The following is a 461,373-nucleotide window of genomic DNA, read 5'->3' on the forward strand; positions in this document are numbered from 1 at the left end:
CGCGGCAGGTGGTGGATCGCATTGGGCATCTGTGTGACTACATTCTGTTTGACTCGGCCTGGCTGGGCTATGAGCAGTTTATTCCGCTGATGGAAGGCTGTTCTCCACTGACGCTGGAGTTGAACGAAAACGATCCCGGCATTTTTGTTACCCAGTCAGTGCACAAGCAGCTGGCGGGCTTTTCGCAGACCTCCCAGATCCACAAGAAAGATAACCATATTCGTGGGCAAAAGCGTTTCTGCCCGCATAAGCGCCTGAATAATGCGTTCATGCTGCACGCTTCAACCAGCCCGTTCTATCCGCTGTTTGCCGCGCTAGATATTAACGCCAAAATGCATCAGGGCGAGGCGGGACGCCGCATGTGGGATGAGTGCGTGATGCTGGGGATCGAGGCACGTAAAGCGATCTTTGATCGTTGTGACATGATCCTGCCTTTCGTGCCGGAAAGGGTAAACGGCCAGCGCTGGCAGGATGCACCAACGGAAGCGATCGCTCGCGATCTGCAGTATTTTAGCTTTGAACCCAACGCTAAATGGCACGGTTTCGCCGGATACGATCGCGATCAGTACTGTGTCGATCCCTGCAAGCTGTTGCTGACCACGCCAGGCATTGACGCAGCCAGCGGTGAATATGCTGAGTTTGGCATCCCGGCGACCATTCTGGCGAATTACCTGCGTGAAAACGGCATCGTGCCGGAAAAATGCGATCTCAATTCTATTCTGTTCCTGCTGACTCCAGCCGAAAGTCCGGAAAAAATGGCGATGCTGGTGGCGATGCTGGCGCAGTTCGAGCAGCATGTAAAAGACGATACGCTGCTGGCCGAAGTGTTGCCGACGCTGTACCGCAAAAACGCTAAACGCTATGCGGGTTATACCTTGCGCCGTCTGTGTCAGGAGATGCACGACCTGTACGTAAGCTATAACGTAAAAGACCTGCAGCGCATGATGTTCCGCGAGCAGGGGCTGCCGCAGGTTAAGGTGAACCCACAGGATGCGCATCAGGCTTACATTCGTGGCGAAGTCGAACTGGTACCTATTGCAACGGCAGAAGGTCGCATCGCGGCGGAAGGCGCTCTGCCTTATCCACCGGGCGTCCTTTGTGTGGTTCCGGGCGAAACATGGGGCGGGGCGGTACAGCGCTATTTTCTGGCGCTGGAAGCGGGCATCAATCAACTGCCCGGTTTTTCGCCGGAGCTGCAAGGGGTTTACACCGAGGAAGGCGCTGACGGACGTAAGTATCTGGTAGCGAATATGATGGTGGGTTGAGGGGGCTGTCGCCTGGATAGCTCATAGAGCTTAACTGTTAGCGCTGAGAAGGTATCGGTTTGTGCCTGCGGTTTGGTGTTTCGCGAAGCTTTCAGTTAATGACTCCGAGAAAGTTTCGCTCGCCAGGCGGCAGGGAGTTTCAGTTTGCCCCTGCGGGCGACCGACAAGGGGCCGCCAGCCGCCGCGGCCCCTTGACCCCGGGCTCCCGTCCTGCCCACCCGCCGCTGCGCGGTCCCTTCGCTGCTTCAGGATTTCTGCCGGACCGCCAGGACGCGCCATCCCTGGCGCGGCCCGGCTCTCGCCGACGTCCTGTCGGCTCATCCGGAAATCCCTCATCCGCTCAGCGGTCGGGAAGGCCGCCCAAAACCCCCGCTTCGATATCTGTAGTAAAACAAACCGCGTTGCCGCTTCAGATGCAGGAAAAGCCTTCTGGCTCATTACGGTTCATCTGTTTCTGTTTCTTCAGGCTTTCCAGTCTTCAGTTCTGATCGCACATGTTAACAACAGGCGAAGCCAGTCTTCCGGGAAAACATTCGATCTTACAGGCGTGGGTTTTCAGGAGGCATCCGGAGCGCTGAGGAAAGAATGGAGGCCAGGGCGGAGCGGCAGGGATGCCGCGCAGAGGACGGCTGCGCCAGGGAAGGCGCATCCGGCCGGCCCGTCAGGCCGCAGTGAGTGACGAAGGAACAGCGACGGCTGCCGGGCGCCGGGATTGTTAAGGGGCTGGCGTAAGCCCCTTAACACGTCCGCCTGCACGGGCAGGCTGAAACTGCCCATCGCCTGGCGGGCGGAACCCTCTCAGAGCCAGAGGACAGAACCCCATCGCCTGGCGGGCGGAACCCTCTCAGAGCCAGAGGGCAGAACCCCAGCGCCTTGCGCGCAAAAACCTCTCTGCGCCAGCAATCCCCCGCCAGGGGAAACCCTTCGCCATCAATACCGATGGTAGCTCCGCTGCGCCGAGCTCACCTTATACAAATAACGCCGCGATTCCGCAGACGGATGCTGCTTAGACAGCGTCTGATAAACCTGACTGGGTGACATGCCGTTAATGATATTGACCGCACGATCCTTATCGCTGGAGAACACGCGCAGCACGCTGCCTGCACCGCCGTTATAGGCGGTAATGACCGCGTAGCGACGCGACAGCGGATCCTGAATGCCTGCCAGATAGCTGCGCTGCAGCAATGACAGGTAAGCCGTACCGGCATCAATGTTGTTCTCGGGATCCAGCAGGTAGCTGCGGCTTGGTTTGCCCCATTTACCCTTCATACGGAATACATCGACGCCCGCGGTATGCTGTACCACCTGCATTAAACCCAGTGCGTCAGAATGGCTGACGGCGTAGGGGTTAAAACTGGATTCGGTCTGCATAATCGCGAGGATCAGAGACGCATCAACACCATATTGCTCAGCAGCCTTGCGCACCATCGGCAGATATTTATGCGCACGCTTATCAAGATGGTTCGGCACCATCGGGATGGTAACCGAGTAGATTACATGCAGACCAGAATTGCGACGCTGCAATTTATTCGCAATTAAATAGTCCGCAAAGGCCTGAGCGCGGCCCTGCCAGCGGATAGCTTGTCCGGTGTTGTCCAGCACCTGTCCGTAAAGCAGCGGTTCTTTACTGATTTGGATATCGTTGACATCAGAATAAAGATCGACATTGCCCGGATCGTCGCCGATCAGCAAGGTGGTCACGATCGCCTGACGCAGGCTGGCAGCGGGATCGGTACCGGAAATGGTCTCAATCGTGATGTTACCGCTTTCAAAGTTGATATGGCTGCGGGTGTAATAGTTGTCGGTGTATTTGACGTAGTCTTTCGGTCCGGCAATCAGAACCTCATTGATACCCCAGATGTTCTCAATGTTATGGGCGAACTGCCCCATCAGGATGTCAAATCCGTTGGTGTCCTTCACCCACTCTTCTGAATAGGTCGGGTTCTTTTTGCCGGAACAGGAAACTAAAAGGGGTGCAATCACCAGCAGGGCTATCAGCTTTTTATTCATCTAAAATACATGCCTGACCTGGAAAACGGCCCCAGTACTGAGGCCAAAAAAAGTTATGCTTCGGGTGGCGTATAGCCTTCAATATGAACGTCTTTGCCTTCGAACAGGAAGTTAATCATTTCCTTTTCCAGCACTTTGCGATCTTCGGGGTTCATCATGTTGAGTTTTTTCTCGTTGATCAGCATCGTCTGCTTAGCCATCCATTGCTGCCAGGCTTCTTTCGAGATTTCATTGTAAATGCGTTTTCCCAGATCGCCAGGGTAGAGTTGGAAATCTTGCCCTTCAGCATCACGTTGTAAAAAAGTACAAAAAATAGTGCGGCTCATTATTCTTCCTCGTTAATCTCACAGCTGCCTAAAGGCAACTGCTGGGGATGGCGCAGTTCGTGCAAAAGACGCTCTACAGGTGCGGCTAATCCCACAGGCGGCGGCAGCGTTAAGTTATACCAGAGACCGCCAGCTTCATCCATTAATGCCCCGGCAGAAGGCCATGACAGCCACATTGGGACAATATCCAGATGGAAATGGCTAAAGGTATGACGAAATGCCGTAAGCTGCTGGGGTTTGGCGTGAATGCCGCGCGCATGCAGCCAGTCGGTCATCGCCTCTTCAGTGGTGAATTGCGGGAAGCAGAATAAACCGCCCCACAGGCCCACCGGCGGACGCTGCTCCAGCCAGACCTTGTCGCCATGTTGCATCATCAAAAACCAACCGCTGCGTTCCGGCAACGTCTGCTTCGGCTTTTTACCCGGATAGCTGGCCCAGCTGTTGTTAGCCCTTGCTTCGCATCCGCTGTTGAGCGGGCAGATGTCGCATTTTGGTCTGGATCGCGTGCACACCATGGCACCCAGATCCATCATCGCCTGGTTAAACTGGCTGACGCCTTGAGCAGGCGTGACCTCTTCGCTGATTTGCCAGAGCCGCTTTTCCACATCCTTCTTACCCGGCCAGCCGCCTACCGCGTAGCAACGCGCTAAAACCCGTTTAACGTTGCCATCGAGAATAGGGAAATGCAGACCCAGCGACAGAGATAAAATCGCGCCAGCGGTGGATCGGCCAACGCCGGGTAAAGCGGCGACCTCATCATAGTGGCGGGGAAACTCACCGCCATGAAGGTCCACCACCTGTTTTGCCGCTTTATGCAGGTTGCGCGCACGGGCGTAATAGCCCAGACCGGTCCAGAGATGCAGCACCTCATCCAGGGGCGCGGCGGCCAGATCGCTGACGTCAGGAAACCGCGCCATGAAGCGCTCAAAATAGGGGATAACCGTGGCAACCTGAGTTTGCTGCAACATGACTTCGGACAGCCACACCTTGTAGGGTGTTTTTTCCAGCTGCCACGGCAGGGTTTTGCGGCCAAAGCGCTGATACCAGTCCAGCACCTGTTGCGCGAACTGCGGGGCTTGCATCATAAAAAGGATATTTCCGTGATTACGCGATATTCGGGCAGGAATTCCAGCATAAGCGCCAGTGAGAGTAAACCGGAAGATTGAAAAGGCCTGTTTCATACCGGCCTGTCTGTCCCGTGCGGCAGCGTCGTGCCGGGCCTGACAATATCAGGAGCCGCCGGGAGACAGTAGCAGGCCAGACGATGTGAATCCGGCCCGCGACATCTTTCACAGAAGCCCGCAAAGGGCTTTTACTGGTCAGACGTTGATCTTGTCTTGCATCCTGAGCGGGAGGGTTTCTGGCTCTTGCGGTTTACGGTATTTATCGAGCAGATGGATCTGGATTTTCCGCAGCATATCGCCGTTCAGCTTATAGAAGCGGAAATAGAGCAGTAGCGTCAGCATAAAAAACACAGCCGGCAGCGCAATCATAATAAATTGCATGCCTACAAGGGTTTCCTGCGACTGTACGATATTGGGCATATAGCCAATCATGCCCAGCACCACGGCGATAAAGAAAGCGGCAAAGGCGGAGCCGCCTTTCACCACCATCGTCTGCACTGAATAGGCGATGCTCTCGCAGCGCACGTACAGCTTGTATTCGCCGTAATCAACGGTGTCCGCCACCATAATGACCTGGAGCACCCAGAAAAGCGCGGTACCGGTGTTTAACAGGATGCCGGCCACCACAATCAGCAGCGTTGAGTGATAGCCTGCCAGTGCCATAGCGAACAGCACGCCACAGCTCAGTATCGGCAGCGCGGACGCGCCCGCCCACAGAATGCGGCGCGACAGGATGTTTACCAGTTTCGGGAACAGGATTAACGTGACGAGGTTTGCCGCGCCTGCATAAGAGAGGTAGTAGGGAAACAGCCCGGCATCGCCGATGACGTAGGTGAAATAGTAAATGGCAAAGCCGGTAATGATGTTAGCCGCGATGTTGTAAGCCAGCGCCATTCCCAGCAGGCAGGAAAGCTGATCGTTACGGTAAATGAGGGCAACAATGGCTTTTAGCCCCAGGCGGTCACTGCCTGAGGTTTCGTCGCGGGTGGACGAATAGACTTCATGCACGTTTCGCAGCGTGACTAACATGGAGACGATAAAAAAGGCGATTAACACCAGGGTAAACATCTGGAAGCCTAAGCCACGATTGTCGCCGCCAACATAACTGACAAAGGGCAGGGCCAGGCCTGCGGTAACAAACCCGGCAAGGCTGGCGAAAAAGCGTGGCCAGGGAACCAGCTGTTCACGTTCGCGCTTGTCCAGCGTGATGGTAGGCACCAGCGACCAGAACGGAATATCCATAATGGTGTAGGTCATGCCCCACAAGATATACGTCACACAGACATAAATAACCTGCGTGGTGCCTTCAAACAGATGGGCGCTAAACAACAGGAACAGCACCAGCGAGTTTGCCAGCGTGCCTGCAAAAATCCAGGGTTTGAATTTCCCCCAGCGCGATCGCGTGGCATTTACGATCCAGCCCATGATCGGATCGTTTATTGCGTCCCAGATCCTGGCCACTAAAAACAGCGTACCGACGAGGCCAACCGACAAACCTACCACGTCGGTGTAGTAATACATCAGGTACATATAAACAATGCCAATAGCAAAATCTTTCCCAAATGCGCCGAATCCATAGCTGAGTTTTGTCGTTATTGAAATGCTCATCGGGTACCGGGACGCTGTTGCCAGCGCCCGCCTTCTGTTAAGGAATAGAGCCGCAGCCGGACAGCACGCCCGGAGACACAGGCATTATTTGTGCAGCCAGGCGGGCAGCCAGTCCCCGTGTTCGGCGATCAGCTCATCCACCAGCGCATAAATCTCCTCGATGCCCAGCACCGCCGCCGTATGGGGATCCAGCATGGCCGCGTGGTAAACCCGCTCAGGGTTTTCGGTCAGGATGGCTTCGGTCAGCAGCGTCTGCACGTTGATATTGGTTTGCATCATGGCTGCCAGATGTGAGGGCAGGGTTCCCACCTTCGTAGGCTGAATCCCGTTGGCGTCCACCAGGCAGGCGACCTCAACACAGCATCCCTGCGGCAGGTTGTCGATTAATGCATCGTTACGCACGTTGCCGTAAATCACGGCCGGTTCACCTGTCCAGATGGCATTCATAATGGCGCTGGCATATTCGCGCGAGGGTTTGCTTTCAATACGCTCAGCGCGCTTGTAATGTTCAAGCTCGGTACGCCAGTTATCCAGCTGCTCGACGCAGCGTTTGGGATACTCATCCAGCGGGATCTGGTAGCGCGCAATCAGATCCTCTCGTCCCGGCTTGATAAACCAGGGCGTATATTCTGCAAAATGTTCTGAAGACTCGGTGACGAAATAGCCCAGTTTTTTGAACATCTCATAGCGCACAATGTTGGGACAGCGCGTATTGCCATGCATGTTGGGTTTCGGTACCTGCCCGGCGTCAAAAGCGGCAAGCAGTTCCGGGTAGAGATTCACGTAAGCCCCGTCTGCAGTTTTTCGCTCCAGCTCCAGGTAAAAGGCCATGTGGTTGATGCCGGCAGAGCGGTAACGTAAATCGGCCGGGTTAAGATTGAGATCGTAAGCCAGCTCTTCCGCCGTTCCCTGAACGGAATGGCACAGGCCAACCTGTTTGATATGCGGATAACGCGCGTACATCGCCCAGGTGTTCATCGCCATGGGGTTAACGTAATTAAGCATGGTGGCATCAGGACATACTGCCGTCATGTCTTCACAAATCTGCCAGAGGTGCGGGATGGTGCGCAGCGCGCGCATGATGCCGCCCGGGCCAAGCGTGTCGGCGATTGTCTGCTCAAGACCGTAACGCTTACACACCGCAAAATCAGTGAGGGTACAGGGTTCATAGCCGCCTATCTGAAACGCGACCACGACAAAATCGGCATCCGCTAATGCCGCTTTCTGGTCGGTGTGGCAGGTGATTCTTCCGGCCGCACCAGCCGAACTCATCAGCTTACTGACCACGGTAAAGGACTCTTCAAGCCGGGTCGCATCAATATCCATCAACGCGATATGGGCGGATTTCAGCGCATCGCGGTGAAAGACATCGCCAAGGATATTTTTGACGAAAATAGTGGAACCCGCGCCAATAAAGGTAATTTTGGGTGCAGACATCAGGACGCTCCATTGCAAGGTTGGATAACGCCAGAATGTCACGCCATTCATCGAGAAACTTCCGCCTTACGGAACGAGCATTCCCGAAAACTCAGATCTGATGCTGGCGGCGAGCAGATCTGAGTTTTTGGGACAAATTTGCACGGAAAGAAGAGTATCTGGTGTGCTAACAGGCGAAAACGCCATGCTGACCGCGCATTTCTCGCCTCTGAGACTGGCCTGAGCCGTTCAGATATGGCAGGGTTCTGATAATTCAGGAGAGGGAATGATGATTATGCAGCCTGTCGTACCACTTCCGCCCGACCCGCATATGTGCAGCAGCGATGAAAAGCAGACCCGCAGCCCGCTGTCGCTCTATTCTGAATATCAGCGCATGGATATCGAACTGCGTCCGCCGCTGGCCATGACCACCAGCCACTGGCACGGTCAGGTTGAGGTGAATGTGCCGTTTGACGGTGACGTGGAGTACCTCATTAATAACGAGGTCGTTCAGATCAAGCAGGGTTACATCACCCTGTTTTGGGCCTGTACGCCACATCAACTCACCCGTCCCGGACGCTGCCAGAACATGGCTATTCTGAACCTGCCGATGCATCTGTTTTTGTCCTGGCCGCTCGACAGGGAGTTAATCAATCATGTCACCCACGGCATGGTGATTAAATCTGTGGCGAAGCAGCAGCTCAGCGCGTTTGAAGTGCAGCGCTGGCAGCAGGAGCTGAACAGTCCCGACGAACAGATTCGCCAGCTTGCCGTTGATGAAATTGGTCTGATGCTTAAGCGCTTTAGTTTGTCGGGATGGCAGCCGGTGCTGGTGAACAAAACGTCGCGCACGCACAAGAACAGCGTTTCGCGCCATGCTCAGTTTTATGTCAGCCAGATGCTGGAGTTTATCGCAGATAACTACGATCAGGCTTTAACCATCAATGACGTGGCCGAACACGTTAAACTCAATGCGAATTATGCGATGGGCATTTTTCAGCGCGTGATGCAGCTGACGCTAAAACAGTACATCACGGCCATGCGGATCAATCATGTCAGGGCGCTCCTGAGCGATACCGATATCACCGTTCTGGATGTGGCGCTGACGGCCGGTTTCCGCTCCAGCAGCCGTTTTTACAGCACGTTTGCCAGGTATGTTGGCATGTCTCCTCAGCAGTACCGCAAGCTGAGCCAGCAGCGGCGGCAGACAATGTCTTTATAAGTTTCCGATAGCGTTGGCCGTCTTTGCCTGCAGGCTGGCATCATAACAAGGAAATTTTTGCGGTTTACTCTACACTCAGGCAGGAAATTGCGCTTCAGGGCACGCAGGAATAAAGCAGAACGTGGCAAAGGCTTGCTTCTGCTTTTGAACTTTGCATAATGCCCGTTTCCCAGAACAGGCAAACCAGCAGGCTTCAACATGATTAATGATGTCATCACCCCGGAATTTGATGAGAATGGACGCCCGTTGCGTCGGATTCGCAGTTTTGTGCGCCGCCAGGGCCGCTTAACCAAAGGCCAGCAGTTGGCGCTGGATAACTACTGGCCAGAGATGGGTGTTGAATATCAGCCTGATCCCGTAGATTTGCCCGCGCTGTTTGGCCGCGAAGCCCCGGTAACGCTGGAGATCGGCTTTGGCATGGGGGCCTCGCTGGTGACCATGGCGCAAAACACTCCCCACCAAAACTTCCTGGGAATTGAAGTGCACGCGCCAGGCGTAGGTGCCTGCCTGGCCTCGGCGAAAGAAGCCGACGTCAGCAATCTGCGCGTGATGTGCCATGATGCGGTTGAAGTGCTGGAAAAGATGATCCCTGATAACTCACTGCGCATGGTTCAGCTGTTCTTTCCCGATCCGTGGCACAAAGCCCGTCACAATAAACGCCGTATCGTGCAGGTGCCTTTCGCCGAGTTGGTGATGCGTAAGCTCAAGCTGGGTGGCGTATTCCATATGGCAACCGACTGGGAAGCTTATGCAGAACATATGCTTGAGGTCATGAGCAGCATCGCAGGTTATCGTAACCTGTCTGAAGACAGCACCTATGTGCCGCGTCCTGAAACGCGTCCATTGACAAAATTTGAGCAGCGCGGGCAGCGTTTAGGCCATGGCGTATGGGATTTAATGTTTGAGAGGGTGAAATAATGGCCACACAACGCAGCCGCCGTTTACGTAAAAAATTACATATCGATGAATTCCAGGAACTGGGCTTTTCCGTGGCCTGGCGTTTTCCTGAAGGCACGTCTGAAAGTGACATCGACGAAACCCTGAACCAGTTCATCAACGAAGCGATCGATCCTAATGGTCTGGCTTACGATGGCAGCGGTTACCTGGCGTGGGAAGGGCTGATTTGCCTGCAGCAAACCGGTAAATGCACCGATGAGCATCGTGAACTCGTGCGCAAGTGGCTGGAAGACCGCAAGCTGCAGGATGTGAAAGTTACCGAACTCTTTGACGTCTGGTGGGACTAAGTTACCAGCAATGTCGCTTTCACACCCAGACAGGGAGATTGTATGATTCGTAACGCGCTGGTCGCCGGCCTTTTACTGGCGGCAACGCAGGCCCAGGCCGCCTGGGAGTGCAGTGTCAAACCGCAGGATGATGTTGTGATTACGCCACAAAGCGTGCAGGTGGTGGGCGCAAATGGCAATCTGCAGATATCGACGCTGGGGGATGTGCAGTTCAACGGTCAGAAGATGGCCCTGAACGCCGCTAACCGTCAGAAGGCGATTGATTATCAAAATGCCTTACGCCGCGATCTTCCCTGGATCGATAACGGAGCAACATCCCGTCTGGAGAAAGGGCGTGCCGCGCTGGATAACATCATTACTCAGCAGGTTGGCGAATCCAGCCGGTTACATAGCCGACTGGCTACGCTGAATACGCAGTTAAAAACCCAGATGAACCGTATTATTGAGCATCGCAGCGATGGTTTAACCTTCCATCATCAGGCGATCGATCAGGTGCGTGCCGATGGTCAACAGCTGGTTAATCAGGCGATGGGCGGTATTCTGCAGGACAGCATCAATGAGATGGGCAGCAAGGCGATGTCCAACGGTGGCGGTAGCGGTTTGCAGGGCTTGATGGGCAATCTTGGCGGCCTGCAAAACGCCATTCAGAGCGAGTGGAACAATCAGGAAGCCGATTTCCAGCAGTTTGGCAAAGCGGTTTGTAACCGGGTGATTACGCTTGAGAATGACCGTAAAGCCCTTGTCGGTTCGCTGAAATAGTGCTTTTCAGACGGCCTGCGCCGCCTGGTCGTCTGCCTTTCATCTTGAACGTCACGCCGCCACGGCTGGCGTTTTTCTGCTTTAGCACGTTGTTGAAAAAAGGGGCTGGAGTCAGCCCCTGATGCCTGTCAATCGTTATTGGCCTCTTTGACGACCGTTTTGCTACGGGCGACATAGTTATAGATAACCAGCAGGGCAAAAATTCCAGTGATCACCATGGTAATGGTCCCTTTATCAAGGAATCTGGCCATATTCCCCAACAGAATCCCCGTGACGCCGAAGTCGGTGTCTGAGAAGGTGGTATTCGTCAGACCGATGGCGCCCAGGACAGGCAATAAGGCGACCGGGAGGAAGGTAATCAGAATACCGTGGGCAAAGGCACCTAACATGGCCCCGCGTTTCCCGCCGGTAGCATTACCAAAAACGCCTGCGGTTGCGCCGCAGAAAAAGTGCGGTACCACGCCAGGCAGAATTAATATCCAGTGCAGCTGTCCCAGAATAAACAGCCCGACCAGGCCGCCGATAAAGCTGGAAATAAAACCGACCAGAACGGCGTTAGGCGCATAGGGGAATACAATCGGGCAGTCGAGTGCCGGACGCGCGCTTGGCACCAACTTCTCTGAAAACCCGGTAAACGCCGGCACAATTTCGGCCAGAATCAAACGCACGCCCTGGAGGATAATAAAAACACCGGCAGCGAAGGTAATGGCCTGCACAAAGGAGTACACCAGATAGTTTTGCCCGTGGCTGAACTGACTCTCCACGTATTCTCTGCCTGCCGAAATGGACAAAATAAAATAGATGACCATCATCGTCAGGGAAATAGAGATGGTGCTGTCACGCAAAAAACTCAGGTTTTTTGGCATGTTCATCTCTTCGGTGGATTTAGAACCTTTGCCCACCAAAGAACCTATCCAGCCCGACAGGACATAGCCAACCGTACCGGTGTGCGCCAGCGCGACCTGATCGTGCCCAATGATTTTACGCATGTAGGGCTGCGCCAGTGCCGGGAAAAAGGCCATTAACATGCCCAGCGTCAGCGAGCCGGTATAGATAAGCTGCACGCCCTCGAAACCCGCCACCGAGAGAATAATCGCGATCATGCAGGCCATATAAAAAGTGACATGACCAGAGAGGTAGATATATTTCAGACGCGTAAAGCGGGCGACGGTAATATTGGCCACCATGCCGAAGGCCATAATCAGCGTCGTGGGCGCACCATACTTCGCCAGGGCGATGGAAACCATCGCCTCGTTATTGGGAATAATGCCCTGGACGTTGAACGCGTGTTTGAAAATATCCCCCAGCGGCGTCAGCGATCCCACTAACACAGTGGCACCGCCTGCCAGTACTAAAAAACCCAGGATGGTTTTTACCGTACCCTTTATCACATCCGGCAGCGGTTTACGTTGCGCTATCAGACCGAACATGGCGACCAGCCCGACCAGAATAGAGGGGACTTTCAGCACGTCGACAACTACCAGTAAAAGGTTTTGTATAAACATAATAACCTCAGCGGTAAGTGTTCTTTTTTAAGTGGGTGACAGGGTTATTTATTGAAGTAGTCGCGAATTTTCTGCTCAACTTCCTTCAGGTCGATAATGTTATTGATAATGATGACTTTTTCCGGTGGCAGGTTAGCGCTGTAGGCGATGTCTTTTGCCATCACGAACACATCTGCCACGTCTGGCGTGACCGAACCGAGATCGGCGTGTTCAACGTCTGCCGTCATATCCATCGCTTTAAGCACTTTTTTGATGTTCATTTCCATCATGAAGCTGCTTCCCAGGCCTGAACCACAAACTGCCATAATTTTCATAAAAACCTCTTTTAATTTTAACGAGTTAACGGGATATGCTGTCTGCTAACAACAGGGCACAGAGTGCGTGTTGGCTTTGTGCCTGATAAACGCGCTCCATCACGTCGTCATCGGTAAGCACCTCAGCCAGCTGGGAGATCATCTCAATGTGGCTGTTGCTGTCAGGGGCGGAGAACATAAAAAGGATATCGACAGGATCATTCTCTCCTGCATCAAAGGTGACCGGGTTAGCCAGCTTGACTACGGATAATCCCAGCTTTTTGGCACCCTGCTCAGGGCGGGCATGCGGCATGGCAATGCGCGGCGCAATAACGAAGTAGGGACCGGTTTCCTGTTTGAGGCGGATGATGGTGTCAATGTAATACTGTGAAATCGCCCCCTCATTAAGAAGAGGATCGCCCGCGACCTGAATCGCGGCTTTCCAGTCGGATACGCGCTCAATATATTGAATTTTTTCAGCATTCAGCCATTGGGTCAGATTCGGCATACAATGTCCTGGATAAAAGGTTAGGCAAAAAAGTCAGCCAGCTGGCTTCCAGAATTCATCAAGCTGTACAGTCATCTTTCTCTGTTTATCCCTGCGGCTTTGCCTTTTTTATTTCATCTGACAAAACCACTCACGGCTGAGGGGTAAACGAATATGACGTTAACTTACTCTAAAACAAGATATTAATTTAAGTCGCACTCGTCAGTTCTGACAAATTGCTGTTGCAAAAACCGGCTTGTACGTATAGACATGTTTAAGCTGTCTAGTCATCTTGATGATGCACCTCGACCTGTACAGATACAATATGCAAGAATCATTTCTGGCGGGGCGCGTGGGGTTTGAGTGCAAAATCGTTAGCTGGATCACATCTGGATCTTTGCTCACGGGCACGTCGTGACGAAAACCGGGCCTGCGGGGTTTGCTGCAGGGCACCGCAGGCACGGGCACACTATTCGGGAATATGCTGATGTTCGATGGCATTACAGAGAAGCAAAAAGAGGTAGTAGACTATATCCTGACAAAGATCATGCAGGATGGACTGCTGCCGGGCGATAAGTTGGACACGGAAATCGCGATTGCTAAGAACATTGGTATTACCCGGGCGACGGTGCGGGAAGCCACCCGCATTCTTATTGAGCAACAGCGTATTTATCGGGTGAAAGGCTCCGGGCTGTTCGTGGGGTCCATCGGCAAGAGTAATCACTCAGGCCGGTTTCATGCGCTTTCCCCGTTTGATTATCAGGCACACAAAAAAGGGCATAAAGCGGTCAGAAAGGTGCTGACTGCCAGCATCATTAAAGTGCCCGGGCCGGATATGGCGCAGGCTTTACGCATCAAGAACAGTGACCAGATTTACAAAATTGTTCGTCTGATGTGTTTTGATGACATCCCCGTTGCGCTGGAATATATCCACCTGCCTGTCAGCCTGTTTAGCAGCATGGAGTTTGGACGACTGGAGATCTCAAAATATTCGTACATTGAACAGATCACCGGCAAGAAAATTCAGCGTCGCGATCAGCAACTGAATGCCATCAATGTTACCGATGGTGAGCAGCTCAGACTATTGAATTTTAATGCGAATGAGGCGGCGCTGGAGATCAACGAAACCGTCTATCTGGATGATGGCATGCCCTGTGAGGTCAACATCGCCATTATTAATACGAAGCTGTTACAACTGAGACAGAATACCGAACGCGGTTGATGTTCGCGCAAACGGCCCGGTCGCTTTAGTGATGCTTCCGGGCCAGAATGCACTAGGCTTCCGCTAAAAACAGCTCCAGCAACGAGTTCAGAAACAGTTTCCCTTTCTCTGTAATCTGCCAGTGTTCCGGCGATTCAGTGATGTAACCTGCGGCAATGGCCTCGTCGAGCTGTGGGCGAATCAGCGTTTCATGCAGCCCGGTATAGCGGCTAAAGTCTGCACGCGGCGCGGCCTCCAGCAGACGAAAACGGTTCATGAAGAACTCAAAAGGCTTATCCTCGTCTGCAACGTCGTACTGCTTATCAAGATAATTGCCCTTCATAAAGCCACGCGGATGGCGCACTTTTACGGTACGGACAATACGGCCATCTGGCTGAGTCAGTTTGCCATGCGCACCACAACCAATGCCCAGATAATCGCCAAAGCGCCAGTAGTTCAGGTTGTGCTCACAGCGGTAGCCCGGTTTAGCATAGGCCGAGGTTTCGTATTGCTCATAACCTGCCGCAGTCAGCAACTGGTGGCCCTGCTCAAAAATATCCCATAGCGCATCATCATCCGGTAGGGTTGGCGGGCGAGAGCCAAACAGCGTATTGGGCTCAATCGTCAGCTGATACCAGGAGAGATGCGGCGGGTTGAGCGCAATCGCCTGGCGCAAATCATCCAGCGCCTCGGCCAGCGACTGATCGGGCAGGCCGTGCATCAGGTCAAGGTTGAAGCTGCGCAGCCCTAAACCCTGTGCCAGTGCTGCGGCACGCTTCGCTTCTTCCGGTCCGTGGATACGGCCCAGACGTTCCAGTTTCTGCGGGCTGAAGCTCTGGACACCAATCGAGATTCGGTTAATACCGGCGCGTTGATAGGCGCTGAAGCGATCCGCTTCCACCGTGCCCGGATTGGCTTCCATCGTGACTTCAGCATCGGCTGTCAGCGTCAGCCGCTCGCTTACGCCATCCATCAACATCTGCATGGCGCTGCTGCTTAACAGGCTTGGCGTCCCGCCGCCAATAAAGATCGTGCGAACCTCACGACCCTGAATCAGCGGCAGGTCGTGTTCAAGATCGCGCAGCAGGTGCTGCACATACTCAACGTGCGGCACCTCATCCTTTAATGCGTGAGAATTAAAATCGCAGTAGGGGCATTTCTGTACACACCAGGGAATGTGGATGTACAAACTCAGAGGCGGTAAATCAGGCATTACGCATCGCTTCCAGTAACAGCGTCAATGCTTTACCACGATGAGAGACTTTTCCTTTCTCTGCCTTAGTCAGTTCGGCTGCAGTTTTACCCAGTGCCGGAACCCAGAACACCGGATCGTAACCAAAGCCACCTTCACCGGCTGCCGTTCGGGTAATTTCCCCTTCCCAGGCACCGTGGAAGACCAGCGGCGTTGGGTCGGCAGCATGACGTAGATAAACCAGCACACAGTGAAACTGCGCCTGACGTTGTCCGTCAGGCGTGTTTTCCAGAGCCTGAAGCAGCTTTTCCAGATTCTGCTGGTCGCTGGCGTCTTCACCAGCATAGCGGGCTGAGTAAATCCCGGGCGCGCCACCCAGCGCATTCACGGCCAGGCCAGAGTCATCTGCGATAGCCGGCAGGCCGGTCACCTGCGCGGCATGGCGCGCTTTCAGGATGGCATTTTCAATAAAGGTCAGGCCGGTTTCCTCGGCGGATTCCACGCCAAGTTCGGTTTGCGCCACGACATCCAGACCAAAGTCAGCGAGCAGATCCGCCAGCTCACGTACTTTGCCGGGATTGCCGGTGGCAAGAACAACTTTTTGCATAACAGTTCCAGTTTGATTCATTTACAGCAAATACCAGAGACCCGGGAACAGATCCATGCCAAGGAAATTCAGGGCATACAGCACCAGAATCACGATCATGGCTGAGAAGTCGATGCCTCCCATGGCAGGAAGAATACGACGAATCGGCGCCATTAACGGCTCGGTCAACTGAATCAGCACATAGTCCATCGGGCCGCGGCCCTGACTGATCCAGCTCATCAGGGAGCGAATGATAATGACCCAGAACACCAGATAACCCGCAGATTTCAACAGCGACAGCAGGCCAACCAGCAAATTCGTGGGATCGACAGAGAATACGCCGACCTGAATCAGCAGCAGAAGAGGATATTTAAGCGTTGTCAGCACAAAGGCCAACAGCAGGGAGGCCGTATCAATCGGACCCAGAGCCGGAAGGATACGACGCAGGGGTTTTACAATCGGCTGAGTAATCTTCACGACAAACTGCGCAAGCGGGTTATAAAAATCACAACGTGACCACTGCATCCAGATGCGCAGCAGCAGCACCATGACGTAGAGATCGATTAGCGTTTTTACTAAAAACGTCATTGTTAACATGAAGTTCCTCAATTATTGTTGTGAAGGTTGTGTGTAATCTCGCGCGCCAAAAATGGCGGTGCCAATGCGCACCATCGTACTGCCAGCGGCAATTGCCGCCTCCATGTCATCGCTCATCCCGAGGGAAAGCGTATCAACGTCGCTATACTGCTGTTTAAGCTGGTCAAAAGCATCAGCCATTTGCTGGCATACCGCCAGCTGTCGCTGATAATCTTCTTCGGGTGCCGGAATCGCCATCAGCCCGCGCAAACGCAAACGCGGCATTGTCAGGATGTCCTGAGCCAGTCCGGCAACCGCCTCCAGCATGATGCCAGATTTGCTGTTTTCATCACTGATATTTACCTGGATTAAGACATTGAGCGGCGGCAGATGTTCAGACCGCTGATCGTTAAGACGCTGTGCGATCTTCTGACGATCGACCGTATGACACCAGGCAAAGTGTTCAGCGACCAGGCGGCTTTTATTGGACTGCAGCGGGCCAATGAAGTGCCAGGTCAAGGCAGGATGTGAGGTCAGTGACTGAATCTTTTCAACCCCTTCCTGAACGTAATTCTCACCAAAATCGATCTGTCCCGCCGCTGCGGCTTCTTCGACCGCGCTCGCAGGCTTTGTTTTGCTCACTGCAAGTAGCGTAATTTCTTCTGGCGACCGGCCGCAACGGGTTGCAGCAGCAGCGATTCGCTGACGGACTTGCTGTAAGTTGTGCTGGATTGAAGTCATAGTCTGGAGATCAAAATGGATTTGGATGAATTAGTGGAGCTTAGTGTAAAGCATAACGCCGCCGATCTGCACCTTTGTAACGGACATTCGCCGTACTGGCGCCGTCAGGGCGGGCTTGAAACGCTGCCCGGCCAGCCCATCCTGCCATCCGACTGGATGGCGCGATTTACCTCGTCATGGCTGGACAGCGAACAGCAGCAGGTGCTGAAGCGAGAAGGGCAGTTGGATTTCGCCTTAACACTGGTTAACGGGCAGCGCCTGCGCGCGAACCTGTTTATGCAGCGCAACGGGCTGTCTCTGGCGCTGCGTATTATTGCCAGCCGCTGTCCTTCGCTTGCGGATTTACGCCTTCCGCAGGTCGTGCTCACCTTGCTGAACAAACAGGACGGGCTGATTTTGATTACCGGCGCGACCGGTAGCGGTAAATCCACCACGCTCGCCGCCATGGTCGATGCCATCAACCGGCAGCAGGCCCGTCATATTCTCACGCTGGAAGATCCCATTGAGTTTATTCATCACAGCCAGCAGTCCCTGATTCAACAGCGCGAAGTGGGGCTGCATTGCCGCTCGTTTAGTCTGGGCCTGAAAGCGGCCTTACGCGAAGATCCCGATGTGATTATGCTGGGAGAGTTACGCGACAGCGATACCATTCGCCAGGCATTAACCGCGGCAGAAACCGGACATCTGGTGCTGGCGACGTTGCATACGCGCGGCGCAGTCCAGGCGGTGGATCGGCTGGTGGATGTGTTCCCTGCAGATGAAAAGGCGCTGATACGCACCCAGCTGGCGGGCAGTCTGAAAGCCGTTATTGCGCAGCAGCTGGTTTCAGCCACAGATGAGACACGCGTGGGGCTGTTTGAGGTGCTGATTGCCACCAGCGCGGTGGTCAATCTGATTCGGGAAGGCAAAATGCATCAGATTCCCGCTATTCTGCAAACCGGCGCGCAGGCCGGAATGCAAACCTTTGAGCAGAGTCGGTTAGCCCGTCAGGCCGAAGGGGTGATTCATTAATGGGTTTCAAACCAGTCCTGCAGGATAATCGCCGCTGACTGGGAATCGACTGAACCTTTATTCAGGGCACGATAGCCACCCCGTTCAAACAAACCGGCGCGCGCTTCAACGGTGCTGAGGCGCTCATCCTGTAGCTCAACGCGAATACCAAAACGGCCATGCAGGCGATTCGCAAACTTACGGGCGCGGGCTGTTAAAGGCTGCTCGGTGCCGTCCATGTTCAGTGGCAAACCCACCACAACAAAGTCGGGCTGCCACTCTTTAAGCAGCTTTTCAATTTGCAGCCAGTCTGGCGTCCCGTCCTGCGCCTTAATCGCGCTTAACGGACGGGCGCTGCCCGTCAGCTGCTGACCAACCGCAACGCCGATGCTTTTGGTGCCGAAGTCAAAACCTAACAACGTTTGTGTATTCATCAGGCGTGACCTGCATCGCTGGCCATGTTGTGAATATCAATGCCCATACTGCGCGCGGCTTCACGCCAGCGCTCGGCGATGGGCGTCTGGAACAAAATATTACTGTTAGCCGGTGTGGTCAGCCAGGCGTTCTCCATCAGCTCATTTTCAAGCTGGTCTTTTTCCCAGGCACAATAACCCAGCGCGACCAGCACATGATCGGGCTGTGAGGCTGTACCGATCGCTTCCAGCACGTCACGTGAGGTGGTAATCACGGTGTTGTCTGACACCCGAATGCTGGAAGTAAAGGTGCGCTGTGCCGAGTGCAGGATAAAGCCCCGATCTTCCGCCAGCGGACCACCGCTGAACACCGGCTTATCAAGATTGATAGCCGGATCGCGGTTATCTTCTGCGATCTTGAGCTTTTTCAGAATGCCTTCAACCGTCAGGTTTTCCATCGGCTTATTGATAATCAGCCCCATTGCCCCTTCTTCGTTGTGCTCACAAACGTAGACGACAGAACGTTTAAAAAAGGGATCTTGCAACGATGGCATGGCAATTAAAAAGTGATGCTGTAAATTCATTCTCACATGCTTTACCAAAGATAACCGGTGCGTGATTGCTGCACCGGTGTTGGGTTGATCACGGAGCATGGCCCCAGCGTTATGCTCAGCTCAGGCGCTTCTCAATGGCGTCCATCAGCATACCGGTGATGGAGACAGGGAAGGCGGCCTCAATTTCACGAATGCATGTTGGGCTGGTCACGTTAACTTCAGTCAGTCTATCACCAATAATGTCGAGGCCCACAAAAATCAGGCCTTTGGCCTTCAGTGTTGGGCCGACGCGGCGGGCGATTTCCCAGTCACTTTCACTCAGCGGGCGCGCTTCACCGCGTCCGCCAGCCGCCAGGTTTCCGCGGGTTTCTCCCCCCTGGGGAATACGCGCCAGACAATAAGGAACCGGTTCGCCATCCACCACTAGCACGCGCTTATCACCGTCTTTGATAGCCGGCAGGTAGTTTTGCGCCATGCAGTAACGGCTTTCATGTTCAGTCAGGGTTTCAGCGATAACGCCGAAATTCGGATCGTCCTGCTTCACACGGAAAATAGAGGCGCCGCCCATGCCGTCCAGCGGTTTCATGATGACGTCGCCATGCTCTTGCCAGAACGCCCGCAGCTGTTGCTTAGAACGCGTGACCAGGGTGTCCGGCGTGAATTCAGCAAACCAGGCGGTATACAGTTTTTCGTTACAGTCGCGCAGGCTTTGCGGCTTGTTGACGATCAGCGTACCCTGCTCTTCAGCCCGTTCCAGGATGTAGGTACAGTAGATAAACTCGGTGTCAAACGGCGGGTCTTTACGCATCAATACGACGTTGAGATCGGCCAGTTTGATCTGCTGCTCACTGCCAAACTGATACCAACTTTCGGCATTCTGTTCCACGCTAAGCAGGCGAGTGCGGGCGTAAGCCACACCACCGCGCAGGGAGAGATCGTTCATCTCCATGTAGTGGATTTCGTAACCCCGGCGCTGTGCTTCCAGCAGCATTGCAAAGCTGGAGTCTTTTTTAATGTTGATGGATGAGATTGGGTCCATCACGATGCCAAGCTTGATCATTATTATCTCCTGAAGGAGGCGGCGGTTACCGTCTCGTTTCGTTCGGGCAAAAAGGGGCTGAGCAGTCAGAACGCGATGTTGATTACAGGCGTCCCAGTGGAGCTAAAAGTATCGCTTAACCCAGGTCACCAAACCTCACCTGAAGTGCCGTAATGGCAGTCAGGGCCGTTGTTTCGGTACGTAAAACCCGTGGGCCAAGCAGAATATCGGTAAAACCGTGCTGCGCCGCCATGGCAATTTCGTCAGCTGAAAGCCCGCCTTCCGGACCAATCAGCAGGCGAACGCGCTCAACCGGCTGAGGCAATGTGTTGATGCTGTGGCTGGCGCGCGGGTGCAGGTTCAGTTTTAACCCACTTTCCGCTTCACTGCACCAGGCTTCCAGTGCCATGGCCGGACGGATTTCGGGTATCCGGTTACGACCACACTGCTCGCAGGCGGCAACAGCAATCTTTTGCCACTGCTGAATTTTTTTTGCCAGGCGTTCGGCATCCAGTTTGACACCACAGCGTTCAGAAAACAGCGGCGTAATAACATTAACGCCCAGTTCGATTGATTTCTGGATGGTAAATTCCATTTTTTCGCCGCGAGACATGACCTGACCGAGATGCAGATGGAGGGGCGACTCGCGATCGTCTTCCTGACTTGCCGTGATGGATACTTTTACACGTTTTTTATCAACATGCGTGATTTCTGCAGCGAAAGTCAGATTACTGCCATCAAAGAGTTCTACCTGCTGTCCGCTGGTCATACGCAGCACGCGACCAACATGACCGGACGCGTCTTCATCAAGCGTGATTTCACTGCCAACATGAACAGGCTGTGAGTGATAAATGCGAGGTATGCGCATAATGTCCCTGAGAGCTAAACGCCGCGAGGTTGACGCGGCGGGGCTGTGAAACAGTTAGTTTAGGGCAGGGATTTTAACGCGTGCAAGCCTCAAGCACATAAGGATTATGATTCCCCTGTACGCGAGCGATGCGCTGGTCGCGCTCGCATTCCCATTTGCTGACCGGATAGAGCTTGTTCCAGGCTGTAAATAACTGCGTTTGCTGACGTGACAGACGCAGATGATACTGGTCGCGCATATAGAAGTAAGTCCGGGCGATCGCGCCACGGGCCCGTTCGGGCGGCTGCGCCTGCTTGTTTTTAAAATCAATCTGCATGCTGCACTGACCGTACTGTTTATCCGTACCGTTCCACTGACTGTAGGCATAGTTACCGCGATCGCCATTCACTTCACCGATTGCCGGCTGCAGATTATGCAGGTCGGTTTCGATACGGCGATAGTCGGCATCTTTGCTGCAATTTTTGCGGCCGCCGTTCTGCCAGCACTGACGTTGATGGCCGAACTCCCAGGCGGGCATCACGTGTTCCCACTCGATACGTGCGGCGCGGTGGGCATTTTTGCGCGGCTGGTAGCCACAGCTGTTCAGATCAGGCTCCCCCTTTTTGCCGTGCCAGGTAATTTTACAGCCACAGTAAAAGCTGCCGGGCGCATCGTCATTAATCTCTGCGGCGTAGGCTTTTGCCTGTTGAAAATTATTTTGATGGTAGTTGTTGAGGTTTAGGGCCTGGCTGTTAAAAGACGCGAGTAACAGTGCAGTCGTGATGAGAAATTTGCGAGACATGTTCCAGTTTTACCCCTGGTCCTTAAAAGGGCGGCAGGGTAACAGAATGCCTGCTCAGGCGGAATGAGAATCCGCTCAGGAAAGGGGAAAAACCTCGGCTTTCAATAAGCTACCGCAGTGAACGCAGCGGTACTCGCTTTCGCCGCGAACGACACGATTATGGCGCCTCACGGTAAGCTGGTGCTGTTGACACTGGCAGCGATAAGCAAAGGTGCGGCTGCGCACCGACTCGACCTCAAACTGATGGGTGCGCCGCGCCGGCACGCCCAGCACAGTCTCCATCATCCATTTCCACTCTTTGCCATGCGGCGCAACGCGGCCGAAGGTTTTCCACACCAGCAAATGGGCCAGCTCATGGGGAACGACCTCATCAATAAAGGCCTGCTGATTTTCCATCAGCAGGACAGGATTCAGGCGGATTTCCCATTTTTCCAGCCAGGCCGTTCCGGCAGCCGTGCCGCGCTGCTGATAAACCAGCCTGGGTTCGGGATAATGTTGTTCGAGCTTTTCATTTGCCCGTTCGAGCCCACTACGCAGGGCGCGCATAACGGCTTGTTGTAGGGCAATGGGAAGACGGGATGTTTTCATGGCGCTCAGCATAAGCGGCAGCGGCGTGGAACTCAACTCAACAGCAATATCGGTCCTGCAAAAAAGTCGTACCCGCCGAACCCGACGGGCAGACATGACATTATTTTAATGAAACTGCCTTATTGTCTGAGCCAGTTGCTGCGCCTGATCCTCAAGTGAACTGGACGCCGCTGACATCTGCTGAACCAGCGCAGCGTTTTGCTGGGTCGTGCCGTCCATTTCATTGACCGCGATGGTCACCTGCGCAATACCGCGGGCTTGCTCATCGGATGCAGCAACTATTTCACCAATGATGCGCTGCACTGATGAAACGGCATTTGTCATCTCATGCATGGTTTTGCCTGCATCGTTGACCAGCACAACGCCATTTTCAACCCGAACAACTGATTCCTCAATCAGGGCGGAAATATCTTTCACGGCGCTGGTTGTCCGCTGCGCAAGATTCCGGACTTCGGCGGCTACGACCGCAAAGCCGCGCCCCTGTTCGCCTGCGCGTGCAGCTTCAACAGCAGCATTAAGTGCCAGAATGTTGGTCTGAAACGCGATGCTGTTAATCAGCGTGGTGATATCACCGATTTTCTTTGAACTTTCATCAATCTGCGCCATGGTAGTGACCACCTGATCGACCAGGGTTTCCCCCCGGCTGGTGATGCGCGTGGCATTTTCAGTCAGGCTCGTTGCCTGCTGTGCATTATCCGCGTTCATGCGGATAGCTGCACTAATCTGCTCCATGCTCGCGGCAGTTTCTTCCAGTGCCGCAGCCTGTTCCTCGGTGCGTGAGGCGAGGTTGAGGTTTGCACCGGCAATTTCGCCCGCTCCCTGCTGGACCGAGGTGCTGGCGTCTTTGATTTGTCCCACAATGCTCTGCAACTGTGTCTGCATGGTGTTGAGGGCATAAAACAGGCTGCTGCTGTCGCCTGGCGCAACCTGAATGCCATTGTTTAACTGACCTTCAGCAACGGCCAGCGCAATGCGCGCCGCCTCTTCGGGTTCACCGCCAAGATGACGCATCACTTTACGGTTGAATAACAGACCCAGCACGGCCCCCACGGAAAGGATACTGACAATCATCAGCGCAATGGCCCAGTAAAGCTGCTTGTCAGCCGCCGCCATTACCTGGCTGACGGGTGCCACAATCCCTACATACCAGGGTTTCGTGTTGTTGCCCACGCTTATCGGGTACCAGGTGTACATGGCATTTTCTTTCAGTACGGGATCGTACTGTTCTGTCACTGCCGTACGGTAGCTGTTGCTGTTTCCCTGCCATTTTTTGCCGGCTTCACCTGCATTGGGGGAGGAAATCACGTTGCCGCTGTTCGAAAGCAGCAGCGCGTAGCCGGTTTCGTGCCAGGGTTTGATCTGGTTTACTTTTTTCTGGATGGCGGAAAGCAGGATATCGGAACTGACAACCAGCTTCAGTTTGTCATTGACCATAACAGGGGTAGCCACCGAGGTTAACCACTCTGATTTTGCGCCATCATAAGCGAAGCTGTAAGGCTCAATCAGGGTGTCCTTTTGCGTTTCTTTCGGCAGTAAATAGTAATTACCGGCCCCCGGCTGCAGAAAGTCCAGCGCCGGATTCATTTTGTAGCGCCCGTCTTTGTCCCGGTCAACATACCAGGCATAGCGACCACCCGGTGGCGTTCCCTGCGGCCCGACAAAGGCACTGTCACGGCCATCAAAGGCATCGGGTTCAAACACTACGGTCATCGACACAAAGTCAGGGTTTTTATTTAATGCATATTCCATCAGCTTGTCGGCAACTTTGCGATCGTTTATCCCTGCTGCAGGCAGGGCAGCAAGGCTTTGCCCCAGGTTTTGAGCGGCATCCAATGCATGCGTCAGTTCCTGCTGAATTTGCCCGGCGTGACTAGCAGCAATTTGCTGCAGGTAGTTAGCGGCAAGAGATTTTTGTTCTTTCGAGGACTGCCAACTGAGTAATCCGATGGTCGCAGTAAACCCCACGACGATCGTCATTCCGCCTGCCAGCAGCATCTGAGCACGGGTGCTCATCGTCTTTTTAGGGCTGGTATTGTTCATGCTATTTCCTGGTCAACGCGAAGTCTGAAAAAAGCTTTTTATAATGAAAACGTCAGGTAATTTATCGGCGTATATTTTTTCGACTTTAATGAAAGAAAAGCGAAGCGGGGAGGTGCAAGCCAGTAACGGCAAGGTCTGGGCGTTGAAACGGTAGGATATTTTTCGTTGTCAGTTGTGGGTAAAGCGGCAAGAAAAAAGCCAGTCAGCTTACCTTGACTGGCTCTAGGGGACATATTGAGGAGGGCTTACTGACCGATATCGCGCAGCTTTTTACCTGCCATCAGGTTACGTTCAATGTGCTCCAGCGAAACGTTTTTGGTTTCGGGAATCAACATCACCGTCAGGACGATGAAGAAGACGTTGAGCAGGCCGTAGACCCAGAAGGTCGGCGCATTGCCCAGCGTATTCAGCATGGTCAGGAAGGTTGCGCCGACAATCATGTTGGCGATCCAGTTAGTCGTGGTTGAAACGGTGATACCGAAATCGCGTCCTTTCAGTGGCTGAATTTCAGAACACAGAACCCAGATCAGCGGACCGGCTGACATGGCAAAGCCCACGATAAACATCAGCAGCATGCCAATGGCAAAGTACTGCGCACCTTGTGAATGAATGCCCATATGCAGCATGGTGCCAAGAACGCCCATACCGGCTGCCATCACCAGGAAGCCCAGAATCAAGGTAGGCTTACGGCCCCAGCGGTCTACCAGACCGATAGCAATAAAGGTTGCCAGTACGTTAACCAGGCCGACAATCACCGTTCCCCACATCTGCTGGGTGGTGTTCGCGAAACCCGCAATCTCAAAAATCTTCGGTGCGTAATACATGATGACGTTCATGCCGGTAAACTGTTGCATCACCTGCAGCAGAATGCCCAGGTACACCGCACGACGGAAGTGGCTGCTGCTGGTAAATAATCCCCAGCCTGACTGTTTGATCTTCAGGCTTTCACGGATTTCATCCAGCTCGCGCTTCGCCTGCTCACTGGTATCACGCAGGCGATCCAGTACGCGTTGCGCATCACGGAAGTTTCCTTTCGCCGCCAGCCAGCGTGGGCTGTTTGGCAGGAAGAATACGCCGATCAGCAGCAGCAGGGCAGGGATGGTGATCACGCCCAGCATCCAGCGCCAGTTACCTGTGAAGCTGAACGCGGTATCGGAAAGGTACGCACCCAGAATACCGATGGTAATCATCAACTGATAAAGCGAGATCATACTGCCGCGGATTTTTTCAGGCGCAATCTCAGAAAGATAGAGCGGCGCAGTGTAAGAGGCGATACCGACCGCCAGGCCTAACAGCACGCGTGCGCTGATCAGCATTTCTGGGTTAGGTGCCATGGCTGACCACAGTGAGCCAATAACAAACAGGATCGCACCAGCCATCAGGCTTTTTTTACGCCCCAGACGCGATGACATCCAGCCGCTGCCGATAGCACCGATGGCCGCCCCGAACATCATTGAGCTGACAATCCACTCCTGTTGGTGTGCCGTAACGTTAAAGTCCTTCGCGATAAAGGGCAGTGCACCGGCGATAACGCCGATATCCAACCCAAACAGCAGGCCTGCAAGGGCTGCCAGAAAGCAGACAAATAAGGTCATTGCCTTATTTGAGGTTCTGCTTTTATGTGAATTGCCAGGCATGGTTGCCTCCAAAATTATCCATCATTGTTGTTATCGATGTTAAAAAACCTTATCTGGGCAAAAAGTGAGCCCGATCACATTGATGTAATCGCTTACACTTGCTGAAACCCTGAAATCCAGCATTTATAACCCAGAAAGGTCAAGTAACCAGTGAGGTATAGCACCCTCGAAGTTTCTGACAATGCCCTGTTTAACGCCTATCAGATGACGCTGAAAATAACGCATTTTAGGAAGAATAACTACGGCGATAAATTCCTAAATAGCCGATATCTAAAGCGTTTCAAATTGTAAGCGTTAACACATTAGCTGAACACAGGCTGAGAGAAAGTGTAGCTGAGTTAAAAAAATGTGCAGGTGGGGGAAACTGAAGGCCCGAAAGGAATAAAAAAGAAAAAAAAAGCCCCGCCGCGAGGCAGGGCTTTTTGAGACGTTTTCAGGCTTACAGGCTTACAGGCTTACAGGCTTACAGGCTTACAGGCCCGCAGCCTCACGCAACTGTTCTGCTTTGTCAGTTTTTTCCCAAGGGAAATGTTCGCGACCAAAGTGGCCATAGGCAGCGGTTTCTTTATAGATCGGATGCAGCAGATCCAGCATCTGAATCAGGCCGTAAGGACGCAGATCGAAGAACTCGCGCACCAGTAAGGTCAGCTGTTCAGTAGACACTTTCTCAGTGCCAAAGGTCTCGACCATGATGGAGGTCGGCTCGGCAACACCGATGGCGTAGGAAACCTGGATCTCACAACGATCGGCCAGACCTGCTGCCACGATGTTTTTTGCAACATAGCGGGCGGCATAGGCGGCTGAACGGTCAACTTTTGACGGGTCTTTGCCTGAGAAGGCGCCACCGCCGTGACGTGCCATACCGCCGTAGGTATCAACAATGATTTTGCGACCGGTCAGGCCACAGTCACCCATTGGGCCACCGATAACAAAACGGCCCGTTGGGTTGATGTGATATTTGGTGGATGCGCTCAGCCACTCGGCAGGCAGGACGGGCTTGATGATTTCTTCCATCACCGCTTCCTGCAGATCTTTTTGTGAGATCGCTTCACTGTGCTGAGTTGACAGAACGACCGCATCAATACCGACGATTTTGCCGTCGTCGTACTGGAAGGTCACCTGGCTTTTGGCATCCGGACGCAGCCATGGCAGCGTGCCGTCCTTACGCACTTCGGCCTGACGCTGAACCAGACGGTGCGCATAGGTCACCGGGGCTGGCATCAGAACGTCGGTTTCGTTTGTCGCATAGCCAAACATCAAACCCTGATCGCCCGCACCCTGTTCCAGCGGATCGCTGCGGTCAACGCCCTGGTTGATATCCTGAGACTGTTTGCCAATTGCGCTTAATACTGCGCAGGAGTTGGCATCAAAGCCCATATCGGAATGAACATAGCCGATTTCACGTACGGTATTACGAGTGATTTCTTCAATATCAACCCAGGCGCTGGTGGTGATCTCACCGCCAACCAGAACCATACCGGTTTTAACGTACGTTTCGCAGGCCACGCGCGCTTTGGGATCCTGTTCCAGGATCGCATCAAGCACAGCATCAGAAATCTGGTCGGCGATTTTATCAGGATGTCCTTCGGATACGGACTCGGATGTAAAAAGATGTTTAGCCATTATGTTCTTTACCTTACCAATGGTTTGAATTCGACTGCATAGCGCAAGTGAGTATTAGCTGACTTAACGCCCCTTAAGGCAAAGCCGTGAGCAGTCAGGTAGTGTCAGCACGCAGGCCAACTCCGCCTGGATATTAACCTGTTTAGATGGAAAACCATCTGGACGTCTATTTTAGGTTACGCGGTGAGCGAATTACCAGCCCTTTTTGATGTTGCACTATTAACTTTACGCGCAGCAGTGGAAAATCCTGCTGACAGCGCATGAATTAAGCAAATAATCTCTTTGCTTTTTTTAGGCGCAAAATGTATAAAACGCCGCTGCGTTCTCAGCAGCAAAAAGGATGACGCGCTTACCGCGTCGCGCCCGTCAGACAGCTGTCTGGCTTTCACCCTGGTGGTTTTCCACATGTCCAGGACATGTGCGGAGGTGATACGAGTAATGAGCCTTATCTTCTCTCTCCCGGCCTTTTCGCGTGCTGGCACGGCGCTGGCGTTATCCTGTTTCCCGTCCTTATTTCTCTTCTGCCGACATTTTATTGGTTTCGGTAATTATCCCGACACAAGCGCTGGTTAACCTCTGACGCGATAGCGGTTTATATCGTCCAGGCGGTGAGCGTCGTGAATTATTCGCGGCCCTTTTGTACCTGACGTGGCTGAGTGTTTTACACTTAACACTACAGTGATGCATCGTGCAGGTTCGCAACGCAGACAGAGCATGACGTAATATGTGGCAACGAATTTCCAGACTCCCGACCTTCAAGTCGGTTTACATTATTATCTTTCAACGGAAAATTGAGGTTCGCGATGTCTGACGGCATGAAGAATATCAAGGGTTCGTCAGCTGGCGAACAAGGTGCACTCCGCTCAATGCAGGAGGTGGCGATGAACGATCAGGACGCCAGCCTGATGCTGCGGACCTACAACATTGCCTGGTGGGGCAATAACTACTATGACGTCAATGAACTGGGTCATATTAGTGTCTGCCCCGATCCGGATCGTCCGGATGTGCGTGTCGATCTGGCTAAGCTGGTTAAGGAACGCGAGGCCCAGGGCCAACGCCTGCCCGCGCTGTTCTGTTTCCCTCAGATTCTTCAGCATCGCCTGCGCTCAATAAACGCTGCTTTTAAACGCGCACGTGAGTCTTACGGTTACACCGGTGATTACTTCCTGGTGTATCCCATCAAGGTGAACCAGCATAAGCGCGTCATCGAATCCCTGGTCAATTCTGGCGAACCGCTGGGTCTGGAAGCCGGTTCAAAAGCCGAACTGATGGCGGTACTGGCCCATGCCGGTCAGACCCGTTCGGTTATTGTATGTAATGGTTACAAAGATCGTGAATATATTCGTCTGGCGCTGATTGGCGAGAAGATAGGGCACAAGGTTTATCTGGTTCTGGAGAAGATGACCGAAGTGCGCATGGTGCTGGAGGAAGCCGAGCGCCTGAATGTGGTGCCGCGTCTGGGCATTCGTGCACGTCTCGCTTCGCAGGGGTCTGGTAAGTGGCAGTCGAGCGGCGGCGAAAAATCTAAATTTGGCCTGTCAGCAACGCAGGTGCTCAAGCTGGTTGAAATCATGCGTGAAGCGGGCCGGATCGACAGCCTGCAACTGCTGCATTTCCATTTGGGATCGCAGATGTCTAACATTCGCGATATCGCGACCGGGGTGCGTGAGTCTGCGCGCTTCTATGTGGAACTGGCAAAACTCGGCGTCAACATTAAGTGCTTTGACGTTGGCGGCGGCCTGGGCGTTGACTATGAAGGTACCCGTTCGCAGTCCGACTGTTCGGTCAATTACGGGCTGAATGAATATGCCAATAACGTGATCTGGGGAATTGGCGCAGCCTGTGACGAGCATGGACTTGAGCACCCAACGGTGATTACCGAATCCGGCCGCGCAGTCACGGCTCACCACACGGTGCTGGTATCTAACATCATCGGCGTTGAGCGTAACGAATTCAGTAAGCCAGAAGCGCCAGAGATTGAGGATGCCCCGCGTCCTATCCTGAGCATGTGGGAAACCTGGCAGGAGATGCACGAGCCGGACACGCGTCGTTCGCTGCGTGAATGGCTGCACGACAGCCAGATGGACCTGTTTGATATCCATACAGGCTACTCATCCGGAACCTACAGCCTGAAACAGCGCGCCTGGGCAGAACAGCTTTATCTGAGCATCTGTCACTACATTCAGCAGCATCTTGATCCCAGCAACCGCGCGCACCGTCCGATCATCGACGAGTTGCAGGAGCGCATGGCGGACAAGATCTACGTTAACTTCTCGCTGTTCCAGTCCATGCCGGATGCATGGGGCATCGATCAGCTGTTCCCTGTGCTGCCGCTGGAAGGCCTGAATAAAAAACCGGAACGTCGTGCCGTGCTGCTGGACATCACCTGTGACTCTGACGGTACCATCGATCACTATGTTGATGGTGACGGTATTGCCACAACCATGCCGATGCCGGAGTATGACGTGGACAACCCACCGATGCTCGGCTTCTTTATGGTCGGCGCCTATCAGGAAATCCTGGGTAACATGCATAACCTGTTTGGTGACACCGAAGCGGTTGACGTGTTTGCCTTCCAGAATGGCGAGGTGGAGGTTCAACTGTCGGATGAGGGCGATACCGTGGCCGACATGCTGCAGTATGTTCAGCTCGATCCGAACGAACTGATGACGCTGTTCCGTAAGCAGATTCAGACCTCTGAACTGGATGACGAACTGCGTGAGCAGTTCCTGCAGGAGTTCGAAAGCGGTCTGTATGGCTACACCTATTTAGAAGACGAATAAAGCCCCGCGAAGCACTTGCAGCGGGTCGGGACATTGTTGATAATCGGCAGCAACCCATCCCTTCCTCGTCGGGCCTAACGACGCGGAGGGGATTTTTTTTATCTCAACCTTCATGGTGCGCGCTCCAGGCCCGCCTCATGCACAGACAGAGGACGACTTATGTACAATACCCTCGGCAATCAGTACGACAATTCACTGGTTTCTAACGCCTTTGGTTTTATGCGTTTTCCGGTTAATTTCCAGCCTTACGACAGCGACGCAGAGTGGGTGATCACTGGGGTGCCCTTTGATGCCGCGACCTCAGGCCGTCCGGGCAGCCGTCTTGGCCCAGGCGCTATCCGCCAGATTTCGACCAATCTCGCCTGGGAAGGCTGCCGCTGGCCGTGGGAGTTTGACCTGCGTCAGCGCCTGAACGTGGTGGACTGCGGCGATCTGGTTTACGCCTTTGGTGATTCACAGGATCTGTCTGACAAGCTGCAGGCCCATGCAGAGAAACTGCTGGCGAACGGCAAACGCATGATGACCTTTGGTGGCGATCACTACGTCACGCTTCCCCTGCTGCGCGCGCATGCGAAGCACTTTGGTAAAATGGCGCTGGTGCACTTTGACGCCCATACCGATACCTACTCCAATGGTCCAACGTTTGACCATGGCACCATGTTCTTTACCGCACCGAAAGAGGGGCTCATCGATCCTCAGCACTCGGTGCAAATCGGTATTCGTACCGAATTCGACAAAAGCCTGGGCTTTAACGTGCTGGATGCTGCTCAGGTTAACGACCGCAGCGTGGACGATCTTCTGGCGGAAATTAAGCGTACCGTCGGCGACCTTCCGGTTTATCTGACATTTGATATCGACTGTCTGGATCCTGCGCATGCGCCGGGCACCGGTACGCCGGTCATTGGCGGTTTAACCACAGATAAAGCCACTAAACTGATTCGTGGTTTACAGGGCATGAATATCGTGGGGATGGATCTGGTGGAAGTCGCGCCGGGTTACGACCACGCCGATCTGACGGCACTTGCCGCCGCTACGCTGGCGTTGGACATGTTGCACGTACAGGCAGCGAATAAAGGCTGATGCGACAGAGGGATAACCTCAGGGTTATCCCTCTGATTCTGACTTACTTGCCGTCTGCGGCGATGCGATCGCGAATATGCTGCGCACGCGCTTCGGAGTCCGGGTGGGAGTCAAACATTGAGCTTTGACGGCCCTGTTCCAGTTTTGCCAGTTTTTCAAAGCTGGTTGCCAGCCCGACCGGATCAATACCGCGCTTTTTCAGCAGGTTGTATGAGTAGTCATCAGCCTGAGTCTCCTGCGTCTGCGAGAACTGGGCATTTACTAATTTTTCACCCATATCACCCAACTGCGACTGTGACAGCGAACCAATAATACCGCCAGCCGATGCCGCCGCGGTGCGTGCTGCCGTTGTGGTGAAGGCGACCTGCATCGCTTTGCGCGTATGACCCAGCGCAACGTGGCCCATTTCATGGCCCAGTACCGCCTCGACTTCATTGTCGGTCATCATATCCATCAGTCCGCTGTAAACGCGGATGCAGCCATTGGCCATTGCCCAGGCGTTAACGTCTTTGGTCTGGTAAACCTTGTAGTTAGCCGGAATACCATTGATGTTGTCGCCCAGTGCCGCAGCGATTTTATTCAGCCGTTGCTGGTACTCGCTGTCAGCTGGCGCGACCTGATTTTCTTTGTCCATTTGGGCGCAGGACTGATCGCTAAGCTGCTTGACCTGAGCATCGCTCAACGTGTAAGCCTGAAATGCCTGTGCGCCGGATTGCAGCAGACCATTACTATTTACACCCTCACAGCCGCTAAGCAGCGCAACCAGGCCCAGAGCCAGTGCCATTTTATGAATTTTCATTCTGTCGTCCCATAAGTAACAAGATAAAAAACAAACACCTGAATCCGTACAAGGTGGTTTAACCAACAGGTTATAGTTCGTGATAAACCTTTTTGCTAGCAGACATGACTGGAAAAGCCAGACGAAGCGGGAACATTTAGCGTTTTACGACATTACTTTTGCCCCGTTTTTCATGTACATTGTGGTGAAACTTTTCCCCGTGCTTTGCCCGATAGCTGATTAATTACAACAGGTTAAGGCGCAAATCATTAATCCGAACTGGAGTAGAAGATGCCCTCTCGTAAAGATCTTGCCAACGCCATTCGCGCGTTAAGTATGGACGCAGTGCAAAAAGCTAAATCGGGACATCCGGGTGCCCCGATGGGCATGGCGGATATCGCCGAAGTCTTGTGGCGCGGCTATCTCAATCATAACCCAACCAACCCACACTGGGCCGATCGCGACCGTTTTGTTCTGTCCAATGGTCACGGTTCGATGCTGATTTACAGCCTGCTGCACCTTACCGGCTACGATTTACAGATTAGCGAGCTGGAAAACTTCCGTCAGTTGCATTCTAAAACGCCGGGGCACCCTGAATATGGCTATACCGTGGGCGTGGAAACCACGACCGGTCCGCTGGGGCAGGGCATCGCTAACGCCGTAGGTTTTGCCATTGCGGAGCGCACGCTGGCAGCACAGTTCAACCGTCCGGGCCATGAGATCGTAGATCATAATACCTGGGTCTTTATGGGCGACGGCTGCATGATGGAAGGCATCTCACACGAAGTGTGCTCGCTGGCGGGTACGCTGAAGCTGGGCAAGCTGGTGGCATTCTATGATGACAATGGTATCTCCATCGATGGTCATGTTGACGGCTGGTTCACCGATGACACCGCGAAGCGCTTCGAAGCTTACGGCTGGCATGTGGTGCGCGGCGTTGACGGTCACGATGCCGACGCCATCGCGAAAGCCATTGAAGAAGCGAAAGCGGTGAGCGACAAGCCGTCACTGCTGATGTGCAAAACTGTGATCGGTTTTGGTTCACCGAATAAAGCGGGGACCCACGATTCACACGGCGCACCGCTGGGCGATGACGAGATTGCGCTCACCCGCAAACAGTTAGGCTGGGACTATCCGCCTTTCGTTATTCCTTCAGACATTTATGCTGAGTGGGATGCTAAGGAAGTAGGCAAGGCGAAAGAGGATGCGTGGAACACGAAATTCGCGGCCTATGCCAGTGCCTTCCCAGAGCTGGCTGCAGAATTTACGCGCCGCATGAGCAACGAACTGCCGGCTAACTGGCAGCAGGAATCGCAGAAGTTTATCGAGCAGTTACAGGCTAATCCGGCGAAAATCGCCAGCCGTAAAGCCTCACAAAATGCGATCGAAGCCTTTGGTAAAATCCTGCCAGAATATCTGGGCGGTTCGGCTGATCTGGCACCCAGTAACCTTACCATCTGGTCTGGCTCTAAGCCCATCAATGAAGACGCTGCCGGCAACTATATTCACTACGGCGTGCGTGAATTCGGTATGACCGCGATTGCCAACGGTCTGGCGCTGCATGGCGGCTTCCTGCCTTATACCGCGACCTTCCTGATGTTTGTTGAGTATGCACGTAACGCCGCCCGTATGGCCGCGCTGATGAAAATCCGTCAAATTATGGTTTATACCCACGACTCTATTGGCCTGGGCGAAGATGGCCCGACGCACCAGCCGGTAGAGCAGATGGCGAGCCTGCGTACCACACCAAACATGAGCCTGTGGCGTCCGTGTGATCAGGTGGAATCAGCAGTGGCGTGGAAATATGCGATTGAGCGTAAAGATGGTCCAAGCGCACTGATCTTCTCTCGTCAGAATCTGGCGCAGCAGGATCGTACCGCAGAGCAGCTGGCAAACGTGGCCCGTGGCGGTTATGTGCTGAAAGACAGCGCGGGCACGCCAGAGCTGATTCTGATCGCCACCGGTTCAGAAGTTGAACTGGCTGTGGCTGCGTATCAGAAACTGACCGATGAAGGCCGTAAGGTTCGCGTGGTTTCCATGCCATCAACGGATGCGTTCGACAAGCAGTCTGCTGAATATCGTGAATCTGTCCTGCCGAAGGCCGTTGCCGCTCGCGTTGCCATTGAAGCGGGTATTGCAGACTATTGGTTCAAATATACCGGCCTGAACGGCGCTATCGTCGGCATGACCACCTTTGGTGAGTCAGCGCCTGCTGAGAAGCTGTTTGAAGTCTTCGGCTTCACGGTAGACAACGTAGTAGCGAAAGCAAAAGCGTTGCTGGCCTGACAGAAGGGCACAGGCGAGTGAAGGCTCGCCTGTGCCCAGATGAAAGGGGGCGCAGTTTGCCCCCTTATCGACAAAATTATTCCTGTAGTAATAGCGATTTTTTGCGTAATTTTGTGATGTAGATCCAAAAATACGCAGCCCGCTTGATCGCAATCATTCCCGTTATTCCGTCCTTCTATTATCCTAGCTGAACCGTTTCAGTTGAGGCTGCTTTGCCAGCGGTCGGGCTAAGAATCTCCTGTACAAAATGCAGTGAAACGCTCAGGCTATCTGCACCTTTTTTTCAGTCTGGTTTGGCAGGAGAAAGATGACCATTCGGGTAGCGATAAACGGCTTTGGTCGCATTGGGCGCAACGTGTTGCGTGCACTGTATGAAACGGGCCGCCGCGCGGAGATCACAGTGGTGGCAGTTAACGAACTGGCTGAGGCTGCGGGCATGGCGCACCTGCTAAAGTACGATACCAGTCATGGGCGTTTCGCGCTGGATGTGCGTCAGGAGCGGGATCAGCTGTGGGTCGGAGACGATATTATCCGTATTCTGCATCGTGCCGGACTGGACGAACTGCCCTGGGGCGAGCTTAACGTTGACGTGGTGCTGGACTGCACAGGCGTTTACGGTTCCCGTGATGACGGCGAAGCCCATCTGCGTGCAGGAGCGAAGAAAGTGCTGTTTTCCCATCCAGGGGGGAACGATCTTGATGCAACCGTGGTGTACGGCGTTAACGAGCAGGAACTGAAACAAACGGACTGTATTGTCTCTAATGCATCCTGTACCACTAACTGCATTATTCCGGTGATCAAGCTACTGGATGACGCTTTTGGTATCGAGTCGGGGACGGTAACGACTATCCATTCGGCGATGCACGATCAGCAGGTGATTGACGCCTACCACAGCGATCTGCGCCGTACGCGTGCGGCCAGTCAGTCTATCATCCCGGTGGATACCCGGTTGGCGGCAGGCATTGCGCGTATTTTTCCGAAATTTAACGATCGCTTCGAAGCCATCGCGGTTCGCGTACCGACGATCAACGTGACGGCCATTGATCTCAGCGTTTCCGTGCGCCAGCCCGTTCGGGCCTGTGAGGTTAACGCCTTGTTGCAAAGCGCGGCAGAAGGGGCATTTCGTGGTATAGTTGACTATACAGAATTGCCGTTAGTCTCAGTAGATTTCAACCATGATCCGCACAGTGCCATTGTGGACGGTACACAAACGCGGGTCAGCGGTCAGCATCTGATCAAAACCCTGGTCTGGTGTGACAACGAATGGGGCTTTGCTAACCGAATGCTCGACACAACGTTAGCGATGGCCGCAAGCGGTTTCAGGTAAGACGCGGTTTGCGTCTGGCAAAACTTATGAGAATCAACGAGAGGGTTCACCATGTCCGTAATTAAGATGACCGATCTGGATCTTGCTGGCAAACGCGTTTTAATTCGCGCCGATCTCAACGTACCAGTGAAAGAAGGGAAAGTGACGTCAGATGCACGTATTCGTGCTTCACTGCCAACTATCGAAGCGGCGTTGAAACAGGGCGCCAAAGTGATGGTTACCTCTCACCTGGGTCGTCCGACCGAAGGTGAATACAACGAAGAATTCTCACTGCTGCCAGTAGTGAACTACCTGAAAGAGAAACTGAACGGTACTCAGGTTACCCTGGCGAAAGACTACCTCGACGGCGTCGATATCGGCGCGGGCGAACTGGTCGTACTGGAAAACGTTCGCTTCAATAAAGGCGAAAAGAAAGACGACGAAGCGCTGTCTAAGAAATACGCTGCGCTGTGCGACGTCTTTGTTATGGATGCCTTTGGTACCGCGCACCGCGCCCAGGCATCCACGCATGGCGTTGGCAAATTTGCCCCTGTCGCCTGTGCTGGCCCGCTGCTGTCAGCTGAGCTGGAAGCGCTGGGTAAAGTGATGAAGAACCCTGAGCGCCCGCTGGTGGCTGTGGTCGGTGGTTCTAAGGTTTCAACCAAATTTGACGTGCTGCAGTCGCTGGTGAAGATTGCCGATACCGTGATTGTCGGCGGCGGCATCGCCAACACCTTTGTCGCTATCGACAACAACGTGGGCAAATCGCTGTATGAGCCAGACTTCGTTGACGCGGCCAAAGGCCTGCGCGATCAGTACGGCATTCCTGTTCCAACCGATTCACGTGTTGGCACGGAATTCTCTGAAACTGCCCCGGCAACCGTGAAAAAGGTTTCGGAAGTCGCAGATAACGAAGAGATTATGGACTTCGGTGATGAAACCGCTCAGGCCATGGCGACCATCCTGAAGAATGCCAAAACCATTCTGTGGAACGGCCCGGTGGGCGTGTTTGAATTCCCGAACTTCCGCAAAGGCACCGAGATTGTGGCTAACGCCATTGCAGACAGCGAAGCATTCTCAGTGGCGGGCGGCGGTGATACGCTGGCTGCTATCGACCTGTTCGGTATCGAAGACAAAATCTCCTACATCTCTACCGGCGGCGGTGCCTTCCTGGAGTTCGTGGAAGGCAAAAAACTGCCTGCCGTAGCCATGCTGGAAGAGCGTGCGAAGCATTAATCCTTTGGGGGCGGTGCCCTACGGCATCGCCTAAAAACTCGCCCGAAACCGGGCGTTTAAATCGCTGTCCCCGTATCGGGGATAACCGGTCACGAAACAGGACACAATCATGTCTAAAATTTTTGATTTCGTAAAACCCGGCGTTGTCACTGGTGATGACGTTCAGAAGATCTTCAAAGTAGCGAAAGAGAACAAATTCGCTCTGCCTGCGGTCAACTGCGTCGGCACCGACTCCATTAACGCTGTACTGGAAGCCGCGGCGAAAGTAAAAGCGCCGGTTATCGTACAGTTCTCCAACGGTGGTGCTGCATTCATCGCCGGTAAAGGTTTTAAAACAGACAAGCCACAGGGCGCAGCGATTTTCGGTGCCATCTCTGGCGCACACCACGTGCATCTGATGGCTGAGCAGTACGGCGTGCCGGTTATCCTGCATACCGACCACTGCGCCAAGAAACTGCTGCCGTGGATCGACGGTCTGCTGGACGCGGGCGAAGAGCACTTCAAGAAAACCGGTAAGCCGCTGTTCTCTTCTCACATGATCGACCTGTCCGAAGAGTCACTGGAAGAAAACATCGAAATCAGCAGCAAATACCTGGCGCGCATGGCGAAAATCGACATGACCCTGGAAATTGAGCTGGGCTGCACCGGTGGTGAAGAAGATGGCGTAGATAACAGCCATATGGATGCTTCAGCGCTTTACACTCAGCCAGAAGACGTAAACTACGCGTACGAAAAACTGAATGCGATCAGCCCGCGCTTCACCATTGCGGCCTCTTTCGGTAACGTGCACGGCGTTTACAAGCCAGGCAACGTTAAACTGACCCCAACCATTCTGCGTGATTCACAGAAATATGTCTGTGAAAAACACGGTCTGCCGCACAACGCGCTGGATTTCGTATTCCACGGTGGTTCAGGTTCATCTGCTGCAGAAATCGAAGAGTCTATCAGCTACGGCGTGATCAAGATGAATATCGATACCGATACTCAATGGGCAACCTGGGACGGCATCCTGCAGTACTACAAAAAGAACGAAGGCTATCTTCAGGCGCAGCTGGGTAACCCAGAAGGCGCAGACAAGCCTAACAAGAAATACTATGACCCACGTGTATGGCTGCGCTCTGCCCAGGCATCCATGGTGGTGCGTCTGGAGCAGGCGTTCAAAGAACTCAACGCCGTTGACGTTCTGTAAGCATCACGCTGCTGGCGTCTGAGTTCGAGAGAACGGCAGACGAACGACTCAGTCCCGATCGTCCGATCGGGACTTTTTTTTATCCTTTCTGCTCACGCTCAGTTTCATTTCTTTTTGTCGGGCGACACATTCTGACGTGCTGTCACAACCTCACTGCAGCGCGCGCTATATCCTGTGTGTGGCTTAACAGGTGAGGGCAATCGTATGGCCGTCAAACGCATTGTGGCGAATATTCGGGCCGGAAATATGGAAGAAGCAGAACGCTTCTACGGTGACATTCTCGATCTGAAACTGGCGATGGATCACGGATGGATCATGACCTGGGCCGCGGATAACACGATGGTGCCGCAGGTCAGTATTGCGCGGGAAGGCGGCGCCGGCACAGCTGTTCCGGATTTATCCATTGAGGTTGATAATCTTGATGAGGTGTATCAACGCGTTGTCGCTGCGAGGCTGCCGGTCGACTATGCGCTTACAGAAGAAGCGTGGGGCGTGCGTCGTTTTTATGTCCGTGATCCGTTTGGCAGGCTGATTAATATACTCAGCCATGTGCCCTGAACAAACATCGTGCGCGGAGGCCGGCGTGCTGATGCGTAAGTGTGCAAAACCGCCTTCCCGTATCACTCAGTTTGGCGTCTGGCTAAATAATTGATTACCCTTAACCATTGGGTGTCGGATTACATCTGGCAGTTTTTTGTCTTTCCCCACAGGGGAACTATCGACAGGGCTTACAAATGGAAGACTTGAATGTTGTTAATGGCATTAACAGTGCCGGTGGCTGGCTGGTACACAACCAGGCGCTGATTCTGAGTTATGCCGTCAATATCGTCGCGGCAATTGCCATTATCATTGTCGGCATGATCATCGCCAGGGTGATTTCTAACACGGTTAATCGCCTGCTGCTCGCGCGCCATATTGACGCCACCGTAGCCGATTTCCTTTCCGCCCTGGTGCGCTATGGCGTTATCGCCTTCACGGTCATTGCTGCGCTGGGTCGTGTCGGCGTGCAGACGGCATCGGTTATCGCCGTGCTGGGTGCCGCCGGTCTGGCAGTAGGTTTAGCCCTGCAAGGCTCGCTCTCCAATCTGGCGGCTGGCGTCCTCCTGGTCACTTTCCGTCCTTTCCGCACCGGTGAGTTTGTCGATTTGGGCGGCGTAATGGGCACCGTGCTCAATGTGCAAATTTTCTCGACCACCCTGAAATCTGCCGACGGCAAAATCGTTGTGGTGCCAAATGGTAAAATCATCAGTGGCAATATCATCAACTTCTCGCGCGAGCCAGTGCGCCGGAATGAATTCATTATCGGCGTTGCCTACGAAGCCGATGTGGATGAGGTGATTGCCCTGTTGCGCGGCGTCGTTGAGGCCGATCAGCGCGTACTTAAAGAACGTGGCATCCAGATTGGCCTGAATGAATTAGGGGCGTCATCGCTTAACTTCGTAGTGCGTTGCTGGAGTAACAGCAGCGATCTGCAGGACGTTTACTGGGACTTACTGAAAAACTTTAAACGTGCGCTGGACAGCAAAGGTATTGGCATCCCTTATCCACAAATGGATGTGCACCTGCACCAGGTTCAACAACCTGAAAGCGAGACGACCGCAACGCAGTAACGTTAATGGGCGGCAGCGGTCGACCATTAATTTTGTTAATAGCAGATTAATTTTTTCAATTTCCGCTAATCTGACTCGCTCTTTATAATCCCTGCATCTCACCGATGTAAGGAATGTCATCCAGTGTTAACCATTTACTTTCAAGGGCTTGCTCTTGGGGCGGCGCTTATCCTGCCGTTAGGCCCACAAAACGCCTTCGTGCTGAACCAGGGGGTAAAGCGCCAGTATCATTTGATGACTGCGGCGCTTTGTGCGTTAAGCGATATCGCATTGATCTGTGCGGGCATTTTTGGCGGCAGTGCGCTCCTGAATCAGTCTCCCTTGCTGCTGATGCTGATTACTTGTGCCGGGGTTGCCTTTTTGCTCTGGTTCGGTTGGGGCGCCTTACGCACGGCATTTAGCCGTAACATTGAACTGGCATCGGGTAGCCACGCAACGCAGAGCAGAAAACGAATTATCGCGACGATGTTGGCGGTGACCTGGCTGAATCCGCATGTTTATCTTGATACCTTTGTTGTGCTGGGAAGCCTGGGCGGGCAGTTACCCGGAACGGTTGCGCGACAGTGGTTTGCGCTGGGGACCATCAGCGCCTCGGTGCTGTGGTTTTTCGGTCTGGCGCTGCTGGCGGCCTGGCTTGCGCCTCTACTGCAAACGGCGCGCGCTCAACGCATCATTAATCTGCTGGTCGGTGCGGTCATGTGGTTTATTGCGTTTCAGCTTGCCCGGCAGGTCATCACGGGATTTTGAGTAAAAGCTATACGAAAACGGGTTATTGAGGCCAGTCTGCCGAACTTTTGCCATAATCTTCACTCCAAACAACGCGTAATATGATGCGCTTGTGGGCTTCATGTACCGGGAGCCATCGAACTGACCTTTTCAAGGAGGACTTTCATGAAACTGAAAGCATTGGCGCTTGCCGCGATGATGAGTGCAGGGGCATTGCCTTTGAGCGTACAGGCTGACGAACTGCCGAACGGACCCCATGTTGTTACGTCAGGTAAGGCAACTGTAGATGCCCGCCCGGATATCGCGACGCTGTCAATTGTGGTGAATGTCTCATCGAAAGATGCCGCAGAGGCAAAAAAGCAGGTCGATAGCCGCGTAGCGCAATATTTTGATTTCCTGCAAAAAAACGGTATTGAGAAAAAGGATATCGAAGCCGCGAACCTGACGACGCAGCCAGAATATGATTACACCAAAGACGGTAAGTCACAGCTCAAAGGCTACCGTGCGGTGCGTCAGGTTCAGGTCACCGTACGTCAGCTGGACAAACTTAACGATCTGCTTGATGGTGCGCTGAAGTCAGGTCTGAATGAAGTGCGTAGCGTTGAACTGGGCGTCGCTAATCCTGAAAGCTACAAGCAGCAGGCACGTCAGGCCGCAATCAAAAATGCGACCCAACAGGCGGCTGAACTGGCTGAAGGTTTTAATGCCAAACTGGGCCCGATCTACAGCATTCGTTATCAGGTGGCAAACTATCAGCCAATGCCAATGAACCGCATGTTTAAAGCCGCGGCTGTGGCAGATACTTCTGCACAGGAAACCTACGATCAGCAAAGCATCAACTTTGATGACCAGGTGGATGTGGTTTTTGAGATGAAACCAAATACGGCACAGTAAGCCTTTATTGGTATTGTGGTTAAGCCATCAGGGGCAATTTTTGCCAGGCGGTCCTCGCGCCGCTGATGCGGTTCCTTCACATCGCTCATCAACCTGACGGACCGGCGCAGCCGGCACATCCCTGTGCCGGCTGCGCCTTTTACCCGCATCCTTGCGGGTAAATCCTGGTTGATTCCCTCTGCTCAGCGCTGCGTATTGCCTTCTAAAAAATGCCCCTGACGGCCATTAACGCCGTGCCGCTTTCACAAGTGCACCTTCTCACCGCAACGCCCAAATTTTGCTGCGGCAAAGGGCGATTATTCCGCCGTATCCTGACGTAGCACCCGATGGCCATGCGCAATCAGCGCATCCGTTACCCGACGCATCAGGCGGCTTTCAGGTGCAAAGCGGTGCCAGTAAAGCATCCGGCGTTGATACAGCCCCGGCGTGAGATCGATTAGCTCGCCACTCGCCAGTTCGCGTTCAATCTGCAGATGAGGGATCATACAGCAGGTCGAGCCCTGCCGGGCCATCTGCACAAACGCTTCGGACGAGTTGACGATGTGGCAGGGAACGCTACCCGGTGATAAATCGAAATTCTGCTGCAAAAAGGCCTGATGCATATCATCCAGGTGATCAAATGCCACGGCTGGCGCTTTAAGCAGGGCGGAACGCGTTACACCATTGGGGAAAAAGCGCTCTGCAAAATCCTTTGACGCCACAAACAAATAATCCAGCGCACCCAGTTGATCCACCAGACAGCTGGGTAGCGGCTGCGGTTGAATACTGACTGCGCCAACCACTTCGCCTAGTCTCAGACGCTCTTGAGTGCGGGTTTCATCCTCAACCTGAAGGTTCAGGCGCACAGGCGAATCGGCCAGTACGTCTTTTAATGCCGGTAACAGCCACGTTGCCAGACTGTCGGCGTTGACCGCCAGCGACAGCAGTAGCGGCGTCGTGCCGCTGTTCTCATCGCCCAGCCACTCTTCCTCCAGTAACTCAACCTGGTGCAGAAGTGCGAGCAGCTTTTGCCCCTGTTCAGTGGGACGAGGCGGTACCGTACGAACTAATAACGGCTGACCAAACAGATTTTCCAACTGTTTAATGCGTTGCGAGACGGCAGACTGCGTAATGCAAAGTTTTTGTGCGGCACGTTCAAATCCGCGTTCACGTATCACTGCGTCCAGCGCCTGAAGCGTTCTGTAGTCCGGGCGTTTCATTATTTTTCTCTCTCCTTCAGGATGGACGTTACTATGCCACAAATATTCCAACGGAAATGTCAGCGATATTTTTGTGGGCTGGCTTCCAAAGCATTAAATCCGCCCAATGCATCCGAGCATTTTCAGCAAGCCTTGCTTTATACTACGCGCATTTCCTTATCGCACAGGTTCTAAACATATCATGACCCAGGATGAACTGAAAAAAGCTGTTGGTTGGGCCGCACTGGATTATGTGCAGCCCGGTACTGTCGTCGGCGTCGGTACGGGTTCTACGGCCGCTCACTTTATTGATGCGCTCGGCAGCATTAAACATCAGATTGAGGGGGCCGTATCCAGTTCCGAAGCGTCGACGCAAAAGCTAAAAAGCCTGGGCATTCAGGTGTTTGATTTGAACGAGATTGATGATCTGGCCATCTATGTCGACGGTGCCGATGAAATTAACCCACAAATGCAGATGATCAAAGGGGGCGGTGCTGCCTTAACTCGCGAGAAAATCGTCGCGGCGGTCGCCAAAAAGTTTATCTGTATCGCCGACGCATCCAAAGAAGTGGACGTGCTTGGACGCTTCCCGTTGCCGGTTGAAGTTATCCCGATGGCGCGAAGCTATGTCGCGCGTGAACTGGTGAAGCTGGGCGGTTTGCCGGAATATCGTCAGAATGTGGTGACTGACAACGGTAATATCATTCTTGATGTGCACAATCTGCGTATTCTCGATCCCATTGAGCTGGAAAAAACGATTAATGCCCTGCCTGGCGTTGTCACCGTGGGGCTGTTCGCCACGCGTGGCGCAGATGTCGCATTGATTGGCGGACCTGACGGTGTCAAAACCCTCAAAAAATAAAGCACCGGGCGCACAACAGGGCGCCCGCTTTTTTTGATTTAAAAAAACTTTTCTCACCAGACTGAAATTTGGTGACTTATGTCACATAACCGTCATCGGCAGCGGGTTCGTTCTTCTCGATGCGGCCAACCCACGATTTTGTCTGGCAAAGTACGTCCTCTGAGCCCTGCCATGCTGGCGGTCAGGCAATCGTTTGTATTGCCGCAGGCGATTTTTTTGATATTTTGACAGACGGCTGACTGCGTTCAGTCCTCGTTGAATTCTGAATAGGGTTGGGAAATGGCAAAGGTATCACTGGAAAAAGACAAAATTAAGTTCCTGCTGGTGGAAGGTGTCCATCAGAGCGCGCTGGAAAATCTTCGTGCTGCAGGTTACACCAATATTGAATTCCACAAAGGCGCACTGGATGCCGAGGCGTTAAAAGCTTCCGCTCGCGATGCGCATTTTATCGGTATCCGTTCCCGTTCCCAACTGACCGAAGAGATTTTTGCCGCTGCAGAAAAACTGGTGGCGGTGGGCTGTTTCTGTATCGGAACGAATCAGGTTGATTTAAATGCCGCAGCGAAACGCGGTATCCCGGTTTTTAACGCACCTTTCTCAAATACGCGCTCTGTGGCCGAGCTGGTTATTGGCGAGATGCTGCTGATGCTGCGCGGTGTTCCGGAAGCGAATGCCAAAGCGCACCGTGGTATCTGGAATAAAATCGCCAAGGGCTCTTTTGAAGCGCGCGGTAAAAAGCTGGGTATCATTGGCTATGGCCATATCGGTATGCAACTGGGCGTGCTGGCAGAAAGTCTGGGCATGCACGTTTACTTCTATGACATCGAAAACAAGCTGCCGTTGGGCAACGCATCACAGGTTCGTAGCCTGACGCAGTTGCTAAATATGAGTGACGTTGTCAGCCTGCATGTCCCGGAAACCGCCTCTACGCAAAATATGATTTCTGCCAATGAGCTGGCGCAGATGAAGCCTGGCGGCCTGCTGATAAACGCCTCACGCGGCACCGTGGTAGATATTCCTGCACTGTGCGAAGCGCTGGCCAGCAAGCAGGTTGGTGGCGCTGCGATTGATGTGTTCCCTGTAGAGCCGGCGACCAACAGCGATCCGTTTGTTTCCCCACTGAGCGAATTCGACAACGTTATCCTGACGCCGCACATCGGGGGATCGACGGAAGAAGCGCAGGAGAATATCGGGATTGAAGTCGCGGGCAAGCTGGCGAAATATTCGGATAACGGTTCAACGCTGTCCGCCGTCAATTTCCCGGAAGTGTCATTGCCGATGCACGGCATTAGCGCCAGTCGTCTGCTGCATATTCACGAAAACCGTCCGGGCGTTCTCACCGCGATCAACCAGATTTTCGCTGAACAAGGCATCAACATTGCCGCTCAGTACCTGCAAACCTCTCCGATGATGGGTTATGTGGTCATCGACATTGATGCTGAGCACGAACTGGCAGAGAAAGCTCTGCAGCTGATGAAGGCGATTCCGGGAACGATTCGCGCCCGCCTGCTTTATTGATCCCACGCTGTCACCTACCCGGGCACACAAGCATGCCCGGGTTTATTCATCCCATAGCCACAGTTTTGATGGCGTCAGCACGGCCGGCAAAGGAATGTCCCACGCCGCTGTAGGCAGCGCGTCAACCCGCTGACAGTCATGAGCGATGCCCACCGGTAAAAACCCATGCTGTTTCCAGTTCTGTAAGGTGCGATCGTAGAAGCCGCCCCCCATTCCTAAACGCTGTCCGGCGCGATCAAACGCCACCAGCGGTACCATCATTACGTCCAGTTCATCCAGCGTGATCAGATGGCGGATATCCAGTGGGGGTTCGGGAATGCGCAGTTTATTTTGGATTAACTGTGTTTCTGGCGTATAGCGCAGAAAAAGCAGATGGCCCGCTGCGAAGGGGTGCAGAACCGGCAGGTAAACCCGTTTGTTTTGCTGCCACAGCCTGGCGATAAGCGGTCGTGTATTGATTTCGCCATCAACAGACAAAAACAGTGCCACGTTGTTGGCATCGGCCAGTGGTGCAAAGTTGATCGCATGTTGGGCGAGTTGTTCGGCTGCCGCATGTTGCTGCTCAGCGCTCAGAGCGCGACGTAGGTGGCGAACGTGCTGACGGATGTCCTGACGCAGTACTAAAGAGGGTGCTGACATGGTGTCCCCCAGACAAAGTCGCTTAAGCGACGCATTATATCATGCCTGGTGGGAGGTAATGCAGTACGACCAGAAAGGAGATCTCCGAGATGCCGCCGTAGGCTGTAACCCTTGAACCCTTGGTTCAAGGTGAACATGCCGTCGCAACCATCAGGCTTCTCGGACGGACCGAGCATGCTCACAGGTTGCGGAGCGTCACATTCTGTTGGTATGAAATATCGGCTCAGGGGACTGGCCCACTTGCAAACATCTCAGAGAAAATTGACTTCACCGTTAGTGTAGCACACTGACCATGAAGTGTTATTCGAACTTCGCATCCTGGCGGTCGGTTATGCGACCTTGCTCAACTAAAGCCTGTTCAATGGTCTGCTGTAACATACGGATTCGTTGTTCCATGTTAGCAGCATAGTCACGCGTCTTACCTTTCTCTTGTGCCAGTTCATGGCAAATGTTTAACGCGGCAATGAACACCAGTTGCTCTGTATTTGTGACTCTAGTGCGAACTTTTAAATCTTGCAACCGTTGATTGAGATCTTCTGCTGCCGCGTTCAGCGCATCTTGCTGTTCAGGCGGACAATTCACTCTCAAAGAACGACCAAAAATTTGTAAATCTACCGGTTGTGCAGACATGCCACCTTCCTGACTGATTACCTGGCTCGCCATTCCCCTTAGCCTTCAATGGCCTGGGAGGCGGGCAACTATATAGACCTGAGAAATAAGATACAACCCCTTTTCTGGAAACCTTGAGGCAGCTAGTGGTAGCATACCACGAACTCTTACAGCCAACGACGATGAAAAATGATGTCTTCACAGAACGCAACCCCCGATTACAACGCGCTGGCGGCGGCGCTCTCACAGCATGGCGTGGGCATGACGCCTGCGGAAATGCACGGCTTACTCAGCGGCATCTTATGTGGCGGTAACGCGGATAACAGCTGGAAAACGCTGGTCCACGATCTTGCGAACGAAGGCATGGCTTTTTCGCAGACGCTGTCCCTGCCACTGCAGTCTTTGCATGAAAGCATTGCGACTGCGCTAGAGGACGATGGCTTCCTTTTTCAACTGATGCTGCCCGCCGATGATGACATTACGGTGTTTGATCGCGCTGATGCACTGGCGGGCTGGGTAAACCATTTTTTACTTGGTCTGGGCGTAACTCAGCCTAAACTGGATAAGGTCACCGGTGAAACGGGCGAGGCCATTGACGATCTGCGCACGATTGCTCAGTTGGGCTACGACGAAGACGAAGATCAGGAAGAATTAGAGCAGTCGCTGGAAGAGGTGATTGAGTACGTTCGTGTTGCAGCACTACTTTGCCACGACACTTTCACTCGTCCGCAACCGACTGCGCCAGAAGTACAAAAGCCAACGCTACACTAAGCCAGCTATCTGAGTTTAACAGGGAGTGCAGACATGATTTCACTGGAAAATTTTCAGCAGCGCCGTCAGGCGCTGCTGGCGAAAATGGTTCCGGGCAGCGCAGCGTTAATTTTTGCCGCGCCTGAAGTAACGCGCAGTAATGATAGCGAATATCCGTTTCGTCAGAACAGCGACTTCTGGTACTTCACGGGGTTCAACGAGCCTCAGGCGTTACTGGTGCTGATCAAAAGTGATGAGAACCATAATCACAGTGTGCTGTTTAATCGTGTTCGCGACCTGACTGCAGAAATCTGGTTTGGCCGCCGTCTGGGACAGGATGCGGCGCCCGCTAAGCTCGGCGTGGATCGGGCCCTGCCCTGGAACGATATTGGTGAACAACTCCACCTGCTGCTGAACGGCCTGGATGAGGTGTACCACGCGCAGGGCCAATATGCTGAAGCCGATAAACTGGTGTTTGGTGCGCTGGATAAACTGCGGCAGGGTTTTCGCCAGAATCTGAGCGCGCCTGCCAGCCTGACAGACTGGCGTCCCTGGGTGCATGAGATGCGCCTGTTCAAAAGTCCGGAAGAGATTGCCATTCTGCGCCGTGCGGGTGAGATCAGTGCGCTGGCGCATACGCGCGCAATGCAGGCCAGCCGTCCGGGACTGTACGAATATCATCTGGAAGGGGAAATTCATCATGAATTTAACCGCCACGGTGCGCGATTCCCGTCTTACAACACGATTGTGGGTTCCGGCGAAAACGGCTGCATTCTGCACTACACCGAAAACGAGTGTGAGATGCAGGACGGTGATCTGGTGCTTATCGATGCCGGATGTGAATGGCAGGGCTATGCGGGTGACATTACCCGGACGTTCCCGGTTAACGGTAAATTCACTCAGCCGCAGCGGGCGGTGTACAACATCGTACTCAAATCACTGGAAACGGCACTGTCCCGATTCCGCCCTGGCGTTAGCATCCGCGAGGTTAATGATGACGTCGTGCGCATTATGGTCACTGGACTGGTTGAGTTGGGGATAATGCAGGGCGAGGTCGATACGCTGATCGCTGAAGATGCCCATCGTAAATTCTTTATGCATGGTCTGGGCCACTGGTTGGGTCTGGATGTCCACGATGTGGGGCACTACGGCACACCAAGCCGCGATCGTATCCTGGAGCCGGGCATGGTTATCACCGTCGAACCGGGGTTGTATATCGCGCCCGATGCTGACGTCCCTGTGGAATACCGCGGTATCGGCATCCGCATCGAGGATGACATTGTGATTACCGAAACCGGTATTGAGAACCTCACCGACAGCGTCGTGAAAGATCCTGATGCAATTGAAGCGCTGATGGCGGCGGCACGCGCGTTATGACCATTCTTATCGCCGGTGGAGGAATGACCGGCGCCACCCTGGCGCTGGCCATCGCGCACCTGACACAGGGTAAACTGCCCGTGACGCTGATTGAAAGCAGCGAGCCTGGCAGCCGTGCGCATCCGGGCTATGACGGCCGGGCGATTGCGCTGTCTGCCGGAACCTGCCAGCAGCTTGCTGATATCAATCTCTGGCAGCGGATTTCCCCCCGTGCCACACCGATTACCACTATTCACGTATCCGATCGCGGCCATGCCGGTTTCGTGTCACTCGCCGCCAGCGATTATGCGATTCCCGCGCTGGGGCAGGTGGTTGAATTATTCGACGTAGGGCAAAGCCTGTTCACACAGTTAAAACAGGCACCTGGCGTCACACTGCGCTGTCCCGCGCGCGTCACTCAGGTGGCCCGATCCCAGGAAAGCGTGCGGGTCACGCTTGATAATGATGAACAACTGGAAGGCGATGTGCTGGTAGCCGCTGATGGCACCCGTTCAGCCGTTGCGGCCGCCTGCGGCATGCAGTGGCACACCGAGCCCTATCAGCAGTTAGCGCTTATTGCCAACGTCACCAGTGAACTTCCCCATCAGGGCCGGGCTTTTGAACGCTTTACCGAGTTTGGCCCGTTGGCGCTGTTGCCAATGTCAGATAATCGCCTCTCGCTGGTGTGGTGCCATCCGCTGGATCAGCGCCCGCAGGTCGAAAGCTGGAGTGACGAGGCGTTTCTCAGCCAGCTTCAGCGCGCGTTTGGCTGGCGACTGGGCAAATTTATCCATACCGGTAAGCGTGACGTTTATCCGTTAGCGCTGCAGCAGGCCGATTCGGTGGTTTCCCATCGCGTCGTTACGGTTGGTAACGCGGCACAGACGCTGCATCCTATTGCCGGTCAGGGGTTCAATCTTGGCCTGCGTGACGTGATGTCGCTTGCAGAAACCCTGGCAACCGCGCACCGACAGCAGCAGGATCCCGGCAGCTATGCGGTCCTGCAACATTACCGCCAACGTCGCCAGCAGGATCGGGCCATTACCGTGGGCATCACTGATGGCCTGGTGCGTATGTTTGCCAACCGCCATGCGCCGCTGGTCGTCGGGCGCAACCTTGGCCTGCTGGCAATGGATCACCTGCCATGGCTGAGAAATCTTCTGGCCGAGCGTACGCTCGGCTGGGTTAAGCGTTAACTGAGAGGCACTGATGCAAACTTACGATGTAGTGGTCGCCGGTGGCGGTATGGTGGGTCTGGCAGTAGCCTGCGGTCTGCAAGGGAGCGGATTACGCATTGCCGTGCTGGAGCAGTCTGCCGGGCCGCAATTTGATGCAGGCGCATCGCCGTCCGTACGCGTATCCGCAATTAACGCGGCCAGTGAACGTCTTTTGCAGAAGCTGGACGTCTGGTCAACGATTCTGTCGCTCCGTGCCAGCCCTTACCAGGCAATGGAGGTCTGGGATCGCGACAGCTTCGGTGCGATCGCATTTGACGGTGAGCAGCAGGGCCTGACGCATCTTGGGCACATCATCGAAAACCCTGTGATCCACAGCGCCTTATGGCAGCGCGCCAGCCAGTGCAGTGATGTTACGCTGCTGCCTGCTTCCCAACTGCAGCAGGTGGCCTTTGGCGATAATGAAGCCTTTATTACGCTGCAGGATGGCAGCATGATGAGTGCGCGGCTAATGGTGGCGGCGGACGGGGCCAACTCCAGGTTGCGTAACAAAGCCGATATTCCCCTGACGTTCTGGGATTACGATCATCATGCGCTGGTCGGGAATATTCGCACGGCGCTGCCACACGACGGCGTAGCGCGCCAGGTTTTTCACGGCGATGGCATTCTGGCTTTCCTGCCGATGCAGGATCCCCATCTTTGTTCTATCGTCTGGTCTCTTTCTCCTCAGGAAGCCAGCCGTCTCGAAACCATGCCGGAGGCGCTGTTTAATCAACAACTGTCGGTCGCGTTCGATATGCGCCTGGGGCTGTGCCAGCTGGAAGGCGAGCGCAAGTGTTTCCCGCTTACGGCACGCTATGCACGTAACTTTGCCGCTCACCGGCTGGCGCTGGTGGGCGATGCGGCACATACCATTCATCCGCTGGCAGGACAGGGCGTCAACCTGGGTTTCATGGATGCTGCTGAGCTGATTGGCGAAATCCGCCGCCTGCACCAGCAGGGCAAAGATATCGGCGAGCACCTTTATCTGCGCCGCTACGAGCGCAGTCGCAAACACAGCGCTGCCATGATGCTTGCCGGAATGCAGGGTTTTCGTGAACTGTTTGCAGGCAATCATCCAGCCAAAAAGCTGTTTCGCGATCTGGGCCTGAAACTGGCTGATAACCTGCCGGGCGTGAAGCCGGTAATGCTGCGTCAGGCCATGGGCCTGAACGATATGCCAGCATGGCTGCGGTAACGCCGCTCACCCGCAAAAAGCCAGCATAATTGCTGGCTTTTCTTATGCTCACCCTCCGCTGCACCGTAAAAATGCAGGGCTGCACTCTGACTGCGCATCGTTTGATTTATTCTAATTTTGCGTGAAGTTTCGCATTACTTTTTTTTATCCATGGCTGTTTTCGACCCGCTATTTTTTTAACATCCTGCTGGACTGTGCGCATAAATTTGCTGTGAATAAATCACTATGGCGTATTTATTGCGTGGTTAATCACAAAATTATAGTTTTTTATCCTGATTAACCCGGGGCCTGGTTAGGCTGTGCCACGTCTTTCGACCTCGCTTTGCTTATGGTTAATCGCCTGATTCGGTGGTAACGTCAAGGCAAAGAGAACGTTTGCGTCGGCTACATGGCGCGTGGTTTCAAACTCACTCGTTTCTGCACAGGATAGTTATGACTCAGCACACACCTTTGTTTGAACAGCACCAGGCAAATGGCGCGCGGATGGTGGATTTCCACGGTTGGATGATGCCGTTGCACTATGGCTCTCAGATGGATGAGCATCATGCCGTGCGCAGCGACGCGGGCATGTTCGATGTTTCGCACATGACCATTGTGGATTTAAAAGGTGAGCGCACGCGCGAGTTTTTGCGCTTCCTGCTGGCAAACGACGTCGCCAAACTGACTCAGCCGGGCAAAGCCCTGTATACCGGCATGCTGAATGCTTCCGCTGGCGTAATTGACGATTTAATTGTTTATTTTATGGACGAGACGTTTTTTCGTCTGGTGGTCAACTCCGCGACGCGTGAAAAAGATCTGGCCTGGATCGGCGAGCATGCACAGGGTTACGGCGTCGCGTTAACAGAACGCGACGATCTCGCACTCATTGCTGTACAGGGCCCGCAGGCGCAGCAAAAAGCCCAAACCTTATTCAGTGACGCACAGCGTCAGGCTGTACAGGGCATGAAGCCGTTCTTCGGCGTGCAGGCCGGTGAACTGTTCATTGCCACAACCGGTTATACCGGCGAAGCGGGCTATGAAATTGCGCTGCCTGCCGCCGATGCCGTCGGATTCTGGCAGCGTTTGTTGAGTGCGGGCGTCAAACCCGCCGGGCTGGGCGCACGCGACACCTTGCGTCTGGAAGCGGGTATGAATCTTTACGGTCAGGAAATGGACGAGAGCGTATCGCCGCTGGCGGCCAATATGGGCTGGACCATTAGCTGGGAACCTGGCGACCGCCACTTTATCGGACGTGAAGCGCTGGAAAGCCAGCGAGAAAAGGGCACTGAAAAACTGGTTGGGCTGATCCTCACGGAAAAAGGCGTTCTGCGTAACGGGTTGCCGGTGCGTTTTACCGATCAGCAGGGTCAGTTGCAGCAGGGGGTGATCACCAGCGGTTCCTTCTCACCGACGTTGGGTTACAGCATTGCACTGGCCCGCGTGCCGGCAGGGATTGGGGAAAACGCGATTGTTGAGATCCGTAACCGTGAAATGCCTGTGAAAGTCACTAAACCAATTTTCGTTCGCGCCGGAAAACCGGTTGCGCAGTAAAACATAATTACAGGAGAAAGGGCGATGAGCAATGTGCCAGTGGAGTTGAAGTACCGCGACAGTCACGAATGGCTGCGCAAAAACGCGGACGGTACCTATACCGTTGGTATCACCGAACATGCGCAGGAGTTGCTGGGCGATATGGTGTTTGTTGACCTGCCTGAGGTCGGTGCCACTTTCTCTGCCGGAGAAGAGTGCGCGGTTGCGGAATCGGTCAAAGCCGCTTCAGACATTTACGCGCCCATCAGCGGTGAAATCGTTGCCGTCAACGACGCCCTTAACGATTCCCCTGAACAGGTTAACAGCGAGCCTTATGACGGCGGCTGGTTATTCCAGATTAAGGCCAGCGATGAGTCAGAAATCGACTCGCTGCTGGATGCGGATGCTTATAAAGCCTCCATTGACGAGTAATCGTCATGCGGCCTCAAACTGAGGCCGCAGATATCTGACTTGCATTCTCTGTTCCGTTCCCCAGCCCGATTCAGGATTTACAGCTCATGACTCAGACTCTCAGCCAGCTTGAACACAACGGTGCCTTCATTGAGCGCCATATTGGTCCGTCGCCAGAACAACAGGCCGTCATGCTGGAGGCGATCGGTGCCAGCTCTCTGGCGTCGTTGATTGGTTCTATCGTCCCCGCCGACATTCAGTTGCCAGGCCCGCCAGCGGTGGGCGATGCCGCAACTGAACAACAGGCGCTGGCTGAGTTGAAGGCCATTGCCGGGCAAAACCTGCTTTATAAATCCTGGATCGGCATGGGATACAGCGCGGTGATTACGCCGCCGGTGATTTTGCGAAATATGCTGGAGAACCCCGGCTGGTACACGGCGTATACGCCGTATCAGCCAGAAGTGTCGCAGGGACGGCTTGAAGCCCTGCTTAACTTCCAGCAGGTTACGATCGATTTGACCGGCATGGACATTGCCTCCGCTTCTCTGCTGGATGAAGCGACCGCCGCCGCAGAAGCGATGGCGATGTCAAAACGCATCAGCAAACTGAAAAACGCGACCCGGTTCTTTATCGCTGACGATATTCATCCGCAAACGCTGGACGTCGTGCGTACCCGTGCCGAAACCTTTGGCTTTGAACTGATTATCGACAACCCGGCCAAAGCACTGGACCACGACAACCTGTTTGGTGTGCTGCTACAGCAGGTGGGCACTACGGGAGAAGTACACGACTACACCCACCTGATTAGCGAGCTGAAAGCACGCAAGGTGGTTGTCAGTGTCGCTGCCGACTTTATGGCGCTGGTGCTGCTGACATCTCCGGGCAAACAAGGCGCGGATATCGTGTTCGGTTCGGCCCAACGCTTTGGTGTGCCAATGGGTTATGGTGGCCCGCATGCTGCCTTCTTCGCCAGCCGCGACGAACATAAGCGTTCAATGCCTGGCCGCATTATCGGCGTTTCCCGCGATGCCGCAGGCAACACCGCCTTGCGCATGGCGATGCAAACCCGTGAGCAGCATATCCGTCGCGAAAAAGCGAACTCCAATATCTGTACTTCTCAGGTGCTGCTGGCCAATATCGCCGGGCTGTATGCCGTGTTCCACGGGCCGGTCGGGCTGAAACGTATTGCGTCGCGTATCCACCGCTTTACCGATATTCTGGCTGCCGGACTGCAGCGTGGCGGGCTTAAACTGCGTCATAGCCATTGGTTTGACACACTAACGGTAGAGGTTGCGGATAAAGCGGGCGTACTCAACCGTGCGCTGAGCTTCGGTGTGAACCTGCGTAGCGACATTCTCAATGCCGTCGGTATCACGCTGGATGAAACCACGCGCCGTGAAGACATCGCTACGCTGTTCGCTATTTTGCTGGGGGATGAGCACGGTCAGGATATCGATCGGCTCGACAGCCTGGTTAAGGCCGACAACCCGTCCATTCCGGCCGCGCAGCAGCGTGAAAGCGAGATTCTGACGCATCCGGTGTTTAACCGTCATCACAGCGAAACTGAGATGATGCGCTATATGCACAGCCTGGAGAAAAAAGATCTGGCGCTGAATCAGGCCATGATTCCGTTGGGTTCCTGCACCATGAAACTCAATGCCGCCGCCGAGATGATCCCGATCACCTGGCCTGAATTTGCCGAACTGCACCCGTTCTGCCCGGCTGAACAGGCTGGCGGCTACCTGCAAATGATTGGGCAGCTTTCACAGTGGCTGGTTCAACTGACCGGTTACGATGCACTCTGCATGCAGCCTAACTCGGGTGCGCAGGGTGAATATGCCGGTCTGTTAGCGATTCGTCGTTATCACGAAAGCCGCGGTGAGGGTGAACGGCATCTCTGCCTGATCCCCAGCTCGGCGCACGGTACTAATCCGGCTTCGGCTCAGATGGCGGGCATGGATGTCGTGGTGGTCGCCTGTGACAAGCAGGGCAACATCGATCTGGGCGACCTGCGTGAAAAAGCGGCTCAGGCTGGCGATAAGCTGTCATGCATTATGGTGACCTATCCGTCTACCCACGGCGTTTACGAGGAAACTATTCGCGAGGTGTGCCAGATTGTGCATCAGTTCGGCGGCCAGGTTTATCTTGATGGCGCCAACATGAACGCGCAGGTAGGCATTACCACGCCGGGCTACATCGGCGCAGACGTTTCGCACCTTAACCTGCATAAAACCTTCTGCATCCCGCACGGCGGAGGTGGGCCGGGAATGGGACCGATCGGCGTGAAAGCCCATCTTGCCCCGTTTGTGCCGGGCCACAGCGTTGTACAAATTGACGGCATGCTGACGCAACAGGGCGCAGTTTCCGCTGCGCCATTTGGCAGCGCATCTATTTTGCCTATCAGCTGGATGTATATCCGTATGATGGGGGCAGAAGGGCTGAAGCAGGCCAGTTCGGTCGCGATCCTTAACGCTAACTATATTGCCAGCCGGCTAAAATCGGCCTATCCCATCCTGTATGCAGGGCGCGACGGCCGCGTAGCGCACGAATGTATTCTTGATATTCGTCCGTTAAAAGAGCAAACCGGTATCAGTGAACTGGATATCGCGAAACGCCTCATCGACTACGGTTTCCATGCGCCCACCATGTCGTTCCCGGTCGCCGGAACACTCATGGTCGAACCGACAGAATCAGAAGGCAAAATTGAACTGGACCGCTTTATTGATGCCATGCTGGCGATTCGCATGGAAATCGGCCGGGTGGAAACGGGTGAGTGGTCACTTGAGGATAACCCGCTGGTTAACGCGCCTCATACACAAATGGAAGTCATCGGAGAATGGTCTCATTCCTACAGCCGTGAACTGGCCGTGTTCCCTGCTGGCAGCCACAATAAATACTGGCCAACGGTGAAGCGCCTGGACGATGTCTTTGGCGATCGTAACCTGTTCTGTTCGTGTGTCCCGATGAGCGATTATGCGTAAGTCAGCTTAACGCGTTTAGTTATGAGGGCCGATTTTCGGCCCTTTTTTTATGGAGGTTTGTATGCAGCTCGCACTCGTTACCGGCGGCAGTCGCGGCATTGGTCGCGCGACGTCCCTCTTACTGGCATCCCGAGGCTACCGGGTGGCGGTCAATTTCCGTTCACGTGCCAGTGAAGCCCATCAGGTTGTAGATGAGATTGTACGTAACGGCGGTGAGGCCTTTAGCGTTCAGGCCGATATCAGCGATGAAACACAGGTGATGTCGCTGTTTCAACGGCTGGATCAGGAAGATCTGCCGTTCACGCTGCTGGTGAATAACGCCGGCATTCTGTTCCAACAATGTCGCCTTGAGCAACTGGATGCCTCGCGTATTCAGCAGGTTTTTGCCACGAATGTGCTTGGCGCATTTCTTTGCTGTCGTGAAGCCGTCCTGCGCATGGGCACCCATCATGGCGGTCAGGGCGGCAGCATCGTCAATGTCTCCTCTGCAGCTGCCCGCACGGGGTCGCCAAACGAATATGTCGACTATGCGGCATCGAAAGGCGCAATGGACACCATGACCAAAGGCCTGTCGCTGGAAGTGGCCCAGCAGGGAATTCGGGTCAATGGCGTACGTCCGGGGATGATTTACACCGAGATGCATGCTGACGGCGGAGAACCCGGCAGGGTAGACAGGCTGGCCAGCGGCATACCAATGGGGCGTGGCGGCTATGCCGAAGAAATCGCAGAAGCCGTTGTCTGGTTAGCCAGCGATGCCGCTTCTTACATTACGGGCAGCATTATCGATGCTGCCGGCGGGCGCTAGAATGATGCCGCAGCAGGGCGCTGCGGCAAACGACTTAGAGCTTTTCACCATTGCTGGCGATGACCTGTTGATACCAGGCAAAACTCTTTTTCCTGGAGCGCGAGAAGTCTCCGCTGCCGTCATCGTTTTTATTCACGTGAATAAAACCGTAACGCTTGTTGTACTGACCGGTAGTGAAAGACACGCAGTCGATACAGCCCCAGGGCGTGTACCCCATGAGATCCACCCCGTCATGAATGACGGCTTTTTTCATCTCTTCAATATGCGCGGCCAGATAATCAATGCGGTAATCATCCTCTATCACGCCCTGCGCATTCGGTTTGTCGATGGCGCCAAAACCGTTTTCAACAATAAACAGGGGTTTCTGATAGCGTTCATACACATCATTAAGAACATACCGCAGACCAACAGGATCGATCTGCCAGCCCCAGTCTGAGGCTTTAACGTGCGGATTTTTCACCGTGCCTTCGAAGCCGGTAATAGGATCATCAACGCCACTGGCGCGGGTCTGAACGGCTGTACTCATGTAATAACTGAAGCCCACATAATCGGCACAGCCATTGCGCAGGGTTTCAGCGTCTTCAGGCTCCATGTCGATATGATAGCCTTTGCGCGCCCACTCTTTCAGGGCGTAAGCCGGGTAGTAACCGCGCATCTGCACGTCGCTAAAGACATAGCGTTGATGCATCGCTTCCTGAGCGAGCATGACGTCATCCGGATGGCAGGAGAAGGGGTAAACCGGCACCATGGCGATCATGCAGCCAATCTTAAACTCCGGGTTGATCTCGTGGCCCAGCTTCACGACTTTGGCGCTGGCAACAAACTGGTGATGCATGACCTGATACATCGCCTGTTCAGGTTTTTCGTGTTCCGTGAAAATAACGCCTGAGCAGCAGTAACCAAACAGCGGATATTGCCAGTTACGCTGGTTGTTAATTTCGTTAAAGGTCATCCAGTATTTCACTTTATTCTTATAACGCTTCAGCACAACTTCACTAAAGCGCACAAAGAAATCGACAACCTTACGATTGTGCCAGCCACCGTATTCTTTTACCAGGTGATAGGGCATTTCAAAATGAGAGAGGGTAATAACAGGCTCAATACCGTATTTAAGCAATTCATCAAACAGATCGTCATAGAATTGCAGGCCGGCTTCATTGGGATGCGGTTCATCGCCGTTAGGGAAAATACGGGTCCAGGCAATTGAGGTTCGGAAGCATTTAAATCCCATCTCAGCAAACAGCGCGATATCCTGTTTGTAATGAGAATAAAATTCAACAGCCTGATGATTTGGATAGAATTTTCCTGGCTGGACGCCGTCGGTGATGACGCGGTCCACGCCATGAGCGCCGCCGGTCAGTACATCAGCAATACTGATGCCCTTACCGCCCTGATCCCAGCCGCCCTCTACCTGATGAGCCGCGACCGCGCCGCCCCACAGAAACGTTTTTGGTAAGCTCATTATGCACTCTCCCCTGAGGATTAAATTGGGGTGAGTGTAGCAAAGCACTTAATAATGTCACGCTATAACACCGCCGCGAAAAAGGGATTTGTTACAGCTAAAAAACGCTTTGTTTTATTTACCCAGTTGCCGACCCAGTGACTCGATAATATACATGACAGGCACCTGGGTCGTAATATCGCTCTGGTCGGGCATACGTATCACCGGTACATGATAGGACACCGTAAAGTCGCTCATTTTGGCCAGCGAGCAGGTTTCACTATTCGTGATGGCGATGATTTTACACTGATTCAGGTTGAACTGACTGGCAATGCGCAGCACCTCTTCCGTTTCGCCGGAGACAGAAAGAATAATGGCCAGGGCATTTTCATATAAACTCGGACTGATCGGATAATAGGGATCGTCGATCGCGTGGCTGAATTTGCCTACGTTCGAAAAAAAACGTGCCCCGTATTTCCCCAGGCTGCCCGATGTGCCGACACCAATAAAAAACACCCGCTCAGCCTGATTAATCATCCCCACAGCCCGATGGATGACCTGCTCAAACTCATCATTATTGATGCTTTTAAAAAAACTCAGCATATCTGCGATGCCGGAGACAGGCAGCGCAGGCGCGGTTTGTTCCCTGGCCAGACGCAGTCGGATACGGAATTCTGACCATCCTTCACACTGCATCTTGCGACAGAAGCGTAATACCGTCGTGGTCGATACCGCAGCCTGTTCAGCCAGCTCGCGAATAGTCATGTAACTGACGCTGTCACGATGTTTGATAATGTACTGATAAACCTGCATTTCAAGATCGTTCAGGGTAGCAAGATCGTGATGCGAGAACATGGAAAAGCTCACCCGGCAATTAACTGGCCCGCATTTTAACAGAATTCGAAGGGGAGGTGACCGCAATAATTATTTTAAGCTTACACTTGTACACTGAAAGTTTTTCTGGGTAATCTGTTGGACGATAAATCTGCAGTTGCTATCACTTTCAGGCAGGAATGTTATGAATCCCAAAAGTTTGCCGACGCAGGGTTATCCATTGGCAGAGGAAATTGCCAACAGTATTAGTCATGGACTGGGTTGTCTGTTCGGCATTGTAGGGTTAATGCTGCTGCTCGATAAGGCATCGGTCATGAATGCCGGGCTGACCGCCATTATCAGCTCCAGCCTCTATGGCGGCAGTATGATTCTGCTGTTTCTGGCCTCAACGCTTTACCACGCCGTCAGCCATCCACGTGCGAAGCGCGTACTGAAAAAAGTGGATCACTGCGCAATCTACCTCTTAATTGCTGGCACCTACACGCCGTTTCTGATGGTTGGTCTGCAGTCGCCTCTCGCCTATGGGCTGATGGCGGTAATATGGGGCCTGGCACTGTTGGGCATTATTTTTAAGCTGACGATTGCCGAACGCTTTAAGGTAATGTCGCTGGTGACTTATCTCTGCATGGGGTGGCTGTCGCTGATTGTGGTCTATCAGCTGGCGATGAAACTGTCGGCGGGGGGCATCTGGCTGCTGGCGTCGGGGGGCATTATCTATTCCCTGGGCGTGATTTTTTATGTCGCGCGTCGGGTGCCGTTTAACCATGCTATCTGGCACGCGTTTGTTTTAGGCGGTTGTGTTTGCCATTTCTGCGCCATCTACTTCTACGTTATGTAACGTCACAGGGCGGGACGTGGTCCCGCCCCTGAACTCAGCTTTCTTCCAGCGAGTAAGGCAAGGGCTGAATCATCAGCTTACCGCCTTCATCGCCTTCAACCCGTAATACGCTGTCCGGCTCCAGATCGTTGTTCATGACCACCTGCACCCAGATGACGCCGTCGTCCAGTTGCACCGCAGCAAGAACGGTGCCCGTGCGACGCCAGCGCTCGCCCATCTGCAGCTCCAGGGAATCGTTGGCGGCGGGCAGGTGGCTGGCTTGTCCTGACAGCCAGTAGAGCGCCCGTTTATTCGCGCCCCGGTATTTGGCTCTGGCCACCATCTCCTGGCCGGTATAGCAGCCCTTTTTAAAGCTAATCGCGTCCAGCGCCTGCATGTTTGCGGCCTGGGGAATAAACTGCGCGCTGGTGGCTGCGTCAATAACCGGAATTCCGGCTTCGATGTCCAGGGCCAGCCACTGGGTGCTGTCATTGAACTGCGCATCGTCTGCCAGCGTCTGCTTCAGGGCATCGGCCTGGGCGGGCGACGTGACCAGCAGAAAGCGTTCTGCTGGATGGGCAAACCACAGCAGCGTGGTGTCGCCCTGCTGTACCACCGGGGTGGTGCTGTCAGGCAGCGTGTCAAAAACATTGGCCAGCGCCGCACGGGCCTGGAAACCCGCCACGCCCAGCAGTGCGACATCGTCATCCGCGGTCAGGGTCACTTTAGAAAATACGGCGTATTTTTTTAACTCCGGCAGCTGAGTGTCTCGCAACTCACGACGCACCAAATAGGCATAACCCTCAGCGCGATGAAACAGGCGCAGGTTGCTCCACATCTTGCCCTTGGCGTCACAGTGGGCGGCAGGCAGGTGATGAGAGGCATCCAGTGCCGCCACATCCAGGGTCAACTGGCCTTGTAAATAGGACGTGCTGTCGGGGCCGACCACGGCAACCAGTGCCCAGGCATCCAGAGACATTAACGTGAGCGGCAGACGTGATGAGGCCGCAGGTTGGCGTGGGGGAAGCGTAAATGTTGGCATCGATAAATCCTGAGTCTGAAGGTTCATCCGAAACAATGTCTTCAATGGTAAAAGAGCACACTGGCAATGCAACCTGTTTACTAAAGAGGGCGCACAAAACGCGTGCCGATGTGTAAAAAAAGCCTGAGTCTGCGGCGCGTTGCACAGGGGCGGTTTGTGAACCTGCAGCCAGCAGTAATCCAGGGTACACTAGCTGCCACGATGTGAAATGTGGAAACGAATGCATGGATATTCATAATAAATCGCGCGTTCAATGGGCCTGCCGTCGTGGCATGCTGGAACTGGATGTCGCTATTATGCCGTTCTTTAAGTACGAATATGACACGTTAAATGATACCGATAAGCAGGTGTTTATCGCACTGCTGAAAAGTGACGATCCCGATCTTTTCAACTGGATGATGAACCACGGTGAGCCTGCCGATCCCGAGCTGAAACGCATGGTGAAGCTGATTCAGCAGCGTAATCGTGAACGCGGTCCGGTGGCAATGTAAACTTCATCCCTCTTTGCGCGCACGCCTGATCCTCGCACTGATGCTGTCAGTAACGATAGCAGGCGTTGGCATTATGGAACTGCCTGCGGCAGAGTGGATGATAAAGCCCGGGCTGGTCGTGGTGGTGCTGTGGGAAGGATGGAAACAGGATCGCCGCTTGCGTCAACGGCATGGACAGTTACGGCGCGACAGCAATCGTGAGTGGCACTGGCAGGGAGAAGACTGGCAAACGCAGCAGCCGTTGTACTGGTTGCCTGGCGCGGTGTTGCTGGTCGCACGAAACCGCAAGGGCAAGATCTTACGGCTCTGGCTGATGCAGGACAACATGCAGCCAGAGGCGTGGCGCGCCTTGCGGTCATGCTGTTTCAGCGAAACCGCAAGACGCTAAATAGCGTGCCCGGAACAGCGCATCACGAGAAAGCGTGCCGATTTCAGAACACGCTTTTCCAGGTCAGGCTTTCCAAATACAGGCGTATCGACGGCGCGTCCTTTGCCAGGATTTCAGGATTGCGTTTTAGCGCGCGGCTTAAAGCCGCTCGGCGGTTTCCGTCAGAATCTGCTCGCACCACTGCTCAACGCGCTCATCCGTGGCTTCAAACTGATTGACGTCATCCAGCGCCAGTCCGACAAATTGCTTGCCGTCGGCACTCAGCGGTTTGGGGCTGGTAAAGTCATAGCCATCCAGCGGCCAGTAGCCCACAAACTGCACCCCCATCGGCTGGAGCAGTTCATGTAGCATGCCTAAAGCATCCAGAAACCACTCACCGTAGCCAATCTGGTCGCCCATGCCGTACAGCGCCACGATCTTGTTGCGCAAATTGAGCGTTGGCAACTGGGGCCAGATAGCCTCCCAGTCCTCCTGCAGCTCGCCAAAGTCCCAGGTGGGAATCCCCAAAATCAACAGATCATAGTCTTCCATCAGACGCGGATCGTCATCTTTCACGTTGTGCAACGTCACCAGCTCGTCGCCAATAAAATCCCGAATTTTCTCCGCTACGATTTCGGTGTAACAGGTACTGGAACCGTAAAAAAGACCTATTTTCATGCAGATAGTGCTCTGTTAATCCTGACTTTGGCGTAATTGTATCAGAAGCAGGGTTGAATCAGGCATAATGAGCACGATTTCATACTGAACGGTGGGGAAAACGTGCAAGATAGTGAACTGACAGAACAGTTTCTTGATGCGCTGTGGATCGAGCGCAATTTGGCGCAAAATACCCTGTCCTCCTATCGGCAGGATCTGCAAACTCTCACCGGCTGGCTGGCGCATCACGGCTTAACGCTGACAACCCTGAGCGCGCCCGATCTGCAACAGTTTCTCGCGGAGAGACTGGAAGGCGGCTATAAAGCCTCCAGCTCTGCACGCCTGCTCAGCGCCATGCGCCGTCTGTTTCAGTATTTGTACCGCGAAAAGATGCGCACTGACGATCCCAGCGCGATGCTGGCCGCGCCCAAGCTGCCCCAGCGGTTGCCAAAAGATCTGAGCGAGGCGCAGGTGGATCGCCTGCTGCAGGCACCCGATGTTAACGTGCCGCTTGAACTGCGCGATAAAGCCATGCTGGAATTGTTATATGCCACCGGCTTACGGGTTTCGGAACTGGTGGGACTGACCCTGAATGACGTCAGCCTGCGCCAGGGCGTGGTGCGCGTGATCGGTAAAGGCAATAAAGAGCGGCTGGTGCCATTAGGTGAAGAGGCGGTTCACTGGCTGGAATACTATATGGAGCACGGGCGGCCGTGGTTGCTCAATGGGCAGACGCTGGACGTGTTTTTCCCCAGTAACCGTGCCCAGCAGATGACGCGGCAAACCTTCTGGCATCGTATCAAGCATTACGCCCTGCTGGCGGGCATTGATAGCGAAAAGCTTTCTCCCCATGTGTTGCGCCATGCTTTCGCCACGCATTTGCTGAACCATGGGGCTGACCTACGTGTCGTACAGATGTTACTGGGGCACAGCGACCTCTCAACGACGCAGATTTATACGCATGTCGCCACGGAACGTCTGCGACTGTTACATCAACAGCATCATCCGCGCGCATAGCTGGCGGAGAGTAAGGAAAACAATGAACAAACATGTTGCCATGCTGGCGCTGCTGGCCAGCGCTTTTTCCGGTTTGACCCACGCTGATGACAGCGCCATTCAGCTTTCCCTGAAGAAACTGGGTTTGCACCAGGCTGAGATCCAACCTGCACCGCTGCCGGGTTTTAAAACCGTGCTCACCGAAAGCGGCGTGCTGTACGTTACCGATGATGGTAAACACATGATCCAGGGACCGCTTTACGATGTCAGCGGTGCTCAGCCGGTCAACGTGACGAACGCGCTACTGGATAAAAAAGTTGAGGCGCTGGTTCCGGAAATGATCGTGTATAAAGCGCCCAAAGAGCAGCATGTGGTGACAGTGTTTACGGATATCACCTGTGGCTACTGCCACAAACTGCACGAACAAATGGCTGACTACAACGCGCTGGGCATCACCGTTCGCTATCTGGCTTTCCCACGTGAAGGCATGAACGGCAAAGTTGCCAGCGCCATGAAGGCCGTGTGGTGCAGCGCCGATCGCAATAAAGCCTTTGATGAGGCGATGAAAGGCGATGTGCCGAAGATGGATGCGCCAGCCTCCTGCACGATTGATATCGGCAAGCAGTACCAGCTTGGCGTACTGTTTGGTATCCAGGGCACGCCGGCGATTCTGACTGAAAGTGGCATGATGATCCCCGGCTATCAAAGTCCACAGGAGCTCAAGCAGGTACTGGATAATCAAAAGCGTGGTGGTTAAGGCGTGGTAAAGCACGAAGTTGAGTTACGTCGCCGTGAAGCGGTAGCCGATTTGCCGGGGCTACCGGCAGATTTACCGCCGCTCCTGCGTCGGCTTTATCTGCAACGTGGCGTCACCAACGCCGCCGAGCTCGAAAGGGGCGCGAAAAACCTGCTCCCTTTCAGTGCACTGAGCGGCATAGACAAGGCCGTTAACCTGCTTCATCAGGCGCTGCTGGATGGCCGCTGCATTATGGTCGTCGGGGATTTCGACGCTGACGGTGCCACCAGTACCGCCCTGACGGTGCTGGCGCTGCGCAGCATGGGATGCAGCAACGTGCAGTACCTGGTGCCCAATCGTTTCGAAGATGGCTACGGCCTGAGTCCGGAAGTGGTTGAGCAGGCCCGCGCGCGCGGTGCAGAGATGATTCTGACCGTCGATAACGGCATTTCGTCCCATGCGGGTGTGGCGCTTGCGCATCAGCACGGCATCGCGGTGTTGGTGACCGACCACCACTTACCGGGCGAAACGCTGCCTGACGCCGATGCTATCGTTAATCCCAACCTGCCTGACTGTCATTTCCCCTCTCGTTCGCTGGCGGGCGTGGGCGTCGCTTTCTATCTGATGATGGCCCTGCGCGCCCACTTGCGCACTCAGGGCTGGTTTGGCGTCACGCGGTCGGAACCCAATCTGGCCGACCTGCTCGATCTGGTGGCGTTGGGCACGGTGGCAGATGTGGTGCCGCTGGATGCCAACAACCGCATTTTAGTGTGGCAGGGCCTGAGCCGTATTCGGGCCGGAAAGTGCCGTCCGGGCATCAAGGCCCTGCTGGAAATCGCCAACCGCGATGCCCGACAGCTGGCCGCCAGCGACCTGGGTTTTGCCCTGGGGCCCCGGCTTAACGCTGCCGGTCGGCTGGACGATATGTCTGTCGGGGTGGCGCTGTTACTGACCGACGATCTCAGCCAGTCGCGCATGTTAGCCAGTGAACTGGATGCGCTGAACCAGATGCGCAAAGAGATTGAGCAGGGGATGCAGAGCGAGGCACTGGCGTTATGCCAAAAGCTGGAGAACGAGCAAACCGATTTGCCGCTGGGGCTGGCCTTTTATCATCCTGAGTGGCATCAGGGCGTGGTCGGGATTCTGGCTTCCCGCCTGAAAGAGCGTTTTCATCGCCCGGTTATTGCCTTCGCACCGGCCGGTGATGGCATGCTGAAGGGATCGGGACGATCGATTGCCGGTCTGCATCTGCGCGATGCGCTGGAGCGTCTTGATACGTTGCATCCTGGCCTGATGCAGAAGTTTGGTGGTCACGCGATGGCCGCCGGACTGTCGCTCGAAGAGGCCCGCTACGACGAGTTTCGTCAGCGTTTTGCGGACCTGGTGGGCGAATGGCTGGCCGGCGAAGCGTTGCAGGGCGTCATCTGGTCGGACGGTGCCCTGCAGCCCGCTGAATTTTCTCTTCAGACGGCGGAAGTACTGCGTGATGCCGGCCCATGGGGCCAGTCTTTCCCTGAGCCCGCTTTCGACGGCCGGTTCAGGCTACTGCAGCAGCGCCTCGTTGGTGAACGTCACCTGAAGGTCATGGTTGAACCTCTGGAGGGCGGACCGCTGATCGACGGTATCGCGTTCAACGTGGATACCACGTTGTGGCCTGACAGCAGCGTGCGCCAGGTCGAACTGGCCTATCGGCTTGATATCAATGAGTATCGCGGCAATCGCTCCGTCCAGCTGATCATTGAACATCTCTGGCCGCTCAGTTAGCCAGCGGTGACGGCGGGGCCTCACATTCCCGCCGTTGCCAGTTTAACCTTGCCACGCCCGCGTCGGCAGAGCCAGTCCAGCTGGCTCAACGAAAGATTAACCTCTGCGCATTTTCTCAACGCTACAAACCGCCGTCGGTTTCGGGTAAACTCGCAGGTTAAATTTCTTATTCCATCGAACGTAAAAAAGACGCTAAACACATGTTTGAAATCAACCCGGTCAAATACCGTATTCAGGACCTCAGCGAACGCAGCGACGTTCTTCGGGGGTATCTTTGACTACGATGCTAAGAAAGAACGCCTTGAGGAAGTAAACGCCGAGCTGGAACAGCCCGACGTCTGGAACGAGCCTGAACGCGCTCAGGCACTGGGCAAAGAACGCTCCTCCCTGGAAGCCATCGTGGATACGTTCGATCAGATGAGCCAGGGGCTGGAAGATGTGCAGGGGCTGCTTGATCTGGCGGTAGAAGCCGATGACGAAGAAACCTTCAACGAAGCGGTCGCCGAGCTGGACGCGCTGGAAGGCAAGCTCGGCGAGCTAGAGTTCCGCCGTATGTTCTCTGGCGAGTACGACAGCGCCGACTGTTACATCGATCTGCAGGCCGGTTCTGGTGGAACAGAAGCGCAGGACTGGGCCAGCATGCTGATGCGCATGTATCTGCGTTGGGCAGAAGCCAAAGGGTTCAAAACAGAAATTATTGAAGAGTCAGAAGGTGAAGTCGCGGGCATTAAGTCGGTGACGATTCGCGTGTCTGGCGATTACGCGTTTGGCTGGCTCCGCACCGAAACCGGCGTACATCGTCTGGTACGTAAGAGTCCATTTGACTCCGGTGGTCGCCGCCATACCTCCTTCAGTTCAGCCTTTATCTATCCGGAAGTGGATGACGATATTGATATCGACATCAACCCGGCTGACCTGCGTATTGATGTGTACCGCGCCTCTGGTGCAGGTGGTCAGCACGTTAACCGTACGGAATCGGCGGTGCGTATTACCCACGTTCCAACCGGTACGGTCACCCAGTGTCAAAACGATCGCTCTCAGCACAAAAACAAAGATCAGGCGATGAAGCAGATGAAGGCGAAGCTGTACGAGCTTGAAATGCAGAAAAAAAATGCCGAGAAGCAGATGCTGGAAGACAACAAGTCTGACATTGGCTGGGGCAGCCAGATCCGTTCTTATGTTCTGGACGACTCACGTATTAAAGATCTGCGTACCGGCGTGGAAACGCGCAACACGCAGGCGGTGCTGGATGGCGATCTGGACCGTTTCATTGAAGCAAGTTTAAAAGCAGGGCTATAAGGAACCGACATGTCTGAACAACAACCGCAGAGCGCTGACGTCGCACTTGAGTTAAATAACGAACTGAAAACGCGTCGCGAGAAGCTGAGCGTGCTGCGTGAAAACGGCGTGGCGTTTCCTAACGATTTTCGTCGTGATACCACCTCCGATCGGCTGCATGCCAGCTATGACGAGAAGAGTAACGAAGAGCTGGAAGACTTAGGCATTGAGGTCAGCGTGGCTGGCCGTATGATGACGCGCCGTATCATGGGCAAGGCGTCTTTCATTACCCTGCAGGACGTGGGCGGCCGCATTCAGCTGTACGTGGCACGTGACGATCTGGCTGAAGGTATCTACAACGAGCAATTCAAAAAGTGGGACCTGGGCGATATCCTCGGCGCACGCGGTAAGCTGTTCAAAACCAAAACCGGCGAATTGTCGATTCACTGCTCAGAGCTGCGCTTGTTAACGAAAGCCCTGCGCCCGCTGCCAGACAAATTTCACGGTCTGGCCGATCAGGAAACGCGCTATCGTCAGCGCTATCTTGATCTGATCGCCAACGATGAATCACGCAACACCTTCAAAATCCGTTCACAGATCATGGCCGGCATTCGTCAGTTCATGGTTGGACGCGATTTTATGGAAGTGGAAACGCCAATGATGCAGGTGATCCCGGGCGGTGCTTCAGCGCGTCCGTTTATCACGCATCACAACGCGCTGGATATCGATATGTATCTGCGTATTGCGCCAGAGCTGTATCTGAAACGCCTGGTGGTGGGCGGTTTCGATCGCGTGTTCGAGATCAACCGTAACTTCCGCAACGAGGGGATTTCGCCTCGTCACAACCCAGAGTTCACCATGATGGAACTCTATATGGCTTATGCGGATTACAAAGATCTGATTGAACTGACCGAAAGCCTGTTCCGTACGCTGGCGCAGGATATCCTGGGCAGCACGGTTGTGCCTTACGGTGAGCAGGAATTCGATTTTGGTAAGCCGTTTGAAAAACTCACCATGCGTGAAGCGATCAAAAAGTACCGTCCGGAAACCGATCTGGCCGATCTTGACGATTTCGACAAAGCGGTGGCGATTGCTCAGACCATTGGCATCAAAGTCGAGAAAAGCTGGGGCTTAGGGCGCGTAGTGACCGAAATTTTTGAAGAAACCGCTGAAGCACATCTGATTCAGCCAACCTTCATTACCGAGTATCCGGCTGAAGTGTCGCCGCTGGCCCGTCGCAACGACGAAAATCCTGAGATCACCGATCGCTTTGAGTTCTTTATTGGCGGACGTGAAATCGGCAACGGTTTCTCTGAGCTTAACGATGCGCAGGATCAGGCTGAGCGTTTCCTGCAGCAGGTGAATGCGAAAGATGCGGGCGATGATGAAGCGATGTTCTACGACGAGGATTATGTCACCGCCCTGGAACATGGTTTACCGCCAACGGCAGGCTTAGGCATTGGTATTGACCGCATGGTCATGCTGTTTACCAACAGCCACACCATCCGCGACGTAATTCTGTTCCCGGCGTTGCGCCCAGGCGCAAAGTAACGCGCTGATGCAGGTAAAGGCCGGGTGATTCCGGCCTTTTTTATTTCTGCTCTGCAACCCGCCACGGCATGTGCGCTTGAGTAATCCCGTCCCCTCTGCCAGGCTGAACATCTCAACCTGGAGCCACCATTATGAAGCCACGTCCTGACTGTATTCTTCACTGGCAAGCGCTGGAAGGCGAAGACAACGAACATTATTCCGATAGCGATGAGCTGATGTCCATTGGTACACCACTGGCGAAACTGTCTGGATTAACCCGGCTGGGCATTCATCATGAAAGGTTGCCGCCCGGACGCCGCATGTCTTATCCCCATGCGGAAAGTGCGGAAGAGGAGTTTATCTTCGTGCTGGAAGGTTATCCACACGCGTGGATCAATGGCGAATTGTATCCGCTGTCACCGGGAGAGGCCGTGGCGTTTCCGGCCGGTACCGGCATTTGTCACACCTTTATCAATAACAGCGACGCCGACGCGCGCTTTCTGGTGATCGGCGAGGTCAGCAAAGCGGAGAACCGCATTACCTATCCGCTAAACCGCGACTACGAAGCCACGCGCGAAGACAAGTGGCTTAACCCACCGCAACAGCAGATGGGCACACATCCCGGACTGCCGGACGAAAAGCCTTAAGATTTCACAGCATTATCCAGCCAGGTCTGGAAGCGTGAGTAGGGCACATAGAGCGCCACATCTTTATACAGCGTTTTTCCGCTCTGGTTGTCGTTGATGCGCTGGCTGTAACCCACAATCACGCCTGCCAGCGTGTCGTCAGATGCATTATAAACCGCGCCCCCTGACATGCCCTTAACCACGCCCGCATTGGCGGCCACGACAACGCAGTTCGCTTTGTTCCAGTCATTTGCCAGCGTGGTGTTCACCAGGTTTTTCCCGGTAGAGCTCACGGGCATTGCAGAGATGAAGCTGTAGCCGTAAAGATTCACTTTGTCGCCAATATGGCTGTTACGGAAGGACGGTGGCAGGTTGGCTTCGCTGTTCTTGTGGTAGACGACCGCGAGATCGCACTCAGGATGCCAGGCTTTCACGCGGTAAAGCGAATATTTTGCGACGTGGGCGGCCGTGAGGCTGTAGTCAGGGGTAAGGGGAATAGTCGTGCCCAGCGTGCCCAGCCCCAGCACGGTGGGAATGCCTGTTACGGTCATATCCACGCGCTTCTCTGCTTCTCTACTGTATTCATAATGGCCGACTGAGCAGCCTGTAAGACTGATTACCATCAAAACGATAAGCCGTTGCATTTTCTCTCTCCGCGTCAGTTGGACTGCATTTCATCTGGCGATTCATAAGAGCTATATCGGCAACGCTAATACTTTATTGATAACTAAAATCGGTATTAGCAAAAAAACGGCTACTTCGCTGGCAACCTTTATCATCGTCCGGTGCGTTACGCGGCGGCATCCTCGCTAACTGTATGTTTAATAAGCCTGGTTGATGTGTGTGTCAATTATTGCCATACACGCAATAGATTGTTGTTGTTATGTGAGTATCAGATGACAGGTAGCTATGCTGTAATACGTAGTGTGATATAGATCATAAATTATAGCTCGTTTATCAGGATGCATGCGTCATCCGTCTCGTTGTAATTATCATTTTTGGGAGAGTGTTATGCCTGTTGCATTGCTTGCACTGGCGCTGAGTGCGTTCGCTATCGGAACCACTGAGTTTGTGATCATGGGCCTGTTGCCGGAGGTCGCAAACGATTTGCGCGTGTCCATTCCGTCCGCAGGTTGGTTAATTAGCGGCTATGCATTAGGCGTAGCAATCGGTGCACCGATCATGGCGCTGTTAACGGCGAAGTTGCCCCGTAAAAAAACGCTGATTCTGTTGATGGTAATTTTTATTATCGGCAATCTGCTGTGTGCTCTGGCCTACAGCTATAACCTGCTGATGCTGGCACGGGTGATTACCGCCCTCTGTCACGGAGCTTTCTTTGGGATTGGATCGGTGGTCGCGGCCAGTCTGGTTTCCGCCGATCGTCAGGCTTCTGCCGTGGCGTTGATGTTTACCGGTCTGACGCTGGCCAATGTATTGGGCGTGCCGTTGGGAACCTGGTTTGGTCAGCTGTTTGGCTGGCGTGCGACATTCTGGGGCGTTTCGGCTATCGGCGTACTGGCCTTCATTGCCTTAATCACCAGCCTGCCGGGAAATAAGAATGAGAAGCCGGTCGATCTGGCGAGCGAAATCAGCGCGCTGGCCAACGTCAAACTGTGGCTGTCATTACTGATGACGGTCTGTTTTGCTGCCGCCATGTTTGCCCTGTTTAGCTACATAGCACCGCTGCTGCTGCAGGTTACCGGCATCAGCGATCGTGGCGTGAGCTGGACGTTGTTTCTGATTGGCGCGGGCCTGACCGTGGGCAATATTCTGGGGGGCAAAATGGCCGACCGCAAAGTCTCCCTGAGCCTGATAGGCAGTTTTTCGCTGATTACGCTGTTCTCACTGCTGTTTAGCTGGACCAGCCACGCGCTCTGGCTGGCGGAGATCACCTTGTTCCTGTGGGCAATGGCAACCTTTGCCACGGTTCCCGGCCTGCAGATCAATGTGGTGCGTCACGGTAAAGAGGCACCTAATCTGGTTTCCACCCTGAATATTTCTGCCTTTAACGTTGGCAATGCGCTTGGCGCGTGGGTAGGCGGCGCGGTGATTGCGCGCGGCTATGGACTGACCGCGGTTCCTGTTGCCGCCGCCGCGCTGGCGGCGGTTGGACTGATGGTTTGCTTGATCACCTTCCGCAAATCCGGCGGTGCTGCGGCCCGGGTGCATGCCTAAGCGAGTCTGTCCGCAATTTGCTCAGGAAAACGGGCCACCTGTTGCTGCAGGTGGTTCACAAACGCCTCTACCAGCGCGGATGCCGGCCGATGCTGCGGCCTGACGAGGCTAACGGTAAAAGGCACAGCGACGCTAAAAGGGCGCATCACCACACCGCTGTCGGCGTAATCCAGCGCCGTCAGCGGATTCACCACTGAGATCCCCACTCCGGCCTGCACCATCGCGCACACGGACGCCGCGCTGTGGGTTTCCATCACCATCCTGCGTGTCACACCTTGCTCATGAAACAGTGCGTCGAGCAGCTGGCGGTAGCTGTCCGTGCGCGACAGGCTGACATAGTTCTCACCGGCGAAGTCCTGCGGCGTCAGCAAGGCGCGCTGCGCCAGGCGATGGTGCTGCGGTAACACGCACACTTCATCGCAGGTCAGCAGCGCCTGGCGATCGGTCCCGGCGGGGGCGTGCTGCGTTTCCGTAATGCCCAGATCGTAACGCTGAGCCGACAACCACTCTTCCAGTAACGGGGATTCCTGCGGAATAATGTTCAGACTGACATCAGGGTAGCGCTGCAAAAAGGTCTGGCAGACGGGCGGCAGCAGTGACTGGGAAAAAACCGGCAGGCAGGCGATAGAGAGCTCACCCTGGCGAAACTGGCGTAATCCCTCTGCGGCATCAATGATGCGATCCAGCCCATACCATGAGCGCTGCACTTCTTCGAACAGCCGTAAGCCCTGTACGGTAGGCTGTAAGCGGCCGCGCACGCGCTCAAACAGCGTCAGACTCAGCTGCCGTTCCAGTCGCGCCAGCTCGCGGCTGACGGTAGGCTGGGACGTCTGCAGCAGAGTCGCAGCCTGCGTGAGGTTTCCGCTGGTCATAACAGCATGAAAAATCTCGATATGCCGCCAGTTGATTTTTGCCATGCATCATTCCATATCATTTTTGCATAGATGCTATTAAAACAGATATTTTTCGGCATGGCACGATTCTGGCTTAATGGTTTTATTGCCACAGGAGAACCCCATGCCTCGTCCACTTAATACCACCGAAACCGCCCTGAACGTCGATAATTTACTGCCGCTGGCACGTCAGTACAGCGGCCCGTTCTGGGTTTATGATGCGCAGGTTATCCAACAGCGTATTGCTCAACTCCACGCATTTGATGTGGTGCGCTTTGCGCAAAAAGCCTGTTCTAACACCCACATTCTGCGCCTGATGCATTCTGCGGGCGTTAAGGTTGATTCGGTTTCCCTGGGCGAAATTGAGCGTGCGCTGGTGGCCGGTTTTCAGCCCGACAGTGACGAAATCGTATTCACTGCCGATGTCCTGGATAACCCTACGCTTGCCAGGATTGCAGAGCTTAAGGTGCCGGTTAACGCCGGATCCGTCGATATGCTGCATCAACTGGGTGCCGTTTCGCCAGGACATGCCGTCTGGCTGCGCATTAACCCCGGCTTTGGTCACGGGCACAGCCAAAAAACCAATACCGGTGGCGAAAACAGTAAGCACGGCATCTGGCCCAGCGATTTGCCCGCTGCTCAGGCGGCCATCGAACAATATGGACTGCGCCTGATCGGCATTCATATGCATATCGGTTCAGGCGTGGACTATGCGCACCTGCAGCAGGTCTGCGATGCCATGGTGGATTTGGTCGTGGAATTTGGCCAGGATCTTGAGGCTATCTCTGCCGGAGGCGGTTTATCCATTCCCTATCACTACGGGGAAGAGGCGATCGATACCGATCACTATTTTGGCCTGTGGGACACGGCACGCCAGCGCGTGGCGGACCATCTGGGCCATGCCGTGAAGCTGGAAATCGAACCCGGCCGTTTCCTGGTCGCGGAGTCAGGCGTGCTGGTCTCTCAGGTTCGGGCAGTAAAAGAGATGGGCAGCCGCCACTTTGTGCTGGTGGATGCAGGCTTCAGTGATCTGATGCGCCCCTCCATGTACGGCAGCTACCATCATATCTCTGTGATGGCGGGCGATAACCGGGCGATCGATGAACAGGCAACGATCGACAGCGTGGTTGCAGGCCCTCTGTGCGAGTCGGGCGATGTTTTCACACAGCTTGAAGGTGGCAAGGTGGAAACCCGCGCTATTCCGGCCGCGAAAGTCGGGGATTATCTGGTGTTTCACGACACCGGCGCTTACGGCGCATCGATGTCCTCAAACTACAACAGCCGCCCACTGATTCCTGAGATCCTGTTTGAAAACGGCGAGCCGAGAGAAATCCGCCGCGCGCAGCGCATTGAAGATCTGCTGGCGCTGGAATGAGGCTACTGCGCCTGTTGAAAGACGATGACTGACAGGCCAGCCGTGCCACCGCACGGCTGGTCGTCCCCGTCAGGGGGCTGGATAGGTGTAACGGCGATGGATCGCTTCGAGTTCTTCCAGAACCTCATTGCTGAGCGTTACGTTGGCGCTGTCGATATTGATCTTTAACTGATCCAGCGTGGTTGCGCCCAGCAGGGTGCTGGACACAAAAGGTTGTTGACGAACAAACGCCAGTGCCATTTGTGAAGGATCAAGCTGATGTTTTTGGGCCAGCGCCACATATTCCGCCACCGCCAGTTGAGACTGCTCACCGCTGTAGCGGGTAAAGCGGCTAAACAGGGTATTACGTGAACCCGCGGGCTGCGCGCCATTCAGGTATTTACCGCTCAACGTACCAAACGCCAGGCAGGAATAGGCCAGCAGCTCCACGCCTTCATGCTGGCTGATTTCCGCCAGGCCCACTTCAAAACTGCGATTTAGCAGGCTGTAGGGGTTTTGAATAGAGACGATACGCGGCAGTTCATGCTTTTCTGCCAGCTGCAGATAACGCATGACGCCCCACGGCGTTTCATTCGACACGCCGATATAGCGGATCTTACCTGCCCGCACCTGCTCAGCCAGAGCCTCCAGCGTTTCTAACAGCGTGACAGGGACGCTGTTCTCACTGTACTGATAGCCCAGCTTGCCAAAAAAGTTGGTTTGACGCTGCGGCCAGTGAAGCTGATACAGATCGATGTAGTCGGTGTTTAAACGTTTCAGGCTGGCATCCAGCGCCTCGCGAATATTTTTGCGATCCAGCGCCATATTAGGACGAATCGACGCATCGTTGCCGCGCGTTGGGCCGGCAACTTTACTGGCAAGAACGATTTTGTCTCGGCTACCGGTCTTTTTTAACCAGCTGCCAATATATTTTTCGGTCAGCCCCTGAGTTTCGGGCCGCGGGGGAACAGGATACATCTCGGCAGTATCAATCAGGTTGATGCCCGAACTGAGGGCTAAATCCAGTTGAGCGTGGGCGTCGGCTTCGCTGTTTTGCTCACCAAACGTCATGGTGCCCAATCCAAGCTGGCTCACTTCCAGCGAGCTATGGGGGATACGGTGATAGTGCATTGCCGGCTTCCTTTTCTGTAGGGATAAGTAATATGACTTCAGGGACTATAGCGCGAGGCGTAGCGGCTAAGAAAGGGGGATAACAGAGAGAAATAGCCTGCCGACGCGGGGGAGGGGCGACAGGCCGATACTTTTCGCATCTAACGTTCAATAATGGTAGAAACGTCGTCACTGTTGATCTGCACCGTATGGCCTGACTGATCGGTGTATTGCACCAGCCCCGTTTCTTTATCAATGCTCGGTTTCCCTTCGGTCATAATCATCCGGCCATCTTTTGTTGCCATAACATAATTGGAACTGCATCCACCCAATGTCACCGCAGCAACGGCCAATAATACAATTTTACTCAGCCCTTTCATTATGCTCATCCTCACGAATCGTCCACTGCAAAAAGTGTAGTAATAAATCCTTTTACCGATTGGGTTAATCGTATCAATCTGAAAATAACCGGGCGGCGCGGAGCCGCCCTTGACAACATTAGTGCGTTTTTTTCTTACTGCGCATCAGGTTAAGGCACTCAACGGCCATCGAGAAGAACATGGCAAAATAAATGTAACCTTTTGGTACATGCACCGCGAAACTTTCCAGGATCAGGGTAAAACCCACCAAAATCAGGAACGAGAGAGCCAGCATTTTGACCGATGGATGACGATCAACGAACTCGCCAATACTGCGGGCAGCGACCATCATCATTAATACCGCAATTACCACTGCCGCCATCATAATAAACAAATGGTCGGAGAGGCCCACGGCCGTAATAACGGAGTCGAGACTAAAAATGATGTCGAGCAACATGATTTGAACAATGGCACCCATGAAAGAGTGAACGTTGGTTTTGTGCTCGGCTTCTTCGCCTTCTATCGTTTCATGAATCTCCATGCTGGACTTCCACAGCAAGAATAATCCACCAAACAACAGGATGAGATCGCGTGCTGAAAAAGCATGATCCATGAGGGTAAACAATGGGTTGGTCAGTCTTGCGACCCAGGCAATAGAGGCCAGTAAACCCAGACGCATCAGCATTGCGCCCATTAAACCGATACGGCGTGCGCGGGCTTGCTGATGTTTGGGGAGTTTTGCCACCACTAACGACAGAAAGATAATGTTATCAATGCCCAGAACCACTTCCAGAATGGTCAGGGTGCCCAGCGCCAGCCAGGCGTTGGGATCGGTAATCCACTCGAACATACCTGCACTCATATCCTAAACGAAAATTAAACAAAGATTATACGCACCAAATTTGTCTAACTCACATTTAAATAACGCCAGGGACGCGAGAATAAGGTTGTCAGACCAGAAAATGGCGTGCCAGAAGCGGGCCTGTAAAACTTTTCTTGAGATAAAAACCGCGTGGCAGCGTCATGATGGGCTGCCCGCGATCGCCGATCCCTTCCGTTAAGGCTTTGCTGTTTGCTGCCTTGGGGCGAATCTGCAGCCAGGCACCGTGACGGGCGGTGATGCGTTCTACCTGACCCAGTACGATCATATCCATCAACTCCTCCCAGTCCTGGCGCAGCATCTCGTCTTCCTGCGCGTCGGGGCTCCACAGCAGCGGCGCGCCAACCCGACGTTCGCCTAACGGAATGTCACGTTCGCCCTCTACCGGCATCCACAGGACGCGCGCCAGCTTATGGCGGACATGGCTGTTTTGCCAGGTGACGCCGCTGTTTCCGGTGAGAGGCGCAACGCAAACAAATGTTGTTTCCAGCGGTTTACCATAGCGATCGACAGGGATCGTTTTTAGTTCAATTCCCAGATGTGCGAAATCCTGTTCTGCTTTACTGCCCGCACTGGCACCCAGATGCCATTCCAGCAGCATTCCGACCCAGCCTTTATCCCGTTTCAGGTTGGCCGGTATCGGAATGCCTGCCTGACCGGCCAGGGTTTGCAGCGTTAAACCTGCCAGTGACTGGGCGCGCGATAACAGTGTTGACTCGTCTTCAGGTGGCCCGGGAAGGAATGTCATGTGAATAACTCATAATGATTAATAATTAAGCAGCCTGCGGCAGCCTCAGGTTTTCCACAGGAAAGAACGCGGTATAACTCACATAATAACATGAAACATAGTACTTTTTTTTACAGCGAAATTGGCAGGCTCCAACGAATGTCGCAGGTTATCCCAACTTGCTCTCAATAATGAACAGGATCTTAAGCCCAGTTATCCACAGAAAAATGGGATAACCCCGTTTCAGGTTGCCTACTGGTTCCATTTACAGCCTTGACTTTACTGTTTTTCAACAAAAATTAAGCCGTTTGATGCAAGCTTGAGCCGATCGCTGTGGATAAAAAGCATTGTGATGGATCTTTAGCCAATTGTCAGCGCGAAGGAATTATCCGCCTCCTTTCCGCCAGGGTAAAAGGCAGCAGGGCAAAAAAAAATTTTTATATTTCAATAGGAAGTCGTGGTCTGGTGTTTGGCACCTTCAGATTCATCCTGGTACGTTATTCAGTTAACTCCCGTGTTCTGCACAAAGCTATCCACAGAAAACGTGAATAAGATCTCTCTTTTTACGGCCTTTTGTTTATAACTTCGCATGAGTCTGTGAGTTATCCCGACTTTACGCCTCAAAGCGCCCGCAAATCCAGTGGTTTACCGCCTGTAAGGAGTGTGAAACAATCAGACCATTCAAATTTAGCTTTTGAGGTAGTCCAGTGATCGATGATGATGGCTACCGCCCGAATGTTGGTATCGTAATTTGTAACAGGCAGGGGCAAGTGTTATGGGCCAGGCGCTTTGGACAGCACTCCTGGCAATTTCCTCAGGGAGGCATCAATCCCGGTGAAACCGCGGAACAGGCGATGTATCGCGAACTGTTCGAAGAAGTCGGATTACACCGCAAAGATGTTCGAATACTTGCATCTACCCGTAACTGGTTGCGCTACAAGTTGCCAAAACGTTTGGTGCGTTGGGACACAAAACCGGTTTGTATTGGTCAGAAACAAAAGTGGTTTCTTCTGCAGTTGATGTGTAATGACGCAGACATTAATGTGCAGCACAGCAGCACGCCGGAATTCGACGGCTGGCGGTGGGTAAGCTTTTGGTATCCGGTCCGTCAGGTTGTCTCCTTTAAGCGCGATGTTTATCGTCGGGTGATGAAAGAGTTCGCTGGCGTAGTGATGTCCATGCAGGAGAGTGCGGTGCAGCGAAATCATCCTGCCCATCGACGTAAAAGAGGATAGGCCACGCCCTTTATGCTCACTCAGTTGCGAGAAATTGTTGAAAAGGTGGCGAGTGCGCCACGTCTGAATGAAGCACTCGACATTCTGGTTAATGAGATCTGCCTGGCGATGGAAACGGAAGTCTGTTCCGTCTACCTCGCCGATCACGAACGCCGGTGTTATTACCTGATGGCGACACGCGGTCTGAAAAAACCGCGTGGGCTAACGGTCAAGCTGGCGTTTGATGAAGGTATTGTCGGTCTGGTGGGGCGACTCGCTGAGCCGATTAACCTTGCCGATGCGCAGAGCCATCCCAGCTTTAAGTACATTCCTTCAGTAAAGGAAGAGCGCTATCGCTCTTTCCTTGGCGTGCCTATTATCAGCCGCCGCCAGCTTATGGGCGTGCTGGTGGTTCAGCAGCGTGAACATCGACAGTTTGACGAAAGTGAAGAGTCGTTTCTCGTTACCCTGGCCACGCAGCTGGCTGCCTTACTGTCGCAATCGCAACTGAGTCAGTTGTTTGGTCAATATCGTCTGGCACGCATTCGGGCTATTGCTGCCGCCCCAGGCGTTGCCGTCGCGCCGGGCTGGGTAGACGAAACCCAGCCCTTACTCGATCAGGTTTCTGCCGCCTCAACGCTGGATCCGCAGCGTGAACGCGAGCGTTTGTCGCTGGCCATGGCCGAAGCCGCCAGTGAATTCCGTCGCTTCAGTAAACGCTTTACCGCCAGCGCGCAAAAAGAGAGTGCGGCGATCTTCGATCTCTACTCGCACCTGTTAACGGACGCACGCCTGAAAAAGGATCTTTTCGCAGAGATCGAGCGGGGATCCGTTGCCGAGTGGGCGGTCAAAACCGTCATTGAAAAGTTTGCCGCCCAGTTTGCCAGCCTGACGGACAGCTATCTGAAAGAGCGCGCCGGCGATCTGCGGGTGTTGGGTCAACGTTTGCTGTTCCATCTCGATGATTCTCTGGTAGGCGTGAACGCCTGGCCTGAGCGTTTCGTGCTGGTGGCTGACGAACTCACCGCCACAACGCTGGCGGAAATTCCGCACGAGCGTCTGGCAGGGATTGTGGTACGCGACGGCGCGGCGAACTCCCATGCGGCCATTTTGACCCGGGCGATGGGCATTCCGACCGTCATGGGTGCGGACATTCAACCCAGTCAGTTAAATAAACGTTTGCTGATTGTCGATGGCTATCGCGGTGAACTGCTGATCGATCCTGAACCGGTTCTGGTGCAGGAGTACCAGCGGCTAATCAGTGAAGAAAATGCCCTCAGCAAAATGGCTGAAGGCGGCGTGGACAGGCCGGGCGAGCTGCGTAGCGGTCAACGTATACAGGTTATGCTGAACGCGGGGCTGAGCCCGGAGCATGAGCAAACGCTGGGCAGCTGGGTTGACGGTATTGGCCTTTACCGCACTGAAATTCCCTTTATGCTGCAAAGCGGTTTTCCATCGGAAGAAGAGCAGGTTGCTCAGTATCAGGGCATGCTGCAGCTGTTCCACGAAAAGCCGGTTACGCTGCGCACGCTGGATATCGGGGCAGATAAGCAGTTGCCTTACATGCCGATCAGTGAAGAGAATCCTTGCCTGGGCTGGCGGGGCATTCGTCTCACGCTCGACCAACCAGAGATTTTTATGGTGCAGGTGCGCGCGATGCTGCGTGCTAACGCCGCGTCAGGCAATTTGAGTATTTTGTTGCCGATGATCAGCCATATCGATGAGATAGACGAAGCCAGGCGGCTCATTCAGCGTGCCGGGACAGAAGTGGAAGAGATGCTCGGCTATACCATTCCGGCGCCGCGCATCGGGATTATGATTGAAGTGCCTTCTATGCTGTTTATGATCCCGCACCTCGCGTCGCGCGTCGATTTTGTGTCTGTCGGGACCAATGACCTGACGCAGTATTTACTGGCGGTGGATCGTAACAATACCCGCGTGGCGAACCTGTATGATTCGCTGCATCCGGCTATGCTGCGTGCGCTACAGGCAATTTCTATTGAAGCCCATTTGGCGAATCTGGAATTATGCTTATGTGGTGAAATGGCGGGCGATCCGATGTGTGTGGCACTATTGATAGGGATGGGATATCACCATCTCAGCATGAACGGCAAGAATGTCTCACGCGTTAAATATCTGCTGCGTCACCTGGATTATGAAGAAGTCCAGAAACTCAGTATCCAGGCGCTCAAAGCCTGTTCAGCGTCAGATGTGCGTCAGCTGGTCTCGGCGTTTATGGAAGAGCGCGGCCTGGGCGGCCTGATTCGCGGCGGTCGTTAACCCAGGTTACATTTCTGCGGCTACTCAGAAAACTGGCTGTGCTATCATGCCCAGCCCTAATTTATGTACATCACGTCCCCTTTTCAGGGCTGAAAATAAACGGTGAATGATGAATAACGGCTATATCGCATTTCCGCAGTTCGATCCGGTAATCTTCTCGATCGGACCGCTTTCGCTTCACTGGTACGGATTGATGTATCTGGTGGGTTTTGTTTTCGCCATGTGGCTGGCGGTGCGTCGGGCCAACAAGCCAGGCAGCGGCTGGAAAAAAGAGGAAGTAGAGAACCTGCTTTACGCGGGCTTCCTGGGCGTTTTCCTGGGTGGGCGTATTGGTTATGTGCTGTTTTATAACCTGCCGCTGTTTCTCGATAATCCGCTTTACCTGTTCAAAGTCTGGGATGGCGGTATGTCATTCCACGGCGGGCTGATTGGCGTGATCCTGGTGATGCTGATATTTGCGCGTCGCACCAAACGTAATTTCTTCCAGGTCTCAGATTTTATTGCGCCGCTTATTCCCTTTGGCCTGGGCGCCGGTCGCCTGGGTAATTTTATCAATGGTGAACTCTGGGGCCGTGTCGATCCCAATTTCCGTTTCGCCATGCTCTTCCCCGGCTCGCGCAGCGAAGATATCGCGCTGGCGGCCAACAACCCACAATACCAGGCCTTACTGAACACCTATGGCGTGCTGCCGCGTCATCCTTCACAGCTGTACGAGCTGTTTCTTGAAGGCATCGTGCTGTTCATTATCCTGAACCTGTTTATTCGTAAACCTCGCCCGATGGGCAGCGTCTCTGGCCTGTTCCTGATTGGCTACGGCACATTCCGCATTATTGTTGAATTCTTCCGTCAGCCAGACGCCCAGCTTGGTTTGCTCACCGGTGGACTGAGCATGGGGCAACTCCTGTCGATCCCAATGATTATTGCCGGTGTGATTATGATGATTTGGGCGTACCGCCGTCGCCCGCAGCAACAACTTCACGAGGAAAAATGAAACAGTATCTGGACTTAATGCGCTACGTGCTGAACGAAGGCACACCAAAATCTGACCGTACCGGTACAGGCACGCTTTCAATTTTTGGTCACCAGATGCGTTTTAATCTGCAGGATGGTTTTCCGCTGGTCACCACAAAAAAGTGCCACCTGCGCTCCATCATTCATGAACTGCTGTGGTTTCTGCAGGGCGACACCAATATCGGTTACCTGAAAGAAAACAACGTCTCAATCTGGGATGAGTGGGCAGACGAGCAGGGTAATCTTGGGCCAGTCTACGGCAAGCAGTGGCGCAGTTGGGGCACGGCAAGCGGTCAGGAAATTGATCAAATCACCAAGGTGATTGAACAACTGAAACGCGATCCGGATTCCCGCCGCATTATTGTGTCAGCCTGGAACGTCGGCGAGCTGGATGAAATGGCGCTGGCACCCTGCCATGCGTTTTTCCAGTTCTATGTTGCGGACGGTAAACTCTCCTGTCAGCTTTATCAGCGCTCTTGCGATATCTTCCTGGGGCTGCCGTTTAATATCGCCAGCTATGCATTGCTGGTACATATGGTGGCACAGCAGTGCGATCTGGACGTGGGTGATTTTGTCTGGACCGGGGGCGATACGCACCTTTACAGCAACCATCTGGAGCAGGCACGTCTGCAGCTGACACGTGAGCCGCGACCGCTGCCGACGCTTGTCATCAAGCGAAAACCTGCTTCGTTGTTCGATTATCGCTTCGACGATTTCGAGATTGAAGGTTACGATCCGCATCCGGCGATTAAAGCCCCGGTTGCCGTCTGACGTTTTCCTGATAATAAGCCCCGGTATGACGTTGCATGCTGGGGCTTTTTTTATCTTTCCGCCCGGCGCTTTGCGGCGATGATCTCAAACGATGCTTCAAACACGGCATGCAGTTGAAATAGTCTGCAGCGCCGCTTCCCGTTCCCGCTTTTACTCATTGCCATCCCGCCCGCCAGATCGCACGCTGTTGCCATGAAAAGACCAACATCAAAAGGGTTTACGCTGGCAGAGCTACTGTTTGTCATGGTGATTGTCGGCATTCTCAGCGCGTTTGCCACTCAGGGCTGGCAGCGCTGGCAGCAGCGTCAACAATTACGGGATAGCGCTCGCCAGCTGCAGTTTTTTTTGCTCAGCGTACGGGCTCAGGCCAACTGGCAAAACCGCGACTTTGTGCTGTGGGCGCGAACCATGCAGCCCTGGTGCTTAGGCGTTGGCGATGCGCCGGTGAACGGCTGTGATCCCACCAGACGCCTGCATTTTATTGCGCCGCACACGGGCGTGACCTTGCAGCCGCTGCGCGGTGAGCCTGGCTTTTACGGACGTCGCAACGTGGCCAGAGCGGGCAGCATTGAGCTGGTCAATCCAGCGGGACGAATCCGGCTGATTATCTCGTCACGGGCGCGGATTCGCCTGTGCTCCTCAGAGGAAGCAGGCTGCGAATGAAAGTGGCCGGATTTAGCCTGCTGGAAATGCTGATTGCGATGGCCATCAGTGCGGTACTGATGGTGGGCGCAGGGCGCTTTATGCCGCTGCTGTTGGGGGAGAACCTCCGTCTGCAACAGCGGGTGCAATTGCAAACGGAGCTGCAGCAGATGTTGTCTACACTGGAAAAAGCCGTGCGACGGGCAGGCTATTGCCCGGGAGAATGTGGCCGTGAAGGATTAACAATAACCGGGAGCTGTCTGCTTATCCGCTTTGATGAGAACAGCAACGGTCGCTGGGAAGATATCAGCCATGGTGAAAGCGACTATTACGGCTACCGGCTGCGGCAAAAGCAGCTGGAGATGCAACGCGGTGTGGATAACTGCAATGGCAATGGCTGGGAGCGCTTGTCCGACCCCGCGTTTCTCTCTGTGGAAGCCTTTGAACTGCAGCGGGAAGGCCAGCGGGTCAGGATAATGCTGCAGGGGCGAACGGGTCAGCAGGAGGAAACAGTGGTGCGCTGGGTAGAGGGCATGAATTTGTGAAGGCGCAGGGCAACAGCGCGCTGGGGATGGTGTTAATCATCATGCTGACAGGCGGCATAACGCTACACGCCAGCCGCGACATGCTGACGCAGGGGATGCGCGGGGTTGCCGATGAGCAGCGTTTCATTCAGGGATTCTGGCAGGCGCAGTCGGCGCTGCAGTGGGGGCTGACCTTACAGTGGCCCGAGCAGCCGCCGTTATTCTGCCAACAGGAGAACCAGTATGGCTGGCAGAGCTGCCTGCAAAGAACCGCAGATGACAAAGGATTACTTAAAGGTGAAGACCGCACTGGCGAGATGGCCCTGTGGCGCTGGGTACGGGTGCAGGGCAGCACCATTCACCCTTTGCCGCAGGGCTGGATTGACTACTGCCCGCTGGCCGCGTCAGAGCAATGTTTCTGACGCGCGTGGGTTCAGCCTGCCGGAAGCCCTGTTTGCCCTGCTACTGATGGCTGTGAGCACCAGCGCTCTGCTTCAGTATCACCGGGTGTTGACGCTGGGTTTCAGTCAGCAGTGGCAGCAACGAGAAGCCTGGCGCGTTGCAGAGCAGCGACTGCTTGGCCACGAGGTGCCAGGCTGGCAATCCCGTTTCGAGAAAACACAAGGTCCGGGAGGCTGTGTGCTGGAAAAAGCCGAGGTAAGCGGGCCGCATCAACGTCACGCCAGCCTGATGCGTTTAACCTGTTAAGCGGTTAGGGCATTATGCTTACCCGCCTTTTGGTAGGCTTGAAATGCGATACGCGGTAGAGTGAGTATCCTCTGAGGTCGCTATGCCGTTTTGATTTTCCACAGGAGTTTTCATGTTTCACGTTTATCACTCTAATCAGCTTGATCTGCTCAAAAGCCTGGCAGCCAGAGTGATTAAACTGGATCCGCTTGACGATCCTTTTGCCTCAGAAATGGTGCTGGTACAAAGTCCGGGCATGGCGCAATGGTTACAGATGGAGCTGGCGCACACCTTTGGCATTGCGGCGAATATTGAATTTCCGCTACCGGCCAGTTTTATCTGGGAAATGTTTGTTCGCGTACTGCCGGACATTCCGGTCGAGAGCGCTTTTAGCAAAGCCAGCATGAGCTGGAAGCTGATGCACCGTTTACCCTCGCTGCTGCTACAGGATGAGTTTGCCTCACTGCGTCATTACCTGAGCGATGATGGTGACAAGCGCAAACTGTTTCAGCTCAGTGCCCGCGTCGCTGACCTGTTTGACCAGTATCTGGTTTATCGCGCCGACTGGCTGAACAGCTGGGAGCGGGGTCAGCACATCGACGGCCTGGGCGATGCCCAGATTTGGCAGGCGGCGCTATGGCGTGACTTAGTGAATTACACCGAGGAGCTGGGCCAGCCTAAATGGCACCGTGCCAACCTCTATGCGCGCTTTATCCATACGCTGGAGCAGACGCAGACCCCACCAGCCAACCTGCCCGAACGGGTTTTTATTTGCGGCATATCAGCGCTTCCGCCGGTCTACCTTCAGGCGTTACAGGCGCTGGGGCGACATATCGATATCTATCTGCTGTTCACGAATCCCTGCCGCGACTACTGGGGCGACATTCAGGATTATGCTTTTCTGGCGAAGTTACAAAGTCGTCAGCGTCGCCGCCACGATCGGGAGGAGTATCGTGGATTGTTTAGCGATGTGGCGCGTGCGCCTGCGCTGTTCAGTGACGAAGGCGAGCAGCAGCTCACGAACCCGCTCCTGGCTTCCTGGGGCAAGCTGGGGCGCGATAACCTTTACCTGCTCAGCCAGATGGATCTTAACAGTGAAATTGATGCCTTTGTCGATGTAGAGGAAGACAACCTGCTGCACAGCATGCAGCACGATCTTCTCAATCTGCAGGACAAGGCCGTGATCGGTCTGACGGCCGACGAACTGGCCTACAGTGGGCAAAAGCGTTGTCTGGATCCAGCGGATCGTTCCATCGCCATACAGGTTTGCCACAGTGCCCAACGCGAAGTGGAAGTGTTGCAGGATCATTTACTGGCGCGGATGGAGGCGGATCCCGGACTAAAAGCACGCGATATCATTGTCATGGTCGCCGATATTGACGCCTATGCGCCCTTTATTCAGGCCGTGTTTGCTAATGCTCCGGCCGAACGTTATCTGCCATTTGCCATCTCTGACCGCCGTGCCAGTCAGGCGCATCCGGCGATTGTGGCTTTTCTGCATTTACTGGCGCTGCCCGACAGCCGTTTCGTCTCCGAAGATGTGTTGGCGCTGCTGGACGTGCCCGCCTTAGCGAACCACTTCTCGATTGACGAAAGCGGGCTGCGTTTACTGCGGCGCTGGGTGAGCGAATCGGGCGTACGCTGGGGGCTGGATGATGCCAGCGTTGAGGCACTGGCCCTGCCGGTTACCGGTCAGCATACCTGGCGCTTTGGGCTGCAACGCATGCTGCTTGGCTATGCGATGGAAAGCCAGCATGGCGACTGGCAGGGCATCCTGCCCTACGATGAGTCAAGTGGACTGGTGGCCGAACTGGCAGGTCATCTGGCTGAGCTGCTGTCGCGGCTCAACCACTGGCGTCAGGTGCTGTCCGAACCGCGCCCGCTGGAAGCGTGGCTGCCTTTGTGCCGCGAGCTGCTCAATGCATTCTTTACGGCCGATCCCGAAACTGAAGCTGCACTGCTGCTGGTGGAAGAGCAGTGGAAGGCGTTGATTGAATACGGCATGGACGCACGCTTCGATGAGCCCATTCCGGTGGTGTTGCTGCGCGACGATCTGCGCGGCCGACTGGACCAGCAGCGTATCAGTCAGCGTTTTCTCGCCGGACAAATCAACTTTTGTACCCTGATGCCAATGCGTTCCATCCCGTTTAGCGTCGTGTGTTTACTGGGGATGAACGATGGCGTTTATCCGCGTACCCTGGCGCCGCTGGGATTTGACCTGATGCAACAGCAGTCGCGTAAAGGGGACCGTAGCCGCCGTGATGACGACCGTTACCTGTTTCTGGAGGCCCTGATCTCCGCGCAGCAACAGCTCTATATCAGCTATATCGGACGCGCGATACAGGACAATACCGAACGTTATCCGTCCGTGCTGGTCACAGAATTACTGGAATATATTGGGCAAAGTTTTTATCTGCCAGGCGATGAAGACCAGGATCTGGACGAGAGCGCGCGCCGGGTCAGGGCGCATCTGGAACACTTACACAGCCGGATGCCGTTCGCGCCCGAGAACTTTCAGCCCGCGTCGGCAGCCCACAGTTTTGCCCGCGAATGGCTTCCCGCCGCGCGGGGTACGGGTCAGCCCCAGCCCGATTTCGTTCAGCCCCTGCTCACGCCGCCCGTAGAGACATTAGCCCTTGAACAGTTCCTGCGATTCTGGCGTCATCCCGTGCGGGCCTGGTTTCAGCAACGCCTGGGCGTGAGTTTCTGGCTTGAAGAAAATGAACTCCCCGACAGCGAACCCTTTGCGCTGGATAGCCTGGAGCGTTACCAGATTAATGCCCAACTGCTGAATGCACTGGTAACAGGCGAGGACACCGATCGTCTTTATGCCCATCACCGCGCTGCCGGAAACTTACCTTATGGCGCGTTTGGTGAACTGTTCTGGCAGGCTCAGCGTGAAGAGATGCAGGAGGTGGCGGCAGACGTCACCTCTCAACGTAGCGAAGGGGAAAGCTGGGAAATCAATCTGGATCTGGACGGCGTCAGCCTGTCCGGCTGGCTGACTCAGGTGCAGAGTGACGGGCTACTGCGCTGGCGGCCAGGCGTGCTGAATATCAATGATGGTTTATTACTGTGGCTCGAACATTTAGTTTATTGTGCACTGGGCGGTAACGGCAGAAGCCGCATGTTTGGCCGCCAGCAGAGCTACTGGTGCTTCCACGCCGTTGCGCCGGATGACGCCACGGCCCAGTTAGCGCGCTACATGCAAGGTTATCTGCAAGGAATGCGCGAACCCTTGATGCTCCTGACTAAAAGCGGGGGCGCCTGGATCAGCACCTGTTTTGATAAGAAAAGCCATCAGTTCCTCAGTGATGAGGCCACGCAGCTCAAAGCCCGCAACAATTTGCTGGCGGCCTGGGTGGGGGGTTATCAGCAGGAGGGCGAGGGAAGCGATCCCTATTTGCAGCGGCTGTGCAGAGTACTGGACGAATCCCAGCTACAGCGCATAACCGAGGCGGCGGCGTGCTGGTACTCACCGGTGCTGCAGGCCCATCAGGACGATCGGTAAGTCACACCTTTGCAGGTGATGAGAACACCAACGAACGTTTGTTGTATTTTCAGCCGCCAATGCGCTGGCAAGGCGGCTTTTGGGTAACGTAAGAGGTTTACATGCGCACACATGCACGCTTGATCCTGGCCATTCTGTTCAGCCTGGTGGCGTTTACGGTTCAGGCCGAAACGGGCCAGGGCTGGCAGCCCGTTAACAGTACCATCGGTAAAAGCGAACAGGATCCGCGTGAGTATCAGGCTATTACGCTGGATAATGGCATGACCGTGCTGCTGGTGTCAGACAAGGATGCTCCTAAATCGCTGGCGGCTTTAACCCTGCCGATTGGTTCACTGGACGATCCTGCGCAACAGGCTGGCCTGGCACATTATCTTGAGCACATGGTGCTGATGGGCTCAACGCGTTATCCGGAACCTGACAGCCTGGCGGACTTCCTCAAAAAGCATGGTGGCAGCCACAATGCCAGCACGGCGTCCTACCGCACCGCTTTTTACCTTGAAGTGGAAAACGATGCCCTTGCGCCTGCCGTCGATCGCCTGGCCGACGCCATTGCGGCACCGTTACTGGATCCGGTCAATGCCGATCGGGAACGTCATGCGGTCAATGCTGAGCTGACAATGGCGCGCGCGCGCGACGCTTTGCGCATGGGGCAGGTGGGGGCCGAGACGATCAATCCGGCCCATCCGGCAGCGCACTTCTATGGGGGCAATCTTGAAACCCTGCGAGATAAACCCGACAGTAACCTGCATCAGGCGCTGCTGGACTTTTACCACAGCCACTATTCTGCCAACCTGATGAAGGCCGTTATCTACAGCAACCAGTCCCTGGCGCAGATGGCCGCCATTGCGGCAGACACCTTTGGTCGGGTGGCTAACCACAATGCCAGCGTTCCGATGATTAACGAGCCTGTTGTCACCGAGGCGCAGCAGGGTATTCTTATTCATTATGTGCCTGCACAACCCCGTAAACAGCTCAAAATTGAGTTCCGCATTCCGAATAACAGCGATCGCTTCCGTAGTAAAACGGACACGCTCATCGGCTATTTAATTGGCAACCGTAGCTCCAATACGCTGGCTGACTGGCTGCAAAAACAGGGGCTGGCCGATGGCGTTAGCGCCGGAGCCGATCCGGTTACCGAGCGCAACAGCGGCATCTTTACGATCAGCGTCTCACTCACCGATAAAGGCCTCGCCCAACGCGACGACGTCGTGGCGGCCGTCTTTAGCTACATTGCCATGCTGCGCGAAAAAGGCATCGATCGTCGCTACTTCGACGAAGTTTCACATGTTCTGGCGCTGGATTTCCGTTATCCCTCCATTACCCGCAACATGGACTACATCGAGTGGCTGGCCGATACGATGCTGCGGGTACCGGTAGAGCATACGCTGGATGCCCCTTATCTTGCCGACCGCTACGATGCCGGGGCGATTCAGGCCCGTCTGGAAGAGATGACGCCGCAGAAGGCGCGCATCTGGTATATCAGCCCGCAGGAGCCGCACAACAGGCTGGCCTATTTCGTCAATGCGCCCTATCAGGTAGATAAAATTAGCGCTCAGACTTTTGCGCAGTGGCAGCAGCGCGGGCGCGGGATTCAGCTCGCGATGCCGGTGCTGAATCCCTATATTCCCGATGATTTTACGCTGGTTTCTGCCGCAGAGAAGGCCTATCGCCATCCGGTAAAGCTAGATAACGATTTCGGGATGCGTATTTACTGGATGCCAAGCCAGTTCTATGCGAATGAGCCCAAAGCCAGCATTACCGTGGCGTTGCGAAACCAGCAGGCCATCAGCGATGCGCGCCAGCAGGTGCTGTTTGGTCTGAATGACTATCTGGCCAGCCTGGCGCTGGATGAGTTGAGCTCACAGGCCTCCATTGGCGGTATCAGCTTTTCGACCAGTGAGAACGATGGTCTGGTCTTTAACGCCAGTGGCTTTACGCAGCGTCTGCCCGCCTTGCTTAAACAGCTGGTGGATCGTTACCGCACCTTCCAGCCCAGTGAGTCGCAGCTGGAGCAGGCTAAATCCTGGTACCTGGAGCGACTGGACGCGGCCGAAAAAGGCAAAGCCTTTGAGCAGGCTATTCAGCCAATGCAGCTCCTGTCGCAACTGCCTTATACTCAGCGAGAAACCCGCCGCAAACTGGTGAGCGGCATTACGCTGGATGAGGTGGTGGCTTACCGCGATGCGTTAATAAAAAATGCCACGCCGGAGATGATGGCGGTTGGCAACCTGAGCGCCGACAGCGTCACGCAGTTGGGGCGCGATCTGAAACAGCAGATGCAGTGCAAAGGGACTCACTACTGGCACAGCAACTACCTCAGCGTTGAAAAGCCGTTAAAGGCGAATCTGGAGCAGCACGGCAGCAGTACCGACTCTGCGCTGGCCGCGCTCTATATTCCTTTAGGCTATGACGAATACCAGAGCATGGCCAACAGCGCGATGCTCAGCCAGATCGTGCAGCCATGGTTTTACAATCAGCTACGGACGGAAGAGCAACTGGGCTATGCCGTCTTTGCCTTCCGGATGCCGGTGGGACGTCAGTGGGGAATTGGTTTTCTGTTGCAGAGTAACAGCAAGCAGCCCGCCTATTTGATGCAGCGCTATCAGGCATTTTATCCCCAGGCTGAGCAGCGTCTGCGTACGATGAGCCAGGCCGATTTTACGCAGTATCAGCAGGCGATGCTCAACGATCTCAGACAGCGTCCACAAACGCTGAACGAAGAAGCCGATCGTTTCAGCCGCGATTTCGATCGCCAGAACAACGATTTCGATACCCGGCAAAAGCTGATGGAGCAGGTCCAGCTGCTTACGCCTGCCGGCCTGGCCGATTTCTTTCATCAGGCCGTGATGCAGAAAAAAGGCATGGCCATGACGTCGCAGATCGCCGGAAGCGGCGAGCGTAAAATCGAATTTGCCCCGCTGCCTGGCTGGAGAACCTGGCAGGAAATCGCCAAACTGCAGCAGTCGCTGCCGGTAAAGAGTGAAACCCAATGATGCAGTCAAGACCCGAGTCGCTTAACCCGTTAACGCTGCCGCTGAACGGTGAACGGTTAATTGAGGCGTCAGCGGGGACCGGTAAAACCTTTACGATCGGCCTGCTCTATTTACGTCTGCTATTAGGGCTGGGCGGTGAGAACGCCTGGCGCAGGCCGCTGTCCGTCGAAGAGATTCTGGTGGTGACCTTTACCGAAGCCGCTACGGCTGAACTGCGCGGTCGTATCCGTGACAATATCCATCAGCTACGTCTGGCCTGCGTGCGTGGTAAAAGCCATAACCCCATGCACCAACAGCTGATGGAGCAGATCCCAGACCTGCCCCAGGCCGCGTCACAACTGCTGGCGGCCGAGCGACAAATGGATGAGGCGGCAATTTTTACCATCCACGGCTTTTGTCAGCGCATGCTTAACCTGAACGCTTTTGAATCGGGCATGCTGTTCGAGCAGGAGCTGATTGAAAACGAACAAACGCTGCTCCGACAGGCCACGGCCGATTTCTGGCGTCGCCAGTGTTATCCCCTGTCGCTGGATGTGGCCAGAGTCATTGCGGCGGAGTGGAGCGGGCCGGACAGTTTACTGACCACGCTGCGGCCCTGGCTGCAGGGGGAGTCACCGACGCTCAGGCGCCCACCTCGCCCAGAGGAAACGCTGGCCTCCCGCCATGCGGCCAATCTTGAGCGAATTAACGCCCTTAAGCAGCAGTGGCAGGCTGCCAGCGCCGATGTGGAAGGGCTCATTAGCGCGTCTGGTGTTGATAAGCGCAGTTATAGCAGTAAGCACTTACCTAACTGGGTGGCTAAAGTCACCCAGTGGGCACTCGATGACACGCTTGATTACCAGTTGCCCAAAGAGCTGGAGCGCTTTGGGCAGCAGGTGCTGCACGAGAAGACCAAAAAGGGCGAGGCACCGCAACATGCATTGTTTGATGCGGTAGATCGCTTTCTGGCCGAACCGCTGACGTTGCGAGACGTCATTATCTGGCAGGCCCTGACCGAGGTCCGCGAGGCGGTCCAGCGCGAAAAGCGTCAGCGCGCACTACTGGGCTTTGATGACCTGTTGAGCCGTCTGGATGAGGCGCTTCAACAGCCGGGCGGGGCACTGCTGGCGGAAACGATTCGCGGGCGCTTCCCGGTAGCGCTGATTGATGAATTCCAGGATACCGATCCGCAGCAGTATCGTATCTTTCGTACGCTGTATCTCCATCAGCCAGAGTTAGCCCTGCTGCTTATTGGCGATCCCAAACAGGCGATTTATGCCTTCCGTGGTGCGGATATCTTTACCTATCTGCGCGCCCGTAGTGAAGTTAGTGCTCACTACACATTAGATACTAACTGGCGCTCCTCGCCTGACATGGTGGACAGCGTTAACCGGCTGTTTTCACAGGTTGATTCGCCGTTTCTGTTCTCTTCCATTCCTTTTCTCCCGGTCAGTCCGGCTGCGCCTAATCAGGCCCTGAAGCTGATTTATCAGCAGCAACCGCAGCCCGCGCTGCGCTTCTGGCTTCAGCCGGGTGAAGGTGTGGGAGTAAGTGATTACCAACAATTTATGGCGCAGCAGTGTGCCGCGGATATCAGCCGCTGGCTGGTAGCCGGACAGCAGGGGCAGGCGCTGATTGGTAAAGGCGATGCCCTGCAGCCGGTTAAGGCATCGGACATTACCGTGCTGGTGCGCAGCCGTAACGAGGCCAGCCTGATCCGCGATGCGCTAAACAGCCTGTCGATTCCCTCCGTTTATCTTTCCAGCCGCGACAGCGTTTACACCACGCCGGAAGCGCGTGAACTGTTATGGCTCCTGCAGGCGGTTCAGTCACCTGAACAGGAGCGATTGCTGCGCAGCGCGCTGGCGACGTCCATCTTTGCTATTGATGCCGCCGAACTGGACGCGCTGGCGCAGAACGAACGCCACTGGGATGCACTGGTGGAGCAGTTTGTCAGCTGGCAGCAAATCTGGCATCAGCGCGGCGTTTTACCCATGCTGCGCGACGTGATGATCACGCGGCAACTGGCCGAAAATATGCTGGCATCAGACAATGGCGAACGGCGCTTAACCGATCTGATGCACCTGGGTGAACTCCTGCAGGAAGCGGCGGTTCAGCTCGACAGCACCCATGCGCTGGTGCGTTTTCTGGCACAGCAAATTGCCCGCCCCGATAGCCAGGCGGCCAGTCAGCAACTGCGTCTTGAAAGCGATCGTCATCTGGTGCAAATCGTCACCATTCATAAATCGAAAGGATTGCAGTATCCCCTGGTCTGGCTGCCCTTTGCCGCCGGATTCCGCGAGGCCGCCAGTGCGCTGTATCACGATCGTGAAAGCTTTGCTGCGATGCTGGACGTGCAGGGGGATGAGTACAGCCTGACGCTGGCAGAAGAGGAGCGCCTGGCAGAGGATTTACGCCTGCTCTACGTGGCACTGACCCGTTCGGTTCACCACTGCAGCGTAGGTATTGCACCGCTGATTAAGGGCGCGCGTAAAAAAGCGGGTGAAAGCGACTTGCACAAAAGCGCGCTCGGTTTCCTGGTGCAGCGCGGCGAAATCGCCGATGCCGCGCAGCTCAGTCAGCATCTGCAGGCGCTTGAGGGCGCGGGAATTGAGGTTATCAGCAGCGCGCTCCAGCCCGGGGCGATCTGGCATGAAGGCCTGGGCAGCAACGATGCGCTGAGCAGTCGGGAAATGACGCGAGCGCTGGCCGACAGCTGGCGCGTCACCAGTTATTCGGGTTTGCAGCAGCACGGTAGCTCACCGCTGCTGGACGCCTTGCCTAAATTTGATATCGACGCCGCAGGCGAAACGGCAGACGAAGAGGATACCCTGTTGACGCCGCACCATTTTCCGCGCGGTGCGGCACCCGGGACGTTTCTCCACGGATTGTTTGAATCAATCGATTTCACCGAACCGCCAGAGGCGCTGTGGCTGGAAGATCAGCTCCAGCAAAACGGGTATTCACTCAGTTGGCTTCCGGTCATTCAGCAGTGGATTGCGCGCGTCCTGACAACGCCGCTTAACAAGGAAGGCGTAACGCTGTCCAGTATTAACAGCCGCGACCGGCTGATTGAAATGGAATTTTATCTCCCGATCAATAACCTGCTGACCGCGACCGATCTGGATGCGCTGGTACGCCGGTACGATCCGCTGTCGCAGCGCGGTCCGGCACTGGATTTCCGCCAGGTGAAAGGCATGTTGAAAGGGTTCATTGATTTGGTGTTCCGCTGGCAGGGAAAATACTATCTGCTGGATTATAAATCGAACTGGCTGGGGGAAAGTCGTGCCGCATACACGCCCGAGGCGATGGAGCAGGCGATGATCGACCACCGCTACGATCTGCAATACCAGCTGTATACCCTGGCGCTGCACCGTTATCTCCAGCACCGTCTGGCAGGCTATGACTACCAACAGCATTTCGGCGGCGTCTTTTACCTGTTTCTGCGTGGCGTCGATGGCAGCCCGGACGACAACGGCATTTTCGCCACCCGACCCGACCCGGCGTTTATTGATGAAATGGACAGGCTGTTTGGCAATACAGAGGAAATGTTATGAGTGATATAAACGCCTTACTGCTCCAGGCAGTCGAAAAGCGTTTACTGCGACCTCTGGATATACAGTTTGCCCGCTTGATTGCGGACGACGCCCAGCCTTTTCTGCTGCTGGCAGCGGCCTGCGTCAGTGCCGATGCCGGAGAAGGTCACGTCTGTCTGCCGCTGGCTAATCTGAGCGAGGCCGGACTCTTTGCGGGGCGTCAGCCGGCCCTGGCCCAGGCACTGTGGCAGGCCGCAGGCGCGCCGGACGATGTGCATGCTGCACTGGCGGGCTGGTCAGCAATCAGTGATGGCAGTGCCGTCACCCCGCTGGTGCTGAGCCATGAGCGTTTGTATCTGCATCGCTTGTGGCAGAGCGAAGGGCAGGTTGCGCGCTTTTTTTCGTTGCAGCCCGACGAAGGAACATTTGATGCGCACCGGGCCAGCGAGGTACTGACCAGCCTGTTTGGCAGCCGTCCTGACGACTGGCAAAAGATTGCCGCAGCCGTGGCGCTGACGCGAAAAACCGCCGTGATTTCAGGTGGTCCGGGAACCGGTAAAACCACCACGGTGGCAAAGCTGCTGGCTGCGCTAATCCGATTGAATACGGTGCCGCTGCGCATACAGCTGGCGGCGCCCACGGGCAAAGCCGCGGCCCGTTTAACGGAGTCGCTGGGTAAAGCTCTACAGGGACTGGCCGTGAGCGAGGAAGAGCGCACCCGGTTCCCTGCGGAAGCGACGACGCTGCACCGCCTGCTGGGTGCACAACCGGACACGCAGCGTCTGCGCTATCACGCGGGCAACCTGTTGCATCTGGATGTACTGGTGGTCGATGAGGCCTCAATGGTCGACCTGAGCATGATGGCAAAACTGATCTCTGCCTTGCCACAGCATGCGCGCGTGGTCTTTCTGGGCGATCGCGATCAGCTGGCTTCGGTGGAGGCGGGCGCCGTGCTGGGGGATATTTGCCGCTGCAGCGAAACAGGATTTAGCCCGTCACGGGCTGCACAGCTGACGGCCCTGACCGGCTGCACGCTCACAGGCGACGATGTTGAGGCCGCGCCAGCCGTTCGCGACAGCATTTGCCTGCTGCGACAGAGCTATCGTTTTGATGAAAAGTCCGGAATAGGTCAGCTGGCACGGGCGGTGAACCAGGGCGATGCGCGCCAGATGAGCGCGATTTTTGCCGCCGGACACCAGGATGTTTCTTTTCAGCCGCTGAACGACGGCGACGCTTATCAGGCTATGCTGGACGAGGTAGCGCGGGGTTATAGCGATTATCTGCATGCCGTTCAGCATCAGGCTACGCCAGAGCAGGTTATTAACGCATTCAGCCGTTATCAGCTGTTGTGTGCCCTGCGTGAAGGGCCCTTTGGCGTGCACGGGCTGAATCAGCGCATTGAGCAACGCCTGATGCAGCTGCAGCGCATCAGACGTCCTGCGTTGGGCAGCCGCTGGTATGCGGGAAGGCCGGTAATGATCACCCGTAATGACAGCGCACTGGGGCTGTTTAACGGCGATATCGGTATTACTCTACGCGATGAGGAAGGCCAGCTCAGAGTCTTTTTTCCGTTGCCAGACGGCAGCGTGAAAGCGATTCAGCCCAGCCGTTTGCCGTCTCATGAAACCGCCTGGGTTATGACGGTACACAAGTCGCAGGGATCGGAGTTTGACCATACCGCGCTGGTCATGCCGACCCAGTTTCTGCCGGTGCTGACCCGCGAGCTGGTTTATACCGCAATTACGCGTGCGCGCAGTCAACTGACGCTTTACAGCGATCGTGCAATATTTGACCGCGCCGTACAGCTGCAAACGCAGCGGCGAAGCGGGCTGGTGGAAAGGTTAGGGGCGGCCGGGCAGGCGTAACAGCAAGGGCGGCATGGCTGCCGCCCGGTGACTGTCAGGTTAAATCCGCCATCAGCACCTTTGAGCGGCGCTGATAGTTGTACATCTCTTTCTTACTTTCTGGCAGCGACTCAATATCCACCGGCGTAAAACCGCGCTCCTGAAACCAGTGAATACTGCGCGTAGTCAGCACGAACAGTTTTTCCAGCCCCATTTGCCGAGCCTGTAGCGCGACGCGCTGCAACAGCAACTCGCCACGCGATGAACTGCGATAGTCCGGATGCACTGCGACGCAGGCCATTTCCCCAATCTTTTCATCCATAAACGGATAAAGCGCGGCACAGGCGATGGTCAGGTTATCGCGCTGGATGATGGTGAATTTATCGATCTCCATTTCCAGTTGCTCACGTGAGCGACGTACCAGAATGCCTTGCTGCTCCAGCGGGCGAATCAGCTCCAGAATACCGCCGATGTCGTTGATGGTGGCACGGCGGATCTGCTCGGCCGACTCCATCACAATCTGCGTCCCGATGCCGTCGCGCGAGAACAACTCCTGCAGCAGCGCACCGTCTTCCTGATAGCTGATGAGATGGCTGCGGCGCACGCCACTGCGACAGGCTTTTACCGCGCCCCGTAAAAAACGCACGGTACCTGAAAGAAAATCACCGTCGCTTTCCATTTCATCGATACGTGCCTGCGCATCGTTAGGAAAGAGCTCCGAGACAATATTGCCTTCACGATCGATCACGCCTTGTTCAGAACAGAAGCCAATCATCTTTTCGGCCTTGAGCTTAATGGCGAGCTGGGTGGCAACCTCTTCAGACGTCAGGTTAAAGCTTTCACCCGTCACCGACACCGCCACCGGGCCAAGCAGCACAATGGCATCGTTATCCAACTGACGATGAATGGCCTCTTCATCAATACGACGAATGCGTCCACTGTGGCAGTAATCCACCCCGTCATCCACGCCGAGCGGTTGAGCAATAATGAAGTTACCGCTCACCACGTTAATGTGCGCGCCCTGCAAAGGTGTGTTGTTCAGGCTCATTGAGAGCCGGGCCGTGATATCCAGCTGCAGCCGGCCTGCGGCCTGTTTGACGAGTTCCAGCGACTGAGCATCGGTCACACGGGTATATTTGTGGTAAGCCGGTTCCAGCTGATGTGCCGCCAGGCTGGCATCAATCTGTGGGCGCGCGCCATACACCACGACCAGACGGATACCGAGGCTATGCAGCAAGCCGATATCATTGACAATACTGGAGAAATTCTCATGCTCAATGGCTTCACCGCCGAGCATGATGACGAATGTCTTATCCCGATGCGCATTGATATAGGGAACGGTGTGGCGAAAACCCTGAACCAGTTCGGTACTACGTTCCTTCACGGCTAACCCTCAGTGAATGTTTATTCGTATTTTGTGTATTTTTATGCCTTTAGCCATCGTTTTGCAAGCGCTAATCCTGACGATAATTTACGTTTTTTTTGGTGCCAAAGCCGCTAACAGCCTGCATTATTTGGGGTTTCCGGGGTGACATTGCCTGCAGGATTGGATAAAGTTTTCGCCGCCATTTTATTTGGCTGCCGTTTTTTTAAACACTATATAACAGCTGGAGTGGCATGTCGGAAGGTAATCCCCTGGTTTCACGTAGACGATTATTAAAAGGTACAGGGGCGCTGTTACTGCTCAGCGTCAGCGGTGTGAGTATGGCCGCGACCAGCCATATTTTAGCGGTCCGCATCTGGCCCTCTTCCACTTACTCGCGTATGACGCTGGAGTCTAACGTCGCGCTTAAGTACAAGCAGTTTGCCCTGACGAACCCTGACCGCCTGGTCATTGATATCGATGGCTTGCATCTTAACTCAGTCCTTAAGGGCGTGAATCAGCACGTGCGTGTTGACGATCCTTTTATTAAAAGCGCCAGAGTGGGGCAGTTTGATGCCAATACCGTGCGCGTCGTACTGGAACTGAAACGCAACGTGTCCCCTAAAATCTTCAGCCTTGACCCGGTGTCCACGATCAAACACCGACTGGTGGTCGATCTCTATCCCAGCCAGGATAGCGTTGAAGATGATCCGCTTCTGGCATTACTTAAAGATTACAATCAGGGCGATCTGGAAAAAAATGAGGCCGTTCAGGCGCCTCTGCCCGGTAAAGCGGGACGCGATCGCCCGATCATCATCATGATCGATCCCGGGCATGGCGGTGAAGATCCCGGTGCCCACGGTAAACATAAAACACGTGAAAAGGATATCGTGCTGAAGATTGGCCGTCGGCTGAAAACCTTGATCGAAAAAGAGCACAACATGAAGGCTTACATGACCCGCAACGAGGATGTGTTTATTCCCCTGCGGGTGCGGGTTGCTAAAGCACGCAAGCAACGTGCCGACCTGTTTGTCTCAATTCATGCCGATGCGTTCACCAGCCGGGCCGCGCGCGGTTCTTCCGTGTTTGCGCTGTCGACCAGCGGCGCGACCTCTGCGGCGGCGCGTTTCCTGGCGCAAACCCAGAACGAAGCCGATCAGATTGGCGGCGTCAGCATGAGTGGAGATCGCTATCTGGATCACACCATGTTTGATATGGTGCAGCGCCAGACGATCCATGACAGCCTGAAGTTTGGTAAAGAAGTGCTGCACCGCATGGGGCGCATCAATCACCTGCACAAACGCACCGTGGATCAGGCCGGTTTTGCCGTGCTTAAGGCACCAGATATTCCCTCTATTCTGGTGGAGACGGCCTTTATCAGTAATGTTGAAGAAGAGCGTAAGTTGCGCACCACGCGCTATCAGCATCAGGTGGCAGAGGCGATCCTGGAAGGAATCAAAGCCTATTTTAAAAGCGGTGTCGCACTGGCTCATCGCTGAGTAACCCTCAGGAAAACGGCCGCTGGCGCATTTTCCTGGCCTGCTGAGACACCAGGACCGGAAAGCGATCCCACGCGGCTTCAGGATCAGGCCGCGCAGGTTGGCCTGCTGTTCAGAGGCCGCCGGGTGCTCAGCGCCCCTTTGCCAGATAACGGGCCATTTCGTCTTCCGGCACCATTCCGCCGCCCGTTGCCCAGACCAGATGTGTCGCCTGACCTAACTGCGCCGCGGTAAAACCGTGCATTTGCAGGTAAGCTGTGGCACTGCAGACGCGCTGGGGGCCAGCCATACCGGCGAGGGCCGAGGGCTCCAGCCGCAGGTCTTCTTCCTGCGCCAGCCAACTCAGCATGTCGTACAGGCTTTGATCGTCAAGCGTATAGAGCCCGTCCAGCAGGCGCTGCATGGATCGGCCAACGAAGCCGGAAGCGCGTCCGACCGCCAGTCCATCGGCTGCCGTGATATTGTCGATGCCGATGTCCTGTACCGAAATACCCTCGTGCAAACCCGTGCAGATGCCCAGCAACATGCAGGGAGAGTGGGTGGGTTCGGCGAACAGGCAGTGAACGTGTTCACCAAAAGCCAGCTTCAGACCAAAGGCGACGCCGCCGGGCCCACCGCCCACGCCGCAGGGTAAATACACAAATAACGGATGATGGCGGTCAACTACGCGGCCCTGCTGTTCAAACTGAGCCTTCAGGCGCTGCCCGGCAACGGCATAACCTAAAAACAGGGTGCGGGAGTTTTCATCGTCGATAAAGAAACAGTCCGGGTCGGACTCTGCCGCTTTACGTCCTTGCTCTACCGCTACGCCATAATCCTGTTGATACTCAATTACCGTGACGCCGTGACTGCGTAGTTTGGCTTTCTTCCATTCGCGGGCGTCCGCCGACATATGCACGGTAACTTTAAAGCCAAGACGGGCGCTGATGATGCCAATCGACAGGCCAAGATTACCGGTTGAGCCCACGGCAATACTGTACCGGTTAAAAAATTGCCTGAACGAAGGCGAGAGTAGCCTGCTGTAATCCTCTTCCCGGGTCAGTAAACCTGCATCCAGTGCCAGTTTCTCGGCATGGGTCAGCACTTCATAAATCCCACCACGCGCTTTGATTGAGCCAGAAATTGGCAGGTGGCTGTCTTTCTTCAACAGCAGCGTACCCGCAATGTGTTGTCCGTATTCCCTTTGTAGCCGCGCCTGCATCGCCGGTATGGCTACGAGCTCCGACTCAATAATTCCTCCCGTGGCGGCCGTTTCAGGAAAGGCCTGTGCCAGAAAAGGTGCAAACCGGTTCAGGCGTGCATGCGCCTCTTCAACATCCTGGGCCGTCAGGCCAACATGGGGTAAGGCTTCTGCGACGGTGGTCGTGGCGGGATTAAACCAGGTGGTTTCATTGAGCGCAATTAAATCCGCGACCTGCGGAAACTGAGTGGTCAGTGCAGCAATATTGTGGTTATTCATAGCAGACCTTGTGATGTCCGAATGAATCATCAAAACAGAAATATAGCGGCAAGAGCAATAGCTGCGGCTTGAACAGGGTTCTGTCTGAGTGGCAAACGCGAGAACAGCTTAAAAAGAGGAAGAGAAGGAGAGGTGACTACACTGGCGGTTGAGCGAATTTCAGAAACAAAAAAACACCCTTTCAGGTGTTTAAAGTGGTTGCGGGGGCCGGATTTGAACCGACGACCTTCGGGTTATGAGCCCGACGAGCTACCAGGCTGCTCCACCCCGCGTCCGTGGATGCGCACTATACTCCGCACGATGATTGTTGCAACCCCTTTTTGCCCTAAAAGGCTAAATTTGCTGTTAATTGATGAAGGATTCCTCCATTTGGTGATTTATTGCGCCGATATCCGTTATGACGAAACAGGATGGATTTCATTCTGATGACGGCTTTGCTATCGTCGCGTGGCGAACAGTTATAAAAAGAGATGAAGATGAAAGGACGTTGGGCGAAGTACGCACTTACTGGCGCATTTTTAGCGCTGCTGGCTGGCTGTAGCGGTAAGCCAACCGATCGGGGTCAGCAATATAAAGACGGCAAACTGGATCAGCCCCTTGCGCTGGTCAATCAACCTAATGCTAAAGGCCGCCCGGTTAACGGCCGGGACTTTGGTGAACAGGTCCGGCAGATTCAGTCTGCCTCCTCTGGCCTGTTTCTCCGCAACAACAGTACTTACAGTGCGGTAGAAAACTGGCTGATAGCCGGCGGCGACACGCGCCAGCTGCGCCAGTTTGGTCTGGACGCGTTTCAGATGGAAGGCACAGACAACTACGGCAACGTGCAGTTCACCGGGTACTACACGCCAGTCGTTGAGGCACGTTACACCCGTCAGGGTGAGTTCCAGTATCCCATTTACCGGATGCCGCCACGTAAGCGCGGACAAAAGCTGCCAAGCCGTGCTTCTATATATAGTGGTGGGTTGGACGATCGCTATGTGATTGCCTGGAGTAATTCACTCATCGATAACTTTATTATGGACGTACAGGGGAGCGGCTACGTTGATTTTGGCGACGGGCGTCCAATGCGCTTTTTTGGTTATGGCGGAAAAAACGGCTGGGGCTATCATAGCATCGGTAAAGAGCTGATCGATCGTGGCGAAGTGAAGCGAGAAGACATGTCCATGCAGGCGATTCGCCAGTGGGCTGACGAGCATTCTCCGCAGGAAGTGCGTGCGCTGTTAGAAACCAACCCTTCATTTGTGTTTTTCAAACCTGAAGACTATGTGCCGGTGCGCGGTGCCAGCGCTGTACCGCTGGTGGCGAAAGCTTCTGTGGCATCAGACCGCTCACTGATTCCTGCCGGAACGGTGTTGCTGGCAGAAGTGCCGCAGTTAAATGAAAAAGGGAAATTTAACGGTAAATATGAGATGCGAATGATGGTGGCGCTGGATGTTGGCGGTGCCATCAAAGGCCAGCACTTCGACATTTATCAGGGCGTGGGCCCGGATGCCGCTCATCTTGCCGGTTTCTATAACCATTATGGACGCGTATGGGTGCTTAAATCTGCCCCTGGCGCCGGTCAGCCGCTGTTCAGCAATGCGCAGGGCGGCAACAACGGCACCCTGTTGTTGGGTGCTAACTAATTTTTGATGTGGCGGGCGTTCTGGCCCGCACTCTGTAACAGGTTTGACTATGAAAGTGTTAAACGATGCCTGGCACCAGCGCTTTGGTGGCACGGCACGTCTTTATGGCCAGCAGGCTCTGCAGCGGTTTGCGGATGCGCATTTCTGCGTCATTGGGATTGGTGGCGTAGGTTCCTGGGCTGCAGAGGCATTGGTACGCACCGGTATCGGCAGGATTACCCTGATCGATATGGACGATGTCTGCATCACCAATACCAATCGTCAGATACATGCGATCCATGGCAACGTGGGTAAAGCCAAGACGGAAGTCATGGCGGATCGCCTGCGCGCCATTAATCCTGATTGTGAAGTGGTGTGCATTGATGATTTTATTACGCCGGAAAACACGGCGACCCTGCTGACGGGCGATATCGATTACGTGATTGATGCCATTGATAGCGTGCGGCCCAAAGCCGCGCTAATTGCCTGGTGTCGGCGCAACAAGATCCCGCTGGTCACTACCGGTGGCGCAGGCGGCCAGATCGATCCGACACAAATTCAGGTCACCGATTTAGCCAAAACGATCCAGGATCCGCTTGCGGCCAAACTGCGCGAGCGCCTTAAACAGTTTGGTGTCGTGAAGAACAGCAAAGGCAAGCTGGGCATTGACTGCGTATTTTCTACTGAGGCGCTGGTTTATCCGCAGGCGGATGGCACGGTTTGCGCCTCACGCAGTACGGCAGAAGGGCCGAAAAGAATGGACTGCGAATCCGGGTTTGGCGCGGCAACGATGGTGACGGCCACCTTCGGCTTTGTTGCGGTATCCCATGCCCTGAAGAAGTTTCTGGCGCGCGCGGCGCGCCAGGCTTAACCCTGATACCGTTGGGCACTCTGCCGCACGGCGTCAGCCAGCGCTTTCAGGCCACTGCTGCGTGATGCGCTAAGCTGAGCGCGCAGGCCCAGCGCCTCAAACAGATCGAGCGGATCGGACGCCAGCAACTGAGCTGGCGTCTTGCCTTCAACGGCGGTTAGCAACACGGCCAGCAGACCGCGCACGATACGACCTTCGCTGTCTCCATAGAAGTGCAGGGTACCCTTCTCTCCCAGTTGACTGCCGAACCAGACGCGGTTTTCGCAGCCGCTCAGTTCGATATCCGCTGTTTTTAACGCGTCAGGCAACCCGGGTAACTGCCGTCCCAGTAAAATCAGCTGCCGGTAGCGATCTTCCCACTGATGAAAGCGGGAGAAGGTAGCCTGTAAATCAGCCGTGGTGATTTCAGCGCCGAATGGGTGAGGCGCTAACAGCGGTGTGTTCATTATTAAAACTCCGATAACAGATCGATGGCGCTGCGCATGGCGCGCAGCAGGGCATCGACATCCTGAAGATTATTATAAGGTGCAAACGAAACGCGCAGCGTGCCGTCAACGCCCAATGCCGCCATCAATGGCTGAGCGCAATGCTGACCCGCCCGCAGGGCGATACCGTGCTCGGCCAGAAGCGTCACGATGTCGCTGTGATGAATGCCTTGAATGTCGAAGGCCAGCAGGCTGGCACTGCCACAGCGGAAGCTACGAAAGCCGGGCAGTTCAGCCAGTTGCTCCTCGGCCAGGCTGGCAAGCTGCTGGCTCCACATCTCGGCTTTGCGCATATCCAACTGCTTCAGCCAGCCGAGCGCGGCGCTTAACCCGGTAACGCCAGCAACGTTGGGTGTGCCCGCCTCGAAACGCCAGGGAACGGGCTGCGGCGTAAAGCCGGTAAAATCGACCTGTGTCAGCATCTTTCCGCCGCCCTGTAAGGGAAGCATCTCTTCCAGCTGTTCCGCTTTTCCGTACAGCACGCCAATGCCCATTGGCCCGTAGAGCTTGTGGCCGGAAAAAGCATAAAAATCAATATCCAGCGCCTGCACATCCGGTGGGCAATGCACCACGCCCTGAGCGCCATCCACCATGACTTTTGCGCCTGCTGCGTGGGCCAGCGCAATGGCCTGCGCTAAATCGGGACAGCCGCCGGTCACGTTAGACATCTGCCCGACCGCCAGCAGCCGGGTCCGGTTGTTAATCAGCGCAGGCAGCAGTGAGATATCCGGCAGGCGATCGGCACCAATCGGCCATTTCACCACCCGCGCGCCGCTGGCCTGCGCAACCATCAGCCAGGGCACCAGATTCGCATGATGTTCTGCCTCACTGACAATTATCTCATCGCCAGGTTGTAAACGCGGCGCTAACCAGCCATGCGCCACCAGGTTTATCGCATCAGTGGTGCCGCGCGTCCATACGATCTGGCGATCGCTGGCGGCATTCAGCCAGTGTGCCACCATGCTACGCGCCTGTTCGTACTGCTCCGTTAACTGGCGGGCAGCAGCAAACTGGCTCCGGTGAACGGTGCCAGCGCTCAGGCTGTAGAATTGCTGCGTCGCGTCTATCACCGTCTGCGGTTTCAGCATGGTGGCGGCACTGTCAAGATAGACACCGGCATCGTTTAGCGCAGGAAACTGCTGACGAAATGAAGAAGGGTTGAAGGCGCTCATACGTGGCTCACAGGTTGTTAATTTTCAGGTCCAGGCTGAAAGATGGCTGTCTGTCTGGCAAAGCTGGAAAAGCGGGTTATGCTGAGTATTGCAAGGTATAAACTTAACCCGCATGGCGAGACGACCTACTTACAGTCGATCGCACTTGACCGTTTCTTTGGTCAGCGTAACGCGGGGGGTTTGGTGCAATCAATCTGCAAGGAGATAGAAGATGAAAAAACTCGCCGCAATGCTGGCCATTTGTACAATGGCCTTTACCCTGGCTGCCTGTTCAAGCAACTACGTGATGCATACCAATGATGGACGCACTATCGTCGCTGAAGGCAAACCAAAGGTCGATACTGACACCGGTATGATCAGCTATAAAGATGCGAATGGCAATGAGCAGCAGATTAACCGTTCAGATGTGAAAGAAATGGTTGAAATGAAGTAATCAGCCCATAAAAAAAGCACCGCAATTTGCGGTGCTACTCAATATCACAATGGACAGACAGGGTAAATCTACAGGAATTAAAAAAGCTTGATCTGTAAAGGTCAGACCAAAATTGCAAACACAACATCACGACCACAAGCCAAAAGCTTTCAGAAAATCTGCGAACTCACTCACAAATCTAAAAACTTTTCGTTCCGGCTCAGGAAGTAGCGCAACTATAGGTATTTGCTGGAGCTTCATCAACGGACAATTTATAATGTCTCGGATTATAAATTCTAATACGTAAAGCCTTTGTATTAGTTCGCGTATTTTTTGCCAGGCTGGCTATGGATAACCATGTCAAAACGTCTTCCTCCCCTTAATGCACTGCGGGTTTTCGATGCCGCAGCACGCCATTTAAGCTTTACCAAAGCGGCTGAAGAGCTGTTTGTCACCCAGGCTGCCGTCAGCCATCAGATCAAATCACTGGAAGATTTTCTGGGATTAAAGCTGTTCAGGCGGAGGAATCGTTCGCTTTTGCTCACGGAAGAGGGGCAAAGCTACTATCTGGACATTAAAGAAATCTTCTCTGCCCTGAATGAAGCCACGCGCAAGCTGCAGGCACGCAGTGCCAAAGGCGCGCTCACGGTCAGTTTACTGCCGAGTTTTGCCATTCAATGGCTCGTGCCGCGCCTCTCCAGCTTTAATCTGGCTTATCCGGGAATCGATGTCCGTATCCAGGCCGTTGACCGCGATGAGGAGAAACTGGCCGACGATGTGGACGTGGCGATTTTCTATGGTCGGGGCAACTGGCCTGGCTTACGGGTGGAAAAACTCTACGCAGAATACCTGCTGCCGGTCTGTTCTCCGGCGTTGATGACCGGGGAAAATCCGCTTAAAACCCCTATGGATCTTGCTCGCTTTACTCTGCTGCATGATGCGTCGCGTCGTGACTGGCAATCCTATATTCGTCAGCTCGGCGTTCAGCATATCAACGTTCAACAGGGCCCCATCTTCAGTCACAGCGCCATGGTGTTGCAGGCGGCGATTCATGGTCAGGGCGTGGCATTGGCCAATAACGTTATGGCGCAGAGCGAAATCGAAGCGGGGCGGTTGATTTGTCCGTTTAATGACGTTTTAGTGAGCAAAAATGCTTTTTATCTGGTTTGTCATGACAGCCAGGCAGAACTGGGTAAAATAGCCGCCTTTCGACAGTGGATCCTCGCTAAAGCGGCAACCGAACAAGAAAAATTCCGCTTTCGTTATGATCAGTAACTTTTTGATTTTTTTGCAGGGACCTGCAAACGCACCTTGAGGATAGATTGATGTCCAGACGTGCCATGTTTATTTTTGCGGCCATCAGCGGCTTTTTCCTGGTGGCATTTGGTGCTTTTGGTGCTCACGTGTTGAACAAAACGCTGGGAGCCACTGAAATGGCCTGGATTCACACCGGGCTGGAATATCAGGCTTACCATACGCTGGCTGTACTGGGGCTGGGTGCGGCAATGCTGTATCGCTGTAACATCTGGTTTTACTGGAGCAGTGCGTCTATGGCGCTGGGAACCGTATTATTTAGCGGCAGCCTCTATTCACTGGCGCTGTCGCATTTAACGTTTTTTGTATTTATCACGCCAGTCGGAGGCCTATTCTTCCTCGTCGGCTGGCTATTGATGTTGATTGGCGCACTGCGTCTTAAAACCAAGGCAGAACGCCATGAATAAAGTTTTACTGTATTGCCGCTCCGGCTTTGAAAAAGAGTGTGCGGCAGAGATTAGTGCGAAAGCAGCAGAGCGTAACGTCTACGGCTTTCCACGGGTAAAAGAAGATGCCGGTTATGTGCTGTTTGAATGCTATCAGCAGCCCGATGCGGAAAGGCTGATTCGGGAACTGCCATTTGAAACCCTGATTTTCGCCCGCCAGATGCTGGTTGTCGGCGAGCTGCTGCGTGACTTGCCCCAGGACGATCGTATTTCGCCGATCGTTGGCATGTTAAGCGGTGTGGTCGAGAAAGGCGGCGAGCTGCGTGTTGAGGTGCCTGACACCAATGAAGCAAAAGAGCTCACCAAATTCTGCCGCAAGTTTACCGTTCCCCTGCGTGCCAGCCTGCGTGAGAGCAAAATTCTGCTTAATTACGAGAGCCCAAAACGTCCGGTCGTGCACGTGTTCTTTATTGCTCCCGGTACCTGTTACGTGGGCTATTCGCTGCCAGAAAACAATTCCCCCTTTTATATGGGCATTCCGCGTCTTAAGTTTCCCTCTGATGCGCCAAGCCGTTCAACGCTTAAGCTGGAAGAGGCTTTCCACGTTTTTGTGCCCGCCGACGAGTGGGATGAGCGGTTAGCCAGCGGCATGTATGCGGTGGATCTGGGCGCCTGCCCTGGCGGCTGGACGTATCAGCTGGTACAGCGCAGCATGATGGTCTACGCCGTGGATAACGGCCCCATGGCACCGAGTCTGATGGATACCGGACAGGTCTTTCACGAACGCGAAGACGGTTTCCGCTTTCGCCCACCGCGCACCAATATCAGCTGGCTGGTCTGCGACATGGTGGAAAAACCGGCTCGCGTGGCCAATCTGATGGCGGACTGGCTGGTGAATGGCTGGTGTCGTGAGGCCATTTTCAACCTGAAGCTGCCCATGAAGAAGCGGTATGAAGAAGTCACGCAAAATCTGGCCATGATCGAGCAGCGCCTCACGGAAAATGGTATTAATGCGCAAATTCGCGCACGCCAGCTCTACCACGATCGTGAAGAAGTAACGGTGCATATTCGTCGTATCTGGGCCGCGGTCGGTGGCCGTCGCGACGAGCGCTAATCGAACCGATCGGGCGCGATGGCGCCCGATCGGTTGACGATGCTAGTCACCGCTGTAACGCAGTAAATTCAGATTTCCTTCCAGCACCAAATCCTGTTTCAGCCGGGCGACGTCGCGGCTTATAAACGCCATCTCTTGCCCTGTCTGCAGTTTATTGCGCCATTTGGTGGGGACCTGATCCAACTGTTGGTAAAGCGATTCCAGTGAGCCAAACTGCTGCAGCAGTTCCCGGGCGCTTTTGGGGCCGATGCCCGCGATACCCGGGATTTTACTGCTGCTGATGCCGCATAATCCCCAGTAGTCGGGCAGCACAGTGGGCGCAACGCCAAACTCCGTTTCAATAAACGGCAAATCCAGCCAGCGCTTCTGAAAATAATCGCGGATGCGAATGTCCGGTGCCAGTAGCTGACAGTAGCCTTTGTCGGTGGAAACGATAGTGGCCTGATGGCCCGCCCGCGCCATTTTTACCGCCAGCGTGGCCGCCAGATCGTCGGCTTCATCCTGTTCGGCAATCCAGCAGCTCACGCCCGCGGCCCGAAACGCCGCCTGCAAAGCGGGCATTTCAGCCTGAAAATCTTCCGGCATGGGCGGGCGACCGCTTTTATAGTCGGGCAGCAGCTGATGCCGCCATCCCTGATGGCGCGCTTCCCCGTCAAACACGGCCACAACGTGAGAAGGACGCGTGTGGCCGAGAAGCTGGCGCAATGCCGCCACGCAGCCGTCCAGACAGGGAGAGCCTTGAACGGCGTGAAGGCGGCGAATGAGATTGAGTGCATCAACAATAAGTAAGTGATGTGACATAAGGTACGGGCAGCCCGGCGGCTGCCTCCTGATTTACTTAATGATTTCGTAGCACGGGATATAGGCAGTACCTGGCAGTTTCATACGCTGCTGCGCCACAAAGCCCTGTAGCAGTTCATCCATGCGGTGCATGATGTCGGCATCACCGTGCAGTTTATAAGGGCCTTTTTCCCGGATCTCACGGATGCCCATCTCTTTAACGTTACCTGCCACAATGCCCGAGAACGCCCGGCGCAGGTCGGCTGCCAGTTTTTCCGGCGGCTGGTTAGTGTAGAGATTGAGATTGGCCATATTTTCATGCGTTGGCATAAAGGGCACCTGCAAATCCTGCGCGATGCGGATAGACCAGTTAAAGCTGTAGGCATCACCCGTTTCGCGGCGGTGTTCTTTCACCTGCGGCATCGCTTTTCTCATCAGGCGGGCCACCTCGGCGGCATCATCAATAATGATCTGATAATGCTTACGTGCCTGCTCCCCGAGCGTGCTGACAATAAAGTCATCCAGCACACGGAAATAGTCGGCGCTTTCTTTCGGCCCGGTCAGAATGAGCGGCAGAACCTGATGCTCATTTTGCGGATTCATCAGAATGCCCAGCAGGTAAAGAAACTCCTCTGCCGTCCCCACGCCGCCAGGGAAAATAATGATGCCATGTGCAATGCGTACAAAGGCTTCCAGACGTTTTTCGATGTCCGGCATGATGATCAGTTCGTTCACCAGCGGGTTAGGCGGTTCAGCCGCGATAATCGACGGCTCGGTTAAACCGATAAAGCGGCTGTCGCGGTAGCGTTGCTGTGCATGGCCTACCGCCGCCCCCTTCATGGGCGCTTCCATCACGCCCGGGCCACAGCCGGTACAAATATTCAGTTCACGCAGGCCCAACTGCGTACCGACGTTACGACAGTACTGGTATTCCACCGCGTTAATCGAGTGGCCGCCCCAACAGACAACGGTATTGGGATATTCGCCCACGTGTAATGCCCGGGCATTACGCAGAATAGAAAACACGGTGTTGGTAATCATGACCGAATCGTTGTCTTCTGCGCAGGGTAACCGGCCGGAACTGGCTAACTGGCCGTTAACAAACAGGATATCGCGCAGCACGGCAAACAGGTTAGCCTGCAGTGAACGAATAATATGGCCGTCAACAAAGGCCTCTTCGGGGGGATTGATCAGTTCAAGCTTGATACCGCGCTCGCGGCGCAGCACGTTAATATCGAAGTTCTCAAAGCGGGACAGGAGCTCGTGGCTGCTGTCAGTCTGGCTGCCAGAATTGAGCACGGCGAGCGAGCAGTTACGGAAAAGTTGATATAAATCGCTGCTGGCTGTGCGCTTCAGCATATCTACTTCCAGTTGGGAGAGCAGATCCATAGAGCCAAGAGGGCTGACATGTGTAATCAAATGAACTCCTTTGCACCCGCTGGGGTGATGGCTGACACTGCAAATGCAGTGACGAAAATCCCTGGTTGGCAATCCACTGTATGCCGCCTTGCCCAGAGTAGCCTTGTCGGCAGGGCTGACTCAAGTGGAACGCTATAGTTGACCGGCAGCCTGAGAAATACCTCGCAAACTACTGACGAACCAGACGAGAATGACCCGGCGTAAAGGGCACATTACTGCGCCATGGATTAATATCCAGTCCGCCCCGACGCGTATAGCGCGCGTAAACGGTGAGCTGTTCGGGCTGACAAAAACGCATCAGGTCATTGAAGATACGCTCAACGCACTGTTCATGAAACTCATTATGCTGACGAAATGAAATGATGTAGCGCAGCAGCGCTTCGCGATCGAGCCGTGGGCCCTTATAGCGAATCATCACCGAGCCCCAGTCAGGCTGATTCGTGATCAGACAGTTGGACTTCAGCAGGTGACTGACCAGCGTTTCTTCCACCTGTTCCTGACCGGCTGCGTTAATCAGATAATCGGCATTGAAGGCATAATCTTCAATTTCGATATCCTGCTCATCTATGCAGTAGCCTGCAAAGTGTCCCACAGGTTGACCTTCAATTTCATTTAACCGAAACAGCGCGACGCGCACCTCGCCTTCGGCACAGACACGCAGATCCTGCTCCAGCGTCTGGCGCACCTCGCCCCAGTCTGCGAACCGCGTCTGGTTAAAGCTGTTAAGATAGAGTTTGAAACTCTTGGACTCGATAAGATTACGACTGTGGGCGTCCAGCACCACTTCGCCAACCGCCACCTGTGGAACGCCTTTGCTGTTGAGCCAGGAGAGTTCATACAGCGTCCAAATATCGCCTCCCGTAAAAGGCAGGTTATCAGGATAAAGGCCGAGTGGTTCGCGGTTCATGCTGCGCGGAACGGCCTGTAATAAGCTGTTGTCGTAGCGATCGTGATAAGCTGTGGGCTTGCCAAGCGTCAGGTTGCTGAGCGCCGGATCCGGCTGATAAGAAGACATAACGGTTACCACTGAGGTCATCAAAGTGAGTAAGTGTAACCTATCAGAAGTGAGAATTTGAATGATGCAGCAAACGGCTGAAGCGTTAACTGATTTTACCACCCGATACTGTCTGCACTGGCAGCAGAATAATGGCCATGCACCGGCCAGTCGCGATCTTTATGGCGTTCCTTCACCCTGCCTGATTGAAAATCGTGGCGAGCGGGCGCTGTGGCAGCCGCAGCCCTTTAGCCTGCCGCCGTCTCTGGATGCCGTTGAGCGCGCGCTGGATATCCAGCTCCAGCCGCAGATTACTGCATTTTATACCCACCAGTTCGCGGGAGACATGCGCGCCACTCACGACCAAAACAGGCTAACGCTTCTGCAGGTCTGGAGCGAAGAGGACTTTGTCCGACTGCAGGAAAATCTGATTGGTCATTTAGTGATGCAGCGCCGGCTGAAGCAGGCGCCGACGCTGTTTATCGCGACAACGGATTCCGAAGAAAACATTATCTCGCTGTGTAACCTGAGCGGACATGTCATTCTGGAAACCCCAGGGCGCAAACATCGCCAGACGCTGGCACCTGATATCCCATCATTTCTTAATGATTTACAACCGCTTAGTGACTAGTTGCAGATATCCGCTATCGACGGTGTGAGAGATCTCTTACAAGCTCTGTGAGAGATCGCTCTATCCTTCACGCAGTGATCATTTCGGAAAGATGTAAAAATATTGTAAATCATTAACTTATTAGCTGCGCTGATGAGCGCTTTTCATAAGATATCGTTATAAGGCGTTTTACCACCTTGTGCTCTGAGTAATTTCTGACGAGAATATCACTCGCGGACAGGATGTCCTGGACAACAGGAGCCGTCAGGATGACGGTAGCCAGGAGGCCGGAGCGTAACGGAGTTTACGTCACAAGGAAGGCTTCAGGATGAAGCAGGACACTCTGGATTGAGTTAAAGGACACCTCCAGGACGGAGAATGAGAGCTCCTCAGAAGAGGTGGCGGGCCTGGATGCTAAGGATTTGTCAGGATGATGCGCGAATGGAATTCGCACGGGAAAAGTTGTCACGGATGAGCAGGGAGCACTAACGTAGCGGGAAAGCTGCAAACGAACCGGGAGCACTGTTTAATACAGTGCTCCCTTTTTTTATGCCTGCGGGTTATGCTTGCCGCCCATTTTTATCCGGTCAGAGGTGAAGCATGACGCTGGAACACTTAATTTTGCAACGACTCGAACAGGTCGAAGTGATAATGCGCGAGCACGATCTCTGGCAGTCTGTTGCGCCAGACGATCACGCGTTCACCAGCCAGCAACCTTTCTTCCTTGATACGCTTCAGCCGCTGGAATGGTTACAGTGGGTGCTGATACCGCGCGTTCAGGCCATCATTGGTGCCGGGCAGCCGTTGCCGAAGAACGTCGCGATCGCCCCCTATTTTGAAGTGGCGTTAACGCCCGGGCAGCCCGGTCGTGCCCTGCTGGTGTTGACGTTAAAGCAGCTGGATGCCCTTCTGGAGGATGAGTCTGCCTGATGTTAGAGATCATTTATCAGGATGCGTGGCTGGTGGCGGTGAACAAACCCGCCGGTTGGCTGGTCCACCGTAGCTGGCTTGATCGCCATGAAACGCAGTTTGTCATGCAGACGGTACGCGACCAGATAGGCCAGCATGTTTTCACGGCGCACCGGCTTGATCGCCCCACATCGGGCGTTCTGCTAATGGGCCTGTCCAGTGAGGTGGGCCGCCTGCTTTCCCAGCAGTTTGAGCATCATCAGATGGAGAAGACCTATCATGCCGTGGTGCGCGGCTGGCTGGAAGGCCGCGATCGGCTGGATTATCCGCTTGTCGAAGAACTGGATAAAATTGCCGACAAATTTGTCAGCGACCCCCGCGCGCCTCAGCCTGCGGTGACCGATTACGCCTCACTGGCCACCGTAGAAATGCCGGTCGCAGTGAGTCGTTATCCCACTGCGCGTTACAGCCTGATTGAGCTCAAACCCAAAACCGGACGCAAGCATCAGCTGCGTCGGCATATGTCTCATCTTCGCCATCCCATTATCGGCGATTCGGCCCATGGCGATTTGCGTCAGAATCGGGGGGCGGCTGCACACTTTGGCGCAAATCGTTTAATGTTGCATGCCAGCAGCTTGTCGCTCAGCCACCCGGTGACGGGAGAACCCCTGGTTATTCGCGCCGGACTTGATCTTGTCTGGCAACGGGTGATGGATCAGTTTGGCTGGCAGGCCTGTATGCCGGATGTGCCACGGGTTGAGTTTATGGCTGGCTCAGGTCAGGATAGCGGGACGGAATAAAGGGGAAAAGAAATGGCGAAAATTGGTATTTTTGTAGGCACCGTTTATGGCAATGCATTACTGGTTGCAGAAGAAGCAGAACCGGCATTGCAGCAGCAGGGCCATGACGTGAAGATTTTTGAAGATCCTACGTTAGCCGAATGGCAAAACTATGCGGATGATGTCGCCTTAGTGATTACATCAACCACCGGTCAGGGCGATTTCCCGGATACTATTTCTGGCCTGTTCCATGACGTGCAGGACAAACTGGGCCACCAGCCAGGGCTGCGCTACGGCGTTATTGCTTTGGGCGACAGCAGCTACGAGAATTTCTGCGGTGCGGGTAAGCGCTTTGATGCCCTGTTACAGGAGCATCAGGCTAAACGGGTAGGTGAGGTTCTGCTGGTTGATGCCACGGAACATCCAGAACCTGAATCCGTCACCACGCCGTGGGTTGAGCAGTGGGGCAAGCAGCTCTGATAAGATCAAGGCTGCTACGCTGTTCCGCTGCCGTCCGGATTACACCGGCGGCAGCGGTGTTGCGACAACAGGATTCTGCGTACAGCGCGTTCCGTCATTGCCCTGCGCGCCCCCGTTTCTCAGGTTATCGGCGCGGGATTAAATACGGCCAGCTGATTACGAATTCCCCAGCGATCTGACCAGGTTTGCTTTCTGCCACTGGCAATGTCCAGTATCAATTCAAACAACCGCCAGCCAACCTGCTCAATGGTTTCCTCGCCTGTTGCAATCGTGCCAGCATTGATGTCCATCAGGTCATGCCAGCGCTCGGCCAGCGCGTTACGGGTAGCCATTTTTATTACCGGGATTGCCGCCAGGCCATACGGGGTTCCTCTGCCGGTGGTAAAGACCTGCAGGGTGATGCCAGAGGCGAGCTGCTGCGTGCCGCACACAAAATCGCTGGCGGGCGTCGCGGCAAAAATCAGTCCACGTCGTGTCGGACGTTGTCCGGGCGACAGAACCTCCACAATCGGGCTTCGGCCTGATTTGGCAATGGAACCCAGGGCTTTTTCCACCACGTTTGCCAGCCCACCTTTCTTGTTGCCCGGTGAGGGATTGGCGCTGCGATCGGTTTTGCCTTGATCAAGGTAGCGGTCATACCATGCCATCTCTTCAATCAGCCGCTGACCCACTTCCTGATTGATCACGCGCGGTGTCAGTAAGTGAATGGCATCGCGCACCTCGGTGACCTCAGAGAACATAACGGTCGCGCCGCTGCGCACCAGCAGGTCGGAAGCAAAGCCCACCGCGGGATTCGCCGTCACGCCAGAAAAAGCATCACTGCCGCCGCACTGCATGCCCACGACCAGTTCCGAGGCAGGGCAGGTTTCACGCTGGCGCTGGTTAAGCCGTTTCAGATGCCGCTCTGCGACCTGGAGGATCTCATCCACCATGGCGCCAAAGCCCACCAGCTTCTCATCCTGCAAACGCACAATATCCTCCTCATCCAGCGAGATGGGCTGCACGTCGGGCGTACCGGTCAACAAGCGCTCAGGTTGTAGTTTTTCACAACCCAGACTGACTACCATGATCTCCCCGCCAAAATTCGCGTTAAGGGCCAGGTTGTGGACGGAACGCATAGGAATAACCGCCGCAGGCGCGTTGATTGCCACGCCGCAGCCGTAGAGATGATTTAGCGCAACCACGCCGTCCACATTGGGATAACGGGGCAGCAAATCACGCTCTATCATTTGCACCACATAATCCACCACGCCCGCCACGCAGTGAACGCTGGTGGTAATGCCCAACAGGTTACGGGTGCCCACGCTGCCGTCAGCGTTGCGATAGCCCTCGAAGGTATAACCTTCAAGCGGGGGTAAGTCAGGTGGCACGTTATTCGCCAGGGGCAAACTCTGCAAATCCGGTGCGTCCGGAAGCGCAATGAGTGACTCATCGATCCAACTGCCTTGGGCAATATCACGAACGGCAAGGCCAATAATTTCACCATAGCGCAACACAGGCTGACCCTGAGGAATGGCAACCAACGCCACCTTATGCCCCTGCGGTACATGTTCGGTTAGTGTTAATCCATCTTTAAACGTGGTACCCGCAGTCAGCCCCTGGCTGTTTACCACAATCGCAACGTTATCGTTTTCGTGAACTTTAATGTAAAGCGGCTGCTCTTTTGAAATGGGGTTCATCGCTCACCTTCCAGTGCGTAGCGCCTTGCTGGTACGGCGCATTCATTATGAGACGTCAGGTGTCACAGGTTCGGTATTTGCCACCGTCAGTATAAGAAGGTGTTACCGCCTGCACATTGTGCAATTGACCTATATTCGGCTGAGAGATGGCGCGGTTTTATTATCTTTTTACTAAATCAAGTGAAGATTCTCACAAAGCCGCTTATCAACGCCTGTTTGGGCGTGCTTTTTGTGACTTTTTACAAATAACGTGAAACGTCCCGCAGCAGTTTATGCATTAGCCCAAAAAATCATCGTTCATTCACCTTATTCCAGGGTGATGTTCCAATGCCTCACCCAAACCCGCTTCCTATACTGATTTCCGTTTTCCCGATCAGGTTATTCGTCACGACGCATTATCGGTTTGCCATTAAAAAAAATCGCCGTGTTTAACCTACATCTCTCTGATACCCAACGCGATGTGTATGCAGTCAGAGCGAATGTAGCTTTCGCTATATTTCAGGAGTGCATCATGAGTAGTTATCACCAGACAACGGAGGCGGTACAAAAACGGACGAACGCGCGTTACTGGATAGTGGTCATGCTGTTTATTGTGACCTCATTCAACTACGGTGACCGCGCCACGTTGTCTATCGCGGGTTCGGCCATGGCAAAAGAAATTGGCCTCGATCCCGTGGGGATGGGGTTTATCTTCTCTGCTTTTTCATGGGCCTATGTCATTGGGCAAATCCCCGGTGGCTGGCTGTTGGATCGCTTTGGTTCTAAGCGCGTCTATTTCTGGAGTATCTTTCTTTGGTCGTTGTTTACCCTGCTGCAGGGGTTCGTGGACGTGTTCAGCGGCTACACCATCGTCATGGCGCTGTTTATGCTGCGCTTTATGGTCGGGCTGGCGGAAGCCCCTTCATTCCCGGGTAACAGCCGTATTGTGGCAGCCTGGTTTCCGGCTCAGGAGCGCGGCACTGCCGTGGCGATTTTCAACTCCGCACAATACTTCGCGACGGTAATTTTCGCGCCCATCATGGGCTGGTTGACCTCCGCGGTGGGCTGGGCGCACGTGTTCTGGTTTATGGGAGGGCTGGGCATTATTTTGAGCTTTATCTGGCTCAAAGTGATTTACGATCCCTGCGATCATCCCGGCGTGAACAAAGCGGAGCTGGACTACATGGCGGAGGGCGGCGCCCTGATCAATATGGATCAGAAAAGCGAGAAGCAAAAAGTCAGCTTCAGTGATAAGTGGTTCCAGATCAAGCAACTGCTGCAGTCGCGCATGATGATCGGTGTCTACATTGGCCAGTACTGCATCAACGCTCTGACCTACTTCTTTATCACCTGGTTTCCGGTTTATCTGGTGCAGGCAAGGGGCATGTCGATCCTTAAAGCGGGCTTTGTCGCCTCGGTGCCTGCGCTGTGCGGCTTTATCGGTGGCGTGCTCGGCGGGGTGATCTCTGACTGGCTGATGCGCAAAACCGGCTCACTCAATATCGCCCGTAAAACCCCGATTGTGCTCGGCATGTTGCTCTCGACGTCCATGGTGGTCTGTAACTATGTCGAGACGGACTGGGTCGTGGTGCTGTTCATGGCAACCGCCTTCTTTGGTAAAGGGATTGGCGCGCTGGGATGGGCAGTGATGGCGGACACCGCACCGAAAGAGATTAGCGGCCTGAGCGGCGGTCTGTTCAATATGTTCGGTAATGCATCCGGCATTATTACCCCTATCGCGATCGGCTACATCATTGCCTCTACCGGTTCTTATAACGGCGCGCTGGTTTATGTCGGTATCCACGCGTTCGTTGCCGTACTCAGCTACCTGGTGCTGGTGGATAACATCAAGCGCATTGAGCTGAAAACACGCTAAGGAGCCTGCATGAATACGCAATCGACGCCCGTTATTACGACTATGCAGGTGGTCCCTGTGGCTGGCTACGACAGTATGCTGCTCAACATTGGCGGGGCACACAATGCCCGCTTCACGCGCAATATCGTGATCCTGACCGACAGTGCAGGACACACCGGGCTGGGTGAAGCACCGGGGGGAGAAACCCTCTATCAGACCTTAGTCGAGGTCGCGCCGCAGGTGATCGGTCAGCAGGTCGCCCGTATGAACCGGCTGGTGCAGAAGATTCATCAGGGGAATCAGTCCGCCGATTTCGAGACTTTTGGCAAAGGGGCCTGGACCTTTGAGCTGCGCGTCAACGCGGTCGCGGCACTGGAAGCCGCACTGCTGGACCTTCTGGGACAATGCCTGGGCGTGCCGGTCGCCGAACTGCTTGGACCGGGTAAGCAGCGCGATGAGGTGACGGTTTTAGGCTACCTGTTCTACTTAGGCGATCGCCGTAAAACCGATTTGCCTTATCTGACGGGTGAGAAGGCGCAGCATGACTGGTATCACCTGCGCCATCAGGAAGCGCTGAATAGCGAGTCGGTTGTCCGGCTGGCCGAGGCGGCGCAGGATAAATACGGTTTCAAAGATTTCAAACTCAAGGGCGGAGTGCTGCCGGGCGAACAGGAGATCGCCACCGCGCAGGCGCTGAAAAAGCGCTTCCCCGAGGCGCGCATCACCGTCGATCCTAACGGCGCGTGGTGGCTGGACGAGGCGATCGGATTCTGTAAGGGCATGCAGGATGTCCTGACCTATGCAGAAGATCCCTGTGGCGCCGAGCAGGGTTATTCAGGGCGCGAGGTGATGGCCGAGTTTCGTCGTGCGACCGGATTACCGGTCGCCACCAACATGATCGCCACCAACTGGCGTGAAATGAACCATGCGCTGATGCTCAATGCTGTCGACATCCCACTGGCCGATCCGCACTTCTGGACGATGAGCGGCGCCGTTCGGGTCGCGCAACTGTGCGATGAATGGGGCTTAACGTGGGGGTGCCACTCGAATAACCACTTTGATATTTCTCTCGCGATGTTCACCCACGTCGGTGCCGCCGCGCCCGGTAATCCCACCGCCATAGATACGCACTGGATCTGGCAGGAGGGCGATCAACGCCTGACAAAAGAGCCGCTGCAGATCCGTCAGGGCAAAATCACGGTGCCAGATGCGCCTGGCCTGGGCATTGAACTGGATTGGGAACGACTCCGCCTGGCAAACGAACACTACAAATCACTGCCGGCGGGCGGACGTAATGACGCCACAGCCATGCAGTACTTGCTACCAGGCTGGACATTTGACCGTAAACGGCCGGCCTTTGGCCGGGCCTCTGCTTAAGGGATAACAGATGAATACCACACCAAAAATTACCGCCATGCAGGTCATCCCGGTTGCCGGCTATGACAGCATGTTACTGAACCTGAGCGGCGCACATTCGCCTTTTTTCACCCGCAATATCGTGATCATTGAAGACAACGCAGGCCATACCGGCGTAGGTGAAATCCCCGGTGGCGAAAAGATTCGTCAAACCCTGGAAGAGGCTGCCGCGCTGGTGGTGGGCAAAACGATTGGCGAATATAAAAACATCCTGAGCCGGGTTCGCGCCACTTTTGCCGATCGCGATGCCGCTGGGCGAGGTAATCAGACCTTTGATCTTCGCACCACCATTCACGTGGTCACCGGCATCGAAGCCTCACTGCTGGATCTGCTGGGGCAGCATCTGGGCGTCAATGTCGCCTCGCTATTGGGCGACGGACAGCAGCGCGACAAAGTCGAAATGCTGGGTTATCTGTTCTACGTTGGCGATCGCAACAAGACCTCGCTGGCCTACCAGCATCAGGACAACGATACCTGCGACTGGTATCGCCTGCGCCATCAGGAAGCGCTCACGCCGGATGCCGTGGTGCGGCTGGCCGAAGCGGCCTATGAAAAATACGGGTTCAACGATTTTAAACTTAAAGGCGGCGTGCTGAGCGGCAGTGATGAGGCAGAAGCGATTACTGCACTCGCGAAGCGCTTCCCCCAGGCGCGCGTCACTATCGATCCCAACGGTGCCTGGTCGCTTGACGAAGCCATTACGCTAGGTAAGCAGCTTAAAAACGTCCTCGCCTATGCAGAAGATCCCTGTGGCGCAGAGCAGGGCTATTCGGGGCGTGAAGTGATGGCCGAGTTCCGGCGCGCTACCGGTCTGCCGACGGCGACGAATATGATCGCCACTGACTGGCGTCAAATGGGCCACACGTTGTCATTACAGTCGGTGGATATCCCACTGGCCGATCCGCACTTCTGGACGATGCAGGGTTCCGTGCGCGTGGCGCAAATGTGCCACGCGTTTGGCCTGACGTGGGGTTCGCACTCCAACAACCATTTCGATATTTCACTGGCGATGTTCACCCATGTTGCCGCTGCCGCACCGGGCAAGATCACCGCTATTGATACCCACTGGATCTGGCAGGAAGGCAATCAACGACTGACGAAAACGCCTTTCCAGATTGAAGGCGGCATGGTCGCAGTGCCGCAGGCACCGGGCCTGGGCATTGAACTGGATATGGACCAGGTCATGCAGGCTAACGCGCTGTATCAAAAGCATGGCCTTGGCGCACGTGATGATGCTCAGGCCATGCAGTTCCTGATCCCACAGTGGACGTTTGATAACAAGCGTCCGTGCCTGGTGCGTTAACTTTTTTGGGCTTCCTTCAGGAAGCCCGTTCCACAGGAGTCAAATCATGAGTAATACAGCCTGGCCAAATGAATTCCGTCGCCGCCTGCTGGCAGGTGAAACCCTGATCGGCAGTTGGTGCGCCCTGGCAAGTCCTGTTTCGACCGAGGTGTTAGGGCTGGCCGGATTTGACTGGTTAGTTCTGGATGGCGAGCACGCACCGAACGATATCACCACGTTTGTTCCCCAGCTAATGGCGCTGAAGGGCAGCCGCAGCGCGCCGGTGGTGCGTCCACCCTGTAATGAACCGGTCATCATTAAGCGCCTGCTGGATATTGGTTTTAATAACATCCTTGTTCCCTTCGTCGAGAACGAAGACGAAGCCAGACGTGCAGTTGCCTCCACGCGCTATCCGCCTGCCGGAATTCGCGGCGTGTCGGTTTCCCATCGCAGCAACATGTACGGCACGGTGCCGAATTATAACGCCACCATCAACGACAACATTTCGGTGCTGGTCCAAATAGAAACCCAGCAGGCTGTCGACAACATTGACGCCATCGCCGCCGTTGACGGCGTGGACGGCATTTTTGTCGGGCCGGGCGATCTCTCTGCCGCACTCGGCTATCTCGGGCAGCCGGCCCATCCGGAGGTGTTAACGGTCATCAAACACATCTTTGAGCGGGCAAAAGCCGCCAACAAGCCCAGCGGCATTCTGGCACCGGTGGAAGCCGATGCCCGTCGCTATCTCGAATGGGGCGCAACCTTTGTTGCCGTTGGCAGCGATCTCGGTGTTTTCCGCAGTGCCACGCAGGCGTTGTGCGACAAATTTAAAAAGTAATCATCCAGGAGAAACGACATGAAAATTGGCTTTATTGGCCTGGGCATCATGGGCAAACCAATGAGTAAAAACCTGCTGAAAGCCGGTTATTCACTGGTGGTACGCGATCATAATGCAGAAAACGAAGCCGAGCTGGTGCAGCTGGGGGCGGCCACAGCGGCGAATGCCAAAGAACTGGCGCAACAGTGCGATGTGGTGATCACCATGGTGCCAAATTCCCCACAGGTGAAAGAGGTTTGCCTGGGCGAAAACGGCATTATCGATGGCGCGAAACCGGGCCTGATTGTGATCGATATGAGCTCCATTGCGCCGCTGGCGAGCCGTGAAGTCCACGATGCGCTGGCAGCAAAGCAGATTCACATGCTGGATGCGCCGGTGAGCGGCGGCGAGCCCAAAGCGATTGAGGGGACGTTATCCGTGATGGTGGGCGGCGATAAAGCCGTGTTTGACCAGTGCTACGACATCATGAAAGCCATGGCGGGATCGGTGGTTCATACCGGCGATATCGGCGCAGGTAACGTGACGAAGCTGGCAAATCAGGTCATTGTAGCGCTGAATATTGCCGCCATGTCTGAAGCCTTGTCGCTGGCGACCAAAGCGGGCGTCAGTCCGGAACTGGTGTATCAGGCGATTCGTGGCGGTCTGGCGGGCAGCACCGTGCTGGATGCCAAAGCGCCCATGGTGATGGACCGCAACTTTAAGCCGGGTTTCCGCATTGATTTACATATCAAGGATCTGGGTAACGCGCTGGATACCTCGCACAGCCTTGGTGCGCACCTGCCGCTGACGGCGGCCGTGATGGAAATGATGCAGGCGTTGCGTAATGACGGACAGGGGAGTGCCGACCACAGCGCGCTGGCCTGCTATTATGAAAAATTAGCAAAGGTTGAGATCTCTCGCTAATGCCTTGCCCGGCTTCTGTGGAGGCCGGGCCGATTTCACGCTCTGATCGTTAATTAATACCGCCTGGATTGCCTATGAAAATCGTAATCGCACCGGATTCATATAAAGAAAGTCTTTCTGCTCTGGAAGTGGCATCGGCAATCGAAGCGGGGTTCCGTGAGGTTTTTCCCGATGCCCATTATGTGAAAATACCGGTTGCTGATGGTGGTGAAGGCACGGTGGAAGCCATGGTGGCTGCGACCCAGGGAAAGCGGGTCAGGTTAAAGGTCACCGGTCCGCTGGGTGAACCCGTCGAGGCGTTTTACGGCCTGTCGGGTAATGAAGATACCGCCTATATCGAGATGGCGGCGGCCAGCGGCCTGGAGCTGGTACCGGCAGCGCAGCGGGATCCCCTTATCACCACCTCGTTTGGGACTGGGGAGCTAATTAAAAACGCGCTGGATAAAGGCGTCCGACACATCATTATCGGTATCGGTGGCAGCGCCACCAATGACGGTGGTGCTGGCATGATGCAGGCGCTGGGCGCTCGCTTGCTGGATAAACAGGGCGAGCAAATTGGTCGGGGAGGTGGCGCATTGCCTGACCTGGCAAGCATTGACGTTACCGGACTGGACCCGCGCATTCGGCAGTGCCGCGTTGAAGTGGCCTGCGATGTAACCAATACGCTGACGGGCGATCACGGTGCCTCTGCGGTGTTTGGCCCCCAGAAAGGCGCGACGCCGGAACGGGTTGAGCAACTGGATCGAGCCCTGACACATTACGCTGCGCTTATTCAGCGCGATTTGGGTATTGATGTGCTGCAGATCAGCGGTGGCGGCGCTGCCGGTGGCATGGGGGCTGCGCTGCACGCGTTTTGTCAGGCGGAATTACGCCGTGGGATTGAGATTGTGACGGAAGCGCTGGGCCTGGAGGAGCAGGTAAAAGATGCCGATCTGGTCATTACCGGCGAGGGGCGAATCGACAGCCAGAGCATCAAGGGCAAGGTGCCGATTGGTGTGGCAAAGGTCGCTAAGCGTTTTAATATTCCCGTGATAGGCATTGCCGGTAGCCTGACTGACGATGTCGGTGTGGTGCATCAGCATGGCCTGGATGCCGTATTTAGCGTGCTTTACCGTATTTGCTCACTGGATGAGGCGCTAAAAGGGGCAGAAAACAATGTCCGTCTCACCGCGCGCAATGTGGCTGCCACAATGAAAATCGCCGGGTTTCACTAAGCGTATTCACGGCCCTTCACCTGACAGGGCCGTTCGTTCTTCCGCAGTATGCCCGGCTAAGGCATGGAGAGGATGCGCCGTGCCTGTCTGGCGACGTTCTCCATTTCATCCTGAAGCTCCAGCAGTTCCGGCTCCAGCGCTTCGATATCGCTTGCCTGATGAAGCTCTTTCTCAAGCTTACGGCACAGTTGTTTCATCCGCGGAACGCCGCTGTAGCTGGCGCTGCCGTGAAGTTTATGAATGATCTCACGCAGGGAGGTCGCGTCGTTGTCGGCGATAAACTGCGCCATTTTACTGTGCACTTCCGGCAGGAATGCCAACAGCATTCGGAGTAAATCCCGCGCCAGATCCGGCTTATTCGCTGCCTGGCGTAATGCCAGCTTCCAGTCCAGCGTGGGTAAGATTGGGGGGATCTCGGGCGCCGTGGTGCTCGGGCTGGGCATATAGCGGGCCAGGACCTGAGCGAGCTTGTTTTCATCAATAGGCTTGGCCAGGTAGTCGTTCATGCCGGCCCGGATAAGATGTTCGCGTTCACCGTCAATAGCGTGGGCGGTAACGGCGACTATCGGGGTGGTTGCGTGGTTGGGCAGCGTGCGGATGATCTCGCTGGCCCGAATGCCATCAATATCGGGCATTTGTATATCCATTAAGATCACGTCCAGCACTTGCCTGTGGGCCACACGGATGGCCTGCTCCGCATTATTGCACAGTACGATGTGTTGAACCTGCTCTTCCAGCAGCGCCCCAATCAGCTTGAGGTTAGCGGGATTGTCGTCCACGGCCATCACGGTCAGCGGCAGACGCGGTGAGGCCGATAGTTCGCTGCTGTGACGGGCATGCAGCTCCAGCAGCATCGGCAACAGGCGCGTCTGCGAGACGGGTTTTGCGATGCAGCCATCAATGCCACGCACTTTCAGCTCATCGGCCAGTAACATCATCGGACTCGGCAGCGCCATAATGACCTGGTCGGCGCACTCCAAAAGCGTATGGATCAGCCTGTCCTCAAGCACCTGCGGCTGGCTGGCGTTGACCGGCATGGCCATTAACACAATGGGATAGCGCGACTGGCTCAGGCCCTCCAGGGTTAAACTGTGCTCAACCTGCAACGGCGTGGCACCTAAAATCTCTACCACCGCGCTGGCGACGTCGGGGTTCGCCTCCACATAGGCCATGCGCGTGTTCGACAGTGCATCCAGCACTCGAGGCATACTCGGTGCATTGGGATTGAGGTCCAGTTTAACGCGCACCCAAAAGGTGGAACCGTGGTTCTGACGGCTGACGAAGGTGATCTCCCCGTTCATTTCCCTTACCAGTTTTTGGGTAATGACCAGGCCCAGCCCCGATCCTCCGTGGCGGCGGGAAATACTGGCATCCGCCTGGCGAAAGGCCTGAAACAGCTGGGCCTGCTGCTCTTCAGAAATGCCAATCCCTGTGTCGCGAACCTGAATCTCCAGTTCAACATGCGTCGCCGTAATCGTGTGCTGTTCTACCCGTAAATTGATGGTCCCTTTTTCGGTAAATTTAATCGCGTTGCCCATCAGGTTGATCAGGATCTGCTGCAGGCGGAGCGCATCGCCAATCACGTTGTCCGGCACGCTGTTATCGCAGACCACGGTCAACTCCAGCCCCTTCTCATGGGCGGATGGGGCCAGCAAAACCAGGGTTTCATCCAGGGTGGCGCGCAACGGAAAGGGAATGGACTCCAGCATCAGCTTGCCGGCTTCCAGTCTGGAAAAATCAAGCACGTCATTAATGATGGACAGGAGATTGTTGGCCGAGCGCTCAATGGTCAGCATGTAGTCGCGCTGCGTGGTGCGCAGCGGCGTTTTCAACATCTGACGGGTAAAGCCCAGCACGCCATTAAGCGGCGTACGCAACTCATGCGACATATTTGCCAGAAATTCGGATTTGATACGGGCGGCTTCCTGCGCGCGCTTTTTGGCCAGATCCAGCTCGACGTTCTGAATCTCCAACTGCTCCAGCGTTTCCCGCAGGTCCCATGTGGCCTGATCGATATTGTGCTGCATCTCTTCGTGATAGGCGGTGAGCGACATCGCCATCGCGTTGATACCGTTTTTCAGGATACTCAATTCACCCAGCATATGGCCTTCAACCCGGCTGTCCAGTTGTCCACGGCGAATTCGGTCAACGGTGCTGACCATATTACGAATAGGGCCGGTGACGTCCCGCATCAGGCGGTAGGCAAACAGCATGGCAATACACAGGCAGAACAGCAGCATCAGGGTAGCAATAAAAACTTCCCGATATTGCTGTAAGCGCACGGATTGCAGATCCAGTTCTATCGCCACATAGCCCAACGGGTTACCTGCGGGTTTGGCATCCTGACCCGGCAGCTCATCCACGGCGTAACGTTCAGAGATAATCGGCTTGCGTAAGATCAGCAGGTTGCCACTGCCTTCAACGGACACATCCTCAGGCAGCGCGCGAATAGCCTGCTTGCTTTCCAGACTCAGGTTTTGGTGATTATTAGAGGTGACATAAAGCTGATTATTATCGTCGAAAACGGAGATGGCGCGCACGATCCCGGAATGGCGGCGATGCAGTAAACTGACCAGTTCACGCAGCGCGTCACGATTGTGCCATGTCATGCTGTATTCGGTAGAAACCGCCAGCGGTTCGATGATATTGGCCCCGGCATCGATGACCTGGCGCTGCAGCTCATTATAACGATGCACGACAAAAAATGAGCTGAGCAGTAACCCAACCATCAACGTTGGGGCCAAAATTAAAATCATCATTCGCGCCCGCAGGCTGTATTTGGTCATAATAGTCGCCTGCTGTCCGGCATGAACGTCCCTGTGCATATGCTGAACCTTGTGCACATCGAATCTTAAAGAGAAAGAACCACACTATGGCGCAATTTTACTCCGCAAAACAGCGCGTGACGACCCAACAACGGATCACCGTCACCATTGAAGACCTCGACCCGTTTGGTCAGGGCGTTGCCCGCTACAAGGGCAAAACCCTGTTTGTCTCGGGCGCGCTGCCCGGAGAGCAGGCCGAGGTCACCCTGCTGGAGGATAAACGCCAGTATGCCAGAGCGAAAGCCGTGCGCCTGCTTAACCACAGTCCTTCACGGGTTGCGCCGCGCTGTCCCCATTTTAGCCGCTGTGGCGGTTGTCAGCAGCAGCATGTCGACGAGGCGTTACAACAGCAAAGTAAATCACGTGCGCTGGCACGGATGTTGACCCAGGCAGCGAACCAGCCGGTGGCGGTTGATGAGATCATTGCCGGACCTGCCTGGGGCTACCGTCGCCGCGTCAGGCTTGGCCTGCAGTGGCAGAACAAAACACAGCAGTTGCTGATGGGGTTTCGCCAGGCGGCCACCAACGATCTCGTCGATATCCAGCAGTGCCCCATCATGGTGCCCCAGCTTGAAGCGCTGATTATTCCGCTGCGCAATTGTCTCACTATGCTTAATGCTGTCAAACGCTTAGGTCATGTTGAGCTGGTGCTGGCTGACAACGGCCCGGTGCTGTTATTGCGCCATCTCGATGCATTAAGTACCGATGATATTGCAAAACTGGAACGTTTTTCGCATCAGCACCAACTGATGCTGTTTCTGGATGATGGAAGCGAGACGCTGCGCGCATCTGGCGATCGGCAGCCGTTTTATCATTCTCACCAGCTTGAGCTAATCTTCAGTCCAAAGGATTTTATTCAGGTCAACGATACGGTGAATCAGCAGATGGTGGCGAAGGCCATTGCGTGGCTGGATTTGCAACCTGAAGATCGGGTGCTGGATCTGTTTTGCGGCATGGGAAACTTTACGCTTCCTGTAGGAAAATCGGTACAAAGTGCCGTGGGTGTGGAGGGCGTTGCAGCATTAGTGCAGCAGGCAGAGTATAATGCTGACGTGAATGCGCTAAAAAACGTCAAATTCTTCCAGCATAATCTGGAAGAAGATGTTTCGCGCCAGCCCTGGGCTATGCAGGGATTTAACAAGGTATTACTCGATCCGGCTCGCGCTGGGGCGGCAGGTGTCATGGCACATGTCGTCAAATTATCGCCAGAATGCGTGGTCTATGTTTCGTGTAATCCTGTGACACTCGCACGTGACAGTGAAACATTGCTGTCAGCGGGTTACCAATTGGAAAGGGTCGCGATGCTGGATATGTTTCCTCATACCCGTCATCTCGAATCCATGGTGCTGTTCAGAAAAAAAATATAAGTGTCCGGCAGGGGCGCTGTGCAGGAGAGGATATGGTTGCGGTCAGAAGTGCGCATTTAAATACGGAAGGGGAGTTTGCCCTTGACCAGTGGATCGCCAGTCTTGGCGTTGCTAACCCGCATTCCTGTGATCGCCTTGCTGAAACCTGGCGCTATTGTGAAGCGCAGACTCAGGGGCATCCTCACCAGTCGCTGCTGCTGTGGCGCGGCATCGAGATGGTGGAAATTCTCTCGATGCTCAGCATGGATATCGAAAGCCTGTGCGCCGCATTGATTTTCCCGCTCGCGAATGACGAAGTGGTCAGCGAAGAAGAGCTGGAAAAAACCGTCGGTCCGGGCATCGTTTCGCTGGTGCACGGGGTCCGCGATATGGACGCCATTCGTCAGCTGAAAGCCATTCATAACGATTCAATGGCTTCTGAGCAGGTGGATAATGTCCGCCGTATGCTGCTCGCCATGGTGGAAGATTTCCGCTGCGTGGTGCTGAAGTTGGCTGAGCGCATCATGAACCTGCGCGAAGTTAAAGACGCGCCGGAAGATGAACGCGTACTGGCGGCGAAAGAGAGCACCAATATTTATGCCCCGCTGGCGAACCGCCTGGGCATCGGTCAGCTTAAGTGGGAGCTGGAAGATTACTGCTTCCGCTACCTGCATCCCGACGAGTACAAGCGCATTGCTAAGCTGCTGCACGAGCGCCGCATCGACCGTGAGCAGTACATCGATAACTTTGTCGATAATCTGCGCAAAGAGATGGCAAAAGAGGGCGTGCGGGCCGAAGTGTACGGCCGTCCTAAACATATCTACAGCATCTGGCGCAAGATGCAGAAGAAGTCGCTGGCGTTTGATGAGCTATTTGATGTTCGCGCGGTGCGTATTGTTGCCGAGCGACTGCAGGACTGCTACGGCGCGCTGGGCACGGTGCACACGCTGTATCGCCACCTGCCCAACGAGTTCGACGACTATGTCGCCAACCCCAAACCTAACGGCTATCAGTCCATTCATACCGTGGTTCTGGGGCCCGAGGGCAAAACCGTCGAGATCCAGATCCGTACCCGCCAGATGCATGAGGACGCCGAGCTGGGCGTCGCCGCGCACTGGAAATACAAAGAAGGGCCGTCGTCCAGCCATGCGCGCGGCGCGGCAGGTCACGAAGAGCGCATTGCCTGGCTACGTAAGCTGATCTCATGGCAGGAAGAGATGGCGGATTCCGGCGAGCTGCTGGAAGAGGTGCGCAGCCAGGTATTTGACGACCGCGTCTATGTCTTTACGCCAAAAGGGGACGTGGTCGATTTGCCGGCAGGTTCTACCCCGCTGGATTTCGCTTACCACATTCACAGCGATATCGGTCACCGCTGCATCGGTGCCAAGATTGGTGGCCGCATTGTGCCCTTCACCTATCAGCTGCAGATGGGCGATCAGGTGGAAGTCATCACCCAAAAACAGCCGAATCCGAGTCGTGACTGGCTGAACCCTAACCTGGGGTTCATCACCACCAGCCGAGGCCGCGCCAAGATTCATAACTGGTTCCGCAAGCAGGATCGCGATAAAAACATTCTTGCCGGTCGTCAGATTCTGGATAACGAGCTGAATCAGATGGATATCAGCCTGCGTGAAGCCGAGAAACTGCTGCTGCCGCGCTATAACGTTACCTCGCTGGACGAGTTGCTGGCTGCCATCGGCGGGGGGGACATTCGCCTTCATCAGATGGTGAATTTCCTGCAGGCGAAGCTCAATAAGCCGACGGCGGAAGAGCAGGATCGTGAAGCTCTGCGCCAGCTCACACAAAAATCGCATGCGCCAACGTCACGCAAAGAGAGCGGCCGTGTGGTCGTGGAAGGCGTGGGCAACCTGATGCACCATATTGCACGCTGCTGTCAGCCGATTCCGGGTGACGACATCGTGGGTTTTATCACGCACGGACGGGGCATTTCGATTCACCGCGCCGATTGCGACCAGCTGTCTGAGCTGATTTCTACCGCGCCCGAGCGCATTGTTGATGCCGTATGGGGCGAAAGCTACTCCAGCGGCTATTCGCTGGTCGTAAGGGTGACGGCCAACGATCGTAGCGGGCTGTTACGCGATATCACCACCATCCTCGCGAATGAGAAGGTTAACGTCCTGGGCGTTTCAAGCCGCAGCGATACCAAAAAACAGCTCGCCACCATTGATATGGACATTGAGATTTATAACCATCAGGTCCTGGGGCGCGTGCTGTCTCGCCTGAATCAGGTGCCTGACATTATCGATGCCCGCCGCCTGCACTAATCGTCCGTTATCAGGCGCATGTCTTGACCGACGTGCGCCTGGCTGCTTTTATCACCGCTGTTATGCCAACTGAACACCTGAAGGATTTCCCTATGACGTCAATTGATCGCCTGCTGGGCATTATGAAAACCCTGCGCGATCCGCAGCAGGGTTGCCCGTGGGATCGCGAGCAGACCTTTGCCACTATCGCGCCTTACACGCTGGAAGAAACCTATGAAGTGCTGGACGCCATCCAGCGCGAGGACTTCGACGATCTGCGGGGGGAGCTGGGCGATTTGCTGTTTCAGGTGGTGTTTTATGCCCAGATGGCCCAGGAGCAGGGGCGTTTTAATTTTGATGATATCTGCCATGCAATAAGTGACAAGCTGGAACGCCGCCATCCACACATTTTTGCGGACGGCACGGCAGAGAACAGCGCAGACGTGTTAAAAAACTGGGAAGCGATTAAAAGCGCCGAACGGGCAGAAAAAGCGCAGCACTCCGCGCTGGACGATATTCCCAAAGCCCTGCCAGCCCTGATGCGCGCCCATAAAATTCAGAAACGATGCCACAACGTGGGCTTCGACTGGAGCACACTGGGGCCGGTGGTCGATAAGGTGCATGAAGAGATTGACGAAGTCATGCATGAAGCGCAGCAAAGCGTTATCGATCCCCAAAAACTGGAAGAAGAGATTGGCGATCTCCTGTTTGCGACCGTTAACCTCTCTCGTCATTTGGGCAGCAAGGCCGAAACGGCGCTGCAGAAAGCCAACGACAAGTTTGAGCGACGTTTCCGCGCGGTAGAAGCTATTATCAGCGCGCAGGGCCTGACAATGCCGGGGGCGACGCTGGAACAGATGGAGGCCGCCTGGCAGCAGGTGAAGGCAACGGAAAAAAGCTGATTATTCCTGCGCCGCGCATAAAGTGTGCGCTCGAGCTTACTCGATTCAGCCTGACGTCAGATTTGTGACGCAGGTCAAAATTTTGTTTACCGCTATCCGCTATGTTACCCGCAGCAATGCTTTGGGAGAGGGATGTGATTCATCAATTGTGGCTGATAGTGGTTTCCAGTATACTGTTTTCCCGTCCTGGTTATTCCACCGTCTTTAAACCTAAACTCTCAGGTTCAGCATGACAACGAATTATATTTTTGTGACCGGCGGGGTCGTATCCTCTCTGGGTAAAGGCATTGCCGCAGCCTCCCTCGCAGCCATTCTCGAAGCGCGTGGTCTGAATGTGACCATCATGAAACTGGATCCGTACATCAACGTCGATCCGGGTACCATGAGCCCTACTCAGCATGGTGAAGTGTTTGTCACCGATGATGGTGCCGAAACCGATCTGGATTTGGGTCACTACGAGCGCTTCATCCGCACTAAAATGTCGCGCCGCAACAACTTCACCACGGGCCGTATCTACTCAGAAGTCCTGCGCAAAGAGCGTCGCGGTGACTACCTTGGCGCCACTATTCAGGTCATCCCTCATATCACGAATGCGATCAAAGAGCGCATTCTTGAAGGCGGTGAAGGCCACGATGTGGTGCTGGTCGAAATCGGCGGTACGGTCGGTGATATCGAATCCCTGCCGTTCCTGGAAGCGATTCGTCAGATGGCGGTGGATGTGGGCCGCGAGCATACGATGTATATGCACCTGACGCTGGTGCCTTACATGGCCGCCGCAGGCGAGGTGAAAACCAAGCCGACGCAGCACTCGGTCAAAGAGCTGCTCTCCATCGGTATTCAGCCTGACGTGCTCATTTGCCGGTCCGATCGTGCGGTGCCAGCCAATGAGCGTGGCAAAATTGCCCTGTTCTGTAACGTGCCGGAAAAAGCCGTTATCTCGCTGAAAGACGTCGACTCAATTTATAAAATTCCTGGCATGTTGAAATCACAGGGCCTGGACGACTACATCTGTAAGCGTTTCAACCTGAACGCCCCGGAAGCCAATCTGGCCGAGTGGGAGCAGGTGATTTATGAAGAAGCCAATCCGGGCGGCGAAGTCACCATTGGCATGGTGGGCAAATATGTCGAGCTGCCGGATGCCTATAAATCCGTTATTGAAGCGCTGAAGCACGGCGGTCTGAAAAATCGTGTGACCGTAAACATCAAGCTGATCGACTCACAGGACGTTGAAACCCGTGGTGTCGAATTGCTGAAAGATTTGGATGCCATTCTGATCCCTGGCGGCTTTGGCTACCGTGGTGTAGAAGGCAAGCTGATGACGGCGAAATACGCGCGTGAAAACAACGTGCCTTATCTCGGCATCTGCCTCGGCATGCAGGTCGCACTGATGGAGTTCGCCCGTAACGTCGCCGGAATGGAAGGCGCTAACTCCACTGAATTTGTGCCAGACTGTAAGTATCCGGTGGTGGCACTGATCACCGAATGGCGTGACGAAGAAGGCAACGTGGAAGTGCGTACTGAACAGAGCGATCTGGGTGGCACCATGCGCCTGGGCAGCCAGCAGTGCCAGCTGAATCCGGAAAGTAAGGTTCGCCAGCTGTACGGTTCTGACACCATTGTTGAGCGCCATCGTCACCGCTATGAAGTGAACAACATGCTGCTGAAGCAAATTGAGGCAGCGGGTTTACGCGTGGCAGGTCGTTCAGGTGACGATCAGTTGGTTGAGATCATTGAGATCCCGAATCATCCATGGTTTATTGCTTGCCAGTTCCACCCTGAGTTCACATCGACGCCTCGCGATGGTCATCCGTTGTTTGCGGGTTTTGTGAAAGCAGCACATGAGCATCAGAAGCGTTTAGCGAAATAAGTTTAACGAACAACGCGCGAACTTTTCGCGCGTTGTTTGTCTTAGGATTGACTAACTTGTACTGAGGAAAATCGTAATGGCCAAAATCGTAAAAGTCATCGGTCGCGAAATTATCGACTCACGTGGCAACCCAACTGTTGAAGCAGAAGTTCACCTGGAAGGTGGTTTCGTTGGTCTGGCTGCGGCACCGTCAGGTGCATCTACCGGTTCTCGTGAAGCACTGGAACTGCGTGACGGTGACAAATCCCGTTTCCTGGGCAAAGGCGTAACCAAAGCCGTTGCTGCGGTTAACGGCCCGATTGCTGAAGCGGTAAAAGGCAAAGACGCGAAAGATCAGGCGAACATCGATAAAATCATGATCGACCTGGACGGTACTGAGAACAAATCTAACTTCGGTGCTAACGCCATTCTGGCTGTTTCCCTTGCATCAGCGAAAGCCGCAGCAGCCTCTAAAGGTCAGGCGCTGTATGAGCACATCGCTGAGCTGAACGGCACCCCGGGCAAATACTCTATGCCACTGCCAATGATGAACATCATCAACGGCGGCGAACATGCAGACAACAACGTCGACATTCAGGAATTCATGATTCAGCCGGTTGGCGCTTCAAACGTTAAAGAAGCGATCCGTATGGGTTCTGAAGTGTTCCACAACCTGGCAAAAGTGCTGAAAAGCAAAGGCATGAGCACGGCGGTGGGTGACGAAGGTGGCTATGCGCCAAACCTGGGTTCTAACGCCGAAGCGCTGGCCGTTATCGCTGAAGCGGTAAAAGCAGCCGGTTACGAGCTGGGTAAAGACATCACCCTGGCCATGGACTGTGCGGCTTCTGAATTCTACAAAGATGGCAAATACGTTCTGGCCGGTGAAGGCGGTAAAGCGTTTACCTCAGAAGAGTTCACCCACTTCCTGGAAGATCTGACTAAACAGTATCCGATCGTTTCTATCGAAGATGGCCTGGACGAGTCTGACTGGGATGGCTTCGCCTACCAGACCAAAGTGCTGGGCGACAAAATCCAGCTGGTGGGCGACGACCTGTTCGTAACCAACACCAAAATCCTGAAAGAAGGTATCGAGAAAGGCATCGCTAACTCTATCCTGATCAAATTCAACCAGATCGGTTCACTGACCGAAACCCTGGCTGCAATTAAAATGGCGAAAGATGCAGGCTATACCGCTGTGATCTCTCACCGCTCAGGCGAAACTGAAGATGCGACCATCGCTGACCTGGCGGTCGGTACAGCTGCGGGCCAGATCAAAACCGGTTCAATGAGCCGTTCTGACCGTGTTGCTAAGTACAACCAGCTGATCCGTATCGAAGAAGCGCTGGGTTCAAAAGCCCCCTTCAACGGTCTGAAAGAAGTTAAAGGTCAGTAAGTTTACTGCCGTCTGACTTCTGATCATAACCCGCCCACGTGGCGGGTTTTTTTATGCCCGGACCTTATTCGGCTTCCTCCATCTTTTTGCGCGACGTCTATGCTGTTTACATCCGTTCTTAATAAAACCCACCGACACTGAATAACGAGCAAGGTGCGCCGGGCTGACCCCGCACCTTACCGCTGGCCTGAAGCACGCGCTTCAGGTTCACATTTCTGACAGGCAGAAGGGGGAAACGCATGAGACTGGCTTCTTATAACGTGGAAAACCTGTTCGATCGCGCCAGAGCAATGAACCAAAACGAATGGCGTGAGGGCAAACCGACGCTGGAAAAATTCGCCCAACTGAATGCACTGCTGGGGCAGGTGGAATACAGCGATGCGACTAAGAAGCAAATGGTGGAATTGATGGAGGCGCTGGGGCTGCAAAAGTCAGATACCGGGCCCTTTGTTATCCTCCGGCGTAACCGGGGCAAGCTGTTGACCCGCCCCACAGACAACAGCGGAATAAAGATTATTGCCGCAGGACGCGCCGACTGGGTCGGTTCGCTGGAACTGCGGCGTGCGCCGGTAGATGAAATAGCTATGGGATTAACAGCGCAGGTCATGATTGACCTCAAGGCAGATATTTTGACCGTTGTTGAGGCAGAAAGCCGGCCCGCTTTACTGGAATTTAATAACGCCATGCTGCCTGCGCGCCAGGGAACGCCTTTTGACCACGTCATGGTGATTGACGGCAACGATGAGCGGGGCATTGATGTTGGCCTGATGACAGGAGCAGGCTGCGCAATCGACACCATTCGCAGCCACGTTGATGATAAGGATAAGCAGGGCGACCTGATTTTCTCGCGCGACTGTCCCGAATTTGCGATTCCGCTACCCGATGGACAAACCCTGCACGTGCTGGTTAACCATTTTAAAAGCAAAGGCTACGGTGCCAAAACGCTTTCCGACGCCCGCCGTAAACTGCAGGCCGAACGGGTGAAGGCAATTTATCAGCAACGAATTAAAGAGGGACAAACGCTGATTGCTATCACCGGAGACTTTAACGATACGCCGGACAGCGAGGCGCTGGCACCTCTGCTGAAAGAAACCGATCTGAAAGATATCTTCACCCATGAAAAATTTGATAACGGCGGCTATCCAGGAACCTGGGGCGGCTGCAGCGCCAGTAATAAAATTGACTACATTTTACTGTCCCCCGCGCTGTGGAAAAAAGTGGAAAAGGGCGGCGTGTGGCGCAAAGGGATGTGGCCAGGCGTGCGCCCGGTAAAATGGGAAACCTATCCCGAACTGAAAAAAGAGGTGAATGCCGCCTCGGATCATGCGGCAGTCTGGGTGGACCTGAAGATCTAGTCCGAGGTATAGACGGCACAGGTCGCGGCGCTGACCGCAGCCTGTGCAGCCACAGCATTACAGCGACTGAATGATGCGTTTCAGTAAACGAATGCGCGGTTCAATGCTATTCAGTTCCATATATTCAGACGGGCTATGAAAATTTGCGCCGATGGGGCCAAACCCATCCAGTGAGGGCGTGCCCACTGCGGCGGTATGGTTGGCATCTGAGCCCCCGCCTACAGCCTGCCAGCTAATCTCAATGTCTTCTGTTTGCCCGGCTTGCTCGACGATCTGCATTAGCGCTTCTGTTTTAGCATCTGGCGTCATGGCAGGCGTGTAAGCCTGCTGGGTAACCTGCGTCGTTACGCCGGGCTCCGTCTCAGAATGCGCAAGGGCTTTCATCGCCATGTTGACCCGCTCAAACTCAGCGTTAAGCTGAAAGCGCACGTCTACGATCATCTCTGCGTGGTCTGGCACAATATTTGCCGCGTCCCCGCCTGAGATCACGCCGGTGTTTACCGTTGTGCCCTGTGCGGGATCGGCCAGGTTCGCAACGGCAATGACGCTGTACGCCAGTGCGTTGATGGCTGAACGGCCTTTATCGGGATCGTTGCCCGAATGCGCAGCAACGCCGCTAAAATTCAGCCGATACCGCGCCATGCCTTTCCGTGATCTGCCCTTCATCAGCCAGTACGCGGGTTAATGATGCGCCAACATCCGTGCTTTGCAGACTCCCAATCATGGCCAGCCCGGTTGAGCCTGGAATCCCCATCAGAGGCCGCAGTAGCGGGGTAAGTAGCTTACGGGCTGCACGAAGTGCGCCGTAGTGCTCAAGCACGTTGATCATGCCTAATGCAAACATAACAGCAGGGATCAAGCCAAGTGCGAACAGGAACCCATCCATTGCCCCATAACCGCCTTTTCCCCGAAAGGCGCTTTGCGCGACATCCAGGGTGTCGGTTTGAAGACTGACACCGGATACCACTTTTCCGAATGCCCCGTTTAATGTGGTGAAGTCAAACACGCCATACCACTCTTTTCCGCCAGGCAGACCGGAGAAAAACACCATGGCAAACAGCAAGGACAGGTAAGCGCCCGGTCCGACCTTGAGCGGTTCGGATTGAGAAGAGTCAGTCATCGTTTATTTCCTTACATCTTTGGCGACAAAAGGCGATGCTAAAAGTGGGATGTAAGCGGAGGAATGATGACGATCAATTTGCAGGACAAAGAGCCAGCAACGGGCCAAATAGTGCTAAACAGCTCACAATAATCAGTGAAATTCGCCTCTGGATAAACGCAAAAATCCGGCTTGCCTTAGGCAGAGTCAGCCACGCCGCATCACCTGACATGATCTTAACCCGGAGTTCTGCGATAATCGCGTTTTGCTAAAACCACAGAGACCATTATGCAGTACCCGATTAACGAAATGTTCCAGACGCTGCAAGGCGAAGGTTATTACACCGGCGTGCCGGCTATTTTCATCCGCTTACAGGGATGTCCGGTAGGATGCAGCTGGTGTGACACCAAACACACCTGGGAAAAACAGGCGGATCGGGAAACATCATTAGGCGATATTCTGGTCAAAACGGTGGAAAGCGATGCCTGGGGCAACGCCGATACGGCGACGCTGCTCAGCAGCATCGCGCAACAGGGCTGGACGGCCCGGCATGTGGTGATCACTGGCGGCGAACCGGCCATTTACGATTTACGCCCGCTGACCGCATCGCTGGAGGCGGCAGGATTTCAATGCCAGATTGAAACCAGCGGAACCCATGAAATCCACTGTTCCGAACAAACCTGGGTTACCGTTTCACCCAAGGTAAATATGCGCGGCGGATACGACGTGCTGGCTCAGGCCCTGAGCCGTGCGGATGAAATCAAACATCCGGTTGCCCGGCAACGTGATGTGGAGGCGTTAGACGACCTGCTGGCTGGCATTCAGGACAGCAAAGCTCGAATCATTGCGCTGCAGCCAATTAGCCGCAAAGATGAGGCGACAAAACTTTGTATTGAGACCTGTATTGCGCGCAACTGGCGCCTGTCGATGCAGACACATAAATATCTGAACATCGCCTGATAAGACTCAGGCGGCCTCTCGCCGCCTGACCGTTATTGCTTCGCTTTCCAGGCCTCAAAAGCCTGTTTGATCTCCGCTTTGGCCGCGCTGGCGTCTTCGAATCCCTTCAGCTCCACGTTTTTACGCCCTTCCGGCAGCGCTTTATAGACGCGAAAGAACGCTTCCAGCCGCTGCTGTTCCAGCTTTGGCAGATCGGCGACCGTCTGAATCGCATCATAGGTCGGATCGACTTTGCTGGCCGGAACCGCCACGATTTTGTCATCCACTTCGCCACCGTCGATCATTTTCAGTACGCCAATCGGGCGCAGTTTAATTAATGTCCCGGGCGCAAGTGGGGCGCGGGTGTAGAAGATCACATCCAGCGGATCGTTATCGCCGCCCAGCGATTGCGTCAGCGAACCGTAGTTTGCCGGATAAGCGACCGGCATCGACTGAAAACGATCGGCAACGATAAAACCGGTTTTCGCATCGGTTTCATATTTGATGATTCCGCCTGCGGGAATTTCCGTCACGGCATAGAATTCGTCGGGCAGTGAATCGGGTTGTGGAAAGCTGAGGATGTTTTCCGCCTGAACGGCGGCAGAGGCGGTGATAAAAAAGAGACAAGCAAAAAGCGGTTTTACCAGGTTCATTGTTGATTCTCTTGATCTTTAATGAAGGAGAGAACAGCCTGGTGGGGAAAGATGACAGAAGGATGACGTCAGACAGAGGAGGAGAGTTCAGCTGATGTCGTGCAGGAGAGGCGGCAGCAGGCCGATCAACAGGTCAGTAAGCGGGTGACCGGCCCTGCGCTGCCGTACAGAGCAGATTAACCGCGATAGGTGCAGCCTGCAGTACAGGTTTCTTTGATCATCACCGCACTCAGCAGCGGCAGGCGAGGCTTCATGTGATCCCAAATCCATTTTGCCAGGACTTCGCTGGTGGGATTCTCCAGTCCGGGGATCTCATTAAGATAATAGTGATCGAGCCTGTCATAGAGGGGTTTAAACGCCGCTTTCAGCTCAGCAAAATCCATGACCCAGCCGGTATGCGCATCCACTTCACCGGTAATTTCCAGACGAACAAGGAATGAGTGACCGTGCAGACGGCCGCATTTGTGTCCTGCCGGCACATTGGGTAAATAGTGTGCGGCTTCGAACTGGAACTCTTTAAATAACGTGGTAGACATAATCGCTCTCAGGCATTAAAAACGGCTGAATTCTACCTGAAAGGGCAGTTTTTCGCATCTGCTAAGCGCCGTTAAACGACGATTAAGCCAGAATAGTAAAAGGATTCGCGCGCCTTTCCCAAAATGCGCTCAGCCATGACCCGGATCGTCAGCCGGAAGCCGCGCCACGATAGCTTCCGCTATGCCGTAATCCTCAATCAGCAGCCGTTGCTGCTCTGAACGTGACAGCGGCGTAAAGGTTTCTTTTCCGTCAGGGTCCCTGATAACCCGTTCTCCCTTCACGATTCCGGTGATGCTCCCGGCGCTGGCGCGGCGAATCAGCAAGGCACCGTCAAAGCGGCTGCTATGTCGGCTCTGTTGATGACGTGACTGAAACGCGTCAACGGGGAGGTCGGTAGTCAGAATTTTGCAGTCGATTCCTGCCCGACCCAGCGGTTTCCAGTGTATGTACCAACTGCCGTCTCGCTCATAAACGCGTGTGCCCCAGACGGGATGGGGATTCAGCCTGGCTTCCAGCGGGAGCGGATGGCCATGGAGCAGCGTGCTGTCAACCACCCGCGTGCCTGCATCCATGTTAACAAACAGCATGCCATGACCGGGGGAACCTGCGGGCGCCGGACGTGAGGACAGCATGGTGGAAAGGCCAAACTGCACGTTGAATCCCACGTGTATCAGCAGGGCACGCAGCGCGCCATGGCCCGCCCAGCAGGTGCCGCCTGTGCCATAGGTTAACCAGTGAGTGAAAAAGTCGGTTGCCGTGCTGCCGGGCAAGGGGAGGGCGCTGTCGTGGTCAGTCATCAGACGGCGGCGAAGATTATCAAAGGGTACCGACTGGCACCAGGCGCGATATATCTCACTCAGTCCGACCTCATCAGGAGCGGGAGGCGCGCTAAACCCCAGCTTTTGCAGAATCTGCTCCGCCATTGCTTGCGGTAACGCGGTTATAATGCCTGGCACCTGTCGTTGCTCCTGGCCGTTTTCCTGTTGTTAACCCAGCAATTTGCTGCGATCACCCGTCGTAAAGTCCAGTGCGCGCCGTGATTACCTGAGTGTGTTAACTCTCAATATTCTTACCACTTTTAACGATTAATTTTATCTGAAAAACCATTTAGTCATTTTGGTTATTTGATATGTCGAAGGCGTATTTAATCGTTAATATAGCAGCCTGTACCCTTTCTTCTCTTCCGCTACTATTCGGTCCGGACTTCTGCTACTGGAATTTTTATCGCGATGACGACTCAGGCACCAGGCTCAATGCTTCCGCTCTCTCCGGAGCAACTTGCTCGTTTACAGGCAGCAACGACAGATTTTTCCACCACTCAGATGGCCTGGCTCTCTGGCTATTTCTGGGGCATGGTCAATCAAACGCCAGGCCAGGCGGTTGCCAGCGCGCCTGCGCAGGCTGAAACCCCGGCGATTACGCTGCTCTCTGCCTCACAAACCGGCAATGCCCGCCGGGTAGCCGAGCAGTTACGCGATGACCTGCAGTCGGCAAAACTGACCGTGAATCTGGTCAACGCGGGCGACTTTAAATTTAAGCAGATTGGCCAGGAAAAAATTCTGATTGTCGTGACCTCGACGCAGGGCGAAGGCGAACCACCGGAAGAGGCCGTTGCGCTGCATAAATTCCTGATGTCTAAGAAAGCGCCCAAAATGGACGGCGCGGCCTTTGCCGTGTTTGGTCTGGGCGATACCTCCTATGAATTCTTCAGCAAAGCGGGCAAAGATTTTGACAGCCGCCTGGCCGAGCTGGGTGCAGAACGACTGCTGGATCGGGTCGATGCGGATGTTGAATATGCCGAGCAGGCCAGCGCCTGGCGCGCGGCAATTACTGCTGCACTGAAAGAACGCGTACCGGCAGCGTCACCGGCCCAGAGTGCGGCAACCGTCGCCGGCAGCGTGAACGAAGTCTTCACCAGCCCTTACACTAAAGAGCAGCCGCTTAGTGCCAGCCTGGCGGTGAACCAGAAAATTACCGGGCGCGATTCGGACAAAGATGTGCGTCATATCGAGATCGACCTGGGCGATTCAGGGTTACGCTACCAGCCTGGTGATGCGCTGGGCGTCTGGTATGAGAATGACGCGGCCCTGGTGAATGAACTGCTTGAGCTGGTGTGGCTAAAAGGCGATGAGCCGGTTGAGGTGCAGGGCCAGACGTTACCGCTGGCAGAGGCGTTGCAGAAGCATTTTGAGTTAACGGTCAATACGGCGCAAATCGTGGCGCAATATGCGAGCTTAGCGCGTAACGACGAACTGCTGTCGCTGGTGGATGACAAAGCCAAACTGCAGCAGTATGCGCAACGCTATCCGATTGTTGATATGGTTCGTCTGGCACCAGCCCAACTGAGCGCAGAACAGTTATCCGGCTTGCTGCGTCCGTTAACGCCGCGTCTTTACTCTATCGCTTCGTCTCAGGCCGAAACCGATACCGAAGTACATATCACCGTGGGGGCCGTGCGCTTTGATATTGAAGGGCGCCCGCGCGGCGGCGGCGCTTCCACATGGCTGGCGGATCGCATTGAAGAAGACGGTGAGGTGCGCGTGTTTATCGAACACAACGATAATTTCCGCCTGCCCGCCAACCCGGATGCACCGGTCATTATGATTGGGCCTGGCACCGGTATTGCGCCGTTCCGCGCCTTTATGCAGCAGCGCGAGAACGACGGCGCCAGCGGTAAAAACTGGCTATTCTTTGGCAATCCCCACTTTACTGACGATTTCCTGTATCAGGTGGAATGGCAGAAATACGTGAAAGATGGCCTGTTAACGAATATCGATCTGGCCTGGTCGCGCGATCAGGCCGAGAAAATTTACGTACAAGATAAAATCCGCGCCAAGGGTGCGGAGGTGTGGAGCTGGTTACAGGAAGGCGCGCACCTTTACGTCTGCGGCGACGCCAATCGGATGGCAAAAGACGTTGAGCAGGCATTACTGGATGTGGTGGTCGAACACGGCGCTATGGATCGTGAAACGGCTGACGAATTTTTAAGTGAGCTGCGCATTGAGCGCCGTTATCAGCGAGACGTTTACTAATGACTGAAAAATACCCTGGACCGCTGGTGGTTGAAGGCAAACTCACCGACGCTGAGCGTTTAAAAAAAGAGAGCAACTACCTGCGCGGTACCATCCTTGAGGACCTCGACGAGGGCCTGACCGGTGGTTTCAGCGGCGATAACTTCCTGCTGATCCGTTTTCACGGCATGTACCAGCAGGATGACCGCGATATTCGTGCTGAACGTGCGGAGCAAAAACTTGAGCCTCGCCATGCGATGATGCTGCGCTGTCGTCTGCCGGGCGGGATCATCACGCCCACACAGTGGCTGGCGATTGATAAATTTGCTACCGATAAAACCCTTTACGGCAGCATCCGTTTGACCAACCGTCAGACTTTCCAGTTTCACGGCATTCTGAAGAAGAACGTGAAGCCGACGCACCAGATGCTGCACGAAGTGGGGCTGGATGCGCTGGCGACAGCGAATGACGTTAACCGTAACGTCCTCTGCACCTCAAACCCAGTGGAGTCTGAGTTGCATCAGGAAGCCTATGAGTGGGCCAAAAAGCTGTCAGAGCATCTGCTGCCGCAAACCCGCGCTTATGCAGAGATCTGGTGGGATCAGGAAAAAGTGGCTACCACCGACGAAGAGCCGATCCTGGGCCAGACCTACCTGCCGCGTAAGTTTAAAACTACGGTGGTGATTCCGCCGCATAACGATGTTGATCTGCACGCTAACGATCTGAACTTTATCGCGATTGCGGAAAACGGCAAGCTGGTGGGCTTTAACCTGCTGGTGGGCGGCGGCTTGTCTATCGAGCACGGTAATAAAGCCACCTACGCGCGCACCGCCAGCGAATTTGGCTACTTCCCGGTGGATAAGATCCTGGATGTGGCAGCGGCGGTAGTGACGACGCAGCGCGACTGGGGCAACCGTACCGATCGTAAAAATGCCAAAACCAAATACACGCTGGAACGCGTAGGCGTAGAGACGTTTAAGGCGGAAGTCGAGAAGCGCGCCGGTGTCACGTTTGCACCGACACGCCCTTACGAATTCACCACCCGTGGCGATCGCATTGGCTGGATCAAGGGCATTGATAACAAGTGGCATCTGACGCTGTTCATCGAAAACGGTCGTCTGCTGGATTATCCGGGACGTCCGCTGAAAAGCGGCGTGGCGGAAATCGCCAAAATCCATCAGGGCGATTTCCGTCTGACCGCCAACCAGAACCTGATTGTGGCAGGCGTGCCGGAAAGCCAAAAAGCGCAGATTGAAGCGATTGCCCGCGAACACGGCCTGATGGAAAACGTGACGGCCCAGCGGGAAAACTCGATGGCCTGCGTGGCGTTTCCAACCTGTCCGCTGGCGATGGCGGAGGCTGAACGTTTTCTGCCGTCTTTCGTGACGAAAGTCGAAGAGATCATGCACAGCCATGGCGTAGGCGAAGAGCACATAGTGTTACGCGTTACCGGTTGTCCGAACGGCTGTGGCCGTGCCATGCTGGCAGAAGTGGGCCTGGTGGGGAAAGCGCCGGGCCGTTACAACCTGCATATCGGGGGTAACCGCATCGGAACGCGCATTCCACGTATGTATCGCGAAAATATTACTGAAAGTGAAATTCTCGCCACACTTGATGAGCTGGTAGGTCGCTGGGCGAAAGAGCGCGAGGCCGCAGAAGGCTTTGGTGACTTCGTGATTCGGGCTGGCATTGTTACGCCGGTGTTGGATCCTGCGCGCGACTTCTGGCAGGAGGCAAAATGAGTATCGATCTTGCAGCACTGAATGAGATGTCGAAGGTCCAGCGCGCGATGGCGTTGGCGGCAACCAACGCCCAACTGGAAAAAGCCACGGCTGAAGAGCGTGTAAGCTGGGCACTGGAAAATCTGCCGGGGGCTTACGTGCTCTCGTCCAGCTTTGGCATTCAGGCTGCGGTATCGCTGCATCTGGTGACGCGCGTACAACCGGATATTCCGGTCATCCTCACCGATACCGGCTATCTGTTTCCGGAAACCTACCGCTTTATTGATGAACTGGCTGACCAGCTTAACCTTAACCTGCAGGTGTTCCGGGCGGAAACCTCGCCAGCGTGGCAGGAAGCCCGCTACGGCAAGCTGTGGGAGCAAGGGGTAGAGGGCATTGAACAGTACAACCAGATCAACAAAGTTGAGCCGATGAACCGGGCGCTGGAAACTCTGGGCGCCCAAACCTGGTTTGCGGGCCTGCGACGCGATCAGTCAGGCAGCCGCGCCACATTGCCGGTACTGGGCGTGCAGCGCGGCGTGTTTAAAGTGCTGCCGATTATTGACTGGGACAACCGTCAGATTCATCAGTATCTGCAAACCCACAACCTGAAATACCATCCGCTGTGGGAGGAAGGCTATCTGTCTGTCGGAGATACGCACACCACGCGCAAGTGGGAGCCGGGGATGGCAGAAGAAGAAACGCGTTTCTTTGGCCTGAAACGTGAGTGCGGCCTGCACGAAGGCTAACTGACGCGCTTAGTTCTGGTAACGGGCGATCCTCTGGGGTCGCCCGTTTTGCTATGGCCTCCGTCATCGCCTCAGGGGAAGGATGTCGGCTGCGATCAAAACGCCGTCTCGACGCTGTCCACCACCCGGTATTCATCATCCACTAAGGGAAGATAACGCCATTTATCAAATGCCGTGCACGGATGAGAAATACCGCATCCGACCCAGTCTCCCGGCATCAGCGATTCATCGTCAGGCACGCGTAAATAGGCGTGCTGATCGTTAACCTCACTGATGTGCAGATGCGTGCCGGTTCGTGGCGCGGTGCCATCCGGCTGGCGAATCCACAAAGGCACGGGCAAATCCTGATCGAAGGGCACGTCCCGTCTGCCGAAATCCAGCAGCGCCAGACCAGATTCAGGGCGGGAAAGCACGCGCCCCCAGATTTCCAGGGCCGCTTCAAAATGATGGTCAGCGCCGGGCTGGGAAAAAGGCGCAATACGCGAATAGAGCCCGCTGTCGTGTGCCATGTAGGCACCCGAGCGAATCAAAGGCTGAACCGGCAGCGGCAAAACGGCCTGGGTAAAACAGGCTGTCACCACATCAAACCACGCCCCCCCGCCTGCGCTGAGCAGAATCGTCTTGCTGTGGAACAGCTGGCGTTCAGCCAGCATTCTGGCGCAGTCCAGCATAACGTTGCAGTAGTGCTGAATTAACGCCACGCCAGCCGCATCCCGCCCGGCACCCAGCGCGCCTTCGTAGCCTGCGACACCAACAAGATGAAGATGGCGACTTTGGGCGATGCGCTCAGCAATCGCCAGCACCTCCTCTTCGGTTCTGCATCCTGTTCTGCCGCCGGGAATCGACACTTCAATCAAGACCGCAATGGCCGTGTCGCCCAGGTTTTGCTCCAGCAGCGTGACGCCCGCCAGGGAGTCAACGTAACAGAGAAAGCCGTGGTCAGGATGCCGACGCTGCCATTCACCAATCCAGCGAATTCCGCCAGGATCGACACATTCGTTTGCCAGAAACACGTTGCGGATACCGAAATGGCGCAGGGCGCGCACCTGAGCAGGTGTTGCTGCGCTGATCCCCCACGCGCCACCCTGGGTCACGGCCCGGCGTAAGACTGCCGGTGCCATTGAGGTTTTGCCATGTGCCGCCAGCATGACGCCTTTCTCCTGGCAAAACGCCGCTAACTGCCGCAGGTTGTTTTCCAGAGCGGACTGTTTCATTACCATGATGGGCGAAAAGACATCTTCACTACTCAGCACGGCGGTGCCGACCTTAAGGGGAGCATCGCCCTCACCGGCAACCGATTTAAAGCGGGGCGACGGCTGCGCAGTGTCCAGCTTCGCGTCTGCGACCAGCGGAAAATGCAAAGACATGGCGGCTCCTTAGTGCTCAAGCACGCGTGACAGAAACTGTTGCGTGCGCGGATTCTGCGGATGAACAAAAATGTCGTCCGGCTTACCCTGCTCAGCAATCACGCCCTGATCCATAAAAACAACGCGATCGGCTGTTTTCCGGGCAAACCCCATTTCGTGGGTCACCACCACCATTGTCATGCCCTCGCGCGCCAGCCCGCGCATCACTTCCATCACTTCACCCACTAATTCAGGATCGAGAGCGGACGTGGCTTCATCAAAGAACATGATTTTTGGCTGCACCGCCAGAGCGCGCGCAATGGCCACACGTTGTTGCTGTCCCCCGGAGAGCTGAGAAGGATAGTGATCGGCGCGGTCAGCCAGTCCAACGCGCTCCAGCGCTGCCATCCCGCGCGAATTCGCCTCGGCCACTGACAGCTTCTGCGCTTTTATCAGTGCCAGGGTGACATTGCCGAGGGCGGTTTTATGAGGAAACAGGTTGAACTGCTGGAACACCATCCCCACCTGACCACAAATATCACGATTGCGTTTTGGGTCGTGCAGCGGAACGTCGTTAACCCAAATTTCGCCACCGTCGGCCTTTTCCAGACCACTCATGATCCGTAGTACGGTACTTTTACCGGAACCGGATGCGCCGATCAGCACCAGCACCTCTCCGGGCGAGACATCAAGGCTGATCTCTTTCAGAACTTGCGTAGCGCCAAATGACTTCGTAATCCGGCTCAGAGTAATGGCTGCATTTTTCATGATAACGAGTTCCTGGTTTGCTGATGCTGGACCCAGCGGGAAAGCGGAAAACAGATAACGAAATAGAGCAGGGCAACCAGACCATAAACCACTACGGGCTGTCCGATGCGATCGACGATGGCCTGGCCTTGATGCATCAGTTCCGACATGCCTATCATGCTGACGATAGAGGTATCTTTAATCAGCGACAGATACTGACCCACCAGCGGCGGCAATACGATGCCGCGAGTTTGCGGCAGAATCACGCTGGTGAAAGTCTGCCGCCTGGAGAGCCCAAGGATCCATGAAACTTCCCACTGTCCTTTCGGCACGGCTTCAATCCCGCCACGAAAAATCTCGGCAATGTAAGCGCCCTGATAAATGCTCAGGCCCAAAATGCCTGCGGCAAACAGGTTGATGTCATACCCGAAATAGGCCACGCCAAAGTAAATAAACATCAGCGTGATAAGCACGGGCGTGCCGCGAAACAGCTCGGTATAGATCACGGCAATTTGCCGGGCGACAGGGATGCGGCTGGTACGCAAAATCGCGGCCAGTAAACCCAGCAACGTGCTGCCCGCAATGGCAGCGACCGACAGCAATAACGTAATCACCAGACCGCGCCACAGGAGCGGCAGACTGCTGAGGATCAGTTCGCTCATTGGGCTGGCTCCCGTTTAATCGTATGGGAAAACATTCTTTTCGCCTGCGTCCAGATGGGCCGTTTGACCGAGACAACCAGCGGCGGCATAAACAGTCGGCGTCCCGCGACATTGCCCAGCCAGGAAAACAGGTTACTGAGAAACAGATAGACCAGCGCGACGACGCTGAATGTCTGAATGTAGAGCAGCGTACGCGCATTGATGACCGTTGCGGTTCCCGTCAACTCCGGTAGCGCAATGGCTGACAGCAGTGAGGTGCCCAACAGTAGCTGAATCAGGTTGTTAATAATCGCGGGCCAGACGGCGCGCGCGGCCTGTGGCATGACCACGTTTAAAAATCGCTGGCGACGACTAATGCCAAGAATCCAGGCGGCTTCCAGCTGACCTTTGGGGACGGACTGAATACCGGCGCGAAAAACCTCAGCCAGATAGGCACCGACGTTAATCCCCAGCGCCAGCACGCCCGCGGTAAAGGCGCTCATGGTAATGCCCAGCGAGGGAAGCCCGAAAAAGACGATAAAAATCTGCAGCAACACGGGCGTGTTACGAATAAATTCAACGTAGCCGTGGCTCAACCAGCGCAAAGGCGCAAAAGTCGCAGATTTCGCCAGCGCGGCCAGCAGTCCCAGCGCCAGCGCCAGCATAAAAGCCAGCAACGTCACCTGAAGCGTTAACCAGGTCGCGGCGAGAAAGGTATCGGCATATTGCCAGAGTGTCAGCCATTGGTAGCGCATAGAAAGCCTCCTCAGGAGGACACAGGCGTGACCTGTGTCCTCTTCTGTCAGAACTGCGGATTCAGCGGATAGCGAGGCTTACTGCCAAACCATTTTTGGTAGAGCTGAGCGTTCTCACCTGATGCGTTAATTTCAAACAGGAATTCGTTGAGATAGTTCGTCCACACCTGATCGCCTTGCTTGACGCCGAACGCGTTGTATTCCAGCGGAACCAGAGCTTCATTAGTGACTTCCAGTGTTGGGTCGAGTTTGGCCTGATAGGCGAGGAAGTTATTATCTTCAATCATGGCATCTGCCTGACCCTGCTTCACGGCCAGAATTGCTGCCTGAGAGGAATCATATTCCTGGATCTTTACATCGATCCCCATGCTGCGAACTTCGTCGCCGTTGGTCGAGCCTTTGACCGTCGCGATAGTTTTTCCTGCCATGTCGTGGGCCGATTTGATTCCGCTTACTTTGCGAACCAGCATCGCTTCACTGGCCACCACGTAAGGCTGAGTAAAACCAATCTCTTTGGCGCGCTCCAGGTTGCGGGTGAAATTACAGAACACGACATCCACTTTATTGGTTTGCAGATTAGGAATGCGGTTAGCGCTGGTGGTATTCACCATTTCGAGCTTTACCCCCATCGCTTTTGCCAGGGCTTTGGCCAGATCCACATCGTAACCGTCGGGATTACCGGCTTTATCGTAAAAACCGAAGGGCGCAAAGCTCAGGCAGTCACCCACCCGCAACGTGCCACGCTGAAGCACGGTTTGCAGCGTGGATGCCGGTGCGGCACCTGCGGTTTCATTTTTATTGTCCGTTGGCGTACAACCGGCCAGTGCCACCACGGTGAACAGGGCAGGCAGGAACCGGGTGAATACATTTTGCTGGAAAGTGGTATTCATATTTCTGCTCTCAAATAAAAGAGGGATATCACCAACATTATTAAATAATGTGGAGAGACGTTTTTTAATTATCACTTTTATACCGAATGCGTTTATTTCTGGCCGGGGAGATAAGAATCAGCTTTTATTTCCGTTCGGCATTAAAACACGTCATATCGACTTCGACTTTGCAATCCACAACCAGGTCCTGCACGCTGCAAATACGGGCGGGCGGGTTATCATGAAAAAGCTCACTAAACACTTTATTAAATGAGCTGAAGTAACGTGCATCCGTCAGGACCGCCGTCACATGCACCACATCCTGAATTCGATATCCTGCTTCCTGCATAATGGTCAGACAGTTGTCGAAGGCCAGGCGCGTCTGCTCAATGATGCCGCCTTCAACGACCTCGCCGCCTTTCATTGGCGTCTGCCCGGAGATATACAGCCAGCCGTCGGCTTCTACCGCACGGGCAAAAGGCAGCTTTTGTCCTCCGGTACCGACACCGCCCTCTGTGCCATAGCGCTTGATTGTCATGCTTGTGCCCTTAGAATCATTCCTGTAGCTTGTCTGATATACCGGAATTAAATCTGCAATACCGGATAGGTCGAGATTTGCACAATGTTATTTCTTTTGCAATAGCCTGATCAGGGATTATTTTGATGCTTTACAACTGGCTTCACGAATATTTGTCATTAATGATAAGTTTTTTAAATAAATGGTGATGAAGATCTCTTTTTATCATTATTGAGTGCGCTCTTTTGGTGCCCTGATAAATAGCATGTCGCGAAAAAAAGAAAAGGCGGGATAGCGTGCGCGACCGTAGGTAAAACAAAGTGGGCTGTGTATGATGTATTACATCAACCTTAACGTGACGATCCCGGCAGGAGAATAAGGGTATGCAGGAAGATAAACCCGCCAGAGCACGTGGCGTGGACCGTGTGATCGCGATTTTTCGTCAGTTACACGTTGCCCGCCAGCCCATGGCGATGCGTGAACTGATCGAGGCGACGGGCGCGCCCCGCTCAAGCGTGTATGAACTGGTTAATCTGTTGAGTGAGGCGGGGCTGGTCGAAATCGATTCGGAAGGCAGTATCTATTTTGGTCGTGAAATGCACTATTACGGTGCAGATTATATGGCGCACAATCCCCTGATCCGTCGTGCCCATCAGTTAATGATCGAGATGGTTGCGGAGCATGGTGAAACCGTGCAGCTGTGTATGCTGGAAGGCAATAAATACACGGTGGTTCTGTCAGAGAGCAATGCCCATCCGTTCAAGATAACCTCCGATATCGGCGTTAAAATCCCGATTCCCTGGACAGCCACCGGCCGCTTGCTGCTGAGTAACTGGAGCGATGAGGCGATTTTGGCGCTGATCCCGGAAGAGGATTACCAGCTGGCGAACGGGAAGGTGCTGGATAAGCAGGACTTTCTGGCTGACATTCACCGGGCTGGGCATCTTGGCTACTCCATGACGGAAGGGCTGTCAGAGAGCTTTACCTGCTGTATGGCTGCGCCTATTCGCGCCCGCAACGATCTGGCGGTGGCGGCCATCTGTTTTATGGTCAGCCGGGATACACCAGAAGCGCGGCGTCAGATGCTGCTGAAAACCTTAATTAACGCGGGTCAGAAGCTGTCTGACTTTACCTGAGCCGACGGGCAAGTTGAAAGCAGCGCCGCGTGGGGAAACGGGGCGCCCGACGCTGTTGGCTCAGGGGCTACAGGTCTTTCAGCCCCGCAAACGCATCGGCTGTGCGCGTCACGTTGACCTTTGTGACCTCATAATGGGCCACGGCGACAAAGGGATCTTCCGCCAGAATCGTATCCAGCCGGGCGCGATCCATGTCTCTTACCATGATCATGCCGCCCGTGCGGGGATCTTTGCGGCCGGCAGCAATAAACTCACCGTTGTCAAAATAGCGATCCAGCCACGTTATATGGGGTGCCAGCAGGGCTTCCACTTCCTCGATGGGTCGAAAATAACTCAGGTAAATGACATACATCGTCTGTCCTCACACTTTGGGGTTGGTTAACTCGCTCAGCAATGGCAGCAGCACTTTAACGCTGTCATGGGTACGAAGACCAATCCGGCCGGGTAGCCAGTGATCTAAAAAATCCAGATTATCGCGATCGGTCTGATGCCAGGTCGTGCCATCCGGGAAATGCCGGGAACGGGTGCGTTGCTGTTCACCATCCTTGCTGCCCAGGTTCCAGTTTCGCGCAGTGACATCAAGCAAAGGGAATCCTGCCGCGTCGAAAGGATTGATGCCCTGAAAATCAGTGCTCTTCATCTGACGACTGACGGCAGAAATGCCATAGCGGCGAGCCAGCAGTAAGGCGCGTTCGCTGGTCTGTTTACGCACGGCGCGCGGCGTGTTGATGCCGCTGTTGAAATAAAGGTGGTCGCCCGTAATCAGGCTGTTGAGATCGATCACCAGCAGCGTATTTTTTTTCTCTTTCTCACTCATGCGTGCCACATAGTCTTCCATGCCGTGCAACTGTGATTCGCTGGCGCTGAGCGCGACAAAGCGCACGCCATAATGGAGCGGTTTATGACTCATCTGCCGGGCCAGTTCCAGCATCACGCCAAGCCCGGATGCATTGTCATCAACGCCTTGCAAACGCAATCCGCCTACGCTGCGCGCGGTTTCACTGCGGGTAAGCGGAATCCAGGTATCCAGGCTGGCGACAACCAGGATTTCCTGGGGCGCACTGCCTCCACGCGCGGCAATAACCGATGTAGCAGTAAGCTTATGCCAGCGCGAGGTGCCGTCATTTTCATGCCAGCTGTAGCCGGTATTAAACTGCCGGGTATTAGTTTCAAAACCGAGTTGGGTAAACTGCTGCTGCAGATAGTCGGCCGCCATCAGTTCAGCCGGGCTTCCGCTCATGCGGCCGGGAAAATAGGTGGCAATATGACGAACCTGTTGCTCAGCAAAGTGCCCGGTCAGGTCGGTCACGGCCTGAGCGCTGAAAATAATGCAGCCGCCAAGCAGTACGGCCAGGCGGAGAAAGGCAGACATGTCGGGTTCCTTGTGGATCATTCCGTAAAAAAGGGCCATATTTTTTTGTGCCTAGTATGAAACTGTGACGGTGATTACACAATTTGAATCGTCCGGAAAGCCTCATAAGATCATTCGCTAAGCACATTTTGTTCTGAGCTTTTGCCGGGCGTTATTCCATTCGGTAACATCTCATTCCAATTCGTAATTTCATCTCAATAAACCTGTGAACGTATAGTCGCGATAACGCTTCGTAACAACACTAGGGTTAACGTGGATTATTTGCCTCTTTTTGCCGATCTCGCAGGTCGACCCGTACTGGTCGTCGGCGGCGGAGATATCGCGGCGCGCAAGATTGAGCTGCTGCGTCGGGCCGGGGCGCGCATTCAAATCGCCTCACGCGAACTCTGCCCCGAGTTACAGGCTTTGCTGGATGAACAGCAGCTTGAATGGCTGGCCACGTCCTTTGAACCCGCTCAGCTCGACAAGGTCTTTCTGGTCATTGCCGCTACCGATGACAATGCGCTGAATGCGCAGGTCTATGACGAAGCGAATGCCCGCCACAAGCTGGTAAACGTGGTAGACGATCAGCCTAAATGCAGCTTTATTTTCCCCTCTATTGTTGATCGCTCGCCACTGGTCGTGGCGATCTCCTCCAGTGGCACCGCGCCGGTGCTGGCCCGCATGCTGCGCGAGAAACTCGAAACGCTGCTGCCATCCCATCTGGGCCAAATGGCCGAGCTGGCGGGTCAGTGGCGTGACAAAGTCAAAGCTCGCTTCAGCCGTATGTCCGATCGCCGTCGTTACTGGGAAAGAATATTTAATGGCCGTTTTGCCAGTCAGATGGCGACGGGCGACGTTACGGCCGCTAAACAGACGCTGGATAGCGAACTGGGCGATCAGCCGCCCCGACAGGGCGAAATTATTCTGGTTGGCGCGGGGCCCGGCGACAGCGGCCTGTTAACCCTGCGCGGACTGCAGGTGATGCAGTTGGCGGACGTGGTGCTCTACGATCATCTCGTCAGCGATGAGGTGCTCGATCTGGTCCGGCGCGATGCCGATCGTATCTGCGTAGGCAAGCGTGCCAGCGCCCATCTCCTGCCGCAGGACGAAATTAACCAGTTGATGGTGCAGCTGGCGCAGAAAGGCAAACGTGTGGTGCGCCTTAAAGGCGGCGATCCCTTTATTTTTGGCCGCGGCGGCGAAGAGTTGCAGGCGGCGCAGCAAGCGGGCATTCCATTCCAGGTCGTGCCTGGCGTAACGGCCGCCGCAGGGGCTACCGCCTATGCCGGCATTCCGCTGACGCACCGTGATTACGCACAAAGCGTGCTGTTTATCACCGGACACTGCCGTCCGGATGGCGATGATATTGACTGGCCATCCCTCGCGCGTGCCCGTCAGACGCTGGCGATTTACATGGGCGCTGTCAAGGCCGCTCACATCAGCCAGCAGCTTATTCTTCATGGGCGCGCCGCCTCAACACCGGTTGCGGTGATTGGGCGCGGTACCCGGCCGGATCAACAGGTATTGACCGGCACACTCGAACAACTGGAGACGCTGGCAGCGTCAGCGCCTTCCCCGGCCCTGCTGGTGATTGGGGAAGTGGTTAATTTACACGGGCAACTGGCCTGGTTTCAGCATTCGGCACAGCAGGGGGCTCGCGAGTCCGCCGTTGTCAATCTGGCTTGAGAGGAAAAACGATGGACCAAAAACGACTCACTCATCTGCGCCAACTGGAGGCGGAGAGCATCCATATTATCCGCGAAGTGGCAGCCGAATTCGGCAATCCGGTCATGATGTATTCCATCGGCAAGGATTCCTCTGTCATGCTGCATCTGGCGCGTAAGGCCTTCTACCCGGGCACGTTGCCGTTCCCGTTGCTGCACGTGGACACCGGCTGGAAATTTCGCGAGATGTATGAATTCCGCGACCGCACCGTCAAAGCGATGGGCGCGGAGCTGTTGGTACATCGCAATCCCGAAGGGGTGGCGATGGGGATCAACCCCTTTGTGCACGGCAGTGCCAAGCACACCGACATTATGAAAACCGAAGGCCTGAAGCAGGCGCTGAATAAGTACGGCTTTGATGCGGCCTTCGGCGGCGCCCGTCGGGATGAAGAGAAGTCACGTGCCAAAGAGCGCATTTACTCGTTCCGTGACCGTTTTCACCGCTGGGACCCAAAAAATCAGCGCCCGGAACTGTGGCACAACTACAACGGCCAGATTAACAAAGGCGAGAGCATCCGTGTTTTCCCGCTGTCTAACTGGACCGAGCTGGATATCTGGCAATACATCTTCCTGGAAAACATTGAGATCGTGCCGCTTTATCTGGCCGCGCCGCGTCCCGTACTGGAACGTGATGGCATGTTGATGATGATCGATGACGATCGAATTAACCTCCAGCCAGGTGAAGTGATCAAACAGCGCATGGTTCGTTTCCGTACCCTTGGGTGCTGGCCGTTGACCGGTGCGGTGGAATCTGAAGCGCAAACCTTGCCTGAGATTATTGAAGAGATGCTGGTTTCCACCACCAGCGAGCGTCAGGGCCGTGTGATTGACCGCGATCAGTCCGGTTCGATGGAACTGAAAAAACGTCAGGGTTATTTCTAAGGAGACGCCAGATGAATACCGTTATTGCACAACAGATTGCCGAACAGGGCGGCGTTGAAGCCTGGCTGACCGCACAACAACATAAAAGCCTGCTGCGTTTTTTGACCTGCGGCAGCGTCGATGACGGCAAAAGTACGCTGATTGGCCGCTTGCTGCATGACACGCGTCAGATCTATGAGGATCAGCTGTCTTCATTACAAAGCGACAGCAAACGTCACGGCACCCAGGGCGAGAAACTGGATCTGGCGCTGCTGGTCGATGGTTTACAGGCCGAGCGCGAGCAGGGGATCACCATTGATGTCGCCTATCGCTATTTCTCCACCGAAAAGCGTAAGTTCATCATCGCCGACACGCCAGGCCATGAGCAGTACACCCGCAATATGGCAACGGGCGCATCAACCTGTGACCTGGCGATCCTGCTGATCGACGCCCGCAAAGGCGTACTGGATCAGACGCGTCGCCACAGCTTTATTTCGACGCTGCTGGGCATCAAGCATCTGGTTGTGGCGATAAACAAAATGGATCTGGTGGATTACCAGCAGTCTGTGTTTGAGCAGATCAAGCAGGATTACCTCGATTTTGCCGGCCAGTTGCCTGAAGATCTGGATATTCGCTTTGTGCCGATGTCGGCGCTGGAAGGCGAAAACGTCGCCTCACAGAGCCAGAGCATGCCGTGGTACAGCGGCCCGACGTTACTCGACGTTCTGGAAACCGTGGAGTTAAACGCGGTGGTGGATCACCAGCCGATGCGTTTCCCGGTGCAGTATGTTAATCGTCCCAATCTCGACTTCCGCGGTTATGCCGGTACGCTGGCCTCTGGCGTGGTGAAAGTGGGACAGCGCGTTAAAGTCCTGCCTTCAGGCGTGGAGTCCACCATTGCCCGCATTGTGACCTTTGACGGCGATCTGCAGGAAGCGGGAGCGGGCGAGGCCATTACGCTGGTCCTGAACGACGAAATCGATATCAGCCGTGGCGATCTGTTAGTGGACGCCAGCGCCGAGCTGCGCGCCGTTCAGTCCGCCACCGTCGATGTGGTGTGGATGGCAGAGCAGCCGCTTCAGGCCGGGCAGAGCTACGATGTAAAAATCGCCGGTAAGAAAGCCCGTGGACGAGTGGAAAAGGTCATTCACCAGGTTGAGATTAATTCACTGGAGAAACGGCAGGTGGACAATCTGCCGCTGAACGGGATTGGCCTTGCTGAGTTTACGTTTGATGAGCCGCTGGTGCTTGACAGCTATCAGCAAAATCCCGTAACCGGCGGCATGATCATTATTGACCGTCTGAGTAACGTCACCGTAGGCGCGGGGCTGATTCATGAGCCACTGAACGATCGGCCGCAGCACAACGGCGAGTTCAGCGCGTTCGAACTCGAGCTTAATGCACTGGTCCGTCGCCACTTCCCGCACTGGAATGCGCGCGATCTGCTGGGCGGTCAGTAATGGCCCAACACGATGAAAACGTAGTATGGCATGACCATCCGGTTACGCAGCAGGCACGCGAACAGCAACATGGCCATCAGGGCGTGGTACTGTGGTTTACCGGCCTTTCGGGGTCCGGTAAATCCACCGTTGCGGGGGCGCTGGAGCAGGCGCTACACCGCGTCGGTGTCAGCACCTATCTGCTGGACGGCGATAATGTCCGTCACGGGTTGTGTCGCGATCTGGGCTTTAGCGATGAACATCGTAAAGAGAATATCCGCCGTGTAGGCGAGGTGGCCAAACTGATGGTGGATGCCGGTTTGGTCGTCCTTACCGCCTTTATCTCACCGCACCGTGCCGAGCGCCAGATGGTGCGCGATCTGCTGGACAGCGACCGGTTTATCGAGGTTTTTGTCGATACGCCGCTGGCAGTGTGTGAAGCGCGCGATCCTAAAGGGTTGTACAAAAAAGCCCGTGCAGGCGAGTTACAGAATTTCACTGGAATAGACAGCGTTTATGAAGCGCCGGACCAGCCAGAAATCTGGCTTAACGGGGAACAATTGGTTACAAAACTGACGGCCCAATTGTTAGATCTGCTGCGTCAGCGCGATATTATCAGTTCCTGAACAGACAGCGGCAAAGCGCCTTTCGTTTTGCCGCCTTCGCGTTGACAGGATATTTATGCAGAACATTACTCCCATGTTGGCACGCAAAGACCACCGTACACCGGATGAGCCTCGTTCCGTCCTTCCTGGAGGCGTCATTGGCTTTATCTGTTACTGGTGCGCGCTTGCCATACCTTTCCTGTTGTACGGCTCCAGCACGCTGTTTTTCTTCCTCTACACGTGGCCTTTTTTCCTGGCCCTGTTTCCCGTTTCCGTTCTCACAGGAATGGTATTGAATACCTGGCTCCGTGGGCAACTGCTCTGGACCGTTCTGATCTGCGTTGCTGCGGTGGCCTGTCAGTTCTGGTTACTGTTCCTGTTTCTGTCCCGCTGGTAAGGACACTGATGTCCAAACGCAGCAGCAGGTTACAAAAGTTTTCCTGCTTTGCGTCCGATCTTTTCCTCCCTTTTTTGTCTGCATAAACGGCATTGCACGCCATTTTTACTGCCAGTGTGGAGTCCTGGGTAAAGTTATGGGATGATTGGGCCGTTTTTAGGGGGCGGGATGGGAAAACTGACGTTACTGCTGTTGGTGCTGTTGGGTTGGCTGCAATATTCATTGTGGCTGGGTAAGAACGGCATCCATGACTTTACGCGCGTCAACGATGACGTTGCGGTACAAAAGGCGAATAACGCCAAATTGAAAATGCGCAACGATCAACTCTTTGCTGAAATTGACGATCTCAATGGCGGCTCTGAAGCGATTGAGGAACGCGCACGCAGCGAATTAGGCATGATTAAGCCTGGTGAAACCTTCTATCGTCTGGTCCCTGACCAGAACAAACGCAACGCGCAACAAGCCGCGCAAAACCAACAACGATAAAACATGAACAATCGGTCCCACTCTGCGGATGTGATTGCCGTTGTGCCCGCTGCCGGTATCGGCAGCCGCATGCAGGCAACCTGCCCTAAACAGTATCTGACGATTGGTCAGCACACCCTTCTGGAACACAGCATTGCCCGTCTGTTTTCCCATCCAGCTGTCTCGCAGGTTATCGTCGCGTTAAGCCCAGACGATCGGCACTTTGCTGCTTTGCCTCTGGCAGACGATCCGCGCGTGATTTGCGTCACCGGGGGCGATACGCGCGCGGAGTCGGTTCTGGCTGGCCTGCAGGCAGCTCAGGGTGCCAGCTGGGTGCTGGTTCACGATGCGGCACGGCCTTGCCTGCATCCTGACGACCTGGATCGTCTGCTACAGTTGCGGGAAACCAGCAAAACGGGCGGCATTCTGGCGGCGCCCGTGTGTGACACCATGAAACGCGGCGAGCCTGGTCAGGCGGCGATTGCGCACACTGTCGATCGCGACAACCTGTGGCACGCTTTAACCCCGCAATTTTTCCCCCGGGCCTTACTGACGGCCAGCCTGATGCGAGCCTTGAACGAAGGGGCGACCATTACCGACGAAGCCTCGGCGCTGGAGTACTGCGGTTATCATCCTGAGCTGGTAACAGGCCGTAGCGACAACATCAAAGTTACCCGCCCGGAAGACTTAGCCCTGGCGGCTTTTTATCTCAGTCAGATTCAGTCAAAGGAGAGCACATAATGCGTATCGGTCACGGTTTTGACGTTCACGCCTTCGGTGGAGAAGGTCCGCTGGTGATTGGCGGTGTGCGAATCCCATTTGAGTATGGCTTTATTGCCCATTCCGATGGTGATGTGGCGCTGCATGCGCTCACCGATGCGCTGTTGGGCGCGGTGGCCATGGGCGATATTGGCAAGCTGTTCCCGGACACCGATCCGGCGTTCAAAGGCGCGGACAGCCGCGGGCTGTTGCGTGAAGCATGGCGTCGCATTGAGGCCAAAGGCTACTGCATTGGCAACGTCGATGTCACGCTGATTGCCCAGGCACCTAAAATGCTGCCGCACGTGCCGCAAATGCGCATTAATATTGCCGAAGATCTGGGCTGCCACATGGACCAGGTTAACGTTAAAGCCACCACCACCGAGAAACTCGGTTTTACCGGTCGGGGTGAAGGTATTGCCTGTGAAGCGGTGGCCTTACTGTTGAAAGTGGAACCGGCATGACGCTGCACTACCTGCAGGGTACGCCAAAGGCGACAGGCGTGATTAAAGCGACACCGGAAGATTTCGTGGTCGTGGAAGATTTGGGTTATCAGCCGGATGGCGAGGGTGAGCACGTGCTGGTGCGCATTCGCAAAAGCGGCGCCAATACCCGTTTTGTTGCCGAAGCCCTGGCGAAGTTTATGAAGGTCAGCGTACGCGACCTGAGCTATGCGGGCATGAAAGATCGCCACGCGGTCACGGAACAGACGCTTTGCTTTCGCGTCCCCGGCAATTCCATGCCCGTTCTGGCGGGGTTTGCGCTGGACGGCGTTGACATACTTGAGGTGGTGCGCCATAAGCGCAAGCTGCGCATCGGTGCCCTGGCGGGAAATGCATTCCGGCTGGTGATCCGGCAGGTCAGCCATCGTGAGGAAACAGAGGCGCGGCTGGTTAGCATCCGTGATAACGGCGTGCCCAACTATTTTGGCGAACAACGCTTTGGCCGCAACGGCAATAACCTGGTGACGGCGGCAAAGTTAGCGCGGAACGAGATTCAGATACGCGATCGCAGCAAGCGCGGACTGATGCTCTCGGCGGCGCGCAGTGCGCTGTTCAATCAGGTGACCAGCATGCGTTTAGCGCAGCAGGGCGGATTAACCCAGGTTATGAACGGGGATGCACTGCAGCTTACCGGTCGCGGCAGCTGGTTCGTTGCCCAGCCGGAAGAGCTGGCCGAGCTGCAGACGCGTGTTAATCAGCATGCGCTTCGCATTACGGCACCGTTGCCGGGGCAGGGCGAGCCCGGCCCTCAGGCGGATGCGCTGGCTTTTGAACAGCAGTGCCTGGCCGATGCCGGTGAGCTGCGCGGTCTGCTTGAGCGTGAGCGCGTGGATGCCGGGCGCCGGGCGATGCTGGTGGTTCCGCGCGACCTGCGCTGGCGCTGGCAGGATGAGGCCACGCTGGAGATGCAATTCTGGCTGCCCGCAGGCAGCTTTGCCACCAGCGTTGTCCGGGAGTTGCTCAACAGCACCGAGTTACTTGATATGCCTGACGAATAAGCCACGACGTCGCCTGTGTATCAGAACCGGCCTCGTCGTCAGGCTGCCAACGAGCCGCGTAGGCGGCCCGTTGGCATGGCAGTGTGCGTATTTCACTGTTCCAGATGCTTTAACATCGTAGCGACCTTGCTCTTTTCCTGCCCGTTCGTTTGATTTTCGCCTACCACTTCCTCTCGCTCACCGCTAGAATGCAAAAGTCGCTGTCCACTCTTAACTTGTTGCCATGCCTCAAAACAGGTCCATATAACGGCGGCCCGGTTGAACAGAAAAGGTCAGAATTAAATGCGGATATTGCTCAGCAACGATGATGGCATCCACGCGCCTGGTATTCAGACGCTGGCAAAGGCTTTGCGTCAATTTGCCGAGGTGCAGGTTGTGGCACCGGATCGTAATCGCAGTGGTGCCTCTAACTCATTGACGCTGGAAACCCCGTTGCGCACCTTTACCCATGACAATGGGGATATTGCCGTGCAAATGGGTACGCCCACCGATTGCGTTTATTTGGGCGTGAATGCGCTTATGCAGCCCCGGCCAGACATCGTGGTGTCAGGCATTAATGCCGGCCCCAATTTGGGGGATGATGTGATCTATTCCGGTACGGTAGCGGCCGCAATGGAGGGCCGCCATCTGGGATTGCCCGCCGTGGCGGTATCGCTAAATGGCCAGTTGCACTATGACACTGCCGCGGCAGTGACCTGTGCCATTCTTAAAGCGCTGACGCAACAACCGCTGCGCACCGGACGCATCTTAAATATCAACGTGCCCGATTTGCCTCTGGCTGAAATAAAGGGCATTCGCGTCACGCGCTGCGGCAGCCGTCATCCGGCCGATCGGGTGATTGCGCAAACCGACCCTCGTGGTAATCCGCTGTACTGGATTGGCCCGCCCGGTGAAAAACTGGATGCGGGCCCTGAGACTGACTTTGCCGCCGTGGATGAGGGCTATGTGTCAGTGACTGCATTGCACGTCGATCTGACTGCGCATAATGCGCAGGCTGTTCTCAGCACCTGGCTGGCCAACGCTGAGGTACACCTGGCATGGTAAGTCGGCGTATTGAGACATTGCTGTCACAGCTGCGTCAACAGGGCATTGAAGATGAGCACCTGTTAAAAGCCATTGCCGATGTCCCGCGCGAACGCTTTATTGATGAAGCCTTCGAGCACAAAGCCTGGGACAACATGGCGCTGCCCATCGGGTCCGGTCAAACCATCTCGCAGCCCTATATGGTGGCACGCATGACCGCGTTGCTGGCGCTGACAGAGCACGCGCGCGTGCTGGAGATTGGCACCGGTTCCGGCTACCAGACCGCCATCCTCGCCCACCTGGTTGAACACGTTTACTCGGTCGAGCGCATTAAAGGCCTGCAGTGGCAGGCCAAACGGCGCCTGAAACAGCTTGATTTACACAATGTTTCAACCCGACACGGCGATGGCTGGCAGGGTTGGCCGTCTCGTGGCCCTTTTGATGCCATTATCGTTACCGCGGCACCGCCTGAAATTCCGATTGCGCTGATAGCGCAACTGGCGGAAGGCGGCATTATGGTGCTGCCCGTAGGTGAGGAGCAGCAGGTGTTAAAGCGTCTGCGCCGCCGCGGCAATGAGATTACAGAAGAAACCATTGAGCCGGTCCGTTTCGTTCCCTTAGTTCAGGGCGATCTGGCCTGACTGCCTTGTTAGCATTTCTTCATAACTGTTTCATGGAATCAGGTAGTTGATATTGCTACTATCCAGTTCATTCAACGAAAATCCAGCGTTTAACGTGCCGCACAGTGTATTGTGCTGGTGAGACGAGTAAGTCAGTTTTTTAAAGGTTGCCACCACGGGGGATTAATGAGCACGGGAAGCACAATTTTTCAGTTACGCCGTCTGGCGGCGCTTTCACTGGTGAGTTTTTGGCTGGCAGGCTGTAGTTCAGGCGATAATACTCAGGCGCCGATAAGCAATATCGGCGACAGCAACAGCGTTAATGACAACAGTAATATGGCTGGCTCTGGTACTGCGCCAGCCACCGGCGGCGTGCCCTCTGTGCCACCGCAGGGCGGAATGTTAAGCCGTAGTACACCTTTACCGCAGAACAATTCGGGAATCATTAGTGCCAATAATAATAATGTGCAAACTGAAAATGGCCGGATTGTGTACAACAGAAGTTATCAGAATATTCCTAAAGGTAGCTATTCTGGCCAGACCTACACCGTAAAACGTGGGGATACCTTGTTCTATATCGCCTGGATTACGGGCAATGACTTCCGCGATTTAGCGCAGCGCAACAATGTTCAGGCCCCTTACAGCCTGAATGTGGGACAGACGCTACAGGTTGACAACGGCTCGGGTCAGCCCATTACCGGTGGCAACGCCATCACCGCTGCAGATGCAACGCAAAGCGGCGTTGTGAGTGCACCACAAATAAAACAGGCCCCTGTTGCACAGCAGCCTGTTATTACGTATTCTGATGATTCGGGTGAATCGAGTGGCAGCAAATTGTTGCCTTCGAAGGGAGCAAATGTTGCAACGACAACAGCTCCAGCCGTTACCGCACCGCCTACGGTTAGCAGTACAACTAACAGTTCAACCCCTGTGGGAAGCTGGCGTTGGCCAACTGAAGGTAAGATCATCGATAACTTCTCTGCCGCCGAGGGTGGCAATAAAGGCATCGATATCGCAGGTTCGCGCGGACAGCCAATTGTAGCCACTGCTTCAGGAAGGGTGGTTTACGCAGGCAATGCGCTTCGTGGTTACGGTAATTTAATCATCATTAAACACAATGATGATTACCTGAGTGCCTACGCCCATAACGATACAATGCTGGTCCGGGAACAACAGGAAGTTAAGGCTGGGCAAAAGATCGCTACCATGGGTAGCACCGGAACCAGTTCAGTTAGATTACACTTTGAAATTCGTTACAAGGGGAAATCCGTAAACCCGTTGCGTTATTTGCCGCAGCGATAATCCGGCAGAGTCCTCAGGAATCTGCCCTGGAATCACGGGTAGGAGCCACTTATGAGCCAGAATACGCTGAAAGTAAACGAGTTACATGAGAACGCGGAATTCGAAGAGAATGGAGCAGAGATTTTTGATGAGAAGGCACTCGTTGAAAATGAATCTGGCGACAATGATGTAGCAGAAGAGGAGTTGCTGGCGCAGGGTGCGACGCAACGTGTACTTGATGCTACTCAACTCTATCTTGGGGAGATTGGCTATTCTCCATTGCTGACGGCAGAGGAAGAAGTTCTCTTTGCTCGCCGCGCATTACGAGGTGATATTCCTTCTCGTCGCCGCATGATCGAAAGTAACTTACGCCTGGTGGTTAAGATTGCCCGACGTTACAGCAATCGCGGTCTGGCTCTGCTGGACCTGATTGAAGAAGGTAACCTCGGCCTGATCCGTGCCGTTGAAAAGTTTGATCCAGAACGTGGATTCCGCTTCTCAACGTATGCCACATGGTGGATTCGTCAGACCATTGAACGGGCAATCATGAACCAGACCCGTACAATTCGTTTGCCAATCCATATTGTTAAAGAACTGAACGTTTATCTGCGTACTGCGCGTGAACTTTCTCACAAGCTTGACCATGAGCCGAGTGCGGAAGAAATTGCAGAACAACTGGATAAGCCGGTTGATGACGTTAGTCGTATGTTGCGTCTCAACGAACGCATTACCTCAGTTGATACTCCACTGGGAGGGGATTCTGAGAAAGCGCTGCTGGATATTCTGGCCGATGAAAAAGACAACGGCCCAGAAGACACTACGCAAGATGACGATATGAAACAAAGTATCGTTAAATGGTTGTTCGAACTGAACGCTAAGCAGCGCGAAGTGTTGGCTCGTCGTTTCGGCCTGTTGGGCTATGAAGCGGCAACGCTCGAAGATGTTGGCCGTGAAATCGGTTTAACCCGCGAGCGTGTGCGTCAGATTCAGGTTGAAGGTTTGCGCCGTCTGCGTGAAATCCTGCAGGGTCAGGGCCTCAGCATTGAAGCACTGTTCCGCGAATAAGCCGTCACAGAGCACATCAACAGAAAGCGATGGTTAACCCCATCGCTTTTTTTTATCTGCGTGTTATGCCTCTGCCCGCAGGGCAAAATACTCGCCTGACAAAAAACAGGGCCGACGGGCCGCATCTTTTGTCAGGCACAGTGTTACATCCTCCGGAAAACCGCGCTGTATCAGTTCTGTTGCTGACGAACAGTGAAACAGCGCCGTGAAATCCTGCAACTGATGAGCGTGCCAGGCTGCGACAGCGGTCTGTGCTTCCGGTGATAGCGAGTTTCGCTCAAGTGCGGCAATGATCCCCCCGGCAACCACATAGTCCTCAATACAGGGGCGAAGGCTCCCGTCCGGCCAACGCTCGCCGCAAGGGACAATCAAAAGACGTTTAAAGGGGCGGCAGGCCTCGGCGGTGGCAGTGAGGTTTCTCAGACAGCCTGTCAGCACGGGCACGCCCCACTCTCGTGCCCGGAAGCAGGTTGCGGAGCCATTAGGGGAAGGCAGTACCAACCTTTCACCAGGGCGAACGCTGAGCAACGTTCGGGGCGACAGGCTGTAGCCTTCGCCACCGAATCGCCTGTCGCTGTTCGCCGCGACAGCACCGACGGACTGCGCATAATGGACGACAGTCTGATCTTTCCAGGGATAGGGATACACGCGTGCCCCGTTCTCCACCGCAAGACTGACGCAGGTGGAAAAGGACATCACATCCACTATCACAATGGCATCCACATTGCCGGCAAGATGATCCAGTGCGGCGATGCCCCATTCGAGACGAATTGCAAACGCGTCCTGACTGTACCAGTGCATAAGCTGTTCCTGAAGTGTGAGGATAACAGGAAGGCGCAACCCGCTAAGTTACCCCTGCCTGCGCAATAACTTTTGCAGCCGTCTTTGCTGCCAACGGCGGATCGCTTCCTTGAAAATAAACAGGCGTAATGCTCTGACCACGAGTAAGGCTCCCCAAATAGCAGCGACCCAAAGTGACCAGCGCTCATTCGGCGAGGTAAAGTGGTTGAGGACGAACAGCAGTGTGCACACTACCACGGCGCTAAACAGAGAACGGTAAAACCGACTCTCGGCAGCAAGCTGCAGGCGGGCATCTGAAATGTAGCTGTCCAACGCTTCGCCGTTCTCCGCTGATGCCTCGCTGGTCAGGTCGGTGATTTTACACGCAAAGACGGCCGCCAGCGCACTCAACGTTTCCAGACTGGGTGGATCACCGTTTTCAATGCGTTGTACGGTTCGGGTGCTGAGTCCGGCCATTTCGGCCAGTTGCTCCTGTGACCAGGCGCGGGCAAGACGATATTCTCTGACTTTATTCAGGTTACGCATAGTGCAGTCTCCGAAAGAGTAAACAATCGGTAAGCAGCATCCCCGGTTAGCGTCGTCAGGAACACGATCGCAGCACGACAGGCACACGACAGCAGTATGACACCGCTTTAACGGCCGGTCATAGCGTAAAGCAGTAACAGAAAAATGCGCCAGCAGAATGGGAAACGCAGGCGCAAGAGAAGGTTGACGCGCAGTCAGTTGCCGCCCAGACAAGGGCGGCAGTGATCAGACCAGCGATTTAAGGCGGTAGATCCAGTCCAGCGCCTGTCGCGGTGTCAGCGTATCGGGATCCAGTGCCTCAAGTGCTTCCACGGCAGGGGAGGTTTCTTCCACCAACAGCGGCAACTGCGAGCCGTCAATGTTTGACGTCGCGGACTGACTGGAAACCGTTTCGAGCTCTTTCAGCTTATTGCGCGCCCGTTTAATGACCTCTTTGGGTACGCCCGCGAGCGCAGCTACGGCCAGTCCGTAGCTTTTACTGGCAGCCCCGTCTTGCACGCTATGCATGAACGCAATCGTATCGCCGTGTTCAACTGCATCCAGGTGAACGTTAACCACGCCTTCCAGTTTTTCAGGCAGGGTCGTCAGTTCAAAGTAGTGCGTTGCAAACAGGGTCATCGCTTTAATACGGTTAGCCAGATTTTCCGCACAGGCCCAGGCCAGCGATAAACCGTCATACGTCGAGGTGCCGCGGCCGATTTCATCCATCAGGACCAGGCTGTTTTCTGTCGCGTTGTGCAGAATATTGGCCGTCTCGGTCATTTCAACCATAAAGGTCGAACGCCCGGAGGCCAGATCATCTGCCGCGCCCACACGGGTGAAGATACGATCCAGTGGACCAATGACCACCTCTTCGGCAGGAACGAAGCTGCCAATCCAGGCCATCAGGGCGATTAACGCCGCCTGGCGCATGTAGGTACTTTTACCGCCCATATTCGGACCGGTGATGATCAACATGCGGCGTTGTGGGGCCAGAGAGAGCGGGTTCGCGATAAAAGGTTCTTTCAGGACCTGCTCCACTACCGGATGGCGGCCGGCGGTAATTTTAATCCCGGGCTTGTCGTGCAGCGTGGGACGGCAGTAGTTAAGTGTCCAGGCACGTTCCGCGAGGTTACTCAGGACATCCAGTTCGGCCAGCGCCGCCGCACTGAGCTGCAGCGCTTCAAGATGCGGCAACAGCTGGTCAAACAGGCCTTCATACAGGCTTTTCTCCAGCGCCAGTGCTTTGCCCTTAGAGGTAAGGACTTTATCTTCGTACTCTTTCAGCTCTGGAATGATGTAGCGCTCTGCGTTCTTCAACGTCTGACGGCGAACATAGTGGATAGGCACCTGATGGCTCTGGCCACGACTGACCTGAATGTAGTAGCCGTGAACGCCGTTAAAGCCCACTTTCAGGCTGTCCAGACCGAGCTTTTCGCGTTCGCGAACTTCCAGTCGATCCAGATAATCTGTTGCGCCATCGGCGAGCGCTCGCCACTCATCAAGCTCGGCGTTATAACCGGGCGCAATAACGCCACCATCCCTGATTAATACCGGGGGGGATTCGACAACGGCCTGCTCAAGCAGAGTGCGCAGTTCGCTAAACTCGCCCATCTGTGCACGCAGCGTTTTCAACTGGGGGGATTCGGCGTTTGCCAGCAGATCGTTGAGTTCCGGCAACTGCTGAAAGGCATGGCGCATGCGCGCCAGATCACGCGGGCGCGCCGTTCGCAGCGCCAGTCGGGCCAGAATACGCTCTAAATCACCGACCTGACGCAGAACGGGTTGCAGCACATCGCTGAGTGGTTGCAGCTCTGCAATTGATGCCTGTCGTTTCGCGATGATACTACTGTCACGCAGCGGCATATGCAGCCAGCGCTTTAGCATCCGGCTTCCCATTGGCGTGACGGTTTTATCCAGCACGGCGGCCAGCGTGTTCTCTGTTCCGCCCGCAAGATTTTGCGTAATTTCAAGGTTACGGCGCGTGGCCGCATCCATAATGATGCTGTCCTGCTGACGCTCCATGCTAAGAGAGCGGATATGGGGCAGGCTGGTTCGTTGGGTATCTTTCACATACTGCAGCAGACAACCGGCGGCGCGCAGACCCAGGTGCGCCTGCTCAACACCAAAACCGTTTAAGTCCCGTGTGCCAAACTGCATGTTGAGCTGCTGACGCGCCGTGTCGATTTCAAACTCCCAAAGCGGACGGCGACGTAAACCGCGACGCTGATCGATAAGCGCCATCGCAGCAAAATCTTCCGGATAAAGTAGCTCGGCAGGATTCGTTCGCTGCAGCTCTGCCGCCATCGTTTCCTGATCGGCAGGTTCACTCAGGCGAAAACGGCCTGAGCTGATATCCAGCGTGGCATAACCATAGCCGCGCGCCCCCTGAACAATTGCCGCCAGCAGGTTATCCTGCCGTTCCTGTAACAGGGCTTCATCGCTGATGGTGCCCGGGGTAACAATACGAACGACTTTGCGTTCCACCGGGCCTTTACTCAGCGCAGGGTCGCCAATTTGCTCACAGATGGCGACTGATTCACCGAGTTGCACCAGCCGGGCTAAATAGTTTTCGACGGCGTGATGGGGCACACCGGCCATGGGGATCGGCTCGCCTGCCGAGGCACCGCGTTTGGTTAAGGAAATGTCTAACAGCTGAGAGGCACGTTTGGCATCGTCATAAAACAGCTCGTAGAAATCGCCCATGCGATAAAACAGCAGGATATCCGGATGCTCAGCCTTGAGGCGTAAATATTGCTGCATCATTGGCGTGTGAGTACTCAAGTCCATGTGCGCTGTTTTGTTCATCTCATTCTTACTCAAGGTTGACTCTTCCTTTTCCCGTCACGGTTTTCGCTGGGTTAAACAAGGGTGATAGGCAGCGACCATCATGCTGCATATGCCGCGCGGAAATAGTACCATTTTACGGCTCCTGCATCATCCGGCTTACCGCAGCGGGTAATGAAGTTAGCAAAGCCGGGTCGCCAACTGAATGATTTTTTTGATGAGAGAGAAAGCAGTAGAGGCATTTCACAAAACAGCCGGTTTGATTGTTAAAAAAAGTGTTTTTTTTACGATCTCGTTTGTATGTATCCGCGTTGAACGATTAACATTAAAATCCCTGGTCTGGCCTGTTATATGGATATCTGATGCGTTTTAAGCTTGCTTACCTTCCGCTTTTTGCCCTGCTTGCCGCCTGTAGCAGTAAGCCACACTCTTCGCAGCCGCCCGCCGAACGGGTTGCGCCTAAAGGCGGCTTTTTGCTGGAGCCGTCTCATGCTGTTCAGCCGATGTTTGGTGACTTCGCCAGCAATCCTGTTGCGGAACAGTTCATCGACAAAATGGTGGCGAAACACGGCTTCGACCGTGAGCAACTGCACGCCATTATTGGCCAGGCTAAGCGGCTGGACTACGTCCTGCGTTTAATGGATCGTCAGGCACCGTCCTATACACCGCCGAGTGGGCCTAACGGTGCCTGGATTCGCTATCGCAATAAATTTATCACACCGGATAACGTGCAAAATGGCGTCGCGTTCTGGAATCAATATCAGGATGCACTGCAGCGTGCGCAGCAGGTCTACGGCGTTCCGCCTGAGATTATTGTTGGCATTATCGGCGTGGAAACGCGCTGGGGCCGCATCATGGGGAAAACCCGCATTCTGGACGCGCTGGCAACGCTCTCATTTGATTACCCGCGCCGTGCTGCTTACTTTAGCGGTGAGCTGGAGACCTTCCTGCTCATGGCGCGTGATGAGAAGGACGATCCGCTCGATCTTAAAGGCTCCTTTGCGGGCGCGATGGGCTACGGTCAGTTCATGCCATCGTCCTACAAAGCTTATGCGGTAGATTTTAACGGTGACGGCCATATCAATTTGTGGGATCCCGTCGATGCGATAGGCAGTGTTGCGCACTATTTCCAGCAGAACGGCTGGCGTCCGGGTGAAAATGTTGCCGTGCCAGCCAGTGGTCAGGCACCCATGCTCGAAAACGGTTTCAAAACCCGTTACAACGTCAGCACGCTGGCAGCATCGGGGCTTTCTCCACAGGGTTCGCTGGATGGCCATGACGAGGTCAGCCTGCTCCGTCTGGATCTCGGCACCAGCTACCAGTACTGGTACGGCTTGCCTAACTTCTATGCCATTACCCGCTACAACAACAGCACGCATTACGCGATGACCGTGTGGCAACTGGGAGAGGCGGTCAGCAAGGCGCGTCAGGGATCGCTGTTTTAAAACTACCCTTAGCAACTGTAAGGATATATGATGACGGCCCTTTATTCTGTGCCGTCCTCATTTTCTGGAGCCGTTATGTCTTTACCTGCTTGCCCTGTTTGCCATGCCGATTACACCTGGCAAGATGCTGAAAATCTTAACTGTCCGTCCTGTGGTCATATCTGGACTCAGGCTGAAGGGGATGACAGCGGTCAGGATTTGATCGTTCGTGATGCAAACGGCAATTTACTCGCCGATGGCGACAGCGTCACGGTCGTTAAAGATCTGAAGGTCAAAGGCAGTTCGTCTGTGCTGAAAATAGGCACCCGGGTTAAGAGCATCCGGCTGGTTGAAGGCGATCACAATATTGATTGCAAAATCGACGGATTTGGTCCGATGAAGCTCAAATCTGAGTTTGTGAAAAAGAACTGATTCTGCCGGGCGCCTGCTCGCTGCGCCCGATCTTATTCCTGTCAGCCCGACCGGACTTTTCCCTTATAAAGACCTCGTGCCCGTTTGCGTGCCGCTGACATATTTTGCTGTTGGTCGGGCACTTTATGTTTATTTATACGTCTCATCTTCTGTGAATCTTTAACCCCTGAGAGGAGACGCAATATGCAAGACTGGGATCCCGCGCTGTATCGTAAATTTGAGGCAGAAAGAACGCGGCCTGCGCATGAATTACTGGCACGAATTGAGGTTGAAGATGTCCGGTTCGTTACCGATCTGGGCTGTGGCCCCGGGAACAGCACCGAACTGCTTTACGATGCCTGGCCGCAGGCGCAGGTGATCGGGCTTGACAGTTCTGCCGCCATGCTCGCGCAGGCGCGGGAACGTTTGCCTCAGTGCCAGTTTATTCAGGCGGATATCGGCAACTGGACAACCGACATCCCGCAGCAGGTCATTTATGCCAACGCGTCGCTGCAATGGCTTGGCGATCATCCCACCCTGTTACCACGGTTAGTCAGTCAACTGGCACCTGCCGGTGCGCTGGCGGTTCAAATGCCCGATAACCTGGAAGAACCTTCGCATCAGTTAATGCGTGAGGTCGCGGCATCCGGCCCCTGGCGCGACAAGATCAGCGCGCAGGCGGCGGAACGCAAAAAATTACCCTCAACTGAACACTATTATGACGTGCTGACAAAGGCAGGCTGCGCGGTTGATATCTGGCGAACCACCTACTATCACGTTATGGACGATGCGCAGGCTATCATCCACTGGTTAAAGGCCACCGGGCTGCGTCCTTTCCTTGCGCCGCTGGACGTCTCTGAGCAGGAACAGTTTCTGGCTGCTTATCATCAGTGTCTTATTACCGGCTATCCCGCCCGCCAGGATGGCAAGGTACTCTTAGCTTTCCCCCGGCTTTTCATGGTGGCGACACGCAACGGCTAAACTGGAGCGTAACGCGCAATTTGTTGACTAAGCGCCCCTGAGTGCTTGAAAAAGCGCAGAGCATGCACCATGTTCACTCAACGGCGACAGGGAGCGAAAAATGAATGACCAGCAGTTGCACGCGCTGAGTGCGCAGACAGGTGAGGCGCTTAAACAGCGTAACGCTACCGTAACTTGTGCAGAATCCTGCACGGGCGGCTGGATAGCAAAAGTGTTTACTGACGTGAGCGGAAGCTCTGCCTGGTTCGAACGGGGCTTTGTCACCTACAGTAACGATGCCAAACAAGAACTGGTCGGTGTCAGCGCGGTGTCACTGGCGCAATACGGCGCCGTCAGCGAGGCGGTAGTGCGTGAAATGGCCCTTGGGGCACAGCAGCGGGCGCGCGCCGATTACGCTATTTCCGTTAGCGGTATTGCCGGCCCGGATGGTGGCAGTGAAGACAAACCGGTAGGCACCGTCTGGTTTGGCTTTGCGGCACCGGGTGGCGTGGTCATGGCTTTTCGTCAGCAGTTTGATGGCGATCGCGATGCCGTGCGCCGTCAGTCAGTTGGCTGGGCACTCCAGACGTTATCCCGTCAATTTCTGCAAAATTAAACTTGATACTGTATGACTATACAGTATAATTACCCGCAACAGAAAGTGCACAGGCACCATGCGTGCGTGTTTACCCGGCATGATTAGGAGTAGAAATGGCAATTGATGAAAACAAACAGAAGGCTTTAGCTGCCGCACTCGGCCAGATTGAGAAGCAATTTGGTAAAGGCTCCATCATGCGCTTGGGTGAAGACCGCTCAATGGATGTGGAAACCATTTCAACGGGTTCTCTGTCACTGGATATCGCATTAGGTGCGGGTGGTTTACCGATGGGACGTATCGTTGAGATCTACGGCCCAGAGGCCTCAGGTAAAACGACACTGACACTTCAGGTTATTGCCGCCGCGCAGCGTAAGGGCAAAACCTGTGCCTTTATCGATGCCGAGCACGCACTGGATCCCATCTATGCTAAGAAACTGGGCGTAGATATCGACAATCTGCTGTGTTCACAGCCGGATACCGGTGAGCAGGCCCTGGAAATTTGTGATGCGCTGGCCCGCTCTGGTGCCGTTGACGTCATTATCGTTGACTCCGTAGCTGCACTGACGCCAAAAGCCGAAATCGAAGGTGAAATCGGTGACTCACATATGGGCCTGGCGGCACGTATGATGAGCCAGGCAATGCGTAAGCTGGCGGGTAACCTGAAGCAGTCTAATACGCTGCTGATCTTCATCAACCAGATTCGTATGAAGATTGGTGTGATGTTCGGTAACCCGGAAACCACTACCGGTGGTAACGCGCTGAAGTTCTACGCTTCTGTTCGCCTTGATATTCGCCGTATCGGTGCGATTAAAGAGGGTGACAACGTGGTGGGTAGTGAAACGCGCGTTAAAGTCGTTAAGAACAAAATTGCGGCGCCATTTAAACAGGCTGAGTTCCAGATCATGTACGGCGAAGGCATTAACACCTTCGGTGAGCTGGTGGATCTTGGCGTGAAGCACAAGCTGATTGAAAAAGCCGGTGCATGGTACAGCTATAAAGGCGATAAGATCGGTCAGGGCAAGGCAAACGCGGGCAACTTCCTCAAAGAAAATGCCGCGGTGGCCGACGAGCTTGATATCAAACTGCGTGAAATGCTGCTTAACGGTGGCGATCAAAATATCGCGGCGGACGTTGCAGGCAACGACGTTGAGAAGGCGGCGAGCGAAGCCAACGAAGATTATTAAAGCCTGAAACAGGAGCGGATTTTCCGCTCCTGTTTTACATTAACGCCTCACGTGCCTTTCCTCTGTTCCTGTCTCCCGCCATACTCTCCCTCCGTTCGTAAAAGGTGCGCAGTATGTCTGAACAATCTCAGCCACAAGTCATCTCATTTTCACGCCTGCTGGATCGTGCGATGCGCCTGCTGGGCCAGCGTGACCACAGCCGCGAAGAGCTTAAACAAAAGCTCCAGCTGTCCGCTCAGCGTAGCGCGTGGATGAAACAAAAAGATCCTGAAATCATTACGCCCGAGCTAATGGAAAAGGTGCTGAACTGGTGTGGTGAAAACGGCTGGTTAAATGACGAGCGCTTTACCGCACGATTTATTCAGAGCCGAAGCCGCAAGGGATTTGGTTCACAGCGTATCAGGCTGGAGCTGGCACAAAAGGGCATCAGCCGTGATGCGATCGATCTCGCCATGGAAGAAACCGATATTGATTGGTCGGCCTGTGCGGCTGAACTCGCCGAGAAAAAATTTGGTCACCCATTGCCGACAGAATGGAAAGAAAAAGCCAAAGTGCAGCGCTTTTTGCATGCCAAAGGCTTTCTTAGCGAGGATATTCAGCAGGTTTTCAGAAATTTTGATGACTAAAAGTCGATGTGATTTTACTTCCCTCCGAAGAATATTTATCTTACCCCTTTTGGTTCCTTATGCTTGCTGCCGTAACGATGCGGTACGCCTGATAAAGAAGGACCTTTCGTTAGCGTGATTCCAGGATATATATGAGCAAGAGCACTGCTGAGATCCGTCAAGCGTTTCTCGACTTTTTCAATAGTAAGGGACATCAGGTTGTAGCAAGCAGCTCCCTGGTACCAAACAACGATCCGACGTTGCTGTTTACCAACGCCGGAATGAACCAGTTCAAAGATGTGTTTCTGGGTCAGGAAAAGCGTGACTACACGCGAGCAACGACGTCACAACGCTGCGTACGTGCCGGCGGGAAACACAACGATCTTGAAAACGTCGGTTATACCGCGCGTCACCACACCTTTTTTGAAATGCTGGGCAACTTCAGCTTTGGCGACTACTTCAAAAAAGAAGCTATTGCGTTTGCCTGGGAACTGCTGACCGGCGAGCAGTGGTTTAAGCTGCCTAAAGAGCGCCTGTGGGTCACCGTGTATGAAACCGATGACGAAGCTTACGATATCTGGGCCAACGATATTGGCGTTCCCCGTGAGCGTATTATCCGTATCGGTGATAACAAGGGCAGCGCCTACGCGTCAGATAACTTCTGGCAGATGGGTGATACCGGGCCTTGCGGTCCCTGCAGCGAAATTTTCTACGATCACGGCGACCATATCTGGGGCGGACCACCGGGCAGCCCTGAAGAGGATGGCGATCGCTATATTGAGATCTGGAACATCGTCTTTATGCAGTTTAACCGTCAGGCGGATGGCACGATGTTGCCATTACCTAAGCCCTCTGTGGATACCGGGATGGGGTTGGAACGCATCACTGCGGTTCTGCAGCATGTTAATTCAAACTATGAAATCGACCTGTTCCAGACGTTGATTGAAGCGGTTGCGAAGGTCACCGGCGCGACCGATCTGAATAATAAATCCCTGCGCGTTATTGCCGATCACATTCGTTCCTGCGCCTTCCTGATTGCCGATGGCGTCATTCCGTCGAATGAAAACCGTGGCTATGTCCTGCGTCGTATCATTCGCCGCGCCGTACGTCACGGCAATATGCTGGGTGCTAAAGACGCATTCTTCTACAAGCTGGTTGCACCACTGATTCAGGTCATGGGCGCGGCAGGCGATGAGTTACAGCGTCAGCAGGCACAGGTTGAGAACGTTCTGAAAAGTGAAGAAGAGCAGTTTGCTAAAACCCTTGAACGTGGCCTGGCACTTCTGGACGAGGAACTGGCAAAACTGCAGGGTGATACACTGGATGGCGAAACCGTCTTCCGCTTATACGATACCTTCGGATTCCCTGCCGATTTAACGGCTGACGTTTGCCGTGAACGTAACTTAAAAATCGATGAAGCCGGTTTTGAAAAGGCGATGGAACAGCAGCGTCAGCGCGCACGTGAAGCCAGCGGCTTCGGCGCAGACTACAGCAATGTGATTCGTATCGACGCGGCTTCGTCGTTTAAAGGCTATGAGCAGTTGGATCTGACGGCGACCGTCAAGGGGCTGTTCGTGAACGGTGAAGCCGTTGACGCCCTGTCTGCCGGTCAGGACGCGGTGATTGTGCTGGATGAAACGCCATTTTATGGCGAGTCTGGCGGTCAGGTAGGTGACACTGGCGAGCTGAAAGGCAATAACGCGCTGTTTAGCGTACAGGATACGCAAAAATATGGGCAGGCGATTGGTCATATTGGCAAACTCAGCAGCGGACAATTACGTGTTGGCGATCGTCTTGAGGCGGTGGTTGATGAGGCGCGCAGGGCTCGTATTCGTCTGAATCACTCCGCAACGCATCTGTTGCATGCTGCATTGCGTCAGGTTTTAGGTGAACATGTTGCTCAGAAGGGCTCGTTGGTTAACGACAAATATTTGCGTTTTGACTTCTCACATTTTGAGGCCATGAAACCTCAGGAGATTCGTCAGGTCGAAGATATTGTTAACGCACAGATCCGTCGCAATTTGCCTGTTGAAACCCGTGTCATGGATCTTGAGGCGGCGAAAGCCAAAGGCGCGATGGCCCTGTTCGGTGAAAAATACGATCAGCAGGTTCGCGTTCTGACCATGGGGGATTTCTCGGTTGAGCTGTGTGGCGGAACGCACGCTGCGCGAACCGGTGATATCGGCCTGTTCCGCATTCAGGCCGAGTCCGGTACTGCCGCAGGGATTCGCCGTATTGAGGCGATCACAGGCGAGGCGGCTCTGGCACAGGTTTATGCGCAGAGTAGCCAGCTACAGGATATTGCCCAACTGGTGAAAGCCAACAGCAGTAACCTGAATGAAAAAGTGCGCGGGCTGGTTGATCATCTGCGTTCGCTGGAGAAAGAGTTGCAGCAGTTACGCGATCAGCAGGCGGCGCAGGAAAGTGCGCAGCTGGGCAATCATGCGGTCGACGTCAAAGGCGTTAAGCTGCTGGTGACTGAGCTCAGCAACACCGATCCGAAAATGCTGAGGACCATGGTGGATGATCTGAAAAACCAGCTGGGTTCGGCGATTATCGTGCTGGCTACGGTAGCAGATGGCAAAGTGTCACTGATTGCTGGCGTAACGAAAGATTTAACCGACCGTGTTAAGGCTGGGGAGCTCATCGCCGAACTTGCGCCTAAAGTGGGTGGTAAGGGCGGTGGCAGACCGGACATGGCGCAGGCAGGTGGCAGTGATGCTACTGCACTGAAAGGTGCGCTGGCAGGTGTTGAAGGATGGGTTTCGAGCCGTCTGTAATGAAATAAAATAATTCATCGTAGCAAGCGCCAGAACTGATGTTCCGGCGCTTTTTAATACGATGTTAAATTTGCTAGTGACAAAGTCGGGTTGATGTAGCGTATTTCGGCTAAACTATTTATCAGCAGAATGTATTGGCGCGTTGATGTGCAATGGTGTATTTCTCATAGCCTGTGTACAGCGTTAAGTGATGGATAACGCCGGGAAGCTTTATCAAGCCCGACTCTTTTAATCTTTCAAGGAGCAAAGAATGCTTATTCTAACTCGTCGAGTTGGTGAAACCCTCATGATCGGTGATGAGGTGACTGTAACGGTACTGGGCGTCAAAGGTAACCAGGTCCGCATTGGTGTTAACGCACCAAAAGAAGTGTCTGTGCATCGCGAAGAGATTTATCAGCGCATCCAGGCCGAAAAAACGCAACAAACCAACGTTTGACAGATTCAGCGTCTCGCACCTGTGCGAGACGCTACCCTTTGTTCCCACCGTCTCGCTTTTTCTTTTTCCTCGTTATCTACCCTTTTTGTTAACTTCATCATCTTTTATTGTTGATTATTCACTCTTTTTGCGGTCATTTTGTCCCAATTGCCTGTCATTTGTGCAAACGGAAAAAACCTTCCGAAAAATTGTTTGACTTATAAGTGCGGGAAAGTAATATGTGCGCCACGCAGTGCCGATGAGCAGAAACAAGTTCAGAAGCGCAGTTCGGAAGAACGCGTAAGGTGAGGTGGCCGAGAGGCTGAAGGCGCTCCCCTGCTAAGGGAGTATACGGTCAAAAGCTGTATCGAGGGTTCGAATCCCTCCCTCACCGCCATTTCCGATGCATCCGTAGCTCAGCTGGATAGAGTACTCGGCTACGAACCGAGCGGTCGGAGGTTCGAATCCTCCCGGATGCACCATATCGTTGAATATGGATATGTTGATGTCAGGCGAAGCGCCGCAGAAAACATTGTCGGAACAGAGTTGTAAAGTGAACTAGCAATTCCTTCATGGTGAGTCGTTAGCACCCTGCGTTGTACAAGAATTTCGTAATGCATCCGTAGCTCAGCTGGATAGAGTACTCGGCTACGAACCGAGCGGTCGGAGGTTCGAATCCTCCCGGATGCACCATACTTTTCGGTATGGACGTGTATTCCTGGTCTGTAAGGCATAGTCGATTTGTCAGGCAGAGCCAGAGAGGATAACGTTGCTTCAGCAACGGCCCGAAGGGCGAGGCGTCAGCCGAATAATCCTCCCGGATGCACCATTCTTCGTATTATCCCCAGGTTGATTTCTGCCAGTCCATAAAAGATTATCTATGCATCCGTAGCTCAGCTGGATAGAGTACTCGGCTACGAACCGAGCGGTCGGAGGTTCGAATCCTCCCGGATGCACCATATTTTTCGGTATGGACGTGTATTCCTGGTCTGTAAGACATAGTCGATTTTTCAGGCAGAGCCAGGAAGGATAGCGTTGCTTAAGCAACGACCCGAAGGGCGAGGCGTCAGCCGAGTCATCCTTACGCAGGCACTGTCTTGCGAATCTTCTGGCCGAAATCCCCCGCATATGACCTGTGAAGCCATCGTGTTATCAGGCGCAGGACAACACTGTTCGTTCTCTCTGTTTACTCAGACGATCTGAGAACGCCTCACCTGAATGCCCTCAAACCACACCTGTGTCGCGCAAGCTTCGGTTTATGCGGCCTGAACGCGTCCGGGCTTTAAGGCGTGAGCGTAGTCGCGATCTTGTGCCAGAATCACATTGATTGTGGTGATACATTTTCTGCTGAACATTGTTAATCCTTGATAACATTCCTGGCATAGCGCTTACCTTGTGCATCGCTGCTAAAATCACAGGGAATTCGCGACCTTACAGGCTTTCCAACCCGATCACCTTTATCTGAAAACTAAAATAGCTAATGCTTTCAAAGCATTTGCTGTTCATCCCGCCTGGCGACAACCTACGCACATTCAGCTAAAGTAATGGCTCATTTGTTGGAGGTCCTCAGTGACAATCTACGATCAATACGACGCCCTGATTTTCGATATGGACGGTACTATTCTTGATACTGAACCGACACATCGAAAAGCGTGGCGTCAGGTGCTGTCACGCTATGGCCTGGCGTTCGATGAAGCGCGCGTAACGGCGTTCAACGGTGCGCCCTCATGGCAACTGGCGAAGTTCATTATTGAAACCAATAATTCAGATCGCGATCCTTATTTGCTCGCCGCTGAAAAAACGGCAGCGGTAAAAGCGATGCTGCTGGATAACGTGCAGCCGCTTCCGCTCATGGAGGTCGTCAAGGCGTACTATGGCCGCCGCCCTTTGGCTGTGGGTACAGGTAGTGAGCACGCTATGGCTGATGCGCTGCTCAGCCAGTTGGGTGTCAGAGATCTCTTTTCTGCTGTGGTGGGGGCCGACGACGTGCAGCGTCACAAGCCTGAGCCCGATACCTTTCTACGCTGTGCTGCGCTGATGGGCATCGCGCCAGAGCGCTGTGTGGTGTTCGAAGACGCTGATTTTGGCGTGCAGGCAGCGAAGGCCGCAGGGATGGCCGTGGTTGATGTTCGCCTGCTGTGAGCGAAACACTGGCTTATGTGTCTTTATTGAGTAGCAGCTTTCTCAGTGCGACGTTACTTCCGGGTAGCTCAGAGGCGCTGTTAGTTGCACTACTGATCGCGAAAAGCGCATCAGTTTATGGGTTGATTTTAGTCGCATCGTTAGGGAATACCCTGGGTGGCTTGACCAACATAATTTTGGGTCGCTTATTGCCGTTAAAACGTCAGGGGCGATGGCATGAGACAGCGATGACGTGGTTGCAACGGCTGGGGCCGGCAGCACTGTTGTTAAGTTGGCTACCGGTTGTAGGCGATCTGCTCTGCGTTCTTGCAGGTTGGTTACGCTTTGGCTGGTTGCCCTCGATACTGTTTCTGGCTATCGGTAAAACGCTGCGTTATATCGTTATTGCGACCGCCACATTACAGGGCATGGAATGGTGGCATTGATTCGTACTGATTCGGGGCTAGGGTTAACACTATGCTGAACAAAAATAAATTATTCACCCAGCGGGAGGTTAATGTGATCCCCGACGTATCAAAAGCGTTATCCTGGCTGGAAGCGCATCCTGATGCACTTAAAGGCATTGGCCGTGGCATTGAACGTGAAACGCTGCGAGTGCAGCCAGATGGTCATCTTGCGACGACCGCGCATCCAGATTCACTGGGGTCGGCGCTTAAGCATGACTGGATCACCACCGACTTTGCTGAAACGCTGCTGGAGTTTATTACCCCGGTTGATCACAGCATCGATCACATGCTGGCGTTTTTGCGTGACGTTCATCGTCATGTTGCCCGCGAACTCGGTGAAGAGCGCATGTGGCCTTTCAGCATGCCTTGCCTGATTGAAGATGCGGATAAAATTACGCTGGCACAATACGGCAAATCCAATATCGGTCGTATGAAAACCCTTTACCGTCAGGGATTAAAGAACCGCTATGGTGCGTTGATGCAAACCATCTCCGGTATCCACTACAATTTCTCGCTGCCGTTGTCCTTCTGGCAGGCCTGGGCGGACGTAAAAGATTATGAAAGCGGTAAAGAAACCATTTCTGCCGGTTATCTGCGGCTGATCCGCAACTACTATCGTTTTGGCTGGATCATCCCTTATCTGTTTGGCGCATCGCCTGCAATTTGTTCCAGTTTCCTGCAGGGCGGCGAGAGCGCACTGCCGTTTGACACCGATAATAAAGGTACGCTCTGGCTCCCCTATGCCACTTCGCTGCGTCTGAGTGACCTGGGCTATACCAATAAGTCGCAGAGCTCGCTGGGTATTACCTTTAACTCTCTTGAGGGTTATGTCAGCGCCTTGAAAAAAGCGATTAAAACGCCTTCTGAAGACTTCGTGAAGATGGGCACGCGGGATGCAGACGGAAACTGGTTGCAGCTGAACACCAACGTCCTGCAGATTGAGAATGAGCTCTATGCGCCGATTCGTCCCAAGCGCGTTACCCGATCCGGTGAAGCGCCTTCCGATGCCCTGCAACGTGGCGGCATCGAGTACATCGAAGTGCGCTCAATGGACATTAACCCTTTCTCGCCCATCGGGGTGGATGAAAACCAGGTGCGGTTCCTGGATCTGTTCCTGATTTGGTGCACGCTGGCAGATGCGCCAGAGATGAGTTCTGATGAATTGCAGTGCAGTCGGCAGAACTGGAATCGCGTGGTGCTGGAAGGGCGCAAACCCGATCTGAAAATTGCAGTCGGCTGCGGTGAAGCAGAGTATTCACTGGTCGAGGTCGGCAAGACACTGTTTGCTGATTTGCGCCGCGTTGCGGAAGCGCTGGACAGCAATCAAGGCACAACAGAATATCAGCAAGTCTGTGACGAACTGGTAGCATCCTTCGACGATCCTGAGCTAACCTATTCGGCGCGTATTCTTAAAGCCATGAAAGAAAGCGGCGTGACGGGAACGGGCATCGCTCTGGCAGAGCAGTATCAGCAGTTGCTGGTTAACGAGCAACTGGAAGTGCTCAAGCCGGAAGACTTTGCGCGTCAGGCACAGGCGTCCGTTGCCGCGCAGCAGCAGCTTGAAGCGAATGATACGTTAGATTTTGAAACCTATCTGGCTGGCCGGGAAGGGTAGAAAAGAAAAAGGCCACATCAATGTGGCCAAATTAACATCTCTGTTGTCAGGGATGGATGATAACAAATGCGCGTCTTTCATATATTCAGACGCTGGACGATCGGAAAAGTTTCATCGTTCTCAAAAAATTTTTCAGACCAAGAGGTGACGTATGCCATTACTGGATAGTTTTACTGTTGATCACACCATCATGGCCGCGCCCGCAGTGCGTGTAGCAAAAACCATGAAGACTCCCCATGGCGATACGATTACTGTTTTTGACCTGCGTTTTTGTCGCCCCAATATCGACATTCTGACTGAACGTGGGATCCACACGCTTGAGCATTTGTTTGCGGGCTTTATGCGTAACCATCTCAACGGTAACGGCGTAGAGATTGTTGATATTTCACCTATGGGTTGCCGCACAGGCTTCTACATGAGCCTGATTGGTACACCAGACGAGCAACGTGTGGCACAAGCCTGGAAAGGCGCGATGGAAGACGTGCTGAAGGTGAAAGATCAGAACCAGATTCCAGAGCTGAACGAATATCAGTGTGGCAGCTATAAACTGCATTCTCTGGATGAAGCTCAGCAAATTGCCCGCAACGTGCTGGCACAGGAGATCGGTGTTAACCACAATGACGATCTGAAACTGCCTGCCGAAAAACTGAAAGAGCTGCACATCTAGTCAGTTAGGTTAGTCCGGACAGTAAAACGCCGCACATGAGCGGCGTTTTTTATAACAGCGCCTGCATGACGACGGCGGGCTTTTCAAAAACCTGCGGGTCAGGCGAAAAAAACCGCCTTGCAATGAACTGCACCCAAAAAGTTGGACACCCAACTGAGTAAGGTGCAGTTTTTTATGAGCATCAGGATCCTACGGATTGCTTGAGCGGTGTCTGTGGTGTGATGCGAACCTGCTTAATCATATTGTCCTGCACATCCAGAATATCAACATCATAGTGATTCACCTGAACGCGCGTGTTCACTGTTGGAATCTCTTCCAGTGCTTCCAGTAACATACCGTTGATGGTACGCGCTTCCTGCTCAGGCAGTTGCCAGTTGAAGGCTTTATTGATCTCACGAATATTCGCGCTACCTTCAATCAGCACGGAGCCATCATTTTGCGGCATCACTTCTTCAGCCAGCGACGGAGACATTGAGGTCGTGAAATCACCCACAATCTCCTCCAGAATGTCCTCTATCGAAATCAGGCCTTTGATATCGCCGTACTCATCCACGACCAGACCGGTCTTTTTCTTGTTGCGCTGAAATTTCACCAACTGAACGTTGAGCGGCGTGCCTTCGGGAATGTAATAGATCTCATCGGCGGCACGCAGCAGCATCTCTTTCGTAAACTCTTTTTTCTCGGTCATCATGCGCCAGGCTTCGCGCACCCGCAGCATCCCTACACAATCATCCAGCGAATCACGGAACAGGACAATGCGACCGTGCGGTGAATGGCTTAACTGACGGATGACTGATTTCCAGTCATCGTTGATGTTAATACCAACAATCTCGTTACGCGGCACCATAATGTCGTCCACACTGACCTTTTCAAGGTCCAGTACAGATAACAACATATCCTGATTGCGGCGCGACATGTGCGTACGCGATTCGTAAACGATGGTACGCAACTCTTCTTTGCTGAGCGCTGAACTGATCGCACCATCCGCCCGGATGCCCACCAGTCGCATCAGCAGTCGGGTAATGGTGTTAAGCAACCACACCAGGGGCAGCATGATGTATTGCAGCGGACCGAGCAGAAAGCTACTGGGGTAAGCGACTTTTTCTGGATAAAGTGCAGCAACCGTTTTGGGCAGCACTTCTGCAAACACCAGTACAACAAATGTCAGGATACCGGTCGCGATCGCGACACCGGCATCGCCATACAAACGCATCCCTACGATAGTACCAATGGCGGACGCCAGAATATTGACCAGGTTATTACCGATAAGGACCAGGCTGATGAGGCGATCCGGGCGCTTTAACAATTTTTCGACGCGGCGGGCTGCGCGATGGCCATGTTTAGCCTGATGGCGCAGTTTATAACGATTGAGCGTCATCATGCCGGTTTCAGAGCCTGAAAAATAGGCTGAAACCAACACCATAATGATGAGTGTGACAATCAACGTCGTGGTCGAAACATGTTCCACCGCAAAACTTCCTTTTATTAAGAACTGTGAATGAGCAGGTGTTGCAGTACGCGACTGCCAAAGTACGCCATCGTGAGCAGCGCTGCGCCGCCGCAGTTAAACCAGACTACGCGGCGACCACGCCAGCCTTCATGATAGTGGCCCCAGAGCAGAACGATGTAGACAAACCAGGCAATAATCGACAGCACGGCCTTATCTACGTTTTCGGCGCTGAACAGGTCATGCATATAAAACAGGCCGGTACACAGCACCAGCGTCAGTAACACAACGCCAACCTGGGTGATGTGAAACATTTTACGTTCAATGGTCAGCAGCGGTGGCATGTCCTGAGTGAAAGCCAGTTTTTTGTTCTTAAGCTGGTAATCAATCCACGCAAGCTGCAACGCGTACAACGCCGCGATGATGAGCGTTGCATAGGCAAACAGCGACAGCCCGATATGAATCATAATGCCGGGCGTGGTTTCAAGGTGCGTAATAAACGCATTCGGGACAAAAGTGGCAAAGGCCAGGTTAATTAATGCAAAGCTGTAAACAATCGGCAGCAGTAGCCAGCCACGATTTCGGGAGGCAACAATGGTCATGATTGCACAAATCAGCAGGCTGACCAGAGAGCCGATATTCAACAGGCTGAGATTTTGCCCGCCATCAACGGCAAAGATACGCTGCTGCAGGGCGACAGCGTGCGTGACTAACGCCACACAGGCCGACAGCACAGCTAACCTGCGCCAGCCGCTTTGACGCTTCAACAGGCTGGGGATGATGAGTGCAAGACTCAGGGAGTAGGCGAACAGCGCCACAATCGCGAAAACGGACATAGTTCCTTTCAGGCATCAGTCAGATAAAGGAAAAGGGCAGTATAGCGCCAGCCGCAGCAGGCTCCAAACGATCTGAGGTGGAATTGAAGAGGAACTGAGGTGGAAGTGAAGAGATCGCCTCGGCTTCGTGTTATAATCCGCCGCATTCTGCCGGTATGGTGCCTCGCGATTTTTTTTAAGTGAGAGACAATGTTTGACAATTTAACCGATCGTTTGTCGCAAACTCTGCGCAATATCAGCGGCCGCGGAAGGCTGACTGAAGACAACATTAAAGATACGCTGCGCGAAGTGCGCATGGCGCTGCTGGAAGCTGACGTTGCGCTGCCGGTGGTGCGTGACTTCATTAATCGCGTCAAAGAGAGCGCGGTAGGCCACGACGTCAACAAAAGCCTGACGCCGGGCCAGGAATTTATCAAAATTGTCCGTAACGAACTGGTTACGGCGATGGGCGCAGAAAACAACGCGCTGGATCTTGCCGCACAGCCGCCGGCCGTTGTGCTGATGGCCGGTCTGCAGGGTGCGGGTAAAACCACCAGTGTCGGTAAGCTGGGTAAATTTCTGCGTGAAAAGCACAAGAAAAAAGTGCTGGTGGTATCTGCTGACGTTTATCGCCCGGCGGCGATCAAACAGCTTGAGACACTGGCACAGCAGGTCGGTGTGGATTTTTGCCCCTCGGATCTGAGCCAGAAGCCCGTTGATATCGTCAACAACGCGCTGCGTGAAGCCAAACTCAAGTTTTATGACGTATTGCTGGTCGATACCGCGGGTCGTCTGCACGTAGACGAAGCGATGATGGACGAGATTAAACAGGTTCACGCCGCAATTAATCCGGTAGAAACCCTGTTTGTCGTGGATGCCATGACCGGTCAGGATGCGGCGAATACCGCGAAAGCCTTTAATGAAGCGCTGCCGCTGACAGGGGTTATTCTGACGAAGGTGGATGGCGATGCACGCGGTGGTGCTGCCCTGTCTATTCGCCATATTACCGGCAAGCCGATCAAATTTATGGGGATGGGCGAGAAGACCGATGCGCTGGAAGCCTTTTATCCTGACCGCATTGCCTCGCGCATTCTTGGCATGGGCGACGTGCTGTCGCTTATTGAAGATATCGAAAGTAAAGTTGACCGCGCGCAAGCGGAAAAACTGGCGAAGAAACTGAAAACCGGCGACGGTTTTGATCTCAATGACTTCCTTGAGCAGTTAAAGCAGATGCGCAACATGGGCGGCATGGCGAGCCTGATGGGCAAGCTGCCGGGCATGGGGCAACTGCCAGACAACGTGAAATCGCAGATGGATGACAAAGTGCTGGTGCGCATGGAAGCCATCATCAATTCGATGACACGCAAAGAGCGTGAAAAACCAGAAATTATCAAAGGTTCGCGCAAGCGCCGCATCGCTACCGGCTCGGGCATGCAGGTGCAGGACGTTAACCGCTTATTAAAGCAGTTCGACGACATGCAGCGGATGATGAAGAAAATGAAGAAGGGCGGAATGGCGAAAATGATGCGCGGCATGAAAGGTATGATGCCGCCAGGTTTCCCAGGACGCTAATGGGTTCCACAAAAAAGCCTGGGATTACTCGGTTTAGGTTGCTTTTTGCGCCAAAATGAGTAAAATTTTCGGGCTTTTTATACAGCACCCGGACCCCGTTCCTCGATGGGGGCCGGGTGTTTTATTAACTGAAGAGGATGTTATGGTAACAATTCGTTTGGCACGTCACGGCGCTAAAAAGCGTCCGTTCTATCAGGTCGTCGTCACTGACAGCCGCAATGCACGCAACGGTCGCTTCATCGAGCGCGTAGGTTTCTTCAACCCGATCGCATCTGGTCAGGCAGAAGGTCTGCGTCTGGATCTGGATCGTATCGAGCACTGGGTTGGCCAGGGCGCAACGCTTTCTGATCGCGTTAACGCGCTGATCAAAGAAGCAAAGAAAGCAGCTTAATCTGTCACGGTGGTGAGCATGAGCAGACAACTTGCCGCACAGGCACCTGTTAACCCGATTGTATTGGGTAAAATGGGTGCGGCATACGGCATTCGCGGCTGGCTCAAAGTGTTTTCCTCCACTGAAGACGCTGAAAGCATCTTTGACTACCAACCCTGGTTTATCCAGCGCGCCGGTAAATGGCAGCAGGTGGAACTGGATGGTTGGAAGCACCACAATCAGGACCTGATCATCAAAGTCAAAGGCATTGACGATCGGGATGCGGCGGCACAGTTGACCAATTGCGAAATTCAGGTCGACTCGACGCAGCTGCCTGCGCTGGATAACGGTGAGTACTACTGGAAAGACCTGATGGGTTGCAAGGTAGTCAACGTTGAAGGCTACGAACTGGGTAAAGTCGTCGATATGATGGAAACCGGTTCGAACGACGTTCTCGTCGTGAAGGCAAACCTGAAAGATGCGTTTGGTGTACAGGAGCGGTTAATTCCGTTTCTTGATGAACAGGTTATCAAGAAAGTCGATCTCTCTACTGGCCTTATTGAAGTAGATTGGGATCCTGGTTTTTGATCTCCGAATCAAACGGTAACGTAACGGCGAAGACAATGTGGATTGGTGTAATTAGCCTGTTTCCAGAAATGTTTCGCGCTATTACCGATTACGGGGTAACTGGCCGGGCAGTAAAAAATGGCCTGCTCAGCGTTCAAAGCTGGAGTCCACGTGACTTCACGCACGACCGGCACCGTACTGTGGACGATCGTCCTTATGGTGGCGGACCGGGAATGCTGATGATGGTACAACCTTTACGGGATGCCATCTCCGCAGCGAAAGCAGCGGCGGGAGAGGGTGCCAGGGTGATATATCTTTCACCTCAGGGCCGCAAACTTGACCAACAGGGCGTTTGCGAACTGGCATCACGAGACAAGCTCATCCTTGTCTGTGGTCGCTATGAAGGGATTGATGAGCGCGTAATCCAGACCGAAATTGATGAAGAATGGTCAATCGGTGATTACGTTCTCAGCGGCGGGGAACTGCCAGCAATGACGATGATTGACGCGGTTGCCCGGTTCATTCCGGGAGTACTCGGCAAACAGGCGTCAGCCGATGAGGATTCGTTCTCTGACGGGTTGCTGGATTGTCCGCACTATACCCGACCTGAAGTGTTAGAAGGGATGGACGTTCCGCCAGTTTTGCTGTCGGGCAACCATGCCGATATTCGCCAGTGGCGCCTGAAACAGTCGCTAGGCCGTACCTGGCTAAGAAGACCTGAACTTCTGGAAAACCTGGCTCTGACTGAAGAGCAAGCAAGGTTGCTTAAGGCGTTCCAACAGGAACACCAGCAACAAAACGATGATGCGGGAGAGTGATCTTCCCTGACTATCAGTTTACCCAGGATAAGAGATTTAATTATGAGCAACATTATTAAGCAAATTGAACAAGAGCAGATGAAACAGGACGTACCTTCCTTCCGTCCGGGTGATACCGTGGAAGTGAAAGTATGGGTCGTTGAAGGTTCTAAAAAACGTCTGCAGGCATTCGAGGGCGTGGTTATCGCTATTCGTAACCGCGGTCTGCACTCTGCATTCACTGTTCGCAAAATTTCTAACGGCGAAGGCGTTGAGCGTGTCTTCCAGACTCACTCTCCGGTAATTGACAGCATCGCTGTTAAACGTCGTGGCGCTGTGCGTAAAGCCAAACTGTACTACCTGCGTGAGCGTACTGGTAAGTCTGCTCGTATCAAAGAGCGTCTTAACTAAGGTATCGCTAACGCGACATCTAAAAGTTAATAGCAAACAAGGGGTTGGCAATGTGCCAGCCCCTTTTTTATGCCAGTGCCTACAAAATGCCTACGCCGAATGTTTGCCGTCATCTGCAGGCAAAGTGTGCCAGACCAAAGCGCTGTCTCACATAAAGGAAAACCTGTCGGAACAGAACAGGTATCTTTGCGATGCTGTGCATGCCAACCGCCGGGATGCTGCGTAACGCAATCTGCTCGTCATCGGACACAACCGATTATTCTCTTATTCAATCTCATTGCCCTAAGGGCAGGTTTTGAAAGACGTCGTTTTTTTAGTTTCCGGCTTTATATTTTCGCTCGCCTCATTCTATTCAGCCCGATATGCACTGGAAGGCAACAAGCATAAGTGGCTTTGCCGCTGCCTGACCGCAGTCTGGGTAAGCATGGGATTCGTGTTGTTTCCCCTTTTTCTTGCGCTGGGGTTGTATGGTCCGGCCCTTATCTTTGTGGCGGCTAACGTGATCCTTGTTTGGGCAGGCCGCGAACACAAAAAAGAACTGGCATGTAAGAACAAAACGTCCACGGCGGTGACGGCGCATGTGCCCCTGGTCGAGGTTGATATGCCCTGGCTGAGTCTAAAAGAGATCGGCTTCAGCTATTTTGACTACGAGGGTAAGGTGGCTTACCGGCGCGTGGATGTGGAGTCCTGCGATGGGATGTTTATCAAAGGCTATTGTCATTTCCACAGAGAGATGCGCGCATTCGAACTGGTCCGGATCGAATCCGGCATTATCATTCTGCGTAATACCGGGAAAACCATAGACGTTAACAGCTGGCTTGTCGCTTATGTTGAGGCCTACGACCGCTGAGTACGATCTCATGCCTTTTCATGAGGGGCGCTGGAAATGATAGATCGCCGCGTTGACCGGCCCGCTGTCTAAAACAATTAAACCATAACGGTAATCGATAAAGCGCCCGCCACTCTTTTCCGCTACACGTCTGCTGGCGAAGTTATTCTCCACCGCCAGCAGTTCTATTGTCTGTACATCCGGGCGCGCAAAGCCAAATTCCAGTAACAGCTTTACCGCTTGCGTGGCAACACCCTGACATTGCGCGTCACTGCGAACCCAGTACCCCAAAGCGCAAAACTCTCCCGGTTTTTTAGCAAAGCGAAAGCCTGCACCACCTAACAGGCGGTTCTGGGCATCCACGATGGCAAATTCTTCCGCTTCTTTAAGTGCGCGTTGTAAGTGTGTAAAGCGAATCCAGCTTTCGGCTTCATCCGGCTGATAATCCGGATGCGCCCAACTCATCCAGGGCAATAACGTATCCAAAGAGTCATTAACGGCTACGGTGAAGGCCTCAATATCGCTTAGATCAAAAGGACGCAGGCGAATGGCTGCAGTGGTCTGGATCATGTTTTCGTCCTTGTCAGTTAACGTATCAATATTAACAGCGGGATTTCGGTGGTGGAATAGATGATATGTATATTTATGTTTACACAATGACAGTCTGGCTGATTGTGTTTTTATTTTTTTAATTAATTGATATTAAATATATTTTTTTTGATATTTTCAGGTGTTTTATTTTTGATGGTAAATAAAGTGTACATAAGGGATTGTCCATTGTACTCATTATGATACAGTTTCATCTCTCCTCCATGAGGATCCCGTGACCGCATAAATGAGTGTAAAGGACAGGACGATGCAAAAAGACGCGTTAAACAATGTTCATATCGCCAATGAGCAGGTGTTGATTACTCCAGAAGAGCTTAAAACGAAATTCCCGTTGAGCAATGCGCAGCAGGCGCAAATCGCCGCCTCGCGCCAGACGATTGCGGATATCATTGCAGGCCGTGATTCCCGCCTGTTAGTGGTTTGTGGCCCATGCTCAATTCACGATACAGAAGCGGCTCTGGATTATGCGCGTCGTCTGCAAAGCCTCTCTGAGCAGGTGAAAGATCGCCTGTACCTTGTTATGCGCGTCTACTTCGAGAAACCCCGCACGACCGTTGGCTGGAAGGGGTTAATTAACGATCCTTACATGGATAACTCATTTGATATGGAAGCGGGTTTGCACATTGCCCGTGAGTTGCTGGTGAATCTTGTCGATATGGGCTTGCCGTTAGCGACGGAAGCGCTGGATCCAAACAGCCCGCAATATTTGGGCGATCTGTTTAGCTGGTCGGCGATTGGCGCACGCACGACGGAATCACAAACCCACCGTGAAATGGCTTCAGGCCTGTCAATGCCGGTGGGCTTTAAAAACGGTACCGATGGCAGCCTGGGGACGGCGATAAATGCCATGCGCGCGGCGGCAATGCCTCATCGGTTTGTGGGTATCAATCAGTCAGGCCAGGTTTGCCTGTTGCAAACACAGGGAAATCCTGACGGGCACGTTATTTTACGCGGCGGCAAAGCACCAAACTACAGTCCGGAAGACGTGGCACAATGTGAAACGGCCATGCTTAAAGCGGGACTCCGCCCAGCCTTAATGATAGATTGCAGCCACGGTAACTCTGATAAAGACTACCGCCGTCAGCCTGGCGTCGCGCAATCGGCCATCGATCAGATCAAGAAAGGCAACCGTTCGATTATTGGCCTGATGCTGGAAAGCCACATTAGTGAAGGCAATCAGTCTTCCGAGCAGCCGCGCAGTGAGATGAAGTACGGCGTCTCTGTTACCGATGCCTGCATCAACTGGAACGTCACCGAGGCGTTACTGCGCGAAATGCATGATGAGCTAAACGAGGTTCTGTCGGCGCGTCTTTCACACGAGGTGTAGTGGGCAATGGTGGCTGAATTAACTGCATTACGCGAACAAATTGATACGGTAGATAAAGCACTGCTGGATCTACTGGCAAAACGTCTGGAACTGGTAGCGGAAGTCGGCGAAGTTAAAAGCCGCCATGGTTTGCCAATCTATGTTCCGGAGCGGGAAGCTTCTATGCTGGCGTCCCGTCGCAAAGAGGCAGAAGCGCTGGGCGTGCCTGGCGATCTGATTGAAGACGTATTGCGCCGCGTCATGCGAGAATCCTATACCAGCGAAAATGATAAAGGGTTTAAAACCCTGCGTCCCGAGTTACGTCCGGTGGTGATCGTCGGCGGTAATGGCCAGATGGGACGCCTGTTTAATAAAATGCTGACGCTGTCGGGCTACCAGGTAAAAACGCTGGATAAAGATGACTGGGATCGGGCGGAAACGCTGTTCAGCGATGCCGGTATGGTGATCATCAGCGTGCCTATCCATCTGACCGAGCAGGTGATTCAACAACTCCCTACGCTGCCGGATGACTGTATTCTGGTGGATCTGGCGTCCGTCAAGAATCGCCCCCTACAGGCGATGCTGGCGGCGCATCAGGGACCGGTACTCGGTCTGCATCCTATGTTCGGGCCGGACAGCGGCAGTCTTGCCAAGCAGGTTGTTGTCTGGTGCGATGGGCGGCAGCCGGAAGCCTATCAGTGGTTTCTGGAGCAGATACAGGTCTGGGGAGCGCGCCTGCATCGCATTGGGGCAGAAGAACACGATCAGAACATGGCATTTATCCAGGCGCTGCGCCATTTCGCGACTTTTGCTTATGGCCTTCACCTGGCTGAAGAGAATGTCAATCTTGATCAGCTCCTGGCTTTGTCCTCGCCCATTTACCGGCTTGAGCTGGCAATGGTGGGCCGCCTGTTTGCACAGGATCCGCAGCTGTATGCGGATATCATTATGTCGTCTGAAAATAACCTGAACCTTATCAAACGTTATTATCAGCGCTTTGGTGAAGCCATTGCCCTGCTGGAAAAAGGTGATAAAAACGCCTTTATTGCCAGCTTCAACCGGGTAGAAGAGTGGTTTGGCGATCACGCCAAGCGCTTTTTGGTTGAGAGCCGAAGCCTGCTGCGCTCGGCGAACGACAGCCGGCCATAAGCTAAAAAGGCATCCAGTTGGATGCCTTTTTACTGATTACTTGTCGGGTTCAACAGGAATGATATTTTCGCTGGGGTAGCAGCCAAGTACTTTTAACGAACGCGTCATTGCCCTCAGCTCTTCTAATGCCTGCTGCATCTTTTCAGACTGCAGATTGCCCTGCACATCCAGATAAAACATCTCTTCCCACGGGTTACCGTTGATAGGCCGTGATTCCAGTTTGCTCATAATCAGGTTGTGCTGGCGCAAGACCAACAGTGCGTCAACCAGTGCACCCGCCTGCTGGCCGGTTGCCATGATCAGCGTCGTTTTCGCCGAAATCTGATCGGATACTTCGATGGGCTTACGGGCCAGGACAATAAAGCGTGTGTGATTCTGCTGTTGGTTGGCCAAATTACGCTCCAGCACCTGTAACTGATACAGTTCGCCACCGGCTTCGCTACCGATCGCCGCGACCTTAGGTGAGTTGAGCGCGGCCACTTTTTCCATGGCAGCGGCGGTGCTTTCGGTGTAGACAATCTTCCAGTGCGGGAAGCGGTTAATGAAGTGGCTGGTCTGCTGAAAAGGCTGCGGATGGCTGTAGACCGTTTCAATCTGTTCCAGGTCGCTCTGGCTACTGACCAACATGCAGTGCTCAATCGGAAGCGTCAGTTCCCCTACGATAGAGAGGTTGGTCTGTTGCAGCAGGTCGTACACATCGTTGATTGAACCGGAGCTGGTATTCTCGATCGGTAAGACGGCGTAATCCGCCGCGTTATTCTCCACCTGTTTGATAATGTCATGAAATTTCAGGCAACCGCATTCAACCATGTTACTGAAATGACGCGCGGCATACTGACGGGCAGCCAGATGAGAGTAAGAGCCTTTCGGGCCCAAGAAGGCGATGCGGGCCGCATGAGCATGCGTATGGTTGAGGTTTTTTTGCAGCAAGGCCTGCTGAGTCAGAACCGAATCTTCAATCACTAACTGAAACAGGCGGGTAATGTAGTGCGCATCCAACTGATGTTTTTTACCCAGTACGATGAGGTGCTCAATCAGTGCGCGTTCACGTTCGACGTCGCGGACAGGGCGGTGCGTTGCCAGCTTCGCCTTTGCAACCTCCACGGCCAGCAAACGCCGTTCAGCGAGTAACGTCAGTAGTTTTTCATCAACGGCGCTGATTTTATCACGCAGTGCCAGAAGCGGATTGTCCGGGGTCATAAGGCTCACCTGTAAGCTATCCAATAAAAAAGCCTCCCGGTTGGGAGGCTTTGTTGTTCGTCTTCGCTTTCTTTTTACACGACGAATGGCCTCCCAGTCAGGGGAAGGTAAAAAAGAAAGCGAAGAAAAACGACAGTGTTTTCATGACAGGTTCCAAAAATAAGCTGTTCTGAGAGTAACCGCACAGATGAAAAGCTGTCAACAAAAAACGCGCCCGTAGGCGCGTCAGGAAGGTGAGGACAAAACTTACTCTTCGGCGGCGGGGGTAAAGTCTTTAACGCTGGTGGCCGCGCGGCGCGCTTCAGATTTGTGCTGCACTTTATTAAGTTGGCGCTCGAGTTTTCCTATCAGGTCGTTGATAGCAGTGTACATATCGTCATGTTTGGCACTGGCGACCAGTGTACCGTTTGGCGTATTAATCGTGGCGTCTGCCACAAACTCTTTGGATTCTTTCGACAGAACGATATGCGGGTTAATCAGGTCGGTTTGCCACTTTTCTAGCTTGGCGAGACGGTCTTCGACGTGTTCACGGATGGCTGGAGTAATTTCCATTTGCTTACTGGTAATATTCACGATCATTATGCTTACCTCTCTGTGATTGCCGTCTGAATGGATCCAGCATAGCGCGATATCTCTGTAGATGTGTGATTTTGATCACAAAAAAATGTCACTTTTTGTCAACTACAGCAAATTGTGAGAAAGGGCGAGAATGTGGCCGAAAAGCCTTGAAGCTAACGCCTTATCAAGGCATTCTTGATAAGTTAGCTCAACAGGTAAATCAACATTTTGCCTGTTTTATGCACATAAAAAAGCAGCCTCCAGGGCTGCTTTTTTTGTGGCTCAACGCGCGAACGTCTCAGTCGTTGTTTGCTGCGATAATTTTTGCGACTTTATCCGCCTCGGCGTTCAGTTGCAACTGGCGATAGGCGTTTTCCATCAGCGGTAACGCATCGTGCGTCGCCTGCGTGTCCGGATAATCGCGCATCATCCCTTCAACACGGTTAACAACCGCGACATAGGCCCCACGCTTGGTATAGAATTGCGCCACTGAAAGCTCATATTTTGACAAACGGTCTTTCAGATAGACCTGACGTTTATAGGCATCGGCTGCATATTGGCTGTTTGGATAGCTGCGCAGCAGCTGTGCAAAGTCGCGGAATGCATCACGAGCATGGGTAGGATCGCGATCGGAACGGTCGATGCCGAAAAAGCCCTGCAATGCCGAATCATCCAGCGCCATATCCGTCAGCCCTTTCATATAGATGACGTAATCGATATTAGGATGCGTAGGATTTAAACGCATAAAGCGGCTGATGGCAGCCTGCGCCATCGGCAGATCGGCATTTTTATAGTACGCGTAGATCAAATCCAACTGAACCTGCTGCGAATAGGGACCGAATGGGTAACGATTATCCAGCGCTTCCAGTTGCTTAATCGCCGCTTTAAAGTTACCGTCCTGCAGCTTTTGTTGCGCTGTAGCATAGATTTCAGAAGGCGGGTTGTCCGGTACCGCGTCATTTGAGCCGGAACAACCAACAAGTGCCAGGCTCAGTGTGGCTGCAGCCAACAGATATTTCATACGCGTCATGACGAAGTGATTATCCTCAAAATGTTATGGCGGAAGCTGTCCGTATAGCTCCCGGTAATGACCAGGTACGATAGCACATTATATTAAACGGCATCGCCGTAAAACCCAACGTTAACGAAGAAGCTGTATATGGCACAACAAGTTCAACTCACCGCAACGGTATCCGAGTCACAACTCGGACAACGTTTAGATCAAACTTTGGCGGAATTGTTCCCTGATTATTCACGTTCCCGCATAAAAGAGTGGATCCTTAACCAGCGCGTCAGTGTCAACGGCACTGTGACTGATAAGCCGAAAGAAAAAGTGCTCGGCGGCGAGCGCGTGACCATCGATGCTGAGATCGAAGAAGAGCAGCGCTGGGAACCCCAAAATATCCCGCTGGATATCGTCTACGAAGATGAAGATATCATTGTCATCAATAAACCACGTGACTTTGTGGTGCATCCGGGCGCGGGCAATCCTGATGGCACCGTACTCAATGCGCTGCTGCATCACTATCCCGCCATTGCCGATGTGCCGCGCGCGGGCATCGTTCATCGCCTGGACAAAGATACAACCGGGCTGATGGTCGTGGCGAAAACCGTCCCGGCGCAAACGCACCTTGTCGACGCCCTTCAGCGCCGTGAAATTACACGTGAATATGAAGCGGTCGCCATCGGTACGATGACTGCTGGCGGCACGGTCGATGAACCGATTAGCCGTCACTCAACTAAACGTACGCATATGTCCGTGCATCCCATGGGGAAACCGGCTGTCACTCACTATCGCATCATGGAGCATTTCCGTGCTCATACGCGGTTGCGTCTGCGCCTGGAAACCGGCCGTACGCACCAGATCCGTGTGCATATGTCGCATATTAATCACCCTCTGGTGGGCGACCCGCTTTACGGTGGCCGTCCGCGTCCGCCAAAAGGCGCATCGGAAGACTTTATTACCACGCTGCGCGGATTTGATCGCCAGGCGCTGCATGCGACGATGCTCCGGCTTTACCATCCTATCTCTGGGATTGAGATGGAATTCCATGCCGCGATACCTCAGGACATGATTGATCTGATTGATGCGCTGAAAGCGGATACAGAGATGTTCAAGGATCAGCTGGACTGGCTATGAGCCTGATTATTCCACAATGGCCGGCACCCGATCGGGTGCGTGCCGTCTCAACGTTACGGCAGGGCGGCGTGAGCGAGGGGAACTGGCGTTCGCTTAATCTCGGCAGCCATGTCGGTGACAAGCTGCATCATGTGGCAGCCAACCGTGAGCGGCTGATAGCGCTTGCGGCGTTGCCCGCGATGCCGCAGTGGCTGGAGCAGGTTCATTCCACCGACGTTGCCTGCCTGAGCGCAGGCGGAACCGCGCCGCTACAGGCAGATGCTTGTATCACACGGGAAACGGGCGTGGTATGTGCAATCATGACGGCTGACTGCCTGCCTGTGCTGTTTTGTTCGGATGACGGCCGTGAAGTTGCTGCGGCTCATGCAGGATGGCGCGGGCTGTGTGGCGGCGTACTGGAAAATACCCTGGCACAGTTTCAGGCTGCGCCCGGCAATATTCACGCCTGGCTCGGGCCGGCCATTGGTCCTGATGCGTTCGAAGTCGGTGCAGAAGTGCGTCGCGCGTTTATGAATCACGATCCTGAGGCAGCTGCCGCTTTTCGTCCGGCGGGGGAAAAATTCTACGCGGATATCTGGCTACTGGCCCGTCAGCGGCTCCATGCCGCAGGCGTGAAATCAGTGAGTGCGGATTCACGTTGTACCTTTAGCGAGCAGGACGATTTCTTCTCCTATCGTCGGGATGGCATCACCGGCCGTATGGCAACTTTAATTTGGCTGTTATAGTCTTAGCCCGTAAGACGATCCAGACAGCGCGTTTTTTAGTCCCGTTTCAGGTCATTAACCTTGAATATTTGAGGAATGACCTCATTTTAATCTCCAGTAGCATTTGACCTGTAATGGGAGGAATTATGCGTCTGGATCGTCTTACTAATAAATTTCAACTCGCTCTGTCCGACGCGCAGTCTTTGGCTTTAGGACAGGATAACCAGTTTATTGAACCCTTGCACCTGATGAGCGCGTTGCTCAAGCAGGAAGGGAGTTCCGTTGCGCCCCTGTTGTCCTCAGCCGGTACTGACGTAGCATCGTTACGTACGCAAATTGATCAGGCTATTGACCGTTTGCCGCAGGTAGAAGGCAGCGGCGGAGATGTGCAGCCATCATCCGACCTGATCCGAGTGCTTAACCTGTGCGACAAGCTGGCACAGAAGCGCAACGACAACTTTATCTCATCAGAATTATTTGTTTTGGCAGCCCTGGATTCACGTGGCTCGCTGGCGGACATATTGAAATCTGCAGGCGTCACCAACGAAAAGCTCACCAAAGCGATTGAACAACTTCGTGGAGGCGACAACGTGAACGATCAAGGTGCTGAAGATCAGCGTCAGGCTTTAAAGAAATATACGATTGATCTCACCGAGCGCGCCGAGAAAGGCAAGCTCGATCCGGTGATTGGGCGTGATGAAGAGATTCGCCGTACCATCCAGGTACTGCAACGTCGTACTAAAAACAACCCTGTGTTGATTGGTGAGCCCGGCGTAGGTAAAACCGCCATCGTCGAAGGGCTGGCGCAGCGCATTATCAATGGTGAAGTGCCGGAAGGGCTGAAAGGCCGCCGTGTGCTGGCACTGGATATGGGCGCGCTGGTGGCAGGGGCTAAATACCGTGGTGAATTCGAAGAGCGTCTGAAAGGCGTGCTCAGCGACCTGTCTAAGCAGGAAGGCAACGTCATTCTGTTTATTGATGAGCTGCATACCATGGTGGGCGCGGGTAAAGCAGATGGTGCAATGGACGCCGGCAATATGCTGAAACCTGCGCTGGCGCGCGGCGAGTTACACTGTGTCGGCGCTACCACGCTGGACGAATATCGCCAGTATATCGAGAAAGACGCAGCGCTGGAGCGCCGTTTCCAGAAAGTGTTTGTGGCAGAGCCCAGCGTTGAAGATACCATCGCGATTTTGCGGGGTTTGAAAGAGCGTTATGAGTTGCACCACCATGTGCAGATCACTGACCCGGCTATCGTCGCGGCAGCAACGCTTTCTCATCGCTACATAGCCGATCGCCAGTTGCCAGATAAGGCGATTGACCTGATTGATGAGGCGGCATCCAGTATCCGTATGCAGATTGACTCCAAGCCGGAAGCGCTGGATCGTCTGGAGCGCCGTATTATTCAGCTGAAGCTGGAACAGCAGGCGTTAAAGAAAGAATCTGATGATGCCAGCGTCAAACGTCTGGATATGCTGGAAGCCGAGCTAAACCAGAAAGAGCGTGAATATGCCGAGCTGGAAGAAGAGTGGAAAGCGGAAAAGGCCTCGTTGACCGGCACGCAGAATATCAAAGCGGAGCTGGAGCAGGCGCGCCTTACCCTTGAGCAGGCACGTCGCTCAGGCGATCTGGCACAGATGTCTGAACTGCAGTACGGCAAGATCCCGGCGCTGGAGAAACAGCTGGCTTCCGCTACACAGTCTGAAGGCAAGACGATGAAGCTGCTGCGTAACCGCGTAACGGACGTTGAGATTGCCGATGTTCTGGCGCGCTGGACCGGTATTCCGGTCGCCCGCATGATGGAAGGGGAGCGCGACAAACTTCTGCGTATGGAGCAGGAACTGCATTCACGAGTCATCGGACAGGATGAAGCGGTTGAAGCGGTTTCCAATGCCATTCGCCGTAGCCGCGCAGGTCTGGCCGATCCTAATCGTCCTGTCGGATCGTTCCTGTTCCTGGGCCCAACAGGTGTGGGTAAAACGGAACTGTGTAAATCACTGGCTAACTTCCTGTTCGACAGTGACGATGCGATGGTTCGTATCGACATGTCAGAATTTATGGAAAAACATTCTGTGTCGCGGCTGGTGGGCGCACCTCCGGGTTATGTCGGCTATGAAGAGGGCGGCTATCTGACTGAAGCGGTTCGCCGTCGTCCTTATTCTGTGATCCTGTTGGATGAAATCGAGAAGGCGCATCCCGATGTCTTCAATATTTTGCTGCAGGTTCTGGATGATGGCCGGTTGACGGACGGACAAGGGCGCACAGTTGATTTCCGCAATACGGTCGTGATCATGACCTCTAACCTGGGCTCAGATTTAATTCAGGAACGTTTCGGCAACCTGAATTATCCCGAGATGAAAAATCTGGTGATGGGCGTAGTGGGTCAACATTTCCGTCCAGAGTTCGTGAACCGTATTGACGAGGTAGTGGTGTTCCATCCGCTGGGTGAGAAACACATTGCGTCTATTGCACAGATTCAACTGCAGCGGCTGTACAAACGTCTGGAAGACCGAGGCTATCAGCTGCATATCTCTGATGCGGCGATCAAACTGTTGGGCGAAAACGGTTATGACCCGGTTTACGGTGCGCGTCCACTGAAACGCGCTATCCAGCAGCAGATAGAAAACCCACTGGCACAGCAGATTCTTTCTGGTGAGCTGGTCCCGGGCAAAGTGATAGAGATGGACGTAAAAGACGATGTCATTACTGCCCACCAGTAAAGGCATATTTATTAAAAACGGGCGTTACGCCCGTTTTTTGTACGCGGAATCTGTGGTTTTGGCTTTTTTTAAAGCGTATTGCCTGGAAAGTAATCACTCGAAAGATTTATTTGAATTAGCGCTTGTCAGCCTAAAATATTTGCCTATAATGCGCCTCCACTGACACGGCACAACGGCTTACGTAACGCGGTGTTCAGCAGGAGGCTCCCAGGAGTTTCCGCCGGAGAAAAACTTCTGAAAAAGAGGTTGACTCTGAAGGAGGAAAGCGTAATATACGCCACCTCGCGACAGACGGTTAACCCGCTGTTCGCACTGCTCTTTAACAATGTATCAGACAATCTGTGTGGGCACTCGCAGGATTGATATCAGCGTCTCCGGACGTAAAAAAATATCAAAGCCTCACGAGTGAACACATAATGAAATTCATTATGACGTTTTACAGATGAGCACCGCTGAACTGGTTTCAGCAAATCAAACTTAAATTGAAGAGTTTGATCATGGCTCAGATTGAACGCTGGCGGCAGGCCTAACACATGCAAGTCGGACGGTAGCACAGAGAGCTTGCTCTCGGGTGACGAGTGGCGGACGGGTGAGTAATGTCTGGGGATCTGCCCGATAGAGGGGGATAACCACTGGAAACGGTGGCTAATACCGCATAACGTCGCAAGACCAAAGAGGGGGACCTTCGGGCCTCTCACTATCGGATGAACCCAGATGGGATTAGCTAGTAGGCGGGGTAACGGCCCACCTAGGCGACGATCCCTAGCTGGTCTGAGAGGATGACCAGCCACACTGGAACTGAGACACGGTCCAGACTCCTACGGGAGGCAGCAGTGGGGAATATTGCACAATGGGCGCAAGCCTGATGCAGCCATGCCGCGTGTATGAAGAAGGCCTTCGGGTTGTAAAGTACTTTCAGCGGGGAGGAAGGCGATGTGGTTAATAACCGCATTGATTGACGTTACCCGCAGAAGAAGCACCGGCTAACTCCGTGCCAGCAGCCGCGGTAATACGGAGGGTGCAAGCGTTAATCGGAATTACTGGGCGTAAAGCGCACGCAGGCGGTCTGTTAAGTCAGATGTGAAATCCCCGGGCTTAACCTGGGAACTGCATTTGAAACTGGCAGGCTTGAGTCTCGTAGAGGGGGGTAGAATTCCAGGTGTAGCGGTGAAATGCGTAGAGATCTGGAGGAATACCGGTGGCGAAGGCGGCCCCCTGGACGAAGACTGACGCTCAGGTGCGAAAGCGTGGGGAGCAAACAGGATTAGATACCCTGGTAGTCCACGCCGTAAACGATGTCGACTTGGAGGTTGTTCCCTTGAGGAGTGGCTTCCGGAGCTAACGCGTTAAGTCGACCGCCTGGGGAGTACGGCCGCAAGGTTAAAACTCAAATGAATTGACGGGGGCCCGCACAAGCGGTGGAGCATGTGGTTTAATTCGATGCAACGCGAAGAACCTTACCTACTCTTGACATCCACGGAATTTGGCAGAGATGCCTTAGTGCCCTCGGGAACCGTGAGACAGGTGCTGCATGGCTGTCGTCAGCTCGTGTTGTGAAATGTTGGGTTAAGTCCCGCAACGAGCGCAACCCTTATCCTTTGTTGCCAGCGATTCGGTCGGGAACTCAAAGGAGACTGCCGGTGATAAACCGGAGGAAGGTGGGGATGACGTCAAGTCATCATGGCCCTTACGAGTAGGGCTACACACGTGCTACAATGGCGCATACAAAGAGAAGCGACCTCGCGAGAGCAAGCGGACCTCATAAAGTGCGTCGTAGTCCGGATCGGAGTCTGCAACTCGACTCCGTGAAGTCGGAATCGCTAGTAATCGTGGATCAGAATGCCACGGTGAATACGTTCCCGGGCCTTGTACACACCGCCCGTCACACCATGGGAGTGGGTTGCAAAAGAAGTAGGTAGCTTAACCTTCGGGAGGGCGCTTACCACTTTGTGATTCATGACTGGGGTGAAGTCGTAACAAGGTAACCGTAGGGGAACCTGCGGTTGGATCACCTCCTTACCTGAAGATACCTTCCCGCGAAGTGCTCACACAGATTGTCTGATAGAAAGTCACGAGCAGAAAAAACCTCTACAGGCTTGTAGCTCAGGTGGTTAGAGCGCACCCCTGATAAGGGTGAGGTCGGTGGTTCAAGTCCACTCAGGCCTACCAACTTCGCACTCATGCTGCGTTATGTCTCCGGCTCGCATAGTTCACTATGCTTCGCGGACACACGCCTTGCCTGAGCACGAAGTGCACTTCTCACGAAGTGTACTCGGTTGAGTGGTAGTAGTGGTCTCTGCAGTAACTGTATGGGGCTATAGCTCAGCTGGGAGAGCGCCTGCCTTGCACGCAGGAGGTCAGCGGTTCGATCCCGCTTAGCTCCACCATACTCACTACTGTTTTTTTCTGAAAATACTTCAGAGCGTACCGGCAACGGTGTGCTGCGAAGTATTCTGCTCTTTAACAATCCGGAACAAGCTGAAAATTTGAAACGACGCATTGTCGTGTTCCTCCGTAATAAAGAATGATGACAATGTGTTCGAGTCTCTCAAAAGCTCACGACACGCAGCGTAAAACGCCTGTGGGTTGTGAGGTTAAGCGACTAAGCGTACACGGTGGATGCCCTGGCAGTCAGAGGCGATGAAGGGCGTGCTAATCTGCGATAAGCGCCGGTAAGGTGATATGAACCGCAATAACCGGCGATACCCGAATGGGGAAACCCAGTGTGTTTCGACACACTATCATGCAGTGAATACATAGCTGTATGAGGCGAACCGGGGGAACTGAAACATCTAAGTACCCCGAGGAAAAGAAATCAACCGAGATTCCCCCAGTAGCGGCGAGCGAACGGGGAGGAGCCCAGAACCATCATCAGCTTGTGCATCAGTGGAAGCGTCTGGAAAGTCGCAGGGTACAGGGTGATACTCCCGTACACAAAGGTGCACAGGCTGTGAGTTCGATGAGTAAGGCGGGACACGTGGTATCCTGTCTGAATATGGGGGGACCATCCTCCAAGGCTAAATACTCCTGACTGACCGATAGTGAACCAGTACCGTGAGGGAAAGGCGAAAAGAACCCCGGCGAGGGGAGTGAAACAGAACCTGAAACCGTGTACGTACAAGCAGTGGGAGCCTCTTTATGGGGTGACTGCGTACCTTTTGTATAATGGGTCAGCGACTTATATTCTGTAGCAAGGTTAACCGTATAGGGGAGCCGCAGGGAAACCGAGTCTTAACTGGGCGTTAAGTTGCAGGGTATAGACCCGAAACCCGGTGATCTAGCCATGGGCAGGTTGAAGGTTGGGTAACACTAACTGGAGGACCGAACCGACTAATGTTGAAAAATTAGCGGATGACCTGTGGCTGGGGGTGAAAGGCCAATCAAACCGGGAGATAGCTGGTTCTCCCCGAAAGCTATTTAGGTAGCGCCTCGTGAACTCATCTCCGGGGGTAGAGCACTGTTTCGGCTAGGGGGCCATCCCGGCTTACCAACCCGATGCAAACTGCGAATACCGGAGAATGTTATCACGGGAGACACACGGCGGGTGCTAACGTCCGTCGTGAAGAGGGAAACAACCCAGACCGCCAGCTAAGGTCCCAAAGTCATGGTTAAGTGGGAAACGATGTGGGAAGGCCCAGACAGCCAGGATGTTGGCTTAGAAGCAGCCATCATTTAAAGAAAGCGTAATAGCTCACTGGTCGAGTCGGCCTGCGCGGAAGATGTAACGGGGCTAAACCATGCACCGAAGCTGCGGCAGCGACACTATGTGTTGTTGGGTAGGGGAGCGTTCTGTAAGCCGTCGAAGGTGTGCTGTGAGGCATGCTGGAGGTATCAGAAGTGCGAATGCTGACATAAGTAACGATAAACAAGGTGAAAAACCTTGTCGCCGGAAGACCAAGGGTTCCTGTTCAACGTTAATCGGAGCAGGGTGAGTCGACCCCTAAGGCGAGGCCGAAAGGCGTAGTCGATGGGAAACAGGTTAATATTCCTGTACTTGGTGTTACTGCGAAGGGGGGACGGAGAAGGCTATATCAGCCGGGCGACGGTTGTCCCGGTTTAAGCGTGTAGGTGTGTGTTCCAGGCAAATCCGGTTCACTTTACACTGAGGCGTGACGACGAGGCACTACGGTGCTGAAGTGATAAATGCCCTGCTTCCAGGAAAAGCCTCTAAGCATCAGGTAACACAAAATCGTACCCCAAACCGACACAGGTGGTCAGGTAGAGAATACCAAGGCGCTTGAGAGAACTCGGGTGAAGGAACTAGGCAAAATGGTGCCGTAACTTCGGGAGAAGGCACGCTGGCGCGTAGGTGAAGGGACTTGCTCCCGGAGCTGAAGCCAGTCGAAGATACCAGCTGGCTGCAACTGTTTATTAAAAACACAGCACTGTGCAAACACGAAAGTGGACGTATACGGTGTGACGCCTGCCCGGTGCCGGAAGGTTAATTGATGGGGTTATCCGCAAGGAGAAGCTCTTGATCGAAGCCCCGGTAAACGGCGGCCGTAACTATAACGGTCCTAAGGTAGCGAAATTCCTTGTCGGGTAAGTTCCGACCTGCACGAATGGCGTAATGATGGCCAGGCTGTCTCCACCCGAGACTCAGTGAAATTGAAATCGCTGTGAAGATGCAGTGTACCCGCGGCAAGACGGAAAGACCCCGTGAACCTTTACTACAGCTTGACACTGAACACTGAGCCTTGATGTGTAGGATAGGTGGGAGGCTTTGAAGCGTGGACGCCAGTCTGCGTGGAGCCGGCCTTGAAATACCACCCTTTAATGTTTGGTGTTCTAACGTAGGCCCGTAATCCGGGCTGCGGACAGTGTCTGGTGGGTAGTTTGACTGGGGCGGTCTCCTCCCAAAGCGTAACGGAGGAGCACGAAGGTTGGCTAATCCTGGTCGGACATCAGGAGGTTAGTGCAATGGCATAAGCCAGCTTGACTGCGAGAGTGACGGCTCGAGCAGGTGCGAAAGCAGGTCATAGTGATCCGGTGGTTCTGAATGGAAGGGCCATCGCTCAACGGATAAAAGGTACTCCGGGGATAACAGGCTGATACCGCCCAAGAGTTCATATCGACGGCGGTGTTTGGCACCTCGATGTCGGCTCATCACATCCTGGGGCTGAAGTAGGTCCCAAGGGTACGGCTGTTCGCCGTTTAAAGTGGTACGCGAGCTGGGTTTAGAACGTCGTGAGACAGTTCGGTCCCTATCTGCCGTGGGCGCTGGAGAATTGAGGGGGGTTGCTCCTAGTACGAGAGGACCGGAGTGAACGCACCGCTGGTGTCCGGGTTGTCACGCCAGTGGCACTGCCCGGTAGCTAAGTGCGGAAAAGATAAGTGCTGAAAGCATCTAAGCACGAAACTTGCCCCGAGATGAGTTCTCCCTGAGCCTTTAAGGCTCCTGAAGGGACGTTGAAGACGACGACGTTGATAGGCCGGGTGTGTAAGCGCAGCGATGCGTTGAGCTTACCGGTACTAATGACCCGTGAGGCTTAACCTTACAACGCCAGAGGCGTTTTGGTTGAGAGACGATTGAATTTTCAGCATTGTTTACCGGATAAAGAATCTGCGGAAACGAAAGATTTTGCGGCGTGACAGGGCGCAGCGCGAAGACATCAGCGGGAGCATACTGAAGTATGTGACCGGTGTGGCTGAGCGATGGCAACGCGGTCACGATGTAAAAGATTCGTTTCGGCACAAAGAATTTGCCTGGCGGCTGTAGCGCGGTGGTCCCACCTGACCCCATGCCGAACTCAGAAGTGAAACGCCGTAGCGCCGATGGTAGTGTGGGGTCTCCCCATGCGAGAGTAGGGAACTGCCAGGCATCAAATTGAAGGACCTGCACGTAACCTCGGGCAGTTCACTACTCAGTAGAGTAGGACAAAAGCGAACGCTTTTGAACGCTGCGAGGCAGCGGCCCGAAGGGTGAATCACAGCGTGATTCATAAACTGCCAGGCATCAAACAAGTAAAAAAGCCCTGAACTTTCGTTCAGGGCTTTTTTACGTGCGTAACCGGTGAAAAGCGGGTCGTCAGGCCGGCTGTCCTGCACGGCCGGGACCGCGCGAGTGCCTTCCGCGTCATTAAAACAGCCGGATCGGGAAAATGGCGCGTGAGAAAGCTGGATGGCGTGCCGCGCCCGGCGTCATATACCTGCACCCCCCTGCCCAAAGACGACGAACCGCCTGATCATCGTGATACAACAAACGCCATCGCTACAAAAGCCGCGAGTACCTGACCGCAATCCACCGCATTCCTTCTCTGTTTGAGATCCAGCACAATGCAATAGCTGTTTTTTTAACCGATAGCATTAATCAGGCAACAAGGAATTTGCCGACTACCCAGCTATGAAGGGTAGAACGAGTGAAAAGCAACTTTGCATTGCATCCTGCAAAATCGCGACACCGTTAAACCGGTAGCGGATGCGTTTTCTTCACTTCTCTGAGTGAAATCGAAGAATTAATACTCAGTATCCCCGGTAATTTACGCAGTTCCTTTTCGATAAAAAGACTGTAATGGTCTAAGTCGCGCGCCACGACCTGTAAAAGGAAATCAGCTTCACCGGTAATGTTGTGGCAGGAAAGCACATAGGGATTGGCATTGATCCTGTCTTCAAAATCCCGCGTTGCCACTTCGCTGTGCTGGCTACAGACCAGACGGACAAATGCCATCACGCCAAAGCCCACTTTTCTGCGATTAACCACCGCCTGATAACCCTCAATAAACGCCTCATCCTCAAGCCGTTTCAGACGTCGCCATGCAGAAGCCGGGCTAACATCCAAATCCTGTGAAAGTTTAAGACTCGATACCCTGCCGTCCTGCTGCAGGTAACGCAGCAGCGCCAGATCTTTCTTATCAAGAAGACTCACTGAAATATCCACTCAACCATTGCATGTTTGATGAAGGATAATTTCATAAATAATTATCCGCCTGCAACAGATGAAAAGTAATTTCCGAATCGAAAGGTATAATTTTATGAACGCCTACGATGAGGGTTTACTGATGAAAGCAGTGATATACGAGTCATTTCTGTCGCCGCCGATGCTGCAAACGGTCCCGGACCCTACTCCCGAGCCGCATGGCGTGGTGATTCGGGTCAAAGCCACCGGTGTTTGCCGAAGTGACTGGCACGGCTGGGTCGGGCACGATCCCGATATTCCTCTGCCTCATGTGCCGGGACACGAATTCGCAGGCACAATTGAAGCCGTTGGCAACGCGGTGACTAAATGGCGGCCGGGCGATAATGTCACGGTACCTTTTGTATCGGGGTGCGGCTTTTGTCACGAATGTCATACCGGTAATCAGCAGGTCTGTGACCATCAGTTCCAGCCTGGCTTCACGCACTGGGGATCGTTCGCCGAATACGTAGCGATACAGCAGGCCGACTTAAATCTTATCGCACTGCCGGACACGCTGAACTTCACTACCGCAGCCAGTCTCGGGTGCCGTTTTATTACCTCGTTCAGGGCAGTGGTCGATCAGGGAAGAACGTCGGCAGGTCAGTGGCTTGCCGTGCACGGCTGTGGCGGTGTGGGACTTTCCGCCATCATGATCGCGAATGCGCTCGGAGCAAACGTGGTGGCGGTGGATATTTCGGATGAAAAGCTGCAGCTGGCCCGTGATTTGGGTGCAGTTGCCGTAGTAAATGGCGCTCGCGTGCACAATGTGGCGGAAGCGATCAGAGAAATCACCCAAGGCGGAGCACATGTGTCACTGGATGCGCTGGGTCATACTGTGACCTGCGTGAACTCCATTCATTCCTTAAGAAAAAGAGGCAGGCACATCCAGATAGGCCTGATGGCGGGCGAACACAGTGCACCGCCCATTCCAATGTCCAGCGTTATTGCTAACGAACTGGAGATTATTGGCAGTCACGGCATGCAGGCTCATCGTTACGGCGACATGATGAACATGATTGCCACCGGTAAACTCTGTCCTGAAAAGCTCATTGGCCGCACCATCAGCCTCGAGCAATCCATAGAAGCGTTAATCAATATGGATAAGTTTGAATCACCAGGCGTCACGGTAGTCACGACGTTCTGATGCATCAAAACACCGGCCTGTCTGCGCTGCTCGTACACATGTTGTAGAGAAAGGTCGGTCGTTTTTGATATCCGTGGCGGGCTGGCGCGGTGGTCTGACACTTTCAGTTGTTACAGAAAATTAACAACATAAGTCACATTTTGTCATCCAGAACCAACACCTCTTTCCGTTTTATTCCCGTCCATGCTTTACTCAACGCTTTAACGCTGCTTATCAGCATGGAGCCGAGGCATAGCATGTCAGATGTGATCAAAAATCCACAATCGCAGTTGCTCGACAGAAAAAAACGTATCTGGGCCATCGTAGGTGCATCCTCAGGTAATCTCGTCGAATGGTTCGACTTTTATGTGTACTCGTTTTTCTCACTCTACTTTGCCCATATCTTCTTTCCGCAAGAGGATACGACAACCCAGTTACTCCAGACGGCAGGCGTGTTTGCCGCAGGCTTTTTAATGAGGCCGATTGGCGGATGGTTATTTGGCTATATTGGTGACCGCCACGGGCGAAAAAAATCCATGCTGATTTCTGTCTGTATGATGTGTTTCGGATCGCTGGTCATCGCCTGTCTGCCGGGTTACAACAGCATTGGGATAGCCGCGCCAGCCCTGCTGTTACTGGCTCGTATGTTCCAGGGGCTGTCGGTGGGCGGGGAGTACGGCACAAGTGCAACCTATATGAGTGAAGTGGCCCTGGAAGGGCGCAAAGGCTTTTATGCCTCCTTTCAATACGTCACCTTAATTGGTGGGCAATTAGCCGCTGTGCTGACGGTGGTGGTGCTGCAGTTCATCTTAACCGATCAGGAGCTACGCACATGGGGCTGGCGCATCCCGTTCTTTTTAGGCGCTGCGCTAGCCGTGGTGGCGTTATGGCTGCGCCGCTCTCTGGACGAAACCTCCGATAAACAGAGCCGTGAGCATCGGGATGCCGGTAGCGTCATTGGCCTGTTACGTAATCACACCAAACCCTTCCTCATGGTGCTGGGCTTTACGGCGGGCGGTTCGTTGAGCTTTTACACCTTTACAACCTACATGCAAAAGTATCTGGTAAATACCTCTGGTATGGATGCGAAAACCGCCAGTGCATTGATGACCGGTGTGCTCTTCGTCTATATGCTGCTGCAGCCCGTTATTGGCGGTTTGTCGGATAAAATAGGCCGACGCACGTCCATGATGATTTTCGGTGCCGGTGCAGCAATCTGTACCGTACCCATCCTTACTCTGCTGCAAAACGTACAGAGTCCGGGCATGGCATTTGTTCTGATTATGCTGGCACTGCTTATTACCAGCTTTTACACCTCGATCAGTGGGATTCTGAAAGCTGAGATGTTTCCGCCGCAGGTGCGAGCCCTGGGCGTCGGGCTGTCTTATGCGGTGGCGAATGCGATCTTCGGTGGGTCTGCAGAGTACGTGGCGTTACTGATGAAGCACAAAGGGATGGAAACCACCTTCTTCTGGTACGTGTCTGCGATGGGCGCGCTGGCGTTTCTGGTTTCGCTGCTGCTCCACCGGCATGGGAAAGGAATTAAGCTGTAGCAGAGGAAAGGAGTGCCGCAGGCAGGCTGCGGCATTCTGAGGGTTTACAGTATGCGGCTGATGAGGCGGTCAATACGAATACGGCGTAGACGGCGAATCAGCTTACGCACTTTCGCCGGGTAGTCAGCGATGCTCTCCAGCTCGCGAAAGTGTCCAACGACAGTGGTATGTTGACGGATCAGCATCAGCTCATGCTGTCGTTGTTCGGCCAACTGCTGATGCGGGTCGTGGATCAGTACCGCATTCTCGAGATCCAGCCGCCAGGCGCGGGGATTAAGATTGTTGCCTGTAATGAGCTGCCACTCATCGTCAACCCACATTCCTTTCAGGTGATAGCTGTTTTCACCGTCTTTCCATAAACGTACGGTCAGCTGCCCGTTGCTAACGTAGTACTGCAGCCGGCTTAAAAAGCGACGCAGGTTAATTTCGTAGAGGTAGGGCAGTGCACCGATGATCTTAAATGGCTGATCGGGTGCGATATAGAAGTCATTCGCTGTTTTATCACCCACGATGATCTCAACGTCACGCCCCTGACGTAGCAGGCCAATGATATTGCGCACCAGCAGCGCAGGCAGGTTGAAATAAGGCGTGCAGATGGTGAGCTTCTTTTCAGCGCAGGGCATCAAATGGAAAATGGTCTTGTTCAGCAGGCTACGCTTGCCCAGGCCGACCAGTGGCGTCACGGTGAGTTCATCGTTGCCGGCGTTGCCTTCAAACTGATAGTTGAACCCGCGCAGGTCCTGACGAAACTGACGCGTTTCATTTTTAATTTCCGGACTGGAAGGACGCTCAGCATAGTCCAGGCGATTGACGGCCTCGGCGTCTTTTAAATGGTGGTTGATCCATTCAAACATGGTATCGGCCAGCGCGGGATTACGAATGAGCTGGTAGCGATCGTAGCGGTATTTATCGTGCTGATGCAGGTAAACGTCATTCAGGCTGGCCCCGCTGTAGAGCAGCGTATCATCAATGATGAAGCCTTTCAGATGCAGTACTCCGAGTGCCTCGCGAGTATTAACCGGAATGCCGTAGACAGGAATGACGTGGTCGGGATGCTGTTGGGCCATCTCACAATACCAGTCGGCATTGGTCACGCCTCGTGCAGCACCAATGCGGCCACGTTGGGCACGGTGCCAGTCGACTAAAATACTGATGTCGAGCTGTGGGCGAGCGAGTTTCGCAGCATACAGTGCATTCATGACGGCGCGGCCCGCATCGTCATTTTCCAGATAGAGTGCGACGATACAAATGCGCGATTGCGCTGACGCAATCTTTTCCAAAAGCGTCTCACGAAATTCGGCGGGCGAATAAAGCGTCGACACATCCGCAACAGATTGTGACAGTTTAGGCAGCTGTGCGAGGTGTTGTTGGTGTTTATTGCGTTTAAATTTAGACAACATCACAGTGCACTTCTTCTCGGTTCATTGTATGGCCTTTTGCCACCAAATCAGGGTCATAACGCTAAATAATAACATCAACCACGACGAACTGGGCGATTTTTACTTTTCTCTACACGGCAAACTGACATTATCCTGTAACAAAAGCTTAAGACTGACGATGCCATCGTCCATTTGGACATCCACGTCAAAGTTGAGTTTTTTCGCCAGCGTCACCATGCCGCGGTTGCCGGGCATGGTAATGCCATTCAGTTGTTGCAAGCCATGCGCGCGGGTGTAACGGATCATTTTTTCCAGTAAACGTCTTCCCATCCCCAGCCCTTTAAGATCGGAGCGCACCAGTACCGAAAACTCGGCATCAACGTTGTCGGCATCCGAAATCGCGCGGGTCACACCGATGATTTCTGGCTGCCCCTGATGCTGCCGAACGGCGACAATCGCCATTTCCCGGTCGTAGTCAATCTGCGTCATATTGGCCAAATCGTCATGGGTGAATTCATTAATTTCGCTAAAGTAGCGGTAGTAGAGATCTTCTTTCGTCACCTGGCTGATAAAGTCACGCAGCAGCGGTTCATCTTCCGGCAGGATAGGGCGGAATAAGCAGTGCTGACCGTCCTTCAACTCGACCTGTTCTTCCAGGTGCTGAGGATAGGGTCGGATGGCCAGACGCGTTTCGTTATCACCGTCAAAAGGCGCAAGCGTCAGCGTAACGTCCAGTAAGGTGAAATCGCTACCTGCCGCCAGCAGCGGATGAATATCCAGCCGTTGTATTTCCGGGCAATCTACCACCAGGTTAGAGACTTGAACCAGCAGTTGGCTCAGGCCAGCTACATCAAGCGGAATCAAGGCACTTCGGCTGCGGACCTTGCCGCTTTTTATTGCCTGGATCACCAGATAGCGCGCCAGGGTCATATTCAGCGGCGGCAAAGCAACCGCCGCCTGTTTCTCTGCCTGCCACTCTACGCCGCCTTCACCCAGCATGATGATGGGGCCAAACAGCGCATCCTGCTCCACCACAATCCGCAGCTCCTGGGCACCAGCCCGGTTCGCCATGCTCTGCACCACCAGTCCTTCAATACGCGCATGCGGCAGCGTCTGCCTGACCCGGTCAATAATCGCGTCCGCCGCGCGTTTAACTTCGGCGGCGTTACGCAGGTAGAGCATGACGCCCTGCACTTCGGACTTATGCGCCACATCGGGCGAACGGAGCTTCAGCGCGACCGGATAGCCGGTTTGTTCAGCAATCGTGACGGCGTCCTCACTGTCTTTTGCTATCCAGGTGGGTAACGTCGCGAGGCCGTAAGCTTTAAGAACGGGCTGCACTTCGTGCGTATCCAGCGACAGGATGCCCTTATCCAGCGCCTGAGACAGCAACTGGTGGGCCTGAGCGCTGTCCTGGGTCAGGTTTACTGGCAGGGCGGGGGTTTCCCGCAACAATTTCTGGTTACGCCGGTATTCAACCTGATGCATAAAGGCGGTGACGGTGCCCTCCGGCGTTCGCCAGGTGGGAATGCCGGCCTGAGTAAAAGCACGGCGCGCTGCCTGAGAGGAGAATTCGCCGCACCAGTTGGTCAACAGCGTGAGCTGTTTTCCGCGCGGATGCTGATGAATAAGCTGAATGATTTTCTCTGCGGTTTCGGTCGCCGGGGCAACAGCGCTGGGGGCATGAATAATCATCAGGGCATCTAAATCATGGCTGTCGAGCAGGACGGCCAGGCAGGCCAGATAGCGTTCCGGCGTTGCATCGTCCTTTAAATCGACCGGATTGCCGTGCCCGACGCCTTCCGGCAGAACGGCACTAAGCTGCTCTATCGTTTGCTCGCCCAGCGTGGCGAGCTTACCGTTGCGGGCATAGAGTTCATCTAACGCCAGCGCGGCGGGAGCCGCGCCATTGCTGATAATCATCAGCCGGTGCCCGCGTGGTGGACGCATATGGCTCAGGGACTCAACTGCGGTGAACAGCTCGTGCGTATCCTGCACCCGTAACAAGCCCGCACGCTGGATCGCCGCATCCCAGGCGGCATCGAGACCGCTGTGCGTACCAAGCAGCGCCTGTGCCTGGCGACTGCGGCCGCTTTTGATAATCAAAATAGGTTTGTTACGGGATGCGCTACGGGAGGCCGACACAAACCGGCGGGCATCGCTAAGGTGTTCAAGATAAAGCAGAATCGCGCTGGTTTTGCCGTCACGGGCCAGAAAATCCAGCAGATCGTCCACGTCGGTATCCAGGCTGTCGCCTAAGGCGATAAACCATGAAAAACCCAGGTTACGTTGCTGCGCCCAGTCAAGAATGGTGTTGGAGACGGCTGATGACTGCGATATGAACGCAATACGGCCTTTGGCGATGGGAACAGGAGAAAAGCTGGCGTTAAGCCCCTGCCACGGGGCCAGCAATCCCAGACTGTTTGGGCCTAACAATCGGATCTGCCAGCGGCTGGCGCAGGCTTTTAACTCGGCGAGCTGACTGGCGGGGGCGGAGAGGATGATGCAGGCTTTACAGCCTTTCTCGCCGAGCTCTTGTAACAGCCCCAGATTTCTTTTGTGATGGGTACAGATCACCGCCAGGTCGGGGGCGAAGGGCAAACTGTGAATATCAGGCCAGGCCAGCACGCCGCTAACGGCTTTATATTTTGGCGTCACCGGCAACACCGGGCCGCTAAAGCCGCCCGCCAGCAGATTACGCATCATAAAATAGCCTGCCCGTCCCGGCTTGACCGAGGCGCCGATTACCGCAATTGATTTTGGTCTTAACAGCGCTTCCAGTCCACGTTGACTCATCACCTTCTCCATTCGTCGGCATTTAGGGGAGTGTAAACGCTTTTGGGCTTTTTTACCGTCGGGCAGATCCCAGCCTGAATAATGACAAGCGGCCTGCCAGGGCGAGTGTTACTTCTTCTGGTCGGGATGATGCGGCTTACCGGCAAGATAGGCCTGACGGAACTGCTCAAAGTGCAGGGTCAATGCCTCGCCAGCCGCACGGTCGCCGGCCTGGTGCAGCAGCGCCGCGGCAATCTCTGCGGTGCAGTGCTGACCTTCGCCATGCGCTTCGCGCAGCCTGTAGCGGGACGGCGCGGTGACGTTGAGCGAGATCACCGGAAAGCGGTCAAGCCAGGGGCTTTTACGAAACATCTTGCGGGCTTCATTCCAGGTACCATCCAGCATGATAAACAGCGGCGGTTTACCTGACAGCGGCGGCGAATGCACAATCTGGCGACCTTCATCGGCGTAAGATGCAGGGAAAACCACCAGGGGCTGATAAGCCTCACTGGCCACGGCCTGCAGCAGTAAAGGATCGGGCTCGGTGCGTGACCAGCCAAAGGCCTGGGTATCTGGCAAGACGTCGGCGATCAACCGGCCCGTATTACTTGGCTTCATCGGTTCGGTATCAAACATCACCAGACAAAAGCGACTGCGGGCAGACTGCACACGAATGCTGGCGCACAGACAGTGTTTTTCCGGCAACAGGCATCCCTGGCAACGAAGCACACGGTTTCCACGCGCCAGAAAGGGACGTGTGGCGCGGGCCAGACGTTGGGCACGTAAACGCAAAACGGCATTTTCAGACATGATTATTCAGGACAGGAAAAAGCGTAGTGTAATCGAAGCGTCGGACAAAGGGAAAAGGCCAGCACGGGCTGGCCTTTTGCGCTTACAGGGATTCGTCGAGCCACTCGTTGAAGGGCGCTTTCGGCATGGCACCGTTTAGCATGTCCACCATCTCACCTTTCTTAAAGACCATAATGGTGGGAATGCTGCGAATGCGGAAGCGACTGCTCAGCGCCGGCTCGGCCTCCGTATTCACTTTAATGAAGCGCACCTTGCCGCTGCGCTCCTGTGCGACGTCTTTAAACACCGGGGCAAAATTAACGCAGGGGCCGCACCATGGCGCCCAAAAGTCCACCACAACCGGCAGATCGTCCTGCAGATAGCTGTCCAGCGTGGCGGCGGTGGCGTTGATGACCTCGCCAGAAAACAGGCTTTCGCCGCAACGACCACATTTGGCACCATCGGCAAGCCGTTCTTCGGGAACGCGATTGGTTGCCTGACAAGACGTGCATACCGTATTCATATAAACCTCTGATAATGAACTAGAGCACTTTGCTCAATATTGTCCATTATGAAAGGGTGGTAAGATCGTCTCAATGTGGATTGCTCTATAGGTACAATAGTTGATAGCTAAGCGCAGTCACATCAGGTAATCTTCGCGCTCTCAATGCAGGAGGAAGAAATGAACGACGAATTTAAAGGCAAAAGTGGTAAGGTCAAAGTCATGTATGTGCGTGGCGAAGATGAGCAAAGCGCGCGCGCGCCGAATCCTCGTACAGGCAAAGGTGGCCGTCCTGCTGCTCGCCGTGAAGACAATCGTCGTTCATCCGGCCCGCGCACTGAGCGTAGTGAAGAAGGCGGACGCGGCACAGGCCGTCGCAGCGATAGCGCGCCACGCCGCAGTGACAGCGCACCGCGCCGCAACGATCGCGGCAGCGACAATCGTGATGCTTACGGCAGCAGTGATTCCCCATGGCGCACCGTCTCCCGCGCGGCGGTCGTGGAAGACAACAAACCGGAAAACCCAGGGATCAGCGGTAAAGGCGTGGTTGACGTTGAGCAGATTCGTCGCCAGCGTCTGGAAGAAACCCGCGTTTACGGTGAAAACGCCTGTCAGGCGCTGTTCCAGAGCCGTCCTGAATGCATCGTTCGCGCCTGGTTTGTGCAAAGCGTGACGCCACGTTTTCGCGATGCGCTGCGCTGGCTGGCGGCTAACCGCAAAGCCTACCACGTGGTCGATGACGCAGAGATCACCAAAGCTTCCGGTACTGAACACCACGGCGGCGTCTGCTTCCTGATCAAGAAACGCATGGGCATGGACGTAGCTGAATGGCTTAACAAGGCCGAAAGCAAAGACTGTGTACTGGCGCTTGAAGATGTCAGCAATCCCCATAACCTTGGCGCGATCATGCGCAGCTGCGCGCACTTTGGTGTGAAAGGTCTGCTGGTTAACGATGCCTCGCTGCTGGAATCCGGTGCAGCGGTTCGCACGGCGGAAGGCGGCGCTGAACACGTTCAGGCTATCAGCGGCGCAACCTTTAATGAAGGACTCGAAGCCTTCCGCAAAGCGGGTTACACCATCGTGACGACCTCGAGCCATCAGGGCACATCCCTGTCTGACGCGGTGCTACCGGCCAAAATGGTACTGGTGCTGGGTCAGGAGCGTGAAGGCTTGTCTGACAGCACGTTCCAGCAAGGCGATATGAGCCTGTCGATTGGCGGCACCGGCAACGTGGAAAGTCTGAACGTCTCCGTCGCTACCGGCGTTCTGCTGGCCGAATGGTGGCGTCAGAACGCCTGATGTCAGCTGATGTATGGCGCCGTGAAACGTGCCATACAGGTTCAGTGTTCCCGGCGGGGCGTGAAAGATGCTCCGCCAGCCTGTTACCCCGCCTTACCGTGCCCGACGTCGGACGTAGCCTGATCAACATGTTCGTCCATCTCATCAAGCGCCCGTTGATTATCCAGCCCCCATTGATACAGCTGCTCTACCGGTTCCGCGAAGGTCTGGCCCAGCGCCGTTAACGCATAGTCGACTTTGGGTGGGATCACGTCGTAAACATGGCGGGTGATCAATCCGCGCTGCTCCAGCTCCTTCAGCGTCTGAAACAACATCTTTTTTGATATCCCTTGCAAACTTCGCTGCAACTCGCCCGTGCGTGCGCGGCCTCCCGGCCAGTGATACAGCGCATGCAGCACCATCGGATTCCACTTGGCAGAAAAAAGATCCATGAGTCGGCGCGGCGGTGAATCCACATAAAAAACCAGTTTACCCTCAACCCAGGCAGGCATCGTCTTCTCCCTCCTTTATGGTCACCAAATGGTAACTACTATCAATAATGGTACTATTTAAGTAGAGTTTGCCGCCCTCCGTTATCAAAAGCCAGTCACTATGAGAGGCACCATGAAAATTAATGCACTGATCGCGCACGATGCGACCCAGCCCCTTACTGCCGGCCAGATCGCGCTGCGTCCGCTTCAACCGCAGGATGTCCGGATAGAAATCCTTTACTGTGGCGTTTGCCACTCAGATTTGCATATGGCACGCAACGAATGGGCGGTAAGCCATTATCCCTTGGTGCCAGGACACGAAATCGTTGGACGGGTGAGCGAAACCGGTAGCGCTGCCACCCGATTTACGCCGGGTGATATTGTTGGCGTGGGCGTGATGGTGGATTCCTGCCGCACCTGTCATTTCTGTCAGCAGCAGGAAGAACAATATTGTGAAGCCGGTTTCACTGCGACCTATAACGGTACGGATAAATACACCGGTGAATCTACCCGAGGCGGCTATGCTGAGCACGTGGTGGTCGATCAGGACTTCGTGGTTTCGGTGCCACAGCACCTGCCGTTGGCCGGTGTTGCGCCGTTGCTGTGCGCAGGCGTCACTGTCTGGTCACCGCTGCGCCATTTTAACGTGAAAACGGGCGATAAGGTTGGCGTGATTGGTCTGGGTGGGTTAGGCCACATGGCGGTGAAGCTGGCGAGTGCGCTGGGAGCTGAGGTGACGCTTTTCACCACGTCGGCTGACAAAGCCGCGGATGCCCGCCGTCTCGGTGCCCGTCATGTGGTGGTATCACGCGATGCTCAGGCTATGCAGGCCAGCCAGAACGCGCTGGATCTTATCGTTGACTGCGTGGCGGCCCCGCACGATCTTGACCCTTATCTGGCGACGCTCAAAACCAATGGCCGCCTGGTGCTGGTGGGCATTCCCGACAGTCCGCACGCTTCACCGAACGTGACGCCAATGGTGTTCCGTCGTTTAAGCATCAGCGGCTCGTCCATCGGCAGCATTAAAGAAACCCAGGAGATGCTGGATTTCTGCGGCGACAACAACATCACCGCAGACATTGAGATGATTCGTGGAGAGCAGGTCGAAGAAGCCTTTACGCGAATGCTAAAAGGTGACGTGAAATACCGGTTCGTGATGGATATGAAAGCGACGCGCTGGGCGTAAAAACGGGTTCTGGCGGGCGTGACTTCCACGCCAGAACCCCATCGTGTTCGTCTAGTGCGCGCCACCACCACCGCCACCGGCGGTAAAGGGCGGACGGGCAAACCAGATCAGCACCAACAGCACCAGAAAGACGCCCGCCGACGCCCAAAAAATCTCGTTGGCGGAAATGATCAATCCCTGATTGGTGATCTGCTGAGCGATGTACGCTGAGGCCTGCTGATGCGTCATGCCCATCCCCTCAAGCTGACTGTACATCTGCTGCGCATTAACGTTATAAGGCGTCACCGATTCGCTGAGATTACTGTGGTGCATTGCCTCACGATCCGTCCACATCGTGGTGGTGATCGACGTCCCTATCGAACCCGCCAGCGTACGCACAAAGTTCGATAAACTGGACGCCGCCGCCATCCGGTCGGGTGTCAAACCCGACAGCGTAATTGTGGTAAGTGGCATAAAGAAGCAGGCGACCGCGAAGCCCTGAATAAACTGTGGCCAGGCCGACGCGCCAAAGTCCATGCCCGGTTCAAACGTGTAAGCGCGCCAGTAGAAACAAATGGCATACATGATGAAACTGAAGGTGACCAGTTTCCGCATATCAAGCTTATGGGAGAACCGACCAATGATGGGCGACAGGATAACCGGGATAATCCCGACCGGCGCTGAGGCCAGCCCTGCCCAGGTCGCGGTATAACCGTAGACCTCCTGCAGCAACTGCGGCAAGAGAACGATCGACCCAAAATAGAGCATGTAGGCAAGGCTAATGGATAAGCAGCCTATGGTGAAGTTGCGCGATTTAAACAGCGACAGATCGACTATCGGGTGATCGTCTGTCAGCTCCCAAATCAACAGCATCACCAGCGCCAGCACCGCGACAATCGTCAGCACAATAATTTCTGTTGAGCTAAACCAGTCCAGCTCTTTACCGCGATCCAGCATCACCTGCAACGAGCCAACCCCGACCACCAGCAGCACCAGGCCAACGGTATCAATGGGGCGGATCTGGGTAGCGGTTTCACGACCACGCAGGGTTTGCAGCGTGAGCATGATGACCACAACACCAATCGGCACGTTGATAAAGAAGATCCAGCCCCAGTGATAGTTATCACTGATCCAGCCGCCGAGAATGGGGCCACATATGGGGGCCACAATCACCGTCATCGCCCAGAGTGACAGGGCGATACTGCGTTTTGCGGGCGGATAATTATTCAGCAGCAGGCTTTGCGACAGCGGGATCAACGGACCTGCAACGATCCCCTGAATTATCCTGAAGAAAATCAGCATTTCCAGGCTTTCGGACATGCCGCAGGCCCAGGAAGCCAGCGCAAACAGGATGGTCGACCAGGTAAAGAGTTTGACTTCACCGATGCGTTTGGCCAGCCAACCCGTTATCGGAATCGAGATGGCGTTTGCCACCCCGAAAGACGTGATGACCCAGGTCCCCTGGGAGTTTGAGGCCCCCAGATTACCCGCAATGGTCGGTATAGCAACGTTCGCAATGGTGGAATCCAGAACCTGCATGAACGTCGCCAGGGAGAGCGCAATGGTCATTAAGACCAGCGGCATCCCTTTAAGCGGTGCTTGTGCCATTACAGCCTCCGGGTGATCATCCGGCGTTCGCGTGGACGATATCGGTAATCAGCTTATCAACCGGTGCAAGGTCAATGGCCAGGGCGTTGCTGCTGTAGGCAGCCTGCTGACGAACGCTGGTAGCCAGTGCGTTGCCGTCTTTATTATCGGTATCAATTTCTACCAATGTTGACAGCCCGATACGCAGAGGATGTTTAGCCACTTCGTCCTGATTCAACTCAATACGGACCGGCAGACGTTGAACCACTTTGATCCAGTTACCGGTGGCGTTTTGCGCCGGCAGCAAGGAGAACGCGCTTCCGGTTCCCATGTCCAGACCGACAACTTTACCGTGGTAAACCACATCGTCACCGTAGATGTCCGCCACAACGGTTGCCGGTTGGCCGATACGCACGCCAGCCAGTTGGGTCTCTTTGAAGTTGGCGTCTACCCACAAGTCGGTTGCAGGCACCACCGCCATCAGCGGCGTACTGGTATTGATTTGCGAGCCAACCTGCACGCTGCGGCGCGAGACATAGCCATCCATTGGGCTGCGAATGTCAGTACGTTGCAGTGCCAGCCAGGCATCACGCAGCTGTGCCGCACTCTGCTTCACGGCAGGCTGGTTTTCCAGAGAGGTATTCAGGATCATCGCCTGGTTCGCGTTATACTGCTGAACCGCCACATCCAGCTCCGCTTTCGCTGAAGCCACGGCATCGCGTGCATGTTGCAGCTCTTCACGCCCAATCAGGTTAGAGGCGCCCAGCGGCTCGCGGCGTTTCAGGTCGGCCTGCGCCTGATCTAACGCGGTCTGACGCAGCGCAATGGTGGCCTGATACTGTTTCGCGTTGATCATCTCCTGATGTACCTGGCGCACGCTGGTCGCCAGCCCGGTCTGGGCTTTTTCAAACGCCTGCTGTGCGTCGGTTTTATCCAGCGATACCAGCACATCCCCTTTTTTGACAAAATCGGTATCATCAAACCAGACTTTATTGACGCTGCCTGAAACCTGGGCCATCACCTGCACCTGGTTACCGGCAACGTAAGCATCGTCCGTTTCCTGATAGTGGCGTAGCACCAGGTACCAGTAAACGCCCCACGCAATGCCAAGCAGTACGACGACCAGCGCCAGTAATAGCAGCGCGCCTTTGCGCTTTTTCTTCTTGTTATTTACTGGCTGATGCGGGCTTTGCGCCTCTGATGCACTCATTTATTTCTCCACGTTTTCCACTTAATCGGCGGGTTAAACTCCGTTTTCACCATCGCCCGAGCCAAAAAAGCCAGCGACTAAGCGCTGGCCGGATAAAAGAGGGTTAAAATAACGATTTCGTCAGGTGATTGTGTCGCAGATCTTGCTATTACCGCGACAGGGAAGCAGTTAGTTTATCTTCTTCCATCTTATCCAGACGGGTAAGCAGCTTGCGGGTGATGTTTTCCAACTGTGACTTCTCATCACCGGTCAGTGAAGACCACAGGTATTGCAGGCTCTGATGTTGAGGCGGCAGCACCTGCTGCAGAAATGCATTGCCTTTGTCGGTCAGATGCAGATGCAGGCAGCGGCGATCCTGCGCGCTTTCACGACGTTCAATCCAGCCCCGTTTTTCCAGCTCATCGGCAATGCGCGTGGCATTAGTCCGTGAGGAACCCAGGGCGGTGCTCAGCTCAGAAGGCTGAATGCTCTGGTCTTCCTGCGCATCCAGCGTCAGTAACGCCATAAACAGGGTTTCATTAATACCTTGTTCTTTAAGCATTTTGTTGCGATTGTCCAGCAATTTACCCTGCATATGCATGCAAAGGCGCGTCAGGAGAATTTCCTGGAAGGGGAAATCCGTGTGACGATTGGCACGGATATTTAACATTTGCTCAATGGGCGTAAACGAACTTTCCATTAGAAAAAACCTCACTAATTTCAACTTTTATAATCACCACGGTGGCAGCGTCATTGCTGAGTATTCTGGCCTTAACAGGTCATCCTCAGGCTGTCGCACTGTGGTAGTTCAAGATCTGTCCTTGACCCCAGGGTAAAGGTTTTGCGCATCGATTTCATACGCGTTGGTCGTACAGTGAAACGGTACGACATCAAATGATTGCAAAAGAAAAAATAACTGGCGTGAATAACTTTGGGCCAACGATAGCAAACTCACACTCCGCTGAACAGGCTAAATCACACTATTCTGGCTATTCGTTTGTTCCTGGCGATGATTCCGCCACCAGATCAGTAAATTCAGGCAAGTCAGTGTCGCACCGGCCGCGCAGACGCCATACCAGCCCGCGAAATGGTAGGCATTGGCCGACAGCAATGAGCCTAGCGCACCGCCAATAAAGTAGCTGGTCATATAACCGGCATTCAGTCGGTTTCGTGCCTCAGGCTGGCGTGCGTATATCACGCTTTGATTGGTGATGTGCACGGCCTGAACCGCCAGATCCAGCACTAAGATGCCGACAATCAGCGCCACAAGCTGCTGCGCGCCCCAGGCAATGGCCGCCCAGGACAGCAACATCAGCAGCAAGCCTGCGCTGGTGGTGAGTTTGGCATGACCTCCGTCCGCCAGCGAGCCAGCTTTCCTGGCTGCCAGTGCCCCGGCGGCGCCGACCAGTCCCAGTAACCCGATTTCTCCTTCCGAGAAACCGTAAGGCGTGGCAGAGAGCAGAAATGCCATTGATGTCCACAGGATGCTGAAATTCGCAAAGGTAAGACAGCCGGTAACGGAACGGGTGCGCAGCACAGGATCGGCGGCATACAGCCGAAATAGGGAAATCAGCAATTGCGGATAATTCAATGAAACAGAAGGTGTGATGCGCGGCAGCGTGCGCCACAGCGCAATCGCCATCAGCAGCATAAATACGCTGGCGACCCAGTATACGGTTTGCCAGCCACCTAACTGCGCCAGGCCGCCCGCAACGGTTCGCGCCAGCAGGATGCCCAGCAGCAAGCCGCTCATGACCGTGCCGGTAACGTTGCCCCGCTTTTCCGGCTCTGCCAGCGTCGCGGCCAGCGGCACCAGAATCTGGGCCGCCACCGAAAAGAGTCCGGTGATCACCGTGCCTAACAGCAGAAAGGGAAATGAGGAGGAGAGAGCAATGATCACCATGCCCGCCGCCGCCAGCACCATCATGCCCACTATCAGGTCGCGCCGTTCCAGCATATCGCCAAGCGGGACCAGCAACAGCAGCCCACAGGCATAGCCAAGCTGTGCGCTGGTCACAATGAACCCCGCGAGCGCCACCGACAGGTCAAAGTGTTGGGCAATGGTATGAAGCAGTGGCTGAATATAATAATTGCTGGCAACACAGAGGCCAGTGGCAACGGACATCAGTCCCACCAGTGCAGACGTTAAACCAGGGCGAGATGTTGTCATAGGGAGGCAGAGGTAAATATTAATAAAGTGGCGTTAATAATAACCTAAAAAATTATTTGAGAGCTATGTTTATGTCATGCGCCTGTTAATCAGTCATAACGGAAAAAGGGCAGACAGGTGTCCGCCCTTCGTCTGCCTGCCGAGCCTTATTGAGTCGCGGCGCGCGCGTCGTTAATCCACTTATCAAACTGGGCCTGATGGCCCTTGATCCAACCGTCTACGTGGCGATTGATATCCTCTTCAGAATTTTGCCCTGCGTGCATGGCGGCATTTTCCGCATTGATATCACCAATCGGCAGTGTCATCTCAGCAAACAGTTTCGCGGCGGCGGGATTTTTTTCCGCCCAGGCTTTGTTGGCCACTATGTGCATCGTGTTGACCGGGAAGCCATAGTTCGCGCCGTTAGCCAGTTTGGTATCCACGCCTTTCTGTTCGCCCGGCAATGAAGAGAATGGCACCTGCAGCCAGACCACGTCGCGGCCCGGTTTAAGCACATCACTCAGCCAGTAAGGCGTCCAGGTGTAGTAAAGGACAGGTTTTCCCTGTTTAAAGCGCGCCAGAGTATCCGCGATCATCGCCGAATAGTTGCCCATGTTGGCGGTGACGGTGTTGCTCAGGCCATAAGCTGTGTTTTGGTGGTTAATGACCGCCTCGCAGCCCCAGCCAGGCGTACAGCCGGTCATATCCGCTTTGCCATCGCCATTGCTGTCGAAAAGCCTGGCAATCTTGGGATCTTTCAACTGGGCGATATTGGTGATGTGATACTTTTCAGCCGTTTTTTTATCGATGAGATAGCCCTGAGCCGCGCCGGAAACATAGGTTCCCTCGCGATAAAACACCTGGCTCCCGCCTGCGGCTTTATACATATCGTCATGCAGTGGCCGCCAGTTGGTTGCCAGGAAGGTCGCATCACCCGAGGCGATGGTGGTATAGGCGACGTTGTAATCCACTTCGCTCGGTTTCTCAACGGTATAGCCCAGCTTCTCCAGGCCCCGGCTCACGAGCAGCGTCTGAAAAGTCTCTTCGGCAATCGTACTTTGTACCGGTTTCACCGTGATGCCTTTACCCGGCAGATCGGCCGCGAAAGCGTGAGAAGCAGAGAAAGTGGCCAGAATGGCAACGGCAGCAGGGAGCGTCTTGCGCATGATTATTCCTCGTTTTTATTGTCGCGATAACGGCGGCAGCTGACTGCCGCGCTCAAGATTCAGGATTGACGGAAAGGACGCGTCAGCAGGCCAATGGGGCCGGTGTGATACCAGTGGCGACGGCCACGGCTGCGTTTGTCACGCGCCACCGACTGCGTCAGGCGGTCAAGGATAATGGCCAGAATCACGATGCCGACGCCGCCCACGGAGGCCAGGCCCATGTCCAGACGACCAATGCCGCGCAGCACCATCTGGCCCAGTCCACCCACGGCAATCATGGAGGCAATCACCACCATCGACAGGGCGAGCATCAGCGTCTGATTCACACCCGCCATGATGGTGGGCATGGCCAGCGGCAGCTGAACCTTAAACAGCAGCTGGCGCGGACTGGCGCCAAAGGACTCACTGGCTTCGATCAGGTCGGCAGGAACCTGTTTAATTCCCAGGATGGTCAGCCTGACAATGGGCGGCAGGGCAAAAATGATGGTGACGACGACGCCCGGGACATTCCCGATACCAAACAGCATGACAATCGGCACCAGGTAAACGAAGGCCGGTGTGGTCTGCATGGCGTCCAGCAGCGGACGCACAATACGTGCCGCACGTTCACTGCGCGCCAGCCAGATGCCCATAGGCAGGCCAATGATGATGCAAAACAGCAGGGCGGTGAGCACCAGCGCCAGCGTAATCATCGCCTGCGACCAGGCACCAATGGCGCCAATGGCGATCAGTGAAATCAGCGTGGCAATGCCCATTGCCGGACTGGCGATTTGCCAGGCGATTAACGCAAACAGCGCGATAGCCACCGGCGCGGGCATGCCCAGCAGCAGCTGTTGAAACGCGCTGAGGATATAATCCACCGGTACGCGAATGCTTTGAAAGACCGGACGGAAATGATTCACGACCCAGTCGATCCCTTCGGTGACCCAGTGATCCAGAGGAATCCAGGTTTTATGGAACGGATCCATAATAGTGAAATGGTCCGCCTGGGGTGCAGGCGCGTTGTTCAACCAGTCTGTGCTGCTGCTGGAGCTTGTCGCGGCACTGCCATCTGGCGTGCCCCACGCATCTGCACCGCCGGTGGCGGCATGATGGCCGCTGTCGGCGGCACTGCTCTGATCTGCGGCACCCGACCAGGGATCGCTACTTTGGCTGCTCTGGGTATCCGTCGGTGCCGGGTTATCCCATGGGGTTGCTGTGTCTTTACTCATTGCTGGCTCCTTCACGATCTAAAGCACGTAGCAGCGTGCTTTTCGATATCACACCGACGTATTGATTTTCTTCTCCCACCACCGGAACGGCACAGGGAGCCTGCGCCACGTGTGAGAGCAGTTCGTTTAACGAGGTCGTGGCAGGAACCGCCGATGGCGCGTCGAGCAGGGCGCTTTCCAGCCCTTGCCCTGCCGCCAGGGCCGCCTTGAGAGAGTCGGTTGACACTACGCCGATGAATTTCTGTTTCTCCAGCACGTAGCCGTAATCACGATCTTCTTCCTGCAGCAGTTGTATGGCCGAGCGCGGGCCTAATCCGGTCGCTTTGCGAATGAGCGCGCCAGCATTTCGGCGTGCAATATCGTTAGCGCTAAAGACGTGACTGATATCGACGCCGCGGAAGAACGTGCGGACATAATCATTGGCGGGATTATTCAGGATTTCATCGGGTGAGCCGACCTGAATGACTTCACCATTTTGCATAATGGCAATACGATCGCCAATGCGCATGGCTTCGTCCAGGTCGTGTGAAATAAACACGATAGTGCGCTGATGTCTGGCCTGTAATTTCACCAGTTCATCCTGCATTTCGGTACGAATTAAGGGATCGAGTGCAGAAAAGGCTTCATCCATTAATAAAATATCGGGATTAATGGCTAAAGCGCGTGCCAGACCTACACGCTGACGCATGCCGCCTGATAGCTCATCAGGATAGGCGTGGGCGTAATTTTCCAGCCCAACCTGACGTAATGCCTCAAGGGCTTTTTCCTGACGTTCTGCTAAGGGGATGCCGGCTAATTCCATGCCAAAAGCGGCATTATTTACAACGTCAAGATGCGGCATTAAGGCGAATGACTGAAATACCATGCTGATCTTATTTCGGCGAACCTCACGCAGTTCGCTGTCCGATATTTTTGCAATATCGACACCGTCAATAATCACCTGGCCGCGCGTCGGCTCTATCAGACGATTGAGAAGGCGAACCATGGTGGATTTCCCTGAACCGGATAACCCCATGATGACGAAGATCTCGCCTTCTTCAATGGCCAGACTGGCATTTTTGACACCGAGCGATAAGCCTGTTTTTTCGAGGATTTCCTCTTTACCACAACCCTTATCAATATATTTAAATGCCCTCTGTGGATTATCACCAAATACCTTATAAAGATTTTTTACTTCTAATTTTATTGTCATCCGTAATTAATGCCCTGATTAAATTATTTTAATGTAAAATGACGTACCCTGGTTCAATTTAAGCAGGCTATAACCTGACATACTCAGATTATCTGTCAACCCTGGTGTAAAATATTCATGGCTGGAAATCACGTCTTATCGCGATAATTTCCAGTCATCACAAGGGATGCGGGGAGATGAATTTTTTATGATTTATTTTAAAAAACGACAGTAATTAGACCGTGCAGCGCTGAGATATTGGCAGAATGACGAGCGGTAGGGAGGGAATGAATGAGAAATAATGACGCTGATTTAAGGGAAATAACAGCTTATTAATCAGCGCCAGTAATCATGACCGCCTGTGACCTGTTATGACGGCACAGACAACCTTAGAAACTCCAGTCTTCGTCTTCCGTTTCGACCGCTTTGCCCATTACGTATGAGGAGCCCGAACCCGAAAAGAAGTCGTGATTTTCATCCGCGTTTGGGGATAACGCCGACAGAATTGCCGGGTTAACCTGAGTTAATTCTGCCGGGAACAGCGCTTCATAGCCAAGATTCATCAAGGCCTTGTTGGCGTTGTAGTGTAGGAAGGTTTTTACTTCTTCCGCCCAGCCGACATCGCCATAGAGCGCTTCTGTATAAACAACCTCGTTTTCATACAGCGCCAGCAGCAGATCGATGGCGAACTGCTGCAATGCTTCGCGGCGGCCTTCATCAACCTGCTCAAGGGCTTTTTGGTACTTGTAGCCAATATAGTAGCCGTGAACGGCCTCATCGCGGATGATGAGCCGAATCAGATCGGCGGTATTGGTCAGTTTGCCACGGCTTGACCAGTACATCGGCAGCCAGAATCCTGAATAGAACAGGAACGACTCCAGAAAGACGCTGGCGATTTTTTTCTTTAACGGATCGTCAGCGCGGTAATGAGTAAGAATGATCTCGGCTTTATTTTGCAGCGCCTGATTCTCTTCGCTCCACTGATAAGCGGCATCCACATCGCTGGTATGACACAACGTCGAAAAAATCGAGCTGTATGAGCGGGCATGTACCGCCTCCATAAAGCTGATATTCGACAAGACGGCCTCCTCATGCGGCGTCAGCGCATCGGGCATTAAGCCCGGCGCACCCAGCACATTCTGGATGGTGTCCAGCAGCGTCAGGCCGGTGAATACGCGGATGGTCAACTGCTGATGCTGTTTATCCAGCGTCTGCCAGGCCGGCAGATCGTTGGACAAAGGGACTTTTTCCGGCAACCAGAAGTTGCTGGTCAGACGGTTCCAGACTTCAAGATCTTTCTCATCCTGAATACGGTTCCAGTTAATGGCTTGAATTTTTCTGAGTTGCATAATGGGTTCTCACAGTGCGCAGGAGACGCAGCCCTGAATTTCAGTGCCTTGCAGGGCCATCTGGCGCAGTCGAATGTAGTAAAGCGTTTTAATCCCTTTCTTCCAGGCGTAAATCTGCGCTTTATTAATGTCGCGCGTGGTCACGTCATCCCGGAAAAACAGGGTTAATGACAGGCCCTGATCCACATGTCGGGTCGCCTCTGCGTAGGTATCAATAATGGCTTCCGGCCCAATCTGGTAAGCGTCCTGATAGAGTTCCAGATTGTCGTTGGTCATGAAGGGGGCCGGATAGTAAACGCGACCGGTTTTGCCCTCTTTGCGGATCTCTATTCGCGACACAATCGGATGAATACTGGACGTGGCGTGGTTGATATAGGAGATCGATCCGGTAGGCGGTATCGCCTGCAGGTTTTGATTATACAGCCCCGAGGCCATCACCGATTCACGCAGTGCCAGCCAGTCGTTGTGACAGGGCAAGCTGATGCCCGCATCGGCAAACAGGGCGGCGATGCGGGCGGTTCGCGGCTGCCAGTCGCTTTGCAGATATTTGTCAAAATACGCGCCGGTGGCATAGGTTGAGGCGCTAAAACCGTCGAAAGTCTGCTGGCGCTCTTTTGCCAGCTGATTCGAGGCACGCAGTGCATAATAAGTCACGCAGTAGAAATAGAGATTGGTGAAATCCAGCGCCTCGGGTGATCCGTAAGCAATGCCTTCACGGGCCAGGTAACCATGCAGGTTCATCTGACCCAGACCGATAGCATGCGAGCGGCGATTGCCTTCCGCAACGGAGGGAACCGAGCCAATGTCACTCATATCTGACACCGCAGTCAGCGCCCGAATTGCCGTTTCTACCGTGTGGGCCAGATCGCCAGAATCCATCGCATGGGCAATATTCAGCGAGCCAAGGTTACAGGAGATATCTTTGCCCATGCGGCGGTAGCTGAGATCCTCGTTGAATTCGCTGGCGCTGTTCACCTGCAAAATCTCTGAGCAGAGGTTGCTCATATTGATGCGACCGGCAATCGGGTTATCCCGGTTTACGCTGTCCTCATACATGATGTAGGGATAGCCTGATTCAAACTGGATTTCCGCCAGCGTCTGAAAGAAATCGCGCGGCTGAATATAGGTTTTACGGATTCTGTCGTCCGCCAGCATCTCCGCGTATTTCTCGCTGATGCTAATATCGCCAAACGCCTGACCGTAGATTCTTTCAACATCGTAGGGCGAGAACAGCGCCATCGGCTGATTCTCTTTGGCAAGCTGGAAGGTGATATCCGGAATGACCACGCCCAGCGACAGCGTTTTAATGCGGATTTTTTCATCGGCGTTTTCGCGCTTGGTATCCAGGAAGCGCAAAATATCCGGATGGTGAGCATTCAGCCAGACTGCGCCGGCTCCCTGACGCGCGCCGAGCTGGTTAGCATAAGAAAACGCATCCTCCAGCATTTTCATCACCGGAATAACGCCGGAAGACTGGTTTTCAATGCGCTTGATCGGCGCGCCGGACTCACGCAGGTTCGACAGCAGAAACGCCACGCCGCCGCCGCGTTTAGACAGCTGGAGCGCAGAGTTCACGGCCCGGCCAATCGACTCCATGTTGTCTTCAATGCGCAGCAGGAAGCAGGAAACCAGTTCGCCGCGCTGTTGCTTGCCGCTGTTCAGAAACGTCGGCGTGGCGGGCTGAAAACGGCCACTCAGGATGGCTTCCAGCACCGAGCGCGCCAGGGTTTCATCGCCCTGTGCCAGCGTCAGCGCCACCATACAGGCACGCTGCTCGAAGGTTTCCAGGTAACGCTTGCCATCAAAACTTTTCAGGGTGTAGCTGGTGTAGTACTTCCACGCACCCAAAAAGGTCTTGAACGCAAAGCCCCATGCATCGGCTTCGTCGTGCAGCCCGCAGACAAAGTTAAAATCATACTGATTAAGTACGGAAGCTTCGTAGTAGCCTTCGGCGACCAGATAGCGCAGGCGCTCGGCGATGCTGGCAAAGTGCTGGGTGTTGGGCTGCACGTGCTGAATAACAAACTGACGTGCGGCCTGCTGATCCTTATCAAACTGGATACGGCCGTCAGCGTCATACAGGTTCAGCATGGCGTTCAGCGCATGGTAATCCAGCGCTACGTCGTTGAGGGTATCTGTCGTTGCCAAAATTGGGTTACTCCCGCTTTCACATTGGCGATATCGTCGGGGGTTCCCATCAGTTCAAACCGATACAGGTAGGGAACCTGACATTTCTTAGCAATGATGTCGCCAGCCAGGCAGTAACCTTCGCCAAAATTACGGTTACCGGCGGCGATAACGCCGCGTAAGCCGTTGCGGTTGGCGTCATCATTGAGAAACTGAATAACCTGTCTGGGCACCGCACCGCGGTGGCTGCCGCCGCCATAGCTGGGCACGACCAGAATATAGGGCTGGTCAATGTGCAGCTGTTGCTTCGCGTCAATCGGTATGCGGCACGCGGGCAGGCCCAGACGGAGAATAAACCGATGGGTGTTTTCCGACTGGCTGGAAAAATAGACCAGTGGAAACATGCGGCTATCCGCCCATCGCCACAGACTGAGACAGGCCAGCTATCTTGTCAGGGCGGAACCCACTCCAGTGATCGTCACGCGTCATGACGACCGGTACCTGGCGGTAACCCAAGGCCTTGAGGTTATCGATGGCCTCCGGTTGCGTATCCAGGTTGATGAGGTGGTAGTCGATGCCCTGACGATCCAGTGCATTTTTCGTGGCATTACACTGGACACAGTTGTTTTTAGTGTAAATAATAATGCGCATGATTCGTATTCCTCTTTCATTGCGGTGCCGCTGCGGATAACGAAGTTTTTTTCCATGAATCAGGCTTCGTCCTTGCAAACATCTTGTGGTGTGACAATGAAATGAATACTAGATGTAGCGTTAATTGCGGTCAAGCGTACTATATATGGGGTTAATGGCCCCGGATGCGGCAAGCCAGTGGCGACGCGCCCTGCCACGCGAAAAAATATTTTGTAAAGCCAGTTGCGCAAAAAACAGGCATAAAAAAAGCCCCGCTCATTGAGCGAGGCTGATGATAACGGCAGGGCAGGAACTAGCGGCGGGACACTAACAGCGCGCCCAGCACAATCCCGACCGCAGCGCCGATGCCGACACCGTACCAGGGTTTATCATGCACATAGGCATCAACCTGATAGCCGGCATCGCGGGCGGCCTGCGAAACACGATTGCCGCCACCATTTAATTTCGCACGGGTTTGCTTCAGCAGGGCTTCCGCCTGGCTGCGGGCAGAATTAACCTCATCCTTCGCTTCGCTGCCGTAAGATTTCAGCAACGCTTCAAGTGAATCAGCCAGCTCGTTCACATCCTGATTGATATCAATGTCATCGTTTTTTTGCGTTCGATTAAACATTTTTGGCTCCCTTGTCATTAACACGTAATACTCAGTGTAGACCACGTTTGACTTAACGAGGCGCGGGATGGCCCTTTAGGGAAAATTCCGAATGCCCGTGCAGCCACGCTGATGTAAGGTTGCGTGGCTTTTGAAGAGGAGAGGATCAAGCATGTATTTACGACCAGATGAGGTAGCGCGCGTACTGGAAAAAGTAGGCTTTGAAGTCGATGAGATTACACCACGCGCTTATGGCTACCGTCGTGGCGACAACTATGTTTATGTTAACCGCGAAGCGCGTATGGGGCGCACGGCGCTGATCATTCACCCAACGTTGAAAGAAAAAAGTCAGCCTTTTGCCGAACCGGCGTCAGAAATGAAAACCTGTGATCACTACACGCAGTTCCCTCTCTACCTGGCGGGTGATTCGCAGGAACATTATGGTATTCCACACGGTTTCAGTTCCCGCATGGCGCTTGAACGCTATATACAGAGCGTGTTCGGCTAGCGCATCCCGCCCCGTTAACGCGGGGCAACGATCCCTTCCCGTCGATGCCTGACCGTTTCGCCCGTTGCATTTCGGCGCCGTAATGCGTATAAATCTGCTGCATATAGATGTTTAGACGTCCATACGGATGGGATATATGAGCGAGCAGACGACTTCTTCGCAGGATCAATTTAAGCGAACCATGAAAGTTCGCCACCTGGTGATGCTATCGCTGGGCGGCGTCATCGGGACCGGCCTGTTTTTTAATACCGGCTACATTATTTCCACCACCGGGGCCGCAGGCACGCTGCTGGCTTATCTGATTGGTGCGCTGGTGGTATGGCTTGTGATGGCCTGCCTGGGTGAGCTGTCGGTCGCCATGCCTGAAACGGGGGCATTTCACGTCTATGCCGCTCGCTATCTGAGCCCGGCCACGGGCTATACCGTCGCCTGGCTGTACTGGCTGACCTGGACCGTCGCGTTGGGCTCCAGCCTGACGGCGGCAGGGTTCTGCATGCAGTACTGGTTTCCACATGTGCCGGTCTGGCTATGGTGCCTGGTCTTCTGCATCGCCATCTATCTGCTCAACGTGATTTCCACCCGTTTCTTTGCCGAAGGGGAATTCTGGTTTTCCATCATCAAAGTCATCACGATTGTCGCCTTTATCGTCCTGGGCGGCGCGGCCATGTTTGGCTTTATCCCGATGAAAGACGGCACACCCGCGCCGGGTTTGAGCAATATCACCGCACACGGCTGGCTACCTAATGGTGTATTACCGATTCTGATGACGATGGTCGCGGTGAACTTTGCCTTTTCCGGCACCGAGCTAATTGGCATTGCCGCAGGCGAAACCGAAAACCCGCAAAAAGTCGTGCCGCTGGCCATTCGCACTACCGTCGCGCGCCTGATCCTGTTCTTTGTCGGCACCGTTTTCGTGCTGGCCGCCTTAATTCCAATGGACCAGGCCGGCATCGTTAAAAGTCCCTTTGTGCTGGTATTTGAGAAGATCGGCATTCCCTGGGCGGCAGATATCATTAACTTTGTGATACTCACGGCCATCCTGTCTGCGGCGAACTCGGGTCTGTATGCCTCAGGCCGCATGCTGTGGTCGCTGGCCAATGAGAACACGCTGCCGCGCGCCTTCGCCCGGGTCAACAAACGCGGGGTACCGCTGCTGGCGATAACGGTCAGTATGATCGGCGGCCTGTTGGCGCTGTTCTCCAGCGTGGTCGCGCCGGATACCGTATTTGTGGCGCTGTCTGCTATCTCTGGCTTTGCCGTGGTGGCCGTGTGGTTGAGCATCTGCGCGTCGCACTATGTTTTTCGTCGTCGTCATGTGCAACAGGGTAAATCGCTGCAGGAACTGGTTTATCGCGCGCCGCTGTATCCGCTCACTCCCATCCTGGGCTTCCTGCTTTGCCTGCTGGCCTGTGTGGGGCTGGCTTTCGATCCCTCGCAGCGTATTGCCCTGTGGTGCGGAATTCCGTTTGTGCTGTTTTGCTATGGCGCTTACCATGTCACGCACAAAAAAACACAGGCTAAGGAGGCCAGGGATGTCGCATGATCCTGTTTCGCGCGCATTACAACAGTCTGCACCGCTAATTCTTGACGGCGCGCTGGCGACCGAGCTTGAGGCACGTGGTTGCGATCTGGCGGATGCGTTATGGTCCGCTAAAGTGCTGGTAGAGAACCCTGAGCTGATTTACCAGGTGCACTACGACTATTTTGCTGCCGGCGCGCGCTGCGCCATTACTGCCAGCTATCAGGCAACGCCGCAGGGCTTTGCGGCGCGGGGCCTCAACGAAACGCAGTCTCTGGCGCTGATCGCGCAAAGCGTCGAACTGGCTAAACGTGCCCGCGCAGATTATCTGGCGACGCAGGCCGAAGCAAAGATCCTGCTGGTGGCGGGATCGGTCGGACCTTACGGCGCGTTTCTGGCCGATGGATCGGAATACCGGGGGGATTACGCGCTGCCAGAGGCTGAAATGATGGCGTTCCATCGCCCACGGATCAACGCATTACTGACGGCGGGCGTGGATGTACTGGCCTGCGAAACGCTGCCCTCCTTTGCAGAAGCCCAGGCGTTGGTTGCCCTGTTAGGCGAATTACCTGACAGCCGCGCCTGGTTCTCGTTCACGCTGCGTGATGCCGAACACATCAGCGACGGTACGCCGCTGCGTGAGGTGGCGGCTTACCTCAATGCGCAACCGCAGGTGGTGGCATTAGGAATCAACTGTATTGCGCTGGAAAGCGTTACGCCGGCCCTGCAGCAGCTCCAGCGCCTGACGGACAAACCGCTGGTGGTCTATCCCAACTCGGGCGAGCAGTACGACGCCAGCAGCAAAACCTGGCACTCTGCGCCCTCTGGCTGCACCTTGCATGACAAGTTTAGCGAGTGGCAGCAGGCCGGTGCCCGGCTCATTGGCGGCTGCTGCCGCACCTCCCCCAAAGACATCGCGGCTATTGCCCGGCATTGTCAACCGCAATAAAGCGGCAGAATCGGGCGATGATAGCCCGATTGAGACAGATGAAAAGGTGGGAAGGGCGGTTTACACTGTGCTTCCTGACTTTTATCGGATCCTTCCATGAAACAGCACATTCTGGCGCTTGCCGCCGCGATGCTTCTGAGCGGCTGCGCCACCATTGTTGGCACTGAAACTCAATCGGTTCTGATCGATTCACAGCCGCCGGGCGCGCGTTTTACCGTGCAGGATGAAAACGGCCGCCCGGTTGCGGAAGGATACACGCCGAAAACCGTCGTCCTGGAGAAATCCAACCACCGCTACTTTGGCAAAAAACACTATCTGCTGATGCTGGAAAGTCCGGGCTATGTGCCAGTAACGGTGCCAATTGAGGCCCGCGCCAACCTCTGGTATCTGCTGGGAAATATTCCCCTGCTGGGTTTACCCGGTTGGTTACTGGTGGATCCGTTCTATGGCGGCATGTACAACCTCGAGCCAGAGCATCCCAGCCCTTACATGAATCCGGTCGGCGCGCGCGGCTGATTACTGGGCAGTGGGTTTGACCATGCTGCCCTGGGTTTTATGCCGTTCCAGATACTGATGCTGGAAAATGCACATACGGATCGTATTGCGGTACTCGCCATTGATAAAGAATTCGTGTTTTAGCACGCCTTCGATCTCAAAACCGAGTTTGCTGTAGATATGGATCGCTTTCTCATTTTCCTGATCGACAATCAGGTACAGCTTGTACAGGTTGAGGACTGAGAAACCGTAATCCATCGCCAGGCGGGCGGCCTGGGTTGCCAGGCCTTTGCCCTGATGGGTCGGATCGATGATGATCTGAAACTCAGCACGGCGATGGACATGGTTAATTTCGACCAGTTCCACCATTCCCACTTTTTGCCCCTCATGTTCCACCACGAAACGTCGCTCGGTCTGATCGTGAATGTGTTTGTCGTAGAGATCGGACAGCTCAACAAAAGCCTCATACGGCTCTTCGAACCAGTAGCGCATGACGCTGGCATTGTTATCAAGCTGGTGCACAAAGTGCAGATCTTCTCTTTCCAGCGGGCGGAGTCTGATGGTCATTATCTTTCCTTACTTAGGCTGGAGCGGCAATGTGCTCAACGATCCGCCCCTGCGCCATGCGTACGGCACGGTCACACATATGGTCAATCACGTCAGGATCATGACTCACCAGAACCATGGTCAGGCCATCCTGACGCTTGAGATCGTTAAGCAGATTGAGGATTTCAGCCTGTATTGACATATCCAGTGCTGATGTCGGCTCATCCAGCAGCAGTATTTTGGGCTGCAGCAACAGAGCGCGAACAATCGCCACGCGCTGACGCTGGCCGCCGGACAGCTGATGAGGATAACGATCGGCTAACGACGGGTCCAGCCCGACATGGCGAAATCTGTCATCAATACGATCGTCAATGTTATCCTGCTTAAGCAGCCTGAGCGGCTCAGCCAGCGTGCGGCGCAAACGGTGGCGCGGATGCAGGGAAGCATATGGGTCTTGAAACACCATTTGCACGTCCTGGCGCAGCGCACCGGTAAAGGTTTTGCCTGGCTGCACCGGATGCCCGGCCAGCTGCATCTCGCCCTGCCAGTGGGGATTCAGTCCAGCCATAACCCACAGTAGCGACGATTTACCACAGCCGGACGGGCCGACCAGGCCAAAGCACTCACTGGCGTTCACCTGTAGATTCACGTCGTGCACCACCGTGCGGAGATCGTAACCCTGTTTGTGTGACACACTGAGGTTATGCAAATTAATCATTGTGGTTGGCCTCCAGCGCCGCGCGGTCCAGAACCGGCAGTGGTTGTCCATGTGTTACTTTACTGGGACGGCATGACCACAGCGTGCGGGTGTAGGGATGCGTGGCCTGAGGCAGATCGGCGGCCGGCAGCGTATCCAGCACCCGGCCTTTGTACATCACCATAACCCGCTCGCAGTGTTCCGAAACCTGTTGCAGGTCGTGGCTAATCAGCAGCAGGCCCATGTTGCGTGACTCAACCAGTTGGCGGATCAGCGACAGCACCTGATCGCGCATGGCGTGATCCAGCGCGGAGGTCGGCTCATCCGCAATCAAAAAAGCCGGATCGGTAATCAGGGCGATCGCCAGCATCACGCGCTGGCCCATGCCGCCCGAAAGCTGATGCGGATAGAACTGCATCAGGGCTCGCGGATCGGGCAGGCCCACCGCGTCCAGCATATCGCAGACTTTTTCTTTTCGTTCCGCCCGACTCAGGCGGCGATGCAGAATCAGCGGTTCTTCAACCTGCCAGCCGATCGTCCGCGCCGGGTTCAGCGCATACTTGGGATCCTGCATCACCATGGCCACGCGATCGCCACGAAGCTTACTCCAGCTGCGTTCGTTCAGGGTCAGGGCATTTTCACCGGCGACCTGGAGCTGGGTAGCCTGCAGATGCAGTGACGGAGACAGCAGTCCCATCAGGGTTCGTGCAGTAAGGGATTTGCCGGAGCCGGATTCGCCGACCAGCGCCACGCGCTCACGCCCGATAGAAAAGCTAATGTTATCGACCAGCGTCGCGTCGTCGCTGCGGATGCTGAGCGACTCTACCAGAATGTTATTTTGCATGTCGGGTATCCAGTCGGTCACGCAGGCCATCGCCTGTCAGGTTAAAGGCCAGGCTGGCAAACAGAATGGCCGCGCCGGGTGCAGCAGCGACCCACCACTGGTCAAATATGACCTTACTGCCTTCTGCCACCATTGAACCCCACTCGGCGGTCGGCGGTTGCACGCCCATGCCAAGGAAGCCCAGTCCGGCGGCCGCCAGAATAATCCCACCCAGACTGAGTGCGGCGCGCACCACCGCGGTGGGCAGGCACAGCGGCAGAATATGGCCGAACATCAGGCGAAAACCGGTAATCCCCTGCATTCGGGCCGCCGCCAGATAGTCGCTGCGGCGCAGCGCCAGGGTTTCGGCTCGTGCCTGGCGGGCAAACGGAGGCCAACTGGTCAGCGCCAGAGCCAGCGCGCCGTTCATCAGTCCCGGTCCCATCATTGCGACCAGCGCCAGCGCAATCACCAGGTTGGGCAGCGACAGAAAAATATCCGTAATGCGCATTAATACGCGCTCGGTCCAGCCGCCCGCGTAACCCGCGGTGATCCCCACCAACAGGCCAACCGGAATGGTCAGAACCAGGATCAGCGAGACCAGCAGCAGCGTAGGGCGCGCGCCATAAATCACTCGGGAGAGTAAATCGCGACCAAATCCATCGGTGCCGAACCAGTGTGCAGCCGAAGGGGGCAGCAACCGGCTGGCGATGGTTTGCAGATTCGGATCGTAGGGGGCAATAAGCGGGGCCAGCACTGCCATCAGAATCACAATCGTCACCAGCGTCAATCCAATGGTTAACGAGGTGATGCGGCGACGGCGGCGACGGGGTCGCACCGTTTCAAGTTCAGTGAGTTGTTGCGTCATCGTGTTCTCGGGTCGGTTAACCAGGTGAGGGCATCCGCCAGCGCGTTAATCAGGATAAAGCAGCCGCCTATCAGTAAGGTGGCGCCTAAAATCGCCGGCACATCGCCAGAGAAAAGCGCATTGGTCATGTAGCGCCCCACGCCGGGCCAGGCAAATACGGTTTCCGTCAGGACCGAGCCTTCCAGCAAGGTCGCGTAAGAGAGCGCAATCACGGTAATCAGGGTGCCGAGCACGTTAGGGAAAATATGGCGCAACAGAATGCGCCCCCGTCCCGCGCCTTTGGCTCGTGCCAGCACCACATACTCTTTACTGCTCTCTTCCAGCAGCGCCGCGCGCAGCAGGCGGGTGATGCCTGCCATCGCCAGCAGGCCCAGGATCACCACCGGTAGCCATAAGTGCGCCACCGCATTCCAGAATATTTCCCGGTCACCCGACAGCCAGCTGTCAATCAGCACGAAGCCGGTTTTCAGCTCCAGCGTATAGGCCCAGATATCATCCAGCCGCCCCGGTCCGGCAGACCAGTGCAGAACCGCATAAAACAGCAACAGGCCCAGCAGGCCCAGCCAGAAAACCGGCACAGAGTAGCCCAGCAGGGAGATAAAGCGGGCGACGTTATCAATCCAGCTGCCGGGTTTCCACGCGGCAATCAGTGCCAGTGAAACGCCAAAGATGACGGCAAAAATCATCGCGCAGGTCGCCAGCTCGATAGTGGCCGGAAACGTCTGAAGCAGGTCGCTGCTCACCGGCTGGTTGGTCAGGCGGGATACGCCGAGATCGCCGCGCAGCAGGTGTTCAATGTAGTGCCAGAACTGCATCAGTACCGGCTGATCTAATCCCAGATCGTGACGCACCTGCGCATAGGTCGCTTCGCTGGCATGATCGCCAGCGATTTGCTGTACCGGATCGATAGGGGACAGATGCGACAGCATAAAAGTGAACGCCAGCAAACCCAGCAGGGTGATCGCCAGCGACAGCAAGCCTGATGAAAGGCGGCCAACGCGCCGCCAGACATGCCGGGCGGGCCCGGCAGAAGAGGCAGACTGTGCCATTACTTCGTTACCTGCGAGTAGTAAACCATGTCCGGGTTAATGCCCTGAACATAGCCCTTGAGGTTATCGCGCAGGGCGATAAGATTTTTCGCCTGCAGGCCAATCACATAAGGCGAGCTTTTCAGCACTTCACGCTGCATGGCCTGATACAGCTCAACGCGTTTTTTCGGATCGCTTTCAGCCGTTGCCGCCAGCACCTGTTTGTTCAGCTCCGGAATGTGCCAGTCGGAACGGTAAGCAATCGTCTTGCTGCCATCTTCCGGGTTATAGGCAAATGACGCGGCGTTGGTGTTCGGATCAAAGTAGTCTGCGCCCCAGGCGTTGATCGTGCCTTCGTAATTATGCGCTTTGACGCGGGTCGAGACTTCAGAGCTCAGTCCCGGTAACACTTCCACTTTCACGCCGCCCTTGGCAAAGCTGCCCTGCAGGGCCTGAGCGATATCCATGTAGGGAGGCTGATTGCTGGTAGACAGGGTGAAGCTGACGTTAGTCAGGCCGGCCTTTTTCAGAATCGTTTTGGCTTTTTCAGGATCGTAACTGTAGGGGTTGTCGTTTAATGCACCCAGAAAACCTTTCGGCAGAAACGTCTGGTGCACATCGAACTGGCCTTTCAGCAGCTGTCCGGCAATGCCCTTGTAGTCAAACAGGTAGCGCGCGGCTTCCCAGAAGGCCGGATTTTTTAAGGCGGCGTTGTTTTTGTTGCCGATGTTGAACTGAATGTAATACAGCGAGGCCATCGGAATGGCTTCGGTTTTCACACCGCTTTTGCCCTGCAGCGAGGCGATCTGATCGGCCCCCAGGTTACGGGCGATGTCTGCATCACCTTGCTCAAGCAGCAGACGGCGGGCCGCGGGTTCCGGCACGTTCTTGATCAGAATATTTTTGATCTTTGGCGCCCCGGCTGGAGAGGTCGGATTGGCGGTCAGGATCACGGCCTGGTGCATCACGACCTTGCGAATCTGATACGGGCCGCTACCGGCGGAGTGCGTAGCCAGCCAGCCGTTCCCCAAATCGCCTTTTTCGGCGTTCGCGCTAACGGTTTTTTCATCGACGATGGAGGACACCGGTGCTGACAGCAGGCTCAGCACATAGGCCGGGCTGACGTCGGCCGTCCAACTGATTTGCACATGGTCGTCATCGACCTTTTTCAGGAAGCTATCCACATTATCTTTATTCCAGCCGAGCTGGGTAAGAATAAAGGAGGGATCCAGATTCAGTTTCACGACGCGACCCAGCGAGAAGATCACATCTTCCGGACGCAGTGGATTGCCGCTGGAGAATTTAGCGTCTTTACGCAACGCAAATGTCAGGCTGCGATTGTCACTGCCTGGCTGCCAGGACGTTGCCAGCGTGGGTTTTAAATCAATTGGGTTCTGCGGGTCGGACTGGACCAGCCGCTGATAAATATTGGTGAACGCCTGTACGCTGGTGAGTTCAAATCCCTTCGCCGGATCGAAGCTGTCGGCATCATCGGTCGACTGCACCACGACTAACGTATCTTTTGGTGTGGCAGCATTGACGCTAAAGGCGGTGGCCAGTGACAAGGCCAGTAGTGATGGAATTATTTTTTTCATGGAAAATCCTTGCCTGAGAAAGTAACGCGAGTGTACGAAAGGGCTCATGCAAAGAATAGTCCATTATCGGCTAATGATATGCAAAAAAGTTATAACAAATGCAGCCCGGTTATAAGACGCAAACAAAATGGCTGTGCGAAACAGAAACGGTTAATAAACGAGATGGCAATTGAGCGGTTATTTTCCTTTACCCGAAGGGCCCGGCGTTTATACTACGTGAAAATATTTGCAGGAGTCATACATTGGACAGTCACCCTAAACGCGATTTAACTCCGGCAAGCTAACTGCATTTCGCTGCTTGCCACACGGCGGGCAGCAATCCCTTCTTTAGATCACGATTGCTCTCCTTGAAATTAACGCTGTAGTCACCGCGAGAGCACGCTATGTTGATGTATATTCTGGCACTTTTTCCTCCGCCTCGACAGGCGTAGCTGCGGGCTGCGCACCCTTTCACTTTCAGCTTTCTTTTGCTTTGCGTTTATTTCGCAAGGCCCGACATCTGTCGGCCTGATATTACGGCCGCAGGGTGGGGAAAATAACTTTTTCTAAGAGACGGGCTGATTCAATAAACCGGTAATCACCGGAAAACCAGGCATGCATTATTTGGCATGCAGGATATCTGTTGCTTTAAATCAGGGAGATGTCGACATGAGCGACATGAAACTCGAACAAGCCGCGATGGCTTACCATGCGCATCGTGCAGCAAAAAAATCAAACACCCCTTATGCCATTGAACGTGAAGCACGTTATCGCACCGATGTGACGCTGACGAATCTGCACAGCAGCTTTGAGGGGCTGACCCATGCGGAAGCCAGCGCGCGGCTCAATGACTATGGTCGTAATGAAGTCATGCATGAGAAGGCGCCCTCTGCGTTTATCCAGCTGATTACGGCATTCAATAATCCGTTTATTTATGTGCTGATGGTTCTGGCACTGGTGAGCTTTATAACGGATTACTGGCTGCCGTTGCGGGCTGGTCAGGACACCGATCTCTCGGGCGTGACGATTATTCTTACCATGGTGACGCTGAGCGGGCTGCTGCGTTTCTGGCAGGAGTTTCGCACCAATCGTGCCGCTCAGGCGCTGAAATCTCTGGTGCGCACTCAGGTGACCGTGCTGCGGCGGGAAGAGGGCTGTGCAATCTCCCGTCGCTACGATATCGATATGCGCGAACTGGTGCCGGGGGATGTCATTTTACTGAGCGCGGGTGATCTGGTGCCTGCCGATGTGCGCCTGCTGACCTCACGCGATCTGTTCATCAGTCAGGCGATCCTGACCGGGGAATCCCTGCCGGTAGAAAAAAACGATCTCAGCGCAGGCGTGGAGATTGAAGAGCAACCCGGTCGCAGCGTGCTTGAGCTGAAAAACAGCTGCCTGATGGGGACCAATGTTGCCAGCGGCACGGCCAGAGCATTAGTGGTCGCCACCGGCAGCGAGACCTGGTTTGGTTCGCTAGCGGCCTCTCTGTCCGGCCGCCGTCCACAGACATCGTTTGACCGCGGCGTGAACAGCGTTTCCAGACTCCTCATCCGTTTTATGTTGGTGATGGTGCCGATTGTCTTACTGCTGAACGGCTTTACCAAGGGCGACTGGATGGATGCCATGCTGTTCGCGCTGGCCGTTGCGGTGGGCCTGACACCGGAAATGCTGCCCATGATTGTCAGCGCCAATCTGGCAAAAGGCGCCATTGCGATGTCGCGCCGCAAAGTGATTGTTAAACGCCTGAACGCCATTCAGAACCTCGGAGCAATGGATGTGCTCTGTACTGATAAAACCGGCACGCTGACACAGGACAATATTTTGCTGTCGGCGCATCTCAACGCTAACGATGAAGAGGATGCCCGCGTCCTGCTGCTGGCATGGCTTAACAGCAGCAGCCAGAGCGGTGCGAAAAATTTAATGGATCGCGCCGTGCTGAAGTTTGGTGAGCAAACGCTGTCTAAAGCGCAGTGTAGCCAGTTTCAGAAAGTGGATGAGCTTCCTTTCGACTTCGTTCGTCGTCGTGTCTCGGTCATCGTGGAGGATTTGCAAAGCCACCGCCCGTTGCTGATCTGCAAAGGCGCTGTAGAAGAAATGCTGGCGGCGGCGACCACGCTACGTCAGGGCGATACCACTCTTCCACTGTGCGAGCAAAAGCGCGCAGAGCTGCTCGCGCTGACACGGCATTATAACCAGCAGGGTTTTCGTGTGTTGCTGGTGGCCACGCGTGAGCACGGGATATCGGTGCCGCTCAGCCGTGAAGATGAGTGCGAATTAACGATTGAAGGCCTGCTGACATTCCTTGATCCGCCTAAAGAGAGCGCGGGCAAGGCGATACAGGCACTGAAAGACAGCGGAATTCGCGTTAAAGTGCTGACCGGCGATAATCCCCTTGTGACGATGCGCGTCTGTCAGGAAATCGGGCTGGCTTCAGAAGCCATGCTGACCGGTAATGAAATCGAGGCCATGAGTGACGACGAGCTGCGCCGGGACGTCGAGCGTTGCATGATCTTCACCAAACTTACGCCTCAGCAGAAGTCACGCGTGCTTAAACTGCTGCAACAGAATGGACATACCGTTGGCTTTCTTGGCGATGGCATTAATGATGCACCTGCGCTGCGGGAGGCGGATGTCGGCATTTCGGTCGACAGCGCGACGGATATTGCCAAAGAGTCGTCCGACATTATTTTGCTGGAAAAAGACTTAGCGGTACTGGGCGAAGGCGTACTGAAAGGGCGTGAGACCTTTGGCAATATCATCAAGTACCTGAACATGACGGCCAGTTCGAATTTCGGCAACGTGTTTTCCGTGCTGATAGCGAGTGCGTTTATTCCTTTTCTGCCCATGCTCTCTGTACAGCTGCTGATTCAGAACCTGATGTATGACGTCTCTCAGTTGGCGTTGCCCTGGGATAAAATGGATCGCGAGTTTCTGCGCAAACCGCGTAAATGGGATGCGGGTAACATCAAACGTTTTATGCTGTGGATGGGGCCAACCTCTTCTATTTTCGATGTCACAACCTTTGCGCTGATGTGGTATGTGTTTGGCGCCAATCACGCCGGTGCGCAGTCGCTGTTCCAGTCCGGCTGGTTTGTTGAAGGTTTACTGTCCCAGACGCTGGTGGTGCACATGTTACGGACGCAGAAAATCCCCTTTGTTCAGAGCTGTGCCCGGTTACCGGTGCTGCTGACCACGCTGGGTATTTCCGCCGCCGGTATTCTGCTGCCGTTCTCGTCGCTTGGCGCAATGGTCGGGTTAGTGCCCCTGCCATGGCACTATTTCCCCTGGCTGGTGCTGACGCTATTCAGCTACTGCCTGGTCGCGCAGGGAATGAAAATGTTTTATATCAAACGTTTCGGCCGCTGGTATTAATCTGCCTGCAGGAATAAACCGATAGCGTCATAAACGACAGGTGGATGCCGAAACCGCGTTGGCAAGGCATCCACCGCCCGCCGTACTCTCCCCGCATTGCTGCCGATCGCGCACTTTGTTTTGGATCAATCCGTCGAAAGTGATGCCATAAATGTAAGCAAGCTACTGGTCATTCCCTCTCTCCCGCCAGATTTCTCTGATACAATTTGCACATTATTCACCGCGCCAGCGTCGGGGGATCTTGAGGTGAGCCGGTATGGGGCAGGCCGCGTTCACTGCCGCGGGTGCAGGTTGTTAACCACCTGAACCTGCGATCGCCTCGACGAGGGCCGGGTCCTGCCGTAGCGAATTCCGCATTCACCGTTTGTGTGCCTTCGTGAGCCATTGCGCTTTTGTCCCATGCCGATAAGGGTTTATTGCCACGCATGTGTTGCTTATTGATTAAACACGCAGTTTGTTGCCGGAGAACGGGATGCAACAAACGGAGTACGTGATTGACGATTTGGTGCGGTTTATACCGGCTCAGGGCCTGCTATGCCTGGTGGATTCCAGCGAGACCAGCGTGCCGCTATCGCCTGCCTGCAACCATTTACTGGAAATGTTCCTGAAAAGCGCCGGCGTCGTGCTGGCCCGCGAGCAGATCCTGGATAACTTCTGGCAAGAGACGGGCGCAACGCCTTCTTCCAACAGCCTCAATGCCTACGTTTCCGCCATTCGACGCGGGCTGTCTTCACTGGGCATAGAGCAGGAGGCGATTACCACGGTGTACAAGGTGGGCTTCGTTTTCAATCCCGCCATTCGCATCCAAAAATTGGCCCTCCAGCCCCCAAATCCCGGGGGCGAACCGGCGTCCACTTCCACTTCCACATCCGTTACGCGACGCAGCCCGCGCGCCTACTGGCTGTCTGGCGGTTTTATCTTGCTGTTACTCGGCGTGCTTCTTCTTCCGCTGCTTCTGAAAGAGAAAAGCATCACGCCCGTCAGCGTCGCCCGGCTTGACGGCTGTGACGTCTTTTATCTTCCCGTTCACCCCGGTGAATCGACCTTTCCTGCTGAACGCGTGTGGCACAAGCTGATTGCAGACAGCGGAATGGCGTGTCAGAAGGGCGGTCGGTATATGTTTTATGTGGACAGAAATGTCACGGCAGGCCACAGCGGCAACGTCTATGTCTCCTACTGCGTGAGAACGAAAGACGAAAAAATAGCGTGCTCAAATTATACCGAGCTGGGATGGAGGCCAGATAATGATAACCCCTAAACGACGCCTCGCCTTATTGCTGTGCCTCATCATTGCCCTGGCGGGCGTGGTCATTTATGCCAGCTATTATTACGTGCGATCGCACAGTGATATGTTTGAATTTACCTGCGCGGCTAATTTACAGCAGCGCGATGCCGCCACTGACTTTCATCTGGACGCCAGTTTTGTGCTGACGCTGCGTTATTCTGGCGACGCAATGGTCTCCGTTGATGGCATCGTACATAAAAATGGCAAGGATTACGTATTAAGGCGTAATGCCGAATTCCACTATTCACCTTATATTCAGTCTCTGTATAAACTCAATCATTTCACCCTTCATCCGGGTCTGCGGGATAATGTTCCTGACAGCGTATTGAATACCAACTTCTCCTATCTTTATATCAGCAAAATAACCGGTATGAACGATGCCGTACTTATCGGTAGCCGTGTATTGCCACTGATTGTCTGTCACACCCGCTAACGGATTGACCGGACGGGCACGAGCTTGCCTGCTGCTCGCCTGTCCTCATTCTTCTTGCCTCACCGCTGCCTTTGTCTGGTTTATTATTTTGTGTTTATTTATAAATTCAGAATATTAAATCTAAAAATAAGCGTGGATAAGTGTTTGTGGTTGCCTGAGGGCGGTAATTGTTAAATTGCATCGTCGGTTAAGATTGCGGTCGGTTGTGGCAGAGAGCCGTCGCCGATACGCGCTTATACAAGCGTTTGATTTCGAAAATGAAGTCGGATTTTTACCTTACGGGGAGCCAGCGATGAAAAATTTAGCTTATAAAATTCAGTGTGAGGCGAAATGGAATCAGCTTCAGGAAACGGAAAAAAAACCAAAAATGAAAGATGTGATGATGTGCCTGATAAAGCGCCAGGCGGAAGGCATCATGACTCGTGATGTCGCGGATGAATGCGATATGTCTATTTATGCTGCGCGAAACTGGTTATTGAAACTGGAAAACAGTGGTTTATTAAAAAAAGAACCCGGGCGTAAATCCTGCAAGTGGTTCATCCTCTGAGTTTTAATTATCTTATTTCTGTCGTGATAACAGGCCCAGCCCTGAACGCTACGCTTTTTTTAAGGGACAACACATTATCAGCATGGCAACGGCGTGCATGAAAGGAAAAAGCGCCAGCTTAGTATGGCCTGGGGAAAGGGGAGCAGCGCAGCAGCAAGCTGGCTGCCCATGATGAGATTTCGGCCAGCACGGCAAAAACGCCCTCGTCTCAAGCGCGCCGTAGCACGCGACAAGTCTGGCAGCCCGACAAGCAGCCCGTCCTTGCACAGAAAGCGGCCTGAAGGGGCACGACCGAATAAAAGCTGAGAGTAAACACAAACCGGCAGGCAGAACAGGCGATCACAAACGGCTGGCCGGGCGCAGCGGAAACGGTGACATCGCGTTAAACATTTAACGCAGCACTGAATCAGGCATAGTAATGAATATGCTTCTTGCCATGGACGGGCGACGTCTCGATTTTCGTCCTGACCTTGAACACGTCCCACAGAAGCGACTCTGTGAGTATCTCATCAGGCGTTCCCTGCGCAATCAGTTCGCCCTCCAGCATCACAATCAGCCGGTCACAAAACAGCGCCGCATGATTCAGATCGTGAATGGCGACAATGCTGGTGACCGGAAGCTCGCTAATGAGTTTCATCAGCTGGATCTGATGGTGAATATCCAGGTGGTTAGTGGGCTCATCAAGCAGAATTTCATTGGGCGCCTGGGCTAATGCTCTGGCGATGTGTACGCGCTGGCGTTCACCGCCGGACAGGCTCTGCCAGCCCTGATCGCAGCGTGAGCACATATCCACTCGCGTCAGCGCGGCTTCCACTATCTCATCATCGTGATGTGTCCAGCTGGAAAAAGGGGAGTGATGCGGAATCCTTCCAAGCTTTACGACATCACGTACGGTCATATTGGCGCTGGTTAACGCATGTTGCTCAACAAAAGCCACACGGCGGGCAAGCTGCTTTCTGGCAATCAGGGACAGATCCTTGCCATCCAGCATCACTTTGCCCGTGTGTTGCTTACGCAGACCGGCCAGCAGGCGCAGCAGCGACGATTTACCGGATCCGTTGGGCCCCAGTAAGCCTACGGTTTCGCCCGACGAGACCGCCAGGGACACATCGTTAACGATGACTTTTTTTCCTACCCGCCAGGTAAGGTTTTCCGCGCTGATGCTCATTATTGCGTCCTGGAGCGATAAATAATAATTGCAAAGAAAGGCACGCCAACCAGCGCGGTCACGACGCCAACCGGCAGGCTCTGCGGCGCAATCAACATACGTGAAGCAATATCCGCCAGGACCATCAGAATCGCGCCGGCGATGGCACAGGCAATCAGTAAGCGGCTGTGTAGCGGGCCGAAAAAGAAGCGCATCACGTGGGGAACGACCAGGCCGACAAAACCGATCGAGCCAGCCATACTGACAATCGTGGCGGTCATCAGGGCGGTTGCCGTGAACAGCACCAGACGCACCACGCCGACCGGAATCCCCAGCGAGGCGGCGGCGTCGTCACCAAAGGTAAATGCGTCCAGCGCGCGGGAATAATACAGGCAGACCGCTAAACCGATGACCACTATCATCAAAACCAGCTGAAACTCAGGCCAGCGCACGCCGCTAAAGCTACCCAACAACCAGAACATCACGTCACGCGCCTGTTGGGCATTGGCTGAAGTACTGATGGTATAGGCGGTAATCGCATTGAAAAGCTGCGACGCTGCCACGCCCGCCAGAATGGTACGCTCTGTGCCACCGCGTGCGCCATTGGTGAGTAGTGCAACAAAGGCAAAGGCGGCAAAGGCGCCGGTAAAGGCGCCCAGCGACAGGGAAATCGCACCGGCCCCGACGCCCGAGACCACGATCAATACCGCACCCGTCGATGCGCCGGCAGAAACGCCCAGTACGTAAGGTTCGGCAAGGGCATTTTTCAACAGGCTTTGCAGTACAGCACCGCAAATGGCCAGACCGGCACCGCTCAGCGCCGCAACCAGCGCACGGCTTAAACGAAAGTCCCAGATAACGCTTTCGTGAATACGGTTCACGGGCACATCCGTCATACCCAGTTTATTGGTCACGGTGTACACCACGGATTTCAACGGTATCGATAATTCGCCTACGCTGACGCCGAGCGCGATAACCATAAACAGCACGACGATGGCGATGATTGCGACAGCAATAAAACCCATGCCACGTCGTGCCTGAACAACCCCTTCACGCATTAATTCAGGCCCATCTTACGTAACTGTTCGCCAACCTGTTCTGCCCCGTAAAGGGTACGAATCGTCGGGTTCATTGCCTGACCGTCCATCACCACGATATGGCCTTTCTTCACCGCATCCAGCTGGCTGACCGCCGGATCGCTTTTCAGAAACTTAATCTTTTCTTCGGCGTTATCCAGTTTCCAGCGATTACGGTCAAGGCTGGTCACAACGATCACATCCGGATTGGTGGCAATAATGCTTTCCCAGCTCACGGTGGGCCATTCAGTTTCAGTGGTGATCGCATTATGGCCGCCTAACACATTGGCAATAAAACCGGATGCGCCGTTCTTACCGCCGACGTAAGCGTCGGCAGAGGGCGAGGAGCTGGAGAACCAAAACAGGAAGGAGAGATCTTTCTTACCTTTCGGGAAGGCTTTTCTCAGGGCGCTTTCGCGTGCTTTAAAGTCGTTGATCACCTGCTGGCCGCGATCTTCTACGTTAAAGATTTTGGCAAAATCGGCGATCTCTTGATAAACGTAGGACATATTCCACAGCGTGGCACGGCTACCGTAGATATCGCCGGTGTTCTGTTTTGTGGCACACATGCCCGGAGACAGATAGGTGTTGATGCCCACTGACTCAAAGTCTTCACGTTTGGCGACCTTGCTGTTCGGCCCCATCAGCAGCTGGATCTGTGCCGCAACAAAATCGGGGTTCTTCGCCAGAATGGATTCCAGCGTTGGGATCTCGACGGTCAGTACCGGCACTTTGGCATTTTGTTCCGCTAACTGCGGTAAGACTTTGGTCGGCCAGAATGCGCTGGCCACCATTTTGTCCTGCAGTCCCAGCAGCAGCAGAATTTCAGCGGTATTCTGCCCAAGCGCCACCACGCGTTCAGGTGCCTTGGTGAATGTTTCTTTCTGACCACAGTTTTCAATCGTCAGAGGATAGGTGGTTGCCCAGGCGGAACTCGTTGTCAGGAAAATAAAACTTAACAGGCTAAGCATTTTTTTCATTAGTATCTGTCCATTAATAAATGAGACTGCGTGCTTTTAACATTCTGGCGCGGCGGATTTTATCAGACCTAAAATGTAAATAGAAATCATTATTATATGAGTTGGCTTTTAGCTGAAATATATAAAAATTACTTGAGTGAAAGGAATCAACGTGCCAGCCTGGTCATTATTAAAATAAATAACACTGAGCTAAAACAGATGAGTAAACCCTTCATTACAATTAGAGGAGTAATAGTTAATGTAATGATAGATGAAATAATATTAACCATGAGAAGAGGGTGAAGTACGGCAATGCGCGGTTTAGCGTTCCTGACTGACTGACTGACTGACTGACTGACTGACTGACTGACTGACTGACTGACTGACTGACTGACTAGGTTGCGAGCGCGTTACGCGGGAAGGCGTCTGCGTTGCCCCGGCGCGGCGCGTCTGCAGCGCCAGCGACGTTTTCGGCAAGGGCTGGCGGCTCCATCTCTGCTCCATCATTCACACAAACTCCAGCAATCTATTCTGCTTATCATCCTGCCACTTTCGGGGAGGATAAGATGAAGACGCTGAACTATATCGCTAAATATGTTGAATATAACCTCAAAATCGTCAGGTGTTTTTTAATTAGCGACGTACTTTTCCATACGCAACGACTGCGCCCGTTGTTAAACAGAGAGCCGGATCTGATTCATCCTGTCACGTTGAATGAAAAAATGTGCTACAGGCTGCTCTATGACAGGAAGCCGCTTTATACGCTGCTGGCAGATAAGCTCGCTGTCCGTCACTACGTTTCCAGCCGCACGGATGAAGTCACGGTCGCGCCCTTAATTAAGACCTATAAAAGCACCAAAGAGATTGATTTTGCCGCGTTGCCCGATACCTTCGTTTTAAAGTGCAATCACGACAGTGGCAGCACGATAATCTGCAAAGACAAAACGGCGTTCGATAGTCAGTCTGCTTTATTAACGCTGGATTTAGCCCTGAAAAAGAACATGTATTACTGCACGCGAGAGTGGCAATACAAAGACATTACGCCCACCATTCTGTGTGAAGAATATATTGAACTGTTTGAGGGAAGGGACAGAAGCACTACGCCCGAAATGTTGCGTATTCACTGCTTCGATGGCAATGCGAGCATTATCGAAGCCGACTTTACTGATGAACAGGGCAGGGAGTACGTGAATGTGTACAACAGAAAATGGGAACTGCAGCCCTTCCAGATAGCCTATCCCCATCATCCTGTTTTTATACCGGAACCGGCGCTGTTTTATCGCGCCCTCTCTGCTGCGCAGGCGCTGGCAAAAGATATCGACTATTGCCGGGTCGATTTAATGCTAAAGGACGACAGCCTGTACTTCAGCGAGATCACGCTTACGCCACAGCGCGGTAAGCTCAAAATCATTCCCCAGGAATGGGACGCGATACTTGGCGCGATGTGGCAACAGCAGGCGTACCATAAAACCTTCCGCCTGCCTTCAAGCCCAGAGGTAGACTTGCGCTAGTCAGCGTCAGGCCAGCGCAGTAAAAAAAGGGAGCCGCCCTGGGATGATGTGCGGTAACGAATATCGCCCCCATGAGCCTGCATAATCGCCTTCGCAACGGATAAACCCAGCCCGCATCCCGCCGGGTTTATCGCACGACCTGCGGCGCCGCGTTGAAACGGCTCAAACATATGACGCTGGAAATCGTCGGGCACGCCCGGCCCCGTATCTTCCACCTCAATAAAAAACAGGTTGTCCCGATATCCGCTTCGGACCCTGACGATGCCCGGTGTGGCGTAATTAAGCGCGTTATCAAATAAAATGGTCAGGCACTGAATAATGCGCAGCGGATCACACCGCGTAACGGCATTATTTTGCTCAATGATGAGGTTAAATCCCTGCTCCCGAAACGGGTGACAAAACGATGCGCCAACGTTTTCCAGCACGTCGCTCATTGCCACGGCTTTCACATCCAGCGTAAAGGATCCGCCTTCTGCCGCTCCCACGACGCGCAAATCGTCGATAAGCCGTGATAATCCTTCTGTCTGCCGCAGCAGGCTTTTGAACAACGGCGGATCGGGTTCAAACACCTCTTCAACCAGCCCCTGCAGCCTGCCGCGTAAAATCGTCACCGGCGTTCTGAGTTCATGGGCGATCGCCGCATTCCAGGACTTTCTTTGGTTGTCCAGCGTCTGCAGCTTTTCCGCCATTTCGTTAAAGTCCCTGACTAACGTATTCACCTCCCCCAGGCTGCTCTGACTGTTTGCGGCGCGGGCGCTCAAATCGCCCTGAGAAATCCGGCGCAAACTGGTGGCAACGGAACTCAGGGGATTCAGTATCTTGGCGGAGAGTTTGAAAGCAAACAGTAAGGCAATCAGGAAGCTGATTATCGAGCTGATAGCGATCCAGACCCAGTCAAAAACCGTCATGCTTTCACTGTTGCTGGCGGACAAACCGCCGGGGAAATTTTCAATAATGAAGCTGTAAAACAGATAGGAACCGACCACGGCCACAATAATGATGGTGAACGTCAGGGACAGCATAAACAGAAGAATTTGCCGACTGAGCGCTTTATCTTTATTCACTTCTGTTCACCCAGCCGATAGCCTATCCCACGAATGCTTTCCGGTACGCCGTTTAAGCCACAGCCCTCAAATTTTTTACGCAACTTACTCATGTGGCTGTCTACGGTTCTGTCGAGCGTGTCGCTTTCGGGCAGGCAGGCATTGAGCAGCTCTTCACGGCTGAAGACCTTACGGGGATATTTTGCCATGTGCGTCAGAAGCTTGAATTCTGTGGTGGTCAGCACCGGCGTAAAGGTCTGTCCACCGCTGTGGATCTCCACACAGAACTCATCGGTGTAGATGGTCATAAAGCGGGTTCTGATCAGGGATTGAGGGACAGCCTGATTTTTTGCTCTGCGCAGCACGGCCTCAATACGGGCGACCACTTCCGAAGGATTAAAGGGTTTAACGATATAGTCATCGGCACCCAGGCGAAGCCCCATCAGCTTATCAATATCCTGATCCAGCGCGGTCACCATGATCACCGGCGTGTTGCTTTCTTTACGCAACGTTGAAAGCACATTCCAGCCATCGATTAGCGGCAACTGGATATCCAGCAGCACCAGGTCAGGCTGTAAGGTTTTAATTAAGGCCAGAGCGCTTTCCCCCTCTGCCGCATGTACCGCTTTCATTCCGGCGCGTTTGATATAACTCATTAATATATCAGAGATTTCAAAGTCATCCTCTGCCACAAGGATTAGATTGTCGTTGCTCATAACGCCCTCAAAATTAAAAACACCTGTTGCGGATGATGGGGCAGCACAGCCGGAGGAGAAGCGCGTCCTATCATCAGGAACATTACGCCTGTCATGACAGGCAGACCAGCAAAAGCACTGCGCACAGCATGAAACCCACAATCAGACCTTAGCCAAAAGAAAAGCAACGTCACGCGGCGACAGAAAGCATGGAACGCCGATTAGCTGATGCACCACTCTCTTTGCAGGATGGCGTAAACCTGCGTATTTTCATAAATCGCGATGCCATTGTGATCCGTGAATGACACATGCTCTTTAAAGCATCCTTCCAGCCGCATCCCCAAACGCTGACATAATCGCTGCGAACCTGCGTTGTCATCGGCGACATAGGCATAAATCCGCCTGACATTTTTTATCCGAAATAAATAATTAAACAGGCAGATTGCGGCTTCCTGAGCATAGCCATGGCCTTGATAGGCAGGATTCAGATACCATCCCACGTTCCGGGTACGGGCATCCGGTTCTTCGTCATCGCAGGCAAAAAGATGACCGATTAATTCGCCTGTCTGTTGCAGACACAGGGCAAACTGCGTGGCGTCAATGCTCCTTTTCCGCGCCTCCTTGACGGCGGCCTCAAGATCGGCCAGTTTCTCATCGAAAAAGCAGGCCGGATAAGGCGCGGATAAATAATTTAACAGGCCCTGAGCATCCTGTTGCAAAAAACGCCTGATGAAGACGCGTTCACTTTCAGCTATTTTCATCTCAAACCCTTTCCCGGGATAAAATAAAGGCGAATACCTTGTAATTTTGTGTCCAGATAATCTCTGTCCCTGTCAAAGTTCAGCATATATTATGTCCTGCGCTTTTAAATTGTCTATCGAATATATTGCGCGGTGTGCGACGTTTTTTTATTTTTACCTATCCATACTCTCTCCATAAACTTTACATAATAGGTCATTGTCAGGCGGGTACACTCCGGAATAATGCGCATTATTGGAGAGTATTCGTGATGACGCCGCGTAATTTAGTGAGGTCCGGTTTTTGCTTTTTATTTTTGCTGCTGTTCACCACCGGTTTGCATCCTTCCGGCGTCACACCGCTACAGCAAGCGTTAAGCGTTAAGGGGAGAAGCGCGATCGCGACGATGTATCGGCCAGTGAAAAAGATTAATCGCTATGAGCGAACCGCCCAGACGCCGTTCTGGGAGGCGGTCACCACCAATGCGCTGGCCTGCCGGGGCGGGCGCGTGACCCGGCTCCTGTATAAGGTCGCGCTGCGCCGACTAAAGGAGGCGTAAATGCACACAGCAAACAAGCCAGTTACCACCACGATGAATTGACAGACTGGCGTCTTACTTTAAAAAGCACGCACACGTGTGTGGCTTGCAGCGTAACAGGTGACGGTTTTCTGCCCTCATCTTTTTTATATTCAGTCAGGGTAAATCATGCCTCAGTTTTTTATTAATCGACCGGTATTTGCCTGGGTTATTGCCGTTTTTATTATTTTGTTTGGCCTGCTCTCCATTCCAAAATTACCCGTAGCGCTTTATCCCTCGGTGGCACCGCCGACGATCAGCATCACCGCCTCATATCCAGGATCAACGCCGGAAACCATGAACAACAGCGTGGTGGCGCTGATTGAGCGTGAGCTTTCATCGGCAAAGCACGTGCTGTATTACGAATCGTCCAGCGATACCAGCGGTATGGCATCCATTACGGTGACTTTTGCGCCCGGCACCGATCCTGAGCTGGCTCAGGTTGATGTGCAAAACCGTATCAAAGTGATTGAGCCGCGCCTGCCCCAGGTCGTGCGGCAGAATGGCCTGAGCGTTGAGGCCTCGGGCGCTAACTTTTTGATGATCGTCGGGCTGACGTCTAAAGATGGCAAACTCACTGAAGCCGATCTGAGCGACTACTTTTCACGCAATATCACGGAAGAGCTTCGTCGTATTGAAGGCGTGGGCCGCGTGCAGCTGTTTGGCGCAGAGAAAGCGATGCGGGTCTGGGTCGATCCGGTCAAGCTTAGCCAGTATCGCCTGACCGTCAGCGATATCAGTCGGGCAATCAACACGGAAAATACCCAGATCGCGCCCGGACGGACCGGTGACGCACCGGCGGTTGCTGGCCAGCAGGTCAGCTATCCGCTACTGGTCAAAGGCCAGCTTGGTTCACCCCAGGAATTCGCCAGTATTACCCTGCGCGCCAATCCGGATGGATCTCGCGTGGTGCTGAGCGACGTGGCGCGGGTTGAGCTCGGATCGCAAACCTACAGTTTTGCCACCCGTGAAAACGGACGCGTCTCTACCGCCGCAGCGATTCAGCTTTCGCCAGGCGCCAATGCGGTTAAAACCGCAGAGCGGATCAAACTCCGTCTGAACGAGCTGCGTCAGGCTATGCCAGAGGGAATGGCTTACAGCATTCCGTTTGATACGACGCCCTTCGTGAAGATCTCGATTGAGAAGGTCATTCATACCTTTATCGAAGCCATGATACTGGTCTTCCTTGTGATGTATCTGTTCTTACAGAATGTTCGCTATACCTTTATCCCGGCGATTGTTGCGCCGATTGCGCTGCTGGGCACCTTTACCGTGATGCTGCTGGCGGGATTCTCGGTCAACGTATTAACCATGTTCGGTATGGTGCTGGCGATTGGAATCATCGTTGACGATGCGATAGTGGTGGTGGAAAACGTCGAACGAATAATGACGGAAGAGGGGCTGGGCCCGAAAGCGGCAACGCAAAAGGCGATGAAGGAGATTACCGGTGCGGTCATCGGGATTACGCTGGTGCTGAGCGCGGTCTTTATCCCGATGGCGATGTCCAGTGGTTCCGTTGGGGCGATATACCGGCAGTTTACGCTCTCAATGGCGGTTTCTATCCTGATCTCCGCCTTCCTGGCGCTCAGCCTGACGCCGGCGCTGTGTGCCACGCTGTTAAAACCTGTTGATCGGCATGCTCATCAGAAAAAGGGCTTCTTTGGCTGGTTCAACCATAAGTTTGCAGCAATGACTTACCTTTACGGCCAGGGCGTAAGCCGTTTATTAAAACGGGTAGGCGGTGCGTTAGCGGTTTATGCGGCGCTGTGCCTGCTGTTCTTCCTGGCGATAAAAAACCTGCCGTCTTCGTTTCTGCCGGAGGAGGATCAGGGCTACTTTATGACCTCCATTCAGCTCCCCTCGGACGCGACCAGCGAACGCACGCTGAACGTGGTAAAAGCTTTTGAACAGCAGGTGCTTTCAAGCCCGGCGACGCAGTCAACTATCGCGATAATGGGGTTCAGCTTTGCGGGTTCCGGGCCTAACTCCGCCATGGCTTTCACCACCTTAAAAGGATGGGAAGATCGTCAGGGGGCCACCGCCTTTTCTGAAGCCGCGCGCGCGCAGAAAGTGATGTCAGCGAATCCTGAAGCGGAAACCTTTAATCTGATCCCCCCGGCTATTGACGAACTGGGGAACTCATCGGGCTTTACGTTGCGCCTGCAGGATCGCGGCGGCAAAGGCTATGCGGCGCTGAAAAAGGCGGAAGAGCAGTTGCTGGCGCTTGCGGCGAAAAGTTCTGTCGTCCGGGATGTGTACGTTGACGGCTTACCCGATGGGCAGATGATCCGGCTTAATATCGATCGACAAAAAGCCTTTGCGATGGGCGTGGCTTTTGATGAGATCAGCCAGACGCTTTCCGGCGCGATAGGTTCGCTTTACGTCAATGATTTTCCCAACAGCGATCGTATGCAGCAGGTCATCATTCAGGCCGATGCGAAATATCGTATGCAACCCGAGGATATTCTCAGGTTATACGTGCGCAATGCGTCCGGCGGAATGGCACCGCTCGCTGAGTTTGTTCATGCGGAGTGGGAAACCTCCCCGTTGCAGCTGGTTCGTTATCAGGGTTATCAGTCAATCAAGATAACCGGCAATCCCGCACACGGCTATTCAAGTGGCGATGCGCTGAACGAGATGAGCCGGCTGGCGAAACAGCTGCCAGAAGGTTTTGCAATAGAGTGGACCGGTGGCTCGTTACAGGAGCAGCAATCGGCCTCTGAAGCGCCTATGCTGATGGTGCTGTCCATGCTGGTGGTGTTCCTGGTGCTGGCGGCGCTTTATGAAAGCTGGTCAGTGCCGGTCTCCGTTATGCTGGTCGTGCCGCTTGGCCTGTTGGGCGCGGTCATTGCCGTCAGCCTGATGGATATGCAGAACGACGTATTCTTCAAAGTTGGCATGATTACGATTATTGGACTGTCGGCAAAAAATGCCATTCTGATTGTCGAATTTGCTAAACAGATGCACGAAGGCGGCAAAGGGCTGGTTGAGGCAACGCTGGAAGCCTCGCGGATGCGTTTACGCCCGATCCTGATGACGTCGCTGGCCTTTACCCTGGGCGTGGTACCTTTGATGCTGGCTAGCGGAGCAAGTGCCAGAACGCAGCAGGCGATCGGCAGTGGCGTATTTGGTGGGATGATCAGCGGCACGCTGCTGGCAATATTCTTTGTACCCCTGTTCTATTTTTCAGTGATGAAGGCGGTCGAAAAACTAAAACCGAAGCAGCGCTAAGCGCCTCTGAATCAGGCCGGGCGAGGGCAACATAGCCATTCGTCCGCTTGTCGGGTCAGATAGCGTATTAGGTCGTTAAGATGGCGTGATGATCTTTACTGCTGTGATGTGGCGTGACTGCGCCGCTGGCGTCAGTGCATGAGGGATGGCTGAGGGAACCGATTAGCGGTGCGGCATTCTGGCTTCGAACGCTTTGCCACTAAAGCGGGCATATTGCCCTGTAAGGCGCCAGAAGGCAGGCTGAGTCTCGGTGCAGATTTCAGCGGCCAGTACCAGACGGCGCTGCACATCTTCAGTCAGGTCAAGCTGTGTCCAGGGAATAAAATACCGTTGGCTGTCAGTCAACAACAACCACATTGGAGAACCACAGCCGGGGCAAAAATAGCGTTTACCCTGTAAGGACGAGGTGAAACATGAGGGCGAGGCTGACTGCCTGAGTAATGCTGGCGCACTGGCCGCTTCCATGTACATGGCAATCCCGCCTGACCATTTTTGACACAACGTGCAATGACAGGCATGCACGTTCATTTCATCGATCTCGACGGCGAACTGACACTCACCACAAAGGCAACGCCCGGTAAATGTTGTCAAAACCATCCTTGTACCCCAGAGCGGTAAATATGCGGGTGATAAAAAAGCCAGCTCTGAGAGCTGGCTTAACACGAGTGCGTCGGAATTAGAATTGATAAACCAGACCGACGGCCAGAATATTGTCAGTTGAAATGCCCGCTGCCTGAGTGAAGTCGGTTTCATCCAGCAGGTTGATTTTATAATCGATAATGGCTGACATATTTTTGTTGAAGTAATAGGCCGCACCTAAATCAACATATTTCACTAAATCCCGGTCGCCAAAGCCTTCAAGATCTTTCCCTTTTGATTGCAGATACGCGATGCTGGGGCGCAGACCAAAGTCGAACTGATACTGCGCAACGACTTCGAAATTCTGTGCTTTGTTGGCGAAACCTGGGTTGCCATTACCAACGCGTGTGGCATTGTAGGTTTGGGTATATTGTGCCGCCAGATAAACGGCATTGGCATCGTATTTCAGCGCGGCTGAATACGTTTCGGCATTATCACCCTCACCCAATGCCAGACCGTTCTGGTCCAGTGTGCGTTTGGAATGAGAATAGGCCACACCGGCATTGATGCCCAGAGGAGAGGCATAGGTCACTGCTGCACCGTAGCCGTCGCCGTTTTGCTTCGCAGCATTACGGTTATTATTCGTCACACTGTTGCCTTCAGCATCAGCACCGCCGTTTCTGCCTTGATACTGTAAGGCAAAGTTAAGTCCGGATACCAGGCCAAAGAAGTCGGTATTACGGTAGGTCGCCAGGCCATTGGCACGCTGTTGCATAAAATTATCGGAGCCATAGGTGTCGCCGCCAAACTCCGGCAACACGTCGGTCCAGGAGGTAACATCGTAAACCACGCCGTAGTTACGGCCGTAGTTGAACGAACCATAGTCACCGTATTTGAGCCCCGCGAAGCCTAAGCGCGTCCATGACTGGCTCTCAGATTTTTCATCGCGGTTCGCCTGCATGTTGTATTCCCACTGACCAAATCCGGTCAGTTGGTCGGTGATCTGCGTTTCCCCTTTTACACCGAGGCGAGCATATGAATTGTCACCACGTTCACCTTTATCACTGGTGAAATAGTGCAATCCCTGCATTTTACCGTAAAGATCTAATTTATTACCGTCTTTGTTATAGATTTCTGCAGCATTTGTTACACCTGCTGCTAACAATGTAGTTACTGCCACTGCAACTAATTTAAGTTTCATGAGAGAAATCCTGTAGTTTTATTTTATATTAACGAGAACCACTGATGGATGAGGCGCGCTTAAATGGCTCACTACTTTTAAATGACAATGCGGTATGAATTCAATAATAAGTTTCCTGCCATTTCGATTTATTTGTGTTTGTATGATCTGCGTCTAAATAGAAGGGCTGGTGTGTTTTCTGCTTGTCTTAAAATTATTGTTTTTATATTGTCGTTGTTGCTATTTTTTTAATGCTCCGTTGTTTTTTATGGGTTCTTTTTTTTGTTCTTATTATGACTTATTTGTTAATTGTTTTTTCTGGCATTCTCTGGTTTTTATAACTTCATTAATAAAAGAATAAAGATGAGGGAAGTGTTTTTACGTAATTAAAGGTTTTGCATTTATTGACACTGAAGGTGAGATCTTACCCTGAGAGACGGATTAATAATGTACAGCGTTTATTTGCGCTTTGTTAAAATAGTGTTTAATAAGAACGAGGTGTTTAAAAAAGTGGATATGTTTATCACAAGTATTTGTTAACCGTGTTTATCTTCCCGGATCTACGTCCTCAGCAAAACTGTTGAGTTTCTCAACATCCATTCACCGTTAACTGCCTCACATCTTCACTTTCAGAATGAAATGGTTAATCAATCTCTCTTTTCTTTTTGAAAAGCTCCCGTTTTTTATGCGTGATAATCATCACTCTTATGCGACCACATGTCTGGGACATTGAGGCTATGAAATATCATAAAATCAAATGATTATATTTTTTGATTGTTATTCTTTCGGTGTTGGCACGCACGCTGCAATACATTCTGCGTATTCAACACAGGAGAAGTTTACATGGCATATAAAATTTTGCTCCCTCAGGAAATAATGGCAGATGGGCGCGCTTATTTAGAAAGTCGGGGTTATGAGCTGATTACCGGTTCAGGTATGGAAGAAGACGACATTATTCGTGATATTCCTGACTGCGACGGCATTATTGTGCGGCTATCAAAAATGTCTGACCGCGTTTTTGAGGCAGCAAAGAAACTGAAAGTCGTCGCCCGGCACGGCGCGGGCTACGACACTGTTGACCTTGAGTCGGCCAAACGTCATGGCGTTGTTGTTCTGAACGCGCCCGTTGCTAACAGCATGTCCGTAGCAGAACTGGCTATTTTCTACATGTTGCACTGCTCGCGTAACTTCAGGCTGGTTGAAGAGAAGATGCTGGAGGATTACTACTGGGCTAAATTGCGCACGCCAAAGGTCGAACTGGACGGTAAAACGCTTGGTTTAGTGGGCGTCGGTAATATTGGCTCGCGCGTCGCGCTCAAAGCGCTGCACGGTTTCAACATGAAAGTCATTGCTTACGATCCCTATAAAACCCAGGCGGAAATGCCAGAAGGCGTGGAGCGTACCGAGGACTTTGACCGCATTTTTCAGGAAAGTGACTTTGTCTCTCTGCATTGTCCAACCACCTCGGAAACCCAGGATTTCGTCGGCGAAAAGCAATTTGCCATGATGAAGCCCACTGCATATTTCATTAATACCGCTCGCGGCAAGCTTGTGGATGAAAAAGCGCTGTATCACGCGCTCGCTAACCATCTTATCGCCGGTGCCGGCCTGGACGTCTTAAAGAAAGAACCCTTCGACCCGAACGATCCTGTTTTCTCACTCAGTAATGTCGTGATTGGTCCGCATATTGGTGCCGCCACAAAAGAAGCCACTGACAGAGCTTCACTGCATACCGCAATCGGTATTGATGAGGTTTTGTCTGGTAAAAAACCCACCTGGCCCGTTCCTGGCTTTGGAGAATAAGATGACTATTGGCAATCGTATTTATTTAAAACGTCCTGAAGGCAACCCTGAATTACTCAAAGCGTACGCGCAACTGCCCGCTGCGAATATTGCGGACACCATGAATCGTATTGCCGTACTGGGCAACGGTATTCAGCGTATTTCTTCACCACAAAAACCGGTCATGGCGGGTTATGCCATTACCGTTAAAGCCCGGGCTGGCGACAACCTGATGCTTCACGCAGCACTGGATATGGCCACGGAAAACGACGTCATCGTGGTATCCAACGAAGGCGACCGTTCTCGGGCGTTGATGGGCGAAATCATGGTGGCTTACGCCCATTACTGCAAGAAAATCGCCGGTATCGTTCTGGATGGGCCCATCCGCGATATTGATGCCTTATCGGTACTGGACTTTCCTCTGTTTGCCACGGGGTCAAACCCGGCTGGCCCGTTTAAAGAAGGCCCCGGCGAGGTCAATACGCCGATTGCCGTTGGCGGGGTTGCGGTATCGCCCGGCGATCTCATTGTCGGTGATGCGGATGGCGTGATTGTTGTTCCCTTGGGTGATGCGGAAGCCTTGCTTGAAAAAGCAAAAGCCTATTCAAAATTTGACGCGAGCAAAGTCGAGGCGGCCAAAAACGGAACCGCCAACCGTGCCTGGGTCAGAAAAACACTGGACGAGAAGCGCGTTGAGTTCATTGACGACGTATTTCGTTAGTCTGCCTGGCTAACATCGATTAGCTCAAGCCACGGAAGCCATGCTTCCGTGGTGATAAAGCAAAGGTAATAAAATATGTTCTATTTAAAACTTTTCCCGATCGTATTCTTTCCGGTTTTATTTTGGATAATACCGAATCCTGAAGAGATTTCCGCCACGACCTGGCATATGGTCGGCATTTATCTGGCGATGCTGTGCGGACTGGTATTTCGGCCTTTCACTGATGCGATTATTATGCTGATCATTTTGGGCATCGCATCGATCTTCATCGATCCGCATATTCTTTTCGCGGGTTACGGCACCTCAATGGTCTGGTTTATCATCAGTGCCTTTATTATTTGTAAGGCATTTGTCATTACCGGGCTCGGTAAGCGTATCGCTTACGTTCTGTTAAAACGCTACGGTAAAAATACGCTGACGCTGGGTTATCTGATGATGGTAACGGATACGGTGCTGGCCCCGGCAACCGGATCGAATATGTCGCGTTCTGGCGGTATCGTTTATCCCATTTTCAGAAATATAGCTGAGGCACTGGGATCGAAACCAGACGAGGGTAGCCGCCGGATCGGCGCCTATCTCACTATCCTGATGTATGTGGTGTCGATGGGGACGTCGAGCCTGTTTTTAACCGGTATGGCAACCAACGCCATTACTGTTTCACTGGCTAACGAAATCATGAAGGTTAATCTGGACTGGATGACCTGGTTTAAGGCTGCCATCATTCCTGCCGGATTTATCCTGCTGCTGTGTCCTTGGCTCCTTTACAAAGTCTATGCGCCAGAACTGAAAAAGATCGATAACGTTAATGAGATTGCTGAGCAGGGGCTGCGTGAACTGGGGCCGGTCAAACGTGAAGAGAAGCTGCTGATCGTCTTCTTCATCATGGGCGTTTTGGGATGGATGACGGGATCAATTACCGGTATTCCTTTTATCCCGGTCGGATTTGCCTTTCTCGCCTGTCTGTTGTTATTTAAAGTCCTTAGTTGGGAACATGTCGTCAGCGAGAAAGCGGCCTGGCAGACATTTGTCTGGTACGGTGCGTTTTACGGATGCGCCGTTGCGCTGTCAAAAGGGGGATTCTATGTCTTTCTGGTCGGCGTCATTAAAAACTACCTTGACCTGTCTCATCTCAGCGAATTTAGCGCAATCGGCGTGCTGATCTTTATCAGTCTTGCTGTGCGTTACTTCTTTGTGTCCAACAGCGCATTTGTTGTCTCCTTCTATCCCGTGCTGTTCACCCTCGGTATGACCACCCAGGCAGAACCGATGTATGTTGCCTTGTCTCTGGCATTCTCGGCGGGTTACGGCGCACTTCTGACGCACTACGGTAACGGCGCTGGCGTATTTACCTTCTCCAGTGGCTACGTGCCGCAAAAAACCTTCTGGCTGTTGGGCACCATGATGGTGCTGATTAACGTCATCGTTTATTTCCTGATTGGTCTTCCTTACTGGAAATTGATAGGTATTTAACCGGAGGATAAAGATGAAACTGGATTTGCTTATCAGAAATGGCCTGACGGTGGACAGTGACAAACAAGATTACCTCAGGCGGGATATTGGCATCATCGGCAACCGTATTGTTGACCTTGAAAACGTTGACAGCACCGAGGCGGAAACGGTGATTGATGCAGCGGGTTGCCTTGTTCTCCCCGGATTGATCGACTTTCATGCGCATGTTTTCCACGGCGGGACGGCGATAGGCGTTAACCCGGATGTGGTTTGTTTACCCAACGGCGTAACCAGCGTTGTCGATGCCGGCAGTAGTGGCTGGGTAAACTATAAGTTGTTCCGTAACAGCGTGATTAATACGGCTACCGTGAAGATAAAAAGTTATCTTAATGTGGTCAATGTTGGCTTGTCTACGCTGGGTGGCGGGCCAACGGGATACCTGGAAAACACCAATCCGGCCAACTATAACCTGCCACGCATCAGGCAGGTATTAAGCGAAAATAAAGAGAATATTCTTGGGCTGAAACTGCGTTACAGCCAGGATATTGCCAAAGGCAAGTCGTACAGCAGCGATCCGTTTTTAACCACGGTTGCGCTGGCGCGTGAGCTGGAGACGTCACTCTGTGTGCATGTCACCGATTCCTTTCTGCCGGCGAATGAGCTCATTCAGCATTTCAACGCGGATGATATCTATGCGCATTGTTTCCACGGGACAGGCCATACCATTCTCAACGGTCGGGGCGAGGTGTACCCGTCTGTTCTGGCGGCACAGCAAAGAGGCGTAGTCTTTGACTGTTCAAATGGTGTGGCGCATTTCGATTTTAACGTTGCCCGCAACGCGATGGATCAGGGGTTCTACCCGGATATCATTAGCACCGACTTAACGCAGCGCAACAGTCTGCGTACAGATAAGGTCTACAGTCTGCTACATGTCATGTCTAAATATCTCAATATGGGCATGTCTTTGTTTGAGGTTATCAGGGCGGTCACGAGCACGCCGGCACGACTCATGAAAATGCAAGGGCAGATAGGTACGCTGGAGCCGAAGGCATTTGCCGATATTTCGGTGGTAAAACTGCGCAATGAAAAAATTGTTTTCGAAGATACTCAGGGAGCCAGACTGCAAGGCGAACGCTATATCGATAACTGCGTCACGATCAGTAATGGTCAGATCTGCTATCGGCGCCTGCACGGCTAATTTTTAACTACCTCGCCTCTCAAGCCTTGTGACCTGAATATAACAAGGCTTTTTTTACTCAAGCTGGAATGACGCCTGTCAATATCTCATTCATCGTTATCCTTATACTCGATGAAATAGCGAGCGACAAAAGCGAATCTTCAATGAAGTCTAATGAAATCGTCATTTTCTCCGTTTCAAAAACCATCACCCAACGCATTTTAAATGTTCTTATTGAAAAGCAGCTTGAACTGCCAGTGTACGAAACGGGCTATTCAGAAGTATTAGATAAAGCGAATGAAATGATTCGGTCTGGAACGAAAATCATTATTAGTCGTGGCGGGACTGCCGTGCTTCTTCGCAGCAATGTGACCATTCCGGTGATCGAGATAGCGCATGATTTTCATGGCATTTATCGTATTCTTAAGCAGGCGAAAAATAAATCGCAAAAAATTGCTGCGGTAGGTTTTCCCCAATTTTGTAACGCGCTCAAGCATTACCAAAACATGACCAATGAAAATTTAAAAATCTGTCAGGTCTATAATCACTATGACATCGAAAGTGTTGTGAAAAATCTTGCAGAAAATAACTACAAAGTCGTTATAGGCGGTCTGACGGTTGCAGAGATGGCGAAGAAATATGACCTCAATGTTGTGATGGGGGACACGGATAATAATTCAATTGAGCAAGCCATCAACGAGGCCTTCAGTTTGCTGAAATATATCAATCAGGAAAGTCTGAAGTTGGATATGAGCTATTCCGCGATGAATCAGTCTCGTGAAGGCATTATGTGCATTGACCAAATGGGGGAGGTGGTGAGCATTAACAACAGAGGGAAAACCCTTTTTCAGTGTCATGCTGGCGATAAAATTTACCGCAAAGACGCTTTCAAAGAGGTTTATCGCTCAATTATCGATGAGTCAGACGTAAAGGAAATGATCGTAGAACTCGACGGTGATTTTATCTGTACCTCAATAAAGCATTACACCAAGCGCCAGGATGGCTATTCCATCGTTACCGGGTTTATTCAGGGGAAGAGCCAGTGGCGAAACAGTGCAGACAAAAAGATAAAACAGCAAGGCTTTTATACTCGCTACGCTTTTGATGACATTATTGGTCATTCAGCCAGCATTAACATCGCGATTGATAAAGCCAAGCTGTGCGCGCGTCATGATGCCCCCATTCATATTTTGGGTGATACCGGCACCGGCAAAGAACTCTTTGCGCAGAGTATTCATCATCACAGCATCCGAAAACATGGCCCCTTTATCGCAATCAACTGTGCTGCCATTCCTGAAAACCTCCTGGAAAGCGAGCTGTTTGGCTATGCTGAGGGGGCATTTACTCATGCGCGGAAAGGTGGCAAGCCCGGCGTGTTCGAAATGGCGATGAAGGGAACGGTTTTTATTGATGAGATCAGCGAAGCGCCGCTCAATGTGCAGGTTAAATTACTGCGTGTCCTGCAGGAAAAGCAGTTTGTCCGTCTGGGGGGAGAGGCGCTCATTGCGGCAGACTTTCGGCTGATTACCGCCAGCAATAAAGATCTGCATGTTTTGGTTCAGTCGGGCGTTTTTCGCCAGGATCTTTACTACCGAATCAATATCCTGGAACTCAGGCTGCCTGCACTGGCTGAGCGCGAAGGGGATATTGAATTACTGGCGCGGCATTTACTGCATCAGCAGGGAAAAGAGATCGCGTTTACTCCGGATGCGCTGGATGTCTTAAGGCGGCACCGCTGGCCGGGTAACATCCGCGAATTACAGTCGGTTATCTACAGGCTGGCCGTGTTTCACGATCGCGATGTTGTGGACAAAGACGAACTGCTCAGGGCCGTGCGGGTTGCCGATGATTTTGGCTCTGCCAGCCAGCAATCCCTGCTTTGCGAGCCTGCGGAGAGCGAAACCCATTTGCTTAAAAAGCAGGAAAAACACCTCATCACGCGTATCATCACCCAAACTCAAGGGGATAAGGTCAGGGCGGCAGCCATCCTTGGCATCAGCCCGACCACCCTGTGGCGTAAGTTGAAAGAGTACGATCTTAACGGCTAACCGCGGCTGGCGAAGCGGCTTTGATGTGGTCAATAAATGCCCTTAACGCCGATGACATATAGTGGCGATTAGGATAGTAAAACTGCAGGCTGGGCTGCTCTGGTAACCACGCTTCCAGTACCGGAACCAGACGGCCAGCTGCCAGTTCATCTTTTACCTGTTCGTGATAGAGGTAGCCCAGTCCGGCACCGCACAGCACAGCATCACGTTGAGCGTCCATATCGTCCAGCAGGATATTACCGGCCGGAAGTATCTCAAGCCTGCCTTCCGGGCCGCTGAATTCCCATTGATAAATGCGACCGCTGCCGTGACGGAACATCACGCACTGATGATTCATGATGTCACGCGGGTGTTCAGGCGGTGCATGGCGGGCGAAATAGTCCGGGGTTGCCACCACAACCAACCTGATTTTGGGCCCAACGGGAAGCGCGATCATATCTTTTTCAAGCCTGCTGCTGAGGCGAATACCCGCGTCAAATCCCTCTTTCACGATATCGACCAGCCGGTCTTCCGTTGTGATTTCCACACGGATATCCGGATAAAGCCGACTGAATGTTGCCACCAGTGGGATTAACACCATGCGCGAGGCAAGACGCGATGAGTTAATTTTTAGCGCGCCCATGGGCGTCTGACGAAAACAGTTAGCCTCATCGAGTATCACATTGATTTCATCAAAGGCCGGGCGCAAACGCTCATACAGATTTGCTCCGGCTTCTGTCAGGGCAACGCTACGCGTTGTGCGATTGAACAGCCGGATTTTCAGCCGCTGCTCAAGTTGCTTTATTGCGTGGCTGACCGCCGAGGGCGACAGGCCAAGCTCGTCACCGGCCGCGCGAAAACTTTTGTGGCGTGAAACCGCGATAAAGGTCGCAAAGTCATAGACGTTCAGTTTCATTGGTGAAAATCTCTCATTAACCCATCTCAAATCATACGTTTCACACACTAATGTGGCGAGCGTAATGTGAATGCCTCAACACAAGATGAGGTGAAAGATGAAATCAACAAACCTGTATATCGTCTGGTCACATCCCCGTGCCGATTCACTCACCGCACAGATGGTGGAAAGCCTGCGCCACCGGGCGGAGCAGCGGGGCGCACATGTTAAGACGCTGGATCTCTACCGCAGTGGCTTTGATCCGGCGATGCGGGAAGAGGACGAACCCGAGTGGGAAAATCCGGCTAAGCGCTACTCACCGGAGGTGCATCGTCTGTTCAGTGAGCTTGACGATCGTGATGCGATCATTTTTGTCTTTCCGCTGTGGTGGTACAGCTATCCCGCCATGCTCAAAGGCTATCTGGAACGCGTGTGGAACTACGGTCTGGCCTACGGTGAAAACAGCGCGTTAAAAGATAAAAAAGTACGCTGGCTGGTGCTGGTTGGCGGTTCTAAGCAAACCTTTATTAAATATGGCTGGGAGAAAAACATCACGGATTACATGATGGGCGTTACGGGCTATCTGGCGATCGGTGACGTGGAGGTTCATTTCCTCTATAACACCTTGGGTGTTGAGGAGACGATTGATGACAGCCACTCGCATTATGAGCAACTGTTTGCACAAGCGCAGGCGGTCGTAGACAGCACCATTGAATAAAGCATGGCAGGGCGATCGCTGCCCTGCAAAACGGCGTACATGACAGCCTGGCCTGTATCGGGCGTCGACAGGAGATGACCAAAATGAAAATAGCCATAGCGTGCCTGTTACTGATATCCGGCTCTGCCATTAGCGCGGTGGGCAGTTGCGATGTCATTGGAGGTGGGGCGCAGTATCAGGATCGTCTTACGCCGGATAACGTCGCCCACTATGTTACTGTCCGCACTTTCGATGCGTTGAAACAGGCTGTCGACAGCAATCATCCCTTCATCTATGTTCCGGGTGATGTCACCATCACGGTGCCGAATCAGCCACAGGCATTGCGCATTAAAGCCGGGCAGACGCTTTTTAGCAATCGTGGTGAAAAAGGCAGTCGGGGCGCTTTATTACAAACGCCATGGCTCAATGACGGACTTAATCAATATCCTGTGTATGTTGTTGAGGCTAAAGCAAGGATAACCGGGCTGCGTATTGAAGGCCCCTCTGGACAACCGGACACGCCGAATAAAACGATTGGCATCCAGTTTTTACCCGGCACCGATCATATTGATATCGACAACAATGAGATTTATCACTGGCCGTGGGCCGGGATTAGCGTAAAAACGTCCGTCGACAATAAAATTCATCACAACGTTATCCACGATAATATCCGTACCCAACTGGGCTACGGTGTGGTGGTACAAAATGGCCATGCCCAGGCCGATATCTACTGCAATACCTTTAACGCTAATCGTCATGCTATTGCAGGAAAAGGCGATGACGGTGAGGGCTATCACGCTTATAACAACCTTGTGCTCAATGGCGGAGCACGGGGCGCTTACCATCAGTTTGATATGCACAAGGGCGCGCAGGGCCACGGCGGGAAAAACATCATCATAAACAATAATCTGTTTGATTATGGCCGCTACGGGACGTCAAACCGAGGCAGTGTTTATATTCGAGGTGTACCGACCAACGGGCCGGTTAGCGTTAACGACAATCTGTTTACCCAGCCCTGGACGGTAGGCTTGCAAACCGCAGTAGGTGGTGTGCCTGGCTCAATCCCGCCGGTTGAGGAGATTAAACGCCACAATCGTTTCAGTGTGGCGGCACATTACAGCAAAGATGCGGCCGGATTTTGTGTTGTCTCCGTGGCAGAGCACAGGATGCCGGTGAACTGTGAGTCGGTTGCTTCTGTGCTTGAGAAATAAGCAATGGCGAGACAGCACAGAAAACCGGTCATCGGTTGCTGCGGGCCACCTTGTGATGTGGCAGATGGAAACGTACTGAACGACTGAACCTCACCACCGGCGTTTCAGGTTCCTCCCCATGATATCCTGCGGAGGAACCTGTCCAGGATCAGTCATAACAGGTTTTGGGGGCACCGCGCACGGCCATTCATTGTGCTTCAGCCTCGGACGTTTCCGGCACAACGGCGGGGGTTTTTTTGCCTAATAAGGCCAGCGCGTGTTGCTCTCCCCACTGCTTTAACAGCCCAAGCAAGGGCGCAAGCGAAGCGCCTTCTTCGGTCATGCTGTACTCCACCTTCGGCGGAACTTCAGCATACACTTCGCGATGAATTAACCCGACGTTTTCCAGTTCCCGAAGTTGCCGCGTGAGTACCCGCGGCGTGATATCACCCAGCCGTCTTCTTAGCGCATTAAACCGCAGCGTTTCGTTTTGCAGGTGGTAAAGAATCATCCCTTTACCCTTGCCGCCAATCAGTTCCAGCGTGGCTTCAACCGGGCAGGCCACCGCATCGTAATTTTCATATCTTGGGGTTTTTACAGTATCCAAAATGTACCTATATCACCTAAATGACCGTATTTAATAAAATGCACATAGGGTCTATGTTTAGCAACTGCTGATTAAGACATCCCTCTTTTAACGGAGAAAAGCATGAAAGCACTTACCCTTAAAGCACCAGGCGGACTCAACAATATCCATGTGTCGGACATCGCCGATCCGGGCCAACCGGGCAAAGGTGAGATTCGGGTCGCTATCAAAGCCGGCTCCCTGAATTTTCACGATCTGATTGTCGCTACCGGGCAGTTTCCAACCGAAGATGGCCGCATCCTGCTGTCTGATGGCGCAGGCGTGGTAGAAGCTGTTGGCGAAGGCGTTAAGGATTTCCGCGTGGGCGACAGCGTTGTGTCAACCTTCTTCCCCGTCTGGCTGTCTGGCAAACCTTCCGCAGAAGTGGGAGGCTTTGCCCATACGCCGGGCGACGGCATTGATGGCATGGCCAGCGAATACGTGGTGCGTTCTGAGAATGCCTTTACCCATGCCCCGAAAGGCTGGACGCACTGCGAGTCAGCCACGATCACCACATCTGGCCTGACAGCCTGGCGCGCCCTGATCACTGAAGGCAAACTGCAGGCCAACGACACGGTCCTGGTGCAGGGCACGGGCGGCGTGTCCATGGCTGCCCTGCAGATTGCTAAAGCGATGGGCGCGAAAGTGATCGCCACCTCCTCATCAGATGAAAAGCTTAAGCACGTTAAAGCGCTGGGGGCCGATGAAACCATCAACTACCGCACCACTCCGAACTGGGGCGATAGCGTCCTCGCACTGACCAACGGCGTGGGCGTGGATCATGTTGTTGAGGTGGGCGGCCCGGCGACGCTGGGCGAGTCACTGAAAGCGGTCAAAATCGGTGGGCACATCACCCAAATCGGTATCATTTCCGGCGATGAAGCAACGCTGTCCATTCTGTCTGTTCTGGCGAAGCAGGTCACCATTAAAGGCGTGATCGTTGCCAGTCGTCAGGACCAGATTGACTACGTGAAGGCGCTGGAAAGCATGAACCAGAAGCCGGTTATTGACCGGACGTTTAAATATGACGATATTGCCGAGGCCTTCGCCTGGCAGCAGAGCGGCTCGCATCTGGGCAAAATCTGTGTTGAGTGGTGACAGATAGATAAAGTGGGCATGTAAGCCTTGTCATAAGAGGCGAAAACCTGCTTGTCGTCGGTCAAAAAAGGGTGCATACGCTGTGCACCCTTTTCAACAAAACCCCTGCACAGCACGGGTAACTGAGCGGTGTTATCATCCAACGGCTCGAACCTTGTCTGACTTGCAGGCTCTGCCCCTCTTCATCATCCTTTAGTCATTATCATGAATATAATACGCGGCATCAGCAGGCTGAAAATCGGTCATTTCGCCTGTGGCGATGCCCGTGGCTAATGCCTGCTTGTTGTCCAGCAGCATATGGTTATCTTCACTGTAGGTGATCTTTTCAATCTGCTCGTCAGTGAGGTGGGTGCAGGACTGATAAATCGTTTTTATCACGTTCCGGTATCTGCTGGTAAATTCGGTTTTCTCGTCCAGCATATTTTCACTGACATTGCTACGCGGCGCGTTTCCAACGGTTGGCGCATGCAATAAGAAAATGCTGTCACCCATAACCTGCCTCTTTTGTGCGCCGCAGTAGATCATCGTGGCCGAGGACTCGACGGAGGAGGCGTTCACGGTCGTAACGGGAATGGGGGAGTTTTTAACGACCTGATAACCAATTTTCCCGGCATCAATGTCACCACCGGGGCTGCTGATATAGAGCAGCACCTGCGTGGCTGATTTATAATTCTGGCCGATCTCGTCGAGCACGGATGATAGCGACATCACTTTATTGAGCGTAACCGCGCCGGTAAAAAACACCTTTACGGATTTAACCGTATTTGGCGGGCGTTTGCCGTCAACGACTCTGTTGATAGCAGCCAAAGAGGGTGCACTGATCGTAATAAACAGGGCCGCTATCAAAGCGTTATATTTCATTGTTGAATCATCCCTCCGTTTTTTTTCATTTCTTATCAGCCACAGGGATTTTATGCAATGCCGATTGGTTATTTGCAGGGCTTTGTTACCCTTTAATATATTTCACATTATTATTTATCAGGCATTTTTAATCGTTAGGGTGCGAATTTTTTTTCCTCGCGATAGTAATAGCGTGAATCTCGGAATACCTGATGCTTAACACTGTTTTGAATATCGCGAAACCTGTTATCAGTGAACACCTGCGCCTCTGAACGGAGTGCTGTCACCTGAAAGCAAATGGCGGCGCATGGAGGATAATCCAGCTGTCGGGTGATTGCCGGATGACCGTGAATGCGTTGACCAGGCACGTTCGACGCGTGCACTGAAGGCGCTCTCAACACAAAACGCTGTCAGTGTCGGTCAGGTCATCGATTCGCGCCTTATCCTGGGTGTATTTTCGCCTGTCTGCGCTCGCGTGCAGTGAAAACATGAAGAGACCTTCGCGCGACATCACGTTTTTAGTGGCGGTGTATTAAGGCGCAAAATGAAACTGATAAGATGCCTTTTTTAAATTGTTACTGCTGCGGCAGGCAAAACCTGATTTCCTGGCCTCTTTCTCGTCGGCAGCCGACGCTGCCACATTATCCATCAGGCGACTCTGCCGAACGCCAGCCTTGCCGGTCTCTGCTGATATTTTGACTGTCGCATTTCTCCAACATCGCTCCCGTTTAAAAGCGTAAAAACTCCTCCAGCGTCACATATCGCCGCTTATGCTGATACCTTTTTGTGACAAATAACACAACATCATAACATTTACCTGCGGCGGAAAAAGTTTGACCAGATAATGAGTGTACTTTGTACACCAAGGTTTTACAGAGTAAAACAAGCGATGTATCCAGGCGTAAAACCATGACAATTCTGCGAGGAACACCATGTCTGACAAGATGCCGAATGGCGCATTAACCTCCGATATCGAACAGCAGACCGTAAAACGCGTGATAAGACGGATCCTTCCCTTCCTGATCGTCTGCTATCTGATCGCTATCATTGACCGGGGCAACATCGGGATGGCGGCGTTGCAAATGAACGAGGATCTCGGCCTGTCCAAAGCGGTATTTGGTCTGGCAAGCAGTCTGTTTTTTGTCGGCTATTTTCTGTTCGAAGTGCCCAGCAACTTAGCGATGCAAAAGATTGGCGCAAAGATTTGGATATCTCGCATTATGGTGACGTGGGGCATCGTGTCCGTCTGCACCGCCTTTGTTTCAAGCGCTGAAATGCTCTATTTCCTGCGCTTCTTGTTGGGTGCTGCCGAGGCGGGGTTTTTTCCCGGCGTTATCCTGTATTTGACCTACTGGATCCCCGGTAAGTACCGCGCCCGCGTCATCGCGACGTTTATGGTGGCCATTCCGGCGGCAAACTTCATTGGTTCACCGATCTCGGGCGCAATACTCTCGCTGGATGGCTGGTTCGGGTTACGCGGCTGGCACTGGCTGTTTATTTTAGAAGGCATTCCAGCCGTGCTTTTAGGCGTCGCCGCCTTTTTCCTGTTAAGCAATCGCCCTGAAAATGCGACCTGGTTAACCGAAGATCAGCGCAACTGGCTCAGTACCACGCTGGCTGAAGAGAACGCAAAACGTAAAGTGATTGGGCATATTTCGTTGTGGCAGCTCCTGCGTCACAAACATATCTGGGTGATGGCGCTGATTTACGCAGGGGCTTCGGCTGCCGGTTCTACATTGAGCGTCTGGTCGCCGCAGTTGCTTAAGTCGTTTGGACTCGACAACTTCACCACCGGGCTGGTCAACGCGATTCCTTATGGCCTGGCGTCGGTGTTGATGATTGTCTGGGGACGTAGCTCTGACCGCACGGGCGAACGCCGCTGGCATACCGCGTTAACGCTTTTCCTGATCGCGGGTGGGCTGCTCTCTGCCTTCCTTACGCAGTCGCTGGCGGGAAGCGTGGTGATTCTGTCGCTGGTTCTGATTGGTGCTTATTCCATGAAAGGCCCGTTCTGGGCGCTGGCGTCCGGCTGGATGTCTTCTACCACCGCAGCGGCGGGCTTAGCGGCTATCGGCGCAATGGCGAATCTGATTGGTGGTGGCCTGATGGTCAACGTCTACGGCATTATCAATGAGCAAACCGGCAGCCATGCGCTGGCGATGGTGCCACTGGCGGTACTCTGCGCGGCGGGCGGTATCGCGGTGCTGATCATGGGCCGCAAAAGCGCCGCAAAAATCGAGGTTGATCAGAGCCTGTCACCGGCAAGCAAATAGTGGGTTCAACCTGAAAAACCAGTAAAGCGCCTGCGGGCGCTTTTTTTGTAGCCGATGACATGGCGGAATAAGGCTTAACAGGAAAAGGTAAAGGCGCCGGAGCGCCTCAGGGGAGGGGATGACTATGCTTTGCGGTAAGGATCTTTGATTAACGCTACGGTAAACGCGCCAATCAGCAACACGGCGGAAACTGCCAGCAGCGCCCACATAAAACCTCCGCTTGTCTGACGCACATAGCCAATAAGCGAAGGCCCGACAAATCCTCCCAGATTGCCGACAGAAACAATCATGGCTAATCCGCCTGCGGCCGCGCTTCCTGTGAGAAAACCCGAAGGCAGTGCCCAGAATGACGCCTGAAAAGCCAGAATGCCGCTGACGGTAAAACAGAGCGCAAGCATCTTCACCACCGGCTCATTCACGACGGCGCTGCAGGCCAGCGCGATGGCGGCGATAACCAGCGCAGCGCTGATCCAGCGAATGCGGTGGCCGGAGGCATTGGCCCGCTGCGCCCAGAACAGCATGCTGAAGGCACCACAAACATAAGGTAGCGCGGTCAGAAAACCCGTGGCGGTATGGCTCACGCCAATCTGCTTGATGATCTGCGGCATCCACAGGCCCACGCCAATAGAACCGACAATGCCGCAAAAATTAATGAAAGCCAGCAGGTAAAGCAGGGGATTGCGCAGCGCGTCACGCAGGCTGGCACCGTGCGCCCTTTCAATTTGCTGCTGCTCGTTTGCCAGTCGTCGGCTCAGCAACGTTTTTTCCGCCTCGCTCAGCCAGTTGGCCTTTGCCGGGCGATCGTTGAGGAAGAACAGGCACAGGACGCCGAGGATAACGGCCGGAAACCCTTCCAGCAGCAGCAACCATTGCCAGTTACGAATGTGCTCATGCCCGGTGATTTGCATCAACATGCCGGATAAGGGCGCCCCGATGATATTCGCCACGGGGATGCCGACTAAAAATGCCGCCGTGATTTTTGCGCGCCAGCTTCCGGGAAACCAGTAGGTGAAGAACAGATAAATACCCGGTGTAAAGCCTGCTTCAGCCACTCCCAGGCAAAAACGGGCAAAGGCAAAGCTGACCGGCCCGGTAACGAAGGCGGTCGCCATGGAGATGATGCCCCATGAGATCATGATGCGGGCGATCCAGATACGAGCCCCCACTTTTTGCATAATCAGGTTACTGGGCACCTCAAACAGAAAATAGCCGATGAAAAACATCCCGGCACCAAACCCGAACTGCTCAGCCGTGATGCCCAGATCGGTGTTCATGCCCAGTGCGGCGAAGCTGACATTGGTGCGATCCAGATAACTGACCACGTAGCAGATGAAAATAAAAGGCAGGATACGGCGGAACGCTTTAGCCGCCGCCCGTTCGCTTTGTTCAAAATCCGTTTGATTCATGTCTTCATGGGATGCAGACACGGCTGCTGGCTCAACAGGTGAGCCAGTGCTTACAGAATGCAGATTCATGGTTGCCTCCGCTGCGTTCAGAAAACGCAGTGTTGTTCTCAGAGAAAATCGGTGGACAGGAAGGGCAGTGGATGGCCTGGTGTTTTCATTGAACAGGTAAGAATGCTGCCGCTGACCGATTCGGTAATAAACAGCTGCTGTAAATTTTCACCACCAAAACAGAGGTTGGTGGTGGAGCGTCCGGCGGGGCTGGTGAGAATTTCTGCGGGCTCAGCCAGATCGTTCAGCAGCCAGACGCGGCCCAGGCCAGGGTTGGCAATCAGCAGCTCGCCGTGCGCGTTCATGGCTAATCCATCGGGACCGCTGGGACCGTGCGAGGTAAAATACTGACCGACCTTGCTGACTGAACCATCGCGCTGAAGCGGCACCCGCCAGATCGCATTGCCACGCGTCATTGCGACATACAGCACTTTTTCGTCTGGCGACAGCACCAGTCCGTTTGGGCTTGGGCAGTTATCCAGCAGAATATCCAGCCTTCCCTCCTGGCTGAGCCGATAAACCCGTCCTGTGGGATCGTGCAGCCCGGTTTGCCCCTGATCGGTGAAATAGAGGTTCCCCCGGCTGTCGGGCGTTAAATCGTTCACGCCGCGAAAACTCTCGCTGTTACGGCGCGACAGCCATGGCGTGATTTTTTGCGTTTTGAGACAGAGCTTCATTAACCCGTGACGATAATCCGTAATCAGAAGCGTCTCCGGACCGACAAGTTTCATGCCGTTGGGTTCGCCATCGTATTGCACGACGATGTCCCAGTTGCCTGCCATATCAACGCGGAATATCCGGCCATAGGGAATGTCGGTCAGGTAAAGACAGCCCGAAGGATGCCAGACCGGCCCTTCAAGAAAAGAGTCGGTAAGCTGGCCGCCGCGATTCGCGGTGGCCCAGGCATTGTGACGGTCAGGTGCGCGGAAGCGGTCGGGCAACCGGGTAAAAACCGATGTCTGCCTGACCTCCGGTGTGGTCAGGCACATCATACGGTGGCTTCCTTTTGCGCTAATACCTTAAGCAGATTGGTCACGGAGGCCGTGCCCATTTTCACGTAAGAATTATCACTCACGCCGCCGATGTGCGGCGTAATGATGACGTTTTCCACCTTCTGCCAGATGTGCGGCGCAGTCAGCGGCTCAACGGTAAAGCTGTCCAGCGCCGCGCCGCTGAGTCTGCCGCTGTTAAGAGCACGAATCAGGGCATCATCATCAATCAGTCCACCGCGCGCGGTATTCACCAGCACGGCGCCGGGTTTGAACTGTGCCAGGGCCTGGTCATTGATCATCTTGCTGTTTTGCGCAGTAAGAGGACAGTGCAGTGACACAATATCTGCGCGCGCATACAGCGTGGCTAAATCGTCCACCTGCTCACAGCCTGCGGGCAGCGTTTTCGCCCAGGGATCGTAAGCTATCACCTGCATGCCAAATACCTGACCAATGTCCGCCACCCGGCCGCCAATCGCGCCCAGGCCAACCAGTCCAAGCGTCCGGCCTTCAAGTTCAAGCGACTTGTGGGTGGATTTATCCCAGTGGCCGTCACGCATCCGGCGATCCAGCGGGATCAGGGATTTGGTGCAGGCCAGAATCATCGCCCAGGTATGTTCTGCCACCGCTGCTGCATTGGCACCGGGCGCAGACTGGACGCTGATGTTTCGTTCGGCCGCCGCCGTTTGATCGATAACGTCGATGCCGCTGCCATGCTTGGAGATCACGCGCAGGGCAGGCGCTGCATCCATGATGCGGGCGTTAATTTTTCCATAGCGCACCACAATCCCGACCGGATTGTGCTGCTCACAAAGCGCAACCAGATCGTCTTCTGACGGCTTAGTGCCCGCAAAGACCACCTCATAATCCTCCAGCATCGCGAGCGCGGCGGGAGCGATGTCTGCGCCGGTAATGATGACAGTGTCCTTTTTACGCATCACAGTTCCTCCCCTTCCGCTAACATGCCCGCTGCACGCAGGGCACCGTTCAACCAGCCCGGCCTTTTGTCACCGGCTTTGATCGCCGCAATACGGCGGGTTTCCATATCCAGTTTTTTCGCCGCGAGCTCCAATACCACTTCTACTTCATCGCGTGGCACCACCACCACGCCATCGATATCACCCACCACCAGATCGCCTGCGTTAATCGTGGCTCCGGCAACAGAAACCGGGTAATTCACGCGACCGGGAATGAACTTCGTCGGGCCACAGGGATTGAGCCCGGCCGAGAAAACGGGATAGGTATGCGTGCTCAGTGCGTCCGCATCCCTGACCGCACCATCGATGATAATCCCGGCAATGCCGGATGCTTCGGCCTGGGTTGCCATGATCTCGCCTAACAGCGCGCAGCTGATATCGCCCTTGCCATCCACGACGATGACATCGCCGGGTTTGGCCACCGCCAGCGCAGCATGGATCGCCAGGTTATCACCCGGGCGCACTTCCACTGTCACCGCCGGCCCGGCCACTTTCATATGTGTGCCCAGCGGTTTGATACGGCCATGCAGCGTGCCGCGTCTGCCCGCGACATCCGCAATAATCGCGGCCTGAAATTCAGCGGCACGTCTGACATAATCACTGCTGACTCGCGTAACGTCTCGGTTGATCATCGGTTTTTCGTTCGCGGACATGGGTCACCTCACAGGTTGTTTGTTTTACAGAGTAAAACTGTGTTGTACATAATGAAATAACTATATCGGTGACACTGACCACGGCGCCAGTGTTGCGAGCTTGTTTGTGATGTAAACAAGATGTGACTCACAGTTTCGGGTACACTCGGTGCCAGCAAAAATCAGGAGAAGCGAAATGGGAAACGAAGGCGTTAATGCGGTAGAGAAGGCGCTGGCCTTGCTGGATTGTTTTAAGCCAGGCGAAGAAAGCCTGTCCCTGACGACGCTGTCGCAGCTTTCGGGCTACCACAAAACCACCGTTTATCGACTGATGAATTCGCTGGAACGTATGAGTTACGTGGTCAGAAGGGATAACGGCATTTACACCCTGGGGCCAAGGCTGCTTTATCTGGGCAAGCTCTATGAACAGTCGTTTCATCTGGCCAGCGTGGTTCAGCCCGAACTGCAAACGCTGGCCTTAGCCACAAAGGAAAGTGCCAGCTGGTATGTGATTGATAGCGGCCAGCGTCTTTGTGTCTTTCGTGCCGAATCCTCAGATGGCTTACGGCATACGCGACTGCCGGGCTCGCTGTATCCGTTGGACAACTCCGCAATTGGTCAGGTGCTGCGTCACTGGGGGATGGGCGAAACCTTGTTTGACGACGCAGCGGATTTACCGCTCTATACCTCGGGCGCGCGCGATCCCCATACTGCCGCCTTTGCCATCCCGGTGTTTGGCGAAGGGGATAAGTTAGTCGCAGCCCTGGCGTTAACCGGCCCATCATCACGGTTAACGCTGGATCGCAAAGAGGCGGGATTGGGAGAACTGATGCGAGAGTCCGCAGCCAGACTTTCCGCTCAACTCGGCGCGAGAAAAGCGTTCTGTGATGTTGTTTACGCACACAACGCGTAAAAAACCTGTTGCTGAACGCGTGCATGAATACAGCCACAGGCTCTATATGCGCGCGTTGGCCCGCAGGTTGACTGAAAGCGCCGATGGCATAACCACCGGCGTTTCGCCCGGTGCGCAAGGTTAACGGTAGTAGACCGCAATGTGCTGTCCCGCCACGGTTTCAACCGCGACAGGTATTTCAAAAAGGCGCTCAATAAGATCGGGTTTCATCATATCAGCCGGCGTGCCGCAGAAAAAAACCGCACCGTTCTTCATGGCGATAATATGGTCTGAATACGTCGAGGCGAAGTTAATATCATGGATAACCAGGATGATGGATTTTCCCAGCTCGTCAGCGGCGCGCCGTAGCTGTTTCATCATGGTCACGCTGTGTTTCATATCCAGATTATTCAGCGGCTCATCCAGCAGCACGTATTTTGTATTTTGACACAGCACCATCGCGACAAAAGCGCGCTGTCGCTGGCCTCCCGAGAGTTCATCAAGATAACGTTCAGCAAGCGGGAGCAAATCCAGAAAATACAGTGCCTGATGGATATGATGCTTATCGTTTTCCGTGATGCGCCCTTTGGAATAGGGATAGCGACCAAAACTCACCAGATCGTACACCGAGAGCCGGCTGGTGACCTGATTTTCCTGCCGCAGTACCGACATAATTCGCGCCAGCTTCTCGCTGTGTGCTTCATTGACGATGAGCGAATCGATTCTGACCTCACCGCTGTCGGGCTTCAACAGTCGGCTAATCACCGACAGCAAGGTTGATTTGCCTGCCCCATTGGGCCCGATGATTGAGGTAATGCCCGATGAGGGCAGGGTTTCGTTGATGTTTTTAAGGACAGATAACGGGCCGTATGCCTTATTCACATTCACAACTTCAATCACGTCGCCACCTTTTTCAGAATCAGGTAAATAAACAGTCCACCGCCTAAAAATTCAATAATGACGGACAGCGTTCCCGCCATGTTAAACACCTGCTCCAGGATTAACTGTCCGCCCGTCAGCATGATGATGCCAATCAGCACCGTTCCCGGTAGCAGGTAGCGATGACGCCACGATCCCACCACGGGCCAGGCAAGGTTGACCACCAATAGCCCCAGAAATGTCATCGGCCCGACCAGCGCAGTTGAAATTGCCACCAGGAGCGAAACCAACAGCAACAGACCGGTGACATAACGCTGAAAAGGGACACCAAGTGCCGTCGCGCTATTGCGCCCTAACGCAATAACGTCCAAGCGGTGCCGTATGCGCCAGACGATAATCGTGATTGCGGCAATCAGCACGGCCGAAAGGGCCAGCACCGCCGGGTCAGCATGGGTAAAGGTGGCAAACATACGGCTTTGCAGCACGGCGAATTCGCCAGGGGAGAGTAAACGTTGCATCAGACCCGAAAGGCTGCGAAAGAGGGTGCCAAACACCAGGCCCGTTAACAGTACCCGGTGAAGATCCAGCCCACTGCGGTTAAATAGCCAGCGATAGAGCAGCGTGGCAAAGATCATCAACAGTGCCGTTTCGCCAAGAAACGGCACCATACTTCCCACCTGGCTCAGTTGCGAAAGCTGAACAAAAAATACCAGCAGGGTTTGGATAAACACAAAAAGCGACTCAAGGCCCATGACCGAGGGCGACAAAATGCGATTTTGCGTGATGGTTTGAAAAAGCAGCGTACTGATGCCGGATGCAAAGGCGACCAGCACGATGGTGAATAAAATCTGCCCCCGATGTTTTAATACGTAGCTGATGTTTCCCTGCAGATGCAAGGTCATAAAGACAAGGGAAACAATGACCGCAAGCAGGGCTAACAGGCTGATTCGCCAGACGGGCGAGGAGACGTTTTTCAGGGATCGGGACAGCGGTGACAGATCAGTTGCCATAGCGCCTTCCTCTGATAATCAGCACCAGAAAAACCGCCGCGCCCAGTACGCCGAGTAAAGCACTGACCGGGACTTCAAAGGGATAAATAATCAGCCGCCCCAGGATATCGCAGCTCAAAACCAGTATGGCCCCTGTCATCGCGACCCAGGGCACGGTGCGGCGCAGGTTATCGCCGAAAATCATGCTGACAATATTCGGCACAACCAACCCCAGGAAAGGCAGGACACCGACGACAACGATCACCACGCCGCTGACAATGGCGATCATCGCCATCCCCGTTAACTGGATCTGGCGATAGTTCAGCCCGACGTTAACCGAGAAGTCCTGGCCCAGACCGGCCACCGTGAAGCGATCGGCAATCAAGGCCGCCAGCAGGGTAATCAGTCCGACAATCCAGATCAGCTCATAGCGGCCCTGCATTACACTGGAAAAGTCGCCGGATTCCCAACTGCCCAGCGACTGCAGGATATCAAACTGCATCCCCAAAAATGTCGTTACCGAGCTGAAAACGGCGCCCAGCATGATGCCAGCCAGCGGCACAATAAACGCGCTTTTCTGCCGGATGCGCTGAATGAGCAGCATAAACAGTACCGTACCGGCCAGCGCAAACAGGGAAGCGATGCACATTTTGACGATAACGGGCGCCGCCGGATACCAGACCATCACCAGCAGAAGCCCCAGGCTTGCGGACTGGGTTGTACCCACGACCGAAGGCTCAACAAAGCGGTTCTGCGTCAGCATCTGCATGATCTGGCCTGCCACGCTCATCGCGCTGCCGGCAAGCACCAGCGCGACAGTACGTGGAAAGCGGCTGACAAACAGAATTTCCCGCATCTCGGCATCGTGCCACAGGTCGATTAATGACATGCGGGTTACGCCCGTGACTAAGCTCAGCATAACCAGCGTAGACAGCAGCCCCAGGCCGATGAGATAAGCCCCGTATTTCATTCAGGCTGCTCTCTGGCAGCGAGCAGTTGTTGTTTGATCTGGCTCATCATGAGGCTGTAGCTCTGGAGCCCGCCGGCAATATACAGCGAGGCGGAATCCAGCCAGATAATCTGCTGCTTTTTCCATGCGGTGGTGCGGCGCACCAGCGGATTATCCAAAACCTGACGGGCCGACAGGCCTTCTTTACTGCCGATGGCGCTGTCACGGTCCAGAACGAACAGCCAGTCGGGATTCGCCTGCATGATCAACTCGGGTGAAATGGCATTGCTATGTTTGCTGGCGTTGGGCAGAGAGAGTGCAGGCTTGAACTGCAGCACATCAAAAACAAAACCAAAGCGGGAGTGCGGCGTATAGGCGCTGAGTTTGCCGCCGTTAACCATCAACATCATGGCGCTTCCCGACCGGGCGGCGAGGGGGCGAAGGTCTGCAATCTGCGCGTTAAATGCGGTTAAAACGGCTGTTGCCTGCGCCTGTTTGCCAAAGATCTCCCCCAGTTGCGTCGTGCGCTGCGTCAGGCTTTGCATGAAATCATGCGGGTCAATATCCAGAGAAACGGTGGGCGCGATACCGCTGAGTTTGTTGTAGGCCGCCAGGGATCTGCCACCGGCAAAGATCGCCTCCGGTGCGGCGGCGCTTAAGGCTTCATAGGCAGGCTCAAACAGCGTTCCGGCATTGAAATAGCCCTGACCATTATATTTAGCCAGATGCGCCGGATAGGTGAAACCGGCTTGCGGGACGCCCGCCGGTGTAATGCCTAATGCATCGGCAATATCCAGCGTGGACGGATTGAGGATCACCACGCGTTGAGGGTGCTGCGGCAGCGTCGTGGTTCCCTGCAGATGCGCTACCCTGACCGTTGGTGCTTCACCAGCAGATGCCGGAGGCAAAACCGTCAGTACCCAGGCCAGGGGCAATAAAATCGACAGAAACGGGAAACGCATGTGTTCTCCTTGCGCGTGGTTAGGGTCCGTATAAGGTCATGGGTTTTGGTTTATACGCAGTTCTGATTACCTGCTTTACGCGCCTGTATCACGCAGCGGCCGCAATGCATAAAACGTGATGCCGGGCCAGTTACTGTTCAGGCTGCTCTCTGTCCATCCCACGCTCGCTGAGATCAATCATCCTGTGACGGCGCCTTGACGGGGCGGCGTGAGAGCATTAGTGGGGCGATCAGAATGACGCCGTTATTGAGGCATACATCGTGCGGCCGGAAACCGCGTAGTTGTTGCCTGAAACCCCGCTGGAGGACGGATGGTCAGAGACAGGGTTTTTATCAAAAAGATTGTCCAGCCCGGCATTAAACTTAAGGTTTTTCGTTGCCCGGTACTGGCCAGACAGGCCATAAATCATGTAGGCATTGCGGATACGTGCCGTCGCGGTATTGCCTCTCGCCGCCTGGTCTGCGCTGCTGTTCAGCCCCAGCATCTTTCCGTAGTATTTTGCGGTAAATGAAAGGCTGATGTCGTCATTGACCTGCCAGTCAAGGGAGGACCACGTGGCGAGCGTTGGCGTTGTCACGAGCATCACGCCCAGAGAATCTTCGGCTTTGAGCATTCGCGTGAACGTATTACTCAGCGACAGGCGCTTCATCCAGGGGCCCATTTCTTCTGAAATCAGGGGAAGGGTCACATTGCCTTCCAGGCCCTGGGTTCGCGCCCTATCGAGATTGACGCGTTCAAGCCAGTAGCGGCCTGAGGTATCACCGGGTAAATAGCCAACAGGCGCAGAGGCGATTTTGTCTTTGAAGCGGCTGTCGAAGAACGTCAGCCCCGCGCTCCATCCTTCATAATCGAAGATCGCGCCCACTTCCCAGTTTTGTGACGTTTCAGGCTTGAGTTTATCGCTGCCCATCGTGTAACAGCCGCCGCCGTGGTAATCGGCATAGCCGTTACATCCAGCGCCTTTGGAGGATTCAATAAAGCCTTTGCTTGCCTGGCGCACGCTGGGTGCTTTAAAACCTTCTGAATATCCCCCTTTTAACGTCAGCGTATCCGTGGCCTGCCAAACCAGATAGGCGCGTGGCGTTGTCCTGTTACCGTAATCGGTATTATCTTTGCGCAGGCCCAGCGTCAGTGAAACAGTATCCAGCAGGTCGATTTGATCTTCGACAAACAGGCCGGTACTTTTGGCCTGAGCGTGATGTTTGCCATAGCTGCTGGAGGCGTCCGCCACCACGCCAACAGAGCGAGGGTTGTTCAGCTCTTCTTTTTTCCACTGTGCGCCGACAGTCAGGTTATGTGGTAACCCGAATTCAAATGGCAGGTTAATATCGCCTTCAACAATGCGTTCTTGATTCCACAGCGCCACATCCTGACTGCCCGTCACCGTACCGCCAGAAATTACTGGAATATCGGTTACCCAGTTTTTAAATTTATTTTGATAAACGTTCAGCTTTGCCGTGCCGAAATCAAAAATACCGCGATAATCGAGCGCATAATTTTCACGTTCAAGTTTATCTACACCGCGCAGCGCAATTTCACTGCCATCCATGGATTCACCGGGAATACCTCGCTCGGTTCCCTGCTGAGTGGAAACGGCGATGCGCTGATGAGGGGTGATATCCCAGCCGAGTTCAGCGCCGTAATTTTCATTTTTGCGGCCTTCCTGGCCGCTTCCCCAACGCAATGCGTCGGTTTCGCTTTTATCCGCTTCGCGCTTGTTCCATGAACCATTAACACGCAAATCAAATCCATGGCCCAGCGGACCACCGATGCTGCCTGTCCAGGTCTGGGTATTGCCCCGGTTGCCATCCTGCGGCCGTCGGGTGCCTGCCGTTAATGCGCCGTGCCAGGTATCGCTATTTTTCTTTGTGATAATATTCACGACTCCGCCCATTGCATCCGAACCATAGAGCGCGGACATGGGCCCTCTGACCACTTCAATGCGTTCAATCGCATCAACGGGGATCCAGTTAATATCGTCGAAATAGTTTTGCTGGGTGCTTTTAATACCGTTACTTGAGCCGATGCGTTTGCCGTCAACCAATAACAGCGTATAAGCCGCGGGCATACCGCGCAGTTGAATACCGGAACTGACGTCTGTGCCAATGGCTTTGGTCACGCCTGCGACACGTTCAAGAATATCGGCCAGGTCCGTGGCGGATTTACCAATGTCTCTTTCCAGCTGTTCTGCCGTGATAACAGAGATTGATGCAGGGGCATCTTTCAGTCGCTGTTCAATCGCCGATGCCGTTACCACCATGACATCTTCACTGTCTTCATTCCTGTCAGACTCAGCCAGAGCGGGGGAGATCATGCCAACAGCGGGAACCAATAAACTCGTGGTAATATGGCGAGTGATTTTTTTCAACGGCATCATAATGATTAATCCCTTAACGATTGTCATCCAGTTGATATATCCCTGAGCGAAAGAAATCATAATTCCATATGCAAATAGGAATCAACTCAATAATCATTATCAATTGCCGGAAAAATAAATCCGTCATGAAACTGAGTGGTTTTTTTAAAGAATTAAATTGCCAGAAAGCGTCGTAAGAATACCAGGGTGCCACAAATGCGCCTAAGCTAACTGATTAAGACTGCACAGTTTTGGGATTATCTTTGGCTAAATTTATATTTTCATTAACACTGGCTTGAATAATGAGTTGTCTATAAGTCACGCTTAAATATTAGATATTCTCTTCTTTGTCTCAGAGGACATATACAGGCAGTTAACAATTTCTGGCTTGGTTATTAACTTTCAATAAGCGTTTTATTTATATTTTAACGCTGATCGGGCCGGAATTGCGGTGCTGGTAACGCGTAATCTGCGGGGAACTGGAAAATCAGGCGAATCTTTTATTCAGAATAATGATGAATATCGTATTCAGAGGCGGTGGGGATATTGCAGTGGATTGCGGGCGCATCCGCTAAAACGTGTTCCGGGGATGCTCAATCCTCAGACACGTTTTTGACGTCAGCGCGCCTTTGATACTCCGCGGCTCTCAGAGGAAAGGGACGCGGCGTTCGGATAGCGCATTCACCTTTATTGTCCACACCGAACGGCCAGCAAAGCTGTGCCGATGGTTTTGTTATCCATGGACAGAGACTGGTCTAATGCCTGTACTGGCCAAAAAACGCGGCCAGTGCGTTGGCAGTGGCTTCGGGCTGTTCCTCCGGCTGGAAGTGCCCGCAATTAGCGATGTGCTGGCCGTGTATATCATCGCCGTAGGCTTTCAGCGTCGCCGCCATATCTGCAATCGAGCCTTGATCGGCGGACAGCCCCAGTACCGGCATGACCAGTCGCCCCTGCCTGACCAGCTCCGCATTTTGCGCGGCCGACTGAGACAGCGCTCTGTAAAACGCCAGCCCCGCGCGTAAGCCCCCCGGCGTTTTAAGCAAGCGCTCATATTCGCTCAGTTCAGTCTCGCCATAACAGCTGTGGTTAGCGGCTTTCTCGCGAAAAAACCATTCCAGATAAATGCGCTCACGGCCTGCCAGCAAGGCTTCAGGAAGATCCGCTACGGCATGGAAGGCAAAGTGCCATGTTTTCCAGGATTTGTCAGAAGCCGACGGCAGTTTATCCGGTAATGATATGCCCGGAATACCGGCATCCATCAACGTCAACGCCCGTATTTCCTCGCCATATAACATTGCATAGGTAAAGGCTACCCAGGCACCGACGTCGTGTGCGGCAAGAAAGTACGATCCTAAACTGAGTGAATCGATAAAGGCATGCAGCCGCGTGGCAACCGTTTGAGTGTCGTAGCCGGAAAGCGGCTTATCTGTGTCACCCTGGCCCGGCAAATCAACGGCGATAATTCGGTATTGATCAGCCAGAGGCAGCATGACATGTCGCCATGCAAACCAGCTTTCAGGAAAGCCGGCCAGCAACACCAGCGGAAAGCCATCCTCACGACCGCCCGTGACATAATGAAAGCGCAGACCTTCTATCCGGGAAAAATGGTGACTAAAACCATCGGGTGCAGAAGGGAGCATGAGAGCAGACATAGGGTTTTCCTAAAGTAAAAGTACACTACCGGCTTACAGCCGCCATGGCGCGTTGTAATCATCCGCCGCTTAAAATGGTGAACCAGGTGCATGGCCCAGATGAGTCATGAAGACCGCTGCAACGGCAATATCGCCCCGGCGAGCGCGGCCTCAACAATCATGCGTTACGCCAGAACCTTCAATGCCTGAGCCACAAAACGCTCAGCATCGTCGGTGAGGGTTGAGGCTTTACCGATGACGCGCATTCCCTGAAGCAACGCCAGAATCACCTCGGCAGCGGCGGCTTCGTTGGTGGTCGCGGCAATGGAACCATCTTGCTTTCCGCTTTTGATCAATTCCGCAATGTTGCTGCGCCGCGTTGCCAGCTGTTTTTCGAGGCTGGTGGCTGCAGCGCCAAGCTGGTCGACGTTAGTAATACCAGCCACCACCATGCAGCCCAGCTTGCCCTCTTTTCCCTGACTGAGCTCAACGTAATCCCGCAGCAGTTCAGCAAGCTTGTCTTTGCTGGTCGTGGCCTTTTCCAGCCGGGTTTTTATGTGCTCTTCACGAAGAAACACATACCGTTCAAGCGCCCTAGCAAAAACGCCCTGTTTGTCTTTATAAGCCTTGTAAACGCTACCGGTACTGAGGTTGGTCGCTGCGGTGATGTCGCTGATGCTGACGTCACTAAAACCACGATCGCGAAATAGCCTGATGGCCCCATCCAGAAATTGCGCTTCGTTAAAAGCACGCGGTCGGCCCGCAGAGGATTGCGCATTGCCGGTGTGGGAAGGGGATTTCATAGCTAATCTCCAATTAGGAAGTGATCGTTTCCTTTTTAGAGCATGGAGGGGGAGGCTGTCAAGGGGAGGAAGAGGGAGGGGGTGACACTGTAGATTCTGATCTCGGGTTCAGGCACAAAGCAGAAGAGACTTGATGAGTGTTAAGACTTAATCAGGCCGGCAGCAGATCTATAGTGTCAATCTAGAGCCATCATCAAATTTCACGTATCAAATGTTATTCACGCCAACTTTATTAAAGTTACTTTATTTACAATTATATTGATGAATACTTTTTTTTGTGATGTGACGCTCATATGCGAAGTGTTTTAATTGACTATTTTTGCATATCCACTTCATGCCTCAAGATATTATAAGGAAATGCGTTAATATTTTAGTGGCGCACCAACAACATTTTGTTGTCAATAATAAATAAATTGTTGTTTCCATTTTTTGGTTTCAAACAATATAGTACATATGAACACGATATGGCTTATTAAATAACGTTGACTCGTGAGGGGTAAAATGAGCGAAATATACATTGAAAAAATTAAAGAATACTTCCCGCAACTCTCAGAAGTAAAAGATAAAACACTTGTAGATGCTACATGCAAAATATGGATCGAGGCATTAAATAATAGTACCTGGAAAAATATAGAGGAAGCGCAATTTGCGACCAGAGCACCAAACGTTGGATTGATTAAGCATACAGAGAGTGTTACGGAAAATGTTCTGGTCATAGCCAGGAACATGATAAGAAAATTTGGATATGACATAAATACAGATACTTTAATTATTTCAGCAGTTTTACATGATGTATGTAAATTGGAAGAAATGGAAATGGATGTTGGTGGACCTGGAACTAGTAAAAAAAGTCTAACAGGTAAACTCTATCAACATGGTTTTTTAAGTGGATATTATTGCCATAAATACGGACTACCTGAAGAGATTACTGCATTAGTTGTTGCACATTCAGGGCAGTCGAGAGTTATCCCACAAGGTAAAGAGGGGATGATTTTATTCTATGCAGACATGATGGATGCAGATGTCCACTTTGTTCATGTTGGAACAGAACTTTGTCTCCATGGGAAATAATACCTAAATTAATAGAATTAATAAGGAACATACTATGTCAGTAGGTAATAGAGTTTTTACAAAAAGAACATTGCCAGATCCAGAAGTGGTTAAAGCATTCAGTAAAATAGCAGCGGCAAATGTGGCGGATTGCATGGGGCGATTGTGTGGAATGAACCCACAAATAAAACTTATGTCGAATCCGTCCGGTAGAATTATGTGTGGTGTTGCATTAACAGTTAAAGCCAGAGCCGGCGATAATATGATGCTTCATAAAGCCATGAATATTTCACAACCAGGCGATGTAATTGTTATCTCAAACGAGGAGGAACGAAGTAGGGCTGTTATGGGTGAAATAATGTTTAATTATTTACAAGGCTTCAAAAAAATAGAAGGGATTGTAATTGATGGCCCGGTCAGAGATATCGATGTCCTTTCAAAAGGAACATTACCTCTTTATGCAACTGGAACAACTCCATCTGGCCCATATAAAGAAGGACCTGGGGAAGTTAATGTTCCTGTTTCATGTGGTGGTATTATTGTAAATCCAGGAGATATCATTCTTGGAGACAGAGATGGCGTAATTGTAATACCCAAAGGTGACGCTCATTCTATTCTGGAAAAAGCGATAGTATTATCTGAAAAAGATAAAAATAAAGCAGCAAACTCTGCAGCGGGTACTGTCAATCGACAATGGGTAGACGATTTATTGGAAAAAAAAGATGTAGAGATAATTGAAAAGCCATATGAATAATAATATTAAAGCAGGAAAGGCGAAATATGAAGTACAAAATAGCAAAGCTTATTCCAGTTGTAATTTTCCCTGTACTAATCTGGATACTTCCGTCCCCTAGTGGACTGGATATTGAGACATGGCATATGGTTGGTTTGTGCCTTTCTCTAATGTGTGGATTAATCATAAAACCTTTTTCCGAACCAATTATTAGCCTGATTATCGTAGGTATTGGATCATTTTTTTTAAAAGATCCCAATTTGCTTTTTCAAGGTTGGGGGAATCAGAGCGTTTGGTTTTTGCTGGCCGTGCTACTAGCTTGTAGTTCATTCAGAAAAAATGGTCTGGGTAAACGTATGGCATACATTTTACTATCCAAGTTTGGGAATACCTCCTTTGGCCGTTCCTCACTTGGTTTGGGATATGTTATGCTGCTCTGTGATTTGATATTAAGTCCAGCAACGGGCTCTAATACATCCCGATCCGCAATTGTTTTCCCGATATTTCGAGGGATAGCGGAATCTCTCGGTTCTCATCCAGACAAGGATCCCAAAAAGTTAGGTGCTTACCTTGAGTTATTAGAGCATGTAATTGCAATGTCAACAGCGGCACTTTTTTTAACCGGGATGGCATCCAATGCAGTGATCGCATCGACTGTAAATCAACTGGTAGGTATAGAGTTATCGTGGGGTTTATGGTTTAAAGCAGCGCTAGTCCCGGGGTTACTTATTCTTTTTATAAGCCCTCTTGTTGTCTATAAGTTATTTCCACCAGAAATACGTGATTTAGGCAATATAAAACCAATCGTTACGCAAAAGCTTGCTGAAATGGGTCCCATGAAACGAGACGAAAAGATCATGTTAGTTCTTTTTATCTTAGCTATTTTGGGATGGAGCATAGGCTATAAAATCGGAATGGGTTTATATATCGTTGCCTTTATCTGGTTAGCCCTGCAGTTGATTTTTGGGTTATTAGATTGGAATGACCTAATGGCTGAAAAAGGGGCCTGGAACATGTTCCTCTGGTATGGTGCATTTTTCAGTATAACCGTTGCTCTGAATCAAGGTGGATTCTATACATGGCTTGCGTCACAATTTCAGTACTACATTGATCTATCTGTGATAAGCGGCTCCCTTGTTTTAGTCATACTGGTATTACTTAGTTTAGTAGTTAAGTATTTTTTCGTTTCGAACGCTGCTTATATTGTATCAATTTACCCGGTCATTCTTACCTTAGCAAAAGCAACTCAGGTAGATATGATGGCTTTGTCATTGATGCTAGCTCTCTTGGGTGCATACGGCGCTTTGCTTTGTAACTACGGAAACGGTGCAAGTATTTATTTATTTGGAAACGGCTATGTTAGCCAAAAAGATTGGTATACAAAAGGCACGATAGTACTTGCCCTTATTGTTGCAGTGCTCTTTGCTGTCGGTCTACCATATTGGAATTTGATTGGTATATTGTAATATATTAATAATGAGGTTTTTAACATGGGTTGGAAAATTCTGTTACCACAAGAGTTGAAACAAGATGGCCGTCATCTGCTTGAAAGTCAAGGGCATACGTTAATTGATGGTCGAGGCTTTGAAACAGAGGATGTAATTGCAGATATGAAGTTACATCGGCCTGATGCGATTATTGTTCGTGTGACAAAAATGTCTCGTGAAGTATTTGAGGCGGCAGCGCCAAATTTAAAGGTTCTTGTCCGACATGGCGCTGGATTTGATGCTGTGGATCTAGATGCTGCTAGCGACTTTGGGGTCAAATGTTTGTATGCGCCAGTAGCTAATAGTACATCAGTTGCCGAAACAGCGTTGATGCTAATGCTATACATGAGCCGTAATGTGACCACTCTTCGTACAATGTTGCCAATAGATTACTATGCGGCAAAATTAAAAACTCATATGACAACATTAAACGGAAAAACAGTAGGGATCATTGGATGTGGGAATATTGGAAGCCGCACAGCCAAACGGTGCCTTGCTATGGAAATGAACGTTCTGTGCTATGATCCATATAAGCCTGCTAAAGATTTCCCTGATGGTGTCGAGGTTGTAAGAGATCTCGACAGAATTTTTATAGAAAGTGACTATATATCACTTCATGCACCGAATACATCTGTGACTCATAAGATGATCAACAAAGAAAAGTTAGCCATGATGAAATCGAGCGCTTTTCTGATCAATACAGCTCGAGGTGGATTGGTAAATGAAAATGATCTCTTAGAAGCATGTAAAAATGGCGTGATCGCTGGAGCTGGACTGGATGTAATTGCTCATGAGCCAATGCTGCCGAATAACCCATTGTATAAACTGAATAATATTTTAATCACTCCTCATATTGGTGGAAATACTGTTGAAGCTGCAATTCGTGCTTCTTACATGGCTGCTATGGGCGTTGCCGAGATGTATGAGGGTAAGGTTCCAACATGGCCAATACCATTAATTGATTATAATAACGCTGTGACTTACATAGATACAAAAGAAAGTAATAAAACTCCTGTTGGAATGTTTGATTATTAATTGTATTTATATCTGATGTGATCGACCACAGTGCATTATCAGTGGTCGATTTATATACTTCAGAGATTATGCCTTAATTAAGGTAAACAGCGCTATTTTAGAAATGGAAAATAGTTGTAACACCTATTTCTATAAGTTATTATTGAATCATATTTTCATGAGTTGGTTAATTCAACGAATCTAATTTTCTTATTATTATACAATCGCTGTCTATTTTTATCAAAAAAATAACAATTCATTGCATATCTTAACGATTTAACATGCAGTGATTACGATAAACAAGCGAGTAATTATTGGTGGTTATTATATAGTTATATTGAGGTTGTTATGAATTTCATTAGTTTGAGCTATTTTGTCGAGTTGGCAAAAAATTTAAACTTTACCAAAACTGCCCAAAAACTCTCCACCTCACAGCAAAATCTCAGCATACATATTAAAAAATTAGAAGATTATTACGGCACAGATCTATTTCATAGAAAACCGCAGCTTAAATTAACTCAGGCGGGAATAGTGCTTTATGACTCTTCAATAAAAATACTCATGGAAAGTAATAATGTATCATCTCGAATAAATGATATAAAACAGAATAATATAGGTACATTAAATATTGGCGTAACTCCGTATAGAGGTAGTTATTGGCTCCCCATGCTTTTACCGGGATTTTTTATAAAATGGCCTAATGTTACAATAAATATTACAACTGAAACCTCAGCCAGAATGGAGCAAATGGTTATCTCCGGAGAGCTTGACTTTTTTGTAGGCATAAAAAAAGAAAGTGATTCATTATTAGAGGTAATTCCATTGATGAACGACAGGCTATATCTGGCAGTCACCAGAAAACTGCTTGTTGAATATTTTGGAAGGGATGCAGACAATGTTATTTTAGAATGTAAAAATGGTACTACGCTTGATAAATTCAAAAATTTCCCATTTATTTTACTTAAATCAAACTATCGTCTTCATGAAATTGTAAATGTATGCTTTCAAGAGGCTGGGTTTAAACCAAGAAAAATATTAGAGGTTGATTCTATAGAACTTATGCTTTCTTTATTTGATTATGTTCTTGGCGTTTTTTTTCTGACTGAAATAAGAGTGCCAACCTTACAAGAGAGATATCCAGATAATGTTTTTTTACCTGTCCTTTTACGAGATGGTTATGTTTTTAGCCCATTGAATATCATCTATCATAAAAAAAGTTTTTTATCAAAGTATGCACATGACTTTATCTCCCGGACAACAGCATTGTTTGGGGCTTCCCAATCTATTTCACAATAAATCGTTGGCCTGCTTTCTGATTGAGCAATACTCATAATTTCAGGAATACCTTTGCCATAGTTATCGGTCCCCCCTCAGTATCCCCAAATATAACTTGATGCAGATTGAAGTTGATTGACTTCAGGACACCAAAAAGCTTGCTTGTGACCTGCTCCCCGTTGATTAACACACCCTGATGTTAGTAATGTCTTCATAAGCCACATGAGGACATCCCCATGAAGAAGCGTTTTTCCGACGAACAGATCATCAGTATTCTTCGCGAAGCGGAAGGCGGGGTTTCTGCCCGTGAGCTCTGCCGTAAGCACGCCATTTCCGATGCCACTTTCTACACCTTGCGCAAGAAGTTTGGTGGCATGGAAGTTCCTGAGGTGAAGCGGCTTAAATCTCCTGAAGAGGATAACGCCCGCCTCAAGAAGCTGCTTGCCGAAGCCATGCTGGATAAGGAGGCACTTCAGGTGGCTCTGGGTCGAAAGTACTGACGACAGGCCAGAAGCTGGGAGGCCGTTGAGTTTATGTGTGATGCGACCGGTCTGTCGCAACGTCGTGCCTGCAGGCTTACAGGTTTGTCCCTGTCGACCTGCCGCTATGAGGCTCAGCGTCCTGCGGCTGATGCGCATTTATCTGTGCGCATCACTGAGCTGGCAATGGAGCGCAGGCGTTTTGGCTACCGACGCATCTGGCAGTTACTGCGCCGTGAAGGCTTTCAGGTTAATCACAAGCGCGTGTACCGCCTTTATCATCTGAGCGGGCTGAGCGTAAAACGCAGACGACGTCGTAAAGGGCTGGCAACAGAACGTCTGCCGCTGCTCCGCCCGGCGGCGTTCAACCTGACCTGGTCGATGGATTTCGTTATGGACGCGCTGGCCACCGGTCGCAGGATCAAGTGCCTGACCTGTGTGGACGACTTCACGAAGGAGTGACTGACAATTACCATCGCATTCGGGATTTCAGGCGTTCAGGTCACGCGTATTCTGGACAGCATTGTACTGTTTAGAGGTTATCCGGCGTCGATAAGAACTGACTTGGGGCAGGAGCTCACTTACCGCGCACTGGATCAATGGCCGATGAGCATGGTGTTGAGTTACGCTTAATCCAGCCCGGCAAACAAACACAGAACGGATCTATTGAGAGCTTTAACGGACGATTTCGCGATGAATGACTGAATGAGCACGGGTTCAGCGATATTCTTCATGCCCGGAAAATCATTAATGACTGGCGGCAGGACTATAACGAGTCCAGACCTCATTCATCGCTGAATTATCAGACGCCATCTGAATTTGCAGCAGGCTGGCGAAACGGGAAACTTGAAGAAAACCCACCGACATTACTAACTGAAGGTTGTATCTAATACTGGGGGCTGGTCAAAAATGCAGTTGATTGCTTAAGTAGCAAACGATAATCTTAAGTTTTTCTTAACTAAGGATTAAGCATGAGTACATGGACACAGGCCTATGAAAGCAGAGAGGATCTGAAATCATATGGGGATAATGGTTTAGCCTTATTTGCATTAGCACTGCATTTTCGAATCGATGACATTGATGGAGTTGCTGCAGAGTCTATCACTGACGGGCATGATGATAAAAAATGCGATCTTGTTTATATAAATGAAGAAGAAGAATTTGCCGTTCTCGCCCAATGCTACTTTTCAGGAAAAGATAGGCAAGAAGCTCCGGCAAATAAAGCCAGCGACCTCAATATCGCTTTAGCATGGCTTCTGCAAAGAGATTTAAGGGAGGTTCCTGAAAGAATAAATTCCTCAGCAAAACAGATTAGAGATTTAATAAGGCAGTCTAAAGTAAAAACTTTATATGTTTGGTATGTCCATAATTTGCCAGTTTCTAAAAATGTGAGTCAGGAGTTAGTAACGGTTCAGCAAACAGCAGATACTATTTTGAAGCATGACTTCAGTCATTCAAAAGTTCAGGTGCATGCGGTTGAAGTTGGTGCGGAAAAAATTACTGAGTGGTACAGTGAATCCCTATCTCCAATCTTAGTTGATGAAACTTTTAACATAAAAGTAAGTGATGGCGGTTATGAAATAAATGGAGGAGAGTGGTCTTCTTTTTGCACTACGATTCAAGGTAAGGATTTAGCGAGGGCATATAAAAAGCATAAGTTGAATATTTTCTCTGCAAATGTGAGAGATTATCTTGGATCAAGATCTACTGATTCCAATATTAATAATGGTATTAAAACTAGCGCAGAAAATTCAGCATCTGATTTTTGGGTTTTTAACAATGGAGTTACAATACTAGTACATGACTATAACTATATTGAAAAAAAACGCAACCTTGAGGTCAGAGGTATGTCTATCGTTAATGGCGCTCAAACAACAGGTGCTCTTGGATCTCTTGCTCGTTTACCAACAGAAGATGTTCGAGTTCAGGCCAGATTTATAAAAGTAAGAGATGGAGATGCTGATTTAATTCAAAATATTATTCAATATAATAACAGCCAGAATAAAGTTGAAGCATCTGATTTTAGAAGCACAGATAAAATACAAAAGCGCTTGAAGGTTGAGTTTTCTTCTATTCCAGATGCTGAGTATGAAGGCGGTCGCAGAGGCAGTGCCGAAAGTGTCATACGTAGGAAGCCAAATCTCTTACCATCATACACAGTTGGACAGGCTCTAATGAGTTTTCATGGAGAACCGACTATAGCATATAACCAAAGATCTGCTATTTGGACAAATGATTCCTATTACTCAAGAATATTTAATGACAGCACAAAAGCATCTCATATTGTTTGTGCATTTTCATTAATGAAATGTATAGTCAATAAAAAAATTCATTTAGGGAAAAAAGAAGTATTATCCAAAAACGATGCAGCTCAGTTAGAATATTTGAGATACAGGGGAGCGATCCCGTTGCTATGTTCTGCTATAACTGAATGTCTAGAGAGTTTTCTGGGGCGGCCCATACCTGACCTATTTAGAATTTCATTTGGAAATAATGAGTCGCCATCCAGTGCTGAGGTGATTTGGGAACCAATAGTAGATATTTGCTTGGCTTTAAGTAATCAACTTTTGCCAGCATTAATTGATGGCGGTTTAAAAAGCCCAACTAAAGTTAGGGAGTGTACTTCTAACTTCTCACAACTAATTGCTGCTACTGCACAGATGAATCGTCCAGTATATGAATTGTTTGAGAATAAGGTTAAACCAGCCTTCTAACTGTAAAAAAGCCTCATATGAGGCTTTTTTGTTAACTACAAGTAATAATGAGTATATGTGATAATCATAGCTTATTTCGTAAATCCGGCTTTATTTGTTAGCCCCACCAATCCATCATTTCTATTCTTTTATTTAAATATGTTGAACGATTGTATGCTCTACGAACTTCATTTTTATCGATATGTGCAAGTGCTGCTTCAATAACGTCAGGATTAAAACTCGCTTCATTTAGCGCTGTACTTGCTATAAAGCGCAGCCCATGAGCGACAAGTTTTCCGCCGTATCCAATGCGCTTCAGTGCGGCATTAGCAGTCTGGCTATTCATTGCTACTTTTGGATTATTGCGGCTGGGGAATACATGTTCACGATGAGCACTGATAGGCTTCATCACCTCCAAAATCTCAACTGCCTGAGATGATAGAGGAACAATGTGTTCACGTTTAGCCTTCATCCTCTCGGCAGGAATCGTCCAAAGTTTTGCATTGAGATCGATCTCTGCCCATTGAGCACCAGAAGCTTCAGAAGGGCGCGCAAGCGTCAAAAGCTGCCATTCAATCAGGCAGCGAGTGGGGACGGATAGATTCAACATCATTAGCGAACGCATAAGCTTCGGCAATTCTTCCGGTCGCAACGTTGGCACATTTTGCTTCTTAGGCTTTTCAAACGCCATTCCCACGCCCGAGGCAAGGTTAGCATCAATCAGTCCAGTATTGACCGCGTAAATCATAATCTCATTGATACGCTGTACTAAGCGACGAACGGTTTCAAGAGCACCACGGGCCTTAATGGGTTCTAACGCCTCAACCAGTTTACGTGCTTTGATTTCCTGCACAGGGATCTCACTAATGGCAGGGAAAACATCTTTCTCAAGAGAACGCCAGATATCTTTAGCGTAATCCGGTGTAATGCTGGCCTGCTTTAAAGCTAGCCAGTTAGCGGCCACGGTCGAGAAAATACTATCTAAAGCAATTTGCTGCTGTTCTGTGACCTGTTCGGCCTGAGTTTGTGGGTCAGTCAATGCCACTAGCTAACAACGAGAGGTATTCAGCGCGTAGGCGTCGGGCATCAGCCAGCGACAGAGCAGGGAAGGCACCGAGGCCCATCATGGTACGCCGTTTTGTCGCTGGCCTTTGATAGCGGAAACGCCAAAGCTTCTTTCCGGTAGTTTTCACAACCATAAAAAGTCCGTCTCCATCATGTAGCGTCAAATCTTTATCAATGGCTTTGGAGCGAATAACTTCTGTGTTTGTGAGTGGGCGCGTAGTCCTTGCCATGAGGGGCTTTCCTGCCTGAATTGGTATACGTTATTGGCATACATCTTCACGTATACCAATAATCACTGGATTTCCCGGATTTGCTCGGTCGATTACAAACACAAAAAAGCCCGCAAGGCTTTCACCTTGCGGGCTTTCAGGACTTCAGCGGACAATTCTGGTATCGCCGCGAAAGAATTTTGGTGGAGCTGGCGGGAGTTGAACCCGCGTCCGAAATTACTACATAGTATTTTTATTTTACCAAAAACAATGATTTGCAATTTAAATCATGGTGTTAGTGTTATCTTGTTTTTATCGGTTTTAAAGGTTTTTAATGTTCTGCCGCCAAAGTGTCGCCATTACTTCTTGTCTTTAATAACGTCATACTCTAGCAAGTTGTCCACACATTTTTCGAGTTTGTAGAAGTCGGTTAGAGGGTAGAGGTGTACAATGCTGTCGTCAAAATTTTTGAGCCCTGAAAGACGTTCAGTTCTTCTTAAAAATCTGGATGCTGACTTTACTCTATCTCTTTCATCTGGCTCGCATGAGTAATCAAGTGTTTTAAGAACTTGCCATGATACGGGAGGGGTGAGCTTAAACATTCTAATCAATTTGGGACAAAAATCCTTTGAAATAGTTTGTTGATATGTAACTTTTGGAGGAAGTACAACATTGATAGACTTGTCCCCATTATTTGTTTTAATCATTTTTGTAGATCTGTAAGCGATGCCCACAATGTTTGATTTTCCCCGGCGACTAATCCATTGCATCAATAAATTAGGAATAATGTACTCTTGAGTAAAGGACGTGCTGTTGTTCTTTTTCCTAAAGTTACAAGCATAAATCAAAGGCATCAAGCAAATATATGACATTTTTGTAAGGTAAGTCATTTCATCGTCATTAACAATGTCATAAAAACGTGAGTAAAGTATTTCAGAAGTGAAATCCAAAATTTTAGATTCCTCTTCATCAGATGAGTATGAAGAAATATATAACTTATCAAAATCTGGTTTATCCATTTCCAGCCAGCAGACATACAAAGAAGAACCAAGATATAAGCATGGCAAGCCCGCGACAGAGTATCTTTGCGCATTAACTAAATGCCGCATGGAAAATGGGATGTGAAACATCTCTTTTCTATCTTTTATTGAAGTGTCAGATTTCCTTACCCGAAAGAGAGGCTTGGATTCGTTGCATATCTTATTTAGTGGCGTAGATATATTATGGATATAGCGATATGTTGCGGAGTCAGAAAATGTCGTGTCAAAACTATCATATGCGGATTTAATATCGCCAGATAAAAAATATGTTAAGGAGTCGACGAGGCCAAAATAAATTTCGGTTATTTTTTCTAATCGCCTGTTAATTCTTTTGGATAACTCGGTGTCATTATCATCAATATAGTCATTTAAGAGGTTGAAATAAACTTCGCATTTTTCTTTAAGGTCGCTAATAATGTCGGATTCAACCGTAAATGGTAAATTTAAACTTTCTTCATTGACTATGATTGAAAAAATTTCATTTAAACCGTCCGATAGGCTCTCACGTTCCATATCTCACCCTTAAGAATAATTTAATGCGTATAATGGATTCTTTGTCACCGCATCCTCAAGATGGTCTGGCGCAAAGTGGGAATAGATCATTGTCATTTTTATATCAACGTGACCGAGGATGTCGCGCAAAACCAAGATGTTTCCACCATTCATCATAAAATGGCTGGCAAAGGTATGTCTCAGAACGTGAGTACATTGCCCCTCTGGAAGCGTGAGCCCGGCTCGTTTTGTTGCTCGTTCAAAGGCTTTACGGCATGGCGAAAATAAACGGCCTCTTGTTTTGGGTATCTCGTCATACAAATCCTCTGAGATAGGTACGGTCCTGTTTCGCTTTCCTTTGGTTTTTGTATAAGTAATTCGGTATTTAGTTACCTGATGCCCCTGCAGATTCTCGGCTTCACTCCATCGCGCACCGGTGGCAAGGCAGATTTTTGCTATCAATAAAAGGTTCGGGCTAAGAGAATCAGCGCAGGCATCTAGCAACCGCTTAATCTCAATAGGGGCTAGAAAGGCCAATTCACCCTCAGCAATACGAAAACGGGGAAGTCCTGCCAATGGATTTGGGGCTGACCAGTGGCCGAGTTTTTTGAGCGTTCCAAAAACTGCAGAAAGATTGCTTTGTTCTAAATTTACAGTACGAGGTTTAACCGCTGGCAAAAAACCACCTGATTCATTTCTGACCTCTCCCTTTAAGCGGGCTTCGCGATATTTAGTAAAGTCACCGGCAGTAAGTTCGGAGGCTATAGGATCCCCAAGGGCGTTACATATGATATTTAACTTAGCCTGCATCCTTTTTGGGTCTGCCAATGTTTGCCCGTAGAGCGAATGCCACTGTTGAATCAGCTCTGATAAATTCCTCCTGTCATCCTTCTCACCCAACCAGGGTTTTTTGTTAACTTCATCCATTGTGAAGTTTTCGAATGCTATAGCCTCGCCTTTCGTCGCAAATTGCTTACGCACACGCTTACCATTACGCCCACTTGGGTAGCACTCGCACAACCATTTTCCGTTAGGCTGCTTTCTAATAGTCATATGTTATAGGCTCTTGATAACTTTGACTGCGCGACCAATGACTTCAACATCATCAACTGAGCACTCAAATGATGCTTCTTCATGGTTAACCACAATCCTGTTACCAGGGATGCGTGAAATTTTGACGAAGCTTTTCACACCATCGATATCTACCAGCCAAAAGCCATTGCTGATCTGTTTTACGGAGATATCAACAATAAAACTATCAGTAGGTGTTTTTACGAACAAAGAATTTGAAGACTCACCCTCTAACAATCTGCTATCCAGAAGCATTTCATCATTTGACTGCAGTTCACCATTCTTTAACTCCGCATGTTTGATGCTGGGAGCTACGATTTTAGAAAGTGGTCTTACTGTGACTGCAGTTTCCTTTTTGTGATTTTTTTCTTCACTGTCATTCGTATACATTTCACCCTGACCAGTAGCTAGCCATAAAAGCGAAACTCCAGTTTCAAGAGCACATTGGATAACCCATTCAGCGGGGAAGCTATCCCTTAAGTATCTGTTTGCCATAGTGCTTTTTGATACGGATAGGTGCTCACACAACTGTTGTCGGGAGCTAAAATTGTAGGCCTTGATAAGTCTATTTATCGCATCACGCCCGCCACTATCGTTACCAGCCTTGATTAAACTCATAATCAAACCCCTTGACGCATATAAAAAGTGATCTTAATATCCACTCAAGTTTTGAAAAACAAACTTAAACCATATAAAACGAGATGAAACGAAACTAAACTAAGAGATACTGCACTATGAGCACTGAGATTTCAATTCGTGTACCAAAAGTGATAGCTACTCCGGCTGAGTTCGCTGAATGGGAGGGGTACTCCCGCGGATCGGTTTATCAGATGATTCATAACGGTAAACTGGCTAACTACATTGAAAAGAAAGATAAAAATAAAAGTCGCGTATCCATTCTTTACCTCAAATACAAAAAGGACCAGGCGATCAAAAACATGGACAAGTCTGCATTCAATTACAACGTTGTAGTTGGTTGTTAAGTTCGATTATGTGAACTTTAGAGGGATTAATCATGTTTGATTTTCGTGTGTCCACACATAACCACTTTGACGAGGCCTGCCGACGGTTTGCCCTGTCTCACAACATTAAAGAACTGGCACAGGCTGCAGGAATGAACGCACAGACCCTGCGTAATAAGCTGAACCCTGAGCAGGCGCACGAGTTGACCGTTAAAGAAATGATTTTACTCAATGACCTGACCGAGGACCCGACCTTAATGGACGGGGCGCTGGCACAGCAGCATTGTTTACCTTGTGTACCGATAAACGAGTACGCCGAAGAAAAGCTGTCAGCCTATGTGTTGAAGGCAACGGCAGAAGTAGGACAGCTGGCAGCCGGTGCAATGAATCAGGATGCGTTGAGCACTTCCTGCCGCCGCAGCCTTTTGCAGAGCGTCAACTCTGGCATTCGCTGTCTGACTCTCGCGGCAATCGCTGTGCAGGCCCGCATTCATTCCAATCCCACTATGGCATCAACCGTAGACGCGATCAGCGGCCTCGGCGCATCCATTGGCCTGAGTTGAGGGACTGATAATGATTTCACTGGCATCATTTCTTAAGCGTCAAAGCCCGTCCGTAGCCTACAGCAACGGCTGGATCATGGGTGAGAACGGCAAGCCATGGCATCCGTGCAACAGCCAAAAGCAACTGCTACAGGGGCTGACCAGCAAGCGCAAACCCGCCGGTTTCATGGCGCGTTTATTCAGGGGGTAACATGCAGCGAGTAACAGGCAACACAACCGCACAGCAAGGCCCGGCATCTTTTGCCAAAACTCATTCAACGGGCAATCGTGCTGATGCTGTTAACAAAATGTCGTTTGATGAGTTTCGGAAAAGCTGGCGGCAGCAGCGTGACAATAACGCAAACCCGTCACTGCGCTATTTCAACCATCAGAATGACGAGTTTAAATTTTGCGTGTTAACCCTGGCTAACCGCGAAAATCCTAAAACATTTTCACAGGAGGAAATCGGAAAGCCTTTTGAATACTTCGAAGAATACCGCCGTGAATTAATCATCATGGCGATGAATAAAATGGCGCGCTGGGGAAATATTCTGCCCCGACAGTTTTCTACCGCAGACTGTTTTTTACCTGAGTAAATAAGACTCAAAAAATTAATGGCGTAAACCCGCCGGGCATTCCTTTGCCCTGAATCTGGAGATTAGAAACATGAGAAATACCGAAACCAGTAATTTTGAAGCCGACGCAGACACGCTAAACGCACTGCTGAGCAAAGCCAGAACAGAACAGCGCAGCGATGATGCGCTGGCCGCGTCAATTCGCATTGCGTCGCTGGTCATCCATGCCCGCAAGCACGAAATGACAGCGCCGGAAATCATTGAGCTGCTGGATAAAGAGTCAGAGCGTTTTGAGCATCAGGCGCGGGAGCTGCACTAATGGCCGATTCAATGGATTTAGTCCAGGCGCGCGTTGAGGAAGAACTGCAGCGCAATCTCGCTAACGCACTTCGCCAGCCCGCCGGGGCTGGTGAGTTCTTTTGCCTAGCCTGCGATGAGGCGATACCAGTTGCCCGTCGCCGCGCCGTGCAGGGCGTTACTCACTGCGTAACCTGTCAGGAAATTATCGAGCTGAAAAGCACCCATTACAAAGGCGGAGCCATATGAAAACAGTGTTTGTTGTTGATAAAAAACCTGTATCCGTTAATTACATCCCTAAAGAGCTAAACGGAACCGTAAATTTAATTTGCGAACGTGAAGTTATTAAGCGTACCCAAAAAGGCTTTCGCCTTCGCGTCAGTTATGCACCTGACAACGGCTCCATGTATTTGGATGAACATTATGAGTTTTTCACAACTTATAGTGATGCTCTGCGTTTCATAGCAAAAGAATGCAACAGCCTAGCTGACGAGCTACAGCGCAAAAAAGAGGCCGCCATAATTTTGCTTTGTCATGCCCACAATGAATTAAAAGCCAGTGGGGGTGCAGTATGAGCACCATTCTGAAATGGGCGGGCAACAAAACCCGCCTCATGCCTGAGCTGCTTAATCATCTGCCTCAGGGACTGCGCCTCGTTGAGCCGTTCGCCGGTTCCTGCGCGGTGATGATGGCAACGGATTACCCGGCTTATTTAGTGGCTGACGTTAATCCCGACCTGATTAATCTTTACCGCCAGATTAAAGACCACACCCGCCCCTTTATTGTGGTGGCGCTGAGTCTTTATTCACAAAACAAAACGGCAGAGGATTATTACCGCGTTCGTGAGGCGTTTAATCATGACCCAGCCCTGCCGCTGCTTGAGCGAGCCGCACATTTCCTTTACCTGAACCGCCACGGCTATCGCGGCCTTTGCCGCTATAACGGCAAGGGTGAGTTTAATATTCCTTACGGAAACTATTCTGAACCCTATTTCCCGCTGGAAGAAATCGAAACGTTCGCAGCCAAAGCCCAGCGGGCAACGTTTATCTGCGCTGATTTCCGCGAAACGCTGAGCATGATACAGACCGGTGATGTGGTTTATTGCGATCCGCCCTATGACGGCACCTTTACCGGCTACCATACCGGTGGGTTTGATACCAATGCACAGTATAACCTTGCCAGCATGTTAACCAGCCTGTCAGAGCGTCACCCGGTCATCGCTTCAAACAGCGATACCGAATTTACACGCAGCCTTTATAACGCCTACGAGCTGACCAGCGTCAGGGCTGCGCGCTCGGTTGGCGTTGCTGCCGGTGATGGCAAAAGCGCGGCTGAAATCATCGTCGTTCGTCGTCCTGCCGCTGTCTGGGTTGGGATTGATATGGCTGCGAAAGAGGCAGCCACATGATGGAGCAGTACGCTTACCCGTGGAATGCGCCACGGGAAGCCATCGCCAGCCCTTATCCCACCTATGAGGAAATGCACAGCCGCAGTCAGATGATTGCGGCTTTAGTGCGTGCGCAGGAGCTGCTTGAGCAACAGCCGACGCTGATCCAGATTGACGTTAAGCGTCGCGTCAACGAGCTGGAAAAATCACAGGGCATTGCCCGCGCCAATGCGTACTTAACGAAAACCTTCGTCGAGCGCACATTGCCGCGTGTTGAATGCGTTAATGAGCAGTACCGGGTTAAGACTATGGACGCCAGCACCTTTAACCTGCTGGCGCAAAACGCTCCGAAAGAGAATGGCGCGGCGCTTGCCGGAGGCCAGCTATGGGAACTGATGAGGCGCTTTAACCGCCTGGCTGATATGTCGCGTGCCGATGTGGATCTGCTGGCCGGTGATATTGCCAGTTTTATCCTGGCCGAGCTGGTGCAGGCACATGCGCAGGCAGCTGATGAGTCAGATTATAAATACACGCACCGCGTCTACATGATGGCGGCGTCCATCACCCGGGAATTTAATCAGACGCCGCCACTGTGGGACAGGGTGACGTCCCGTTTCTTTGATCCCGAAGAAGTCACGCCCGCCGTGCTGCGTATGCAGACTGAAAAATGGTGGACGGGGAGGCTGCGCCGCGTGGCTGCGTCATGGCGGGAACACCTGCAGATTGCCCTGGCTAACGTCAGCAAAAAGCACACCCCCTACGCCAGCAGAATGACGGTTTCAGAATGGCGTGAACAGAAACGCCGCACCCGTGAGTTTTTAAAAGGCATGGAGCTGGAAGACGAGGAAGGCAACCGCATCAGCCTGATTGAGAAATTCGACGGCAGCGTGGCAAATCCGGCAATCCGTCGCTGTGAGCTGATGACCCGCATTCGCGGCTTTGAAAATATCTGTAATGAGCTGGGCTATGTCGGAGAGTTTTACACGCTGACCGCGCCGTCACGCTATCACGCCACAATCAAAACCGGCCATCGCAACCGCAAGTGGAATGGTGCCAGCCCGGCAGATACGCAGCGTTACCTCTGCAGCGTGTGGCAGCGCATCCGCGCAAAGCTGCACCGTGATGACATTCGAATCTTTGGCATTCGCGTTGCCGAACCCCACCACGACGCAACGCCCCACTGGCACATGCTGATGTTTATGCGCCCCGAAGATGCGGATCATGTGCGCCAGACAATCCGTGACTATGCCTTTCAGCAGGACAGCAACGAGCTGACCACGGATAAAGCCCGTAAAGCGCGCTTTCATGCCGAGGCCATAGATCCTGATAAGGGCAGTGCTACGGGCTACGTTGCTAAGTACATTTCAAAGAATATCGACGGCTACGCGCTGGATGGTGAGCTGGACGACGAAAGCGGTAAAGAGCTTAAGGAAACCGCGCCCGCTGTTTCTGCCTGGGCGGCACGCTGGCATATCCGACAGTTTCAGTTTGTCGGTGGTGCGCCGGTTACGGTTTACCGCGAGCTGCGCCGCATGGATGGCACCGAAACCGCCCACGGCCTCAGCGTTGAGTTTGCTGCTGCGCATGACGCGGCCGACGTGGGCGACTGGGCGGCATACGTTAACGCGCAGGGCGGCCCGTTCGTGCGTCGTGATGAGCTGGTCGTTCGTACATGGTACCAGTCGGGTGATGAGCTGAACGAATACGGCGAGGAAACGATACGTATCAAGGGCGTATACGCAACTGAGGTTGGCGCAGACACGCCGATTTTAACCCGTCTGGCACAGTGGAAGATTGTTCCGAAACGTGCCGTTGATTTTGGTTTTGACCTGCAGGGCGCGCCCGCGCCCTCTCGGAGTTCTGTCAATAACTGTACGGGGCGTTTGAGATCTGAGGATTCAAACCCGCCGGAAAGTGTGGAAAAAATTGATTTTGAAGGGATGAGCCGCAAGGAAAGGAGACGAATGTTGGTTAGGATTAAAGTCCATGAGCGAGAAATCACTGTTTTAAGGTCCGGTCTGCGCCACATGGAAAGCCAGGGTGAATGCAATGCGTTAAAGAAACTCACTGATTCTGCAAATTCGGCAGGGCTTAACCTTACGAAAGGGCAATTAAACATGCTAATGCGGGGCGATAGTCTGAGGCTGGATGGCTATATATTCTCAGCCACAAGCAGTGGGGAGCTGAGGCAGCGTAACGATTCAAGTACGGCACGCAAGGTATCTGATTTTTGGCAGCACATGAAGGAGCATCATAAAGTTGATAGCGCTGAAATCAGGCATGACCCGATTGGCCATTATGAAAAAATGCTGAAAGAGGCTGACCCGGCTGCATGGAAATGGATGTTTTCAAATAAAAATAAGAGTTAAGGATAAAGTCATCATTAAAAGCTTAACTTTGCTAAAAAAGCAGGCGGCCGCCCGCTAACTTGTTAGTAGGCTAAAGTGAAACGCAAAAAAAATGAGACTAAAGGTAAAAAAACATTTCACTTTCAGAATATCCTAATATACTGTATTTATGTACAGTTGTTTGCAGGGAGGAAGTGTAATGCATGATTATTGTTTTGATTCTTTAAAGTTGCAACGTATTGATTTGTTTATTAAATTGGTCGCTGCTAGTAATTGCGACGAGGAAGAAAAAAGCATGGCTATCCAGTGGGTGTCCGAACTGACCGACGAATTAATGAAAAAGGTCAGGAGTCACGAATACGCCCGCTCGATTGAAGCTTCAAAGTAAGAAAGGGGGATTGGATGCGCATTGAAATCATGATCGACAAGCATCAAAAGGTCAGCCAGGAAACAATTGAGGCGTTTGAGTCAGAAATCATAAAAAATTTGCAGCCTCAGTATCCAAAAATGGCTATCCGAATCCGCAAAGGCAGTGCAAACGGCGTCGAGCTGTCAGGCTTAAAGCTGGGTGAAGATAAACAAAGCGTGATGGAAATTTTACAGGCCGTTTGGGAAGACGACAGCTGGCAGCACTGATAACCGCGCCAGCGTCAAAAACTGGTTTTTGGCGCTGGCGGGGTTGAACAACGAGCAGTGCGAGGCGTTAGAGAAAATACATAATCAGTTACATACATCAGGCAGGTGTTGTTAACATAGGCCAGAATATTTCTTAGATCATGCCTGTGGGGATTTATGGATAAAGTATTAATTATATTTTCTTTTGCTTGTTTTGTGCTGTTTTTAGTTGGTTTGATTAAACCATCTATTGTAAAAATGAAAGACAGGAAAAGGGCGTCATTAGTTTATTTTGGATTGGGTTTTGTGTCTCTGATTGCAGGCGCTTCTATGCTGCCGGTTACTGATAAAAGAAATGCCGTTGAGAAAACAGAGAGTGTGCAAAAAAGTCAATTTCAATATAATGACTTGAAGTTGTCAGAATATCGTATAAAAGACAAGGATGAGAGACACGCTGTTGTTACAAACTTCATTAATTCAAAATCAATGAACAATAATGAATTAAATAACATGTATGCCTGTCTTAGCGAATACAGTATGACTAAATCTGGTGATTTGCCTCTCGGAACGGTTTTAGACTGGTGCTATAAAGAATTTGAACGCGCACCCTCTGAATTAAGTAAGAAAATTAATTTTGATAATTTTCAGTCAAATATAAGTGCTTGGGATGCTTCATACAGGCCGCTCGAAAAACTGATTAAAGACAGTATGAATGATGAAACGTCATATGAACATGTTTCAACGGCTTACAGTTTCATTCTGAATAATGATCCTCATGCTGTTGTTAAAACCTCTTTTCGTGGGAAGAACGGTTACGGCGCAGTCGTGAAAAATACAGTTACGGCTCGCGTAAATATACAAACGGGTGAAGTGGAAAAAATCACTGACCAAAATTAGGTAAAGGATTTTTTTAGCACCCTCTTTAGGGGGAAAGGTGGTTAGGTATGGGCGGAAAAGACAGCGATTATCGAATTGTCTATCACGGTCAGGTGCTGGAGCATTACAAAGAAGGTGAGTTTATTTTCTTTCAGCGCGCCAAAGAAAGTGGCGGCGGTTACTGGCTGGGGCAGACATTCGACGGTGTTTTTGTATTCACGCTGCCACACCCAACAAAATTTTGGGATGGCTGGGAATACCTGATCAGGTACGCACTCAGGCCGCCGCCGAAAACAAAAGTCATCGAATCCGGTGATAACTTTCCCCTGTTCTGACTATGCGCGCGTGAGTGCATGTCTATGCTGCATGAATCCGCATGATCCCAAAAGGATCGTTTGCTCTCCGGCCCGCCAATACTGGCGGGCTTTTTCGTATAACATGCAGGTGCATGAAAACCACTACATAAAGCGCGCAGGCGTGGCGGGGCTACGAGCGCGCGCCAAGTAGTTGAGCGGCAGATATGTCTTTGTGAACAGTCAAGTCTTGTAGGTTTTTTCAAATGGTTTTCATCATTGATGATTGGAATGATCTTTGTTGTGTAATCTCAAGGCGCTACGTTTGGCAGCTACTTTTTTTGTTAAAATGCCTCTTGCAAGTGATGCCAAGTTGATAAAAAAATTTACCTTTTTAGATGCAATAGCTGTGAAGTAGGTTTAAACTCCGTACGAAGACGGAGGTACAAAAATGACCACATATCGCATGCCTAATCTGACTGCAGCTGAGATCCGTAAAATCGGTAATCAAGCCGTGGCTGATGTTGTAAGCAAGAAAATTACAACTTCTTCCAAAGCAGAAACGCTTGTGACACCCAAAACAAGTCGTTTAACGAGAAATGTTGCTCAGGGCAATATGATTGTTTCTAAGCCTATCAATAAAAATTCTCTTACCCAAAAGGCTATTGAAGGAACAACTATTTCCCCGGCGCAAGGCCGTGGCTATTTTAATGAAGCTTTCAATAAAGCTCGTAAAGGCTAAAAATTAAAGCAATTTAACGCCCCTTAGATGGGGCGTTTTGATTTCTGGTGAGCAATGACGCAAGTTAAGAAATGGGTCTTTACTGAGCTGGTTGAAGATTCTAACGATCCAACGCAGCTAATAGCTTATGCTATGTATAAAGCAGATAAAGATGATCACGCTATTCAATGCAGAACAAAGCAGAATTTGTCTGAGGATGAGATATCAATCGAACTTATTCGCTTTCACGATTCGATAGTTCATTCTGATAGAAAACTCGAAGAATATCGTGAAAAAGCTCACAGGATGATTGATCAGCTTATTGTAGGCGTAAATGAAGGTGTCGGTTTTAGATTTGAAGAATTAATTCGGGACTTAAATAAAATACATGAAAAAGAGATCGCTGCTCTTAAAATAACACATGAAAAAGAATGTAAGCGTATTTGGAAGGATTGGACAGTTAAAGCTGAGAGATTCACAGCACATCTTACCAAAGAGCCTTGGTATATATCTTGGCCGAAAGCTTTTTTAAAGTGGGTTTTTTCAGGTATTCCGGGTTTACTAGCAACTGCTTTTACTACTGCTGTGATAATTGCAGTGGTTGCTATATTTTCAGATAATGGTATAGAGGCCAGTAGGAAAGCTTTACACATAACCATTGATACCCTCATTAAGGACTACCATGGTGTGGATTTACCTTTGAATGAATCGAATCCAAAGTTAACTAAGCCCCCATGATGAGGGGCTTTATTTATACACATGCTGAAAATAGTCTTTCAAGGATGGATTTTTAGTTATTAGCCACTTTTTGAAATATCAGAGAAAGCAAAATCTAAGGTGTAAGGTTCAAAACGCATCACTTCTTCGCCTATCCACTCGTTTAATTCCTCGAGCCTTTTTTGTAGAGGCATCAGTTCATTGCGAACAAATACCCTACTAGCCTTTTCGATATCACCAAACCCCCCTGTATTGTTTGGAATGATTCCCATCAGCTGCGGTGGCACCCGATGCACGGCCAGCATGTCATCCCGCGACACGTTTTTGATATTCAAAAACTCATCTTTGGCCGCCACCTCTGACAGCGGGATGATCTGAATACCGTCTTTTTTGCCGGTCGGTGAATACATAAACAGATTGCGGAAGTTGCCAGGGCCTTTAGCGCTTTTCATTGCCTTGCGCATGGCGTCAACATCTTCCTGATTCTGCGCCGGGTCTGTCACGTACATGATGAAACCGGCGTGACTGCCGTTCAGGTAATACTTTCGGCGAAACAGCGTGGCGGACTCGTTCAGCAGCACGGACGGGATGGCCGACAGGTAACCGGGCAGGCCGTAAACTTCCTGATTAAAGTCCGGCTCCATCAGGTGAAATACGCTGCCTGCCGTAAATTCATAGGGCTGCGTGTTGAGTCCGTACTGCACAAACCAGTAAGCGTCCAAATCCGTGCCGCGTCGCGTGTATTTTGCCAGTGACGGCTCAAGGCTTAAGGTATTGCCGAGGCGTGACGTGCGTCGCTCCAGGTAGGCATTACCAAATACCAGATAATCCTGAGCAAACCGGGTGAAAGCCTGCTGACTTAACAGCGGATGCGGGACAAAGGTACTCGCCAGAATGTTACATTTCACGCTGAGCGCCGAGCTGTGGTGCACAGCCGCGCGGAACGTGCGCGCCAGCCCTTCAAAACTTACGGGCGGCTCATACCAACGGTCATTGATAACGCATTCCACGTAGTCCAGTATTTCGCGGCGATCCAGCACCGGGATCGGGTCGCCAAAGGTAAACGCCTCTGCAGCCGGTGCGCCCGTCATGTTGTCCTGTCGCGGCACGGGCTGCGTGCGTGCGCGGTTTCTGCGTTTGCTCATTAAAACATCTCCATAATGTTGCGTTTACCTGCCGCCTCGCCCTGTAGCGGTTCGTTAGCCAGTGCGTGCATGATCGCCCAGGCTAAATCCGCGTGGCTGGCTTCTTCGCTGCGGCTGGCTTCGTAGGTTGGGCGGTTGCCGCTGGCCGTGGTGGCGCGGCGGATTGCCATAAATGACTGCGCGATGTCGAGGTGTCCGGCGTCAAACTCCAGGCGCTGATGGCTGATGATGTCGTAAGCCTTGAGCACCAGGGCGTTTTTGACGTTGGGGTTATAAACAAACTCTTTAACCTGGGGGAAAAATGCCTTCACGTTTTCATAGACGCCGAGGCCAACGCCGGTCGAGTCAATGCCGATGTAGGTCACGTTGTACTGTTTTGTCAGCGCCTTAATGGCATCGGCCTGCGCGCGGAAGTCCATTCCGCGCCACTGGTGCCGCTCAAGGATACGGAACTTACCGCCCGACACGGCAGGCGGCGCGATAACCACACAGCCCGCGCTGTCGCCGTTTTGCGTGCCTTTGGCCGGGTCATATCCGATCCACACTTCGTTATAGGCAAAGGGGCGCAGGGCAAAGGCTTCGAAGTCCTTCCACACATCCCAGCTGTCTACCATGCACGACTGCAGCATGGTCAGCGGGAATACCGACGCCAGATCGTCCACAAACTCACACATCAGCAGGTTCTGGTATTCCGGCGGACTGTATTCAAGGCGCAGCTGGTCGAGGTCAAAGAGGTTACAGCCACCGCTTACGGCATCCTCAATCGTGACAATCTGGCGATACTGGCCGTCGTCGCAGTACCGGCCCCGTGAAAGGTTGCCGTGCGTCAGATCGATGTCAACGCGCTCCGCTTTGGCGCGCCCACGATTGAACAGGGCGCCAGACCAGAACGGATAGGCGCTGTGCGTAAGGCTGGACGGCGTGGAAAAATAGGTCTGTCGCCATTTTTTATGCAGCGCCATGCCCGACGCCACTTTGCGCAGTTCCTGAAATCTCGGTATCCAGAAATATTCATCCAGGTAAAGGTTGCCGTGATAACTCTGCGCGGTGCGGGCGTTAGTACCGAGGAAATACAGACATGCGCCGTTAGCCAGCGTCATCGGGTCGCCTTTCAGGTCAACGTCAGCCTCGCGTGCAAACTCAATAATGTACTGTTTGAAAACGTGCGCCTGCGCCTTACTGGCGGATAAAAATATCTGGTTGCGCCCGGTGGTCAGCGCATCGATCAGCGCCTCGCGGGCAAAATAGAAGGTCGCACCAATCTGGCGCGACTTGAGAACGTTCCTGATGCGGTGCTTGTTTCCGGCTTCCCACCAGTTGCGCTGATAGCCGAACATCGAGGCGTGAAAAATTTCCTGTAACTTTTCGATCTGCTCGTCGCTGAAAACGTTCTTTTCCGGTGGCGTGCGCGGCCCTTTGTTGCGGTTTGCCACTTTAGGATTGAGATCGGCCTCATTGCCGCCGTTGTTGAATTTGCCAATGCGCGCCTGCTGCACAGCCTGACGGCTTAACAGGTCAATTTCCTTGTAATCCTTCCCTTCTTTGTCCTCTTTCATGACCAACTGTGTGTAGCGCGCGGCAGTGGTGAGCTGCATCTGGTCAAGCGGGCCATAGTCGCCCCACCTGTCGCGTTTTTTCCAGCTGTGAACGGTTGCGGGTTTCTCTCCCAGCATTTCAGCAATGCGGGCGATGCGGTATCCCTGAAAGAACAGAAGCAAAGCCTGTCTGCGGGGATCGAGGTCTGCGGGGGCGATTGTCGTTGTCATGGCCCCAAAATACGGCCCGCCCGTTTCCTTTTCCGCCGCCCGTGATTGTGTGAATTACGGTACAACGCCGCCGCGTTGTTTCAGTACCCCTCTCGCCGCAAACATAGGGACTCACAGAGTTTTTCAAACCGGAGCCTGGCACATGACAGTAGCTGCAAAGCGTTTCCGAATCGGGGTGGAAGGTGCCACTACCGACGGGCGCGAAATTTCCCGCGAATGGCTGGTACAGATGGCCGACGCCTATAACCCGTCGGTTTACACCGCCACGATTAATCTGGAGCACTTAAAGTCATACGCACCAGACAGCACCTTTAACCGCTACGGCACGGTGAGTGCACTGGTCGCGGAAGAAATCAAAGACGGCCCGCTGGCCGGAAAAATGGCCCTGTATGCCGACATCCTGCCGACGGGTTCACTTGTCGAGCTGGTTAAAAAAGGTCAGAAACTTTTTACCTCAATGGAGGTGAATACCAAGTTTGCCGACACCGGCAAGGCGTATCTGGTCGGCCTGGCCGCAACCGACGATCCGGCAAGCCTCGGCACTGAAATGCTGCAGTTCAGCGCAAGCGCTGCCAAAAACCCCCTGACAAACCGCAAGCAGCACCCGGACAACCTCTTTACCGCCGCCGCTGAGACCGTGATCGAGCTGGAAGACGTGCCGGAGGCAAAGCCCGCTCTGTTTAAGCGTATTCAACAAATGTTCAGCAGGCAGCAGCAGACCGACGACGCGCGTTTCAGTGATGTTCATCAGGCCGTCGAGCTGATTGCCAGCGAACAGCAGAGCTACAGTGCAGCCAATGACAAGGCCGTCAGCGAGCAGGCAGAGCGCATTGTTGCTCTGGAATCGCAGTTGCAGGAAACACAGTCCGCGTTTGCCGAACAGCAGACCGAATTTAACGAACTGAAAGCGCAGCTGAGCCAGGAAGACGGCCGCAAAGACTTTCGCCAGCGCGCACCGGGCGGTACTGCACCCGCTGCCACCCTGACCAACTGCTAAAGGAGCAGCAAATCCCATGAAAAAAACTACCCGTTTTGCTTACAACGCCTATTTAACCCAACTGGCGAACATCTACAGCGTGCCGGTTGACGAGCTGTCCACCAAGTTTGCCGTAGAGCCGTCCGTGGCGCAGAAGCTGGAAGACACCATTCAGCAGTCAGCCGCATTCCTGACGCTGATTAACGTTATCGGTGTGCAGGAGCAGTCCGGCCAGCTGCTCGGCCTCGGCGTCGGTAGCTCTATCGCAGGCACAACCGATACCAGCGCCAAAGATCGTGAGCCAACCGATCCGAGTGCGATGACCGAAACCGAATACAAGTGCGAGCAGACCAACTTTGATACGGCCATTACCTACGCGAAGCTGGACCTGTGGGCAAAATTCCAGGATTTCCAGGTACGTATCCGTGACGCCATCGTGAAGCGCCAGGCGCTGGACCGCATCATGATCGGCTTTAACGGCATCAAGCGCGAAAAGACATCCGATCGCGTCAAAAATCCGATGCTGCAGGACGTTAACAAAGGCTGGCTGCAGAAGCTGCGCGAAGATGCGCCTGATAACGTCATGGGCAGCGAAACCAAAGACGGCGTAACCACGGCTAAAACGGTCAAGGTCGGCATCAAAGGCACCTATGCCAACCTTGACGCGCTGGTGATGGATGCCGTTAACGAGCTTATCGATCCCATCTTCCAGGACGATGACGAACTGGTGGTTATCTGTGGCCGCGAGCTGCTGGCCGACAAATATTTCCCGCTGGTCAACAACGGGCAGGACAACGTTAACAAGCTGGCCGCCGATCTGATTATCAGCCAGAAACGCATGGGCGGGCTGCAGGCGGTGCGTGCGCCTTACTTCCCCGCCAATGCGGTGATGATTACCCGTCTCGATAACCTGTCGATTTACTGGCAGGAAGACACCCGCCGCCGCTCGGTCATCGACAATCCGAAGCGTGACCGTATCGAAAACTTCGAGTCGGTCAACGAGGCGTACGTGATCGAAGACTACCGCTGTGCCGCGCTGGTCGAAAATATCGAAATGGGTGACTTCACGGCACCGGCCACCACCGGAACGGGAGAGTAATCCATGAGCCTGAGTCCCGCACGGCAGCACCGTTTGCGTGTTCAGGCTGAACAGGCCGCCCTTGAGGGCGGCAGTGTTCGCCACGCCAGCGGCTACGAGCTGATGCTGCTGCAACTGACCGAAGACCGCCGACGCCTTAAGGGCGTTCAGTCCAATGCCAAAAAAGCGGAAATCAAAGCCGAAGTCCTGCCGAAATATGCCGCCTGGGTCGATGGCATCCTGAGCGCCGACAGCCCGAATCAGGATGACGTGGTGATGTATGTGATGCTGTGGCGCATTGATGCCGGTGATTATGCCGGTGCGCTGACCATTGGCCGCCATGCCCTTAAACACGGCTGGGTAATGCCGCAGGGATTCAGTCGTAACGTGCAGACGCTGCTTGCCGAGGAAATGGCCGACGCCGCCAAAGCCGCCATTCTGGCAGAAACACCGTTTGATGCTGACCTGCTGCTGCAGACGCTGGACGCCGTGAACGGGCAGGACATGCCGGATCAGTCACGCGCGCGCCTGCATAAATCCACTGGCTGGGTACTCACCGAAAACGAGCCTGAGCTGGCGCTGAATCACCTTAAGCAGGCCCTGCAGCTGGATGAAAAGTGCGGGGTGAAAAAAGACATTGAGCAGCTGGAGCGGAAAATCCGCAAAGACAGCTGATAACCGAACGTGCCCACGCGCGGGGCGGCACGGGTGGCGACAGGCAGCGCCGCATCAAAACCCCGTCCACCGCCCACCTATTCAGGAGCAGTAATAATGGATTTTGTATCATCCGAGCAGCCCAAGGTTGCATCAGTGCAGTGGCCCGTTGCGCCGGTGATTATCCCCAATAACTCATTCTGGCCGGACATGGATTTGCAAAAATTCCGTAGTGCGATGCGCGTTGACGGCACCGTGACACCTGACCGGCTTAAACAGGTGGTGCTGACCGCCATTGCAGAAATTAACGCCGAGCTTTACCCGTGGCGTGAGCGGCAGGAAATGAAAGGCTATAACGCACTGGCCGACGTACCCGCCGAGAAGCTGGCAGGGCAGAGCGTGCGCCTGCACCACTATGAAAGCGCCGTCTGGTGCTGGACGCGGGCGGTACTCAACGAGCGTTACAGCGACTTTGACGCCACCGCCTCCGGCGTGAAGCGTGGCGAGGTGCTGGAAGATGCCAGCGCCGAACTGTGGCGGGATGCGCGCTGGGCCATCAGCCGCGTGCAGGATCTGCCGCACTCCGTAATAGAGCTTATTTAATGAAAGTGCGTGCGCAGCAGTATGACACGGTAGACGCACTTTGCTGGCGTCACTACGGGCGCACGCAGGGGCTGTCCGAGCGTGTGTTACAGGCCAATCCGGGGCTGGCGGAATACGGCCCCACCTTACCCCACGGTTTAGAGGTCGAGCTGCCGGACGTTGCGCCCGCAGCCACGGCGCAGACCGTGCAGCTATGGGACTGAATCATGTGGGAAAGAATCAGCACGTTTATTACCTGGTCGATGGCCGTTTTTATGGCATGGCTGGGCGACTTATCGGTTAAAGACGTTTCAACGTGGGCCGGGCTGATTATCGGCATCGGCATGGCGCTGATCAGCTGGTACTACAAGTACAAAACCTACCAGTTACTGGCAAGCGGGCGCATCACACGGGAGGAGTATGAATCTGCAAACCGTTAAACGCTGCGCCGTCGGCGCGGTGCTAGCCATCGCCGCCACACTGCCGGGCTTTCAGCAGCTGCACACCTCGGTTGAGGGGCTGAAACTGATTGCCGATTACGAGGGCTGCCGCCTTAAACCGTACCTGTGCGATGCGGGCTTGTGGACAGACGGGATCGGCAACACACAGGGCGTGGTGCCCGGCAAAAGCATCACCGAGCGGCAGGCCGCCGGGACGTTTATCACCAATGTGTTACGTGTTGAGGCGGCACTGGCACGCTGCGTTGCGGTTTCCATGCCGCAGCAGGTTTATGACGCGCTGGTGTCGCTGGCGTTTAACGTTGGCACCGGCAACGTGTGCGCATCAACCATGGTGAAACTCATTAAGGTCAGCCGGTGGCGCGATGCCTGTTATCAGCTGCCGCGATGGGTGTACGTGAAAGGCGTGTTTAATCAGGGGCTGGATAACCGGCGCGGGCGCGAGCTGTCATGGTGCCTGAAAGGGGCGGCAGCATGATGCGCGCCGTTGTGGTGACCTGCTTTGTGCTGCTGCTGGTGACGGCCGGGCTGCTGTCGTGGCAGCTGCACAGCGCAAACAGGACTATCGGCACGCAGGCGGCAGAGCTGGCCGCTAAGGATAAAAAGCTGAGCCAGAAAAACAGCCAGCTGATGGCGGTCAGCATCCTGGCACAGAGCAGCAACCTTGCACAGACGCAGCTGTATTCGGCGGCTGAGAAAAACAACGCACTGCTGCGCCAGCGGCAGCGCCAGATTGAGGATCTGAAACGTGAAAATGACGCCCTTCGCCGCTGGTCTGATACCCCTCTGCCTGATGCTGCTGTCCGGCTGCGCCAGCGACCGGCCATCACCGGAGGTGAATCTTACCGTCAGTGGCTGTCCCAGAATAACCCGCTGCCAGCTGGGGCCGTCGGCGGCGCGCACTAACGGCGATCTGCTGGCCCTGCTGGACGAAACCGAAACCGCCTGGGCGGCCTGCGCCGACAAGGTGGACACAATAGTAACCTGCCAGGAAAAAGACGATGAACAAGCCGCAGTCCTTACGCGAGGCCCTGAATGACGCCATTCCTTACCTGCAGCAAAACCCTGACAGGTTTCACCTGTTTGTGGACAAAGGGGCATCAGTCGGGACTGTTGCCGCCTCGCTGTCGTGGGAATACCGCTACACGCTTAACGTCATCGTTACGGACTTTACCGGCGATCAAAACCTGCTGATGGCAGCGGTGATGTACTGGCTGCGCACCAACCAGCCCGACGCGCTGCAGAACCCTGACGAGCGTGAGCAGCTTTGCACGTTTGAGGTGGACATTCTCGGCAACGGTGCCTGTGACATCAGCATTAATCTAAAGCTGACAGAACGTGTTATCGCCGAGGAAGTCAACGGCGTGACAGAGGTCAGAGCCGTGCCGGAGCCGGGCAACCCTTTTGAAACGGACGAAGCCTGGACGGTGAGCCGTGGATAATCTGCACGAGGTTGACGCCTGGCTGGATGCGCTGCTGGCAAAGCTGGAACCGGCAGAGCGAAAAAAGATGCTGCGCGAGGTGGCGCGCGACGTGCGGCGGATTCAGCAGGGCAACATGACGGCACAGCGTGCGCCAGACGGCAGCGCGTGGGAACCGCGACGCGTATCGGCCAGGACAAAGCCGGGGCGCATTAAGCGCAAGATGTTTGTGAAGCTGAAAACCTCAAAGTACTTGAAAACAAGAGCAACCGGCGACACTGCAGAGGTAGCTTTTGTGCCTGCCGTGCAGCGTCTGGCGCGTGTACACCATTTTGGCCTGCGTGACCGAGTAGGTAGGCGCGGCATTATGGCAAGGTATGCCGAGCGTCCTTTGCTCGGATTTGAAAAAGAAATAGATAAGATAGTGAACAATATCCTTTTTCGCTGGGTGAATGAAATTAGAAGTTGATAAATATTAAATCAATAGCTTTTTTTTACACAGTACTACGAGTTCACAATATATTTTATGTAGTTCACCACTTAACTCATTTGCTTTTTTAACGTTGTTAATGGTCCCATCCGACCAATCCCAATCATGCGCTCTTTCGTCATCTGTCGGGATGCTTAATAAAGGTGTGGCGCGAATGTAACCTGCTGCTAAGGCCAGCAGTTTAATGAAAGTATCAGCTTTATCATGAAACTCCTTGAATTTACTCTGAATTTCTGAATCATGAAAGTGCTGATCTGGCCTACCCCATTGATAGGTGAATTTTTCAATATCATCAAGTTGGTGTTTATGAAATGGAAACCCGAAATCCTGCTCCTTAAGGAAAGCGATTGATGGGGAGTTAGGAGGTAATATGGATTTGAAGCTTTCATATAATTTTAAATCTGCATTGAGTTTTCTGTCGTTGATTTCCTTTTGGTGATTAATTATATTTTTATTTCGTGCTGTTCTAATGCTTTCATTATATATTTCCCTATAAATTTGGAGTGCTTTTATTATTAAGTGATAAGTCAGGCCAGAGATAATTAATGTTATTGCTGAGCCAGTGCTAGGTGTAAAGTCTCCAATGTCAATAATTTTAACATGGCTATTGGTTTTGTTGTTATAAAAGTCAATTGTTAAGTTTAGAAACATAATGTATATAGGTGCAGGCATTAGTAAGATTGCAGTGCCTACGTAAATAAGGAGCCAAGTGACTTTATTGCTAAATTCTGGGAATGCTTTATTTATAAGTTTCTCAAGCAAAATTTTTGCGGTTGATTTCAATTTTTTTTCCTTAAGGATGCCGTTACAGTGATTTCAAGGAGAACAATAATACGTGAATAGATGCGATTTCAATACAGTATTATGTTTATAATCAAAAGATTTCACCGAAATTTTGTGTGTTTTTACAAATCCTGTCATCGACTAAGAATGTACCCGTAGCCAATCCGGTAAATTGAATCTCCCGGATAAAAGCGGGCAAGCTTGAAACAGAGCACATTAACTGACTTACCCTCGCAACGATATCAAGCGCACATTTTTGCTGTCCATACTTATCGAGCAGGAATTTTCACTCAATTAGCTCTGTTGTTTTTCAGTGCATCAATTGCGGCAAGTAATATTTTTTCTTGAGGTAGGTTGGGGGTTTTTTCAAAGGTTATGTTATGTTTTCGCAAGTTATCTAAAATAGAATTAAACTCTTCATTATTACCTTTACTTAGAACAAAGGCTATTTTTTGATTCTCAAAGTCTGTCCCTAGTTGCATATAATATTTCGTAAAAACCAAAATTGCTTTCATGACGAAACCTATGAATATCATAAGTGACAAACTGAGAAGTACAGAGGCTATGGAGTCTGCTATTTTAGCTGAGGTAGTGTCTCCCAACCATATACGGTCTCCTAGCTGAATGCTGTTTTCATCAAGAGTGCCACTAGGGGGGGTTCTTTCACTTTGACTGTTTTTAAATCCTGCCATTGAGCGTGTAGCGAATCTTAAATACTCTTCAAGCTGGTTTTTTTCTTTTGCTCCGCTACTCATTATGCCGTTGATGAATTTGGTTAAGGGAGCATCCTCGTTATTCTTTGTATAAAAGATACCTAAGAAAACAAGTGTGAGAGCAATTATTAGGACGTATATTAACGTGATTATTGTTATTCTTGCACTCTTGGCTCTTTTGTTAAGGATGTCGAGGATTTCATCATAATCGCTAGGTTTAATGCTTTCGCTTAATTTCATTTTCATCTTCCAACATTAAAAAATTCAATAATTTCTGAGGGTTTGTTACCCAATTATTGTGTCATTCGCCTTACAAAATCAATAGATTCTTTATTAGTTCATGACGTGAGAAGTTTAATGCCATGAACTTACATCTAACTGAAATCATGCGCCTCATCACCAACCTGATCCGCACCGGCACCGTGTCCGAAGTCGATCCGGTTAACTGGCTGTGCCGGGTGAAAACGGGCGACCTCGAAACCAACTGGATTAACTGGCTCACCCTGCGCGCTGGTAACACGCGCACATGGTGGCAACCCACCGTCGGCGAACAGGTCATTTTGCTGAGCATGGGGGGCAACCTTGAAACCGCCTTTGCGCTGCCCGCGATTTATTCCGATACATTCCCGCCGCCGGATTATTCAGAGAGCGGCAGCACCACGCAGTTTAGCGACGGTGGTTTTTTTCAGTACGAACCAGCAACCGGCCAGCTGCTGATAAAGAACATCAAAAGCCTGCGCATTGAAGCGGCGGACGGCATTCAGCTGCTTACCGAGACTTTCGGCGTTGAGGCCAGTAAAACAACCCTCAACAGCGACGCGGCCATAAACGGCGCACTGACGCAGGGCGGCGGTGATATGAGTTCTAACGGCGTCGTGGTGCATACGCATCAACACGGCGGCGTTAAGTCCGGCACTGACACATCAGGAGGCCCGGCGTGATGTATCTCGGCATGAACCGCGACACCGGCAAAGCGATTACCGATATCGATCACATTCGCCAGAGCGTCAGCGATATCCTGCTGACCCCGGAGGGCAGCCGCCTGGCGCGCCGCGAATACGGCTCAATGCTTTCCGCGCTCATCGACCAGCCGCAGAACGGCGTCACCCGTATGCAGGTCATGGCGGCAGCCTACACCGCACTGAGCCGCTGGGAGCCGCGCATCCGGCTGATTTCAGTGAATTTCATAACGGCTTATGACGGTTCAATGGCCGTTGAGATAAACGCACAGCGTGCCGACGGCTCGCCGCTGGCAATGACCATCCCAACGGGGGTAAACCGTGGCAGTAATTGACTTATCGCAGCTTCCCGCGCCGGAAGTCATTGAGGTGCCGGACTTTGAAGCGCTGCTGGCCGAACGTAAAGAAAACCTGATAGCGCTGTATCCGGCTGAAGAACAGGCCGCCATGCGCAGCGTGCTGGCGCTGGAGTCCGATCCGCTGGTCAAGTGCCTGCAGGAAAACGTCTACCGCGAAATTCTGTTACGCCAGCGCATTAACGAGGCCGCGCAGGCGGTCATGGTGGCCTATGCGCTCGGCACCGATCTGGACCAGCTGGCGGCCAACAACAACGTTAAGCGCCTGACCATCACCCCGGCCAACCCTGACGCCGTGCCGCCGGTTGCCGCAGTCATGGAGTCTGACGACGATTTACGCCTGCGCGTGCCGGGGGCGTTTGAGGGGCTGAGCGTGGCCGGGCCGACGGCGGCGTATGAGTCTTACGCCAAAAGTGCCGACGGGCGCGTGTCTGACGTCTCGGCAACGAGTCCCGCCCCGGCACAAGTGCTGATAACCGTGCTGAGCCGTGAAAACAGCGGCGCAGCAACGGACGATTTACTGAATGCAGTGAACATCGCCTTAAATGCCGAAACCGTGCGCCCGGTGGCGGACCGCGTGACGGTGCAGGCCGCAACGATATTCGATTATCAGGTAAAAGCCACGCTGCACCTGTTTGACGGCGTGGCCGCCGCCCCGTGTCTGGAGGCCGCACAGGCCGCAATGGCCGCTTACCTGACCGACCAGAAAAAGCTGGGCCGCAGTGTGCGGCGCGAGTCTTACGGGGCGGTGCTGCGCGTTGCGGGCGTGGACTGGGTGGAAATCACCGAACCGGCGCAGGACATCATTCTGGACCGCACGCAGGCGGGCAACTGCACGGCGGTGGCCGTCAGCGTTGCCAGCGATAACGGGGGTAAATGATGAGTCAGAGCCTGTTACCGCCCGCATCCTCGGCGCTTGAGCGCAGGCTGGCCGAGGCGTGCAGCGGCATCAGCGGGCTGGACGTGCCGCTGCGCGACCTGTGGAACCCTGCCGCCTGTCCGGTGTGGTTTCTGCCTTATCTCGCCTGGTCATTCTCGGTTGACCGCTGGGATGAAGCCTGGGCGGAAAGCGTCAAGCGGCGCGTGGTGATGGATGCGTTTTACATCCATCAGCATAAGGGCACCATCAGCGCCGTGCGCCGCGTGGTGGAGCCGTTCGGCTTCCTGATCCGCGTGCTGGAGTGGTGGAAAACCGGCGAAGCGCCCGGCACGTTTCGCCTGGATATCGGCGTGCAGGATAAGGGCATCACCGGGGAAACCTATCTGGAGCTTGAGCGGCTTATCAGCGACGCCAAACCCTGCAGCCGTCATCTGCTGGGCATGTCGATAAACCTGCAGGTCACGGGCGAAACCCGCATTGCGGCGGGCAGCTACGACGGCGACGCCATGACCGTTTACCCCTACATTCCCGAAAACATTTCCGTCAGCGGCGGGCTTTACAGCGGCGCGGCGGTTAACGTTACTGACATGATGGAAATCAGACCATGAGCCAGAAATATTACGCCATAGTGACCAACCTCGGCGCGGCGAAGATTGCCAACGCCGCCGCGCTCGGCACAAAACTGAACATTACGCAGATGGCCGTGGGCGACGGGGGCGGCACGCTGCCGACGCCCGACGCCAGCCAGACAAAGCTTGCTGGCGAGAAGCGCCGCGCGGCCATCAACACGCTGAGCGTCGATCCGGCCAACGTCAGCCAGGTGATTGCGGAGCAGGTTATCCCCGAAACCGAGGGCGGTTTCTGGATCAGGGAAATGGGGCTGTTTGATGCAGACGGCACGCTGATTGCGGTCTGCAACACGCCGGAAACCTACAAGCCCGCCCTGCAGGAGGGCAGCGGGCGCACGCAGACTGTGCGCATGATCCTGATTGTGAACAGCACCGACGCCATTACGCTGAAAATCGACCCGTCGGTGGTGCTGGCGACACGTCAGTATGTGGATGAGGCTGAACTGGAGGTCAGACAGTACGCCGATGAGCAGCTGGTGACGGCAAAGAAATACAGCGATGCCGGGCTGAAAAGTCACACAGAAGCCACCGACCCGCACAGCCAGTACCTGAAAACGGCCAGCGCGCTGAAAGAAATTGTTGACGCCGGGCTGGTCAGTGATGTGCTGAAAAACCTGAGCCTGGATAAATTTATCGCGCTGGCACAGGGCGCGTTACCGCTCAAGGGCGGGACGCTCACCGGCGATCTGAATCTGGACTACGACAATCCATTTACCGGCATTCACCTGAAAAACAAGCGCACGGCCAGCGGTTCGGGAACCGGCATTGATTTTTCATTCGGTGGCGCGATTATGGCCTCGATCATCTGTGGCATAACCGGCAGCGGCGCAAACTATTTTGATTTTGCGCTGTCGCCATCAGGTTCCATAGCCGACCGGCGCGTTAATGCGCTGACGTTTAACGCCGAACAGCGGCGCCTGTTTCTGCAGAACGGCTGGGAGTTGTCCGGTTACACAAAGGGCAGCGACTTTTCGCAGGTGATGAACGATTCGGGCTGGGTGCGCTTTCCGAACGGCACAATCATTCAGTGGTTCTGGGGCAATACCGACGGCAACGGATGGGGGACGGTTAACTGGCCGCTGGGCTGGCCGGTTCGCTGCCACGGCTGCGTCAGCGTCAATATTGCCGGTGATGCCCCCGCGTCTGCCGTGGCAGGCGTCAAGCGTCTGAGTGACAGGGATTTCCAGGTGACGCTGCGCGAGAGCACCGGAGCAACGGTATCAAAGCCATTTTTCTGTATCGGCATCGGGGTGTGACATGAACGAAGGTATTTATTACAGCGCATCAGAAAACACGTTCTTTTTTGAATCACTGCGCGAAAGCTACATTGCGGGAAATTACTGGCCTGATGACCTCAAGCCGGTGGATTACGCAAGCTATCAGACGTTTGCACTGGAAAAACCGGCTGAGGGCAAAATCAGGGCCGCAGATAAAAACGGCCTGCCGCAGTGGGCTGACATGCCGCTGCCAACCGCTGCACAATACCGCCAGATGGCGGATAACGAGAAAGCGCAGCTGATGGTAGCGGCGCAGCAGGCGATCAGCGTCGGGCAGACCAAGCTGTTAATGGGCCGCACACTCACCGATAACGAGCGCGCCAGGCTCAACATCTGGATGGATTATATTGATGCGCTGACCGCCACCGATACCGGCACCGCGCCGGACATCCGCTGGCCGGAAAAGCCCGCATCCTAGTCAGAGGCCCGTTTCGGGCCTTTTTCCTTTGTGTCATTCGCCAGACAATGGCCGCAGGGTGCGCCTGCGCCTCATCCCTTACACCATAGCGGAACCCCTTAACCGGAGATCCGTTACATGGCACAGGACTTTCATCACGGCGTGCGCGTTATTGAAGTTAACGAAGGCACCCGAACCATTACCACCGTCAGCACGGCCATCATCGGGATGGTCTGCACCGGCGACGACGCCGACGCGGCAACGTTCCCGCTGAACCGTCCCGTATTACTCACCGACATTCTTACCGCCAGCGGCAAGGCGGGCACAACCGGCACGCTTGCCGCATCACTCGACGCCATCGCCGACCAGGCGAAACCGCTGGTTGTGGTGGTGCGCGTTAAACAGGGCGAAACCGAGGCGGAAACCTCAGCCAACATCATCGGCGGCGTGACCGATGACGGGATGCGCACCGGCATGCAGGCCCTGCTGGCCGCGCAGACCGTTTGCGGCGTAAAACCGCGCATCCTCGGCGTGCCGGGGCATGACACCAAAGCAGTCGCAACCGCGCTGCTGAGCGTGGCGCAGAGCCTGAAAGCCTTTGCGTATATTGCGGCATACGGCTGCAAAACCGTGTCCGAGGTCATTGCCTACCGCGCCAATTTCAGCCAGCGCGAAGGGATGCTCATCTGGCCTGACTTCATCAGCTTTGACACCGTGCTGAAAGCCGATGCGACGGCGTATGCCACCGCCCGCGCGCTCGGCCTGCGCGCCAAAATTGACGAAACGACCGGCTGGCACAAGTCCCTGTCCAATGTCGGCGTGAACGGCGTCACCGGCATTTCTAAAGACGTGTCGTGGGACTTGCAGGATCCGGCAACCGATGCGGGCCTGCTGAACCAGAACGACGTCACCACGCTGATCCGTAAAGACGGCTTCCGCTTCTGGGGTTCGCGCTGCCTGAGTGATGACCCGCTCTTTCAGTTCGAAACCTACACCCGCACGGCGCAGGTGCTGGCCGACACGATGGCCGAGGCGCAGATGTGGGCCGTTGACGGGCCGCTCAATCCGTCGCTTGCCCGCGACATTATCGAAGGCATTAACGCGAAGCTGCGCAGCCTGGTGAATCAGGGCTATCTCATCGGCGCAAGTTGCTGGCTGGATGAGTCGGTCAACACCAAGGAAACGCTCAAGGCCGGACAGCTGTTTATCGACTACGACTACACGCCGGTGCCGCCGCTGGAAAACCTGATGCTGCGCCAGCGCATTACTGACCAGTACCTGGTCAACTTCGCCGCCAGCGTTAAAGCATAAGGAGCTGAACACATGGCCTTACCCCGTAAGTTAAAACACCTGAACCTGTTCAACGCAGGCAACAACTGGCAGGGGCTGGTTGAGTCCCTGACGCTGCCAAAGCTGACGCGCAAGTTTGAGAAGTATCGCGGCGGCGGCATGGCCGGTGCCGTGGATATTGACATGGGCCTGGACGATGGCGCGCTGGACACGGAATTTACCGTCGGCGGCACTGAGGCGCTGCTGTTTAAGCAACTGGGCGCGGAAACCGTGGACGCGGTGCAGCTGCGCTTTACCGGCTCAATCCAGCGTGACGACACCGGCGAGGTGCAGGCGGTGGAGCTGGTCACGCGCGGGCGCTACAAGGAGCTGGATTCCGGCGAGTGGAAAACCGGCGACGCCAACACGACGAAGGTTTCCGCGACCAACAGCTACGCCAAGCTGACCATTAACGGCGAAGTGCTGTTTGAGGTGGATCTGGTCAACATGGTTCACATCGTGGACGGCAAGGACATGATGGAGGCGCACCGCAGCGCGCTGGGCCTGTAATCACGGCGGCAGGCGCTGGCCTGCTGCTTTTATCAATTTTATATAGTGAATTAAGAACATGAGCGACATCAAAAACGAAAAAACCGTCACCCTGGACACCCCAATCAAGCGCGGCAAAACCGAAATCACAGAGGTGGTACTGCGCAAGCCGCAGTCCGGTGCGCTGCGCGGCGTGCGCCTGCAGGCGTTAATGGAAATGGACGTCAACGCGGTAATGGCGGTGCTGCCGCGCGTGTCAACGCCTGCGCTGACGGCACAGGAAATCAACGAAATGGACCCCGCCGATCTGGTGGCACTGTCGGTGGAGGTGCTGTCTTTTTTGTTAACGAGGTCGGCGCTTTCGACTATCCCGCAGAGCTGACCGTAGACGATCTGGTGGCAGACATCGCCACCGTGTTTCACTGGCCGCCGCCGGTCATGTTCGCGGAGTCGCTGGCGGACGTGCTGATGTGGCGGCACAAAGCGATCCTGCGTAACGGAGCCGGTGACGATGAGTGACAGAGACCTGCGCCTGCAGGTGGTACTTAAGGCGGTGGACAAAATCACCCGCCCTTTCCGCAGTGCGCGCGACGGCTCCAGGGAGCTGTCCGCCGCCCTCAAAGCCAGCAAAGACAGCCTGAAAAGCCTGAACGATCAGGCCGGACGCATTGACGGCTTTCGCAAAACGCGCCAGCAGCTTGCCATCACTGAGCGCAATCTTGCCTCGGCCCGGCAGGAGGCCGCCGCGCTGGCGACACAGTTTGCCGCCACCAACCGCCCCACGGCGCAGCAGTCCCGCTTACTTGAGCAGGCAAAAAACCGTGTTAATGACCTGCAGCAGAGTTACAACGGCCTGCTGCGCTCGGTACAGCAGCAGCGCGGCGCGCTGACCGCCGCCGGTATCGACACCAAACAGCTGAGCGCGGCACAGCGCCGACTGAAAACCGACGCCAGCGCAGCGAGTGACGCCATTGAGCGCCAGCAGCGTGAGCTTAAAAAGCTGGGCGAGCGCCAGGCAAAAATGCGCGCCGTGCGTGAGCGCTACGGCAAAACGCTGGAGGCCCGCGACAGGGTGGCCGGGGCAGGGGCGACAGCCACGGCGGCAGGGATGGCTATGGGCGTGCCGTTTGCGGCAGCGATCAAAGCCTCGGCAGATATGGAAGACGCCATGAAGGGCGTGGCAAAGCAGGTCAACGGGCTGCGCGATGACAAAGGCAACCGCACCGCGCAGTTTTACGACATGCAGGCCGCCATCAAGGCCGCCAGTGAGCAACTGCCGATGGAGCACGGCGCGGTTGATTATGCCGCGCTGGTTGAAGGCGGCGCACGGATGGGCGTCACCAACCAGAATGATTCTTACGCCGACCAGAAGCGCGATTTACTGGCCTTTGCCACCACGGCGGCCAAGGCGTCAACGGCGTTTGAGCTGCCCGCCGACCAGCTGGCCGAGGGGCTGGGTAAAATCAGCCAGCTGTACAGGATACCGACCCGCAACATTGAGCAGCTGGGCGATGCGCTGAACTATCTGGATGATAACGCCATGTCGAAAGGGGCGGACATTATCGACGTGCTGCAGCGCATGGGCGGCAACGCCGACCGGCTGGACTTTCGCAAGGCGGCGGCGCTGGGTTCAACCTTCCTTTCGCTGGGTGCCACCTCTGAGATTGCGGCGAGTTCGGCCAACGCGATGGTGCGCGAACTGTCGATTGCCACCATGCAGGGCAAGCGCTTTCAGGAAGGGATGACGCTGCTTAAGCTGGACCCCAAAAAGATTGAAAAGCAGATGACCACGGACGCGATGGGAACCATCATCAGCGTGCTGGAGAAGGTCAAAAAGCTGCCGGAAAACAGACGCCTGTCTGCCCTGACGATGATATTCGGCAAAGAGTTCGGCAAGGATGCGGCGAAACTTGCCAACAACCTGCCGGAGCTGCGCCGACAGCTTGCCCTGACGCAGGGCGATGCGGCGAAGGGTTCGATGCAAAAAGAGTCTGACATCAACAAAGATTCCCTTTCCGCACAGTGGATGCTGACCAGGACCGGCGTAGCCAACACCATGAGTGGCCTGGGCGACACGCTGCGCCAGCCGCTCATGGACATCATGGGGCTGATTAAAAAGGTCACTAACAGCGCGGCGCAGTGGATAGAGAGAAACAAGGCGCTGGCTGGCGCGCTGGTGAAAGTAGGCGCGGCGGTGTCTGCCATCGTCATCGGGCTGGGAACGTTAGCCATCGGCTTTGCGGCGATTGTCGGGCCGATGGCGGTCATCAGGCTGAGCATGGCAACGCTGGGCTTTAAGGGCGCGAGCGCATTCGGAATGATAAGCAAGGCGTTGCGCATTGTCGGCAGCAGTGTTATCTGGCTGGGCCGCCTGATGTTTGCCAACCCGATTCTGGCCGTTATTGGCCTTATCGCTATGGGCGCAATTTACATCTGGCGTAACTGGGACACCCTCGGTCCGATGTTTGCGGCACTCTGGCAGCGGGTGACAGATAACACATCGGCGGCATGGGAGGCCATCAAAGGCAAAATAGCCGGTGCGTGGGAGTGGGTTAAATCCCTGTTCGCGGATGGCGCACTGCAGGGCGTCATCAGCAGAGGCTGGGACGCGATACGTGACGGCATCGCCGGGGCATGGCAAAGCATCAAGACGGCCGTGTCGCAGAAATGGGATGAACTGGTTAACTCGGCCAGCACGCTGCCGGAGCGGTTTAAAGAAGCGGGCAGCAACATGATAAGTGCACTCCTTGACGGCATCACGGCCAAATGGGAGGCGCTTAAGGCCAGGCTGTCATCCATGACGGATTTGCTGCCGGGATTCATGAAGCCCTCAGCGGATAAGGGCGGCGCGACACCGGTCAACCCGTTAAGCCCGGCATCCCCGACGGGCTTTGCCGGACTCTATGACAACGGCGGCTACATTCCCGCCGGTCAGTATGGCATCGCAGGCGAGAACGGGCCGGAGCTGGTCAACGGTCCGGCGCGCATTACCAGCCGTCGCCGCACTGCCGCACTGGCCGCCTCAGCTGCGCTGGCGCTGGGTATGGCCGCCGCACCTGCAGCAGCCCGCCAGCTGCACCCGATGAGCCTGCCCGCGCAGGCATACCCGAGTAAAGCGCAGCGCGCACAGACAGTGCAGCCGGTTGCCGCGCCACAAATCAACGCGTCATTCACCATCGTACAGCAGCCAGGGCAGAGCCAGCAGGATCTGGTTGATGAGGTGATGCGCAGGCTCAAAGCTGAACAGCGGCAGGCTGAGGCTCGCGCGCGCAGTTCTTATCGTGATCAGGGGGGATTTGAGGAATGATGATGACGCTGGGGCTGTTCGTTTTCATGCTGGAAACGGTGCCTTATCAGGAGCTGCAGTTACAACGCAGCTGGCGGTTTCCGTCCAACAACCGCGTGGGCTTTCGCCCGTCGCTGCAGTTTGCCGGGCCGGACACGGACACGCTGACGCTTTCCGGCGTGCTGCTGCCGGAGCTGACCGGCGGCAGATTATCGCTTTACGCGCTGGAGCAAATCGCGGAGCTGGGGCGCGCGTGGCCACTCATTGAGGGCAGCGGCACCATTTACGGCATGTTTGTGATTGAGAGCCTGAGCCAGACAAAGGCCGAGTTTTTCAGTAACGGCGCGTGCAGGCGTATTGAGTTCACACTCACGCTGAAGCGTGCAGACGAGTCGCTGGGCGAGATGTTCGGCAGCCTGAGCGGCCAGCTGGATGCCATGAAAAGCGCAGCGGCAGGGGTGGCCGGTAAAGTCACAGCAGCAGTGGGAGGGCTTTTCTGATGATGCAGGCAGAAAGCTGGTTAAAAGGGGCGGCCAGCGCCCCGGCGTTTCGGCTGACGATGGAGAGCGAGGACGTCACGCAGACCATACAGAAGCGGCTCATCAGCCTCACGCTGACCGATAACCGGGGCTTTGAGGCTGACCAGCTTGATATTGAGCTGGACGACGCGGACGGCCTGCTGCAGTTGCCGCGCCGTGGCGTGGTGCTAAAGCTGGCGCTTGGCTGGGAGGGTGAGCCGCTTATCAGCAAGGGCAGTTACACGGTTGATGAGATTGAGCACAGCGGCACACCTGACCGGCTGACGCTTCGCGCCCGCAGCGCCGACTTTCGCCAGACACTGAACACTAAACGCGAAAAGTCATGGCACAAAACCACGGCAGGCGAAATTGCGAAAGCCATTGCGGAAAAGCACAAGCTGGATTTAGCGCTGGGCGCCGACGTTGAGAAAATGGCAATCGACCATATCGACCAGACCAACGAATCAGACGCCAGCTTTCTGATGCGCGTTGCCCGCCAGTGCGGTGCGCTGGCCTGCGTCAAGGACGGCAAACTGCTGTTTATCCGGCAGGGGCAGGGAAAAAACGCCAGCGGCAAGCCGCTGCCGGTCATCACCATTCAGCGCCGTGACGGCGACAGTCACCGCTTTACCCTGGCTGACCGTGACGCCTACACCGGCGTTATTGCCAGCTGGCTACATACGCGCGAGCCCGCGAAAAAGCCGGAAACAAAGGTAAAGCGACGCCGCAAAACCACGGCGAAGAAAAAAGAGCCGGAAGCGAAACAGGGGGATTATCTCGTCGGCACCGATGAAAACGTGCTGGTGCTGAGCCGCACTTATGCCAACCGGTCAAACGCAGAGCGGGCAGCCAAAATGCAGTGGGAACGGCTGCAGCGCGGTGTTGCGACCTTCTCGATCCAGCTGGCACGCGGGCGTGCTGAGCTTTACACCGAAATGCCGGTAAAGGTGACGGGGTTTAAAAAGCAGATTGATGACGGCGAATGGATCATTACCACGCTGACGCACAGCCTGAGTGCCGACAGTGGTTACACGACCAGCATCGAGCTGGAAGTGAAAATAGATAGTCTCGAAATGTCATAATTGGTTCTCAATATTGATATTTTGTGTATGATTGTTTCAATTTCAAACATTACATTGAGGCTCTTAGCAATGATGAATTGTCCCAAATGCGGTTACGCCGCCCATACGAGAAGCAGCTATCAAGTTACGGATAAGACTAAAGAGCGGTATTGCCAATGCCAAAACATCAATTGTGGTAGCACTTTTGTCACGCATGAAACGATAGTTAGATACATTGTAACGCCAGGTGAGATCGTCATGGCGGATCCGCATCCAAATGCAGGCGGTCAAGGACACATGAGTTTCTGAGGGGGGTATAACTCACTGCTAAAAATCTTTGAAATTACCAGCCAAAGCCTCAATAAAACTGCCTGAGCCTTACGCAATCCTAAAGGTAAATCTGTAAGGCCAGCAGCCCACCTAAAAGCAAACCAACTTATCACCAAGCCATTGATCGTAGTTGAAAGCCCAACCACAAAACGCCGCCACGAGATTGCCGCCATTTTTGTGTGCCGCCATTTTGCCGCCAAAGGCAAAAAAAAAGGGTTACGATTTAACGTAACCCTTTGTTTTATTTGGTGGAGCTGGCGGGAGTTGAACCCGCGTCCGAAATTACTACACCGTCGGCACTACATGCTTAGTACAGTCTTTACATTCGCCGGTCAGCTGCGGACAGACACGCCACTAACAGACTAGCCTGATTCAGTTTAACGCTTCAACCCCAGGCAAGGCATCCACGCGATCTCTTTTGGGTTTGACCTCTCTTGATCCCCGTCCTAAGAGCGGAGGCTAGGGAGAGAGGGCTCTAAGCAGGTTATTAAGCTGCTAGTGCGTAGTTTTCGTCGTTTGCGACTATTTTTTTGCGGCTTTTTACGAGGCCAACCGCCCCTCGGCATGCTCCTAAGGCTTCACAATCCCGTCGAATCCAGAATCAGCCCCAGAACTTCAAATACTAGCAAAAAAGCGTATCGAAATCCAGTGTTTAACGATTGGCGTTCTTCATGATACGCGCTTTATCCATTTGCCATTCGCGATCTTTGATGTCATTGCGCTTGTCGTGCTCTTTCTTACCGCGAGCAACGCCAATCTTTAGCTTACACCAGGCGTTTTTCCAGTAGAGCGACAGCGCCACAACGGTATAGCCTTCGCGGTTCACACGGCCGTAAAGTGAGTCCAGCTCACGCTGCTTCAACAGCAGTTTACGGCTGCGGGTAGGATCGCAGACCACATGCGATGAAGCCACCGCAAGTGGTTGAAAAGTGGAACCGAACAGATAAGCTTCACCATCACGCAGCAGAATGTAGCTGTCACTGATGTTGGCTTTACCTGCACGGAGTGATTTAACTTCCCATCCCTGTAGCGACAGGCCGGCTTCGAACTCTTCTTCAATGAAGTATTCGTGGCGGGCGCGCTTGTTCATGGCAATGGTGGCAGAACCGGGTTTGTGTGCTTTTTTCTTTGTCATAATGCCGCGTATTTTACATCACTTGGTCGGTTATCGCATCCCCAGTCCAGCGGGGCAGCAGGAAACAGGGTATTCTAGCACACCATGGCAATGAGGAATTTTTGTTTAATCGCTGAAAATGCTATTATTTAGCGGTTTTGTGACGAACAGGAACCATTATGGCTCAGATTAGTCGTTCGGCGCTTGTCCCCTTTAGCGCCGGACAAATGTACCAACTTGTAAATGATGTGGATGCGTACCCGCAATTCCTGCCGGGCTGCACCGGAAGCCGCGTACTGGATGCCTCAGAGAATCAAATGACGGCTTCAGTCGATGTGTCGAAAGCGGGCATCAGCAAAACATTTACCACCCGAAATACGCTGACCGACAACCAGAGCATTCATATGCAACTGGTCGATGGGCCGTTCCGTAAGCTCACCGGCGGCTGGCGCTTTGTCGATCTCGGGGATGATGCTTGTAAGGTCGAGCTGAGCCTGGAGTTTGAGTTCACCAACATGCTGGTCGAAATGGCATTTGGTCGAATCTTCAAAGAGCTGGCCAACAGCATGGTGCAGGCCTTTACCCAGCGCGCCAAAGAGGTTTACAGTGCCTGATATCTCTGTCGAGGTGGTGTACGCCCTGCCTGAAAAACAGTATCAGCATTACGTAAAACTGGAAGAGGGCAGCACGGTTGAGCAGGCTATCCGCAAATCAGGCTTGCTGGAACTGCGGCCTGAAATCGATCTCGCCAGCAACAAGGTGGGGATTTACAGCCATCCGGTAAAACTGAGCGATACCGTGCAGGAAGGCGACCGGGTTGAGATCTATCGCCCGCTGATTGCCGACCCGAAAGAGCTTCGTCGTCAACGAGCAGAGCGCGCGGCAAGCAGTAAAAAATAATCTCTCGGTTCGATTTCCGAGCATGAAAAAGGCGCTGATTAGCGCCTTTTTTACGTTCTGTCTTTTACGTTCGCTCTTTCTGCGTTCGATGATGCTAAGTCGCTTGTCGGTAACGACCCTGGCGTCCTGGATTAATTATCCTGTGAAGAAGACAGCGCGGGCTTGTTATCGATGTTGGTCAGTACGCCGCTACGGTCAAAGGTCAGGGTCAGCGTTTGCTGTTTCACCTTCTCGTGGCCTGGCTCCTCACGGAAGACGTAGTACCAGACATTGCTGCCAAAGGGATCTTTCATCATTGGCGTACCCAGCGTATAGGCAACCTGCTGCTGAGTCATACCGGTGTGAATCTTGGCAACATCGTTAGCAACCAGATAGTTGCCCTGATTGATATCGGGGCGATAAACAACGCGCTCTAAAGTGGAACATCCGGCGGTCATCATTAACATTACCACTGCCGCGGCAGTCAGCGTTTTACAGCGCATCTATACATTCCTTTTCCGGGGCGAAACGCCTTTTACAGGCTGTTCTTCTGCCATCAAATTCTGAACTCTGCCTGCGGCAGGCTTTATTATTCAGGCGACATTAGCTGTCGATGATAATAAACCTTTTCGCTATTGGAAACCTCTACAGAGCATGCATATGACCACGCTGTGGTAAAAAAGTGCATATCAGGCCGCTAAAAGTTCTTTCGCGTTAGCCAGTGTGTTGCGGGTGACCTCGCTGCCGCCCAGTAACCTCGCCAGTTCCTGCAGGCGTGCGCGCTTATCCAGAGGCTGCATATGCGTTTCTGTCATTTCGCCATCGGTTTCCTTGCTGACAAAGAAATGCTGATGCCCACAGCCCGCAACCTGCGGCAGGTGGGTTACGCACATCACCTGGGTAGATTCGCCCAACTGACGCAACATTTTACCCACTACCGCAGCCGTCGGACCGCTAATCCCCACGTCAACTTCGTCGAAAATCATCGCCGGCGTTTCCATTTTCTTCGCGGTGATAACCTGAATCGCCAGCGCGATACGCGACAGCTCACCACCCGAGGCGACTTTCCCCAGCGGCTGCAACGGCTGTCCGGGGTTGGTTGTTACCTGAAAATCAATGCGGCTGGCGCCGTCGGCGGTCAGTTGCTCCGGGTTAAAAATCAGCTCAATGGCAAAGCGGCCGTGCGGCATCGAAAGCAGATGCATGCTTTGGGTAATCAGCTGCTGTAGCTCGTTGGCATAACGGGTGCGTTGCGCATGCAGTTGCTCCGCGCACGCCAGGGCAGCCTTGTAGTGTTCGGTTACCAACGTCTGCAGGCTTTCCTGATCGCTTTCCTGCTGTGACAGCAGTTCCGCTTCATCGAGTAGTTGCTGGTGCACGGCGGGCAGGCCCTCTGGTGCCACATGGTGCTTGCGGGCCAGGGCGATTTGCCGGGAAATGCGCTGTTCCAGCTCATAGAGGCGGTTCGGATCCAGATCCAGACTGTCGCAGTAGTGACGCAGTTCGTCACTGGCTTCGCTCAGCTGAATGGCGGCTTCTTCCAGCAGGTTATAAACGCCGCTGACCTTGTCATCCATCGCAGTGAGTTCAGAGAGCATCTGACGCGCGCTGTACAGCATGCTGTTCAGATTGGTGTCATCACTGTCGGCTAACAGCTGCAGCGCCTGCTGGCTGGTCGACAGCAACTGGCCGCTGTTGGCCAGGCGTTTGTACTCTTCGTCAATCTGCTCAAATTCCCCCGCTACCGGCGCAAACTCGTTCAGCTCTTTAAGCTGGTACTGCAACAGCTCACGGCGGGATTCCCGCTCCTGCGCCTGTTGCTGATGCTGCGCCAGCGTACGGCAGCTCTGGTGCCATGTCTGATAGGATGCCCGCATCTGAACGAGCAGGTCGTCATGACCGGCGTAGGCATCCAGCAGGTGCTTTTGATGATCGGGTTTGAGCAGCAGCTGATGGGCATGCTGGCCGTGGATTTGGATCAGCAACTGGCCCAGATCGCGTAACTGCGAGAGAGGAACGGCCGTACCATTGATAAAGCCGCGTGAACGACCATCGGCGCTGATGACGCGGCGCAACAGGCACTCGTTGCCGTCGTCGAGATGATTATCGCTCAGCCAGCGCTGGGCAGAAGGCGACGCTTTAATTTGAAAGCGCGCACACAGGTCAGCACGGCTGGCCCCCTGACGCACCATGTCCGCATCGGCGCGACCGCCGAGGCACAACCCAAGCGCATCGATAGCAATAGACTTACCTGCACCGGTCTCACCGGTGATGGCGGTCATACCGCGTTGGAAATCAATGTCGAGCTCACGAACGATAGCGAAATTGCTGATGGTCAGTTGTGCCAGCATAGCGTCACCTGTATGAATAAACACATATGGTTTTTCATACAGTATAAACTGGTTTTTTATCCAGTAAAGAGGGCGCGCTCATTTTCAGAACAATTTTTTTGACCAGCCCAGTTTTGAACTCAGCGTATTGAAATAACTGTAATTTTTAGGATGGATAAGGTTGAGATGATTTTCGCTACGGCGAATCAGCACATCTTCTCCTTCCTGGATAGGCAGCGCAATCTGGCTGTCACAGCTGATCTCAAGGTCGTTACGCCGTGCCGAGAAACGCAGCCGAATCGTACTGCTGCTGTTGATCACCAGCGGGCGCGCCGACAAGGTGTGCGGGAACATGGGCACAATGGTAATGGCGTCGAGCGACGGTGTTAAAATCGGGCCGCCCGCTGAAAGCGAATAGGCGGTGGAACCGGTAGGCGTGGAAATAATCAGGCCATCGGAACGCTGCGAGAAGGCAAAGACTTCGTCGATGTACACTTCAAACTCAATCATGTGCGCGACTTTGCCCGGATGCAGCACCACTTCATTGATGGCGCTGCCAATACGCGGGGAGCAATCCGTCTTGCAGACCTGTGCTTCCAGCAGAAAGCGGCTTTCGACAAAATAGTTGCCGTTCAGCACTTCATCGAGCTGGTGATGGGCGTTATCGGGGTCAAGATCGGTTAAAAACCCTAAATTACCGCGGTTAATGCCAATCACTTTTATGTCATAACGCGCCAGTACTCTGGCGGCACCTAACATATTGCCGTCGCCGCCCACCACGACGGCCAGATCGGCCTGTTGGCCAATCTCAGCCAGCGTACCGGTCTGAACATTCCCCAGCGACAGTTCCTGTGCAATCTGCTGTTCAACGATAACGGGATAGCCTTTGGCAGTCAGCCAGCGACACAGCATCTCATGTGTGGTGAGCGCGGTAGGATGGCGTGGATGGCCCACAATACCAATGCAGTTAAAGTGTTTGTTCATCGAGTGGGTGTTCCTCATAAGCCAAATCGGCACGATGATGTGACGTGTTCCCTTGAATCCGTCAAACCAATCCCCATAATAAGCCAACCAGCGACGTGAATGTGCAAAACGCGGAGAAATTCATGAGTAGTAAAGAACAGAACACCCCAAACGAGCAAGTCTCAGACGAAATTCAACAGGATCAACACCAACCTCAGGACGCGGAGACAGCAGTAGAGGTGGATCCGCGTGATGAGCGCATCGCTCAGCTTGAAGCTGAGTTAGCCCAGTTGCAGACGGGCGTGCGTGATGCGCAGCTGCGTGCGCAGGCAGAAATTGAAAACGTTCGCCGCCGCACCGAGATGGATATTGAAAAAGCGCACAAGTTTGCGCTGGAGAAGTTTGCCAATGAGCTGCTTCCGGTGATCGATAGCCTGGAACGTGCACTGGAACTGGCCAACAAAGAAGACGAGAAGTCTGCCTCTATGGTTGAAGGCATTGAGCTTACGCTGAAATCCCTGCTGGGCGCGGTGCGTAAATTCGGTGTTGAAGTGGTCGGCGAAACCGGTGTGCCCTTTAATCCTGAAGTGCACCAGGCGATGTCGATGATGGAGTCTGAGGATGTCGAGCCTAACCACGTCATGATGGTCATGCAACGCGGTTATACGCTTAACGGCCGCCTGCTGCGTCCGGCCATGGTTGCCGTGGCGAAAGCGAAAGCCTGATTACTGTCTTACCCTGCAAACGGCCGCGCACTGACGCGGCCGTTTGTGTTTATGGCGTTTACTCAGGTAATACCGGCGTCCAGTTAATCGGCGTTTTACCGGCATCGCGTAGCAGCGCATTGGTTTGGGAAAAATGCTGGCAGCCAAAGAAGCCACGATGCGCGGAAAGCGGGGAAGGGTGCGGCGCCTGCAGCACGTGATGGCGCTGGCGATCGATAATGCTGCCTTTCTTCTGGGCGTGCGAGCCCCACAGCAGAAAGATCACGCCTTCACGCTGTTCGTTGATAGCTTTAATCACCGTATCGGTAAAGGTTTCCCATCCCAGTCGGGCGTGAGAGTGCGCTTTACCGGCTTCAACGGTCAGTACGGTGTTCAGTAACATCACGCCCTGTTCCGCCCAGCTTGCCAGATAACCATGGCTGGGCCGCTCAAACCCCGGAATGTCCTGCTGCAGCTCTTTGTACATGTTCTGCAGTGACGGCGGCGTCTGCACGCCCGGTAGCACAGAGAAAGCCAGCCCGTGTGCCTGGTTCGGGCCGTGATAAGGGTCCTGCCCCAGAATCACGACGTTAACGTCACCTAATTCGGTTAAGCGAAACGCGTTAAACACATCTTTCTGAGGCGGATAAACCGTTACGCCTGCGGCCCGCTGATTCGCGACATGCTTCAGGGTTTCGATGAAGTAGGGTTTTTCTTTCTCTTCGGCCAGCACGTCGTGCCAGGTCAGCTTTTCAGCCATGATCAACTCCCTTGTATTTCGAACCCTAAGCTTAGCGGTTCAGTCTTCAGACATGAAGCCCAAAAATTTTTGAAGAATTAAACAAAATTTTCCTAAGGCGGGTTTTTAAAATCAAAAGCTTATCAGGGTGGCGATAAAACGCCCGGCGGTAATTGATGCAGGTCAAAACTATGGCAGACATCGGGTGGTATACCAACAGCTCAAATTGACTGAGTCACGGTGTAGACGAAGGTCGCACCTTGCAGGAGAGATTGAAATGATCACAGGTATTCAGATTACCCAATCGAGTAATCCGGCGTTAATTAACTCTTTCTGGCTGCTGGACGAAGAAAAAGCCGAAGCGCGCTGCCTCTGTGCCGTTGCAGGCTATCAGGAGGATCAGATTGTGAAGATTGGGGAGTTAGGCGACGTGGCTTACCACGACGTGCCGGTTGAGGTGAAACCTCAGGTTCGCGTAGAGGGCGGTCAGCATCTCAACGTCAATGTATTGCGCCGCGAAACGCTGGAAGATGCCGTGAAACATCCCGAAAAGTATCCCCAACTGACAATCCGTGTTTCGGGCTATGCCGTGCGCTTTAACTCACTGACCGCGGAGCAGCAGCGCGATGTGATTGCCCGTACCTTTACTGAAAGTTTGTAACGGATCGGGCGCTTAAATAAAACGCAGCGCCTGTCTGCAAAATTTATCAATTTTAACAATATGATAAATTTGATTGGGTAAGCGCGCGTTTGGGCTGGCAGGCCAGCGTGGGCTGTTCGATGCTAAAATCACGCTAAACGCGTATTTACAGGCCTTTCAAAAACAAAAATCGCCTCAATGGAGGCGATTTTTTTAAGTCCGTGCTGATTTATTCCGCACTCTCGCTGCCCGGCGTACTGCCGCTCGGCTTGCGACGCTTGCCCACGTTTTTGAGGTCACGGTGACGCTTTTTAACCCGCGGTTTCTCTTCTTCTTTCGCTTTTTTCTCTGCACGCTTGGCAAGCGCCTTTTTCGACGGTTTTCCCGTCGTTTTCGCCGAAGGCGCGCGCGTAACAGGACGCAGCTCGTCAATCACCCGGGCTTTAATCGGTTCATCAACGTAGCGGCTGACTTTACCGAGCAGCAGATGGTCGTGTGCTTCAACCAGCGAAATCGCGATACCTTTACGACCGGCCCGGCCAGTACGGCCAATGCGGTGCAAATAGGTGTCAGCGGTGCGCGGCATATCGAAGTTGATGACGTGGCTGACATCGTCGACGTCAATACCACGTGCGGCAATATCGGTCGCCACCAGCACATTGACGCGCCCCTCGACCAGGCGTTTAATCGCCTCATTGCGCTTAGCCTGCACCATTTCACCTTCAAGGTAGCTGGTGCGGATACCGGCATCATGCAGCCAGCTGACCAGCTCGTGCAGACGTTCACGCTTGCGCACAAACACAATTGAACGGGTCACTTCCGGCTGCTTTAACAGATGAACCAGCAGCTTTGTCTTGTGCTCAAGATCGTCGGCGCGGTGATACCACTGCTGGATCTTCTTACGCTCGCGACGGCTCGGATCGGCTTCCAGTTCAACCGGTTCATTCAGCAGGCGCTCGGCAAAATCCTTGATATGCTCGCCTTCCAGCGTGGCAGAAAACAGCATCGTCTGTTTGCGCCAGCGCGTTTCGCCCGCGATGGTTTCAATATCCTGAGCAAAGCCCATGTCCAGCATGCGGTCGGCTTCATCCAGGATCAGCGTTTCTACGGCGCGGCAGTCAAAGTTTTCTTCTTTAATGTATTGCAGCAGACGACCGGTGGTGGCAACCACGACATCCTGATTTTCGCTAAACACTTCAGCGTGGTTCATGAAGGCCACGCCGCCAGTGATGGTGGCGATATCCAGATGCGTGTGTTTCGCCAGTTCCCGTGCCTGGTCGGCAACCTGCATGGCCAGCTCACGGGTTGGCGTTAAAATTAAAATACGCGGCGGGCCAGACTTCTTGCGCGGAAAATCGAGCAGGTGCTGCAACACCGGTAATAAATACGCGGCGGTTTTCCCGGTCCCGGTAGGTGCCGAACCCAGAACGTCGCGGCCCTCCAGCGCGGGGGGAATGGCAGCAGCCTGAATTGCTGTCGGGCGCGTATAGCCTTTCTCCTGCAGCGCTTCAAGCAGGCTTTCGTCGAGTTCAAGTTCGGAAAATGTGGTTACGGTCATGTTCTACCTCAGTTTGGGGCGCTGATTATAGACAGATCGAACATAATCTTCATCTGTTTATCGGTATTGACTGCGCCAGATTACGTCAACGGCGTGAATTCCCCAACCCACCACGTTACACTTACGCCTTGCCGTACGGCAGGATAAAAGGTGAATGGTCGCTGAGTATGATGCAGGACAAGCCGCAGGCGCGGCCACAATTAAAAAAGAACGGTTTTACCTTCAAGCAGTTTTTTGTTGCACATGACCGCTGTGCGATGAAGGTCGGCACAGATGGTATTTTGCTGGGCGCATGGGCACCGGTCGCCGGGGTGAAGCGGATTCTCGATATCGGCACCGGTTCGGGCCTGATAGCCCTGATGCTGGCCCAGCGTACTCCGTCGAATGTCGACGTGGATGCCGTAGAGTTAGATCCGGACGCCGCACAGCAGGCGCATGAAAACATCCAGCAGTCGCCGTGGGCAGCGCGAATGCAGGTTCATCAACAGGATATCGCCCAGTGGGCTGAAAACTGCGAAGCGCGTTACTCGCTTATCGTCAGTAATCCTCCTTACTTTGATCCCGGTGTGGCCTGCGCAACCCCGGCTAGAGACAGCGCACGTGCCACCGGTTCATTAGATCATCAGACGTTATTGCGCTGTGCGGCCGCGCTGATCGAAGAAGAGGGATTTTTCTGTGTGGTCTTACCCGAAGCGACAGGGCAGCAGGTTATCGCGCTGGCACAGGCTGACGGCTGGCACTTACGCTTTCGTTTTGATGTCGCAGAGTACGCACATCGTCCCCCGCATCGGGTTCTGCTGGGCTTTTCTCCCAGCCCCGGCGAAACCCTGTTTGAGCGGTTGGCTATTCGCGATGCAGACAGACAGTACTCAGACGCCTGGCAAAGCCTGACGCGTGACTTCTATTTGTTTATGTCCTGACCCGGTTGCAGCACGGTAGGCTGGGCCTCAGGGAGCAAATCCGGATAGTCGCGGATAAAATGCAGCCCGCGGCTCTCTTTTCTCTGTAGTGCACAGCGCACCATCAGCTCAGCCACCTGCACCAGGTTACGCAGCTCCAGCAGGTTATTGGACAGGCGGAAATGGTGGTAATACTCGTCTATCTCCTGTTGCAGCAAGGTAATGCGGCGCAGTGCCCGCTCCAGCCGCTTGGTGGTGCGGACAATGCCCACGTAATCCCACATAAACAGCCGCAGCTCATGCCAGTTATGCTGAATCACCACCCGTTCATCGGCATCATCCACCTGGCTGTCGTCCCAGGCCGGCAGGTTATCAACGGCTTCGACCTCCGGTAAAATACGCAGCAGATCCTCTGCTGCCGACCAGCCATATACAAGGCATTCGAGCAGCGAGTTGGAGGCCATGCGATTGGCACCGTGCAGGCCGGTGTAGCTGACTTCACCGATGGCATACAGGCCGTTGATATCCGTACGGCCCTGCGCGTTGACCATGACGCCACCGCAGGTGTAGTGCGCGGCAGGCACCACCGGGATCCTGTCTTTGGTCAGATCGAAACCAAAGGTCAGCAGTTTTTCGTAGATCATCGGGAAGTGTGAACGCACAAAGGCTTCAGGCTGATGGCTGATATCCAGATACATACAGTCAACGCCAAGGCGTTTCATCTCGTGATCGATGGCGCGGGCGACAATATCGCGCGGCGCCAGTTCAGCACGTGCATCGAAGTCGGGCATAAAACGCGAGCCGTCGGGCCGCACCAGCCAGGCTCCTTCGCCGCGCAGCGCTTCAGTGAGCAGAAAGTTTTGTGCCTGGGGATGAAACAGGCAGGTCGGATGAAACTGGTTAAACTCCAGATTAGCCACGCGACATCCTGCCCGCCAGGCCATCGCAATGCCATCACCAGAGGCGATATCGGGGTTGGTCGTGTACTGATACACTTTGGCCGCGCCGCCCGTCGCCAGCACCACGCCACGTGCGCGGCAGGTCTCAACCCGTTCACGATTACGGTTCCAAATCCAGGCGCCGGTCACCCGGCGCGGGCCCGGCAGGCCGAGCTTATCCGAAAGAATCAGATCCACCGCGTTGGTGCGCTCGAGAATGCGGATATTGGGATGATGCAACGCTTTGCCTACCAGCGTGGTTTCCACTTCGCGACCCGTCGCATCCGCGCTGTGCAGGATACGGCGGTGGCTGTGGCCGCCTTCACGCGTCAGGTGATAGCGCATCTCGCCTGCAGCCTGCGGATCGGTATCAAATGCTACGCCGTTATCAATCAGCCATTGCACGCAGTGCCGCGCATTGCTGGCCACAAAGGAGACGGCGGCCCGATCGCATAAACCTGCACCCGCGATCAGCGTGTCTTCCACATGTGAATCAATGCTGTCGGTTTCGTCAAAAACCGCCGCAATCCCGCCTTGCGCATACAGCGTCGAGCCTTCATTGACCTGCGCTTTGCTTAATACGGTGACCTGATAATGCTCTGCCAGACGCAATGCCAGCGACAATCCTGCTGCACCGCTGCCAACGATAAGGACATCACACTGATAATCAGAGGAAGAGAAAGTTGTCATAGTGTTTAATTTACTAAACAAGAATGGACCGAGCATAAGCGTTTGGACATTTTTTGTGAAGTATTTTGAACACAAACGCGGCAATATGCGTGTCTGAAAATTAATTCATTAGTGATATCAAGAGGTTAATGTTTTGCAGGTTTAAATCGGGTTTTTTATACCAAACTTAATCGATTACAAGGATTTAAAGATGAAAAAGCTGTTGTCATAGGTTACTCTGCCTGCGATTTGCGCGCGTTACACTGAACGAAAATGAACAAACTGTGTGATTTTGCCGCAAAGTGGCTTAAAAGAGGCCGAGAGTGAACTTTTTGCCACGCAAAGACTCAAAGCGCATGCTTGCTCAATAGCGGTGTGCTGGCAGTTCCTTAACGCATAAGAAAGTATTTGGGGAGACATTACCTCGGATGAGCGAGCAGTTAGCGGACCAGGTTCTTGTTGAACGGGTTCAGAAGGGGGATCAAAAGGCGTTTAACTTACTGGTAATTCGTTACCAGCATAAAGTGGCGAGCCTGGTCTCACGATATGTCCCTTCAGGCGATGTGCCTGATGTCGTTCAGGAATCATTTATTAAGGCTTATCGTGCGCTGGACTCGTTCCGGGGCGATAGCGCGTTTTACACCTGGCTGTATCGTATAGCAGTGAATACAGCAAAAAATTATTTGGTCGCTCAGGGGCGTCGTCCGCCTTCCAGTGATGTTGATGCAATTGATGCTGAAAACTTCGAAAGTGCGGGCGCATTGAAAGAAATTTCGAACCCTGAGAACTTAATGTTGTCAGATGAACTGAAACAAATCGTCTTTCGTACCATCGAGGCGCTTCCTGAGGACTTGCGAATGGCAATTACCCTCAGGGAACTTGACGGTCTGAGCTATGAAGAGATCGCCGTCATTATGGATTGCCCGGTGGGCACGGTCAGGTCCCGCATCTTCCGTGCACGTGAGGCCATTGATAATAAAGTTCAACCGCTTATCCAACGTCAGTGATAACGGCTACTGGAAGGGTATTAGGCATGCAGAAAGAAAAACTTTCCGCTTTAATGGATGGTGAGGCTTTAGACAGTGAGCTGTTTTCAGCGCTGTCCAAAGACGCAGAATTACAAAAAAGCTGGGAACGCTACCATCTTATCCGCGATACCATGCGCGGTGACGTGGGCGAGCACCTGCATTTTGACATTGCTGCACGCGTCGCTGCTGCGATTGAAAAAGAGCCGCAGCGCAACGTCACAACCTTGATCCCCGAAGCACAGCCCGAACCTTCTCGCTGGGAAAAAATGCCGTTCTGGCATAAAGCTCGCCCGTGGGCGGCACAGATTACCCAGGTTGGTGTCGCCGCCTGTGTTTCCCTGGCTGTTATCGTTGGCGTTCAGCACTATAACCAACCGGGTAGCGGCAGCGTCGAAAGTTCTGATTCGCCGGTCTTCAACACCTTACCTGTCATGGGTAAAGCCTCTCCCGTGAGCCTTGGCGTGCCATCGGATGCCTTTGGCAACGGTAATGCGACTCAGCAGGTGCAGGATCAACGTCGTCGCGTGAATGCCATGCTGCAGGACTATGAACTCCAGCGTCGCCTGCATGCGGATCAGCTGCAGTTCGAAACCAATGCGCCTAAACAAGCGCAGGCCAATGTCCCTGGTAATCAGTCATTAGGAATGCAGCAGCAGTAATGAAGCCGCTATGGTATGCCGTCAGCCTTCTGGCAGGCAGCCTGTTGTGGTCATCTGCCGCCCCAGCGCAGGTTTCTGCGTCTGGGGCGTTATTGCAGCAGATGGAGCAGGCAAGCCAGACCCTCAACTACGAACTCGCCTACATTAACGTTTCCCGCCTTGGCATGGAATCTCTGCGCTATCGTCATGCGGTTATCGACGATCGCGTTTATGCGCAGGTATTGCAGATGGACGGTCCGCGTCGTGAAGTGATTCAACGCGGCAACGACATCAGCTATTTTGAACCTGGCATTGAGCCTTTCTCGCTACCGGGCAACCACATTGTGGATGCGCTACCGTCCATTATTTACGCCGATTTTAGCAAGCTGGATACCGCCTACGATTTTATCACCGTGGGCCGTTCACGCATTGCCGACCAGATGTGCGACGTAGTGCGCATCGTTTCACGCGATGGCACGCGCTACAGCTACGTTGTCTGGCTGGACGTGGATACCAAGCTGCCGCTCCGGGTCGATTTGCTTGACCGGGATGGTGAAACGATGGAGCAGTTTCGCGTTATCAGCTTCGCGGTGGACGATGGCGTTCGCAATCTGATGCAGGGGCTGGAGAAAGCGAATTTGCCGCCGTCGCTGTCGTTAACTAAAACCGATAACGTTTCGTTAGACTGGCAGCCCGCCTGGCTCCCCGCCGGCATGACGCTGGTCTCGCAAAGTCGTCGCACCATTCCCGCGTTAAATAAATCGGTTGAATCACGGCTCTACAGCGATGGCCTGTTTAGCTTTGCGGTCAATGTCACTCCGGCAGATAAAAACAGCACCGCACAGACATTGCGCACGGGACGTCGTACGGTGCAAACCGTAATACGCGATAATAACGAAATTACGGTCGTCGGCGAACTACCGCCCGTGACGGCCAAACGTATCGCAGACAGCGTCGAATTCGGGGCAAAAAAATGATGAGAGAATGGGCCACTGTGGTGGCATGGCAGGATGGCATCGCCACGCTGCACACTGAAGCTAAAACGTCCTGCAACAGCTGTCAGGCACGTAAAGGCTGCGGTAGCCATATGCTGAATAAGCTGGGGCCAAAGAACGCGCACGTGATGCAGATCGCCAGCAGCAAGCCGTTGACGCCGGGCCAGCGTGTTGAACTCGGTATCAAAGAGAGCAGCCTGCTGGGTTCCGCGCTGCTGGTTTATATGACGCCTCTGTTTGGCCTGTTCCTGTTTGCCGGCCTGTTTCAGGCGCTGTTTGGTAGCGATCTCGCTGCGGCCTGCGGCGCGCTGTTAGGCGGCGTGGGGGGCTTCATCGTGGCCAAAGGTATTTCGATGAAATTTGGCGATCGCGAGGCATTCCAGCCCGTTATTTTGAACATCGCTTTGCCGCCGGATGCACTGCGCGTTGAAAGCGAAGCCTGATCCTCACTCAAGCCGCACTTGCTGCGGCTTCTGTCATTATGGCGCCTCGCCAAAAACTGTTTCGCTTCCACAACGTTCCATTCTTTTATGCGCGGCCTTAACAGTGTAATATGCGTCGTCATTAATGAGGCTGACAGGATTGTGGGTTAAGAGCGATCTTCCTGAATGTGTCTGTGCTCAGGTTTCTAACTGATTCTCTACGTGAAGATATTCCTATAAATGAAGCACATAAGAAATTTCTCCATCATCGCCCATATTGACCACGGTAAATCCACGCTCTCTGACCGCTTAATTCAGATTTGCGGGGGATTAACCGATCGCGAGATGGCCGCGCAGGTTCTTGACTCAATGGACCTGGAGCGTGAACGTGGCATTACGATTAAGGCGCAGAGCGTAACGCTCGATTACAAAGCAAAAGACGGCGAAACTTACCAGCTCAATTTCATCGACACGCCGGGACACGTTGACTTCTCGTATGAGGTTTCCCGCTCACTGGCCGCCTGTGAAGGCGCACTGCTGGTGGTTGATGCCGGACAGGGCGTTGAAGCACAAACCCTGGCCAACTGCTACACCGCGATTGAGATGGATCTGGAAGTAGTGCCGGTGCTGAATAAGATCGATTTGCCAGCCGCCGATCCCGATCGTGCCGCGCAGGAAATCGAAGACATCGTAGGCATTGACGCGACCGACGCCGTGCGTTGCTCAGCCAAAACTGGCGTGGGCGTACCTGAAGTGCTGGAGCGTTTAGTTCGCGACATCCCGGCACCAGAGGGCGATCCGGACGCCCCTTTGCAGGCGCTGATTATTGACTCCTGGTTCGATAACTACCTCGGCGTTGTATCGCTGGTGCGCGTGAAAAACGGCACTATGCGCAAAGGCGACAAAATCAAGGTGCTGAGCACCGGGCAGGTCTACAATGCTGACCGTCTGGGTATCTTCACGCCGAAGCAGGTTGACCGTACCGAGCTGAACTGCGGTGAAGTCGGCTGGCTGGTGTGCGCCATCAAAGACATTCTTGGCGCACCCGTGGGCGATACGCTGACCACGGCACGCAACCCTGCGGATAAAGCCTTACCCGGCTTTAAAAAAGTGAAGCCGCAGGTTTATGCCGGTCTGTTCCCCATCAGTTCAGATGATTACGAAGCGTTTCGTGATGCGCTGGGCAAGCTGAGCCTGAACGATGCCTCGCTGTTCTACGAGCCAGAAAGCTCAACGGCGCTGGGCTTTGGTTTCCGCTGTGGCTTCCTTGGGCTGCTGCACATGGAGATCATTCAGGAACGTCTGGAACGCGAATACGATCTGGATCTGATTACGACCGCGCCGACGGTGGTGTACGAAGTGGAAACCACAAGCGGTGAAGTCGTCTACGTGGACAGCCCTTCGAAGCTGCCACCGCTTAATAATATTGAAGAGCTGCGCGAACCGATTGCCGAGTGTCATATGCTGCTGCCGCAGGAATACCTGGGCAACGTCATCACGCTGTGCATCGAGAAACGTGGCGTTCAGACCAACATGGTTTACCACGGCAACCAGGTGGCGCTGACCTATGAGATTCCGATGGCGGAAGTGGTTCTCGACTTCTTTGACCGTCTGAAATCAACGTCTCGGGGTTATGCCTCACTGGACTACAATTTTAAACGTTTTCAGGCCTCTGACATGGTGCGCGTTGACGTTCTGATTAACTCAGAACGTGTTGATGCGCTGGCGCTGATTACCCACCGTGAAAACGCACCTTACCGTGGACGTGATCTGGTTGAGAAAATGAAAGAGCTCATCCCACGTCAGCAGTTTGATATTGCGATTCAGGCGGCAATCGGCAACCACATTATCGCTCGCTCAACCGTTAAACAGCTACGTAAGAACGTACTCGCCAAGTGTTACGGCGGCGACGTCAGTCGTAAGAAAAAGCTGTTGCAGAAGCAGAAAGATGGTAAGAAGCGAATGAAGCAGGTCGGTAACGTTGAGCTGCCGCAGGAAGCATTCCTCGCCATTCTGCATGTCGGAAAAGACAGCAAATAAGGATCTCAAATGGCTAATATGTTCGCCCTGATACTGGCGATAGCGACGTTGATTACCGGCATTCTTTGGGTGATCGATCGTATTAAGTGGGCACCAAAGCGCCGTGCGTTGCAGGCGGCGGCGCAGGCGCAGGCGGGCGGAACACTCGACAGCAAAGCGCTGGCGAAAATGGCCCCTAAACCGGGCTGGATTGAAACCGCCGCATCGGTGTTTCCGGTGCTGGCCGTGGTGTTCTTTGTGCGCTCGTTTGTGTATGAGCCATTCCAGATCCCGTCCGGTTCTATGATGCCAACCCTGCTGATTGGTGACTTTATTCTGGTCGAAAAGTTTGCGTATGGCATTAAAGATCCCATTACGCAAACGACGCTGATCCCTACCGGGCATCCAAAACGGGGCGATATCGCGGTGTTTAAATACCCGAAGGATCCCAGCCTGGATTACATCAAGCGCGTGATCGGTCTGCCGGGCGATCGGGTGACCTACGATCCGTACAGTAAAACGCTGACCATTAATCCGGCCTGCGATAACGGCAAGCCTTGTAGCAAAGCGCTGCCCGTCACCTATAGCAATATTGAACCCAGCAAATTTGTTCAAACGTTTAGCGGGTTTGATGGTAACGAAGCGGGTAACGGTTTCTATCAGCTGCCGCTGAATGACACCATGCGGGGGGGATTACGTCTGGCCACGCGCAAAGAAACCCTGGGCGATGTAACGCATGACATCCTGTTGGTGACAGAAGCACAAAGCCAGGCGAGCATGTACTATCAGCAGCCCGGCCAGCCGCAGGCCAGTTGGGTCGTGCCGCAGGGGCAATATTTCATGATGGGTGATAACCGCGATAACAGCGCCGACAGCCGCTACTGGGGCTTTGTTCCCGAGCGTAACCTGGTGGGTAAAGCGGTCGCCATCTGGATGAGTTTCGAAAAACAAGAAGGTCAGTGGCCAACCGGTGTACGACTCAGTCGTATCGGTGGTATCCACTAACCATAGCCTGACAGTCAGGTGAAAAGGGTGGCCCTCCAGGTGGGGGGCCACTGCACACCAAACAGAATGAGTTGGTTTTCCAGCCCTGTTTGGTATGCAGAGTGACAGACGCAAAACAGAACTGGAATCGCATGAACCCCATCTTGATTAACAAGCTTCAGCGCAAACTGGGCTACACTTTTACACATTCTGAACTTTTACAGCAGGCCCTGACCCATCGAAGCGCCAGCAGTAAACATAACGAACGTCTTGAGTTTTTAGGCGATTCCATTCTCAGCTATGTGATTGCTAACGCGCTCTATCACCGTTTTCCACGCGTGGATGAAGGGGATATGAGCCGTATGCGTGCAACCCTGGTCAGGGGAAATACGCTGGCAGAGATGGCGCGCGAGTTCGATTTGGGAGAATGCCTGCGTTTAGGCCCCGGTGAATTAAAAAGCGGGGGCTTTCGCCGTGAGTCCATTCTGGCGGACACCGTCGAAGCGCTGATTGGCGGCGTTTTCCTCGACAGTGATATTCAGACGGTGGAAAAACTGATCCTCGACTGGTATCAGACGCGCCTGGATGAAATCAGTCCGGGTGACAAACAAAAAGATCCCAAAACGCGCCTGCAGGAGTATCTGCAAGGCCGGCATCTGCCACTACCCAGTTACTTAGTCGTGCAGGTACGTGGCGAAGCCCACGATCAGGAATTCACCATTCACTGTCAGGTGAGTGGCATGGCAGAACCGGTGGTGGGCGTAGGCTCCAGCCGCCGTAAAGCCGAACAAGCAGCCGCCGAACAGGCGCTGATTAAACTTGGTCTGGAATAGTATTATCCCGGCGCTTTAACCGGCGCTAAAACCTCAGGATTCGAATGAGCGAAAACGTTACATACAGCGGCTTTGTCGCGATAGTTGGCCGACCCAACGTCGGTAAATCCACCTTACTGAACCAGCTCCTGGGACAGAAGGTTTCGATTACGTCGCGTAAGCCGCAAACCACTCGTCACCGCATTATGGGTATCCATACGGAAGGCGCCTACCAGGCGATCTATGTGGATACGCCAGGCCTGCACATGGAAGAGAAACGGGCGATTAACCGCCTGATGAACCGTGCTGCCAGCAGTTCTATCGGTGACGTTGAACTCATTATCTTTGTGGTGGACGGCACGCGCTGGACGCCGGATGACGAAATGGTATTAAACAAGCTGCGCGATGGCAAAGTGCCCGTACTGCTGGCGATCAATAAAGTCGACAATATTCAGGACAAAAGTATTCTGCTGCCGCACCTGCAGTTCCTGAGCCAGCAGATGAACTTTATCGATATCGTGCCGATTTCAGCAGAAACCGGCAAAAATGTAGATACCATCGCCGCCATTGCCCGTAAGCATCTGCCGGAATCTGATCATCACTTCCCGGAAGATTACATTACCGACCGTTCGCAGCGCTTTATGGCCTCAGAAATCATCCGTGAAAAGCTGATGCGTTTTCTGGGGGCCGAACTGCCTTACTCGGTCACGGTTGAAATCGAACAGTTCGTGTCGAATGCGCGCGGCGGTTATGACATCAACGGTCTGATTTTGGTCGAGCGTGAAGGGCAGAAGAAAATGGTGATTGGCAACAAAGGCGCCAAAATCAAAACCATCGGTATCGAAGCCCGTAAAGACATGGAAGAGATGTTCGATGCGAAAGTGCATCTCGAACTGTGGGTCAAAGTTAAATCCGGCTGGGCGGACGACGAACGTGCGCTGCGCAGCCTGGGTTACACAGACGATCTCTGATTAAATGGAAGGCTGGCAACGCGCCTTTGTGCTGCATAGTCGTCCTTTCAGCGAGACCAGCCTGCTGCTTGATCTGTTTAGTGAAAGTGAAGGCCGCGTACGTGTTCTGGCAAAAGGGGCACGTTCACGGCGTTCCCAACTGAAAGGCACCTTACAGCCTTTCACGCCTTTACTGGTGCGCTGGAGCGGGCGCGGGGAAGTCAAAACCCTGCGCAACGCTGAAGCGGTCTCCCTGGCATTACCTCTCAGTGGCATCACGCTATACTGCGGCCTGTACGTTAACGAGCTGTTATCTCGGGTACTGGAACAGCACATTCCCTTCTCTGAACTGTTTTTCGACTACCTGCAATGCATTCAGATGCTGGCGGCAGGCGAAGGATCACCAGAGCCTGCGCTGCGCCGTTTTGAGCTGGCGCTGCTGGGGCATTTGGGTTACGGCGTAGACTTCCTGCACTGTGCGGGCAGCGGTGAACCGGTCAGCGAAGCCATGACCTACAGCTACCGTGAAGAGAAAGGCTTTATTGCCAGCCTGGTGCTGAACCAGCGTAGCTTCACCGGGCGTGAACTGCAGGCGCTGTTTACCCGTGAATTCCCGGATGCAGAAACCCTGCGCGCAGCCAAACGTTTCACGCGTATGGCCCTCAAACCCTACCTGGGCGGTAAGCCGCTAAAAAGCCAGGAGCTTTTTCGCCAGTTTACCCCGAAAAAAAAGCCCACTATTTCTGACGAGACAGAGCACTGACCGTAGCCTGGCCTTATCTCTGCGCGGTACACTCAACGCAATGACCATAATGAACCGAGGATTGTCATGGCTGAGTTACTGTTAGGCGTGAATATCGACCACATCGCTACCGTTCGCAATGCGCGTGGAACCCATTATCCCGATCCGGTACAGGCGGCGTTTATCGCCGAACAGGCGGGTGCAGACGGCATTACCGTGCACCTGCGCGAAGATCGTCGCCACATTACCGACAGGGATGTGCGCATCCTGCGCGATACCATTGAAACGCGCATGAATCTCGAAATGGCCGTGACCGAGGAGATGCTGGCTATCGCCTGTGAAATCAAACCGCATTTCTGCTGCCTGGTGCCGGAAAAGCGCGAGGAAGTCACCACCGAAGGCGGACTGGACGTCGCGGGCCAGCAGGAGAAGCTGAACGCCGCGGTGAAACAGCTCAGCGAAGCGGGCATTCTGGTGTCCCTGTTTATCGATCCCGATCACCGCCAAATCGAGGCGGCGGTGACCAGCGGCGCGCCCTATATTGAAATTCATACCGGTGCCTATGCTGAAGCGCCTGAAGGCCCAGCGCGCGACGCTGAGCTGGCACGTATCCGTCAGGCCGCCACCTTTGCTGCCAGCCGTGGGCTAAAAGTTAACGCCGGTCATGGGCTGACTTACCACAACGTACTGCCAATCGCCGCCCTGCCGGAAATGCATGAGCTGAATATCGGTCATGCGATTATTGGACGTGCCGTGATGAGTGGTCTGCCTGAGGCGGTGAAAGCCATGAAAGCACTGCTGCGAGAAGCGCGTCGCTAATGGCTATCCTGGGACTGGGCAGCGATATCGTCGAAATAGAACGCATTGCCGATGTGATTTCACGTTCAGGCGATCGTCTTGCGCGGCGTGTCCTGAGCGAGGCCGAGTGGCAGCAATATCAACAGCACCGTCAGCCGGTTCGTTTCCTGGCCAAACGTTTTGCGGTTAAAGAGGCGGCGGCAAAAGCCTTTGGTACCGGCATTCGGGGCGGGCTGGCTTTTAACCAGTTCGAAGTTTATAACGACGCGCTGGGTAAACCGCTGCTGCGTTTCTTCGATCATGCCGCCGAGGTGGCGCAACGTCTTGGCGTGCAGCATGTGCATGTCACGCTGGCAGATGAGCGTCACTATGCTTGCGCAACGGTGATCATCGAAAGTTAACCGTGCAGCTGCACAAACTTATCCCACAGCGCATCGCGTGATTCGATGTGCTGTGGATCAATGACGATCGTGTTATCAATCGGGCAAACGCGCTGACAGGTTGGAAGATCGTAATGACCCACGCACTCCGTGCAGCGGCTCACATCAATTTCATAGATTGCCTCACCCATCGCAATCGCCTGGTTCGGGCATTCAGGTTCGCACATATCGCAGTTAATGCATCGTTCGGTAATCAGTAGAGACATCGCGGCTTCTTAATCAAGGCATCGTAGTGGTCGTGCTGCTGTATCGGGCAACGTTCGTCGCAGAGAACGGGCCAGCACCTTACTTCAGACGTTCGGTCCCAAACAGGGCAGCGAGACGTCCTTACTCTGGCTGTTTTTCACCTGCTGACAGCCGGCAGGACAGTAGCATATTTTGTTTATCACAAAAATGATGCAGGTAAACGAAGTGTTGTTGCCGCCGTGTTTATCTCGCCGCTCAGCGCGTTATTGCAACCGCAATGCGCCATTCAGCACTTGAGCATTGAGGCCAGCCCGGCTGGCCTCTTGTCCGGTTATGTCGATTCGCCCTGCCTAGATCAGTTTCTTAACCAGAGCTTCGCTGTGACGAATATGGCTGGATGCTCGCTCAGGATCGTTCTGCACCAGGGCCATAAACAGCAGGTCCGTCAACGCCAGCTGCGCGGTGGTAGATGAGATGGCGGCGCTGCGCGTGCTCTGCTCTTCTGCCACGGTGTACAGGCAATGGGTGGCGCACTGCTGCAATGTGTTAGGCGTAAAGCCGGTAAAGGCCAGCACATCCGCCCCTACGCGAACGGCTTCCTGAGCGGCAAGGTTGATTTCACGTCGTTCGCCGGTGTAGGAGATCGCCAGCAGCACATCGCCAGATGACATAGCCTGAACACTGGCCAGCAGCGCGTGCATATCCTGTTCCGCCACCGCATTGATACCAATTTTCATCAGCTTCCATGAAAAATCCTTTGCCACCAGGCCGGACGCGCCAATGCCGACCAGCAAAATGCGGCGTGCGCGCTTGAGCAACTGCAGGATGGCGTTTAATTTCTCTTCACTGTTGATATCCAGCGTGGCACGAATCGCAGAGAGCTTCTCCGTGAGTAATTTTTCCCCCACGGCTTTGAGCGGATCGTCGCTCAGGATCTGGTTGTGCACGGTGATGGCATCTTTGTCCGCCAGCGATTCACTCAGCGCCAGCTTAAGTGCCGGAAAGCCTTTGTATCCCAGTTTTTGTGCGAATTTAACCACGCTCGACTGGCTGACCCCGGATTCTTCCGCCAGCTTTTGTGAACTCAGATGCCGTGCCCGATCCGGTTGTGACAGTAAAAAATCCGCCAGCCGACGCTCGTTCAGCGCCAGAGAGGGATAAAGCTGGCGAATGCGCAGCAATGAACTCATGCTCAATCCTCATGATTTAGCGGATGTTCCGCATGGAATAAATGATTCTATGCGCATTGTAGTCACTGGAATAAAAAATGACAGCCATCGCCTCGTTGGACGAAGATGACTACAATAGAGGCTGTTGATGCCAATTAGGTAAAAAGGAGTGTTGTTTGACCAACGATATACAACGTCGCGTGGTGTTTTTCGACCTTGATGGCACATTGCACCAACAGGACATGTTTGGCACCTTCATGCGCTATCTGCTGCGCCGCAAGCCGCTTAATCTGCTGCTGGTGGTGCCGTTGCTGCCGGTTGTGGGCGCGGGTTTATTGTTTAAGGGACGCGCCGCGCGCTGGCCGATGAGTTTGCTGCTGTGGTCGATCACCTTTGGCCGCTCTGAAGCAACACTGCTGCGGCTGGAAGCCGAATTCGCGCAATGGTTTCGACAACGCGTTAAAGCATTTCCCGTGGTGCAGAAACGACTCAGTGAATACCTTAGTAGTGATGATGCCGATGTCTGGCTGATTACGGGCTCACCGCAGTCGCTGGTGGAGCAGGTCTATTACGACTCCGCATTTCTACCGCGGGTGAAGCTCATCGCCAGCCAGATGCAGCCCGGTTTAGGCGGACGCATATTGAAAATGCGCTGTCTCGGCCATGAAAAAGTGGTGCAGCTTGAGGAGCAAATCGGCACGCCCTTACAGCTGTATAGCGGTTACAGCGACAGCAAACAGGATAACCCGCTGCTGTTCTTCTGCCAGCACCGCTGGCGCGTCACCCCGGGTGGCGAATTACAACAGCTGGAATAACCGCTGTCACGCTTCGGTTTTACGGATTCGATGGTTATAATGCGCCGCTTTTTTGCTGCCGGGAGTGGTCTGCGTGACTCAAGAACAAGATGAATACTGGATGCGCCGGGCGCTTACGCTGGCGCAGCGCGCATGGGAGCAGGGCGAAGTGCCGGTGGGTGCGGTGCTGGTTCAGGGCGATCGGGTGATAGGCGAGGGCTGGAACCGGCCTATCGGGCAGCACGATCCCACCGCCCATGCGGAGATCATGGCCTTACGTCAGGGCGGGAAAGTGCTGGAGAATTATCGCCTGCTCAATACCACGCTTTACGTCACGCTGGAGCCCTGCATTATGTGTGCGGGCGCGATGGTGCACAGTCGCATTGGCCGTCTGGTTTATGGCGCGCACGATGTAAAAACCGGCGCAGCCGGCTCACTGATTGATATTCTGGGCCATCCGGGAATGAATCATCAGGTGGCGCTGCATCAGGGAGTGCTGGAAGAGGAGTGCGCGGCAATGCTGAGCGACTTTTTCCGCATGCGCCGCCAGCAACAAAAAGCGCTGCGTCAGGCGCAGCGCGAAAGTTAATTCATTGCCACCTCAGGCGTGACGGCAGGATAACCTTTTCCCAGCTCTGCCTCCAGGGCCGCCTGTTGGGCAATGCGTTTTTCCTGCTCCTGCAAATAGCCCACCAGGCTAATTTCATATTTGCGGATATTCTCCACGTAATTATAGGCTTCCTGCCCGCGTGCATAGCCATAGGTGGTTTGTGAGTAGTAGCGCTTCTGGCTCAACATGGGTAGCCGCAGTTTGACATCTGCCCAGCTGTCGGGATTTCCACCCTGTTTAGCCGTGAGCTTACGCACATCCAGCATATGCGCATAGCCCATGTTATAGGCCGCCAGGGCAAACCAGATACGCTCATCTTCCGGAATCGTTTGTGGCACCTTTTCCATCATGTTTTGCAGATACTCGCTGCCGCCACGGATGCTCTGCTCTGGATCGGTACGGTCACCTACGTCAACGCTGTCAGCGGTATTCCGCGTTAACATCATCATGCCGCGGACGCCGGTAGGCGACGTCGCCTGCGGATTCCAGTGCGACTCCTGATAGGAAATCGCCGCCAGCAGCCGCCAGTCGATATTTTTGGCGTACTTTTCAAACAGGGGTTTTATATCGGGCAGCACGTTATCAATGGAGCGCAGGAAGGTGCGGGTATCCACGTAGTCGAAGGTGCCGACGTGACCGAGATATTTCTCTTCAAGTCTTGCCATCGCCCCTTCTTCTCCCATGCGGTTAAAGAAATCCAGCATGGCGGCGTTCAGGCTGTCATCGCTTTCGTGCGGTAAATACCACGTTACCGGTTCTTCATCGGTGACGTCGAAAGCCACGGCCAGTTGGGGATGAATGCGCTGAAGCAGGGAAATCGTCACGGAATCGCCAATCGTATAATCCAGCTTGCCTTCCGCCACGGCTTCCAGCAGGGCTTTCGGACTTTGATCGGTCGAAATGGCCCAGTCGAGATCGGGATAGTGATTCGCCCGGGCGTTTTTAAGCGTCGACAGATAAGCCGATCCAGAGGCAACAACCAGTCGCCCCTTTAAGTCACCCAGGTTTTTTGGCCGCGGTTTGTCCACGCGATAGACCAGCTGCTGCGAAACGCTGTAGTAGCCCGGGCCGATCTGATAACGCGACAAACGCTCATCGTTATAAATCAGACCTGCCGCCAGCAGATCCGCTTTGCCGTCGTCGAGCGCATCGAACAGATCGCTGAGGTTGGCGCGCACCGTTATATCAAGCTTAACGCCCAGATAATCGGCAAAACGCTTCGCCAGCTCGTAGTCCATCCCGGCCGGTGCTTTATTCACGGTGTAGTAAGTCAACGGCGAGTTTACGGTACTGACGCGTAGCACTCCCCGTGATTTAATCTGTGAAATCGTATCTTGTCCTCCCCCGTACCAGGGAATAGACGGCCACAGTGCCAGAGCCAGCAGCACGGTAAGCAGACCGATAACCAGATAATTAAATTTTAGGCGTTTCAAATAGTTATCTCTCGATGGCTCCAAGGCCTCTGTCTTTTAAGGCAGTATTGATCTTGTTTTAACTCCCAGAGCGAGGGGCATTTTGCGCAACAAACACCGGCAGAGCAACTTATAAAGCAATTTTTGCGCAAATTTCAGGCAAATCTTGATGGCCATAAATTTTGCGCAAACGGTTTCGTCGCGGAGTGGGTTTCTTTATAATACGCCCCGTTTTCCCCTGTTGCGCCCAATGAAGCGTCGCCCGGCGCTTCGAAGACGAGAGATCTTATGATGGAAATTCTGCGTGGTTCGCCCGCCCTGTCGGCATTTCGTGTAAACAAATTGCTGGCCCGCTTTCAGGACGCTCATCTGCCGGTGAGTGATATTTACGCTGAGTACGTCCATTTTGCCGATGTCAGCGCGCCGCTGAGTGAGGATGAAAAATCCCGTCTGCAGCGCCTGCTCAAGTACGGTCCTTCTCTCGCTGAACATGCGCCACAAGGGCGTTTAACTCTGGTCACGCCACGTCCTGGTACGATATCGCCGTGGTCATCAAAAGCCACAGACATTGCTCATAACTGCGATCTGTCGCAGGTGCGTCGTCTGGAACGAGGCATGGCCTTTTATGTCCAGGCACCTCAGCTTTCTGAAAGCCAATGGCAAACGCTCTCCGCACTGCTGCACGACCGCATGATGGAAACGGTTTACAGCGATTTCAGCGAGGCTGAGCAGCTGTTTGCTCACCATGAACCTCAGCCGGTCAAAAGCGTTGATGTGCTGGGTGAGGGCCGTCAGGCGCTGGTTCAGGCCAATATGACGCTCGGCCTGGCGCTGGCCGACGACGAAATTGACTACCTGCTGGCGGCCTTTACCCGGCTGGGACGCAATCCGAACGACATTGAACTTTATATGTTTGCCCAGGCGAACTCTGAGCACTGTCGCCACAAAATCTTTAACGCTGACTGGATCATCGACGGCGAAAAACAGCCTAAATCACTGTTTAAAATGATTAAGAACACCTTCGAGCAAACGCCGGATTATGTTCTGTCAGCCTATAAAGATAACGCGGCGGTAATGGAAGGCTCGGAGGTCGGTCGCTTCTTCGCGGACGCAGAAAAGGGTGAGTACGCCTATCACCAGGAAGCCGCACACATTCTGATGAAGGTTGAAACGCACAACCACCCAACCGCGATTTCGCCCTGGCCTGGCGCTGCAACCGGCTCCGGCGGTGAAATTCGTGATGAAGGCGCGACGGGGCGCGGTGCCAAGCCGAAAGCGGGCCTGGTCGGGTTCTCGGTGTCGAACTTGCGCATCCCCGGCTTCGAACAGCCCTGGGAGGAGGATTTTGGCAAGCCCGCACGCATCGTCAGCGCGCTGGATATTATGACCGAAGGCCCACTGGGCGGCGCAGCCTTTAACAACGAATTTGGTCGTCCGGCCTTAAACGGCTACTTCCGGACCTATGAAGAGCAGGTTAACAGCCATAACGGGACTGAACTGCGCGGCTACCACAAGCCCATTATGCTGGCTGGCGGCATCGGAAACATTCGTTCGGACCACGTTCAGAAAGGTGAAATCACCGTCGGGGCCAAACTGGTCGTGCTGGGCGGGCCGGCGATGAATATCGGCCTGGGCGGCGGTGCGGCATCATCCATGGCATCAGGCCAGTCCGATGCGGATCTCGACTTTGCATCGGTGCAGCGTGACAACCCTGAAATGGAGCGTCGCTGCCAGGAAGTGATCGACCGTTGCTGGCAACGGGGCGATGACAACCCGATTCTGTTTATCCACGATGTGGGCGCGGGCGGCCTGTCCAACGCCATGCCGGAACTGGTCAGCGACGGTGGACGCGGCGGTCGCTTCAACCTGCGCGACATCCTGAGTGATGAACCGGGAATGAGCCCGCTTGAAGTCTGGTGTAACGAATCACAAGAGCGCTATGTGATGGCCGTTGCCCCTGAAAAGCTGGCCGAGTTTGCTGCCATTTGTCAGCGCGAACGTGCGCCGTATGCGGTGATTGGTGAAGCCACTGAAGAGCAGCACCTGACCCTGAACGACAGCCACTTTGATAACAGCCCGATTGATATGCCGCTGGACGTCCTGCTGGGCAAAACCCCGAAAATGACGCGCGATGTGGTGAAACTGCAGGCGAAGGGCGATGCCCTGCAGCGCGAGGGCATTACGCTGACGGACGCGGTAAATCGCGTGCTGCACTTGCCAACCGTAGCGGAAAAAACCTTCCTGATCACCATCGGCGATCGCAGCGTAACCGGCATGGTGGCGCGCGATCAGATGGTGGGCCCCTGGCAGATCCCGGTTGCTAACTGCGCCGTTACGACGGCCAGTCTCGACAGCTACCATGGCGAAGCCTTCGCGCTGGGCGAGCGTGCGCCTGTCGCACTGCTGGACTTCGCCGCCTCGGCCCGTCTGGCCGTGGGTGAAGCACTGACTAACCTGGCCGCGGCGCCGGTCGGTTCGTTGAAGCGGGTGAAACTCTCGGCTAACTGGATGTCGGCCGCGGGCCATCCGGGTGAAGATGCGGGCCTGTATGAAGCCGTAAAAGCCGTCGGTGAGGAACTGTGTCCGGCGCTCGGCATCACTATCCCGGTGGGTAAAGACTCTATGTCGATGAAAACCCGCTGGCAGGAAGGCACCGAACAGCGCGAAATGACCTCGCCGCTGTCGCTGGTGATCACGGCTTTTGCAAGGGTAGAAGACGTACGTCGCAATGTGACGCCACAGCTGGTCGCCGATCGGGACAACCTGCTGCTGTTAATCGACCTTGGCAACGGCGCTAACACCTTAGGCGCGACGGCGCTGGCTCAGGTTTATCGTCAACTGGGTGACAAGCCTGCTGATGTCCGTGATGCAACGCAGCTGGCTGGCTTCTTTAATGCCATTCAGGCACTGGTCAGCCAACAAAAACTGCTGGCTTACCATGACCGCTCAGACGGCGGCCTGCTGGTTACTCTGGCGGAAATGGCTTTCACCGGTCACTGTGGCATCGAAGTCGATATCGCGGCGCTGGGCAGCGATGCACTGGCTGCGCTGTTCACCGAAGAGCTGGGGGCGGTGATTCAAATCAACGCGGCGGATCGCGAAGCCGTGGAGCAGATTCTTGCTGAACATGGCCTGGCGCACTGCAGCCATGTGCTGGGCAGCGCACAGTCGGGCGATCGCTTTGTGATTCGCTCAGGCGACAGCGCGGTTTACAGCGAAAGCCGCACCATCTTGCGGACCTGGTGGGCAGAAACCACCTGGCAGATGCAGCGTCTGCGTGATAATCCGGCCTGTGCCGATCAGGAACATCAGGCAAAGCAGGATGACACCGATCCCGGACTGAACGTTAACCTGACCTTTAAGCCAGACGAAGACGTTGCAGCACCGATGATTGCGACGGGCGCGCGTCCACGCGTTGCCGTGCTGCGCGAGCAGGGCGTTAACTCGCATGTGGAAATGGCGGCCGCCTTTGATCGGGCAGGTTTTACGGCGGTTGACGTGCATATGAGTGACCTGCTGGCGGGCCGGATCGATCTGGAACCTTTCCAGGCGCTGGTGGCCTGTGGCGGTTTCTCCTACGGTGACGTATTGGGCGCGGGTGAAGGTTGGGCGAAATCCATTCTGTTTAACCCGCGCGTACGCGATCAGTTCGAGTCGTTCTTCCATCGCCCACAAACGCTGGCACTGGGCGTGTGTAACGGCTGCCAGATGATGTCTAACCTGCGTGAATTGATTCCGGGTAGTGAGCTGTGGCCGCGCTTTGTCCGTAACCAGTCTGAACGTTTTGAAGCACGCTTCAGCCTGGTTGAAGTGGCTGCCAGCCCGTCGTTACTGTTGGATGGCATGGCCGGTTCCCGTATGCCGATCGCCGTATCGCACGGCGAGGGCTTCGTGGAGGTGCGTGATGGCGCGCACCTTGCCGCACTGGAATCGAAAGGGCTGGTGGCGCTACGTTATGTCGATAACACAGGCAAGGTGACGGAAGCCTATCCGGCAAACCCGAATGGCTCGCCAAACGGTATTACTGCGGTGACCAATGAAAGTGGACGCGTCACAATTATGATGCCGCATCCAGAGCGTGTGTTCCGCACGGTCAGCAACTCATGGCACCCGGCTGAATGGGGCGAAGACAGCCCCTGGATGCGCATTTTCCGCAATGCACGGAAACAATTGGGTTAAGAGCGGCGAAAAAAGACCGGGAGGCCTGAGTGCCTCCCTTTTTTTATTCCCCGTTTGTTGGCAAAAGGAGACATACGTCACCTTTTGTTGTCGCCGATTGGTGACATCTATCTTTATGATTTCTATAGATTGAAAGGGAAAAGCAAAATTGTGTTGGTATCTGGCGACACTTTTAGCGGACCAGACAGTCTGAAATGAGCGAAGTCAGCTGAATGGTTTTTTCAAAATATTGATTACAAAGGTATTTTAAAAACTGGCATGAACCTTGCTATACTATGCCTGTTGCTCATTCATCTGTTTATGATTGCCACCCCACAGCGGGCAGAGCTCATAAAATCCGAATGACGCACCAAACGGAGCCTGTCGTCCACCCAACCGATAATCGTATGTTCTGCATCGTTATCAAGCATCGGACGCAACGTTGAGTTAGGCTCCACCCATTCTCGCGTACTGCTATGGCGGTGCGTCAACGGCAGGCCATCGCGCCTGCCGTTTTCTTTTCTGCCTCTTCCTTCTCTGGGCTGACTCCGCTAGCATCCGGTAAGCGTATCTTTAAGGAAGCCGTCGCGTGAAAAAATGGCGTTTATTTCCCGGGTCCCTGCGCCAGTTGGTGCTGATGGCCTTTTTGCTGGTGCTCCTGCCGCTGTTGGTGCTGGCCTGGCAGGCCTGGGAAAGTCTCTCAGCGTTAAGTAATCAGGCTGCCGACACTAACCGAAATACCTTTACTGACGTCAGGCGCAGCGAGGCGATGGCACGCACCGCTATCGAGCTGGAACGGAGTTATCGCCAGTACTGTGTGCTGGGCGATACTTCTCTGGCAAAGCTCTATCAGACGCAGCGTATCCGCTATGGTCAGATGCTCAGTTCCCATGCCGACAGCCTGCCCGATTTACCGGCGTTTAAAACGTTGCAGGCCATTTTGCCGCAGCTGGAAACCATGCAGTGCGATAATGGTAATCCTGTGACCGGTGCGTCACAGGCGCTGGAAAAATTTTCAGCGACAAACGTGCAACTGGTGCAGGATACGCGAGAAGTGGTGTTTGCACGTGGTCTGCAACTGCAACGTGAAATAGCCGACCGTGGTCAGTTTTTTGGCTGGCAGGCGCTTATCCTGTTTATTATCAGCCTGACGTTAACCCTGCTGTTTACCCGCATGATCATCGGCCCGGTAAAAAGCGTAGAGCGGATGATTAACCGACTTGGCGAAGGACGCGAACTGGGCAGCAGCATGGTGTTTCGCGGTCCGCGCGAGTTACGCTCTTTGGGGCAACGTATTATCTGGTTAAGTGAACGCCTGGCCTGGCTGGAAACCCAGCGACATGAATTTTTACGTCATCTTTCACACGAACTTAAAACGCCGCTTGCCAGCCTGCGTGAAGGTACAGAGCTGCTGGCTGATGAGGTTGCGGGCATACTGAATCCTGAACAGAAAGAAATCGTCTCAATACTGGATAACAGCAGTCGCCACCTGCAACGCCTTATCGAACAGCTACTTGATTACAACCGCAAACTGGCTGATGGCCCGATTACCCTGGAAACGGTGGATCTGACTGACATCGTGTATGACGTTGTTAATGCGCATGCACTCTCAGCCCGAACCAAGCTTATGCATGTCAATATCGATCTTAAAGCCACAGATTGCCTGGCAGAACCTATGCTATTGATGAGCGTGATTGACAACCTCTACTCTAACGCCGTGAACTATGGCAATGAATCCGGTAACATTTGGCTGCACAGCCAGCGGCAGGGCGATCGGATAATCATCGATGTCGCTAACAGCGGTACGCCCATTCCCGAAAATGAGCAGGAGATGATTTTTGAACCTTTTTTCCAGGGCAGTCATCAGCGTAAAGGGCCGGTCAAAGGCAGCGGACTGGGGTTAAGCATCGCAAAGGATTGTCTGCGCCGCATGCACGGTAGCCTGCAACTGGTTACCCGTGACGACGCTGATGTTTGTTTTCGCATCGAACTGAACACCACAGCCGGGAAAGTCTGAAGCATGAAATTTTTCGCCGCCCTCATGATAAGCGCACTGAGCAGCATGATGCTCAGTGGGTGTGCCTCATCCCCGGTCACCACAACAGCCCAGCCCGCTTCGGGCAGCGTTGTGGTGCCCGAAGTACGGCTGGTCGACTATCTCACTATGCGCTGCGTCGATATCTGGCGTATTGAGAATAGCGCCGCCATGACGAATCCCCTTTACTGGATGTGCAGTATAGACTGTGCCGAACGACTTTCTCCCGCTGAAGCACGAGCGGAGGCCCACCGCTGGCCGGTGGACAGCTGGTCGCGCGCCTTTAAGCAGGGGGTATTAATGGCAAACGGCAATGTGACGCCACTGGAACGCCGCGACTACATCAACGTGCTTGATGGCTACAGCGAGCAGTTCCCCCCCAATATGCGTGCGTTAATTCAGCTCTGGCGCAGTAATCAGGTCGCCCAGCTTGAACTCAGCGCCATGCGGTCACGCTACGCCCATTTGCAACAGAGCAGCGATGCCCAGTCAGATTCGCTGCGTCAACAACAGATAAAACTGCGTCAGCAGCTCAGTGATACCCAGCGCAAACTGGAGCGGCTAACCGATATTGAGCGCCAGCTTTCGTCGCGCAAAACCTCTGATATGCCTGACGGCAGTCACGGAACGGCACTGCCACAAGAGGAAGATCAGTAATGGTGAAACAAGCGGCCCACCTGCTTTTAGTGGATGATGATCCCAGCCTGCTCAAACTGTTAGGTATGCGCCTGACCAGTGAGGGATATCAGGTGACGACCGCGGCCAGTGGGCCCGATGCGCTTCGGCTGTTGCAGAAAGAGAAGATCGAGCTGGTCATCAGCGATCTGCGCATGGATGAAATGGACGGCCTGGCATTATTTGCTGAAATTCAAAAGCGTCACGCGGGTTTACCGGTCATCATTTTAACGGCGCATGGTTCAATCCCGGAAGCCGTAGCGGCAACGCAGCAGGGCGTGTTCAGCTTCCTTACCAAGCCCGTGGATCGCGATGCACTGTATAAGGCGATAGACGAAGCCCTGGCGCAGCGAGCGCCAGTCAGCGACGACCGCTGGCGTGAAGCCATAGTGACCCGTAGCCCGCAGATGCTGCGCTTACTTGAACAGGCACACATGGTTGCCCAGTCAGACGTCAGCGTGCTGATTAACGGGCAAAGCGGCACGGGTAAAGAAGTCCTGGCACAGGCTATCCATGCCGCCAGCCCGCGCGCGCAAAAGCCGTTTGTGGCCATTAACTGCGGTGCCTTACCTGAGCAGCTTCTGGAATCAGAGTTGTTTGGTCACGCCAAAGGCGCCTTTACCGGCGCGGTCAGCGCGCGTGACGGCCTGTTTAAAGCCGCGGAAGGCGGCACGCTGTTTCTGGACGAAATTGGCGATATGCCGCCTGCACTGCAGGTGAAGTTACTGCGCGTGCTGCAGGAGCGTAAAGTCCGGCCGCTGGGCAGCAATAATGATATCGATATTGATGTCCGGATTATCTCGGCCACGCACCGGGATCTGCCGAAAGCGATGGAAAAGAATGCGTTTCGCGAAGATCTCTTTTACCGCCTGAACGTGGTGAACCTGAAAATCCCCGCGCTGCATCAACGTACCGAAGATATCCCACTGCTGGCTAACCATTTGCTGCGTCAAACGGCAGAACGACATAAGCCGCAGATCCGCAGCTTCTCCGTCGATGCGATGAAGCGCCTGATGTCTGCCAGCTGGCCAGGTAACGTGCGTCAGTTGGTTAACGTTATTGAGCAGTGTGTCGCGCTCAGCTCCTCGCCCGTTATCAGCGATGCGCTGGTAGAGCAGGCGCTGAGTGGAGAAAACAGCGCGCTACCGACCTTTGTTGAAGCACGGAATCAGTTCGAACTTAACTATCTGCGTAAGCTGTTACAGATGACCAAAGGGAACGTCACCAACGCCGCGCGTCTGGCTGGACGTAACCGTACCGAATTCTATAAGCTGCTGTCACGGCATGAACTGGACGCCAGCGACTTTAAAGAGTAATTTTTTGCCCCCATAGTCTGCGGCGCTGCCAGCGACATTTATACTTTAATAACCCTCTAACCATGGAGGGCTCGAGGAAAGGATCTGACATGAAAAAGATCGATGCAATTATTAAACCCTTCAAGCTCGATGACGTGCGTGAGGCACTTGCTGAAGTCGGCATTACCGGCATGACCGTGAGCGAAGTAAAAGGATTTGGTCGCCAGAAAGGCCATACGGAACTCTACCGTGGCGCAGAGTACATGGTGGACTTCCTGCCCAAGGTGAAAATCGAAATGGTTGTCGGAGATGATATCGTTGATACCTGCGTCGAAACCATCATGCGCACCGCACAAACCGGAAAAATCGGCGACGGTAAAATCTTTGTTTTCGATGTTGCCCGCGTAGTGCGCATCCGTACTGGCGAAGAAGACGAAGAAGCGATTTAATTCACTTTAGATGCAAAATCTTTAGCTGAAATCCCGGCGATGTTGGAAAAGTTTCATTCGTCGAGATCTCGCCCCGTCCTGATATGAGGGAGGGGCGAAAAGCTGTCTGTTTCACCACAAAGTGTTACCCCCGCCCGCGTTAACGCAGCACTGCACACCGAACGGCTGGCGCCACTGCTTCAAGGGCGCCGTTCGCAGTCGCCGATTCATATCTCTTTATGTGGACCGAACCGCTCATAGTGAATTCTGTCCGCCGTAATGCCGACCGCATGCAACTGCTTAACGATAAATTGCATAAAGCCAAGTGGCCCGCAGAGATAAAAGTGGGTATTCACATCCCGCAGCCGCGCTGACAGGGTCGCCAAATCCATCATACCTTGCGCATCGTAGCGGCCTGCATCGGGTTCGTCCGGCTCGCGATACCAGATGTGCTGTGCAAAATCAGGAAGCAGGGCACCGGTGGTGGTCACTTCGTCTGCGAAGGCATGCTGTTTGCCATTTTCGGCGGCGTGAAGCCAGTTGACGGGCGCCAGATGCCGCTGTGCAGCCAGCGCGTGGAGCATTGCCAGCATTGGGGTTTGTCCAACGCCGGCGGAAATGAGCGTGACCGGCGTTGTCGGGCTAACCTGCAGGAAAAAATCGCCGTGCGGGGCGGCCAACTGCACTTCACTGCCGACTTCTGCATGCTGATGTAGCCAGCCGGACAGGATTCCCTGCGGCGCCTGTTTCACCGCAATACGGTACATTTTCTCGTTGCTCCCTGTGGTTAGTGAGTACTGACGAATTTGATGATATTCACAACCTGCGGGCTGCAAGTGAAGCGTCAGATACTGACCGGGTTTAAAGGGGGCAACCGGACCCCCGTCCACAGGCGTAAAAGTAAAGCTTTTAATCACGGCACTCTGCTGCTCAATCGCGCTGATGCGAAACGGCCGCGTCCCGCGCCATCCGCCTTTTTGCTGCTCCGATGCCTGATAAATCGCTTCTTCGCGCTGGATAAACACATCCGCCAGTATACCGTAAGCACGTCCCCATGCTGCCAGCACGTCATCACCGGGATTCAACAGGGTTTTGATGGTAGCAAGTAAATGCTCACCCACAATTGCATACTGCGCGGGCTGAATATTCAGGCTGGTATGTTTTTGCGCAATTTTTTCAACGGCCGGCAGTATCGCTGTCAGGTTTTCGAGGTTTGCGCCGTAGGCACATATCGCATTGAACAGGGCTTCACGCTGCCCGCCGTTACGTTGATTATTCATGTTAAAGACATTTTTTAGTTCAGGATGCTGAGCAAGCATGCGGTCATAGAAATGAGCAGTCAGATCGGGGCCGCAGGCGGCAAGGGCGGGAAGGGATGATTTCACGGTAGCAATAGTCTGAGCATCAAGCATGGCAACACCTCATTTAAAGTTGCATTTTAAATGCATCTTATGATCGTTTCTTTCATGCTGTAAATCTCATGCTGGGTTTTACTGGCAGCAACTGGCCGGTTTTCGCGACAAAAGCGCAAAAAATCTTTTACAGAGTGAAAAAATGATATTGGCGGGCAATCGTTGCAAAAAAGGGATAAAAAGGCATGGCGTCTCGGTAGCCAAACGTTTGCGTAAAAAGAGGGAATTCACCCTACCTTACCCCGATAAAACGGTTTACACTGTCTGCCTTCGCCCTCAGGGGGCGTAAATTGCCGATTTAAAGATAGCCAGTCAGGAGATGCGGATGTTAAAGCGTGAAATGAACATTGCCGATTATGATGCCGAGTTGTGGCAGGCGATGGAGCAAGAGAAAGTGCGTCAGGAAGAGCACATTGAACTGATTGCTTCTGAAAACTACACCAGCCCGCGTGTTATGCAGGCGCAAGGTTCTCAGCTCACTAACAAATATGCCGAAGGCTATCCGGGCAAGCGCTACTACGGTGGCTGCGAATACGTAGACATTGTTGAACAACTGGCTATCGACCGTGCTAAAGCCCTGTTTGGCGCTGACTATGCGAACGTGCAGCCTCATTCTGGTTCTCAGGCTAACTTTGCCGTTTTCACCGCGCTGCTGCAGCCCGGCGATACCATTCTGGGCATGAACCTGGCACACGGCGGTCACCTGACACACGGTTCACCGGTTAACCTGTCGGGCAAACTGTACAACGTTGTGCCTTACGGCATCGACGAAACCGGTAAAATTGACTATACCGAACTGGCCGAGCTGGCACAGACTCATAAGCCTAAAATGATCATCGGCGGTTTCTCGGCGTATTCCGGGATTTGCGACTGGGCTAAAATGCGTGAAATCGCTGACAGCGTTGGCGCATGGCTGTTTGTGGATATGGCGCACGTTGCCGGTCTGATTGCTGCGGATGTTTACCCTAACCCGGTTCCACATGCACATATCGTGACCTCCACGACGCACAAAACCCTGGCTGGTCCGCGCGGCGGTATCATCCTGGCGCAGGGCGGCGATGAAGAGCTGTACAAAAAGCTTAACTCAGCCGTCTTCCCTGGTGGACAGGGCGGCCCGCTGATGCACGTGATCGCCGGTAAAGCCGTGGCCTTCAAAGAAGCCATGGAGCCTGAGTTTAAAGCCTACCAGCAGCAGGTCGCCAAAAACGCTAAGGCAATGGTAGAAGTGCTGATCGCGCGTGGCTATAACATCGTATCAGGCGGCACCTATAACCACCTGTTCCTGATCGATCTCGTCAGCAAAAACATGACCGGTAAAGAAGCCGATGCCGCACTGGGCCGCGCGAATATCACCGTAAACAAAAACAGCGTGCCAAACGATCCGAAAAGCCCGTTTGTCACCTCTGGTGTTCGAATTGGTACGCCTGCCGTTACGCGCCGTGGCTTTAAAGAAGCAGACGTACGCGAACTGGCCGGTTGGATCGCGGATGTGTTAGACAACATCAACGATGAAGCTACCATTGAGCGTACCAAGCAGAAAGTACTGGATATCTGTGCGCGCCTGCCGGTTTACGCATAACCCTTTCTGTTGAAAACACAGTCTGACAAGAGGATGGCCATGGCCATCCTTTTTTATTGCCTGCATAACCCGGCTCTGACAAAGTAACGACCACATATCATTGCCTGGACGCATCATTGCTGGAGGGAACATGGCAATCGGCTCCGCCAAGTGGCTTGGACTAAGCTACTTCACCTACTTTTTCTGCTACGGCATTTATCTTCCTTTCTGGGGCGTCTGGCTCAAAGGTGTGGGCCTGAATGCTGAACAAATTGGCCTGCTATTGGGGTGCGGCATGGTGGCGCGCTTTGTGGGCAGTTTATTCATCGCCTCTCAGGTTAAAAATCCCGGACAATTGATTACGGCATTACGCCTGCTGGCCCTGCTGACCTGCTTTATTGCGGCGGGCTATTGGGTTGGGCAGCAGTGGATGTGGCTGCTGTTAGTCATGACCGGTTTTAACCTGTTTTTCTCGCCGCTGGTTCCTTTAAGCGATGCACTGGCCGCCACCTGGACGCAGCAAATTGGCCTTGCCTACGGGCCCGTTCGCTTGTGGGGTTCGCTGGCGTTTGTGATCAGCTCAGCCCTGACCGGTATGCTGGTGAGCGCCTTCTCTTCGCAGGCGATCTTAATGCTGCTGTCGGTTGGGTTGGTCAGTATGCTGGCAGGAATGCTGCTTACCCCGCGTACCCATCCCCAGGGCAGCGAAAGGCAGGGCAGAGTCGGTGGAGGCTGGCAGGCCTGGCGCGATCTGATAAAGGAAAACGCGGTCTGGCGCTTTATGGTGTGCGTGACGTTATTACAGGGTGCGCATGCGGCTTATTATGGTTTCAGCGCCATCTGGTGGCAGGAGAGCGGTTATTCTGCATCGGTAGTGGGTTATCTGTGGTCGCTGGGCGTGGTAGCGGAAATCGTGGTGTTTGCCTTAAGCCATCGACTGTTTCACCGCTGGCGCGCACGGGATCTGCTGTTGCTGTCAGGCATCTGTGCGCTGGTTCGCTGGGGACTGCTCGGCGCCAGCACCGCGTTGCCGCTGCTGATTGTGGGGCAACTACTCCACTGCGGTAGCTTTACGGTATGTCATCTGGCCGCAATGCGCTTTATCGCTTCACGGCAGGGGGCGGATGTGATCCGTTTGCAGTCGCTCTATTCGGCGCTGGCAATGGGCGGCGGAATTGCCGTCATGACCATGATTTGTGGCGTACTCTTTACTCACCTGCACGGTCATCTCTTCTGGGTGATGGCGCTGGTGGCACTGCCCGCACTGTTCCTGCGGCCGCGTCAGGATTCCAGCAAATAGCGAATGCGCTGCTGATGGTATTCAGTCAGCGGCAGTTCGGCGTGGATAAGTGGGGGGGAGAAAAGGGGCAGCGAGGTGACATAAGGCGAAATAATGACATCGACTTCGCGCGGTGCACCGTCGCGCTGGAAATCTTCAACGCGCTGATAGGTGATGTTAACAGGCAGCAAGGTGATCTTGCGGATTTGCTGCTCGACATCCTGTTCCAGTTCGGGATCGTCACCGGTGAGCAGCAGCACCTGTTTTTCCTGCAATGCGCTGCTTTGCATCAGCCATGCACCTAAAATCACCGTCACCAGGCTGACCTCTTCCGGCGCGAACTGAACCTGAAACGTCTGCTCGAAAGCGTCCAGTGCCTGCTGTGTGGTGCGCAGCAGGCGCGGATAAAGCCTGGTTACGTCTTGTGCCACACTGTCATCAATAGCCATTGTAAAGTAGGTGCGATCCAGCGCCTGTGCCAGGTGAGTATATAACTGCTGCTGGAGTTCGGTGCGGTCATGAAAAGTGGTGCCGGCGACGTGCTCAAAATCATCAATGAGCCGCTGTGTGGCGCGCATCAGTCGCTGCTCGCTGGGATGGTCGACACGGTTGGCGTCCGGAAAATGGATCAGGCTAAATAACAGTGTCCAGAAATCCGTTTCGCTGGCGTCCGGCGTCAGATGACAGCGCTTTTGCCAGTGATGAATAACATCTTTTGCGGCCTGACGTTCTGCTTTCGCTGACAGCCATGCCTGCTGCTGCGCCGTAAAGATCGCAGGCTGGCGCTGGCACAGGCCGTATTTCATAAATATTTGTAAAAAGAGTTGATCGCGCGTGCTGAACGGGCGATTAAGGCACAGGCTGCAGTGCTGGATCAGCGCCTGTAAATTGGTTTCATCGTACAGCGCTTTTTCAATTTTCATCTGCTTCAGACGCAGGCGTAAGGGCGCGGCAAAATGCTCGCAGACAAAGGCCTGCGACAGTCGCAGGCTGCGTCGCAAATTATGGATTAAGCAAATGCGTCGATCCAGCTCTGTACCATGAATGCGCAGGCTGCCATCCACCATCTGATGAAGTTCCAGTCGATGATAGCGCTGTATCTCATCACCCACTTCTGCGATGTCCTGTCTCGCGGTGGCGATGTCCACTCCGTTTAGCAGGCTTAATCTTTTAAGCGTCAGTGCAGGAGCGGGCAGAAACAGCAGTAACAACAGATGACAGCGACGCTGTGAACCGGTGAAGAGTGGTGCTGAAGATGTAGCAGAACTCATCAATCATTATTCCAGCAGGCTATTTTTAGCTAAGAATAGTCAACCTCCTGAACCCTTGAACGGTTTACCCGTTTTTTTGTTCAGAGGTTTAAGGCGGGTCACAAAATTTTGTTACTTAAGAAACCTTTTCATCAGGAACGTTACTTTATAACATTATGAGACGCATGTTTTTTGCACTATTTACCCTGGTCAGTTCGTCAGCGCTGGCACATCCACACAGCTTTATTGATATGAAAACCGAGCTGGTCACGAAGGACGATCGTTTTACCGGCCTGAAAATGACGTGGACCATGGATGAGATTACCTCCGCCGACCTGCTGTATGACGCGAGCGATGCCAAACCGGGAACGGTGGTATGGAAGAAACTGGCGGCGGGTGTGATGGCGAACGTGCTCGGGCAACATTACTTTTCCGAAATCTGGCATAACAAGCAGCGGGTGAAGTTCTTGAATTTACCAACGGAATACAATCTGTCGCGCAGCGGCAATAAGGCGGTACTGGAATTTGTTCTGCCGCTGGCCGAGCCGCCTTTACTCAAAAATGAACGCTTTGAGATTTTAACCTTCGATCCGACCTACTTCGTGGATATGTTCTACGACAAACCTGAGGCGTTAACTGTACCGCAAGCTTTACAGTCACGCTGTGCATTCACCTTACATACGCCCAAACCGGATGACTCTTTGAAACAGTATGCGCTCTCGCTCGACAAGGCAGATGCGCCGCCTGAGGATATGGATCTGGGAAGGCAGTTTGCACAAACGGTAATACTGACATGTCACTGACGCTCACGACCCAAGCCAAAAAACGGCTGTGGCCGCTGGCACTGTTTACGGCAGGGTTGGTTACTCTGGGCGCGGCCATCTGGCTGCACTGGCCCCAGATACTTCTGCAAAGCGTGCTCTGGCAAAAAGTGCTGCATCGCCAGATGACCCAGCTCCTGCAGCAGGTTGCCGAGCAGCCTCATCATGCCGGACTGTCGTTACTGGCATTCAGCCTGATCTATGGTGTCCTGCATGCCTTAGGGCCAGGTCACGGTAAAGTCGTGATCACGACCTTTCTGGCAACGCATCCGGCAAAACTGAAAACCAGCATGAAACTCACGCTACTGGCCTCGTTGCTACAGGGCTCAGTGGCTATCATCCTGGTCACGCTGATGCTGGTGGTGCTGAAAACCTCATCGCGGCAGCTGCACCTCAGCAGTTTCTGGCTGGAGAAGAGCAGTTATGTGTTGGTTATTGCCTTAGGTATCTGGATAGGCTACCGGGCGATAAAGGCGCTTTGGCTGCTGTTGCGTCCTCAGCCGACAATGAGGATTCATGCGCTGCGCCCTCATCATCAGCATGATGAACACTGTGGCTGTGGCCATGCGCATTTGCCCAGCGCACAGCAAATGGCGGGCGCCGTTAATGGCAAAACGCAGCTGTTGGTGGTGATCTCCATGGGGCTGCGTCCCTGCTCAGGCGCGATCATGATGCTGCTGTTTTCTAAAGTGATTGGCGTGTATCTGTGGGGCGTCCTTTCTGCCGCCGTTATGGCGGTGGGGACCGCCCTGACCATTTCTGCCATCGGCTTACTGGTGCAGCGTTCCCGCGTGCTGGCGCAACGTCTTGGCGCGGACAGCCAGGTGGGTAAAGGTGCGCGCAGCCTGTTGCCTGTGCTGGCGTTAGTGGGCAGCCTGACGTTGATTGTTGTGGGCTGTGCGCTCTGGCAGTCTGCTCAGCCTGGTTTTACCGGCGGTATCCGACCCTTTTAATTTCTGCGGCGGCGGAAGATATTCCCCGCTGCCGGGATCCTCGCATTTTCGCTTCGCAACTATTTTTATTTTCTCTTGCACGTTGAGTGGTGAAAATAGTTTTCACTGACTACGCTGTTTATAGTTATTGCGAACCCCTGTCTGGGAATGAAAAAAACGACACTCACCTGCTATGTGTTGCGAGGGAAATATCTCATGGCTGATACCCGTATTAATAATGGCTACAACGATCCGCTCGTCACCGGAGCGGCAGGCTTACCCCTTAAACGCATTTCCTGGAGTGCCGTTTTTGCCGGTGTAATTTGTGCTTTGATTATTCACATATTATTAACCTTGCTGGGTACGGCAATTGGTGCTACCACCATTGACCCTTTGCAGGAAGATAATCCATTTAAACATCTGGGAACGGGTGCCCTGGTCTGGACGGCCATTGAAATGCTGATCGCTATTGCCGCCGGTAGCTACGTCGCCGGTCGCCTGGCGCAGCGTGAGGGCGCACTGCACGGCTTGCTGATGTTTGGTATTAGTACCGTCTTAACTATTTACCTGGCCGTGAGCCTTGCCAGTAGCGTATTAGGCGGCGCCATGAATATTCTTGGTACGGGTTTCCAGGCAGTAGGAAGTGGTATTTCAGCCGCTGCGCCATCGGTTACCCAAATGGCTAAAGAAAAACTGCAGCAAAATAATATTAATTTAGACAATATGCAGCAAGAACTGGAAACGACGCTGCGTCAAACGGGTAAGCCTGAATTACAACCGGAAAATCTGAAGCAGGATGCGAATAATGAAGCGCAGAATGCCGAAAATCAGGCAAATAACACGGCTAATCATCCACAAACGGCAGACACAGATTTAGCAAACTGGTTTAAAGGCGTTATTGCTCGTCATTCAGATACTTTACAGGCCGCCGATCGTGATGCTTTAAAAAATATTATTAAAGCGCGGACCGGAAAAAGCGATCAGGAAGCTGAACAGATCGTCAATCAGGCAGAACAAAGCTATCAACAGGCTATGCAGAAATATCAGGAACTGAAAAAACAGGCAGAGCAGAAAGCGCGTGAAGCCGGCGAGCAGGCGGCGAAAGCAACCGCGAAAGCCAGCTGGTATGCTTTCTTTATCCTGATTATTGAAGCGGTACTGGCAGGCGTGATGGGAATGGTAGGACGTCGTACTCAGCCACGTCAGGTGTTAACGCACGAACGTCGTTAATCCCAAGGCAATAAGAAAGGCGGCACGTTATCGTGCCGCCTTTTCTTTTAGCGCTTCAGCGCTTCGCTCAGCTCTTCGCGCATCGCCGATAACAGCGATTTCACCACGCGAGGGTTACCGGCAACGATGTTGCCTGAATGCAGGTAGCCGTGGTTGCCGGTGAAGTCAGTGACCAGTCCGCCCGCTTCGCGCACCAGCAGTTCACCCGCCGCGAAATCCCACGGTTTCAAACCAATTTCAAAGTAGCCATCAACGCGGCCTGCGGCGACGTACGCCAGATCCAGCGCAGCGGAGCCGGTGCGACGGAAATCGGCACACTGCGTAAACAGCTTGGTCATGATGTTCATATAAGCTGGGGCGTGCTGTTTGAGCTTGAAGGGGAAACCGGTGGCAAGAATGGTGCCATCCAGATCGCGAGCGATACTGCCGCGCAGGCGGTAACCATTCAGCTGCGTGCCCTGTCCGCGTACGGCGCTGAACAGTTCATTACGCATAGGATCGTAAACGACAGCCACTTCTGTACGGCCTTTAATACGAACGGCAATAGAAACAGAGAAGTGGGGCAGGCGTTTAATAAAGTTGGTGGTGCCATCCAGCGGATCGATTACCCATTGAATATCCTGATCTTCGCCCTCAAGCTCACCGCTTTCTTCAGTGATGATGGTATGTTTTGGGTAAGATTTACGAATGACTTCGATAATCAGGCGTTCTGCGTCGCGGTCAACATTCGTTACGAAGTCGTTGCTGCCTTTCTGGCTGGCCTCGACAGCGTCCGGGGTTTCATAATTCTTGGCAATTAAATTTCCGGCCTTGCGCGCTGCGCGCACGGCAATGTTGAGCATTGGATGCATCGGTATCTCTCGCTGGATGTTAAAGAACGGGGAAAACGGCGCGGAGTATAGCAGGGTGTTCGGTAAATGTCCTGCTTTATGTTAGAGTACGCGTCATCATTTTCTGACCGATCCCAACTCTTATGCTGCAAAATATTCGTATCGTGCTGGTGGAAACTTCTCATACCGGCAACATGGGCTCCGTAGCGCGCGCCATGAAAACCATGGGGTTAACTAACCTCTATCTGGTGAATCCGCTGGTGAAGCCAGACTCTCAGGCTATCTCTCTGGCAGCGGGTGCCAGTGATGTTATCGGTGAGGCAAAGATTGTAGACTCCCTGGATGAAGCCATTGCCGGGTGCAGCCTGGTGGTCGGCACCAGCGCCCGCTCGCGATCTCTGCCGTGGCCGATGCTGGACGCCCGGGAATGCGGCGTGAAAAGTATTGAAGAAGGGCAGCAGGCGCCTGTCGCGCTGGTGTTTGGCCGTGAACGCGTCGGACTGACAAACGACGAATTGCAAAAGTGTCACTACCACGTGGCCATTCAGGCGAATCCGGAATACAGCTCGCTGAATCTCGCGATGGCCGTGCAGATCATTGCTTATGAAGTGCGTATGGCCTGGCTTCAGGCTCAAGAGAACCAAACCCCAAAACCGCAGTACGACGCTTCCCCTTATCCGCTGGTGGACGATCTGGAACGCTTCTATCAGCACATGGAAAACATGATGCTGGAAAGCGGGTTTATCCGTGAAGCCAACCCGGGCCAGGTCATGAGCAAACTGCGTCGTCTGTATACGCGCGCCCGTCCTGAACGCGATGAGCTCAATATTTTGCGCGGTATGCTCTCGTCTTTCGAGAAGCGAAAAGGAACCAGAACGGACGGCGAATAATAGTTGAGTAAATCACCAGGTTAAATACTTGAGTAATTTACTTGGTTAAATAGTTGACCAAATTACTCAGGAATGTCAGACTTGCTGCCATCTTCGCTAATCCTCCGATAACCGGACGCTATTGAGGTTGTATGCTATGAGACTGACATCCAAAGGACGTTATGCTGTTACCGCCATGCTGGACGTTGCCCTTCACTCTCACCAGGGCCCGGTTCCACTGGCAGATATCTCTGAACGCCAGGGCATTTCGCTCTCCTATCTGGAGCAGTTATTCTCGCGTTTACGCAAGCATGGCCTGGTAGCAAGCGTCCGCGGGCCGGGCGGCGGTTATCTGCTAGGTAAAGAAGCCAATGCGATTGCGGTGGGAGAAGTGATCACGGCGGTAGATGAGTCCGTAGACGCCACCAAGTGTCAGGGCAAAGAAGGCTGCCAGGGCGGCGAACGCTGCCTGACTCACGTCCTGTGGCGCGATCTGAGTGTGCGCATTAGTGAGTTCCTGAACAACATTACGCTGGCTGAGCTGGTGAATAATCAGGAAATCCTGGATGTGGCCGACCGTCAGAACGCCAATGACAACCGCCGTTTCCAGAACTCCCGTTCTCAGGAAATCAACGTGAACCTTCGCGCCTCGTAATCCTCCTCTTCTCCGGCCCTTACTGCTAACGCGGTAGGGGCTGAATCTGCTATAAATACGTATGATTTTCTATACGGAGCTGTAGCGCAATGAAATTACCGATTTACCTGGATTACGCCGCTACCACGCCGGCCGATCCGCGTGTGGCCAGCAAAATGATGCAATTCCTGACGCTGGATGGCACGTTTGGTAACCCGGCCTCTCGTTCACACCGTTTTGGCTGGCAGGCCGAAGAAGCGGTAGACGTTGCGCGTAATCAGGTGGCAGAGCTGGTGAATGCTGACCCGCGTGAAATCGTGTTTACCTCCGGTGCCACCGAATCCGACAACCTCGCCATTAAAGGCGCGGCCCAGTTTAATCAGGCGCGCGGCAAGCACATTGTTACCAGCGTAACCGAACATAAAGCGGTGATTGATACCTGCCTGCAACTTGAACGTGAAGGCTTCGAGATCACCTGGCTGACGCCCGCCGCGAATGGTCTGATCGCGATTGAGGATTTGCGTGCTGCACTGCGCGATGACACCGTTCTGGTGTCGATCATGCACGTGAACAATGAAATTGGCGTGATTCAGGATATCGCCGCGATGGGCGCGCTCTGCCGCGAACGTGGCATCCTGTTCCATGTTGATGCCACACAGAGCGTAGGTAAGCTCCCTGTCGATCTGAGTGAACTCCCTGTCGATCTGATGTCCTTTTCCGCCCACAAAGTGTATGGCCCCAAAGGGATCGGCGCGCTGTATGTGCGCCGTAAGCCGCGCGTTCAGATCGATGCACAAATCCATGGTGGCGGCCATGAACGCAATATGCGCTCGGGCACCTTACCTGTGCACCAGATCGTGGGGATGGGTGAAGCCTATCGCATTGCCCGTGAAGTCCGCGAAGAAGAGATGGCCCGCTTGTCTGCCCTTCGGGATCGGCTGTGGCAGGGGCTGCGCCAGACCGGCGGCGTCAGCGTAAATGGCGATTTGCAGCACAGCTGTCCCAACATTCTCAACGTAAGTTTCACTGACGTTGAAGGTGAGTCATTGATCATGGCGTTAAAAGATCTTGCGCTGTCGTCTGGATCGGCCTGTACTTCTGCCAGTCTTGAACCCTCCTATGTCCTGCGTGCGCTTGGCCTGAACGAAGAGCTGGCACACAGCTCGCTTCGCTTCTCGCTGGGCCGTTTTACCACGGAAGACGAGATCGATTATGCCATCGCGCTGGTGCAGAAGTCCGTTACGCGCCTGCGTGAACTCATGAAGTCATGATGCATTTGCCAGCCGAGGCTGACAAACTGTGCGCCGACAACATCTGCGGCGTGCAGCGTAACATCTGAATGAAAAAGCCGTCTTAAAACAGGCTGGATGAAACGAATAACGAATACGGAGCCCTACAATGAATACACAACCGATGAATATTACGCTCAGCAGCCAGCCCGCCGATGCGCGCTGGGGCGAAAAAGCGCTGTTAAGCAGCAATGATAACGGCATGACCCTGCACCTGCGTGAAGCGGATGCCTTGATGACCATTCAACGGGCCGCCCGTAAACTGGATGGCCAGGGCATTCGTCATGTTTCACTGGCTGGCGAAGGCTGGCACCTTGAGCAGTGCTGGGCATTCTGGCAGGGTTATCGCGGGCCTAAGGGCAAAAACCAGGTGGACTGGCCGCAACTGGGTGAACACGAGCAGGCGGAGTTCGATCGCCGCCGCAAAATTGTTGGCTGGGTGCGCGACACCATTAATTTACCAGCCGACGATCTGGGCCCGGAAACGCTGGCGCACAGCGCCATTGACTTACTCAGTGAGCTGGGTGGTGAGGCCGTCAGCTATCGCATCACCAAAGGCGACGACTTACGCGAACAAGGCTACATGGGCCTGCACACCGTGGGTCGCGGCTCTAACCGCCCGCCGGTCTTTCTGGCGCTGGATTTCAACCCAACCGGAGACAGCGAGGCGCCTGTTTACGCCTGTCTGGTGGGCAAAGGCATTACCTTTGATACCGGCGGCTACAGCCTGAAACCGAGCGCTGGCATGGACTCAATGAAGTCGGACATGGGCGGTGCGGCCACCGTCACCGGTGCGCTGGCGCTGGCGATCGCGCGCGGGCTGAATAAGCGGGTTAAACTTTACCTCTGCTGCGCGGATAACATGGTCAGCAGCAATGCCTTCAAACTGGGCGACATCATTCGCTACCGTAACGGCAAGTCGGTAGAGGTGATGAACACCGACGCTGAAGGCCGCCTGGTACTGGCTGATGGCCTGATTGATGCCAGCGAGCAGAACCCGACGCTTCTGATCGATGCGGCAACCCTGACCGGTGCCGCGAAGACGGCGGTCGGCAATGATTATCACGCGCTGTTTACCTTTGACGATGGCCTGGCGCAGTCGGTGATGGGCAGCGCAGTCAGCGAAAACGAACCTTTCTGGCGTTTGCCGCTGGCGGAATTCCATCGCAACCATCTGCCATCGAACTTTGCCGATCTGAACAACATTGCCAGTCCGGCGCATTCGGCAGGTGCCAGCAGCGCTGCCGCGTTCCTGTCGTACTTCGTCAGCCACTATCAGCAGGGCTGGTTACATATTGACTGCTCAGCGACCTATCGCAAAAGCGCGGTCGATCAGTGGGCTGCCGGTGCAACCGGTCTGGGTGTCCGTACCCTCGCCAACCTGTTACTGAAATAAGCGCAATCCAGCGGTGACCTGGTCACCGCTTTCTCAAGGTAGAAGTAAACTATGAACCGTCTTGAAGAGGTGCTGAAGCTGGCCGCGACCGAGCCTGCGCACCGGCCTGAATTTTTCCAGCTGTTGCTGGAAGCTGACGTCTGGGTGCCCGGCGAAAGCACCAGCCAGCAACTGGATGCCAGTACGCCGGTGGATCTCCAGCACTGGGAAAAAGAGGATGGCAGCAGCGTCATACCGTTTTTTACCTCCGAACAGGCGATGAGCGAAGCCGTTGAGAGCGAACAGGCGTATTTACGTTTACCCGTGCGCACCCTGTTTGACATGACGCGTGGCGAAACCCTGTTTTTGAACCCAAAACTGCCGACGGGAAAAGAGTTCTCCGCAGCGGAAATCAGCCATCTGCTGGGCGAAGAGGGCAGTGCACTCACTCAGCAAAGCGTGCTGGAAGGCGGGCAGTCACTGCTGCTGTCGGAAGTGGCAGAACCGCCTGCCCAGATGATTGACTCTCTGACCCAACTGCTCAGCAAATATAAGCAGGTGAAACGCGCCTTTGTTGCCAGCATTCGTGAACGCGCGGATGAGGAACCCAACCTGCTGATTGGGATTGAAGCGGACAGCGATATTGAGGCCATTATCCAGGCCGCTGGCAGCGTCGCCAGCGACACGTTACTGGATGATGCACCCATTGATATCTGCGAGGTCACGGCAGACGATCGCGGCATCAGCCACTTCTTTACCGCCCACATCACGCCCTTTTATGAACGTCGCTGGGGGAGTTTCCTGCGCGAGTTCAAAGGCGGTCAGCGTATTATCTGACAACGCGCGCGGCCTCACCGGCCGCGCGTCTTCTTATTTCGCAATCGGCAAATCGTCCCGGCTTCCCCATTCGCCCCAGGAACCGTCATAGAGCGTAGCCTCCCGAACGCCCAGCGACGTCAGCGCCAGAATCAACACGACCGCCGTAACGCCTGAGCCACAGGTGGCGACAACCGGTTGCGTCAGGTCCACGCCCGCCTGGGCAAACAGGGCGCGCAGTTCGGACGCCGGCTTCAGTTGTCCCTGTTCAACCAACAGGTTCCACGGCAGATTCAGACTGTTGGGAATGTGCCCGCGATGTAAACCAGGACGCGGTTCATCTACCTCGGCATTGAAGCGGTTAGCCGCTCGGGCATCCACAATCTGTGCGCCGCCTTCATGGCTAATCAACAGCACGTCAGTCAGGCGTTTCACCAGCCCGTCATCGAACTCAGCCTCGAATTCGCCCTCAGGCAGGCTCACTTCCCCCTCCGCCAGCGCAAAGCCTGCGGCTTTCCAGCCCTGCAAACCGCCAGCCAGAATGGAAACCTGGGCGACGCCGAAAGCGCGCAGCATCCACCAGGCGCGCGGGGCAGAAAACAGGTTGCCCTCATCATAAACAATCAGATGTTTATCACTGTTGACGCCAAGCTCGCGCATGGCCACGGCAAAGCTTTCAGCGCGCGGGAGCATATGCGGATAGGGGCTGGTGTGATCGGAAAGTGCTTCAATATTAAAGAAAGGTGCCTGGGGCAAATGACCCGCCAGGTATTCAGCCTGGATATTGCGAACCGCATCCATGCCTGGCGGCAGCATACGTGCGTCCAGTACCTGCAGCGTTTCATCGTTGTAGTGTTCTTGTAACCAGTCGGCGGACACAAACAGTGGCGTCGTCATAACAACCTCATCTCAGCAATCTGTCATGCCAGTGTCGGGTAATGTGCACACCATCTCAAGAGAAGCGTTGATTAAATGCGAGCGTTGATGTGAAATTGCCCAGCGTTATAACAATTCCCCTGGGGCCCGGTGAAGGATTTACCATGAAAAAACGCATTAACCGGCTGCTGTTCAGCATGCTGATCGGTGGTTCGCTGCTGTCTGTCGCCACCTTACCTGTTTTTCCTGTCAGTGCAGAAACCCCTGCAGCCAGCGCGCAGGCCAGCAAACCACTCACCATTATCGATCTCTCTGAATTACAGCTTGATGGCGCGGCGGCGCTGGTTTTAACCTTTAATCAGCCGCTGGATGACAAGCAGGATCTGGCGCAAAAGGTCAGGTTGATCGACGATAAACACGGCAAAGTCGATGGTGGTTGGGAGCTTTCCAGCAATCGTAAAGCCCTGCGTTTTCGCCATCCTGAACCCTCTCGTCAGTTCACCGTGACCGTCGATTCGGGCTTGCGCGCCGCCAGCGGTGAGACGCTTACAACGGCCTACAGCAAAAAAATCACTACCCGCGACATTGAGCCGATGGTGGGCTTTGCCAGCCGAGGCTCCCTGTTGCCGTTGCGTATCGCGCAGGGGCTGCCGGTACTGGCGTTGAACGTAGACCAGGTGGATGTGGATTTTTTCCGAATCAAAAATGCGGGCCTGGCGGAATTCCTTTCCCAGTGGAATTACGGTAACAACCTCTCTACCTGGCAATCTCAGGAACTGCTGAAAACCAGCCAACTGGTGTATACCGGCCGCTTTGAACTCAACCCGGCCCGTAACACGCGGGAAAAACTGCAGTTGCCGCTGAAAGACATTAAGCCGCTTCAGCAGCCAGGGGTTTATCTGGCGGTTATGAAGCAGGCGGGCACTTATCACTACAGCATGCCTGCGACGCTGTTTACCCTGAGCGATATCGGCCTGTCGCTGCACCGCTTTCCCACCCAGTTTGAACTCTTCGCACAGAGTCTGGAAAACGGCGCACCGCTTTCCGGCGTCAGTATCAGGCTGTTGAATGATAAAGGCCTGGTGCTGCAAAACGGCACCAGCGACAGCAGCGGTCATTTGCGCCTTAATGCAGACGAAAAAGGCAAGTTCCTGCTGGCCATGAAGGGCGAACAAACTTCGCTGATCGACCTGGCGCGCCCTGCTCTGGATTTAGCCGAATTCCCCGTAGCGGGGCCCGAAGGCTATGACAAACAGCTCTTCGTCTTCGGCCCACGAGATATTTATCGGCCTGGCGAAACAGTGATCGTCAATGCGCTGCTGCGCGATGCGGACGGCAAGCCTTTACCTGCCCAACCGGTTAAGGCTGAGCTGGTACAGCCCGACGGCGAGGTCGTGCGCACGGTGGTCTGGCAGCCGCAGGACGGTTTCTATCAGCAGCGGTTTGCTTTACCGGCTTCGGCGATGACCGGCGGCTGGATGCTGCGGCTGAATACCGGTGATAACCAGCTGCGGCAGTGGCATTTCCGCGTTGAGGATTTTCTGCCTGAGCGCATGGCATTAACGCTGAAAAACGATGAACAACCCCAGCCTGCGGATGCCGATATTACGTTCGACATTGAGGGGCGCTATCTGTATGGCGCGCCTGCGGCAGGGAATCAGCTGCAGGGACAGCTCTATCTGCGTCCGGCCCGTGAGGCGGTTGCTGCGCTGCCGGGCTACCAGTTTGGTGACATCACCGAACAGGGCCTGAAGCGCAGTCTGGACGATGTCGATCTTAAGCTTGACGCCAACGGCAAGGCGCAACTGACCGTGGATAATCAGTGGGATCAGCTTCACTCACCGCTGAACCTGATACTGCAGGCCAGCCTGCTGGAAACCGGCGCTCGTCCGGTCACCCGACGTGCTACTCAGGCCATCTGGCCGGCGGACGCGTTGCCCGGTATCCGTCCGCTGTTTGGCAATAAGGCGATCTACGATTACCGCAGTGACAGCTATCACGATGAGCCGACCGTGCCGGAAAACAGCCTGGCAGAATTCGATATTGTTTATGCCAACAGTCAGGGCGCTAAGCTGGCGGCAGATAAGCTTGACGTACGTTTAATTCGTGAACGGCGTGACTACTACTGGAGCTTCTCGGACAGTGAAGGCTGGCAGTCACGTTACGATGCCAAAGACCTGCAGGAAGATGAGCAATCTGTCAGCATTCCCGCTGACGGCAGCACCAAGGTCAGCTTCCCGGTTGAGTGGGGCAGCTACCGGCTAGAGGTCCAGTCGGGTGAAAAAATCATCAGCAGCGTGCGTTTTCAGGCGGGCTATGACTGGCAGGATAATACCAATGGTACAGGCGCACTGCGTCCGGACCAGGTCAAACTAAAGCTGGATAAAGCGGCATACCAACCGGGTGAAACCGTCCATTTGCAGGTCGAATCGCCCACGGCCGGAAAAGGCTATCTGATGGTGGAATCCAGCAGCGGGACGCTCTGGTGGCAACCCTTAACGGTGCCGCAGGGTGGAACCCAGGTAGACGTGCCGATCGCGGCCAACTGGCAGCGCCACGATCTCTATTTCAGTGCCATTGTGGTGCGGGAAGGGGACAAAACCAGTGGTGCCACGCCGAAACGGGCGGTCGGACTGTTACATCTGCCGATGGCGACCGAGGCGCGACGTTTAACGCTGACGCTGGACGCACCCGATAAAATTCGTCCTGAGCAGAACCTGACGGTGAACGTTCAGGCCAGCCGTGAAGGCGGCCCGCTGCCTGACAAGGTGCACGTCCTGCTGTCAGCGGTAGACAGCGGTGTGTTAAGCGTGACGGATTATAAAACGCCCGATCCCTGGACGGCTTTTTTCGGTCGCAAGCGTTATAACGTCGATCAGTACGATGTGTTTGGTCAACTGATTGAAAGCGGTGGACGGCTGGCTGCTCTGCGCTTTGGCGGAGACGGTGAAGACGAATCCATGACGCGCGGCGGTAAAAAACCGGTCACCCACGTCAATATCGTGGCGCAGCAGTTGCAGGCCGTTACGCTGGATAAAAACGGCAAGGGTGCCATTACGCTGCCCATTCCGGCCTTTAACGGCGAGTTGCGCTTAATGACGCAGGTCTGGAGCGATGACAGCTTTGGCGCTGCCGAACGTAAGCTGGTGGTGGCTGCCCCGCTGGTCAGCGAACTGGCCACGCCGCGTTTTCTGGCCAGCGGCGACAGCGCGTCACTGGCGCTGGATATCACCAATCTGACGGACCTGCCGCAAACGCTGAAGGTCGATTTGACTGCCCAAGGTCTGATAGGACTGTCGGGCGCGGCCACACAAAATGTGACGCTGGCAAAAGGCGAAAGGACCACCCTGCAGGTGCCCGTGACGGCGAAAACCGGGTTTGGTGACGGCGAAGTGCAGGTGCAGATTTCAGGGCTGAACCTGCCCGGTGAGACGGTGCGGCCCAGCCAGCAGACGTGGAAGATTGGCGTCAGGCCGCCTTATCCTGCGCAAACCCTCAATTTTGCCGCTGTGATTGACCACGATCGCCCCTGGCAGGTCACGGCGGCGGCATTTGCGGGTCTGGATGCAGAAACCCTGAGTGGACAACTGACCCTGAGTAATCGTCCGCCTTTAAATATCGCCAGCTACATCAGTGCGCTTTATGCCTATCCCTATGGCTGTCTGGAGCAGACCACCAGCGGTCTCTGGCCGTCGCTCTATACCAGTCAGGCGCAGCTCAGCGCTATGGGGATAAAAACCAGCAGTGATGACGTTCGTCGGGCCGCCGTTGACACCGGCATCGCCCGTCTGGCCGGGATGCAGCGTGCTGACGGCAGCTTTGGGTTGTGGAGTAAGCAGAGTGAAGAGGAGTTCTGGCTCACACCTTACGTTACTGACTTTTTACTGCGCGCCAGCGAAGCGGGCTATGCCTTGCCCCCTGACGTGATTGATCGGGCTAATGCACGGCTGCTGCGTTATTTACAGGACCCTTCACAAATTACCGCTAGTGGCAGTGCCGACATCGATGCATTGCGTTTCAGCGTTCAGGCTTATGCCGGCCTGGTGCTGGCGCGTCAGCAGCGTGCGCCACTGGGCGCGTTGCGTGCGCTTTACGAAAAGCGTGACAAGGCCAAATCGGGGCTGGCGCTGATGCAGTTGGGTGTCGCGCTGAAGCTGATGGGGGATGGACAGCGTTCGCCGCTGGCTGTGATGCAGGGCGCCACGCTGTCACGACCTGAAAGCAGCTGGTTTGGCGACTATGGCAGCACGGTGCGCGATGAGGGGATGATGATCGCCCTGTTAGCGGAATATCAGCTGCAGCCGGAACTGCAAAACAGCCTGCTGCTGTCACTGTCAAAAGAGCTGAACGGCAAGCGCTGGCTCTCTACCCAGGAGAACAATGCGCTTTACCTGGCGGCGCGCACGCTGCAAACCGCACAGGGTAAGGATTGGCAGGCGATACTACAGGGTCATCAATCGCCCGTAAGCAGCAGTGGGCCTGTGAATAAAGGGCTGGATAGTCAACAGCTGACGCAAGGCGTTGACGTGAGCAATCCCGGCACGGCACCGCTGTATGGCAGCCTGAACGTGGTGGGTTATCCGCTGACGCCGCCGCAACCCGTCAGCCATATGCTGTCCGTTAAGCGAGAGTACTTCACCCTGGACGGTAAACCGGCGGATCTCAATAATCTGCGCAGCGGTGAATTGCTGGTGGTCCGTCTTACCGTGGCCGCGAAACGCCGCATCAGCGATGCGCTGGTCGTGGATCTGTTACCGGCCGGACTGGAGCTGGAAAACCAGAATCTGGCAGACAGCAGTGCCAGCCTGGGTGACAGTGCGGATGCGCTAAAAGAGAGCATGATGGATATGCAGCAGGCCAACATCCGGCATATTGAGTTCCGTGACGATCGCTTCGTTGCCGCGCTGGCAGTGGATACGTATCGTCCTGCAACCCTGATGTATCTGGCGCGCGCAGTAACGCCGGGCATCTACCATATGCCGCCACCGCAGGTGGAATCGATGTACGTACCTGAGTGGCGGGCGATTGGTGCGTCGCCGCAACAGCTGCATGTACAACAGTAGCCGGGCCGGGTTGTGATCAAAAACAGGCACATCAAAAAGCGGTGGGTAGCCCTGCCGCTTTTTATTCTGGCCTTGCTGCTTGTCCCGCTGATTCTGGATCGGTTATTCCCCTTGCCCCTTAAAGAGGTTCAGCCCGCACGTGTGGTGGTCGCCGAGGACGGCACACCCCTGTGGCGCTTCGCTGACGACCAGGGCATCTGGCGCTATCCGGTCACTCCCGCTGACGTGTCGCCGACGTACATACAGGCGTTGCTGACCTATGAAGATCGCTGGTTCTGGTACCATCCCGGGATTAATCCGCTCGCCCTGCTTCGCGCGGCCTGGCAGGACCTGCGTCATGGCAGCGTCATTTCGGGTGGCAGCACTTTAACCATGCAGGTGGCCAGAATCATCGACCCACAGCCGCGAACGCTGCGGGGCAAGCTGATTCAGGCTTGGCGCGCTCTGCAACTGGAGTGGCATCTCTCTAAATACGATATCTTAACGCTTTATCTTAATCGTGCGCCCTTTGGCGGCACGCTGGAAGGGATTGGAGCGGCAAGCTGGAGCTGGCTGGGTAAAGCGCCGTCACAGATGACAAGGGGCGAGGCGGCGCTAATGGCCGTATTGCCACAGGCACCCAGTCGTTTGCGGCCCGATCGCTGGCCAGAGCGGGCTGAAGCGGCACGTAATAAGGTGCTGGATCGGCTGGCGCAGTATCATGTCTGGTCGCCCCGACGGGTCGCTGAAATCCGCCAGGAACCGGTCTGGCTCCCGCCGCGCCAGATGCCGCAGATGGCGCCGTTACTGGCGCGGCGACTGTTATCGATGACTACGCACGATAAAATCGTCTCTACGCTGGATCCGTCGCTGCAGCGCGAGCTGGAAAGCATGGCGCTGAATGTGAAAAACCAGCTTCCTCCGCGCACCTCACTGGCGATACTGGTGGTGGATCACACCACTATGGCGGTGCGGGGCTACGTCGGTTCCGCCGATTTCGGCGACGACAGCCGTTTTGGTCATGTGGATATGATTGCCAGCGTTCGTTCGCCGGGATCGGTCCTGAAACCCTTTGTCTATGGCATGGCGCTGGACGAGGGGCTCATCCATGCCGAGTCTTTACTGCAGGATGTTCCACGTCGTTTTGGCGATTACCGTCCGGGTAACTTCGATACCGGTTTTCATGGCCCGGTCAGCGCCAGCGAGGCGCTGGTGCGTTCACTCAATCTTCCCGCCGTGCAGCTGCTTGAGGCGCTGGGGCCGAAAAATGTGGCCGCACGCCTGCGCAATGTGGGGCTAAATCTACGTTTCCCACCGGGTGCAGAGCCTAACCTGTCGTTGATTCTCGGCGGCACCGGAGCGCGCATGGATGATATCGTGGCGGCCTATAGCGCCTTTGCCCGACATGGCAACGCCGGTCAGCTGCGCTGGATGGCAGACCAGCCCTTACAGGAACGCCCACTGCTTTCGCCCGGTGCGGCCTGGATTATCCGCCGTATTCTGGGCGGTGAGGCTCAGCCTGCGGGTAATGGCAGCGCGCCTGCGGTGGTACCGCTGGCATGGAAGACCGGCACCAGCTACGGCTACCGTGACGCCTGGGCCGTGGGAATCAATCCGCGTTATCTGATTGGCGTTTGGGTCGGACGACCCGATGCAACGCCGGTTGCGGGGCAGTTTGGTTTCGCGTCTGCGGTTCCCGTCATGAATCAGGTTAACAACGTACTGATGAACCGCCTGGCCGGGCGGGCAGTCCCCACCGATCCGCGACCGGCGTCGGTCAGCGTGGCAGGCATCTGCTGGCCTGGCGGGCAGCCGCTGCCCGAGGGAGACGAAAACTGCCGACAACGGCGGCAGAGTTGGGTGCTGAACGACACGCTGCCGCCGACCTTGCTGGCGCCGGGGCAGGAAAGCCTGAGCGGATTGCACCTGCGTTACTGGCAGAACGAACAGGGCTTACGGGTTGCGGCGGATTGCCCGCATGCCATCAGCCATGAACGTCTGGCGTGGCCTTTGCCGCTGGAAGCCTGGCTGCCGCCGCAGGAGCGTCGGGCGCAGCGCTTACCGGCGGTTGATCCCCGGTGTCCGCCCTTGCAGCAGGGCAGTAGCGCGCCGCTGATTGTGACTGGCGTTATTGACGGGCAGCGCGTTCAGCCGCTGCCGGGCAATACTACGCTGGTGATACCGGTTGCGGTGCAGGGCGGTCAGGGCGTTCAGCGCTGGTGGTTTTTAAACGGCGAGCCGCTCGAAACGCAAAGTCAGAACGGCACCCTGTCGCTACCTCTTGATCGGGCAGGGGACTATCAGCTGGTGGTCATGGATGAGGCCGGTCAGCTGGCCTCTGTCGTTTTTACCCGTGGGTGAGTGTTTTTTGCGCTAAATCAGAGTTGAAAAGTATTAGCCCCGACTCAGATCAAGATTTTTCAATAAATTATGGGTTCGGTGATAGGCAACGTCACACTCAACCCCTATAATCGGCGCCGTTTCTTAGCCGGGGCGCGCGCCCTCGGTTTCTTCAGAACGTCAAGACAGAGGTCATCATGGCAATCGAACGTACTTTTTCTATCATCAAGCCAAACGCCGTCGCTAAAAACGTGATCGGTGCCATCTACAACCGTTTTGAAAGCGCAGGCTTCAAAATCGTTGGCGCAAAAATGCTGCAGCTGAGCAAAGAGCAGGCTGAAGGTTTTTACGCAGAGCACCAGGGCAAGCCGTTCTTCGACGGTCTGGTTGAATTCATGACGTCTGGTCCGGTTGTGGTTTCTGTACTGGAAGGTGAAAATGCCGTTCAGCGTCACCGTGACCTGATGGGTGCAACTAACCCTGCTAACGCGCTGGCTGGCACACTGCGTGCAGACTACGCTGACAGCTTCACCGAGAACGCAACCCACGGTTCAGATTCTGCCGAATCAGCCGCCCGTGAAATTGCCTATTTCTTCGGCGAAAACGAAATCTGCCCGCGCACCCGTTAATTGCTTAACGACTGACGCGTACAGGGCTTTACAAAAATCTGCTGAACACGGGCAACTCTAGCCTGTTATCAGGCAGCAGATGTTGTACAATATTGCGCCTTCATTGAGCCAGCTTAGTGAAGGCGCAATTTTTTTCTTTTCCCAACAGCGCCATAACGTGTAACAACGAGGCCAGAGAATATTATGTCCGAACAGATTGTGACGTCCGCGTCCACCTCGCCTATTTCCGTCTCACCCAAAAGCCAAAAAATCAACCTGCTGGATCTCAACCGTCAGCAAATGCGTGAGTTTTTTGTCTCGCTCGGTGAAAAACCCTTCCGTGCCGATCAGGTGATGAAGTGGATTTACCACTACTGCTGCGATGATTTCGAGCAGATGACCGACATTAACAAGAAGCTGCGTAACCGGTTAATGGAACTCACCGAAATTCGCGCCCCGGAAGTGGCTGAAGAGATGCGCTCAACGGATGGCACCATTAAATGGGCTATTCGCGTCGGCGATCAGCTGGTTGAAACGGTGTATATCCCGGAAGGGGATCGCGCCACCTTATGTGTCTCCTCTCAGGTGGGTTGCGCGCTGGAATGTAAATTCTGCTCGACGGCGCAGCAGGGCTTTAACCGCAATCTGCGCGTATCAGAAATTATTGGTCAGGTCTGGCGTGCCGCAAAAATCGTCGGTGCGGCCAAAGTGACCGGTCAGCGTCCTATCACCAACGTGGTGATGATGGGCATGGGTGAGCCGTTGCTCAACCTGAATAATGTGGTTCCGGCCATGGAAATCATGCTGGATGACTTCGGTTTTGGTTTGTCGAAACGCCGTGTCACCCTGTCGACCTCGGGCGTTGTGCCTGCCCTGGACAAGCTGGGCGACATGATCGACGTTGCGTTGGCGATTTCGCTGCATGCGCCAAACGACAAACTGCGTGACGACATCGTACCCATTAACAAGAAATACAATATTGAAACCTTCCTGGCGGCGGTTAAACGCTATATTGGTAAGTCCAATGCGAACCAGGGACGCGTCACGATCGAATACGTGTTGCTGGATCATGTCAACGACAGCACCGATGACGCGCATGAACTGGCGGCATTGCTGAAAGAAACGCCGTGTAAGATCAACCTTATTCCATGGAACCCCTTCCCCGGGGCACCTTATGGTCGCAGCTCGAACAGCCGCATTGACCGCTTCTCCAAGGTGTTAATGGATTACGGCTTTACCACTATCGTGCGCAAAACCCGTGGTGATGATATTGATGCCGCTTGCGGCCAGTTGGCCGGGGAAGTGATTGACCGTACGAAACGCACCCTGCGTAAGAAAATGGCGGGCGAAGCCATATCTGTGAAGGCGCTCTGAAAGGCTGACTGACAGGGTTTTCCATTCCGTCTCTGCGTGGCAGGCTGCTGCCAGCCACAGCGATAACAGGATGGAAAGGCGATGGGCAAAGGGATGTGCACGGCATTACTGGCCGTTTTTGTTGTAAGCGGTTGTGTCCGTTCGCCGACCCAACCGGGGGCAGCGGAGCTTCGTTTGCAACTGGGTATGCACTACCTCGCGGTAGAGGATTATTCTGCTGCGCGCCGTAATCTCTTACGGGCGCAGGCGGCCGCTCCCCAGGATTACCGCGTACCCCTGGCATTGGCCCGGCTGGCTCAGCGGCAGGGGCACACTGCCGCAGCGCATTATCATTTTCAGCACGCGCAGCGAATTGCGCCACATAATGGTTACATCCCTAACAATTACGGTGCGTTTCTTTGCGCTTTAGGGCAGTATGATGAAGCGCATCAACAGTTTATCCGGGCGAAGGGTGCGCAGGAAGGAGACGCCCGTATCGATGCGTATGAACTGTCGGGGTATTGTTATCTGCGGGCAGGAAACAGAGAAGCAGCGCGTGCTGCTTTGTCGTATGCGCTCGATGCGGACCAGAGTAAAGGAGCGTCGCTACTAGCCGAAGCTGAAAGCGCGGTCGAAAATGACCAGTGGGCTAACGTAGCGCTATTATTAGAGCTTTACCAGCCGCTGCCGGAGACGGCACGCAGCCTGGCGTTACACATACGTTTCGCCGCGCAACAGGGAAATGCCGCAGACGTTTCACGTTATGGCGACCAGTTAGCGCGACGTTTTCCGCAATCGATACAGTACCAGCGTTATTTAGCTAATGAATACTGAAGCCACTCAAGAAAATTCTGCAGTTCATTCCACAGGTACACGCCTGCGTCTGGCCCGTGAACAAATGGGACTCACGCAGCAACATGTTGCTGAACGCCTGTGCCTGAAACTTACTACCGTACGTGATATTGAAGAAGACAAATCACCTGCGGATTTAGCCTCTACCTTCCTGCGCGGTTACATCCGTTCTTATGCGCGTCTGGTGCACATTCCTGAAGAGGAACTGCTGCCGATGATGGAAAAGCAGACGCCGGTTCGTGCCGCAAAAATTGAGCCGATGCAAAGCTTCTCCTTGGGCAAACGGCGTAAGAAACGCGACGGCTGGCTGATGATTTTTACCTGGCTGGTGGTCTTTGTCGTGATCGGCCTGACAGGCGCCTGGTGGTGGCAGAACCATAAAGCCTCACAGGATGAGCTGGTGTCGATGGCCGATCAAAACGGCAGTAACAGCGACAGCAGCCAGTCTATCCCCCTGGGACAGACGAACGGCGCATCAACCGATAACAGCACCAGCGTGCCGTTGAGCAATAATGCCGCCAGCACACCGGCGAACGCCGATGAATCCACCGGCACGGCGCCTGCTGAAAACAGTAACAGCAGTAACAGCACTGCCGCGGCTGCCCAGCAGGAAGAGAATAACGCCGTTGTTTCGCCTTCTCAGGCACCGACTTCGACCAGCCCCGCACCGGCCAGCACCAATACGGCGCAGCAGATGCCAGTGGGCGCGGCGGCGGTTAGCGAACCGGCGGCGGATCCGAATGCCGTGGTGATGACCTTTACCGGCGACTGCTGGCTGGAAGTCAGCGATGCAACGGGTAAGAAACTGTTTAGCGGTATCCAGCGCAGCGGTGGCAAGCTGAGCCTGTCTGGCACGGCTCCCTATCGTCTGAAAATTGGCGCGCCATCCGTGGTTCAGGTGCAATATCAGAATAAACCCGTTGATTTAAGTCGCTTTATCCGTAATAACCAGGTTGCTCGCCTGACGTTGGGTGCGCAATAACAGCGTATCGCGTGTACCGGGCAATTGTGGAGAAGAAATATGCATAACCAAGCACCCATTATCCGTCGTAAGTCTAAACGTATTTACGTCGGCCAGGTGCCCATTGGCGACGGTGCGCCAATCGCCGTTCAGTCGATGACCAACACCCGCACGACTGACGTAGCCGCGACGGTCAATCAGATCAAAGCCCTTGAGCGCGTAGGCGTCGATATCGTCCGCGTCTCGGTGCCCACCATGGATGCCGCCGAAGCGTTTAAGCTGATTAAGCAGCAGGTGAACGTCCCCCTGGTGGCTGATATCCACTTTGACTACCGTATCGCGCTAAAAGTCGCGGAGTATGGAGTGGACTGCCTGCGTATCAATCCGGGTAATATCGGTAATAACGAGCGTATTCGTGCGGTGGTTGACTGCGCCCGCGATAACAATATCCCCATTCGTATCGGTGTTAACGCCGGATCGCTGGAAAAAGATCTGCAGGAAAAATACGGTGAGCCTACACCGCAGGCCCTGCTGGAATCGGCGATGCGCCATGTCGATCATCTGGATCGTCTTAACTTCGATCAGTTTAAAGTCAGCGTGAAAGCCTCTGATGTGTTTCTGGCGGTTGAATCCTACCGTTTGTTGGCAAAGCAGATCGAGCAGCCGCTGCATCTTGGTATTACCGAAGCGGGCGGTGCACGTGCCGGTGCGGTGAAATCGGCGATTGGTCTGGGGCTGTTACTGGCCGAAGGCATTGGCGACACGCTGCGTATTTCTCTGGCAGCCGATCCGGTTGAAGAGGTAAAGGTTGGCTTTGATATCCTGAAGTCGCTGCGCATCCGCTCTCGCGGGATCAACTTCATCGCCTGTCCGACCTGTTCACGTCAGGAGTTTGACGTCATTGGCACGGTAAACGCGCTGGAGCAGCGACTGGAAGACATTATCACGCCGATGGACGTCTCCATCATCGGTTGCGTGGTGAATGGGCCTGGCGAAGCCACCGTTTCTACGCTTGGCGTGACCGGCAGTAATAAGAAAAGCGGCTTCTATGAAGATGGCGTGCGCCAGCGCGAACGTCTGGACAATGACGATATGATCGATCAACTGGAAGCGCGCATTCGTGCCAAAGCGGCCATGCTGGATGAAACCCGTCGTATTGACGTGCAGCAACTGGAAAAATAATCCGTTGCGTGTACGGCGTGCATGACTTTTTTAGCTGAACCTGTGCGGTTTCATCCTCATGAGGTATGATGCCGGACAGGTTTTTTTGCATTAAGAGATTTTAACGTGGCGAAGAATATTCAAGCGATTCGCGGGATGAACGATTTCCTGCCTGCGGATACGGCCATCTGGCAACGGGTTGAAGATGTACTGAAGTCAGTGCTGGCGAGTTATGGTTACAGCGAAATTCGCTTACCCATCGTAGAGCAGACTCCTCTTTTCAAACGCGCAATTGGTGAAGTCACCGATGTGGTTGAAAAAGAGATGTATACCTTTGACGATCGCAATGGCGAAAGCCTGACGCTTCGTCCGGAAGGCACGGCGGGCTGCGTGCGCGCAGGTATCGAACACGGTCTGCTTTATAACCAGGAACAGCGCCTGTGGTACATGGGGCCAATGTTCCGCTACGAGCGTCCTCAGAAAGGGCGTTACCGCCAGTTTCATCAGATAGGCGTTGAAGTCTTTGGTCTGCAGGGGCCGGATATCGATGCCGAATTGATCATGCTGAACGCACGCTGGTGGAAAGCGTTGGGCATCGCCGACCATGTTCGTCTGGAACTGAACTCCATTGGTTCGCCTGAAGCCCGTGCCAACTATCGCGATGCGCTGGTGGCGTTTCTGGAACAGCATAAAGAGGCGCTGGATGAAGACTGTAAGCGCCGTATGTACAGTAACCCGATGCGCGTGCTCGACAGTAAAAATCCTGATATTCAGACGCTGCTGAACGATGCGCCTCAGTTGGGCGATTATCTGGATGTGGAGTCACGCGAGCATTTTGACGGGCTGCGCGCGCTGTTAGACGACGCGGGTATTGCTTACACGGTGAATCAGCGGCTGGTGCGTGGGCTGGATTATTACAACCGCACGGTGATTGAATGGGTTACCGACAGCCTGGGCTCCCAGGGGACCGTTTGCGGTGGCGGTCGTTATGATGGGCTGGTAGAACAGTTGGGTGGCCGTGCCACACCGGGTGTCGGTTTCGCAATGGGAATGGAACGCCTGGTGTTGTTAGTGCAGGCGGTGAATCCGGAATTTGAACCCGCGCGCAATGTCGATGTCTATGTTATCGCTTCAGGTCAGGGCGTTCAGTCAGCGGCGATGCAGCTGGCAGAAAAACTGCGCGATCACCTGCCTGAAATGAAACTGATGACCAACTTTGGCGGCGGTAACTTCAAGAAGCAGTTCGCCCGTGCGGATAAATGGGGCGCCCGCGTTGCCCTGGTGCTGGGCGAAGATGAACAGAAGGCCGGTCAGGTCGTGATTAAAGACCTGCGCAATGGCGAACAGCAAACGCTGGCGCAGGCGGACGCGGCTGCTGCACTGCGCACGCTGTTGCAGTAAGCGTGTCAAAGCACAACCATTGAAAGGAGAAGGATTGCGTGGAAGTTTATAGCAATGAGAACGAACAGGTTGATGCGCTGCGTCGCTTTTTCGCCAACAACGGTAAAGCCTTAGCCGTAGGCGTGGTTATCGGGATTGCTGCACTGGGCGGCTGGCGCTACTGGTCCAGCCATCAGCAGGATTCCGCGAAAACCGTATCGGCAGAATACCAAAAAGTCACCCGTGCGATGCAGGCCGGTAAGCCAGAAACCCTGGAAGCCGTCAACACGTTCGCCAGCGAAAACAGCAATACTTACGGTGCCCTGGCGGCCCTGGATCTGGCTAAGCAGTATGTCGACAGCAATCAGCTGGACAAAGCCGCTACCTTGCTGCAAAACGGATTGAAAGATACTAAAGATGCCAACCTGCAGGCGGTTATCAACCTGCGCCTGGCACGCATTCAACTGCAACAGAATCAGGCTGATGCGGCACTTAAAACCCTTGACAGTGTGAAGGGTGATGGCTGGACAGCCATTGTCGCTGATATCCGCGGCGAAGCGCTGCTCAGCAAGGGCGATAAGCAGGGCGCGCGCGATGCATGGAGCAAAGGCGTAGAATCTGACGCGTCTCCTGCACTGAAGCAAATGATGCAGATGAAGATGAATAACTTAAGCTAAGCCAGTCAAGAGAGAGCGCATGGAATTACGTAAATACCTGCTGCCGGGGCTGATCTCAGTCACCTTGCTCAGCGGTTGCTCGCTATTCAGCGGCGAAGAAGATGTAGTGAAAATGGCCCCATTGCCGAAGGTGGAAAACCAATTTACGCCTCAAACGGTATGGAGCACCGGCGTGGGTGATGGTATCGGTGATTTTTACTCCAACCTGCACCCCACCTGGCAAGACGGCACCGTTTATGCTGCTGACCGCTTTGGTATCGTAAAAGCGCTCGACGCGGCCGATGGTAAAGAAAAATGGAAAGTCGATCTCTCTGAGAAGACCGGCTTCTTCTCGAAAAACCGTTCTGCCATGCTGTCCGGCGGCATCACCGTGAGCGGCGATCGCCTCTATATTGGCAGCGAACGCGGGCAGGTCTATGCACTGAACACCAGCGATGGTGCCATTGCCTGGCAGGCGAAAGCGGCGGGTGAAGCCCTGTCGCGTCCTGTGGTCAGCGATGGTCTGGTATTGATTCATACCAGTAACGGCATGTTGCAGGGCCTGGATCAGGCCACGGGAGCGGTGAAGTGGACCGTCAACCTGGATATGCCTGCGCTGTCACTGCGCGGAGAATCTGCGCCGTCTGTGGCCTTTGGTGGCGCCATTGTGGGCGGCGATAACGGCCGTGTCAGTGCCGTTATCCTGAACCAGGGCCAGTTGATTTGGCAGCAGCGTATTTCACAGCCCAGCGGCGCAACGGAAATTGATCGCCTGAGCGATGTGGATACCACGCCGGTCATTGTCAACGGCGTGGTCTATGCGCTGGCTTACAATGGCAACCTGACCGCACTGGATTTACGCTCAGGTCAGATTTTATGGAAACGTGAAATCGGCGGCGTTAAAGATCTGATTGTCGATGCGGGTCGCATCTACCTGGTCGATCAGGACGATCGTGTGATTGCGCTGAATGCGGATGGCGGTGTCGCTATCTGGCGTCAAAGCGAGCTGCTGCATCGTAATCTGACTTCACCGGTTCTCTATAACGGCTACCTTGTGGTCGGCGACAGCGAAGGTTACCTGCACTGGATGAACACCACCGATGGTCGTTTTGTTGCCCAGCAAAAGCTGGACAGCTCAGGCTTCCAGACTGAGCCAGTCGTCGCCAGCGACAAACTGCTGATTCAGTCGAAAGACGGTGAAGTTTACGCCATTACTCGCTAACGGGTAAGTTGTCAGGCAGGGTGGTTCCCTGGCACAACGGCTCCTGATTTCATCAGGGGCCGTTTCGTTTTTAGTCAGGCATGGTATCCTTAGCGCCTTAAGCCTGAACTGAGCGGCTAAAGCCGTTATAATCACGCCATTCGGGCGATTTAATACATTATTGAGGCATTGTTATGGTACCTGTGGTCGCGCTGGTTGGGCGTCCCAATGTGGGAAAATCTACGCTATTTAACCGTTTAACCCGCACACGAGATGCGCTGGTAGCGGATTTTCCTGGACTGACTCGCGATCGCAAATATGGTCGCGCCGAAGTGGAAGGGCGCGAATTTATTGTTATCGATACCGGCGGTATTGATGGCACCGAAGACGGTGTTGAAACGCGCATGGCGGAGCAGTCGCTGCTGGCGATCGAAGAAGCCGATGTTGTGCTGTTTATGGTCGACGCTCGCGCAGGCATGATGGCCGCCGATCAGCAAATTGCAAAGCATCTCCGCTCTCGTCAAAAAGCAACGTTTCTGGTGGCGAATAAAACCGACGGACTGGATCCGGATCAGGCGGTGGTGGATTTCTATTCTCTGGGCCTGGGTGAAATTCACGCTATCGCGGCCTCGCACGGTCGTGGCGTAACCAGCCTGCTGGAAACGGCGCTGCTGCCGTGGATGGAAAAGGTCGATCCGGTTGAGGTCACCGAAGAAGATGAAAACGAAGCTTACTGGGCAGCCTTAGCGGCAGAAGAAAACGGTGAGGAAGAGGAAGAAGAAGACGATTTCGATCCCACAACCTTACCGATTAAGCTGGCGATTGTTGGCCGTCCTAACGTAGGTAAGTCTACGTTGACTAACCGCATCCTCGGTGAAGATCGCGTGGTCGTTTACGACATGCCGGGCACCACCCGTGACAGTATCTACATTCCGATGGAACGTGACGGTCGCGAGTATGTGCTGATCGATACGGCGGGCGTACGTAAGCGCGGTAAAATTACGGATACGGTAGAGAAATTCTCAGTCATTAAAACGTTGCAGGCGATCGAAGATGCCAACGTCGTCATGCTGGTGATTGACGCCCGCGCCGGCATTTCCGATCAGGATCTGTCGCTGCTGGGCTTTATTCTCAACAGTGGACGCTCCCTGGTTATCGTCGTGAATAAATGGGACGGCCTGTCGCAGGAAGTGCGTGACGAAGTCAAAGAGACGCTGGATTTCCGCCTGGGCTTTATCGATTTCGCACGCGTGCACTTTATTTCTGCGTTGCACGGCAGCGGCGTAGGCAACCTGTTTGAGTCCGTTACGGAAGCCTACGACTGCTCTACAAAACGTGTCAATACCTCCCTCCTGACGCGCATCATGAATATGGCGGCGGAAGACCATCAGCCACCGCTGGTTCGCGGTCGTCGCGTTAAACTGAAATATGCCCATGCGGGCGGTTACAACCCACCGATTGTGGTGATCCACGGTAATCAGGTTAAAGACCTGCCGGATTCCTACAAACGTTATTTGATGAACTATTTCCGCCGTTCACTTAACGTGATGGGAACGCCCATCCGCATTCAGTTTAAAGAGGGTGAAAACCCTTACGAAGGCAAACGCAATCTGCTGACGCCGACGCAACAGCGCAAGCGTAAGCGTCTGATGGCGCATATGAAGAAGAATAAGCGTTAATTGATCGAGGGCCAGGTGGCCCTCTTTTTTTTGCCCTAAGATTGCGTTTATTTGCATAGTCGGGTGAAAATATGCGCGCAACGTGTGAAAAATGTTATCAACCCCTGGCCCCTGACGAGATCGATCTTATCTGCACCGGGTGCGGTGTTCGTTATCGCTACCAGCCTGTCTGCCCCGACTGCCATCAGCCCCTTGAGCAACTCAAAAGTTGCGGCGCGACCGACTATTTTTGTCATCATAGTCACGGCTTAATTTCCAGACGTCGTCTCACTTACAGGATTTTTCCTGTCTGACGCCTGGCCACTTCAACCTGCAACACATGAAGATCCCAACGCTGCGAACCGTAACGGCGTAAAAATTTGTAGCGAAAATGCTATTGCTTCGTAACAAACCCGTTTAAACCTTCACGGGATAACGTACCAGGTGGTACAATTTTGCCGCGTCATGACGGGGTTGCCCCAGTGCAGGCTGTCTCGGGAAAACATCATTCATTTCATGAACGCGGGTCCGCTTTAATTGGAATAAAACAACGCTGCTTCTTTTACCTGCAACGTGACCGGCGATGAGCCGGGTCGCGCACAGGGCTGGAGCGGTTTTGTTTATCAGGAGAGTAAGTGTTATGGCTGAAACATCATCTCGATCCGGTAAAGGGTTGAGAATATGGTCCGTGCTGCTCGGGCTGGTGCTACTGGCAACCGGCCTGTTCTTTGCGGTTGGCGGGGGACAACTCGCGACGCTTGGCGGCAGTTGGTATTTTCTGGTTGCAGGCATCGTTACGGTGCTGTCAGCCATTCAGTTTTTCCGTGCGAAATCCTCCGCGGTTGTCCTGTTCCTGCTGGTGTTTGTAGGAACGTTAATCTGGGCCGTCATTGACGCCGGACTGCAATTCTGGCCTCTGGTTTCCCGCCTGATGGTGCCTGCAGGTCTGATGATTCTGGCGTTCATCACCTGGCCTGCGCTGCGCAAGCGCGAAAACAAGCCTTCGCTGGCAAAAGTGTCGTATGCCTTTTCTGCCGTGATTGCCGTAGGCATGGTCGCTACCTTAGTTCAGATGTTTCAGCCCCATCCTACCGTTGCCTCAACCGGTCAGGAACTGCCGCTGATTCCGGTAGATAAGTCAAAGCAACAGCAAAACTGGGATCACTACGGGAATACCGCAGGGGGAAGCCGCTTTGTTGCGCTGGACCAGATTACTCGCGATAACGTGAAAGATCTGCAGGTCGCCTGGACTTATCACACCGGCGATATCCCTGAAAGCCCAACCGGCAATGGCGCTGAAGATCAGCAAACGCCGCTGCAGGTGGGAAATACCGTTTATCTTTGCACCCCGCACAACAACGTGATCGCGGTGGAAGCCGACAGCGGTAAGCAGATTTGGAAGCGTGAGATTAATGCTCAGGCAGAAGTCTGGCCGCGCTGCCGTGGTCTGGCCTATTTTGATGCGACGAAACCGCTTACCCAGCCGACCCAACCGGGTTCTACGCCGGTTCCTGGCGTTACGCTGGCGGCCGGAGACAGCTGCCAGCGCCGTATTCTGATGAATACCATCGATGCGCGCCTGATTGCCATTAATGCTGATAACGGCGAGTTCTGTGAGGACTTTGGTGACCACGGCATCGTGGATCTCAAAAAGGGCCTGGGCGATGCGCCCGATCCGCTTTATCAGCTCACCTCTGCACCCACGATTGCCGGTACCACCGTTGTCGTAGGCGGGCGCGTGGCTGACAACGTTAAAACAGATATGCCTGGCGGCGTGTTACGCGGTTTTGACGTGATCACCGGCCAGATGCGTTGGGCCTTTGACCCGGGCAATACCGATCCGAATGCTATTCTGATGCCGGGCAAGGACTATACGCGGAGTACGCCAAACTCATGGGCGCCGATGTCCTACGATCCGGCCATGAACACCGTGTTTATTCCGATGGGAAGCTCATCGGTTGACTTGTGGGGCGCAAACCGCAACGCACTCGATCATAAATACGGTGCCTCCGTACTGGCACTCGATGCAACAACCGGTAAAGAGAAGTGGGTTTATCAGACCGTGCATAACGATCTGTGGGACTTCGATCTGCCGATGCAGCCGAGCCTGATCGACTTCCCGATGAAAGACGGCAGCACCAAGCCTGCGGTCGTGATCGGCGGCAAAACCGGCATGATCTTTGTGCTGGACCGGATGACCGGCAAGCCACTGACCAAAGTGGAAGAGCTGCCAATGCCGCAGGGACATATCCCTAACGAGCAGTACACTAAAACCCAGCCGCATTCGACCGGTATGCCGATGATTGGTAATCAGACGCTGAAAGAGTCCGATATGTGGGGGGCCACGCCGTTCGATCAGCTTGCCTGCCGTATCGCCTTTAAATCTATGCGCTATGACGGCCTGTTTACCGTGCCGGGCACGGATAAGTCGCTGAGTTTCCCGGGTTCGCTGGGCGGAATGAACTGGGGCAGTATGTCCACCGATCCGAATAACAACCTGTTGTTTGTTAACGACATGCGTTTAGGATTGTGGGTACAGATGATTCCGGTTGATACCAGCAAGGTTTCCCGTGGCAGCAACGGCGGTGAGGCGATCAATACCGGCATGGGCGCCGTTCCACTGAAAGGTACGCCTTATGCGGTGAATAAGAACCGCTTTATGTCACCGCTGGGCATTCCTTGCCAGGCACCCCCGTTCGGTACCTTGTCTGCTATCGATATGAAAACGCAGAAAATCGTCTGGCAGGTTCCGGTGGGTACCGTGCAGGATACCGGTCCGTTCGGGATCAAAATGCGCGCGAAAATGCCAATCGGCATGCCAACGCTGGGCGGCACGCTGGCAACCCAGGGCGGCCTGGTGTTTATCGCCGGTACGCAGGATTACTATCTGCGTGCGTTTGATAGCGCAACGGGTAAAGAAGTGTGGAAAGCGCGTCTGCCCGTTGGCAGTCAGGGCGGCCCGATGAGCTACGTCTCGCCGAAAACCGGCAAGCAGTACATTCTGATCTCTGCAGGGGGCGCGCGTCAGTCACCGGATCGCGGTGACTACGTGATTGCTTATGCGCTGCCAGACAGCAAGTAACAGCGATAACGGGTAAAATAAAAGGGCCGCTCGCGGCCCTTTTTTTGTGCTTATTTTCCGTCCCGGAAGAGCGACACCAGCTCCGGCGGGGCCGACTGTTCCGGTATCAGGATCACCACCGTACCGGCCTCACGGCGCGTGGCGTACTGGATCTGGATACGAAAATAGCGCTGATCCCCGCATCCTACCTTAGTGGCTTTATCCTCTGACTCGCCCAGCGGCATCGCCTGCTCCAGCACTTTGCAGACACGCTGTTTCTCTGGCGCAGGAAGTTCACCTAAGGGAAAACGACGCTCGCTGCGTAAGCCGGGGATAAAAGCAAAGCCACCTTCGCGCGTCACCACAATGGTGGCGTCGTCGGTAAGTTCGGGGAGTTGACTCATAATACGCCTACCTCTTTCCACGCCTGTTCAATTTTACTGCCGACGGAACGATCAAAGCGCTTTTCACCGTGCTGCACGGTCAACTGTGCAAAGGTTTTGAAGTCAGCATCCTGATGCAAATTATCATCACACAAGGTGTCATACCACGCTTGCCCTGCCTGTTCCCAGGCAAAACCACCTAGTGCTTGTGCTGCCAGATAAAAGGCACGGTTAGGAATGCCAGAGTTCAGGTGCACGCCGCCGTTGTCTTCTCGCGTTTTAATATAGTCGTCCATATGGCCCGGTTGCGGATCTTTACCCAACATTGGGTCGTCATAAGCGGTACCAGGGTGCGACATCGATCGCAAGCCTTTGCCATTGATGCCTTTCGCCAGCAGGCCTTCACCAATAATCCAGTCGGCCTTATCGGCAGTCTGTTTTTTACTGAACTGCTTCACCAGGGAGCCAAAGACATCGGACATGGATTCATTTAGCGCGCCAGCCTGTTCAAAATAGATCAAACCGGCTTCGGTTTCTGTGACACCGTGCGATAACTCATGCGCAACAACATCAATAGCGATAGTAAAACGGTTAAAGATCTCACCATCGCCGTCGCCGAACACCATCTGCTGTCCGTTCCAGAAAGCGTTCTGATATTTTTCACCATAGTGAACGGTTCCTGCTAATTTCAAACCGTTATTGTCCAGAGAATTGCGTTTATATATCTGCCAGAAGAAATCGTGTGTGACGCCAAGATAGTTCCAGGCCTCGTCGGCGGCAACGTCACCATTTGAAGACTGGCCTTCTTTACGCACCAGGGTTCCCGGCAACGTTTCCTTGTTTTGGGCATCATAGATTTCACGCTCAATCTTCCCGGCCTGCTTGGTTTTCGGCGCAGCCGTCTTTTGCCAGTGCTCCGCCATCAGGTGCTGAACGTGGGTGAGGGTACGGCGCGCCTGCTCCTGCTGATGACCGGAACCGTGGGCGATAATCTTACGGAGAATATAGGGAGGGATAACGCTGAAAGCCATTGTAGACTCCTTGGCACGAGGGATGTACCAGGAAGTATAGTTAAGAAATGCTTTTCTTTCGTTTCGGTTTTTCGGGAATAAGCTGCGTGACCTGACTTTCTACCCAACCATCATCGAGACGGGTACGCAGTAAATCGCCTGTGCTCACCTGACGCGTTTTCTTCACCACCTGGCCAGCGTTGTCGGTCGTGACGCTAAATCCACGCGCCAGCGTGGCTAACGGACTGACGCCTTCCAGCTGGGCCGCAAGCTGACCGAAGCGGTTTTTGTCACGGTTAAGCAATTTTTCCATGCTTTGTTGCAGGCGATAGTGCCAGCTTTGTAGGCTTTTTTGCGCCAGATACAGGCGCTGCTGTGGCTGCTGCTGCGCCAGGCGCTGTGACAGGCGGTCCTGCTGGAGAGTGACATTGCGAAGCCGCTGTTCCATCGCCTCGCCCAACCGCTGCTGCAGGCGAAACAGTGCGGTTTGCTGGCGGGCCAGACGCAGTTGAGGATGCTGCTGCTGCAGGCGATGATCCAGGCGACTGAATACCCGCTGCTGGCGCGCCAGATAATAATCCATTGCCATCTCCAGCCGCTGCTGCTGTGACTGCAGCTGGCGCAGGAGTTCAAGTTGATTACGGCTGACAATCTCTGCCGCAGCGGAAGGCGTTGGCGCGCGCAGGTCAGCAACAAAATCGGCAATGGTGACGTCGGTTTCATGGCCAACCGCGCTGACCACGGGAATGCGACTGGCAAAAATCGCACGCGCAACGCGCTCGTCATTAAAACTCCACAGATCTTCCAGTGAACCGCCGCCGCGACCCACGATCAGCACGTCGCACTCGGCACGCTGGTTCGCAAGCTCAATGGCGCGCACGATAGCGGCAGGCGCATCTACGCCCTGAACGGCAGTGGGATAAATCACAACGGGCAGTGAGGGATCGCGACGATGCAGCACGCGCAGAACATCGTGCAGGGCTGCACCCGTCGCAGAGGTGACCACGCCAACCTGCTTAGCCGGCTGTGGTAAGGGCTTCTTGTGTTCGGCTTGGAACAAGCCTTCCTGCGCCAGCCTGGCTTTCAGTTGCTCAAACTGCTGCTGTAGCAGGCCTTCACCGGCGGGATGCATACTTTCAATAATCAGCTGATAATCGCCGCGCGGTTCATAGAGTGTGATATTTGCGCGAACCAGGACCTGCTGGCCGTGCTGGGGACGGAACGTCACACGACGATTACCGTTACGGAACATGGCGCAGCGGACCTGGGCGCCATCATCTTTCAGGGTAAAGTACCAGTGGCCAGAAGCAGGCTGGGTGAAATTGGAGATCTCGGCGCTGAGCCAAACCAGGCCCATCTCATTCTCCAGCAGCTGACGCACTGTCGTATTGAGACGGCTGACGGTAAAAATATTGGCGTTTGGCGGCAGCGACATGTGACGAAGATCAAATTCCAAATCAGTAGGTTAATCAGTCGATACTACATTGCTGATTGCGCGGATCAAGACTTTTTCTCAAATAATAGTGGAGGCAATCGATTACGGCCTGTATAATGCCGCGGCAATATTTTATCTATTCTCACGCACCCGAGGTGGAGTATTGCCATGTTAAGAATCGCTAAAGAAGCACTCACTTTTGACGACGTCCTGCTCGTTCCTGCACACTCCACCGTCCTGCCGAATACGGCCGATCTCAGCACTCAGCTGACCAAAAACATTCGTCTGAATATTCCCATGCTTTCTGCTGCAATGGATACCGTGACCGAAGCGGGTCTGGCTATTGCGCTGGCGCAAGAGGGCGGTCTGGGCTTCATTCACAAAAATATGTCGATTGATCGCCAGGCAGATGAAGTGCGTAAGGTTAAAAAGCATGAAAGCGGCGTCGTCACCGAACCGCAGACCGTGTTGCCCACCACTACGCTGGCGGAAGTGAAAGAACTGACCGAACGCAACGGTTTTGCCGGTTACCCGGTCGTGAATGCGGATAACGAGCTGGTGGGCATTATCACCGGTCGCGATGTGCGCTTCGTCACCGATCTTACCCAGCCTGTGACGGCCGTGATGACGCCAAAAGAGCGCCTGGTGACGGTGAAAGAGGGTGAAGCCCGTGATGTCGTCCTGCACAGAATGCATGAAAAGCGCGTAGAAAAAGCGCTGGTCGTGGATGACAGCTTCCACCTGCTGGGGATGATCACCGTTAAAGACTTCCAGAAAGCCGAACGTAAACCTAACGCCTGTAAAGATGCGCAGGGTCGTCTGCGCGTCGGTGCGGCTGTAGGCGCCGGTGCGGGCAACGAAGAGCGCGTAGATGCGCTGGTTGCTGCCGGTGTGGACGTACTGCTGATTGACTCGTCGCATGGCCATTCAGAAGGCGTACTGCAGCGTATCCGTGAAACCCGCGCTAAGTATCCTGACCTTGAAATCGTCGGCGGCAACGTTGCAACAGGTGCGGGCGCGCTGGCCCTGGTTGAAGCTGGCGTGAGCGCGGTTAAAGTCGGTATCGGCCCGGGCTCCATCTGTACTACGCGTATCGTTACCGGTGTGGGTGTCCCTCAGATCACCGCCGTTTCAGATGCCGTGGCCGCGCTGGAAGGCACCGGCATTCCGGTTATCGCGGACGGCGGTATTCGTTTCTCTGGTGATATCGCGAAGGCGATTGCTGCGGGCGCATCCTGCGTCATGGTGGGATCGATGCTGGCAGGGACCGAAGAATCGCCGGGTGAAATCGAACTTTATCAGGGCCGCTCTTTTAAATCCTACCGTGGAATGGGCTCGCTGGGCGCCATGTCTAAAGGTTCATCGGATCGTTACTTCCAGACCGATAACGCTGCTGACAAGCTGGTGCCAGAAGGTATTGAAGGCCGCGTGGCTTATAAAGGCCGCCTGAAAGAGATCGTGCATCAGCAAATGGGCGGCCTGCGTTCCTGCATGGGCCTGACCGGCTGCCAGACCATTGATGATCTGCGTACCAAAGCCGAATTCGTGCGCATCAGCGGCGCGGGCATCAATGAAAGCCACGTGCACGACGTGACCATCACCAAAGAGTCACCGAACTACCGTATGGGTTCATAACCCCGTAAGATTTCCCGCCCGGCAACAGCCGGGCGCTTTACTTTAAGTCACCGTTCTGGAAACCCCTCAATGACGACGGAAAATATCCATAAGCACCGCATTCTGATTCTCGATTTTGGTTCTCAATATACGCAGCTGGTTGCGCGCCGCGTACGTGAGCTTGGCGTGTACTGTGAACTCTGGGCCTGGGATGTCACCGAAGAGCAGATTCGGAAGTTCAATCCAAGCGGCATCATTCTGTCTGGCGGCCCGGAAAGCACAACCGAGCATGGCAGCCCGCGCGCGCCTGACTATGTGTTCACGGCTGGCGTGCCGGTTCTGGGTGTTTGTTATGGCATGCAGACCATGGCGATGCAGTTGGGCGGCAAGGTGGAAGGATCCAACGAGCGTGAGTTTGGCTATGCGCAGGTTGAAGTCAACACGGCAAGCGCCCTGATTCGCGATATTGAAGACGCCATCAGCGCAGCCGGTAAACCGTTGCTGGATGTCTGGATGAGTCACGGTGACAAAGTGACCGCTATCCCTGCTGACTTTGTTACCGTTGCCAGTACAGAAACCTGTCCATTTGCCATCATGGCGAACGAAGAGAAACGCTTCTACGGCGTGCAGTTCCATCCGGAAGTGACGCATACGCGTCAGGGGCTGCGCATGCTGGAACGTTTTGTTACCGATATTTGTGAATGTGAAGCGCTCTGGACACCGGCAAAAATCATCGAAGATGCCGTCGAGCGTCTGCGCGTGCAGGTCGGCAACGACAAAGTGATTCTGGGCTTATCTGGCGGTGTGGATTCGTCAGTGACCGCCATGCTACTGCATCGCGCCATCGGTAAAAACCTGACCTGCGTATTCGTCGATAACGGGCTGCTGCGCCTGAACGAAGCTGAGCAGGTGCTGGACATGTTTGGCGACCATTTTGGTCTGAATATCGTTCACGTTGATGGCGAAGCGCGTTTCCTGGACGCCCTGGCCGGGGAAAACGATCCGGAAGCGAAGCGTAAAATCATCGGCCGCGTCTTTGTTGAAGTCTTTGACGAGCAGGCACTGCGCCTGGAAGACGTGAAGTGGCTGGCGCAGGGTACTATCTACCCTGATGTGATTGAATCGGCTGCCTCTGCTACCGGTAAAGCGCACGTGATCAAGTCGCACCACAACGTCGGCGGCCTGCCGAAAGAGATGAAGATGGGCCTGGTCGAGCCGCTGCGCGAGCTGTTTAAAGATGAAGTGCGCAAGATCGGTCTGGAGCTGGGCCTGCCTTACGATATGCTCTATCGTCATCCATTCCCGGGGCCAGGCCTTGGCGTGCGCGTACTGGGTGAAGTGAAGAAAGAGTACTGCGACCTGTTGCGTCGTGCGGATGCCATCTTTATTGAAGAGCTGCATAAAGCCGATCTCTACAACAAAGTCAGCCAGGCCTTTACCGTGTTCCTGCCTGTACGTTCTGTTGGCGTCATGGGCGATGGCCGCAAGTATGACTGGGTCGTTTCACTGCGCGCGGTAGAAACCATCGACTTCATGACCGCCCACTGGGCGCACCTGCCGTACGACTTCCTGGGCCGCGTGTCCAACCGCATCATCAACGAAGTTAACGGTATTTCCCGGGTAGTTTATGATATTTCCGGCAAGCCACCGGCGACGATTGAGTGGGAATGATTTAGCGTCCGGCTCAGACCGACAGTAAACAGTGTAAAACGAAGCCCGCGTTATGCGGGCTTTTTGCATTTTAGCTCCCGCATTGTCTGGCCGATAGTCGCTTCGCCGGAACGGCGAGGGATATCACTGACTTTCGCCTGCAAAATGAGTTCGCGTTGAACAGCGCACGGCGCTGAAGCGAACTTAGGATCTACGCCAGGCGGCAGGCAGGAGACGTACGACGCGAAGCTCGGTGACGACAATCCCCACCAGGATTAGCGCCGCTCCTGCAAGTCTTTCCGGCGGCAGACGATCGCCCGCGAGAAAATAACCAAAAATCCCACTAAACACAGGTTCGCAAATCAGTATCAGGGCGACCTTTTCCGGGGCCAGAACAGCCTGAGCACGATTCTGAATGGCGTACGCCAGGGCTGTTGCGAACAGGGCCAGTGACAGGATTGTTAATGCTGTCGGCAGCGAGTGAGGTAAAGAAAACTGGTCACGGGCGACGCTCCATAACAAAGAAAGCACGCCAACGATGCCCAGTTGTATCGATGTTGATGCCAGGGAAATGTCAGGCGTTGTGAAAGTCGACACGATGACGATGTGTACGGCGAAGCACACCGCACAACCCAGAATAAGTAAGTCACCATAGTGCACCCTGAACCCGTCAAGGCTGAGTAAGCCAAGCCCAAACACGGCAATGGCGGTTCCTGCTGCCTGTTTAGCACTGGGGCGTCCTCTGCCGATGAGATAGATACACAACGGCGTGAAAACGGTGCACAAGCCTGTGATGAACCCGGCATTGGAGGGCGTTGTGTAAGCTGTGCCGGATGTCTGCAGGGAAAATGCAGCGAAGAGCACGATGCCCGCCAATACCGCACTCACCCAGTCACGTGGCTTCAGGTGGCGAAAAGAACGGATCGAAAAGGGGAGAAGCGCAAAAGCCGCCAGGGTAAACATCCACGCGTTCAGGGTGGATGCGGCCATGACGCCCAGCGTGTCGTGCTTCGCAACGAAGCTCCAGCCCCATACAGCCGTGACGGCTAAAAGCGCGATTGACCAAAGGATGCGATATGACATAGTTGTCCCTTAGGCAGGCATTTATACCGAATGCCTGGCCCAGAATTGTATGTCAGCGGTACCCAAAGCGGTTTACGATAATTCAGTAAAAAGCTCCTGGCAATCCTTAACGCTGTTCCTGCGGCGGCTATCCGAAATTTCAACTGTTGATGACGCGAAGTAGCGAGATAGAAGGGGGCAGTACAAGGTGCCAGCAACCGGGAATTTGATAAGGTCAGGGTTCTGTGGCTGGTGGTGGTCGGGATGAGCAATGAGCAGACGTTGATAACATTACTGCCTCGCTACAAGCCTGCTTAACGGCGGGTTTTTCCTTTCACTGGTCGAAGGCCGTTTTTGGGTGAAGGCATAAATACTTGCGCGGAGTGGAGAAGGGTGATCACGCCCTGATGCCTGTCAGCCTTTAAGCCAGAAAAAAATCAGCCGGTGCTATCCGGCTGATTTTATTTACCGCATGTCTGCACGAACAAAAAAATACGAATCCGCTGTCGGGCGATGTTTACTTAAGGTGTTCCTTCAATTCCGCTGACGCCTGGCCAATCGCCGTGCGTACCGTCGGCTCTTTACTCAAGGCATTCAGCAAACCAAAGTCGTGGATCATGCCGTTATAGCGGGTCACCGTCACCGGTACACCGGCGGCATCCAGCTTACGTCCAAAGGCTTCACCTTCATCGCGCAGCACGTCGAGTTCGGCAGTCTGAATCAGCGTTGGCGGTAAACCGGCCAGTTGCGCCTCAGTGGCACGCAGCGGAGAAGCCAGAATGTTATTCCGATCTTTATCTGACGTGGTGTAGTTATCCCAGAACCACTTCATCATGTTTCGGGTCAGGAAATAGCCGTTGGCGAATTGCTGATAAGACGCATCATCAAAATGGGCATCGGTAACGGGCCACAGCATCACATCGTAACGAATCGCCGGGGTTTTATGTTGTTTGGCCTGCAGCGCGACGGCGGCCACCATGTTGCCTCCCACGCTGTTACCGACCAGCGCCAGGCGCTTACCGTCAACGCCAATTTCCGCACCGTGCTCGGCTACCCATTTAGTCGCTTCATAAGCCTGAGTAATCGCGACCGGATAATGGGCTTCTGGTGATGGCTCGTAATTCACAAATACCGCCGCAGCGCCGGATTCGTTCACAAGGTCTCGCACCAGACGTTCGTGCGTCGGGAAGTCACCCAGCACCCAGCCGCCACCGTGGAAGAACATGAATACCGGGAGCACGCCAGTTGCGTGTTCGGGTTTAACAATCGTCAGTTTGAGCGGCTTGCCCAATGCTGTGATGGTTTTTTCAGAAACCTGTGCGGGTGGCAGTGTGGCACCTTGCTGCGCGCCGGTGAGTACCGCGCGTGCTTCTTTAGGCGTTAAGGTCTCGATGGGCTTACCGCCGCCACTGTTGAGAGCTTTAAGAAAGGCGGCGACGCCAACGGTAGGTTCAGGCGCATTCTCCACAGGGCTGGCCCATGCTGATGTGATCTGGCTGGCTAACAATAAAGCACCTGCGGTGAGTTTCACGTTCATTTTGATTTCCTTGTGTTTGCGATTAAGTAGTGCGCTATTTAGTTTGGCTAAGATGGCAGGTATTTCTTAAGTTGTAAACTACTAAATAGTGCGCTATTTAAATTTCATGGCTGACGCGAGAATAATGCTGATGGCGAAAAAGCGCGGGAAGAGGCGTGGCGTCTGTATTGGATGGCATTTTTTACGATTTACCCGTGGGTTAATCAATTTCGTGCCAGTTGTTTTTTTGAGCGCTACACTCATCTCTGAACCGCAACGCTGTCAGCTTGTAAAACAGCCTGTGTGTGTCCATTTCACGGCATGATAGCGACGGGCAATCAGGCTTTTTGATGACTCAAACTCAAGGACTGAATTAACCATGTTTAAGCGTCTTCTCTCTTCTCTGCGCAATAAAAACCAACCCGCCGATACCGCACCAGACGAGCCCGCTCAAGAACGGGAGATGATTGTTGCTTACGATGCTCATGGACAGGAAATGCACATTGCACGCAATGAATGGCGTGAGAAGGTCTTTCTGCCGGATCTGGAAAAGAAGTGGGATGATGCGGACGCGTTGTACACCGCGATTCTGATGGGGTTGAAAGACGCCTTTGCTTCCGATCTGGTTGCGGCAGCGGAGCGCCTGGTGGATATTGACCGTAATCCTGAACGAAGTCATACCCTCCACGGCATTGTACTGATGGAAACCGGCCACCTGGATGCGGCAGAACAAACCCTGCGAGAGGGAATGGATAAATCAGGCGCGACAGGAACCTTACTCACCAATCTGGCGAAAGTCTTTGCCGAGCGCGGTGAGGACAAACGGGCAGATGACACGCTCTTGCAGGCTATTCAAACCGATCCGAACCTGGATAACGGCTTACTCTGGTGGGTGAGCATTCAGCGCGAGCACGGAGGCGAGGATGCTTACATTGAGGGATTGCGCAGCGTTGCCGCGATGCCGGGAAGCTGGCGAGCACAGCTCTGGATGGCCCGTTTTTATCTGGAGCATAACGAAACCGACAAGGCTCGTGGACTTTATGAAGAGGTGCTGTCGGGTGGACGGTACGATGCTGAGGCGCTGTATATGATCTCTGGCGACCTGGGGAAAAATGGCGAGATTCCGCTTCTGATTTCGCTGGTTGCGCCCCATTACGATGTTCAAAAGCACGATCCTATGGCCGGTATCAATTTATTGCAGGCTTATCTTGAGTTGGGGCAGACGGATCAGGGGCTCACGCTTCTTAACCAGCTGTATGCACTCAATTTTGCCCCGATCAAGCAGCATCTTGATTATTACAGACAAGCGTTTGAAGAGAAACGCCGCCAAACGGAACCCGTTCAGCAGGTGGCGCCTGATGATGTGAAAATCACAACGTTATCCGTTACGCAGCCCATTTGGCATTACGGCTTATGCAAAGCCGACTGGCTGTTTAACCAAAAATCTGAAGAGACAGCGAAGATCGGTTTCTTTGCGTTATCAAAAATACCGGATGGCACCGCAGCCCAGGGCATACAGCGCGAAGATGAGCTTGGCCGACTGTCGCGCGCGATTCCGCTCTATCTCGCTGAAGCCGTACATTACTGGAGTGATTATGCGGCGTGCACCTATTTTCTGATGGCGGAGGGCCACGGTCCTGTTCTCACTGGCCAACCGATGGTGGGTGAGGATATTTATGAGATCCTGCCGCCTGACATGAAGTATGTGGTGACGGGGGAAATTGGCTGCACTGGCGAGGGCGAACAGCGTCGTTGGCAGATTGCGTTGTCGCTGTGGAACTGTAACACGCGCAGTAAACAGTCGACTGAAACTGAAGAGGTAACGGATGCCGGGTTAGGCAACGTGATGCAGGCGTTGGAGCAAAAATTACTGATGCAGGCCGGCCTGAAGCGTGAACAACCACTGGATGCCTTTTATCAACGTCCTCCGGCTGACGCGTTGCCTGTCTATCTGACCGGGCTGGGGCAATCGTTAATGCTGACGTTGCTGGCTAACCAACAGGTTCCGTATTCGGAGGTCTGGAATGAGCGCGCCATGTTGGACTGGCCGCTGAATATTCTCCGTCACTGGCCATCTCTGACTGCCGCTAAAATCATTTATCTTTCCGGGTTGGGCAAAGCTTTCGATTATCACTCGGAGGCACTGCCGGGCTACCAAACATCCAGCCTGGAATTGCTGAGAATGGAGAGCAGTCAAAGCAGCGTGATTGCAGGACTCGCGCCGCTGATGTGGAAAATATTTGGCATCGAAGGTGAGATAAACTCACGCAGCCAACCTGTCGCGCCGGAGGCGCAGCAGCGCTATGAAGCGTGGTTGCAACGTGTAGCGGAAAAGGCGATAACAGGCTAGTTTTCAGACGGCGGGTTCAAGATAACCTATGCTGTTGTTGAAATAGCCAGGCATGAAATGCATCTGGGATCTGTTATCTGCTTCGAGCATGGGTGAAGTGCAGGCTTCGCGTGCCTTCGGGATTGGCTCTGACGCCTTCTGTACTGACCGCAAAGCAGAGGGCAGCCCAGACCGGTCGCGCGCTGAATGCGCGCGGCGAGTATCCCTGCTTGCTTCCTGAGCCTGAGTCGAGGCGGGTTTCAGGCTGGCTGATTCTGCGTATAGCCCGCCTCTTAGCATACTGGTGGTGACAGCCATCACGGCCCCTTGACGTTGCGTGATGGCGGGCGTTGCGTCTGCAGCCACTCACCAGCGTGAGCAAATATTGCGATGACATCGCAGCATAGTTAGTGAATACAAACCTTCTATTTCATTGCAAAATCATCCCTTATCTTTTACCTGCAGGAACCGCGATGCTGCCTCTGAAAATCTTCAGTCTCTGTTTTCTCACCGTGATTTTGCTGTCGCTTGCGGCCAGCCTGGCACAAGCCACTCATGGCAACAACGCTACCGGCCAGGGTGGCTGGGCAACCGCCCGAAGGGATTCGGCTGGTGTCGCGCCCGATCCACAGGCCAACGCCAGTCAGGCCATCGTTCAGGTCTATGCCGCACCGACATACGGCTGGAAAGGCGCTATCGCGGTGCACCCGTGGATTATCTTTAAACGTGCAGGTGAAAGCCGCTATACACGTTACGAAGTCATTAGCTGGGGGAGCGGCGATAAGGTAAGACGTAATTCATCGTTGCCTGACGGCTACTGGTACGGGGCAAAACCGCGGCTGTTGGTCGAGCATCGTGGCCCGGATGCGCAAAAGCTGATCCCGCAGATTGAAGCCGCCATAAAATCCTACCCCTGGCCCACCACCTATCGCGCCTGGCCCGGGCCGAACAGTAATACCTTTATGGCGCACATTGGTCGCAATGTGCCGGATCTCAAGCTTGATCTGCCTGCCAACGCCCTGGGAAAAGACTACCGGCCATTATGGCGCCCCGTGGGCTTGCCGCCGTCAGGTCGTGGGGTTCAGGTATCAATACTTGGCGTCGCGGGCATTACGCTGGGGGCGGAAGAAGGGGTTGAAGTGAATCTTTTGGGACTGAGCGCGGGGATAGGCTTTGCGCCGTTTCGGCTAAGACTGCCTTTTATTGGCGGTTTAGGAAAAAATAATCTGCAGGAAAATAAAATCTGACAGCCGTTTGGTGGATGACGCGGCAGGCGAAACAGGTTACCCGAGTGTTGGGTTGCCGCGTAACCCCACTTCGGGTTGTCTTAACCGTTACGGTCTGCCTGAGTCACATCATCCGTTTTAACAGACGCCAAAATCGCCATCTTCATGGTAGAGATTTACGCTGTCCGCGTTAACTTCGATTTCTTTTTGAGTGGCATCGTCCACGCGAGCGCACCACAGCGTTTCTCCTTCGGCACGTAGCACCACCATTTTGGGGCCGCCCGTTTTCGATTGTACCAGGTCATCAGTTTTAAACATATTTCCTCCGTTGTGAGTATTGATTTTAGTCCATCACGCCAGACTGACACTTTTTTGCGTAACCTTTTCCATTTTAGCCGCAACCTGTTTTACCTGCTGCCCGACAACCCCCATGCTGCTCATCTACCGCATTAAGCATAAGTGAGTTGTCAGTTGACAACTCATTAAAAACAAGGAATGATATGCACCATGGTGGACAGAAAGCGACATCCCAGCAAAGAGATTGAAGCCGCATTATGTTACGCAGAGTTCCATGGGTGGCTGGTGGTTGCTAAGGGCCATCACGCATGGGGCAAAATGTACTGCCCGGCAAATCTGTCGGCGTGCCGCTGTGGTGAATACTGTCTGACCTGTATCTGGCGCACCCCGAAAAGCGCGCAAAACCATGCCAAAGCGCTGCGGCGCGTGGTAGACAACTGTATCGCCACCCGTGAGTGGAAAAAGAGGGAAGGATTATGACGGACTATCATTTCACCCTGCGGTTTGAACTGCCTGAATCAGCCAAATCCATCGACGCATTACTGGAAAAACTGGCGGAGGCAGGATGCGACGACGCGCTGGTCGGTGCCGGTATGGCAGGTAAGCTGGCACTGGAGTTTACGCGCCACGCCGACTCGGCGAGTCACGCACTCGGCAGTGCGATAGAGGATGTGCAGTCTGCCATTCCGGGCGCAGTCATGGTTGAAGCCGCACCTGACTTTGTCGGCTTAACCGATGTCGCCGATCTTATCGGCGTATCCCGTCAGAACATGCGGAAACTGATGGTCACGCACAGCAAACAGTTTCCGCTACCGGTTCACGATGGCAAAACGGCCATCTGGCATTTAGCCGATGTGCTGGAGTGGCTGGCACAGCGTAATCACTACCAGCTGCCTGCGGTCACCTGCGAGCTGGCACAGGTGACGCGTCGGCTTAACGTGATGGGATCCCTGCAGCGCTACGGTTATCAACATTCGTGATCAGTGTGGTATCAGAAAGATTGTCGCCAGGCCCAGAAAAATAAAGAAACCACCAGTATCGGTGATGGCGGTAATCAAGACGCTTGAGCCCACGGCGGGATCGCGTTTCATTTTCGTCATGACCAGCGGCACCATGACGCCCATAACCGCAGCCAGCAGGAGATTCAGCACCATCGCCAGCATCATGACGCCGCCCAGCGCCATGTTATCGTACATGAGCCAGGTCACTCCGCCCATAATGGCGCCCCAGAACAGGCCGTTAATCAAAGCGACGCCGAGTTCACGCATAAACAGGAACGAAAAGTTCCCCGGCTCAACCTGATGCAGGGCCAGGGCGCGAACAATCATGGTGATGGTCTGATTACCGGTGTTCCCACCTATCCCGGCAATAATCGGCATGAGCGTAGCAAGGGCGACAATCTGCGAGATAGTGCCTTCAAACAGACCAATGACGCGTGAGGCAATAAATGCCGTACACAAATTGATTGCCAGCCATGCCCAGCGGTTGCGCACGGATTTGCGCACTGGCGCGAAAACATCTTCTTCCTGACTGATCCCACCCATTTTTCGGATATTGCTTTCGTTCTCTTTGTTAACCAGATCAACAACATCTTCAATGGTGATGCGGCCGATGAGTTTACCCTGCGCGTCAGTGACCGCCGCTGAGATCAGGTTGTAACGTTCAAATGCACTGGCTGCATCTTCGGCTTTATCATCAAGCTGAAACGTGGTGGGATGCGAATTCATCACGTCGCTCACCATGGTCTTGGGTTTGTTCAGCAGAATAGCGGTTAACAGCAGTTCGCCCAGCAGTTGGTTGTTTTCATTGGTGATAAAGATTTTGTCTGTACCGTCCGGCATGCTTTTGCCTTTCCGCAAAAAGCGCTGCACTGTGGCTAAGGTCACATCCTCGCGCACCGTGAGGATATTGAAGTCCATAATCCGGCCCACGCGATCCCGGTCGAACTGCATCACGCTCAGGATGCGGGCGCGCAGGTTAGGCTCAAGCGAGGTCAGCAGGCGTCCGGTGAGGTCGCGTGGCAGGTAACGTACCAGCCAGGCCTGATCGTCAATGTCCAGGGGTTCCATAGCCTGCAGGATGGCGCGATCGCTCATCTCTTCGGTCAGGCTGTCCCAGACGGTTTCAGAGGCTTCAACCAGCACATGACCGCGTTTCTCACCCGGTACCAGGCTCCAGAGTGCCAGACGCGCTTCTTCAGGCAAGGCTTCAAGAATATCGGCAAGGTCAGCGGCATGAAGCTGGCTGATGTCTTGCTGCAGAATTTCACGATTTATCGCATTTTCACGTTGCTGCTCAGCGGTGAGATGGCTGGCTTTATCCAGCAATTCATCCACCAGATCGTGCTCATTGAGCAGCAGCGTCAGAATACGATGACGAATTTCACTTAAACGTTGAGTGTGTGAGGCAGACACATTGCATCCCTATAGTCTGAAAGCACTTGCACGAAGTGTAGCGTTTTGACCGAAAAAGGGATGTAAAAAATGGCGCTGATGCAGGGGATTGCGCGTCGATTAATCAGGTTATGACATCTTATGATTAACGGCTGTCAGAAAGCGTGGTGATCGCCGGAGGCGAGTCGGTTTGTTTTTGCTGATGATGCTCGAAAGCCGCGGGCAGGATAAAGACGAGGCGACTAAACAGAATGATAAAACTGATGAGTAAAACTATCCGCGTCATGCTGACGCTTTTTTTACGTCTTCGTGGAGAAAGGGCGCTGTTCACGCAGTGTAATTCCTGTAAAAACCCAAGACGGGCGACAGCAATATTTAGTCACAGTCGCCCGCTGAAATCAACCGCTGTTTAAAAAAAATACAACAATGTTAATAACTGGCTTTCTGCGCCAGGAGCGTCGCAAACCGGCAGTTTATCCGGTTGCCATTTTCATCTTTGCGGTGTAACTGACCCCAGTTTTCGTTGTACTTCACGATGTGCCAGTTGCGATAGTAATGACTTAACTCGCCGGATTTAAAGGCAAAAGGGAAGTCAGACGGACAGGGTGCATCCTCGGTATTCATAGCGGCAACAATCAGGTTGAAGCCATTTTTCACGGTGCAGGCCTGCATATCGGCAATCAGCTGGGGGATAGTTTCCGGCTGTAAAAACATCATCACCACCGTAGAGATCGCCAGCTGGTACGCACCGTTGAAACGCACCTGGTTTAAATCCTGCTGCGCCGTATGAATGCCGGTCAGCCCTTCGGCGGTAATAATCTGATTCAGGCGTGCCAGGCTTGCCGGATTATGGTCCCAGGCAGTCACTTCGAATCCATGTTGATTCAGAAACAGCGTGTTGCGCCCGCTCCCGCATCCCAGGTCAAGCGCTTTGCCGGGCGTAAGCTTAGGCAAGGCGTCAACCACTTCAGAATGGGTGGGCGTTAAGCCGTAGGTATCGGCAAAATAATGTTCAGTTCGTAATGTCATCGTCATCGGTTCGGTGATGCGGGCAGTCAGTGCCCGCACGATCAGGCTTCTGCGAGAATCAGTTTCCAGCCGGTTACTTCATCCCAGTAGGTTTGCTCACGCTCCAGGTCGAGTTGCACCAGGTTATTCTGACTGAAATAGCCTGCCGGAAAAGTGAGCGTCCAGTGGCCGTCATCGCAGGTGAGTTTTAACGCGTCCGGGCGAGTCGTGGCCTGGCGCTGGTTATTCAGCAAAGTCCCCAGACGAAGCAGAAAGATAAGGGGCAAAAACTGCTTCTTCTTAAACAGCGTCACGCGCGGCAGCTCATCTACCTTCACCGCTTTACGGTGAAATCTGACCAGCGCCGCCAGCAGCATTTGCTGATCCTGATTAAAGCCTGGCAGGTTGGTGTTCTGCAGGATATAGGCTGAATGGCGCTGTAAACCACTGTGATTAATGGTCAGCCCCACCTCATGCAACATGGCAGCCCATTTCAGTAGCGCAGCCAACTGCGGATTCGCCAGTTTGGGATTTTGATCGCGCCACTGCAGATAGAGCTGTTCCGTCGTCTCCAGTACGCGTCGAGCCTGATCGCTGTCGATGGCGTAGTGATTCGCCAGGCTCTGAGCCGTACGGCTGCGAATATCCCGATGGCGGAAACGGCCTTCCATTTCGTACAGCACACCTTCACGAAGTGCGCCATCACTCAGCGTCAGTTCACGGATAGCCAGCGCGTCAAAGACGCCGCAGAGAATGGCCAGGCCCGGAACGAACACGCTTTTACGCTCCTCAGACAGGCCCGGCAGGCTCAGCGCAGCAAAGGACTTGTGCTTAATGACTTCGTCATACAGTTTCGTCAGGCGCTCAGGGGTAATCAGCTTCTCTTTCTCACCCATCGCCAGCAGCACCTCACAGGCGGCTTTGATGGTGCCAGACGCGCCCAGCGCATATTGCCAGCCGTGCAGACGGTACTGCCAGGCCAGCGTTTCCAGCTTCTGCGTGGCGGCCAGGCGGGCGCGACGAAAGTTCTCAACGCTGATTTCACCGCCGGGAAAATAAAGCTGGGCAAAACTCACGCAGCCCATGCGGCGGCTTTCTACCAGCTGCGGCTCAAAATCTTCACCGATCACTAATTCCGTTGAACCGCCACCGATGTCGATGACCAGCTTGCGGCCTTTTTCCGGCTGCGTATGTTCAACGCCCATAAAAATCAGGCGCGCTTCTTCGTGACCGGAAATCACCTCAATCGGGTAAGGAATAACGTCAGCCGCGCGCTGCAAAAAGGTTTCGGCATTCACCGCCTGCCGTAACGTATGTGTGCCCACGATCGTCACGTTGCTGGCGTTAAAGCCCTGCAGACGTTCAGCAAACAGCGCCAGGCAGTTCAGTCCGCGTTCCATCGCCTCTTCGCTCAGGTAATTTTTGGCATCCAGCCCATCGGCCAGATGTACCCGTTGCTTCAGACGCCCCAGAACCTGCAAAGCGCCATCCACCACGCGGGCAATTACCATGTGGAAACTGTTGGAGCCAAGGTCAATTGCCGCAAACTCTTGAGGTTTCGGCGTACTTTTTTGGGAGATAGGCATAGGCGTTATTCAGGTTGTTCCAGCTTCTTAATGTAATCGTAAATGGCCATCTGCGACCGTACTTTACGACGATTACCGCGCTGAACGTACTGGTTAGTCAGCTCTTTATCCACAACACGTGCTTTAACGGTGTCGCTAAGCTGAATAGCAATAATGTCCAGGATGCGCTGCTTTATCTGTGGATCAAGGATCGCCACGGCCACTTCGATGCGATAATCAATGTTACGCGTCATCCAGTCCGCGGACGAGAGAAACACTTTCTTATCACCACCGTTTTCAAAAATGTATACGCGGTCGTGTTCCAGGAAGCGGTCAACAATACTGATCACACGAATGTTTTCACTGATCCCGGGCAAGTCTGGAATCAATGAGCACATTCCGCGCACCAGTAAATTAACATTTACGCCAACGCTGGATGCGGTATAAAGCCTGTCTACCAGCCCTTTGTCCACCAGGTTGTTAATTTTCAGCGTAATCCCACTAGGGCGTTTTTGCTGCGCGTTGGCGATTTCGTTATCGATCAAATCATACAACATGCGACGCGAGTTTTGCGGAGAAACCATTAAATGGTCAAAGGTCACCGGGCGATAGGGATTTTCAATAAAGTTGAAGACCCGGCGCACTTCATTGGTGATACGCGCATCGGCGGTTAACAGGGAATAGTCCGTGTAAAGGCGTGCCGTTTTTTCATTGAAGTTACCCGTACCGATGTGGGCGTAGCGCACGATCTCCTCGCCTTCCCGGCGGGAAATCAAAAACAGCTTGGCGTGAATCTTCAGCCCGGGCGCGGAGAAAATAACGTGTACACCGGCTTCCGTCAGGCGTTTTGCCCAGTAAATATTGGCTTCTTCGTCGAAACGGGCCTGCAGCTCGACTACAACGGTCACCTTTTTCCCGTTATAGGCGGCATGAATCATCGCATCCATAATGCGCGAATGCTTGGCGACGCGGTAAATATTGATTTTGATCGCCAGCACGCTCGGGTCGAATGACGCCTGACGCAACAGTTCAAGAACATGCTCGAAGGTGTGGTACGGATAGTAAAGCAGCACGTCGCGATTACGAATGGCATCGAAACCGTTGCGGAAACCGTCAAAGCCAATATGGCGGATTTGCGGCATCGGCCGGTTAATCAGGTTGTTCTTCCCGACGTTAGGGAAGCCGATAAAATCTTTAAAGTTGTGGTAGCGCCCCCCCGCCAACACGGAGTCGTAATTTGAAATCGACAGCTTGTCGCACAGTAGCGCCACCATCGAATCCGGCATGTCGCGCTGATAAACAAAACGCACCGGCTCAGCGGTCAGACGCTGTTTCAGGCTGGATGACATCAGTTCCAGCAGGCTGGATTCCATTTCTGTCACCAGGTCGTACTCCGCATCACGCGTCATTTTCATCGAATAGGCGTTGAGCGTGTCGTAGTCATAGAAACCTTTAAAAATATCATCCAGACAATACCGCAGGATGTTATCAAGCAGGATCATAGGTTTACGGCGACGGGGAGGTTCGGCTGGCAGATTGATGAAGCGTGGCACTTTATCCGATGGAATTTCCAGCAGGGCGTACTGAATATCCTGACCGCGAATAATTTCAACCGCCAGGTAGGTGTAATCGTCTTTCAGAAACTCGGTTAAATCGGTTTCATGAGTAATCAAAATCGGCGTGATGTGCTGACGCAGCTCATGCTTAAAGTAGTGGCGCAGCCAGCTTTGCTGGTTAGGTGACAGCTGACGTTCGTTTATCAGGAATATTTGATTACGCGCCATCTCCAGCAGCAGGTCGTTATACAGGGCGTCAAATTCCTGATCTGACTTCAGGACGCGCTGTTGGATCTTTTTTAACAAATGGCGTGGCGTGCTGGCGGAGCCTTGCTCTTCGCCAATCAGGATACGGCGTTTCAGATCGGCAAAACGTACCTTGTAAAATTCGTCGAGGTTGTTCGAGTAAATACCTAAAAAACGCATACGTTCAATCAGCGGATTACCTTTATCTGCCGCTTCCTGCAAAACACGTTCGTTGAAGCACAACCAGCTCATTTCTTTTTCGATATAAAGCTTTACCTGACCCATTCTCACTCCGTATGACGGTTGCAGGACTGACGACGATACAGTATCCAACAGCATTATGGCGAGAGTATGGCAGGGTTGTCCAACAGCAAAAGTTGTCTTATCAACCAGCTACGGGCAACATAGCGACTCATTTCCGCCGCATAACCAGGGCCGCATGAGCGTAAACCATATTCCTGTGCAGTTTAGCGATCGCCGACGTCGTGCTATTGACCGTTTCACGCGGCGCCTCGTCACGTGTTGCGGAGCGGCCATTCTGCTACTGATGATGCTGTTGTTCTTTTGGTTGCTTTGGGTGGTCCTGCCGTTATTCAGCGCGCCGGGCGTGCAAAGCGTCAGCAGCCAACGTCTGTGGGATTCGGCACCGGCTCTGGCGATCGGCAATCTGGGCGACGTAGGCTGGCGCATCAGCCGCGACGGAAAGGCGCGCTTTATTCCGCTGAACGGACAACCGGCAGCTCCGGCATTAGGGCTTTCGCCCGTGCCGGAGCAGATCGTAACCAGCGCAGACGACAAGACGTTGCTGCTTAATGCCCAGGGCAGTTTAACCCTGCTGCAACCGGTGATAAGCCAGGGCGAAGGCGAATGGCATTTCCCATTGGGCGATAAGGTGTTTCGCCTGCCACAGGGCGGAATAAAAAAGATGGCGCTGGCCACGATTAGCCCTGACCAGTGGCGCATCGCCGCCTCCGGTGAGTCCGGAGTAAACCTACTGACGCTGGGCACCGACCAGCAGGCGTCGCTGATTACGCTACCGGCCCAGCAACCTCAGCATCTGTTACTGTCACCCAAAGGCGACCTGCTGTATACCACCGAAGGTAACCTGCTGCAGGTCTGGCAAATTGATGACGGGCGAGCCTGGCTGCGTGAAACGCAGACGCTGGCTCAGCCGCCCCGGCAGTTGCTGTTACTGGCTGGCGGGCAAAGCCTGCTGATCCAGGATGACAGCGGCATTTCTCAGTGGTTCTCCATAGCGGGTCAACACGGCCTGCGCTTACACCGCATCCGGACCTTTGAGCACAGCGCCGGACAGGCCACGATGATCGGTGAGCCACAGCGACGGGTGTTTGCCACGGTTGATCAGACCGGCATGCTGAAGGTGTTTGCCAGTAAACAGAACGGGCCTATCCTGCAACGGCAACTGGCCGCTGGTATTCTTCAGGCCCAATTCTCCCCCCGAGGTGACAGCCTGCTGCTGGAGCGGCAGTCAGGCTGGGAAACGCTGAAGCTGACGAATCCCTGGCCGGATGTGACCTGGCGTAATTTCTGGCAAAAAATCTGGTATGAAAACTATCCCAAGGCTGACTGGGTCTGGCAATCCACCAATGCCGGAGACAGCTACCAGGCGAAATTCAGCCTGATCCCAATGGTCGTGGGCACGCTGAAAGCGGCCAGTATGGCTCTGCTGTTTGCCACGCCGCTGGCGCTGGCCGCCGCGATGTATACCGCGTGGTTTATGGCACCGGGCCTGCGTCGTTGGGTTAAGCCCGCCATTGAGATGATGGGGGCGCTGCCCAGCGTGGTGATCGGACTGATCGCCGGATTATGGTTAGCGCCGCACGTAGGCCAGGCGTTAGTGGGCGTGCTGCTGCTGCCCGTGACGCTTGCCGGCAGCCTGCTCGGCTGTGGCGTAGTGAGCCGTCGCCTGCCTGAGCGCTGGCGCCAGCCAGGACGAGAGGTGTTGTTGCTTCTGCCTGTGCTGCTGAGTGTCACTCTGCTGACGTTAGGGTTGCCGACCCTGATCGTACCCGATGCCGGCGACTGGCTACCGCATTACGCGCAACGTAACCTGTTGGTGGCGGCGCTGGCGATGGGGTTTGCGCTGGTACCGTTAATTTTTACCCTGGCTGAGGATGCCCTGTTTAGCGTGCCTGCCTCGCTGGGACAAGGATCGCTGGCGCTGGGTGCCACGCCCTGGCAAACCCTGACGCGAGTTGTGCTGCCGGGCGCGTCGGCGGGGATTTTTGCCGCCTTAATGATTGGCTTTGGCAGGGCGGTCGGCGAAACCATGATTTTATTAATGGCGACGGGTAATACGCCGCAAAGTGAAGGCGGCTTGTTCAGCGGCCTGCGTACGCTTTCCGCCAACATCGCGATCGAGATGCCTGAAGCGGCCGTGGGCAGCGCCCATTACCGAATTTTGTTCCTGAGTGCGTTTTTATTGCTGATATTTACGTTAATGATTAATACCCTGGCAGAACTCATCCGGCAGCGCCTGCGCCATCGCTTTAGTCAGTACAAGGAGCAGGCATGACGGTGATGCGACAAAACGACCGCTGGCGATGGTTAACGGCCGGGGCCGTGACGGTGTGCCTGTTGGCGTTTACCTTATTGATAGGATTGCTGGGATGGCAGGGGCTGCGTACCTTTTGGCCTCATAAGATTGAGCTCTATACCTTAACGCAGCCTGACGGCAGTCACACCCGGCTGCTGGGTGAAACCCTTGAGCGGCAGTCACAGTATCCGGCCCCGGCTGGCAATGCAGATGACCCGCACGCGACGCTGCATCGCTATTTGATTAAAACCGGCAACCGTGACTGGGCCGCACCGGATTTTCGTATTGCGCTCAGCAAGAATACACCGGCAGTCAGCCAGCCTGAGGCCATCATGGTGTTACAGCGCCGCAGTCACGGCAATGCTTACGGCTGGCTTGTGGGCCTGCGCGAAGACAATGAAGCGCTGACGGCCAAAAACATCAATGCACTTTTACAGCAGCGCCTTGAACAGGTGCAGATCCTGGTACGACAGTCCAACGAAATCCGTCGTGTTGATATGGCCCGGCTGAATCAGCAACTGGATCAGCTAGACGATCAGGCTGAACAGCAGCGTGAGGCAAAGCAGTTTGATTTGCAGGCGCAGTCAGAATATGACGCCAATCAGGCTGCACTTGAGCGTCGGCTTATTCAGCTCAATGACAGGCTGAACAATCTGCAAGAGGAAAGTCAGCGTGACGCCTTAATTCTGCGTGACGTTAACGGTATCGAGCACAGTATCCCGCTGTCGCAGATCGTGGCGGCCTGGCAACCCAATGCCATGACGTTGACAGAAAAAACAGGGCACTTTTTCCACCAACTGTGGCGCTTCGTCAGTGATTCGCCTGCCGAGGGCGAAAGCGATTTTGGCGTTTTCCCCGCCATCTTCGGCACGGTTCTGATGGTGCTGCTGATGTCCGTGGTTGTCATGCCGTTGGGGGTGATTGCAGCCGTCTGGCTGCATGAATATGCCGGACGCAATGCCTTGACCCGACTGGTGCGCATCGCGGTGGTAAACCTGGCGGGCGTGCCATCCATTGTCTATGGTGTGTTCGGACTGGGCTTCTTTGTCTGGCTGGTGGGCGGTTCGGTCGATCGGCTGTTCTACAGCAGCGCGCTGCCGAATCCCACCTTCGGCACGCCGGGCTTGCTCTGGGCATCGCTCACGCTGGCCCTGCTGACCCTGCCGGTGGTGATCGTGGCAACGGAAGAGGGCTTATCCCGCATACCGAACAGCCTGAGACAGGGATCGCTGGCGCTCGGGGCGACGCAGGCCGAAACCTTATGGAACGTGGTGCTGCCGATGGCGGTTCCGGCGATGTTAACCGGGCTGATTCTGGCGGTAGCGCGCGCCGCGGGCGAAACCGCGCCATTGATGCTGGTCGGCGTGGTAAAAATGGTACCGGAATTGCCGGTTGATGCGGTGTTTCCCTATCTGCACCTCGACAGAAAATTTATGCATCTGGGCTTTCAGATTTATGATTTAGCTTTTCAAAGCCCCAATACCGAAGCCGACCGGCCGCTGGTGTTTGCCACGGCGCTGCTGCTGGTGCTCATTATTCTGTTGCTGAACCTGCTAGCCATGGGCCTGCGTCACCGTCTGCGTGAACGCTATCGCCTGATGACTCAATAACTGACGATGACTACAATGCCCGAAACTGATATTGCGCTAACCGTTGATCACCTTTCGCTCTGGTACGGTGAGCGTCAGGTGCTTCAGGATGTCTCGCTGCAGCTACCTAAAAACCGTATTACCGCCCTGATTGGGCCGTCCGGCTGCGGCAAATCAACGTTGCTGCGCTGCTTTAATCGTATGAATGACGTGATCGATAACTGCCGCATCGACGGCGAGATTCTTCTGGAGCAGCAGTCGATCATGCGGCCTGCCCAGGATGTCTCTGCGCTGCGTCGCCGGGTCGGTATGGTTTTCCAGCGGCCCAATCCTTTTCCGAAGTCGGTCTACGAAAACGTGGTGTACGGATTGCGCTTGCAGGGCGTGCGCGACAAGCGGGTACTGAATGAGGCCTGTGAACGCGCACTCCGTGCGGCGGCGTTATGGGGAGAAGTGAAAGATCAGCTGGCACAGAATGCCCTGACGCTCTCCACGGGGCAGCAGCAGAGGCTGGTTATCGCCCGCGCCATTGCGATTGAGCCGGACGTGCTGTTACTGGATGAGCCGACGTCGGCGCTGGACCCGATTTCAACGCTGGTGATCGAAGAACTGATGAGCACCTTGAAACAGCACTTCACGCTGGTGCTGGTCACCCATAATATGCAGCAGGCCTCACGTGTGTCGGATTACACGGCCTTTATGCATCAGGGATCGCTGGTGGAGTTCGACACAACAGACAAGATTTTCACGACGCCGAAGGTGCGCCGGACGGAAGATTACATCACCGGACGCTATGGCTGAAAAGGGCAGGGAGCCTGGCTCCCTGCCTGTTACTCGTGGGCGTAGCCCTGAAGCGGTAACGGCTTACCATCCAGCCAGGCCTTTCCCTCACGCATGGCCAGGCGGCCTTCAACAAACCAGTTAATCACCAGCGGATAGATGGCATGTTCCTGATGTTGCACGCGCTCGGTAATGTCCGCTTCGCTGTCTTCGGCAAAAACGGGCACCTTGGCCTGCAGAATCACCGGACCACCGTCCAGTTCATCCGTTACGAAATGCACTGACGTGCCATGCTCCGCATCGCCATTTTCCAGGGCCTGGCGGTGAGTATGCAGTCCGGGATATTTGGGCAGGAGCGACGGGTGAATATTCAGCAGTCGGTCGCGATAATGCGCCACAAAACCCGGGCTTAAAATGCGCATATATCCTGCCAGCACCACAACATCCGGCGCACAGGCGTCGATCTCACGCATAAGCTGGCGATCAAAACTTTCACGGTCGCTAAAGTCACGGGCGTCCAGGGCAATAGCCGGAATGCCTGCCCGCTCTGCGCGGACTAAGCCATAGGCGGAGGCTTTATTACTGAACACGGCAGCGACGCTGCCGTGAATACGCCCGTTTGCACAGGCGTCAAGGATGGACTGAAGATTACTTCCGTTGCCGGAGATCAGCACAACCAGCTTTTTCATGACGTGATGACCACACGCTCTTCCGCTTCTGATGCCTTAATCACGCCGATTTTCCAGGCATTTTCACCGGCGGCGCGCATTAGTTCAACGGCTTTATCCGCGTCGGCAGGGCTCAGGGCAATCAGCATACCCACGCCACAGTTGAACGTACGGTACATTTCGTGACGGCTGACGTTACCGGCCTGCTGCATCCAGCTAAACACAGCCGGCCATTCCCAGCTTTTTTCGTCAATCACGGCCTGGGTGTTATCGGGCAGCACGCGTGGAATGTTTTCCCAGAAGCCGCCGCCGGTGAGATGCGCGATAGCGTGCACATCGACCTGTTCGATCAGGCTCAGAATGTTTTTGACATAAATGCGGGTAGGTTCCAACAAATGATCGGCCAGCGGTTTGCCTTCGAGCTGCTCAACCTGCGGATCGGTCCCGCTGACTTCCAGAATTTTGCGCACCAGAGAATAACCATTGGAGTGCGGGCCGCTGGAGCCTAATGCGATCAGGACATCGCCGTCCTGCACTTTGCTGCCGTCAATGATTTCTGATTTCTCAACGACGCCAACGCAGAAGCCGGCCACGTCGTAGTCTTCGCCATGATACATGCCCGGCATTTCGGCCGTTTCGCCGCCCACCAGTGCACAGCCTGACTGCAGGCAACCCTCGGCGATACCGGTGATGACCGCCGACGCGGTATCCACATCCAGTTTGCCGGTGGCGTAGTAATCCAGGAAGAAGAGCGGTTCAGCGCCTTGTACCACCAGATCGTTGACACACATCGCGACCAGATCAATGCCGATGGCATCGTGGCGCTTAAGATCCATCGCCAGACGCAGTTTAGTACCTACGCCGTCGGTGCCGGAGACCAGCACGGGTTCACGGTATTTTTGCGGCAGCGCACAAAGCGCACCGAAGCCGCCTAGTCCACCCATGACTTCCGGGCGACGCGTCTTTTTCACTACGCCTTTAATACGGTCAACCAGAGCGTTACCAGCATCAATATCAACACCGGCGTCTTTGTAACTGAGAGAGGTCTTGTCGGTCACTGCGAGGTCCCCACGCGAGTTGCGGTTGGTGGTTTAATATAAAGCGCGGCAATTCTACCAGCGCAGGCAAACGTTTGCGAGTCTCAGATTGCGTCCCCGGCGATTTTCATCAATCCTTACTTTGCCATGACAAAATGCCTCTGATTGCGCAAGCACATGTGGCACTGCGGCGAAAAGGCGGTATAATCCCGCGATTTTTTTTTAGCTCAACTCACTCCGGGAGAACAACAATGAAGATCGTGGAAGTCAAACACCCGCTGGTCAAACATAAACTGGGACTGATGCGTGAGCATGATATCAGTACAAAGCGTTTCCGCGAGCTGGCCTCTGAAGTCGGCAGTCTGCTGACGTATGAAGCGACCGCCGATCTGGAAACCGAAAAGGTCACCATTGAGGGCTGGAATGGCCCGGTTCAGGTTGATCAAATCAAAGGTAAAAAAATCACCGTCGTGCCTATTCTGCGTGCCGGTCTGGGCATGATGGAAGGCGTACTGGAGCACGTACCCAGCGCGCGCATCAGCGTTGTTGGCGTCTACCGTGATGAAGAAACGCTGGAGCCGGTGCCTTACTTCCAGAAACTGGTTTCGAATATCGAAGAGCGCCTGGCACTGGTGGTTGACCCCATGCTGGCCACGGGCGGCTCAATGATTGCCACGATAGATCTGTTAAAGAAAGCGGGCTGCAGCAGTATTAAAGTGCTGGTGCTGGTTGCGGCACCTGAAGGGATTGCCGCGCTGGAAAAAGCGCATCCGGATGTGGAGCTTTACACCGCTTCTGTGGATCAGGGGCTTAACGACAAGGGTTATATCATCCCAGGCCTGGGTGATGCCGGTGATAAAATCTTCGGCACCAAGTAATGATGAAAATCCGCGGCGCCATGCATCACGCTGTTTTCAGCCTGCAGCAGCAGGCCGAGCCGCTTTTTTCTGTTGTAACACATAAAGAAATGAACCAGCCGACCAGAGAGTCGGCTTTTTTTTGCCTGAAAACAGACCACTCACTCAAGGGGACTTTTAATGACTCGTCGCGCTATCGGCGTTAGCGAACGGCCGCCATTACTGCAAACGATTCCGCTCAGCCTGCAGCATCTGTTCGCCATGTTTGGCGCCACCGTGTTAGTGCCAATTCTGTTCCACATCAATCCGGCGACGGTATTGCTGTTTAACGGTATCGGTACGCTGCTGTACCTGTTTATTTGTAAGGGAAAAATCCCCGCCTATCTGGGTTCCAGCTTTGCCTTTATTTCACCCGTGTTGCTCCTGCTGCCGCTGGGTTATGAAGTAGCGCTGGGCGGTTTTATTCTGTGTGGCGTGTTGTTCTGCCTTGTCGCGCTGATCGTTAAAAAAGCCGGAACAGGCTGGCTGGACGTGATGTTTCCGCCAGCAGCAATGGGGGCCATCGTTGCCGTCATTGGTCTGGAACTGGCTGGCGTGGCCGCGAATATGGCGGGGCTGCTTCCAGCCGAAGGCCAGTCGCCAAACGGCACAACCGTGTTGATTTCGCTGGTGACCCTGGCGGTTACCGTTTTTGGATCGGTTTTGTTTCGTGGATTTATGGCGATCATTCCTATCCTGATCGGTGTGCTGGCCGGTTACGCGCTTTCCGCCTTCATGGGCATCGTGGACTGGAGCGGCGTTGAACAGGCGCACTGGTTTGCCTTACCGACGTTTTATACGCCGCGCTTTGAATGGATTGCCATGTTGACCATTCTGCCCGCCGCTCTGGTGGTCATTGCCGAGCATGTGGGCCATCTGGTCGTGACGGCGAATATCGTTAAAAGAGATCTGGTGCGAGATCCCGGACTGCATCGTTCCATGTTCGCCAATGGCTTATCGACGGTCATTTCCGGGTTCTTTGGATCAACCCCGAACACGACATACGGCGAAAACATTGGCGTCATGGCGATTACCCGCGTTTACAGTACCTGGGTGATTGGCGGCGCGGCCATTTTCGCGATTTTACTCTCCTGCGTCGGCAAACTGGCGGCCGCTATTCAGGCGATTCCGGTGCCGGTGATGGGTGGCGTATCCCTGCTGCTGTATGGTGTTATCGGCGCGTCAGGTATCCGTGTCCTGATTGAGTCCAAAGTGGATTACAACAAAGCGCAAAACCTGATTCTGACCTCCGTTATCCTGATTATTGGCGTCAGCGGGGCGAAAGTGCATATCGGGGCTGCCGAGCTGAAAGGCATGGCGCTGGCCACGCTGGTCGGCGTTGCGCTGGCCTTAATTTTTCGCGTCATTTCCCTCCTGCGTCCTGAAGAAGTGATTCTGGATGCGGAAGACAACCGCGAGTCGTAATCCCACCGTCAGCGGTCAAAAGTCGGGCAGGGATGCCCGATTCATCTCTGGCCGAAAACTATGATAGACTTGCCCCGATTTTTGCTTGTTCTCTTGCTGAGGTGCTTCTGAACACGCCGGCACAATTGTCATTGCCACTCTATTTACCTGACGACGAAACCTTCGCCAGCTTCTGGCCGGGTGAAAACCCCTCGCTTATTGCCGCGATTAAGGGTGCGCTTAGCCAGCAACATGGCAGCTATCTTTATTTCTGGTCTCGTGAAGGGGGCGGTCGCAGCCATCTGCTGCATGCCGCCTGCGCTGAAATGTCTGCACGCGGCGAAGCCGTGGGCTATGTGCCGCTCGATAAACGCACCTGGTTTGTCCCGGACGTGCTGGAAGGCATGGAGCAACTGCCGCTGGTTTGCATCGATAATATTCAGTGCATTGCGGGAGAAGAGGCCTGGGAAATGGCGATTTTCGATCTTTATAACCGCATTCTGGAAACCGGCAATACCCGGTTGTTTATTACCGGCGATCGTCCTCCGCGTCAGCTCAATCTGCATCTGCCCGATCTGGCATCGCGCCTCGACTGGGGGCAGATTTATCGTCTACAGCCGCTCTCCGATGAGGATAAACTGCAGGCTTTACAGCTGCGCGCCGGACTGCGGGGATTTGAACTGCCTGAAGACGTCGGGCGCTTTTTGCTAAAGCGCCTTGACCGAGAAATGCGCACGCTGTTTGATACGTTGGATCGTCTCGACAGCGCATCCATTAGCGCCCAGCGTAAGCTGACGATTCCTTTCGTAAAAGAAACCCTTGGCCTCTAAAGGATTTCCAGTACCGCTTCTGGCGGACGTCCCAGGCGGGCGCGATCGCCGTTGATCACAATCGGTCGCTCAATCAGTTTGGGATTTTCCAGCAGCGCGTCCAGCAACGCGCTTTCCCCGATGTCAGGCCGATCCAGCCCCAGCGCCGCATAAAGCGGATCCTTACGACGCATTAACTCACGTGCACTTTGCATACCCAGCTTTTGCAGCAGGATCTGTAACGTCTGGCGATCCGGCGGCGTGTCCAGATAGTGCACGATCTCCGGGGCGATGCCGCGCTCTGCTAGCAGCGCCAGGGTTTCCCGGCTCTTGCTGCAGCGCGGATTATGATAAAAGGTCACCATACTGTTTATCCTCGTTGATACTGCTTAAAGCGTTGCTGGAGCTGGCGTAGCTGGTCGATGCGGGCATCGTAACGGGCCTGTTTCAGGCTGCCGAGCGGCACCAGTGAACTGGCCCGGCTTAGGGCGCTAATGGCCTGATCCAGCTGGCCGCTCAGCGCCAGACTTTCGGCGCGGGCAAAGAGCTCCTCATCTGTCAGCCCCTGCTGCGCGGAAGCCTGGGCCAGCAGATCCCATCCGTTGGTATCGTCTTTATGAGTCCAGGTATAGCGGTTGAGAATGCGGCTGGCGTTCGCCGGCTGTTTCGCTTCCACATAGGCATTAGCGAGGTTCAACTGGACGACCGGGCTGGTTTTTGACGCCTGGGTCGCGGTCAGCATCGCTATCGCCTGCTGCGGCTGATTCAGGCCGATATCAATGTCAGTCATCAGGTCCAGCAGCCAGACATTTTCAGGTTGTTTCGCCAGTAACGGTGCCACGATCCTTTTCGCCTCACCAAAGCTTTTAGCCTGCAGGAACTGCACAGCTTTACCGTACTGCGAGGCCAGCTGTTCGCGGGAATTACCGTTAGCATATTGCGTAAGCAGTTCGTCCGTTAACTGGTTACGGCCAGTCGAATACATGCCTAAGGACCGCACTTTGGCCAGATAAAAGTCTTGAGACGACTGCACCACCACCGGACGCATCTGGTTCGCACGGTTGCGCGCATCGGCAAGACGGCTGTCAGGCAGGGGATGGGTTAACAGGATTTCCGGAGGCTTCGAAGAAAAGCGGCTCTGATCGGCCAGTTTTTGCAGGAAGTTGGGCATGGCTTGCGGGTCAAAACCGGCGCGCTGTAACACCTGAATACCGATGCGATCGGCTTCCTGTTCATTATTTTGGGTAAAGCTGATAATCCCCTGTTGGGTGCCGGCCAGCGTACCGGTCAATGCCGCCATGCCCATTTGTGGGCTGGCCATCGCCAGTAAAATTGAACCCAGCGCGCCCACCCAGGTGAGCGGGGCATTACGTTTTTGATCTTCCATTGCCCGCGCCAGATGGCGCTGCGTGACGTGGGAGATTTCATGGGCCATGACTGAGGCCAGCTGGCTTTCGTTATCCGTAAAACGGAACAGGGCCGCATGCAACACCACGTTGCCACCAAAGAAGGCGAAGGCGTTGAGCTCATCGTTCTGAATCAGGAAAAAGTGGAAGGGCGTTTTAACGGCGTCCGCATGCGAAACCAGCCGCTGCCCAAGTTGGTTGATGTACTGATTCAGCAAAGGATCGTTAATCAGCGGGGCACTGGCGCGGAGCTGGCGGACGTAGAAGTCGCCCATCTGTAGCTCCTGATTAATCGACAGGGTCGATCCTGCCGTGGTCCCCATATCCGGCAGCGAATCACTGATATCCGCACGGGCGGTCAACGGGCCGGATAACATCAGTGCAGGGAGTAGCGCAGCAAGCAGCGTCTTTTTAAACCGGTTCAACATGCCTTAATCCTGTAATGAATCCCTGATTTTGACAGGTAAGCAGCGGAAATGTTCTGTTTTTTCATCAACAGCGCTACGGTCTTCGTATCTTAACCACAGCCAGGGAAGAATGAAATGGCGTTGTGGCAGCCGGGATCGACGCATTGCCCCTTCGGGGCTTATCGGGTGCTTGCCAACCCCAGCCGCCCTGTATCAGCAGTCAGAAAAAGGCATTCGTCGTGCTGCCAGCGCATTGACGACGTGGTGAACCGCTGTCACCGCAATGTCATCTTCCCGTGATGTTGATGTCACACAACCCCGTTAGGTTAAGCGCCAATGAGATCGATCTCATTATCGATTAACCGGGGGTGAAATGAGTGATTTAATCAGCGTGGCGGTTCTGGCCGGCGTTTCGCGAGCAACCGCGGCGCGTGCCTTTTCCGATCCCCATCTGCTTAAGCCCGGCACGCTGAAAAAAGTGCTGGAGGCCTCGGAGCAGTTGGGGTTCAGACCTAACCACATTGCGCGCCAGCTCCGTACGCAAAACTCCACGACGCTGGGCGTTTTGCTGCCTTCGCTCAGTAACCCGGTGTTTGCCTTGCAGCTTCAGGCCATGGAGCAACAGGCGCGTCTGGCGGGCTATGGCCTGCTGGTGGCCACGACCGATTACCAGCCAGAGCGAGAAGCCGCCATGATTGAACATATGCTGCGCCAGCGCGTCGCGGGCATGGTGCTGACCGTCTCCGACGCGGACAGCAGCACCGTATTAGCCCCGCTGGCAGAGGCGCGAATGCCCTTTGTTCTGGCGCATAACGTGCCGCAACAGCAAAACTGGCGCTGCGTCTATGTCGATAACCGTCGCGCAATGGCCGAAGCCACGGCGCACCTTATTGCGCTGGGTCATCAGCATATCGTGATGGCGGCGGGACCGATGCTGCAGTCGGATCGTGCCCGTCAGCGTTATCTTGGCTATTGCGATGCGATGCAGCAGGCAGGATTTGTCCCGAGGGCACTAATTGATATGCCCAGCCATACCCAATCCAGATTCGAGCCCCTTTTACCGCTGATCAACAGCCCGGACCCACTGACCGCCGTCATCTGCAGTAACGATCTCCTGGCGATCAGCCTGCTGGGCGCGGCCGCCCGTGCCGGCATTCAGGTCCCGCATCAGCTGTCGGTCATGGGGTTTGACGGCATTGCTATAGGCGAACAGCTTTCACCCTCGCTGGCCAGCGTGGTACAGCCCAGCGATCGGTTAGGTGCCTGTGCCATCGATATGCTTCTTCAACCCTCTCATGATGACTCGTGCCTGCTGGACCACTGGTTGCGTTCAGGCGAGAGCATCGCTGCAGTCTTTCATTCGTCAACATCAGGGAACCATCATGTCTACACACAATAAAATCACCGTGCTTGCCAGGGCGGCGCTCTTCACCGCCTGTGCATTTTCCAGCCAGCTGGTGCAGGCTGCTGAGAATGCTATTTGCTACAACTGTCCACCTGAATGGGCAGACTGGGCGACCGAGCTTCAGGCCATCAAAAAAGATACCGGCATTGTGGTGCCGCAGGACAACAAGAACTCCGGGCAGGCGCTGGCTCAACTGGTCGCCGAGAAAGATAATCCCGTTGCCGACGTGGTGTATTACGGCGTCAGCTTTGGTATCCAGGCGGCTCAGGCAGGCGTGATTGCTGACTATAAGCCGGCCAACTGGGATCAGGTGCCGGCAGGCATGAAAGATCCGGAAGGGAAATGGGTTGCGCTGCATTCCGGCACGATGGGCTTTATGGTCAACGTAGATGCGCTGGGCGGTGCACCCATTCCAACATCCTGGGACGATCTGCTGAAGCCAGAATACAAAGGGATGGTGGGCTATCTCGATCCGGCCAGTGCGTTTGTGGGTTACGTGGCCGCCGTGGCGGTGAATCAGGCCAAAGGCGGCAGTATGCAGGACTTCACTCCCGCGCTGACCTGGTTTAAAAAGTTGCAGGCGAACAAGCCTGTCGTGCCGAAACAGACGGCCTATGCTCGGGTGATCTCCGGCGAGATCCCCATTCTGCTGGATTACGACTTCAACGCTTATCGCGCCAAATATAAAGATCATGCCAATGTGGTGTTCGTGATCCCGCAGGAAGGGACGGTCACGGTGCCTTATGTCATCAGCCTGGTGAAAAACGCCCCGCACGCCGCTAACGGCAAAAAAGTCATGGACTACGTGCTGTCGGATAAAGGCCAGGCCATCTGGGCCAATGCCTATCTGCGCCCGGTACGGCCTTCAGCCATGTCTGCCGAGGCCAAAAAGCGCTTCCTGCCAGACAGTGATTACGCGCGCGCGCATACCGTGGACTATCAGCAGATGGCCGATGCACAGAAAGCCTTCTCTGCCCGCTACTTGAGTGAGATTCGGTAATGGCAGCGTCTGACGCCCGCAGCGATTTACCGGTGGCAACGCGCCACCGGTCACGCCGACGCGAGCAGGGGGCAAACTGGCCATGGATGCTGCTGCCAGCCTTACTGTTTTTTGCCGCGTTCTGGCTGTTACCTTTTGCCCGATTATTACAGATGGGCATGACGCCGGATCGCAGCACACATCACAGTGGCTACTGGACGGTAATTACCCAGCCGCAGTATCTGCAAAGCCTGGTGAATACCGTGCTGCTGTCGCTGACGGTAACGCTACTGACGTTGGTCATCGCCACCGTCGTAGGGTGCTTCCTCGCTCGCCAGCGTTTCACCGGACGCGGCACTCTGCTGGCACTGCTGACCTTTCCTCTGGCGTTTCCCGGCGTGGTGGTGGGGTTTTTAGTGGTGATGCTGGCAGGACGACAGGGCGTGCTGGCGCAGATCAGCCTGCGCCTGTTTGATGAGCGCTGGACGCTGGCCTACTCACTCACCGGGCTGTTTATTGGTTATCTCTACTTTTCGCTGCCGCGCGCCATTGTGACATTGGTGGCCGCGAGTGAAAAACTGGATCGCTCGCTGGAAGAAGCCGCCCGTTCGTTAGGCGCCAGCCAGTGGCGCATTATCTGGGATGTGATCGTGCCGGGACTTAAACCGGCACTGCTCTCCAGCGGTGCGCTGTGCTTTGCCACCAGTATGGGCGCATTTGGCACCGCGTTTACCCTGGGAACCGACCTGAGTGTGCTGCCGCTGACCATTTATGGCGAATTCACCAACTACGCTAACTTCGCCACGGCGGCGGCGTTATCGGTGGTCATGGGCGCTGTCGCCTGGGCTGGCTTAATGCTGGCGCGCGTACTCACCCAGTCAAAACAGGAGCCGTCATCATGAAGCGCCGTGGGCTGTTTTACCTGCAGGTCGCGATCACCACACTGACTGCACTGTTCATGATTGTGCCGGTGATCCTGTCGATGCTGGCGGGCGTGACGCAGAACTATTTTGTTGGCCTGCGCAGCGGACTGACGCTGAAATGGGTGGCGCAGGTTTGGGAGATGTACAGCGACACCTTTTGGCTGTCGTTGCTCATTGCCGTCAGCTGCTTGATCGTCACCGTGGCGATCGGCGTACCGGCCGCCTGGGGCTTACTGAAATCGCCCTCTCGCTGGGCATCGCGCATTGAAGAGTGCCTGATGTTGCCGGTGGCGCTTCCGGGCCTGGCCACCGCACTGGGCATTATCCTGCTGTATGGCCAGTTCAGCAGCCTGCGTGACAGCTGGGTGTTTATCCTGATTGGTCACGTCCTTTTTACGCTGCCGTTTATGATCCGCCCGGTGCTGGCGGTGATGCAGGCGATACAGCTGCCCCGACTGGAGGAGGCTGCCGCCAGCCTCGGGGCCGGCTTCTGGCGTCGCTTTTTCACCGTGGTGGTTCCCAACTGCCGCAACGGCATTCTCGCCGGGGCCTTTATGGTGATTACGTTATCGGTAGGCGAATTTAATATCACCTGGATGTTGCATACGCCACTGACCAAAACCCTGCCAGTAGGCCTGGCCGACAGCTACGCCTCGATGCGGCTGGAAGTCGGTTCTGCTTATACCCTGATCTTTATTTTAATGATTCTACCGCTGCTGTTGATGCTCAACGCCTGTAATCACTGGCTTGAACGCCAGTCTCGCCAACAACCAAGGGAGGAAAAAGCATGATTGTTGATGCGGTTAACGTCACGCTACGCGGCTGTGCGCGTCGCTTTCATCACCATCAGGCGCTGTACCCGCTGGATCTTAGCGTACGCGCAGGGGAAACCCTGGTTCTGCTGGGCCCGTCCGGCTGTGGCAAAACGACAACGTTGCGCATTATCAGCGGGCTGGAGAGCACTGACGCGCCGGGTGAAGTCTGGTTTGACGATCGCAACGTGACCGACCTGCCTATTGAGAAGCGTAACGTAGGAATGGTGTTTCAAAACTACGCCCTGTTTCCCACGCTTAACGTGGCGCAGAACGTAGCCTATGGGCTAAAAGTGCAGGGCATTCCGCGCCACGAGCGTGAGGCCCGGGTCAATGAGATGCTGGAACTGGTCGATCTCACGTCACTGGCACATCGTCATATCGACAAGCTCTCCGGCGGGCAGAAACAGCGCGTGGCGCTGGCAAGAGCGCTGGCGGCACGGCCTAAAGTGCTGCTGTTTGACGAACCGCTGGCGGCGCTGGATGCCAAACTGCGTGAGCGTCTGCGTCTGGAAATCGGGGGCCTGTTAAAAAAGCTGGCTATCACCGCCGTGTATGTCACTCACGATCAGCAGGAAGCTATGGCGCTTGGCGATCGTATCGCCGTCATGGAGCAGGGGCGCCTGGTGCAGATCGATACGCCGCAGGCCATCTATCAGCGTCCGGCCTCGCGTTTTGTGGCGGATTTCGTTGGCGCGATTAACTGCATCGCACGTGACGATCAAGGCCATCCAGTGCGTTTTTGTCGACCAGAGGATGTGCTGCTGGCAGACGAAGGCCGCTATGCGCAGCACGGCTGCATTGTTGCCAGCACCTTTCTCGGCGCGTCTCAACGCCTGATGATTGATATCGGGCTGGACAAGCCGATTCAGGTTGAACGTCACGCACGGGAAACCTGGCACGCCGGGCAGCGAGTGAGCTGGTCGCTGGCTGAGCAGGCCGCACTCGAATTTACCCTTTAAGGAGTCAACGTTTGTCCGTTAAACCTGTGCTGATTGCTCAAATCAGCGACTTGCATATTAAAGCGCACGGTCGTCTGTCGTATAAAAAAGTCGATACGTATAATGCCCTGTTACGGGCGATAGCAACCCTGAATGGCCTGACGCCCCGGCCCGATGCGGTGGTCATAACCGGCGACCTGGTGGATTTTGGTACGGCAGAAGAGTATCAGACGCTGCGGCAGGCGCTGGCCACCCTGGCGTTGCCGTTTTACCTGATGGCGGGAAATCATGACGATCGCCAGGCGCTACGGGCGGCGTTTCCCGATCATCCCTATCTGCAACAGGGCCCGACGCTCAACTGGCAACGGGAGGTTAAGGGGGTTCAGCTACTGGCGCTCGATTCCAGCGTGCCGCAGCAGCCGTGGGGCGAGCTTGATGAACAGCAGCTTGACTGGCTGGATGCCGCACTGACCGCGTCACCGGACAGCCCCGCGCTGGTGATGCTGCATCATCCGCCCTTTGTCTGCGGTATCGATCATATGGATCGCCAGCGTTTACGCGCCCCTGCTGCGCTGGCGGCGATCGTCAGTCGTCATCCGCAGGTCGAACGTGTGCTGTGTGGCCATGTACACCGCGCGATTCAGACCCGCTTTGCCGGTACGCTGGCCTGCATTGCCCCCGGCGTGTCTCATCAGGTTGCGCTGGATCTGCAACCGGATGGCCCGGCAAACTTCATGCTGGAACCGGCAGGATTTTTACTGCATCGCTGGCATCCGCAGCAGGGAATGACCACGCATCAGTGTGCGATTGGAGACTATGATGGCCCCTGGCCCTTTTATGATCAAAACGGGTTAATCGATTAAAAGCCATACGGGCTGACTTTTTGGTTAATGCCGCGCTTAAACCTGCTCAAATTGTCCTACAGCGTGTAAACTTACACGCTGTAGGACCGCAATCACGATAAAAACAACAGAGTCAGGCACAGCAAAATGAATCTTTGCACTGTGGCGTTCCCGCCATGCTCATAAATTTCCGTCCCCGGGCGGACTTACGCACGCTTATTGCGCTGCTGGTTATTGCCAGCATAGTCATCACGCTTGCCAATAATTTATATGCAACCTGGCGTGTGCAACGCATGGTGCTGATCGACAGCACCCTGGAAGCCAACCGCGCTTACGCTGCCAAACTGGCCTCCACCAGCGAAGTCTTTTTCCGGCTGGCGCAGTCCCAGTTGCACTTCAGTGCTAATTTACTGGGAAAAGATTTCAATAATGAGGCACTGCTCAAAGCGGAAGTGAACCGTCTACGTGAGCAGACCGACAGTTTTAACTCGGTCGCCGTGGTGGATGAAACGGGTACGGTGCGCGCAATATCTCCCGAATCGCTGACCTTAACCGGGATGCATCTGACCAGCGATGCGGCCCGCGAAGCGCTGCAGACCCGGCAACCGCTGATTAGCAGACCGACACTCTCTGCCGCCAATAACCTGCTGATTTTTGTCTCATGGCCCATCTGGAATAACCAGGGACGCTATCTGGGCTATATTGGCGGGACGATTTACCTGAAAAAGAAAAGTATTCTGAATGCGCTTCTGGGTGAACAGTTTTATCGCGACGGCACCAGCGTATTTGTTCTCGACGGCGATAATCAGGTGCTGTATCACCAGAACCGCCAGATGGTGGGCAAAACCATGTCGCCACTGATGAGCGATCGGGAACGTCAGGAAAAAGATAACGGCTCGCTGGTCTTAACTGAGCCCGACAAACCGACCCGGCTGGCCGGCTACGCCATCGTCCCCACGACGGGCTGGATGGTGGTGGCGTTGAAACCTGTCGACGTCACGCTGCAACCGCTGTCGGGGTTGCTCCTGAAAGTCCTGAAGCATTCAGTGCCCTTTGCCTTACTGACCTTGCTGGTGGCGGTCATTCTGGCACGGATGATTGCCATGCCGCTCTGGCAACTGGCCCGCAAGGCCAGCAAGATTGATGCCTCAAGCGCCACCTACGAAATTGGCGGCATTCGGGCATGGTACTTTGAGGCCGCCCAGGTTAAACGGGCGCTGTTAACCGGTATTGGGCTGGTACAGGACAAAATTGGTCGGCTGAGTTCGGAAGCGCAGACCGATTCGCTAACGCTGTTACTCAACCGCCGCGGGCTTAACGCGGTACTCGATTACTACCAGACGATGCGCCAGCCTTTTGCCGTGCTCGCCCTGGATATCGATCATTTCAAAAGCGTCAATGACAACTGGGGACACGACGTCGGCGATCGGGTGATTCGGCAGGTGGCGCAGACGCTACGACAGAGCGCCCGGCAGTCGGATGTGGTCTGCCGTAACGGTGGTGAAGAGTTTTTAATGCTGTTGCCTAACACGCCTCTGAAAGAGGCTGAGGCGACGGCCGAGCGCATTCGCATCAGCATCGCGGATAACGCTATCGAGGCGGTCGGCCATATCACGATTTCCATCGGCGTAGCGGAGTGGGATGCCCGGCGGCCGCCGCTGGAAAGCAGCCTGAAGCGGGCTGACGATGCCCTGTATCAGGCTAAGAACAGCGGTCGCAACTGCACCGTGGTTGCCAAACGCGTAAAAGCCTCTTGATCAAGACTGTGCGCTAACGGTTTCTGGCCCGCCCGGCAATCCGGGCGAGCCATCAGGAATTGATATGCTCGCGGCAGTAGCGTCGCTTCCAGCTGGCAGGTGTTAACCCTGTATGCTTACGGAATATCTGACGGAAATAGCCCACATCATTGAACCCACACTGACGCGCTACCTCGGTTAAGGGCAGCTTATCGCCGATCAGCAGCTTTTCTGCCATTAATACGCGCTGCCGGTGAAGGGCTTCCGTCAGCGTCAGGCGAAACACGCGCCGGTAAACACGTCCCAGATAATCGGCATTGCAATGCAGCGTTTTCGCCAGCGTGGAGGTTGAAAGCGCCAGGTGATACTGCGTGCGAATAAGCTGATTGGCTTTCCAGGCCAGGTCAACGCCGGGGCTGTCGACAACATCCTCGTGCAGCGCCGGAGCCGCGAGCTGCTGCAGTATAAGCAGTAAAATACACTCCAGCGCGACGCTGCGGTGAATGTTTTCCTGCTCGCTGAGGAACTGCCGGAACAGGGCGATGATATAGGCCGGATCGCCAACGCGCGTATGCTGGGGAAGGTGGAGCAGTGCCTGGTGTAAGCCATGCTGCTCAGGCTGTTTCTGCCAGTCAAAATGCAGCCAGTAAAATTTCAGATCGGCCGGAAAAATCCCTTCTCCCACATGCAAATGCCCTGGCCTCAGCAGCAGGCTTTCGCCCGCCTGCACGCTGAACAGCTCGCCATCCTCCCGAATCGTTAACTGCCCGCGTTCAACGAAAATGATCTCCCAGGAGGTCAGCCTGCGTGCAGGATGGGTTCCCACGCCGCGCGAAATAAACAGCCCGCCATTTTGCACCTGTATCGGAAACGTTATGGATAATTCGAACATCGTTATTCATTTTCCCGCTGCTACAGAGGTAATTGATGTCTTTCTCTCTGATTATTAACTAAAAAAAAGACATGTACCTGATCCAGTTCACACTTTGCTTCACAGGTCGGAATTACCCCGTTTTTATACTTTTTTGTGCTCTTGTTGGTGAACGGATTCCTGACAAAATAAATCGGGTTAAGCGCTAAAACACCAATAAGCCCGGCATAAAGCGGGCAATCCTCTCTGTCCTGCATGAGGCATTTTAAATGACTTCTACGACTATCGCTCAGGCCGATCTTAGCCCGTCGGCTACGCAGAGTGCGCTGTCCCTGCGAGAGAAAATAGGTTACGGCTTGGGTGACGCCGGCGGCACGGTGATCACCTGCCTGATCACCAACTTCCTGACGTTTTTCTACACCGATGTGTTTGGCTTAACGCCCGCGCTGGTCGGCACCCTGTTTATGGTGCTGCGCGTGTTTGACGCGGTCTCCGATCCGGTGATGGGCGTCATTGCCGACAGAACCCATAGCCGTTGGGGGCGCTTCCGCCCGTGGCAGCTCTGGGTGGCCGTTCCCCTTGGCCTCATTGGCGCGCTGACGTTCACCGTGCCCGCCGTCAGCATGGACATGAAAATTGTTTGGGCGTTTGCCACCTATCTGCTGCTCTCTGTGAGCTATACCGCCATCAACGTGCCCTATTGCGCGCTGATCAACACCATGACCACCCGCCACACAGAAGTGCTGGCCTGCCAGTCATGGCGCTTTGTATTGTGCGGGGTGGCCGGGTTTCTGGTTTCGGTAGGGCTGCCGTGGCTGGTCGCGGTGTTGGGTAAGGGGAATGCGGCCCTGGGCTATCAGTCTGGCGTCGGTATCCTGTGCGCTCTGGCGGTCGTGATGTTCCTGTGTTGCTTCTTTTGGGTCCGCGAGCGCGTACCGCTGGACAGCCTGGGCAAATTTACCCTGCGTGAGCATCTGGTCGGGCTACGCAAAAACGATCAGCTGTTGCTGATGCTGGTGATGTCTTTTTTGCTGATTAACGTGTTTAACATTCGCGGCGGCGGCTACATGTACTTCATTACCTATGTGTTACAGGGCAGCACGGCTTTCACGTCGCTGTTTTTTACCATGGTGACGTTAGCCTCCATTGTGGGATCGGTGATCGTGAACCCGCTTTCCAGGCGCATTGACACCGTCCGGCTGTATTACTGGACCAACCTTGTGCTGGCCGCACTCGCAGTCATGATGTGGTTCCTGCCGGTCGGGCCGTCATGGCAGATATTGTGGCTGGTGGTGATCCTCAGTAATGGCATCATCCTTGGGTTCACTTTGCCGCTGCATTTTGCCCTAATGGCCTTTGCTGATGACTACGGCGAATGGAAAAACGGTGTCCGCTCGTCGGGCATGAATTTCGCGTTTAACCTGTTCTTTATCAAGCTTGCCTGGGCCTCCAGCGCCGTCATTATCAGCCTACTGTTTGTCATCGTGGCTTATAAGCCGGGGATCGGCAATCAGACGGCTGCCTCCCTGCACGGTATTACCGCCACGGAAACCCTGTTACCGGCGCTGTTCCACCTGTTGCTGGCATTCACCATCCGCGCCTGCAAGCTCACTAACCCGATGATGGCGCAGATCGCCCACGACCTGCGTATTCGCCATGTTCCGTCTTGAGGAGAGTAAGATGTCTGTCAATGAAGTCGATCTGCATAAGCTGACTATCCACGATCCGTTTCTCGGTAAGTATCAACAACTGGTGCGGGAGGTGGTCATTCCTTATCAGTGGGAGGCGCTTAACGATCGGATCGAAGAAGCCGATCCCAGCCATGCCATCGAAAACTTTCGCATCGCGGCTGGCCAGCAGGACGGGGAATTCTATGGCATGGTGTTTCAGGACAGCGATGTAGCGAAATGGCTGGAGGCGGTGGCCTGGTCGCTTTGCCAGAAGCATGACGCGGAACTGGAGAAAACGGCCGATGAGGTGATTGAGCTGATCGCGGCGGCGCAGTGCGAGGATGGCTATCTCAACACTTACTTCACCGTGAAAGCGCCGCAAGATCGTTGGACCAACCTTGCCGAGTGCCACGAGCTTTACTGCGCCGGGCACATGATTGAGGCGGGCGTGGCATTTTACCAGGCGACCGGCAAACGCCGTTTACTGGAGGTGGTGTGCAGGCTCGCCGACCATATCGACAGCGTCTTCGGCCCTGAGGAGCATCAGCTGCATGGTTATCCTGGCCATCCCGAGATCGAGCTGGCGCTGATGCGGTTGTATGAAGTGACTCAGCAACCACGCTATCTGGCGCTGGTGAATACGTTTGTCACGCAGCGCGGCACCCAGCCTCACTTCTATGATATTGAGTACGAGAAACGCGGTCAGACTTCCTACTGGCATACCTATGGCCCGGCATGGATGGTGAAGGACAAGGCTTACAGCCAGGCGCATCAGCCTCTTGCCGAACAGCAGCACGCAGTGGGCCACGCGGTGCGGTTTGTTTATCTGATGACCGGCGTAGCGCACCTCGCGCGTCTGAGTCAGGACGAAGGAAAGCGTCAGGACTGCCTGCGGCTGTGGCACAACATGGCTCAGCGGCAGCTTTATATTACGGGCGGAATCGGCTCCCAAAGCAGCGGTGAGGCGTTCAGCAGCGATTATGATTTACCCAATGACACGGTATATGCCGAAAGCTGCGCGTCCATTGGCCTGATGATGTTTGCCAGACGTATGCTGGAAATGGAAGCCGACAGCCAGTACGCCGATGTGATGGAGCGCGCGCTGTATAATACGGTACTGGGCGGTATGGCGCTGGACGGGAAACATTTCTTCTACGTCAATCCGCTGGAGGTGCAGCCGAAAACCCTGCATTTCAACCATCTTTACGATCATGTGAAACCGGTGCGCCAGCGCTGGTTTGGCTGTGCCTGTTGCCCACCGAACATCGCGCGTTTACTGACCTCGCTCGGTCACTATATCTATACGCCGCACGAGAATGCGCTCTTTATCAATCTCTACGTCGGCAACCGGGTTGATGTGCCCGTCGGCGATCGCACGTTGGGTATCCGTATCAGCGGTAACTTTCCCTGGGAGGAAACGGTCACGATTTCTGTCGATGCCACCCAGCCCGTAAAACATACGCTGGCGTTACGATTGCCTGACTGGTGCGAGGCGCCGCAGGTGAGCTGTAACGGTGAGGTGGTGACGGATCGCGCCCGCAAAGGCTACCTGTACATTGAACGGATTTGGCAGGAGGGCGACACGCTCACGCTAACGCTTCCGATGCCGGTGCGCCGGGTGTACGGTAATCCGCTCGTGCGTCATGTGGCGGGTAAGGTGGCTGTCCAGCGCGGGCCGATAGTCTACTGCCTGGAGCAGGCCGATAACGGCGAGCAGTTACACAATGTATGGCTGCCCGCGTCTGCGGCGTTCAACACCTTTGAAGGGAAGGGCGTCTTTGCGCACAAGGTAGTAATCCAGGCTGAAGGGGTGAAAAAGACCGCCCACGAGCCAGCGCAACAGCCGCTGTGGAACTACGACCGCGCACCGGCTGCACCGCAGAGCCAGACGTTAACGTTTATCCCCTGGTTCTGCTGGGCGAACCGGGGAGAAGGGGAGATGCGTATTTGGGTAAACGAAGCCTGACCCCAGAACATTGACCGACAGCGGGCCGGAAAGGCGTTCGGCCCGCTGTGAATAGAATCGGTGGCGATTCGCCTGCCAGTGGACAGCCTCAGCCAGGTTCAAACTCCCGTTAACAGGGCCGTGCAGGCCCGCCATCGCCCGGTCAACGAAAGCTGTCAGGCCACAGACTGCTTTTCACATCTTTCCCGCACCAGAATATCCGGTACAATCATGGCCCTTTTTGACGTTATGGACCCAACGGCATGCTGGCTTTATTGATTCAATGGTACAAACGCCGTTTTAGCGATCCGCAGGCGATTGGCCTGCTGGTAATTCTGCTGGCGGGATTCTGCATTCTTTTCTTTCTGAGTGGGTTGCTGGCGCCCTTGCTGGTGGCGCTGGTTCTCGCTTACCTGCTTGAATGGCCGACGGTACGGCTGCAACGCATTGGCTGTACGCGGAGCTGGGCGACCAGCATCGTGTTGGTGCTGTTTGCCGGGATTCTGCTGGTTCTGGTCTTGATTGTCGCCCCCGTCGCCTGGCAGCAGGGCATCAACCTGACGCGGGATCTGCCCAACATGCTGAACAAGCTCTATCTGTATGCGGCGGGTTTACCCCGACGTTTCCCCGCCCTGGTCGATGCGGGCATCATTGACGTCATCGTTGAAAACCTGCGCGGTCGTCTTAGCGGGGTAGGCGATTCGCTGGTGAAATATTCCCTGGCCTCGCTGGTAGGCTTGATGACCCTGATGATTTATCTCGTGCTGGTGCCGCTCATGGTGTTCTTCCTGCTGAAGGACAAAGAGCAGATGCTGAACGCCGTTCGGCGCGTGCTGCCGCGCAATCGCGGGCTGGCAGGGGAAGTGTGGCAGGAGATGAATCAGCAAATTACTAACTACATTCGCGGCAAGGTGCTGGAAATGGTGGTGGTCGGGATCGCCAGCTGGCTGGCTTTCATGTTCCTCGGCCTTAACTACTCGCTTTTGCTGGCCGTATTAGTGGGGGTTTCGGTTCTGATCCCCTATATCGGCGCGATGCTGGTCACCATTCCGGTTATTGGCGTAGGGTTGTTTCAGTGGGGGCTTGATAGCGAGTTCTGGACGCTGTTAACCGTCTATCTGGTGATTCAGGCACTGGACGGCAATGTGCTGGTGCCGATTTTGTTCTCAGAAGCGGTCAATCTGCATCCGCTGGTGATCATCTTGTCAGTGGTGATCTTTGGCGGAATGTGGGGATTCTGGGGCGTGTTTTTTGCGATTCCGCTCGCCACCCTGGTCAAGGCGGTGGTGCACGCGTGGCCTGAAGCCCCGCTGGATGAAACGCTGAGTCGCTAAACGTTCAGGGCGCGGACGATGCCGCGCCCTGAAGACATCAGGCTGACTTGAGGTAGTCCATCACGATGTCGTGGTGGTTTGACGTTTTGAAATCGTCGAACACCTTTTCGATTTTGCCATTCGCATCCACCAGGAAACTGATGCGATGAATGCCGTCGTAGGTTTTCCCCATAAAGGTTTTTTCACCCCAGACGCCAAACTGCTCGCAAACCTGATGCTCCTGGTCCGACAGCAGCGTGAAGTTAAGCAGCTCTTTTTCTGCAAAACGTGACAGCTTTTCGGGTTTATCCGTGCTGATCCCCAGCACCTCGACGCCAGCTTTTTTCAGCTCATCCATGTTGTCACGCAGACCGCATGCCTGCACGGTACAACCCGGCGTCATGGCTTTTGGATAGAAATAGACCAGAACACGCTGCCCCTGGAAGTCGGCTAAATTTACTTGTTCGCCATCCTGATCGGGCAAGCTAAATTTCGGTGCGGTATCACCGGCTTTCAGTGGATTCATCACATCTCTCCATTTTGAGTTCATGCTGTGGTTAATACACCAAGAGGCGAGAAACTGCCAAATGGAAAATTATCTGTTTCAGACGTATTCCTCACCTGACTGCACTTTTAACGTAGCAGAACAGTCACGGGGGCGCTCGTCTTTACCTGCCAGGTGCGGCCAGTTCACGATTATCGGCATCGCTCAGGCTGTAGAGACGCAACGAACCCTGCGCGTTAAGCTCCTGGCATAATTCATTAAAGGCCTGCTCAAAGGCCGGACCATCGCTCCGCGTCGGGCTGTGCGCCGTCATCTGAATATAGAGCGTAGCGGGCCTGTCGTGCTGGGCTGGCTGAATGCGTGACACCAGTTCAGCGATGTTCATCAGGTGCTTGTCCGTTAAATCCGTAAAGCGCTCAATAATATGCGGTGAGTCAGCGACTTCGACCTGAATAAACGCCGTATCCGGCATCGGAGGGCGGGCGGTCGCATGGGTGCGTTTCATCACGATGAGCAGCTCCAGCTCTGCGCCTTTAAGCGGCAGCGTTGACTCAATCAGCGTAATGGCGTTCCAGCTACCGGACAGCAGCATAATGAACGTGAATTCATCCCCAAGCATGGCAAGGCGACTGTCTTCGATGTTGCAACCGCAACTGCTGACGTGACGGGTAATCGTATTGACGATACCCGGGCGGTCAACACCCAGTGCGGTGATCACCAAGTGGTGGGGTTGAGATTGCTGCAAAATAGGATTCCCTGTGCATTTGCTAATAACCATAAGGTAAACATAAAAAAAACTGCTGACAAGCGCGGGAATAGCGGAGCTTGCTTGCTTTTCCCTAAGTGTAAAACGTACCATGAAGCACTTGTTTGTCGAGGGGATCGCCAATGTTTACGGGAAGTATTGTTGCACTCGTTACGCCGATGGATGACAAAGGTAATGTCTGCCGTGCGAGTTTGAGAAAACTGATTGATTACCATGTCGCCAGCGGTACGGCGGCGATCGTTTCCGTCGGCACCACCGGCGAGTCTGCCACGCTGAGCCATGACGAACATGGTGATGTCGTGCTGCAAACCCTGGAACTGGCGGATGGGCGTATTCCCGTGATTGCCGGAACCGGTGCGAATGCCACCGCTGAAGGCATCTCTCTAACCAAACGCTTTGAAAATTCTGGCGTTATTGGCTGCCTCACCGTCACACCTTACTATAACCGCCCCACGCAGGAAGGTCTGTTTCAGCACTTTAAAGCGATTGCCGACAGTACCAGCCTGCCACAAATGCTGTATAACGTACCTTCGCGCACCGGCTGTGATATGTTGCCGGAAACCGTTGCCCGCCTCGCCGAAATCAAAAATATTATCGGAATCAAAGAGGCAACGGGGAACTTATCCCGTGTCAGCCAGATCCAAGAGCTGGTTAATGATGAGTTCATCCTGGTGAGCGGCGACGATGCCAGCGCACTGGACTTTATGCAACTGGGCGGCAAAGGCGTCATTTCGGTGACGGCTAACATAGCAGCACGCGAAATGGCCGAGCTGTGCAGGCTCGCACAGCAGGGTAATTTCGTTGAAGCTCGCCGTCTCAATCAGCGTCTGATGCACCTGCACCAGACGCTTTTCTGTGAACCTAATCCAATCCCGGTTAAATGGGCGGCAAAACAGCTAGGATTAATCGCTAATGACACGCTGCGTCTGCCAATGACACCACTGACTGCGGTTGCACAGCCGAAAGTGGAGCAGGCGCTGGTGAAAGCGGGTTTGCGATAATTTAGGGAGTTTGAATGAATTACTCAGTAAAGCGGTCAACGATTGCAACAGTGGTGGGGCTTTCCACCCTGATGCTATTGTCGGCCTGTTCGAACGATCAGCGTTACAAACGCCAGGTCAGCGGTGATGAGTCCTACCTGCAGGCCAGTGGTCTGCGGGAGCTGAAGGCACCGTCGGGCATGATTCTGCCTGTCCAGAACGGGGAATACGATATTCCGCCTTCAACCAGCAAAGCGCCGGTTGGCAAGCAGCTGGATATTCGTCCACCGGCCCAGCCTCTGGCTCTGATGAACGGCTCACGCGCCCAGTTCAGTAATAACACTGGTGTGCTGATGTTTGATAACAGCCGGGGATCGATTTGGTCGCAGGTTGTCGGTGTCGTCCAGTCTAATAACTTCCCGATCGCTTCCCGTAATGACGCCGGACAACAGCTGACCACCGACTGGGTACAGTGGAACCGTGCAGACGAAGATAAGCAGTACCGTGGTCGTTACCAAATCAGCGTTCAGTCGCAGAGTTATCAGCAGGTCCTGACCGTCCGTCTGCTGGAGCTGCAGCAGGAAGGCAACAGCGTGACCTCGCCAGTGCAGATTCAGCGTTATACCGCGCAGATGCTGAACGACATCGCCGCAGGAATGGACAAAATCGCCACCGCGAATGAAAACGCTGCCGCCGGCCGCGTCAGCGGTGCGATTGATGTGCAAAGCGGTGCCGACGACACCGGCCTGCCTATGCTGGTGTTACGCACGCCGTTCAATATTGCCTGGCAGCGTCTGCCTGCGGCCATGAGCCGTGTAGGAATGGACGTTACCGACAGCACGCGCTCAACCGGCAGCATGAAAGTGACCTACAAAGCGCCGGGCAGCAGCACCTGGGACAGCGTGGGCGCCAAAGATCCTGAGTTGCCAAACGGCGATTACAAGGTTCAGGTTGGCGACCTCGACAACCGTACCAGCCTGCAATTTATTGATCCTAAAGGCCATGTACTGACGCAGGCGCAAAACGACGCGCTCGTGGCAGTGTTCCAGGCCGCAATGAACAAATAAAAAATTACCCCAGGCCGGAGATTCTCCGGCCTTTTTATTTCGTTTTTTGGCATAATAGCGCGAGACGAGGTAATCGATTGCGTCACGGCAATCAACGCAAAATGCCTGCCTCAGAACCGGATCTTTCATGTTTGGAGTTAAATAAGATGCAAAAGCGAGCTGAGTTGTATCGCGGTAAAGCGAAAACCGTATACAGCACCGATAACCCGGATCTGCTGATACTTGAATTCCGCAACGATACATCAGCAGGCGACGGCGCCCGCATTGAGCAGTTTGATCGCAAGGGCATGGTGAATAACAAGTTCAATCATTTCATCATGATGAAGCTGCAGGAAGCGGGCATCCCGACACAGATGGAAGCCCTGCTGTCAGATAACGAAGCGCTGGTGAAAAAGCTGGACATGGTCCCGGTCGAGTGCGTAATCCGTAACCGTGCGGCCGGTTCGCTGGTGAAGCGTCTTGGCGTCGAAGAAGGGATTGTGCTGAACCCGCCGCTGTTCGACCTGTTCCTGAAGGACGATGCTAAACACGATCCGATGGTTAACGAATCTTACTGCGAAACCTTTGGTTGGGTCAGCAAAGAGAATCTGGCCCGTATGCGTGAGCTGACCTATAAAGCCAACGACGTACTGAGCAACCTGTTTGATAAGGCAGGTTTGATTCTGGTGGACTTCAAGCTGGAGTTTGGCCTGTTCAACGGCGAAGTGGTACTGGGGGACGAATTCTCACCCGATGGTGCGCGCCTGTGGGACAAAGAAACCCTGGATAAAATGGACAAAGACCGTTTCCGTCAGAGCCTGGGTGGCCTGATTGAAGCCTATGAAGCGGTAGCCCGTCGCCTGGGCGTCAAACTTGACTGAGTAACGCTCAGCAGGTCACGAAAAGGAGAGCGCAGGCTCTCCTTTTTCATTTTGGTGTAAAGCTGGTGATTGCGCCATCACGCATCTAAAATCATGCCATCTGAGTTAATACGCCACAGGGAGCAAAAACCATGCGCTGGCAAGGACGTCGCGAAAGCGACAATGTCGAAGATCGCCGTAATCAGTTATCCGGTAACCGGGGAGGACGCATTCCTCTGCCACGCGGCAAGGCGGGCATTATCATGCTGATTCTGGTCGCGGTGGCGGGTTATTACGGTTATGACCTGACCCCGTTGCTGACCGGGGGCGAGGTGACATCGGGCAACCAACAGCAGCAGCAGCGCACCGCCAACCCGAATCAGGATGAGGCGGCAAAGTTTACGTCGGTCATGCTGGCGACAACCGAAGACACCTGGGACAAGTTGTTCAAACAGATGAACAAACAGTATACGCCGCCGAAGCTGGTGATGTATCGCGGCGCTACGCGCACCGGCTGCGGCACCGGACAGTCTGTTATGGGGCCCTTTTACTGCCCGGCAGACCAGACTGTTTATATCGATCTGTCATTCTATGACGAAATGAAAAACAAGCTTGGGGCAGGCGGCGATTTTGCCCAGGGCTATGTCATTGCGCATGAAGTCGGCCACCATGTGCAGAAGTTGCTGGGCATTGAACCCCGGGTACGTCAGATGCAGCAGGGGGCCAGCCAGACTCAGATTAATCAACTGTCCGTGAAAATGGAGCTTCAGGCCGACTGCTTTGCGGGCGTCTGGGGCCACTATATGGAACAGGAAAAAATCCTCGAAGTGGGGGATTTACAGGAAGCGTTAAACGCAGCCGAAGCCATTGGTGACGATCGTCTGCAGCAGAAAACCCAGGGCCGGGTTGTGCCGGACAGCTTTACGCATGGTACGTCCGCGCAGCGGTATACCTGGTTCAAACGCGGATTCGACAGCGGTAACCCTGGCCAGTGCGACACCTTTGCTCTTAAAGGATGAACCTGAAAGCAGCGACCTGCGCCATGCAGGCCGCCGGTATACGGCGGCTGGCCGTGATCGGCGGCGAAGCCGACTGGTGCCGGGACACCGCGCTCTCATGGAGCCAGACGCTGGAAGGCGACTGGCTGTGGCTGAGCGATAACCCGCCGGAAACCGGCACGCACTGCGCCCCGACCGCATTTCGTACGCTGCTGGGGCGTGAATTCCATCATGCCGTGTTTGATGCCCGTCAGGGGTTCCATGCCGAGGCGCTGGCGGCGCTGGCCGGAACGCTGACGGCTGGTAGCTGGCTGCTTCTGTTAGTGCCCCCCTGGGCGCGCTGGGCGCAGCAGCCCGATGCGGACAGCCTGCGCTGGGCTGATGTCAGCGAGCCGATTGCCACGCCCCATTTTGTCCATCACCTGCAACGCCTGACGGAAGACGATCAGCAGGCGCTGTTGCATCAGCAGCCGCAGCCGCTCGCGCTGCCCAACTGGTCGTCACGGCCGGCCTGGCACTGTCAGGCCGCGAGTCAGCAGCAAAGCATTCTGCAAGAGCTGACGCATTTTTCTGCTGGCGTGGCGGTCATCACCGCCGCGCGCGGCAGAGGCAAATCGGCGCTCGCAGGCATGCTGGCGCGACAGAATACGCGCTGCCTGGTAACCGCACCGGCAAAAATTACCACCACAGTGTTAGCCTCTTTCGCCGGAGAACATTATCGGTTTATGGCACCGGATGCGATTCTGGCGCTGCCCGACCAGCCCGAGTTTGACTGGCTCATCGTGGATGAAGCCGCGGCCATTCCCGCTCCGCTGCTCCATGCGCTGGTAGCACGTTTCCCGCGCGTGTTGCTGGTAACGACCATTCAGGGTTACGAAGGCAGCGGCCGTGGCTTTATGCTCAAGTTCTGCGCTGAGCTGCAGCAGGTGCGCTACTTTACGCTGGACGAACCGCTACGCTGGGCTCGCCACGATCCCCTGGAACACTGGCTCAACCAGGCTCTGCTGTTTGAGGATGCCGCTGAAACCCCGTCCCTGGAGGAGCGTGCGCCCCGGCGAGCAGAGGCGTCTGATTTCGCCGCCCAGCAGGCGGCTTACCAACTGCTGACCAGTGCGCATTACCGCACCTCACCGCTGGATCTGCGTCGCCTGTTGGATGCGCCAGGCATGCATCTGTGGCTGGCGGGCGAGGTTCCGGCGCTACAGGGCGCGCTATGGCTGGTAGAAGAGGGCGGGCTGACGGATGAACTGGCGCAAGCGGTATGGGCGGGCCACAGGCGGCCTCGCGGTAATCTGGTGGCGCAGTCGCTGGCCGCGCACGCCGGGCTGACGGAAGCCGCCACGCTGCGCGCCTTGCGAATTAGCCGGATTGCCATTGCCGCACCTGCGCGCCGCCGGGGAATCGGTAAGCAGCTGGTGGCCGCCGCCTGCGCGGATGCCGCCGGATATGATTACCTCTCGGTCAGCTTTGGCTACACTGAACCTCTCTGGGCTTTCTGGCAAGCCTGTGGCTTTACGCTGGCGCGAATTGGCAGTCAGCGAGAAGCCAGCAGCGGTTGTTATGCGGCGATGGCCGTGCTGGGGCTGACGACGGCCGGCAAAGCGCTGCAGCAGAAGGCGGAGGGAAGCCTCGCCCGTGACTGGCCGCTGCTCAGCCCGCATATTCCGCTGGACCTGCCGCTACCGGCAGCCTGTGACCACGCGTTTACCCGGCGCGATGCCTGGCTGGCCGCCGGTTTTGCCTGGGCGCAACGCCCGCTGGAAGCAAGCCTGGCGGTACTTCAGCGGCTGGTTGGCATCAGCCAGCAGCCTTTGCCGCTCCTGCGACAGGCGGTGAACGCCAACACCAGCCTGGCTGAACTGGCTCAGTCTGCCCGACTGAACGGACGCAAGATGCTGATTACGGCCTTACGCGCTGAAGCCGCCGCTGCGCTACTGGCGTTACCCGGCAGAGAAGGCGAAGCGTTGCGTGAGCAATTGCAATAAATCCACCAAGACATTCAAATATTCCCACTATCATCCTGCGCCCGGGGGCGTAGAGTAGTCGCAGGAGGTCGATATGACACTGAAATATGTAATTGTTCAGCAGCCCACTCAGGCTGCCCAGCTCTTTCTGCTTTATCATGCCGTGGGGGACAATCCCGACGCGATGGGTCAAATTGGCAGCTGGTTTGCTAAAACGTTTCCGGCGGCGCTGGTGGTGTCGGTGGGATCGCCGGGGCCGGGCGGTCAATGGTTTAACGAAGCCGGCCTGCATGATAAAAGCGAGCAGGCCTGTGTAGACAGCAGCATGCCGCAGTTTGTCGAGTCGGTGCGTCACTGGCAGCAGAAAAGCGGGGTGCGTCCCGAAGCCACGGCACTGGTGGGGTTTTCACAGGGGGCCAGCATGGTGCTGGAAGGCATCAAAGCCCACGACGATCTGGCTGGCCGGGCGGTTGCCTTTAGCGGTCGCTTTGTGACGCTACCGGAAAAGGCCAGCACGCGGACTACCGTGCATCTGATCCATGGTGATTATGATGACCGTATCCCGCTGATGCAGGCGCAACAGGCGGAACAGCGTTTAACCGCGCTGGGCGGTGATGTCACGCTGAATATCGTAGAGGATTTGGCGCATGCCATCGATCAGCGCAGCATGGATTTTGCGCTGCATCATTTGCAGTATACCGTGCCGAAACGTTACTTCGATGAAGCCTCAGGCGGGGCAAAACCTGGCGATGACGATGTCATTATGATGATGTAACCGCGCGCCCTCGCGATGGCAGGGGCGCATGACCGTTATTTTTTCTTCGGCCAGTTGTCGTCCTCGTCCCACTTGTCGTTGAAATCACGATGAGGCGGGAGATCGGGTTTGTTATCCATAAATTTTTTATGATCGATGCGTTTCAGATCTTTATAGACGTTCATTAACACGCCCACCATCAGCAGGATCACCAGGATCCACCAGTAATCTTTAATAAACTCCATAGGCCCGCTCCTTCCCTCGCTGTCAGGCGATCAATTGTTCCATGATGCGTTGATACATCCGACTCAGCATTTGTAAGTCTGATGCTTTCACGCATTCGTTAATTTTGTGAATCGTGGCATTCACCGGACCCAGTTCCACCACCTGCGAGCCCATACGAGCGATAAAACGTCCGTCAGAGGTTCCACCAGAAGTCTGCAACTGCGGCTTAATTTCATTATAGTGCGTAACGGCGTTGACCACGGCATCAACCAGCTTGCCGCGTGAGGTCAGGAATGGCTGGCCGGAAAGCTTCCACTCAATGGTGTAACGCAACTGATGGCGGTCCAGCAGTTCTGCGACACGCTGCTGAATCAGGGTATCGGTGAGTTCCGTACTGAAACGGAAGTTGAACTGCACAAACAGCTCGCCGGGGATGACGTTGTTACTGCCGGTTCCCGCCTGAATGTTGGCGATTTGCATGCTGGTGGCCGGGAAAAAGGCGTTACCCTGATCCCATTCCGTGGCGACCAGCTCGTTAAGCGCCGGCAGAGCACGGTGCACGGGATTATCCGCCAGTTGGGGATAGGCTACATGGCCCTGTACGCCATGCACGGTCAGGTTCGCGGTGATGGAGCCACGACGACCATTTTTCACGACGTCACCCACGACTTCGTTGCTGGAAGGTTCTCCGACCAGGCAATAATCCAGACGCTCGTTACGCGCCATGAGGCGCTCAACCACTTTTACCGTTCCGTTCGCGCCGCTGGCTTCTTCGTCAGACGTAATTAAAAAGGCCAGACGCCCCTTGTGATGAGGATGAACGGCGACAAACCGCTCGGCGGCAACAACCATGGCGGCCAGCGATCCTTTCATATCCGCTGCACCGCGCCCAAACAGCATGCCGTCGCGGATGGTGGGTTCAAACGGGGGATTAATCCAGCGGCTGGCATCGCCCGGGGGAACAATATCGGTGTGGCCGGCAAACGCCAGGGTTTCGCCTTCGCCGCGCGTGGCCCAGAAATTCAGCGTGTCGTTGATGTTCATGGTTTCGATGTGGAAACCTATCGCTTCCAGGCGTGCAATCAGCAGCGCCTGACATCCGGCGTCATCGGGGCTGAGAGAAGGGCGACGAATAAGCTGCTGCGTCAGCTCAATGACCGGACAAAACATATTATGACTTCTCCTGAAGACGATTCTGGTAAAGAGATTCGTTGAAGCCCAGCAGCAGCGAGCCGTCGGGTGCGCGCAGGACAGGGCGCTTGATGATAGCGGGCTGGGCCAGCATCAGCGCTTTTGCACTGGCGGCATCGGTGACGGCCTCGCGCTCTGCCTCGGGCAGCTTACGCCAGGTCGTGCCGCGCGTGTTGAGCAGATCCTGATAGCCCAGTACGTCGATAAACTGCTGCAGCTGGTCACCGGTCAGGCCGTCAGCACGATAATCATGGAAGCGATAGTCCACGCCCGCCGCCTCTAAACAGCGACGTGCTTTTTTAATCGTGTCGCAATTTTTAATCCCAAACATGACCCACTGCGCGCTCATCGCCTGCTCCTGTCATTAAAATTAGCTCTGGAGTTTACCATAGTGTGATCTGATGCAGCATCCGCCCGATCGCGCCTGTATCGAAAAATACCCTGCACAGAGGCGTTTCCCGTCGGGGGTAAACGGTTTCAGTTTTGCCTCTAATGATTTCGCGGTTTATCATTTCGGAATTAAGAATTTCCTTAATTGTGATTTTTAGGCTACGTCCTGGTCAAAACCGCATTAAAACCTGTCAGCTTAGGCCCTTGCTGAAGTGTGCGTCAGCCAGCAAATCAGAAAATACTCAGCTTTTTGTCGCCTTTGCCGATAGTAATGACAGGTGTAAACGTATTCACCAGGCGAAAAAAAAGGCGTAATATTGCCACTACAATAAGAGAGGGTTCTATGATTGACACCGAAATGGGGAACTGGAAAGAATTCATCGAAGCGATGTTACGCAACAAGTAACACGTGAGGAGAAAAGCAGGGCACTTTCCCCTCTGCTGTAATTCTGACCACACACACGAATAAAACGGCCGCTGCGAACAGAGGCCGTTTTTTTTGCCTGATTGAGGCGCCGTCAGGAAAGCGGGTTAATCAGTCCCGATGCTTCTCTTTCAGGGGAAAGCGGCGACGCACCAGCACAAAGAACAGCGGCACAAACAGAATGGCCAGAATCGTGGCAGAAATCATCCCGCCCATCACGCCCGTTCCCACAGAATGCTGACTGCCGGAGCCTGCGCCGCTGCTGATCGCCATCGGCAGCACACCGAAGATAAAGGCCAGCGACGTCATCAGGATCGGCCGCAGGCGCTGGCGTGACGCCGCCAGCGTCGATTCAATCAGTTCGCCTCCCTTACTGTTAAGCTCGTTAGCAAACTCGACAATCAGGATGGCGTTCTTGGCCGAAAGCCCGACCACGGTCAGCAAGCCCACCTGGAAATAGACGTCGTTCTCCAGCCCGCGCGTCCAGGTGGCAATCAGCGCACCGATCACGCCAAGCGGGACGACCAGCATGACAGAGAACGGGATCGACCAGCTTTCATACAGAGCTGCCAGGCAGAGGAAGACAACCAGCAGCGAAACCACGTACAGCGCGGGTGCCTGAGAACCCGATAACCGCTCCTGATAGGATGCCCCCGTCCACTGGAAACCCACGCCAAGCGGCAGGGATTCGACCAGTTTCTCCATTTCATTCATCGCTGTACCGCTACTCACGCCCTCTGCGGCTTCCCCCACGATTTCCAGGGAGGAGTAGCCGTTATAGCGTTCCAGACGCGGTGAACCGGTTTGCCAGCGGCTGGTGGCAAATGCCGAGAAGGGCACCATGGTGCCACTGCTGTTACGCACGTACCATTTATCGACATCGCCGGGCAGCATGCGATAGGGCGCATCAGCCTGTACATACACTTTTTTTACCCGTCCACGATCCAAAAAGTCGTTCACGTAGCTTGAGCCCCAGGCAGTGGCTAGCGTGTCGTTAATGGTATCCAGTGATACGCCCAGCGCCTGGGCTTTGCGCTCATCAATATCAATTTGCAACTGCGGGCTGTCATCAAGGCCGTTATGACGGACACGGGACAGGAGCTTATCTTTGCTGGCCTTGTCGAGCAGCATGTCGCGCATCGCCATGAGCTTGTCATGCCCGATGCCGCCATGATCCTGTATTTCCAGGTCAAAGCCCGATGAGCTGCCCAGACCGGTAATCGCCGGCGGACTGCTCGCAATGACCGTGGCCTCATTGATGTGTTTGAACGCTTTTCCGGCGCGCTTAATGATGGCGAACGACGTGCGATCGGCCCCGGGTCTGTCACCCCAGTCTTTCAAACGAATAAACAGACGCGCGACGTTCTGCCCGTTCCCGCCGGGGCCGGAACCGATCGTTGAGAAGACCGACAGCACGTTATCTTTTTCTTTCGTCAGGTAGTACTTTTCCACTTTAGCCACTACCGCCGAGGTCTGATTCATGCTGGAACCGGCGGGAAGCTGGACCTGGGTCAAAATCATGCCCCGATCTTCCTGGGGCAGAAAAGACGAAGGCAGATGAAGAAACAGGAACGCCATGATGCCAATAATCCCCACATACAACAGCAGCCAGCGGCCCCCCGTGCGCAGAATGTGGGCGACACCACGCTGATAGCGGTCGGCGTTGCGGTTGAAATGGTGGTTAAACCAGCGAAAGAAGCCGCGCTCGCCGTGATGTTCCCCTTTGGCGATGGGCTTAAGCAGCGTGGCACACAGGGCGGGTGTCAGGATCATCGCGACCAACACCGACAGGATCATGGCGGAGACAATGGTCACCGAAAACTGGCGGTAGATTGCCCCTACGGTGCCACCAAAAAAGGCCATAGGAATAAATACGGCGGAGAGTACCAGCGCAATTCCGACCAGTGCCCCCTGGATTTGCCCCATCGATTTGCGGGTGGCAGCGCGCGGCGAGATCCCTTCCTCGCTCATGATACGTTCAACGTTCTCCACGACCACAATCGCATCGTCCACGAGCAGGCCTATCGCCAGCACCATAGCGAACATGGTCAGGGTGTTGATGCTGTAGCCGAAGGCAAAGATCACACAAAAGGTGCCAAGCAGCACGACGGGCACCGCGATGGTAGGGATTAACGTGGCCCGGAAGTTCTGCATAAACAGATACATCACGCCAAATACCAGCAGAATTGCTTCCAGCAGGGTTTTGACCACGTCGGTGATAGAGGCTTTAACAAAGGGCGTGGTTTCATACGCGATTTTCGCTTCCAGCCCGTGCGGAAAATAGTGTGATAATTCATCCAGCCGCGCCCGCACCAGTTTATCGGTGTTCATCTCGTTGGCACCGGAGGCCAGTTTTATGCCCAAGCCGGAGGCGGACTGGCCATTGTAGCGGCTGAGGGAATCGTATTTTTCAGCGCCGAGCGCCACCGTTGCGACATCGCCTAGCGTCACCACGGAGCCATCGGGATTATTCTTCAGGGTAATCGCTTTAAACTGGTCGGGGGTTTGCAGCATCGCCTGCGCGTTCACGGTGGCGTTCAGCGCCTGATTATTGACGGCCGGTAGCCCGCCCACCTGGCCCACTGCAACCTGGGTATTCTGGGATTTGATGGCATTGACCACATCATCGGTGGTCAGGGCATAGGCGGTCAGCTTGTAGGGATCGAGCCAGATGCGCATAGCATATTGCGTACCGTAGGCATCCACTTCACCCACCCCATCAATACGGCTTAAGGGCTCCTGAATATTACTGGCGACATAATCAGCAATATCTTGTTTGTTCATGCTGCCGTCAGTTGAGACAAACGCCACCATCAAAATGTTACTGTCGCCGGTTTTATTGACGGTCACCCCTTGTGACTGCACCGGTTGAGGTAACTGGCGCAGGGCCGACTGCAACTGATTCTGAACCTGCTGACGGGCTTCATCAGGATTGGTACCCGCGGTAAAGGTGAGGGTGATTTGCGCCTGGCCGGTATTACTGCTGTTGGAGGACATATACATCAGGTTATCGATACCGGTCATGTTCTGTTCGATAACCTGAGTGACGGTATTTTCCAGCGTTTGCGCTGAGGCGCCGGGATAAGTGGCGGTAATACGCACGTTGGGCGGGGCGAGATCGGGATATTGCTCAACAGGAAGTGAAATAATGGCGAGCGTGCCGCAAAGACACAATAAAATAGCCAAAACCCAGGCGAAAATTGGGCGGTCGATAAAGAAATTCGACATTGAACCGACACTCCTCACTGCTTTTATTATTAATATGAGCGATGCAGCGCGTGACGCACGGAAAAATCCACGCAAACCACGCACGGGTAGGACTCTACTTTACGTGCGAGGCGGGTTTGAAAAGTGGAGAAATTGTAGAGAATGTGTAAGTTTGCGCGTTTTTTATCAACTGTTTCGGCGCTCAATCCACATAATTGTTGCAGCAACGCGTGAACGTACATCAAGTTTGCGCAGGACATTACGAATGTGGACCTTCACCGTTTCTTCCGAGATATGAAGTGCATGAGCCACGTCTTTATTGGACAAGCCCCGCGCCACTTCCTGCATCACGCCGCGTTCGCGTTCGGTCAGCAAGCGGAAGGGATCGTCACTGTTATGTCGCATGGACAGAGCGTGCCTTACCGCATCGCTAAACACCGTCTCACCCTGTAGGGCCTGCATGATCTGGCGCAACAAGATTTCGGGTTCGCTGTCTTTGAGTAAATAGCCGTCCGCTCCTGCATCCACCAGGGCGTAAATGTCACTGCGCGCGTCAGAGACCGTCAGCACCAGAATACGTGAGCTGATGCCTTCATGACGAAGCGCTTTTAACGTATCCAGCCCTGACATCCCTTTCATGTTGAGATCGAGCAGGATGATATCCGGTGTCAGACGGCGGGCTTCCGCCAGCGCTTCAGTCCCGTTACTGGCTTCAGCGATGACCTGCAACTGCGGCTCCAGCGCCAGTAGCTGGCGGATGCCGCGGCGCATAAGGGGATGATCGTCCACGATCATAATGGTTAAAGCAGGTTGTGCCATGTTAGCTCCCTGTGCACTGGATGTCAGACGGCGGTACGGGCAATGCGAACGATCGGCTTTCCAGACCGTTCCAGAATGGTGATGCGCAGAATGTTGATTGTAATGGTTAATTCTGCCTTCAGGTGTTGATCTGCCACATCTTGTATGATCTCAGGATGGTATTAAAATACACAATGGCGGGCAACAGCACTACTCACGCGGCAGCGCCGGACGCGATGGAAAACGCAGTGTGACACGTGTTCCACGTGGCTGTGCCGTAATCTGTAAGGATCCGGCTAGCCGTTCAGCCCGCTCCGTCATGGTCGTCAGCCCGTAATGCCCCTGGGGTTCCTCTGTCGTGCCGATCCCAATACCATCATCCGTCACGCTCAGTATATGTTCGCCTTCATCTGTGTGCTGATAGTCGAGGGTAATCATCTGTGCATTTGCATGGCGAATGGCGTTAAGCAGCGCCTCGCGGGCAATCTGGAGTACGTGTACCTGCTGTTGAGCATCCAGCGCCTCAAGCCCTGGCTGGCAGGTGAAATGGATGTCGGCCTCAGACTGCTTCTGCAAGGGGGCGATCATTGCGTGCAGTGCGGCCATCAGATCGGATTTTTCAATCGTTAAACGGAAGGTGGCAAGCAACTCACGGAGCTGACGGTAAGCTTCGGCCAGCGCAAGATCGAATTCGGCAATAATGTCATGTGCTGCCCTATCGCGCGCATCGACAGTGCGCCGCAGCAGCGTCAGTTGAATACGCAGGTAGGTCAGTGCCTGAGCCAGCGAATCATGCAGCTCGCGTGCAATGGTGGCGCGCTCTTCAATCAATAGCATCTGCTGCTGCTGTTTTTGGGTCTGCCAGATCCAGACTGACCGGGCCAGCATTGCCGCCAGGCTCTGCATTAATGCTGCAGGCGGCGTCGTAACGGTCGTTTGCCAGTGCAGGGTGCCAATAGGGTGATCGCCCTGCTGCAAGGGTAACTGATGCCAGGCCTGAGAAGGGGCGATTTGCCCGGACTCAAAGGTAAACTGCTCGCCTTCCAGGCGGATAAACGCAAGCTTTTCTCTGGCAAGCACGCTGGCCAACACGCTGTTGAACAGGGCCGGATGCAGGGGGCCGCGCGCTAAAATCTGAGAGCTCTGATAGAGCAGCGAAAGCGTGCGGTTTGCCTGGGTCAGATCCCGGGTTTTATCGCGGACCCGCTGCTCCAGGAGCTGATAGTGCGCGTGCAACTGGGCGGCCATGCTGCTGAAGGTGTGTGACAGCACCTTAAGTTCATTCTGCTGCTGGACGTGCAGAGGCGGGAACGCAAAATTGCCCTTTTCCACATAACGACTGGCGGTGACCAGCGCGTTCAGCGGCTTAACGACCTGCTGACGGGTAAAGCGTATCGTCATCAACGCCAGCGCCACGATCGCCACCAGGCCCGTCAGGCTACTGATCGCCACCACCCGCATTTTCAGTTCAGCATAACGCTGCAGTTCCAGGACAAAGCGATCGATTTCCCCCACATAGACGGGCATTTGAAGCTGCCAGGCTTCTGCTGCATCGGCATCAAGATGCTGAGCTAACTCCGGCCAGCCCGCGCGCAAACGTTGATAGTGGTTAATAACTTTATGTGGCACCCAGGGGCGGTCGAGGCCTTGTAAAACGGGGGCATCAAGCGTGTGCTGGAACTGCGCAAGATGCGCTACCAGCAGGCGAGGCTCCAGCCTGGCATCCCAGGCCAGCCGGTAACTCTGCATCCGTAGCGAACCGGCCAGATTAATGGCTTCCGCGTCACGCAGGCTGCTGGAAAGGGTGAGCAGAGCCAGACCGGTTGTCAGCAAAGCCAGCAACACAATCAGCGTTAAAGACTGCGCAATACTTCGGGTAACAGAGCGTTTAACAATCACAACAAATAACCCCTTCAGTAACAGGGAAGGATAAAAGAGGTGGCAGAGGACGCCAGGTGACCTGTCATGAAATAGCCCGAAATGAGACCGTTCAGCAGCTTTACTCACCCGGATTGACGTTTCCCAGGAATCCCGACGTCAGACCGACCATTACTCGCACAGCTTTACAACTCACAAAGGTTGGCTTGCATTGTCTCGCCAATAATCAATAACGTGTTTAACCACAGCGACCAACGCGAGTACAGGAGTATTTATGAAACGATTACCTGCTTACCTCACCGCCGCCCTGTTGGCCACTGCGTCATTTTCTACCTTGGCCGCCACGGCGGTGGACCAACGCGAGGCACAGGATCTGCAAAAAATCGGCAGCGTCTCTGTTTCCAGCGTAAATGGTTCACTTGACGATGTGACTCGCCAGCTTTCACAACAGGCGAAAGCCGAAGGCGCCAGCCACTTCCGGGTCATCGGTGTGAACACGCCGGGTGATTCCAGCCTCTGGACCGGCACCGCAGAGATTTACCGCTAAACCCTCTCTATTCCATCCCTGTAGTGTTTACCGGCCAGCCAATGGCCGGTTTTTTTGTGATCTCAGAAAAATTTTTTACAAATCGTCCCGCATATCCCCTCGGTATATTTTGCTTCGATGTTACATAACGGTTAGGATTCATCGCCGTAAATTCCCGCGCCGCTTTCCGTAAACTCACAGGCGGACGCACAGAGGAAGACAACCCATTTCGCAGTGCTGAACGCAATCGTTTGGATGCGCTATGACTTATGGTCAGGACAAACAGGAAGGCTATGAAATCTACAAAGAAATCCGCAGCGGACATGCGCGCTGCGAAACGACGCTGGCTCAATTCCCACGACTCCGGCTATAAGAAGGCCATGGGCAATCGTCACGTGCAGATGATTGCCATCGGGGGAGCCATCGGTACGGGGCTGTTTCTGGGCGCAGGCGCCCGTTTACAGGCGGCAGGTCCGGCCCTCGCCATCATCTATCTGGTCTGCGGTATCTTCTCATTCTTCATCCTGCGCGCACTGGGCGAACTGGTTTTACACCGTCCCAGCAGCGGAAGCTTTGTCTCCTATGCTCGTGAGTTCATGGGCGAGAAAGCCTCTTATGTGGCAGGCTGGATGTACTTTGTTAACTGGGCTATGACCGGGATTGTGGATATCACTGCCGTTGCGCTTTATATGCATTACTGGGGCGCGTTTGGTGATGTGCCGCAGTGGGTATTTGCGTTAGGGGCGCTGGCGATTGTCGGTACCATGAACATGATCGGCGTAAAGTGGTTCGCCGAAATGGAGTTTTGGTTCGCGCTGGTCAAAGTGCTGGCGATTGTCATTTTCCTGGTTGTCGGTGTCGTGTTCCTCGGCACGGGCAAACCGCTCGATGGAAATGCAACCGGCTTCCACCTGATCACGGATAACGGCGGCTTGTTCCCGCACGGCCTGTTGCCGGCGCTGGTGCTTGTGCAGGGCGTCGTATTTGCCTTCGCCTCGATTGAACTGGTCGGTACGGCAGCAGGCGAGTGTAAAGATCCGGAAACCATGTTGCCGAAGGCGATCAACAGCGTTATCTGGCGTATTGGTTTGTTCTATGTCGGTTCCGTGGTGCTGTTAGTGATGTTGTTGCCGTGGAATGCCTACCAGGCTGGGCAAAGTCCGTTTGTGACCTTCTTCTCTAAGCTGGGCGTGCCTTACATTGGCAGCATTATGAATATTGTGGTGCTGAGTGCGGCGTTATCCAGCCTGAACTCCGGTCTCTACTCGACCGGCCGTATTCTGCGCTCAATGTCGATGGGCGGTTCCGCACCGAAGTTCATGTCTAAAATGAGCAGCCAGCAGGTGCCCTATGCCGGGATTCTGGTGACCGTCGGCGTCTATATCATCGGCGTGGTGCTTAACTACTATGTGCCGTCTCAGGTATTTGAGATCGTATTAAACGTGGCGTCACTCGGCATTATCTCTTCCTGGGGCTTTATCGTGCTTTGCCAGCTACGCCTGCGTAAAGCGATCAAAGAAGGCAAGGCAGACGACGTCAGCTTCAAGCTGCCAGGCGCGCCTTTTACCTCATGGCTGACGCTGCTGTTCCTGTTCAGCGTGCTGGTATTGATGGCGTTCGACTATCCAAACGGCACCTATACTATCGCCTCCATTCCGTTGATTGCGGTGATTCTGGTACTGGGCTGGTTTGGCGTGCGTAAGCGTGTGAACGCCATCGCAGCGACCGAACACGATCATCACGAGCACGACGGTAAATCGTCGTAACCGAGACGTTTCGCATAGAATGCCAGCCAGCGTGCTGGCATTTTTTTTGCCTGTGAGGATGGACGATGACGTGCGCAAGGCCCGTAATTCAGATAGTTTTCTTTTAACGTACGTCCTATTATCTCAGGCTCCCTTTCTGTCGCTGCGGAGCGTCCATGTCCTTCAATATCAACATCATCAAAGATAAGCTGCTGTCAGAGAACTGGTTTGTCCTGCGTAATATCACTTATGAGATTACCGACAACCGGGGCGAACTCGTGCGTCACAAGCGTGAAGTTTACGACCGCGGCAACGGTGCCACCATTCTGCTGTATAACCGTGACAAGAACAGCGTGGTACTGACGCGCCAGTTCCGCATTGCCACCTACGTTAACGGTAATGAAGACGGTATGTTGATTGAAGCCTGTGCAGGCTTGCTGGATGATGACTCGCCTGAAGACTGCATTCGCAAAGAGGCCATTGAAGAAACCGGCTATGCGGTGGGCGAGGTGGAAACCCTCTATTCGGTTTACATGTCGCCGGGCGGCGTGACCGAGCTGGTGCATTTCTTTGCGGCTGAATATCACGACGCGCTGCGGGAAAATGCGGGCGGCGGTGTAGAGGATGAAGCCATCGACGTGCTGGAAATCACGTTTCCTGAGGCCATGCAGTGGGTGAAAGCGGGGCGCATCCGCGATGGCAAAACCATTATGTTATTGCAGCATGCGCTTATTGCAGGCTGGCTCACGCTCTGATGGAGTACAGAGCAGACGCGCCACCAGGCGCCTCTGCCTGAATGTTACGCGCAGGCCAGCACGCTTTCGGCCACGCATTCCGGGTGCGCCTGCAGGCGCGCCAGTGCATCGGCATAAGCGGGCATAGCATGAGCGGCTCCCTGTCGTTCAACGCACAGGGAGGCAAACGCTGCGGCGAACAGTGCAGCCTGTTCCAGAGAAACGCCGGCGGCCAGCCGGGCAGCCAGCGCACCGTTAAAGGCATCGCCCGCGCCGGTTGTATCAAGCGGCGTGGCGGGAAACACCGGAATATGCAGCAGCTGTTGCCCGTCAGACAGTAAGGCGCCCGCCGTACCCAGGGTAATAATTACCTGACGTGCGCCCTTGCGGTGCAGCACAAGGGCGGCCTGCCGGGCGCTGGCGAGGTCCGTGACCTTCACGCCGGTCAGCAGCATGGCTTCGGTGCTGTTGGGCGTCAGCAGATCGACCTTTGCCAGCAGAGCGTCACTGATTTTTTGAAACGGTGCCGGATTAAGGATGACAAAGGTATTTGCCGCCCGGGCATGATCGATCATGCGCTGAATCGCGCTCAGATTATTTTCCAGCTGTACCAGCAAAATATCCGCCGCGGCAACGGTCGGCCTGCAGCGCGTCACTTCCGCTGCGCTGACGGTGAGATTCGCCCCAGGATAAACAGAAATCATATTCTCAGCGTCATTACCGGCCACGTAAATCAACGCATTGCCGGTGGGTTTCTCTTTGCAGGTGAACAGCGTAATGGCATCAAAGCCGGTTTTTTCCAGATGCCGGCGGGCAAATATGCCGAAGTCGTCGTTGCCCACTTTGCCGATGTAGTGCACCCGGGCGCCCGCACGAAGCGCGGCGGTGGCCTGATTCGCGCCTTTGCCGCCGGGCCCCATCATGCTGTGCTGGGCAATTAATGATTCACCCGGTAGCGGAAAGCGGGCCATGCCTGCCACGATATCCAGGTTGAAGGAACCGAACACGCACACTTTGCCTTTCATTTTTCCCCTCCAAAACAGCGCTCGGCGGCCAGACAGGCACCGCGACAGCCCGTGTGATCGGTCGCATGGCTGAAAACGATTTTTAAACCCTGGCGCGTAACGGGCGGTCGCAGATGT

The 461,373-nt window shown here is 54.0% G+C and carries 425 protein-coding genes, 7 tRNA genes, 3 rRNA genes, 2 other RNA genes, 3 pseudogenes and 1 other annotated feature (2 of these 441 running past the window's edge); of the genes and pseudogenes, 275 read left to right on the plus strand and 165 right to left on the minus strand.

All coding sequences use genetic code 11. The features are described from left to right. Window positions 1-1,265: the 3' portion of an ornithine decarboxylase gene (locus tag AAIE03_RS00825; protein ID WP_498562699.1), read on the plus strand. It extends 886 nt beyond the left edge of the window; 1,265 of the gene's 2,151 nt are visible here — the last part of the coding sequence; its start codon lies beyond the left edge, outside the window; it ends in the stop codon at window positions 1,263-1,265. A gap of 930 nt (window positions 1,266-2,195) precedes the next feature. Here the strand turns inward: AAIE03_RS00825 and mltC are convergent. The 5 genes from mltC to AAIE03_RS00850 all read right to left on the minus strand — a co-directional run bounded on the left by mltC (window position 2,196) and on the right by AAIE03_RS00850 (window position 7,773). Continuing rightward, on the minus strand, window positions 2,196-3,275 hold the full coding sequence (gene mltC, locus AAIE03_RS00830) for a membrane-bound lytic murein transglycosylase MltC (RefSeq protein WP_028715771.1): 1,080 nt from the start codon (window positions 3,273-3,275) through the stop codon (window positions 2,196-2,198). 53 nt (window positions 3,276-3,328) lie between these two features. Then, complete coding sequence (locus AAIE03_RS00835; RefSeq protein ID WP_013027107.1) at window positions 3,329-3,601, minus strand: oxidative damage protection protein; 273 nt, start codon at window positions 3,599-3,601, stop codon at window positions 3,329-3,331. Further along, window positions 3,601-4,686 carry an A/G-specific adenine glycosylase gene (mutY, locus tag AAIE03_RS00840; RefSeq protein WP_019104771.1) on the minus strand — a complete coding sequence of 362 codons (1,086 nt, stop codon included), beginning with the start codon at window positions 4,684-4,686 and terminating at the stop codon, window positions 3,601-3,603. The genes AAIE03_RS00835 and mutY overlap by 1 nt, the downstream gene beginning before the upstream one ends. A gap of 234 nt (window positions 4,687-4,920) precedes the next feature. After that, complete coding sequence (melB, locus tag AAIE03_RS00845; RefSeq protein ID WP_013027105.1) at window positions 4,921-6,333, minus strand: melibiose:sodium transporter MelB; 1,413 nt, start codon at window positions 6,331-6,333, stop codon at window positions 4,921-4,923. A gap of 84 nt (window positions 6,334-6,417) precedes the next feature. Continuing rightward, window positions 6,418-7,773 (minus strand): alpha-glucosidase/alpha-galactosidase, encoded by a 1,356-nt coding sequence (locus AAIE03_RS00850; RefSeq protein WP_029570629.1) that lies wholly within the window; start codon window positions 7,771-7,773, stop codon window positions 6,418-6,420. Between the two features lie 265 nt (window positions 7,774-8,038). Between AAIE03_RS00850 and melR the strand changes: the two genes are divergently transcribed. The 4 genes from melR (at window position 8,039) to AAIE03_RS00870 (ending at window position 10,974) form a co-directional block, all read left to right on the plus strand. Then, window positions 8,039-8,971, plus strand: a complete 933-nt coding sequence (melR, locus tag AAIE03_RS00855) for a transcriptional regulator MelR (RefSeq protein ID WP_029569116.1) — start codon at window positions 8,039-8,041, stop codon at window positions 8,969-8,971. 198 nt (window positions 8,972-9,169) lie between these two features. Then, on the plus strand, window positions 9,170-9,889 hold the full coding sequence (gene trmB, locus AAIE03_RS00860) for a tRNA (guanosine(46)-N7)-methyltransferase TrmB (RefSeq protein ID WP_013027102.1): 720 nt from the start codon (window positions 9,170-9,172) through the stop codon (window positions 9,887-9,889). After that, on the plus strand, window positions 9,889-10,215 hold the full coding sequence (locus tag AAIE03_RS00865; RefSeq protein WP_013027101.1) for a YggL family protein: 327 nt from the start codon (window positions 9,889-9,891) through the stop codon (window positions 10,213-10,215). The genes trmB and AAIE03_RS00865 overlap by 1 nt, the downstream gene beginning before the upstream one ends. Before the next feature lie 42 nt (window positions 10,216-10,257). Beyond that, entirely contained in the window at window positions 10,258-10,974 is a 717-nt protein-coding gene (locus AAIE03_RS00870; protein WP_014605108.1) for a YggN family protein, read from the plus strand. 128 nt (window positions 10,975-11,102) lie between these two features. Here the strand turns inward: AAIE03_RS00870 and ulaA are convergent, their stop codons facing one another. From ulaA to AAIE03_RS00885, 3 genes are read right to left on the minus strand one after another with little or no spacing between them, the layout of a single operon-like run. Further along, the gene (gene ulaA, locus AAIE03_RS00875; protein WP_013027099.1) at window positions 11,103-12,479 is read right to left on the minus strand and encodes a PTS ascorbate transporter subunit IIC; all 1,377 of its coding nucleotides are present in this window, start codon (window positions 12,477-12,479) and stop codon (window positions 11,103-11,105) included. Window positions 12,480-12,523: 44 nt separating this feature from the next. Continuing rightward, window positions 12,524-12,793 (minus strand): PTS sugar transporter subunit IIB, encoded by a 270-nt coding sequence (locus AAIE03_RS00880; RefSeq protein ID WP_013027097.1) that lies wholly within the window; start codon window positions 12,791-12,793, stop codon window positions 12,524-12,526. Window positions 12,794-12,818: 25 nt separating this feature from the next. Then, window positions 12,819-13,280 carry a PTS sugar transporter subunit IIA gene (locus AAIE03_RS00885; RefSeq protein ID WP_042677521.1) on the minus strand — a complete coding sequence of 154 codons (462 nt, stop codon included), beginning with the start codon at window positions 13,278-13,280 and terminating at the stop codon, window positions 12,819-12,821. A gap of 466 nt (window positions 13,281-13,746) precedes the next feature. Between AAIE03_RS00885 and AAIE03_RS00890 the strand changes: the two genes are divergently transcribed. After that, complete coding sequence (locus AAIE03_RS00890; RefSeq protein ID WP_015699576.1) at window positions 13,747-14,481, plus strand: GntR family transcriptional regulator; 735 nt, start codon at window positions 13,747-13,749, stop codon at window positions 14,479-14,481. Window positions 14,482-14,533: 52 nt separating this feature from the next. Here the strand turns inward: AAIE03_RS00890 and hemW are convergent, their stop codons facing one another. Genes hemW through AAIE03_RS00910 form a run of 4 tightly spaced genes read right to left on the minus strand, consistent with a single transcriptional unit; the run spans window position 14,534 to window position 17,555 of the window. Next, window positions 14,534-15,673, minus strand: a complete 1,140-nt coding sequence (gene hemW / locus AAIE03_RS00895; protein ID WP_498562700.1) for a radical SAM family heme chaperone HemW — start codon at window positions 15,671-15,673, stop codon at window positions 14,534-14,536. Next, window positions 15,666-16,259 (minus strand): XTP/dITP diphosphatase, encoded by a 594-nt coding sequence (locus AAIE03_RS00900; RefSeq protein ID WP_019104766.1) that lies wholly within the window; start codon window positions 16,257-16,259, stop codon window positions 15,666-15,668. Before AAIE03_RS00900 ends, hemW begins: the two co-directional genes overlap by 8 nt. 21 nt (window positions 16,260-16,280) lie before the next feature. Continuing rightward, the gene (locus AAIE03_RS00905; protein WP_014594515.1) at window positions 16,281-16,835 is read right to left on the minus strand and encodes a YggT family protein; all 555 of its coding nucleotides are present in this window, start codon (window positions 16,833-16,835) and stop codon (window positions 16,281-16,283) included. 12 nt (window positions 16,836-16,847) lie between these two features. Next, entirely contained in the window at window positions 16,848-17,555 is a 708-nt protein-coding gene (locus AAIE03_RS00910) for a YggS family pyridoxal phosphate-dependent enzyme (RefSeq protein WP_498562701.1), read from the minus strand. A gap of 15 nt (window positions 17,556-17,570) precedes the next feature. Between AAIE03_RS00910 and AAIE03_RS00915 the strand changes: the two genes are divergently transcribed. Beyond that, window positions 17,571-18,566, plus strand: a complete 996-nt coding sequence (locus AAIE03_RS00915) for a type IV pilus twitching motility protein PilT (protein ID WP_498562702.1) — start codon at window positions 17,571-17,573, stop codon at window positions 18,564-18,566. Here the strand turns inward: AAIE03_RS00915 and ruvX are convergent. The 9 genes from ruvX to metK all read right to left on the minus strand — a co-directional run bounded on the left by ruvX (window position 18,563) and on the right by metK (window position 28,088). Next, window positions 18,563-18,979: a Holliday junction resolvase RuvX gene (gene ruvX / locus AAIE03_RS00920; RefSeq protein WP_013027089.1), complete on the minus strand. Its 417-nt coding sequence runs from the start codon at window positions 18,977-18,979 to the stop codon at window positions 18,563-18,565. The genes AAIE03_RS00915 and ruvX overlap by 4 nt on opposite strands. After that, window positions 18,979-19,542 carry a YqgE/AlgH family protein gene (locus tag AAIE03_RS00925; protein WP_019104764.1) on the minus strand — a complete coding sequence of 188 codons (564 nt, stop codon included), beginning with the start codon at window positions 19,540-19,542 and terminating at the stop codon, window positions 18,979-18,981. The genes ruvX and AAIE03_RS00925 overlap by 1 nt, the downstream gene beginning before the upstream one ends. An 85-nt stretch (window positions 19,543-19,627) precedes the next feature. Next, window positions 19,628-20,572: a glutathione synthase gene (gene gshB / locus AAIE03_RS00930; RefSeq protein WP_013027087.1), complete on the minus strand. Its 945-nt coding sequence runs from the start codon at window positions 20,570-20,572 to the stop codon at window positions 19,628-19,630. Between the two features lie 115 nt (window positions 20,573-20,687). Further along, the gene (rsmE, locus tag AAIE03_RS00935; RefSeq protein ID WP_498562703.1) at window positions 20,688-21,419 is read right to left on the minus strand and encodes a 16S rRNA (uracil(1498)-N(3))-methyltransferase; all 732 of its coding nucleotides are present in this window, start codon (window positions 21,417-21,419) and stop codon (window positions 20,688-20,690) included. 73 nt (window positions 21,420-21,492) lie between these two features. Further along, entirely contained in the window at window positions 21,493-22,200 is a 708-nt protein-coding gene (endA, locus tag AAIE03_RS00940) for a deoxyribonuclease I (RefSeq protein WP_014594511.1), read from the minus strand. Between the two features lie 75 nt (window positions 22,201-22,275). Beyond that, window positions 22,276-22,788: a SprT family zinc-dependent metalloprotease gene (locus tag AAIE03_RS00945; protein WP_042677525.1), complete on the minus strand. Its 513-nt coding sequence runs from the start codon at window positions 22,786-22,788 to the stop codon at window positions 22,276-22,278. 105 nt (window positions 22,789-22,893) lie between these two features. Further along, complete coding sequence (locus AAIE03_RS00950; RefSeq protein ID WP_210512143.1) at window positions 22,894-24,828, minus strand: methyl-accepting chemotaxis protein; 1,935 nt, start codon at window positions 24,826-24,828, stop codon at window positions 22,894-22,896. Between the two features lie 245 nt (window positions 24,829-25,073). Beyond that, window positions 25,074-26,465 carry a sugar porter family MFS transporter gene (locus tag AAIE03_RS00955; protein WP_014594508.1) on the minus strand — a complete coding sequence of 464 codons (1,392 nt, stop codon included), beginning with the start codon at window positions 26,463-26,465 and terminating at the stop codon, window positions 25,074-25,076. 471 nt (window positions 26,466-26,936) lie between these two features. Continuing rightward, complete coding sequence (gene metK, locus AAIE03_RS00960) at window positions 26,937-28,088, minus strand: methionine adenosyltransferase (RefSeq protein ID WP_015699581.1); 1,152 nt, start codon at window positions 28,086-28,088, stop codon at window positions 26,937-26,939. A gap of 803 nt (window positions 28,089-28,891) precedes the next feature. Here metK and speA point away from each other — a divergent pair. Beyond that, complete coding sequence (speA, locus tag AAIE03_RS00965; protein ID WP_014594507.1) at window positions 28,892-30,871, plus strand: biosynthetic arginine decarboxylase; 1,980 nt, start codon at window positions 28,892-28,894, stop codon at window positions 30,869-30,871. Between the two features lie 159 nt (window positions 30,872-31,030). Beyond that, on the plus strand, window positions 31,031-31,951 hold the full coding sequence (speB, locus tag AAIE03_RS00970; protein WP_013027079.1) for an agmatinase: 921 nt from the start codon (window positions 31,031-31,033) through the stop codon (window positions 31,949-31,951). Between the two features lie 43 nt (window positions 31,952-31,994). Here speB and loiP read toward each other — a convergent pair whose 3' ends face one another. Further along, complete coding sequence (loiP, locus tag AAIE03_RS00975; protein WP_015699583.1) at window positions 31,995-32,750, minus strand: metalloprotease LoiP; 756 nt, start codon at window positions 32,748-32,750, stop codon at window positions 31,995-31,997. A gap of 270 nt (window positions 32,751-33,020) precedes the next feature. Between loiP and tkt the strand changes: the two genes are divergently transcribed. The 8 genes from tkt (at window position 33,021) to AAIE03_RS01015 (ending at window position 41,976) form a co-directional block, all read left to right on the plus strand. Further along, on the plus strand, window positions 33,021-35,015 hold the full coding sequence (tkt, locus tag AAIE03_RS00980) for a transketolase (RefSeq protein ID WP_498562704.1): 1,995 nt from the start codon (window positions 33,021-33,023) through the stop codon (window positions 35,013-35,015). A 307-nt stretch (window positions 35,016-35,322) separates the two neighbouring features. Then, on the plus strand, window positions 35,323-36,342 hold the full coding sequence (gene epd, locus AAIE03_RS00985; RefSeq protein WP_013027076.1) for an erythrose-4-phosphate dehydrogenase: 1,020 nt from the start codon (window positions 35,323-35,325) through the stop codon (window positions 36,340-36,342). A 51-nt stretch (window positions 36,343-36,393) separates the two neighbouring features. Beyond that, on the plus strand, window positions 36,394-37,557 hold the full coding sequence (pgk, locus tag AAIE03_RS00990; RefSeq protein ID WP_498562705.1) for a phosphoglycerate kinase: 1,164 nt from the start codon (window positions 36,394-36,396) through the stop codon (window positions 37,555-37,557). 109 nt (window positions 37,558-37,666) lie between these two features. Further along, window positions 37,667-38,746 carry a class II fructose-bisphosphate aldolase gene (gene fbaA, locus AAIE03_RS00995; protein ID WP_013027074.1) on the plus strand — a complete coding sequence of 360 codons (1,080 nt, stop codon included), beginning with the start codon at window positions 37,667-37,669 and terminating at the stop codon, window positions 38,744-38,746. Between the two features lie 204 nt (window positions 38,747-38,950). Continuing rightward, the gene (locus AAIE03_RS01000; protein WP_015699585.1) at window positions 38,951-39,304 is read left to right on the plus strand and encodes a VOC family protein; all 354 of its coding nucleotides are present in this window, start codon (window positions 38,951-38,953) and stop codon (window positions 39,302-39,304) included. Window positions 39,305-39,480: 176 nt separating this feature from the next. Then, window positions 39,481-40,356 carry a small-conductance mechanosensitive channel MscS gene (gene mscS, locus AAIE03_RS01005; RefSeq protein ID WP_014594505.1) on the plus strand — a complete coding sequence of 292 codons (876 nt, stop codon included), beginning with the start codon at window positions 39,481-39,483 and terminating at the stop codon, window positions 40,354-40,356. 123 nt (window positions 40,357-40,479) lie between these two features. Beyond that, complete coding sequence (gene argO, locus AAIE03_RS01010) at window positions 40,480-41,103, plus strand: arginine exporter ArgO (RefSeq protein ID WP_013027071.1); 624 nt, start codon at window positions 40,480-40,482, stop codon at window positions 41,101-41,103. Between the two features lie 144 nt (window positions 41,104-41,247). Next, window positions 41,248-41,976: an oxidative stress defense protein gene (locus AAIE03_RS01015; protein WP_013027070.1), complete on the plus strand. Its 729-nt coding sequence runs from the start codon at window positions 41,248-41,250 to the stop codon at window positions 41,974-41,976. A 296-nt stretch (window positions 41,977-42,272) separates the two neighbouring features. Here AAIE03_RS01015 and AAIE03_RS01020 read toward each other — a convergent pair whose 3' ends face one another. Continuing rightward, the gene (locus AAIE03_RS01020) at window positions 42,273-43,175 is read right to left on the minus strand and encodes a LysR family transcriptional regulator ArgP (RefSeq protein ID WP_498562706.1); all 903 of its coding nucleotides are present in this window, start codon (window positions 43,173-43,175) and stop codon (window positions 42,273-42,275) included. 181 nt (window positions 43,176-43,356) lie between these two features. Between AAIE03_RS01020 and rpiA the strand changes: the two genes are divergently transcribed. Together rpiA and serA are read left to right on the plus strand one after the other, a co-directional pair. Next, a complete protein-coding gene (rpiA, locus tag AAIE03_RS01025) occupies window positions 43,357-44,016 on the plus strand; it encodes a ribose-5-phosphate isomerase RpiA (protein ID WP_014605122.1) in 660 nt (219 codons plus the stop codon). Window positions 44,017-44,295: 279 nt separating this feature from the next. Beyond that, a complete protein-coding gene (gene serA, locus AAIE03_RS01030; RefSeq protein WP_013027067.1) occupies window positions 44,296-45,534 on the plus strand; it encodes a phosphoglycerate dehydrogenase in 1,239 nt (412 codons plus the stop codon). Between the two features lie 42 nt (window positions 45,535-45,576). Here the strand turns inward: serA and AAIE03_RS01035 are convergent, their stop codons facing one another. The 3 genes from AAIE03_RS01035 to zapA all read right to left on the minus strand — a co-directional run bounded on the left by AAIE03_RS01035 (window position 45,577) and on the right by zapA (window position 46,803). After that, window positions 45,577-46,173 (minus strand): 5-formyltetrahydrofolate cyclo-ligase, encoded by a 597-nt coding sequence (locus AAIE03_RS01035; RefSeq protein WP_013027066.1) that lies wholly within the window; start codon window positions 46,171-46,173, stop codon window positions 45,577-45,579. Between the two features lie 77 nt (window positions 46,174-46,250). After that, window positions 46,251-46,434, minus strand: a non-coding RNA gene (ssrS, locus tag AAIE03_RS01040) — 6S RNA. Between the two features lie 39 nt (window positions 46,435-46,473). Next, entirely contained in the window at window positions 46,474-46,803 is a 330-nt protein-coding gene (gene zapA / locus AAIE03_RS01045; protein WP_015699590.1) for a cell division protein ZapA, read from the minus strand. A 171-nt stretch (window positions 46,804-46,974) separates the two neighbouring features. Between zapA and AAIE03_RS01050 the strand changes: the two genes are divergently transcribed. The 8 genes from AAIE03_RS01050 (at window position 46,975) to AAIE03_RS01085 (ending at window position 57,006) form a co-directional block, all read left to right on the plus strand. Continuing rightward, window positions 46,975-47,553, plus strand: coding sequence for a YecA/YgfB family protein (locus AAIE03_RS01050; RefSeq protein WP_024471434.1), 579 nt, complete (start codon window positions 46,975-46,977; stop codon window positions 47,551-47,553). Between the two features lie 33 nt (window positions 47,554-47,586). Beyond that, window positions 47,587-48,909 carry a Xaa-Pro aminopeptidase gene (pepP, locus tag AAIE03_RS01055; RefSeq protein WP_498562707.1) on the plus strand — a complete coding sequence of 441 codons (1,323 nt, stop codon included), beginning with the start codon at window positions 47,587-47,589 and terminating at the stop codon, window positions 48,907-48,909. After that, complete coding sequence (gene ubiH, locus AAIE03_RS01060) at window positions 48,906-50,084, plus strand: 2-octaprenyl-6-methoxyphenyl hydroxylase (RefSeq protein ID WP_072139022.1); 1,179 nt, start codon at window positions 48,906-48,908, stop codon at window positions 50,082-50,084. Before pepP ends, ubiH begins: the two co-directional genes overlap by 4 nt. A 13-nt stretch (window positions 50,085-50,097) precedes the next feature. Then, window positions 50,098-51,300: an FAD-dependent 2-octaprenylphenol hydroxylase gene (ubiI, locus tag AAIE03_RS01065; RefSeq protein ID WP_498562708.1), complete on the plus strand. Its 1,203-nt coding sequence runs from the start codon at window positions 50,098-50,100 to the stop codon at window positions 51,298-51,300. A gap of 432 nt (window positions 51,301-51,732) precedes the next feature. Further along, the gene (gene gcvT / locus AAIE03_RS01070; RefSeq protein WP_014594499.1) at window positions 51,733-52,830 is read left to right on the plus strand and encodes a glycine cleavage system aminomethyltransferase GcvT; all 1,098 of its coding nucleotides are present in this window, start codon (window positions 51,733-51,735) and stop codon (window positions 52,828-52,830) included. Window positions 52,831-52,854: 24 nt separating this feature from the next. Then, the gene (gene gcvH, locus AAIE03_RS01075; protein ID WP_014594498.1) at window positions 52,855-53,241 is read left to right on the plus strand and encodes a glycine cleavage system protein GcvH; all 387 of its coding nucleotides are present in this window, start codon (window positions 52,855-52,857) and stop codon (window positions 53,239-53,241) included. Window positions 53,242-53,327: 86 nt separating this feature from the next. Then, on the plus strand, window positions 53,328-56,201 hold the full coding sequence (gcvP, locus tag AAIE03_RS01080) for an aminomethyl-transferring glycine dehydrogenase (protein ID WP_498562709.1): 2,874 nt from the start codon (window positions 53,328-53,330) through the stop codon (window positions 56,199-56,201). 61 nt (window positions 56,202-56,262) lie between these two features. Then, window positions 56,263-57,006 carry an SDR family oxidoreductase gene (locus AAIE03_RS01085; RefSeq protein WP_014605128.1) on the plus strand — a complete coding sequence of 248 codons (744 nt, stop codon included), beginning with the start codon at window positions 56,263-56,265 and terminating at the stop codon, window positions 57,004-57,006. Between the two features lie 34 nt (window positions 57,007-57,040). On the opposite strand, the gene AAIE03_RS01090 is transcribed toward AAIE03_RS01085, so the two are convergent. Together AAIE03_RS01090 and AAIE03_RS01095 are read right to left on the minus strand one after the other, a co-directional pair. Then, a complete protein-coding gene (locus AAIE03_RS01090; RefSeq protein WP_024471436.1) occupies window positions 57,041-58,468 on the minus strand; it encodes a 6-phospho-beta-glucosidase in 1,428 nt (475 codons plus the stop codon). A 114-nt stretch (window positions 58,469-58,582) separates the two neighbouring features. Continuing rightward, window positions 58,583-59,302: a MurR/RpiR family transcriptional regulator gene (locus AAIE03_RS01095; RefSeq protein ID WP_014594495.1), complete on the minus strand. Its 720-nt coding sequence runs from the start codon at window positions 59,300-59,302 to the stop codon at window positions 58,583-58,585. A 163-nt stretch (window positions 59,303-59,465) separates the two neighbouring features. Between AAIE03_RS01095 and trhA the strand changes: the two genes are divergently transcribed. Next, window positions 59,466-60,119 (plus strand): PAQR family membrane homeostasis protein TrhA, encoded by a 654-nt coding sequence (trhA, locus tag AAIE03_RS01100; RefSeq protein ID WP_498562710.1) that lies wholly within the window; start codon window positions 59,466-59,468, stop codon window positions 60,117-60,119. Between the two features lie 34 nt (window positions 60,120-60,153). Here the strand turns inward: trhA and ygfZ are convergent, their stop codons facing one another. Continuing rightward, complete coding sequence (ygfZ, locus tag AAIE03_RS01105; RefSeq protein WP_015699598.1) at window positions 60,154-61,140, minus strand: tRNA-modifying protein YgfZ; 987 nt, start codon at window positions 61,138-61,140, stop codon at window positions 60,154-60,156. Window positions 61,141-61,364: 224 nt separating this feature from the next. On the opposite strand from ygfZ, the gene sdhE reads away from it, so the two are divergent. Beyond that, complete coding sequence (gene sdhE, locus AAIE03_RS01110) at window positions 61,365-61,631, plus strand: FAD assembly factor SdhE (RefSeq protein WP_014605131.1); 267 nt, start codon at window positions 61,365-61,367, stop codon at window positions 61,629-61,631. Beyond that, window positions 61,606-62,019, plus strand: a complete 414-nt coding sequence (locus AAIE03_RS01115; RefSeq protein WP_044042288.1) for a protein YgfX — start codon at window positions 61,606-61,608, stop codon at window positions 62,017-62,019. Before sdhE ends, AAIE03_RS01115 begins: the two co-directional genes overlap by 26 nt. Window positions 62,020-62,157: 138 nt before the next feature. Here the strand turns inward: AAIE03_RS01115 and fldB are convergent, their stop codons facing one another. Further along, window positions 62,158-62,676, minus strand: coding sequence for a flavodoxin FldB (gene fldB, locus AAIE03_RS01120; RefSeq protein WP_013027050.1), 519 nt, complete (start codon window positions 62,674-62,676; stop codon window positions 62,158-62,160). A 102-nt stretch (window positions 62,677-62,778) separates the two neighbouring features. On the opposite strand from fldB, the gene xerD reads away from it, so the two are divergent. The 6 genes from xerD to AAIE03_RS01150 all read left to right on the plus strand — a co-directional run bounded on the left by xerD (window position 62,779) and on the right by AAIE03_RS01150 (window position 69,606). Beyond that, window positions 62,779-63,672, plus strand: a complete 894-nt coding sequence (gene xerD / locus AAIE03_RS01125) for a site-specific tyrosine recombinase XerD (RefSeq protein WP_015699600.1) — start codon at window positions 62,779-62,781, stop codon at window positions 63,670-63,672. Window positions 63,673-63,694: 22 nt separating this feature from the next. After that, a complete protein-coding gene (gene dsbC / locus AAIE03_RS01130; protein ID WP_014605134.1) occupies window positions 63,695-64,408 on the plus strand; it encodes a bifunctional protein-disulfide isomerase/oxidoreductase DsbC in 714 nt (237 codons plus the stop codon). Between the two features lie 3 nt (window positions 64,409-64,411). Further along, window positions 64,412-66,151: a single-stranded-DNA-specific exonuclease RecJ gene (recJ, locus tag AAIE03_RS01135; protein WP_013027000.1), complete on the plus strand. Its 1,740-nt coding sequence runs from the start codon at window positions 64,412-64,414 to the stop codon at window positions 66,149-66,151. Window positions 66,152-66,351: 200 nt separating this feature from the next. Further along, window positions 66,352-67,450 (plus strand): peptide chain release factor 2 gene (gene prfB / locus AAIE03_RS01140; RefSeq protein WP_104933680.1). Its coding sequence is split into 2 segments (ribosomal slippage): window positions 66,352-66,426 and window positions 66,428-67,450, totalling 1,098 coding nucleotides; the frame shifts between segments, so codons are not numbered across the junction. A gap of 9 nt (window positions 67,451-67,459) precedes the next feature. Then, window positions 67,460-68,980 (plus strand): lysine--tRNA ligase, encoded by a 1,521-nt coding sequence (gene lysS, locus AAIE03_RS01145; RefSeq protein WP_029570621.1) that lies wholly within the window; start codon window positions 67,460-67,462, stop codon window positions 68,978-68,980. A gap of 131 nt (window positions 68,981-69,111) precedes the next feature. Continuing rightward, window positions 69,112-69,606 (plus strand): cupin domain-containing protein, encoded by a 495-nt coding sequence (locus tag AAIE03_RS01150; RefSeq protein WP_014594486.1) that lies wholly within the window; start codon window positions 69,112-69,114, stop codon window positions 69,604-69,606. Here the strand turns inward: AAIE03_RS01150 and AAIE03_RS01155 are convergent. Next, window positions 69,603-70,229, minus strand: coding sequence for a hypothetical protein (locus tag AAIE03_RS01155; protein ID WP_028715750.1), 627 nt, complete (start codon window positions 70,227-70,229; stop codon window positions 69,603-69,605). The two genes, AAIE03_RS01150 and AAIE03_RS01155, sit on opposite strands and share 4 nt — an antisense overlap. 367 nt (window positions 70,230-70,596) lie before the next feature. Between AAIE03_RS01155 and AAIE03_RS01160 the strand changes: the two genes are divergently transcribed. Further along, entirely contained in the window at window positions 70,597-71,760 is a 1,164-nt protein-coding gene (locus tag AAIE03_RS01160; protein WP_014605137.1) for an MFS transporter, read from the plus strand. Here AAIE03_RS01160 and AAIE03_RS01165 read toward each other — a convergent pair. Continuing rightward, complete coding sequence (locus AAIE03_RS01165) at window positions 71,757-72,677, minus strand: LysR family transcriptional regulator (RefSeq protein ID WP_013026994.1); 921 nt, start codon at window positions 72,675-72,677, stop codon at window positions 71,757-71,759. The two genes, AAIE03_RS01160 and AAIE03_RS01165, sit on opposite strands and share 4 nt — an antisense overlap. 100 nt (window positions 72,678-72,777) lie before the next feature. Between AAIE03_RS01165 and lysA the strand changes: the two genes are divergently transcribed. After that, on the plus strand, window positions 72,778-74,028 hold the full coding sequence (gene lysA, locus AAIE03_RS01170) for a diaminopimelate decarboxylase (RefSeq protein ID WP_488137125.1): 1,251 nt from the start codon (window positions 72,778-72,780) through the stop codon (window positions 74,026-74,028). Window positions 74,029-74,097: 69 nt separating this feature from the next. Here the strand turns inward: lysA and AAIE03_RS01175 are convergent, their stop codons facing one another. The 4 genes from AAIE03_RS01175 to mutH form a co-directional block, all read right to left on the minus strand. Then, on the minus strand, window positions 74,098-75,138 hold the full coding sequence (locus AAIE03_RS01175) for an NADP(H)-dependent aldo-keto reductase (RefSeq protein ID WP_014594482.1): 1,041 nt from the start codon (window positions 75,136-75,138) through the stop codon (window positions 74,098-74,100). Window positions 75,139-75,278: 140 nt separating this feature from the next. Further along, on the minus strand, window positions 75,279-75,497 hold the full coding sequence (locus AAIE03_RS01180) for a YgdI/YgdR family lipoprotein (RefSeq protein ID WP_014594481.1): 219 nt from the start codon (window positions 75,495-75,497) through the stop codon (window positions 75,279-75,281). A 118-nt stretch (window positions 75,498-75,615) separates the two neighbouring features. Beyond that, on the minus strand, window positions 75,616-76,326 hold the full coding sequence (locus AAIE03_RS01185; protein WP_014605139.1) for a TerC family protein: 711 nt from the start codon (window positions 76,324-76,326) through the stop codon (window positions 75,616-75,618). A 100-nt stretch (window positions 76,327-76,426) separates the two neighbouring features. Beyond that, complete coding sequence (gene mutH / locus AAIE03_RS01190) at window positions 76,427-77,104, minus strand: DNA mismatch repair endonuclease MutH (protein ID WP_028723279.1); 678 nt, start codon at window positions 77,102-77,104, stop codon at window positions 76,427-76,429. Window positions 77,105-77,790: 686 nt separating this feature from the next. Here mutH and rppH point away from each other — a divergent pair. The 12 genes from rppH to recD all read left to right on the plus strand — a co-directional run bounded on the left by rppH (window position 77,791) and on the right by recD (window position 96,096). Continuing rightward, window positions 77,791-78,318, plus strand: coding sequence for an RNA pyrophosphohydrolase (gene rppH / locus AAIE03_RS01195; protein ID WP_013026988.1), 528 nt, complete (start codon window positions 77,791-77,793; stop codon window positions 78,316-78,318). Between the two features lie 12 nt (window positions 78,319-78,330). Beyond that, a complete protein-coding gene (ptsP, locus tag AAIE03_RS01200; protein WP_028723278.1) occupies window positions 78,331-80,577 on the plus strand; it encodes a phosphoenolpyruvate--protein phosphotransferase in 2,247 nt (748 codons plus the stop codon). 109 nt (window positions 80,578-80,686) lie between these two features. Next, entirely contained in the window at window positions 80,687-81,568 is an 882-nt protein-coding gene (lgt, locus tag AAIE03_RS01205) for a prolipoprotein diacylglyceryl transferase (protein WP_024471441.1), read from the plus strand. Next, entirely contained in the window at window positions 81,565-82,359 is a 795-nt protein-coding gene (thyA, locus tag AAIE03_RS01210) for a thymidylate synthase (protein WP_014594480.1), read from the plus strand. Before lgt ends, thyA begins: the two co-directional genes overlap by 4 nt. 192 nt (window positions 82,360-82,551) lie before the next feature. Continuing rightward, the gene (locus AAIE03_RS01215) at window positions 82,552-83,022 is read left to right on the plus strand and encodes a prepilin peptidase-dependent protein (RefSeq protein WP_028723277.1); all 471 of its coding nucleotides are present in this window, start codon (window positions 82,552-82,554) and stop codon (window positions 83,020-83,022) included. Continuing rightward, on the plus strand, window positions 83,019-83,546 hold the full coding sequence (locus AAIE03_RS01220) for a prepilin peptidase-dependent protein (protein WP_498562711.1): 528 nt from the start codon (window positions 83,019-83,021) through the stop codon (window positions 83,544-83,546). Before AAIE03_RS01215 ends, AAIE03_RS01220 begins: the two co-directional genes overlap by 4 nt. After that, the gene (locus tag AAIE03_RS01225; protein WP_014594478.1) at window positions 83,543-83,947 is read left to right on the plus strand and encodes a DUF2509 family protein; all 405 of its coding nucleotides are present in this window, start codon (window positions 83,543-83,545) and stop codon (window positions 83,945-83,947) included. Before AAIE03_RS01220 ends, AAIE03_RS01225 begins: the two co-directional genes overlap by 4 nt. Further along, complete coding sequence (locus tag AAIE03_RS01230; RefSeq protein ID WP_019104747.1) at window positions 83,907-84,233, plus strand: prepilin-type N-terminal cleavage/methylation domain-containing protein; 327 nt, start codon at window positions 83,907-83,909, stop codon at window positions 84,231-84,233. Before AAIE03_RS01225 ends, AAIE03_RS01230 begins: the two co-directional genes overlap by 41 nt. Window positions 84,234-84,345: 112 nt before the next feature. Further along, window positions 84,346-87,723, plus strand: coding sequence for an exodeoxyribonuclease V subunit gamma (recC, locus tag AAIE03_RS01235; RefSeq protein ID WP_015699608.1), 3,378 nt, complete (start codon window positions 84,346-84,348; stop codon window positions 87,721-87,723). 101 nt (window positions 87,724-87,824) lie between these two features. After that, on the plus strand, window positions 87,825-90,716 hold the full coding sequence (ptrA, locus tag AAIE03_RS01240; protein WP_498562712.1) for a pitrilysin: 2,892 nt from the start codon (window positions 87,825-87,827) through the stop codon (window positions 90,714-90,716). After that, the gene (gene recB, locus AAIE03_RS01245; RefSeq protein ID WP_019104745.1) at window positions 90,713-94,252 is read left to right on the plus strand and encodes an exodeoxyribonuclease V subunit beta; all 3,540 of its coding nucleotides are present in this window, start codon (window positions 90,713-90,715) and stop codon (window positions 94,250-94,252) included. Before ptrA ends, recB begins: the two co-directional genes overlap by 4 nt. Next, entirely contained in the window at window positions 94,249-96,096 is a 1,848-nt protein-coding gene (recD, locus tag AAIE03_RS01250) for an exodeoxyribonuclease V subunit alpha (protein ID WP_014605147.1), read from the plus strand. Before recB ends, recD begins: the two co-directional genes overlap by 4 nt. Window positions 96,097-96,130: 34 nt before the next feature. Here recD and argA read toward each other — a convergent pair whose 3' ends face one another. Next, window positions 96,131-97,459, minus strand: coding sequence for an amino-acid N-acetyltransferase (gene argA, locus AAIE03_RS01255; RefSeq protein WP_013026976.1), 1,329 nt, complete (start codon window positions 97,457-97,459; stop codon window positions 96,131-96,133). A gap of 233 nt (window positions 97,460-97,692) precedes the next feature. On the opposite strand from argA, the gene amiC reads away from it, so the two are divergent. After that, complete coding sequence (gene amiC, locus AAIE03_RS01260; protein ID WP_013026975.1) at window positions 97,693-98,937, plus strand: N-acetylmuramoyl-L-alanine amidase AmiC; 1,245 nt, start codon at window positions 97,693-97,695, stop codon at window positions 98,935-98,937. A 130-nt stretch (window positions 98,938-99,067) separates the two neighbouring features. Here the strand turns inward: amiC and dsdA are convergent, their stop codons facing one another. Beyond that, complete coding sequence (gene dsdA / locus AAIE03_RS01265) at window positions 99,068-100,396, minus strand: D-serine ammonia-lyase (protein WP_105080791.1); 1,329 nt, start codon at window positions 100,394-100,396, stop codon at window positions 99,068-99,070. 195 nt (window positions 100,397-100,591) lie between these two features. Then, window positions 100,592-100,668 (minus strand) — tRNA-Met (locus AAIE03_RS01270). A 204-nt stretch (window positions 100,669-100,872) separates the two neighbouring features. Here AAIE03_RS01270 and mltA point away from each other — a divergent pair. Together mltA and tcdA are read left to right on the plus strand one after the other, a co-directional pair. Then, complete coding sequence (gene mltA / locus AAIE03_RS01275; RefSeq protein WP_014605149.1) at window positions 100,873-102,021, plus strand: murein transglycosylase A; 1,149 nt, start codon at window positions 100,873-100,875, stop codon at window positions 102,019-102,021. Window positions 102,022-102,070: 49 nt separating this feature from the next. Continuing rightward, the gene (tcdA, locus tag AAIE03_RS01280; RefSeq protein ID WP_014594469.1) at window positions 102,071-102,871 is read left to right on the plus strand and encodes a tRNA cyclic N6-threonylcarbamoyladenosine(37) synthase TcdA; all 801 of its coding nucleotides are present in this window, start codon (window positions 102,071-102,073) and stop codon (window positions 102,869-102,871) included. Here tcdA and csdE read toward each other — a convergent pair. Together csdE and csdA are read right to left on the minus strand one after the other, a co-directional pair. Then, window positions 102,868-103,317: a cysteine desulfurase sulfur acceptor subunit CsdE gene (gene csdE / locus AAIE03_RS01285; RefSeq protein WP_014594468.1), complete on the minus strand. Its 450-nt coding sequence runs from the start codon at window positions 103,315-103,317 to the stop codon at window positions 102,868-102,870. The two genes, tcdA and csdE, sit on opposite strands and share 4 nt — an antisense overlap. 2 nt (window positions 103,318-103,319) lie before the next feature. After that, window positions 103,320-104,528, minus strand: a complete 1,209-nt coding sequence (gene csdA, locus AAIE03_RS01290; RefSeq protein WP_014594467.1) for a cysteine desulfurase CsdA — start codon at window positions 104,526-104,528, stop codon at window positions 103,320-103,322. A 211-nt stretch (window positions 104,529-104,739) separates the two neighbouring features. Between csdA and AAIE03_RS01295 the strand changes: the two genes are divergently transcribed. From AAIE03_RS01295 to rlmM, 4 genes are all read left to right on the plus strand, one after another. Further along, window positions 104,740-104,961, plus strand: coding sequence for a YgdI/YgdR family lipoprotein (locus AAIE03_RS01295; protein WP_013026969.1), 222 nt, complete (start codon window positions 104,740-104,742; stop codon window positions 104,959-104,961). 336 nt (window positions 104,962-105,297) lie between these two features. Next, window positions 105,298-106,215 carry a transcriptional regulator GcvA gene (locus tag AAIE03_RS01300; RefSeq protein ID WP_014594466.1) on the plus strand — a complete coding sequence of 306 codons (918 nt, stop codon included), beginning with the start codon at window positions 105,298-105,300 and terminating at the stop codon, window positions 106,213-106,215. A 50-nt stretch (window positions 106,216-106,265) separates the two neighbouring features. Next, the gene (locus tag AAIE03_RS01305; RefSeq protein ID WP_014605150.1) at window positions 106,266-106,661 is read left to right on the plus strand and encodes a DUF423 domain-containing protein; all 396 of its coding nucleotides are present in this window, start codon (window positions 106,266-106,268) and stop codon (window positions 106,659-106,661) included. Then, the gene (rlmM, locus tag AAIE03_RS01310) at window positions 106,654-107,754 is read left to right on the plus strand and encodes a 23S rRNA (cytidine(2498)-2'-O)-methyltransferase RlmM (protein WP_013026966.1); all 1,101 of its coding nucleotides are present in this window, start codon (window positions 106,654-106,656) and stop codon (window positions 107,752-107,754) included. The genes AAIE03_RS01305 and rlmM overlap by 8 nt, the downstream gene beginning before the upstream one ends. 42 nt (window positions 107,755-107,796) lie before the next feature. Here rlmM and xni read toward each other — a convergent pair whose 3' ends face one another. The 3 genes from xni to queF form a co-directional block, all read right to left on the minus strand. Continuing rightward, complete coding sequence (gene xni / locus AAIE03_RS01315; RefSeq protein ID WP_498562713.1) at window positions 107,797-108,555, minus strand: flap endonuclease Xni; 759 nt, start codon at window positions 108,553-108,555, stop codon at window positions 107,797-107,799. Window positions 108,556-108,588: 33 nt separating this feature from the next. Next, window positions 108,589-109,953 carry a nucleotide 5'-monophosphate nucleosidase PpnN gene (gene ppnN, locus AAIE03_RS01320; RefSeq protein WP_014605152.1) on the minus strand — a complete coding sequence of 455 codons (1,365 nt, stop codon included), beginning with the start codon at window positions 109,951-109,953 and terminating at the stop codon, window positions 108,589-108,591. Between the two features lie 169 nt (window positions 109,954-110,122). Next, window positions 110,123-110,968, minus strand: coding sequence for an NADPH-dependent 7-cyano-7-deazaguanine reductase QueF (gene queF / locus AAIE03_RS01325; RefSeq protein WP_024471444.1), 846 nt, complete (start codon window positions 110,966-110,968; stop codon window positions 110,123-110,125). A gap of 61 nt (window positions 110,969-111,029) precedes the next feature. Between queF and syd the strand changes: the two genes are divergently transcribed. The 4 genes from syd (at window position 111,030) to AAIE03_RS01345 (ending at window position 113,725) form a co-directional block, all read left to right on the plus strand. Then, on the plus strand, window positions 111,030-111,578 hold the full coding sequence (gene syd / locus AAIE03_RS01330) for a SecY-interacting protein (RefSeq protein WP_014594463.1): 549 nt from the start codon (window positions 111,030-111,032) through the stop codon (window positions 111,576-111,578). Window positions 111,579-112,157: 579 nt separating this feature from the next. Continuing rightward, window positions 112,158-112,487: a YqcC family protein gene (locus AAIE03_RS01335; RefSeq protein ID WP_014594462.1), complete on the plus strand. Its 330-nt coding sequence runs from the start codon at window positions 112,158-112,160 to the stop codon at window positions 112,485-112,487. Continuing rightward, window positions 112,487-113,266: a tRNA pseudouridine(65) synthase TruC gene (gene truC, locus AAIE03_RS01340; protein WP_014594461.1), complete on the plus strand. Its 780-nt coding sequence runs from the start codon at window positions 112,487-112,489 to the stop codon at window positions 113,264-113,266. Before AAIE03_RS01335 ends, truC begins: the two co-directional genes overlap by 1 nt. A gap of 12 nt (window positions 113,267-113,278) precedes the next feature. Beyond that, window positions 113,279-113,725, plus strand: coding sequence for a flavodoxin (locus AAIE03_RS01345; protein ID WP_014594460.1), 447 nt, complete (start codon window positions 113,279-113,281; stop codon window positions 113,723-113,725). Window positions 113,726-113,844: 119 nt separating this feature from the next. Here the strand turns inward: AAIE03_RS01345 and garD are convergent, their stop codons facing one another. After that, on the minus strand, window positions 113,845-115,404 hold the full coding sequence (garD, locus tag AAIE03_RS01350) for a galactarate dehydratase (protein WP_014594459.1): 1,560 nt from the start codon (window positions 115,402-115,404) through the stop codon (window positions 113,845-113,847). A 511-nt stretch (window positions 115,405-115,915) separates the two neighbouring features. Between garD and AAIE03_RS01355 the strand changes: the two genes are divergently transcribed. The 6 genes from AAIE03_RS01355 (at window position 115,916) to AAIE03_RS01380 (ending at window position 122,891) form a co-directional block, all read left to right on the plus strand. Beyond that, on the plus strand, window positions 115,916-117,259 hold the full coding sequence (locus AAIE03_RS01355) for an MFS transporter (protein WP_014594458.1): 1,344 nt from the start codon (window positions 115,916-115,918) through the stop codon (window positions 117,257-117,259). A gap of 9 nt (window positions 117,260-117,268) precedes the next feature. Continuing rightward, entirely contained in the window at window positions 117,269-118,615 is a 1,347-nt protein-coding gene (locus tag AAIE03_RS01360) for an enolase C-terminal domain-like protein (protein ID WP_105082984.1), read from the plus strand. Between the two features lie 10 nt (window positions 118,616-118,625). Next, window positions 118,626-119,957 carry a glucarate dehydratase gene (gene gudD / locus AAIE03_RS01365; protein WP_013026955.1) on the plus strand — a complete coding sequence of 444 codons (1,332 nt, stop codon included), beginning with the start codon at window positions 118,626-118,628 and terminating at the stop codon, window positions 119,955-119,957. 46 nt (window positions 119,958-120,003) lie between these two features. Then, window positions 120,004-120,774, plus strand: a complete 771-nt coding sequence (gene garL / locus AAIE03_RS01370) for a 2-dehydro-3-deoxyglucarate aldolase (protein ID WP_019104734.1) — start codon at window positions 120,004-120,006, stop codon at window positions 120,772-120,774. 18 nt (window positions 120,775-120,792) lie between these two features. Then, the gene (garR, locus tag AAIE03_RS01375; protein ID WP_498562714.1) at window positions 120,793-121,677 is read left to right on the plus strand and encodes a 2-hydroxy-3-oxopropionate reductase; all 885 of its coding nucleotides are present in this window, start codon (window positions 120,793-120,795) and stop codon (window positions 121,675-121,677) included. Window positions 121,678-121,751: 74 nt separating this feature from the next. Continuing rightward, the gene (locus AAIE03_RS01380; RefSeq protein WP_014605158.1) at window positions 121,752-122,891 is read left to right on the plus strand and encodes a glycerate kinase; all 1,140 of its coding nucleotides are present in this window, start codon (window positions 121,752-121,754) and stop codon (window positions 122,889-122,891) included. A gap of 56 nt (window positions 122,892-122,947) precedes the next feature. Here AAIE03_RS01380 and barA read toward each other — a convergent pair whose 3' ends face one another. Next, complete coding sequence (gene barA / locus AAIE03_RS01385; RefSeq protein WP_145033486.1) at window positions 122,948-125,677, minus strand: two-component sensor histidine kinase BarA; 2,730 nt, start codon at window positions 125,675-125,677, stop codon at window positions 122,948-122,950. Between the two features lie 86 nt (window positions 125,678-125,763). Between barA and rlmD the strand changes: the two genes are divergently transcribed. The 6 genes from rlmD (at window position 125,764) to AAIE03_RS01415 (ending at window position 134,822) form a co-directional block, all read left to right on the plus strand. Then, on the plus strand, window positions 125,764-127,083 hold the full coding sequence (gene rlmD, locus AAIE03_RS01390) for a 23S rRNA (uracil(1939)-C(5))-methyltransferase RlmD (RefSeq protein ID WP_014594451.1): 1,320 nt from the start codon (window positions 125,764-125,766) through the stop codon (window positions 127,081-127,083). Window positions 127,084-127,115: 32 nt separating this feature from the next. Further along, a complete protein-coding gene (gene relA, locus AAIE03_RS01395; protein WP_013026949.1) occupies window positions 127,116-129,347 on the plus strand; it encodes a GTP diphosphokinase in 2,232 nt (743 codons plus the stop codon). A gap of 92 nt (window positions 129,348-129,439) precedes the next feature. Beyond that, a complete protein-coding gene (gene mazG, locus AAIE03_RS01400) occupies window positions 129,440-130,228 on the plus strand; it encodes a nucleoside triphosphate pyrophosphohydrolase (protein WP_028715728.1) in 789 nt (262 codons plus the stop codon). A 229-nt stretch (window positions 130,229-130,457) separates the two neighbouring features. Next, window positions 130,458-132,095, plus strand: coding sequence for a glutamine hydrolyzing CTP synthase (pyrG, locus tag AAIE03_RS01405; protein WP_013026947.1), 1,638 nt, complete (start codon window positions 130,458-130,460; stop codon window positions 132,093-132,095). A 76-nt stretch (window positions 132,096-132,171) separates the two neighbouring features. Further along, a complete protein-coding gene (gene eno, locus AAIE03_RS01410; protein WP_174261362.1) occupies window positions 132,172-133,467 on the plus strand; it encodes a phosphopyruvate hydratase in 1,296 nt (431 codons plus the stop codon). 239 nt (window positions 133,468-133,706) lie between these two features. Next, complete coding sequence (locus tag AAIE03_RS01415; protein ID WP_019104730.1) at window positions 133,707-134,822, plus strand: endonuclease/exonuclease/phosphatase family protein; 1,116 nt, start codon at window positions 133,707-133,709, stop codon at window positions 134,820-134,822. Window positions 134,823-134,879: 57 nt separating this feature from the next. On the opposite strand, the gene AAIE03_RS01420 is transcribed toward AAIE03_RS01415, so the two are convergent. Then, window positions 134,880-135,488, minus strand: a complete 609-nt coding sequence (locus AAIE03_RS01420; protein WP_014594447.1) for a M20/M25/M40 family metallo-hydrolase — start codon at window positions 135,486-135,488, stop codon at window positions 134,880-134,882. Further along, a pseudogene (locus AAIE03_RS01425) lies at window positions 135,442-135,942 on the minus strand (nucleoside recognition domain-containing protein); the annotation flags it as partial. The gene AAIE03_RS01420 and the pseudogene AAIE03_RS01425, both read right to left, overlap by 47 nt. A gap of 267 nt (window positions 135,943-136,209) precedes the next feature. On the opposite strand from AAIE03_RS01425, the gene queE reads away from it, so the two are divergent. Next, window positions 136,210-136,881, plus strand: coding sequence for a 7-carboxy-7-deazaguanine synthase QueE (queE, locus tag AAIE03_RS01430; protein ID WP_014594445.1), 672 nt, complete (start codon window positions 136,210-136,212; stop codon window positions 136,879-136,881). Window positions 136,882-136,913: 32 nt separating this feature from the next. On the opposite strand, the gene AAIE03_RS01435 is transcribed toward queE, so the two are convergent. The 3 genes from AAIE03_RS01435 to AAIE03_RS01445 all read right to left on the minus strand — a co-directional run bounded on the left by AAIE03_RS01435 (window position 136,914) and on the right by AAIE03_RS01445 (window position 139,006). After that, window positions 136,914-137,513 carry an inorganic diphosphatase gene (locus tag AAIE03_RS01435; RefSeq protein WP_013026940.1) on the minus strand — a complete coding sequence of 200 codons (600 nt, stop codon included), beginning with the start codon at window positions 137,511-137,513 and terminating at the stop codon, window positions 136,914-136,916. Between the two features lie 176 nt (window positions 137,514-137,689). After that, a complete protein-coding gene (gene queD / locus AAIE03_RS01440; protein ID WP_013026939.1) occupies window positions 137,690-138,049 on the minus strand; it encodes a 6-carboxytetrahydropterin synthase QueD in 360 nt (119 codons plus the stop codon). 129 nt (window positions 138,050-138,178) lie between these two features. Next, entirely contained in the window at window positions 138,179-139,006 is an 828-nt protein-coding gene (locus tag AAIE03_RS01445; RefSeq protein ID WP_174261363.1) for an arylamine N-acetyltransferase family protein, read from the minus strand. Between the two features lie 273 nt (window positions 139,007-139,279). Between AAIE03_RS01445 and cysJ the strand changes: the two genes are divergently transcribed. Genes cysJ through AAIE03_RS01460 form a run of 3 tightly spaced genes read left to right on the plus strand, consistent with a single transcriptional unit; the run spans window position 139,280 to window position 143,531 of the window. Continuing rightward, a complete protein-coding gene (gene cysJ / locus AAIE03_RS01450; RefSeq protein WP_015699628.1) occupies window positions 139,280-141,082 on the plus strand; it encodes an NADPH-dependent assimilatory sulfite reductase flavoprotein subunit in 1,803 nt (600 codons plus the stop codon). After that, window positions 141,082-142,803, plus strand: coding sequence for an assimilatory sulfite reductase (NADPH) hemoprotein subunit (gene cysI, locus AAIE03_RS01455; protein ID WP_014594442.1), 1,722 nt, complete (start codon window positions 141,082-141,084; stop codon window positions 142,801-142,803). The genes cysJ and cysI overlap by 1 nt, the downstream gene beginning before the upstream one ends. After that, on the plus strand, window positions 142,800-143,531 hold the full coding sequence (locus AAIE03_RS01460) for a phosphoadenylyl-sulfate reductase (protein ID WP_014594441.1): 732 nt from the start codon (window positions 142,800-142,802) through the stop codon (window positions 143,529-143,531). The genes cysI and AAIE03_RS01460 overlap by 4 nt, the downstream gene beginning before the upstream one ends. Window positions 143,532-143,626: 95 nt before the next feature. On the opposite strand, the gene AAIE03_RS01465 is transcribed toward AAIE03_RS01460, so the two are convergent. The 6 genes from AAIE03_RS01465 to AAIE03_RS01490 all read right to left on the minus strand — a co-directional run bounded on the left by AAIE03_RS01465 (window position 143,627) and on the right by AAIE03_RS01490 (window position 148,427). Beyond that, the gene (locus tag AAIE03_RS01465) at window positions 143,627-144,898 is read right to left on the minus strand and encodes an alanine racemase (RefSeq protein ID WP_498562715.1); all 1,272 of its coding nucleotides are present in this window, start codon (window positions 144,896-144,898) and stop codon (window positions 143,627-143,629) included. Between the two features lie 9 nt (window positions 144,899-144,907). Continuing rightward, window positions 144,908-145,645 (minus strand): amino acid ABC transporter ATP-binding protein, encoded by a 738-nt coding sequence (locus tag AAIE03_RS01470; RefSeq protein WP_013026933.1) that lies wholly within the window; start codon window positions 145,643-145,645, stop codon window positions 144,908-144,910. Beyond that, entirely contained in the window at window positions 145,642-146,286 is a 645-nt protein-coding gene (locus tag AAIE03_RS01475) for an amino acid ABC transporter permease (RefSeq protein ID WP_013026932.1), read from the minus strand. The genes AAIE03_RS01470 and AAIE03_RS01475 overlap by 4 nt, the downstream gene beginning before the upstream one ends. After that, complete coding sequence (locus tag AAIE03_RS01480; protein WP_014605168.1) at window positions 146,283-147,020, minus strand: amino acid ABC transporter permease; 738 nt, start codon at window positions 147,018-147,020, stop codon at window positions 146,283-146,285. The genes AAIE03_RS01475 and AAIE03_RS01480 overlap by 4 nt, the downstream gene beginning before the upstream one ends. Before the next feature lie 47 nt (window positions 147,021-147,067). Beyond that, window positions 147,068-147,910, minus strand: coding sequence for an ABC transporter substrate-binding protein (locus AAIE03_RS01485; RefSeq protein ID WP_013026930.1), 843 nt, complete (start codon window positions 147,908-147,910; stop codon window positions 147,068-147,070). A gap of 124 nt (window positions 147,911-148,034) precedes the next feature. Then, a complete protein-coding gene (locus tag AAIE03_RS01490; protein WP_013026929.1) occupies window positions 148,035-148,427 on the minus strand; it encodes a RidA family protein in 393 nt (130 codons plus the stop codon). A gap of 362 nt (window positions 148,428-148,789) precedes the next feature. Between AAIE03_RS01490 and AAIE03_RS01495 the strand changes: the two genes are divergently transcribed. Further along, window positions 148,790-149,542, plus strand: coding sequence for an IclR family transcriptional regulator (locus AAIE03_RS01495; RefSeq protein ID WP_013026928.1), 753 nt, complete (start codon window positions 148,790-148,792; stop codon window positions 149,540-149,542). Window positions 149,543-149,609: 67 nt separating this feature from the next. Here AAIE03_RS01495 and AAIE03_RS01500 read toward each other — a convergent pair whose 3' ends face one another. Continuing rightward, entirely contained in the window at window positions 149,610-149,894 is a 285-nt protein-coding gene (locus AAIE03_RS01500) for a YciI family protein (RefSeq protein WP_013026927.1), read from the minus strand. Between the two features lie 9 nt (window positions 149,895-149,903). Continuing rightward, the gene (locus AAIE03_RS01505; RefSeq protein ID WP_174261364.1) at window positions 149,904-150,914 is read right to left on the minus strand and encodes an aminopeptidase; all 1,011 of its coding nucleotides are present in this window, start codon (window positions 150,912-150,914) and stop codon (window positions 149,904-149,906) included. A 252-nt stretch (window positions 150,915-151,166) separates the two neighbouring features. Here AAIE03_RS01505 and cysG point away from each other — a divergent pair, with 252 nt between their 5' ends. The 13 genes from cysG to rpoS all read left to right on the plus strand — a co-directional run bounded on the left by cysG (window position 151,167) and on the right by rpoS (window position 162,636). Continuing rightward, window positions 151,167-152,582 (plus strand): siroheme synthase CysG, encoded by a 1,416-nt coding sequence (gene cysG / locus AAIE03_RS01510; RefSeq protein WP_015699631.1) that lies wholly within the window; start codon window positions 151,167-151,169, stop codon window positions 152,580-152,582. 11 nt (window positions 152,583-152,593) lie between these two features. Continuing rightward, window positions 152,594-153,502 (plus strand): sulfate adenylyltransferase subunit CysD, encoded by a 909-nt coding sequence (cysD, locus tag AAIE03_RS01515; protein ID WP_006120739.1) that lies wholly within the window; start codon window positions 152,594-152,596, stop codon window positions 153,500-153,502. Between the two features lie 11 nt (window positions 153,503-153,513). Continuing rightward, on the plus strand, window positions 153,514-154,941 hold the full coding sequence (gene cysN / locus AAIE03_RS01520) for a sulfate adenylyltransferase subunit CysN (RefSeq protein WP_013026923.1): 1,428 nt from the start codon (window positions 153,514-153,516) through the stop codon (window positions 154,939-154,941). Beyond that, window positions 154,941-155,546 (plus strand): adenylyl-sulfate kinase, encoded by a 606-nt coding sequence (cysC, locus tag AAIE03_RS01525; protein ID WP_174261365.1) that lies wholly within the window; start codon window positions 154,941-154,943, stop codon window positions 155,544-155,546. Before cysN ends, cysC begins: the two co-directional genes overlap by 1 nt. Before the next feature lie 55 nt (window positions 155,547-155,601). Continuing rightward, complete coding sequence (locus tag AAIE03_RS01530) at window positions 155,602-155,922, plus strand: DUF3561 family protein (RefSeq protein ID WP_013026921.1); 321 nt, start codon at window positions 155,602-155,604, stop codon at window positions 155,920-155,922. Between the two features lie 168 nt (window positions 155,923-156,090). Beyond that, the gene (gene ftsB, locus AAIE03_RS01535; protein ID WP_024471451.1) at window positions 156,091-156,408 is read left to right on the plus strand and encodes a cell division protein FtsB; all 318 of its coding nucleotides are present in this window, start codon (window positions 156,091-156,093) and stop codon (window positions 156,406-156,408) included. A 3-nt stretch (window positions 156,409-156,411) separates the two neighbouring features. Beyond that, window positions 156,412-157,128, plus strand: coding sequence for a 2-C-methyl-D-erythritol 4-phosphate cytidylyltransferase (gene ispD, locus AAIE03_RS01540; protein ID WP_014594431.1), 717 nt, complete (start codon window positions 156,412-156,414; stop codon window positions 157,126-157,128). Beyond that, window positions 157,128-157,610: a 2-C-methyl-D-erythritol 2,4-cyclodiphosphate synthase gene (gene ispF / locus AAIE03_RS01545; RefSeq protein ID WP_013026918.1), complete on the plus strand. Its 483-nt coding sequence runs from the start codon at window positions 157,128-157,130 to the stop codon at window positions 157,608-157,610. Before ispD ends, ispF begins: the two co-directional genes overlap by 1 nt. Next, on the plus strand, window positions 157,607-158,647 hold the full coding sequence (truD, locus tag AAIE03_RS01550; protein ID WP_013026917.1) for a tRNA pseudouridine(13) synthase TruD: 1,041 nt from the start codon (window positions 157,607-157,609) through the stop codon (window positions 158,645-158,647). The genes ispF and truD overlap by 4 nt, the downstream gene beginning before the upstream one ends. 282 nt (window positions 158,648-158,929) lie before the next feature. Beyond that, complete coding sequence (gene surE / locus AAIE03_RS01555; RefSeq protein ID WP_014594429.1) at window positions 158,930-159,691, plus strand: 5'/3'-nucleotidase SurE; 762 nt, start codon at window positions 158,930-158,932, stop codon at window positions 159,689-159,691. Continuing rightward, window positions 159,685-160,311: a protein-L-isoaspartate(D-aspartate) O-methyltransferase gene (locus tag AAIE03_RS01560; protein ID WP_013026915.1), complete on the plus strand. Its 627-nt coding sequence runs from the start codon at window positions 159,685-159,687 to the stop codon at window positions 160,309-160,311. The genes surE and AAIE03_RS01560 overlap by 7 nt, the downstream gene beginning before the upstream one ends. A gap of 165 nt (window positions 160,312-160,476) precedes the next feature. Beyond that, window positions 160,477-161,592: a murein hydrolase activator NlpD gene (gene nlpD / locus AAIE03_RS01565; RefSeq protein WP_013026914.1), complete on the plus strand. Its 1,116-nt coding sequence runs from the start codon at window positions 160,477-160,479 to the stop codon at window positions 161,590-161,592. Between the two features lie 51 nt (window positions 161,593-161,643). Continuing rightward, the gene (gene rpoS / locus AAIE03_RS01570) at window positions 161,644-162,636 is read left to right on the plus strand and encodes an RNA polymerase sigma factor RpoS (RefSeq protein ID WP_013026913.1); all 993 of its coding nucleotides are present in this window, start codon (window positions 161,644-161,646) and stop codon (window positions 162,634-162,636) included. 63 nt (window positions 162,637-162,699) lie between these two features. Here the strand turns inward: rpoS and AAIE03_RS01575 are convergent, their stop codons facing one another. From AAIE03_RS01575 to mutS, 3 genes are all read right to left on the minus strand, one after another. Continuing rightward, the gene (locus tag AAIE03_RS01575) at window positions 162,700-163,437 is read right to left on the minus strand and encodes a 2-phosphosulfolactate phosphatase (RefSeq protein ID WP_014594428.1); all 738 of its coding nucleotides are present in this window, start codon (window positions 163,435-163,437) and stop codon (window positions 162,700-162,702) included. 48 nt (window positions 163,438-163,485) lie between these two features. After that, entirely contained in the window at window positions 163,486-163,962 is a 477-nt protein-coding gene (locus AAIE03_RS01580; protein ID WP_014594427.1) for a helix-turn-helix domain-containing protein, read from the minus strand. Between the two features lie 225 nt (window positions 163,963-164,187). After that, on the minus strand, window positions 164,188-166,749 hold the full coding sequence (gene mutS, locus AAIE03_RS01585) for a DNA mismatch repair protein MutS (RefSeq protein WP_014594426.1): 2,562 nt from the start codon (window positions 166,747-166,749) through the stop codon (window positions 164,188-164,190). 341 nt (window positions 166,750-167,090) lie between these two features. Between mutS and mltB the strand changes: the two genes are divergently transcribed. The 16 genes from mltB to luxS all read left to right on the plus strand — a co-directional run bounded on the left by mltB (window position 167,091) and on the right by luxS (window position 179,975). Next, window positions 167,091-168,173: a lytic murein transglycosylase B gene (gene mltB, locus AAIE03_RS01590; protein ID WP_014594425.1), complete on the plus strand. Its 1,083-nt coding sequence runs from the start codon at window positions 167,091-167,093 to the stop codon at window positions 168,171-168,173. 75 nt (window positions 168,174-168,248) lie between these two features. Continuing rightward, window positions 168,249-168,584 carry a zinc ribbon domain-containing protein YjdM gene (locus AAIE03_RS01595; RefSeq protein ID WP_014605175.1) on the plus strand — a complete coding sequence of 112 codons (336 nt, stop codon included), beginning with the start codon at window positions 168,249-168,251 and terminating at the stop codon, window positions 168,582-168,584. Window positions 168,585-168,767: 183 nt separating this feature from the next. Continuing rightward, entirely contained in the window at window positions 168,768-169,544 is a 777-nt protein-coding gene (gene tam / locus AAIE03_RS01600; RefSeq protein WP_014594424.1) for a trans-aconitate 2-methyltransferase, read from the plus strand. 100 nt (window positions 169,545-169,644) lie between these two features. After that, a complete protein-coding gene (gene pncC, locus AAIE03_RS01605; protein WP_112900402.1) occupies window positions 169,645-170,139 on the plus strand; it encodes a nicotinamide-nucleotide amidase in 495 nt (164 codons plus the stop codon). Window positions 170,140-170,234: 95 nt separating this feature from the next. After that, window positions 170,235-171,305, plus strand: coding sequence for a recombinase RecA (gene recA, locus AAIE03_RS01610; RefSeq protein ID WP_014594423.1), 1,071 nt, complete (start codon window positions 170,235-170,237; stop codon window positions 171,303-171,305). A 113-nt stretch (window positions 171,306-171,418) separates the two neighbouring features. Beyond that, window positions 171,419-171,931, plus strand: a complete 513-nt coding sequence (locus AAIE03_RS01615; protein WP_014594422.1) for a regulatory protein RecX — start codon at window positions 171,419-171,421, stop codon at window positions 171,929-171,931. Window positions 171,932-172,062: 131 nt separating this feature from the next. Further along, window positions 172,063-174,690, plus strand: coding sequence for an alanine--tRNA ligase (gene alaS, locus AAIE03_RS01620; RefSeq protein ID WP_105083009.1), 2,628 nt, complete (start codon window positions 172,063-172,065; stop codon window positions 174,688-174,690). 250 nt (window positions 174,691-174,940) lie between these two features. Then, window positions 174,941-175,126: a carbon storage regulator CsrA gene (csrA, locus tag AAIE03_RS01625; RefSeq protein ID WP_006120718.1), complete on the plus strand. Its 186-nt coding sequence runs from the start codon at window positions 174,941-174,943 to the stop codon at window positions 175,124-175,126. 283 nt (window positions 175,127-175,409) lie between these two features. After that, window positions 175,410-175,502, plus strand: a tRNA-Ser gene (locus AAIE03_RS01630). A gap of 8 nt (window positions 175,503-175,510) precedes the next feature. Beyond that, window positions 175,511-175,587 (plus strand) — tRNA-Arg (locus tag AAIE03_RS01635). A gap of 134 nt (window positions 175,588-175,721) precedes the next feature. Then, window positions 175,722-175,798 (plus strand) — tRNA-Arg (locus AAIE03_RS01640). Between the two features lie 189 nt (window positions 175,799-175,987). Then, window positions 175,988-176,064, plus strand: a tRNA-Arg gene (locus tag AAIE03_RS01645). Between the two features lie 616 nt (window positions 176,065-176,680). Then, complete coding sequence (gene yqaB, locus AAIE03_RS01650) at window positions 176,681-177,247, plus strand: fructose-1-phosphate/6-phosphogluconate phosphatase (RefSeq protein ID WP_024471530.1); 567 nt, start codon at window positions 176,681-176,683, stop codon at window positions 177,245-177,247. Beyond that, a complete protein-coding gene (locus tag AAIE03_RS01655; RefSeq protein WP_013026901.1) occupies window positions 177,244-177,672 on the plus strand; it encodes a YqaA family protein in 429 nt (142 codons plus the stop codon). The genes yqaB and AAIE03_RS01655 overlap by 4 nt, the downstream gene beginning before the upstream one ends. A gap of 31 nt (window positions 177,673-177,703) precedes the next feature. Next, window positions 177,704-179,308, plus strand: a complete 1,605-nt coding sequence (gene gshA, locus AAIE03_RS01660) for a glutamate--cysteine ligase (protein ID WP_013026900.1) — start codon at window positions 177,704-177,706, stop codon at window positions 179,306-179,308. Between the two features lie 151 nt (window positions 179,309-179,459). Further along, window positions 179,460-179,975 carry an S-ribosylhomocysteine lyase gene (luxS, locus tag AAIE03_RS01665; RefSeq protein ID WP_013026899.1) on the plus strand — a complete coding sequence of 172 codons (516 nt, stop codon included), beginning with the start codon at window positions 179,460-179,462 and terminating at the stop codon, window positions 179,973-179,975. Between the two features lie 181 nt (window positions 179,976-180,156). Here luxS and AAIE03_RS01670 read toward each other — a convergent pair whose 3' ends face one another. Together AAIE03_RS01670 and AAIE03_RS01675 are read right to left on the minus strand one after the other, a co-directional pair. Continuing rightward, window positions 180,157-181,443 (minus strand): HlyC/CorC family transporter, encoded by a 1,287-nt coding sequence (locus AAIE03_RS01670; RefSeq protein WP_013026898.1) that lies wholly within the window; start codon window positions 181,441-181,443, stop codon window positions 180,157-180,159. Between the two features lie 17 nt (window positions 181,444-181,460). Beyond that, complete coding sequence (locus AAIE03_RS01675) at window positions 181,461-182,258, minus strand: cytochrome C assembly family protein (protein ID WP_013026897.1); 798 nt, start codon at window positions 182,256-182,258, stop codon at window positions 181,461-181,463. Between the two features lie 189 nt (window positions 182,259-182,447). On the opposite strand from AAIE03_RS01675, the gene ffh reads away from it, so the two are divergent. The 6 genes from ffh (at window position 182,448) to AAIE03_RS01705 (ending at window position 186,804) form a co-directional block, all read left to right on the plus strand. After that, window positions 182,448-183,809: a signal recognition particle protein gene (gene ffh / locus AAIE03_RS01680; RefSeq protein ID WP_013026896.1), complete on the plus strand. Its 1,362-nt coding sequence runs from the start codon at window positions 182,448-182,450 to the stop codon at window positions 183,807-183,809. Window positions 183,810-183,951: 142 nt separating this feature from the next. After that, on the plus strand, window positions 183,952-184,200 hold the full coding sequence (gene rpsP, locus AAIE03_RS01685) for a 30S ribosomal protein S16 (RefSeq protein ID WP_007893313.1): 249 nt from the start codon (window positions 183,952-183,954) through the stop codon (window positions 184,198-184,200). Window positions 184,201-184,218: 18 nt separating this feature from the next. Continuing rightward, on the plus strand, window positions 184,219-184,767 hold the full coding sequence (gene rimM, locus AAIE03_RS01690; protein ID WP_014594416.1) for a ribosome maturation factor RimM: 549 nt from the start codon (window positions 184,219-184,221) through the stop codon (window positions 184,765-184,767). A gap of 35 nt (window positions 184,768-184,802) precedes the next feature. Next, complete coding sequence (gene trmD / locus AAIE03_RS01695; protein WP_014594415.1) at window positions 184,803-185,564, plus strand: tRNA (guanosine(37)-N1)-methyltransferase TrmD; 762 nt, start codon at window positions 184,803-184,805, stop codon at window positions 185,562-185,564. 42 nt (window positions 185,565-185,606) lie between these two features. Next, window positions 185,607-185,954, plus strand: a complete 348-nt coding sequence (rplS, locus tag AAIE03_RS01700; RefSeq protein ID WP_013026892.1) for a 50S ribosomal protein L19 — start codon at window positions 185,607-185,609, stop codon at window positions 185,952-185,954. 295 nt (window positions 185,955-186,249) lie between these two features. After that, on the plus strand, window positions 186,250-186,804 hold the full coding sequence (locus AAIE03_RS01705) for a hypothetical protein (protein WP_145033467.1): 555 nt from the start codon (window positions 186,250-186,252) through the stop codon (window positions 186,802-186,804). Between the two features lie 18 nt (window positions 186,805-186,822). Here AAIE03_RS01705 and AAIE03_RS01710 read toward each other — a convergent pair whose 3' ends face one another. Continuing rightward, window positions 186,823-187,353, minus strand: a complete 531-nt coding sequence (locus AAIE03_RS01710) for a GNAT family N-acetyltransferase (protein ID WP_013026890.1) — start codon at window positions 187,351-187,353, stop codon at window positions 186,823-186,825. Window positions 187,354-187,639: 286 nt separating this feature from the next. Here AAIE03_RS01710 and AAIE03_RS01715 point away from each other — a divergent pair, with 286 nt between their 5' ends. Then, window positions 187,640-188,719, plus strand: a complete 1,080-nt coding sequence (locus AAIE03_RS01715) for a 3-deoxy-7-phosphoheptulonate synthase (RefSeq protein WP_014605181.1) — start codon at window positions 187,640-187,642, stop codon at window positions 188,717-188,719. 6 nt (window positions 188,720-188,725) lie between these two features. Beyond that, the gene (gene tyrA / locus AAIE03_RS01720; protein ID WP_112900712.1) at window positions 188,726-189,847 is read left to right on the plus strand and encodes a bifunctional chorismate mutase/prephenate dehydrogenase; all 1,122 of its coding nucleotides are present in this window, start codon (window positions 188,726-188,728) and stop codon (window positions 189,845-189,847) included. Window positions 189,848-189,883: 36 nt separating this feature from the next. Here tyrA and pheA read toward each other — a convergent pair whose 3' ends face one another. The 4 genes from pheA to bamD all read right to left on the minus strand — a co-directional run bounded on the left by pheA (window position 189,884) and on the right by bamD (window position 192,635). Next, entirely contained in the window at window positions 189,884-191,047 is a 1,164-nt protein-coding gene (pheA, locus tag AAIE03_RS01725) for a bifunctional chorismate mutase/prephenate dehydratase (RefSeq protein ID WP_014594412.1), read from the minus strand. 22 nt (window positions 191,048-191,069) lie between these two features. Beyond that, window positions 191,070-191,193: a sequence feature (Phe leader region), on the minus strand. Then, a complete protein-coding gene (locus AAIE03_RS01730; RefSeq protein ID WP_193372328.1) occupies window positions 191,145-191,192 on the minus strand; it encodes a hypothetical protein in 48 nt (15 codons plus the stop codon). Its footprint overlaps the feature before it by 48 nt. 100 nt (window positions 191,194-191,293) lie before the next feature. Further along, on the minus strand, window positions 191,294-191,626 hold the full coding sequence (gene raiA, locus AAIE03_RS01735) for a ribosome-associated translation inhibitor RaiA (protein WP_013026886.1): 333 nt from the start codon (window positions 191,624-191,626) through the stop codon (window positions 191,294-191,296). Window positions 191,627-191,903: 277 nt separating this feature from the next. Beyond that, window positions 191,904-192,635 (minus strand): outer membrane protein assembly factor BamD, encoded by a 732-nt coding sequence (bamD, locus tag AAIE03_RS01740; RefSeq protein WP_024471535.1) that lies wholly within the window; start codon window positions 192,633-192,635, stop codon window positions 191,904-191,906. A gap of 129 nt (window positions 192,636-192,764) precedes the next feature. Between bamD and rluD the strand changes: the two genes are divergently transcribed. From rluD to rrf, 8 genes are all read left to right on the plus strand, one after another. Then, on the plus strand, window positions 192,765-193,745 hold the full coding sequence (gene rluD / locus AAIE03_RS01745; protein WP_013026884.1) for a 23S rRNA pseudouridine(1911/1915/1917) synthase RluD: 981 nt from the start codon (window positions 192,765-192,767) through the stop codon (window positions 193,743-193,745). Continuing rightward, the gene (gene yfiH / locus AAIE03_RS01750; RefSeq protein WP_024471536.1) at window positions 193,742-194,470 is read left to right on the plus strand and encodes a purine nucleoside phosphorylase YfiH; all 729 of its coding nucleotides are present in this window, start codon (window positions 193,742-193,744) and stop codon (window positions 194,468-194,470) included. Before rluD ends, yfiH begins: the two co-directional genes overlap by 4 nt. Before the next feature lie 125 nt (window positions 194,471-194,595). Then, window positions 194,596-197,169 (plus strand): ATP-dependent chaperone ClpB, encoded by a 2,574-nt coding sequence (clpB, locus tag AAIE03_RS01755; protein WP_014605184.1) that lies wholly within the window; start codon window positions 194,596-194,598, stop codon window positions 197,167-197,169. A 479-nt stretch (window positions 197,170-197,648) separates the two neighbouring features. Next, a 16S ribosomal RNA gene (locus AAIE03_RS01760) occupies window positions 197,649-199,188 on the plus strand. A gap of 73 nt (window positions 199,189-199,261) precedes the next feature. Beyond that, window positions 199,262-199,338, plus strand: a tRNA-Ile gene (locus AAIE03_RS01765). A 142-nt stretch (window positions 199,339-199,480) separates the two neighbouring features. After that, window positions 199,481-199,556 (plus strand) — tRNA-Ala (locus AAIE03_RS01770). Window positions 199,557-199,761: 205 nt separating this feature from the next. After that, window positions 199,762-202,666: ribosomal RNA gene (locus AAIE03_RS01775) — 23S ribosomal RNA — on the plus strand. A 208-nt stretch (window positions 202,667-202,874) separates the two neighbouring features. After that, window positions 202,875-202,990 (plus strand): 5S ribosomal RNA (gene rrf, locus AAIE03_RS01780). The 16S, 23S and 5S rRNA genes sit together here with 2 tRNA genes alongside, the layout of an rRNA operon. Before the next feature lie 582 nt (window positions 202,991-203,572). On the opposite strand, the gene AAIE03_RS01785 is transcribed toward rrf, so the two are convergent. Further along, window positions 203,573-204,034: an Lrp/AsnC family transcriptional regulator gene (locus AAIE03_RS01785; protein ID WP_019106299.1), complete on the minus strand. Its 462-nt coding sequence runs from the start codon at window positions 204,032-204,034 to the stop codon at window positions 203,573-203,575. Window positions 204,035-204,140: 106 nt separating this feature from the next. Here AAIE03_RS01785 and AAIE03_RS01790 point away from each other — a divergent pair, with 106 nt between their 5' ends. Next, a complete protein-coding gene (locus AAIE03_RS01790; protein WP_019106300.1) occupies window positions 204,141-205,208 on the plus strand; it encodes a zinc-dependent alcohol dehydrogenase family protein in 1,068 nt (355 codons plus the stop codon). Between the two features lie 236 nt (window positions 205,209-205,444). Further along, window positions 205,445-206,740 carry an MFS family transporter gene (locus AAIE03_RS01795; protein ID WP_026021051.1) on the plus strand — a complete coding sequence of 432 codons (1,296 nt, stop codon included), beginning with the start codon at window positions 205,445-205,447 and terminating at the stop codon, window positions 206,738-206,740. A 44-nt stretch (window positions 206,741-206,784) separates the two neighbouring features. Here the strand turns inward: AAIE03_RS01795 and pssA are convergent, their stop codons facing one another. The 4 genes from pssA to trxC all read right to left on the minus strand — a co-directional run bounded on the left by pssA (window position 206,785) and on the right by trxC (window position 212,206). Further along, the gene (gene pssA / locus AAIE03_RS01800; RefSeq protein ID WP_014605188.1) at window positions 206,785-208,140 is read right to left on the minus strand and encodes a CDP-diacylglycerol--serine O-phosphatidyltransferase; all 1,356 of its coding nucleotides are present in this window, start codon (window positions 208,138-208,140) and stop codon (window positions 206,785-206,787) included. A 99-nt stretch (window positions 208,141-208,239) separates the two neighbouring features. Continuing rightward, window positions 208,240-210,915, minus strand: coding sequence for a bifunctional acetate--CoA ligase family protein/GNAT family N-acetyltransferase (locus AAIE03_RS01805; RefSeq protein WP_044042294.1), 2,676 nt, complete (start codon window positions 210,913-210,915; stop codon window positions 208,240-208,242). 108 nt (window positions 210,916-211,023) lie between these two features. Then, window positions 211,024-211,704: a tRNA-uridine aminocarboxypropyltransferase gene (locus AAIE03_RS01810; protein ID WP_426144398.1), complete on the minus strand. Its 681-nt coding sequence runs from the start codon at window positions 211,702-211,704 to the stop codon at window positions 211,024-211,026. Window positions 211,705-211,786: 82 nt separating this feature from the next. Beyond that, complete coding sequence (gene trxC, locus AAIE03_RS01815; RefSeq protein WP_013026875.1) at window positions 211,787-212,206, minus strand: thioredoxin TrxC; 420 nt, start codon at window positions 212,204-212,206, stop codon at window positions 211,787-211,789. Window positions 212,207-212,365: 159 nt separating this feature from the next. Here trxC and AAIE03_RS01820 point away from each other — a divergent pair, with 159 nt between their 5' ends. Continuing rightward, a complete protein-coding gene (locus AAIE03_RS01820; protein WP_426144399.1) occupies window positions 212,366-213,484 on the plus strand; it encodes a tRNA/rRNA methyltransferase in 1,119 nt (372 codons plus the stop codon). An 83-nt stretch (window positions 213,485-213,567) separates the two neighbouring features. Here the strand turns inward: AAIE03_RS01820 and AAIE03_RS01825 are convergent, their stop codons facing one another. Continuing rightward, complete coding sequence (locus AAIE03_RS01825) at window positions 213,568-213,975, minus strand: winged helix-turn-helix transcriptional regulator (protein WP_024471363.1); 408 nt, start codon at window positions 213,973-213,975, stop codon at window positions 213,568-213,570. 112 nt (window positions 213,976-214,087) lie between these two features. On the opposite strand from AAIE03_RS01825, the gene AAIE03_RS01830 reads away from it, so the two are divergent. Next, window positions 214,088-215,140: an NAD(P)-dependent alcohol dehydrogenase gene (locus tag AAIE03_RS01830; protein ID WP_015699651.1), complete on the plus strand. Its 1,053-nt coding sequence runs from the start codon at window positions 214,088-214,090 to the stop codon at window positions 215,138-215,140. 51 nt (window positions 215,141-215,191) lie between these two features. On the opposite strand, the gene emrB is transcribed toward AAIE03_RS01830, so the two are convergent. The 12 genes from emrB to AAIE03_RS01890 form a co-directional block, all read right to left on the minus strand. Further along, on the minus strand, window positions 215,192-216,727 hold the full coding sequence (emrB, locus tag AAIE03_RS01835; protein ID WP_013026871.1) for a multidrug efflux MFS transporter permease subunit EmrB: 1,536 nt from the start codon (window positions 216,725-216,727) through the stop codon (window positions 215,192-215,194). A gap of 16 nt (window positions 216,728-216,743) precedes the next feature. After that, window positions 216,744-217,916, minus strand: a complete 1,173-nt coding sequence (emrA, locus tag AAIE03_RS01840) for a multidrug efflux MFS transporter periplasmic adaptor subunit EmrA (RefSeq protein WP_498562716.1) — start codon at window positions 217,914-217,916, stop codon at window positions 216,744-216,746. A gap of 148 nt (window positions 217,917-218,064) precedes the next feature. Further along, complete coding sequence (gene mprA / locus AAIE03_RS01845) at window positions 218,065-218,595, minus strand: transcriptional repressor MprA (RefSeq protein ID WP_014594402.1); 531 nt, start codon at window positions 218,593-218,595, stop codon at window positions 218,065-218,067. A 270-nt stretch (window positions 218,596-218,865) separates the two neighbouring features. Then, window positions 218,866-220,065, minus strand: a complete 1,200-nt coding sequence (locus AAIE03_RS01850) for an MFS transporter (protein WP_455941421.1) — start codon at window positions 220,063-220,065, stop codon at window positions 218,866-218,868. 146 nt (window positions 220,066-220,211) lie between these two features. Continuing rightward, complete coding sequence (gene proX, locus AAIE03_RS01855; RefSeq protein ID WP_014605195.1) at window positions 220,212-221,210, minus strand: glycine betaine/L-proline ABC transporter substrate-binding protein ProX; 999 nt, start codon at window positions 221,208-221,210, stop codon at window positions 220,212-220,214. Window positions 221,211-221,269: 59 nt separating this feature from the next. Further along, the gene (gene proW / locus AAIE03_RS01860; protein WP_089517113.1) at window positions 221,270-222,421 is read right to left on the minus strand and encodes a glycine betaine/L-proline ABC transporter permease ProW; all 1,152 of its coding nucleotides are present in this window, start codon (window positions 222,419-222,421) and stop codon (window positions 221,270-221,272) included. Next, window positions 222,414-223,613: a glycine betaine/L-proline ABC transporter ATP-binding protein ProV gene (proV, locus tag AAIE03_RS01865; protein ID WP_013026865.1), complete on the minus strand. Its 1,200-nt coding sequence runs from the start codon at window positions 223,611-223,613 to the stop codon at window positions 222,414-222,416. The genes proW and proV overlap by 8 nt, the downstream gene beginning before the upstream one ends. A gap of 368 nt (window positions 223,614-223,981) precedes the next feature. Further along, on the minus strand, window positions 223,982-224,941 hold the full coding sequence (nrdF, locus tag AAIE03_RS01870) for a class 1b ribonucleoside-diphosphate reductase subunit beta (protein WP_089517114.1): 960 nt from the start codon (window positions 224,939-224,941) through the stop codon (window positions 223,982-223,984). Between the two features lie 9 nt (window positions 224,942-224,950). Then, on the minus strand, window positions 224,951-227,089 hold the full coding sequence (nrdE, locus tag AAIE03_RS01875; RefSeq protein WP_028715557.1) for a class 1b ribonucleoside-diphosphate reductase subunit alpha: 2,139 nt from the start codon (window positions 227,087-227,089) through the stop codon (window positions 224,951-224,953). Next, window positions 227,059-227,472: a class Ib ribonucleoside-diphosphate reductase assembly flavoprotein NrdI gene (gene nrdI / locus AAIE03_RS01880; RefSeq protein WP_013026862.1), complete on the minus strand. Its 414-nt coding sequence runs from the start codon at window positions 227,470-227,472 to the stop codon at window positions 227,059-227,061. The genes nrdE and nrdI overlap by 31 nt, the downstream gene beginning before the upstream one ends. 4 nt (window positions 227,473-227,476) lie before the next feature. Further along, the gene (locus AAIE03_RS01885; RefSeq protein WP_014605200.1) at window positions 227,477-227,719 is read right to left on the minus strand and encodes a redoxin NrdH; all 243 of its coding nucleotides are present in this window, start codon (window positions 227,717-227,719) and stop codon (window positions 227,477-227,479) included. A 292-nt stretch (window positions 227,720-228,011) separates the two neighbouring features. Beyond that, window positions 228,012-228,329, minus strand: a complete 318-nt coding sequence (locus tag AAIE03_RS01890; protein WP_014605201.1) for a DUF883 family protein — start codon at window positions 228,327-228,329, stop codon at window positions 228,012-228,014. A 151-nt stretch (window positions 228,330-228,480) separates the two neighbouring features. Between AAIE03_RS01890 and AAIE03_RS01895 the strand changes: the two genes are divergently transcribed. The 4 genes from AAIE03_RS01895 to AAIE03_RS01910 all read left to right on the plus strand — a co-directional run bounded on the left by AAIE03_RS01895 (window position 228,481) and on the right by AAIE03_RS01910 (window position 231,800). Beyond that, on the plus strand, window positions 228,481-228,816 hold the full coding sequence (locus tag AAIE03_RS01895) for a DUF2002 family protein (protein WP_014605202.1): 336 nt from the start codon (window positions 228,481-228,483) through the stop codon (window positions 228,814-228,816). Between the two features lie 136 nt (window positions 228,817-228,952). Next, window positions 228,953-230,359, plus strand: a complete 1,407-nt coding sequence (mmuP, locus tag AAIE03_RS01900; RefSeq protein ID WP_014605203.1) for an S-methylmethionine permease — start codon at window positions 228,953-228,955, stop codon at window positions 230,357-230,359. Further along, window positions 230,349-231,284, plus strand: coding sequence for a homocysteine S-methyltransferase (mmuM, locus tag AAIE03_RS01905; protein ID WP_174260901.1), 936 nt, complete (start codon window positions 230,349-230,351; stop codon window positions 231,282-231,284). The genes mmuP and mmuM overlap by 11 nt, the downstream gene beginning before the upstream one ends. Before the next feature lie 96 nt (window positions 231,285-231,380). Beyond that, window positions 231,381-231,800 carry a hypothetical protein gene (locus AAIE03_RS01910; RefSeq protein ID WP_015699658.1) on the plus strand — a complete coding sequence of 140 codons (420 nt, stop codon included), beginning with the start codon at window positions 231,381-231,383 and terminating at the stop codon, window positions 231,798-231,800. On the opposite strand, the gene speG is transcribed toward AAIE03_RS01910, so the two are convergent. From speG to AAIE03_RS01940, 6 genes are read right to left on the minus strand one after another with little or no spacing between them, the layout of a single operon-like run. Next, window positions 231,801-232,346, minus strand: a complete 546-nt coding sequence (gene speG, locus AAIE03_RS01915) for a spermidine N1-acetyltransferase (RefSeq protein WP_029570534.1) — start codon at window positions 232,344-232,346, stop codon at window positions 231,801-231,803. It lies immediately after the preceding gene. A gap of 13 nt (window positions 232,347-232,359) precedes the next feature. Then, window positions 232,360-233,043, minus strand: coding sequence for an ABC transporter ATP-binding protein (locus AAIE03_RS01920; RefSeq protein WP_015699659.1), 684 nt, complete (start codon window positions 233,041-233,043; stop codon window positions 232,360-232,362). Beyond that, a complete protein-coding gene (locus tag AAIE03_RS01925) occupies window positions 233,036-233,866 on the minus strand; it encodes an ABC transporter ATP-binding protein (RefSeq protein WP_019106311.1) in 831 nt (276 codons plus the stop codon). Before AAIE03_RS01925 ends, AAIE03_RS01920 begins: the two co-directional genes overlap by 8 nt. Further along, window positions 233,856-234,713: an ABC transporter permease gene (locus tag AAIE03_RS01930; protein WP_013026852.1), complete on the minus strand. Its 858-nt coding sequence runs from the start codon at window positions 234,711-234,713 to the stop codon at window positions 233,856-233,858. The genes AAIE03_RS01925 and AAIE03_RS01930 overlap by 11 nt, the downstream gene beginning before the upstream one ends. Then, entirely contained in the window at window positions 234,710-235,762 is a 1,053-nt protein-coding gene (locus AAIE03_RS01935; RefSeq protein ID WP_498562717.1) for an ABC transporter permease, read from the minus strand. Before AAIE03_RS01935 ends, AAIE03_RS01930 begins: the two co-directional genes overlap by 4 nt. Further along, window positions 235,762-237,336 (minus strand): ABC transporter substrate-binding protein, encoded by a 1,575-nt coding sequence (locus tag AAIE03_RS01940; RefSeq protein ID WP_498562718.1) that lies wholly within the window; start codon window positions 237,334-237,336, stop codon window positions 235,762-235,764. The genes AAIE03_RS01935 and AAIE03_RS01940 overlap by 1 nt, the downstream gene beginning before the upstream one ends. 648 nt (window positions 237,337-237,984) lie before the next feature. Here AAIE03_RS01940 and mgtA point away from each other — a divergent pair. From mgtA to AAIE03_RS01960, 4 genes are all read left to right on the plus strand, one after another. Then, window positions 237,985-240,687, plus strand: coding sequence for a magnesium-translocating P-type ATPase (gene mgtA / locus AAIE03_RS01945; RefSeq protein WP_022623560.1), 2,703 nt, complete (start codon window positions 237,985-237,987; stop codon window positions 240,685-240,687). Window positions 240,688-241,159: 472 nt separating this feature from the next. Beyond that, window positions 241,160-241,945, plus strand: a complete 786-nt coding sequence (locus AAIE03_RS01950) for a winged helix-turn-helix domain-containing protein (RefSeq protein ID WP_022623559.1) — start codon at window positions 241,160-241,162, stop codon at window positions 241,943-241,945. After that, window positions 241,932-242,405 (plus strand): hypothetical protein, encoded by a 474-nt coding sequence (locus AAIE03_RS01955; RefSeq protein WP_022623558.1) that lies wholly within the window; start codon window positions 241,932-241,934, stop codon window positions 242,403-242,405. The genes AAIE03_RS01950 and AAIE03_RS01955 overlap by 14 nt, the downstream gene beginning before the upstream one ends. Before the next feature lie 205 nt (window positions 242,406-242,610). Next, a complete protein-coding gene (locus AAIE03_RS01960; protein WP_227022906.1) occupies window positions 242,611-242,952 on the plus strand; it encodes a FaeA/PapI family transcriptional regulator in 342 nt (113 codons plus the stop codon). Window positions 242,953-243,358: 406 nt separating this feature from the next. Here the strand turns inward: AAIE03_RS01960 and eitC are convergent, their stop codons facing one another. The 4 genes from eitC to AAIE03_RS01980 form a co-directional block, all read right to left on the minus strand. Beyond that, a complete protein-coding gene (gene eitC, locus AAIE03_RS01965; protein ID WP_014605212.1) occupies window positions 243,359-244,120 on the minus strand; it encodes a siderophore ABC transporter ATP-binding protein EitC in 762 nt (253 codons plus the stop codon). After that, complete coding sequence (locus AAIE03_RS01970) at window positions 244,120-245,157, minus strand: FecCD family ABC transporter permease (protein ID WP_498562719.1); 1,038 nt, start codon at window positions 245,155-245,157, stop codon at window positions 244,120-244,122. The genes eitC and AAIE03_RS01970 overlap by 1 nt, the downstream gene beginning before the upstream one ends. Next, complete coding sequence (eitA, locus tag AAIE03_RS01975; RefSeq protein ID WP_013026843.1) at window positions 245,157-246,155, minus strand: siderophore ABC transporter substrate-binding protein EitA; 999 nt, start codon at window positions 246,153-246,155, stop codon at window positions 245,157-245,159. The genes AAIE03_RS01970 and eitA overlap by 1 nt, the downstream gene beginning before the upstream one ends. 300 nt (window positions 246,156-246,455) lie before the next feature. Continuing rightward, a complete protein-coding gene (locus AAIE03_RS01980; protein WP_498562720.1) occupies window positions 246,456-246,641 on the minus strand; it encodes a hypothetical protein in 186 nt (61 codons plus the stop codon). Window positions 246,642-246,700: 59 nt separating this feature from the next. Between AAIE03_RS01980 and AAIE03_RS01985 the strand changes: the two genes are divergently transcribed. Further along, a complete protein-coding gene (locus tag AAIE03_RS01985; protein WP_161610921.1) occupies window positions 246,701-247,645 on the plus strand; it encodes an ATP-grasp fold amidoligase family protein in 945 nt (314 codons plus the stop codon). Here the strand turns inward: AAIE03_RS01985 and AAIE03_RS01990 are convergent. The 3 genes from AAIE03_RS01990 to AAIE03_RS02000 form a co-directional block, all read right to left on the minus strand. Beyond that, window positions 247,642-248,709, minus strand: a complete 1,068-nt coding sequence (locus AAIE03_RS01990) for an ATP-binding protein (RefSeq protein ID WP_028715551.1) — start codon at window positions 248,707-248,709, stop codon at window positions 247,642-247,644. The two genes, AAIE03_RS01985 and AAIE03_RS01990, sit on opposite strands and share 4 nt — an antisense overlap. Further along, a complete protein-coding gene (locus AAIE03_RS01995; protein ID WP_014594389.1) occupies window positions 248,706-249,404 on the minus strand; it encodes a response regulator in 699 nt (232 codons plus the stop codon). Before AAIE03_RS01995 ends, AAIE03_RS01990 begins: the two co-directional genes overlap by 4 nt. Before the next feature lie 200 nt (window positions 249,405-249,604). Then, window positions 249,605-250,144, minus strand: coding sequence for a GNAT family N-acetyltransferase (locus AAIE03_RS02000; protein ID WP_013026839.1), 540 nt, complete (start codon window positions 250,142-250,144; stop codon window positions 249,605-249,607). Window positions 250,145-250,392: 248 nt separating this feature from the next. Here AAIE03_RS02000 and AAIE03_RS02005 point away from each other — a divergent pair, with 248 nt between their 5' ends. Together AAIE03_RS02005 and AAIE03_RS02010 are read left to right on the plus strand one after the other, a co-directional pair. Then, window positions 250,393-250,680: a hypothetical protein gene (locus AAIE03_RS02005; RefSeq protein WP_145032823.1), complete on the plus strand. Its 288-nt coding sequence runs from the start codon at window positions 250,393-250,395 to the stop codon at window positions 250,678-250,680. Between the two features lie 147 nt (window positions 250,681-250,827). After that, window positions 250,828-253,929 carry a multidrug efflux RND transporter permease subunit gene (locus AAIE03_RS02010; RefSeq protein ID WP_158151036.1) on the plus strand — a complete coding sequence of 1,034 codons (3,102 nt, stop codon included), beginning with the start codon at window positions 250,828-250,830 and terminating at the stop codon, window positions 253,927-253,929. Window positions 253,930-254,091: 162 nt separating this feature from the next. On the opposite strand, the gene AAIE03_RS02015 is transcribed toward AAIE03_RS02010, so the two are convergent. After that, the gene (locus tag AAIE03_RS02015; RefSeq protein ID WP_158151038.1) at window positions 254,092-254,520 is read right to left on the minus strand and encodes a GFA family protein; all 429 of its coding nucleotides are present in this window, start codon (window positions 254,518-254,520) and stop codon (window positions 254,092-254,094) included. Window positions 254,521-254,605: 85 nt separating this feature from the next. Beyond that, window positions 254,606-255,709: a porin OmpC gene (gene ompC / locus AAIE03_RS02020; protein WP_105083405.1), complete on the minus strand. Its 1,104-nt coding sequence runs from the start codon at window positions 255,707-255,709 to the stop codon at window positions 254,606-254,608. A gap of 822 nt (window positions 255,710-256,531) precedes the next feature. Between ompC and AAIE03_RS02025 the strand changes: the two genes are divergently transcribed. From AAIE03_RS02025 to AAIE03_RS02045, 5 genes are all read left to right on the plus strand, one after another. Beyond that, window positions 256,532-257,491, plus strand: a complete 960-nt coding sequence (locus tag AAIE03_RS02025; protein WP_498562721.1) for a hydroxyacid dehydrogenase — start codon at window positions 256,532-256,534, stop codon at window positions 257,489-257,491. A gap of 1 nt (window position 257,492) precedes the next feature. Next, window positions 257,493-258,191 (plus strand): RraA family protein, encoded by a 699-nt coding sequence (locus tag AAIE03_RS02030; protein WP_029570528.1) that lies wholly within the window; start codon window positions 257,493-257,495, stop codon window positions 258,189-258,191. 75 nt (window positions 258,192-258,266) lie between these two features. Continuing rightward, a complete protein-coding gene (locus tag AAIE03_RS02035; protein ID WP_014605220.1) occupies window positions 258,267-259,661 on the plus strand; it encodes a DASS family sodium-coupled anion symporter in 1,395 nt (464 codons plus the stop codon). A 13-nt stretch (window positions 259,662-259,674) separates the two neighbouring features. Then, the gene (locus AAIE03_RS02040; protein WP_019106125.1) at window positions 259,675-260,838 is read left to right on the plus strand and encodes a metallo-dependent hydrolase; all 1,164 of its coding nucleotides are present in this window, start codon (window positions 259,675-259,677) and stop codon (window positions 260,836-260,838) included. A 143-nt stretch (window positions 260,839-260,981) separates the two neighbouring features. Next, entirely contained in the window at window positions 260,982-262,865 is a 1,884-nt protein-coding gene (locus AAIE03_RS02045) for a sigma-54-dependent Fis family transcriptional regulator (protein WP_194761176.1), read from the plus strand. Here AAIE03_RS02045 and AAIE03_RS02050 read toward each other — a convergent pair. After that, a complete protein-coding gene (locus tag AAIE03_RS02050; protein WP_194761177.1) occupies window positions 262,855-263,760 on the minus strand; it encodes a LysR family transcriptional regulator in 906 nt (301 codons plus the stop codon). The two genes, AAIE03_RS02045 and AAIE03_RS02050, sit on opposite strands and share 11 nt — an antisense overlap. A 97-nt stretch (window positions 263,761-263,857) precedes the next feature. On the opposite strand from AAIE03_RS02050, the gene AAIE03_RS02055 reads away from it, so the two are divergent. Both AAIE03_RS02055 and AAIE03_RS02060 read left to right on the plus strand, forming a co-directional pair. Then, a complete protein-coding gene (locus AAIE03_RS02055) occupies window positions 263,858-264,457 on the plus strand; it encodes an NAD(P)H oxidoreductase (RefSeq protein ID WP_014605224.1) in 600 nt (199 codons plus the stop codon). An 83-nt stretch (window positions 264,458-264,540) separates the two neighbouring features. Beyond that, the gene (locus AAIE03_RS02060; protein WP_228525767.1) at window positions 264,541-265,647 is read left to right on the plus strand and encodes a right-handed parallel beta-helix repeat-containing protein; all 1,107 of its coding nucleotides are present in this window, start codon (window positions 264,541-264,543) and stop codon (window positions 265,645-265,647) included. A 187-nt stretch (window positions 265,648-265,834) separates the two neighbouring features. Here AAIE03_RS02060 and AAIE03_RS02065 read toward each other — a convergent pair whose 3' ends face one another. Further along, window positions 265,835-266,233 (minus strand): winged helix-turn-helix transcriptional regulator, encoded by a 399-nt coding sequence (locus AAIE03_RS02065; protein WP_024471343.1) that lies wholly within the window; start codon window positions 266,231-266,233, stop codon window positions 265,835-265,837. A 102-nt stretch (window positions 266,234-266,335) separates the two neighbouring features. Here AAIE03_RS02065 and AAIE03_RS02070 point away from each other — a divergent pair, with 102 nt between their 5' ends. Continuing rightward, window positions 266,336-267,349 (plus strand): zinc-dependent alcohol dehydrogenase family protein, encoded by a 1,014-nt coding sequence (locus AAIE03_RS02070; RefSeq protein WP_105080883.1) that lies wholly within the window; start codon window positions 266,336-266,338, stop codon window positions 267,347-267,349. A gap of 192 nt (window positions 267,350-267,541) precedes the next feature. Here AAIE03_RS02070 and AAIE03_RS02075 read toward each other — a convergent pair whose 3' ends face one another. Beyond that, complete coding sequence (locus AAIE03_RS02075; RefSeq protein WP_498562722.1) at window positions 267,542-268,210, minus strand: ATP-dependent Clp protease proteolytic subunit; 669 nt, start codon at window positions 268,208-268,210, stop codon at window positions 267,542-267,544. A gap of 911 nt (window positions 268,211-269,121) precedes the next feature. On the opposite strand from AAIE03_RS02075, the gene AAIE03_RS02080 reads away from it, so the two are divergent. Continuing rightward, complete coding sequence (locus AAIE03_RS02080) at window positions 269,122-270,462, plus strand: MFS transporter (RefSeq protein ID WP_013026827.1); 1,341 nt, start codon at window positions 269,122-269,124, stop codon at window positions 270,460-270,462. Window positions 270,463-270,584: 122 nt separating this feature from the next. Here AAIE03_RS02080 and AAIE03_RS02085 read toward each other — a convergent pair whose 3' ends face one another. From AAIE03_RS02085 to AAIE03_RS02100, 4 genes are read right to left on the minus strand one after another with little or no spacing between them, the layout of a single operon-like run. After that, a complete protein-coding gene (locus AAIE03_RS02085) occupies window positions 270,585-271,937 on the minus strand; it encodes an MFS transporter (protein WP_072138239.1) in 1,353 nt (450 codons plus the stop codon). A 38-nt stretch (window positions 271,938-271,975) separates the two neighbouring features. Continuing rightward, entirely contained in the window at window positions 271,976-272,908 is a 933-nt protein-coding gene (locus AAIE03_RS02090; RefSeq protein WP_014605229.1) for an SMP-30/gluconolactonase/LRE family protein, read from the minus strand. Continuing rightward, the gene (locus AAIE03_RS02095) at window positions 272,905-273,843 is read right to left on the minus strand and encodes a hydroxyacid dehydrogenase (protein WP_498562723.1); all 939 of its coding nucleotides are present in this window, start codon (window positions 273,841-273,843) and stop codon (window positions 272,905-272,907) included. Before AAIE03_RS02095 ends, AAIE03_RS02090 begins: the two co-directional genes overlap by 4 nt. Then, window positions 273,843-274,535, minus strand: coding sequence for an RraA family protein (locus AAIE03_RS02100; RefSeq protein ID WP_014605231.1), 693 nt, complete (start codon window positions 274,533-274,535; stop codon window positions 273,843-273,845). Before AAIE03_RS02100 ends, AAIE03_RS02095 begins: the two co-directional genes overlap by 1 nt. 175 nt (window positions 274,536-274,710) lie before the next feature. Between AAIE03_RS02100 and AAIE03_RS02105 the strand changes: the two genes are divergently transcribed. Continuing rightward, window positions 274,711-275,427, plus strand: coding sequence for an IclR family transcriptional regulator (locus AAIE03_RS02105; protein WP_042677479.1), 717 nt, complete (start codon window positions 274,711-274,713; stop codon window positions 275,425-275,427). 120 nt (window positions 275,428-275,547) lie between these two features. On the opposite strand, the gene AAIE03_RS02110 is transcribed toward AAIE03_RS02105, so the two are convergent. From AAIE03_RS02110 to AAIE03_RS02140, 7 genes are all read right to left on the minus strand, one after another. Next, window positions 275,548-276,306, minus strand: coding sequence for an iron ABC transporter ATP-binding protein (locus tag AAIE03_RS02110; RefSeq protein ID WP_013026821.1), 759 nt, complete (start codon window positions 276,304-276,306; stop codon window positions 275,548-275,550). Next, window positions 276,303-277,295: an iron chelate uptake ABC transporter family permease subunit gene (locus AAIE03_RS02115; protein WP_126843427.1), complete on the minus strand. Its 993-nt coding sequence runs from the start codon at window positions 277,293-277,295 to the stop codon at window positions 276,303-276,305. Before AAIE03_RS02115 ends, AAIE03_RS02110 begins: the two co-directional genes overlap by 4 nt. Next, window positions 277,285-278,244, minus strand: coding sequence for an ABC transporter permease (locus AAIE03_RS02120; protein ID WP_072138235.1), 960 nt, complete (start codon window positions 278,242-278,244; stop codon window positions 277,285-277,287). The genes AAIE03_RS02115 and AAIE03_RS02120 overlap by 11 nt, the downstream gene beginning before the upstream one ends. Beyond that, a complete protein-coding gene (locus AAIE03_RS02125; protein ID WP_498562724.1) occupies window positions 278,241-279,185 on the minus strand; it encodes a siderophore ABC transporter substrate-binding protein in 945 nt (314 codons plus the stop codon). The genes AAIE03_RS02120 and AAIE03_RS02125 overlap by 4 nt, the downstream gene beginning before the upstream one ends. Before the next feature lie 229 nt (window positions 279,186-279,414). Beyond that, a complete protein-coding gene (locus AAIE03_RS02130) occupies window positions 279,415-281,562 on the minus strand; it encodes a TonB-dependent receptor domain-containing protein (RefSeq protein ID WP_498562725.1) in 2,148 nt (715 codons plus the stop codon). A gap of 734 nt (window positions 281,563-282,296) precedes the next feature. Further along, window positions 282,297-283,193 carry an alpha/beta fold hydrolase gene (locus AAIE03_RS02135; protein ID WP_426144415.1) on the minus strand — a complete coding sequence of 299 codons (897 nt, stop codon included), beginning with the start codon at window positions 283,191-283,193 and terminating at the stop codon, window positions 282,297-282,299. A 164-nt stretch (window positions 283,194-283,357) separates the two neighbouring features. Continuing rightward, entirely contained in the window at window positions 283,358-283,975 is a 618-nt protein-coding gene (locus AAIE03_RS02140; protein WP_426144416.1) for a TetR/AcrR family transcriptional regulator, read from the minus strand. Between the two features lie 501 nt (window positions 283,976-284,476). Between AAIE03_RS02140 and AAIE03_RS02145 the strand changes: the two genes are divergently transcribed. The 7 genes and pseudogenes from AAIE03_RS02145 (at window position 284,477) to AAIE03_RS02175 (ending at window position 292,727) form a co-directional block, all read left to right on the plus strand. Further along, on the plus strand, window positions 284,477-285,046 hold the full coding sequence (locus AAIE03_RS02145) for an HD domain-containing protein (RefSeq protein WP_110015929.1): 570 nt from the start codon (window positions 284,477-284,479) through the stop codon (window positions 285,044-285,046). A gap of 34 nt (window positions 285,047-285,080) precedes the next feature. After that, on the plus strand, window positions 285,081-285,779 hold the full coding sequence (locus tag AAIE03_RS02150; protein WP_110015927.1) for an RraA family protein: 699 nt from the start codon (window positions 285,081-285,083) through the stop codon (window positions 285,777-285,779). 26 nt (window positions 285,780-285,805) lie between these two features. Beyond that, entirely contained in the window at window positions 285,806-287,224 is a 1,419-nt protein-coding gene (locus AAIE03_RS02155; RefSeq protein WP_128391909.1) for a DASS family sodium-coupled anion symporter, read from the plus strand. 24 nt (window positions 287,225-287,248) lie between these two features. After that, window positions 287,249-288,280, plus strand: coding sequence for a hydroxyacid dehydrogenase (locus AAIE03_RS02160; RefSeq protein WP_029570511.1), 1,032 nt, complete (start codon window positions 287,249-287,251; stop codon window positions 288,278-288,280). 327 nt (window positions 288,281-288,607) lie between these two features. Then, a complete protein-coding gene (locus tag AAIE03_RS02165; protein ID WP_498562726.1) occupies window positions 288,608-289,555 on the plus strand; it encodes a LysR family transcriptional regulator in 948 nt (315 codons plus the stop codon). A 215-nt stretch (window positions 289,556-289,770) separates the two neighbouring features. Further along, window positions 289,771-290,890, plus strand: a pseudogene (locus AAIE03_RS02170) (IS3 family transposase). Window positions 290,891-290,984: 94 nt separating this feature from the next. Next, a complete protein-coding gene (locus AAIE03_RS02175; RefSeq protein WP_028715531.1) occupies window positions 290,985-292,727 on the plus strand; it encodes an AIPR family protein in 1,743 nt (580 codons plus the stop codon). A gap of 97 nt (window positions 292,728-292,824) precedes the next feature. Here the strand turns inward: AAIE03_RS02175 and AAIE03_RS02180 are convergent. The 4 genes and pseudogenes from AAIE03_RS02180 to AAIE03_RS02195 all read right to left on the minus strand — a co-directional run bounded on the left by AAIE03_RS02180 (window position 292,825) and on the right by AAIE03_RS02195 (window position 297,201). After that, window positions 292,825-294,001: pseudogene (locus tag AAIE03_RS02180) on the minus strand (integrase domain-containing protein). Window positions 294,002-294,339: 338 nt separating this feature from the next. Next, window positions 294,340-295,533: a hypothetical protein gene (locus tag AAIE03_RS02185; protein WP_498562727.1), complete on the minus strand. Its 1,194-nt coding sequence runs from the start codon at window positions 295,531-295,533 to the stop codon at window positions 294,340-294,342. Between the two features lie 9 nt (window positions 295,534-295,542). Next, window positions 295,543-296,565, minus strand: coding sequence for a site-specific integrase (locus tag AAIE03_RS02190; RefSeq protein ID WP_498562728.1), 1,023 nt, complete (start codon window positions 296,563-296,565; stop codon window positions 295,543-295,545). 3 nt (window positions 296,566-296,568) lie between these two features. After that, the gene (locus AAIE03_RS02195) at window positions 296,569-297,201 is read right to left on the minus strand and encodes a phage repressor protein CI (RefSeq protein WP_498562729.1); all 633 of its coding nucleotides are present in this window, start codon (window positions 297,199-297,201) and stop codon (window positions 296,569-296,571) included. A 116-nt stretch (window positions 297,202-297,317) separates the two neighbouring features. Between AAIE03_RS02195 and AAIE03_RS02200 the strand changes: the two genes are divergently transcribed. The 15 genes from AAIE03_RS02200 to AAIE03_RS02270 all read left to right on the plus strand — a co-directional run bounded on the left by AAIE03_RS02200 (window position 297,318) and on the right by AAIE03_RS02270 (window position 305,937). Beyond that, complete coding sequence (locus AAIE03_RS02200; RefSeq protein WP_498562730.1) at window positions 297,318-297,566, plus strand: Rha family transcriptional regulator; 249 nt, start codon at window positions 297,318-297,320, stop codon at window positions 297,564-297,566. A gap of 32 nt (window positions 297,567-297,598) precedes the next feature. Then, window positions 297,599-298,108, plus strand: a complete 510-nt coding sequence (locus AAIE03_RS02205) for a phage regulatory CII family protein (RefSeq protein WP_498562731.1) — start codon at window positions 297,599-297,601, stop codon at window positions 298,106-298,108. A 10-nt stretch (window positions 298,109-298,118) separates the two neighbouring features. Further along, a complete protein-coding gene (locus AAIE03_RS02210) occupies window positions 298,119-298,298 on the plus strand; it encodes a phage filamentation protein Fil family protein (RefSeq protein WP_498562732.1) in 180 nt (59 codons plus the stop codon). 1 nt (window position 298,299) lies between these two features. Further along, window positions 298,300-298,683 carry a hypothetical protein gene (locus AAIE03_RS02215; RefSeq protein WP_498562733.1) on the plus strand — a complete coding sequence of 128 codons (384 nt, stop codon included), beginning with the start codon at window positions 298,300-298,302 and terminating at the stop codon, window positions 298,681-298,683. 70 nt (window positions 298,684-298,753) lie between these two features. Beyond that, window positions 298,754-298,981, plus strand: coding sequence for a DUF2732 family protein (locus tag AAIE03_RS02220; RefSeq protein WP_498562734.1), 228 nt, complete (start codon window positions 298,754-298,756; stop codon window positions 298,979-298,981). After that, the gene (locus AAIE03_RS02225) at window positions 298,981-299,208 is read left to right on the plus strand and encodes a TraR/DksA family transcriptional regulator (protein WP_498562735.1); all 228 of its coding nucleotides are present in this window, start codon (window positions 298,981-298,983) and stop codon (window positions 299,206-299,208) included. The genes AAIE03_RS02220 and AAIE03_RS02225 overlap by 1 nt, the downstream gene beginning before the upstream one ends. Then, window positions 299,205-299,534, plus strand: coding sequence for a hypothetical protein (locus tag AAIE03_RS02230; protein ID WP_498562736.1), 330 nt, complete (start codon window positions 299,205-299,207; stop codon window positions 299,532-299,534). Before AAIE03_RS02225 ends, AAIE03_RS02230 begins: the two co-directional genes overlap by 4 nt. Beyond that, window positions 299,531-300,367 (plus strand): DNA adenine methylase, encoded by an 837-nt coding sequence (locus tag AAIE03_RS02235; RefSeq protein ID WP_498562737.1) that lies wholly within the window; start codon window positions 299,531-299,533, stop codon window positions 300,365-300,367. The genes AAIE03_RS02230 and AAIE03_RS02235 overlap by 4 nt, the downstream gene beginning before the upstream one ends. Continuing rightward, window positions 300,364-302,715 (plus strand): replication endonuclease, encoded by a 2,352-nt coding sequence (locus AAIE03_RS02240; RefSeq protein WP_498562738.1) that lies wholly within the window; start codon window positions 300,364-300,366, stop codon window positions 302,713-302,715. Before AAIE03_RS02235 ends, AAIE03_RS02240 begins: the two co-directional genes overlap by 4 nt. Window positions 302,716-302,893: 178 nt before the next feature. Then, on the plus strand, window positions 302,894-303,082 hold the full coding sequence (locus AAIE03_RS02245) for a hypothetical protein (protein WP_498562739.1): 189 nt from the start codon (window positions 302,894-302,896) through the stop codon (window positions 303,080-303,082). Between the two features lie 14 nt (window positions 303,083-303,096). Next, window positions 303,097-303,330 carry a DinI-like family protein gene (locus tag AAIE03_RS02250; protein ID WP_498562740.1) on the plus strand — a complete coding sequence of 78 codons (234 nt, stop codon included), beginning with the start codon at window positions 303,097-303,099 and terminating at the stop codon, window positions 303,328-303,330. Window positions 303,331-303,486: 156 nt separating this feature from the next. Continuing rightward, window positions 303,487-304,206: a hypothetical protein gene (locus AAIE03_RS02255; RefSeq protein ID WP_498562741.1), complete on the plus strand. Its 720-nt coding sequence runs from the start codon at window positions 303,487-303,489 to the stop codon at window positions 304,204-304,206. A 47-nt stretch (window positions 304,207-304,253) separates the two neighbouring features. After that, on the plus strand, window positions 304,254-304,520 hold the full coding sequence (locus AAIE03_RS02260; protein ID WP_498562742.1) for a hypothetical protein: 267 nt from the start codon (window positions 304,254-304,256) through the stop codon (window positions 304,518-304,520). A 409-nt stretch (window positions 304,521-304,929) separates the two neighbouring features. Beyond that, complete coding sequence (locus tag AAIE03_RS02265) at window positions 304,930-305,220, plus strand: hypothetical protein (RefSeq protein WP_498562743.1); 291 nt, start codon at window positions 304,930-304,932, stop codon at window positions 305,218-305,220. A 54-nt stretch (window positions 305,221-305,274) separates the two neighbouring features. Next, complete coding sequence (locus tag AAIE03_RS02270) at window positions 305,275-305,937, plus strand: hypothetical protein (protein WP_498562744.1); 663 nt, start codon at window positions 305,275-305,277, stop codon at window positions 305,935-305,937. 59 nt (window positions 305,938-305,996) lie between these two features. Here the strand turns inward: AAIE03_RS02270 and AAIE03_RS02275 are convergent, their stop codons facing one another. Both AAIE03_RS02275 and AAIE03_RS02280 read right to left on the minus strand, forming a co-directional pair. Further along, window positions 305,997-307,061: a phage portal protein gene (locus AAIE03_RS02275; protein ID WP_498562745.1), complete on the minus strand. Its 1,065-nt coding sequence runs from the start codon at window positions 307,059-307,061 to the stop codon at window positions 305,997-305,999. Then, a complete protein-coding gene (locus AAIE03_RS02280; protein ID WP_498562746.1) occupies window positions 307,061-308,827 on the minus strand; it encodes a terminase ATPase subunit family protein in 1,767 nt (588 codons plus the stop codon). The genes AAIE03_RS02275 and AAIE03_RS02280 overlap by 1 nt, the downstream gene beginning before the upstream one ends. A 142-nt stretch (window positions 308,828-308,969) precedes the next feature. Here AAIE03_RS02280 and AAIE03_RS02285 point away from each other — a divergent pair, with 142 nt between their 5' ends. The 11 genes from AAIE03_RS02285 (at window position 308,970) to AAIE03_RS02335 (ending at window position 314,465) form a co-directional block, all read left to right on the plus strand. Then, the gene (locus AAIE03_RS02285; RefSeq protein WP_498562747.1) at window positions 308,970-309,824 is read left to right on the plus strand and encodes a GPO family capsid scaffolding protein; all 855 of its coding nucleotides are present in this window, start codon (window positions 308,970-308,972) and stop codon (window positions 309,822-309,824) included. Window positions 309,825-309,840: 16 nt separating this feature from the next. After that, window positions 309,841-310,902, plus strand: coding sequence for a phage major capsid protein, P2 family (locus AAIE03_RS02290; protein ID WP_498562748.1), 1,062 nt, complete (start codon window positions 309,841-309,843; stop codon window positions 310,900-310,902). Between the two features lie 3 nt (window positions 310,903-310,905). After that, window positions 310,906-311,556 (plus strand): phage terminase small subunit, encoded by a 651-nt coding sequence (locus AAIE03_RS02295; RefSeq protein WP_455939857.1) that lies wholly within the window; start codon window positions 310,906-310,908, stop codon window positions 311,554-311,556. A 96-nt stretch (window positions 311,557-311,652) separates the two neighbouring features. Next, on the plus strand, window positions 311,653-312,138 hold the full coding sequence (locus AAIE03_RS02300) for a head completion/stabilization protein (protein ID WP_498562749.1): 486 nt from the start codon (window positions 311,653-311,655) through the stop codon (window positions 312,136-312,138). Then, a complete protein-coding gene (locus tag AAIE03_RS02305) occupies window positions 312,138-312,341 on the plus strand; it encodes a tail protein X (protein ID WP_013027024.1) in 204 nt (67 codons plus the stop codon). The genes AAIE03_RS02300 and AAIE03_RS02305 overlap by 1 nt, the downstream gene beginning before the upstream one ends. Window positions 312,342-312,344: 3 nt before the next feature. Further along, a complete protein-coding gene (locus tag AAIE03_RS02310; RefSeq protein WP_498562750.1) occupies window positions 312,345-312,557 on the plus strand; it encodes an HP1 family phage holin in 213 nt (70 codons plus the stop codon). Continuing rightward, window positions 312,538-313,053 (plus strand): lysozyme, encoded by a 516-nt coding sequence (locus tag AAIE03_RS02315; RefSeq protein ID WP_498562751.1) that lies wholly within the window; start codon window positions 312,538-312,540, stop codon window positions 313,051-313,053. The genes AAIE03_RS02310 and AAIE03_RS02315 overlap by 20 nt, the downstream gene beginning before the upstream one ends. Further along, window positions 313,050-313,481: an Rz-like lysis system protein LysB gene (gene lysB / locus AAIE03_RS02320; RefSeq protein WP_498562752.1), complete on the plus strand. Its 432-nt coding sequence runs from the start codon at window positions 313,050-313,052 to the stop codon at window positions 313,479-313,481. Before AAIE03_RS02315 ends, lysB begins: the two co-directional genes overlap by 4 nt. Beyond that, window positions 313,369-313,614, plus strand: a complete 246-nt coding sequence (lysC, locus tag AAIE03_RS02325) for an Rz1-like lysis system protein LysC (protein WP_498562753.1) — start codon at window positions 313,369-313,371, stop codon at window positions 313,612-313,614. Before lysB ends, lysC begins: the two co-directional genes overlap by 113 nt. Further along, window positions 313,577-314,017, plus strand: a complete 441-nt coding sequence (locus AAIE03_RS02330; protein WP_498562754.1) for a phage tail protein — start codon at window positions 313,577-313,579, stop codon at window positions 314,015-314,017. Before lysC ends, AAIE03_RS02330 begins: the two co-directional genes overlap by 38 nt. Further along, window positions 314,010-314,465 carry a phage virion morphogenesis protein gene (locus AAIE03_RS02335; protein WP_498562755.1) on the plus strand — a complete coding sequence of 152 codons (456 nt, stop codon included), beginning with the start codon at window positions 314,010-314,012 and terminating at the stop codon, window positions 314,463-314,465. Before AAIE03_RS02330 ends, AAIE03_RS02335 begins: the two co-directional genes overlap by 8 nt. A 6-nt stretch (window positions 314,466-314,471) precedes the next feature. Here the strand turns inward: AAIE03_RS02335 and AAIE03_RS02340 are convergent, their stop codons facing one another. Further along, complete coding sequence (locus AAIE03_RS02340) at window positions 314,472-315,269, minus strand: hypothetical protein (RefSeq protein WP_498562756.1); 798 nt, start codon at window positions 315,267-315,269, stop codon at window positions 314,472-314,474. Between the two features lie 290 nt (window positions 315,270-315,559). Then, entirely contained in the window at window positions 315,560-316,222 is a 663-nt protein-coding gene (locus AAIE03_RS02345) for a hypothetical protein (RefSeq protein WP_498562757.1), read from the minus strand. Window positions 316,223-316,344: 122 nt separating this feature from the next. On the opposite strand from AAIE03_RS02345, the gene AAIE03_RS02350 reads away from it, so the two are divergent. The 14 genes from AAIE03_RS02350 to AAIE03_RS02415 all read left to right on the plus strand — a co-directional run bounded on the left by AAIE03_RS02350 (window position 316,345) and on the right by AAIE03_RS02415 (window position 327,472). Further along, window positions 316,345-316,923 (plus strand): phage baseplate assembly protein V, encoded by a 579-nt coding sequence (locus AAIE03_RS02350; protein WP_498562758.1) that lies wholly within the window; start codon window positions 316,345-316,347, stop codon window positions 316,921-316,923. Continuing rightward, complete coding sequence (locus AAIE03_RS02355) at window positions 316,923-317,276, plus strand: GPW/gp25 family protein (protein ID WP_498563158.1); 354 nt, start codon at window positions 316,923-316,925, stop codon at window positions 317,274-317,276. The genes AAIE03_RS02350 and AAIE03_RS02355 overlap by 1 nt, the downstream gene beginning before the upstream one ends. Then, window positions 317,263-318,177, plus strand: coding sequence for a baseplate assembly protein (locus AAIE03_RS02360; RefSeq protein WP_498562759.1), 915 nt, complete (start codon window positions 317,263-317,265; stop codon window positions 318,175-318,177). The genes AAIE03_RS02355 and AAIE03_RS02360 overlap by 14 nt, the downstream gene beginning before the upstream one ends. After that, window positions 318,177-318,785: a phage tail protein I gene (locus AAIE03_RS02365; RefSeq protein WP_498563159.1), complete on the plus strand. Its 609-nt coding sequence runs from the start codon at window positions 318,177-318,179 to the stop codon at window positions 318,783-318,785. The genes AAIE03_RS02360 and AAIE03_RS02365 overlap by 1 nt, the downstream gene beginning before the upstream one ends. Further along, window positions 318,782-320,062: a phage tail protein gene (locus AAIE03_RS02370; RefSeq protein ID WP_498562760.1), complete on the plus strand. Its 1,281-nt coding sequence runs from the start codon at window positions 318,782-318,784 to the stop codon at window positions 320,060-320,062. The genes AAIE03_RS02365 and AAIE03_RS02370 overlap by 4 nt, the downstream gene beginning before the upstream one ends. A gap of 1 nt (window position 320,063) precedes the next feature. Further along, a complete protein-coding gene (locus tag AAIE03_RS02375; RefSeq protein ID WP_498562761.1) occupies window positions 320,064-320,501 on the plus strand; it encodes a tail fiber assembly protein in 438 nt (145 codons plus the stop codon). A 117-nt stretch (window positions 320,502-320,618) separates the two neighbouring features. Beyond that, complete coding sequence (locus AAIE03_RS02380) at window positions 320,619-321,791, plus strand: phage tail sheath protein (RefSeq protein ID WP_498562762.1); 1,173 nt, start codon at window positions 320,619-320,621, stop codon at window positions 321,789-321,791. 12 nt (window positions 321,792-321,803) lie between these two features. Beyond that, window positions 321,804-322,319 carry a phage major tail tube protein gene (locus AAIE03_RS02385; protein ID WP_024471058.1) on the plus strand — a complete coding sequence of 172 codons (516 nt, stop codon included), beginning with the start codon at window positions 321,804-321,806 and terminating at the stop codon, window positions 322,317-322,319. Between the two features lie 58 nt (window positions 322,320-322,377). Continuing rightward, entirely contained in the window at window positions 322,378-322,680 is a 303-nt protein-coding gene (locus AAIE03_RS02390) for a phage tail assembly protein (protein WP_210531670.1), read from the plus strand. Between the two features lie 14 nt (window positions 322,681-322,694). After that, window positions 322,695-322,817, plus strand: a complete 123-nt coding sequence (locus AAIE03_RS02395) for a GpE family phage tail protein (RefSeq protein WP_013027006.1) — start codon at window positions 322,695-322,697, stop codon at window positions 322,815-322,817. Beyond that, window positions 322,810-325,605, plus strand: a complete 2,796-nt coding sequence (locus tag AAIE03_RS02400; protein ID WP_498562763.1) for a phage tail tape measure protein — start codon at window positions 322,810-322,812, stop codon at window positions 325,603-325,605. The genes AAIE03_RS02395 and AAIE03_RS02400 overlap by 8 nt, the downstream gene beginning before the upstream one ends. Further along, window positions 325,602-326,084 carry a phage tail protein gene (locus tag AAIE03_RS02405; protein ID WP_029570590.1) on the plus strand — a complete coding sequence of 161 codons (483 nt, stop codon included), beginning with the start codon at window positions 325,602-325,604 and terminating at the stop codon, window positions 326,082-326,084. The genes AAIE03_RS02400 and AAIE03_RS02405 overlap by 4 nt, the downstream gene beginning before the upstream one ends. Then, on the plus strand, window positions 326,084-327,184 hold the full coding sequence (locus AAIE03_RS02410; protein WP_498562764.1) for a phage late control D family protein: 1,101 nt from the start codon (window positions 326,084-326,086) through the stop codon (window positions 327,182-327,184). The genes AAIE03_RS02405 and AAIE03_RS02410 overlap by 1 nt, the downstream gene beginning before the upstream one ends. A gap of 69 nt (window positions 327,185-327,253) precedes the next feature. Beyond that, on the plus strand, window positions 327,254-327,472 hold the full coding sequence (locus tag AAIE03_RS02415) for an ogr/Delta-like zinc finger family protein (RefSeq protein ID WP_498563160.1): 219 nt from the start codon (window positions 327,254-327,256) through the stop codon (window positions 327,470-327,472). 267 nt (window positions 327,473-327,739) lie between these two features. Here AAIE03_RS02415 and ssrA read toward each other — a convergent pair. Both ssrA and smpB read right to left on the minus strand, forming a co-directional pair. Then, window positions 327,740-328,102: a transfer-messenger RNA gene (gene ssrA / locus AAIE03_RS02420) on the minus strand. 43 nt (window positions 328,103-328,145) lie between these two features. Next, window positions 328,146-328,628 (minus strand): SsrA-binding protein SmpB, encoded by a 483-nt coding sequence (smpB, locus tag AAIE03_RS02425; RefSeq protein ID WP_013026784.1) that lies wholly within the window; start codon window positions 328,626-328,628, stop codon window positions 328,146-328,148. A 158-nt stretch (window positions 328,629-328,786) separates the two neighbouring features. Here smpB and AAIE03_RS02430 point away from each other — a divergent pair, with 158 nt between their 5' ends. Together AAIE03_RS02430 and AAIE03_RS02435 are read left to right on the plus strand one after the other, a co-directional pair. Beyond that, the gene (locus tag AAIE03_RS02430) at window positions 328,787-329,221 is read left to right on the plus strand and encodes a type II toxin-antitoxin system RatA family toxin (protein ID WP_013026783.1); all 435 of its coding nucleotides are present in this window, start codon (window positions 328,787-328,789) and stop codon (window positions 329,219-329,221) included. Next, the gene (locus AAIE03_RS02435; RefSeq protein WP_013026782.1) at window positions 329,214-329,507 is read left to right on the plus strand and encodes an RnfH family protein; all 294 of its coding nucleotides are present in this window, start codon (window positions 329,214-329,216) and stop codon (window positions 329,505-329,507) included. The genes AAIE03_RS02430 and AAIE03_RS02435 overlap by 8 nt, the downstream gene beginning before the upstream one ends. A gap of 131 nt (window positions 329,508-329,638) precedes the next feature. On the opposite strand, the gene bamE is transcribed toward AAIE03_RS02435, so the two are convergent. The 3 genes from bamE to nadK all read right to left on the minus strand — a co-directional run bounded on the left by bamE (window position 329,639) and on the right by nadK (window position 332,800). After that, window positions 329,639-329,989 carry an outer membrane protein assembly factor BamE gene (gene bamE / locus AAIE03_RS02440; RefSeq protein ID WP_014605250.1) on the minus strand — a complete coding sequence of 117 codons (351 nt, stop codon included), beginning with the start codon at window positions 329,987-329,989 and terminating at the stop codon, window positions 329,639-329,641. A gap of 186 nt (window positions 329,990-330,175) precedes the next feature. Next, entirely contained in the window at window positions 330,176-331,837 is a 1,662-nt protein-coding gene (gene recN / locus AAIE03_RS02445) for a DNA repair protein RecN (protein ID WP_014605251.1), read from the minus strand. An 84-nt stretch (window positions 331,838-331,921) separates the two neighbouring features. Further along, on the minus strand, window positions 331,922-332,800 hold the full coding sequence (gene nadK, locus AAIE03_RS02450; protein WP_014605252.1) for an NAD(+) kinase: 879 nt from the start codon (window positions 332,798-332,800) through the stop codon (window positions 331,922-331,924). Window positions 332,801-332,922: 122 nt separating this feature from the next. Here nadK and grpE point away from each other — a divergent pair, with 122 nt between their 5' ends. Beyond that, window positions 332,923-333,504 (plus strand): nucleotide exchange factor GrpE, encoded by a 582-nt coding sequence (gene grpE / locus AAIE03_RS02455; protein WP_015699722.1) that lies wholly within the window; start codon window positions 332,923-332,925, stop codon window positions 333,502-333,504. Between the two features lie 58 nt (window positions 333,505-333,562). Here the strand turns inward: grpE and ung are convergent, their stop codons facing one another. Then, window positions 333,563-334,243 carry a uracil-DNA glycosylase gene (gene ung / locus AAIE03_RS02460; protein WP_014594344.1) on the minus strand — a complete coding sequence of 227 codons (681 nt, stop codon included), beginning with the start codon at window positions 334,241-334,243 and terminating at the stop codon, window positions 333,563-333,565. A 256-nt stretch (window positions 334,244-334,499) separates the two neighbouring features. Here ung and grcA point away from each other — a divergent pair, with 256 nt between their 5' ends. Continuing rightward, entirely contained in the window at window positions 334,500-334,883 is a 384-nt protein-coding gene (gene grcA, locus AAIE03_RS02465) for an autonomous glycyl radical cofactor GrcA (protein WP_498562765.1), read from the plus strand. 208 nt (window positions 334,884-335,091) lie between these two features. Here the strand turns inward: grcA and srmB are convergent, their stop codons facing one another. Further along, window positions 335,092-336,420 (minus strand): ATP-dependent RNA helicase SrmB, encoded by a 1,329-nt coding sequence (srmB, locus tag AAIE03_RS02470; RefSeq protein ID WP_014594342.1) that lies wholly within the window; start codon window positions 336,418-336,420, stop codon window positions 335,092-335,094. 167 nt (window positions 336,421-336,587) lie between these two features. Between srmB and trmN the strand changes: the two genes are divergently transcribed. Continuing rightward, a complete protein-coding gene (gene trmN / locus AAIE03_RS02475) occupies window positions 336,588-337,340 on the plus strand; it encodes a tRNA(1)(Val) (adenine(37)-N(6))-methyltransferase TrmN (protein ID WP_014605254.1) in 753 nt (250 codons plus the stop codon). Here the strand turns inward: trmN and nadB are convergent. Continuing rightward, entirely contained in the window at window positions 337,322-338,983 is a 1,662-nt protein-coding gene (gene nadB / locus AAIE03_RS02480; protein WP_426143743.1) for an L-aspartate oxidase, read from the minus strand. The two genes, trmN and nadB, sit on opposite strands and share 19 nt — an antisense overlap. 371 nt (window positions 338,984-339,354) lie before the next feature. On the opposite strand from nadB, the gene rpoE reads away from it, so the two are divergent. The 11 genes from rpoE (at window position 339,355) to acpS (ending at window position 348,715) form a co-directional block, all read left to right on the plus strand. After that, entirely contained in the window at window positions 339,355-339,933 is a 579-nt protein-coding gene (gene rpoE / locus AAIE03_RS02485) for an RNA polymerase sigma factor RpoE (RefSeq protein ID WP_006120509.1), read from the plus strand. Between the two features lie 26 nt (window positions 339,934-339,959). Continuing rightward, a complete protein-coding gene (rseA, locus tag AAIE03_RS02490; RefSeq protein ID WP_014594339.1) occupies window positions 339,960-340,613 on the plus strand; it encodes an anti-sigma-E factor RseA in 654 nt (217 codons plus the stop codon). Beyond that, complete coding sequence (gene rseB, locus AAIE03_RS02495; protein ID WP_024471263.1) at window positions 340,613-341,569, plus strand: sigma-E factor regulatory protein RseB; 957 nt, start codon at window positions 340,613-340,615, stop codon at window positions 341,567-341,569. Before rseA ends, rseB begins: the two co-directional genes overlap by 1 nt. Further along, entirely contained in the window at window positions 341,566-342,030 is a 465-nt protein-coding gene (gene rseC / locus AAIE03_RS02500; RefSeq protein WP_013026770.1) for a SoxR-reducing system protein RseC, read from the plus strand. The genes rseB and rseC overlap by 4 nt, the downstream gene beginning before the upstream one ends. Before the next feature lie 219 nt (window positions 342,031-342,249). Beyond that, on the plus strand, window positions 342,250-344,049 hold the full coding sequence (gene lepA / locus AAIE03_RS02505) for a translation elongation factor 4 (protein ID WP_013026769.1): 1,800 nt from the start codon (window positions 342,250-342,252) through the stop codon (window positions 344,047-344,049). A gap of 9 nt (window positions 344,050-344,058) precedes the next feature. Continuing rightward, window positions 344,059-345,033, plus strand: coding sequence for a signal peptidase I (gene lepB, locus AAIE03_RS02510; protein WP_014594337.1), 975 nt, complete (start codon window positions 344,059-344,061; stop codon window positions 345,031-345,033). A 131-nt stretch (window positions 345,034-345,164) separates the two neighbouring features. After that, window positions 345,165-345,845, plus strand: a complete 681-nt coding sequence (gene rnc / locus AAIE03_RS02515; RefSeq protein WP_014594336.1) for a ribonuclease III — start codon at window positions 345,165-345,167, stop codon at window positions 345,843-345,845. Window positions 345,846-345,889: 44 nt separating this feature from the next. Next, a complete protein-coding gene (era, locus tag AAIE03_RS02520; RefSeq protein WP_013026766.1) occupies window positions 345,890-346,795 on the plus strand; it encodes a GTPase Era in 906 nt (301 codons plus the stop codon). Window positions 346,796-346,799: 4 nt separating this feature from the next. Next, window positions 346,800-347,537, plus strand: coding sequence for a DNA repair protein RecO (gene recO / locus AAIE03_RS02525; RefSeq protein WP_013026765.1), 738 nt, complete (start codon window positions 346,800-346,802; stop codon window positions 347,535-347,537). Window positions 347,538-347,603: 66 nt separating this feature from the next. Beyond that, entirely contained in the window at window positions 347,604-348,335 is a 732-nt protein-coding gene (gene pdxJ, locus AAIE03_RS02530; protein WP_014605257.1) for a pyridoxine 5'-phosphate synthase, read from the plus strand. Further along, window positions 348,335-348,715, plus strand: coding sequence for a holo-ACP synthase (gene acpS / locus AAIE03_RS02535; protein ID WP_006120525.1), 381 nt, complete (start codon window positions 348,335-348,337; stop codon window positions 348,713-348,715). The genes pdxJ and acpS overlap by 1 nt, the downstream gene beginning before the upstream one ends. Here the strand turns inward: acpS and AAIE03_RS02540 are convergent. Beyond that, window positions 348,712-348,960, minus strand: a complete 249-nt coding sequence (locus AAIE03_RS02540) for a YfhL family 4Fe-4S dicluster ferredoxin (protein WP_013026763.1) — start codon at window positions 348,958-348,960, stop codon at window positions 348,712-348,714. The two genes, acpS and AAIE03_RS02540, sit on opposite strands and share 4 nt — an antisense overlap. Before the next feature lie 330 nt (window positions 348,961-349,290). Next, window positions 349,291-350,130: a MurR/RpiR family transcriptional regulator gene (locus AAIE03_RS02545; protein ID WP_072138963.1), complete on the minus strand. Its 840-nt coding sequence runs from the start codon at window positions 350,128-350,130 to the stop codon at window positions 349,291-349,293. 155 nt (window positions 350,131-350,285) lie between these two features. Between AAIE03_RS02545 and yfhb the strand changes: the two genes are divergently transcribed. Next, window positions 350,286-350,924, plus strand: a complete 639-nt coding sequence (yfhb, locus tag AAIE03_RS02550) for a phosphatidylglycerophosphatase C (protein ID WP_013026761.1) — start codon at window positions 350,286-350,288, stop codon at window positions 350,922-350,924. Window positions 350,925-350,997: 73 nt separating this feature from the next. After that, window positions 350,998-351,492: a tRNA adenosine(34) deaminase TadA gene (gene tadA / locus AAIE03_RS02555; RefSeq protein WP_014605260.1), complete on the plus strand. Its 495-nt coding sequence runs from the start codon at window positions 350,998-351,000 to the stop codon at window positions 351,490-351,492. Here tadA and mltF read toward each other — a convergent pair. After that, the gene (gene mltF / locus AAIE03_RS02560) at window positions 351,489-352,946 is read right to left on the minus strand and encodes a membrane-bound lytic murein transglycosylase MltF (RefSeq protein WP_022623512.1); all 1,458 of its coding nucleotides are present in this window, start codon (window positions 352,944-352,946) and stop codon (window positions 351,489-351,491) included. The genes tadA and mltF overlap by 4 nt on opposite strands. Before the next feature lie 267 nt (window positions 352,947-353,213). Between mltF and purL the strand changes: the two genes are divergently transcribed. From purL to glnB, 5 genes are all read left to right on the plus strand, one after another. Next, entirely contained in the window at window positions 353,214-357,104 is a 3,891-nt protein-coding gene (gene purL, locus AAIE03_RS02565) for a phosphoribosylformylglycinamidine synthase (RefSeq protein WP_498562766.1), read from the plus strand. 568 nt (window positions 357,105-357,672) lie between these two features. Next, the gene (locus AAIE03_RS02570; protein ID WP_042677230.1) at window positions 357,673-359,100 is read left to right on the plus strand and encodes a sensor histidine kinase; all 1,428 of its coding nucleotides are present in this window, start codon (window positions 357,673-357,675) and stop codon (window positions 359,098-359,100) included. Between the two features lie 3 nt (window positions 359,101-359,103). Next, a complete protein-coding gene (gene qseG / locus AAIE03_RS02575; RefSeq protein ID WP_498562767.1) occupies window positions 359,104-359,775 on the plus strand; it encodes a two-component system QseEF-associated lipoprotein QseG in 672 nt (223 codons plus the stop codon). Beyond that, window positions 359,775-361,109 carry a two-component system response regulator GlrR gene (gene glrR / locus AAIE03_RS02580; RefSeq protein ID WP_014594327.1) on the plus strand — a complete coding sequence of 445 codons (1,335 nt, stop codon included), beginning with the start codon at window positions 359,775-359,777 and terminating at the stop codon, window positions 361,107-361,109. Before qseG ends, glrR begins: the two co-directional genes overlap by 1 nt. An 89-nt stretch (window positions 361,110-361,198) precedes the next feature. Then, window positions 361,199-361,537: a nitrogen regulatory protein P-II gene (gene glnB / locus AAIE03_RS02585; RefSeq protein ID WP_003848647.1), complete on the plus strand. Its 339-nt coding sequence runs from the start codon at window positions 361,199-361,201 to the stop codon at window positions 361,535-361,537. A 206-nt stretch (window positions 361,538-361,743) separates the two neighbouring features. Here glnB and hmpA read toward each other — a convergent pair whose 3' ends face one another. After that, complete coding sequence (gene hmpA, locus AAIE03_RS02590) at window positions 361,744-362,928, minus strand: NO-inducible flavohemoprotein (RefSeq protein ID WP_498562768.1); 1,185 nt, start codon at window positions 362,926-362,928, stop codon at window positions 361,744-361,746. Between the two features lie 325 nt (window positions 362,929-363,253). Between hmpA and glyA the strand changes: the two genes are divergently transcribed. Then, complete coding sequence (glyA, locus tag AAIE03_RS02595) at window positions 363,254-364,507, plus strand: serine hydroxymethyltransferase (protein WP_015699732.1); 1,254 nt, start codon at window positions 363,254-363,256, stop codon at window positions 364,505-364,507. 130 nt (window positions 364,508-364,637) lie between these two features. Then, the gene (locus AAIE03_RS02600) at window positions 364,638-365,786 is read left to right on the plus strand and encodes a 3-phenylpropionate MFS transporter (protein ID WP_014594325.1); all 1,149 of its coding nucleotides are present in this window, start codon (window positions 364,638-364,640) and stop codon (window positions 365,784-365,786) included. Here the strand turns inward: AAIE03_RS02600 and csiE are convergent. Continuing rightward, entirely contained in the window at window positions 365,768-367,036 is a 1,269-nt protein-coding gene (gene csiE, locus AAIE03_RS02605; RefSeq protein WP_498562769.1) for a stationary phase inducible protein CsiE, read from the minus strand. The two genes, AAIE03_RS02600 and csiE, sit on opposite strands and share 19 nt — an antisense overlap. Window positions 367,037-367,191: 155 nt before the next feature. On the opposite strand from csiE, the gene AAIE03_RS02610 reads away from it, so the two are divergent. From AAIE03_RS02610 to AAIE03_RS02620, 3 genes are all read left to right on the plus strand, one after another. Further along, complete coding sequence (locus AAIE03_RS02610; RefSeq protein WP_013026749.1) at window positions 367,192-367,818, plus strand: DUF1007 family protein; 627 nt, start codon at window positions 367,192-367,194, stop codon at window positions 367,816-367,818. After that, the gene (locus AAIE03_RS02615; protein WP_014594323.1) at window positions 367,809-368,789 is read left to right on the plus strand and encodes a nickel/cobalt transporter; all 981 of its coding nucleotides are present in this window, start codon (window positions 367,809-367,811) and stop codon (window positions 368,787-368,789) included. The genes AAIE03_RS02610 and AAIE03_RS02615 overlap by 10 nt, the downstream gene beginning before the upstream one ends. 195 nt (window positions 368,790-368,984) lie before the next feature. Beyond that, a complete protein-coding gene (locus AAIE03_RS02620; RefSeq protein WP_014605268.1) occupies window positions 368,985-369,998 on the plus strand; it encodes a YrzE family protein in 1,014 nt (337 codons plus the stop codon). 47 nt (window positions 369,999-370,045) lie between these two features. Here AAIE03_RS02620 and suhB read toward each other — a convergent pair whose 3' ends face one another. Continuing rightward, on the minus strand, window positions 370,046-370,849 hold the full coding sequence (gene suhB, locus AAIE03_RS02625; RefSeq protein ID WP_013026746.1) for an inositol-1-monophosphatase: 804 nt from the start codon (window positions 370,847-370,849) through the stop codon (window positions 370,046-370,048). Window positions 370,850-370,971: 122 nt separating this feature from the next. On the opposite strand from suhB, the gene trmJ reads away from it, so the two are divergent. From trmJ to sseB, 5 genes are all read left to right on the plus strand, one after another. After that, on the plus strand, window positions 370,972-371,718 hold the full coding sequence (gene trmJ / locus AAIE03_RS02630) for a tRNA (cytosine(32)/uridine(32)-2'-O)-methyltransferase TrmJ (RefSeq protein WP_013026745.1): 747 nt from the start codon (window positions 370,972-370,974) through the stop codon (window positions 371,716-371,718). A gap of 136 nt (window positions 371,719-371,854) precedes the next feature. Next, on the plus strand, window positions 371,855-372,352 hold the full coding sequence (iscR, locus tag AAIE03_RS02635; protein WP_014594322.1) for a Fe-S cluster assembly transcriptional regulator IscR: 498 nt from the start codon (window positions 371,855-371,857) through the stop codon (window positions 372,350-372,352). Between the two features lie 89 nt (window positions 372,353-372,441). Next, the gene (locus AAIE03_RS02640) at window positions 372,442-373,602 is read left to right on the plus strand and encodes an IscS subfamily cysteine desulfurase (RefSeq protein ID WP_014594321.1); all 1,161 of its coding nucleotides are present in this window, start codon (window positions 372,442-372,444) and stop codon (window positions 373,600-373,602) included. 127 nt (window positions 373,603-373,729) lie between these two features. Next, complete coding sequence (gene pepB, locus AAIE03_RS02645) at window positions 373,730-375,016, plus strand: aminopeptidase PepB (RefSeq protein ID WP_013026742.1); 1,287 nt, start codon at window positions 373,730-373,732, stop codon at window positions 375,014-375,016. A gap of 51 nt (window positions 375,017-375,067) precedes the next feature. Next, complete coding sequence (gene sseB / locus AAIE03_RS02650) at window positions 375,068-375,832, plus strand: enhanced serine sensitivity protein SseB (RefSeq protein ID WP_013026741.1); 765 nt, start codon at window positions 375,068-375,070, stop codon at window positions 375,830-375,832. Window positions 375,833-375,865: 33 nt separating this feature from the next. On the opposite strand, the gene sseA is transcribed toward sseB, so the two are convergent. After that, the gene (gene sseA, locus AAIE03_RS02655; RefSeq protein WP_013026740.1) at window positions 375,866-376,708 is read right to left on the minus strand and encodes a 3-mercaptopyruvate sulfurtransferase; all 843 of its coding nucleotides are present in this window, start codon (window positions 376,706-376,708) and stop codon (window positions 375,866-375,868) included. 143 nt (window positions 376,709-376,851) lie between these two features. Between sseA and AAIE03_RS02660 the strand changes: the two genes are divergently transcribed. The 13 genes from AAIE03_RS02660 (at window position 376,852) to AAIE03_RS02720 (ending at window position 396,981) form a co-directional block, all read left to right on the plus strand. Then, window positions 376,852-381,750, plus strand: a complete 4,899-nt coding sequence (locus AAIE03_RS02660; protein WP_426143719.1) for an alpha-2-macroglobulin family protein — start codon at window positions 376,852-376,854, stop codon at window positions 381,748-381,750. A gap of 12 nt (window positions 381,751-381,762) precedes the next feature. Beyond that, on the plus strand, window positions 381,763-384,090 hold the full coding sequence (pbpC, locus tag AAIE03_RS02665; RefSeq protein WP_426143717.1) for a peptidoglycan glycosyltransferase PbpC: 2,328 nt from the start codon (window positions 381,763-381,765) through the stop codon (window positions 384,088-384,090). A 176-nt stretch (window positions 384,091-384,266) separates the two neighbouring features. Beyond that, window positions 384,267-384,698, plus strand: coding sequence for a nucleoside-diphosphate kinase (gene ndk, locus AAIE03_RS02670; RefSeq protein WP_003848684.1), 432 nt, complete (start codon window positions 384,267-384,269; stop codon window positions 384,696-384,698). Between the two features lie 183 nt (window positions 384,699-384,881). Continuing rightward, on the plus strand, window positions 384,882-386,051 hold the full coding sequence (gene rlmN, locus AAIE03_RS02675) for a dual-specificity RNA methyltransferase RlmN (protein ID WP_013026737.1): 1,170 nt from the start codon (window positions 384,882-384,884) through the stop codon (window positions 386,049-386,051). A gap of 81 nt (window positions 386,052-386,132) precedes the next feature. Beyond that, complete coding sequence (gene pilW / locus AAIE03_RS02680; protein ID WP_228225587.1) at window positions 386,133-386,864, plus strand: type IV pilus biogenesis/stability protein PilW; 732 nt, start codon at window positions 386,133-386,135, stop codon at window positions 386,862-386,864. After that, on the plus strand, window positions 386,854-387,864 hold the full coding sequence (rodZ, locus tag AAIE03_RS02685; RefSeq protein ID WP_014605274.1) for a cytoskeleton protein RodZ: 1,011 nt from the start codon (window positions 386,854-386,856) through the stop codon (window positions 387,862-387,864). Before pilW ends, rodZ begins: the two co-directional genes overlap by 11 nt. 39 nt (window positions 387,865-387,903) lie before the next feature. Then, window positions 387,904-389,025, plus strand: coding sequence for a flavodoxin-dependent (E)-4-hydroxy-3-methylbut-2-enyl-diphosphate synthase (gene ispG, locus AAIE03_RS02690; RefSeq protein ID WP_014594315.1), 1,122 nt, complete (start codon window positions 387,904-387,906; stop codon window positions 389,023-389,025). Window positions 389,026-389,130: 105 nt separating this feature from the next. Further along, the gene (hisS, locus tag AAIE03_RS02695) at window positions 389,131-390,405 is read left to right on the plus strand and encodes a histidine--tRNA ligase (protein ID WP_013026733.1); all 1,275 of its coding nucleotides are present in this window, start codon (window positions 389,131-389,133) and stop codon (window positions 390,403-390,405) included. Window positions 390,406-390,443: 38 nt separating this feature from the next. Beyond that, complete coding sequence (locus AAIE03_RS02700; protein ID WP_014594313.1) at window positions 390,444-391,061, plus strand: YfgM family protein; 618 nt, start codon at window positions 390,444-390,446, stop codon at window positions 391,059-391,061. Window positions 391,062-391,080: 19 nt separating this feature from the next. Next, complete coding sequence (gene bamB, locus AAIE03_RS02705) at window positions 391,081-392,262, plus strand: outer membrane protein assembly factor BamB (RefSeq protein WP_013026731.1); 1,182 nt, start codon at window positions 391,081-391,083, stop codon at window positions 392,260-392,262. 173 nt (window positions 392,263-392,435) lie between these two features. Further along, window positions 392,436-393,920 carry a ribosome biogenesis GTPase Der gene (gene der / locus AAIE03_RS02710; protein WP_013026730.1) on the plus strand — a complete coding sequence of 495 codons (1,485 nt, stop codon included), beginning with the start codon at window positions 392,436-392,438 and terminating at the stop codon, window positions 393,918-393,920. A gap of 71 nt (window positions 393,921-393,991) precedes the next feature. Continuing rightward, entirely contained in the window at window positions 393,992-394,213 is a 222-nt protein-coding gene (locus AAIE03_RS02715; protein WP_014605275.1) for a zinc ribbon domain-containing protein, read from the plus strand. 326 nt (window positions 394,214-394,539) lie between these two features. After that, window positions 394,540-396,981 (plus strand): glucose/quinate/shikimate family membrane-bound PQQ-dependent dehydrogenase, encoded by a 2,442-nt coding sequence (locus tag AAIE03_RS02720; protein WP_014605276.1) that lies wholly within the window; start codon window positions 394,540-394,542, stop codon window positions 396,979-396,981. Window positions 396,982-397,031: 50 nt separating this feature from the next. Here the strand turns inward: AAIE03_RS02720 and AAIE03_RS02725 are convergent, their stop codons facing one another. From AAIE03_RS02725 to xseA, 3 genes are read right to left on the minus strand one after another with little or no spacing between them, the layout of a single operon-like run. Beyond that, window positions 397,032-397,364 carry a protealysin inhibitor emfourin gene (locus AAIE03_RS02725; RefSeq protein ID WP_015699744.1) on the minus strand — a complete coding sequence of 111 codons (333 nt, stop codon included), beginning with the start codon at window positions 397,362-397,364 and terminating at the stop codon, window positions 397,032-397,034. Beyond that, complete coding sequence (locus AAIE03_RS02730) at window positions 397,361-398,374, minus strand: M4 family metallopeptidase (protein ID WP_019106077.1); 1,014 nt, start codon at window positions 398,372-398,374, stop codon at window positions 397,361-397,363. The genes AAIE03_RS02725 and AAIE03_RS02730 overlap by 4 nt, the downstream gene beginning before the upstream one ends. Before the next feature lie 40 nt (window positions 398,375-398,414). Continuing rightward, the gene (gene xseA, locus AAIE03_RS02735; protein ID WP_498562770.1) at window positions 398,415-399,788 is read right to left on the minus strand and encodes an exodeoxyribonuclease VII large subunit; all 1,374 of its coding nucleotides are present in this window, start codon (window positions 399,786-399,788) and stop codon (window positions 398,415-398,417) included. 168 nt (window positions 399,789-399,956) lie between these two features. On the opposite strand from xseA, the gene guaB reads away from it, so the two are divergent. Together guaB and guaA are read left to right on the plus strand one after the other, a co-directional pair. Further along, window positions 399,957-401,423 (plus strand): IMP dehydrogenase, encoded by a 1,467-nt coding sequence (guaB, locus tag AAIE03_RS02740; protein WP_013026725.1) that lies wholly within the window; start codon window positions 399,957-399,959, stop codon window positions 401,421-401,423. Between the two features lie 69 nt (window positions 401,424-401,492). Beyond that, window positions 401,493-403,073 carry a glutamine-hydrolyzing GMP synthase gene (gene guaA, locus AAIE03_RS02745; RefSeq protein WP_498562771.1) on the plus strand — a complete coding sequence of 527 codons (1,581 nt, stop codon included), beginning with the start codon at window positions 401,493-401,495 and terminating at the stop codon, window positions 403,071-403,073. 183 nt (window positions 403,074-403,256) lie between these two features. Here the strand turns inward: guaA and AAIE03_RS02750 are convergent, their stop codons facing one another. After that, window positions 403,257-404,135: a DMT family transporter gene (locus tag AAIE03_RS02750; protein ID WP_089517131.1), complete on the minus strand. Its 879-nt coding sequence runs from the start codon at window positions 404,133-404,135 to the stop codon at window positions 403,257-403,259. Window positions 404,136-404,631: 496 nt separating this feature from the next. After that, window positions 404,632-405,651, minus strand: coding sequence for an alpha/beta hydrolase (locus tag AAIE03_RS02755; RefSeq protein ID WP_015699747.1), 1,020 nt, complete (start codon window positions 405,649-405,651; stop codon window positions 404,632-404,634). A gap of 358 nt (window positions 405,652-406,009) precedes the next feature. Between AAIE03_RS02755 and AAIE03_RS02760 the strand changes: the two genes are divergently transcribed. Both AAIE03_RS02760 and AAIE03_RS02765 read left to right on the plus strand, forming a co-directional pair. Next, the gene (locus AAIE03_RS02760) at window positions 406,010-407,980 is read left to right on the plus strand and encodes a tetratricopeptide repeat protein (RefSeq protein ID WP_128391917.1); all 1,971 of its coding nucleotides are present in this window, start codon (window positions 406,010-406,012) and stop codon (window positions 407,978-407,980) included. A gap of 452 nt (window positions 407,981-408,432) precedes the next feature. Continuing rightward, on the plus strand, window positions 408,433-409,206 hold the full coding sequence (locus tag AAIE03_RS02765) for a DUF3750 domain-containing protein (protein WP_015699750.1): 774 nt from the start codon (window positions 408,433-408,435) through the stop codon (window positions 409,204-409,206). A 117-nt stretch (window positions 409,207-409,323) separates the two neighbouring features. Here AAIE03_RS02765 and AAIE03_RS02770 read toward each other — a convergent pair whose 3' ends face one another. Beyond that, window positions 409,324-409,503 carry a GDFGVC terminal motif YodC-like protein gene (locus AAIE03_RS02770; RefSeq protein ID WP_013026715.1) on the minus strand — a complete coding sequence of 60 codons (180 nt, stop codon included), beginning with the start codon at window positions 409,501-409,503 and terminating at the stop codon, window positions 409,324-409,326. Window positions 409,504-409,692: 189 nt separating this feature from the next. On the opposite strand from AAIE03_RS02770, the gene AAIE03_RS02775 reads away from it, so the two are divergent. Both AAIE03_RS02775 and AAIE03_RS02780 read left to right on the plus strand, forming a co-directional pair. After that, window positions 409,693-409,962 (plus strand): hypothetical protein, encoded by a 270-nt coding sequence (locus tag AAIE03_RS02775; protein WP_015699752.1) that lies wholly within the window; start codon window positions 409,693-409,695, stop codon window positions 409,960-409,962. Next, window positions 409,959-410,462: a helix-turn-helix transcriptional regulator gene (locus AAIE03_RS02780; RefSeq protein ID WP_015699753.1), complete on the plus strand. Its 504-nt coding sequence runs from the start codon at window positions 409,959-409,961 to the stop codon at window positions 410,460-410,462. The genes AAIE03_RS02775 and AAIE03_RS02780 overlap by 4 nt, the downstream gene beginning before the upstream one ends. Here the strand turns inward: AAIE03_RS02780 and mgtE are convergent, their stop codons facing one another. From mgtE to ppk1, 5 genes are all read right to left on the minus strand, one after another. Continuing rightward, window positions 410,463-411,896, minus strand: a complete 1,434-nt coding sequence (mgtE, locus tag AAIE03_RS02785) for a magnesium transporter (RefSeq protein ID WP_013026712.1) — start codon at window positions 411,894-411,896, stop codon at window positions 410,463-410,465. Between the two features lie 124 nt (window positions 411,897-412,020). After that, window positions 412,021-412,206: a YfgG family protein gene (locus AAIE03_RS02790; protein WP_013026711.1), complete on the minus strand. Its 186-nt coding sequence runs from the start codon at window positions 412,204-412,206 to the stop codon at window positions 412,021-412,023. A gap of 98 nt (window positions 412,207-412,304) precedes the next feature. Next, window positions 412,305-412,943 carry a tellurite resistance methyltransferase TehB gene (gene tehB / locus AAIE03_RS02795; RefSeq protein ID WP_013026710.1) on the minus strand — a complete coding sequence of 213 codons (639 nt, stop codon included), beginning with the start codon at window positions 412,941-412,943 and terminating at the stop codon, window positions 412,305-412,307. Between the two features lie 2 nt (window positions 412,944-412,945). Beyond that, window positions 412,946-414,469, minus strand: coding sequence for an exopolyphosphatase (ppx, locus tag AAIE03_RS02800; protein WP_014594297.1), 1,524 nt, complete (start codon window positions 414,467-414,469; stop codon window positions 412,946-412,948). Between the two features lie 5 nt (window positions 414,470-414,474). Continuing rightward, the gene (gene ppk1 / locus AAIE03_RS02805; protein ID WP_014605285.1) at window positions 414,475-416,535 is read right to left on the minus strand and encodes a polyphosphate kinase 1; all 2,061 of its coding nucleotides are present in this window, start codon (window positions 416,533-416,535) and stop codon (window positions 414,475-414,477) included. A 154-nt stretch (window positions 416,536-416,689) separates the two neighbouring features. Here ppk1 and AAIE03_RS02810 point away from each other — a divergent pair, with 154 nt between their 5' ends. The 3 genes from AAIE03_RS02810 to pstB are packed head-to-tail and all read left to right on the plus strand — an operon-like array spanning window position 416,690 to window position 421,197. Further along, window positions 416,690-418,786: an ABC transporter permease subunit gene (locus tag AAIE03_RS02810; protein WP_019106069.1), complete on the plus strand. Its 2,097-nt coding sequence runs from the start codon at window positions 416,690-416,692 to the stop codon at window positions 418,784-418,786. Then, entirely contained in the window at window positions 418,783-420,417 is a 1,635-nt protein-coding gene (gene pstA, locus AAIE03_RS02815) for a phosphate ABC transporter permease PstA (protein ID WP_498562772.1), read from the plus strand. The genes AAIE03_RS02810 and pstA overlap by 4 nt, the downstream gene beginning before the upstream one ends. A 6-nt stretch (window positions 420,418-420,423) precedes the next feature. After that, a complete protein-coding gene (gene pstB / locus AAIE03_RS02820; protein ID WP_013026705.1) occupies window positions 420,424-421,197 on the plus strand; it encodes a phosphate ABC transporter ATP-binding protein PstB in 774 nt (257 codons plus the stop codon). 29 nt (window positions 421,198-421,226) lie between these two features. On the opposite strand, the gene purN is transcribed toward pstB, so the two are convergent. Beyond that, window positions 421,227-421,865: a phosphoribosylglycinamide formyltransferase gene (gene purN / locus AAIE03_RS02825; RefSeq protein ID WP_014605288.1), complete on the minus strand. Its 639-nt coding sequence runs from the start codon at window positions 421,863-421,865 to the stop codon at window positions 421,227-421,229. After that, on the minus strand, window positions 421,862-422,902 hold the full coding sequence (purM, locus tag AAIE03_RS02830; RefSeq protein ID WP_013026703.1) for a phosphoribosylformylglycinamidine cyclo-ligase: 1,041 nt from the start codon (window positions 422,900-422,902) through the stop codon (window positions 421,862-421,864). Before purM ends, purN begins: the two co-directional genes overlap by 4 nt. Before the next feature lie 230 nt (window positions 422,903-423,132). On the opposite strand from purM, the gene upp reads away from it, so the two are divergent. From upp to hda, 4 genes are read left to right on the plus strand one after another with little or no spacing between them, the layout of a single operon-like run. Further along, the gene (gene upp, locus AAIE03_RS02835; RefSeq protein ID WP_013026702.1) at window positions 423,133-423,759 is read left to right on the plus strand and encodes a uracil phosphoribosyltransferase; all 627 of its coding nucleotides are present in this window, start codon (window positions 423,133-423,135) and stop codon (window positions 423,757-423,759) included. After that, the gene (locus AAIE03_RS02840; protein ID WP_019106067.1) at window positions 423,759-423,944 is read left to right on the plus strand and encodes a hypothetical protein; all 186 of its coding nucleotides are present in this window, start codon (window positions 423,759-423,761) and stop codon (window positions 423,942-423,944) included. The genes upp and AAIE03_RS02840 overlap by 1 nt, the downstream gene beginning before the upstream one ends. Continuing rightward, complete coding sequence (gene uraA / locus AAIE03_RS02845) at window positions 423,919-425,202, plus strand: uracil permease (RefSeq protein WP_013026701.1); 1,284 nt, start codon at window positions 423,919-423,921, stop codon at window positions 425,200-425,202. Before AAIE03_RS02840 ends, uraA begins: the two co-directional genes overlap by 26 nt. Window positions 425,203-425,234: 32 nt before the next feature. Beyond that, window positions 425,235-426,011: a DnaA inactivator Hda gene (gene hda / locus AAIE03_RS02850; protein WP_014594292.1), complete on the plus strand. Its 777-nt coding sequence runs from the start codon at window positions 425,235-425,237 to the stop codon at window positions 426,009-426,011. On the opposite strand, the gene arsC is transcribed toward hda, so the two are convergent. Beyond that, a complete protein-coding gene (gene arsC / locus AAIE03_RS02855) occupies window positions 426,008-426,355 on the minus strand; it encodes an arsenate reductase (glutaredoxin) (protein WP_013026699.1) in 348 nt (115 codons plus the stop codon). The two genes, hda and arsC, sit on opposite strands and share 4 nt — an antisense overlap. Before the next feature lie 5 nt (window positions 426,356-426,360). Beyond that, a complete protein-coding gene (gene bepA, locus AAIE03_RS02860) occupies window positions 426,361-427,824 on the minus strand; it encodes a beta-barrel assembly-enhancing protease (protein ID WP_014594290.1) in 1,464 nt (487 codons plus the stop codon). 109 nt (window positions 427,825-427,933) lie between these two features. Here bepA and AAIE03_RS02865 point away from each other — a divergent pair, with 109 nt between their 5' ends. From AAIE03_RS02865 to AAIE03_RS02900, 8 genes are all read left to right on the plus strand, one after another. After that, the gene (locus AAIE03_RS02865) at window positions 427,934-428,071 is read left to right on the plus strand and encodes a hypothetical protein (protein ID WP_164886558.1); all 138 of its coding nucleotides are present in this window, start codon (window positions 427,934-427,936) and stop codon (window positions 428,069-428,071) included. A 105-nt stretch (window positions 428,072-428,176) separates the two neighbouring features. Next, entirely contained in the window at window positions 428,177-429,202 is a 1,026-nt protein-coding gene (locus AAIE03_RS02870; protein ID WP_105077658.1) for a substrate-binding domain-containing protein, read from the plus strand. Then, the gene (locus AAIE03_RS02875; RefSeq protein ID WP_014605289.1) at window positions 429,186-430,208 is read left to right on the plus strand and encodes an ABC transporter substrate-binding protein; all 1,023 of its coding nucleotides are present in this window, start codon (window positions 429,186-429,188) and stop codon (window positions 430,206-430,208) included. Before AAIE03_RS02870 ends, AAIE03_RS02875 begins: the two co-directional genes overlap by 17 nt. Further along, complete coding sequence (locus tag AAIE03_RS02880; RefSeq protein ID WP_013026695.1) at window positions 430,208-431,089, plus strand: ABC transporter permease; 882 nt, start codon at window positions 430,208-430,210, stop codon at window positions 431,087-431,089. The genes AAIE03_RS02875 and AAIE03_RS02880 overlap by 1 nt, the downstream gene beginning before the upstream one ends. After that, window positions 431,086-431,901: an ABC transporter permease gene (locus tag AAIE03_RS02885; protein ID WP_014605291.1), complete on the plus strand. Its 816-nt coding sequence runs from the start codon at window positions 431,086-431,088 to the stop codon at window positions 431,899-431,901. Before AAIE03_RS02880 ends, AAIE03_RS02885 begins: the two co-directional genes overlap by 4 nt. After that, the gene (locus AAIE03_RS02890) at window positions 431,898-432,884 is read left to right on the plus strand and encodes an ABC transporter ATP-binding protein (protein WP_024471251.1); all 987 of its coding nucleotides are present in this window, start codon (window positions 431,898-431,900) and stop codon (window positions 432,882-432,884) included. Before AAIE03_RS02885 ends, AAIE03_RS02890 begins: the two co-directional genes overlap by 4 nt. Window positions 432,885-432,895: 11 nt before the next feature. After that, a complete protein-coding gene (locus AAIE03_RS02895) occupies window positions 432,896-433,726 on the plus strand; it encodes a phosphodiesterase (RefSeq protein ID WP_013026692.1) in 831 nt (276 codons plus the stop codon). A 155-nt stretch (window positions 433,727-433,881) separates the two neighbouring features. Then, window positions 433,882-435,462, plus strand: coding sequence for a sensor domain-containing diguanylate cyclase (locus AAIE03_RS02900; RefSeq protein WP_014594286.1), 1,581 nt, complete (start codon window positions 433,882-433,884; stop codon window positions 435,460-435,462). Window positions 435,463-435,514: 52 nt separating this feature from the next. On the opposite strand, the gene AAIE03_RS02905 is transcribed toward AAIE03_RS02900, so the two are convergent. After that, complete coding sequence (locus AAIE03_RS02905; protein WP_013026690.1) at window positions 435,515-436,333, minus strand: helix-turn-helix domain-containing protein; 819 nt, start codon at window positions 436,331-436,333, stop codon at window positions 435,515-435,517. 248 nt (window positions 436,334-436,581) lie between these two features. Here AAIE03_RS02905 and AAIE03_RS02910 point away from each other — a divergent pair, with 248 nt between their 5' ends. From AAIE03_RS02910 to AAIE03_RS02920, 3 genes are all read left to right on the plus strand, one after another. Beyond that, window positions 436,582-437,982 carry an MFS transporter gene (locus tag AAIE03_RS02910; RefSeq protein WP_029568379.1) on the plus strand — a complete coding sequence of 467 codons (1,401 nt, stop codon included), beginning with the start codon at window positions 436,582-436,584 and terminating at the stop codon, window positions 437,980-437,982. A gap of 10 nt (window positions 437,983-437,992) precedes the next feature. Beyond that, window positions 437,993-439,948 carry a glycoside hydrolase family 127 protein gene (locus AAIE03_RS02915; protein WP_210510373.1) on the plus strand — a complete coding sequence of 652 codons (1,956 nt, stop codon included), beginning with the start codon at window positions 437,993-437,995 and terminating at the stop codon, window positions 439,946-439,948. 242 nt (window positions 439,949-440,190) lie between these two features. After that, window positions 440,191-441,261, plus strand: coding sequence for an AI-2E family transporter (locus AAIE03_RS02920; protein ID WP_013026686.1), 1,071 nt, complete (start codon window positions 440,191-440,193; stop codon window positions 441,259-441,261). Window positions 441,262-441,298: 37 nt separating this feature from the next. Here the strand turns inward: AAIE03_RS02920 and bcp are convergent, their stop codons facing one another. Then, a complete protein-coding gene (bcp, locus tag AAIE03_RS02925) occupies window positions 441,299-441,766 on the minus strand; it encodes a thioredoxin-dependent thiol peroxidase (RefSeq protein ID WP_014605294.1) in 468 nt (155 codons plus the stop codon). Between the two features lie 142 nt (window positions 441,767-441,908). Next, window positions 441,909-442,490 (minus strand): glycine cleavage system transcriptional repressor, encoded by a 582-nt coding sequence (locus AAIE03_RS02930; protein WP_089517136.1) that lies wholly within the window; start codon window positions 442,488-442,490, stop codon window positions 441,909-441,911. A 143-nt stretch (window positions 442,491-442,633) separates the two neighbouring features. Here AAIE03_RS02930 and dapA point away from each other — a divergent pair, with 143 nt between their 5' ends. The 6 genes from dapA (at window position 442,634) to ypfH (ending at window position 449,134) form a co-directional block, all read left to right on the plus strand. Beyond that, window positions 442,634-443,512 carry a 4-hydroxy-tetrahydrodipicolinate synthase gene (gene dapA, locus AAIE03_RS02935; protein ID WP_014594282.1) on the plus strand — a complete coding sequence of 293 codons (879 nt, stop codon included), beginning with the start codon at window positions 442,634-442,636 and terminating at the stop codon, window positions 443,510-443,512. Between the two features lie 14 nt (window positions 443,513-443,526). Continuing rightward, window positions 443,527-444,558: an outer membrane protein assembly factor BamC gene (gene bamC, locus AAIE03_RS02940; RefSeq protein ID WP_210510371.1), complete on the plus strand. Its 1,032-nt coding sequence runs from the start codon at window positions 443,527-443,529 to the stop codon at window positions 444,556-444,558. A gap of 146 nt (window positions 444,559-444,704) precedes the next feature. Continuing rightward, entirely contained in the window at window positions 444,705-445,418 is a 714-nt protein-coding gene (gene purC, locus AAIE03_RS02945) for a phosphoribosylaminoimidazolesuccinocarboxamide synthase (RefSeq protein ID WP_042678122.1), read from the plus strand. A 131-nt stretch (window positions 445,419-445,549) separates the two neighbouring features. Next, on the plus strand, window positions 445,550-446,416 hold the full coding sequence (gene ypfJ, locus AAIE03_RS02950) for a KPN_02809 family neutral zinc metallopeptidase (protein ID WP_210510362.1): 867 nt from the start codon (window positions 445,550-445,552) through the stop codon (window positions 446,414-446,416). Continuing rightward, window positions 446,413-448,380, plus strand: coding sequence for a tRNA(Met) cytidine acetyltransferase TmcA (locus tag AAIE03_RS02955; protein WP_210510360.1), 1,968 nt, complete (start codon window positions 446,413-446,415; stop codon window positions 448,378-448,380). The genes ypfJ and AAIE03_RS02955 overlap by 4 nt, the downstream gene beginning before the upstream one ends. A gap of 73 nt (window positions 448,381-448,453) precedes the next feature. Further along, a complete protein-coding gene (ypfH, locus tag AAIE03_RS02960) occupies window positions 448,454-449,134 on the plus strand; it encodes an esterase (protein WP_014594276.1) in 681 nt (226 codons plus the stop codon). A 35-nt stretch (window positions 449,135-449,169) separates the two neighbouring features. Here ypfH and AAIE03_RS02965 read toward each other — a convergent pair whose 3' ends face one another. From AAIE03_RS02965 to AAIE03_RS02975, 3 genes are read right to left on the minus strand one after another with little or no spacing between them, the layout of a single operon-like run. Beyond that, a complete protein-coding gene (locus tag AAIE03_RS02965) occupies window positions 449,170-449,358 on the minus strand; it encodes a YpfN family protein (protein ID WP_013026677.1) in 189 nt (62 codons plus the stop codon). Window positions 449,359-449,380: 22 nt separating this feature from the next. Next, complete coding sequence (gene dapE, locus AAIE03_RS02970) at window positions 449,381-450,508, minus strand: succinyl-diaminopimelate desuccinylase (protein ID WP_013026676.1); 1,128 nt, start codon at window positions 450,506-450,508, stop codon at window positions 449,381-449,383. A gap of 1 nt (window position 450,509) precedes the next feature. Further along, window positions 450,510-450,878 carry an ArsC family reductase gene (locus AAIE03_RS02975; protein ID WP_013026675.1) on the minus strand — a complete coding sequence of 123 codons (369 nt, stop codon included), beginning with the start codon at window positions 450,876-450,878 and terminating at the stop codon, window positions 450,510-450,512. A 384-nt stretch (window positions 450,879-451,262) separates the two neighbouring features. Between AAIE03_RS02975 and ypfM the strand changes: the two genes are divergently transcribed. Further along, window positions 451,263-451,325 carry a protein YpfM gene (gene ypfM / locus AAIE03_RS02980; protein WP_139015967.1) on the plus strand — a complete coding sequence of 21 codons (63 nt, stop codon included), beginning with the start codon at window positions 451,263-451,265 and terminating at the stop codon, window positions 451,323-451,325. A 129-nt stretch (window positions 451,326-451,454) separates the two neighbouring features. Here ypfM and acrD read toward each other — a convergent pair whose 3' ends face one another. The 3 genes from acrD to narQ all read right to left on the minus strand — a co-directional run bounded on the left by acrD (window position 451,455) and on the right by narQ (window position 457,247). Further along, window positions 451,455-454,571: a multidrug efflux RND transporter permease AcrD gene (acrD, locus tag AAIE03_RS02985; RefSeq protein WP_014594274.1), complete on the minus strand. Its 3,117-nt coding sequence runs from the start codon at window positions 454,569-454,571 to the stop codon at window positions 451,455-451,457. Between the two features lie 165 nt (window positions 454,572-454,736). Next, window positions 454,737-455,369, minus strand: a complete 633-nt coding sequence (locus tag AAIE03_RS02990; RefSeq protein WP_013026673.1) for a response regulator — start codon at window positions 455,367-455,369, stop codon at window positions 454,737-454,739. 189 nt (window positions 455,370-455,558) lie between these two features. Next, complete coding sequence (narQ, locus tag AAIE03_RS02995; RefSeq protein ID WP_022623482.1) at window positions 455,559-457,247, minus strand: nitrate/nitrite two-component system sensor histidine kinase NarQ; 1,689 nt, start codon at window positions 457,245-457,247, stop codon at window positions 455,559-455,561. Window positions 457,248-457,500: 253 nt separating this feature from the next. On the opposite strand from narQ, the gene AAIE03_RS03000 reads away from it, so the two are divergent. The 3 genes from AAIE03_RS03000 to nudK all read left to right on the plus strand — a co-directional run bounded on the left by AAIE03_RS03000 (window position 457,501) and on the right by nudK (window position 460,252). Beyond that, the gene (locus AAIE03_RS03000) at window positions 457,501-457,773 is read left to right on the plus strand and encodes a YdgH/BhsA/McbA family protein (RefSeq protein WP_013026671.1); all 273 of its coding nucleotides are present in this window, start codon (window positions 457,501-457,503) and stop codon (window positions 457,771-457,773) included. A gap of 272 nt (window positions 457,774-458,045) precedes the next feature. Beyond that, a complete protein-coding gene (gene ansP / locus AAIE03_RS03005; protein ID WP_014605303.1) occupies window positions 458,046-459,518 on the plus strand; it encodes an L-asparagine permease in 1,473 nt (490 codons plus the stop codon). 155 nt (window positions 459,519-459,673) lie between these two features. Further along, window positions 459,674-460,252 carry a GDP-mannose pyrophosphatase NudK gene (gene nudK, locus AAIE03_RS03010; RefSeq protein ID WP_072138200.1) on the plus strand — a complete coding sequence of 193 codons (579 nt, stop codon included), beginning with the start codon at window positions 459,674-459,676 and terminating at the stop codon, window positions 460,250-460,252. Between the two features lie 44 nt (window positions 460,253-460,296). On the opposite strand, the gene AAIE03_RS03015 is transcribed toward nudK, so the two are convergent. Then, on the minus strand, window positions 460,297-461,256 hold the full coding sequence (locus AAIE03_RS03015; RefSeq protein ID WP_015699767.1) for a ribokinase: 960 nt from the start codon (window positions 461,254-461,256) through the stop codon (window positions 460,297-460,299). Further along, a protein-coding gene (gene alsK / locus AAIE03_RS03020; RefSeq protein WP_014594269.1) for an allose kinase crosses the window boundary here: on the minus strand, window positions 461,253-461,373 show its final stretch. 776 nt of this gene lie beyond the right edge of the window; the window shows 121 of its 897 coding nt (coding positions 777-897); its start codon lies off the right edge, out of view; its stop codon occupies window positions 461,253-461,255. Before alsK ends, AAIE03_RS03015 begins: the two co-directional genes overlap by 4 nt.

Source organism: Pantoea sp. Ae19-2 (assembly GCF_059801205.1).

What these genes read in the sequence shown, in the direction of transcription:
- hda (WP_014594292.1), top strand. Translation starts at nt 425,235, where the DNA reads ATGCCCGATTCATCTCTGGCCGAAAACTATGATAGACTTGCCCCGATT.
- tyrA (WP_112900712.1), top strand. Translation starts at nt 188,726, where the DNA reads ATGGTGGCTGAATTAACTGCATTACGCGAACAAATTGATACGGTAGAT.
- pepB (WP_013026742.1), top strand. Translation starts at nt 373,730, where the DNA reads ATGAATACACAACCGATGAATATTACGCTCAGCAGCCAGCCCGCCGAT.
- AAIE03_RS01675 (WP_013026897.1), bottom strand. Translation starts at nt 182,258, where the DNA reads ATGTCCGTTTTCGCGATTGTGGCGCTGTTCGCCTACTCCCTGAGTCTT.
- AAIE03_RS02405 (WP_029570590.1), top strand. Translation starts at nt 325,602, where the DNA reads ATGATGATGACGCTGGGGCTGTTCGTTTTCATGCTGGAAACGGTGCCT.
- AAIE03_RS01015 (WP_013027070.1), top strand. Translation starts at nt 41,248, where the DNA reads ATGAAACTGAAAGCATTGGCGCTTGCCGCGATGATGAGTGCAGGGGCA.
- AAIE03_RS02415 (WP_498563160.1), top strand. Translation starts at nt 327,254, where the DNA reads ATGATGAATTGTCCCAAATGCGGTTACGCCGCCCATACGAGAAGCAGC.
- speB (WP_013027079.1), top strand. Translation starts at nt 31,031, where the DNA reads ATGTACAATACCCTCGGCAATCAGTACGACAATTCACTGGTTTCTAAC.
- ppk1 (WP_014605285.1), bottom strand. Translation starts at nt 416,535, where the DNA reads ATGGGTCAGGTAAAGCTTTATATCGAAAAAGAAATGAGCTGGTTGTGC.
- lysS (WP_029570621.1), top strand. Translation starts at nt 67,460, where the DNA reads ATGTCTGAACAACAACCGCAGAGCGCTGACGTCGCACTTGAGTTAAAT.
- fldB (WP_013027050.1), bottom strand. Translation starts at nt 62,676, where the DNA reads ATGAAAATAGGTCTTTTTTACGGTTCCAGTACCTGTTACACCGAAATC.
- emrA (WP_498562716.1), bottom strand. Translation starts at nt 217,916, where the DNA reads ATGAGTGCATCAGAGGCGCAAAGCCCGCATCAGCCAGTAAATAACAAG.
- AAIE03_RS02030 (WP_029570528.1), top strand. Translation starts at nt 257,493, where the DNA reads ATGACTATTGGCAATCGTATTTATTTAAAACGTCCTGAAGGCAACCCT.
- ung (WP_014594344.1), bottom strand. Translation starts at nt 334,243, where the DNA reads ATGGCTGAAAAGCTGACCTGGCACGACGTGCTGGCCGAAGAGAAAGAA.
- AAIE03_RS01335 (WP_014594462.1), top strand. Translation starts at nt 112,158, where the DNA reads ATGACGCTGGAACACTTAATTTTGCAACGACTCGAACAGGTCGAAGTG.
- upp (WP_013026702.1), top strand. Translation starts at nt 423,133, where the DNA reads ATGAAGATCGTGGAAGTCAAACACCCGCTGGTCAAACATAAACTGGGA.
- AAIE03_RS02870 (WP_105077658.1), top strand. Translation starts at nt 428,177, where the DNA reads ATGAGTGATTTAATCAGCGTGGCGGTTCTGGCCGGCGTTTCGCGAGCA.
- thyA (WP_014594480.1), top strand. Translation starts at nt 81,565, where the DNA reads ATGAAACAGTATCTGGACTTAATGCGCTACGTGCTGAACGAAGGCACA.
- serA (WP_013027067.1), top strand. Translation starts at nt 44,296, where the DNA reads ATGGCAAAGGTATCACTGGAAAAAGACAAAATTAAGTTCCTGCTGGTG.
- garR (WP_498562714.1), top strand. Translation starts at nt 120,793, where the DNA reads ATGAAAATTGGCTTTATTGGCCTGGGCATCATGGGCAAACCAATGAGT.
- truD (WP_013026917.1), top strand. Translation starts at nt 157,607, where the DNA reads ATGACGCTGCACTACCTGCAGGGTACGCCAAAGGCGACAGGCGTGATT.
- ypfJ (WP_210510362.1), top strand. Translation starts at nt 445,550, where the DNA reads ATGCGCTGGCAAGGACGTCGCGAAAGCGACAATGTCGAAGATCGCCGT.
- ubiH (WP_072139022.1), top strand. Translation starts at nt 48,906, where the DNA reads ATGACCATTCTTATCGCCGGTGGAGGAATGACCGGCGCCACCCTGGCG.
- AAIE03_RS01485 (WP_013026930.1), bottom strand. Translation starts at nt 147,910, where the DNA reads ATGAATACCACTTTCCAGCAAAATGTATTCACCCGGTTCCTGCCTGCC.
- zapA (WP_015699590.1), bottom strand. Translation starts at nt 46,803, where the DNA reads ATGTCTGCACAACCGGTAGATTTACAAATTTTTGGTCGTTCTTTGAGA.
- AAIE03_RS02050 (WP_194761177.1), bottom strand. Translation starts at nt 263,760, where the DNA reads ATGAAACTGAACGTCTATGACTTTGCGACCTTTATCGCGGTTTCACGC.
- dapE (WP_013026676.1), bottom strand. Translation starts at nt 450,508, where the DNA reads ATGTTTTGTCCGGTCATTGAGCTGACGCAGCAGCTTATTCGTCGCCCT.
- AAIE03_RS01580 (WP_014594427.1), bottom strand. Translation starts at nt 163,962, where the DNA reads ATGCGTAACCTGAATAAAGTCAGAGAATATCGTCTTGCCCGCGCCTGG.
- melR (WP_029569116.1), top strand. Translation starts at nt 8,039, where the DNA reads ATGATTATGCAGCCTGTCGTACCACTTCCGCCCGACCCGCATATGTGC.
- rluD (WP_013026884.1), top strand. Translation starts at nt 192,765, where the DNA reads ATGGCACAACAAGTTCAACTCACCGCAACGGTATCCGAGTCACAACTC.
- acrD (WP_014594274.1), bottom strand. Translation starts at nt 454,571, where the DNA reads ATGTCGAATTTCTTTATCGACCGCCCAATTTTCGCCTGGGTTTTGGCT.
- AAIE03_RS02965 (WP_013026677.1), bottom strand. Translation starts at nt 449,358, where the DNA reads ATGGAGTTTATTAAAGATTACTGGTGGATCCTGGTGATCCTGCTGATG.
- AAIE03_RS02385 (WP_024471058.1), top strand. Translation starts at nt 321,804, where the DNA reads ATGGCCTTACCCCGTAAGTTAAAACACCTGAACCTGTTCAACGCAGGC.
- mutH (WP_028723279.1), bottom strand. Translation starts at nt 77,104, where the DNA reads ATGACATTCCTTCCCGGGCCACCTGAAGACGAGTCAACACTGTTATCG.
- csrA (WP_006120718.1), top strand. Translation starts at nt 174,941, where the DNA reads ATGCTTATTCTAACTCGTCGAGTTGGTGAAACCCTCATGATCGGTGAT.
- syd (WP_014594463.1), top strand. Translation starts at nt 111,030, where the DNA reads ATGATGCAGCAAACGGCTGAAGCGTTAACTGATTTTACCACCCGATAC.
- AAIE03_RS02775 (WP_015699752.1), top strand. Translation starts at nt 409,693, where the DNA reads ATGGTGGACAGAAAGCGACATCCCAGCAAAGAGATTGAAGCCGCATTA.
- pstB (WP_013026705.1), top strand. Translation starts at nt 420,424, where the DNA reads ATGACTACAATGCCCGAAACTGATATTGCGCTAACCGTTGATCACCTT.
- arsC (WP_013026699.1), bottom strand. Translation starts at nt 426,355, where the DNA reads ATGGTGACCTTTTATCATAATCCGCGCTGCAGCAAGAGCCGGGAAACC.
- AAIE03_RS02260 (WP_498562742.1), top strand. Translation starts at nt 304,254, where the DNA reads ATGGGCGGAAAAGACAGCGATTATCGAATTGTCTATCACGGTCAGGTG.
- AAIE03_RS02770 (WP_013026715.1), bottom strand. Translation starts at nt 409,503, where the DNA reads ATGTTTAAAACTGATGACCTGGTACAATCGAAAACGGGCGGCCCCAAA.
- AAIE03_RS02890 (WP_024471251.1), top strand. Translation starts at nt 431,898, where the DNA reads ATGATTGTTGATGCGGTTAACGTCACGCTACGCGGCTGTGCGCGTCGC.
- purL (WP_498562766.1), top strand. Translation starts at nt 353,214, where the DNA reads ATGATGGAAATTCTGCGTGGTTCGCCCGCCCTGTCGGCATTTCGTGTA.
- AAIE03_RS02600 (WP_014594325.1), top strand. Translation starts at nt 364,638, where the DNA reads ATGGCAATCGGCTCCGCCAAGTGGCTTGGACTAAGCTACTTCACCTAC.
- mmuP (WP_014605203.1), top strand. Translation starts at nt 228,953, where the DNA reads ATGAGCGAGCAGACGACTTCTTCGCAGGATCAATTTAAGCGAACCATG.
- rpoS (WP_013026913.1), top strand. Translation starts at nt 161,644, where the DNA reads ATGAGCCAGAATACGCTGAAAGTAAACGAGTTACATGAGAACGCGGAA.
- AAIE03_RS01165 (WP_013026994.1), bottom strand. Translation starts at nt 72,677, where the DNA reads ATGGCAAAAATCAACTGGCGGCATATCGAGATTTTTCATGCTGTTATG.
- AAIE03_RS02620 (WP_014605268.1), top strand. Translation starts at nt 368,985, where the DNA reads ATGGCTGATACCCGTATTAATAATGGCTACAACGATCCGCTCGTCACC.
- mscS (WP_014594505.1), top strand. Translation starts at nt 39,481, where the DNA reads ATGGAAGACTTGAATGTTGTTAATGGCATTAACAGTGCCGGTGGCTGG.
- AAIE03_RS00900 (WP_019104766.1), bottom strand. Translation starts at nt 16,259, where the DNA reads ATGCAAAAAGTTGTTCTTGCCACCGGCAATCCCGGCAAAGTACGTGAG.
- AAIE03_RS02140 (WP_426144416.1), bottom strand. Translation starts at nt 283,975, where the DNA reads ATGAAATCCCCTTCCCACACCGGCAATGCGCAATCCTCTGCGGGCCGA.
- AAIE03_RS01505 (WP_174261364.1), bottom strand. Translation starts at nt 150,914, where the DNA reads ATGTCTGCCTTTCTCCGCCTGGCCGTACTGCTTGGCGGCTGCATTATT.
- tkt (WP_498562704.1), top strand. Translation starts at nt 33,021, where the DNA reads ATGCCCTCTCGTAAAGATCTTGCCAACGCCATTCGCGCGTTAAGTATG.
- AAIE03_RS02185 (WP_498562727.1), bottom strand. Translation starts at nt 295,533, where the DNA reads ATGGAACGTGAGAGCCTATCGGACGGTTTAAATGAAATTTTTTCAATC.
- eitC (WP_014605212.1), bottom strand. Translation starts at nt 244,120, where the DNA reads ATGAGCATCAGCGCGGAAAACCTTACCTGGCGGGTAGGAAAAAAAGTC.
- AAIE03_RS02910 (WP_029568379.1), top strand. Translation starts at nt 436,582, where the DNA reads ATGACTTCTACGACTATCGCTCAGGCCGATCTTAGCCCGTCGGCTACG.
- AAIE03_RS02255 (WP_498562741.1), top strand. Translation starts at nt 303,487, where the DNA reads ATGGATAAAGTATTAATTATATTTTCTTTTGCTTGTTTTGTGCTGTTT.
- AAIE03_RS02350 (WP_498562758.1), top strand. Translation starts at nt 316,345, where the DNA reads ATGAACTTACATCTAACTGAAATCATGCGCCTCATCACCAACCTGATC.
- glyA (WP_015699732.1), top strand. Translation starts at nt 363,254, where the DNA reads ATGTTAAAGCGTGAAATGAACATTGCCGATTATGATGCCGAGTTGTGG.
- bamC (WP_210510371.1), top strand. Translation starts at nt 443,527, where the DNA reads ATGAATTACTCAGTAAAGCGGTCAACGATTGCAACAGTGGTGGGGCTT.
- AAIE03_RS02175 (WP_028715531.1), top strand. Translation starts at nt 290,985, where the DNA reads ATGAGTACATGGACACAGGCCTATGAAAGCAGAGAGGATCTGAAATCA.
- rpoE (WP_006120509.1), top strand. Translation starts at nt 339,355, where the DNA reads ATGAGCGAGCAGTTAGCGGACCAGGTTCTTGTTGAACGGGTTCAGAAG.
- AAIE03_RS00870 (WP_014605108.1), top strand. Translation starts at nt 10,258, where the DNA reads ATGATTCGTAACGCGCTGGTCGCCGGCCTTTTACTGGCGGCAACGCAG.
- fbaA (WP_013027074.1), top strand. Translation starts at nt 37,667, where the DNA reads ATGTCTAAAATTTTTGATTTCGTAAAACCCGGCGTTGTCACTGGTGAT.
- AAIE03_RS00905 (WP_014594515.1), bottom strand. Translation starts at nt 16,835, where the DNA reads ATGTTAACAATGACGTTTTTAGTAAAAACGCTAATCGATCTCTACGTC.
- ulaA (WP_013027099.1), bottom strand. Translation starts at nt 12,479, where the DNA reads ATGTTTATACAAAACCTTTTACTGGTAGTTGTCGACGTGCTGAAAGTC.
- dsbC (WP_014605134.1), top strand. Translation starts at nt 63,695, where the DNA reads ATGAACAAACATGTTGCCATGCTGGCGCTGCTGGCCAGCGCTTTTTCC.
- rpiA (WP_014605122.1), top strand. Translation starts at nt 43,357, where the DNA reads ATGACCCAGGATGAACTGAAAAAAGCTGTTGGTTGGGCCGCACTGGAT.
- AAIE03_RS01180 (WP_014594481.1), bottom strand. Translation starts at nt 75,497, where the DNA reads ATGAAAGGGCTGAGTAAAATTGTATTATTGGCCGTTGCTGCGGTGACA.
- AAIE03_RS01495 (WP_013026928.1), top strand. Translation starts at nt 148,790, where the DNA reads ATGCAGGAAGATAAACCCGCCAGAGCACGTGGCGTGGACCGTGTGATC.
- recC (WP_015699608.1), top strand. Translation starts at nt 84,346, where the DNA reads ATGTTTCACGTTTATCACTCTAATCAGCTTGATCTGCTCAAAAGCCTG.
- AAIE03_RS02220 (WP_498562734.1), top strand. Translation starts at nt 298,754, where the DNA reads ATGAGAAATACCGAAACCAGTAATTTTGAAGCCGACGCAGACACGCTA.
- ptrA (WP_498562712.1), top strand. Translation starts at nt 87,825, where the DNA reads ATGCGCACACATGCACGCTTGATCCTGGCCATTCTGTTCAGCCTGGTG.
- nadB (WP_426143743.1), bottom strand. Translation starts at nt 338,983, where the DNA reads ATGCTCGGTCCATTCTTGTTTAGTAAATTAAACACTATGACAACTTTC.
- AAIE03_RS02105 (WP_042677479.1), top strand. Translation starts at nt 274,711, where the DNA reads ATGGGAAACGAAGGCGTTAATGCGGTAGAGAAGGCGCTGGCCTTGCTG.
- AAIE03_RS02900 (WP_014594286.1), top strand. Translation starts at nt 433,882, where the DNA reads ATGCTCATAAATTTCCGTCCCCGGGCGGACTTACGCACGCTTATTGCG.
- emrB (WP_013026871.1), bottom strand. Translation starts at nt 216,727, where the DNA reads ATGGCACAAGCACCGCTTAAAGGGATGCCGCTGGTCTTAATGACCATT.
- eitA (WP_013026843.1), bottom strand. Translation starts at nt 246,155, where the DNA reads ATGAAAAAAATGCTTAGCCTGTTAAGTTTTATTTTCCTGACAACGAGT.
- bamD (WP_024471535.1), bottom strand. Translation starts at nt 192,635, where the DNA reads ATGACGCGTATGAAATATCTGTTGGCTGCAGCCACACTGAGCCTGGCA.
- recD (WP_014605147.1), top strand. Translation starts at nt 94,249, where the DNA reads ATGAGTGATATAAACGCCTTACTGCTCCAGGCAGTCGAAAAGCGTTTA.
- AAIE03_RS01925 (WP_019106311.1), bottom strand. Translation starts at nt 233,866, where the DNA reads ATGCAAAATAACATTCTGGTAGAGTCGCTCAGCATCCGCAGCGACGAC.
- proV (WP_013026865.1), bottom strand. Translation starts at nt 223,613, where the DNA reads ATGACAATAAAATTAGAAGTAAAAAATCTTTATAAGGTATTTGGTGAT.
- AAIE03_RS01890 (WP_014605201.1), bottom strand. Translation starts at nt 228,329, where the DNA reads ATGTTTAATCGAACGCAAAAAAACGATGACATTGATATCAATCAGGAT.
- AAIE03_RS02120 (WP_072138235.1), bottom strand. Translation starts at nt 278,244, where the DNA reads ATGAAATACGGGGCTTATCTCATCGGCCTGGGGCTGCTGTCTACGCTG.
- AAIE03_RS01805 (WP_044042294.1), bottom strand. Translation starts at nt 210,915, where the DNA reads ATGAGTCAACGTGGACTGGAAGCGCTGTTAAGACCAAAATCAATTGCG.
- AAIE03_RS02330 (WP_498562754.1), top strand. Translation starts at nt 313,577, where the DNA reads ATGAACAAGCCGCAGTCCTTACGCGAGGCCCTGAATGACGCCATTCCT.
- AAIE03_RS02045 (WP_194761176.1), top strand. Translation starts at nt 260,982, where the DNA reads ATGAAGTCTAATGAAATCGTCATTTTCTCCGTTTCAAAAACCATCACC.
- AAIE03_RS01530 (WP_013026921.1), top strand. Translation starts at nt 155,602, where the DNA reads ATGCAGAACATTACTCCCATGTTGGCACGCAAAGACCACCGTACACCG.
- mmuM (WP_174260901.1), top strand. Translation starts at nt 230,349, where the DNA reads ATGTCGCATGATCCTGTTTCGCGCGCATTACAACAGTCTGCACCGCTA.
- AAIE03_RS02345 (WP_498562757.1), bottom strand. Translation starts at nt 316,222, where the DNA reads ATGAAATTAAGCGAAAGCATTAAACCTAGCGATTATGATGAAATCCTC.
- AAIE03_RS02215 (WP_498562733.1), top strand. Translation starts at nt 298,300, where the DNA reads ATGCAGCGAGTAACAGGCAACACAACCGCACAGCAAGGCCCGGCATCT.
- AAIE03_RS02380 (WP_498562762.1), top strand. Translation starts at nt 320,619, where the DNA reads ATGGCACAGGACTTTCATCACGGCGTGCGCGTTATTGAAGTTAACGAA.
- ispG (WP_014594315.1), top strand. Translation starts at nt 387,904, where the DNA reads ATGCATAACCAAGCACCCATTATCCGTCGTAAGTCTAAACGTATTTAC.
- trmN (WP_014605254.1), top strand. Translation starts at nt 336,588, where the DNA reads ATGATGCAGGACAAGCCGCAGGCGCGGCCACAATTAAAAAAGAACGGT.
- AAIE03_RS02040 (WP_019106125.1), top strand. Translation starts at nt 259,675, where the DNA reads ATGAAACTGGATTTGCTTATCAGAAATGGCCTGACGGTGGACAGTGAC.
- der (WP_013026730.1), top strand. Translation starts at nt 392,436, where the DNA reads ATGGTACCTGTGGTCGCGCTGGTTGGGCGTCCCAATGTGGGAAAATCT.
- ansP (WP_014605303.1), top strand. Translation starts at nt 458,046, where the DNA reads ATGAAATCTACAAAGAAATCCGCAGCGGACATGCGCGCTGCGAAACGA.
- AAIE03_RS01215 (WP_028723277.1), top strand. Translation starts at nt 82,552, where the DNA reads ATGAAAAGACCAACATCAAAAGGGTTTACGCTGGCAGAGCTACTGTTT.
- nadK (WP_014605252.1), bottom strand. Translation starts at nt 332,800, where the DNA reads ATGAACAAACACTTTAACTGCATTGGTATTGTGGGCCATCCACGCCAT.
- AAIE03_RS02285 (WP_498562747.1), top strand. Translation starts at nt 308,970, where the DNA reads ATGACAGTAGCTGCAAAGCGTTTCCGAATCGGGGTGGAAGGTGCCACT.
- acpS (WP_006120525.1), top strand. Translation starts at nt 348,335, where the DNA reads ATGGCTATCCTGGGACTGGGCAGCGATATCGTCGAAATAGAACGCATT.
- lysC (WP_498562753.1), top strand. Translation starts at nt 313,369, where the DNA reads ATGCTGCTGTCCGGCTGCGCCAGCGACCGGCCATCACCGGAGGTGAAT.
- AAIE03_RS00945 (WP_042677525.1), bottom strand. Translation starts at nt 22,788, where the DNA reads ATGAAAACATCCCGTCTTCCCATTGCCCTACAACAAGCCGTTATGCGC.
- AAIE03_RS02125 (WP_498562724.1), bottom strand. Translation starts at nt 279,185, where the DNA reads ATGCGTTTCCCGTTTCTGTCGATTTTATTGCCCCTGGCCTGGGTACTG.
- AAIE03_RS01360 (WP_105082984.1), top strand. Translation starts at nt 117,269, where the DNA reads ATGAATACGCAATCGACGCCCGTTATTACGACTATGCAGGTGGTCCCT.
- mprA (WP_014594402.1), bottom strand. Translation starts at nt 218,595, where the DNA reads ATGGAAAGTTCGTTTACGCCCATTGAGCAAATGTTAAATATCCGTGCC.
- speG (WP_029570534.1), bottom strand. Translation starts at nt 232,346, where the DNA reads ATGACCATCAGACTCCGCCCGCTGGAAAGAGAAGATCTGCACTTTGTG.
- era (WP_013026766.1), top strand. Translation starts at nt 345,890, where the DNA reads ATGAGCGAAAACGTTACATACAGCGGCTTTGTCGCGATAGTTGGCCGA.
- gshA (WP_013026900.1), top strand. Translation starts at nt 177,704, where the DNA reads ATGCTGAACAAAAATAAATTATTCACCCAGCGGGAGGTTAATGTGATC.
- rodZ (WP_014605274.1), top strand. Translation starts at nt 386,854, where the DNA reads ATGAATACTGAAGCCACTCAAGAAAATTCTGCAGTTCATTCCACAGGT.
- xni (WP_498562713.1), bottom strand. Translation starts at nt 108,555, where the DNA reads ATGTCACATCACTTACTTATTGTTGATGCACTCAATCTCATTCGCCGC.
- AAIE03_RS02010 (WP_158151036.1), top strand. Translation starts at nt 250,828, where the DNA reads ATGCCTCAGTTTTTTATTAATCGACCGGTATTTGCCTGGGTTATTGCC.
- AAIE03_RS01615 (WP_014594422.1), top strand. Translation starts at nt 171,419, where the DNA reads ATGTCTGAACAATCTCAGCCACAAGTCATCTCATTTTCACGCCTGCTG.
- epd (WP_013027076.1), top strand. Translation starts at nt 35,323, where the DNA reads ATGACCATTCGGGTAGCGATAAACGGCTTTGGTCGCATTGGGCGCAAC.
- AAIE03_RS02990 (WP_013026673.1), bottom strand. Translation starts at nt 455,369, where the DNA reads ATGGCACAACCTGCTTTAACCATTATGATCGTGGACGATCATCCCCTT.
- recA (WP_014594423.1), top strand. Translation starts at nt 170,235, where the DNA reads ATGGCAATTGATGAAAACAAACAGAAGGCTTTAGCTGCCGCACTCGGC.
- AAIE03_RS01155 (WP_028715750.1), bottom strand. Translation starts at nt 70,229, where the DNA reads ATGCAACGGCTTATCGTTTTGATGGTAATCAGTCTTACAGGCTGCTCA.
- AAIE03_RS01160 (WP_014605137.1), top strand. Translation starts at nt 70,597, where the DNA reads ATGCCTGTTGCATTGCTTGCACTGGCGCTGAGTGCGTTCGCTATCGGA.
- AAIE03_RS02145 (WP_110015929.1), top strand. Translation starts at nt 284,477, where the DNA reads ATGAGCGAAATATACATTGAAAAAATTAAAGAATACTTCCCGCAACTC.
- gcvT (WP_014594499.1), top strand. Translation starts at nt 51,733, where the DNA reads ATGACTCAGCACACACCTTTGTTTGAACAGCACCAGGCAAATGGCGCG.
- eno (WP_174261362.1), top strand. Translation starts at nt 132,172, where the DNA reads ATGGCCAAAATCGTAAAAGTCATCGGTCGCGAAATTATCGACTCACGT.
- loiP (WP_015699583.1), bottom strand. Translation starts at nt 32,750, where the DNA reads ATGAAAATTCATAAAATGGCACTGGCTCTGGGCCTGGTTGCGCTGCTT.
- AAIE03_RS02410 (WP_498562764.1), top strand. Translation starts at nt 326,084, where the DNA reads ATGATGCAGGCAGAAAGCTGGTTAAAAGGGGCGGCCAGCGCCCCGGCG.
- AAIE03_RS02975 (WP_013026675.1), bottom strand. Translation starts at nt 450,878, where the DNA reads ATGAGCGCGCAGTGGGTCATGTTTGGGATTAAAAATTGCGACACGATT.
- AAIE03_RS01950 (WP_022623559.1), top strand. Translation starts at nt 241,160, where the DNA reads ATGCAACAAACGGAGTACGTGATTGACGATTTGGTGCGGTTTATACCG.
- AAIE03_RS01885 (WP_014605200.1), bottom strand. Translation starts at nt 227,719, where the DNA reads ATGCGCATTATTATTTACACTAAAAACAACTGTGTCCAGTGTAATGCC.
- rsmE (WP_498562703.1), bottom strand. Translation starts at nt 21,419, where the DNA reads ATGCGCATACCTCGCATTTATCACTCACAGCCTGTTCATGTTGGCAGT.
- queF (WP_024471444.1), bottom strand. Translation starts at nt 110,968, where the DNA reads ATGTCTTCTTATCAGCCGGATCCGGCGCTCAGCAACCTGACGCTTGGC.
- AAIE03_RS02210 (WP_498562732.1), top strand. Translation starts at nt 298,119, where the DNA reads ATGATTTCACTGGCATCATTTCTTAAGCGTCAAAGCCCGTCCGTAGCC.
- AAIE03_RS01435 (WP_013026940.1), bottom strand. Translation starts at nt 137,513, where the DNA reads ATGAACCTGGTAAAACCGCTTTTTGCTTGTCTCTTTTTTATCACCGCC.
- AAIE03_RS01980 (WP_498562720.1), bottom strand. Translation starts at nt 246,641, where the DNA reads ATGATGGAGCAGAGATGGAGCCGCCAGCCCTTGCCGAAAACGTCGCTG.
- mltA (WP_014605149.1), top strand. Translation starts at nt 100,873, where the DNA reads ATGAAAGGACGTTGGGCGAAGTACGCACTTACTGGCGCATTTTTAGCG.
- AAIE03_RS01085 (WP_014605128.1), top strand. Translation starts at nt 56,263, where the DNA reads ATGCAGCTCGCACTCGTTACCGGCGGCAGTCGCGGCATTGGTCGCGCG.
- AAIE03_RS02750 (WP_089517131.1), bottom strand. Translation starts at nt 404,135, where the DNA reads ATGTCATATCGCATCCTTTGGTCAATCGCGCTTTTAGCCGTCACGGCT.
- AAIE03_RS01910 (WP_015699658.1), top strand. Translation starts at nt 231,381, where the DNA reads ATGAAACAGCACATTCTGGCGCTTGCCGCCGCGATGCTTCTGAGCGGC.
- AAIE03_RS02730 (WP_019106077.1), bottom strand. Translation starts at nt 398,374, where the DNA reads ATGGCTTTCAGCGTTATCCCTCCCTATATTCTCCGTAAGATTATCGCC.
- AAIE03_RS02885 (WP_014605291.1), top strand. Translation starts at nt 431,086, where the DNA reads ATGAAGCGCCGTGGGCTGTTTTACCTGCAGGTCGCGATCACCACACTG.
- AAIE03_RS02195 (WP_498562729.1), bottom strand. Translation starts at nt 297,201, where the DNA reads ATGAGTTTAATCAAGGCTGGTAACGATAGTGGCGGGCGTGATGCGATA.
- AAIE03_RS01790 (WP_019106300.1), top strand. Translation starts at nt 204,141, where the DNA reads ATGAACGCCTACGATGAGGGTTTACTGATGAAAGCAGTGATATACGAG.
- luxS (WP_013026899.1), top strand. Translation starts at nt 179,460, where the DNA reads ATGCCATTACTGGATAGTTTTACTGTTGATCACACCATCATGGCCGCG.
- AAIE03_RS02025 (WP_498562721.1), top strand. Translation starts at nt 256,532, where the DNA reads ATGGCATATAAAATTTTGCTCCCTCAGGAAATAATGGCAGATGGGCGC.
- AAIE03_RS01595 (WP_014605175.1), top strand. Translation starts at nt 168,249, where the DNA reads ATGTCTTTACCTGCTTGCCCTGTTTGCCATGCCGATTACACCTGGCAA.
- AAIE03_RS02390 (WP_210531670.1), top strand. Translation starts at nt 322,378, where the DNA reads ATGAGCGACATCAAAAACGAAAAAACCGTCACCCTGGACACCCCAATC.
- AAIE03_RS02100 (WP_014605231.1), bottom strand. Translation starts at nt 274,535, where the DNA reads ATGTCCGCGAACGAAAAACCGATGATCAACCGAGACGTTACGCGAGTC.
- AAIE03_RS01940 (WP_498562718.1), bottom strand. Translation starts at nt 237,336, where the DNA reads ATGAAAAAAATAATTCCATCACTACTGGCCTTGTCACTGGCCACCGCC.
- AAIE03_RS02810 (WP_019106069.1), top strand. Translation starts at nt 416,690, where the DNA reads ATGAGCGTAAACCATATTCCTGTGCAGTTTAGCGATCGCCGACGTCGT.
- AAIE03_RS01930 (WP_013026852.1), bottom strand. Translation starts at nt 234,713, where the DNA reads ATGACGCAACAACTCACTGAACTTGAAACGGTGCGACCCCGTCGCCGC.
- AAIE03_RS01300 (WP_014594466.1), top strand. Translation starts at nt 105,298, where the DNA reads ATGTCAAAACGTCTTCCTCCCCTTAATGCACTGCGGGTTTTCGATGCC.
- ftsB (WP_024471451.1), top strand. Translation starts at nt 156,091, where the DNA reads ATGGGAAAACTGACGTTACTGCTGTTGGTGCTGTTGGGTTGGCTGCAA.
- pdxJ (WP_014605257.1), top strand. Translation starts at nt 347,604, where the DNA reads ATGGCTGAGTTACTGTTAGGCGTGAATATCGACCACATCGCTACCGTT.
- ygfZ (WP_015699598.1), bottom strand. Translation starts at nt 61,140, where the DNA reads ATGCCAACATTTACGCTTCCCCCACGCCAACCTGCGGCCTCATCACGT.
- AAIE03_RS02090 (WP_014605229.1), bottom strand. Translation starts at nt 272,908, where the DNA reads ATGATGTGCCTGACCACACCGGAGGTCAGGCAGACATCGGTTTTTACC.
- trmD (WP_014594415.1), top strand. Translation starts at nt 184,803, where the DNA reads ATGTGGATTGGTGTAATTAGCCTGTTTCCAGAAATGTTTCGCGCTATT.
- AAIE03_RS02230 (WP_498562736.1), top strand. Translation starts at nt 299,205, where the DNA reads ATGAAAACAGTGTTTGTTGTTGATAAAAAACCTGTATCCGTTAATTAC.
- pgk (WP_498562705.1), top strand. Translation starts at nt 36,394, where the DNA reads ATGTCCGTAATTAAGATGACCGATCTGGATCTTGCTGGCAAACGCGTT.
- raiA (WP_013026886.1), bottom strand. Translation starts at nt 191,626, where the DNA reads ATGATCGTGAATATTACCAGTAAGCAAATGGAAATTACTCCAGCCATC.
- AAIE03_RS01470 (WP_013026933.1), bottom strand. Translation starts at nt 145,645, where the DNA reads ATGAAAAATGCAGCCATTACTCTGAGCCGGATTACGAAGTCATTTGGC.
- ptsP (WP_028723278.1), top strand. Translation starts at nt 78,331, where the DNA reads ATGCTCACTCAGTTGCGAGAAATTGTTGAAAAGGTGGCGAGTGCGCCA.
- AAIE03_RS02160 (WP_029570511.1), top strand. Translation starts at nt 287,249, where the DNA reads ATGGGTTGGAAAATTCTGTTACCACAAGAGTTGAAACAAGATGGCCGT.
- garL (WP_019104734.1), top strand. Translation starts at nt 120,004, where the DNA reads ATGAGTAATACAGCCTGGCCAAATGAATTCCGTCGCCGCCTGCTGGCA.
- garD (WP_014594459.1), bottom strand. Translation starts at nt 115,404, where the DNA reads ATGAACCCCATTTCAAAAGAGCAGCCGCTTTACATTAAAGTTCACGAA.
- AAIE03_RS01810 (WP_426144398.1), bottom strand. Translation starts at nt 211,704, where the DNA reads ATGTCTGAAAATGCCGTTTTGCGTTTACGTGCCCAACGTCTGGCCCGC.
- AAIE03_RS01150 (WP_014594486.1), top strand. Translation starts at nt 69,112, where the DNA reads ATGAAGCCACGTCCTGACTGTATTCTTCACTGGCAAGCGCTGGAAGGC.
- AAIE03_RS01970 (WP_498562719.1), bottom strand. Translation starts at nt 245,157, where the DNA reads ATGCGTGAAGGGGTTGTTCAGGCACGACGTGGCATGGGTTTTATTGCT.
- gcvH (WP_014594498.1), top strand. Translation starts at nt 52,855, where the DNA reads ATGAGCAATGTGCCAGTGGAGTTGAAGTACCGCGACAGTCACGAATGG.
- rimM (WP_014594416.1), top strand. Translation starts at nt 184,219, where the DNA reads ATGAGCAGACAACTTGCCGCACAGGCACCTGTTAACCCGATTGTATTG.
- AAIE03_RS02245 (WP_498562739.1), top strand. Translation starts at nt 302,894, where the DNA reads ATGCATGATTATTGTTTTGATTCTTTAAAGTTGCAACGTATTGATTTG.
- AAIE03_RS02205 (WP_498562731.1), top strand. Translation starts at nt 297,599, where the DNA reads ATGTTTGATTTTCGTGTGTCCACACATAACCACTTTGACGAGGCCTGC.
- sseB (WP_013026741.1), top strand. Translation starts at nt 375,068, where the DNA reads ATGAACCGTCTTGAAGAGGTGCTGAAGCTGGCCGCGACCGAGCCTGCG.
- AAIE03_RS01295 (WP_013026969.1), top strand. Translation starts at nt 104,740, where the DNA reads ATGAAAAAACTCGCCGCAATGCTGGCCATTTGTACAATGGCCTTTACC.
- AAIE03_RS00885 (WP_042677521.1), bottom strand. Translation starts at nt 13,280, where the DNA reads ATGCCGAATCTGACCCAATGGCTGAATGCTGAAAAAATTCAATATATT.
- ubiI (WP_498562708.1), top strand. Translation starts at nt 50,098, where the DNA reads ATGCAAACTTACGATGTAGTGGTCGCCGGTGGCGGTATGGTGGGTCTG.
- uraA (WP_013026701.1), top strand. Translation starts at nt 423,919, where the DNA reads ATGACTCGTCGCGCTATCGGCGTTAGCGAACGGCCGCCATTACTGCAA.
- AAIE03_RS02270 (WP_498562744.1), top strand. Translation starts at nt 305,275, where the DNA reads ATGACGCAAGTTAAGAAATGGGTCTTTACTGAGCTGGTTGAAGATTCT.
- recO (WP_013026765.1), top strand. Translation starts at nt 346,800, where the DNA reads ATGGAAGGCTGGCAACGCGCCTTTGTGCTGCATAGTCGTCCTTTCAGC.
- AAIE03_RS02615 (WP_014594323.1), top strand. Translation starts at nt 367,809, where the DNA reads ATGTCACTGACGCTCACGACCCAAGCCAAAAAACGGCTGTGGCCGCTG.
- AAIE03_RS02365 (WP_498563159.1), top strand. Translation starts at nt 318,177, where the DNA reads ATGAGTCAGAGCCTGTTACCGCCCGCATCCTCGGCGCTTGAGCGCAGG.
- alaS (WP_105083009.1), top strand. Translation starts at nt 172,063, where the DNA reads ATGAGCAAGAGCACTGCTGAGATCCGTCAAGCGTTTCTCGACTTTTTC.
- AAIE03_RS01935 (WP_498562717.1), bottom strand. Translation starts at nt 235,762, where the DNA reads ATGGCACAGTCTGCCTCTTCTGCCGGGCCCGCCCGGCATGTCTGGCGG.
- mutS (WP_014594426.1), bottom strand. Translation starts at nt 166,749, where the DNA reads ATGAACAAAACAGCGCACATGGACTTGAGTACTCACACGCCAATGATG.
- AAIE03_RS01345 (WP_014594460.1), top strand. Translation starts at nt 113,279, where the DNA reads ATGGCGAAAATTGGTATTTTTGTAGGCACCGTTTATGGCAATGCATTA.
- AAIE03_RS01995 (WP_014594389.1), bottom strand. Translation starts at nt 249,404, where the DNA reads ATGAGCAACGACAATCTAATCCTTGTGGCAGAGGATGACTTTGAAATC.
- AAIE03_RS02005 (WP_145032823.1), top strand. Translation starts at nt 250,393, where the DNA reads ATGACGCCGCGTAATTTAGTGAGGTCCGGTTTTTGCTTTTTATTTTTG.
- bepA (WP_014594290.1), bottom strand. Translation starts at nt 427,824, where the DNA reads ATGTTGAACCGGTTTAAAAAGACGCTGCTTGCTGCGCTACTCCCTGCA.
- qseG (WP_498562767.1), top strand. Translation starts at nt 359,104, where the DNA reads ATGAAATTTTTCGCCGCCCTCATGATAAGCGCACTGAGCAGCATGATG.
- trmJ (WP_013026745.1), top strand. Translation starts at nt 370,972, where the DNA reads ATGCTGCAAAATATTCGTATCGTGCTGGTGGAAACTTCTCATACCGGC.
- rplS (WP_013026892.1), top strand. Translation starts at nt 185,607, where the DNA reads ATGAGCAACATTATTAAGCAAATTGAACAAGAGCAGATGAAACAGGAC.
- pepP (WP_498562707.1), top strand. Translation starts at nt 47,587, where the DNA reads ATGATTTCACTGGAAAATTTTCAGCAGCGCCGTCAGGCGCTGCTGGCG.
- AAIE03_RS02000 (WP_013026839.1), bottom strand. Translation starts at nt 250,144, where the DNA reads ATGAAAATAGCTGAAAGTGAACGCGTCTTCATCAGGCGTTTTTTGCAA.
- cysD (WP_006120739.1), top strand. Translation starts at nt 152,594, where the DNA reads ATGGACCAAAAACGACTCACTCATCTGCGCCAACTGGAGGCGGAGAGC.
- AAIE03_RS01185 (WP_014605139.1), bottom strand. Translation starts at nt 76,326, where the DNA reads ATGTTCGAGTGGATTACCGATCCCAACGCCTGGCTGGCGCTGGGCACC.
- AAIE03_RS02720 (WP_014605276.1), top strand. Translation starts at nt 394,540, where the DNA reads ATGGCTGAAACATCATCTCGATCCGGTAAAGGGTTGAGAATATGGTCC.
- AAIE03_RS01050 (WP_024471434.1), top strand. Translation starts at nt 46,975, where the DNA reads ATGTCTTCACAGAACGCAACCCCCGATTACAACGCGCTGGCGGCGGCG.
- AAIE03_RS02905 (WP_013026690.1), bottom strand. Translation starts at nt 436,333, where the DNA reads ATGTTCGAATTATCCATAACGTTTCCGATACAGGTGCAAAATGGCGGG.
- nlpD (WP_013026914.1), top strand. Translation starts at nt 160,477, where the DNA reads ATGAGCACGGGAAGCACAATTTTTCAGTTACGCCGTCTGGCGGCGCTT.
- AAIE03_RS02545 (WP_072138963.1), bottom strand. Translation starts at nt 350,130, where the DNA reads ATGAGTTCATTGCTGCGCATTCGCCAGCTTTATCCCTCTCTGGCGCTG.
- trhA (WP_498562710.1), top strand. Translation starts at nt 59,466, where the DNA reads ATGAATCCCAAAAGTTTGCCGACGCAGGGTTATCCATTGGCAGAGGAA.
- mltC (WP_028715771.1), bottom strand. Translation starts at nt 3,275, where the DNA reads ATGAATAAAAAGCTGATAGCCCTGCTGGTGATTGCACCCCTTTTAGTT.
- AAIE03_RS02235 (WP_498562737.1), top strand. Translation starts at nt 299,531, where the DNA reads ATGAGCACCATTCTGAAATGGGCGGGCAACAAAACCCGCCTCATGCCT.
- AAIE03_RS02660 (WP_426143719.1), top strand. Translation starts at nt 376,852, where the DNA reads ATGAAAAAACGCATTAACCGGCTGCTGTTCAGCATGCTGATCGGTGGT.
- lepA (WP_013026769.1), top strand. Translation starts at nt 342,250, where the DNA reads ATGAAGCACATAAGAAATTTCTCCATCATCGCCCATATTGACCACGGT.
- AAIE03_RS02915 (WP_210510373.1), top strand. Translation starts at nt 437,993, where the DNA reads ATGTCTGTCAATGAAGTCGATCTGCATAAGCTGACTATCCACGATCCG.
- nrdF (WP_089517114.1), bottom strand. Translation starts at nt 224,941, where the DNA reads ATGCAACTCAGAAAAATTCAAGCCATTAACTGGAACCGTATTCAGGAT.
- AAIE03_RS02200 (WP_498562730.1), top strand. Translation starts at nt 297,318, where the DNA reads ATGAGCACTGAGATTTCAATTCGTGTACCAAAAGTGATAGCTACTCCG.
- AAIE03_RS02300 (WP_498562749.1), top strand. Translation starts at nt 311,653, where the DNA reads ATGGATTTTGTATCATCCGAGCAGCCCAAGGTTGCATCAGTGCAGTGG.
- suhB (WP_013026746.1), bottom strand. Translation starts at nt 370,849, where the DNA reads ATGCATCCAATGCTCAACATTGCCGTGCGCGCAGCGCGCAAGGCCGGA.
- rlmN (WP_013026737.1), top strand. Translation starts at nt 384,882, where the DNA reads ATGTCCGAACAGATTGTGACGTCCGCGTCCACCTCGCCTATTTCCGTC.
- AAIE03_RS01480 (WP_014605168.1), bottom strand. Translation starts at nt 147,020, where the DNA reads ATGCGCTACCAATGGCTGACACTCTGGCAATATGCCGATACCTTTCTC.
- rseB (WP_024471263.1), top strand. Translation starts at nt 340,613, where the DNA reads ATGAAGCCGCTATGGTATGCCGTCAGCCTTCTGGCAGGCAGCCTGTTG.
- AAIE03_RS02840 (WP_019106067.1), top strand. Translation starts at nt 423,759, where the DNA reads ATGATGAAAATCCGCGGCGCCATGCATCACGCTGTTTTCAGCCTGCAG.
- AAIE03_RS02265 (WP_498562743.1), top strand. Translation starts at nt 304,930, where the DNA reads ATGACCACATATCGCATGCCTAATCTGACTGCAGCTGAGATCCGTAAA.
- AAIE03_RS01490 (WP_013026929.1), bottom strand. Translation starts at nt 148,427, where the DNA reads ATGACAATCAAGCGCTATGGCACAGAGGGCGGTGTCGGTACCGGAGGA.
- ruvX (WP_013027089.1), bottom strand. Translation starts at nt 18,979, where the DNA reads ATGAATACACAAACGTTGTTAGGTTTTGACTTCGGCACCAAAAGCATC.
- grpE (WP_015699722.1), top strand. Translation starts at nt 332,923, where the DNA reads ATGAGTAGTAAAGAACAGAACACCCCAAACGAGCAAGTCTCAGACGAA.
- AAIE03_RS02610 (WP_013026749.1), top strand. Translation starts at nt 367,192, where the DNA reads ATGAGACGCATGTTTTTTGCACTATTTACCCTGGTCAGTTCGTCAGCG.
- AAIE03_RS02920 (WP_013026686.1), top strand. Translation starts at nt 440,191, where the DNA reads ATGCTGGCTTTATTGATTCAATGGTACAAACGCCGTTTTAGCGATCCG.
- AAIE03_RS01090 (WP_024471436.1), bottom strand. Translation starts at nt 58,468, where the DNA reads ATGAGCTTACCAAAAACGTTTCTGTGGGGCGGCGCGGTCGCGGCTCAT.
- pheA (WP_014594412.1), bottom strand. Translation starts at nt 191,047, where the DNA reads ATGACCCCGGACAATCCGCTTCTGGCACTGCGTGATAAAATCAGCGCC.
- clpB (WP_014605184.1), top strand. Translation starts at nt 194,596, where the DNA reads ATGCGTCTGGATCGTCTTACTAATAAATTTCAACTCGCTCTGTCCGAC.
- AAIE03_RS00925 (WP_019104764.1), bottom strand. Translation starts at nt 19,542, where the DNA reads ATGAATTTACAGCATCACTTTTTAATTGCCATGCCATCGTTGCAAGAT.
- AAIE03_RS02880 (WP_013026695.1), top strand. Translation starts at nt 430,208, where the DNA reads ATGGCAGCGTCTGACGCCCGCAGCGATTTACCGGTGGCAACGCGCCAC.
- bcp (WP_014605294.1), bottom strand. Translation starts at nt 441,766, where the DNA reads ATGAATCCACTGAAAGCCGGTGATACCGCACCGAAATTTAGCTTGCCC.
- lysB (WP_498562752.1), top strand. Translation starts at nt 313,050, where the DNA reads ATGATGCGCGCCGTTGTGGTGACCTGCTTTGTGCTGCTGCTGGTGACG.
- purN (WP_014605288.1), bottom strand. Translation starts at nt 421,865, where the DNA reads ATGAAAAAGCTGGTTGTGCTGATCTCCGGCAACGGAAGTAATCTTCAG.
- rlmD (WP_014594451.1), top strand. Translation starts at nt 125,764, where the DNA reads ATGGCGCAATTTTACTCCGCAAAACAGCGCGTGACGACCCAACAACGG.
- cysI (WP_014594442.1), top strand. Translation starts at nt 141,082, where the DNA reads ATGACTGAAAAATACCCTGGACCGCTGGTGGTTGAAGGCAAACTCACC.
- gshB (WP_013027087.1), bottom strand. Translation starts at nt 20,572, where the DNA reads ATGATCAAGCTTGGCATCGTGATGGACCCAATCTCATCCATCAACATT.
- rseC (WP_013026770.1), top strand. Translation starts at nt 341,566, where the DNA reads ATGATGAGAGAATGGGCCACTGTGGTGGCATGGCAGGATGGCATCGCC.
- relA (WP_013026949.1), top strand. Translation starts at nt 127,116, where the DNA reads ATGGTTGCGGTCAGAAGTGCGCATTTAAATACGGAAGGGGAGTTTGCC.
- trxC (WP_013026875.1), bottom strand. Translation starts at nt 212,206, where the DNA reads ATGAATACGGTATGCACGTCTTGTCAGGCAACCAATCGCGTTCCCGAA.
- AAIE03_RS02190 (WP_498562728.1), bottom strand. Translation starts at nt 296,565, where the DNA reads ATGACTATTAGAAAGCAGCCTAACGGAAAATGGTTGTGCGAGTGCTAC.
- AAIE03_RS02080 (WP_013026827.1), top strand. Translation starts at nt 269,122, where the DNA reads ATGTCTGACAAGATGCCGAATGGCGCATTAACCTCCGATATCGAACAG.
- proW (WP_089517113.1), bottom strand. Translation starts at nt 222,421, where the DNA reads ATGAGTAAAGACACAGCAACCCCATGGGATAACCCGGCACCGACGGAT.
- AAIE03_RS02035 (WP_014605220.1), top strand. Translation starts at nt 258,267, where the DNA reads ATGTTCTATTTAAAACTTTTCCCGATCGTATTCTTTCCGGTTTTATTT.
- AAIE03_RS02540 (WP_013026763.1), bottom strand. Translation starts at nt 348,960, where the DNA reads ATGTCTCTACTGATTACCGAACGATGCATTAACTGCGATATGTGCGAA.
- AAIE03_RS02305 (WP_013027024.1), top strand. Translation starts at nt 312,138, where the DNA reads ATGAAAGTGCGTGCGCAGCAGTATGACACGGTAGACGCACTTTGCTGG.
- ppx (WP_014594297.1), bottom strand. Translation starts at nt 414,469, where the DNA reads ATGCCTATCTCCCAAAAAAGTACGCCGAAACCTCAAGAGTTTGCGGCA.
- AAIE03_RS00955 (WP_014594508.1), bottom strand. Translation starts at nt 26,465, where the DNA reads ATGCCTGGCAATTCACATAAAAGCAGAACCTCAAATAAGGCAATGACC.
- AAIE03_RS01500 (WP_013026927.1), bottom strand. Translation starts at nt 149,894, where the DNA reads ATGTATGTCATTTACCTGAGTTATTTTCGACCCATCGAGGAAGTGGAA.
- glnB (WP_003848647.1), top strand. Translation starts at nt 361,199, where the DNA reads ATGAAAAAGATCGATGCAATTATTAAACCCTTCAAGCTCGATGACGTG.
- lgt (WP_024471441.1), top strand. Translation starts at nt 80,687, where the DNA reads ATGAATAACGGCTATATCGCATTTCCGCAGTTCGATCCGGTAATCTTC.
- AAIE03_RS00915 (WP_498562702.1), top strand. Translation starts at nt 17,571, where the DNA reads ATGGATTTGGATGAATTAGTGGAGCTTAGTGTAAAGCATAACGCCGCC.
- AAIE03_RS01715 (WP_014605181.1), top strand. Translation starts at nt 187,640, where the DNA reads ATGCAAAAAGACGCGTTAAACAATGTTCATATCGCCAATGAGCAGGTG.
- mgtA (WP_022623560.1), top strand. Translation starts at nt 237,985, where the DNA reads ATGAGCGACATGAAACTCGAACAAGCCGCGATGGCTTACCATGCGCAT.
- AAIE03_RS01475 (WP_013026932.1), bottom strand. Translation starts at nt 146,286, where the DNA reads ATGAGCGAACTGATCCTCAGCAGTCTGCCGCTCCTGTGGCGCGGTCTG.
- endA (WP_014594511.1), bottom strand. Translation starts at nt 22,200, where the DNA reads ATGTCTCGCAAATTTCTCATCACGACTGCACTGTTACTCGCGTCTTTT.
- guaB (WP_013026725.1), top strand. Translation starts at nt 399,957, where the DNA reads ATGTTAAGAATCGCTAAAGAAGCACTCACTTTTGACGACGTCCTGCTC.
- purC (WP_042678122.1), top strand. Translation starts at nt 444,705, where the DNA reads ATGCAAAAGCGAGCTGAGTTGTATCGCGGTAAAGCGAAAACCGTATAC.
- AAIE03_RS01895 (WP_014605202.1), top strand. Translation starts at nt 228,481, where the DNA reads ATGTATTTACGACCAGATGAGGTAGCGCGCGTACTGGAAAAAGTAGGC.
- AAIE03_RS02640 (WP_014594321.1), top strand. Translation starts at nt 372,442, where the DNA reads ATGAAATTACCGATTTACCTGGATTACGCCGCTACCACGCCGGCCGAT.
- AAIE03_RS02315 (WP_498562751.1), top strand. Translation starts at nt 312,538, where the DNA reads ATGAATCTGCAAACCGTTAAACGCTGCGCCGTCGGCGCGGTGCTAGCC.
- AAIE03_RS02400 (WP_498562763.1), top strand. Translation starts at nt 322,810, where the DNA reads ATGAGTGACAGAGACCTGCGCCTGCAGGTGGTACTTAAGGCGGTGGAC.
- cysJ (WP_015699628.1), top strand. Translation starts at nt 139,280, where the DNA reads ATGACGACTCAGGCACCAGGCTCAATGCTTCCGCTCTCTCCGGAGCAA.
- glrR (WP_014594327.1), top strand. Translation starts at nt 359,775, where the DNA reads ATGGTGAAACAAGCGGCCCACCTGCTTTTAGTGGATGATGATCCCAGC.
- xseA (WP_498562770.1), bottom strand. Translation starts at nt 399,788, where the DNA reads ATGTCGCTGCCGCCAAACGCCAATATTTTTACCGTCAGCCGTCTCAAT.
- rpsP (WP_007893313.1), top strand. Translation starts at nt 183,952, where the DNA reads ATGGTAACAATTCGTTTGGCACGTCACGGCGCTAAAAAGCGTCCGTTC.
- AAIE03_RS01560 (WP_013026915.1), top strand. Translation starts at nt 159,685, where the DNA reads ATGGTAAGTCGGCGTATTGAGACATTGCTGTCACAGCTGCGTCAACAG.
- tam (WP_014594424.1), top strand. Translation starts at nt 168,768, where the DNA reads ATGCAAGACTGGGATCCCGCGCTGTATCGTAAATTTGAGGCAGAAAGA.
- AAIE03_RS02765 (WP_015699750.1), top strand. Translation starts at nt 408,433, where the DNA reads ATGCTGCCTCTGAAAATCTTCAGTCTCTGTTTTCTCACCGTGATTTTG.
- ffh (WP_013026896.1), top strand. Translation starts at nt 182,448, where the DNA reads ATGTTTGACAATTTAACCGATCGTTTGTCGCAAACTCTGCGCAATATC.
- bamE (WP_014605250.1), bottom strand. Translation starts at nt 329,989, where the DNA reads ATGCGCTGTAAAACGCTGACTGCCGCGGCAGTGGTAATGTTAATGATG.
- ndk (WP_003848684.1), top strand. Translation starts at nt 384,267, where the DNA reads ATGGCAATCGAACGTACTTTTTCTATCATCAAGCCAAACGCCGTCGCT.
- trmB (WP_013027102.1), top strand. Translation starts at nt 9,170, where the DNA reads ATGATTAATGATGTCATCACCCCGGAATTTGATGAGAATGGACGCCCG.
- AAIE03_RS01420 (WP_014594447.1), bottom strand. Translation starts at nt 135,488, where the DNA reads ATGAAGGGCAGATCACGGAAAGGCATGGCGCGGTATCGGCTGAATTTT.
- AAIE03_RS02375 (WP_498562761.1), top strand. Translation starts at nt 320,064, where the DNA reads ATGAACGAAGGTATTTATTACAGCGCATCAGAAAACACGTTCTTTTTT.
- AAIE03_RS02875 (WP_014605289.1), top strand. Translation starts at nt 429,186, where the DNA reads ATGTCTACACACAATAAAATCACCGTGCTTGCCAGGGCGGCGCTCTTC.
- csdA (WP_014594467.1), bottom strand. Translation starts at nt 104,528, where the DNA reads ATGAGCGCCTTCAACCCTTCTTCATTTCGTCAGCAGTTTCCTGCGCTA.
- hemW (WP_498562700.1), bottom strand. Translation starts at nt 15,673, where the DNA reads ATGCCTGATTTACCGCCTCTGAGTTTGTACATCCACATTCCCTGGTGT.
- yfiH (WP_024471536.1), top strand. Translation starts at nt 193,742, where the DNA reads ATGAGCCTGATTATTCCACAATGGCCGGCACCCGATCGGGTGCGTGCC.
- AAIE03_RS02760 (WP_128391917.1), top strand. Translation starts at nt 406,010, where the DNA reads ATGTTTAAGCGTCTTCTCTCTTCTCTGCGCAATAAAAACCAACCCGCC.
- pssA (WP_014605188.1), bottom strand. Translation starts at nt 208,140, where the DNA reads ATGTTGTCTAAATTTAAACGCAATAAACACCAACAACACCTCGCACAG.
- AAIE03_RS02250 (WP_498562740.1), top strand. Translation starts at nt 303,097, where the DNA reads ATGCGCATTGAAATCATGATCGACAAGCATCAAAAGGTCAGCCAGGAA.
- cysN (WP_013026923.1), top strand. Translation starts at nt 153,514, where the DNA reads ATGAATACCGTTATTGCACAACAGATTGCCGAACAGGGCGGCGTTGAA.
- AAIE03_RS00835 (WP_013027107.1), bottom strand. Translation starts at nt 3,601, where the DNA reads ATGAGCCGCACTATTTTTTGTACTTTTTTACAACGTGATGCTGAAGGG.
- AAIE03_RS02310 (WP_498562750.1), top strand. Translation starts at nt 312,345, where the DNA reads ATGTGGGAAAGAATCAGCACGTTTATTACCTGGTCGATGGCCGTTTTT.
- AAIE03_RS02240 (WP_498562738.1), top strand. Translation starts at nt 300,364, where the DNA reads ATGATGGAGCAGTACGCTTACCCGTGGAATGCGCCACGGGAAGCCATC.
- pyrG (WP_013026947.1), top strand. Translation starts at nt 130,458, where the DNA reads ATGACAACGAATTATATTTTTGTGACCGGCGGGGTCGTATCCTCTCTG.
- AAIE03_RS01095 (WP_014594495.1), bottom strand. Translation starts at nt 59,302, where the DNA reads ATGTTCTCGCATCACGATCTTGCTACCCTGAACGATCTTGAAATGCAG.
- AAIE03_RS02150 (WP_110015927.1), top strand. Translation starts at nt 285,081, where the DNA reads ATGTCAGTAGGTAATAGAGTTTTTACAAAAAGAACATTGCCAGATCCA.
- barA (WP_145033486.1), bottom strand. Translation starts at nt 125,677, where the DNA reads ATGACCAAATACAGCCTGCGGGCGCGAATGATGATTTTAATTTTGGCC.
- rnc (WP_014594336.1), top strand. Translation starts at nt 345,165, where the DNA reads ATGAACCCCATCTTGATTAACAAGCTTCAGCGCAAACTGGGCTACACT.
- AAIE03_RS01820 (WP_426144399.1), top strand. Translation starts at nt 212,366, where the DNA reads ATGAACGACGAATTTAAAGGCAAAAGTGGTAAGGTCAAAGTCATGTAT.
- dapA (WP_014594282.1), top strand. Translation starts at nt 442,634, where the DNA reads ATGTTTACGGGAAGTATTGTTGCACTCGTTACGCCGATGGATGACAAA.
- surE (WP_014594429.1), top strand. Translation starts at nt 158,930, where the DNA reads ATGCGGATATTGCTCAGCAACGATGATGGCATCCACGCGCCTGGTATT.
- dsdA (WP_105080791.1), bottom strand. Translation starts at nt 100,396, where the DNA reads ATGAATAACCACAATATTGCTGCACTGACCACTCAGTTTCCGCAGGTC.
- smpB (WP_013026784.1), bottom strand. Translation starts at nt 328,628, where the DNA reads ATGACAAAGAAAAAAGCACACAAACCCGGTTCTGCCACCATTGCCATG.
- AAIE03_RS01955 (WP_022623558.1), top strand. Translation starts at nt 241,932, where the DNA reads ATGATAACCCCTAAACGACGCCTCGCCTTATTGCTGTGCCTCATCATT.
- AAIE03_RS02135 (WP_426144415.1), bottom strand. Translation starts at nt 283,193, where the DNA reads ATGTCTGCTCTCATGCTCCCTTCTGCACCCGATGGTTTTAGTCACCAT.
- AAIE03_RS01460 (WP_014594441.1), top strand. Translation starts at nt 142,800, where the DNA reads ATGAGTATCGATCTTGCAGCACTGAATGAGATGTCGAAGGTCCAGCGC.
- AAIE03_RS01465 (WP_498562715.1), bottom strand. Translation starts at nt 144,898, where the DNA reads ATGTCTTTGCATTTTCCGCTGGTCGCAGACGCGAAGCTGGACACTGCG.
- proX (WP_014605195.1), bottom strand. Translation starts at nt 221,210, where the DNA reads ATGCGCAAGACGCTCCCTGCTGCCGTTGCCATTCTGGCCACTTTCTCT.
- AAIE03_RS02295 (WP_455939857.1), top strand. Translation starts at nt 310,906, where the DNA reads ATGAGCCTGAGTCCCGCACGGCAGCACCGTTTGCGTGTTCAGGCTGAA.
- recN (WP_014605251.1), bottom strand. Translation starts at nt 331,837, where the DNA reads ATGCTGGCACAACTGACCATCAGCAATTTCGCTATCGTTCGTGAGCTC.
- AAIE03_RS01825 (WP_024471363.1), bottom strand. Translation starts at nt 213,975, where the DNA reads ATGCCTGCCTGGGTTGAGGGTAAACTGGTTTTTTATGTGGATTCACCG.
- AAIE03_RS03015 (WP_015699767.1), bottom strand. Translation starts at nt 461,256, where the DNA reads ATGAAAGGCAAAGTGTGCGTGTTCGGTTCCTTCAACCTGGATATCGTG.
- AAIE03_RS02715 (WP_014605275.1), top strand. Translation starts at nt 393,992, where the DNA reads ATGCGCGCAACGTGTGAAAAATGTTATCAACCCCTGGCCCCTGACGAG.
- AAIE03_RS02865 (WP_164886558.1), top strand. Translation starts at nt 427,934, where the DNA reads ATGAAATGGCGTTGTGGCAGCCGGGATCGACGCATTGCCCCTTCGGGG.
- mltB (WP_014594425.1), top strand. Translation starts at nt 167,091, where the DNA reads ATGCGTTTTAAGCTTGCTTACCTTCCGCTTTTTGCCCTGCTTGCCGCC.
- AAIE03_RS02085 (WP_072138239.1), bottom strand. Translation starts at nt 271,937, where the DNA reads ATGAATCTGCATTCTGTAAGCACTGGCTCACCTGTTGAGCCAGCAGCC.
- AAIE03_RS01710 (WP_013026890.1), bottom strand. Translation starts at nt 187,353, where the DNA reads ATGATCCAGACCACTGCAGCCATTCGCCTGCGTCCTTTTGATCTAAGC.
- AAIE03_RS02780 (WP_015699753.1), top strand. Translation starts at nt 409,959, where the DNA reads ATGACGGACTATCATTTCACCCTGCGGTTTGAACTGCCTGAATCAGCC.
- nudK (WP_072138200.1), top strand. Translation starts at nt 459,674, where the DNA reads ATGTCCTTCAATATCAACATCATCAAAGATAAGCTGCTGTCAGAGAAC.
- sdhE (WP_014605131.1), top strand. Translation starts at nt 61,365, where the DNA reads ATGGATATTCATAATAAATCGCGCGTTCAATGGGCCTGCCGTCGTGGC.
- AAIE03_RS02725 (WP_015699744.1), bottom strand. Translation starts at nt 397,364, where the DNA reads ATGAGTCAACTCCCCGAACTTACCGACGACGCCACCATTGTGGTGACG.
- AAIE03_RS02095 (WP_498562723.1), bottom strand. Translation starts at nt 273,843, where the DNA reads ATGCGTAAAAAGGACACTGTCATCATTACCGGCGCAGACATCGCTCCC.
- AAIE03_RS02355 (WP_498563158.1), top strand. Translation starts at nt 316,923, where the DNA reads ATGTATCTCGGCATGAACCGCGACACCGGCAAAGCGATTACCGATATC.
- AAIE03_RS02280 (WP_498562746.1), bottom strand. Translation starts at nt 308,827, where the DNA reads ATGACAACGACAATCGCCCCCGCAGACCTCGATCCCCGCAGACAGGCT.
- recB (WP_019104745.1), top strand. Translation starts at nt 90,713, where the DNA reads ATGATGCAGTCAAGACCCGAGTCGCTTAACCCGTTAACGCTGCCGCTG.
- ispD (WP_014594431.1), top strand. Translation starts at nt 156,412, where the DNA reads ATGAACAATCGGTCCCACTCTGCGGATGTGATTGCCGTTGTGCCCGCT.
- AAIE03_RS02060 (WP_228525767.1), top strand. Translation starts at nt 264,541, where the DNA reads ATGAAAATAGCCATAGCGTGCCTGTTACTGATATCCGGCTCTGCCATT.
- tcdA (WP_014594469.1), top strand. Translation starts at nt 102,071, where the DNA reads ATGAAAGTGTTAAACGATGCCTGGCACCAGCGCTTTGGTGGCACGGCA.
- lepB (WP_014594337.1), top strand. Translation starts at nt 344,059, where the DNA reads ATGGCTAATATGTTCGCCCTGATACTGGCGATAGCGACGTTGATTACC.
- AAIE03_RS02155 (WP_128391909.1), top strand. Translation starts at nt 285,806, where the DNA reads ATGAAGTACAAAATAGCAAAGCTTATTCCAGTTGTAATTTTCCCTGTA.
- gcvP (WP_498562709.1), top strand. Translation starts at nt 53,328, where the DNA reads ATGACTCAGACTCTCAGCCAGCTTGAACACAACGGTGCCTTCATTGAG.
- AAIE03_RS00910 (WP_498562701.1), bottom strand. Translation starts at nt 17,555, where the DNA reads ATGACTTCAATCCAGCACAACTTACAGCAAGTCCGTCAGCGAATCGCT.
- metK (WP_015699581.1), bottom strand. Translation starts at nt 28,088, where the DNA reads ATGGCTAAACATCTTTTTACATCCGAGTCCGTATCCGAAGGACATCCT.
- AAIE03_RS01575 (WP_014594428.1), bottom strand. Translation starts at nt 163,437, where the DNA reads ATGCACTGGTACAGTCAGGACGCGTTTGCAATTCGTCTCGAATGGGGC.
- grcA (WP_498562765.1), top strand. Translation starts at nt 334,500, where the DNA reads ATGATCACAGGTATTCAGATTACCCAATCGAGTAATCCGGCGTTAATT.
- cysC (WP_174261365.1), top strand. Translation starts at nt 154,941, where the DNA reads ATGGCCCAACACGATGAAAACGTAGTATGGCATGACCATCCGGTTACG.
- AAIE03_RS02075 (WP_498562722.1), bottom strand. Translation starts at nt 268,210, where the DNA reads ATGAAATATAACGCTTTGATAGCGGCCCTGTTTATTACGATCAGTGCA.
- AAIE03_RS01985 (WP_161610921.1), top strand. Translation starts at nt 246,701, where the DNA reads ATGAAGACGCTGAACTATATCGCTAAATATGTTGAATATAACCTCAAA.
- AAIE03_RS00865 (WP_013027101.1), top strand. Translation starts at nt 9,889, where the DNA reads ATGGCCACACAACGCAGCCGCCGTTTACGTAAAAAATTACATATCGAT.
- AAIE03_RS02430 (WP_013026783.1), top strand. Translation starts at nt 328,787, where the DNA reads ATGGCTCAGATTAGTCGTTCGGCGCTTGTCCCCTTTAGCGCCGGACAA.
- AAIE03_RS02290 (WP_498562748.1), top strand. Translation starts at nt 309,841, where the DNA reads ATGAAAAAAACTACCCGTTTTGCTTACAACGCCTATTTAACCCAACTG.
- AAIE03_RS00880 (WP_013027097.1), bottom strand. Translation starts at nt 12,793, where the DNA reads ATGAAAATTATGGCAGTTTGTGGTTCAGGCCTGGGAAGCAGCTTCATG.
- lysA (WP_488137125.1), top strand. Translation starts at nt 72,778, where the DNA reads ATGCCTCGTCCACTTAATACCACCGAAACCGCCCTGAACGTCGATAAT.
- amiC (WP_013026975.1), top strand. Translation starts at nt 97,693, where the DNA reads ATGTCGGAAGGTAATCCCCTGGTTTCACGTAGACGATTATTAAAAGGT.
- AAIE03_RS02955 (WP_210510360.1), top strand. Translation starts at nt 446,413, where the DNA reads ATGAACCTGAAAGCAGCGACCTGCGCCATGCAGGCCGCCGGTATACGG.
- csdE (WP_014594468.1), bottom strand. Translation starts at nt 103,317, where the DNA reads ATGAACACACCGCTGTTAGCGCCTCACCCATTCGGCGCTGAAATCACC.
- AAIE03_RS01020 (WP_498562706.1), bottom strand. Translation starts at nt 43,175, where the DNA reads ATGAAACGCCCGGACTACAGAACGCTTCAGGCGCTGGACGCAGTGATA.
- ypfH (WP_014594276.1), top strand. Translation starts at nt 448,454, where the DNA reads ATGACACTGAAATATGTAATTGTTCAGCAGCCCACTCAGGCTGCCCAG.
- AAIE03_RS01380 (WP_014605158.1), top strand. Translation starts at nt 121,752, where the DNA reads ATGAAAATCGTAATCGCACCGGATTCATATAAAGAAAGTCTTTCTGCT.
- AAIE03_RS01000 (WP_015699585.1), top strand. Translation starts at nt 38,951, where the DNA reads ATGGCCGTCAAACGCATTGTGGCGAATATTCGGGCCGGAAATATGGAA.
- AAIE03_RS02755 (WP_015699747.1), bottom strand. Translation starts at nt 405,651, where the DNA reads ATGAACGTGAAACTCACCGCAGGTGCTTTATTGTTAGCCAGCCAGATC.
- AAIE03_RS00890 (WP_015699576.1), top strand. Translation starts at nt 13,747, where the DNA reads ATGTTCGATGGCATTACAGAGAAGCAAAAAGAGGTAGTAGACTATATC.
- mazG (WP_028715728.1), top strand. Translation starts at nt 129,440, where the DNA reads ATGACGTCAATTGATCGCCTGCTGGGCATTATGAAAACCCTGCGCGAT.
- AAIE03_RS01355 (WP_014594458.1), top strand. Translation starts at nt 115,916, where the DNA reads ATGAGTAGTTATCACCAGACAACGGAGGCGGTACAAAAACGGACGAAC.
- AAIE03_RS02275 (WP_498562745.1), bottom strand. Translation starts at nt 307,061, where the DNA reads ATGAGCAAACGCAGAAACCGCGCACGCACGCAGCCCGTGCCGCGACAG.
- nrdI (WP_013026862.1), bottom strand. Translation starts at nt 227,472, where the DNA reads ATGTTTCCACTGGTCTATTTTTCCAGCCAGTCGGAAAACACCCATCGG.
- AAIE03_RS02165 (WP_498562726.1), top strand. Translation starts at nt 288,608, where the DNA reads ATGAATTTCATTAGTTTGAGCTATTTTGTCGAGTTGGCAAAAAATTTA.
- ispF (WP_013026918.1), top strand. Translation starts at nt 157,128, where the DNA reads ATGCGTATCGGTCACGGTTTTGACGTTCACGCCTTCGGTGGAGAAGGT.
- AAIE03_RS02130 (WP_498562725.1), bottom strand. Translation starts at nt 281,562, where the DNA reads ATGATGCCGTTGAAAAAAATCACTCGCCATATTACCACGAGTTTATTG.
- AAIE03_RS01415 (WP_019104730.1), top strand. Translation starts at nt 133,707, where the DNA reads ATGAGACTGGCTTCTTATAACGTGGAAAACCTGTTCGATCGCGCCAGA.
- AAIE03_RS00950 (WP_210512143.1), bottom strand. Translation starts at nt 24,828, where the DNA reads ATGAACAATACCAGCCCTAAAAAGACGATGAGCACCCGTGCTCAGATG.
- queD (WP_013026939.1), bottom strand. Translation starts at nt 138,049, where the DNA reads ATGTCTACCACGTTATTTAAAGAGTTCCAGTTCGAAGCCGCACACTAT.
- AAIE03_RS02070 (WP_105080883.1), top strand. Translation starts at nt 266,336, where the DNA reads ATGAAAGCACTTACCCTTAAAGCACCAGGCGGACTCAACAATATCCAT.
- AAIE03_RS03000 (WP_013026671.1), top strand. Translation starts at nt 457,501, where the DNA reads ATGAAACGATTACCTGCTTACCTCACCGCCGCCCTGTTGGCCACTGCG.
- pstA (WP_498562772.1), top strand. Translation starts at nt 418,783, where the DNA reads ATGACGGTGATGCGACAAAACGACCGCTGGCGATGGTTAACGGCCGGG.
- AAIE03_RS01175 (WP_014594482.1), bottom strand. Translation starts at nt 75,138, where the DNA reads ATGCACTATCACCGTATCCCCCATAGCTCGCTGGAAGTGAGCCAGCTT.
- ompC (WP_105083405.1), bottom strand. Translation starts at nt 255,709, where the DNA reads ATGAAACTTAAATTAGTTGCAGTGGCAGTAACTACATTGTTAGCAGCA.
- AAIE03_RS01220 (WP_498562711.1), top strand. Translation starts at nt 83,019, where the DNA reads ATGAAAGTGGCCGGATTTAGCCTGCTGGAAATGCTGATTGCGATGGCC.
- bamB (WP_013026731.1), top strand. Translation starts at nt 391,081, where the DNA reads ATGGAATTACGTAAATACCTGCTGCCGGGGCTGATCTCAGTCACCTTG.
- truC (WP_014594461.1), top strand. Translation starts at nt 112,487, where the DNA reads ATGTTAGAGATCATTTATCAGGATGCGTGGCTGGTGGCGGTGAACAAA.
- AAIE03_RS02370 (WP_498562760.1), top strand. Translation starts at nt 318,782, where the DNA reads ATGAGCCAGAAATATTACGCCATAGTGACCAACCTCGGCGCGGCGAAG.
- AAIE03_RS01920 (WP_015699659.1), bottom strand. Translation starts at nt 233,043, where the DNA reads ATGATTAATTTGCATAACCTCAGTGTGTCACACAAACAGGGTTACGAT.
- csiE (WP_498562769.1), bottom strand. Translation starts at nt 367,036, where the DNA reads ATGAGTTCTGCTACATCTTCAGCACCACTCTTCACCGGTTCACAGCGT.
- AAIE03_RS02055 (WP_014605224.1), top strand. Translation starts at nt 263,858, where the DNA reads ATGAAATCAACAAACCTGTATATCGTCTGGTCACATCCCCGTGCCGAT.
- srmB (WP_014594342.1), bottom strand. Translation starts at nt 336,420, where the DNA reads ATGACCGTAACCACATTTTCCGAACTTGAACTCGACGAAAGCCTGCTT.
- melB (WP_013027105.1), bottom strand. Translation starts at nt 6,333, where the DNA reads ATGAGCATTTCAATAACGACAAAACTCAGCTATGGATTCGGCGCATTT.
- AAIE03_RS02115 (WP_126843427.1), bottom strand. Translation starts at nt 277,295, where the DNA reads ATGGCAACTGATCTGTCACCGCTGTCCCGATCCCTGAAAAACGTCTCC.
- pilW (WP_228225587.1), top strand. Translation starts at nt 386,133, where the DNA reads ATGGGCAAAGGGATGTGCACGGCATTACTGGCCGTTTTTGTTGTAAGC.
- sseA (WP_013026740.1), bottom strand. Translation starts at nt 376,708, where the DNA reads ATGACGACGCCACTGTTTGTGTCCGCCGACTGGTTACAAGAACACTAC.
- AAIE03_RS01850 (WP_455941421.1), bottom strand. Translation starts at nt 220,065, where the DNA reads ATGACAACATCTCGCCCTGGTTTAACGTCTGCACTGGTGGGACTGATG.
- AAIE03_RS02225 (WP_498562735.1), top strand. Translation starts at nt 298,981, where the DNA reads ATGGCCGATTCAATGGATTTAGTCCAGGCGCGCGTTGAGGAAGAACTG.
- guaA (WP_498562771.1), top strand. Translation starts at nt 401,493, where the DNA reads ATGACGACGGAAAATATCCATAAGCACCGCATTCTGATTCTCGATTTT.
- speA (WP_014594507.1), top strand. Translation starts at nt 28,892, where the DNA reads ATGTCTGACGGCATGAAGAATATCAAGGGTTCGTCAGCTGGCGAACAA.
- rlmM (WP_013026966.1), top strand. Translation starts at nt 106,654, where the DNA reads ATGAATAAAGTTTTACTGTATTGCCGCTCCGGCTTTGAAAAAGAGTGT.
- mutY (WP_019104771.1), bottom strand. Translation starts at nt 4,686, where the DNA reads ATGATGCAAGCCCCGCAGTTCGCGCAACAGGTGCTGGACTGGTATCAG.
- AAIE03_RS01830 (WP_015699651.1), top strand. Translation starts at nt 214,088, where the DNA reads ATGAAAATTAATGCACTGATCGCGCACGATGCGACCCAGCCCCTTACT.
- AAIE03_RS01795 (WP_026021051.1), top strand. Translation starts at nt 205,445, where the DNA reads ATGTCAGATGTGATCAAAAATCCACAATCGCAGTTGCTCGACAGAAAA.
- rseA (WP_014594339.1), top strand. Translation starts at nt 339,960, where the DNA reads ATGCAGAAAGAAAAACTTTCCGCTTTAATGGATGGTGAGGCTTTAGAC.
- hmpA (WP_498562768.1), bottom strand. Translation starts at nt 362,928, where the DNA reads ATGCTTGATGCTCAGACTATTGCTACCGTGAAATCATCCCTTCCCGCC.
- AAIE03_RS01035 (WP_013027066.1), bottom strand. Translation starts at nt 46,173, where the DNA reads ATGTCAGCACCCTCTTTAGTACTGCGTCAGGACATCCGTCAGCACGTT.
- AAIE03_RS01305 (WP_014605150.1), top strand. Translation starts at nt 106,266, where the DNA reads ATGTCCAGACGTGCCATGTTTATTTTTGCGGCCATCAGCGGCTTTTTC.
- iscR (WP_014594322.1), top strand. Translation starts at nt 371,855, where the DNA reads ATGAGACTGACATCCAAAGGACGTTATGCTGTTACCGCCATGCTGGAC.
- pncC (WP_112900402.1), top strand. Translation starts at nt 169,645, where the DNA reads ATGAATGACCAGCAGTTGCACGCGCTGAGTGCGCAGACAGGTGAGGCG.
- queE (WP_014594445.1), top strand. Translation starts at nt 136,210, where the DNA reads ATGCAGTACCCGATTAACGAAATGTTCCAGACGCTGCAAGGCGAAGGT.
- gudD (WP_013026955.1), top strand. Translation starts at nt 118,626, where the DNA reads ATGAATACCACACCAAAAATTACCGCCATGCAGGTCATCCCGGTTGCC.